Here is a 461,373-nt window from a genome sequence, read left to right as displayed (position 1 = left end):
CCTCGTTTTCCGCGTCGGCCGCGGCCGTCGCTTCATCGAGCACCAGCACGGACGGGTCGAGCAGCACGGCACGCGCGATGCTCACGCGCTGCAACTCGCCGCCGGACAATTGCGCATCTTCGCCGATGACGGAATCGTAGCCGCGCGGCAAGGCCAGGAGGCGTTCGTGGATGTTCGCCAGGCGCGCCGCCTGTTCGATCTCGTGCATGCTGGCCGATGGCCGTCCCAGCGCGATGTTCTCGCGCACGCTGGCGTGGATCAGGCGCACTTCCTGCAGCACGAAACCGATGCGCCGGTACAGCTCGGGCGTGGCGATGTGCCGCAGGTCGACGCCGCCCAGGGTGATGCGCCCCTCGGTCGGGTCGAAAAAGCGCAGCAGCAGCCGCGCCAGGGTCGACTTGCCGGAACCGGAAGCGCCGACGATGGCCGTCACCGTGCCGGGCTGCAAGGTCAGCGTGATATCCGACAACACCTTGTTGTGCCCATCGTAGGCATAACAGACGCCTTCCAGGCGGATCTCCGTGCCGTCGGGCAACTGCTGCTCATCCGGCGCCGGCTGCGCCAGCACGGGCGTGTCGAGCAAGGCTTGCACGCGCTGGGCCGCTCCCGTGGCGTTGTTGAGGTCATGCGTCAGGTAATGCAACAGCAGCATGGGCGCGGAAATGCCGGGCGCCACCAGGGCGAACGGCAGGATATCGACGGGCGCCATCCAGTCCAGCGCCACGAAGGCCGTGCCGGCGAGCACCACCACGCCCAGCACGGCGACGGGCGCGATCAGCGCGTTGGCATTCGCCATCGAGCCGACCAGCGGGCGGGTAAACGCGGCAAACGCCTCGGCAAACGCATCGACGGCCGTGCGGTAGCTGCCGTGCGCGCGTCCCGTGGCGCCAAACGCCTTGACCACGGGAATGCCGTTGACGAATTCCACCACGGCATTGTTGATGCGCCCCATGCCGGCGACGAATTGTTCCATGTTGCCGCTGCTGGCTTTCATGGCGCGGCCGAAGAACAGGAAGAAGCCGGGAAACGGCAGGATGGCGATGAGGGCCAGGCGCCAGTCCATGGCGAATAGATACACGACGGAAATGGCGATGGCGCCCACGGCGCGCCCCGTTGTCGTATAGAAGTGCGCCGTGAGGCTGTGCAGGGTATTGATGTCGTCCTGCATCGCCTGCTTGACCTCGCCCGAGGCCCGGCTGGTGAACCAGCCCAGCGGCACCTGTCCCAGGCGCTGCATGGCTTGCAGGCGCAATCGATGCGTGAGGCGGTTGTCGGCCAGGTGCGCGGCCAGTTCTCCCAGCGACATCAGGGCCATGCCGAGGAACAGGCAGGCGACGCTGGCGACGATGATCTGCCACACAGCGTCCGGCGCCAGCGCGGGGGCCATGGCGATTTGCGCGATCTGCGCGATGCCCGCCAAGGGCACCAGGGTGAGCATGGACCCCGTGCCGGCCAGCACGGCGGCGGCGATCAGGCGTCCGCGGATGGGCTGCAGTATCCGGCTGATCGGGCCGGCCTGGCGGGTTTGGCTACGCATGGGAAAAGCGGGAAAAAACGTGCATGGGATCGATGGATATGGGTGGCTCTCACCCTATATCCCGAACGAGAATGCAAAACCCTCAATCGGGCCCGAAAAATTGTCAGGCAGCGGCCTGGGGTATGGCTTGCACCGTCACCCAGTAGCGCGTGCGCGCGAGGATTTGCACGGGCAAGGCCAGCGCCAGGTTATGCAGCGCGCGGTCCGTGTCGCGCAGGGAAAACACGCCGTTGACGCTCAGGCTGGCGACGGTCGGGTCGCAGCGCAGCAGGCCGGGGCGATAGCGGGCCAGTTCCGCCAGCAAGTCATCGAGGCGCATGTTGTCGGCCACCAGCACGCCCTTCGTCCAGGCCGCCGCGCTGGCCGGCACGGGTGCTGCCGATTGCACGATGTCGGCCGAGAAGATGGCGCTGTAGCCCGTGTCGATGCGCACGGCTTGGCCGGGCGCATGCGCGAGGCGTATTTCGACGGCGCCCTCGAAGACGGCCACGCGCGACGTGTATTCGTCTTGTCGCAAGGTAAAACGCGTGCCCAGCGCCTGTACTGTGCCGTGGCGGCCCTGCACGCGGAAAGGCCGCTGCGCCGGGTCCGGGTCGTGCGCCGTGGTGACGATGATTTCGCCGCTGCGCAGGATCAGCAAGCGTTCGCTGGCGTCGAAGCGCACGTCGATGGCGGAAGCAGAAGCGAGCATCACGCGCGTGCCGTCAAGCAAGGTAATCTCGCGGATCTCGCCCGTGGCCGTGCCGTGCCCGGCCGTGGCCACTTGCCAGGCATCCGTGCCGCGCAGCATGTACGCCATGCCGCCCACGGGCAGCAGCACGGCCAGCAGCTTCAGGGCACGACGGCGGTTCAGGTAGGCGGCGGGCGCCGGTTCGCGCAGCGCGTGCCGGGCCGCATCGCGCGGCACGCTGTGCAGCTTGCCCTCGAACGCTTGCAAACGCTGCCAGGCGATGGCGTGATGCGGATGGGCCGCGCACCAGCGGGCACAGGCAGCCCGGTCTTCGTCGCTGGCGTCATCGGACCACAGGCGCGCCATCCACTGGGCAGCCTGCTGCACGACGGCGGGCGCGATCACCACCTCCATGGCTCAGACGTCCGACGCGTGCATGGCCTGGTAGCAGGCCAGCAAACCGGCGGCGATGTATTTTTCGACGGACGAGACGGACACCTGCAATTCGGCGGCGATGTCGCGATAGCTGAGGCCATCGAGTTTGCACAGCAACAATGCCTTGCGCGCCTTGGCGGGCAGTTGGTGCAGCACCGCATCGATTTCCGTCAACGCCTCGATCACCAGCGCGCGCTCTTCCTCGGACGGCGCCAGCGCCTCGGGCACCAGGGCCAGCACTTCCAGGTAGGCGGCCTCGATCTGGCGGCGGCGGTACAGGTCGATGACCATGCCGTTGGCGATCTGCGTCAGGTGACGGCGCGACTCCCCGGCCGGCGGCATGCGCCCCGTCTTCATCAGGTGCAGGTACACATCGTGCGCCAGGTCGGCCGCATCGAAGGCATTGCCGAGTTTACGGCGCAGCAAGCCGCGCAGCCAGTGATGGTGGTCGGTGTACAGACTGCTGACTTGCTGCTGAAGCGCTAACTCGGCGGTGCTCACGATACCCTTCCTGTCGCCAACGGCCGGCAAGAACAGGCGCATCGGATTATAAATGAGAATTATTCTCATTGTACGCGGAGTGACGAGGAAAACGCAATACGGCAACGAGCAGCAAATGCCCTCAGCCCTGCTGCCGGACGGGCCTGAACAGCCTGAAAGCGACCCACAGCGAAGGCCGGTAGACGTGCAGTGCGGCAGCAAGCAGCACGCTCCACGCCAGCGGAGCAAGCACCCCCAGGCGCTGGGCAAAAAACGCGTGGCCCGCCGCCAGCAGCGACAGCAGGACGGTGCTCAGGTACAGCGAACGGCGCGGCAGCGGACGCCAGACGCGCATGCCCAGCTCCGTCTTGACGACAAAATACACGAGGAAGCCCAGCAGTTGAGACACGGCGGCGCCCGTGGCGCCATGGCGCGGCACCAGCACGGCGCCCGCCAGCAAGGTGCCCAGCAAGCCGGCCGCAAAGGCGGCGATGGAAAATGCCGGACGGCGGGCCAGATTGATGCCGACGCCGGCCACTTCCGCCAGGGCATACAACAGCGGCTGGCCGACGGTGGCCACCGCCAAGTACGCGACGCCGTGATAGTTGGGAGGCAAGACCCAGCCGATCAGCCAGGCCAGGGCGCCCGCCAGGCAAAAGCCCACCACCACGATGGCTTGCGCATGGCGGCAAATGGCCGCAATATTCGACAGGCCGCCGCCGGCCGCCGCCCATTTGTGTACTTGCGGTACCCAGACAATCGTAAAAATCGATTGCACCAGCCAGGCGCCGGCGGCCACGCGCGTGGCCAGCGCATAAATGCCGAGTTCGTCAAAGCCGGCAAAGAAACGCAGCAAACCCATGCCAGCCGACAACATGAACATATAAAAAATCCCGCTCACCAGCAAGGGCGCAGCCTCGGAAAGCAGGCGCCGCAGCAGCACCCGGTCCACGGCGGTGTTCCAGGCTTGCGCCAGCGATACGCGCGCATGCCACAACAGCCATAGCGTGACCAGCCAGGTAGTGGCCACGACCATGCTTGCCAGGTGCACGAAATTGCGCTGCGGATCCCACCACAGGACAGGCAGCAGCAACAGCAGCGACATTTTCGGCAAGACCTGCGCCAGGCTGAATACCCAGGCGCGCTCCTGCATGCGGAACAGCTGCGCGATCAGGCGATTGGCCAGGGCGCTCAGCATGCCGGCAGCGAACAGGACAGCCAGTGCAGGTTGCGCCACATCAAATAACAGTTGTGCTACGGGCGCGGCAAACACGAGTATCACGGCCAGCGCCACGGGCGCGAGCAGCACGGCCGGCAGCAGGCACGCTTTCAGCAAGCCGCTACGCGCGGTGCTGTAATGGTATTCATGCAGGAAAGCCTTATCCAGCCCCAGTGACAGCAGCAAACCGGCCACCGTGCATGCGGTCATGAAGAAATCCAGCTTGCCGATGTCGGCAGGTGGAAACAGCCAGGCCACGGCAGGCACAGCGGCAAAGCTGCACAGCAGCGACAAGATGGGGCCGGCTGAAAAACCCGCGAGACGGTTCAGGCGCATCGTTCAGCCGGGCCGGCCATCTCAGCCATGCCTGTCGTTGGAGAAGCGATAGGGTACCGTGTCCGAATCGGCCGGCACGCGCCAGTGGTCCGGCGCATCATAGCGATACGCATGGTCCACCGCATTGACGAGGATGGCAGGAGTGCTGCAGTAATTTTGCACGCCATGCCAGACGCGCGGCGGCACGACGAGCAGGCCGGGACGCCTGGTGCCCAGCTTGAATTCGTTGAGCATGCCAAAGGTGGGCGAATCCTCGCGCGCGTCGTACAGCACCACGCGCATCTGGCCTGCCGCCACGAACAGGCGGTCCGTCGTGATGGCATGCGCATGCCAGGCGCTCAGTCCGCCCGGCTCCAGGGTCGAGGCGAATATCTGGCCAATCTGCGCTGTAGCATCGGGCACCCATTCGGTGCGGAAAATTTCAGTCAGGCTGCCGTACGCCGTCAAGACAGGCTTGATTTCCTGGAAAATCACGCCATCGATCAAGGAAGGCGTTGTCGGCTTCCATTCCTTGGTAATACTGACACCATCTTGCTTCGCGCCAACCAACAACCAGTTATCTTTCTCAACCACCAGATTTACCCCTAGAATTTTTATTAAAATGCTCTTATGTATTGCAACCGTATTATCTATCGTCGCGACATGTCCTTCAATCCCCGGCGGCGGCGTAATTCACGTAAAAATGTGCCTTTGCGCCAATATTTGAGCCAGAAGCCGGGATGCGGCGGCCACAGCCCCAACATATAACAAAGACTGCGTGACAATGCTTTCATGGCCGTTATCGCGGACTGTAGCGGTGCGATAAGACGCTCACGCCCCACCTTGCCATACAGCGTGGTGACTGCCTGCAGAATATTCAACGGATCTTGCATGTGCGTCCACCAGAACGCATGCTCGGCGTGTTGCCGGTCCAGGTAGGCATTGCTGCGGGTGCCAGACTGAATCAGGATGGCGCCGATGCGAGGATGGGCCAGCATCGGCCGCCCCGCGCGATATACGCGGTGCAGCCAGGCTTGCGACGGCCAGCAGCGCACTTCCCATGAGGGCTGCCATGGGCCGATCTGCAGGGCCAGCTCGCGCCGCATGACCCACAGGGTAGCGGGCACATCCATCCACGGACGGTACGGTTGCACGCCGTCTGCCAGCGCCCCCACCATGTGATACCCGACCGGCAAAACCACCAGTCCCAGGCCAAAGACCAGGTCGGCCGCGGTGCGCTCGAGGACTTCAATACTGCTTTGCAAATGATCGGGCAACCACAGGTCGTCGTGGTTCAGGAATGCCAGATAGGTGCCGCGTGCCAGGCTGACGCCGAGATTGTTGGGCCCCGTCTGCTCGCCGTAATTGGTTTCCAGATTCACAAAGCGGATACGCGCGTCGCCGAACGCGGCGACCACCTCGGCGGTATCGTCGGTGCAGCAATCGCCGACAATAATCAGTTCCCAATCCTGCACGGTGCTGGCGAGTGCCGACTGAATAGCGTACCCGAGGATATTGCTCCGGTTATACGTGGCCATGACAATGGAAACGAGCGGTTGTTTCTCCGGCTGCATGGCAGGCCTTTTCAAATAGACAAACAAAAAATGCCGCTCAAATACATTGAGCGGCATTTCGCGATGGACGAATGCAGTATGTTGCTGGCGCTCGCCAGCAAGCATCTGTCCTTAGACGTTGAACAGGAAGTTCAGCACGTCGCCATCCTTGACGACGTATTCCTTGCCTTCGGCGCGCATCTTGCCCGCTTCCTTGGCGCCCGCCTCGCCCTTGTAGGCGATGAAGTCGTCATAGGCGATGGTTTGCGCGCGGATGAAGCCGCGTTCGAAGTCGGTGTGGATCACGCCGGCCGCCTGCGGTGCCGTGGCGCCGACAGGGATGGTCCAGGCGCGCACTTCCTTCACGCCTGCCGTGAAGTAGGTTTGCAGGCCCAGCAGCTTGTAGCCGGCGCGGATCAGACGGTCCAGGCCAGGCTCTTCCATGCCCATGTCGGCCAGGAAAGCGCCCTTGTCGGCGTCGTCCAGGTCGGCGATTTCCGCTTCCAGCGCCGCGCAGATGGCGACGATAGGGGCGTTTTGCGATTGCGCATAGGCCGTCAGCTGATCCAGCAGCGGGTTATTCGTGAAGCCCGAGTCGGACACGTTGGCCACGAACATGGCCGGCTTGGCCGTGATCAGGCACAAAGGCTTGATCAGTTCCATTTCATCGGCGTCCAGGCCCATCGCGCGCACGGGTTTCGCGTCGTTCAGGTACGGCATCATGCGTTCCATGATGGCCAGCAGCTTGGCCGCATCCTTGTCGCCCGAGCGGGCTTTCTTGTTTTCGCGGTGGATGGCTTTTTCCACGGTGCCCATGTCGGCCAGCGCCAGTTCGGTCTGGATAACTTCGATATCGTCGAGCGGGTTGATCTTGCCTGCCACGTGGATGACGTTGTCATCTTCGAAGCAGCGCACGACGTTGACGATGGCATCCGTTTCACGGATGTGCGACAGGAACTGGTTGCCCAGGCCCTCGCCCTTCGATGCACCCGCCACCAGGCCGGCGATGTCGACGAATTCCACGATGGCGTTGACCATGCGTTCCGGCTTGACGATGGCGGCCAGCGCATCCATGCGTGGATCCGGCACTTCGACGACGCCGACGTTCGGCTCGATGGTGCAGAACGGATAGTTTTCAGCCGGAATGCCGGCTTTCGTCAGTGCATTGAACAGGGTGGACTTGCCGACGTTCGGCAAGCCGACGATACCGCATTGGAGACTCATGGGAAAACCTTTAATAATCAAAGCACATGGCGCCGTCTATCGGCGTGCTTGCCGTGCTGTTAGGGAAAACGGGGCGATTGTTCACCCTTTTCCGGGGATAGTGCGTGTGCTGCATTTCAAGGGGTCAATTGTACCCGTGTCCCGCGCGCTTCAACAGTCCGATGATGGGCAAATGACGCCAAAACAGTCGTATCGTGACGCCATCAGGCCCTGTTCTCAGACCGTATGCAGCTTCATGGTCGCCGCCTCGAACTTGCCTTCGACGATCTGCGGCATGACTTGCAAGGATTTTTCTATCGCTTGCTCGATCAGCTCCTGGTCTTCGCGGCGCGGGCGGTGCAGCACGAAGTCAGCCACCTGCTGCTGCAGGCTCAGGGTGCGCGGATGGCCGATACCCAGGCGCAAGCGCCAGTAATCCTGCGTGCCCAGCGCGGCCGTGATGTCCTTCAAGCCATTATGGCCGCCGGCCGAGCCGCCCTTCTTCAGGCGCGCGATGCCGGGCATCAGATCGAGTTCGTCGTGTACGACCAGCACTTCATCGGCGGCGATCTTGAAGAAACGCGCCAGCGCGCCCACGGACTGGCCCGAGCGGTTCATGAAGGTCAGCGGTTCGAGCAGCCAGACTTCGTTGCCGCCGATGGAAGTCTTGGCCAGCATGGCGTTGTAGCGCGAATCGCGCTGCAAGCGCGTGCCGGGCAAGCTGTTGGCGAGGTTGTCCACCAGCCAGAAACCGGCATTGTGACGGGTTTGTTCGTATTCGGGTCCCGGGTTGCCGAGGCCGACGATCAGGCGTATGGGCATGGCTGTGTCTGCAGTGTAAAAACGTATTATCGGTGAAAACGGACAGAAAAAAACCCGTCCGGAGCGAACCGGACGGGTTTTTCCTTGCGACTACCGCATTGCTGCGGCGGCAAAATTACTTCTTGTCAGCAACAACTTCAGCAGCAGCGGCTTCAGCAGCAACGTGGCCAGCCGGTACCGAAGCGGTAGCGATGGTCAGGTTGGCGCCGTGGGTGACCGCGGTCACGCCAGCTGGCAGGACCAGGTCGCCAACGTGCAGCGAGTGACCGACGTCGATGTTCGACAGGTCAACGTTGATGAATTCTGGCAGTTGGCCTGGCAGGCACGAAACTTCGATTTCGTTGGCTACGTGGCTGATGGTCGCGCCGTGCAGTTTGACTGCTGGGGAAACGTCAGCGTTCGTGAAGTGCAGAGCAACTTTCACGTGGATAGCTTGCTTAGCGTCAACGCGTTGGAAGTCAGCGTGCAGAACCAGTTGTTTGTATGCGTGGACTTGGAAGTCGCGCAACAGAACTTGCTGGGAAACGCCGTCGATTTCCAGGTCCAGGATCGACGAGTGGAACACTTCTTTTTTCAGCGCGTGGTACAGGGCGTTGTGATCCAGCGAGATCAGCACTGGGGCTTCAGCGCCACCGTAGACGATACCAGGGGTTTGGCCGGAAATGCGCAGGCGGCGGCTCGCTCCGGAACCTTGCAATTCGCGTTTAAATGCGATAACTTTCATGTGAAACTCCAAGAAGAACAAGGCTTGCGCCTTGTGTTATGAAGATTCCCGCGACCAGGAATCTTCGAAAATGGGCGCATACGCGCCCCGAAAACTAAAATACTACGGCGCAACAGGCAAAAAGCCGGTCGCGCCGCAGGTGACGTCTGTTGCTGCTCTTGTCGAATTAATCGATAAAGAGGGAAATAACCGAATCGCCCTTGATGATGCGCTTGAACGTCTCGGCCAGCAGCGGCGCGCACGTCAATTGACGGATCTTGCCGCAGGCCAGGGCCGCTTCGGACAGGGGGATCGTGTCGGTCACGACCAGCTCATCGAGTGGCGAGGCCGAAATACGGTCGATCGCCGGGCCCGACAGGACCGCGTGCGTGCAATACGCCACGACTTTTTTCGCGCCGCGCTCTTTGAGCACTTCGGCAGCCTTCGTCAGGGTGCCTGCCGTGTCGACCATGTCATCCATGATCACGCAGTTGCGGCCTTCGACTTCACCGATGATGTTCATTACTTCCGACACGTTCGCTTTTGGACGACGCTTGTCGATGATGGCCAGGTCGCAGCCCAGGCGTTTTGCCAGAGCGCGCGCACGTACCACACCGCCGACGTCCGGCGACACCACCAGCAGATCCTGGTAGTTTTTCTTTTGCAGGTCGCCCAGCAAAATTGGCGAAGCGTAGATATTGTCGACTGGGATATCGAAGAAACCTTGAATCTGGTCAGCGTGCAAGTCCATGATCAGGACGCGCTCGACACCGGCTTCTTCCAGCATGTTCGCCACCACCTTGGCCGAAATTGCCACACGCGCGGAGCGTGGACGACGGTCTTGGCGGGCGTAGCCGAAGTAAGGAATCGCGGCGGTGATGCGGCCAGCGGAAGCACGTTTCAAGGCATCAACCATCAGCATGATTTCCATCAGGCTGTCGTTGGTTGGAGCACAGGTGGATTGCAAAACAAAAACATCCTTGCCGCGTACGTTTTCGTTAATCTCGACCATTACTTCGCCGTCGGAGAATTTCGAAACGTTTGCTTTACCGAGAGGGATGCCGAGGTTTTTTGCGACCCCCTCTGCCAACGCTGGATTCGCGTTGCCGGTAAAAACCATCAGGTTTTCGTAAGCCATGGGAGTCCCAAGAGGTGATATAGAAGTCTTGAAAAGCACTAACCGGGCATAGGCCCGGTCAGTCATTGTTTAGAATATGCCGCGTGGCGACATATCTGCTTTTTCCCGTACTGGACGCTAACTTCGCATCGACAGACTACGGTGAAATTTTGGCAGGGGAAGAAGGATTCGAACCTTCGCATGCTGGAATCAAAATCCAGTGCCTTAACCAGCTTGGCGATTCCCCTACGTTACTGACTGCTTGCCGTCATGTTGGCCAGTATTATACCGACTATTTGACGCTAAGCAAAATCTTTTTTTGCTCTTTACAACACCGTGAGCATCGGGTGGCGATTCAGCGCTTTTGCCTTCCAGGCGATCCAGATTGGTGGCACATTGCTGAGCACCGCATCCGCTTCTTCCTGACTGCCAAACGCACTAAACACACAAGCACCGGAACCAGTCATCCTGGCCTCACCGTAAGCACCCAGCCATTCTACCGCATCTGCTACCGGCTTGAAAAGACTGCATGCCACTTGCTGTAAATCATTCCTACCAAACCCGCCCGCATCGTTTCCTTCTGCGAGGTACCTGGAAAAGTCCGCTATTGTGACGGGTTCGGTATTTCTCGTCAAGCCTTCCGCGCAAAAAATTGCGGCGGTAGGCACTTGCACGCCCGGCTCGATCACCACATACCAGCATTCGGGCGTGGCGACGGGCTGCAGGGCCTCGCCCACGCCTTCGGCAAAGGCGTTCTCGCCAAAGATGAAAAACGGGATATCTGCCCCCAGCGGCAAGCCCAGCGCCATCAATTCCTCGCGGCTCAAGCCCGCTTGCCACAGGCGGTTCAAGGCCATCAGGGCCGTGGCCGCGTCGGACGAACCGCCCCCCAGGCCGCCGCCCATGGGCAGCACCTTGTCGATGGCGATATCGACGCCGCGCGGCAAGGCGCCCGTGCGGCGCAGCACTTCCGCCTGCAGCAGTTTCGCGGCACGGACGATCAGGTCCTGCTCTTCCGGCACGCCGGCCAGCGCCGTCACGCGGCGGATCAGCGTATCGTCGCGCAGCGCGAAGTGCAAGGTGTCGCCATGGTCGAGCAACTGGAATACCGTCTGCAGCAGATGGTAGCCATCGGCGCGGCGACCGTTAACGTGCAGAAATAAGTTCAGCTTGGCGGGAGCCGGGCAATGATTCAGGGTCGTCAATGTCATGGTGCAGGTGTGGATGGGGCGGCATCGAGCACGATACGCAGCGAGACGGCATCGGCCTGCGCGCTGGTGGTGCGTTCGGCATCGATACGCCGCGGTTGGGGCAAGGCGCCCGGTGTATTCTCAGCAGCATCTTGCCACGACACATAGCGCAAGCGCCAGCCGTCTTTGGTTGTCACGCTGTCATTGGCCGGTGACGCGACGAAGCGCTTGCCATCGGCCCCCACGGCATAGCCTTGCAGCCAGTCGCGCAAGCCCGACACGGGCAGGGACCAGCCCAGCATCTGCGCGCTCAGGGTATCGACATCGGGCGCGCTGCGCGGCGCCTTGCCGCTTTGCGTCAACACGGCCTGCTGCGGCGTGACGGCGATCGTCGCCAAGGTGCTGCCGACGGGCGTATACAGGGTCACATCCGTGCGCGCGGCCGTCTGCAGCCAGTTGAAATTGACGGTGGCCGATTCAGGCTTGTCATCCTTCTGGTACACGACGTTCAAACGGCCCGTCAGCTCCACCTGTTCCCGGTAGGGCGCGACGGCTTCGCCCGATGGCGCGGCGCCGGATGAAAAGGGAGAAGTCAGGGTCGAGCAGGCCGAGAGGGCCAGGCACAGGACCGTCAGGGGCAGGAAATGTTTGGACATGGGTTTGGACATGGGCACAAGGAAAAACCAGCGCCATGGCGCTGGTTTCTCATAGTTGAGTTAATCGGTTCAATCACAAACTGACATTCAAGCGCGCCAGGGTGCTTTTCAGCGCATCGTTTTTCGGATCCTTGCCTTGCGCCTCGCGCCACAGCTTTTGCGCTTCGGCCTTGTCGCCCTTCTGCCACAGCACTTCGCCCAGGTGGACGGCGATTTCCGGGTCGCTGCGCACGGCATAGGCGCGGCGCAGCGCGTTTTCCGCGGCAGCCAGGTTACCCATGCGGAACTGTACCCAGCCCATGCTATCCATGATGAACGGGTCGCCCGGCGCCATCTGCAAGGCTTTTTCGATCAGTGCATGGGCTTCCGGCAGGCGGATGCCCCGTTCGGCCAGCGAGTAACCGAGGGCGTTATACGCGTGCTGATTGTCGGGCGCCAGCGCCATCACGCGGCGCAGGCTCGCTTCCATCAGTTCGAGTTTATCCAGGCGCTCGGCCAGCAAGGCGTAGTCGTACAGCAATTCCGGATTATCGGGGAAGCGCAGCAAGGCATTTTCCAGCACCGTATAGGCGCTTTGCACGTAGCCGGCATCGCGCAGGAATTGCGCGTCGACCAGCAGCACCTGCGCCTGGCTTGCCGGATCGTCCGTTTCGATTTCCGTCAGCGCCTTGCGCGCCGCATCGAGATTGCCGCCACGGGCGATCAGCTGGGCGCGGCGCAAACGCGCCTCGACATAACCGGCGGACGCGCTGTTGTCGATCTTGTCCAGCCAGGCGATGGCGCCGGCCGTGTCGCCGCGCGTTTCGGCGATCTGCGACAGTATCATCAGGGCCTTGAACGGATCGCGCGCGTCGCCAGGGGATTTGTCGAGCACGGCCAGGAAGCGCTTGAAGTACTGCTCCGCGCCCTTGGTATCTTCCAGCTGCAACGCCACGATGCCGAGCGCATACAGGCCGCCCAGGTTGTCGGGCTGACTTTTCAGCAGCAGCAGGAATTGGTCGCGCGCCGGCTCCAGCTGTTTTTGCTCGACCAGCAGGCGCGCATACGCGCCGCGCACCTCGACAGCGTCCGGATTCTTTTGCAGGAAGGCGGCCAGCACCTTGCCTGCCGCCTCGGGTTCGCCCGTCACCTGCGCCAGGGTCAGCGCGGCCAGCTCGGAGTTCGGCTTGATCGCCAACGCCTTGTTCGCTTCGCCGATGGCGCGTTCACGCTCACCGATCGACAAGGCGCCCTGCGCCAGCACCAGGTGGGCTTCGAACATGTCCAGGTAGGGCTGCACCAGGCGCGTCACCATCGAATAGGCATACAGCTTGTCATTCGAACGCGACAGGATTTGCTGCATCTGGAACAGGGCCACGCCCCGTGCACCCGGCGGCGCATTGGCCAGGCGCTCGGCAAAAATCGGTTCCGCTTCTTCGATCTTGTCCGTCAAGACGACGAAGCCGAGGAAGAACTGGGTCGCCTCATCCGATTCGGGCGCCAGCTCGCGCCACAGGCGGATGGCCGCCAGCGCTTCGCCGCCCTGCTTGGCGGCCAGCGCCATTTCGGAGGCGCGGCGCGCCAGGCGCGGGTCGCGCGTCTGCTGCGCCGCCACCATCATCGTCACGTACGGCCCTTGCCACTGGCCGCTCTTGAATTCCATTTCAGCCTTGGTCAGCTTGTACAGCAAATCGCTGCTCAACTCGACCTTGGGCAGCTTCTCGCCCTTGGCGTCGTCGCCGGACTCGATACCGGGCGCTGGCGGCGCAGCGGCCGCAGCGGGACTGGCCGCCCCATCGGCGGGGGCAACAGGCGTCTGTGCCATGGCATGCGTGGCCATCAGGGCGGACAAGGTTACAATGGCGAAAGCGTTTTTCAAAGGCTGATCCTGGCTAAACGGCAAAGTTTGATTCTACGCCCAACGCGGCTATCGCGTACTTCACGTATGTAACGAAATATATACGTCGTGGCGGCGTAGCGTGCCCGGGCCAGCCATCGGCCGGCGACCCGCCTGTTTTTTATCCGGTTTTCCACCATTCGAGCCCTATGCCAGAATTGCCAGAAGTCGAAGTCACACGGCGCGGTGTCGCGCCCCACATCGAAGGGCGCGCCGTGCGTGCCGTCGTGCTGCGCCGCGACGGCCTGCGCTGGCCCTTCCCCCCTGCCCTGGGCGAACAATTGTCGGGGCAAACCATCGGCCTGACGGGGCGGCGCGGCAAATACCTGCTGATCCACTTCCGCCACGGCACCCTGATCATCCATCTGGGCATGTCCGGCCATTTGCGCGTGCTGCCCACGGGGACCGAGGCGCAAAAGCACGACCATTTCGACCTCGTCGTGGAAGACGCGGACGGCGGCAGCCAGGTGCTGCGCATGACGGATCCGCGCCGCTTCGGCGCCGTGCTGTGGCATGACGAGGCCGACGGCCCGCTGGATGGTCACGCGCTGCTGCGCGGCCTGGGCACGGAACCGCTGGAAGGCGGCTTCACGGGCCAGTTGCTGTTCGAGAAAACGCGCAACAAGGGCACCAACATCAAGCAGGTGCTGATGGCGGGCGACATCGTCGTCGGCGTGGGCAATATCTATTGTTCCGAAAGCCTGTTCCGCGCGGGGATCAACCCGAAGACGCCAGCCCGGCGCATCGGCCTGGCCCGCTATGAGAAACTGGCGCAATCGATCCGCGACGTGCTGGCCGAAGCCATCGTGCAGGGCGGCAGCACCCTGCGCGACTTCATCGGCGTCAACGGCCAGTCCGGCTACTTCCAGCAGACGTATTTCACGTACAACCGCGCGGGCAAGCCATGCCGCGTGTGCGGCGCGCCGATCCGGCAAATCGTGCAGGGACAGCGTTCCACGTTTTACTGCGTGAATTGCCAAAAGTAGCCACACTCACAGAGGGAGCCAGATGGTCAGAGACTTGGAACAATACAGCGCATGGCGGCAGGACGTGCAGGCCGCCTTGCAGGCATACCGGCAAGCCGCCAGCGCGGCGGGCCTGGTCGACGGCGCCTCCGCGCTGCGCCTGGCGCGCTGTGGCTCCCGCCTGACTGACGACCGCCTGTCCGTCGCCTTCGTGGCGGAATTCTCGCGCGGAAAATCCGAGCTGATCAACGCCATCTTCTTTGCCGGCTATGGCCAGCGCATCCTGCCCTCGGGTGCGGGCCGCACCACCATGTGCCCCACCGAGCTGCTGTACGACGCAGCCTGGCCCCCATCGATCCGGCTGCTGCCCATCGAGACACGCGCGCAGAACCTGTCGACCAGCGACTACCGCGACCTCCCCGCCGCCTGGACCGTCCTGCCCCTGAATATCGAGGCGGGCGGCGACATGCAGGAAGCCATCCGCCAGGTCAGCCTGACAAAGAAAGTCAGCCAGGAAGAAGCGGCGCGCTACGGCCTGTACGACGCCGACGACGCGGACGCCCCCGCCATGCTCGACGAGGACGGCCAGGTGGAAATTTCCATGTGGCGCCACGCCATCATCAACTTCCCCCATCCGCTGCTGAAACAGGGCCTGGTGATTCTCGACACGCCCGGCCTGAACGCCATCGGCACGGAACCGGAACTGACCCTGAACCTGATCCCGAATGCGCACGCGGTGCTGTTCATCCTGGCGGCCGACACGGGCGTCACGCGCAGCGATATCGAAGTGTGGCGCAACCATATAGGCGCCGGCGCGGGGCGCCTGGTAGTGCTCAACAAGATCGACAGCATGTGGGACGAATTGCGCGGCGATGCCGAGGTGGCGCAAGCCATCGAACGCCAGCAGGCCAGCGTGGCACATCTGCTGACACTGGACACCGGCCAGGTGTTTCCCGTCTCGGCGCAAAAGGCCCTGGTGGGCAAGATCAACCACGATGCGGCGCTGCTGGAAAAGAGCCGTTTGCTGCCGCTGGAGACGGCCCTGTTCGAGGAGCTGATCCCCGCGCGCAAGGACATCATCCGGCGCCAGCTGGCGTTCGACCTGGACGCCATCGAGGCGGCGCAGCAGGTGCAGGCGGCGGCGCGCGCGCGCGGCATCGCCGAGCAGCTGCACGAGCTTCACAGCCTGCGCGGCAAGAACCAGAGCGTGATCGCGCACATGATGCGCCGCGTCGATATCGAGAAGAAGGAATTCGACAGCAGCCTGTTCAAGCTGCAGGCCACGCGCGCCGTGTTTACGCGCCTGTCGACGGAACTCTATACGAGCCTGGGCATGGACATCGTGCGCGACGATATCGATGGCGTGCGCGCCGCCATGCAGCGCAGCCGCTTTTTCACGGGCTTGCGCGAAGCCGTGCGCCAGTATTTCGAGCGCATCACCCGGAACCTGGACCGTTCGGAAGGCAAGACGGCCGAGATCACGGAAATGATGAACGTGATGTACCGCAAATTCGCCACCGAACATGGCCTGGCGCTGGCCTTGCCGATGCCGTTTTCGCTGGCCCGCTACCGCCAGGAGATCGCCGATATCGAAGCCGTGTATCACAAGCAGTTCGGCACGGCCACCCTGCTCACCACCAGCCGGGTCGTGCTGATGGAGAAATTCTTTGACACCATCGCCTCACGCGTGCGCCGCAGTTTCACCAACGCCAACGACGACGCCAGCGCCTGGCTGAAAGTCATCATGGCGCCCCTCGAAGCGCAGATCGTCGAATACAAGGAACAGCTGAAACTGCGCTTTGCCTCGATCCAGCGCATCCACGACGCCACGGGCAGCCTGGAACAGAAAATCGCCGGCTTCGAAGCCAGCCTGGCGGCGCTCGAACGCGACAAGGCGCAGCTGGCGCAATTGCTCGCTGCCTTGCGCACGGCCAGCGCCACATAAAACACGCAACAACACGCCACAAGATACTGGAACCCTGCATGAAACGTCTGCTGCATCCGCTCTCGCCCGCCACGGGCGTGGCCCCCATTGAAGATTATATCGACCCGACTTTTTCCGCCACCGTCATCGCCTGGCAAAAGCAGCATGGCCGCCATGCGCTGCCATGGCAAAACACGCGCGACGCCTACCTGATCTGGCTGTCCGAAATCATGCTGCAGCAAACGCAGGTCACCGCGGTACTCGGCTACTATGCGCGCTTCCTCGAACGCTTCCCTACCCTGCGCGATTTGGCCAGCGCCCCGGTGGAAGACGTGATGGCGCAGTGGAGCGGCCTCGGTTACTACACGCGGGCGCGCAACCTGCACAAGTGCGCACAGCGCGTGGTGGCCGAATACGACGGCGTCTTCCCCAGCGACCCGGCCTTGCTGGCCGACCTGCCCGGCATCGGCCGCTCGACGGCGGCCGCCATCTCCGCGTTCTCCAGCGGCACGCGCGCGGCCATCATGGATGGCAACGTCAAACGCGTCTTCGCGCGCACCTTCGGCATCGCTGCCTATCCCGGCGAAAAACGGGTCGAGGAAGCCATGTGGCGCCGTGCCGAAGCGCTGCTGCCGGAGACAGGTATCGAAGCCTACACGCAGGGCCTGATGGACTTCGGCGCCACCCTGTGCACGCGCAGCAGCCCCGATTGCGGCCGCTGCCCGCTGCAGCCTCGCTGCGTGGCCTACGCCACCGGCCGCACCAAGGATCTGCCGGTGCGCAAACCAAAGAAAACCAGCCCCGAAAAACACGCCGTCATGCTGGTCATCATCGACGATGGCCAAGTGCTGCTGGAACAGCGTCCCGGTTCCGGCATCTGGGGCGGCTTGCTGTCGCTGCCGGAACTCGATGGCCACGTGCTGGCCGGCGAGGACTGTGTGCGCGACATCGATCAGGAGCTGCTGGCGCACGCCGTGGCGCCGTTCGGCGCAATCGAGACGCAGGAACGACTGCTGCCCATCGTGCACGTGTTTACCCACTACAAACTGCACATCGTTCCCTGCCGCATCACCCTGGCGCGCCGCCTGGCGCTGGCCGGGGAAGCGACGCACGTCTGGTATGACGGCGCGAAAATCGCGGACGCGCCGCTGCCCGCCCCCATCAAGAAACTGCTGCTGGACCTGTTCGGCGATGCGCGCGCGGCGCAACGCAGCATGTTCTAGTGCGGCATTTTGTACTGCTCGCGCTGGCGGCGCTGTGTCTGCACGGCGCCCATGCGGCGAACGACCTGCCCGAGGTAAGAATTGGCGTGCTGGCCTACAAGGGCGGCGACGCCGTGCAGCAGGACTGGTCGTATGTGACGCGCCACCTGCAGGCGAGCATTCCCGGCATCCGTTTCATCCTGGCCGACTACGACCAGGCGGGCCTGACGCGCGCCGTGCAGTCGCAAGCGATCGCCTTCGCCATCACCAGCAGCGGCCATTACGTGGCGCTCGAGCACAGCGATGGCGCCAGCCGCATCGCCACCCTGGAATCGCCATGGACGGAGTCACCGCGCCAAGCCATCGGATCGGCCATCGTCGTGCGCAGCGCGTCGCCACTACATGACCTGGCCGACCTGGCGGGCAAGAACGTGATGGCCGTGGCGCCCGACGCCTTTGGCGGCTACCAGATCGCCGCGCGCGAACTACGCGAAGCGGGCATCGATCCCGCGCATGATTTTGCCAGCCTGCGCTATAGCGGTTTCCCGTCGCAGCAGATCATCGACGCCGTGCGTGCGGGGCACATGGATGCGGGCATCGTGCGCACCTGCCTGCTCGAACAGATGGTGGCGCGCGGCGAAGTACGGGCCGAGGAACTGCGCGTGATCACCACGCGCCCGATTCCCGGTTTTCGCTGCGCCAGCTCGTCGCGGCTGTATCCGGACTGGCCCTTCGTGGCCCTGCGCCAGACGCCGCCCGCGCTGGCGAAAAAAGTGGCGCAGGCCCTGCTGGCCATGCCCCGCACGGACGAAGGCTACAGCTGGACGGTACCTAGCGATTACCAGATCGTCGATGAACTGTTCCGCGACCTGCGCATCGGTCCCTACGCCTACCTGGACAAGCTGACGTTCGAGACGGCGTTGCGCCGCTACTGGGGCTGGATGCTGCTGGTACTGGCCCTGCTCGTGGCCTGGGCCGTGCACACGGTGCGCGTGGAATACCTGGTCAGCCGGCGCACGGAGCAATTGCGCGCCGCCCAGCATCAGCAGCGCGCGCTGGAAGAGCAGGCGCGCCAGCGCCAGGCCACGCTCGACCACACGGCGCGCCTGGCGATTCTGGGCGAAATGGCCAGCGCCATCGCGCATGAATTGAACCAGCCGCTGGCCGCCATCGGCAATTTCGCGCGCGGCATGGCGCGCCGCATCACGGCAGGCCGGCTCGATGCGGCGCCCCTGCTCGACGGCGCGCAAGAAATCGCCACGCAAAGCGAACGCGCGGGCGCCATCATCCGTCACATTCGCGCGATGGCGCAAAAGCGTCCCGCGCACAGCACGGCCTTCGCCCTGGCCGACGCCGTGGAGCAAGCCGTGGCCCTGTTCCGCGCAGCCCATCCGCAAGCGAGGATAGCCTGGCGCCACGACAGCACCAGTCCTGAGGCGCGCGTGCTGGCCGACCCGCAGCAAGTGCAGCAGGTGCTGCTCAATCTGCTCAAGAATGCGCTCGATGCACAGGTAGAAAACGACAATCCGCAACATGCCATCGGCGTGCTGCTGCACCGGGAAAACGGCGCCTGCACGGTGGCCGTGCGCGACGCCGGCTGCGGCCTGGAAGCGGCGCAGATGGCGCGCCTGTTCGAACCCTTCTTTACCACCAAGGCCGAAGGCCTGGGCCTGGGCATGTCGCTCAGCAAAAGCATCATCGAATCGTTCGGCGGCAGCCTGTCGGCGCACGCCAACGCCGATGCACCAGGCTTGACGGTCTGGTTCCGCCTGCCCGAAGATACCGGCCTGGGAGCCAACAAGGAAACACCATGAATGAAAGCGATGCGATCATCTTTGTCGTCGACGACGACGCCGCCATGCGCCGCTCGCTGGCCTATCTGTTCGATTCGGCGGGCTGGAAGGTCGAGACGTTCGAGTCGGCGCGCGACTTCCTGCAGCGCTACGCTGGCCATGTGCCCGGCTGCCTGCTGCTCGACGTGCGCATGCCTTTGATGAGCGGACTGGAACTGCAACAGGAGTTGAACAACAGGACCGGGCACGCCATCTCCCTGCCCGTGATTTTTTTAAGCGGCCACGGCGACCTGGCCATGGCCGTGCACACGATGAAGGCGGGCGCCTGCGATTTCCTGGAGAAGCCGTGCAAGGACCAGGTGCTGCTGGACGCCGTCAGCCGGGCCGTGGCCCGCAGCGTGGAAGAAAGCCGCAGCGCCGCCAGCGCGAATACGGCGCAATCGGCGCTGGCCAGGCTCACCGCGCGCGAGCGCGAGGTGGCATTGCTGATGGCCGAAGGCAAAGCCTCGAAAGTCATCGCCCGCGAACTGGGCATCAGCGACAAGACGGTGCAGGTGCACCGCCATAACACGATGGAAAAACTGGGGTTGCATTCAGCAGCCGAGGTAGCCCGGCTGCTGATGGCCAGCGGCGAGATTTAAGCCCGCACGATACGCGCCGGCAGCCCCTGCCGCACCGACGTGCCCGAGACGGGATCGACAAACACGTTCTTGTCGCCGCGGCTCGGGTCCGTCAATCCCAGGTCATTCAGGTTGATGCCCGCGCCGATGGCCGGCTCATCTGGCTGGCGCAGCTTGCCGATGCGGTGGGCGCGCGCACCGTGCTCCTTGTGGCCGAAACCGTGTTCGACGGCGATCACGCCCCGCTGCACGCCATGGCGCAGCATCACCGTGGCCCTGGCCCTGCCGCCAGGCGTTTCCAGGTAAATGGCATCGCCATTTTCCAGCTTCAAGCGGGCTGCATCGTCGGGATGCACGGCGACCGGGTTGTCCGGATGGATGCCGCGCAAGCGCCGCGCACCGATGCTGTAGGAATTCTGCAGCGCCGATTTAAAGCTGATCAACTCGAACGGCCACTCGCTGGCCGGATAGGTTTTGCGCACGGGCGTACCGTCGGCAAACGCCGCCACTCGCCACGCGGGCGTGCCGGGGAAACGCTTGCCGCTCAAGCTGTTCTTGCTCACGCCCAGGCCCTCGTTGTACAGCATCATCGGTTTCAGATAGCGGTGCGTGGACCAGTCCTGCGGATACGGCGTCTCGTCGATCACGGGTGCAGGAGCCACGGGTGCCTTGGGGTTCGCCGGTGGCGGCAGGCGCAGGCCGAACATTTCGCCATAGCTCTGGTAGCGCCCTCCCCGCGCCAGCATGAAGGCCACCTTGCGCCACTCTTCCGGCTTCAAGGTGCGCTCCAGTTCGGGGCGGATGCGCGCCACGCCGGACAGTTCGATATCGTCGTCGCTAGCTTCCGGCACGGACGTTTTCCCTTGCCAGGCGATGTTGGCGCCGCCCCGCAGATACCAGTCTTCCGCGCGCTGCAAGGGGAAGCGCTCGCCATCCATGTCCTGCAAGGCTTCTGGACCGAAACCGGGCAAGTCCATCGTTTTCGCCAGCGCGATGAAGAACGATTCCATGCAGATGGTCTGGCCGTCCGGCGTCTTTTGCACGCGCGGTTCGACCACGGGCCAGCGCGCAGTGCTCATTTTGACTGGCATGCCGCCCCAGGCGCCAGCCCAGCCCCAGCTTTCATACAGCAAGGTATCGGGCAGCAGGTAGTCGGCAAACGCCGAGCTTTCATTGATGAAGGGGTCGATGGCGACGATCAGGGGAATCTTCTTCGGATCGGCCAGCTCTTTGCCGATCTGCGCGCGCAAACCCGTGATGCCGTAGACGGGATTGCAGCTCCACAGGATCAGCGCCTTCAAGGTGTACGGGTAGCCATTCATGGCGCTGGTCAGCCACTCGGTGGCCAGCGCGGGCGCATTCGGATACCACGGCGCCTTCGCCGGATACGCCTTGCCCGCTTCTTTCTTCAGCTTGAATTCCGAGGTTTTTTCATACGGCACATTGCGCCCGATCGGCATGCCGGCCGCCTTGATCTCGCCGTCGAAACTCTCGAGGTTATAGCGCGGACCGGGTCCCGCATCCTTGAAGCTGCCGCCGTTGACCAGGGTGCCGCCCTTGCGATTCAGGTTACCGATCAGGGTATTGAGCATGACCAGCGCATACGCGTTATAGAATCCCGCACCCGACATCATGCCGCCGTGCGCATTGACGGCGGCGCGCTTGCCATGGCTGGTGAGTTCCTGCGCCAGCCCTTCGATGATGTCGCGTGAAATGCCGCAGGCCGCCGCGTATTCATCCATGCTGTGGCGCTGCGCTTCCTCGTTGAGCATCGTCATAGCCGTCTTCAGGTGCAGTGGTGCACCCGCCACATCCAGCGGGCCGTCGAAGAACAGGCGCGCCTCACCCTCGGCGGCATTGTGCGGCACGATCGCTTGCGTGGCGGAGTCGATCACGCAAAAGGCGTCGCCATCCTTGTAGCGCTCTTCTTCCGACAACTCCACCGCGCCCATATCCGACGCGCGCAGGTAGCGGCCATCGCGCGGATGGCCCTTCTCGTTGATGATCAAATGCGTGGCATTGCACCAGGCGGCCTCGCCCGCCGCTTCCGCCACCTTCAGGTTCGGCTGCACGAGGAAGTTGCGGTCATAGCGTTCGTGCTCGATGATCCAGCGGATCATGCCCATGGCCAGCGCACCATCCGTACCCGGCTTGATCGGTACCCAGCGGCTGCGGTCGCCCGCGGCCAGGCTGTCCGCGTTCGTCAGCACGGGGTCGACGACGACGTAGCTGAATTCGCGCTTGCCCGACCTTGCTTTCGCGATCAGGGTGCCCTGGCGCTTGAACGGGTTGCCCGCATTGCCCGGCGCCGTGCCGACGAAAATGCAGAATTCCGTATTTTCCAGGTCCACTTTCGCGTGCGGCATCTTCTTCATGTCGCCGAACATGGCACCCGAGCCGCTGCGGTAGGCGCCGCCACAATACGAACCGTGGTTGACCAGGTTCAAACTGCCGTACGACTGCTTGAAAAAGCGCGTGCCGAACGCCAGGCGGCCATCGTCGGTACTGCACATCAGGCCCACCTGGTTCACTTGCGGGCCCAGTTCCGGCTGCGCCGGATCGATCGGCTTTTCCAGCTCGCGCAAGGCGCGCAGTCCCTCCACGTGGCCTTCGCCAAACAGGTCGCCGCCTTCCGTCACTTCCTTCACCAACTGGTCGAAGGCGATCGGTTCCCACTGGCCGCCGCCGCGCGGCCCTACACGCTTCATAGGCGCCAGCACGCGGAACGGCGACTCCATCTGTTCCAGCACGCCGTTGCCGCGGCCGCAAGCCGTCGAACGGCCCTTCAGCCCCTTTTCCTGGAAGCGCGACAGCGACACAAAGCTGTCGCGGATCGAGGTTTGATACGGCAGCGCCGGGTCGGCCGACAGGGGGCTGTAGGGATTGCCCGCCACGCGCAGCACCTTGCCGCTTTTTTTATCGAGGCGCACGCGCACGCCGCAAAACGTGGTGCAGCCCATGCACATGGTGTAGCTCACTTGCTGGTCGGGATTGACCGTCAGCTTGCCCGTGGCCGTATCGACGGAAAACTCGGGCGGCAGGGAATTGCCATGCAGTTTCTGCACGGGTTTATCCTTGCCCAGCGCATGGTCGACCATGCGGCCGGCCGTGGTGGAAAAGCTGGCGGCAAACGCGGCCAGGCCGCCGCCGATGGCGCCGTAGCGCAACAGCTTGCGGCGTTTTTCGTTTTCGTCGTCAGGGACGTCGTTGTGTGCGTTGTTGTGTATTTGATCGTTCATTTTTGACTCCTCAGTGCGTGGCCATGACGGGACGGCTGCGACCAGCGACGACGCGTCCCGCCCATGGCAAAAATTCCAGCATCAGCAACAGCAGCGCGATCCACAGGCCGGCCGTGCCGATAATGCCCAGCAAGCCATCGTTCCCCATCGGCAGGTGGTAGTCGTACAGGCCTGCGCCCGTCTTCGGAATCGTCTGGCCGCCGATAAAAATCGTCCAACGCATCATCCAGGCGCTATGCAGCGCGATCAGGCCATTGGCCAGGCCACTCGTGGCCGGACGCCAGATGGCCAGCGCCATCGGCACGATGGCCGACAGCACGGCCCAGACGGCCGTGAACTGCCATTGCGGCATGCCCGCCACCTGCGTAAAGGCCATGCTGTGGCTGGCGCTCACGCCGGAGAGACTGACGAACAGCCAGCCGCCGCCCAGTGCCAGCACCAGCGCCAGCGACAGGGCCAGCGCGCGGTTCAAGGACACTTCCAGGGCCTGGTCGCGGCCCGGCAGGAAGCGGTTGAACAGCAGCGCCAGGCCCACGGCCCCGACAAAGGCAGTGGCGGCAAACTGCGCCGGCAGGAAAGGCGTGAACCACAGGGGACGGGCACGCACCACCATCACTTCCATGCCCGTGTACAGGCCCACGACGAAGGCGGCCAACAAGGTGAAGGCAGCGGCGACGCGAATGGCCCGCAAGGATGCGGCGCCGCCGCGCCCCAGCAAACGGTAGGCGAAGGCCAGGCGGTCCTGGCCCTGTCCCCGCGTGGCGAAATCCACGCGCAGCGCCAGCCACGCGTACAGCATCAAACAGCCCAGGTACAGGGGAATGAAGAACGAACCCCACGACATCCACGACTGCGGCTGGAAATAAATGTAGAAGTGATAGAAGCGGCCCGGCCCGTGCAAATCGGCCAGCAGCGCCACGGGCGCCGTCATGCCGCACACGAGGGATGCCAGCAGCGCGATGCGTCCCAGGCGTTCATACGCCTTGCGGCCAAAGACGAAATACGGCAGGGTCAGCATGAAACTGCCATAACTGAGGCCGATGAGGAAAAAATACTGCACCGCCCACGGCAGCCATGCCGCTTCGCGCGTGACGTTGAGAATTTCGGTGATGTGGCTGTCCATGGTTTATTTCCCGTGTTTGCTCGGTTGCCAAAGAGTCGCTTCGCCCTCGACGTGGCCCGCGAAGCGCGTGTCCAGTCCCAGGTAAAACACGTGGGGCTGGGTGCCCTGCTCGGGTTTCAGCACCTTCACCTTGTTCTCGGTCAGCAGCTGGTGCACCACGCTGTCCGGATCATTCAGGTCGCCGAAGATGCGCGCACCGCCCACGCAGGTTTCCACACAGGCGGGCAGCAAGCCTTCGTCGACCCTGTGCGCGCAGAACGTGCATTTGTCGGCCTTGCCCGTTTCGTGGTTGATGAAGCGCGCGTCGTACGGGCAGGCTTGCACGCAGTAGGCGCAGCCCACGCAGCGGTCGCCATCGACGACGACGACGCCGTCCTTGCGCTGGAATGTAGCGCCCACGGGACAGACGGGAATGCAGGGGGGATTGGCGCAGTGGTTGCACAGGCGCGGCAGCATGTAGGTGCCGCAGCGGTTCTCTTCCTTGACTTCATAGGTCGAGACGATGGTGCGGAAGCTGTTTTCCGGCACGGCGTTTTCCATGATGCAGGAGACCGTGCAAGCCTGGCAGCCGATGCATTTCTGCACATCGACCACCATCGCCCAGCGCTGGCCGCCTTCGCCCTTGGTGGCCGCCTTGCCTGGCAGCGGCGCGATGGCCGCCCCGATGGTTACGGCTGGCAAGGCGCGCAAGAAACTGCGGCGCGATTCAATCATGACACTCTCCTTGACTATGGGCGGCAAGCCCTTGTTGACTTGCTGCCATGATAGAAAAGAAGGCGCTACGGGGGTATTGGGGTGATCGGGTGGGAACCTAGATGATCATGCCAATTGACAGGGGAGAGGAATGGGGGTAATGCCCTTACAACTCGTCGAGCGAATACAGCCGGCGATGCTCGCGAATCGCGTAGCGGTCCGTCATGCCGGCGATGTAGTCGGCGATCTTGCGCGCCTGCTGCGTGACCGTGCCATCCCTGTCATGGCCAATAAGCTGATAGTCGGGCGGCAGCAGGGCCGGTTCGTCCATGAAGCTGTCATACAGTTCGCGCACGATGCGGCTGGCCTTCACGCGCATGCGGTTGACCTGGTAGTGGCGGTACAGGTTTGCGCGCAAAAAGCGCTTGAGCTCCGTCGCATCCTTGCGCATGGCGTCCGAAAAGCGGATCAGCGGGGGACTGGCGCGCACTTCGCTGACGTCGCGGGGAGCGGCGTCCGCAATCAGGGAAGTCGACGTGACGATCAGATCGTCGGCCAGGGCCGTGATCAGGCGACGCAGGGTTTCGTAGATGGCGCGCCGGCCGGACAGGCCGGGGAATGCCTGCTGCACCTCGCGCCACAGGCGGCCGAAGAATTCCACCTCTTCCAGCTGGGCGATGGTGATCAGGCCGGAACGCAGGCCATCGTCGATATCGTGGCTGTTGTAGGCGATTTCATCGGCCAGGTTGGTCAGCTGCGCTTCCAGGGTCGGTTGCGTGCGGTCGATGAAGCGCTGGGCCACGGGGCCCAGTTCGCGCGCATGCGCCAAGGAGCAGTGTTTCAGGATGCCTTCGCGCGTCTCGAACATCAGGTTCAAACCGTCGAAGGCGCCGTAGTGCTCTTCCAGGGTATCGACCACGCGCAGGCTTTGCAGGTTGTGCTCGAAGCCGCCGTGCGCCTGCATGCACTCATTGAGCACGTCCTGGCCCACGTGGCCGAACGGCGTGTGGCCCAGGTCATGCGCGAGCGCGATGGCTTCGACCAGGTCTTCGTTCAGGCGCAGGTTGCGCGCGATCGAGCGACCCACTTGCGCCACTTCCAGGCTGTGCGTCAGGCGCGTGCGGAACAGGTCTCCCTCGTGATTGAGGAACACCTGGGTCTTGTACTCGAGGCGACGGAAGGCCGAGGAATGGATGATGCGGTCGCGGTCGCGCTGGAACTGGCTGCGCGAGGCGTGCGGCGCCTCGGCAAAGCGACGTCCCTGCCCCTGTGCCGAGTGGGCCGCATACGGGGCGAGGAAGTCTTCTGGCAACATGTTATTGCACTCCGGCGGCCAGGGTAGCCAGCACCAGTTCGTGCGGCGCGGACGTGATGTTCGGGCTGCCCAGGGGTTGCAACAGGATGAACTTGATGGCGCCGCCCTCGTTCTTCTTGTCCACTTCCATCAGTTCCAGCCAGCGCTCGACGCCGAGGTCCGGCGCCTTGACCGGCAGGCCGGCAGCGGCGACCAGCGCGCGCACGCGCTCCACGGCCGCCTGGTCGATATAGCCCATGCGGCACGACAGGTCGGCCGCCATCACCATGCCGCAGCCGACGGCTTCGCCGTGCAGCCAGTGTCCGTAACCGAGGCCCGCCTCGATGGCGTGGCCGAAGGTGTGGCCGAAGTTCAGGATGGCGCGCAAGCCGCCTTCGCGCTCGTCCTGGCGCACCACGTCGGCCTTGATTTCGCACGAGCGGGCGATCGCGTAAGCCAGCGCACCCTTGTCGCGCGCCATCAGCTTGGCCATGTTCGCCTCGATCCAGTCGAAGAAGGCCGCATCGATGATGGCGCCATGCTTGATCACTTCGGCCAGGCCGGCCGACAGCTCGCGCGCCGGCAGGGTTTCCAGGGTCGAGGTGTCGGCGATCACGGCGCGCGGCTGGTAGAAGGCGCCGATCATGTTCTTGCCCAGCGGGTGGTTGATGCCCGTCTTGCCGCCGACGGAGGAATCGACCTGCGCCAGCAAGGTGGTGGGCACTTGCACGAAACCGATACCGCGCATATAGCTGGCCGCCGCATAGCCGGTCAGGTCGCCGATCACGCCGCCGCCCAGGGCCACCAGGGTGGTCTTGCGGTCGCATTTATTGGCCAGCAGCGCGTCGAAGATCTGCATCAGGCTGGCCCAGTTTTTATATTCTTCGCCGTCCGGCAGGACGATGCTGATCACTTCGCGGCCATCGCTGGCCAGCGCCGCTTGCAGGCGGCCCAGATACAGGGGTGCGACAGTGGTATTGGTGACGATGGCCACCTTGTGGCCGCTGATATGGCGCAGCAGCGCATCGGCGTCGGCCAGCAGGCCGGGACCGATGGCGATCGGATAACTGCGCTCGTCGAGGTCTACGCTCAACAACATTTTGGATTGCTCGTTCATCGAAGGCTCTGCATGAATGACGCAATTGGGCGAGGCCTCGCATTCGAGGCTGGCCAACTGCATCAGGATGGTCTGAACCATCGATTGTACGTTAGGACGGCCCGTGTCGATGACAATGTCAGCCACTTCCATGTAATGGGGTTCGCGCTGGGACGTCAATTCTTCCAGCTTGCGGCGCGGGTCGGCCGTCTGCAGCAGGGGGCGGTTCTTGTCGTGGCTGGTACGCGCGAGGATGTTGCTGACGCTGGCGCGCAGGTACACGACCGTACCCCGTTCCTTCAGGTAGGCGCGGCTGTCGGCGTTGAGGATGGCCCCACCGCCGGTGGCCATGACGATGCCTTCCTGGGCGCTCAGGTCGCGGATGACCTCGGCCTCGCGCCGGCGAAAGCTGGCCTCGCCCTCGATTTCAAAGATCCACGGGATGGTCGCTCCCGTGCGTGCCTCGATTTCGTGGTCGGAATCGACAAAGCGCAAGCCCAGCTTGCGGGCCAGGATGCGCCCGATCGTGGTTTTGCCTGCGCCCATGAGGCCTACTAAAAACAGATTTTGCATGTGCTGCGACAGTTAATTTGGATTACGACAATCAGTGGCTTGCCCATACGGACTCAGGACGCCTGGAGGTGAAACATCCACGCGGTTAAAGTCCGTAGCCAGCCCCGGAAGCAAAGTGTAACCGACATAAGTTGCCTCCGTCCCGGAACTATTGCCACGAATCGTCAATTCGACGTCCAGCCAGTTGGCCCTGTCGCGCGGATAAGTCAGGGTAACGATCGCCGTTCCCGAGCTGTCGGTCTTGCCACCGGTCGACAGATTGAGCGGAATGCCCGGGTCGAGACGGCCATTGAGGTTGAAGTCGTTATTCGGATTGAAGGTGCCGCTGCGGTCCCGGTCTTCATTGTCACAGGCGTTCGCTGTCCTCACGACTATCCACGACTCGGCAATCTGGGAATATTGCAGATAGCCTTTGTAATAATAGCGGGGCCAGGCAGCGGCCGTGATGATCACGTCCGGCACGGGGTTACCGGCGGCGTCCGTCACAAACACGCTATACGTCTTGCGATAGGTGCTGCTGTCGGAGGCGTCAAGCGCATTGCCGCTGCCGGCGCTGATGAACAGCGATTTCTTCGTCACCGTCAGCTTGACCGCGGCGGCATTGCTCGATACGCCCTGCAGTTGCGCCTTGACAACGACGCCATCGACACCGGTAGTCCCCTGCCCCGCGATGTAGCTGACCGTGGCCACGCCATCGCTGTCAGTGGTGACCAGCGAAGGCGAACTCAGGGAACCATTGCTGGCGTCGGCCTGGATCGAGAAGCTCACCTGTGCATTCTTGACCAGGTTGTTTTCCACCGAGCCATCGCGTACGACGGCGCGCAAGGCGCTGCGCTGCGCCGTGCTGCCGGCCGTATTGGCGCCGATGACTGCCGGGTCGGCTTGCAAGCTGATCGTGGCCTGGGCCGTCAATGGCGCAACGAATTCCACTTCCGACTGCACCAAGGCGCCGCTGCCTTCGTACTTCGCCGTCAGGGCGGTCAGGCCGGCGCCGCTGGCCTGTACGTAGGCGATGGCATTGCCTCCCACCAGCGCCAGCGGCGCCTGCAATGGCGTGCCGCAGGCGGCATCCTGATAGATGGCGCCGCGCGATGTACTGAAACGCACATTGCCCGTTTGTGGCACGCCCGCCACATCGCTATGCACCGTCACCGCATAGCAGGTGTTCGTGTTCAAGGTGCTCAACGCAACATTGCTACCCGACACGGCATTGATCGTGAAATTTGATGCATTAATTGCAATTGGCAACACGACGCTATCCCCCTGCGCCTTGACGCTGATGCTGTCGCTGCTGCCCACCTGGGCATTGTAGCTCAACACCAACTGGCCGTTGTTGTCGGTCAGTGCGGGACTGGCGCCGCCGCCCTTGACCGTGAGGGCATTGCTGCGGGCGCTAAAGGTCACCGGCTTGCCGACGAGGGGATTGCCGCTCGAATCGACCAGCTTGACCACCATGTCGGTGCTCGTCTTCAGGTTCACCGTCGAAAAGGCATTGATGACCAGCCGGGTGCCGCTGACGCCGATGTCCGTGCTGGCCGTTTGCGCGCCTGCGCTGGCCGTGACCTTGATCGTGCGCAAGCTGGCATCGCCTCCCGTATTCAGGCTGACCTGCGCCTGTCCCAGCGCATTGGTGCTGACCTTGGTCGCGCCCAGCGCGCCCGAGTCGGCACTGAACGTCACGCTGGCATTGGGCACGATGGCATTGTTGGCATCCTTGACAAAGGCGATCATGTTGACGGCGGTACCGCCCGATGAAGCGAGGGTGCCACCGGAAGAGGTCAGCAGCAAGCTGGCAATGCCGGAGGTGACGGGCACCACTTTCACCACCACGGGGGCCGATTCAACACCGCCGCTGCTGGCCTTGATGGTAATGTCGCGCAAGCTCGCATCGCCTTTCACGCTGAGTTTTTCCGTCACCGTGCCATTGGCATCCGTCACGCGGTTGGTATTGCTGATGGTGCCGGAACTGGCAGTGAAGGTCACCGTCTGGCCTGTCATGGCATTATTGCCGGGATTTTTTACCACGGCAGTCAGTACGACTTCCGTGCCGTCCGCGCCCGAGGCAACAATCGTTGTTGCGCCAGCAACCAATACCACACTGCCAACGCCGGCATTCGCGCCATCCTTGACGCCCAGGGTCGGATCGCCGCCACCGCCGCCACAGGCGGCCAGCAAGGCGCCCAGCGCCAGCAAGACCAGCCAATTCGATACCCGACTCCAATAAGTGTTGCTCCCAGATACATTCCGCATAGTCGCCATCAGTCCGCTTTCGTGTGCATTGTTACTTAAACGTAAAGATGTGACATTAACGTGTTGCTGGCCGATCTGCCACTATTTTCGGCGTAATAAACACCATCAGTTCGGTTTTTTCTTGACTGCGGCCCGTGCTGCGGAAAAAAACACCGAGCACGGGGATGTCGCCCAGCAGTGGCACCTTGCTGTCCGTGCCCCGTTCGGACTGCTGATAAATGCCGCCCAGCACCACCGTGCCGCCATCTTCCACCATCACTTGCGTGCGCACGTGCTTGGTGTCGATGGCGAAGCCGGAGCGGGTTTCCTGGCCCACGCTATCCTTGTTGACATCCACTTCCAGCACCACGTTGCCGTCCGGCGTGATCTGCGGCGTCACTTCCAGGCGCAGATTCGCCTTGCGGAAGGTGATCGAGGTGGCGCCGCTGCTGGTGGCCACCTGGTATGGCAGCTCAATGCCCTGCTCGATCAGCGCCAGCACCTTGTCGGCCGTCACCACGCGGGGGCTGGAAATGATCTTGCCCCGGCCATCCGCTTCCAGTGCGGACAATTCCAGGTTCAAAAAACGGTTGGCGGCCGCCGAAAACAGGCTCAGGGCGAAACTTGCCGGCTGCAAGCCATTGATACTGGCGGCCGGCAAGTTGACAAATTGCGTGTTCGGCACGAAGGCGCCGGCGCCGGCCACCGTTTGCCCCGTCGCCTCGCCCACGCCCTGGTAACTGCCGCCGATGGCCGCGCGGCGCCCGCTGCCGCCCAGGGAAAAACCGGGCACCTGGCCTGCCGCCAGGCGCTGGTCCGTAAAACCGAGGCGCGCGCCCAGATTGCGGCTGAAGCTGTCATTCGCCTCGACGATGCGCGCCTCGATCATCACCTGCCGCGTGGCAATATCTGTCTTGGCGATCAGCTGACGGATCTGCTCCAGGCGCGCCGGCACGTCGGTGACGAACAGCTGATTCGTGCGCGGCTCGATCAGCACGCTGCCGCGGCGCGACAGCAGGCGGCTGCGCCCTTCTCCCGCGTCCAGGGCGAACACCGTGCGGAACGCTTCGGCCTTCTGGTAATTGAGCTGGAAGATGGCTGACTGCAAGGGTTCCAGTTCGGCGATCTGCGCCCGCGTTTCGAGCTCCAGCTTTTCGCGCGCCAGCATTTCCTCGCGCGGCGCGATCCACAGCACGTTGCCATTGCGCCGCATGTCCAGCCCTTTCGCCTGCAGCAGCACGTCGAGCGCCTGGTCCCACGGTAAGTCGCGCAGGCGCAGGGTCACGTTGCCCGCCACGCTATCGCTGGCGACGATATTTTGCCCCGACGCATCAGCCAGGATGTGCAGGGCCGCGCGCACGCCCACGTTCTGGAAGTCGACGGAGATTTTCTCGCCAGCATATAAACGCGGCGCCGACACGTGCACCACGGCTTCCTGGGCAAGACTGCTGGCATGCAGACACAGCATGGCGGCCAGCAGCACGCGGCGCGGCCTCATGGCGCCGCCTCGGGCAGGCTGGCCTTCGCACCCACCCCCGCCGCCTGCAAGGCCAGGCTGCCGCGCCGCTCGCGCCAGGGACCACCCGCCTCGCGCAGCAGTTCACGGTACTGCAGCGCCTGTTCACTGATATCCGTCACCACGCCGTGGTCTTGCCCCAGATACTGGCCCACCGCTACCCGGTACACGCGCTGGCCCGCCAGCAGCAGCGCGCTCAGGCGCCCGTCCTGTTGCACGCTGCCGACCATGCTGATGGCCGGCAAGGCCACGCTTTCCAGCGGTTCGCGCACGCGCCGCGGATCGGGCCCCGCCACGGCGCCCCGCTGCCCCGGCGCGCCGGCCGACGGCAAGGCGCCAAAAGGATCGGCCAGGGCGGCGGCCGCGTACGGCTGCGGCGCGACAGCGGCAAGCGGACGCCATGCCGCAGCGGCTGCGCCCGCCTTGGGCGCCAAGGCCTCTTGCGGGGCCCGCTCCCCCGCTGCAGGCAAGCGATACGCGTGCAGCACGGCATCGAGGGTCAGCAGACGATCCTTGCCGAGGGTCAAGGCCAGCCCATGCACCGTGACGATGCGCGGCAGGCGCGCCAGATCCGCCAGCAGCGCGCCCATGGCGTGGTAGCCGCCGCGCAACTGTATGGCGATCGGCAAGGCGACATACGGCGCTTGCGGCTGGGCCGCACCGGGCTTGAACAGGGAAAATTGCAGCCCGCGCGACTGGCCTGCGGCATTGATCTGCGTCAACAGCAGCGCCATCGCCTGCTGGTCGGGCAACTGCTGTTCCAGCAAGGCCAGCTCGGCGCCGGCCTGGCGCTGCTGTGCGCGCCAATGCGGCAACTGCTGCGCCCTGGCTTGCGCCGACTGATACGCGGCGCGCAAGCGGACCTCCTCGCCTTGCCCCGCCTGCATGGCCGCAAACAGTCCATCCAGCCACGCAAGGTGCAGCAGGGCCGCCGCCAGCGTGGCGGCCAGGGCGGCGCAAGCGAGGCGCGCGGGTAGCGGCCACAGCGACGCGATCTTCAAGCTCAGCATGATCAACCTCCAGGACTAGGGTGCCAAAGCCAGCCGTACCGTCCATTCCACGGCGCCATCGGCCGCGCCGCGCACTTCCATCAATTCCGGCCGGGACCAGGGCGCCGCCTGTTCTAGCCCCAGCAGCAATGCCGCGACCTTGTCCTGCGACGCAGCCTGCCCCTGCAAGCGCACCATCGCCGTTTCCTGGCGCACACTGTGCAAGGCTACGCCAGCCGGCATCGCCCGCGCCAGCGCGTCCAGCATGCGCACCCAGGCATTGCGTTGCTGTTGCAAACTGCCCATGGCTTGCTGGCGCAGCAGCAGCGCGGCCGTCTCGCCCTGCACCCGCTGGCCAACGACAAGCACGGCATCGACTTGCTGCATGGCACTACGCCAACCCTCCTGGCGGCGCAGTTGCGCGTCGAGCTGGTACCGTAGCCAGGCGCCCGTCGCCAGGGCCAGCAGCAATCCCAGCAGCACCCCGCCCGCCAGTTGCCACAGCAGCAACTGAATACGCCTGCGCCGTGCCGCGGGGCGATACGGCAACAGGTTGATGCGCTGCACTTGCGCCCGGACCGTCATCGGGCGTACCGGTGCAGGGCCAGGCCCCAGGCCAACTGGTAGGCCACGCCACCGTCTGGCAGGGCTTGCCAGCCACCCTGCGCGAGCGCCGCCTGCATGGCCATTGCCTCGCTATCCATGACGACGGCCTGCAAGCCCGCCGCCGTGGCCGCATCGAGACGGCGCTGTACGCTGGCGCGCCGCGCCGCCACCAGTAGCACGTCGACCTCCTTGCCTGTTGCGCCAGCCAGCGGCGGCGCGGGGCCGAGTATGAAAAAATCCAGGCTGGCGTCTTCCAGCGCAAACGGCATGTATTGGGCCGCTTCCAGTTCCACGAGGATTTCCAGCTGTTCCTCCGGCAATCCGGCGGGCAGGCGGATCGCATGCGTGATCAGGGCCGTGGCCGGCATGGCCAGCGCCACCCGCGTGCAGGCGCTGCCACTGTCGCGGAGGGCCTGGCGCAAGGCATCGGCCAGGCCCTCCGTGTCCTCGACATTGCCTTCCAGTATCACGCCGGGCGTCAGCGCGGCGGCGCCGCAATGCCGGCACGACAATCTTCCCCGCCGGCGCCTCAACTCGACCACGCGCACGGCATCGTCCGCGATGTCGACGCCCAGCAAGCCGATGCCAAGAAAATTGCTGATGGACATGTTTTTCATAGAGAAACGTCAGCGTGGGAGAGGTTCCTGCCATCCGACAGCCTAGTCCCGGCGGCGCCGGCTTGTAAATGGATTTCAGGCCGGAGTCTGCGGCGCGCGACACCTATCTGGCCGGGCCGTGATCTGGCGCAGAATAATTGTTACCAAATCCTGGTTGCCAGCGGGCCAATACACGCTTATATAGAGTATCGGCAAGTTTCGACACTCCCCCCGGCTAGCGCCACGGCGCGCTGCCACCCCGGCAAGCTCGCTTATAATTGGCCGGCATAATTAACCGAAAGACATACGACGCATGACATCTTCAAAATCCGCTGGCCCCGCTGGCTCGAAGCCGCCCACCAAGGGCAGCAAACCCAAACGTTTCCTGCTGATGGCCCTGGTATCGCTGCTGGGCCTGGGCATCGTCGGCGTCTTGCTGGTGGTCTTTGGCCTGGCCATGGCGTATCCGAACCTGCCGGCGCTCGATACCTTGACCGATTACAAGCCAAAGATGCCGCTGCGCGTGTTCACGTCCGACAGTGTGCTGATCGGCGAGTTCGGCGAAGAGCGGCGCAACATGGTGCACATCAAGGATATTCCCGATGTCATGAAGAAAGCCGTGCTGGCCATCGAGGATGACCGCTTCTATGAGCATGGCGGCGTCGATTACCTGGGCATCACGCGTGCGGCCCTGCACAACCTGACGGGCGGCGCCAAGCAAGGCGCGTCGACCATCACGCAGCAGGTGGCGCGCAATTTCTTCCTGTCCAGCGAACAGACCCTGAAACGCAAGGCGTATGAAGTCTTGCTGGCCTGGAAGATCGAGAAAAACCTCAGCAAGGACCAGATCCTCGAGGTATATATGAACCAGATTTATCTGGGACAGCGCGCCTACGGCTTCGCCTCGGCCGCACAAATCTATTTCGGCAAGAACATCCAGGATCTCACCGTGGCGGAAGCGGCCATGCTGGCCGGCTTGCCGAAGGCGCCGTCGGCCTACAACCCCGTCGTCAATCCGAAACGCGCGCGCATGCGCCAGCAATACATCCTGCAACGCATGGCCCAGCTGGGCTACATCACGCCGGCGCAGTACGAAGAAGCGAAAAATGAAGAGCTGAAAGTGAAAACCGACAGCAGCGCCTTCGGCGTGCATGCGGAATACGTGTCGGAAATGGCGCGCCAGCTGGTCTACGAGCAATTCAAGGAAGATACCTATACGCGCGGCCTGAACGTCTACACCACCATCACCAAGGCCGACCAGGACGCCGCCTACATCGCCTTGCGCAAGGGCGTGATGGATTACGAGAAACGCCACGGCTACCGCGGCCCGGAAGCGTATATCGAGATTCCAAAAACCAAGGCCGAAGCCGATGACGCGATCGAGACGGAACTGGCCGACCATCCGGACAGCGACGACATCATCGCCGCCATGGTGCTGCAAGCGTCGCCCAAATCGTTGCAGGCAGTCACCTCGGCCGGCGAGGAAATCACGATTACCGGCCCCGGCCTGACCTTCGGCGCGGCCTGGCTGTCGGAAAAAGCGGCGCCGAACCGCCGCATCAAGCGCGGCGCCGTGATCCGCGTCATGCAGGAAGGCAATACCTGGGTCTTGACGCAGATGCCGGAAGTGCAATCGGCGTTCGTCTCGGCCAGCACCACGGACGGCGCCATCCGCGCCATGGTGGGCGGCTTCGATTACAACCGCAACAAGTTCAACCACGTCACGCAGGCATGGCGCCAGCCCGGTTCGGCCTTCAAGCCCTTCATCTATTCCGCATCGCTGGAACGGGGCCTGTCGCCGGCCACCATCATCAACGATGCGCCGATTTCGTTCGACGCGGGCCAGACGGGCGGCCAGGCGTGGGAACCGAAGAACTACGACAGCAAATACGATGGCCCGATGACCATGCGCAAGGGCTTGATGAAATCGAAGAACATGATTTCCATCCGTATCCTGCACAAGATCGGCGCCAAGTATGGCCAGGAATACGCGACGCGCTTCGGCTTTGACGCGGACAAGAACCCGCCCTACCTGACCCTGGCCCTGGGCGCAGGCAACGTGACGCCGCTGCAGATGGCGGGCGCGTATGCCGTGTTCGCCAATGGCGGCTACAAGATCAACCCGTATCTGATCGCCAAGGTGACCGATAGCGACGGCAATGTCTTGTCGCAAGCCAAGCCGGACCTGGCGGGCGAGGAAGCCAACCGCGTCATCGACGAGCGCAATGCCTTCATGATGAACAGCATGCTCAACGACGTCGTGCGCTTCGGCACCGCGAACAAGGCCATGGCCTTGAAGCGCCCCGACCTGGCCGGCAAGACGGGCACGACCAACGATTCCATCGACGCCTGGTTCGCCGGCTACCAGGCCAAGCTGGTGGGCATCGCCTGGATCGGCTACGACCAGCCGCGCAACCTGGGCAACCGGGAAACGGGCGGCGGCCTGGCCTTGCCGATCTGGATCAGCTACATGGCGAAAGCCCTGAAAAGCATACCCGTCGAGGAACGCGCCGTGCCGGAAGGCCTGATCCACGTGGGCGACGAGTATTACTATGCGGAAAATCCGCCGGGCACGGGCGTAGGCAGCCTGGAAGGCGCGGCGCGCGGCACGCCGGAGGAAGAAAAAGCGAAAGAAGCCGTCAAGAACGAACTGTTTTAAGATCGTTTGATGCAAAAAGGGCAGACTGAAGAGTCTGCCCTTTTTTATGGCGCGCCGCTAAGACAATTACGTCAATACGACTGCCGTGCCTGCCTGCTCGCTGGCCATGGCCGACAGGGCCGCAAACAGTTCCGAGCCGTCGCGCGTGTTGCGCCACTCGTCGCCAACTCTCTTGTAGTGAAAGCCGCCGGAACGGGCCGCTACCCACATCTCGCGCATGGGGGCCTGGCTGTTGACGATGATTTTCGTGCCGTTATCGATGAATTCGATTTCCAGCACATTGCCGCTGCGGCTGCATTCGACGTCGAGCACGTCTTCATCGTTCAGCCGGTCCAGCGCCGCCTCGATCTGGGTCAGGGTGGCTTCGGCCAGGGCCAGGAATTCCGATTCGCTCATGCTACACTCCAAAGATCTTAATCAAACCGTGATTCTAATCGTGAAGTCATCCTCAGCGTTTTATATCGGCACCGCCATTGTGGTTTCTAGCGTCCTGGCCGGCTGCGGCCAGCCCGGCCCCCTGTACCTGCCCAAGCCGCCAGCGGCCAAGGGCGCGCCGGCAAAAGGCCCGGTCGAACCGGCGCCCGTGCCGCCGCCACCGGTCATCGTGCCAGCCACCTAAACGGCACGCACCGGGGTGGCTGCGTTGGCCGCCCTGGCGCTTTTGACTCGCTTGCTCCAGGCGAAATACACGCGAATTAGCAGCAGTAGCGCGACGATGGAGCCGAACAGTATCGGTTGCGCGAAATTGTGCTTGCCCGCCTTCATCCACCAGAAGTGCAGGATGCCCAGCGGCGCGATGATGTAGATCAAGCGGTGCAGCCACTGCCAGCGCTTGCCCCCCAGGCGTTTCACCATGCCGTTCGTGCTCGTGACGGCCAGCGGGATCAGCAGTACAAAAGCGATGAAACCCACGGTGATGAACGGCCGCTTGAGCACATCCTTCCACATTTCCTGCACATCAAAAAAGTGATCGAACCATAAAAAGGTGGTGAAGTGCAGTGTCGCGTAGAAAAACGCGAACAGGCCCAGCATGCGCCGCAGCTTGATCAGCCAATTCCATTGCGTGAAGCGCCGCAAGGGCGTGACCGCCAGGCTGATGCACAGGAAATACAGGGTCCAGTCGCCCGTGCCGCGCGTGATGAATTCCAGCGGCTCCACCAGTTGCCCCGTGTACGTCAGCCAGACCATGCGGGCAAACGGCAGCAGCGCCAGCAAGAAGATCAGGCTTTTGAATAGCGACAATTGTCTCGGCGTGGGGTTGAAGGCCATGGTCTTTCCTTAAAAGAACTTCTTCAGATCCATGCCCGCGTACAAGGAAGCGACATCGTTGTAGCCATTGAACATCAGGGTCTTGCGCTTGCGCGTGAGAAAACCGTCTTCGCCGATGCGCCGCTCGGAAGCCTGCGACCAGCGCGGATGATCGACGTTCGGGTTCACATTCGAGTAAAAACCGTATTCGGACGGCGCCGACAGGTTCCAGGACGTGCGCGGCTGTTCCTTGACGAAACGGATCTTGACGATGGATTTGGCGGACTTGAAACCATATTTCCACGGCAAGACCATGCGCACGGGCGCGCCATTCTGGTTCGGCAATGTTTCGCCATACATGCCCAGGGTCAGCAGCGCCAGCGGATGGTTCGCTTCATCGATGCGCAAGCCTTCCGTATACGGCCATTGCAGCACGCGGCTGCCCACGCCCGGCATCTGTTTCTTGTCGGCCAGGGTGATGAATTCCACGTACTTGGCATTGCCCGTCGGTTCGACCTTCTTGATGATTTCCGAGAAGGAATAACCGACCCACGGGATGACCATCGACCAGCCTTCCACGCAGCGCAGCCGGTAGACGCGCTCTTCCAGCGGCGCCAGCTTCAGCAGCGCGTCCAGGTCCAGGGTCATGGGTTTCTTGACTTCGCCTTCGATGCTGACCGTCCACGGACGCGTGCGCAGGGTGCCCGCGTTTTGCGCCGGATCGCTCTTGTCCGTACCGAATTCGTAGAAATTGTTGTAGCTGGTGGCGTCTTTATAGGCCGTCTGCTTTTCCAGCGCCGAATAGGCGGGATTCAGTTTGGCAGCCAGCTTGGGATTGGTGCCTTGCGCGAAGGCTTCGCGGCTGGCCATTTCCAGCAAGGCCGCACTGGACATCGTGCCCAGCGCCACTTGCTTGATGAAACTGCGGCGCGATTCAAACACGGCGCGCGGCGTGATTTCGGAAGAATACGGCAACTCAATGCCGTTGGGACTGCGCTTGATCAACATGGCGGCTCCGGGAAAAGGTGATTATTTGTACCTTACACCAGTTTTCCCGGGCCGTTCATGACGCTTCTGTCATGAAAAAATCGTTACTAAAGTGTCCGAAAAAAGTTCAGGGCAAGGCGCCTTGCCGCAGGCAGTACGCATAGTACGACCAGGCAAGGCAACGCCGCCATGGGCTTTTTCTCGGGCACTTTTACAATTTCCCGTAAGAATGGAGGCCGGAAAGGAACATGTTCACGCCCAAGAAGGCAAACGTCGTGACCAGCAAGCCCACCAGCGCCCACCACGAGGCGACGCGGCCGCGCAAGCCTGTCATCAGGCGCATGTGCAGCCAGGCTGCATAGTTGAGCCAGACGATCAGCGCCCACGTTTCTTTCGGGTCCCACGACCAGTAGCCGCCCCACGCTTCGGCCGCCCACAGGGCGCCCAGGATGGTCGCTACCGTGAAGAAAGCGAAGCCGACGGAAATGGCCTTGTACATGACGTCGTCGAGCACTTCCAGCGACGGCAGGCGGTCGACCAGGTAGCCGCTCGATTTGAGCAGGTAAGCCGCCGCCACCATGGCCGACAGGGCGAAGGTACCGTAGCCGATGAAGTTGGCCGGCACGTGGATCTTCATCCACCAGCTTTGCAGGGCCGGCACCAGCGGCTGGATTTCGGCCGCGTCGCGCGTGACCGTGTACCACATCAGGAACACGACGGCCGCCGAAATGACCAGCATGACGAAGGCGCCCAGCTGGCGCGTCGCGTAATGCTGCTCGTAATACAGGTAGAACATGGCCGTGATCAAGGAAAACAGGATGAACACTTCATACAGGTTCGACACGGGAATATGGCCCACGTCGGCGCCGATCAGGTAAGACTCGTACCAGCGCACCAGCATGCCCGTCAGGCCCAGCACCACGCCGGCCCAGCACAGCAGGGAGCCGACGGACGAGCCGAATTCCGAGCGCGCCACCAGGCCGATCCAGTAGAACAGGGTCGACAGCACGAACAGGGTGCCCATCCACAGGATGGCGGACTGGCTCGACAAGATGTATTTCAGGAAGAATTTCTGATTCGCCATCTCCAGGTGGCCCGCGTACAGCTCGATGGCGAACAGCGACAGCACGGCTGCCACGGGGATCAGCCAGCGCACGGGCTTCCAGTACCAGCCCAGCCACGCGAACGTGGGCGCCGCGGCCAGCAAGATGGCTTTTTCATAGATATCCATGAAGGCGCCAAAGCGCATCAGACCGAACAGGGAGGCTGCCAGCAAGCCGGCGCCGTACAGCCAATCGATCAGGCTCAGGCGCTTGAAGAATCCCGGTTCCTGCGTATATATTTGCTTGTTTGCCAATTCCATCATTTTCTCCATTCCCGGCGACGCGCAAGCGTCCCAGACACAGCGCAGCTTACGCCGATTGCGGCAGCTTTGCCTTCAAGTTCTCAAATTCTTTTTCAAAATCCAGGGTCTTGCGTTGCGTGCTCATGGCCATCAAGGCCTCGCTGCCGCCCTCGCCATCCTTGATCCACACCCACAGGCGACGCTCGCGGATATAAAACATGGAAAACACGCCGATCACGAGGAACAGGCAACCGAGGTAGACGACGCTCTTGCCCGGCGAACGCGTCACTTGCAGCACGGACGCCTTGATTTCCGTAAAGTCGTCGAGTTGCAGATACACGGGCGCGCCATAGAAGAAGCTGTCGGACAGCGCATTCGTGGCCAGCTGCAGGAAGCGGCCGTGCTTGTCATCGGCCTCGATGGCCTTCAAGCCATCCTGGGCGCGCGCCGCCTGCCACAAGTCCCACAGGCTGCCATTCAAGATCTTCATGAAGATATCGGCCGCTTTTTCTTGCTCGGCGGCAGGAATTTTCTCCAGGAAACGCGAAATGGCGAGGAAACCGCCCTCTTGCCCATTACCGGCAAAGATGCCCAGGCTCTTCGCCGCCGATTCCTGCAACTGGCTGCGCAAGGCTTCCGCGCCCGCCTGCGGCATGGCGCGCGCCGCATAGCGCGTGGCGGCTTGCTGGCGCAGCGCAGGATCTTGCAGCGCGGCACGCAAGCGCATCCATTCGTTCACGCTGTAATTGTCATCGGCGGGAATGCGCAGGTAGCTGAACGGATCGCTGGGGTTGACGCGCATGCCGGCCAGGAAGACCGTCGTGCCATCCACGGCGACCGGCTGCATGTAGTTCTGGTATTCGCGTGCCTGGCCCGTCTTGTCGCGCAATTTGTATTGCACCGAGGGGCCCACGTTCTTGAGATCCTTGTTGTTCGCGTTCTTCGCGGCCGAACCGAGGCGCTTGTCCAGGCCGACGGCGAATTTATCGTTAAAACTTTCCGCCTTGTTGACGGCGCGCACATCCTGGCCCGCGCTGAGGTTTTCCACGTTGAAGGGACGGAAACCCGACCATTCCACCGTGTAGGAATTGCCATCGCTGCGCTCGAGCGGCGTGCTGCCGCCCACTTCGCCGCCGATATCGAAGCGTTTCGTCGTCTTGCCCGTCATCGGATAACCCGTCAACTTGAGCTTGCTGCCACCATCCTCAAAGCTGGACTGGTACAGGGCCAGGCCCTTGTACAGCAGCGGCTGGTTGACTTTGATGGTTGCTGGGAAACTTTCCCCCGTCGCATGGTCGGTGACGACCACGTCGCTGGCAAACAGCTTCGGCATGCCCGTGCTGTAAAAATCGATGTGGAATTTCTTCAACAAGATCGTGATGGGCAAATCCTGGATCAGCACGCCATCGGCCTGGGGAATGATGGCCGTGTTGCTCGACGAGCCTTCCGGGATCATGGTATTGCCGCGGAAAGTGGGGTTCGACAGGCTCAGGCGGTGCTGGGCGGGAATGTCGGCGATCACGCCGCTGCCGGAAAACGGCGTCTTGCCAAAGAACCATTGCTGTACGCGGATCGGCATTTCCGAGTCGAGCAAGCCGCCCACACAGATGATGACGATGGCGCCGTGGGCAAAGATATAGCCCCATTTATTGGCGGCGCCCCGCTTGGCGGCCACCAGGGTGGCGTTGTCCTTCTCGACCACCTTGGCCCCGTAACCGGCGTCTTTCAGGCGCATCACCATCTGCTGCGCCAGCACGGCGCGCGGCAGCGGCGCCTGCCATTCCAGCTTGTGGTGGAAATTGCGCAGCGATTGCTCGCGCACATTGTCGCGCCAGCTGCGCATGTCCTTGAGCATCTTCGGCGCATTGCGCACGATGCACAGCGAGGTCGAGGCGACGAGGAAACCCATGATCACGAGGAACCACCAGGCCGAATACACGGAATACAGGCTCAGCTTGTCGAAAACGGTGAACCAGAACGGCCCGAACTGGTTGACATAATTGGGCATGGGCTCGTTTTGCTTGAGCACGGTGCCGATGATGGACGCGACGGCGATCAGGGTCAGCAGGCTGATGGCAAAGCGCATTGACGAGACCAGCTCGACGAATTCAGCCAGGCTGCGGCGTTGGGTCTTTAACTCGATTCCGGTCGTGCCTGTGCTCATACGTGGATACTCATACGGGATATGCAATCTTCAAGAAAATGTGGCATGGAGCTGATAGTTTCTCCGCGCAAGGCGGCAGCATACTCCTGTTTGGCCCTTGCCATAAAAAAGGGCAGCCTGTTGAGACGGCCGCCCTGGTTCATGCGCGCTGGAGCGCCTGGCAATCTCTTGCCACTATGAAAACTTACTTCAGGCCGGCGATGTAATCGGCAACGGCGGCGATCTCGTCATCCGACATGCGGGCGGCGATGGTGTGCATTTGCGCGCTGTTCTTGCGGGCATCGGCCTTGGTGCTGCGGAACATGGTCAGCTGGGCCACCGTGTAATCCTGGTGCTGGCCGGCGATGCGCGGGTACTGGACGGGAATGCCATTGCCCGTCGCGCCATGACAGCTGGCGCAGGCGGCAACTTGCTTGGAAGCAATACCACCACGGTAGATTTTCTTGCCCAGGTCGATCGTATCCTTGTTTTTCGCGGCACCCGGCTTGGACAGCTGCGCGCCCAGGTAGGCGGCGATATTCTTCTTGTCGGCGTCGCTGAGCATCTTGGCATAGGTCGTCATGACGGGCTGGTTGCGCTCCGGCGTCGTGAAATCGACCAATTGCTTGTAGATATAGCTTTCGTGCTGGCCAGCCAGCTTCGGATTGACCGTGATGGTCGAATTGCCGGCCGCGCCATGGCAGGAGACGCAGGCAGGCAAGCCGCGTGCCGCATCGCCATCGGCGTACAGGGTGGCGCCCTTGGCGGCGTCGGCCTTGACGGCCGGTTTCGCTGCTTCGACCGCGGAGGCAGTTGCCGATACAGCCAGCAATGCGAGCAGCATGGATTTGATAAACGGTGAAAACGCACGATTCATTCAGGCACCCTGAGACAGTGAGAAATTAGTGGTGGACATTGCCGCGCCCTGTGGATTTTTGCTTTATTTTCAGGGCCGCAAGCCGCATCGCTGCTACGCCGGCAACAATAAACAACCCCTTATTGTACAATAGCTTCTTGGCGTTATCGCTCCCTTATCGCTCCCTTTTGTTGCTTTACTACTCCCATGTCAAAACTCTGGCAAGCCCGCTTCTTTACGACCGTCAACCAATTGCGTGACCTGCCCGATACCACGGTGCCGGAAATCGCCTTTGCCGGCCGCTCCAATGCCGGTAAATCGACCGCCATCAACATCTTGTGTAATCAGAAAGGCTTGGCGTTCGCCTCCAAGACACCTGGCCGTACCCAGCACATCAACTACTTCTCCATCGGCGGCGCCCACGTGGCGCAGCACCGCAAGGATGCCACCATCGTCGAAGAGATCGAATGCCTGCTGGTCGACTTGCCGGGCTACGGCTACGCGGAAGTATCGGGCTCGGCCAAATTGCACTGGCAGCGCCTGCTGGGCGACTATGTGCAGCGCCGCGAGCAATTGGCGGGTTTGATCCTGATCATGGATTCGCGCCGCCCGTTCACCGACCTGGACATTCAAATGCTGGAATGGTTCGCCCCGACCGGCAAGCCGATCCACTGCATCCTGACCAAGGTCGATAAGCTGAACCGCAATGAGTCGGTCAACGCGCTGCGCCAGGCGAAAGCCAAGCTCGACAGCTATGTGGATGAAGACGGCGTCGGCTTCCCGTTCACCGTGCAACTGTTCTCCGCCCTGAAACGCGTCGGCATCGACGAAGCCAACGACAAGATCATGGAACTGGCCGGCATCAGCGAAGACGGCGCGGCCCAGATGGTTGAATTGATCGACATGGAAGACGACGTCGAGCCGGAATCGGATAAACCGGCTTGATCGAGATCAACGCTGCGTAAAAAAAGGCTGCCCGTTCACACGGTGCAGCCTTTTTTATTGCCGTCAGTTTGACGAGCACCTAGCGCCGTCCCGGCCCTGGCCGTTTCTCGGAAAAGAATTCCTGGCGCAGGAAAGCCATCAGCTCGGCCGTGTCTTCCACGCGGGCGCTGAGGTTGACGTTACGCCCCAGGCGGCGCGATTCCCACACGAAGTCGCCCGGTTTTTCGGCACGGATCAGCTGGATCATCTTCTTCAGGATGGCCGTTTCGATATCGGGCTCATTGCCCAGCTCCACTTTTTCCTGCTTCAGCCAGTTGCGCTTGAAGTTGCCGTTCCAGCCCTTGAACTTGACTTCCGCGCTGAACGAGGTCTGGTTGACGATGGAAAACACGCCGCCCGAATCCTCGCGGTCGCTGCCGGAATTGCGTCCCTGGGCGCCGGCGATATTCGCCTTGGCCACGCGCATGGCGCGGTCGTTTTCGCTTTCCTCGGCCGGCGGCGCGGGATTTTGCGCCTGACGCTGCTTACGGCGCTGCTCGATCATCGAACTCATGTCTTCAGCGGGCGGCGGCGGCAACGGCACTTTCGACACCAGCGGGGGCGTGAAGGTTTCCAGTTTCGGCTTGTCGCGCGGCACGTCTTTCGTGACCACGCGCTTGCTCGGCGCCGGTGGCGGTTTGACCTTGGCCACTTTCGTGTCCTTCGGTTTCGGCGTGGGTTTCGGTTGCGGCTTCGGTTGCGGCTTGTCTTTCAGCGGCGCAATGTAGACCATCGCGCTTTCCTTCTTCGGCGGCGGGATCTTTTCGATCTTGTCGCTACGAAATAGGACATACGCCGCCAGCAGCACGTGCAGCAAAACGGACACGCCGAGCGCCACCTTGCGCATGGTGCTGGTCTTGGACCCGTAGGCCGGTGGTGGCTGGATGACTTGCCCGCAGGTGGGGCAAACATCGGAATCGGCAGCCATCAAATGGGTCGTGTCATGCAAAATGAATCGTGCTTTCTGTGTAGCGACAAAAGTAATCTTACAGGGCAGCCATAGTGCCAGAGTCCCTTGCTTTTGGGAACACTTCCTCGGCATTTCCAACCCGAAGCGTACAGGATAGCGACATTCCTTGCAGCGGTATCAGCGTACCCTAGCCGTCCCTTGACGGTTGTTACCGTATGTATCACGGCCCATACAAAACCGGCGCCGCATTCACTCAGGAACGGGGCGCCGGTGCTGGCAGTGCGGCGGATCAGGCCTTGTTATCGAGCGCCACCAATTGCTCGTCCGTCAACGGTCCCGTGCCGCTGTACTTGTCCAGGAACAGATAAATCACGGGGGTGATGAACAGGGTAATGACTTGCGAAAAGAGCAAGCCGCCGACCACGGCCAGTCCCAGCGGCTGGCGCAGCTCGGCGCCGGCGCCCAGGCCCAGGGCGATCGGCAAGGCGCCCATCAAGGCCGCCGCCGACGTCATCATGATGGGGCGGAAACGCAGGATGCAAGCCTGGCGGATGGCCTCTGCCGGCGCCAGCCCGTCGTTGCGCTGCGCATGCAGGGCGAAGTCGATCATCATGATGGCATTTTTCTTGACGATGCCGATCAGCATCAAAATGCCGATGATGGCGATCATGGTCAGGTCCATGCCGAACAGGCGCAGGGTCAGCAGCGCCCCCACGGCTGCCGATGGCAAGCCGGCCAGGATGGTCAGCGGGTGGATATAGCTTTCATACAACACGCCGAGCAGCACGTAGATCACGGCCAGCGCGGCAATGATGAGGATGATCTGGCTGGACTGCGAGCTCTGAAACACGGCCGCGTCGCCGCCGTAGCGCGTGATGATGGAGGCCGGCAAGCTCATGTCCTTGGCCATCGCGTCGATCTTGCCCGTGGCGATGCCCAGCGGCACATCCGGCGCCAGGTTGAAGGCGATGGTAACAGCCTGCAACTGCCCCTGGTGATTCACGGACGTGGGCCCGATCGTGCGTTCCACGTAGGCAATACTCGACAGTTTCACCAGTTCGCCCGTCTTGCTGCGCACGGACACGCGCGTGAGCGCATCGTCGTACTGACGGTCTGCCGTGGCCGCTTCCAGGATCACGTAATAGCTGGCTGCCGACGAATAGATGGTCGACACTTGCCGCTCGCCAAAGGCGCTGTACAGGGCCGTGCGGATGTCGGACATTTGCACGCCCAGCAAATTGGCCTTGTCGCGGTCGATCCTGAGCGACGCCTGCAAGCCCTTGATCTGGGAATCGCTGGTAACGTCGCGGAAGGCGGGATCCGTGCGCATGCCAGCAATAAACTTTTCCGCCCAATCATTCAAGGCGTCGGGACTGACGCTTTGCAAGGTGTACTGGTAGCGGCTCTTGCTCTGGCGTCCGCCCAGCTGCAAGTTTTGCACGGGGCGGAAATACACGGCCATGCCGGGCACGGTGCTCGTCGCACGACGCAGGTTTTCCAGCACCACCGGCATTTTCGGCCGCTCGTTGCGCGGTTTCAAGACCATGAACATGCGTCCTGTGTTGCCGCCGCCGACGAACGAGGTCACATCCTGCACGCTGGGGTCCGCCTTGAGCACGGCCGCCACGCGGGCTTGCAAATCCTGCAGTGCCGCCGAGGAAATGTCTTCCGACGCTTCCGTATTGACCTGGATCTGGCCCAGATCTTCTTCCGGGAAGAAACCCTTCGGTATCGTGGCGTACAACAGCACCGTCAGCGCAAAGGTACACACGGCAATGAACAGCACCACGTTGCGGTGCGCCAAGGCCTTGTCGAGCAGATGCACGTAACCGTTGCGCAACTTCGTGAAACCCGCTTCGAAATGGCGGCCGATGAAGGTTTTTTCGCCATGGCTGGGGTCGCTGTCATTGTGCTCGCGCGAATCGGCCGGCAGGAAGCGGCTGGCCAGCATCGGCACCAGGGTCAGCGAGACGATGGCGGACACCAGCACGGCCAGCGATACGACAACGGCGAACTCATGGAACAGCAAGCCGATCACGCCCGGCATGAAGAAGATGGGGATGAACACGGCCACCAGCGAGACGGAAATCGAGATAATGGTAAAGCCCATCTCTTTTGCCCCTTCCAGGGCCGCGCGTATCGGTTTCTTGCCCATTTCGATATGGCGCACGATGTTTTCCAGCACCACGATGGCATCGTCGACGACCAAGCCGACGGCCAGGGTAATGCCCAGCAGCGAGACGTTGTCGAGGCTGTAGCCGAGCCAGTACAGCAGGGCCAGGGCGCCCAGCAGGGAAATCGGCATGGTGACGGCTGGAATGAAGGTGGCGGCCGCGCGGTGCAGGAACAGGAAGATCACCAGCACCACCAGCACCACCGTCAGGGCCAAGGTCAAATTGACGTCGTGGATGGCTTCGCGTATCGACAGCGAACGGTCGTTAACCAGACTGATCTGTATCGATTGCGGCAATTGTTCCTTGAACCCAGGCAACAAACGGCGCACGCCATCGACCACTTGCACGGTGTTGGCATCCGGTTGGCGCTGCACCATCAGGCTGATCGAGCGCTCGCCATTGAAACTGCCGACGGCCTTGATCGATTGAAAGCTGTCTTCCACCTCGGCCACGTCTTTCAGGCGCACGGGCTGGCCATTGCGGCTGGCGACGATCAATTCGGCAAAATCAGCCGCTTTCATCATTTGCGGATTGCCCTGGATGGTCAGGGTCTGGCTCGGGCCGTCAAGGATGCCCAGCGGGGAATTCGTGTTCGACGTGCGCAAGGCGGTGGCCAGCTCGTCCATCGTCAGGTTGCGCGCATTCATCAGGTCGGCACGGGCGCGCACGCGCACGGCAAAGCGCTTCTGGCCATTCACGATCACCTGGGCCACGCCAGGCAGGGTCGACAGGCTTGGGGCGATCAGGTTTTCCGCATAATCGTTGAGATCCGACAAGTTCAGCGATGGCGACGTCATCTGGATGAACAGCACCGGCGCATCGGCGGGATTGACCTTGCGGTAGGATGGCAAGTCCGTCATTTCCGTCGGCAACTGGCGCTGCGCGCGCAGCAGCGCGGCTTGCACGTCGACGGCCGCCTCGTTGACATTGATGCTGGCGTCAAATTCCAGGGTCAGCGAGGTATTGCCCAGCGTGCTCGTGGACGTGATCAGGCTGAGGCCGGAAATGGTGGAAAATTGTTTTTCCAGTGGCAAGGCTACCGACGAGGCCATGGTTTCCGGGCTGGCGCCGGCCAGGTCGGCACTGACGTTGATGACGGGCGTGTTGTAGCTCGGCAAGGCCGCTACGGGAATTTGCAGATAGGCCAGCACGCCGGCCAGGATGATGGAGAGGGACAGCAGCACCACCATGACGGGGCGGCGGATGCTCAGTTCGGACAGGTTCATGCTGGCTTGCCCTGCGGTGCGGCGGCGCCATCGGCGGCCTTGTGTTTTTCCGCCAGGCGCACCTTGCTGCCTGGACGCAAGTTCTGCTTGCCATCGACGATGACTTTTTCATCGCCTGCCAGGCCGGTGACGACGGCGCTCGGCCCGAACGCGTACACGCGGGTAATCTTGCGCATCTTGGCCGTGCTGTCCGCCTCCATCGAGTACACAAAGGTGCCGGAAGTACTCGTGATGATGGCGTTTTGCGGGATCACCAGCGCATCCTTGAGGGTGCGCACGGTCAGCTGCGTATTCACGTACTGGCCTGGCCACAAATCGGTGCCGCCATTATTGAAACGCGCCTTGATCCGGATCACACCGGTGGCGGAATCGACGGCATTATCGATAAAGTTCAGTTTGCCGTCGAGCTGCTTGCCGCCCGCATCGGACAACAGCGCCGTGACGGGCACCTCGCCCGCCTTTTGCGCCGCCAGCAAGCCGGACAGGCTGCTTTCCGGCAAGGTGAACGACACGTCGATCGGGTCGAGCTGGGTGATGCTGGTGAGCGACGTAGTCGGCTGCACCAGGCTGCCCGCATAGACATTGATGGCCCCTACCCTGCCCGCCTGCGGCGCGCGCAGGACGGTGTAGCTGGAATCGACCTGGGCGGCGCGCAAGGCGGCCTGGTCGGCAGCCAGCAAGGCGCGTGCCGCGTCGAGCTGGCTTTGCAGGGTATCAACGGCGCCTTGGGCAATAAAGTTCTTGCTCAGTAAATCCTGGCTGCGCTTGAGCTGGCGCTCGAGGTCCTGCACCGAGGCGCGGTCGCGCAAGACCTGCGCCTGCGCCTTGTCGACATTCGCGTGTTCGCTGCGCGCATCGAGAGTGAACATCAGCTCGCCCTGCTTGACGAACTGGCCTTCGCGGATATGCACCTTGGTAATCGTGCTGGTCGTCTGCGGGTGCAAGTCAACGCTGCTGATCGGCATCACGCTGCCATTGGCCTGGAGTACCATCGGCACATCCTGGCGCACCGGAACGACCACGCTCACCGTCGTCGGCGCCTGTCCGCCCTTGCCCCCTTTGCCATCCTGCCCACCGCTCGCCGCGCCGGGCTGATGATTGAAATACCAGATGCCGCCGCCGATACACAGGGCCGCACCCACGAGGATTGCCAGACTAGTCTTTTTCATTGTTCTGTCACGCTGTCGCAGCGCAGGGCTGCAGGTTGAAGGTAGTTGCCAGGGGGGCATAAAGCACAATATTGTCGCACGGAAATGCTCACTTTCCTGCGTAATACTCGGGCACGATGAGGGTGACTTCCAGTCCACCGTCGACATGATTGAGCAGTGAAACCGTGGCGCCATGCTGTTCGGCGATATTGCGCGCGATGGTCAGGCCCAGGCCCGTGCCGCCCGATTCGCGCGAACGCGAAGTCTCGATGCGGTAAAACGGTTCGAACACTTTAGCCAATTGATCTGGCGCAATGCCTGGCCCCCCGTCGCGGATGCGGATGCGCGCGGCACCCGGGATGCGCTCGACGGCAACCTGCGCGTACAGGCCATATTTGACGGCATTGTCGATCAAGTTCACCAGGCAGCGCCGCATGGCGATCGGACGCGCCATCAAGGCCATGCCGGCCTGCCCATTCAGGGTGACTTTCTGGCCGGCATCAGCCGCGTCGGAACAGACGCTATCCAACAGGGAATCGAGGTCCAGCGCCTGCATCGCTTCCGTGCTATCCATCGAACGGGCCAGGTCCAACCCTTCCTTGACCATGCTTTGCATGGCTGACAGGTCGCCTACCAGGCGGTCATACAATTCCGTATCGGCCACTTTTTCCAGGCGCAAACGCAAGCGCGTCAGCGGCGTCTGCAAGTCGTGCGTGATGGCCGCCAGCATCTGTGTCCGCTGGGAAATATGCTGGCGGATGCGCGCCTGCATGGCATTGAAGGCGGCGCTGGCCTGGCGGATCTCGCTGGCGCCCGACAGGGTCAGCGGCGGATGGTTGATGTCGTTGCCCAGGTCTTTCGCCGCCTGCGCCAGCTGCTTGAGCGGGCGCATGGTCATGCGCGTGACCAGGTAGGCGAGGATGGCGATGCTGATCAGGAAAGGCAGCAGTGTCATCCAATCGTTGTGTTCGTTGAACGGCGGCTGCTGGCGCGGCGGCAAGACCATCAGGCGCAGCACGTGGCCATCCTGCATGCGCACGTCGAGGTTTTCGCACGTGCCGCCCCATGGCTTGGCGGCAAACATGCCCGGCGTCTGGCGCGGTTTGACGCAGGCGGCCGGGCGTTCGGCCAGCGCACTGACCTTGAAACCTTCGCCCAGCTTGGCTTGCAGGGCGGTGGAAAACTCCGTCGGCGCGCCGGGCGTATGTTCCGTTTCGGGACGCAATTCCAGACGCACGCTGCCCTTGTTGGCCACTTTCAGGTAGGCGGCGCGCGAGGCCAGCGGCACCACGTCGGCCGCCATCACCAGCTGCTCGGCCCGCTCGACGGCGTGGTAGTCGCGGTATTGCTCGATGGCGCGCTGGCGTTCGCCCACGGCCAGCCACTGCGTCAGCGCGGCCGATGCGACGATGCCGATCAGCAGGAACATGAAGACGCGGCCCGTCATCGACCCCAGGAAGGCCTTCACGCGTGCGGCTCCACATTGACCTGGCCGGCCAGCACGTAGCCGCCGTTGCGCACGGTCTTGATGATTTGCGGCAAGCGGGCATCTTCACCGAGCTTTTGCCGCAGGCGGCTGATCTGGATATCGATCGAGCGGTCGAACGGGTCGGCGTCGCGCCCCTGCGTCAGGTTCAGCAACTGGTCGCGGTTGAGCACGCGGTTCGGGTGTTCCAAGAAGACGCGCAGCAAGCGGAACTCCGCGCCCGACAGCATGATCACCAGGCCGCTGGGATTGAGCAGGTGGCGCGCCGTCAAGTCCAGGGTCCAGCCGGAAAAGCGGATTTGCTGCGCCTTGTCCGATGGCACGTTCGACGGCATGGCATGGCTGCGGCGCAGCACGCTGCGTATGCGCGCCAGCAATTCGCGCGGTTCGAACGGTTTCGGCAAGTAATCGTCGGCGCCCATTTCCAGGCCCAGGATACGGTCCAGCGGTTCATTGCGCGCCGTCAACATGATCACCGGCACCGTCGATTGGGCGCGCAGCTTGCGGCACAGGGTCAGGCCATCGTCGCCGGGCAAATTCAAGTCCAGCACGATCAAGTCGGGCCGCGTTTCGTCGAGGATTTTCCACATGGCCGTGCCATCTGCCGCGCCCAGGGTGCGGTAGGCGTTCGTTTCCAGGTAGTCCGCCAGCAAGCTGCGGATATCGCGGTCATCGTCGACGATGAGAATTGTAGAAGTGGGTTCCATGGTACGAATTATCCCCACTTCCCCCGGCCTTGCACAGCGCATTTGTATCGTCTTGTATATAGGAGACCCGAAGAAACATATAGATACAAACTGTCTGGCAGCGGACACTTCGGGGAAACATGGCGCGTCCAACATGGACTCATGTGCAGCAACATGTACATCCCTCACTTTTACAAAGGAATCCAGATGAACGCCTCAATGACAACCTTGCGCAAGAATTTGATCATCGCCATGAGCGTACTCGGCATGGGTGCGGCATCGCTGACCGTCCACGCCCAGGAAGCGGCCGCCAGCGCGCCTGCCGCCAGTACCAAGATGCAACACGATGGCCAGCACCGCGGCGGCAACCCGGCCGAGCGCATGGCCAAGTACCAGGCCCGCCTGCACGACAAACTGAAGCTGACGGCCGCGCAGGAACCGGCCTGGGCCACTTTCACGGCCGCCAATGCGCCGAAAAAACCGATGGGCGATTGGAAAGCCAAGCGCGAAGCGATGGCCAAGCTGTCGGCGCCGGAACGCATGGAGCAATGGATCGCCATGTCGAAGGAGCGCATCGCGAACCAAGAAAGCCGCCTGGCCTCGCTGAAAACCTTTTATGCCGTGCTGACCCCGGAGCAAAAGAAAGTGTTTGACGACAGCGTGCCTGGCGGCAAGCACGGCGGCCACCGCGGTGGGCACCATGGCGGTCACGACGGCATGCAGCAGCATCCCAAAGCCGGCTAAGTTGTAGCGGGTGCAAACACAGAAAAAGCCTGCAATGCAGGCTTTTTCTTATTGGCGAGACAAGTGACCGCTTACTGCCCGTCGAGCTTGCGCAACGAGGTCAGGAAGGTGGCGGCGTTCTGGAAGCCGATCACGCGCGACTGGGCGATTTCCTGCCCTTGCGGGTTGAACATGATGATGCCCGGCGGGCCGAACAGCTGAAAACGTTTCAGCATGGCCTTGTCGTCAGCATCATTGGCCGTCACGTCCACTTGCAGCAGCACGGCTTGCCCCATCTTCTCGCGCACGGCGGGATCGACGAAGGTCAGTTTTTCCATTTCGATGCAGGACACGCACCAGTCCGCATAAAAGTCCAGCAGGGCCGGCTTGCCGTTCAACTGCGCCAGCGCCGCATCGAGCTGCGCCACGGTCTTTACGCGCATAAACGGCTGCGCGTGCACTTGCCCACCGCCGAGGTGGGCCAGCGGCGCAAGCGGATCGCGGCCACCGCTGGCCACGCCCACCAGTTGCATCGCGCCCAGCACGGCAAACACGAGGCCGAATGCCTTGGCAATCCAGGCGTTCTTCGCGCCGCTCTTGCCCACCAGCAAATACATGCCGTAGCCGACGAACAGCACCGTCCAGCCCAGCATCTGCACGGCGCCCGGCAGCACGGGCGAGACCAGCCACCAGGCCACGCCCAGTTGCAGTACGCCAAAGAAGCGCTTGACGGCATCCATCCAGGCGCCGGCGCGGGGCAGCAAGGTGCCGGCCGACACGCCGACCAACAGCAGAGGTACGCTCATGCCCACCGCCATGGCAAACAAGGCGCTGCCGCCGATGACGACGTCGCGCGTCTGGCTGATGTATAGCAAGGCGCCGGCCAGCGGCGCGGCCACGCAGGGCCCCACGATCAGGGCGGAAATGGCGCCCATGACGAACACGCCCGCCAGGCGGCCCGACGATTGCTGGTTCGACACGGACGTCAGCTTGCCTTGCAGGAAAGCCGGCACTTGCAGCTCATACAAGCCGAACATCGACAGCGCCAGGCCCGCCATCAGCAGGGCAAAGAAGCCCAGCACCCACGGGTTTTGCAGCTGGGCCGCCAAGCCTTCGCCTGCCAGGCCGGCCGCCACGCCCAGCGCCGTGTAGACGATGGCCATGCCCAGCGCGTACGTCAGCGACAGCAGCAAGCCGCGCGAACGGCTGACCTTGGCGCCATCGCCGATGATGATCGACGACAAAATCGGCACCATCGGCAGCACGCACGGCGTAAATGCCAGGCCCAGGCCCAGCAGCATGAACAGGGGCACGATGACGAGCAGCTTGCCGCCCTTCAGGGCCGCTTCGATCTTGCCCGTCTCGCTTTGCGCGGGCGCAGGGCTGGCCGCCACAGGCGCTGCTGCTACCGGCTCGGGCGTGCTGGTGATATCGGCCTGGGGAATGCTCATCACGGACACGCCAGGCGACGCCTGCGCCTGCGGGCCGTTGACGGCGGCCGTGTCGACTGCCGGCGCGGCCGGCAAGGCGAATTTCGACGGCAAGCCGCCCGGCGCCATGCTCTGGCCGCCGCCACCGCCCACCAGCTGGGCCGTGGCATCCTGCGGCGCATAGCACAGGCCCTTGTCCGAACAGCCCTGGCCCGTCGCCTTCAGGGTGAACGCGCCACCCGCTTCCACGGAAATGGTGATGGTGAGGGTCTTGCGGAAGGTTTCCACGTTCTTCTGGAAAGTGTCGTCGAACTTGACCTTGCCCTTCGGATACACGGGCGTACCCAGCTTGGCGCCCACGGCTTCGAACTTGAAGCGCTCGTGGTACATATAGTAGCCATCTGCAATCACATACGTGACGGCGATGGTGGACGGATCCTGCATGCGGGCGGAAAATTTAAACGCCAGCTCGGGGTCGAGGAATTCATCGTCGGCGCGGGCATGATTGCTGCCAAAGACGGCCATGGCCAGCAGCATACAGGTGGCAAGCCAGATCAGCAGTTGATGTAGGGGAGCGGCGCGCGCGGTGGCGCTGGAAGGGAAACGGGACATGAACAACCTTTTTCTGCGGCATCAGCTGTGCCATTCGACAAGAGTCGCACGGAGCAGGCAGCGCTTGTGCCGGGCCGGCGCGAAAGAAGAATAGTACACCGCAGCAAGGATAGCTGCAGCAGAAAACAAAAAAGCCAGGCTAGGCCTGGCTTTCTTAGATGCAATTACTGGGATTACTCGCCAGCAACTTCAACTGCTTCGGTCGTATCTGGACGATCCATCAGTTCAACGAACGCCATAGGAGCGTTATCGCCGACGCGGAAACCCATTTTCAGGATACGTACATAACCACCGTTACGGTTGGCGAAACGTGGGCCCAGTTCAGCGAACAGTTTGACGACCATTTCACGGTCGCGCAGGCGGTTGAAGGCCAGACGCTTGTTTGCCAGGGAGTCGGTTTTGCCCAGGGTCAGAATTGGCTCGACAACGCGGCGCAGTTCTTTTGCTTTTGGCAGGGTGGTTTTGATCGCTTCGTGACGCAGCAGCGATACTGTCATGTTGCGCAGCATTGCCAGACGGTGGGACGAGGTACGATTCAGTTTACGGAGGCCGTGACCGTGACGCATGATAAATCCTTTCGGTGAGTGTTTAAATTCCAGCTCTTCGATCAATGAGGCAGAAGCTTCATCGCGGGCCGGTTTGGTGCTACAAAATAAAAGCCTGGGACACCTGTCCCAGGCAGTTTGCTACAACTACGAATTACTTTTCCAGGCCGGCAGGCGGCCAGTTTTCCAGCTTCATGCCCAAGGTCAAGCCGCGCGATGCCAGCACTTCCTTGATTTCGTTCAGGGACTTGCGGCCCAGGTTTGGCGTTTTCAGCAGTTCGTTTTCCGAACGTTGGATCAGGTCGCCGATGTAGTAGATGTTTTCCGCTTTCAGGCAGTTCGCCGAACGCACGGTCAACTCCAGGTCGTCGACTGGACGCAACAGGATAGGATCGACCAGCGGAGCGCGCGATGGCGCTTCGGCGGCGGCTTCCGTGCCTTCCAGGGCAGCGAACACATTCAACTGGTCCACCAGGACGCGGGCCGACTGGCGGATCGCTTCTTCCGGCGAGATCACGCCGTTGGTTTCGATGTTGATGATCAGCTTGTCCAGGTCGGTACGCTGTTCAACGCGGGCCGATTCAACGAAGTACGATACACGGCGCACTGGCGAGAACGACGCATCCAGAATGATGCGGCCGATGGTCTTGTTCGTGTCTTCCGACAGACGACGCACGTTACCAGGAACGTAGCCGCGGCCTTTTTCAACCTTGATCTGCATGTCCAGCTTGCCACCAGCGGTCAGGTGGGCGATCACGTGGTCAGGGTTGATCAGTTCGACGTCATGCGGCAGGTCGATATCGGAGGCCAGGATCGCGCCTTCACCTTCTTTTTTCAGGGTCAGGGTTACCGAATCGCGGTTGTGGACTTTGAAAACCACACCCTTCAAGTTCAGTAACAGATCGACGACGTCTTCTTGCACGCCATCGAGGGAGGAATATTCGTGGACGACGCCGGCGATCGTCACTTCGGTCGGCGCGTAGCCTACCATCGACGACAGCAGAACGCGGCGCAACGCGTTACCCAATGTGTGGCCATAGCCGCGCTCGAACGGTTCCATCACGACCTTGGCGTGACCTGCACCGAGAGCTTCAACATCGATAATACGTGGCTTCAACAAACTGTTTTGCATGAAATGTCCTTTTCAATACCCTCGGCTCATTACACCGATAAGGCTGATGGCATTAGTAAAACGCCCACTCAAGAAAGTGAGTGGGCGGGAGTCTTGCTAACTACTATTAACGCGAGTACAGCTCGACGATCAGCGATTCGTTGACGTCGTTAGCGATTTCGTTACGCTCTGGCAGGGACTTGAAGGTGCCTTCCATTTTCTTGGCATCAACCGAAACCCAGCTAGGCATACCAACTTGTTCAGCCAGCGACAGTGCTTCAACGATACGCACTTGCTTTTTCGATTTTTCACGAACAGCAACGATGTCGCCAACTTTGACTGCGTACGAAGCGATGTTCACAACGATACCGTTCACGGTGAACGCTTTGTGGCTGACCAATTGACGCGCTTCAGCGCGGGTCGAGCCAAAGCCCATGCGGTAGCAAACGTTGTCCAGACGCGTTTCCAGCAACTTCAACAGCGTTTCGCCGGTGTTGCCTTTACGACGGTCTGCTTCAGCGAAGTAGCGGCGGAATTGACGTTCCAGCACGCCGTACATGCGCTTGACTTTTTGCTTTTCGCGCAGTTGGTTACCGTAGTCCGAGGTGCGGGCGCCGGATTTGACACCGTGCTGGCCTGGCTTGACGTCCAGTTTGCACTTGCTGTCCAGCGAGCGACGTGCGCTCTTCAGGAACAGGTCTGTACCTTCACGGCGGGAAAGTTTTGCTTTAGGTCCGATATAACGTGCCACGATACTTCCTTTTTTTAAATGATAACGCCCCAGCCACATGCATGATCAAACACACTGATGCGGTTAGGCGCTAGTCTGATTTGGTTTCAATCAGACGGTGGCTGAAAACGAAAAACCCGTCAAACAGAATTTGACAGGCAAGAACAGCCGGGCAGTATAACCGTTTCCGGCTCCCTGCTCCAGCGTTTTCACACAACTGTACTGAGTTACAACAGACAGCAAAGCAGCTGGCGCCGAAGCGCCCTCTGCAACACTATCTTAGATACGACGACGTTTCGGTGGACGGCAACCGTTGTGCGGTACCGGCGTCACGTCCTGGATCTCGGTGATCTTGATGCCCAGGTTGTTCAGCGCGCGAACGGCGGATTCACGACCAGGACCTGGGCCCTTGATACGTACTTCCAGGTTCTTCACGCCACACTCAACAGCCACTTTACCAGCGGCTTCCGCGGCGACCTGCGCTGCGAATGGGGTCGATTTACGCGAACCCTTGAAGCCTGCACCGCCGGAGGTAGCCCACGACAAGGCATTGCCTTGACGATCGGTGATGGTAATGATGGTGTTATTGAACGAAGCGTGGACATGTGCGATGCCTTCAGCGACGTTCTTTTTAACTTTTTTACGCACGCGTGCTGATGCGGCGTTATTTTGCGACTTAGCCATAATTATTCCCTAGCGGATTATTTTTTCAGCGATTGAGCGGCTTTACGCGGTCCCTTGCGGGTACGTGCGTTCGTACGCGTACGCTGGCCACGGCAAGGCAGACCCTTACGATGACGCATGCCGCGGTAGCAACCCAGATCCATCAAACGCTTGATGTTCATGGACAGTTCACGACGCAGATCGCCTTCGACGATGAATTTACCTACTTCATCGCGCAGCTTTTCCAGTTCGCTGTCATCCAGATCTTTGATCTTTTTGTTGGTTGCTACACCGGTCGATGCACAGATTTTCTCTGCGCGTGGACGGCCCACACCGTAGATGGCCGTCAGGCCGATAACGGTATGCTGATGATTTGGGATATTAACCCCTGCAATACGTGCCATTTGTTATTCCTCGATTAACCTTGACGCTGCTTGTGACGTGGTTCCACGCAGATAACGCGGACTACGCCTTTGCGCTTGATGATCTTGCAGTTGCGGCAGATCCGCTTGACTGATGCGAGAACTTTCATTTTTGGGCTCTTTCTTTCGCTTCTTTGGTTTGATTCAGTGTGTTACTTGGTACGGAACACAATGCGGGCTCGGCTCAGGTCGTACGGCGTTAACTCCACCGTCACCTTGTCTCCAGGGAGAATGCGAATATAGTTCATCCGCATTTTACCTGAAATATGCCCGAGCACCACGTGTCCGTTCTCCAGCTTCACTCGAAATGTTGCATTTGGGAGATTCTCAAGAATCTCGCCCTGCATCTGTATGACGTCGTCTTTTGCCATTCGGTATGTTTACCGCGCTTAACGCGTCGGAATTCCGCCCTTGAAATTTGCTTTGCGCAGCAGTGAATCATATTGCTGCGACATCACGTAGTTCTGTACTTGCGCCATGAAATCCATGGTGACAACTACAATAATCAATAAAGAAGTACCGCCGAAATAGAATGGTACTTTCCACTGGGCTTGCATAAATTCCGGCAATAAACACACCAGGGTGATGTAGACTGCGCCGGCAAGTGTCAAGCGTGTCAGGATCTTGTCAATGTAACGGGCTGTCTGTTCGCCTGGACGGATCCCGGGAATGAACGCACCGCTTTTCTTCAAGTTATCCGCTGTTTCCTTGCTGTTAAAGACCAGCGCTGTATAGAAGAAACAGAAAAACACGATCGCCACTGCGTACAACAGCGCATGGATAGGCTCACCAGGCCCCATCGATGCTGCCAAATCTTTCAAGAACCGCACCGCAGGGTTAGCGTTGTCGGCGCCCTTTGAAAACCAGTCCACGATAGTGGCCGGGAACAAGATGATCGAAGAAGCAAAGATCGGCGGGATCACGCCGGCCATGTTCAGCTTCAACGGCAAATGGCTGGTTTGACCGCCATAAATCTTGTTGCCTACCTGGCGCTTCGCGTAATTGACCAATATTTTGCGCTGACCACGTTCGACGAATACAACGAAGTACGTTACCAGTGCTACCAGGATCACGATGAAAATCGCGCTGAAGCTGCCGATCGAACCATTCGACACCTGAGTGAACAAGCCACCCAACGCCGACGGCAGACCTGCTGCAATCCCGGCAAAAATGATGATCGAGATGCCATTCCCCAAGCCACGCTCGGTAATTTGCTCACCCAACCACATCAAAAACATTGTTCCGGTCAACAAAGTGACGACCGTCACGAAGCGGAATGCAAGACCAGGTTCCAACACCAGACCAGCTTGCGACTCCAGTGCGACTGCAATGCCTAACGCTTGGAACAGTGCCAGGGCAACCGTGAAATACCGGGTGTACTGGGTGATCTTGCGACGACCTGCTTCGCCTTCTTTTTTCAACGCTTCCATCTGCGGTGACACGATCGACAGCAATTGCATGATGATCGAGGCCGAGATATAAGGCATGATACCCAGCGCAAACACTGTAAAACGAGACAAGGCACCGCCCGAGAACATGTTGAACATGCCCAGGACGCCGCCTTCGTGCTCCTTGAACAGCGAGGCTAATTGTGTCGGGTCAATCCCGGGAACCGGGACGTGAGCACCGATACGATAAACCACCAATGCGCCAAGCAAAAACCAGAGCCGTCCCCAAGGGAAACCGGCCGCTGCACTTTTAGCAAGTTGTGGATTAGTCGCCAATTTTCGCTCCGATCAAGCTGTTAGCGGTCAACTCAGGCTACCGAGCCGCCGGCTGCTTCGATGGCTGCTTTCGCGCCAGCGGACACTTTCAAGCCCTTCAAATTCACCGCTTTGGTGATTTCGCCGGACAAGATCACGCGCACGTCACGGGCCAACACGCCCAGAACGCCAGCTTGCTTCAAGACCAGAATGTCGACATCGCCAACAGCCAGGTTGTTCAGATCGGACAGGCGCACTTCAGCTTTGAAGGTTGCGTGCATCGATTTGAAACCGCGCTTAGGCAGACGGCGTTGCAGAGGCATCTGACCGCCTTCGAAACCGACTTTATGAAAGCCGCCCGAACGCGATTTCTGACCTTTGTGACCACGACCCGAGGTTTTACCCAGGCCGGAGCCGATACCGCGACCGACGCGACGCTTGTAGTGCTTAGCGCCTTCGGCTGGTGCAATAGTATTCAATTCCATGATTTGCTCCGTTCGTGTAAGCCCGAAGGCTTACCCGACAACTTTAACGAGATACGATACTTTATTGATCATGCCGCGTACGGATGGGGTGTCTTGCAATTCGGAAACCGAATTTACACGACGCAGACCCAGACCGCGCACGGTAGCGCGATGCGATTCGCGCGTACCGATCAAGCCCTTGACCAATTGCACTTTGACTGTGTTTGTCATTTTGTCCACCTTAAGCCAGAATGTCTTCGACCGACTTGCCGCGTTTGGCAGCGATATCGGAAGCAGTGCTCATTTTCGACAGGCCGTCCAGCGTAGCGCGTACCAGGTTGTATGGGTTGTTCGAACCGGTGGATTTCGCCACCACGTCCGTCACGCCCATCACTTCGAAGATAGCGCGCATTGCGCCACCAGCGATAACGCCAGTACCAGGCTTAGCTGGGTTCATCAGGACCTTGGAGGCGCCGTGACGACCAACAACCGTGTGATGCAAGGTACCGTTTTTGAGCGGTACTTTGATCAGGTTGCGACGGGCTTCTTCCATTGCCTTCTGCACGCCAACTGGCACTTCTTTCGATTTGCCCTTGCCCATGCCGACGCGGCCATCGCCATCACCAACTACGGTCAGCGCGGCGAAACCCATGATACGACCACCCTTGACCACTTTGGTCACGCGGTTGATCGCGATCATTTTTTCGCGCATGCCATCATCCGGCTTGTCGCTTTGCATTTTTGCTTGCATTTTTGCCATGATTGATCCTTAGAACTTCAGACCGGCTTCGCGTGCGGCTTCTGCCAACGCTTTCACACGGCCGTGGTAACGGAAACCGGAGCGGTCAAACGCAACTTCGGTAATCCCTGCTTTCAACGCTTTTTCAGCGACGCGCTTGCCGATCAAGGCTGCAGCAGCGGCATTGCCGCCTTTGCCGGATTGGCCTGCCAGTTCAGCGCGAACTTCCGCTTCAGCCGTCGAGGCCGAAACCAGGACTTTAGCGTCCGGGCTGATCAGGTTGGCGTAAATGTGCAGGTTGGTGCGATGCACCGACAAGCGATTTACTTTCAATTCCGCAATCTTGATGCGGGTTTGGCGTCCGCGGCGAAGCCGTGATTCTTTCTTATCCATCGTCAGCCCCTAATTACTTCTTCTTGGTTTCTTTAAGCTTAACCACTTCGTCCGCATAGCGAACGCCCTTGCCTTTATAAGGCTCAGGAGCGCGGTAAGCACGAACTTCAGCGGCTACCTGGCCAACCTGTTGACGGTCGATACCTTTAATCAGGATCTCGGTCGGGGTTGGTGTTGCGCAGGTAACGCCAGCTGGCATGTCATGCACTACAGGGTGCGAGAAACCCAGGGACAGATTCAGCTTGTCGCCTTGAGCTTGCGCCTTGTAACCCACGCCTACCAGGTTCAGCTTTTTCTCGAAACCCTTGGTGACGCCAACAACCATGTTGTTGACCAGTGCGCGCAGCGTGCCGGACATGGCATTGGCTTCGCGGCTGTCGTTCGCCACGTCGAAACTCAGGGTTCCTGCATTGTTTTCCACTTTGACCTGGCCGGTGAGGGCCTGGGAAAGTACGCCCAGCGGGCCTTTTACGGTGATCGCTTGTGCGGAGATGGCGACTTCGGCGCCAGCTGGCACTACGATAGGCATTTTAGCTACTCGAGACATGTGTAACTCCTTAAGCCACGTAGCAAATAACTTCGCCGCCGACACCGGTAGCGCGTGCTTTGCGGTCAGTCATGACGCCTTGCGGAGTCGACACGATCGCCACACCCAAGCCATTCATCACAACAGGGATCTCGTCTTTACCCTTGTAGACGCGCAGACCCGGACGGGACACGCGCTCCAAGCGCTCAATGACGGGACGGCCAACATAATACTTCAAACCGATTTTCAGTTCCGCTTTGCCACCAGCTTCGGCAACAGCGAAATCTTCAATGTAACCCTCGTCCTTCAGGACGCTGGCAATCGCAATTTTGACTTTCGACGATGGCATGGCCACGGTCGTCTTTTGCACGCCTTGTGCATTGCGAATGCGGGTCAGCATATCGGCGATAGGATCGCTCATACTCATTGCATATTCTCCTATTACCAGCTTGCTTTTGTCATACCCGGAATTTCACCACGCATGGCGAATTCACGGAGCTTGATACGACCCAGACCGAATTTACGGAATGTGCCGCGCGGACGACCAGTGATGGCGCAACGGTTACGTTGACGCGTCGGATTCGAGTTACGTGGCAGCGCCTGCAATTTCAGGCGAGCTTCGTAGCGCTCTTCTTCCGATTTCGATTGGTCATCGACGATGGCCTTGAGAGCTTCGCGCTTAGGGGCGAATTTCGCCACCAGGTCAGCACGCTTGATCTCACGATTAATCAGTGACAGTTTGGCCATGATCAGTTCCTGAAAGGGAATTTAAAGGCGGCGAGCAAAGCTTTGGCTTCGTCATCGGTCTTAGCGGTTGTCGTGATGCTGATATTCATACCGCGCAACGCGTCAATCTTGTCGTATTCGATTTCAGGGAAAATGATCTGTTCCTTGACACCGATGTTGTAGTTGCCACGACCATCAAATGCACGGCCGTTCACACCACGGAAATCGCGTACGCGCGGCAGAGCCACGGTAATGAAGCGATCCAGGAACTCGTACATGCGAGCGCCGCGCAGGGTGACCATCGTACCGATCGGGTAACCTTCACGGATTTTGAAGCCTGCGATCGCTTTGCGGGACTTGGTGGTCACTGGCTTCTGGCCGGCGATCTTGGTCAAGTCAGCAACTGCGTGCTCGAGAACTTTTTTATCCGCGATAGCCTCACCAACACCCATGTTCAGGGTGATCTTGGTCAGGCGTGGAACTTCCATTACCGACTTGTAACCAAACTTGCTGGTCAGGTCGGCAACGACTTTTTCTTTATAGAATTCTTGGAGACGTGCCATGATTTCTTAAGCCTTCACTACTTCGCCGGAGGATTTAAAGATGCGAACTTTCTTGCCGTCCACTTCTTTGAAACCCACGCGATCTGCCTTGCCAGTCGCTGCATTAAACAATGCAACGTTGGACACGTGAATTGGCATGGTCTTATCGACGATACCACCAGTTACGCCAGTCATCGGGTTTGGCTTAGTCGCTTTTTTAGCGATGTTAATGCCGTCAACCACGATATGTTCAGCATCGATACGCTGCTGTACCACACCACGTTTGCCCTTGTCTTTCCCGGTCAGAACGATGACTTCGTCGTTTTTACGAATCTTATCCATTACGACTCCTTACAGGACTTCCGGTGCCAGGGACACGATTTTCATGAACTTCTCAGTGCGCAGTTCGCGCGTGACAGGTCCAAAAATACGGGTACCGATCGGTTCCAGCTTGGCGTTCAACAGAACGGCGGCATTGCCGTCGAACTTCACCAGGGAACCGTCTTGGCGGCGAACACCTTTAGCGGTGCGCACAACCACGGCGTTATAAATTTCACCTTTTTTGACACGGCCACGTGGCGCAGCAACCTTAACGGTTACCTTGATCACATCGCCAATGCCAGCATAACGGCGCTTGGAGCCGCCCAATACCTTGATGCACATTACTTCTTTGGCACCGGTATTGTCAGCCACTTCGAGCCGGCTTTCAGTTTGAATCATAGTATTCTCTTTCCCAACTTAAGCCGAAGAATCCACACAATGTAGACCCACGGTCAGTCTTGGTCCCGCCAGAGCCGCCCTGCTGGGCTTCACTGTTTGGGTGCATGACCTTCATACATCAACTGACCGCGAATGCTACTGTCTGTGGCCAGACACTTTGCGGCGTTACATGAACGAAGCCCGCAAGTATTACATACAATTTGCGGGCCTGCAAGTACTAATTAAAAGCCACCGCCGAAACGGTGGTTTTTATTTAAACGGTTGGTGCGGCTTGAACCACACGTGTCACCGTCCATGCCTTCGTTTTGGAGATCGGGCGACCTTCCTGGATCTCGACCGTGTCACCGGCCTTGACTTGGTTGGTCTCGTCATGCGCGTGATACTTGTTCGAACGCATGATGATCTTGCCATACAAAGGATGTTTTACGTGGCGCTCGATCAGAACGGTAACGGTCTTGTCCATCTTGTCCGAAACCACTTTACCGATCAGCGTGCGCTTGAGCGACTGTTTCACTGGTTCGTTCATTTGGCTTCCTTCAGATTCATTACCGTCTTCACACGCGCGATATCGCGGCGTACCTTCTTGAGCTGCGAAGTGTTGCTCAGCTGCTGCGTAGCGATTTGCATGCGCAGGCCGAACTGTGCCTTCAACAGGTCATTCAGCTCTTTTTGCAGAGCTGGCTGGTCCTTGCCGCGGAGTTCAGATGCTTTCATATACAACTCCAATTATTGGCCGACTTGGCGGATGACAAACGTCGTCGCCAGTGGCAGTTTAGCGGCGGCAAGACGGAATGCTTCCCGTGCCAGCGCTTCATCAACGCCATCCATTTCGTACAGTACTTTACCTGGCTGAATTTCAGCGACGTAGTACTCAGGATTACCTTTACCGTTACCCATACGGACTTCAGCCGGTTTGTTCGAAATCGGTTTGTCCGGGAAAATACGGATCCAGATACGGCCACCGCGCTTGATGTGACGCGTCATTGCACGACGCGCCGCTTCAATTTGACGCGCAGTGATACGACCGCGCGCAACTGCCTTCAGACCGAATTCGCCAAACGACACGGCGGTGCCGCGGCTGTGCGAAATACCGGTATTACGGCCTTTCTGCTCTTTACGATACTTTCTGCGTGCTGGTTGCAGCATGATTATTCTCCTGCTTTCTCAGCTGGTGCTGCTGCGGCGGCCGGTTTAGCGGCGGTACGCACACGTGCACCTGGTGCTGTGGATGGTTTCGCACCGGCACCGGCTGGACGTGGACGGCCAGCTGGCTTGCCATCGTCACGGCGTGGGCCGCGGCTTTTCTTCTCGTCAGCTGGGGTATCGATGACTGGTGCATCGCCGTTAGGCGCGCGGTCACCTTTGTATACCCACACCTTGACACCGATGATGCCGTAGGTGGTCGACGCTTCGCTGGTACCGTAGTCGATATCGGCGCGCAGGGTATGCAGAGGCACGCGGCCTTCGCGGTACCACTCTTTACGTGCGATTTCGATACCGTTCAGACGGCCGGACGACATGATCTTGATACCGAGAGCACCCAGGCGCATTGCATTTTGCATTGCACGCTTCATGGCGCGGCGGAACATGATCCGTTTTTCCAGCTGCTGAGCGATCGAGTCGGCGATCAGTTGCGAGTCGATTTCTGGCTTGCGAATTTCTTCGATGTTCACGTGAACAGGTACGCCCATGATCTTGGTCAGCGCGGACTTCAGTACTTCGATGTCTTCGCCTTTTTTACCAATGACCACGCCTGGACGCGAGCTGTAGATCGTGAAGCGCGCGTTCTTGGCTGGGCGCTCGATAACGATGCGGCCAACGGAAGCGTTCTTCAGTTTCTTTTTCAGGTAAGCACGTGCTTTCAAGTCTTCGTTCAGCATGGCAGCGAAATTACCGTTGCCTGCATACCAGCGCGAAGCCCAGTTACGGGTGACCGCCAGACGGAAACCGGTTGGATGAATTTTCTGACCCATCGTGGCTCCTTAGTTACCGACAGTCACGTAAACGTGACAGGATTGTTTCGAAATACGGTCGCCACGGCCTTTTGCACGCGCGGTGAAGCGCTTCAGGACGGGGCCCTTTTCGACGTAGATCGTTTTCACGAACAATTCGTCGATGTCCGCGCCATCATTGTGCTCGGCATTCGCAATAGCGGATTCCAGAACGCGTTTGATGATCGCAGCACCTTTTTTCGGGCTGAATTGCAAGATGTTGAGTGCAGCGTCAACTTTCTTACCACGGATCAGGTCAGCAACCAGGCGGCCCTTTTGGTCCGACAGGCGCACACCTTTGAGGATAGCTTTAGTTTCCATTATTTCTTAGCCTTTTTGTCAGCTGCATGGCCCTTGAACGTACGGGTCAGTGCGAATTCGCCGAGCTTGTGACCAACCATGTTTTCGGAAACATAAACCGGCACGTGCAGCTTGCCGTTATGCACCGCGATCGTCAGGCCGATGAAGTCAGGCATGATTGTCGAACGACGCGACCAGGTTTTGATTGGCTTTTTGTCTTTGGCTGCTTGCGCGGCTTCAACTTTTTTCACCAGGTGGGCGTCACAGAACGGCCCTTTTTTCAATGAACGTGTCATGTGCTACCCCTTATTTCTTGCCGCGGCGCGAGACGATCATGGAAGTAGTACGCTTGTTGCTGCGTGTCTTCTTACCCTTAGTCTGTTGGCCCCAAGGCGAAACTGGATGACGACCAGCTGCTGTTTTACCTTCACCACCACCGTGCGGGTGATCGACCGGGTTCATGACCACACCGCGAACGGTAGGACGAACACCGCGCCAGCGCATCGCACCAGCTTTACCGATTTTACGCAGGCTGTGCTCGGCATTGCCGACTTCACCAACCGTTGCACGGCACTCGATGTGCACGCGACGTACTTCGCCCGAGCGCAGACGCACTTGAGCGTAGGTACCTTCACGCGCCATCAGCACAACGCCAGCGCCGGCGGTACGTGCCATTTGGGCACCTTTACCTGGCAGCATTTCGACGCAATGCATCACGGTACCGACTGGGATGTTACGGATTGGCAAGCAGTTACCCGATTTGATCGGTGCTTCCGAACCGTTCATCACGCTGTCGCCAACGGCCATGCCTTTGGTTGCGATGATGTAGTGACGTTCGCCGTCGGCGTAGCACAACAGAGCGATATTCGCGGTGCGGTTTGGATCGTATTCAATACGTTCCACTTTCGCTGGAATACCATCTTTGGTGCGCTTGAAGTCGATCAAGCGATAGTGTTGCTTATGACCACCACCGATATGACGGGTGGTGATGTGACCGTTGTTGTTACGACCAGCGGTCTTGGATTTCTTTTCAACCAGGGCAGCGAACGGACGACCTTTGTACAGGTCGGCATTCACCACCTTTACCATGCCGCGACGGCCTGGCGAGGTTGGTTTCATCTTAACGAGTGCCATTATGCAGCCTCCTCGGAGAAGTTGATTTCCTGGCCAGGCTTCAGGCACACGAAAGCACGCTTGGTATGGTTACGACGACCGTTGAACTTGCCGGTGCGCTTTTGCTTACCTTCGCGGTTTGCAGTTTGCACGGACAGAACTTCAACCTTGAACAGCAGTTCGACCGCTGCCTTGATTTCAGGCTTGGTTGCATCCGGCAGTACGCGGAATACAATTTGCTCGTTCTTTTCCGCGACCATGGTGGCCTTTTCGGAAATCACGGGCGCCAACAGCACCTTCATCAAGCGTTCTTCGCTATGTTTCAAAATCGCGCTCATGCCAGCATCTCCTCAATCTTGGCCAATGCAGCTTTGGTGACCAGGATCTTCTTGTAGAACACCAGGGACATCGGGTCTGCGTGACGTGGCTCAACGACGAGTACGTTAGGCAGGTTGCGCGATGCCAGTTCCAGGTTTTCGTTCAGAACGTCGGTGATGATCAGAACCGAATCAAAGCCCAGGCCGTTCAATTTTTGCGACAGCAGCTTGGTTTTTGGCGCGTCGATCGTCAGATCGTCGATGACGATCAGGCGCTCTTCGCGAGCCAGCTGCGACAGGATCGAGCAAATACCTGCGCGATACATTTTTTTGTTCACTTTGTGGGTGAAGTTTTCGTCAGGCGAGTTCGGGAAAATCCGACCACCGCCGCGCCACAGTGGCGACGACGACATACCAGCACGAGCGCGGCCGGTACCTTTTTGGCGCCATGGCTTTTTCGTCGTGTGGTGAACTTCTTCACGGTCTTTTTGCTTGCGGTTACCACTACGTGCATTCGCTTGATAAGCGATGACGACTTGGTGGATCAGCGCTTCATTGTAGTCACGGCCGAAAATCGTATCGGCTGCAGCAACGTTCGAGGCGGCTTGACCTTGCGCATTCAGAAGCTTGAGTTCCATCGTTTAAGCTCCCTTCTTGGCTTTGGTTTTGATGGCTGGCGAGACAACTACCTGGCCATTTTTCGCACCTGGAATCGCGCCTTTGACCAGCAACAGCTGACGGTCGGCATCGATACGGGCGATCACGAGGTTCTGGATCGTACGGTTAACGTCACCCAGATGACCGGTCATGCGCTTACCAGGGAAAACGCGACCTGGATCTTGTGCCATACCGATGGAACCTGGAACGTTATGCGAACGCGAGTTACCGTGCGTTGCACGGCCAGAAGCGAAGTGGTAACGTTTGATAACGCCTGCATAGCCTTTACCGATGGTAACGCCTTGCACGTCGATCTTTTGACCGACTTCGAACAGGGAAGCAGCGACAACATCGCCAGCTTTCAGTTCAGCGGCTTTAGCAGCGTCAACGCGGAACTCTTTCAACAGAGTACCGGCTTCAACACCAGCTTTAGCGTGATGACCAGCAACAGCTTTGGTCACGCGGGAAGCGCGACGTTGACCGAATGCGACCTGAACAGCGGAGTAACCATCTGTTTCAGGGGTTTTGATTTGCGCAACACGGTTGTTCGATACGTCCAACACGGTGACAGGAATCGAATCCCCTTCATCCGTGAAAATGCGCATCATACCAACCTTGCGACCGAGAAGGCCTAGGCTCATTTTTTCTCCATTCCCACCTGCGATTGGGCGGGGCTTGTTTAACTACAAAGTAACGTAGGACTCAAAAAAGACGAATCCATACCGAAGCCGGCTAGTATATAGCACAAAAACCCTTGACGCAACAAGTTAACACGAGGTATGTCAAAGTGTTGCGCGACGCCCCTACAGGAGTTGTCGAACACCTCCCGCAATTGTCGCAGCGCCTCGTCAAAATGAGCATCCATGCGCCCTGACGCCACAAAAAGAAGGGCGCGGACCAGGCTTGTGCCCCGTCCGCGCCCATGCGTCATGCGAGTCGCTGGTCTAGCCGTTGCAGCGCTCCAGGCAATGTTGGAGCAGGTCACGGCAAATCGGGCTGCCGCCCAATGAACCGGTGCAGCCGACATAGCTGCTGTCGCAGCGCGAACGGCATTGCCAGACATCCTCACTCGCCGCGGCATACGCGTAACCGGCACTCAGGCCACAGGCAAAGAGGAAAAAAGCCAGTTTCTTGATCATGGTGCTGTCTCCAGGTTGTTATGTTGGAATGAAAGGAACTGCCCGGTGGCGGCAAGCCATCCTTCCTGCCGCCGCTATTACTCCCGCAAACCGCAACACACAATACCGTGCTGCCCGGAAAGCAATACCAAAGACTACCGTAAACAATACCAACTTAAAACCAATTATTTTCCAAATCAGCAATCTTTTTCATGCCTCACTGGAGCAGGCTCTGGCGATTACTGCCCTCCCCTGCCTACCTGATACCAGTCCACCTTGCGCGTCGCCACCATGATGGCGGCCAGCACGGCGAACAGCAGGATACTACCCATCACCAGCGCATTGTTTTCCGAGCTCAGCAAGCCATACAGGGCGCCATACAGCACGGTCAGCGCCATGCCGAAGCCGATGCCGCGCCAGGCGTTGTGCAGTACGTGCACCAGGTAAAAGCCGGTCAGCGCGATGCAGGCGGCGCTGGCGATCAGATAGGCGGCCAGGAAGGCGATATGCTCGGCCAGGCCCACCAGCAGCAGGAAGAAGATCACCAGCGACAGGCCCACCAGCAAATATTGCACCGGGTGGATCGGCAGGCTTTTCAGGATTTCAAAGATGAAGAAGGCGGCAAAGGTCAGCGCCACGAACAGCAAGCCATATTTCGTGGCCCGGTCCGACTGCGAATACACGTTCACCGGCTCGATGAAGCCCACGCTGAAGCGGTCGATCTGGCCCAGCGGGGCGCTGTCGGGCACCTTGAATTCCCCTTCGATCGTGCTCAGTTGCGTTTGCGCATTGGTGGCCAGCGACGAGATATTCCACGCCACATTGAAACCCTGGGCATCGATCTGGCGATTCTTCGGCGACGGCAGGAAGCGCCCGCCAAACTGCGGATGGGGCCAGTTCGACTTGATCTGGATCTGGCTGTTCTTGGCCACCGGCACGAAATGCTGGCGTTCGATGCCATCGAGGCCCAGGTCAAAGCTGAAGCGCACCTGCTGCGGCGCCGCCAGAGGCATGGCACCCAGCGGCGCATGCAGGCCGCTGCGGAAGGCAAACAGGTCGGTACCCTGCTCGAACTCGATCTTTTGTCCGCCCCAGTCGATTTTCGGGATATTGCGGATGCCGCGCACGTCCTCGATGGAGAGGGCGACGAAAGGCTGACCCAGGGTCACGCGCGAGTCCGGCGACTTGCGCGGCAGCTGGCTGCTGGCCGGCACCGTGAAATCGCCCTTGAAGGCATGCTGGCCGCTGTAGACCAGCACCTGGTGGATGCCGCGGTAACGGCGGTCCGTCTCGATGTTGCCGTTGATCTGCAGATCGTTCGGGTACACGATAAGGCGGCGCTGCACCAAGCGGCGCAGCAACTCCGTGCGCACAGGCGCTTTCGCTTCCTTGTCATCGCCCTTGGCCACTTCCACGCGCTCTTCGTACTGCTCCGTATAGGGAATCACGAGGATGGGGCCGATGATGGTTTGTTCGCGCACCGAATCGGCGGCGATGCTGTTGACGGCTTCCTGGCGGAATTCCATCCGCTCCTTGATCGTTTCCTGAATCATCAGCAAAGGCAGGCCGATCAGCAACATCAGGCCGAACACGATCAACGCTTTGACTAAGAGAGTTTTTTGCATGGCGCATCCTTGAAGTAAGGCAGCCAGTGTAGGAAAGCTGTATGCGCTGACGATGCAGTCTGTGTGAAGCCTGTAAATAAAGTGCGCTAAGCCAGCGGCAGGCACAGCCGCGCGCAGGCACCGCCTTCCGCATGATTGAGCACCTCGACCGTGCCGCCATGCAGGGAAGCGACCTCGCGCACGAAGGGCAGGCCCAATCCCGTGCTTTTGCCGGCGCTCGGGCGCGGCAAGGAATAGAAGCGCTCGAAGACGCGTTCGAGCGCATATGCGGGGATGCCCGCGCCGCGGTCACGCACGGCAATTTCCACCTGGCTGCCCTGGCGCCGCGCCGTCAAGTCGATGCAGCTGCCGGGCGGGGCAAAGCCGGCCGCGTTATCGAGCAGGTTGCCCAGCGCCTGGCGTAGCAACAGGGGGTCGCCCGCCACGCTCGCCTCGTCGTGCTGCAATTGCAGACGCACGCCGCGCGCCGCCAAGGTGGCAGCCGCATCCTGCGCCACTTGCGCCAGCAGGGGCGCCAGCGCGATGCGCTCGGGATGATCCAGGCGCTGCTGCTTTTCCACGCGCACCAGGGCCAGCAGCTTGTCGATCAGTTGCCGCTGGCGCGCATTCTGCTCCAGGATGCTGGCGAGAAACTGGCGACGTTCGGCCGGCAGCATGTCTTCCTGCAGCAACTCGGCCGAGGCCTGGATGGCGGCGATCGGGCTCTTCAATTCATGCGCCAGCGTGTGCATCAGCTGCTCCACATACTCCTTGCCCTCCAGGCGCGTGCGCATCGCCTCCAGCGCCCGCCCCAGGGTGCCGATCTCGTTCTGGCCCAGCGCCGGCAGCGCCACCTTGCGCCCTGCTTCCACATCGCCGATGTAATGCATCAGCTTGCCCAGCGCATGGTGCAGCCACCAGGCGAATGCCAGGCCGATCAGCAGCGACAGCAGCAACAGCACGGCACCGCGCTGCAGTATCTTGCGCTGGCTGCGCTCGACAAACGCTTGCACGCTGGCATTCGGCTTGGCCACCGTCAGCACGCCGATCACCTCATTGCCGTCGCGAATCGGCGCGGCCACGTGCATGACCGTCGACATCTCGTCGTCTGGCCGGCTGCGCGTGCTGCGCGCGCCATACTTGCCCTGCAAGGTGAGGTACACGTCATTCCAGCGCGAATAGTCGCGGCCCACGTCGCGCCCGCTGGAATCGAACAGCACGATGCCATGCCGGTCCGTGATGGTGATGCGGTAATCGAGCGTGCGCTTGCGCACGCCGTTGATATTGACGTCCACGCCATGGCGCGCGTAATCCTGCATGCGTTCTGCCACGGGCGACTGCGCCAGGCTGCCCGCCTTCACGTCGGGCGCCACCAGGCTGGCCAGCAGCTGCGAGGTATCGACCAGGGTATCTTCCAGGGTCGAGCGCACACCGGGCTTGACCTGCTCCATGAAGACGTTCAGCAGGAACCATGCGGCCAGCCCGACGATCAGGAAGTAGCCGAGCAGGATGCGCAGGCCGATCTTCATGCGCCGGCCAGGCTGTAGCCGAGGCCACGGTGGGTGTGGATGGGGTCGACTTGCGCATCGATGGCGCGCAGCTTGGCGCGCAGCGATTTGACGTGCGCGTCGACGGTACGCTCGAGCGTGTCCGGCGCCCCGCTCCACACGCGCTCCATCAGCTGCGCGCGCGACAGCACGTGACCGGGATGCGCAAGCAGGGTTTTCAGCAACAGGTATTCATAGCGGGTCAGGTCCAGCGGCTGGCCGTGAAAGAGCACCTTCGCCTCCAGCGCGCGCAATTCGAAGCGCGCCGGCGCGGCGACAGGCACGACTATCGTCATGCCAGTCTCGCGGGGAGCTTGCGCGACACCTGCGCGGCGCAGGATGACGCGGATGCGCGCCACCAGTTCGCGTGGCGAAAACGGTTTCGTGACGTAATCGTCGGCGCCGATTTCCAGGCCGACGATACGGTCGATCTCATCGCTGCGGGCCGTCAGGAAGATCACCGGCACCTCGGAAAACTGGCGCAGCCGGCGGCACACTTCCAGCCCGCTCATGTCGGGCAAGCCCACGTCGAGCACCACCAGAACGGGCATCTGCGCGGCTTCGCCGGGCGTTGGACGCAGCGCGGCCAGGGCTTGCTCGCCCAACATCACATGGCGCGGCGCAAAGCCGTCCGTGCGCAAGGCATAGGCGATGCTGTCGGCAATCGCCTGTTCATCTTCCACGATCAGGACAGTCTTGGACATGGCGGCGGCACGCAGTAGTGGACAGACCCGGAGTATCCCTGAAGCACGCAAGCGGCGTCAATCGCACACCTTGCCGCGCGCCGGCAAAAAGCCACCCACCCTAAAAAACTTATAGTATATTTATCGCAGCATGACTCCACTGATACACCGTGTTTGACACCCGTCCGAGGAGACTATGAAGAACCATACCATCAGCCTGCTATGCGCTGTCAGCCTGCTGGCCGCCTGCGCGGCGCCAGCGACGATCACCACCTCCAACGCACAACAAGACGCCTGCAACGCGGCCGAGCTCAAGGGCCAGTTTGGCGAAGCGGAACTGGCTTGCGTACAGGCGCTGCGCAGCGCCGAGCAGGCCGGAGCCAGCGCGGACATCCTCTCGCAGCGCCAATACAACCTGGGCCGCATCAAGCGCTTGCAGGGCAAGAATGCCGAAGCGGAGCAACTGTACCGGCAAGCGCTGGCCACGGAAGAAGCGGCGCAGCCACGCAGCGATGCGCGCGTCGGCCGCCGCATGGTGGAACTGGCGTCGGCCCTGGCCGCGCAAGGCAAGTGGCAGGAAGGCACGGGTTATCTGGAACGCGTGCTGCCGTTGCTGCCGAAGCTGTCGTCCGCGTCGCGCACGTATTCCGCGGAAGTGCTGCGCCAGTACGCCAGGCAGTTGCAAGGCGGCCCGCAGGCGGCGCTGGGCGCGCGCTTCGACGCGGTGGCGGCCAGCCTGCAATAAGAGATGCCCGGAGCCCGGCCTAGGGCTGGGCGACGTGGATGCTGGCCTTGATGTGCTTGAGGTGGGCCACGATGGTGAACGTCATCACCACCAGCAGCGACCAGGAGCTCCATTTGCTGACATGCACCACCGACCAGGCGCCAAGCTGGTTCGGATAGCGCCACACGCCCCAGAAGGTGCTGATGTTTTCAGCCAGCCAGATAAAGAAGCCAACCAGCACGAAACCGAGCAGCAAGGGCATGCTGCGGTCGCGGTCGAGCGGACGGAACACCACGGTGGTGCGCGCATACAAGCCCAGCGCGCAGGCGGCCAGGTACCAGCGATAGTCGCCGATGTAATGGTGAGTAAAGAAGTTGGCGTAGATCAGCACAGCGATCAGCACCGCCATCCAGTATGGCGGATGGTGGCGAATCCGCATGTCGAGCAGGCGCCAGGTCTGGATGATGTAGCTGCCGACCGCCGCATACATGAAGCCGGAAAACAGGGGAACGCCGAACACTTTGGTATAGGCAAAGTCGGGATAGCTCCAAGACTGGATCGTCCCCGATACCTTGAATACTTCCAGCGCAAAGCCCACCGCATGGAACAGGCAAATGGCTTTCAGCTCATCCCACGTTTCCAGTCCGCTCCAGACCATTGCGGCCTGGATTGCCAGCGCCACCAGCAGCAGCACGTCATAGCGCGGCAGGCCGAACAGGCCGGCGCGCGGCACCAGGAACACGGCAGCAAAAAACAGCCCCACGAACAGGCACGACCTCGCCTCCTTAATGCCGAAATACAGGAATTCGGTCAGGAAGCGCGGCCAGCCGCGCAAGCGCTGGCGTGGAGTCGCATTTAACAGGTGGGTATCGAGGGCATTGAGCATGCAGCAACTTTATCGACGGGCTGCAGCACTGTAAAGCGATTTTGCACGCAGGCAGGTGGCGCCAGTACTGGGCAGGCACCAATAGCAATGGGGCCGGGCGCACTCACGATCGTGAGCAGGCCCGGCCCCATCATCAGGCAGCGGGACACCCCGCCGGCCTGGAACAGCTGTCAATACCTGATGCTACGGTGTTGTCAGCTGCCCCTGAAAACTCTTATTGCAGTTTGATTTCGACATCAACACCAGCTGGCAGGTCCAGCTTCATCAGCGCGTCAACGGTTTTGTCCGTTGGATCAACGATGTCCATCAGGCGTTGGTGCGTACGGATCTCGAACTGATCGCGCGAAGTTTTGTTGACGTGCGGGGAACGCAGCACATCGAAACGCTGAATACGGGTAGGCAGTGGTACTGGGCCTTTGACGACAGCGCCGGTGCGCTTCGCGGTTTCAACGATTTCCAGAGCGGACTGGTCGATCAGTTTGTAATCGAAAGCCTTCAGGCGGATACGGATTTTTTGGTTTGGTGCCGACATGATATTTCCTTAAAAGAACGAACCGCGCAGTCTGCACGGCAATGAGGTCATACGGGAATTTCTGACGCTACAACCGTCAGGGTCGACATGATAGCACCAAAATGCTTGCCAACCCCGGCAGTTGAATAAAAAGAAGGGCGCCGGGCGACGACGCGTCTTCTTTTCTATCGCTTAATAATTAAGCGATGATTTTTGCAACAACACCCGCGCCGACGGTACGGCCGCCTTCGCGGATAGCGAAGCGCAGACCTTCTTCCATCGCGATCGGGTTGATCAGCTTGACGGTGATCGACACGTTATCGCCTGGCATGACCATTTCTTTGTCTGCTGGCAACTCGATCGAACCGGTTACGTCCGTCGTGCGGAAGTAGAACTGTGGACGATAGTTGTTGAAGAATGGCGTATGACGGCCGCCTTCGTCTTTCGACAGAACATAGATCTCGCCGGTGAAGTGAGCATGCGGCTTGATCGAGCCTGGTTTTGCCAGAACTTGACCACGTTGCACGTCTTCACGCTTGGTGCCGCGCAGCAGCAGACCAACGTTGTCGCCTGCTTGACCTTGGTCCAGCAGTTTGCGGAACATTTCCACGCCGGTGCAAGTCGTTTTGACGGTATCGGTGATACCAACGATTTCGATCTCTTCGCCGACTTTAACAATGCCGCGCTCGATACGACCGGTCACAACGGTACCGCGACCCGAGATCGAGAACACGTCTTCTACTGGCATCAGGAACGCACCGTCAACAGCGCGCTCTGGCGTTGGGATGTAAGCATCCAGCGCATCGGCCAGACGCAGCACTGCGTCAACGCCCATTTCGCCTTCTTTGCCTTCCAGCGCCATACGTGCCGAACCTTTGATGATTGGCAGGTCGTCGCCTGGGAATTCGTACTTCGACAACAGCTCGCGCACTTCCATTTCAACCAGTTCCAGCAGCTCTGCGTCGTCGACCAGGTCGCACTTGTTCAGGAACACGATGATGTATGGAACGCCAACTTGGCGAGCCAGCAGGATGTGTTCGCGGGTCTGTGGCATTGGGCCGTCAGCTGCGGAGCACACCAGGATCGCGCCGTCCATCTGGGCAGCACCGGTAATCATGTTTTTGATGTAATCGGCGTGGCCTGGGCAGTCAACGTGCGCGTAGTGACGCGTTTCCGTTTCGTACTCGACGTGGGCGGTGTTAATCGTGATACCGCGCGCTTTTTCTTCTGGAGCTGCATCGATCTGGTCGTATGCTTTAGCTTCGCCGCCGAATTTCTTCGACAGAACCGTTGCGATTGCAGCGGTCAGCGTGGTTTTACCGTGGTCGACGTGGCCGATGGTGCCGACGTTGACGTGCGGCTTGGTCCGTTCGAATTTACCTTTTGCCATTTTATTCTTCCTTAGAACAATGATTTAAATGTAGGGACCGGCATTCTCGTGAAAGCCGGCCCGGAACTTCTATTACTTAGCTTTCGAGCTTACGATTGCTTCAGTCACATGCTTAGGTGCTTCAGCATAGTGCTTGAATTCCATCGTGTAAGTCGCACGACCTTGGGTCGACGAACGCAACGACGTAGCGTAGCCGAACATTTCCGACAGAGGCACTTCGGCCTTGATGATCTTGCCGCCACCGCCAGCAATTTCATCCATACCTTGCACCATGCCGCGACGCGACGACAGATCGCCCATCACGGTACCGGCGTAGTCTTCCGGCGTTTCCACTTCCACGGCCATCATCGGCTCCAGGATGACTGGCGATGCTTTGCGGCAGCCATCTTTGAATGCCATCGAAGCGGCCATGCGGAATGCATTTTCGTTCGAGTCAACATCATGGTACGAACCGAAGAACAGCGTGACTTTCACGTCAACGACTGGGTAGCCAGCCATCACGCCCGAAGTCAGCGTGTCGCGCACACCTTTTTCAACTGCAGGGATGTATTCGCGAGGAACGGTACCGCCCTTGATCGCGTCAACGAATTCAAAGCCCTTGCCCGGTTCTTGCGGTTCGATCTTCAGAACCACGTGACCGTATTGACCACGACCACCCGATTGCTTGACGAATTTGCCTTCCGACTCTTCGCACACTTTACGGATCGTTTCGCGGTAAGCCACTTGTGGCTTGCCGACGGTGGCTTCAACGTTGAATTCGCGCTTCATGCGGTCAACGATGATGTCCAGATGCAACTCGCCCATACCGGCGATGATGGTCTGGCCCGATTCTTCATCGGTACGCACGCGGAACGATGGATCTTCTGCTGCCAGACGATTCAGCGCCAAGCCCATTTTTTCCTGGTCGGCCTTGGTTTTTGGCTCAACCGCTTGCGAAATCACTGGCTCAGGGAAGACCATGCGCTCCAGAACCACGCTTGCCTTGTCGTCGCAAAGCGTATCGCCAGTGGTGGTGTCTTTCAGACCCACAACGGCGGCGATGTCGCCAGCGCGCATTTCCTTGATTTCTTCGCGTTCGTTCGCTTGCATCTGCACGATACGGCCGATACGCTCTTTCTTCTGCTTCACGGAGTTCAACACCGAGTCGCCCGAATTCAGGGTACCCGAGTAGCAACGGATGAAGCACAGCTGACCCACGAACGGATCGGTTGCGATCTTGAACGCCAGCGCCGAGAATTTCTCGTCGTCGTCAGCTTTACGCTCGACAGGCTGTTCATCTTCATCCAGACCAGGTACTGGCGGAATGTCGATTGGCGATGGCAGGTACTCGATGACCGCATCCAACATGGCTTGTACGCCCTTGTTTTTAAAGGCGGTACCGCACAGCATTGGAACGATTTCGCTGGCGATGGTACGTTGACGCAGAGCAGCCTTGATCTCGGCTTCCGACAGGTCGCCTTCTTCCAGGTACTTGTTCATCAGGTCTTCCGACGCTTCAGCAGCGGCTTCAACCATGTTCTCGCGCCACTTGGCAGCATCAGCGGCCAGGTGTGCAGGAATGTCTTCGTATTCAAACTTCATGCCTTGCGAAGCGTCGTCCCAGATAACCGCTTTCATCTTGACCAGATCGATAACACCGGTGAAGACGTCTTCAGCGCCGATAGGCATCTGAATAGGTACTGGGTTGGCTTTCAGACGCGAACGCATCTGATCGTAGACCTTGAAGAAGTTGGCGCCGGTACGGTCCATCTTGTTCACGAAGGCCAGACGTGGCACTTTGTACTTGTTAGCCTGACGCCATACCGTTTCCGATTGTGGCTGCACGCCGCCGACTGCACAGTAAACCATGCAGGCGCCATCCAACACGCGCATCGAACGTTCCACTTCAATGGTGAAGTCAACGTGGCCTGGGGTGTCGATGATGTTGATGTGGTGAGCTGGGAAGTTGTTAGCCATGCCTTTCCAGAAGCACGTAACAGCAGCCGAGGTAATCGTGATACCGCGCTCTTGCTCCTGTGCCATCCAGTCGGTGGTGGCAGCGCCATCATGGACTTCGCCCAGCTTGTGGTTCACGCCTGTGTAGAACAGGACGCGCTCGGTCGTGGTCGTCTTACCTGCATCGATGTGAGCGGAGATACCGATATTACGATAGCGCTCAATGGGGGTCTTGCGGGCCATAATTAATCCTAAATGAATGGACAAAACCGAGCAGCATTTTTTTGCAAAAATGAGCCCGGCCTCGAACAACAGATGCTTGACAGCCGCCTTGCGGTAGCTGGCTTTATATTAGAAGCGGAAATGCGAGAACGCTTTGTTCGCTTCAGCCATACGATGGACTTCGTCGCGTTTTTTCATCGCGCCGCCGCGGCTTTCAGCCGCTTCCATCAGCTCACCGCCGAGGCGTTGTGGCATCGATTTTTCGCTGCGCTTGTTAGCAGCTTCACGCAACCAACGCATGGACAGAGCCATACGACGGACTGGGCGAACTTCGACCGGCACCTGGTAGTTTGCACCACCGACGCGACGGGATTTCACCTCAACCAACGGCTTGGCGTTGTTGATTGCGGTAGCAAAAACTTCGAGTGGATCTTTACCCGATTTTGCTGCGATGTGCTCGAAAGCACCGTAGATGATGTTTTCTGCAACCGATTTCTTACCGGACAGCATCAGCACGTTTACAAATTTAGCGACATCAGTGTTGCCGAATTTTGGATCTGGCAAAATTTCGCGCTTGGGTACTTCACGACGACGTGGCATATCAATTCCTTTCAATCTTCAGTTGAGCGCGCGTTCTTCGCACACTCGCGGACGACCATCATAGTCCTCCACTTACTCGACCAGATGCGGTCGACTACATTCACTTAGCTAGTTGCCACTGAGCGAAACTTGGGTTTGCTGCGTACAACTTATTACTTCTTGCCTGCTTTAGCGCGCTTGGTACCGTACTTCGAACGCGATTGCTTACGGTCTTTAACGCCTTGGGTATCCAGGGCACCGCGAACCATGTGGTAACGCACACCCGGCAAATCCTTAACGCGACCGCCGCGCAACAGCACAACACTATGCTCTTGCAGGTTATGGCCTTCACCGCCAATGTACGAAATGACTTCGAAACCATTGGTCAGACGAACTTTAGCGACTTTACGCAGAGCCGAGTTAGGCTTCTTTGGAGTCGTGGTGTAAACACGTGTGCAGACGCCACGTTTTTGCGGGCTGTTTTCCAGCGCCGGCGATTTGCTCTTCACGGTCAAAGCGACGCGTGGATTGCGAATCAATTGATTGATGGTTGGCATCGTTATAAATCCAACAAAAAACTACGATTAATAACCCGGGCAAGATGCCCGGCGACTAAAACCTCGTCCCGCTTTCATCTACTGCGCACCGGAGGCGCCCGCAGCCACTCGATAAGGAGCGGCCATGAAATGCCAAGCAATACGTAAACGATGAGCAGAATAAAATCGAGAACTCGCTAGTTTAGACCTTGTGTTACAGGGGGTCAATCAGTTTACCGCTTTTTGCTATAAAAAAAGGCAAAAACCCGGCACTTTTGTGGTATTTTGACTAATCTTTGGGGGCGACGCGCGGGTGCCGGCACCTCGCGGCGCTTGATGATTTGGCATTCTTTCTCTGCAACCAAGCATCGGGCGCGCACATTCTTGTATGACCGCAAGACAACAAAAGGATTGATAATAGCGGACATTTTTCGCTGCCCTCCTTTATGCGCTCCTTGCTTCGCCCCGCCAATCTGTTCCTGCTGCTGACCTACGCCTTGCTGACGGCCGTGCCCTTCATCCCCGCGCTGCTGGGACGTCCGCTCGAGCATCCCTGGCAGATGCTCACGTTCGAACTGCTGGCCTGGCTTGCCGTCTGGAGCGTGTTCAAGCGCCCCGCATATTTCCACTGGCTGCTGGTGCCCGCCTTCCTGGCCCTGCCAACAGAAATCTACCTGTTCATCTTCTATGGCCAGGGCATTTCCACGCACCACCTGGGTATCATCTTCGAAACCAGCCCCAAGGAAGCGATGGAATTCCTCGGGCAAAAAGTATGGCTGATGGGCGCCGTCATGCTGGGCGTGATCGCCTGGTGCGCTGCCAGCTGGTTTGCGGCCGCGCGCACGCGCGACCTCGACTGGCGCGGCAAGACGCGCCCGGTCGCCTTCGTGCTGTTGCTCCTACTGGGCGGCTTCTGGTGGTATGGCTACGAATTCGGTTTCGACGCCAAGGTCCTGCACAGCGCCCCAGCATCGGCCAAGGCCGGCAACTCGGCGGCCAGCGGCAAGGCGGGCGCCTCCGGCTTCGGCGACGCCAGCTCGGCCGATGACGAAACGGCCGAGGAAGACGAGGAAAGCAGCAAGCCGGAGAACGCCAGCATCGCCGGCGCCGACGAGACGGGCCTGGGTTGGCCCAGCCTGCCTCACTGGGCGCGCCTGCCCTACGCCTTCGACACCGTCAGCAATTCCTGGCCCTTCGGCCTGGCCGCGCGCGGCTTCGATTTCTACAAGGAACGCAAATACCTGGCCGAACTGGGACAGAAAAGCAGCAGCTTCCGTTTCGGCGCGCACCAGCAACAGCCCGATCCCCATCCGGAAGTGGTGGTCATGGTGATCGGCGAATCGTCGCGCTACGACCGCTGGAGCCTGAACGGCTATGAGCGCGACACGAATCCCCTGCTGAAACAGGAAAGCAACCTGGTGCCGCTGGCCGACGTCATCACGGCCGTCTCCGCCACGCGGCTGTCCGTGCCCGTCATCATCTCGCGCAAGCCGGCCACGCAAAGCCTCAAGGATGGCTTCTCGGAAAAATCCTTCCTCACCGCCTACAAGGAAGCCGGCTTCAAGACCTACTGGCTGTCGAACCAGATCTCGTTCGGCCAGTTCGATACGCCCGTGTCCGTGTTTGCCAAGGAAGCGGACGTGGTGCAATTCCTGAACCTGGGCGGCTTTACCAACAATTCGAACTTCGACCAGATCCTGTTCGATCCGTTCAAGAACGCGCTGGCCGACCCGGCGCCGAAAAAACTCATCGTGCTGCACACGCTGGGCAGCCACTGGAACTACAGCCAGCGCTATCCCAAACAATTCGACAAGTGGCAGCCGTCGCTGTTCGGCGTCGACAAGCCCGTCTACACGGACACGGCCATCAAGCCGCAGCTGAACAACAGCTACGACAACTCCATCCTGTACACGGACTGGTTCCTGTCGAACGTGATCGGCATGCTGAAGGACGATGGCCAGCGCACCGCCCTGCGCAGCTCGCTCGTCTACGTGGCCGATCACGGCCAGACCCTGTACGACGGCACCTGCCGCCTGGCCTTCCATGGCCACAACACGCAGTTCGAATTCCACGTACCCGCCTTCGTCTGGTATTCTCCGCAATTCCAGCAGCATTATCCGGACAAGGTGACGCAGCTGCGGCGCCATCAAAAGGCGCGCCTGTCGACGGAAAACATGTTCCACACCCTGCTCGACCTGGGCGACATCCGTTTTGCCGGCGAGCAACCCGAATGGAGCATCGCCAGCCCCCGCTTCAAACAGCACAAGCGCTACGTCGACAGCTATGGCTGGACCAACTACGACAACGCCATCATCCGCGGCGATTGCCGCGAAGTGATCGACAAGAGCACGCCAGAGAAACAGGAAAAGTAAGCGCGGCCATCAGGCCCGTTCGAGGACGCCGCCGCAATCGGCCGGCTGCGCCATATGCGTGCTGAGCCAGTCGAAGACGCGGCCCGCCTTGTCCGCGATGCGGGCGTCAAAGCCGCGCTGCGCCAGCAGGGCAATGCCATTCGTGGCTTGCAGCACGCCGGGCGCCAGCTGCAACACGCCCTTGTCATCGCGGCGCACGCACCACGGCGCCAGGCAGTCCTCCAGCAGCGGCCCCAACACCAAGTTGTGCGACGAGACGATCACCAAGTGCCGCGCCGCCAGGCTGTGCAGCACGGCGGCGGCCGCCGCCACCGATTCGAGGTGGTTCGTGCCGCGGAAAATCTCGTCGATCAGGAACAGCGCCGGCGCGCCTTCCTCGGCCAGCGCCAGCAGTTCGCGCGCGCGCCGCAATTCGGCGATATAGAGACTTTCGCCGCCGTCGAGCGAGTCCTCGTTCTGCATGCTCGAATACAGGGGCAGCAGCGGCACCCGGGCCGCCTGCGCATAGCAAAAGCCAAAGGCGCGCGCGCTGACCAGATTGAGCCCCACACCGCGCAGCAAGGTACTTTTTCCCACCGCATTCTGGCCTGAGATGAAAGCGCCGCGGCCATCGAGGTGCAACGACAGCGGCTTGGTGCCATCGAGCAGCGGATGCACCATGGCGTCGAGCGACAATTGCCGCCCGCCGGCTTCCTGCGCCCAGCAGAACTGCGTGCTTCCGCGCAGGTGGCGCGCCAGGGCCAGGTCCGCTTCCAGGTCGGCCAGCAGCAAGAAACTCTGGCGCAGGAAGGCGCGTTCGCGCCGCACCACGCGCAGGCTGTGAAAGTAGCGCCGGATATTGCCCAGCATGAGCCAGTCGTCGTATTCGCTCAACAGGGGAATCATCTTGATCCAGCGCACTGGCGTGATCTGCCGGTTGATCAAGCCGGCAGCCCGCCCGCCTTCCCGCAGGTGCACCGTGAACGCCGTGTCGAGCGCCCCCAGTCGACCATGCACCAGCAGTATCTGCTGTAACGTAAAGACGCTGCGCTCCCACGGTTTGCAACGGTCGTGAAAACGCATCTGCAACGCCATCAGCAAGAACCAGACGGGTACCGCGACGGCCCATGCCAGCGGCGCAAACAGCCACGCGGCCAGCAGCGACGCCAGCAGCGCCAGTGTCGGCAGCAGCAACCAGCGGCTCCACCACGGCGGTGCCGGCAGTGGGGCGCCGCACAGCAAGGCGGCCACTTCCATGTCCGCCGTACGCAGCGGCAGCATGGCTTGCTCGAGCGCCGCCTGCTGGGCCGGTGCGGCTAGCAGGGCCGCGATGCGCGCGCGCGAGGCGGCATCGGCCGTACCGCTCGCCAGGCGCTGATGCAATCGCTGCTGGCCGAGAATGCTGGCCTGCGTGGCAAGCTGCGCATGGTAGCCGTCCAGCAGCATTTCATCCCACGTCTGGCTATCGAGCTGGGGCAAACCACCCTCGATCCCTTGCAACATGGCGATGTCGCTGGCGACAAATGGATAGTCGAGTTCCGCCGGTTCGGGCAGGCTGGCAAACTGACGCAGCCAGGGGCGCAGGTGGGCAAGAAGGGAGGGCGAAGGCGACATCATGCTCCAAAGAAGGGGGCCAGCATGGCGCCGCGCGCCATCACTGCCTGGGCAGCAGTTCAGGTCGATTGCCAGAATATCAAGATCCATGCGCAAACGCCGCGACGGCGCGCCGCACGCGGACACCGCCTGGACGGCGCGGACACGGCGGACAGCCGGACGCCGGAATTTTTTTCCATCCAAATCAACGACTTAACAACTGGCACGGATCGTGCATTGGAAAAGGCATCCTTCACGAGACCCGACCATGATCCGCGATACCTCTTCCCAAGACGCCGTCCTGTCCGCCCCGCCGGGCCAGCGCCACAAGCAACGCGCCCTACTGCTGGCCGGCGCCGCCGTCGTCATCGGCGCCGCCATCGCTGCCGTTGCGGGCTGGCGCAACAGCGAACATTCCGTCAATGCCGACCGCCTGCGCATCGCCGACGTCACGCGCGGTACCCTGATCCGCGACGCCGCCGTGAACGGACGCGTGGTCGCCGCCATCAGCCCGACCCTGTACTCGACCACGGTGGCCACCGTCACGCTGAAAGCGAAGGCCGGCGACACCGTCAAGAAGGGCGACATCCTGGCCGTGCTGGAGTCGCCCGACCTGTCGGACGCGCTGAAACGCGAGCAGTCGAGCGTGCAGCAGCTGGAAGCGGAAGTGGCGCGCCAGCAGATCCTGGCCAAGAAGCAGAAACTGCTGGCGCGCCGTGAAGCCGATACGGCCGAAATCGAGCGCCTGTCCGCCCAGCGCACGCTCGAACGCTATGAAAGCGTGGCGCAGGTAGGCATCATCGCCAAGATCGATTACCAGAAGGCCAAGGATGCCTTGAATTCGGCCGATATCCGCAGCAAGCACGCTTCGCAGGCGGCGGGCCTGGAAGGCGAGGACGTGACCCTGGCACTGAAGACCCGGGTCAACGAACTGGAACGCCAGCGTCTGAGCCGCGACAACGCCCAGCGCAGGGTCGACGAGCTGACCGTGCGCGCGCCCGTCAATGGCTTCATCGGCACGCTGTCGGTGGCCAACCGCAGCGTGGTGCAGGCCAACACGGCCCTGATGACCCTGGTCGACCTGTCGCAGCTGGAAGTGGAGCTGGAAGTACCGGAAACGTATGTGGCCGACATCGGCCTGGGCATGAGCGCCGAGATCGAAACGGGCACCATCCGCGCCTCCGGCAAGCTGTCGGCGCTGTCGCCCGAGGTGGTCAAAAACCAGGTGCTGGCGCGCGTGCGCTTCAACGGCGCACAACCGGCCGGCCTGCGCCAGAACCAGCGCGTCTCGGCACGCCTGCTGATCGACGAGCGGCCCAATGTGCTGATGCTGGCGCGCGGGTCCTTCGTCGAAGCCGAAGGCGGACGCTTTGCCTACGTGGTGCGCGATGGCGTGGCCATCCGCACGCCCATCAAGCTGGGCGCCACCAGCATCTCGGCCGTCGAGATTCTGGGGGGCCTGAAGCTGGGCGACAAGGTGGTGGTCGCCGGTACGGAAAATTTCGCGAACGCTGCCCGCGTCGCACTCAATTAATTTCAGTCAACAAGGAGGCTTCCCATGCTGCGCATGCAAAACCTGAGCAAGATCTACCGCACCCACATGATCGAAACGCACGCGCTGCGCGGCTTCGAGATCCACGTTCGCCAGGGCGAATTCGTCACCGTCACCGGGCCGTCCGGTTCGGGCAAGACGAGCTTCCTGAACATCGCCGGCCTGCTCGAGGAATTCACCGACGGTGAATACATCCTTGACGGCGTCAACGTCAGAGGCATGGACGACAATGCCCGCTCGCGCCTGCGCAATGAAAAACTCGGCTTCATCTTCCAGGGTTTTAATCTGATTCCCGACCTGTCGCTGTTCGACAACGTCGACGTGCCGCTGCGCTACCGGGGCTTCAACAGCGCCGAGCGCCGCGAACGCATCGAGGATGCGCTGGCGAAGGTGGGACTGGCCTCGCGCATAAAGCATTATCCAGCCGAACTGTCGGGCGGGCAGCAACAACGCGTGGCGATCGCACGCGCGCTGGCCGGCTCGCCGAAACTGCTGCTGGCCGATGAACCGACGGGCAACCTGGACACGCAGATGGCGCGCGGCGTGATGGAACTGCTGGAGGACATCAACGCGCAAGGCACGACCATCCTGATGGTGACGCACGATCCTGAACTGGCGCTGCGTTCGCAACGCAACGTGCACATCATCGACGGCCAGGTGTCGGATCTGGTGCAGCATGGCGCCACGCTGTCGGCCAGGCCACAGCACGCGACCGCCTAGGAGCCGCCATGTTCCACTATTATTTCAAGCTGGGCCTGCGCAACCTGCGCCGCAATCCCGCACTGACGGCATTGATGGTGCTGACCCTGGCTGTCGGCGTGGCCGCCAGCGTGGCCACCGTGACCATCCTGCACGCCATGTCGGGCGACCCCTTGCCGCACAAGAGCGACCGCCTGTTCGTGCCGATGATCGATGTGGTTCCCTTGAAAGGCTATACGCCGGGCACCAAGCCCAGCTTCGGCCAGGCGCAACTCGCCTATACCGACGCGAAGAACTTCATGGCCAGCAAGATAGGCATCCGCCGCAGCGTCATGTACGGCGTGGCCGGCCCCGTGGAACCGGCGCGCAGGGACCTCGGTGCCTTCCGGGCCCAGGGCCTGGCTCCCACGCGCGATTTCTTTGCCATGTTTGAAGTGCCCTTCCTGTATGGCCAGCCATGGAGCGAAGCCGACGACGACAGCGGCGCCGACGTCATCGTCTTGAGTCGCGCCCTGGCGGAAAAGCTGCTGGGCACAGTCAATCCCGTGGGCCAGCGCGTGACGGTGCTGGGACGTCCCTATCTGGTCAGCGGCGTGCTCGCTCAGTGGGACCCAGTACCGCGCGTGCACCGCATCATCGGCAGCAAGGGCGCCTTCGGCACGGAGGATGAATTCTTCATTCCGTTTGCCAGCGCCATCCGCCACGAAACGGGGCATGACGGCGGCATGGCCTGCAGCGGTGTCGAGCGCAGTCCCGGTTACCAGGGCATCCTGGCATCGGACTGCACCTGGCTGCAATTCTGGTTCGAAATGGCCAGCGCCGGCGAACGCAGCGACCTGCAGGCATATCTCGACAGCTATGCGGCAGAACAGCGCAAGCTGGGCCGCATGCCGCGCCATGCGCCCAACATGCTGTACGACGTCAGGCAGTGGCTAGATTTCCTGAACGTTGTCGACAACGACAACAAGCTGGCCACCTGGCTGGCCTTCGGCTTCCTGCTGCTCTGCCTGGTCAACACCATCGGCCTGCTGCTGGCCAAGTTCTCCGTGCGGGCGGCGGAAGTCGGCATCCGCCGCGCACTGGGCGCCACGCAGCGCGACATCTTCCGCCAGTTCCTGATCGAAACCGGCGTCATCGGCCTGGCCGGCGGCGTGCTGGGCCTGTTGCTGGCCTATGCCGCCCTGGCCGTGGTGAGTTCGCAGTCGAAAGAGCTGGGCACCGTGGCGCACCTAGATGTCCCGATGCTGCTGCTGACGTTTGCCGTTTCCGTACTGGCGGCCTTGCTCGCTGGGCTGTTGCCTACCTGGCGCGCCTGCCAGGTCACGCCGGCCATGCAGCTCAAATCCCAATGACATCCACCTTTTCACAATGAGGCCCCACATGGAAATCCGCCCCATCCTGTCGGCGCTGATGCGCAACAAGACCGGCGCCGTGCTCGTCGCAGTGCAAGTCGCCATCAGCCTGGCCATCCTGGCCAACGCCTTGTACATCGTCAACCTGCGCCAGGCCATCGCCGCCCGTCCCACCGGCGTGGCGGCCGAAAACGACATCTTCTATGTCAAAGTCCAGAGCATGGACAAAGGCAGCCCGCAGCGCCAGATAGCCGAGCAGAAGCGCCAGGCAGCGATACTGCGCGCCGTGCCGGGCGTGGTCTCCGTAGCGCAAACCACGCAGGCGGTGCTGTCGCGTTCCGGCAGCAGCACCAACGTCGCGGCAAAACGCGGACAGGCTGCGGCCAGCGCCGGCACCTCGATGTACTTCACGCCCGATTCGCTGGTCAGGACGTATGGCCTGAAGCTGGTGGAAGGCCGCGATTTCCATCCCGACGAGGTCCCGGAAATCAATGAAGACGTGGATGAAATCTTCCCCAAGGTGGTGATCGTGACGCGCGCCGCAGCGCAAAAGATCTGGCCTGGCGAAACCAGCTTTGTCGGCAAGCCCCTGTTCAATGGCACCGGCGACAACGATGACGAGATGCGCGTGATCGGCGTGGTGGAACGGCTGCAGACGCAAACCGGCCAGGTCAGCGCCCAGGGCGAGTATTCGATCATCCTGCCGGCGCGCCTGACGGGTGGACGCGATTCGCTGCTGTTTGCCGTGCGGGCGGAGCCAGGCCAGCGCGACCGCCTGATGAAGGAGGCGGAACAGGCGGTCCGCACGTCCAGCAGCGAGCGCCTGCTGGTGCGCACGGATACCCTGGAACAGCACCGCAAAGCACGGTATCTGGCCGACCGGGGCTTGTCCTGGATGCTCATTGCCGTCAGCACCCTGCTGCTGCTGGTGACGGCCAGCGGCATCGTCGGCATCGCCAGCCTGTGGGTGACGCAGCGCAGGAAGCAGATCGGCGTGCGGCGCGCGCTCGGTGCCCGCCGCATCGACATCCTGCGCTATTTTCTGACCGAGAATTTCATGATCACCGGCGTCGGCGTGGCATGTGGCGTGCTGCTGGCATTGGGCTTGAACCAGCTGCTGGTAAGCCAGCTGGAGATGGCACGCCTGCCGCCCGGCTATCTGCTGGCAGGCGCGCTGGTGTTCTGGCTGCTGGGCGTGGGCGCCGTGTACGGCCCGGCATGGCGCGCGGCCAGTATTTCACCGGCCACTGCCACCCGCAGTACCTGAGCCGGCACCTGAGTGATATGCTGCGCGCATGCCTACCGTACTGATTATTGACGACAATGCCGCCGTGGCCATCGCGCTCGACGTGCTGTTCTCCCTGCACGAGATCGACGCCGTGCGCGCCGCCTCGCCCGAGGAAGGCCTGCAGCTGCTCGAACGCCACGCCATCGACCTGGTGGTGCAGGACATGAACTTCACGGCCGACACCACCTCGGGCGAGGAAGGCAGCGCGCTGTTCCACGCCATCCGCGCGCGCTACCCGGACCTGCCCGTGGTCCTGCTAACAGCCTGGACGCAGCTCGACGCGGCCGTCGACCTGATCAAGTCCGGCGCGGCCGACTACCTGGCCAAGCCATGGGACGACCGGCGCCTGATCGCCAGCGTGCAGAACCTGCTGGAGCTGGGACAAGCCAACCGCGCGCTGCGCCAGCGCGTGGTGGCCGAGCAGCGCCAGCGCCACGCGCTGGAACACGACTTCGACTTGCGCGGCATGGTGTGGCAAGACCCGGCCACCGAACGCGTGGTGCACCTGGCGTGCCAGGTGGCGCGCGCCGACGTGCCCGTGCTCATTTCGGGGCCGAACGGCAGCGGCAAGGAACGCATCGCCGCCATCGTGCAAGCCAATTCCCAGGTCGCCAGCGGTCCTTTCGTGGTGCTCAATTGCGGCGCCGTGCCGGTGGACCTGATCGAGGCGGAACTGTTCGGCGCCGAGGCCGGCGCGTACACGGGCATCACCCGCGCGCGCGATGGCAAGTTCGACGCAGCCGACGGCGGCACGCTGTTCCTCGACGAGATAGGCAACCTGCCGCTGGCCGGGCAAATGAAGCTGCTGCGCGTGCTGGAAACGGGACGCTTCGAGCGCCTCGGCTCGAACCGCGAGCGGCAGGTGAAAGTGCGCGTCATCAGCGCCAGCAACGCCGACCTGCCGGCGATGATCAAGGCCGGCACGTTCCGCGAAGACCTGTTCTACCGCCTGAACGTGATCGAACTGCGCCTGCCGCCGCTGGCCCAGCGCCCGCTTGACATCCTGGTGCTGGCGCAGCATTTCCTGGGCAGTGAAAAAACCCTAGACGCCCAGGCGCAGGCCACCCTGCTGGCGCACGGCTGGCCAGGCAATGTGCGCGAACTGAAAAACGTCATGCAGCGCGCCAGCCTGCTGACGGCCGGTCCGCTGATCCGCGCGCAGGAAACGGGCTTGCCCCTGGCGGGACTGCCATCGCTGCGCGCGCCGCAAGATGCCGCCGCGACGGAACCGGATCGCGACAGCGTCACCGCGGCGCTCGCACGTGCACACGGCGTGGTGGCGCAGGCGGCGCAGGAACTGGGACTGTCGCGCCAGGCGCTGTACCGGCGCATGGAACGCCTGGGCATCGCGCGCGGCTGATGGCCTACCGTCCCATGCGCCTCTCCCTGCTCACGCGCTGGACGGCGCTGATCGTCACCTTGCTGGTGCTGGGCATCGTCATCGCCCTGCTGCTCGCGCATTTTTTACCCGACCAGCCGCTGCTGGTGCTGGCGGGTACCCTGCTGTGTGTGTTGCCGGTCGCCGTCATCACCATCCGCGCCCAGCTGCAGGCGATGCTGTCGCTGTTTCGCGCCCTGAGCGGCACGGTCGCCAGCTACCAGGACGGCGACTTCGGCTTCAGCTTGCGCTGGCCGCAGAACGATGAACTGGCCGACCTGGTGGCGGCCCACAATGCGCTCGGCGACGTGCTGCGCAAGCAGCGCCTGGACCTGGTGCAGCGCGAACTGCTGCTCGACACCATGGTGCAAAACACGCCGGTGGCCATGCTGCTGGTGGCCGAGGGCAGCGCCATCGTCTACGCCAACCTGGCCGCGCGCCAGCTGCTGCACCATGGCCGCCGGCTCGAAGGGCATCACCTGGCCGACATCGTGCAGCAGGCGGCACCGGCCTTGGCCGAGGCGCTCGCGCGCCGCAACGACGGCCTGTTTACCAGCGGCGAGGGGGAACAGGAAGAGGTGTACCACTTGGCGCGGCGCAGCTTCAGCCTGAACGGGCGCAAGCACGAACTGCTGCTGTTGCGCCAGCTGACACTGGAACTGCGCCGCCAGGAAGTGCAGACCTGGAAAAAAGTCATCCGCGTCATCAGCCATGAACTCAACAACTCGCTGGCGCCGCTGGCCTCGCTGGCCCATTCCGGTGCCGAACTGGTACGCCGCGGCCAGACGGAACGCCTGCCGCAAATCCTCGCCACCATCGAAGAGCGCACGCGCCACCTGGAAACCTTCATCCTCGGCTATGCGCGCTTTGCCAAGCTGCCCGCACCGCGCCTGGCGCCGTGCGAGTGGCAGCCTTTCCTCGATGGCCTGGCCTCGCAAGCGCCCTTCAGGCTCGACTGCCCGCCGCCCGCGCAGGCGGCCGTGTTCGATGCGGCGCAAATGCAGCAGGCACTGCTGAACCTGCTCAAGAATGCGCTGGAATCGGGCTCGCGGGAAGAGCACATCGGCCTGCACGTCAGCCAGGCGCAAGGGCAGTTGCGCATCGAAGTGCGCGACCGCGGCCCGGGCATGAGCGGCGCCGTGCTGGAAAACGCGCTGGTGCCGTTTTATTCCACCAAGCGCAGCGGCACGGGACTTGGCCTGGCGCTGGCGCGCGAAATCGCCGAAGCCCATGGCGGGCGCATCACGCTGGCCAACCGCGAGGACGGCGGCCTGGCGGTAACTCTAATTCTTCCCTTGCTGGACAGAAATTAGTTACTGGCGCAACGATTTTTCCATCACATGCTGCGCAATTATTTTTCAGTATTATATTGATAATTAGAGTTTTTAATATTGCAACATAACGAGCGCCATGCCCGTGTATTAGAAATAAGCTATTTAAGTTTGCATAATGATATAAAAATAGCTCATTGACAATGAAATGTCCTGGCGATAATTTATCTGAGCGGTACGGTTTTTTTGAAACATTAATCGTTTTTTCGCGGGGATAAAAATGAAACTGAAATCACTCATCGCAGTAGCACTCTTGAGCGCGGCTTCCATCGGCGTAGCGCAGGCGACAGCGTACAACGTGGACCTGATCAACACCACCGGCAACCTGTGGACGGGCGGCTTCAACGCCACGCCCGATCCGCTCGGCGCCTTTACCGACACCTTCACCTTCACGCCCGACGCCACGTTCGGTTCGACCGCGCAAGCCTTCCTGGCCAACCTGTCGGTCACGGGCAGCGATGCTTCGTCCATCAACTTCAGCAGTGCCAACCTGAACGGCATCGCCCTGACGGGCTTTGGCGGACCCACCGTCTTCGGCTATGCCCAGGGCGAGGTGCTAGCGCCAACCAACCTGCTGTTCAACGGCCCGATGGTCCTCACCGTGATGGGCAACAGCAATGGCGGCAGCTATGGCGGCACCTTCAACCTGAACCTGGCCCCCGTTCCTGAACCAGAAACCTATGGCATGCTGCTGGCCGGCCTGGGCGTACTGGGCTTCCTGGCACGACGCCGCAAGCAATCTTGAGCTCCCCACCAAAAAGACGCTGCGGCGTCTTTTTTTCAGCCGGCTGCTAAACTGGCGCCATGACGACCGACTTCACCTCCACCAGCCATACCGCTTTCAGCCACCCGGGCCACCCGCCTGCCACCACCACCGAACACCGCGGCATCCGCTACCTGCACCTGGGGACCAAGTGGGTGCAGGGCGCCATGCGCCTGGACAAACCCGACGCCATCGAGCTCGAATACGTGCAGATGATGATGATGTGGATGCTGTTCAAGACGCAGCCCAAACGCATCGTGCAGCTGGGCCTGGGCAGCGCCGCGCTGACCAAATTCAGCTACCGCCGCTTCCCCGACGCCACGGTCACGGCCATCGAACTCAATCCGAACGTGATCGCCATCTGCGGCGCCCAGTTCGCGCTGCCGCCGAACGACGCGCGCCTCGACGTGCGCGAAATGAATGCGCTCGACTTCGTGCTCGATCCGGCCAATCACGGCACCGTCGACGCGCTGCAAGTGGACCTGTACGACGAAGACGCGCGCGGCCCCGTGCTCGACACGCCCGAGTTCTACCAGGCTTGCTTCGACTGCCTGACGGACGACGGCATCATGTGCACGAATGTCTTCGGCGACTTCCCCAACTACGACAAGAATCTGCAGGCGATGGAGCTGGTTTTCGACGCCGTCGTCTGGGTGCCGGAAATGGAAGATGAAAACATCGTCGTGCTGGCCTTCAAAAAATCCCCATCGCTCGACTTCAGCGATTTATACGAACGCGCCGCCACCATCAAGAAGCAGTTCAACCTGCCCGCCAAGAACTGGGTCAACGGCCTGAAGCAGTGGATGCAGGACCAGCAATAAATTAGCTGCATCACGCCGGCAGCAGCCCACCCAGGCGGCGCACCAGGCCATCCATGTGCTCGGCCGGCACCTGGGCATAACCGAGCAGGAAACCGTTCCAGCCCCCCGCATCTCCCGTGCCATGCGCGGACAGGGCCAGAGCCACGATGCCGTCCTGCGCGGCGCTGCGGCTCAGCGCCAGGTCATCCCATGCGCGATCATGGAAACGCAGCGCCAGGTGCATGCCGGCCGTGCCGCCATGGATGGATGCGCCCGCGCACGCATGGCGCTGCAGCGCCTCGCTCAAGGCATCGCGGCGCTGGCGATACAGCCGGCGCATGCGCCGCACGTGGCGCGCAAACAGGCCGCTGCGCAGGAACTCGGCCAGCGCCAGCTGTTCCGCCACCCTCCCCCGTGCGGCACCCTGCGCCTGCATCTGCGCGAAGGCCCCGGCCAGCGCGGCCGGCACGACGATAAAGGCGATGCGCAAGGCGGGAAACATGGTCTTGCTGAAGGTCCCCAGGTACACGACGGGCGCGTCGGCCACCAGTCCCTGCATCGCGGCCAGGGGTGGGCCGCCATGGCGAAACTCGCTGTCGTAATCGTCTTCGATAATCAGGGCGCCGGCCACGCGGGCGCGTTCGAGCAGCGCCATGCGGCGCGCGGGACTGAGCACGCTGCCCGTCGGATACTGGTGCGACGGCGTGGTGTAGATGAGGCGCGGCGGCGTGTCGCGCCAGTCGTCATCCGTCGGTGCGATGCCGTCCATGTCGACCGCGATACCGGTCACCTGCAAGCCCGCGCCACGGCCCGCCGCCAGCGCGCCGCCATAGCCTGGATGCTCGATCCACAAGGTGTCACCCTGGTCGGCAAAGGCGCGCAGGCAGACATCGAGGCTGCTTTGCGTGCCGTCCGTGATGAACACCTGACCCGCATCGCAGACGACGCCGCGCGCGGCGCGCAAATGCTCGGCAATGGCCATGCGCAACGACGGCTCGCCGGCCGGGTCGCCGTAATTGAGCTGGCGCGGCGTCAGCGCGCGCCACGCGCGGTCCAGCATGCGCCGCCACTGCGCCAGCGGGAACTCATCGAGCGCCGGCACGCCAGGCGCAAACGCGCCCATGGCGTCGGCGGGAAACACTACCGAGGCATTCACATCCTGTCCCGCCACGCCGCGCAAATGCTGCGCGCGGCGCGACAAGCCATCGTTGCCCCCTGCCGCAGGCGCAGCCGCAGGCACACCGGCGCTGCCGGCGACGACGGTGCCGCGCCGGTCCGGCAAGACAAATCCTTCGCTGGCCAGCTGCTCGTAGGCGTACAGCACGGTATTGCGCGCCAGTCCCAGTTCGGCCGCCAGCACGCGCGTCGCGGCCAGCCGCGTGCCGGGCGCCAGCTGGCCGCCGCGGATCGCCGCGCGCAGGCATTCATGCAACAGGCGCTGGCGCGACCAGCCCCGCCCGCGGTGCGTGCGCTCGAACGCGTTCAGCAGCAAAGCGAAGTCCATGCTTCTCCTTCATTGTGGCTCTAAATTATTTGTCAGTTCTGGATCTTTTTTCAGAGCCAGATGCCGATTATAGTGCGGCCTGCTTCTTCAACCAACGGGACTTCGACCATGACCGCTACCGCCCTGCCCCCCAGCCCCCGTACCCGCGTGCGCCGCGTCGCCGAACTGGCCTGCTATGAACAGACCTCCCTCTACGCCATCCTCGATGCCGCCTATCTGTGCCATATCGCTTTTCGCGACGATAAGGGCAGCCATTGCATCCCGACCGCCTGCTGGCGCATCGGCGGCCACCTGTACATCCATGGCTCGAACGGTAGCCGCATGCTCAAGCAGCTCTTGCTCGACGGCGACGCGTGCGTGACGGTCAGCCATCTCGACGGCCTGGTGCTGGCGCGCTCCGCCTTCAATCACACCATGAACTACCGCTCGGCGATGGTGTATGGGCAGTTTGAGAAAGTAAGCGACATCGGCCAGCAACATGTGGCCATGGATGCGCTGATGGAGAAGCTGGCACCGGGACGTCTGGCGCACGTGCGCGGCGGCAGCGCCAAGGAATACGCGGCCACCACCGTGCTGCGCATCGCGCTCGACGAATGCGCCGTCAAGCAGCGCACGGGCGGTCCGCTCGACGATGCGGGCGATATGGCGCATGCCGTCTGGACGGGCGAACTACCTTTTTCGCACGGCCGTGGCGCGGCCATCGCCGATGCGCTCAACACCTGCGACATACCCGCGTATGCCGCAACCTGGGGTACGGAATCCGCTTGACCGGCCAGCGTGCTTGCCCGATGATCGGCGTTGATGGCGATCGCCACCAATTGACCAACCGATCCAATCACGCATGGAGCATATGATGATGAAGCGAGTATCCCTGGCCGCGGCCCTGACGGTCATGCTGGCCTGCGGCGGCAGCGACGCGGCGCTGGCCGCCGATGCGGGCGACGCGGCCCTGAAGGCGGCCATCACCGGCAGTGCGCGCACGCCGGCCAACGCGCTGCGCGACAGCGCCCGCCACCCGTATGAAACGCTGACGTTTTTCGGCATCAAGCCGACCATGACGGTGGTGGAGCTGGCGCCCGGCGGCGGCTGGTACACGGAAATCCTGGCGCCCTACCTGCGCGACCACGGCAAGCTGATCGCCGCCGGCAACGACCCGCAGTCAAGCAGCGAAGGTGCACGCCGTGGCGCGGTGCGCTTCCGGCAAAAACTCGACGCCAACCCGAGCGCTTTCGGCAAGGTGGAACTCGGCGCCTTCGCGCCCCCCACCACCTACCGCATCGCGCCCAAGGGCACGGCCGACATGGTGCTCACCTTCCGCAATATCCACAACTGGATACCCATCGGCGACGAGGGCATGAAAACCCTGTTCAAGGAAGTGTATGACAGCCTGAAACCGGGCGGCGTGTTCGGCGTCGTCGAACACCGCCTGCCGGCGAACAAGGCGCAGGATGCCACGGCCAGCAGCGGCTACATGCACGAAGCGTATGTGATCAAGCTGGCCGAAGGCGCAGGCTTCAAACTGGCGGCCAAGTCGGAAATCAACGCCAATCCCAAGGATACGGCGGACCATGAGGGCGGCGTCTGGGCACTGCCGCCCACCTACGCCAACAAGGATGTGGATCGGGCCAAGTACACGGCCATCGGCGAGAGCGACCGCATGACCCTGAAGTTCGTCAAGCCGTAAAAAAACGGCGGCGGGCCGATCCGGCGCGCCGCCTGCCAGCCGGGTTGACTGCCGCCTTACAGGTAGATGCCGTACACGCCGCACAGGCGCTTGACCAGCGTGCAGGCGCCGGCATCGCCGTCCGTCACGCACGAGGTATAGGCTTCCTCGCAGGTTTCGCGCGTTGGCAGCGCATATGCGGAAGAACTGATGGCGCCGGCAAAACCGACGGCGGCGCAAAAGACAAAGACGGCTTTTTTCACATTGATCATTTTTATCCCATTCCCAAGAGTTGAGTCGTTATAAAAACCACTGAAGACACAGGCTTCAGCCGCCGGAAACCGCCTGTCGACAGACGAATTCTATGGCGCCCAGAAATAGTAGCACCTTAAAGAGTTATTAAATACGCAAATAAGAAAACAAGATAACGTTTCTTTTTCATTCCATTTCAGGGAATAAAAACCGGCTCGCCGCTTTCCTGCCGCGCATTTGCATGGGAACAGGCGAAAAAAAAACCGCAGCACAGGCTGCGGTTTTTGTATCGACACCTTATTTCTTCGCTTCCTTCGGTTTCACCGGCACCAGGCTCAAGTCCTGGAAGTCATAGCTGAAATCCGTCTCGTCCGACACGGGCGCCATCTTCACGCGGTCGATGCTGCCATCGGGATTGAGCGAGAACGTCACGTAGGCATCGGCGTTGAAGTTGCGCTCTTTCCAGCGCACGATGAAAGTGTCGTGCTGCCAGTGTTCCAGCTCGCCCGTCAGGTCCGGCGTGCGCGTGAAGCTGAGGATGTGTTTTTTTCCTTCCGGCTTGATCACGACCTTGCCATACCAGGCGTCCTCGTACTCGCCGTCGTATGCCGCCAGCGGCAGCGATGGCTGCGATTTCGCCGCGCGCGCGCTCGACGCCTTGCCCTGCTTCTTGACTTCCTCGGCATGCTGGTCCTGCTCCACCTTGGCCACCAGCGCCAGCCAATCCGACGGCGCCGCCTGCAGATAATGGTCGAGGATGCGCCATTGCAGCGCCGTCATGGAACCGCCATTTTCCGCATTGGTCAGAATGGCCACGCCCAGCTTTGCTTCCGGCACCATCACCACGCGCGAATAAAATCCCTGCAGCGCACCGCCGTGCATGGCCACTTTCATGCCCTTATAGTCGCGCAGCTGGAAGCCCAGGCCATATGCGCTGAAGTTCGGCTTGGTCGCGGCCAGCGCCGGCTTCGGCTCGGAAATCTTGATCGGCGTTTGCGCCGTCCACATTTCGCGGCCCTGCTTTTCGCTGAACAAACGCGCCTCCTTGCCGTCCTTGTCCTTCACGCCGGCGATCTTGCCGCCGTCGAGCAGCACCATCATCCACTTGGCGATATCTTCCGCATTCGTGTTGATGCCGACGGCGCCCACGGCGTTCGGCACAGGCATCGACTTGACGGCAGCGATCTTGCCGTCGATCTTGCTGTGCGCACTGGCGACGTCAGACTTGCCCGCGTTTTCAAGCAGGCTGGTGGTGGTGCCCGTCATGCCCAGCGGCGCCAGGATGCGCTCATGCATGGCCTCGCCCCAGCTCATGCCCGCCTTGTCGGCGATGATCTTGCCGGCCACGATATACAGCAGGTTATCGTAGGCATAGCTGTTGCGAAAACTCGTGGCCGGGCGGATGTAGCGCAGCTTCTCGATGATCTCGTCGGTGCTGAAGGTGGTGGTCGGCCACCACAGCAAGTCGCCCGCGCCCAGACCCAGGCCGCTGCGGTGCGTCAGCAGGTCGCGCACGGTCATGGCGCCCGTCACGTAGGAATCGTGCATCTGGAAGCCGGGCAGGTGCTTGGTGACGGGATCGTCCCAGGCCAGCTTGCCATCGTCGACCAGCATGGCCAGCGCGGCGGCCGTGAAACCCTTCGAGTTCGATGCTACCTCGAACAGGGTCTGCGCATCGACAGCGGCCGGCTCGCCGAGTTTACGCACGCCAAAGCCCCTGGCGGTGACGACCTTGCCGTCCTTGACGATGGCGATCGCCATGCCGGGCACGTCGAACACTTTCAAGGCGGTGGCGACGTCGCGGTCAAGGTCGAAGGCGGGCGCCGGCGCGGATGCGGCGGAAGCGACGGGTGCGGCGTCAAGAGCCAGCGCCGGCACGGTGATGCTGGAAAACGCCAGCACGATGGCGGCGGCGAGACGGTTCATGGTATGCATGGTCAGGATTTCCCAATAAGGTTCAATGCGCTTGCGCGGCCATCAATTTATCGACGCTTTCCTGCGTCACCGGGTGGTAGCGTTCGCGCGCCTGCGCATATACGTCCTTGGCCCAGACATGGCCTTGCGGCGTCTTCATCAAGGCGCTGTACAGGGGCACGACGAACTTCTGGCGGCCCACGCTCATCAGGAATGCCTGCAATGGCTGGCGCACATCGTAGCCGGCGTTCACGGAGGCCAGATAAAAGCGGTACGCCACTTCGTTGTTGCCGCTCTTGCCCACACCGTAGGCCTGGTCCAGCTCACGCAATTGCGCCGCGCTGGCCTTGTTGTTGATATCGTTCAGGAAGTGCATCGATTCGATGGCGATCCACTTGTCCATGCCCAGGTCCTTCGTCGCCAGCTCGCCCTTGAGCCAGGCGTCGCGGTGCTGGTCGAGCAGCGCCAGGCGCGGCGAGACGACGCGCTGCGCGCTGGCCGGCACGCCGGTGCCATACAGCCATTCATCGAGTTCCGCTTCCGGCATCACGTCCGGATGCTGCGCCAGCAGGTTCTTGCGCAGGTAGGCGATGAACTGCTCCGTCGTCACGCTCTGGAACGCATGCTGGTCGAACCAGCCGCGCAGGAAGGGGTCGAATACGGCGCGGCCGGCACGGCGCTCCATGGTGGCCAGGAACCAGGCGCCTTTCGGGTAGATGATGCCGTCGTCCGTGTACGTTTCCGCCGGATTGGCGTCCGCATCGCGCGTGATCAATGCCGTCTTCGCTGCCGGCAATTCCTTGATCGAGGCGGCCAGTTCTTCCTGGTCGACCTGCACTCCCATCTGCGCCACTTCGCTGCCATACAGCTGCTCGACGATGCGCGTCGTGACGTAGGTGGTAAAGCCTTCGTTGAGCCACATGTGCTTCCACGACGCGTTGGTGACCAGGTTGCCCGACCACGAGTGGGCCAGTTCATGCGCGATCAGGTCGACCAAACTGCGGTCGCCCGCGATCATGGTCGGCGTGAGAAAGGTCAGGCGCGGGTTTTCCATGCCGCCGTAGGGGAACGATGGCGGCAGCACGATCATGTCGTAGCGGCCCCATCCATACGGACCGTACAGTGCTTCGGCTGCCTGGATCATCTTTTCCGTGTCGGCCAGCTCGTACTCGGCGGCCTTGATGCGCGGCGGTTCGGCATATACGGCGGAGCGGGGACCGAGCTTGCGCACTTCCAGTTCGCCGATGGCGATGGCCAGCAGGTACGAAGGAATCGGCTGCGGCATCCTGAATTTCCAGCCGCCCTTGCCCGTCGCCTTTTCGTCATTCTCGGCGCTCATCACGACGCGCATGCCCGCTGGCGCATCGATGCGCGCGCTGTACGTAAAGCGCACGGCCGGCGTATCCTGCGACGGCACCCACGAGCGGGCGTTGATGCTTTGCGACTGGCTGAACATGAAAGGCAGCTTGCCCGACATGGTCTGCTGCGGCGTGAGCCACTGCAGCGCGATGGCATTGGGGGCCGTGTGATAGTAGACGCGCACTTTGCCCGGCTGGCCCGTGGTGGTGATGCGCAGCGCCTGGCCCTTTTCCGGGTCGGCCTTGTCCAGCTGGTACGGCGCCATCTGCCATGCGCCACGCTTGTCCTGTACCTGCACCTTCGCGATCGACAGGTCGCGCGTATCGAGCACCAGGGTGCGCGCCGCCGGGTCGATCCAGCTCAAGGACAACTCGGCATAGCCAGAGAGCGTCTTTTGCTTGAAATCCGCTTTCAGGTCCAGCTGCAGGTCGCGCGTGCGCACCTGGTCGTAGCGCGCATAGCTGAGGGGGTCGGCGTGCGCGGCCAGGGTCACCTGGCAAAGTAGCGCACAGCCCAGCGCGCGCAGGAAGGTCAAAGTTTGCATGGTCGTCTTTTGAATGATTTGCGAAAGCCCCGGTCCGTGTGCGCCGGGGCGTCGCGCAGAATAGCACTTCCGGCGCAGACCTGGCAGAAAAAGCGCCGGACTGGCCGGCGCTGTTTCCCTATTTTGCCTCCGGCCTGGCTTCGGCCTTGGCCTCGGGTGCCTTCAGCGGCACATTAAAATCCTTCATCAAGTTGTTCTTATCGCGGTCCTGCTTGAACAGCTCCAGGCGCGATGGCGTGATTTTTCTCGGCCAGGCGTTATTGCTGATGTCGATGTCGGCCGTCTCCCAGTACGGATCCTGCACCAGCCCCACCATCGGCTCGTCCGTGATGATGACCTTGCTAATCTTGTGCGGCGAGTAGCGCCACACTTCGGCCGGCACCCGCTCGATGATCTTCTTGCCGCTTTTCAGTTCGATTTCCAGGATCAGCGGCATCACCAGGCCGCCGAGATTCGAAAAATCGACCAGGTACAGATGCTTTCCCATGTTGTGCTGTTCCAGCAGCTTTCTCTCCCATGGCTCCAGCGCTTCCTGCTCCTCCGCATAGCTGTTGCGGTCCTTGTTGGTGACCGTGAATTCATCGTGCCGGTTATAGAAATCCTTCAGCGCAGGATCGAGGTCGACCTTCTTCGGCAGCGCCTTGTTGCGCTGGTCCGAGATCGATATGGGCTGCGCGGCCTTCTGCGCCTTCTTCCACGCTTTCTCGACTTCCGGATTCTTCGTGCTCACGCCATATTCGCTGATGCCGTCGATGCTGATGTCGACCGCGTCGGTGGTATAGAACCAGCCGCGCCAGAACCAGTCCAGATCCGTGCCGGACGCGTCTTCCATGGTGCGGAAAAAGTCGGCGGGTGTGGGGCGCTTGAACTTCCAGCGCAAGGCGTACTGCTTGAAGGCGAAGTCGAACAATTCGCGCCCTAAAATGGTTTCGCGCAGGATGTTGAGGGCGGTGGCCGGCTTGTCGTAGGCGTTCGCCGTGAACTGCAGCAAGGACTCGGAGTTGGTCATGATGGGTACCTGGTTCTGGCTGCGCATGTAGTCGACGATCTTGCGCGGCTCGCCATTCCAGGACGGAAAATGCTCTTCCCACGCCTGCTCGGCCAGGTACTGCAGGAAGGAATTCAAACCCTCGTCCATCCACGTCCACTGGCGCTCGTCCGAGTTGACGATCATGGGAAAATAATTATGGCCCACTTCGTGGATGATCACGCCGATCAAGTCATACTTGGTCGTCTTCGAATACGTGCGTTCCCCCGTCTTCTTGTCCTTCACGGGGCGCCCACCATTGAACGAAATCATCGGATACTCCATGCCGCCCACGGCGCCATTGACGGACATCGCGTTCGGATACGGATAGTCGAAACTGTACTTGTTGTACTGCTCGATCGCGTGCACGACGGCGCGCGTGCTGTACTGCTGCCACAGCGGATTGCCCTCGTTCGGATAGTAGGACATGGCCATCACGCGCTTGCCGCCGCTATTCAAACCCTGCGCATCCCAGATGAACTTGCGGCTCGAAGCCCACGCCACGTCGCGCACATTGGTCGCCTTGAAGTGCCAGGTTTTCATGCCCGTGGCTTTCCCCTTTTCCGCCGCCAGCGCTTCGGCGGGCGTGATCACCAGCAGCGGCGTATCGCTGTTCTTCGCCCGCGCCAGGCGCTCGCGCTGCACCGTGCTCAGGACGGCGGCAGGATTCTGCAATTCGCCCGTGGCGGCCACCACATGGTCGCCCGGCACCGTCAGGTACAGCTCGTAGTCGCCAAATTCCAGCGTGAATTCGCCCGAGCCGAGGAACTGCTTGTGCTGCCAGCCGACGGCGTCGTAATACGCGGCCATGCGCGGAAACCACTGCGCGACCTGGAAGATCGCGTTCTTGTCGTCTTCAAAATATTCATAGCCGGAGCGCTCGACCAGCACCTTCTGGTCATTGATCTGATACGACCAGTCGATGTTGAACGTGATGCTCTGGCCGGGCGCTAGCGCCACCGGCAAATCGATGCGCAGCATGGTCTGGTTGACCACATACGGCAGCGGCTTGCCGCTGGCCGCTTTCACGGCGGTGAGCTTGAAGCCGCCGTCAAATTCGCGGCCCGCATGGATGGCGCGCAAGTCCTCGAATTTCAGCGCCTCCTCTTCGCTGCTGCTGAGCCAGGCCTGGCGCGACGGCGCGCTCAGGACGCGGCGCTGGTCGGCATCCTTGCGCAAGCCATTCTGGTCCAGCTGCAGCCACAGATACGCAAGGCTGTCGGGCGAGCGGTTGTGATAGGTGATCTGCTCGCTGGCCGTGATTTCGCGGCGCGCTTCGTCCAGGGTAGCGCGGATTACGTAATCGGCGCGCTGCTGCCAGTAGGCGTGGCCCGGCGCGCCGGACGCCGTGCGGTAGCTATTCGGCGTGGGCAGCAATTCTTCGAGCTGGCGGAACTTGTCGTCGAAAGGCGCGGCGGCGCACAGGCCGGACAAGGGAGCAAACAAGGTCAAACACAAGGCAAGCAAGCGGACAAGGACCGGCATGGCGCATTCCATCTGGGAGTCGTGGACAGACTGCATTCTAAGTCGAGTCTGTTTGCAAATCGATCATTGTTGTCGAAGTCCCACACACCAGGCCGCAACATCCCCCGGCGGCACTGGCGCCGGCGCAGGCATTGGCGTATGATGCGCCTCGAACATTGGGGAGTAGTCGTCCTGCGGTCCTGCCGCGGGAACCTGTATCAACATAATTGGCCCGCAGGCCATGGTGCAGGTGGTTGCAAAACTTGACGAGACCATTGATCCAGGGCGGCCGCATGGGCCGGAGTCGCCCGTGGATCATTGGTTAATTCGTCCGGCCCGCGTACCTCTTGCAATCTCATGGAAGCATTCCTCATCTCCACCGGCATCGTCGGTCTCGCTGAAATCGGCGACAAAACCCAACTCCTGGCCTTTTTGCTGGCCGCCAAATTCCGCAAGCCCTTGCCCATCGTGCTGGCGATTTTCGTCGCCACCATCGCCAACCACGCGTTCGCCGCCGCCGTCGGCGCCTGGATCACCAGCATGCTGGGGCCCGACGTGCTGCGCTGGGTACTGGGCGTCTCCTTCCTGGCGATGGCTGCCTGGACCCTGATCCCCGACAAGCTCGATGAAGACGAAACCAAATTGGCCAAGTACGGCGTATTCCTGACCACCCTGATCGCCTTCTTCATGGCGGAAATGGGAGACAAGACGCAGGTCGCCACGGTGGCGCTGGCAGCGCGCTATCACGACATTGTTTCCGTCGTGCTGGGCACCACCTTCGGCATGATGCTGGCCAACGTGCCGGCCGTGTACCTCGGCGACAGGATCGCCAACCGCGTCCCGCTGCGCCTCGTGCATGGCATCGCGGCGCTGGTCTTTGCCGTGCTGGGCGTGGCCACCCTGCTGGGCGCGGGCGCGGCCCTGGGGTTTTGACTCAATCTTAAATAATTTCTCATTTACAATGTTCATGTCTATAATTACAATTTCGCCGACATGAATACTGGCGCGGTGCCACCTGGTGGTCACCGCGCTTTCTTGAGGAATCTATGCATTTGAATGGAAAGATGGCAGCGCTGTGCCTGGCCGCCTGCGCAAGCCAGTTGCCCGCTGCCACGGCGGCACCTACGCCCCCTCAGCTCGCAACGCAATCCGAGCCCGCCGTACGCATGCGCGACCTGCTGTTGCTGGGCGCCGGCCTGATCCTGCTGCTTGGCAGGCGCCGGCCCGAATACGATACGTGGCATGTACGGCGGCAAGACTAAACCAGCAGTAGCACTGCGTACTCGCGGCCCTCGTCGCGCAGGGCGATGCTGTTGCCACCCTGTGCCACGCCATCGAGCGACAAGCCCGCAGGCCGTCCCTGCGCCCGCTCCACCGTGATGGCATAGCTGCTGGCACCGAAGCGATAATGCAGCTTGAAGCTGTCCCACTCGGCCGGCATGGCCGGCACCACGCGCAGCACATCCGCTTCGCGCGTCAAACCGAGCAGAGATTCGACGATCAGCCGGTACAGCCAGCCCGACGACCCCGTGTACCAGCTCCAGCCCCCGCGTCCCACGTGGGGCGCCACAGCATACACGTCGGCCGTCACCACGTAGGGCTCAACCTTGTAGCGTTGCACCGCCTGCGCGTCAACGCCGTGGCGCACGGGATTGATCATGCGCAGCAGTTCCCACGCTTTTTCGCCATCGCCCAGACGGGCAAACGCCATCGCCGTCCAGATGGCCGCATGCGTGTATTGGCCGCCGTTCTCGCGCACGCCCGGCACGTAGCCGCGGATATAGCCGGGATTCAGGCTGGACTTATCGAACGGCGGATCGAGCAGCTGGATCACACCCGAATCGCGGCGCACCAACCGCGCATCGACCTGGCGCATGGCGCCCGCGACTCTTTCCCTGTTGGCCGCGCCCGACAGCACGCCCCAGCTTTGCGAAATCGAGTCGATCTGGCATTCCTCGTTCGTGTGTGATCCCAATGGCGTGCCATCGTCGAAATACGCGCGCCGGTACCATTCGCCATCCCACGCATGTTCCTCGACGTTGGCCGCCAGCTTCACGGCTTCATCGCGGCAGAACTGGGCAAACGGCGCATCGCCGCGCAGCACGGCCACTTCGGCGAAACGCTGCAGCACTTCGTACAGGAAGAAAGCCAGCCACACGCTCTCGCCCTTGCCATGTTCGCCCACCTTGTCCATGCCGTCATTCCAGTCGCAGGAACCGATCAGCGGCAAGCCGTGCACGCCCAGACGCAAGCCGTGGCGGATGGCGCGCACGCAGTGTTCGTACAGGTCCGCCGACTCGCCCGAGCGCACGGGCAGGTCGTAATACGAATCCTCTTCCGGCTTGACGGCGCGCCCCTCGATGAAGGGCGCCACTTCCGACAGCACGTTGACGTCGCCCGTGGCGATCACGTAGCGGCAAGTAGCCAGCGGCAGCCACAGATAGTCGTCGGAACAGTGCGTGCGCACGCCCCGGTCCGACGGCGGATGCCACCAGTGCTGCACGTCGCCCTCGACAAACTGGTGCGCCGCGCACAGCAGCAAGTGCTTGCGCAGCAACTGCGGCGCCGTATGGATCATGGCCATCGCATCCTGCAGCTGGTCGCGGAAACCGTAGGCGCCGCCCGACTGGTAATAGCCGCTGCGCGCCCACAGGCGGCAGGCGATGGTCTGGTACATCAGCCAGCCATTGGCGATCACATCGAGCGATGGATCGGGCGTCTCGATGCGCACGGCCCCCAGGGTGCTTTCCCAGTGCGCACGCACCGCGTCGAGCGCCATGCGGGCCGCTTCCTTGCCCGCATGGCGCTGCACCATGGTGCTGGCGTCCGCATTGCGGCGCCCGCCCACGCCGAGCAGGAAAACGATTTCGCGCTCCTGCCCCGGCTGCAGTTCAAACGGTACCTGGATCGCTGCGCACGGGTCCAATCCCGTGCCCGCCTTGCCGGACAGGCGCACGCGGCGCAAGGCGGCTGGCTGCGCCAGACTGCCATTGCGGCCGATGAATTCATTGCGGTCGCAAGTGATGGAACGGATGCTGGCATCCGTATTGAAAAAGCCGACCCGGCCCGAAAACTCCGTGTTGTAGTTATTGCGCGCAAACAGGGCGCCGCTGATCGTGTCGACTTCGGTGGCCACGTGCATGCCGGACTTGGCGCGCAGGTCGGCCATCACCCATTCCACATAGCCCGTGACGGACAGGCGGCGCGGCACGCCGCTGTCGTTACGCACCTTGATGACAGAGTATTTGACGGCCGCATCGAGCGCCACATAGGTGCACAATTCGGTGGCGATGCCCCCTTCGCTGTGCTCGAACACGCTATAGCCGAAGCCGTGGCGCGTGACGTAGTCGCCGCTGCCGCGCGCGGGCAGGTGCGAGGGCGACCAGAACTGGCCGCTCTGCTCATCGCGCACATAGAACGCTTCGCCGGACAGGTCGGAGACTGGGTCGTTCTGCCATGGCGTGAGGCGGAATTCATGCGCATTTTCGCTCCACGTATACGCCTGGCCGGCTTCGGACACCACGGTGCCGAATTGTGCATTGGCCAGCACGTTCGACCAGGGCGCCGGCGTCTGTTTATTTTCTCCCGTGGTGATCACATATTCGCGCCCGTCGGGCGTGAAACCGCCCAGGCCATTTTCCAGGATCAGCTCGCGCTTTGGCGCCCGGTGCGGCACGCCGCCATGGTCGCGGGCCGGGTCCTGCAGCAGCGGCGGCATGCGCAGCACGGGGCTGGGCGGACGCTTGACCTGCTCAGCCAGGGTGCCGCGCAAGTCGCTGATGATGGCGCGCGCCACCGACTGCAGCAGGATGCGGTCTTCGTTGGCGATCTGCTCGGCCAAGCGCACGAAGATGCCGCCTGGACGGTCGATCGCCTGGGCATCGATGCCCGAGGCGATCAGGCCCATGATCTGGTCGTGCAGCAGCTGCCGGTAGCCCGACTGCTCCTCGTACCAGATCACCAGGTCCACCACCAGCCCTTTCAGGCGCCAGTAGGCATGCGCCTGCACCATCTGGCGCGCCAGTTCGATATTGGCCGAATCGCGTATCTGCAGCAGCACGATAGGCAGGTCGCCCGAGATGGCATACGCCCACAGGCCGGACTGGCCGCGCTGGTTCTTGATCAGGATGCTGGCCTCGGCACGCAGGGCCGCATTCGGATAGATCACGGCATTGGCCAGACGCGCATACAGCTGCGCATCGGCTTCGCTGGCATTCAGCTGGCGCAGCACCACCTGGCTGTGCGTCCAGGCCAGTTCGAACACGCGGTCGGCCAGATGGCGGTCCTGGTATTTATCGATCAGGTGCAGCGCCGCGTCGCGCTGCTCGACCATGCCGGTCACGCTGTCGACCGTCACGGCCTGGTCAGGGGCCAAGGTGATGACGTAGCGGATGGCCACGATGGGGTCGAGTACGGAACCCTGGCCGCCACTGAGCGGCCCGCTTTCCTGCAGCGCCAGCGGCAATTGCGCCGTGTTGCCGCGGCCGATGAAGCGCGCGCGGTCCGTCTCGAACGAGACTTCGTAGCGCTCGATATCGTGCACGGTCATCACATGCAGCAGCCACGGCATCTGCTCATCCTTCGAGCGGGGCCGGCGCGTACATAAAATCGCCTTCTCATGCGCGAGGATTTCCGTCTGTACGAACAGCTTGCTGAATGCCGGATGGGCCGCATCGGCCGCCGCCGGCGCCATCACCACTTCGGCGAAACTGGTGATCTCGATGCGCCGCTGGCGGTTCGAATTATTGCTGATGCGCGTGCGCCGGATTTCAATGTCGTCCTCGGGCGAGACGACGATTTCCGTGTACAGGTCCAGGCCGTGATCGGCGCGGCGGAACTCAGCCCGCCCCTCCGAAAAAATCACTTCATATTTCTTCGGTTCGGCCAGGGTCGGCTGGTACATGGTGGACCAGACGGCGCCGTCGTCAAGGTCGCGCAGATAGCAGAAATTGCCCCAGTTATCGCGCGTACTGTCTTCGCGCCAGCGCGTCACGGACAAGTCTTTCCAGCGGCTGTAGCTGCCGCCCGCATTGCTCACCATGACGTGGTAGCGGCCATTCGACAGCAGCTGCGTTTCGGGCACGGCGCTGTTGGCTTGCGTGAGGATGCGCATCGGCATGGCCTGCTCCGGCGCGCCGCTGCGCAGCACCGCCAGTTCGGCCGTGTTCGAGTAAAACGCGCCGGCCTGCGGCGTGCGTTCCTGCAGCACCAGCAAGGCCGATTGCAGCAGCGGATCGGACTCGAAACGGCGCTGCATCGGGCGGTCGTGCAGCAGGTAACTGAGGGCCAAAAAGCCCATGCCCTGGTGGTGCACCATGAAGGAGCGGATGATGGCGCTGCCCTGCCCGCGCGGCAGGCGCGCCGTGGTAAAATCGATGGCCTCGAAGAAGCCGTAGCGGCCCATGTAGCCGGCCGCCTGCATGCGCTGCAGGTTCTGGCACGACGCTTCCGGCTGCACCATCAAGCCCATCATACTGGCGTACGGCGCCACCACCAAGTCGTCGGCCAGGCCACGCTTCAAGCCCAGCCCCGGTACGCCAAACGCGCGGTACTGGTAATTCAGGCTGGCGTCGACCGTGTTGTAGCCGGACTCGGAAATCCCCCACGGCACATCGCGCTGACGTCCGTAATCGATCTGCGCCTCGATGACGGAGTGATACGTCTGATCGAGCAGGGTGTTCGGATAATTCGGCATCACCAGCAGCGGCATCAGGTACTCGAACATCGAGCCGCTCCACGACAGCAACACGGGCTGGCCCGCCACCATGCACAGCTGGCGGCCCAGGGCGAACCAGTGCTCCTGCGGCAGCTGCCCCTGGGCGATGGCGATGAAGCTGGCCAGGCGCACTTCGGAGGCCAATAAATCGTAGTAGCTGGGGTCCAGGCGCCGTTCGCTGACGTTGTAGCCGATGGCCAGCAGTTTTGTCGACGGGTTGTACAGGAACGCGTATTCGATCTGCGCAAAGTCGCGCGCCTGGCCCGCCGCGTGGGCGATGTCGCGCATGTGGCGTCCCGCCTGGTCGCGGCCTTGCGCCAGCAAGGCCGCCAGCTCGGCAGGCAGGCCTTCCGGTGTTTCCAGGTTGGCCAGTTCGCGCAGGGTCGGCACGCGCATCAGCGCCGCATCGACATCCGCCTGCCCCGCCCACGGCGCCAGTTGCAGCAATTCGGCCAGCGCCGCGCGGCACTGGCGCGCCAGCGCACCCGCCCACATGGACAGTTCGCCATCCTCGCTTTGCAGGGTCAGCGACAGCAGCGCGTCGGCCGCGCCATTCACCGTGCCCAGGTAGGCATGCCATTCGACCAGGGTGGCGGGATTTGCCGCTGCCTGCAGCAGGCTCATGCTGTCGCGCATGGCCTTGCCCTCGCCTTCGGCGGCGATGAATTCCTGCAGCACCTGCGCCGTCGTGCGGATGCCCTGCACCACCTGCACACCGATGATGGGCGCGTCGTACAGTTCCACCAGTCCCGGCTGCAAGGTCAGCAGATGGCCGGCCAGGTTGCCGCTGTCGACCGTCGAAATGTACATCGGTTGCAGCGCCTTGAGCGTTTGCGTGTCGTACCAGTTATAGAAGTGGCCCTGGAAGCGTTCCAGTTCGCCCATGCTGTGCAGGGTGGCGCGGCTGCGCTCGATCAACTGCCCCAGGGTGAGGTAACCGAAATCGTAGGCCGTCAAATTCGCCAGCAGCGCCAGGCCGATATTCGTCGGCGAGGTGCGGTGCGCCACCACCAGGTTCGGATGCTCCTGCATGTTATCGGGCGGCAGCCAGTGGTCATCGGGACCGACGAAGGTATCGAAATACGCCCAGGTCTTGCGCGCCACGCCATGCAGGAAACGTCCCTGCTCGGCCGACAGGCGCGTCACGGCCCGCTCGATGGGGCGGCTGATCCACCAGGCGATGGCGGGTGCGACAAGCCACAACAGCAGTACCACGGCGGCGGCCGGCAAGGCTTGCGGGCGCCAGGCCAGCAAGCCGCCAAAGGTAGCCAGTGCCAGTGCGGGCGAGCACCACATGGCGCGCCAGCTGTCGGCCTGCGAACCTGACGATGTGTGCAGGTTCGAGGCGCGCCAGTCGAGCAAGTGCTTGTGCGAGACGCCCAGGCGCCACAGGGTGCGCGCGATGGCGTCCAGGCTGATCCACGCTTCGTACGGCAGGAAGACGAGGGTCAGCATGGCGTGCGAAAACTGCACGCCGCAGCGACGCTCGAACGCGGCCAGGTGCTGGCGCCACAGGGTGTCGCGGGGTTTGCGCAGCAAATCGTACAGGGCGGAAAACACGGGCGGCAGGAAGATGATGGCCAGCACCGCTGCGCTCCAGAAGGCCACGTGCGGCAAAAAGCCCCACACCAGCAGCAGCGACAAGGTGGTGGCCGGCGCCACGACGCTGCGGCGCAGGTTGTCGAACAGCTTCCAGCGCGACAGCATCGACAGGGGATTGCGTTCGCGCTTGCCGGCGCGGCCCGGCACCCGGCCCAGCAGCCAGCCGAGCAGCTGCCAGTCGCCGCGGATCCAGCGTTGGCGGCGGCTCACGTCGGCGTCGTAGCGGGCCGGGTATTCCTCGTACAGCTGCGAGTCGCTGAGCAGCCCGGCGCGCAGGTAACAGCCCTCCAATAAATCGTGGCTGAGGATTTTATTGTCGGGCAGGCGCTGGCCCAGCACGCGCTCGAACATGTCGAGGTCATAGATGCCCTTGCCGATGAAGGAGCCTTCATAAAACACATCCTGGTACAGGTCCGACACGGTGCGCGTGTAGGGGTCGATGCCCGGCTCACCGCCGCACAGCAGCTCGTAGCGCGAAGCGTTCGCGCTGGGCAGCGCCACGGCCACGCGCGGCTGCAGGATGCCGTAACCGGCCACCACGCGCGTGCCGGCCGCGTCCAGCACGGGGCGGTTCAGCGGGTGCATCATGGTGGCGATGAATTCGCGCGCCGCATCGCGCGGCAACTGCGTATCCGTGTCGAGCGTGATCACGTATTTGATCGTGCGCAGGCCGCGCAATTCGCCTTCCACCAGCGAGAATTTGTCGCGCGCGCCGCCGCGCAAAAACGCGTGCAGGTCGGATAATTTACCGCGCTTGCGCTCCTGTCCCATCCACGCATTCTGCTGCGAATTCCACAGGCGCGGACGGTGCAGCAGCAGGAACGGCCCCACGTGGCCCAGCTCTTCGTGGTCGGCCGGATCGCCGTTTTCCTTGAACGCGACGCCCTCCACGCGGTATTTCTCGTTCAAGCCGCGGATGATGTCTTGCGCCTGGCGCAGCAGTGCGTCGTCGCCCGGCATCGTTTGCGCCTGCGCGTCGACAAAGTCCGTCAGCAGGCAAAAGCGCAGGTTCGGGTCGCGGTTGGCAAGATAGCGCACTTCCAGCGCCTCGCACAGTGCCGCCACGTTGTCCTCGCTGTAGATCAGGGTCGGCACGACGACGATGCCGCGCGCATCCGACGGAATGCCGGCCTGATAATCCATGCGCGGCAGCGGATGCGGCGACGTCATCAGGGTCGCCAGCCAGTTCACCACGGCCACGGACAGCTGGCTGCTGCCCAGCAGCGCCAGCGCGCCCATCGCCGCCAGGGGCCAGCCCTGCACGCCATGGCGCACGGCGCGCTCGAGCAGCAAGGCGCTCGTCGCCAGGGTCAGGAACGAGATCGCGCCCAGGTAGACGGCCAGCGGCGCCGCGCGCGCCGTATGCTGCAGCGCCTCGACAAAGGGCAGCTTCGCGCCGGCCTGCTTTTCCAGCACCAGCACGCCGCGCCCCACCAGGTAAAAGCCGATGTGGCCGCGGCGTGCGTCATTGCCGTTGCCGTGCGTGTGCGCCAGCTGCACCACCATCTCGGCCACTTCCACTTCGCTGCGCGCGCTGCGCCTGGCGATGCGTTCGATGGCGTGGCGGTAGCTGTCGCGCGTGGCGAAATCCATCAAGCCATAGGTGCCGGCCGGATCGAGGCGCAAGGTCTGCTCGACCACGCTCATGGTCTCGACGAATTCCTGCCAATCCATGGTGCCGAGAAACCGCAGGCTGCCGATGCTGTTGGCGATCGACACCTGGTCGGCCGCCTGTTGCCCGATTTCGGACTGGATCTGCTGCTCGATCGTGAGGCCCGACTCGGCCAGCTTATGCGTCAGCCACGACAGCGCCAGGGTCAGCGACGAACTTTGCCCCTGCAGGCGGCGCGACAATTCGGCCACGAAGGCGCTGGTCATGGGCGGGTTCGAACGGGCCATGTCGGCCACCAGCAGGATCAAGCCGCTGGGATTGCGCTCGGCGATCTCTGTCATCTGGTCGGCCCAGGTATTGGCCAGGTCGCGCTGCATGCGGTCGTCAGCCACGCGCGCGGCGACGCGGCGCAGGTTTTCGATCAGGGCCAGGCGCAGCATGATGGGCACGGCCCACAGTTCACCCAGGGTCAAGGTGGCAACGTCCTGGTAAGCCTCGACGAAGTGGCACAGGTTTTCCAGGTCGACGCGGCCATCGCCGTGCGAGATGATTTCCAGCGCGATCTTGTACACGCGCGGGCAGCCAGCGTCCGCGCCGGAAGTCAGGCGTGGCAACTCCTTGCTGTAGTTCTTCGGCAGGTGGCGCCGCGTGGTGCGGATCTGCTCTTCGATCAGGTAAAAATTATCGAGCAGCCATTCCGAGGCGGGTGTGACCTGGCGTCCGCTCTTGACGGTCGCCGTCAGCTCGTTGACGGTGGCCGTGATCAGGGCCGCATTGTCGGCCAGGCGCGCCAGCAGGCGGTCGCGCCCATGATGCCGTCCCACCGCATGGCCGGCGGCCACATGCTTGCCGTGGGCAGCCATCTGCATGGCGCTGAATAATTCGGAACGCAAGGGCAAGGCATCGTCGCGCGCGGCGTCGAAGGTTTCCGGTGCAAGGGAATGGTCGCGGAAGATTTCTTTAACTTTGGAAATCTGTTCCTTGATCTGCTGCGTGACAACTGCTGTGTACTCTTTCAACTTGGCCTCGCTAGGTGCGCGCAGGCAGCCAGCGGCCGCCGTCACGCTGGCCCAGTCTGGAAGAACACGATCGGACACTGGCGAAGACGGAAAGCGAAGCGCCGGAGCGTTGCGACGAATCTCAGGGTGTAGGGAGATTTTCTCAGCTTCATCGTAGGGGCGCCCTGCGCGCAAGACCGTGCGCTAGCGTACATACCCGGCGCTTTAGGGGCGTGCCGGCAAAGAAATCAGCGAGTGAAACGGGAGAAAGATTCCTGGAGGAAATGAATAGAGGGAAGGGAGTAGCGGCACCGTGCCAATGATGGCACGGTGCAATATTTCACGGAAGAAAGTTCAAGCCGCTCAGGCTGCGATGGCCAGCGGGTGACGCGTCGCCTCCGCCATCGCCATGCCGCCGTTGAGCTGCCATGCCGCGCCGTGACCGAGGCGGCGCAGGCAGGCGGCGGCGCGCGCGCTGCGGTTACCGCTGCGGCAGAAAAAGACCAGCGGGCGCTGCGGCTGCTGCAACCATTCAGCCACCTGTCCCGCCAGGCGGCTCAGCGGTACGCTGTGCACGGCGCAACCCTCGAATACCGTGCCGGCGCACGCCGCGTGTTCATACGCTTCGCGCACGTCGACGAGGATGGCGTCGGGATGCTGGCGCAGGAAGGTCGGCAAAGCGGCCGCATCGAGCTGCAGTTCGGCGCTCGGCACGATACCGTCCCGTACGGTGCGCACGGTACCGCAAATGCCGTCATCGTCGCTTGACGCGCACAGCACGGTGTCTTGCGTCACCAGCGCCGCATCCAGCAAGGGCGTCAACGCCTCAGGCGCCAGGGCACCGATGAAGGCAAAGCGCTGCTCCAGCAGATACACATGGTTTTCGCCACACTCGACGCGTCGCAGGCGCTGCTGGCCCAGTGCCAGCTCACCGTCGATATCGATGCGGCCCACCTGTTCGATGACGAGTTCCTGCAGCAAGGCCAGGCGCGCCACGCCATGGTCGGCCGGGGCGGCCGTGTGCACGATGGCGCGCAAGGCCAGATGCTGGCAGCGGATGAAGGCGGCCAGGCGCGGCACCAGGGCGGCGACGGGATCGATGACGACGCAACTGGCGCTGGCAGCGTCGCTGAGCAGCCAGGTGCACTGGCCATCGACGCTCAACTGGATTATGCCGTCCTGCGGCGATGGCGCCAGCGCCGATGGCAGCAAACAGCTGCTGCGCAGCGCTTCGCCGCAACGCTCAATGCGCGCGCAGGCGGCCGTCACCGTCGCCGCGTCGATCAGGGGGCCGAACGACAAACGGATGGCCGAGCTGGCGCGCCATTGCGGCACGCGCATCGCTTCCAGCACATAGCTGGGGAGCGCCTTGGCGGCGGAACAGGCGCTGCCCGAGCTGACGCGCACGCGCGCCGCGTCGAACAGGTCCAGCAGCTCTTTCGAGGACAAGCCGGGCACGGAAAAATTGAGCGTCGTCGGCAGCGACAAGTCGAACGGCATATTGAACACGATGCCGGGGAAAGCGCGTTCCAGGCTGGCCACCAGCTGCTCGCGGAAGGCAGCCAGGTCGGCGTGGCTGCGGAAGGTCTTGCCATCGTCGAGCGCGGCCAGCACGGCGCCCAGCGCGGCGATGCCCGCCATGTTTTCCGTGCCCGAGCGCAGGCCCGCTTCCTGGCCGCCGCCCATCATCAGAGGGGTGAACGGCGCGCCGGCGCGCACATACAACATGCCGATGCCCTTGGGCGCATATAGCTTGTGGCCGGAAAACGGCGCGTAATCGATGCGCGTGGCGGCCAGGTTCAGCTTCAGCTTGCCCAGCGCCTGCACGCAATCGACCATCCAGTAGGCATCGGCGCCCCGTTCCTGCAGCAGTTGGGCGATAGCGGACAAGTCGCTGACGACGCCCGTTTCATTATTCGCCGCCATCGTGCACAGCATGGCCGCGTCGCCGATCAGCGCATCGAGCGCCTGCAGATCGTGGCGCCCCTGCGCATCGACAGGCAGCTTGCGCACTTCCAGGTTCAGGCCCAGGAGCCGGTTCCAGTGCGCCAGGCTTTCCGGCACGGCCTTGTGCTCGGTCGCGCCATACAGCAGCAGGCTGCCGATGCGCTTGCCTGCGTCGCGCCGTTCGCGCAGCGCGCACAGGGCCGACAGCACGGCCGTCTGGATGCCTTCGGTGGCGCCGCTGTTGAACATCAACCGGCCGTCGCCCACGCCCAGCAGGCCGCTGGCGCGCTGGCGCACGCCATCCATCATGGCCTTGGCCTGCAATCCCGTCGCGTGGGTGCTGCTGGGATTGCCATAGCCCTGCTCCATCGCTTGCCGGGCGGCGGCAACGGCGGCGGGCAGCACGCAGGTGGTGGCATTGCTGTCGAGGTAGATTTCTTTCATGATGGCAGTCTGGGGATTCTATAAATAAAGGGGCAGCGCTGGCGGCTGGAACGTATGAACAGTCTACCGGCACCCGCCCGTGAAGATATACCAAAAGACACTGCAAACACGGTACTATGCAGCATGTTCATGCTATAAAAACAGGAATAATAAAATGAATTCACTAAACAGCCCGCTCGACAAATTCGACTGCGCCATCCTGGCCGCCCTGCAGCAGGATGGCACCTTGTCGATCGCCGCCCTCAGCGAGAAGATCGGCTTGTCGAGCACGCCGTGCTGGAAGCGGGTCAAGCGCCTGGAGGAAGAGGGCTATATCGAGAGCCGCGTGGCCATCGTCAACCGGCAAAAAGTGGGTTTGCCCGTGACCGTCTTCGTCAGCGTGCGCACTGGCCAGCACGATGAAAAATGGCTGCGCCGTTTCGCCGCCGCCGTCATCGTCTTGCCCGAGGTGCAGGAATTTCACCGCATGAGCGGCGATATCGACTACCTGCTGAAAGTCGTTACCACCGACATCAAGGGCTACGACACCTTCTATAAAAAGCTCATCAAGGCGGTGCAGCTGACGGGCGTGTCGTCTGCCTTCTCCATGGAACAAATCAAGTGCAGCACGGAATTGCCGCTGGAATTGATCGCCCACGGCTTGCCTGCCTGACCCATTTTCCCCGCATGGCGAACAAGCATGAAAAATCGGCATGATTGCCTGCTTTTTGCGTTGCTGCATTGCAACATAAATAGCCTGAAAGCAGCAATGGTGCCGTGAAACGCACGGCCCGGCCGGTATACTGCAGGCTTGCCTGCCCGCTTTTCTGCCGATTGTGCAGGCCATCATTCAAGGTCTTCCATGTCACTGCTCCGCCGTCTCTCCATCCAGAAAAAACTCCTGTTCAGCATGGGCTTGTGCCTGCTGCTCTTCATGGCGATCTCGTCCTTCCTCAGCGTGCGCATGAGCAGCGATTACGTGCGCGAACGCGTCGTCGGCCAGGAATTGCCGGCGCAGGTGGGCGAGATCCGCAACGATGTGCTGCGCCAGATCAGCCAGCCCCTGTCCGTGGTGCAGACCATGGCCAACGATGTCTACCTGCAAGACTGGGAAGACGCCGGCTTGCCCGACAGCGGTATCGCCACCTTCCAGCGCTACGCCGCCGTGGTCAAGGAAAAGAACAAGGCCGCCTCGATCAACTGGGCGTCGGCCAGCACGGGCAAGTATTTCACCACGGAAGGCTTGCTGCGCACCTTGGACAAGAACCAGGCCGCCGACCAGTGGTTTTATGGCTTGCTGGCCGGCGACAAGGCCTATACGCTCGACATCGACAAGGCGGAAAACTCCAGCGACCTGATGCTGTACCTGAATGCGCGCGGCCAGACGGCGGGCGGCAAGCAGATCGCGGCCGGCCTGGGCCTGTCCATCAATGCACTGGCCGACACCATCCGCAGCTACAAGATCGGCCAGACGGGCCATGTCTACCTGGCGCGCGCCAACGGCGTGCTGCTGGTGCACCGCGACACGGCCCTGGCCGACGGCAAGCATCTGCTCAAGGATTTGCCCGGCTTTAGCGATACCCTGAGCAAGAGCCTGCTGACGGGCAACAAGTACGCGTACGCCATCTACGACGCGCCGGCGGGACGCCAGTTCGTCGCCGCCTCCTTCGTGCCGGAATTGAATCTGTATGTGATGGCCGAGGTGCCGGAAGCGGAAGTGCTGGGCAATGTCACGCGTTCGGCCCTGATCGCTGCCCTGATCGCCGGCCTGGTGGGCGGCGGCATCGCCCTGCTCATCATTTATGTCATCAGCCGCGCCATCGCCGCCCCCGTCGCGCGCGCGGCCGACATGCTCAGCGAGATCGCCAGCGGGAACGGCGACTTGAGCCGCCGCATGCCCGTCGAATCCGAAGACGAGGTCGGCGCCCTGGCCGCCGCCTTCAACCGCTTCGTCGCGTCGCTGAACGTGACGATACGCGAAGTTCGCGACAGTACCGGGGCGATTGCCAGCGCATCGAGCCAGATCGCGTCGGGCAACCTGGACCTGTCGGCGCGTACGGAAGCCCAGGCGTCAAGCCTGGAAGAGACGGCGGCGGCCATGGAAGAACTGACATCGACCGTGAAACAGAACGCGGATAACGCGCGTCAGGCGAACCAGTTGGTGGTGTCGGCTTCAAGCCACGCCGTCAAGGGCGGCGAAGTAGTCGGACAAGTCGTGCAGACGATGGGTGCGATTACGGAGAGTTCACGCAAGATAGCAGATATTATCAGCGTGATCGACGGCATTGCCTTCCAAACCAATATCCTCGCGCTGAACGCGGCGGTCGAGGCGGCGCGGGCGGGCGAACAGGGACGCGGCTTTGCCGTGGTGGCAACCGAGGTGCGCAACCTGGCGCAGAGGTCAAGCCAGGCAGCGAAGGAAATCAAGGACTTGATCGTCGACTCGGGCAGCAAGGTGGACGCGGGCAGCAAGCTGGTCGACTCGGCCGGCGCCACCATGCAAGACATCGTCGTCTCCGTGCAAAGAGTCGCCGACCTGATGGGAGAAATCGCTTCGGCCAGCCAGGAGCAAAGCCAGGGCATCGCGCAAGTCAATGCCACGGTCACGCAGATGGATGACGCCACCCAGCAAAATGCGGCCCTGGTGGAAGAAGCGGCGGCGGCAGCCCAGTCCCTGCAAGACCAGGCGGGACGGCTGGCGCAGGTCGTCAGCGTCTTCAAGCTGGAAGAAACCGCGCAGCAGCCGGCCGGCAAGCCGGCGCTGCCCAAGCCGGTCCGCCCGGCACGGGCCAAAGCAGCGGCACCCGCAGCGCGCCCGACGGCGTCGGCCAGCGATGCGTGGGAAGAGTTTTAAGGGTGCTGGGAAACGCTTAAATCGCCGGCGCTTTCACGCTTGCCGCTTGCTTGAAGAAATCATAAATGCCGCTCTCGCTCATGCGGCGCGCATTCGCCAGTTCGCCGCCCTTGGTGGCGTACAGCACTTGGTTGTTGTCGCTGGAGACGAGCACGGCAGCGGGAATGCCTTTCTTGAGCGGATTGCCATAGGCTTGCGCCACGTCAAGGTTATGGTCGAAGTTACCCACGTCGACCTTGACGACCTTGAACTGCTGTTGCATCAGCTCGGCATTCTTGCCTTCCTTCAAGGCCTTGTCGAGCGCGCGGCAATCCTCGCACCAGTTGGCGCCAAAGATCAGCAGGACCGGCACGTGCGCCGCCTTGGCCTCGGCCAGCGCGCGGGCCACGTCGGCCTTGGCGTCGGCCGCCGCGTTGTACGGCAAATGCGGCGTGGCGACAGGGTTGGCCGGTGTGGGGGCGGCGGCAACGGCGGTGCCGGCAAGCAGCAGGCTGGCAAAGAAAAGGGAAACGAAACGGGAAACGCGCATGCGGGACTCCTGAGAGAGATCGTGAAGCCAGCTGAACAGCTGCCAGCGGGCGTGATTGTCTAGAATATGCGTACCTGTAGGAAATATCCACCATTTAATTGCACTGTGCTTATGCGAAAAACGTATAAGCACGCCAAGGATAAGCCGCTTGAACATGCCAGACAGCCTACCCCCAACGCTATCCGGCGCCGCGCGCATGCTGTGCAGCGCCTATCCCAGCGGCATGCCAGACACGGCATATTTCGCCGTGCTGGCCCTGCTGCATGAACACTTTTCCGACCGCAACCTGGCCGAGCTGATGGCCGCCGTCACGGCCAAGGATGCTGCGAAGGTCCTCAAGGACATCCATGCCTGCGCCAGCAGCAAGCGGGAACCGGCCGCCATCGCGGCGACCAGAAACTTGCTGGCGCGGCACGGCCTGCACGCCGTCTGCGCCGGGGATTAATCCCCGCAGGCAGCGAAATGGAACGCATGGGATAATATCGGGCTCACACAGAGCAACGCGGCCCGAACGCGCCCTCACCATGACGACTTCTTTCCTGGCACGCTGGCTGCCGCAACCAAACAACGGCAGCCGCCGCGAACAATTGCGTGCCTGCGCGGGCGCCATCTGCGGTCTGTTGCTCACTGGACTCATCTGCCATTTCCTGCTGGCCCCCGACAGCGCCAGTGTCTACCTGATCGCACCCATGGGCGCCTCCGCCGTGCTGCTGTTCTGCCTGCCGGCCAGCCCGCTGGCGCAACCGTGGTCCGTGGTGGGCGGCAATGTCGTCTCCGGCCTGGTGGGCATGGCTTGCGTGAAGTGGCTGGGATCGAGCGTGGGCGTGGCGGCGCTGGCCGCCTGCCTGGCCATCGGCGCCATGTTTGCCCTGCGCTGTTTGCATCCGCCGGGCGGCGCCGTGGCGCTCACCACCGTGGTCGGCGGCGCCAGCGTGCATGCGGCCGGCTTTGAGTTCGTCCTCATCACCGTGCTGTTCAATTCCGCCGTGCTGGTCGCTTGCGCCGTGCTGTACAACAACCTGACGGGGCGCCGCTATCCGCATATCCAGCAACTAGTGGCACCGCATCCGCACGACACCCGAGATGACGTACCCAGCAACCGCCTGGGCTTTTCGCCGGACGACCTCGATGCCGTCTTGCGCCAGCACAGCGAAGTGCTCGACATCAGCCGCGACGATTTGCAAGCCATCTTCCTGCAAACGGAAATGCGCGCCTACCAGCGCCGTTTCGGCGTCGTCACCTGCGCCGACATCATGTCGAAGGATGTGCTCAACGTGGAATTCGGCACGCCGCTCGATGTTGCCTGGCGTACCATGCGCGAGCACGAGGTGGGCGCCCTGCCCGTGCTGAACCGGGCACGCCGCGTCATCGGCATCATCACGCAGACGGATTTCCTGCGCCATGGCGGCCTCGACGATTATCAAGGCATGCGCCAGCGGCTGCGCGGCTTGCTGCAGCGCAGCGGCCTGTCCCACGGCGACAAGCCGGAAGTGGTGGGCCAGCTGATGACGCCGTCACCGCACACGGCCCGCCTGGGCACGCCCATCATCGACCTCGTGCCCCTGATGGCCGACGCCGGCTACCACCATATTCCCATCCTCGACGAGGATGAACGCCTGGCCGGCATCATCAGCCAGTCCGACCTGATGGCGGCCCTGTACGAAAGTCGCTTTGCCGAGGCCGCCGCATGACGCCATTCCAGGCACTGCTGACCGGTCCCGATGGCGGCCCGGCTGGCACGCCCGTCAGCGCACATTTCTTTGGCACCCAGCTGGCCATCGACGCGCCAGGGCTCAGCATGGATATCGCGCAAGTGGTCGTCAGCGTGGGCGGCGTCGACGGACCGGAACTGTTCCTGAACTGGCTCGACGAACAAGGACGGCAAGCGTCGCTGAAGCCGCTCGGCGCGCAGGACATCGCCATCGTCTTGCGCGAAGCGCCGGCGGCGCTGCAGCCGCAACTGCAGCGTTTGTGGGGCGAGCGCCAGCGCAACCAGCGGCAGGTATCGGGCTGGCTGCTCGGTTTGACGGGCGCCACCGTCGTCGCCACGGCCCTGCTGTGGTGGCAAGGCGGCCATGCCGTCGGCGCGCTGGCGGGGCTGATTCCCCTGTCGACGGAAAAGCAGCTGGGCGAATTGGCCCTGGCGCAAGTACGCGCGCAAGGCGGCATCAGCGAGAGCGGCGTGGCACAGCAAACAGTGCAGGAAATCGGCCGCCAGCTGACGACCGGTTCGCGCTACCAGTACCGCTGGCTCGTCAAGCAGGACGACACGGTCAACGCGTTTGCCATGCCGGGCGGCATCATCGTTGTGCATACGGGCTTGCTGCGCCAGGCGGGGGATCCGGGCGAGCTGGCCGGCGTGCTGGCGCATGAAGTGCAGCACGTGGAGCAGCGCCATTCGCTGCGGCAAATGATCAGCAGCCTGGGCTGGGGCGCCCTGGTGGCCGTAACCATCGGCGACATCAGCGCCGTGGCCGCCATGCTGGCGCACCAGGCCGGCACCCTGTATTTCAGCCGCGACATGGAGGAAGAGGCGGACCGCCTGGGTTTGCTGGCCTTGCAGCGCGCGCGAATCCGCCCGGACGGTATGCTGCGCTTTTTCCAGAAGCTCGACGACAAGGACAAGGCCAGCGTACCGGGATGGATTTCCTCACACCCGCAAACGGCGGCGCGCGCACAGCAGATCCGCAGCCTGATCGCCGCCACGCCCTGCCCTGCCTGCGCCCCCTTGACCAGCCAGCGCTGGCAGGCGATGAAAGCCCTGGTCGCGCCAGCGGACAAATAGCAACATTTCTCCCGCACAATTTATCCAAACGCACTGGGCAATGGCGTATGCTTACGCCCCGGCTGTTCCATCTTGAACGGCCACCCCGACCCCGCCAAGAACGCCTATCAAAACCTACTGCGCGTCGTAATTTGCGGTCTGCGATGCTCACTGTACCTTCGTACAGTTGCGCTTCTCGACCACAACTTCCTTCCGCTCGCTACGGTTTTATTAGGCGTTGTAAGCCTCCGTTCATTCCCTCCTTACAAAGGATCTCGCGCATGAAGCATCGTTTTGCCGCCGGCACCCTCGGCACCCTGGCCATCTCCCTGTTGCTCGCCCATGCGCCCATGGCGCAAGCGGCCCAGCCCGCAGCCAAAACCGTGGCCGTCAGCGCGCCCAAAGCGAAGCAGCAGCTGCAAGTGCTGGCCGACCAATACTACGATGCGCTGGCCCGTTTCGAGCCGATCAATGCCACCGAGAGCGGCGACAACCGTTTTGACGACCAGATCGGTTCAGCCATCGTGCCCGCCGCGCGCGCAAAACAATTCGCCCTGTACCGCCAGTACCAGAAGACCCTGCGCAGCATTGCCCGCGCGCAGCTGTCGCACCAGGACCAGATCAATTACGATATCCTCGACTATGAACTGGCCACGGCGCTGAGCTTCGAGCGCTTCCCCGAATACCTGTTGCCCCTGAACCAGATGGACAGCATGCCCGTCACTCTGGCCAATTATGCGGGCGGAGAGGCATCGCAGCCTTTGACCACGGTCAAGGAGTATGACGCTTACCTGAGCCGTATTGGCCAATTGCCGGGCTGGATAGACCAGGCCATCGCCAATATGAAAGTCGGCATGCAAAAAGGCATCGTGCTGCCGAAGGCGCTGACGGAATCGGCCTTGCCGCAATTCAAGAAACTCGTCAGCGCCACGCCGCAGGACAGCGTCTATTACACGCCCATCAAGAACTTGCCGGCCAGCTTTTCCGACGCGGACAAGGCGCGCCTGACGCAAACCTACACCGTCATCATCGAGGCCAAGCTGATGCCTGCGCTGCAGCGTCTGTCCACCTTCATGGAACGCGATTACCTGCCGGCCGGCCGCACGAGCAGCGGCTGGAGCGCCCTGCCCGATGGCGCCAGCTGGTACCAGGCACGCGTGGCCAGCAGCACCACCACGGATTTGAAACCGGAGCAAATCCACGCCATCGGCTTGAAGGAAGTGGCGCGCATCCAGGAACAGTACGCGATCGTGGGCCCGAAGATGGGCTACAACGGCCCGGCGGCCGGCTTGCCCGTGTGGGTGTCGGAACAGGCGAAATACCGCCCGTTCAAGACGGAGCAGGAAGTGCTCGACGTCTACCGCAAGCTGAACGTGCTGCTGGACAGTAAATTGCCAGCCCTGTTCACCCTGGTGCCGAAGGCGCCGCTGGACTTGCGCCTGGAACCTGAACTGAGCCGCGACACGGCCGCCGACCACTACACGGCGCCGGCCGCCGACGGTTCGCGCCCGGGCGTGTTCTGGTCCGTCGTCACGGATCCGAAACTGTATGGCGACACAGGCATGACCACGCTGTTCCTGCACGAAGGCAAGCCCGGCCACCATTTCCACCTGGCGCTGGTGCAAGAGATGGACTTGCCGAACTTCCGCCGTTTCGGCGGCAACAATGCCTTCACGGAAGGCTGGGCTCTGTATGCGGAAACCCTGGGCAAGGAAATGGGCCTGTTCGACGATCCGGCCCAGTATTTCGGCCACTTGAACGACGAAATGCTGCGCGCCGTGCGCCTGGTGGTCGACACGGGCTTGCACACCAAGGGCTGGACGCGCGAGCAGACGATCAAGTACATGCGCGACACCCTCGGCTATGACGCCGTGGCGAAAAGCGAAACGGAACGCTACATGGCGTGGCCGGGCCAGGCGCTGGGCTACAAGATCGGTTCGCTGAAAATCGTCGAACTGCGCCAGCGCGCGCAGCAGGCGCTGGGCGACAAGTTCAGCCTGCCGAAGTTCCACGAAGTGGTACTCGGCGACGGCACCCTGCCCCTGAAGCTGCTGGAAGCCAAGGTCGACCGTTGGATCGCGCAGCAGAAGTAAGCGGCGGCGCCTGAAAACAAAACGGCAGCACCTCGATGGCGCTGCCGTTTTTTTTTGCCGCGGGCGTTTCCAGCTACACCAGCAGCGCGGCGCTCATCGAGTGCACTTCCTCGGCCGATTCGGCCAGGATGCTTTGCAGGGTCTCGTTGTCGATAATGAAATCGATGACGGAATCGGACGGCGTGAGCATTTCCACGTACGTCAGCTGCAAGGGCGACGGCACGGGCGACAGTTGCTTGGCCAACAACAAAGTATCGAGCAGGGAGTCGGGCGGGATGGACAGCAAGCCATCGCGCAAGCCTTCGATGGCTTCGCTCACGGCCAGCGGGATCAGCAGCTTCTTCATGACTTCGCGGGAAATGATCTCTTCGGCGGACTCCATCCAGTGATCCGTATCATCGTCGAGCAAGCCGGGGAACTCATCGGCACGCGACAGCAAATAGAAGCCGCCCACCTCATGCACGATACCGGCGAACAGCGCCGTGTCGGCATCGACGTGCGTCACGCGGCGGGCCAGCACGTGCGCCAGCGCCGCCACGTGGGCCGTGTGCTCCCACAGCTGGGTCGCCTTCTGGCGCAGGACGGGGTCGATGATCTTGCTGCCGAACTGGCGCACCACCATGGCCGCCACCAGCGCGTACAGATTGCGGTACCCCATGCGCATCACGGCGGCGCGCACGCTGGTCACGGGCGCCGCATCGCCACGGCTGTACACAGCCGAGTTGGCCAGCGCGACCGTGCGCGCCGCCAGCAAGGGTTCGCCCAGAACCAGCTTGATCGCATGGTCGATATGGCAGTCCGGTTCAGCCAGGGCCAATTGCAATTGCAATGCGGAATTCACACTCGTGGGAAACGTTAATTCTCCCCGTACTGCCTGGGAAACAATTAAACCAAAAGCCTGTAGTTTATTCATCATACGATCAATCCGCCTCAGATATTTTTCCAGCCCAAAATTTCATATGTCAGAAATTGAATACCAGGCCCGGCCTTTAGAATACAGATGGCGTGTCATTCGCCTGCATGGAAGAATCTGGCAATGCCAGCGCATGCAATTGCGATTCATCGCCGATGACAAACAACTTCGGCTGCAGTAATACCTGCAGCAGAAATGGCTGGCCTTCACGCAGACGCCGGCGATAATCGGCCAGCGTATATAAGTTGGGATTGATTTTACGCATCAAGGTTCGCTCGGCCGGCGCCAATCCCGTCAACAGATCGCCATAATTGGCTTCTTCGCCCACCAGCAGCAAATCGATGGCGCTGCCAGGCATGTCCTGTCCCTTCGCCGTGGCACCCGACACGAATGCCAGGTGCAACTGGGCACGCAAGGGCGCCAGAGTCATGCTGAGGACGCCAACGACGCCGAAAGTTTTCTGCACCAGTCCGCTCAATTCCGGATACACGAGGCTTTCCTTGTTGGGCCAGAAGCGCCGCACATTGCCGATCCGCTCCGACGTGATCAGGCCGGACTCATGCAAGCGGCGCAGCTCCCGTTGCGCCGACGCGCTGCCAAGGCCGGTCAAACGCATGATCTCGTTCAAGTGAAAGCCTTCATTCACGCGGACAAACAGCAATCCCAGCAATTTCTGCTGGGCGGGAGTAAACAGGGCTTGGGCAATCATGCGCCAAATCTTAGCATGAATAAACTGATAATTGGCGTAGCCCGCCATGCCCGGACATTTGCGCAACACGTGTGCCGGCCGCGACCAATGGCGGCCGTGCTGGCAGTACTCGGTATCGCCGGACACGCCACGGTACAGCCCACAACGGCGCCGAGCAGGAAAATCAATGTGAGCGCTCACTACAAAGCGAACAAGGCAACAGTAAAAATACGGAGAAAAAAGGAGGTGATTGAATATGCCCGGCCATCAAAATATATGGATGCCGGACAGATTAATTATATATACCTTGATTCGTTTTAATTTTTTCCCGCAAGCCGATCATAATCAAATCGAGCCCCGCATTAAAACGATCGTCGATTTGCGCATTAAAGATGGCATCCATGGATGCGAGCACGTGCGGATAATGATCGGCCGCCATGGCGGTGAAATCGGCACGCCGGTTCGATAATGCATGCATCGCGGCGCTTCCCGGTCCCGTGCCTTGCGCTTCCATGACAAAACCGAGTACATAATAGAGCAGCGTAAATGCGCTCCAGCTGGCCAGTTTCTCCGATGCCCCGGCTGCACGCATCGGACCGATTAACGCTTCGGCGACGCGAAACACGTTTTCCGATATCACATAGGTACCGCCAAAGACGCGCACGCCATCGCGGCGGGCCGATAACGCCGCGCGCATTTGCGCCGCCACCTGGCGCAACTGCGCTTCCCAGCCCGCATCCGCATCGATGCTCCTTGCCACGTCTTCGATCAGCACGTCGGCCATGCCATCAAGCAAAGCCTGCTTGTTCGCGAAATGCCAGTACAGCGAAGCGGCCTTGATGCCCATCGCGTCGGCCAGGCGGCGCATGGTCAAGCCTTCGATACCCACTTCGTCCAGCAGCTCGAGCGCCCTGGCCACCACGGCTTCGCGTTGAATTTTCATTTTCCTGTCATTTCCCTTGAAACTCTAACGTCGTTAGTTTACCATTTTGCACAGACTAACAACGTTAGATTGAGAGCGACATGCACAATAGCGATATCGAAGTCATCATCGTCGGAGCCGGCCCCGTCGGCCTGACCCTGGCCTGCGAATTGCGCCTGGCCGGCATCCGCGTGGCCATCCTGGAACGGCGGCCGCAACGCGGCGCGCATTCGCGTGCGCTGACCATCCATGGCCGCACCCTGGAAATGCTGGGCTTGCGGGGCCTGGACCAGCGCTTTGTTGCGCTGGGCACCTCCTTGTCCAGCGGTCACTATGCGGGCCTCGATACCCGGCTCGACTTTTCCGGCTTCGACACGCCCCATCCCTACACCTTGTTCCTGCCGCAAAACACGACGGAACGCCTGCTGGAAGAGCAATTGCTGGAAGACGGCGTGGCAATTGTCCGCGGCGCGCTCGTGGAACAGACACAGCAGGATGACGATGGCGTCACGGTGGCCGGCACGCACGACGGCGCCCCATTCTGCCTGCGTGCCCGTTACCTGATCGGCACCGATGGCGCTCGCAGCCTCGTGCGCCAGCAGGCGGGCATCGCCTTCGACGGCGTGGCGGCCACTTGCAGCATGCTCATGGGAGATGTGCGGCTGCGCCATCCGCCCGCGTCACCCATGCTGTCCCTGACGAACGCAGCGGGTAGCCTGATGATCGTGCCGCTGGGGCAAGGCCGCTACCGCGTCATCACCCTGAATGCGCGCCGCCCCCAGGTTGCGGCGGCGGAAGCGGCCACCCTGGAGGAGTTGTCGCAGGCCAGCACGGCCATCGCGGACTACGATTTCGGCCTGCATGACGCCAGCTGGCTGTCGCGCTTCAACGACGAAACACGGTTGGCCCGAGGCTATCGCCAGGGACGCGTCTTCCTGGCCGGCGATGCCGCCCACATCCACATGCCGGCAGGCGGCCAGGGCATGAACGTGGGGATGCAGGACGCCATGAACCTGGGCTGGAAGCTGGCCGGCGTGCTCAAGGGCTATGCGCCGGACAGCCTGCTCGACAGCTACCATGCGGAGCGCCATCCCGTTGGCGTGTCGTTGCAGCACAATACTCTCGCGCAAACGGCCATGCTGACGCGTTTTGACGCGCGCACCCTGGCCCTGCGCGCCACCATCAGCGACATGCTGGCGCAACCGGACGTCAACCGCGCGCTGGCCAGCGAGTTGTCCGGCTTTGGCGTGCGCTATCCCATCTCGCTGAGCTCTGACGCGAGCGCCGGCAGCGCAGACTGGATCGGCCGGCGCGTGCCCGACTGGCTGCTGCGCCTGGACGACGGCACGGCCGTGGGCATCCATGAACTGTTGCACGCGGGAAAATGGCTGCGGCTGGTCGTTGGCAATGCCGCGCACGCAGTACAACCGTACCGTTTCGATGCGGCCTGGCTCACTTCGCTGACCATCAAACCCGGCTGCCAGCCACTGGCTGGCATCAAAAGCCTGCTGATCCGGCCCGACGGCTATGCGGACCACGCGGTCTGATTGACTTATCTCAAGACGAAAAAAAACGGCACCCGAAGGTGCCGTTCTTGTCAGCTAGCAGCGCAGATTACGCTTCGTCGCCGTGGTGTTGCTGGGTTTCGATATCCTGCAGCGCTTCGGCAGCTTCGCCAGCCATCGAGGCTTTCTCGGCCAGCAGCAGCGCTTGACGCTCTTCCACTTCCCACGCTTCTTTCTCTTTGCGTGCGCGGTGGAAGGCCAGGCCCGTACCGCCAGGAATCAGACGGCCGACGATGACGTTCTCTTTCAGGCCGCGCAGACCATCGCGCTTGCCCATGATCGCCGCTTCGGTCAGCACGCGGGTGGTTTCCTGGAACGATGCGGCCGAGATGAACGAATCGGTCGACAGCGATGCCTTGGTAATACCCAACAAAACGTTTTCGTAGGTCGCTGGAATCTTGTTCTCAACAGCCATGCGATCGTTCTCGTCCAGCAGTTCCGAACGCTCTACCTGCTCGCCAACGATGTAGTTGGTGTCGCCGGCATTGACGATCTGAACACGGCGCAGCATCTGACGCACGATCACTTCGATGTGCTTGTCATTGATCTTCACGCCTTGCAGACGGTACACGTCTTGCACTTCGTCAACGATGTAACGTGCCAGCGCTTCGATACCCAGCAGGCGCAGGATGTCTTGCGGATCGGCCGGGCCGTCCACGATCATCTCGCCCTTGTTCACGACTTGGCCGTCATGCACCAGCACTTGTTTGTCCTTGGTGATCAAGAACTCATGCTTGTTGCCGTCCATGTCCGTGATTTCCAGACGCTGCTTGCCCTTGGTTTCTTTACCGAACGCAACCGTACCCGTGACTTCCGCCAGCATACCGGCATCTTTCGGCGAGCGCGCTTCGAACAGTTCCGCAACGCGTGGCAGACCACCGGTAATATCGCGCGTTTTTTGCGATTCGGTAGGAATACGTGCCAGCACTTCACCAACCGATACCTGTTGACCGTCCTTGACCATGATCAGCGCGCCGACCTGGAAGCCGATCGCCACCGAGTGTTCGGTGCCGGCGATCTTGACTTCTTCGTTCGCGTCGTTGATCAGCTTGACTTGCGGACGCAGCGTTTTCGTCAGAGAACCGCGACGTTTCGCATCGATCGCCACCAGGGTGGACAGACCGGTCACTTCGTCAACCTGACGGGCTACGGTGACGCCTTCTTCGACGTTCTCGAAACGCACTTGACCGGCGTATTCGGTAATGATCGGACGGGTCAGCGGATCCCACGTTGCCAGGGCCGTACCGGCCTTGATGACCATGCCGTCCTTGACGATCAGGGTCGCACCGTACGGTACTTTATGACGCTCACGCTCACGGCCATGGTCGTCGGTGATCAGCACTTCGCCGGAACGGGAAATGACGATTTGCGCGCCCTTGCCGTTCGTCACGTAACGCATGGTTGCCGTGAAGCGGATGGTACCGTTCGACTTGGCTTCCACCGACGATGCCACTGCTGCACGCGATGCCGCACCACCAATGTGGAACGTACGCATGGTCAGCTGGGTACCAGGCTCACCAATCGACTGCGCTGCCACCACACCGACGGCTTCGCCGGCGTTGACCAGCATGCCGCGGCCCAAGTCGCGGCCATAGCACTTGGCGCACAGGCCGAAGCGCGTGTCGCAAGTCAGTGGCGTGCGAACCTTGACTTCATCGATGGACAGACGCTCGATCTCCTCGACCATGTCTTCGTCCATCAAGGTGCCGGCTTCGTACAGCGTTTCCTGAGTTTCAGGATTGACGACGTCATGCACCACCACGCGGCCGAGGATACGGTCACGCAACGGTTCGATGACTTCACCACCTTCGACCAGTGCCTTCATGACAGCGCCGTTCATGGTGCCGCAATCGTCCTCGATCACCACCAAGTCTTGCGTCACGTCAACCAGACGACGCGTCAGGTAACCGGAGTTAGCCGTTTTCAGCGCCGTATCGGCCAGACCTTTACGCGCACCGTGGGTCGAAATGAAGTACTGCAAAACGTTCAGACCTTCGCGGAAGTTCGCGGTAATCGGAGTTTCGATAATCGAGCCATCCGGTTTGGCCATCAGACCACGCATACCGGCCAACTGGCGAATCTGGGCTGCGGAACCGCGCGCGCCGGAGTCGGCCATCATGTAAATGGCGTTGAACGATTCTTGCGTCGACTTGGTGCCGTCGCGGCGGATCACGTCTTCGACTTTGAGCTGGTCCATCATGGCCTTGCCGACTTCATCCGAGGTCTTGCCCCAGATATCGACTACCTTGTTGTAACGCTCGCCGGCGGTCACGAGACCCGAGGCGTACTGTTGTTCGATCTGCTTGACTTCCGATTCGGCCGTCGCGATCAGGGTAACTTTTTGAGGCGGTACCAGCATGTCGTCGACGCAGATCGAGATACCGGCGCGTGTCGCCAGGCGGAAACCCGATTGCATCAGTTTGTCTGCGAACACCACGGTGGCGCGCAGGCCGCACTTGCGGAACGACGTGTTGATCAGCTTGGAAATTTCTTTCTTTTTCAGCGCGCGGTTCAGGACGGAGAACGGCAGGCCTTTAGGCAGAATTTCCGACAGGATCGCACGGCCGATCGTCGTTTCGTAGCGGGTAACCGTTTTCTCGAATTCGCCCGTTTCGGCGTTTTTCGGGTATTCGGTAATACGCACGGTAACGCGGGTCGTCAGTTCGACTTCCTTGTTGTCGTAGGCGCGGATCACTTCCGATACGTCAGGGAACATCATCCCTTCGTTCTTCGCATTGATCGCTTCGCGGGTCGCGTAGTACAGACCCAACACGATATCCTGGGAAGGAACGATCGATGGTTCGCCGTTCGATGGGAACAGGATGTTGTTCGATGCCAGCATCAAAGTGCGTGCTTCCATCTGCGCTTCGATCGACAGAGGAACGTGGACCGCCATTTGGTCACCGTCAAAGTCGGCGTTGAATGCGGCGCAGACGAGCGGATGCAGCTGGATGGCCTTGCCTTCAATCAGGACTGGCTCGAACGCCTGGATACCCAGACGGTGCAGCGTAGGTGCGCGGTTCAACATGATCGGATGTTCACGGATCACGTCTTCCAGGATGTCCCACACGACCGGCTCTTGAATCTCGACCAGCTTTTTCGCTGCCTTGATCGTGGTCGCCAGACCCATCAGTTCCAGTTTATTGAAAATGAATGGCTTGAACAGTTCCAGCGCCATCAGTTTCGGCAAGCCGCACTGATGCAGTTTCAATTGCGGGCCCACGACGATGACCGAACGACCGGAGTAATCGACGCGTTTGCCCAGCAAGTTTTGACGGAAACGGCCGCCCTTGCCCTTGATCATCTCTGCCAGCGATTTCAGCGGACGCTTGTTGGCGCCGGTCATCGCTTTGCCGCGACGGCCGTTGTCCAGCAGCGAATCGACCGCTTCTTGCAGCATGCGCTTTTCGTTGCGCGTGATGATCTCTGGAGCGCGCAGCTCCATCAGGCGTTTCAGACGGTTGTTACGGTTGATGACGCGGCGATACAGATCGTTCAGATCCGAGGTCGCGAAACGGCCGCCATCCAGCGGTACCAGCGGACGCAGTTCCGGCGGCAGCACTGGCAGCACTTCCATGATCATCCAGTCAGGCTTGATGCCCGAACGTTGGAACGCTTCCAGCACTTTCAGGCGCTTCGCGTATTTCTTGATCTTGGCTTCGGATTTCGATTCCTTCAGTTCCACGCGCAGGGTTTCGGCATCGCGGTGGATGTCGATCGAGCGCAGCAGTTCACGGATACCTTCGGCGCCCATGAAGGCGGTGAAGTCGTCGCCGTACTCTTCGTACTTGGCGGCGTAGTCGTCTTCCGACATGATCTGGCACTTCTTCAGCGGGGTCATGCCTGGATCGGTCACGACGTATGCTTCAAAGTACAGCACGCGTTCGATGTCCCGCAGGGTCATGTCCAGGACCATGCCCAGACGCGACGGCAGCGACTTCAGGAACCAGATGTGCGCGGTAGGCGAGGCCAGCTCGATGTGGCCCATGCGCTCGCGGCGCACCTTGGCCAGGGTGACTTCGACGCCGCACTTTTCGCAGATCACGCCGCGGTGTTTCAGGCGCTTGTACTTGCCGCACAGGCATTCGTAATCCTTGATCGGGCCAAAGATCTTGGCGCAGAACAGGCCGTCGCGCTCAGGCTTGAAGGTACGGTAGTTGATGGTTTCCGGCTTCTTGACTTCGCCGTAGGACCACGAACGGATTTTCTCAGGCGAAGCGAGACCGATCTTGATTGCATCGAAGGTCTCGTTGGTCTGTACTTGCTTGAATAGATCGAGCAGTGCTTTCATGTATCACTCCAGAGGTGATTAAATTTCTATATTCCTGAGACTACATTGCCCGGCGTGGTTTCCCAGCCGGGCTTTGTGTTTCCCAAACCAAATGACAGGTGGCTGTCTTTTAGTTGCGTTCGAGGTCGATATCGATACCCAGCGAACGGATTTCCTTGACCAGCACGTTGAACGATTCCGGCATGCCGGCGTCGATCACGTGGTCGCCCTTGACGAGGTTCTCGTACACTTTGGTACGGCCATTCACGTCATCGGACTTGACGGTCAACATCTCTTGCAAGACATACGACGCGCCATACGCTTCCAGTGCCCAGACTTCCATCTCACCGAAACGCTGACCACCGAACTGGGCTTTACCGCCCAGTGGCTGTTGCGTTACCAGCGAGTAAGGACCGGTCGAACGCGCATGCATCTTGTCATCAACCAAGTGATGCAGTTTCAGCATGTGCATGACGCCGACAGTAACCTTGCGCTCAAACGCTTCACCGGTGCGACCGTCATACATGGTCACCTGGTTTTTCGAAGCGGTCATGCCCAGGTTCTTGGCGATGTCGTCCGGATACGCCAGGTCCAGCATGCGGCGGATCTCTTCTTCATTGGCGCCGTCGAACACTGGCGTGGCGAATGGAACACCTTTTTTCAGGTTTTCCGCCAGCTTCATGATCTCTTCGTCGTCGAAGTCGTTCAGCTCTTCGGCACGGCCGTTGTCGTTGTAGATCGTCGTCAGGTACTTGCGCACTTGCTCGACCTTGGTTTGCGCCTTCAGCATTTCGCCGATGCGGATACCCAGACCCTTGGCAGCCCAACCCAAGTGAGTCTCGAGAATCTGACCAACGTTCATCCGTGAAGGAACGCCCAGCGGGTTCAGCACAACGTCGGCTGGCGTGCCGTCGGCCATGTATGGCATATCTTCCACAGGAACAATACGGGAAACCACACCCTTGTTACCGTGGCGACCTGCCATCTTGTCGCCCGACTGCAGACGGCGTTTCACGGCCAGGTACACCTTGACCATTTTTTGCACGCCTGGTTGCAGCTCATCGCCTTGCGTCAGTTTCTTGCGCTTCTCTTCGAAGGCCAGATCGAACTGGTGACGCTTCTCGTTGATCGATTCCTTGATCGCTTCCAGCGCTACCGCTGCATCGTCGTCCGCAGGGCGGATGTCGAACCAGTGGTATTTGTCCAGATCGGCCAGGTATTCCTTGGTGATCTTGGCGCCTTTGGCCAGCTTTTTAGGGCCGCCGTTGACAACTTTGCCGATCAGCATTTTTTCCAGACGCTGGAAGGCATCGCCTTCAACGATACGCATCTGGTCGTTCAAGTCCAGACGGAAACGTTTCAGTTCGTCATCGATAATTTGCTGGGCACGCTTGTCGCGCACGATGCCTTCACGGGTGAAGACTTGCACGTCGATCACGGTACCGATCATGCCCGAAGGCACGCGCAGCGAGGTATCTTTCACGTCCGACGCTTTTTCGCCGAAAATCGCGCGCAGCAGCTTCTCTTCCGGGGTCAGCTGGGTTTCGCCTTTAGGCGTTACCTTACCGACCAGGGTGTCGCCGGCTTGTACTTCCGCGCCGATGTAGACGATACCGGACTCATCCAGACGAGCCAGCTGGTTTTCAGCCAGGTTCGAGATGTCGCGCGTAATTTCTTCCGCGCCCAGTTTCGTGTCACGGGCAACAACCGACAACTCTTCGATGTGAATCGAGGTGTAGCGGTCGTCCTTGACGACGTTTTCCGAGATCAGGATCGAATCTTCGAAGTTCAGACCATTCCATGGCATGAAAGCCACGGTCATGTTCTGGCCCAGCGCCAATTCACCCAGGTCGGTCGATGCGCCGTCGGCGATCACGTCGCGCTTGGCAACACGGTCGCCCACTTGCACGATAGGACGCTGGTTGATGTTGGTGTTCTGGTTCGAACGGGTGTACTTGATCAGGTTGTAGATGTCGACGCCCACTTCACCAGCGGTTGCTTCGTCATCGTTAACGCGAATCACGACACGGCCCGCATCGATGTAATCGACGATACCGCCACGCAGCGCTTGCACGGTGGTGCCCGAGTCGACCGCAACGGTGCGTTCGATACCGGTACCGACCAGCGCTTTTTCCGGACGCAAGCAAGGCACAGCCTGGCGTTGCATGTTGGCGCCCATCAATGCACGGTTCGCATCATCGTGTTCGAGGAACGGGATCAGCGAGGCAGCGACGGAAACGATCTGGCCTGGCGCCACGTCCATGTACTGGATGCGCTCTGGAGAGACCAGAATGGTTTCGCCGGCTTCACGGGCCGAGACCAGTTCATCGGACAGCATGCCTTCGTCGTTGATGGTCGCATTCGCCTGAGCGATGATGTAGCGGCCTTCTTCGATGGCGGACAGGTAGTCGATCTGATCGGTAATCTTGGAACCTTCGACCTTGCGGTACGGGGTTTCCAGGAAGCCGTATTCATTCAGGCGGGCATACAGAGCCAGCGAGTTGATCAGACCAATGTTCGGACCTTCCGGTGTCTCGATCGGGCAGACGCGGCCGTAGTGGGTCGGATGCACGTCGCGCACTTCAAAGCCGGCGCGTTCGCGTGTCAGACCGCCGGGTCCCAGAGCCGATACGCGGCGCTTGTGGGTAATTTCCGACAGAGGATTGGTTTGGTCCATGAACTGCGACAGCTGGGACGAACCGAAGAACTCGCGAATCGCGGCCGAAATCGGCTTCGAGTTGATCAGGTCGTGCGGCATCAGGTTGTCCGCTTCGGCTTGGCCGAGGCGTTCCTTGACGGCGCGTTCAACACGCACCAGGCCGGCGCGGAATTGATTCTCGGCCAGTTCGCCCACGCAACGTACGCGACGGTTACCCAGGTGATCGATATCATCGACTTCGCCGCGGCCATTGCGCAGTTCCACCAGGATCTTGATCACGGCCAGCACGTCTTCGTTCGACAGGGTCATGGCGCCCGTCAGTTCATCGCGGCCAATGCGGCGGTTGAACTTCATGCGGCCAACGGCCGACAGGTCGTAGCGGTCCGAGTTGTAGAACAGGCCATTGAACAGCGCTTCAACGGAATCTTCCGTTGGCGGTTCGCCTGGACGCATCATGCGGTAGATCGCCACTTTCGCAGCCATCTGATCGGCGGTGTCGTCGATACGCAGGGTTTGCGAGATGTAGGCGCCCTGATCCAGGTCGTTGGTGTACAAGGTCTGGATTTCGGAAATGTTGGCATCGCGCAAGCGACCCAGCAAGTCTTCGGTCAGCTCATCGTTCGCGGACGCGACGACTTCGCCGGTGTCGCCATCGACGATATTCTTCGCCAATACGCGGCCCAGCAGGTAGTCTTCCGGTACGGAAATATGCTTGATGCCGGCAGCTTCGATATCACGCACGTGTTTCGCGTTGATACGCTTGTCTTTCAGCACCAGGGTCTTGCCCGACTTGTCGACGATGTCAAAGCGCGCCACTTCGCCGCGCAGACGTTCGGAGACGAATTCCATTTCCGCGCCTTCGGAGCGCAGGTTGAAATTGTCGAAGACGAAGAAATTCGCCAGGATTTGCTCATGCGACATGCCGATGGCTTTGAGCAGGATCGTCACTGGCATCTTGCGGCGGCGGTCGACGCGGAAGAACAGGATGTCTTTCGGGTCGAACTCGAAGTCCAGCCACGAACCGCGGTAAGGAATGATACGCGCGGAGAAAAGCAGCTTGCCCGACGAGTGGGTCTTGCCGCGGTCGTGCTCGAAGAACACGCCAGGCGAACGGTGCAGCTGGGAAACGATAACCCGCTCCGTGCCGTTGATGACGAACGAACCGGTGGTCGTCATGAGCGGCAATTCGCCCATGTAGACTTCCTGTTCTTTCATTTCCTTGACGACAGGCTTGGTTGGCGATTCCTTGTCCAGGATCACCAGGCGCACTTTCGCGCGCAGCGGCGACGCGAACGTCAGGCCACGTTGTTGACATTCTTTGACGTCAAAGGCAGGATCGCCCAGAACGTACGACAAGAATTCGAGACGCGCAAAACCATTGTGCGAAACGATAGGGAAAATCGAAGTGAAAGCCGACTGCAGGCCATCATTCTTGCGGCCGGACGGTGCTATGTCCTCTTGCAAGAAACTATGATAAGACTCGAGCTGGGTCGCCAGCAGGAACGGAACGTGGTGAACGTTGGCGCGCTTCGCGAATGATTTGCGAATGCGTTTCTTCTCAGTAAATGAGTAGTGCATGGACACTCCGTGAGTGACAGAAAGGATAGAAAATTCAGGTTTTGCAAGTGTTCGTTTGCACCGCTGCGTGTGACACAGACGAAACCTCAAGGCTCTGCTTTCCGGCTTGAATCGAACAAAACTGCTGCTACAAATACGATACAGACGACAAAGGAGCCAAAGTCGGATTTCCCCCCTTGCGAGGGGAAACCTCAGACTTTGACTCGGGCGCTAACTGACGCCGGTACAGATATTACTTCATCGAAGCGGTTGCGCCGGCTTCTACCAGTTTCTTAACTGCTGCTTCAGCATCAGCTTTCGACACTGCTTCTTTCACAGTTTTTGGTGCGCCATCGACCAGGTCTTTAGCTTCTTTCAAGCCCAGGCCGGTGATTTCGCGAACTGCTTTAATGACGCCAACTTTGTTTGCGCCGAAGGTGTCCAGAACAACGTTGAACTCGGTTTGTTCTTCAGCAGCAGCTGCTGGGCCTGCTGCAGGACCGGCCGAAGCCATCGCTGCTGCGGACACGCCGAATTTTTCTTCGAATGCTTTAACCAGGTCGTTCAGGTCCATTACGGACATGGCGCTAACTGCTTCCAGGATATCGTCTTTGCTAATTGCCATTTTGAAACTCCTAAATTTATTACGTTAGTTACATCAGATTGGTACTGAGAGAAAAAAGCGCGCGCAATTAAGCGGCTGCTGGGGCTTCTTCTGCTGCTGCTTCTGCAGGAGCTTCGGCGCCTTCGCCTTTTTTCGCTGCCAGGGCAGCCAGACCACGTGCAAAGCCCGAAACCGGAGCCAGCATAACGCCCAACAACTGCGAAATGAGGACTTCACGGCTAGGAATGCTCGCCAACGCGGTGACAGCAGCTGTATCCAGCGGCTTGCCTGCGTAGTTACCTGCTTTGATGACCAGTTTGTCGTTGGTTTTAGCGAAGTCAGCGATGACTTTAGCTGCTGCAACGGCATCGGCCGAGATCGAGTAGATCAACGGGCCGGTCATGGCATCTGCCAGGCTGGCGAATGCGGTACCTTCAACGGAGCGACGAGCCAGAGTGTTTTTCAACACACGCAGGTACACGCCTTGGGCACGCGCTTTAGCACGCAGTTGCGTCAAGTGACCAACCTGGATGCCACGATATTCGGCCACGACGATCGTTTGCGCATTTGCTACTTGTGCGGAAACTTCGGCGACGACGGCCTTTTTGTCATTCAGATTGAGACTCACGGTCAACCTCCTTAAATGATGTTCGGCAATCACAACCGAGTGGTTGAGCGCCTTGCATCGGTTCGAACACGGCGTCCGAAGTCAAGAAGTACTAAACTGAGCGGATGGATTCACGCAGCATGAGGACTACAAAACTTGTTCGGGTACACCATCTGCGTTGGGCACTTGCCGTTGCCGGCAAGCCTATTAACCTTCTGCATGTGCGATCGCAGTCGGCCCAACGGTCTTTGATTGTCTGCCTGCCTGGTGCGAACACCGGGCAGACAGCCCAAAGATGCGCCCGCAGCGCCCGAAGGCGCTACAGGACTTGATTCTGTTACTTAAGCTGCCAGGCTAGCCTGGTCAACACGGACGCCAGCGCCCATGGTCGACGACAGCGAAACTTTGCGCAGGTACACGCCTTTGCTCGATGCTGGCTTGGCTTTGTTCAGTGCGTCGATCAGTGCGACCAGATTCGACTTCAGATCTGCGTCAGCGAACGATTTACGGCCGATGGTAGCGTGGATGATACCGGATTTGTCGGTACGGTACTGAACTTGACCGGCTTTCGCGTTTTTCACGGCGGTAGCGACGTCAGGAGTAACAGTGCCAACTTTCGGGTTAGGCATCATGCCGCGTGGGCCCAGGATCTGACCCAGGGTACCAACGATACGCATGGTATCTGGCGAAGCGATAACGATATCGAAAGGCATGTCGCCGGCTTTGATCTGCTCAGCCAGGTCTTCCATACCAACGATGTCGGCGCCAGCTGCTTTAGCAGCTTCAGCTTTTTCGCCCGACGCGAATACTGCCACGCGTACGGTTTTGCCGGTGCCAGCTGGCAGCACGACGGAGCCGCGCACCACTTGGTCGGATTTCTTAGGATCAACACCCAGTTGTACCGATACGTCGATCGATTCATTGAACTTGGCCGTTGCGCACTCTTTGATCAGAGCGACAGCGTTGTCGAAAGCGTACACTTTGGTACGGTCGACTTTGGCTTTCAAAGCCTTGATACGTTTGGATAACTTAGCCATTATACAACACCTTCCACCGTGATACCAATCGAACGAGCGGAACCAGCGATGGTGCGTACAGCAGCATCCATGTCGGCAGCGGTCAGATCAGGGGTTTTCAATTTAGCGATTTCTTCAGCTTGTGCGCGGGTCAGCGTACCGACTTTGTCGGTATGTGGCTTCGGCGAACCTTTGGTGATCGCAGCAGCTTTTTTGATCAGGTAGGTTGCTGGAGGCGTCTTCATCACGAACGTGAAGGACTTGTCCGCAAATGCGGTGATCACGACTGGAATCGGCATGCCTGGCTCCAGACCTTGGGTCTGTGCATTGAAGGCCTTGCAGAATTCCATGATGTTCAGACCACGTTGACCCAGAGCTGGACCGATTGGTGGGGATGGGTTTGCTTTACCAGCTGGCACTTGCAGCTTGATAAAACCAATGATTTTCTTTGCCATGATGGCTCCTATCTTGGATTGAGTAGTAGCGCCCCGCCGATCCTATCCTGGCGGGGCTCCTCTGACCGGATTTCGCTGAGACTGCCGCGACGCTCCTGGTGGCGCTTGATAATACTTAGACTTTTTCGACCTGGCCGAATTCGAGTTCTACCGGAGTAGCGCGACCGAAAATGGTGACCGAGACGCGCACTTTGGATTTCTCGTAGTTGACCTCTTCGACATTGCCGTTGAAGTCGGTAAACGGACCATCCTTGATGCGGACTTGCTCGCCCACTTCGTACAAGGTTTTCGGACGGGGCTTTTCAACACCCTCTTGCATCTGCTTCATGATGCCGTCGATTTCGCGCGCGGAGATCGGCGTCGGCTTGTTCGACTTGCCACCAATGAAACCGGTAACCTTGCTGGTGTTCTTGACCAAGTGCCAACTTTCGTCCGTCATTTCCATTTCAACCAGCACATAGCCAGGATAGAAACGACGTTCGGTGACGGACTTGACACCATTCTTGACTTCGACCACTTCTTCGATCGGCACCAGGATCTGGCCGAACTGGTCTTGCATGCCCGCGCGCTCGATGCGCTCGGTCAGTGCGCGCATGACGCTTTTTTCCATGCCGGAATAAGCATGCACGACATACCAGCGCTTGCTGCTCACTGGCACGCTCAGCGCTGCACCAGTGTCCGCTACCGGAGCGTCGCCCGGAACGGACTCGTTCGCCGCTTCATCATGCACATTTTCGCTCATTATTTTTTCCAACCCAGAATTACGTCATACAACAAAAACTCGAGCAATTTATCCGTGCCCCACAGGAAAATCGCCATGACCAGCACAAAGGCAAACACGATCGCAGTAATCTGCGTGGCTTCTTTGCGGGTAGGCCAAACGACTTTCTTGGTTTCGCGCACAGCTTCTTTGGCGAAATTGAGAAATTCACGGCCGGTCGTCGAGACATACAAGAGCGCAACAGCAATAACCAAACCAGCCACAAGCGCGCTTGCACGCACCAGAGCTGGTTGGCCTGCCAGGTAATAAAACCCGACTACTCCTGCAATCGCAGCCACTATTGCCAGCGCGACTTTTATCTTGTCACTCGACGTGCTAACGGTTTGCACGGATTGATTTGACATTTTTCTACTTTCGGTGCCCTGCACCTTGACGGTGGCAGGGACGGAGGGCATCGAACCCCCAACCTTCGGTTTTGGAGACCGACGCTCTGCCAATTGAGCTACGTCCCTACGTAAAACTTTCGAGGAGTGCTATTCTACCACCCAGGACGCCCCGGGTGGAAGCATAACATTTCCTTATGCGATGATTTTTGCAACCACGCCGGCGCCGACGGTACGGCCGCCTTCGCGGATAGCGAAGCGCAGACCTTCTTCCATCGCGATCGGGTTGATCAGCTTGACGGTGATCGACACGTTATCGCCTGGCATGACCATTTCTTTGTCTGCTGGCAACTCGATCGAACCGGTTACGTCCGTCGTGCGGAAGTAGAACTGTGGACGATAGTTGTTGAAGAATGGCGTATGACGGCCGCCTTCGTCTTTCGACAGAACATAGATCTCGCCGGTGAAGTGAGCATGCGGCTTGATCGAGCCTGGTTTTGCCAGAACTTGACCACGTTGCACGTCTTCACGCTTGGTGCCGCGCAGCAGCAGACCAACGTTGTCGCCTGCTTGACCTTGGTCCAGCAGCTTGCGGAACATTTCCACGCCGGTGCAAGTCGTTTTGACGGTATCGGTGATACCAACGATTTCGATCTCTTCGCCGACTTTAACAATACCGCGCTCGATACGACCGGTCACAACGGTACCGCGACCCGAGATCGAGAACACGTCTTCTACTGGCATCAGGAAGGCACCGTCAACAGCGCGCTCTGGCGTTGGGATGTAAGCATCCAGCGCATCGGCCAGACGCAGCACTGCGTCAACGCCCATTTCGCCTTCTTTGCCTTCCAGCGCCATACGTGCCGAACCCTTGATGATTGGCAGGTCGTCGCCTGGGAATTCGTACTTCGACAACAGCTCGCGCACTTCCATTTCAACCAGTTCCAGCAGCTCTGCGTCGTCGACCAGGTCGCACTTGTTCAGGAACACGATGATGTATGGAACGCCAACTTGGCGGGCCAGCAGGATGTGTTCGCGGGTCTGTGGCATTGGGCCGTCAGCTGCGGAGCACACCAGGATCGCGCCGTCCATCTGGGCAGCACCGGTAATCATGTTTTTGATGTAATCGGCGTGGCCTGGGCAGTCAACGTGCGCGTAGTGACGCGTTTCCGTTTCATACTCGACGTGGGCGGTGTTAATCGTGATACCGCGCGCTTTTTCTTCTGGAGCTGCATCGATCTGGTCGTATGCTTTAGCTTCGCCGCCGAATTTCTTCGACAGAACCGTTGCGATTGCAGCGGTCAGCGTGGTTTTACCGTGGTCGACGTGGCCGATGGTGCCGACGTTGACGTGCGGCTTGGTCCGTTCGAATTTACCTTTTGCCATTTTGAACTCCTAATGATTTGATTAGATTGCTCAGGCACACGCCCGACGGTCTGGTTTGAATTGCTTCTGTGCTGCCTGCTGCGAATTCTGGTGCCCTTGACGTGGATCGAACACGTGGCCTCTCCCTTACCAAGGGAGTGCTCTACCACTGAGCTACAAGGGCTGTAATTTGTTGCATGCGATGCATCAAGCATCTGAACGGAAACTGGAGCGGGTGAAGGGAATCGAACCCTCGTCGTAAGCTTGGAAGGCTTCTGCTCTACCATTGAGCTACACCCGCGAGGTATCGTTCACTTTATCTTCACTTACTTTTACTACTACCCAGTTTTCCTTGCAAAAACTTGGTGGAGGGGGCTGGATTCGAACCAGCGTACTCATAGAGAACAGATTTACAGTCTGTCGCCTTTAACCACTCGGCCACCCCTCCGCGGGAACCGCAGAGTATGAAGCATCTACTCACAACTGTCAACCTTATTTGCTGATGCCTGACTGCTGCATTTGCTTATAAAGAAGAAGTTGGCTGCTTCGGGGCGTGATTATAAGCTCCCGATTTGAGAATGTGCAAGGGTTGGCGCGAAAAAGTCTGCTTTTTTTGGATTTTTTTTATCCCCCCTGCCGGGAAGCCGCATTTTCCCGTCATTTCTCTCTTTTACCGGGCGTCAGGCGGATGCATCCAGGAGTTGCCGAGGGGCTTATATTTACGCAACAACTGCTGATGCAGGCCCGACAGCACGGGCAATTTGGGATTGCGCGGGTCCAGGCGGCGCACGCCGGCGATAAACGTCAGCGCCTGCTGTCCCATGCGCTCATCCCAGCCTTCGTGTTCCAGGCACTTCAGCACGGCCACGGCCGCATTGAACACCACTTGCGGATTATCGGGCAGGCGCGTGACGGCTTCGCCCATCAGATCGACGGCGCCACGGAAATCGCCCTCGCCCGCCCTGGCGGCGCCGGCCGCCACCATGTCGGCCACTTCCTGGCGGCTTTGCCGTGCCAGCGCCTTGGCCAGCTCTTCGCGCCCGGCATGCTCGAACACGGCCATGGCGCGCGTCATGGCCGCGCTGTCGGGCGCGTTGCGCATCACTTCGCGCATCACCTCAGCGGCGCCATCTTCGCGCCCATGCGCCAGGCAGTGGCGCGCCAGTTCGGTTTTCAGCATGTTCGAACCGCCCACGCTGTGGCGGTTGGCGGCCAGCGCCGCGTCGAGCGATTGCTGCAGGCGCTCCTCGTTGCCCGTATGCGCATGCAGCATGGCGCTGCACAGCGCACTGCACAGTTCTGCATTCTTTTGCCCGCCCATCGACTTGTCGAGGTCGCGGATCACGGCGCCCACCTGCAGCGGGTCGCCCTTGCGCACCAGGGTCTGCACCAGGCGCACGTGGTCTTCCGGGTCGCGGAATTCCGAATACTTGGCCTTGCTGACGACCAGCTTCAGGGATTTTTCCGCCATCTCGATATCGTCGGCCGCCAGGGCCGCCTCGCCCAGGCGGCGCAAGCGGCGCACGGCGTGCGGCGACAGGGCCACTGCTTCGCTCAGGGCGGCCTGCGCCAGCTCCGGCTTGCCTTGCGCCAGATGCGTGCGCGCCAGCCAGTCATACGCGTCGAGAAAACGCTTGTTGTTTTCCAGCAATCCCTCCAGGGTGCCTTGCGCCGCTTCATACTCGCCCAGCAGGAACTGCGTCTTGGCCTGCCCCAGGCGCGCCCAGCCGATGGACTTGGCTGCGTACAGGCCCGCGTAGATCGGCTCGGCGTCGGCCGCTTCGCCCAGCAACAGGTGCAATTCCGCGCGCAAGCGCAGAAAATCAGTGGCGTAACGGGGATACAGGCTGGCGCCCTCCGCGCAGGCGGCAATCGCCGCGCGCTCATTGCCCACGTCGATCAGCTCGTACACGGGCACGAAGGCATTGCGCTTGTCCAGCGCGCGGCCGATGCGCTCGAGCATGTTGTCAGCGGTAAAGGGTTTCAGGATGTAATCGGTGGGCAACAGCTCGACGGCGCTGACCACCTTGGCGAAGCTGCCTTCGCCCGTGACCATAAAAAACATGGTCGACGCGTGCATCAATTTGTGGTGGCGCAAGTCTTCCAGCATCTGCTGGCCATCCTGCCCGCCATCGAGATCGTACTCGCACAGGATCAAATCATACGATTTGCTGCCCAGCATGCGAATCGCCTGGCCCGAGCTGGCCGCGTCATCGATCTTCGCCAGGCCGCACAGGTTGAGCATATTGTGCAGGCTGGCGCGCATGCCCGGATGCGGCTCGATGATCAGTGCGCTAAGGCCCTTGAGTTCTTTCATGTCGTGATGTCCGAAAACTCCGCGGCGCGCCACACTGGTGCGTGGCGCCAGCCAGCATGAGGCTGCCGAGTATATGACGGCGCCGCGCGCAAGGGAATGGCGACGTGCCGAAAAATGCCGACGACGTTGCTGCTCAAGCGACGGCGCGCTCCGGATGCCACAGTTGCGGCTCATGGTCGATCAGTTCCAGCAGCGCCGTCACCACTTCCGGATCGAACTGGCTGCCGCTGCGCTGTTCGATGTATTCGCGCACCTGCGGATACGGCCACGGCTCCTTGTAGGGCCGCTCGTGCAGCAAGGCGTCGAAAACGTCGACCACGGCAACGATGCGCGCGGCCACGGGAATGTTGCGCCCTTTCAAGCCATTCGGATAACCGGCGCCATCGAAGTGTTCGTGGTGGCCGCCGGCGATCTGCGCGCCATACGTGAGGTAGCTGACGCCGTCGACCATGTTGGCGGCCCGCTCGAGGATGGTGCGTCCGACGCTGGCGTGCAGCTGCATCTGCGCCCGCTCCTCGTCCGTATGCTTGCCGGGCTTGAGCAGCACGGCATCCGGCGTGGCCACCTTGCCCACGTCGTGCAGGATGCTGGCCAGGCCGATCATGTCGAGCAGCTGCGGGGTCAGCTCGTCGGCATACACGCCGCGTTGCTGCATGCGCCGGGCGATGGCGTCGGACAACAGCTGCACCCGCCGCACGTGGCCGCCCGTGTCGCTGTCGCGGAACTCGGCCAGGTCGGCCAGCGCCACCACGGTCGCCTCCTGCGCCTTGCGCAGCTGGCCGAACATGTACAGGTTGTCGAAGGCGGCGGCGATACGCTGGCAAAACACTTCCAGCAGATCGCGCTGGATCTGCGCCAGCGGCCACGGCGGCGTGACGGAGATGGCCAGCTCGCGGTTGCCTTCCGTGTGGATGAACAGCACATTGGCCGGATGCTCGAACTGGCTGCGCTTTTCCGCGAACGCCTTGTCGATGGTGGACGTGAGGGCATGGTCGGCCGGCATCGCTTCGGACTCGGCCAGCACGGCATACGTGCCCGTGGCGGCCACCACCTCGGGCCGTCCGGCGCCGCCCTGCATCAGGCACAGCACGCCGTCGGCGCCCACGTCGAGGATGGCGCTGACCTGGTTCAGCACGCCGGAAGCGAATTCGCGCAGGGAATGGATCTGATACAGATTGGTGGCGCCGGCGAGGATCTTGCCCAGGCCGATGCGGCTGCGTTCGAGCATCATCAGGCTCTCGTAGGCGCGCAGGGCCGAGATGACGGTGGTAAACAACTTTTGCGTCGTCAGTTCCGTCTTGGCCTTGTAATCGTTGATGTCGTATTCGATGATGACGCGCTGCTCGGGCGCCTGGCCCGGCTGGCCCGTGCGCAGCACGACGCGCACGATGGAATTGTTCAGGTCGGCGCGGATGCGCTTGGCGAGGATCAGGCCGGCGTCATCCGTTTCCATCACCACGTCGAGCAGCACCAGCGCGATATCGGGCGTGTCGCGCAGGATGTCGTACGCCTCGCGGCCGCTGTAGGCGGAAAACAGTTCCAGTTCGCGGCCCTTGAAACTGACATTGCGTAGCGCCAGCCGCGTGACCGCATGCACGTCGACGTCATCATCGACGATCAGGACACGCCACAGGCGCTGGTCGGGCGCGGCCAGCCCGGCAGGACTGGCCACCGGCTCATCTTCGTCGAGCAGCCAGTTATCATCTGCATCGGCCTTGAGGTCGGTCATGAATACTCCTAATGGATAAGTTCGATGTGGACGCTGCGTTGACGCATATCAAGCATAATCAGATTAGATGCTGCTTACAACAGGATTCTGCGTACCGCCTTCGCTGGCGGACGGCGACGACGCCGGCGCCGAGGCACCGCTGCGCGTGGCGCCGCCACAACTATCCTGGCCCGGCCCGACGGCCTGGTAGCGCACTTCATACTTGCCCGCGCTGAGCTGCTCCACCAGCAGCTTGTCGTACGCGAGGATGTACAGGTAGCGCACGTTCGAGCGCCGCTCCGTGTCAAACAGCTTGACGAACACGGGCGCGGCATTACTGCTGTTGTCGATGCTCACGGCAAGCTCATCGCCCTTGTTACCGATCGGGAATCCATCGACATAGCCGGAATGGGCCGGCCAGGGTTCGCCATTCGGCGCCACCAGCGATGGGGACTCGGCCTTGCCTGCCCCATCGCAGGCGGGCTGGATGCCTTTCAAACTCAGCTGGGACACGGCCAGCACGCGGATCTCCGGCGTCTTCGCTTGCGGCGGCTCGGGCGCATACGGCTTGCCCACGGCCCAGCTGTCGACTGCCACCGCCTCGCCTTTCGACGACGACACGGCACCGGCCGCCGGCGTGGCCGCTTCCGCATGGGGCTTGGCGCCGTCGCGGGCCAGGCCGCTCCAGGCCGACGCCAGCGCGGCAGGCACGGGCTGCGACGTGTCGAGCATCAGCAAGGCACCCAGCCAGCCCAGCAACAGGCAGATAAACAAACTCAGCCACCAGCGCCAGTTGCGCCAGACAGGTTGCAGGCCGCGCCGCGGCTTGCCCTTCGGCGGCGGCACATCCTGCGCCCAGGCGTGTTCATGCGGCTGGGCATGGCCTTTCGCGCGGCCATCGCGGCTCTTGCCTTCTTCCTGGTGGGTGCTTTCCAGCCATTCGATTTCCCACTCCTCGGCGGCGATCCACTCGTCGTGTTCCTTGCGGCGTTGTGGATCAGACAAGGTGCCATAGGCGCTGTTGAGGATCGCCATGATGCGGGCGGCCTTTTCGTCGCCGGGATTCTTGTCCGGGTGGTATTTCTGGCTGAGGGCTTTGTACGCGGCACGTATGACTTCCTGCGGCGCCAGGCGCGCCACCTTCAGGTTGTCATAGTGTGTATGTATCTTTCCCATCGTTCTATCTTGAAATCGGTGCGCGGCGACGGGTTCTTGCAGGATGGAACCGTGCTGTGTCGGTCATCATATACGATATGACAAGATAATAACCACCGGCGGACAGGAAATTGCAGGGCGATACTGCCCTGCCTTGATATTGCAGGCGCTTACAAGCGGTGACTGCGGTCGCTGGACAACAGCGCTTCCGGCAACTCCACGCGGTGCCCCACTACCAGCACCTTGAACAATTCCCCCATCTCGGCGGGCGACACCAGCTTTTGCACGGCGCTCGCTTGCGGCAAATAGGTCTTGACCTGCTCCGGATCGGTGCGCAGCAGCAAGTCGCCGAGACCCGCGCCCAGCAGGAAGGATGCCTGGTTCATGTAAGCGAGCACATCGAGGCCCGCCTCCTGCGCCGCCACCGCCATCGCCGTAAAATCCACGTGGGCCGTGATGTCCTGCAAGCCGGGCAGATAAAATGGTTCCGCGTGGGCGTGATGGCGGTAATGGCACATCAGGGTGCCCGTGGCGCGCAAGTCCAGGTAATACTCATGCGCAGGGAAACCATAGTCGAACAGCACGGCCGCGCCGCCCTTGCCATTGGTCAGCATGCGCGCCAGCGAGCGCATGAAACCGCAGGCGACGCCATGAATTTCCGTGACATAGCCGACCGGCAAGGCATCCGCCTCGGGCACCTGGGCGGCGATCTGCGCAGCCACGTCGGCGCCAGCGGGCCGTTCGACAAACACGAACTGGCCGTCGGCGATGCTGACGTCGAGTTCGCACCAGCCGGCGGGCGTCTTGCTGATCAGGTTGACGGGCATGGCGTCCAGCACTTCATTGCCGAACACGGCACCCTCGAAACTGTCGGGAAAGCCGTCGAGCCACACCACTTGCGGGAAGGCTGCCAGCGCCAGCTCCTGGCGCGCGCGCAATTCGCCGGACAATTCGACGATCGCATACTGTTCGACATGGATGCCGGCATTCGCCGCTTCCGTCAGGATATCGCAGGCCAGCTTGCCCGTGCCGGCGCCGAATTCGAGGATGCGCGGGGCCGTTTGCGCCATAATAGCGGCTGCCACATGGGCCAACGTGGCGCCGAACAGGGGCGAAATCTCCGGCGAGGTTGTAAAATCGCCATCTTTGCCCAGCTTGGCGGCGCCGCCGCTGTAATAGCCGAGGTCAGGCGCATACAGCGCCAGCTCCATGAAGCGGACAAAGGGAATGGCGCCGTCATTGCGCGCGATTTCGGCGGCAATCTGGTGCTGCAAGGCATGGGACGCGGCCAGCGCGTCGCTATCGGGTGCGGGAAGAGACATTCCCGCATTGTAGCGAATCGGCGGCGCATGCCGCCAGTGTGGCGTCCACCGAATATCTCAACCATAGCAAAGACATGACAGAAGCAACGACAACGCCATTCGACAGCACACCCCGCGTCGCCCTCGTCACGGGCGCGGCGCGGCGCATCGGCCGCGCCATCGCGCTGGGCCTGGCGCGCGACGGCTGGGATATCGCCGTGCATTACCGCGATTCGCGCGACGAGGCGCTCAGCCTGGTGGAGGAAATCACCGCGCTGGGCCGCCGCGCGCAAGCGTTCCCCTGCGACCTGGCGCAGGAAGAGGCCGTACGCCAGCTGTTGCCGCAGGCACAGGCGGCGCTGGGGCCGGTTACTTGCGTGGTCAACAACGCATCGTTGTTTGCATACGACAATGCGGGCGATTTTTCCGTCGCCGCGCTCGACGCCCACATGCACGCCAACCTGGCCGCTCCCATTCTGCTGGCGCAAGCCCTGTACCAGGCCACCCCGGCAGGCGGGCAAGCCGTGGTCATCAACTTGCTGGACCAAAAACTGTACAATCTCAATCCTGATTTTTTGTCGTACACCCTGTCCAAGGCGGCGCTGCTGTCGGCGACCACCATGCTGGCCCAGGCGCTGGCGCCGAAAGTGCGCGTGGTGGGCATTGCCCCCGGCATCACCATGGTCTCCGGCGAGCAGACGGAAGCGAACTTTGCCAAGGCGCATGAAAACACGCCGCTGGGACGCTCCAGCACGCCCGAGGATGTGGCCGACAGCGTCTGCTACGTGGCCGGCGCGCGCGCGCTGACGGGCACGACCCTGCTGGTCGATGGCGGCCAGCATTTGATCGGCTTGCCGCGCGACGTCATGTTTTTGACCAAATAATCAGCAGCCCTACCAAACAACCAGCACTCCAGCATTCCCTAAAAGGTAAAACTATGTCGTCCGCCCTGTCCCACCCTCGCCTGGCCGATTGCCGCCGCCTGTTCCTGCGCAATTACGAAGTCCTCATCAACATCGGCGTCTACGACTTCGAGAAAAAGGGCGAGCAGCGCGTCCTCATCAACGTCGACCTGTACATCCCCCTGGCCCTGTCGACGCCGAAGGATGACCAACTGGAAGAAGTGGTCGACTACGACTTCATGCGCGAAACCATCGCCAAACGCATGGCGCAAGGCCACGTGCAGCTGCAGGAAAGCCTGGTTGACGACGTGCTGGCCGCCATGCTGGCCCACCCGCGCGTGCGCGCCGCGCGCGTATCGAGCATGAAACCGGATGTGTATCCCGACTGCGAAGGCGTGGGCGTGGAAGTATTCAAGATCAAGGATGAAGCATGAACAACATGAATGACAGCGCCGTACTGGAAACGATGACGGCCGCCGTGGAAGTGCCGGCCAATGTCGAAGCGCAGAAACTGGCGCGCAAGAAGGCGGAAAAGATCGCCCTGGAAAACAACAAGCTGCACAAGCGCTTGTGCCGCCTGGTGGGACAAGCCATCGGCGACTTCAACATGATCGAAGACGGCGACAAGGTGATGGTCTGCCTGTCCGGCGGCAAGGATAGCTATGCGCTGCTGGACATCTTGATGACCTTGCGCGAACGCGCGCCGATTCACTTCGATATCGTCGCCGTCAACCTGGACCAGAAGCAGCCGAATTTCCCGCCGGAAATCCTGCCCGCCTACCTGACGGAACTGGGCGTCGCCTTTCACATCGAAAACCAGGACACCTACAGCATCGTCAAGCGCCTGATCCCGGAAGGCAAGACGACCTGCTCGCTGTGCTCGCGCCTGCGCCGCGGCATCCTGTACCGCGTGGCCGACGAGCTGGGCGCCAACAAGATCGCCCTGGGCCACCACCGAGATGATATTTTGGAAACATTCTTCCTGAATATGTTCTTCGGCGGAAAACTGAAAGGCATGCCGGCCAAGCTGCAGTCGGACGACGGCAAGCACATCGTCATCCGCCCGATGGCTTACGTGAAGGAAGAAGACACGCAGCGCTATGCAGAAGTCAAGGGCTTCCCCATCATTCCATGCGACCTGTGCGGTTCGCAGGAAAACCTGCAGCGCAAGCAGATCAAGGGCTTGATGCGCGAATGGGACAAGAAATTCCCCGGCCGCGTGGAAAGCATCTTCTCGGCCCTGTCGAACGTGGCGCCGTCCCACCTGATGGACCCGAAACTGTTCGGCTTCAAGGATTTGAAGGCGGACGGCGTGGCCAACCCCATGGGCGACATCGCCTTCGATGAAGAGCCATGCTCGACGCCGACCACGTTCGGCACCATCGCGCTGCAACCTCTGTAAAAACCTCCTGTTGTTCCGCCGCCACCGTCCAGGTGGCGCGCGGTATCTTCCCTCCGCCTCTTTCCCCCCGCGTCCATTTGAGGTACCGTAGTCAGCTCTGCCGGTACGCGGTGCGTCACGCGCGCATCCCTGCACGGCGGTCAGCACGCATTCTTCCGACAACCTCACTGGAATGAACCATGATGCCATCCGCGCTCAAGCGCCCCCTGCTGTTTTCCCTGCTCGCTCTCGGCCTCTCCTCTGCCTTCGCCGCGCCTGCCGCTGCGCCCACCGACCGCCAGGCCGACCGCTGGGACCTGACGGCGCTGTATCAAAACGACGCCGCGTTCGACGCCGACGCGAAAAAGCTGTCGGCCCAGCTGCAGCAACTGGGCGCCTGCAAGGGGCAGTTGAAAGCGTCGCCGGCCCGCCTGAAAAGCTGCCTGGACCTGTACGCCGAGGCGCGCAAGCGCGTCAACACGCTCACCACCTATGCGGCGCAGTATTACGACCAGGATACGGGCGACAGCAAGGGCAACCAGCTGAACCAGCGCGCCGCCCTGCTGGGCAACGACTTCTCCCAGGCGACGACCTTCCTGCAGCCGGAAATCCTCGCCCTGGGCGGCAAGCGCATCGATGCCATGCTGGCGAAGGACAAGGGTTTGCAACTATACCGTTTTCAATTGAGCAACATGCTGCGCAGCGCGCCGCACACGCTCGACGCGGCTGGCGAACAACTGGTGGCCCAGTTCGGCCTGGCAACAAGCTCGGCCGCCAGCGTCTACCGCACCCTGGCCAATGCGGAAATCCCGTGGCCGACCGTGAAACTGTCGGACGGCAAGGAAGTACGTCTCGACCAGGCGGCGTACACGAAATACCGGGGCGATGACCAGCGCGCCGACCGCAAGCTGGTGTTCGACGCCTTCTTCGGCAAGTGGAAGGAATATGAACGCACGTTCGGCGAAACCCTGTACGGCCAGCTGAAGACGGACGCCGCGTATGCGAAAGTGCGCCGCTATGCCGACTCGCAAAGCGCCGCGCTCGACGCCGACCATCTGCCGCCCGCCGTCTACCAGACCCTGATCGCGCAAACCAACGCCAATCTGCCCACCTTGCACCGCTACTTCAAGCTGCGCGCGCGCATGCTGGGCGTCAAGGACCTCGCGTATTACGACATCTATGCGCCGCTGCTGAAAAGCGACCGCACCTTCCCGCTGGCCGACGGCAAGCAGATGATGCTCGATTCCGTCGCGCCGCTGGGCCCGGACTACGTCAAGGCCCTCACCGCTGCCGTGGACGCGCGCTGGATGGACGTGTACCCGCGCCCGCGCAAGGTGGCGGGCGCCTACATGAATGGCGACGCGTACGACGTGCACCCGTTCGTGCTGCTCAACTACACGGACAACTACGAAGCCGTCAGCACCCTGACGCACGAATGGGGCCACGCCATGCACTCGGTGCTGGCCAACAAGGCGCAGCCATCGATCTATGCGCCGTACAGCATCTTTGTCGCGGAAATCGCCTCGACGACGAACGAGGCGCTGCTGCTCGACGCGCGCCTGAAGCAGGCCAAGGACGATGACGAGCGCCTGCTGTACCTGGGCGCGGCGCTGGAAAACCTGCGCGGCACCTACTTCCGCCAGGCCATGTTCGCCGAATTCGAAGCGGCCATCCACGGCAAGGTGGATAAAGGAGAGTCGCTGACGGGCGAAGAGATCACGGCTATCTATGCCGGCATCCTCAAGCGCTACCATGGCGAGACGCAAGGTGTCATGACCATCGATCCCGCCTACGCGCTGGAATGGGCCTACGTGCCGCATTTTTATCACGGCTTCTATGTGTTCCAGTACGCCACCTCAATCGCCGCGGCGCAGGATTTCGCGCAGCGCATCCTCGACAAGGAGCCGGGCGCGCTGGCCGCCTACCTGAAGATGCTCAGCTCCGGGGGTTCCGCGTATCCGTATGAGCTGGTGAAAGCGGCCGGCGTCGACCTGGCCTCGCCAAAACCTTACCAGGCGCTGGCGGCGCGCATGAACGGCATCATGGACCAGATCGAGGCGATTGAAGCGAAGCGGGGGAAATAATGCTGGGGTCAGACCCCCTCGATTGTTAGCACAAGCCTTCGCGTTAACGGTGTTGAGGGTCTGACCCCGGTTCTCCCGCTTGCTCCGAGGCAAACGCCGCCGCATCGCTCTCGAACATGTCTTCCAGTTCCTCGCGCGCCTGGCGCGTGAGGGACATGACTTTTTGCTGGTCCTGGAAGTGCGGCGCCACTTCCAGCAGGGTTTTCAGGTTATGCCGGCCAAAGATGCCGGCCGCGCGCTGCGCCCGATCCGGGCTGAAGCCCACCTGCTGCAAGGTCTGCTCGCCCAGCAGCAGCGCCGCGGCGAACGTTTCGCGTTCGATCAGCGTCACGCCCCGCTTCATCAATTCATAGTAATGCGTGACGTTGCGCGCACGCGCCAGAATCGTCAGTTCCGGCAGGCGCAGGCGCACGGCGTCGACCAGGGCCAGGCTGTCGTCCACATTGTCGATGGCGATCACCAGCGCCCTGGCCTTCTCGATGCCGGCCGCCACCAGCAGGTCCACGCGCGTGGCGTCGCCATAAAACACCTTGAAGCCGAACTTGCGCAGCAGGTCGATCTGGTCCGGATCGTGATCGAGCACCGTCACGCCGATCTTGTTGGCTGCCAGCAGGCGGCCGATGATCTGGCCGAAGCGGCCGAAACCGGCGATGACGATGGGATTGTCCTGCGCCTCGATATGGTCGTCGGGGCGGCGCTTCTTCTCGCCTTGCAGGCGCGGCGCGACAAATTTGTCGTGCAACAGCAGCAGCAAGGGCGTGGCCACCATCGACAGGGTCACCACCACGACCAGCAACGCGGCCGTTTCCGGCGCAAACACGTGCGCGGCCTCGGCGGCGGCAAACACGACGAAGGCAAATTCGCCCCCTTGCGACAGCAGCAGCGCAAAAAACAGCTGCTGGCCGCGGGGAATGTCGACAAACTTCGACAGCACGTACAGCAAGGCGACCTTGACCGCCAGCAGGCCCGCCACCAGGGCCAGGATCAGCAAGGGCTGGGCGCGCAGCACGCCGAAATCAACGGACATGCCCACGGCGATGAAAAACAGGCCCAGGAGCAGTCCCTTGAACGGCTCCAGGTCGGAAATGAGTTCATGGCGGTATTCGGAGTCGGCCAGCAGCACGCCCGCCATGAAGGTGCCCAGCGCCATCGACAGGCCCACCGATTCCATCAGCACGCAGATGGCGATCACCAGCAGCAGGGCGAAGGCCGTGAAGATTTCACGCAAGTCCGTCCTGGCGATGAAGCGCAGGATGGGATTCACCAGGAAGCGACCGCCGATCACCAAGGCCGCCAGCACGGCGGCCAGCTTTGCCACGCGCAGCCAGCCCGGTTCGCCACTATGCGTGACCAGCCCGCCCAACAGCGGCACCAGAGCGATCATGGGAATGGCGGCGATATCCTGGAACAGCAAAATGGAAAAGCCGGCGGAACCGGCCGGCGTGCTCATCAGCTTGCGTTCGCCCAGGGTGGCCAGCACGATGGCCGTCGACGACAGCGACAGCCCCAGCGCGCCGACCAGCGCCGTGCGCCAGTCCACGCCAAAGGCCATGGCCACGGCGCACAAGCCCGCGCTGACGACGCCCACCTGCGCCCCGCCCCAGCCAAAGATGGGACGGCGCAGCAGCCACAAGCGCTTCGGCTCCAGCTCCAGGCCAATTAAAAACAGCAGCAGCACCACGCCGAATTCGGAAAAGCTGAGGATCACCTCAACATTCTTGATCAGGCCCAGGCCCCAGGGACCGATGACGACGCCGGCCACCAGGTAACCCAGCACGGCGCCCATGCCCAGGCGCTTGGCCAGCGGCACCATGATGATGGCGGCGACCAGGTAAAACAGTATGTTGATGAGAAAGCTGTGGTGTTCCATGCGGATTCCGGAAAAACGTGACTGGAATCGCAATCATGCCTGAAGTGGCGCGCCAGCGGGGTATCAGGGTTGCGGCGCCTCGATACGTGCGCGCAGTTCGTCGACATTCACGCGCTGGAGGTAGCTTTCGATATTCTTCCACACGGCATGGTAGCCGTAGCCGCCGTTTTTCAGTTCGTCGATCGCCTTTTCGCGCGGCCAGCCCTGGTACAGCATGCGGTACATGGCAGCCATCATGCCCGTTCGGTCGGCGCCGTGCAGGCAATGCAGCAGCACGGGACCCTGCTGTCCGGCGGCACGGATGGCACGCATGGTGTCGATCACATGGCGGTCGCGGATGGCCCAGGTATTGATGGGGATGCGGACGGCGCGGATGCCGCTGCCTTCCAGCACCTGCGTATCGGAGTGGAAGGAGCGCAGGCTGATCACCGTCTTCACGCCCAGCGCCTGCAGCTGGGCCACGTCGGCGCTATCCAGCCTGGCGCTGCGGTACAGGACGGGCGTGACCTGGTGCAGGTTCGACACCTGCGGCAGCGGCGTGGCCCAGTCCGGATGGCGTGGAGGCGATGGTTGCGCCCCGGCCGGCGCGGCGGCAAGCCCCAGGGCGAGGGTCAACAGTACGACATGCAGCATCATGGTTTCCTGGTTATTGAAGAACGGCGCCGGCGCGCAGCACCTGCGCCAGCACGTCCTGGGCGGCGCGCGGGCGGCCCAGGGCCAGCGCCTTTGCGCGCATCGATTGCAACTGCTCGGGATGCTCGAGCAACAGGCGCACCCGGTATTCCAGGGTGACGGCATCGAATGCCTTCAGGGCCACGCCCTGCTCCAGCAGATAGTCGGCATTGCGCTCTTCCTGCCCCGGAATCGGCGAGTTGACGATCATGGGCAAGCCCAGCGCCAGGCATTCCGAGGTGGTCAACCCGCCCGGCTTGGTGATCACCAGGTCGGCGCACGCCATCAGGCGCTCGACTTCGCTGGTAAAGCCTTGCGCCAGCAAGCGACCCGGATACTGGCCGGCCAATACCTGCAGTGCCGCCAGCGCGGTGGCGTTTTTCCCCGCCAGCACGATCAGCTGGAAGTCGCCCGGCAGCGCCAGCAGGCGCGCGGCGACCGTTTCAAGGCTGCCCAGCCCCGCCCCGCCGCCCATCAGCAGGATCGTCGTGCGCCGCGGGTCGAGGCCAAACGCCTGCGCGCACGACACGCGGTCGGGCGCCTGCGCGAACGCGGGCATGATGGGAATGCCCGTCACGTGGATGCGCCCGGCGGGAATGCCTTCGTGGCGCATGCGGAACGCCACTTCGTCGGTGGCGGCGAAATAGCCCTGCATCTGCTCGTGCACCCACATGCGGTGCAAGTCGAAATCCGTGACCTGCACCCACACGGGGCAAGCCAGCTGCTGCTGGCGCAATGCGCGCGACAGCAATTCGGCCGGCAGGAAATGCGTGCAAATGATGGCGTCGGGCTGGAAAGCGGCGATCCGCGCCATCAGCGCGCGCGTGTTGAGGCGCTCGACGGCGCGGCGCAGACGCTGCATCGAGCCGTCGCGCGGCGCATCGTGGGTGGCGTGATACAGATAGCCCCACAGCGCGGGCGCCTTGTTGACCAGCTTGATATACAAATCCGTGTACAGCTTGCGGAAGGCGAGCGTGACGAAATCCATCACGTCGAGATGCAGGGCCAGCGCCGCTGGGCCGCCGCCATCGCGCGCCGCATACGCCTCGATAGCTTGCGCCGCGCGCATGTGGCCGGCGCCGGCCGAGACGCTCAGGAGAAGAATTTTTTGTGTCATGAAAAACCGATGCGTGAACAGGTTGCGCGCGGACGCGGAAGATGCATTGGCAGGATAACATCGCTGCAAGCTGGCCGGTTTGATCTGGCCACGTGCGCGCTAGCTGATGACGGGGACGGGCAAGGCCGACACTTTCCAGCTGCCTTTGAGCTTGCGTTCGATCAAGGCCGGCAAGGCGCTGGCGTCAGGCGCGCCTTTTTTCGTGAACTTCACCGGCACCAGCAGATGGATGGTGACCTTGTCATCGTCGGCAATGTCCTCCTCCGGCTCCGGATTCCAGCGCTTGTCGATGGCCAGCAACGCATCGACGCCGTCCGGCCAAGCCAGGTCCGCCAGGTGCGGAGCGTCGCGCCGCAGCAGCTCGCCCGCCGCCAGGCTGGCCCGGTCGAGCGTGCGCCGTCCCAGGCGTGCCAGCAGCGCCACCGGAAAGCGCCAGGGGCTGTGCTCCGCAAAGCCGTGGACCGTCAGCGGCCAGCGGCCAGGCAGGCAGATGGCCAGTTCGGTCATCGGGGATTGCTGGAACAGACCGACCGTAAACAACAGCTTGAAATCGCTCTTGCCGCCGATGCAGCTGATCCCCAGCGAAAAGCGCGCGTCGCCACTGTCCGGGCTGAACACGGCCGGCAATACCCAGCCGGCGCTGTTGTGCATGAAGGTGCGGATCGATTCCTGCGGCGAGGCGGCCGCTTGCTGCGGCACGTCGAGTATGCTGACGCCGCCGGCGGCAGCGAGCAATTGGACGATCGCGGGAAAACCCCAGCCGCTGGCGATATCGACCGGCGCCTGGTTCCAGCGCGTATGCAGGCGGTTCGGATTGGCGCCCGACTGCAACAGCAATGCCACCACATCCTCGTGGCCGCCCACGCAGGCGCTGTCCAGCGGCGACAGTATATTGTCCGGCAAGCCGTCGACGGCAGCACCCTGCTCGAGCAGCCAGCGGCAGGTATCCAGATGGCCATGGCTTGCCGCCGCGTCCAGCGGCGTATGGTTGCGGTAGCCGGGCAAGGGCAGGTCGATGTCCAGGCCCAGCGACACGAGCAGGACGCAGACGTCGCGGCTGCCGCCGGCCGCGGCCAGATGCAGCAGCGATTCGCCGTCATCCATGTTGTAGCGGCGCAAGGTCAACAGCAGCGGTGTGGCCTCGAGCAGGCTGCGCACCTGTTCCACCTGATTTTCGCCGACGGCGTCGCAGAGGTGAAAAAACGTCTCCCGGTGCTGGTTATACAGTGTCTTGTTGCCCATTCATGGTCTCTGCTCGTGGTGGCGGCGCCATCATCGAGCGGAGAATAGCATTTTCTTTCGATTAATCTGCGCGATTTGACAACTTCGGTGTGCGCGTCGACGGCAATGCCAAGCCGGCAGGCGCGACATCCGTGCGCAATACCGGATACAGGTTCAGGCGTTCATCCCAGGATGCGTGGCGGCGGGCGAAGAATTCCAGGCGCGCGGCCGGACTCTTGGCAAATGCGGGATCGCTGGCCAGCTTCTGCTGGAACTGCGCTGCCAGCGCCGGGTCGGCCGCCAGCTGCGCGCGCGCCACGTCTTCGGCCACGTATTCTTCCATGTACTCCTTGCGCTCGAAGGCCGTATTGAAACTGCCCCAGGCCAGCAGGGAATCGGGCGCGCGCGGTTCGAGCAGGGCCACGACCAGGCGCGCCTTGGCCTGGTTGACGGGCACGTACAGCGCGCCCGCACCGACCACGCGCGCCTCTTTCTGCCACTCGCCCTGCACGGCCACCGTCTGGCGTCCCTCGAACGACTGCGCGCCGAATTTCACCTGCGTGGCGCGGAAGGTCTCGACCGGCAGCTTGCCCGGCGCGCCAGCCAGCACCTGGTACGACACGCCATGCTGGCGCAGCTTGGCCGCCACCATCTGCGCCTGCGCGGCGGGCACCAGGTAGCCGGCCTGCGGCGCGGCCTGCTGCAGGTCGGGCACGATTTCGTCGCGCAATGGCACGTTCCAGATCTGCGGCGTGGTTTCATCGTAGCGCGTCATCAGCGCGCCCGATACTTCGGACGGCGTACGCGTGTAGGCGTAACCGCGAAACGCGATCATGCGGCTCTTCTCCGTCGTCTTGTAGGTGAGCGGCAGGGTGCTGCCTGCCAGCTGCGCGGCGCGCGCGTCCGCCTCGAGGGCCGTTTGCCGCCACTGCGCGCCATGCTGCGCCACTTGCGACAGCAGCGAGACGATGGTGTTGCGGGTAATGCGCACGCGGGTCGGATAATCCTTCCACGAATGGGTTTCCACCAGCATGCCGAAGCGGTTGCGCAGCTGGAAATAGCCATGCGAAAAGCGGGGATTCGGCGCCGAATCGACAAAACCCGATTGCGGATTGTCGTTCTCGGCAAACGAAATATAAAACGGTTTCGGGTCCGAACCCTGGCTGGCCAGGTCGGCCAGCACGCCGTCGCGCAGCGCCGTTCCCGCCACGCGCAGGGCCGCATCGCCCGCATGCACGGGTTCGACCTGGATCGAGATATCGGGTTCGAACTGGGCGCCGTCGGTGACGTGCAGGTCGACGTAGGCCAGCGGGTCCCAGGCGTTCACCAGCGCCAGCATGTGCTGCATCTCGGGCGTATCGGCCTTCATGTATTCGCGGTTCAGATTGTAGTTTTGCGCCGTGCTGCGCCAGCCCATTTCCACGGGACCGCGCTGGTTCGGACGGTTCCACTGACCGAAGCGCTCATGGCCATCGACATTGAAGACGGGGACGAACAGCAGCACCTGCTTGTCCAGCGCGCCGGGCGCCGCCTTGCCCTCCAGGACTTCGCGCAAGGCCAGGAAGCCCGCATCCTTGCCATCGATTTCGCCCGCATGGATGCCGCCCTGCACCAGCAGCACAGGCAGCTTGCGGCGTGCCGCTTCGGCCGGCGTCAGCGCGCCCGTATTCGTCACGGCCAGCGCCAGCATGGGGCGGTTTTCCGGCGTGCGGCCAAATTCGATACAACGCACCTGCTTCGGATAGCGCGCCTGGAACTGGCGGCACAGGGTTTCCACTTCCGCGTAGCGGCCCGTATTCAAAAAGCCCGAGCGCTCGGCCACCGTCGTCAGGGCGGGAGCGGGAGCGGCGTGTGCGCTGGCGGCAAACACGGTCAACAGGGCGGTGGACAGCAGGGCGTGGCGTAGCATGGGTCAAACTCCATCGAGAGAGGACAAGCGGGCAATTATAGAGTGGCGGTCGGATAAAAACGCGCCGGAAAATAAAAAAGCCGGAACAGTGTCAGCTGCTCCGGCCTTGCTTCGGCAAGCGTGAATTACGAGCCAAAATGGTAGTTGAACTCGACCCACCCCTGGCGGCCTTGCGGGCTGTAGTTGCCGATCGGGTAGTACGGCCAGCCGTTGCTGGCGTCGCGCTTGATCTTGTCGAACACGTTGTTGACGATCAGCGAAACGGTGGCGCGGTCATTGATGCGGTAGACGGTGCTGATGTTGGCCAGCGCCGTCGGCGTCAGGTAAGCCTTGCCGGCGGCATTCGGCAGCTTGCCGTAGCGGCTGACCAGCAAGGTGTTCGACCAGTCGCCCGCAGCCCAGTTGACGCTCAGGTTCAGCTTGTCGGGCCAATCCATGTTGGTCATCGATTTGGTTTCATCGGTCTCTGCATCGCCGGCGAATTGCTGCGATTTCTTGCTCAGCACCCGGGCGTAGTTGGCCTTGAAGGCGAAGCGGCCATAGTCCGTCGTGCGCAGCAAGTATTTCAGGCTGACGTCGATGCCGCTGCTGCTTTTCTTGGCCGCGTTGATCGGGTTGACGGTGATGGTCTTGATCTCGCCCGCCTTGTTCAAGGCATTGGCCGCGTAGCGCTCGATGCGGCCCAGGGTATCGATACAGGTCGGCGAGCCGATGTCAGCCTTGCCGAGACGGCAATCGGATTCGTCGCGCAGCAGCTTGTCGGCGTCCAGATTCGTCACCAGGTCGTCGATCTTGATGTTCCAGTAATCGACCGAGACGTCGAAATTGGAACTCGGCGACCAGACGGCGCCCACGCCGAAGGACTTGCCCTTTTCCGACTGCAGGTCGCGGCTGCCGTTCTGCACGTAATCGGCACCCGGCGATTTATTGGCATACTCGCAGCCGTCGATGGCCTTGCCCGCAGCATCGCAACGGTAATAGTCGGTGGTGCTCGAATAATAGCCTTTGCCGCGTGCCTGGTAGATGTAGTTCATGTCCGGCGCGCGGAAGCTGGTGGCGTAGTTGGCGCGGAACAGCAGGTCCGGCGCCGGACGCAACTCCAGCCCGCCGTTGTAAGTGAACTTGCCTTCCTTGCGGCCGGCAAAGCTGTAGCGGTCATAGCGGCCGGCGACGGTAGCGGTCAGCTTTTCATGCAGCGGCACATTCAACTCCGCGCCCAGCGCATAGCGCGAACGGGTGCCGGCCGTGACGCCCGAACCGGTGGCGACATTGAAATAGCCCTGGTCGATGCGCGCGTCGGGTTCGTTGCTGAAGCCCTGCTTGCTCGCTTCGGCAATCGTGGCGATTTTCACCGTGCCGGCGGGCAGCTGGAACAGGTCGCCATTCGTGGCCAGGCTCAGGGTATTCGTCCAGGCCTTGTCCTTGCTGTCGCTGTAGCCGCTGATACTGTCGAATTCGGCCGGCGTCAGGCGCTGCGACAGGCGCGCGGGATCGGGGGCGTAGATGGCCACGCCATTCGCGTCCGTGCCCAGCTTCGGTCCCAGGAAGAAGCTGTCGATGTTCGAGCGCAACTGCGGCCGGTGGGCTTCGCTCGTGTAGACCGAGGCGTTGTAGTTCGCCTCATATTGCCAGGCGCTGCCCGGAATGCGGCCCTTGGCACCGAGCGAGATGGCCGTGGCAAGGTCGTCCCAGCTGCGGTTATAGCGCTGCACGCCGCCGATTTCCTCGGGCGAGATAAAGCGCGTCCACTCTTCGTAGGCGCCGCTGTTCTGGTTCAGGAAGGAATTGCCGTTCAGCGAAGCCGAGGTCCACGACGGGCCGCGCGTATTGTTGACGGTCTTGTTCTTGCCGATCAGGATATCGGCAAACAGGGTGGTGTCGGCATCGAGCTCGTAATTGGCGCTGCCGAACACGTTCTGGCTCTGGTTCTTCGTCTGCGTGGTCCAGAAGGTCGGGCGGGCTTTCGGGCTGGCGCAATAGCTGCCGTTTGCCGCCGTGTACTTGCTGACGCTGCCGCCGAACATGTCGCCGAACTGGCCGCAGGTGTCGCCCAGGTCGACATAGTTGCCGGCCTTGCCTTTCACCAGGGTGCGGCGCGCGGCGATCGTCGTCGGCACGCCGGAGCGGCTGGTCATGAAGTCGCGGTCCATGCTCCACAGCGGGTCGCGCTGGCTCAGTTCCACGCTGAACAGGGTATGCAGCTTGTCGAAATTGCCGCCGCCCGTCAGCTGCACGCGCTGGTTGCCGGCGCCGCCGCGCGAGGTGCCGCCCAGCTTGACGTTGATATCGAAGCCGTCCGTCTGTTTTTTCAGGATCACGTTGACCACGCCGGCGATCGCGTCCGAGCCATAGATGGCCGAGGCGCCGCCGTTGAGGATTTCGATGCGGTCGACAATGCTCGACGGGATGTTCGCCAGGTTGGTGAAGTTGACGGCGCCGTCATAGGCGATGGGGAAGTCGGCCAGGCGGCGGCCGTTCAGCAGGATCAAGGTATGGTTCGGACCCAGGCCGCGCAGGCTGATGGTATTGGCCGACGGCGTGAAGGTATTGCCGTAATCCTCGCCCTGCGTAAAGCCGCTGTTCTGCACCTGGCTGGTCAACGCGTCGAAGACGTTCTTGTAGCCCTGCTTGGTGATTTCGTCGCCGGTCAGGATGGTGACGGAAGACGGGCCTTCCAGGCTGGCGCGGGGAATGCGCGAACCGGTGACCACGACGGCTGGCGGGGTGGCCGCCGCCTGCTGATCCGCTGCGGGCGCTTGCGTTTGCGCGTGCGCCTGCCATGCGGTGCCGCCCAGGATGGCCAATACGCCAAGGCTGAGCGGTGTTAACTTGAACTGTTTCGACATCGTTGCGCTTCTCAAGGTGGGAGAAAAGCGGCAAGATAGCAAAATGTCAGTCATTCCAGAACGAATGGATTCATCTTTCTATATATCAAAATTGTTATATAGAAAGATTCATGAGCAGAAAAACGCCAGGCGTCCTCGTTAGCCTATGGCAGGAACATGCGCGTTAATGGCGCCTGATGGCAATTTCCTTGTAGGACGGCCGCAACAGGTGCGCGGCCGCGTCGGCCGGACTCTCCATCGAACTCAACAGCCTGGTGGCCCCCATGGGCGGCGTGCAGCTGCCGCTGCTGCGGTAGCGCAGCGCCGCCGCCAGCATGCCTTCCGCCGCGTCGCCCAGCGCATGCTGGTAATCGTCCGCCACGTCGCAGGTCGGCGCCATGCCATCGGCAAAGTCGCCAAAGCCCTTGGCGTTGACGCCCTGGAATTGCACGGCGAAATACGTGGTGCCGCAATTTGGCGCGGGATAGAAACCGTAGGGCTTGCCGCACGTCGTGCCGCCGATCAGGTTGACTTGCATGTCCACGCCGCGCAAGCCGTTGATGATCGCTTCGCTGGCCGAGCAGGTGTTGCCTGTTGTCAACAATGTCACCCGCTTGAGCCCCAGCGAAGGCAGCGGCGTGCCCTTGGGCAGGGGATTCTGCGCGGGAAAGCCCTGACTTTCCGCATGGAATGGCACGGGCGCTTCCGGCCGCGTCTTGTCATTGAAGAGCACCTGCTCGAAGGTCTTGCCGGTAGTGACTTGCGGACCGGCGATCATGTAAGCGAGTTCGCTGGCGACATCGAGGTAACCGCCGCCGTTGTAGCGCACATCGAGCACCAGGTCGCTGATGCCGGCCGCCTGGAAGCGGCCCATGGTCTCGACCAGCTGGCGTTCGGCCACGTTGTTGTGCGTATTGAAGGTCAGGTAGCCCACCTTGCCCGTGGGCGTGTCGATGATGCGCTCGTTCTGCACGGCGCTGGTGCTCACGTCCACCGCCGTCAGGCTCACCGACAGGGGCGCGCCGTTACGGCTGAATCCCAGCGTGTGCGCGCCTTGCGCCTTGGGGAACAGGCCGGCGTTGAGGATAGCCACGCTGGCCGTGTCGGGGACATTGACGAAATCGACGCCATCGACGGTTTGCAGCACGTCACCACGCCGCAAGCCCGCCAGTGCCGCCGGCGAGCCTGGCTCGACGATCGAGATCACCGCCTTGCGCGGCGGCGTGGTACGCGTCAGCGCCAGCAGCATGCCGTAACCCAGTTCCACGCCATTGAGCGAAGCTTCCCATTCGGCCGTCGTGTACGTGAAATGGAACTGGTCCTTCGGCTTGCCGGATGCCGTCGTGGCCGTTGTTTTCAGCACATCGAAGTACGCGACGGGCGTGGCAAAGCTCTGCGCCTGGTAGGTGGTCGGCACTTCGCGGTACCACAGATACGTTTCATCGATCCAGCTGCGCACCCACGTCAGTTCATCGAGCAAGGTGCCCGGCTTGTCGATGCTGCTGCCGCCGCGCGGCGCCGCACAGCGGTTCTCGACCGTGGACGAAGCGACCAGCGCCGCCGGACCCGCCGGCGTCACGGGCGGCACGACGGGCGCGCTGTCGCTGCCTCCGCCTCCGCCGCAGGCACTCAACAACAATACGAGAGGAACCGCCAGGGCGGAAAAGCGCAGGGAAGACATGACGAACTTTCCGAAAAGAAATTATCGAAAAATTATAAGACGTTTTACAAACAGGCGTTGTTTTCTTTGATACAAAAAAATGGCGCCCGCAGGCGCCATTGCTACAGCGTGGAGTTCACCCCATCACGCCACGGTGGCCGCCACGGGTGCCGCCACGACGGGCGGCAGCGGCGTCGGCGCATTGAAGGCGATCAGCAAACTGGCTTCCTTCTCTTTCGCCGCCTTCAAATGACGCTCCTTCACGTGGCCATAGCCGCGGATGTCTTCCGGGATGCTGGCAATCGCCACGGCTTGCGCCAGCTTGGCCATCGTCAGTTTCGGCAGCAAGCCACCCACCGTCGCGCGGTATTCGAGTATCAGCGCGCGTTCCATCTTGCGCTCGGCCGTATGGCCGAACACGTCGAAAGCCGTGCCGCGCAAGCCCTTGAACTTGGCCAGCACGCCGAAGGCCTTCAGCATCCACGGGCCATATTCCTTCTTGATCAAATGGCCATGGGTATCCGTTTTCGCCATGATCGGCGGCGCCAGGTGGAACTTGAGCTTGATGTCGCCTTCGAACATGGACGCGATCTTCGCCTGGAAGGCGCCGTCCGTGTACAGGCGCGCCACTTCGTACTCGTCCTTGTAGGCCATCAGCTTGTAGAAGTAGCGGGCCACGGCTTCCGTCAGGCGCAGGTGCGGGCCATTCAGGGCGCTTTCGGCGGCGCGCACCTGGCCGACGAAGTCCAGGTATTGCTGCGCATACGCGCGGTCCTGGTAAGCCGTCAGCAGGGCCACGCGCTTTTCGATCAGGTCGTCGAGCGTTTCGATGCGCTTGAATTCCACCACCTTGGCTGGCGTCGTCATGCGCACCAGGCTGGCCGCATCGTGGGCGCCGGCGCGGCCCCAGTTGAAGGCGGCCTTGTTGAACGCCACCGAGACGTTGTTCAAGTCGATGGCCTTCATGATGGCAGCTTCCGACAGCGGCACTTTGCCCTTTTGCCAGGCGTAGCCGAGCATGAACATGTTCGTCGCGATGGAGTCGCCCATCAGCGCCGTGGCGATCTGGCCCGCGTCGATGAAGTCCACGTGGTCGCTGCCGCACGCCTTTTCGATTTCCATGCGCGCCGAGGCGCCGGGGAATTGCCAGTCCGGGTTTTTCACGAACGCGGCCGTCGACGAGCTGGTCGAGTTGATCATGGCCCAGCTGCGGCCCTCTCCCATGCGCGACAGGGCGTCGCGGCTGGCCGTGACGATCAGGTCGCAGCCGATGACGAGGTCGGCCGCACCGGTACCCACGCGCGTCGAGTGGATATCTTCCTGGCGGTCCGCCAGGCGCACGTGCGACATCACGGGGCCGCCCTTCTGCGCCAGGCCGCTCATGTCCAGCACGGAACAGCCCTTGCCTTCCACGTGGGCCGCCATGGCCAGGATCTGGCCCACGGTGACGACGCCCGTGCCGCCGATGCCGGTGACCAGGATGCCGAACGGCTCGGCCGTCAATGGAATGACTGGCGTCGGCAAGGCCGGCGCCGCTGGCGCGTCCTTGTCGGCAGCCGCCGCTTTCTTCGGCTTTTTCAAGCCACCGCCTTCCACCGTCACGAAGCTGGGGCAGAAACCCGTCGTGCACGAGAAATCCTTGTTGCAGGACGACTGGTTGATCTGGCGCTTGCGCCCCAGTTCCGTTTCCAGCGGTTCCACCGACAGGCAGTTCGATTGCACGGAACAGTCGCCGCAGCCTTCGCAGACGGCTTCGTTGATGACGGCGCGCTTGGCCGGGTCCGGGTATTCGTTGCGTTTCCGGCGGCGGCGTTTTTCCGAGGCGCAGGTCTGGTCGTAGATCATGGCCGATACGCCGGGCATGTCGCGCAGTTCGCGCTGCACGTCCATCAGTTCCGAACGGTGGCGCACGGTGACGCCTTCCGCCCAGGCGTAATCGTCCGGGTACTTTTCCGGTTCATCCGTGACGACGATGATGGGACCGACGCCTTCGGCGGCGATCTGGCGCGAAATGATGGCCGGCGACAGGGGGCCGTCGAATTCCTGGCCGCCCGTCATGGCCACCGCATCGTTGAACAGGATTTTATAAGTGATGTTCACCTTGGCCGAGACGGCCGCGCGGATCGCCAGGATGCCCGAGTGGAAATACGTGCCGTCGCCGAGGTTGGTAAACACGTGCTTTTCATTCGTGAACGGCGCCTGGCCCACCCAGGTGACGCCTTCGGCGCCCATGTGGGTGAACGTCGACGTTTCGCGGTCCATCCACAGCACCATGTAGTGGCAGCCGATGCCGGCCAGCGCGCGCGAGCCTTCCGGCACCTTGGTCGAACTGTTGTGCGGGCAGCCGGAGCAGAAGAACGGCGTGCGGTCCTTTTGCGGATCGGGTTTCACGCTGATGGCCTTGAGGACGTTTTCCTTCGCTTCCAGGTAGGCGATGCGTTCCTTGACGCGCTGCTCCACCGGATGACCGGCGTAGTAGCGCGAAATGCGGCTGGCAATGGCGCGGGCGATCATGGCCGGATTCAGTTCATAGGTGGCCGGCAGCAGCCAGTCGCCGTGACCGGTGCCCTTCTGGTTGCTCCATTCGCCCGTGTCGTCGAACTTGCCGACCACGCGCGGACGCTCGCCGTCCTTGAGGTTGTAGAGTTCTTCCTTCAGCGCGTATTCGAGGATTTGCCGCTTTTCTTCCACCACGAGGATTTCATCGAGGCCCTTGGCAAATTCATGCACGCCATCCGCTTCCAGCGGCCACGTCATGCCGATCTTGTACAGGCGGATGCCGATGTCGGACGCCGTCTGTTCGTCGATGCCCAGGTCGGCCAGCGCCTGGCGCGTGTCCAGGTAGGATTTGCCGGCCGTGATGATGCCGATGCGCGCCTTCGGGCTGTCCCAGATGATTTTATTGAGCTTGTTGGCACGCGCATACGCCAGCGCCGCATACCATTTGTAGCTGTTCATGCGTACTTCTTGTTCCAGCACCGTGTCGGGCCAGCGGATGTTCAAGCCACCGGCAGGCATTTCGAAATCGGTCGGCAGGGTGATCTGCACGCGGTCCGGGTCGAAATCGACGGCGGCGCCCGACTCGATGATGTCGGTCACGCATTTCATCGACACCCATAGGCCCGTGTAGCGGCTCATGGCCCACGCGTGCAAGCCGTAGTCGATGTATTCCTGCACCGACGACGGGTACAGCACGGGGATGCCGCAGGCGTTCAGGATATGGTCGGACTGGTGCGCCGTGGACGAGGATTTCGCCGCATGGTCGTCACCGGCCAGCACCAGCACGCCGCCATGCTTGGCGGAGCCGGCGTTATTCGCGTGTTTAAAGACGTCGCCGCAGCGGTCGACGCCAGGGCCCTTGCCATACCACATGCCGAACACGCCGTCGTATTTCGCGTCTTCGAACAGATTCGTTTGCTGCGTGCCCCAGACGGCCGTGGCGGCCAGGTCTTCGTTCAGGCCCGGATGGAATTTGACGTGGTGTTCATCGAGGTATTTCTTGGCCTTGATCGCCGTCATGTCGACGGACGTCACAGGCGAACCGCGGTAACCGGTGATGTAGCCAGCCGTATTCAGGCCAGCCTTCAAATCGCGCTCGCGCTGCAGCATGGGCAGGCGGATCAGCGCTTGCGTGCCCGTCATGAAGGCGCGGCCACGCTCCAGCGTGTATTTGTCGTTCAGGGAAATTTCGGACGCGTGCGCGCCCGGCTCAAGACTCGAGCCCTTGATTGGTGCATTCATTACTTGTCTCCATTATTCTCTGTGCTACGCGTGCAAAGTCGGTTGAACTCACACGTACCGGCTGTGCCTTGTGGACAATGCCGGTGCGGAAAAATGACTTGTTTGTCGTAGACTACCACAGGAATGCGCGCAGTTCTTTGCTGCGCTGCACTCCGGTGCTGCTGCCTTTTTTACTACTATTTGTTACAAAGCAACATTACGCCGCGTTCGTATCTTTCAGCACGCCGCGCTTGATCTGATCCAGCTCGATCGATTCGAACAGGGCGCGGAAATTGCCTTCGCCGAAGCCCTGGTCGCCCTTGCGCTGGATGATCTCGAAGAAGATCGGGCCGATCACCGTCTGCGTGAAGATTTGCAGCAACAGTTCGCGTTCGTTTTCCGTGCTGTGGCCATCGATCAGGATGCGCAGGCGGCGCAGTTCTTCCAGCTGCTCGCCATGGTTCGGCAGGCGGCGGTTGACCAGCTCATAGTAAGTTTCAATCGTATCCTGGAAATCGATACCCGTATCGCGCATGCCTTGCACGGACGCGTAGATATTGTCCGTACCCAGGGCGATGTGCTGGATGCCTTCGCCATGGTACTGGTCCAGGTATTCGGCGATCTGCGACTTGTCGTCCGACGATTCATTGATCGGAATGCGGATCTTGCCGCACGGCGAAGTCATGGCCTTCGACTTGAGGCCCGTCAACTTGCCTTCGATGTCGAAATAGCGCACTTCGCGGAAGTTGAACAGGCTTTCATAGAACGTCGCCCATTCCTTCATGCGGCCACGGTGCACATTGTGCGTCAGGTGGTCGATATACGTGAGGCCATGGCCGACGGGGTTGGCGACGGCGCCGGGAATGGCGACAAAATCGACGTCATAGATGCTGATATCGCCGATGCCGCCCGGTGCGGCCGCGTCCGGCTTGTCGGCGCCCTTGCCGCGCCAGCGGTCGACGAAGTACAACAGGGAATCGCCCACGCCCTTGATGGCGGGGATATTCAGCTCCATCGGCCCCGTTTTATTGTCGAAGCCCCAGGCGCCCAGTTCCAGCGCGCGGCGGTACACGAAGGCCGCGTCGTCGACGCGGATGGCGATGGCGCACACGGACGGGCCGTGATGGCGGGCAAAACGCTGCGCGAACGAATCTTGTTCGGCATTGATGATGAAATTGATGTCGCCCTGGCGGTACAGGGTCACATCCTTGTGGCGGTGGCGCGCGATGGCCGTGAAGCCCATGTTCTCGAACAGCTTGCCCAATGCTTTTGGGTCTGGTGCTGCATACTCGACGAACTCGAAACCATCGGTACCCATCGGGTTATCCCAAGGCTGAAATTGCATGATGTCTCCTCCAAGAAGTAGCGCACAGTATAGGCGCGGTCTGTGGGCATTAAATGCCAAAGATCTCCCGAACAATCATGATTTGCGCAATAATATTGCGTGAAACAAGAACCACCGGAGGAAGCATGAGCAAAATTACGCTGGATAAAACGGATCGCAAGATCCTCGCCGTCCTGCAGGCCGATGGCCGCCTGTCGAATCAGGACGTGGCCGAGCAGGTCAGCCTGTCGCCGTCGCCATGCTTGCGCCGCGTCAAACGGCTGGAAGAAGCGGGCGTGATCCGCCAGTACGTGGCCCTGCTGGACCCGGAAAAGATCGGCCTGGGCTTGCTCGCCTACGTCAACGTGCGGCTGGAAAAGCACAGCGACGCCACGGCGCACAGCACGGCGCGCGTGCTGGCACCGAATCTGGTGACGAATACCTCGCCGCGCGCCGACTTTGCCGTGGCCGTGGCGCAATGGCCGGAAGTGGTGGCCTGCTATGCGATGACTGGGGAAATGGATTATTTACTGCGCGTGCATGTGGAAGACATGGAGCACTTTTCGCGCTTCATGATGGCGACCCTGCTGCGCCACCCGGCCGTGCTGGACGTGAAATCGAGCTTTGCCTTGCAGCGCATCAAGGATACGACGGCCCTGCCCTTACTGTGACGGCGGTGACGGCGGCCCGGGCTTCTTCTTGCGCCCCGGCAAGCGATCCCACAGCTTGAACGCGGCGCGCGCGTTGGCCTTGAACGTGTAGTCGAACATGGCGAACTGTTCCTGCACGGCTTCCTGCAGCATGCTGGTCGGGTTCGGCGGCAACAGTTTCAGATATGCATCGGCTTCGCCATAGTCGCGCTGGATTTCCATGCCCGCCTTCTTGGCGATATGCATCATCGTCTTGTTCGACGACAAACAATGCATATACAGGGTATCGACATCGTTGTTACGGCAGTGAATCGCCGCCCGTTCGAACAATTTCGACCCGACCCCCATGCCGCGCATGGATTTCGACACGGATACGCCAAACTCCGCCACCTGCTCCTTGTCCGTCACCACGCTTTTCGCCGGCGACTGGTCCTTAGGCGCAAACGCCAGGTGCCCCACGCCCACCAGCTTGAACAGGCTGTTGTAGACGCCGTAGATCATGTCGCGCGAAAAATCCATCTTTTGCACGTACTGGGCCACGAGTTCATCGGGCAAGGCGCTGCCGAAGCGCAGCAGGCGGTCGCTTTTCTCGAGCGACAGGAAATGCTTCATCATGCGGCGCCGGTCGCGCTCATGCAATTGCTTGACGAGCACGGTCGGACGCCCGCCACCGCTACGGCTGAGCCAGCGGCGAAACGGGTTTTGAAACAGCTTGGGTAAGGTCACGTCGACTCCTGGGGGCGGTGCTGCGGCACGTCAGGCTGGTATTGTGCGGTGCAACATTATGGCGCCATTGTAGCCTATTCCCGCCATTCAAGCCTGGGCCAGGAACGCTTGCACGGCCGCCACCCGCGCCGCGTGGATGACTTCGGGGATGCGTTTCGGCTCAGTACAGCCTTGCGCCAGCGCACCCGCATTCACGGCGCGCGCCGCGTCCAATCCACCCTGCAGCCGCGCCGCCTGAGGGAAATCGCCAGTGACCAGCCCGTCGCAAGCCACGGCTTGCAACAGTTGCGCAAAGCGCTGCGGCTTGCGCAAGCCGTCGCAGCGTTCGCACAAGCTCACCACGGCTTCAGCGCTCAGCGCCAGCGCGCCATTGATATGGTCCCGTTCGAGCGCCGCCATGACGGCCAGCTCGCGGCACTCATTGGGCACGCGCAAGCGCTCGCTCAGTTGCTCGATGGCATCTTTGCTCATATGCAGCATCAGGGCGGCGAAACGCACGGGCAAGTCATGACCTTGCGCGGCGGCATGGTCGACGACCTGCAGCAAGCGCTCGCTCAGCGTGATTTCGCCCATGATGCGCGCCAGGGCGCCGCATTCGTGCAGCACCGTCAGCATGCGCGAAGGATGGCTTTCCATCAGCCCCTTGGCCACTTCCTGCCACACGCGCTCGGCCACGAGGGCGTCGACTTCGCCGTCGGCCACCATGCGGCGCATCAGGGCCAGGGTGGCGGGCGCAACAGTGAACGCATGAAAACGGGCGGCAAAGCGGGCCAGGCGCAAGATGCGCACGGGGTCTTCGCCGAACGCGTCGGAGACGTGGCGGAAGATTTTATTGCGAATGTCCGCTATGCCGCCGAACGGATCGGTCAACGTCCCGTCCTCGGCCCGGGCGATGGCGTTGATGGTCAGGTCGCGGCGCACCAGGTCGTCTTCCAGCGTGACGTCGGGCGCCGTGTGGAAGACAAAGCCCCGGTAGCCGGGTGCCGTCTTGCGTTCCGTGCGGGCCAGGGCGTATTCTTCCTGCGTCTTCGGGTGCAAAAACACGGGAAAATCCTTGCCGACGGGCCGGAAGCCCTGGCGCAGCATGTCTTCCGGCGTAGCGCCCACGACGACGTGGTCGTGGTCTTTCACGGGCAAGCCCAGCAGTTGGTCGCGCACCGCGCCACCGACCGTGTAAATCTTCATAACACTCTTTTCTTATTCAGGTAATTCCGCGTCGTGCTTGGCAGCGACTTCCGTTTCCGCCAGCGCTTCCGTGATCCAGCGGGCCACGGCCGGGTGCGCCTGCACGCGCTCGCAATACGCGTTCAGGGCCGGCGCCAGGCTCACGCCATACGTGCGGAAACGCATGACGACGGGGGCGAAATACGCGTCGGCGATGGAAAAATCGCCAAACAGGAACTGGTGGTGGCCAAAGCGCGACAAGCACTCTTCCCAGATTTCGCTGATGCGGCCAATGTCGGCCTGCGCGGCGGCCGTGCGGCCACGTCCCGGCAATTTTGCCTTGATATTCATCGACATGTCCGTGCGCAAGCCGGAGAAGCCGGAATGCATTTCCGCGCAGATACAACGCGCCATGGCGCGCGCGGCGACGTCTTGCGGCCACATGTGTTTATCGGGAAACTGCTCGGCCAGGTATTCGCAGATGGCCAGGCTGTCCCAGATCGTGATCTCGCCCGCCAGCAGCACGGGAACCCGGCCGCAGGCCGAGTATTCGGCGATCTTGGTGGCCGTGTCGCTCTGGTCGAGCAGCACGCGCACTTCCTGGAACGGGATGCCGAAGGCCGTCATGGCCACCCACGGGCGCATCGACCACGATGAGTAATTCTTGTTGCCGATGATGAGGGTCAGGCCCGGCTCGCGCGCGGCGGCCAGGGTTTGCGTCAGGCTGGGATCAAGGATGGTCGTTTGCATGGTCGGCGGACTTTAGTTGGATGATGGCAAATCGGCGGAAACGGCGCTGTTTTTCGGTCCCACGGTGCCCAGGCGCGCCTTCAGCGACTGCGGGCTCTTCTCGAACAGGGCAGCGTAATAGGTGGCGTTGGCCATCACGTTTTTCACGTAGCCGCGCGTTTCCGTGTACGGAATGATCTCGGCAAAGACGGCGCCTTCCAGCGGACGCGTCATGGTGGCGCGCCAGATACGCAGGCGCCCCGGTCCCGCGTTGTAGGCGGCGCTGGCCAGCACTTGCGAACCGTCAAGACCGCCAAGCACCATGTTCAGGTAATTCGTGCCCAGCAAGACATTCGTGCGCACATCGCTCAAGGTTTCCGTGACGAAATCGGTGAGGCCGATCTTCTTGGCAACATAGCGGGCCGTCGACGGCATGACCTGCATCAAACCGGACGCGCCCACGTGCGACTGCGCATCCATGATGAAGCGTGATTCCTGGCGGATCAAGCCATACACCCAGGCCTTGTCCAGGCCCAGGGTTTGCGTGGCCGGATGCATGACGTCGTCATGCGGCGTCGGGTAGCGCTGCGTATAGTCCACTTCCAGGCGCGTGCGGTCCGAGGTGTTGACCATGCGGTCGAGCACATTGTTTTGGCGCGCAAATTCCGCGGCCGCCAGATGCTGGCGGTCCGTCATCGAACGCAATTCCCAATTCCACTCGCGCGTGCCTTCGAAGCGCAGGCGCATGTTGAAAAATTTCAAGGCGCGCTGCAAGCCCGGATTGGCGGCCATGGCGGCAATTTCCGTCGGACTGACGGGCTGGCCCGGCGGCGGCAAGACCAGATGGTTGCCCAGCTCTTCATTGGCCAGCAAGCCATAAAAATTCGACTGGTCGGCAATCGTGCGGTACAGGGCGTCCGCCTGCGCATTCGGGCGGCCCGGCGTTTCCGCCTGCTGCGCGCGCGCCAGCCAGTACACCCAGGTGGGATCCGTGCGCAGCGAGGCCGGCATGGCCTGGATGGCGGCCTTCACCAGTGGCCAGTTGCCTTCACGCAAGGCGATACGCGCCTTCCATTGCATCTGCTCCTGGGTCAGAGGTGCGCCATTGGTTTTTTGCCAATATTCGAACGCTTCCGGCGCCAGCGCATACGACGCTTGCAGAGCCAGACTGGCCCAGCCGATGGCCTGTTCCTGCGGCGTCAATTGCGCGCTCGCCTTTTGCAGGGCCACGACGCCCAGTTTCAAGGTGCTTTTCGCCATGCGGCCGACGGCCACCAGGTACATTTCGTGGTCGGCACGGCTGGCGCCCGCGCCCTTGGCCAGCACCAGCGCCGGCAAGTCGATGGCTTGCGCCATCTTCGCGTCGGACGCGCCCAGCAACAGCGCGATGCGACGGGCCGGGCCGGTAGCGTTGGTCTGGCCCGCCAGGCGGATCTGCGCCCACAGGTCGTTCGTGTCGAACTGGCCATTTTGCGCCAGTGCCGCGATCAGGCTGCCGCACGCTTCGCCATAGCCGGGCGGCGAGACGAGCAGGTTGCGCGCCTCGGACGCCACGTTCTGCCCCTTGGCGGCGCGCGACATCAGCGCGTAGCACTTGAGCTGGGTATCGTCGTCGAGGGCGAATTGCGGGTATTGTTCATCAAACACGACCCAGTCGCGCTTGCGGCCCAGTTCCAGCAGCCAGTCGTTGCGGAAACGGTCGGCGATGGCGCTGCCCTTGTAGCGGTTCAGGTAATCGCGAAATTGTGCCTCGGTCAACTGTTTGATGCGCGGTTTCAGCCGATAATAGTCGACATACGAGGGAATCTGGTAATTCGTCAGGCGCCCCGCATAAAAGTCGGCTTTTTCGACGTCATCCTTGCGCGCGGCGTCGCGCAGCAGCAAGAAGGCATCGTCCTCGCTGCGCGTGTCGGGAGCGGCAGGCGTTACGGTGGCGGACACCTGGGCCAGGGCGGCCAGGGGAGACAAGGCCGATGCAACACACAGCATCGTGCCGGCAATCCATTTCAGTGGGGAAATCAATGTACGACTCTCAATCTTAACTTGATGGTGATATGAATAGCGACCCTAGAATAACATGCGATCCGGCTGCACGGCCACCCATTGCGCCACAGGAAAAAGCCGGCTTGCGCAAAGCCTTGCTGGCGGCCCGGCGCGCCCTGCCCGACGCCACGCGCGCGCAGTGGGATGCGGCCATCGCGCAGCGCCTGCTGGACTGGTGCGCGCAGGAAAACGTCAAGGAACTGGGCGTGTACTGGCCCCTGCATGGCGAGCCGGACCTGCACGGCGCGTATGCGCAACTGGCCGCGCGCGGCGTGCAATTAAGCTTGCCGGTGGTGCTGGAAAAGCATGCGCCGCTGGCATTCAGTGACTGGCGGCCCGGAGAAGCGATGGTCAAGGATGGCATGGGCGTGGCCGTGCCCGCCGAATTGCGCCTGCGCCCGGCGCCCGCCACCCTGCTGGTGCCCTGCCTGGGGTTTAATGGGGAACGGTACCGGCTCGGCTATGGCGGCGGGTATTACGACCGCACCCTGGCGCAACTGCCCCGTCCGCGCACCGTGGGCATCGCCTATACCTGCCTGGCGGCAAGCTTTCCCAACGGCGAATACGACATCGCCCTCGATCACATCGTGACCGAGGGCGATCTGCTCTGAAAGCACCTAACATAACCTACTGCGCGTCGCGACGGTTTTGTTAGGCGCTATAACTGCAAAGAATTACTTGACCAGGCGCTGCCACAGTGCGGTCGTGGGCGCCGCCTGGTTCATGCTATAGAAATGCAAGCCTGGCGCGCCGCCTTCCAGCAGGCGTTCGCACAAGCCCGTCACCACGTCCAGGCCAAAAGCCTTGATGGACGCGCTGTCGTCGCCGAAGCTGGCCAGTTTCAGACGCACCCAGCGTGGAATTTCCGCGCCGCACATGTCCGAAAAGCGCATCAATTGCGTGTAGTTCGTGATCGGCATGATACCGGCCACGATAGGCACGTTGATGCCCATCTTCTGCGTCTGCTCGACAAACTGGAAATACGCGTCGGCATTGTAGAAGTACTGGGTGATGGCCGCATCGGCGCCGGCCTGCACCTTGCGCGCGAACGCGTTCAAGTCGTCCTGCGGCGAACGGGCTTGCGGGTGCACTTCCGGATAGGCAGCCACTTCGATATGGAAATGGTCGCCCGTCTCGGCGCGGATGAATTCCACCAGCTCGTTGGCGTAGCGGAACTCGCCCGAGGCGCCATAGCCGCTCGGCAAGTCGCCGCGCAAGGCCACGATGCGGTTCACGCCGGCCGCCTTGAAGTCGGCTAGCACGGCGCGGATCGATTCGCGCGAACCGCCCACGCAAGACAGATGGGGCGCGGCCTGTTCGCCGGCCGCCAGGATCTCGCGCACGGTGTCCAGCGTACCCTGCTGCGTGGTGCCGCCGGCGCCAAACGTCACCGAGAAATACTTCGGATGCAATTCAGACAACTTGACACGCGTGGCGCGCAGCTTTTCCGCCCCTTCCGGGGTTTTCGGCGGGAAAAACTCAATACTGAAGTTATGCTTTTCCATCGTCGTTGCTCAAAAGTAAGGTCGACAAGGCCCAGGAAATGATGCTGTACAGAATGGCACCGCCCACGGCCGACCAGAAACTGGCGACATGGAAACCAGCGATCATCTGCGCCACCAGCCAGAACATGAAGCCGTTGATGATCAAAATGAACAGGCCCAGCGACAAGAACGTCACGGGCAGGGTCAGCAGGATCAGCAAGGGACGGATCAGCGCATTGACCAGCCCCAGCACGGCAGCGGCCAGCAGCGCGGTCCAGCCGCTGCTCATCGTCACCGAGTGCATCAAATAAGGGACGGCAAACAGGGCCGCCGCATTGATAAACCAAATCAGTAGCAAGCGCATTTCTCTAGCCTGTCAAAAGTGAGGTCAGGCCGGCGCCAGGCGTCGGCCCTCGGAGGGTGAGTGACAGCCCCGGACTACCGATCAGTAACGGTAGTGTTCAGGTTTATAAGGGCCTTCCGTGCGCACGCCGATGTAGTCGGCTTGCTCTTGCGTCAGTTCCGTCAGCTGCGCATTCAACTTTTTGAGTTGCAAACGAGCGACTTTTTCATCGAGGTGTTTTGGCAAGGTGTACACGCCGACCGGGTAGTTGGCCGTGTTCGCGTACAGCTCGATCTGCGCGATCGTCTGGTTGGCGAACGACGAGCTCATCACGTACGACGGGTGGCCCGTGCCGCAACCGAGGTTGACCAGGCGGCCTTCGGCCAGCAGGATGATGCGGCGGCCCGACGGGAAGATGATGTGGTCGACTTGCGGCTTGATGTTTTCCCACTCGTATTGTTTCAACGAAGCAACGTCGATTTCATTGTCAAAGTGACCAATGTTGCAGACGATGGCCTGGTCTTTCATGCGCGTCAGGTGATCGTGCGTGAGGATATGGTAGTTGCCGGTACAGGTGACGAAAATGTCGCCGTGTTCGCACGCGTAATCCATGGTCACGACGCGGTAGCCTTCCATCGCCGCCTGCAGTGCGCAGATCGGATCGACTTCCGTCACCCATACTTGCGCCGACAGGGCGCGCATAGCTTGCGCCGAACCTTTACCCACATCACCGTAACCGGCGATGACGGCGACCTTACCGGCGATCATCACGTCGGTGGCGCGCTTGATGCCGTCGACCAGCGATTCGCGACAGCCATACAGATTGTCGAATTTCGATTTCGTGACGGAATCGTTCACGTTAATCGCAGGGAAAGCCAGCTTGCCTTCCTTGTGCATCTGGTACAGGCGGTGCACGCCAGTGGTGGTTTCTTCCGTCACGCCGAGGATTTCCGGCAGGCGCTTCGAGTACCAGGTCGGATCGGCCAGCAAGTGCTTCTTGATCGAGTTGAACAGGCAGATTTCTTCTTCCGAGCCTGGATTGGCCAGTACCGACAGGTCGGTTTCCGCGCGCACGCCCAGGTGCAGCAGCAGGGTCGCGTCGCCGCCATCGTCGAGGATCATGTTCGAGTAGACGGCCTTGCCGTCCACGTTCGGCCATTCGAAGATGCGGTGCGTGTATTCCCAGTAATCGTCCAGCGACTCGCCCTTGACGGCGAACACAGGCGTGCCGGCGGCAGCGATGGCGGCGGCGGCATGATCTTGCGTGGAGTAAATGTTGCACGATGCCCAACGCACTTGCGCGCCCAGTGCTTCCAGGGTCTGGATCAGCACGGCGGTCTGGATGGTCATGTGGATGGAACCGGTGATGCGCGCGCCTTTCAGAGGCTGCGCTGCCGCGAATTCTTCGCGGATGGCCATCAGGCCAGGCATTTCCGTTTCAGCAATCTTGATTTCTTTGTCGCCCCATGCGGCCAAGGTGATATCGGCGATGGTGTAGTCGTGTTGCGATTTGAGTACGGCGTTCATCACGCCCTCCTTTCAGTTGTTGAAAAAGGTACGTGAGCGCAGTTGCAGGATATTCCGAGCCTGGCGAATTTCTTCGTCGCAACGCTCCTCGGACACGGGATTTTATCATTGTCAAGGCCGCCGCGCCAGCCTGTTTGCACGGCATTGCCACGTAACAACACATAAAAAAAGCGCCCGCGGCCAGCAGGCCGGGGCGCTTTTCTTGCAAATCCGACTAGATTACTTCAGGCCGGCAGCGTCGCGCAGCAGGGCGACCTTGTCCGTGCGTTCCCACGTGAATTCCGGCTCTTCGCGGCCGAAATGGCCGTAGGCGGCGCTCTTCTGGTAGATCGGGCGCAACAGGTCGAGCATTTGCACAATGCCTTTTGGACGCAGATCAAAGTGCGCCAGCACCAGCTTGGCGATTTCCGCGTCGGGAATCACGCCCGTGCCTTCCGTGTAGACGGTGATGTTGATCGGCTTGGCCACGCCGATGGCGTAGCTGACCTGCACCTGGCATTGGCGCGCCAGGCCGGCCGCGACGATGTTTTTCGCCACGTAGCGGGCCGCGTAGGCTGCCGAACGGTCGACTTTCGACGGATCCTTGCCCGAGAATGCGCCGCCGCCGTGCGGGGCTGCGCCGCCGTAGGTGTCGACGATGATCTTGCGGCCGGTCAAACCGCAATCGCCTTGCGGACCGCCGATGACGAAACGACCCGTCGGGTTGACGAGGAATTTGGTCTCCGTCAGCCATTCGCGCGGCAGGATCGGCTTGATGATTTCTTCGATGACGGCTTCTTCGATCTGCTTGTGCGAGATTTCCGGCGCATGCTGGGTCGACAGCACGACCGTGTGCACGCCGACCGGGCGGCCATCGACGTAGCGCAGCGTGACTTGCGATTTCGCGTCCGGACGCAGCCATGGCAAACGGCCATCCTTGCGCAGCTGCGACTGGCGCTCGACCAGGCGGTGCGCGTAGTGGATGGCGGCAGGCATCAGCTCGGCCGTTTCATCGCAGGCGTAACCGAACATCAAGCCCTGATCGCCAGCGCCTTGATCCAGGTCAATGCCAGCACCTTCATCGACGCCTTGCGCGATGTCCGGTGATTGCTTGTCGTAGGCCACCAGCACGGCGCAACCCTTGTAGTCGATGCCGTATTCCGTGTTGTCGTAGCCGATGCGTTTGATGGTTTCGCGCGCAACTTGAATATAATCCACATTGGCGTGCGTGGTAATCTCGCCAGCCAGCACCACCAGACCGGTGTTGCACAGGGTTTCGGCAGCCACGCGGGCGGCTGGATCCTGGGTCAGGATGGCGTCAAGGATGGCGTCGGAAATTTGATCGGCAACCTTGTCGGGATGGCCTTCCGAAACGGATTCGGAAGTGAAGAGATAATCGTTTGACATTGCAAGCTCCTGTTTACTATGTGAATGTTCTGTCGCAGTAAAGAGGATTTTGCCTGCGACGCTTTAGCGAGATTTATATTCCGCATCGCAAGTTGTCTATTAACTCAGCGGTTACTGCATACGTGGTATTTTACGCTTCTTAAAAAATTTTGGCACGGCAACACGCCATTCCTGGAAACCGCTTATACATGTTAGTCCCAATTTTCCGCTTCTTATCGATCTTTCCCCTGCCCGTCCTGCATGGCCTGGGCGCTGCGCTCGGCTGGGTAATTTACGCCATTTCCCCGTCCTACCGCCGCCGCATGCGCGAGAACATGCAAGGTGCGGGGTTTTCGCAACACTTGCACACGGCCGTGGCCGAAGCGGGCAAGAGCGTGCTGGAACTGCCCTTCATCTGGTGCGCGCCAGCCGAACGCGTGGCGCGCCATGCGACGGTGGAAAACTGGGAACTGGTGGAAAAAGCGCTGCAGCATGGCCGCGGCATCGTCTTCCTGACGCCGCACCTGGGCTGCTTTGAAATCGTCGCCCAGCAAATCGCGCTGCGCACGCCGCTCACCGTGATGTACCGCCCGCCCAAGCGCGCCGCATTGAAGCCGCTGATCGAAGGCGCGCGCGCGCGCGAAAACCTGATGCTGGCGCCGGCCAATATGTCGGGCGTGCGCATCTTCGCCAAATGCCTGAAAAAAGGCCAGCCCATCGGCCTGCTGCCCGACCAGGTGCCGCAGGAAGGCGAAGGCGTGTGGGCCGATTTCTTCGGCCGCCCCGCCTACACCATGACCCTGCCCGCCAAGCTGGCGCAGATGGGCGGTGCCGAAGTCATCATCACCTACGCAGAACGCCTGCCGGGCGGGCGCGGCTATGTCGTGCATTTCGTGCCTTTCACCGAGTCCCTCGACAGCACCTCGGCGGAACAGGCGCGCACCATCAATGCGGCCATGGAACAATTGATCGCGCGCAGCCCGGCGCAATACCTGTGGAGCTACAATCGCTATAAAGTGCCGCGCGGCGCGCCGCCGCCCACGCCCGCCGCGCCGGATGCCGCCGGGGAGCAGGCATGAGACTGCTGATCGCCTTCATGTGGCTGCTGCACTGGCTGCCCTTGCCCATCCTGGGCCGCTTCGGCGTGGCCGTCGGCAGTCTGCTGTTCATCGCCATGCCCACGCGGCGCAAGATTGCCCTGACGAATCTGCGCCTGTGCATGCCGGAATTGACGGAAGCCCAGCGCGTGGCGCTGGCGCGCCAGCATTTCCAGGCATATTCGCGCAGCGTGTGGGAACGCAGCATCCTGTGGTGGTCGTCGGAAGCGCGCCTGAACCGCCTGATCAAAAAGGTGCCCGCCTTCCCCGGCCAGCAGATCGCGGCCAAGCCGACCATCTTGCTGTGCCCGCACTTTGTCTGCCTCGACGTGGCCGGCGCCGCCACGGCCATGGAAATTTCCGCCTCGTCGATGTATGTGCAGCAAAAGAACGCCGCCTTCGACCAGGCCTTGCGCAACGGCCGTTCGCGCTTCAAGCCGCCCAAGCTGTTTACACGCCAGGACGGCATCAAGACGATCCTGCGCGCGCTGCGCGACGGCTTGCCGTATTTCATGCTGCCGGACATGGATTTCGGCGAAAAGGATGCGGAATTCGTGCCCTTCTTCGGCGTGCCCGCCGCCACCCTGACGGCCACGGCGCGCCTGGCGCTGGCCGCCAAGGCGCAAGTCATTCCCGTCATCGCCACCTTCCTGCCCAACTACCAGGGCTGGCAAGTGACGTATTACCCGGCGTGGGACGATTATCCGGGCGACGACATCACGGCGGCCACGCGCCGCATGAACGAATTCATCGAAGAGCGCGTGCGCGAAGCGCCGGCCGAATATTTCTGGACGCATAAACGCTTCAAGACGCGTCCGGAAGGCGAAGCATCGTTCTACAACCAGCACAAGTGATACGGCAGACCATGAAACTCCAATTTACCAAAATGCATGGCGCCGGCAATGACTTCATCGTCATCGACGCCATCCATCAAGAGATCGACTTCACGCCGGCCCAGTGGCAGCGCCTGGCCGACCGCCGTTTCGGCATCGGCGCCGACCAGATCCTCGTGGTGGAAAAACCGCGCCTGCCCGGCTGCGACTTCCGCTACCGCATCTATAACAACGATGGCGGCGAAGTCGAGCAATGCGGCAATGGTGCACGCGCCTTCGTCAAGTTCGTCAGCGAAAAAGGCTTGTCCGACAAGACCAGCATCCGCGTGGAAACCATGGCCGGCATCATCGCGCCGCGCCTGGAGATCGACGGCAGCATCACGGTCGACATGGGCGCGCCCGTGCTGGAGCCAAAGCTGGTGCCGTTCGATGCCAGCGGCCTGGACGGCATAGCGCAAGGCAAGGACACCGTGTGGCCGCTGGACCTGGCGCTGCCGGGCCAAACGTCGCCCGTGCTGCTGTCCGTCGTCTCGATGGGCAATCCGCACGCCGTGCAAGTGGTTGACGATGTCGATGCGCAAGACTTGGACGTGACGGGCCCGCGCATCGAGCACCACCCGCGCTTTCCCCGCCGGGTCAACGCCGGCTACATGCAGATCGTCGACCGCCAGCACGTGAAATTGCGCGTGTTTGAACGGGGCGCGGGCGAAACCCTGGCGTGCGGCACGGGCGCCTGCGCCGCCGCCGTGGCCGGCATCTTGCGCGGCTTGCTCGATTCCCCCGTGCGCATCAGCGCGCGCGGCGGCGAACTGTCGATCGCGTGGCAAGGCCCCGGCCATCCCGTCCTGATGACAGGCCCGGCCGTGACCGTGTTCGAAGGCACGATCGAACTGTAAGCGAATGAAAAGTCAGGCCGCCAGGAACTGCTGTTCCTGCGCGACATCAAGTTCCGCCAGGTAGCACTTCAGGCGGTACAGGCGCTGTCGGTAATTGCCTTCCGGCCCCGCCACGCCGCAATCGACGCGCTCGAACAGGCGCACCGCCTGGTCGAGCAACTGGCGCTCCTGCGCCGTGCGGATCAATGCCAGGCGCCGCTTGCCGCGTCCATGCGTGGCGCTGATATCGATCAACAGACAATGCCCCTGGTCGGCCGCGTGTATATCGAGCAGCAATGCCTCGGCACGCGACAGATGAAAGCAGCGCGCCAGGGCCAGCCGCATCGCCAGCAAGGGGTGGCTCTGGCCCAATTGCCGTAAATGCCCATCGGCGTGCATGGCGGCGCACTGGCCCCAGTCGCCGGGTTCGCCTTGCGGCGCGATCTTCGCCAGCGCCGCCTCCGCCTCGCGGCTGCCTTGCGCCTGCGCCTGCAGCAGCCAGTACGCGGCCCGCACATCGTTGTTGACGCCGTCGCGGCGATTACGCCAGGCATGCATGCCGCACTCAAGCTGGGCCGGGCCATGCCCCAGGTCGGCGGCACGCTCCAGGCAGGAATGGGCTTCGACCACATTGCGCTGGGAAAATTCCGGTTTCGTATAGATGCGCGACAGCACGAACCAGGCTTCGGCCAATCCCTGCTCGCCAGCCTGCGTCAGCCAGCGCACGGCCCGCTTGAAATTGGCCGCGCCGTTGCGCGTGGCCAGCCGCTGGCCATGCGCATCCATGCGCGCATAGCCGAGCCCAAGCTCCAGCTGCGCCGTGCGGTCGCCGCCATGCGCGGCCAGCTCGCAACACTGCCAGCCCTCGGCATCGCCGCCAGGCGCCAATGCCTGGGCGCAACGCGACAGCAGCAACACCTGCTGCGCATCGAGGGCGATCGTGCGCGCCCCGGCCGCCGCCTGGCGCTGCAGCAGCTCGCGCGCCAGCGGCAAGCCTTGCGACAGGAAGCCCGCATGGTTGCCCTGGCTCCACGCCTGCTCCAGCCACGAGTACAGCGGCGCGTCGCCATCGAGGACTTGCTCGCCAGCAAGGCTGGTGTCCGCCCCGGCAGCGGCAAGCGATCCTTCTTGCATGGACAGCAACCATTGCGCATCGGGCAAGCCGGCCCGCACGGCCGCGTCCAGCGCCACGCGCGCCTTGGCGCGCAAGGCTTCGCAGTGGCTGGCGGCATTGCCCAGCACCAGTTGCGCCAGCACCAGGCCCGCCTGCACCAGGCCCGCATCGAACGCCTGCGCGTAATACGGAATCAGCGCCTTGGCTGCCGGCTGCGCCACTTCGAACGGCACATGCGTGCCAATCAGCAAGCACGCTTCCTCGCTATCTTCCTGGGCCGCCCGCGCCAGCCAGTGCAAGGCCGTGGGCAAGCTTTGCGGCACACCCTGTCCAAACAGATACACCCGTCCCAACGCCAGCTGGCAAGCGACATCGCCCGCACGTGCGCCCTTGATCAATCCTAATGTTTCGCGATTTGCCATCGATTCTCGATATTGAGTCAATGATTCTAATAATAGTGAGCCGTCTCCAGGCCCATCAACGCAGGCCTTCCCTTAGTGTAACGTCCTTGTGTCACAAATCCGCCAAAGCGGCCTCAAGAACTTGATTCAACGCAACAATGTCCTGGCGCGGACATGCCAATATAGCAAGGCGCCGCTAGCGTGGCGGTGGGAGAACGCTGGCCCTCGGCGCGGGCTCGGCAGAAACCGCGCGTTACAAAAATACAACAGGGGCATGCAGATATGCCGCTTTTCACCAATCTTTTCACGCACATTTGACCAATCCTGCACGTCTTGCGCGCCGACGAATTAAGGTTCATTCATCGAAACGCGACAGTTAGCGCATTTCAATCTGCTCGGATCTCGGACGGAACTCACTTTTAATAGGGAATAAGACATGAAAAAATCACTCGTTGCCCTCGCACTCTTCGGCGCCTTTGCCGCAACCGCACAAGCGCAGTCGTCCGTCCAAATCTACGGCACGATCGATGCAGGCCTGGGCAAAGCGACGGGTTCGACCACCGCCGTTACCAAGCGCGACAACAACAAACTGGGCTTCAAGGGCACGGAAGATCTGGGCAATGGCTTGAAAGCTATTTTCCAACTGGAAATTCGCTATGAATCCGACACGGGCACGCTGGAAAGCAACTCCCGTCCGCTGTTCCAGGGTCAAAGCCGCGTCGGCCTGCAAGGCGACTTCGGTACCGTACGCCTGGGCCGTGGCCTGACCGCCTTCCAGGAATCGAGCACCGCGTTCGAACCATGGTCGGGCATGCCGACGCAAGCCGGTTTCCAGACCGACCTGACCGTGGCCGCCTACACCAGCGATCCACTGAGCGCGGATGGCAACTCGCGTAACCGCTTCTCGAACGCCGTATTCTACAACTCGCCAGTCATCAGCGGCTTCCAGTTCAACGCCACCGTGGCCGCCAAGGAAGCGAATAACAATACCGCCGTCCCAGCGCGTCCGCCGGTCAACCCAATAACGTTTGCCTCGGGTAACTATGCATTGCTGGGCAACGCGGTACCAGCATCGAATCCATACTCGATCTCGGCGACCTATACCAACGAGCAATTCGCCGCCATGGCCGCTTACGAACGCAATGGCGTGCAAGCCAAACTGTGGTCGGTTGCAGCATCGTTCAATCCGATCAAGGAATTGAAACTGATGGCGTCGTACCAGCATCAGGATGATGGCAACTTCAAGATCATCAACACCGATACCAAATCGTGGGTGCTGGGCGCCAACTATGACGTCGGCCCAGGCAAGATCCGCGCCGGTTACGGTCAAAAAACGCCAGATGGCGTCGTCAAAACCAAGCAAGCATCGCTGGGCTATGACTACAATCTGTCGAAACGCACCTACCTGTACGCAGATATTTCGAACAAGAAAGCAGCAGCTCCTAATAGCCTCAACTACACCGTTGCGAAAACCGTCAACTACATCGGCATCGGCGTACACCACAACTTCTAATGCCCGGCCGGTCACCCTTCACGGGTGATTGCTGAGCTAAGAATGCAAGGCGGCATGGGCAACCATGCCGCTTTTTTCATGCGTGCGCGGAAAATGCATAGACGCCGTCCCCTTTGCGCCTATGCCGCCGCACTCTCGGTTAGAATGAAGTGTTCAACTTTCACTGACAGATATTCTCAATGACCGCCACACTCGATTCCAGCACCGTCGCCCAGTACCTGAGCGAGCACCCGAATTTCTTCGAAGAGCATACCGCCCTGCTCGGTGAGGTCAAGCTGAGCAGCCCGCTGACGGGACGCACCATCTCGCTGCAGGAGCGCCAGATGGAAGTGATGCGCGACAAGTACAAGGCGCTGGAACTGCGCATGTCCAAGCTGAGCCGCCTGGCCGAGGAAAATGGCGACATCGCCAGCAAATTCCACGGCTGGAACCAGGCCATGCTGCAAGTGCGCAACGATGCGGACATGCCGCGCGTGCTGGTCGACGCCTTGCAAAGCAATTTCGACGTGCCCTGCGTCAGCCTGCGCCTGTGGCAAGTGTTGCCGGAACACGCCAACGGCTGGTTCACGGAAGATGTGACGGCCGACGTGCGCATGTTCGCCAACAGCCTGCAAGCGCCGTACTGCGGCAGCAACCGCGATTTCGAAGCCGTGCACTGGTTGCAGGCCGATAAGATCGAATCGACCGTCATGATCGCCCTGCGCGCCCCGAACACCACGGGCACCTTCGGCTTGCTGGTGCTCGGTTCACCCGACAGCGAACGCTTTACCTCGAGCATGGGCACGGACTTCCTCGTGCATATCGGCGCCACGGCCAGCGCCGCCCTGGCCGCACTGCGCGCCGGCTCGCCTGCCTGAGCACGCCATGAATGAGGCGCGCGGCAAGGCTGACTGGCTCGACGCCTATCTGGCGCAGCTGGCCACGCAGCGCAAGCTGTCGCCGCATACGCTGGACGCCTACGGGCGCGACTTGCGCACCTTGCTGGAACTGAGCGGCAATACGCCCTGGACGGCGCTGGCGCACAATGAAGTGCGCCGCTACACGGCCAAGCTGCACGCCGGCGGCCTCGACCCGCGTTCGATCGCCCGCAAGCTGTCGTCGTGGCGGGGATTTTTCAACTGGCTCAGCGGGGAAACCCCGCTCGACGCCAATCCCGTCGACGGCATCCGCGCCCCCAAGCGGGCCAAGACGTTGCCGAAAGCCCTGTCGGTGGACGATGCCGTGCGCCTCGTGGCGCCCGCGCAACACCAGCAAGGCGCCGCCGAACCGGAACAGCTGTGCAACCGCGCCATGTTCGAACTGCTGTACTCGAGCGGCTTGCGCGTGTCCGAACTGACCAGCCTGGACACCCATTATTGCAAGGCCGACGGCGGCCAGCCCGCCTCGCTGGGCTGGCTCGACATGGCCAGCTTCGAAGTCATCGTCACGGGCAAGGGCAACAAGATGCGCAAGGTGCCCGTCGGCAAGGCGGCCCTCGTGGCCCTGACCGCCTGGCTGGGCGTGCGCCCGCCGGCAAGCGACGGCAGCGCTGCCTTGTTTTTAAGCACGCACGGCACGCGCATCTCACCCCGCGTGCTGCAGCTGCGCCTGAAGGCGCACGCGCTGGCGACGGACATTCCCGCCAACGTGCACCCCCACGTGCTGCGCCACTCGTTCGCTTCGCACGTGCTGCAATCGTCGGGCGACTTGCGCGCCGTACAGGAAATGCTGGGCCATTCCAGCATCACCTCGACCCAGGTCTACACGGCCCTCGACTTCCAGCACCTGGCGCACGTGTACGACCAGGCGCACCCGCGCGCCAAGCTCAAGTAGGCAGCGGTGCCGGTGGGGCAGCCTGATCCATATCAAGCGGATGGGCGCGCATTTGCAAGCTTTTGCAAAATTCCGGCATAATCGTCCGCATTCTTCCGCTTGCGCGGCGGCACCACCGATTACAAGGCATCTCTCATGGCACTGATTCCAACCACCATCCTCACCGGTTTCCTGGGCGCAGGCAAAACCACCTTGCTCAACCGCATATTGCAGGAAGAGCACGGCATGCGCATCGCCGTGATCGAAAACGAGTTTGGCCAGGAAAACATCGATAACGAGATCCTGGTGCAGGACAGCAACGAACACATCATCGAGATGAACAACGGCTGCATCTGCTGCACCGTGCGGGGCGACCTGATCGTGGGCCTCACGGAACTGGCGCGCAAGCGCGACGCCGGTTTGCTGGCGTTCGACCGCGTCGTCATCGAAACGACGGGCCTGGCCAATCCCGGTCCCGTGGCGCAAACCTTCTTTGTCGACGAAGAAGTGGGCAGCCACTACATGCTCGACGCTATTATCACGGTAGTCGATGCCCGTCATGCCATGAAGCAACTGGACGAATACGAGGAAGCCCAGCGGCAAGTGGGCTTTGCCGACAAGCTGCTGCTGTCGAAGACCGACCTCGTCAGCGAAGACGACGTGGCCGTCCTGACGCGCCGCCTGAAACGCATCAACCCGCGCGCGCCCATCGCCAAGGTCGATTTCGGCCGCGCGCCGCTGGCCGAGGTGCTCGACATCCGCGGCTTCAACCTGAATGAAAAGCTGGAACTGGACCCGGATTTCCTGGCGACCGAAACGGCGCACGTCCACGACCACGATCACGCGCATGAGCACGCAGATGAGCACGGCCACGGGCACAAGCATGAGCACAGCGACGCCTGCGCCACCGATTGCGGCCATGCCGACCATCACCATGCGCAGCACAGCGACGATATCGCCGCCTTTGTTTTCAAGAGCACGCAACCGTTCGACAGCGCCAAGCTCGACGAGTTCCTCGGCGGCCTGGTGCAAGTGTATGGCCCGCGCATGCTGCGCTACAAGGGCGTGCTGCTGATGCAGGGCGCGGAGCGCAAGGTGGTCTTCCAGGGCGTGCACCAGCTGATGGGCAGCGACCTGGGCGCCAAATGGGGCGAAAATGAAGTGCGCGGCAGCAAAATGGTGTTTATTGGCAAGAATCTACCAAAAGACATTTTTATTCGCGGACTCGAACAATGTTTGGTATAAACTAGCCGGGTTTTGCAAAGTATCCGTTGCAAAGCAGAAACAAAAGGGAAAGTTAAGCACGCTTTCCCGCTGTCTGACACCCGTCTTGCTGGCATAAACCAACAAGTAGCCGTTTCTGATCGGCTAGTCAACAAATCGGGATGGCAATATAAAGCAAAGCGTGCCAAAATCAGCGACGAAAACGGCCCATGTCGTTCGCCTGTCATGAAATGCTGGCAAACTGCCGCTGGCCGCATGCCAGGCATGCAACCGATCCACCCAACACGCCTGTTGACGCGCGCATAGCGCGACTGGCATAGAGCGGTAAAAAGTTATCAACATGGCACCTTAGCCGGCCGGTAGTCCTGGCTTTCGCCGGCAAGCCAAGGTCGCACGCAGTACAGCGGGACAGCAATGCCAAGCGGAACCTGTACAGTTGCTCGGTATCGCCGCATCAACTGATCAATTTGAAAACTCTGTCGTATCGAAGGTAAGCGAAGTTATGACCAAAACTAATAAATCGACCCCGGCCGCCAACCAAGACATCCCTCTCATCAGCGAAGACCAAATTCGCGCCATGAGCGAAGATGACTACATGAATCCGGCACAACTGGCATTCTTCAAGGCGCGCCTGCAGCAGCTCGAAAAAGACTTGCTGAAAAACGCCGGCGAAACCACGGAACACTTGCGTGAAACCGTGCTCGTACCGGACCCTGCCGACCGCGCCACCATCGAGGAAGAGCATGCGCTGGAACTGCGCACGCGCGACCGCGAACGCAAATTGCTGAAGAAAGTGCAGCAATCGATCGCCAGCATCGACGCCGGCGACTATGGCTGGTGCGAAGAAACGGGCGAGCCTATCGGCATCCCGCGCCTGATCGCCCGTCCGACCGCCACCCTGTCGCTGGAAGCCCAGCAACGGCGCGAACTGAAGCAAAAGCTGTACGGCGACTGATCGCCCTCCCCTTGCGCGGCCGCCCCGGCGGCCCGCGATGGCGAATAAAAAAGCACACGACCTCCGGTTGCGTGCTTTTTTTTCGTCCCGCGCCGACTACACTGAAGCAAACACTGCCGCTTGCAATTGCCTTTTCCATCCCCACTTTTGAGCCATGGGCGCGCAATCGCATGGCCTTGCACGCATCGGCACGAATCTTTTGAGGTCACTATGGAACAATTTCACGGCACCACCATCCTCTGCGTCCGGCGCGGCAAGCAAGTCGCCCTGGGCGGCGACGGCCAGGTAACGCTGGGCAACATCGTCATGAAGGGCACGGCCCGCAAAGTGCGGAAGTTGTATCAGGGCAAGGTCCTGGTCGGCTTTGCCGGCGGCACCGCCGACGCGTTCACCTTGCTCGACCGCTTCGAAGGCAAGCTGGAAAAACACCAGGGCAACCTGCTGCGCGCCTCCGTCGAACTGGCCAAGGACTGGCGCACCGACCGCGTGCTGCGCCGCCTGGAAGCGATGCTGCTGGTGGCCGACAGCGAGTCGACCCTGGTCATCACGGGCAATGGCGACGTGCTGGAACCGGAAGACGGCATCGGCGCCATCGGCTCGGGCGGCACCTACGCCCAGTCCGCCGCCAAGGCGCTGCAGGAAAACACGGACCTCTCGCCGGCCGAGGTGGTCAAGAAATCGCTGACCATCGCCGCCGAGCTGTGCATCTACACGAATATGTCCCACATCATCGAGACCTTGGACTAAGAGTCCCCGAGAAAACGCCCATGGCTGCGTTGCATGGCCTGGGCGTACAAAAAGGTACTGCCTGCGGCCAAGCGCCTTGCCCTGAACGTTTTTCGGGCACTCTACGCAAAAGAAAGATAGAAAGCCAACTATGATCATGAACATGACCCCGTCGGAAATCGTCACCGAACTCGACAAGCACGTGGTGGGCCAGGCCAAGGCCAAGCGCGCCGTCGCCATCGCCCTGCGCAACCGCTGGCGCCGCCAGCAGGTGGCCGAGCCCCTGCGCCATGAAATCACGCCCAAGAACATCCTCATGATCGGCCCCACGGGCGTCGGCAAGACGGAAATCGCGCGCCGCCTGGCCAAGCTGGCCGAGGCGCCGTTCATCAAGATCGAAGCGACCAAGTTCACGGAAGTGGGCTATGTGGGGCGCGACGTCGACACCATCATCCGCGACCTGATCGACATCGGCATCAAGCAGACGCGCGCGCTGGAAATGAAGAAGGTGCGCGCGCGCGCCGAAGATGCGGCCGAAGACCGCGTGATCGACATCCTCGTGCCGCCGGCGCGCGACTTCGGCTTCACGCCGAATACAGCGGCGGCCGTGGACACGGGCAGCGGCGACAGCACGCGCCAGACCTTCCGCAAGCGCTTGCGCCAGGGCGAGCTCGATGACAAGGAAATCGAGATCGAGCTGGCCGAGGCGGGCCCGCAGATGGAAATCATGGCGCCGCCGGGCATGGAAGAAATGACGGAGCAGATCAAATCCATGTTCTCGGGCGTGGGTGGACAGCGCAAGAAGGCGCGCAAGGTCAAGATCCGCGAAGCGTTGAAACTGCTGGTCGAGGAAGAAGCGGCGAAGCTGCTCAACGAAGATGAACTGAAACAGAAGGCCATCCAGAACGTCGAGCAGAACGGCATCGTCTTCCTCGATGAAATCGACAAGATCGCCTCGCGCTCGGAGTCCGGCGGCGCCGACGTCTCGCGCGCGGGCGTGCAGCGCGACCTGCTGCCGCTGGTCGAGGGCACCACCGTCAACACCAAGTACGGCATGATCCGCACGGACCACATCCTGTTCATCGCCTCGGGCGCGTTCCACCTGTCGAAACCGTCGGACCTGATCCCGGAACTGCAGGGGCGCTTCCCCATCCGCGTGGAACTCGAATCGCTGTCGATCTCGGACTTCGAACGCATCCTGACGAGTACGGACGCCTGCCTGACGATGCAGTACGAAGCCTTGCTGGCGACGGAAAACCTGAAGCTGCAATTTGCGCCGGAAGGCATCACGCGCCTGGCGGAAATCGCCTACTCGGTGAACGAGCGCACGGAAAACATCGGCGCGCGCCGCTTGCACACGGTGATGGAAAAACTGCTGGAAGAAGTGTCGTTTACGGCCAGCGAAGGCAGCAGCAGCACGGAAAACCTGCTGGTGATCGATGCCGCGTATGTCAACGAACGCCTCGAAGCGCTGTCGGTCAACGAAGACCTGTCGCGCTACGTGCTGTAATCAGGGAGGGGACCGATGGCAAACAAGGCATTGGCGACGCGGCAGAAAATGCAGTTCCGCGTCGAACCCTCGCAAAAACCGCGCAACCCCGTCGCCACTGCAGCCCTGCAGCGCGCCGCCGGGGCGCACGTCAAGACCGTGTCAGGCCAGCGCCAGCAGGAAAAACGGCTGCTGGCGAAATTGCTGTTGAAAGTCGAAATAGACAAATAGGCCGCCCGCGGACACCCCTTGCATGGGGCGTCCGCCATCAGGCCACTCTCTGCCGCAGCAGCGTCCCCTTAGAAACGGTAGGACGCGCCCAGCGAAAACATGTCGACCTTGGTCGTCTGCTTGCTGCTGTACTTGACCGGCACGCGGTCCCAGTCCAGGTGCAGCGCCCAGTTCTTGTTCAGCGCATACGCCGCGCCGATGCCGTAGGTCAGGCCGATCTTGTCCTTCTTGTCCGAACCGCCGCCCAGATAATCGACCTTGCCCTGCGTGTAAGCCGCGCCCAGGCGGCCGCTCAGGGTGAACGCGTCAAACTGGTAGCCGAGCACGCCCTGCATGCCGAGGCCCGTGAACTTGCCGCGGCCCGCGCGCCGGCCGGCGCCCGTGTCGAAGCCGGACTTCACTTCGCCGCCCATATACCCCACCAGCTCAATCGAAGGCAGGGCCACGCCGCCCTGAAACGGCAGCGCGTCGAAACTGTAACCCACGTAGGCCTTGCCGTTGCGCTTGCTGCTTTTGTCGCAATCGTTTTGACCCGGCACGCAGTCGAGGCCGGTACTGGCGCGAAAGCCATAACTGGCGCCCATGTAGATGGGGCCCGGCGCAGGATCGGCTGCCGATGCATGCAAGGGAGCGATGGCGGCCAGCGCCAGCAGCGCTGCGGGGAAACGTAATTTGAAGGACATGAATAACCTCTACAAGTGGATGAGTTGCCTGGTTGTAGCGCGCCGTGCGAGCCACAAGCGGGAGTGTCATCTCTTTTGCCGTAAAGTACTATCACCTTGTGCAAAGTGCCATTAAGGGCTACATTCGGTACCGTTACCCGCTACCAAACTTATCAAAAAGGATATCCGTGAGTTCACCCGAACTGGTTTTGCGCGTGCTGCGCACGCAACTGCGCGCCGCCGGCATCACCTATAAAGTGCTGGCCGAACGCATCGGCATGAGCGAATCGAGCGTCAAGCGCATGTTTGGCCAGCACGACATGTCGCTGTCGCGCCTGGCCCTGATCTGCAAGGCCTCGGGCATCGCCATGGAAGACGTGCTGCGCGGCGCGGCCGACATCACGCCGCATGCCGACACGCTCACCCTGGTGCAGGAAAAGTCGCTGGTGGCGCATCCGCGCCTGCTGCTGGTGGCGATCTGCTGCCTCGGTCACTGGAGCCTGGAACAGGTGGTGGAAACGTATGCGCTGACGCAAGCCGAATGCATCGGCTGCCTGGCTGAGCTGGACCGGCTGGGCTTGATCGAGCTCAAGCCGCTAAACCGCTACAGCCTGCGCGTCTCGAACGCCTTCCACTGGCTGGCCGACGGCCCGGTGCAGCAGTACTTCCGCGAACACGTGGTGGCCGATTATTTCAGCGGGCATTTTGACGGCGCCGGCGAAACCCTGATGTGCATCCCGGCGCGCCTGTCGCTGTCGAGCGCGCAGGAGCTGGTGCAAAAGATCCGCCAGCTGGCCGAGGAACTGGCGCGCCTGCACCAGAACGACCGCCGCCTGGCCCCCGCCGAGCGCGACGGCTTTACCCTGCTGCTGGGCTTTCGCTCATGGGAATTTGCCGCCTTCACGGCCCTGCGCCGCAGTACGGCGTCCGCCGCGCCCTACCAGACCGGCCCCAGGAACAGGTAGAGCGTGCTCTCGCCGCCCTTCGATGCGCCCGACGCCACGTACACGGGACCGAAGCGCGTATCGACGGAGATGAAGGCGCTGCTGGCCTGCGTGAATTTGGTGGATTTCCAGTGCTCGCTCTGATCGAAGCCGCCGCCCATTTCCAGCGAAAAGCCGGCCCGCACGGCGCCGCCCAGGGTGCTGGGCAGGGAGCCGATGCGGCGCGCCATCACGAAGCGCGCCAGGGCCACGCTGCGCCCCGTCACCGATTCGAACTGCGTGCCGGACAGGCGCAGGAAGCCGCCCAGGCTGAGTGGCGCCTCGCCGCGCTGCGCGCGCGCCCATTCGCCATACACATGGCCGGCCCAATTGCCGCGGCCAAAGGCCTTCAAGCCCGTGATGGCGGAACGCCCCAGGCCCGTCTCGCCCGAACCGGTGGTCGAGGCGCGCGTCCAGGTGGCGTCAAACAGCACGCCGCGCGTGGGGAAACCGGGCGAATCGAGCGTATCGACGCGGAACTGGACGAACTGGTTGGTGCCCAGCGCCCGCTCCTGCGGGTAGGCCGGGTCGGCCGGGATGCTGACACCGGCCTTGACTTCGCTGCGCGAGACGCCGAACTGCAGGTCGCCCCAGAAGCCGAACTGGCGTCCCAGCACCAGGCTGGCGCCCTGGCCGCTGTAAGCGACGCGCGCGCTGCGCCGTCCCTTGTCGAACAGGTCGACCGCCTGCGAGCTGTACTGGATCGACGGCGCGATATACCACGGGTTGCCGGCGCCCAGCGGTTGCCAGTACTGCACCCCGAAATTGCGCGTGGTGCCGATCTGCGCCATGCTGCGCAATTCGCCGCCCCAGCTGTTCAGATTCGAGCGCACATGCAGCAGCTTCAGGGCAAAGGTATTGCTGTCCCTGAAATCGCTGCCCACTTCCAGGCCCACGCGCAGGCGGCTGCTGGCCCACGGCGCTTCGACGGCCTTGATGGTGACGGCGCGCTGGTCGCCGGAATCGACCACTTCCGTCTCCACGCGCGCCACGTCGCCGCGGCCATACAGCTTGGCCGCCGCCTTGAGCACATCTTCCTGGCTGATCGACTGCCCTTCCACCAGGCCCGATTGCGCCTGCAGGATGCGCGGATTGATATCGCCTTCGCTCTCCACGGCCAGGCGCGTGAGCGGCAGGGCCACGTCCAGCAGGGCCGGCGCGGCCAGGCGCAGCTGCTCGCGCGCCGCATACTGTTCCGGCGGCAGGGCCAGCGGCGCCAGGCGGGCGGCCAGGGCCTGCGCTGCCTGCTCGCCGGCGCGCATGGCGCGCGCATAGTTTTCAAAGTCGAGGAAACTGACGCCCGTCAAATCCGGCGCCACCAGGATATCCTGCGGCTGCAGCTCCTTGAGCGAGCGCTGCACATTCTGTTCCGTGAGGATTTGCAGCATCTGCTGCGCCACGCCGATGGCGCTGCCCAGCTCTTTTTCCGGCGCCAGCGGCGTGCCCACGTTGACGGCGATGATGATGTCGGCGCCCATGGCGCGCGCCATGTCGACGGGCAGGTTGCGCACCAGGCCCCCATCGACCACCAGCCGGTTATTCACGCGCACGGGGGCAAACACGCCCGGCACGGCCAGCGAGGCGCGCATCGACAGGAACAGGGGTGTATCGACCAGTTCCACCAGTTCGCCATTGACCAGGTCCGACGCCACCGAGCGGAAAGGCAGCGGCAGCTGGCTGGCGGGGCGGTCGCGCATGCCGGCCGGCAGCAGCCGGTTCAAGGCCATTTCCAGCGCCGCATTGCTGGCCGCCGACGGCGGCGTGGAAATGCCGTTGCGGCTGGTGCCAAACTCGATGCGCGACGGCAGCAACAAATCTTCCTCGCGGCGGCGGAACGCCAGTTCGTCGCGCGGCGGCCGGTCGGCCACCACGCGCGCCCAGTTGGTCTCGCGCGCCATCTTTTCCAGGTCCGCCACGGAGGCGCCGGCCGCATACGCGCCGCCCACCACGCCGCCCATGCTGGTACCGACCACCATGTCGATCGGCACATGCAGCTCCTGCAGCACTTTCAAGACGCCGATATGCGCCAGGCCGCGCGCGCCGCCGCCCGACAGCACCAGGGCGATGCGCGGACGCGCCGCGACGGGTGCGGAAACGGCCGGCGTGGCGGTGGAGGCGGGGGTAGTGGCGGCGGGAACATCGGCGGCGGCAGCCGGCGGCAAGGCGCACAGCGCCGCCACGCAGCCCGCCAGGACGGCACGAATCGAGAACATGAAGACTCCTGTGGCGATGGCGGCATGGCGCCATCGGCAAAATACGATAAAAACAGCGTTAATTCGGCGGCGGCACGCTGCTCACTTGCGGCGCCGGCATCATGGTCGCCGGCCGCTGCTGCTCCATCGGCAGCGGCGGCGGCACCAGGTTCGTGACCGGCGCAGGGGCCGCGGCCGGCGTCGGGGTGGCGGACACCTGCCCCGGCAAGGCCAGCGCCTTGTCGTCGGCCACCAGGTCGATGCGCTTGCTCACGCCGCCGTCGCGCAGCAGCACGTGGCGCGCATGCACTTCCAGCACCGTCACGCCGGGCACCACTTCGGCTCCTTCCGGCAAGGCCACGGAGGGCTTGCCATCGGTCGAGATGATGGCCACGCTGCCGCGGCCATTGCCGGCGGCCACCACGCCCTTGAGCTGGTAGTTGCTGGCCGTGGCCACGCTGACCTGGCCGCCGAACAGCGAAGCGCCCGCCTCCACGCTGGCATCCTGCACCACCGGATTGGGGGGCGGATTGATGGGACGCTGCGGCGCCTTGAACAGCTGCATGGCCCAATAGGCCAGCGACACGGACAGCGCCACGACGGCGAGCAAACTTGTAACTTGAGGCAAACGCTTCATGGCTTCCTTGGATACTTATCTTACAAGCTGATTGATTTCGATAATCGGCATCAGCACGGCCAGCACGATCAGCAGCACCACCACGCCCATCGCCAGGATCAGGGCCGGTTCCAGCAGGCCGGCAATGGTCAGGGTGCGGCGTTCCAGGTCCTGCTCCTGCGCGCTGGCGGCGCGTTCCAGCATGGCCGGCAGCTCGCCCGTGATTTCGCCCGCGCGTATCATGTGGATCAGCATGGGCGGAAAATGCTTTTGCGCCGACAGCGCGCGCGCCAGGCTGACGCCCTCGCGCACGGCGCCGCTGGCGTCAGCCACCAGTTCCTGCATCGCCACGTTGGTGAGCGTGTCGCGGCTGGTGTCGAGCGCGCGCAGGATCGGCACGCCGGACCCCGTGGTGATGGCCAGGGTGCTGGCGAAACGCGCCGTGTTCAGGCTGCGCTCGAACTTGCCGTACAGGGGCGCCGTCAGCAGCCAGGTATGCCAGCGCCGCTTCAGAGCAGGCTGCTGCAGCGCGCGGCGCCAGGCGAACCAGGCGCCGACGAGGACAATCGCCACGACGATGCCGTAGTTGCGCACGAAGTCCGACAGCGCCAGCATGATCACCGTCAGCATGGGCAGCTTCTGCTTGGTATTGGCGAATACGGAGACGATCTGCGGCACCACATAGGTGAGCAGGAAAATCACGATGGAAAACGCCACCACCGTGACGATGGCCGGATACGTGAATGCCAGCTTGACCTTCTGCACCAGCGCATTGCGCCGCTCGATATAGTCGGCCAGGCGCGAGAGCACGCGCGACAAATGGCCGATCTGCTCGCCCGACGCCACCAGCGCCCGGTAAATTTCCGCGAAATCGCGCGGATGGCGCGCCAGCACGTCGGAAAACGCGGCGCCGCCGATCACTTCTGAACGGATCGAAGCGATCAGGTCGCGCAAGTAAGGCCGCTCGGCCTGTTCCAGCAGCGCGGAAAACGCCTGCTCCAGCGGCAGGCCCGCTTCCAGCAAACTGGCCAGCTGGCGCGTAAACAGGGCCAGCTCGGTGCTGGACAGGCGCTCGCCGAAGCCGCGCCGTTTGGTCACGCCGGCGGCGTCGACCTGCGCGGCGATCGGCTCGACGGCCAGCGGCACCAGGCCTTGCACGCGCAACTCGGCGCGCGCGGAACGGGGACTATCGGCATTGAGCACGCCCTTGCGGGTGGCGCCTTGCGCGTCGACGGCTTCATAGCGGAATGCGGGCATGGTGGCGGGCCTAGTCTTTGGTCACGCGCAGCAACTCGGCCTGCGTGGTGGTGCCGTCGCGCAGCCAGCGTTCGCCGTCGTCGCGCATGCTCGTCATGCCGTCCTGCAGGGCCACGGCGCGCACTTCCGCTTCCGAGGCACGGTTGTGGATCTGCGCGCGGATCTGCTCCGTCGTGCGCAGCAGCTCGTACACGCCCACGCGGCCCTGGTAGCCCGTCTGGCCGCAATGCTCGCAGCCGACCGCCTGCCAGTACTGGCCGTCGAAGGTCTTGCAGGAACCGCACAGCTTGCGCACCAGGCGCTGCGCCAGCACGCCCAGCAGCGACGAGGACAGCAGGAACGGCTCGATGCCCATGTCGAGCAAGCGCGTGACGGCCGCCGAGGCGTCGTTCGTGTGCAGCGTCGCCAGCACCAGGTGGCCCGTCAAGGATGCCTGCACGGCGATCTGCGCCGTTTCCAGGTCGCGGATCTCGCCGATCATGATCACATCTGGATCTTGCCGCAAAATCGCCCGCAGCGCTTTGGCAAATGTCATGTCGATGCGCGGATTGACCTGCGTCTGGCCGACGCCGGCCAGGTCGTACTCGATCGGGTCTTCCACCGTCAGGATGTTCGTGGTGGTGGCGTTGAGCATCGACAGCGCCGCGTACAGGGTCGTCGTCTTGCCCGAGCCGGTAGGGCCCGTGACGAGCACGATGCCGTGCGGCTGCGTGATCAGGCCGTCGAACTGCCCCAGCATGGGCGCGCTCATGCCCAAGTGCTGCAGGTCGAGGCGCCCCGCTTCCTTGTCCAGCAAACGCAGCACGGCCCGTTCGCCATGCCCGGTGGGCAGGGTCGAGACGCGCACGTCGACGGGCTTGCCGCCCACGCGCAGGGTGATGCGGCCGTCCTGCGGCAAGCGCTTTTCGGCAATGTCGAGCTGCGCCATGATCTTGATGCGCGAAATCAGCGAACCGTGGATGGCTTTCCTGGGACGCACGACGTCGCGCAGGCTGCCGTCGATGCGGAAGCGCACGACGGACGTCTGTTCGAACGGCTCGATGTGGATATCGGACGCGCCTTCGCGCAGCGCTTGCGTGAGCAAGGCGTTGATCATGCGGATGACGGGCGCGTCGTCGGACGATTCGAGCAAATCCTCGATGGCCGGCACGTCCTGCAGCAGTTTTGTCAAATCCAGGTCGGCGTCGAATTCATCGGCCATCTGCGACGCGTCGCCGCCGCCGCCCGCGTAGGCGCCGGCAATGGCCGCATCGAGGTCGCCGCGCGGCAGCACCGTCAGCTGGATCTGGCCGAAACGGCGCGACACTTCGGCAATCGCCGCCGGCGCCGTCGATGCGGCCACCAGCACCTCGACGGGGGCGCCGTCGACGGCGCCGGGCCGGGCCAGCAAGCCGAAATCGCGCGCGTAGGCGTAGGGAAGCAGATTACTCATGACTGTCCCATCACTTCTGCGGCTGCTGCGGCTGTTGCTGCGGTTGTTGCTGATACTGCTGCAACAGCGACTGCGGCGGCGTGGCCGCGTTGGCCGGCGCGCCTGGCGGCGGCGTCGGCGCCGGCGGCACGGGGCGCGTCACCATGCTGCCGCCCACCGGCTGGCCATCCTGCAGGGCCGGCAGCACGGGCGTGCCCAGGTCTTTCAGCATCAGATTGCCCGATGCCGGCACGGCGGCCGTCTCGGCCGAGCGCATGTAGTCGTAGCGGTCGGCCGCCAGGCTGCCGCTCTGCTCCTTGTTGCGCACGATGACGGGGCGCAGGAAGATCATCAGATTGGTTTTCTTGCGCTCGCGCGTCTGGTACTTGAACAGGTTGCCGATCAGGGGAATGTCGCCCAGGCCGCGCACTTTTTCCGCGTTGTCGCCCGTGCTGTCCTCGATCAGGCCGCCCAGGACGATGATCTGGCCATCGTCGGCCAGCACATTGTTTTCGATCACGCGGTTGTTGATGGTGATGCCGCTGACGGCCGTCGACGTGGACTTGTCCACGCTCGACGTCTCGTGATAGATGCCCAGCTTGATCGTGCCGCCTTCGGAAATCTGCGGACGCACCTTCAGGGTCAGGCCCACTTCCTTGCGGTCGATGGTCTGGAACGGGTTCGTGTTGGTGCCGGCCGTGCTGGTGTACTGGCCCGTCAGGATAGGCACGTTCTGGCCCACCTTGATGGTCGCCAGCTCGTTGTCCAGGGTGATCAGGTTCGGCGTCGACAGGATGTTCGCGTTGCCGTCCGATTCCAGCGCATGCGCCACGGCGCCCAGGCCCAGCGCGCCGTTGATCTGCTTGAAGATGCCCAGCGTCAGGCCGCCCGTCGGCAGCACCTTGCCGCCGCCCAGCGCCAGCTTGGCGATATTGTTGTCGGTACCGCCGGCGAACGACTGCAGCGCGCCCACGCGGTAGCTGCTGCTGCTGTCGCCGGAAAGCCCCAGCCACTGCACGCCGAACTCGGAGGCCTTGGCCGACGTCACTTCGACGATCAGCGCCTCGATGTAGACCTGGGCGCGGCGCACGTCGAGCTGGTCGATCACGGCGCGCAGGTTGCGGTAGACGGCCTCGTTGCACGTCAGGATCAGGGTATTGGTGGAAGCGTCGGCCTGGATGAAGCCTGCCGCGCCGCCCGAGGACAGCTGCTGCGGCCCGTTGCTCAGCGAAGCGCCGCCCGTGGTGCCGCTTTGCGTATTGCCGCCCAGGCCAGTGGTGTTCATGCCGCCGCCCTGGTTGTTCTGGTTATTCGTATTCAGGCTGTTGTTGCCCGGCTGCTGCGCCGAAGCGGCCGTGCCATCCGACGTCACCACCGAGCGCAGGGTCTGCGCCAGCTTGGTGGCGTCCGCATTTTTGAGGTACACCACGTGCACGTTGCCCAGCTGCGTGGTCGGCTGGTCCAGCTTGGAAATGAGCGACTTGGCCAGGTTGGCGCGCGCCGCCGACGGCGCGCGCAGCACCAGCGAATTGGTGCGCGGGTCGGCCAGCACGGATACCTTGCCCGCGTCGGCCCCGGCGGCGCCGCCCGCATTACCGCCTTCCATCAGTTTATTCACCATCGAGGCCAGGTCGGAAGCGATGGCATAGCGCACGGGGATCACGTCCAGGTCCGTCGAGGCGGGCACGTCGAGCGCGGCGATGATCTTCGCCAGGCGCTTGAGGTTATCCGCGTAATCGGTGATCACCAGCGAGTTGTTACCCGGGTTGGCATTGATCGTGTTGTTCGGCGAAATCAGGGGGCGCAGCACGGCCAGCAGGTTGGCCGACGATTCGTAGTTCAGGTAAAACACCTGGGTGGCGATCTGGTCGCCCTTCACCTGGCTGCTGCCGTTGCCCACCTGGGTCGGCACGGATTGCAGCTTGGCGTCCGCTTCCGGCACCACTTTCGCGTAGCCGTCGCCGGAAACCACCGCATAGCCTTGCAGGCGCAGGGCCGAGGCCAGCAGCGCGAAGGCTTGCGTCTTGCTGATCGATTTTTCCGACACCAGCGTGATCGTGCCCTTGACGCGCGGGTCGATGACGAAATTGATGTTGGTGTAATGGCCCACGGCCTTGATCACGGATTCGATGTCGGCGCCGACGAAATTGAGCGCCGCTTCATCGCCGGGCGCGGCCCAGACGGGCGCCGGCATGCCGGCCACGGAACAGCACAGCAAGGCGGCGGCCGACAGGCGGCGCAGCGAAAAGGAGAAGGTATGGGGGCTCACGGATGGTTTTTTCATTGTCTGAACTCTAAGGCGATGATGTTTTTTTCGCTATTGCTACGGCGCTGTCCCAGCAAATTCAACAAACTCGCCAAGGTCTCTTCATATCCTGCTGCGGCCTGGGCCTGGCCGGAAAACTGCATGCGCCCCTGTTGCAGGCTGCCGCTGCCGTCGAGCAGCAGCGGTCCTTTGATGGAGCGCAAGGTCAACGTCGCCTGCTGCCCCTGCCAATCGAAATCGAGCTCGTAACTGCCCAGCGGACGCAAGGACGACAGGCGCGAAGCCATGTCCGTCATCTGCAGGGTCGTGCGGCCGACGGCGGAAAACTGCTGTTTTTCCAGCGCCAGCTGCAAGGTGCTCCACGACAGGCGCATACTGCCCGTCGGCGCCACGGTATTCAAGGGCGCGCCCAGGCCGCCCAGGCCGTCGGCCGGCAGCAGCAAGGCCGCCGGGCTGACTTGCCAGTGCGACCACGAGCCGCGCAAATTGACGGCCTGCGACAGCGCCTGCGCATTCTGCAATTCCACGTCCACCGATCCCCACAGCACGGACGGCGAAATGCGCCAGCTGAAGCGCCCCGGCAGCAGCGGCGTCACGGCGCCATTCGCGCTGGCCGCCCCGCCGATAAAGGCCGAGCCGCGCCACAGGGTACCTTGCGCGTCGCCCAAGGTCAAACGTCCGCCCGTCTGCTTTTCCACGAGACCGGCGACCCAGCCGGCCGGGAAAAACACCAGCAGGGTGACGCAGACGCTGACGATGATGGCCAGCAGCCAGCCTAGCAGGCGCATCATCGCGCCGCGCCCGGGCTCTGGTGCAGGGTCAGGCTGGCATCGACCAGTCCCGCCTTGCCCTGCGCCGTGATCTTCGCTTCCTGCACCGCCACGCGGCCTTCGCGGCGCAAGCCGTCCAGCCACAGCATGACGCTAGCGAACGGCACGCCGTTCAATTGCACGCGCGCGTACTCTCCCGTCAGCGACAGCGATTGCGGCGCCAGGCCCCGCGCCTTCAGCGACGCGTCGAGGCTGTCACGGCTCATAGGAGCGACCTGCACGGGCGCCTGGCGCGCCAGCTCGCCCGCTTCGCGCGCCAGCGCCTGCAGCTGGGCCGCGTTCTGGCGCAGCTCGGGCAAGCTCTTTTGCAAGGCGATGCGGCCCGTCCAGGCCGGCTCGAAGAATACGGCGTAGACGAGGGCCAGCCCCGCCACCACGCCGCCGATGCTCAAGAGCTTGCGCTCCTGCGGCGTGCGCTCGGCCCAGAAGGCCTGCACGGCCTGCTGCTGCCCCGCCCACGTGGCGCGCGCCTTGTTGACTGCTGCACTCATGTTTTTGCTCCCGTGGCTGGCGTGATCTTCCACACGCCCGGCGCCGTTTCATTCAAGGCCAGCTTGCGCGCGGCCAGGCCGTCGCGCACCTGCGCCTGGGCGCTGGCGTCGACCATGTCCGGTTTCAGTTTGACGATCAGGCTGCGCTCGCGGTATTCCAGCGAGGCCACCACGCCACGCCCGGCCAGGCCGCCCAGCGCCTCGCCCAGCGCCGCGCTCATGCTGGTGAAGTCATCCATGCTCGCTTGCCCGCCCTGCAGGCGGGCGGCGGCGATATTGCGCCGCATCTGCTCCGCTTCCAGGCCATACACGGGCGTTTCGTTCGGATACGCGGCCTTGAAGGTTTGCTGCATCGAGGTGCGCACGGTGGCGGCCTCGCGCTTCAAGCGCATCCATTCGATATTCATGCCGGCCAGGTTGACGATCACGGCCAGCAGCGCCAGGCGCAGCGGCCAGCGCCAGCGGCGCCATTCGGTGGCCGAGCCCGTCGCCGTACCCAGGGAAGCGGCCAGGTCCAGTCCCGCGCCCCTGGCGCCGGCGATCCAGTGCGCCCAGTGGTCCGGTTCCACCGTCACGCCGTCCATGCCGGCGGCCAGTTGTTGATATTGCGCAAGCTCGGCCTGCGCCACGTAGACCGTCAGGGGCACATCGCCGGCAAACGCGCGCGTCGTCAGCAAGGCCTGCTGCGGCTGGGCCGGCAACACCAGCCCCAGGCCCTCTTGCGGCGCCTGGCGCAAGGCCAGTTCCAGGCCATCGCCGCTGGCTTGCAGGGCAGCCGTCACGCTGCCCGGCTGCAAGGGCAGGCACAGCTGCGATGGCAGCAGCGCCACCTTGCGCGCACCCTGCGCCAGCAAGGCTTTCACGAGTACCTCGGCCCAGGCGCGCTGCGCCACGGCCACCGTGCGCATGCCGGCAGCGTCGGGCGCGCCGGCGGCCAGCAGGCAATCCTGGGTGTCGCCGAGAATGTGTTCTTCCACCAGGCCCGGCAAGGCCGCGCGCAAGCGGGCGCCGGCCAGCGGCGGCGTTTTCAGGCGCAGCAGGGTCACGTCGGCCGCCGCCAGCAGCAGCACCACCTGCTTCGCGCCAGCGATCAGCTGGCCCAGGCTGCCCAGCGGCGCGCTGCCCTGCTGCAACAGGGCGCCGCCGTCGCCGGCCAGCACGAAGGAGCAGGCCGGCGCGCTGTCGGTGGAGGCCTTGGCCGGGTGACGGATATACAATATTGTCAAAGTGACTCGCTTTCAGCTGTTAATTTTCCCGCAACCAGACCAGGCTGGTGGTGCGCTGCGGATCCGTTTTTCGATTGATGAGCGCCACGGCATCAAGGGCGGCACGATCCAGCCGCACGCGGATGACGGTAAGGAAATAGCGGCTCTTCACGTCAAGCTCGATACCTTCAATCACTTGCTTCGCATCAATATTATTCTTGAAGTTTGCCAAATCAACAAATTTTTTGCGCGGATTGCTCAAAGTCAGGGCGCTGGCCTCGGACAGCGACAGCATCGTCACGGCCGCCAGCACCTCGGCCGGGGCCGTGTTCACGTTGACCCCGGTGATTTCGGGCAAGATGATGACGACATCGCGTAGTTGCTCGATCATTTGCGGCGTATAGCCGGGCACGGCCAGCAAATCCTCGACTTGCGTGAATGCCACCGGCTCGCTGCTGCCACCCGTGGCGGGCGTGGCAGCGGGCGTCTTGCCGTCGGTGCCGCTGGCGGTACGCGGCTTCGGCCGCGCGCGCAGCACGGCATCGGCCGTCGCTTGCGCCAGGCCGCTGTCGAGCTTCATGTTGGACAATAAACGCTGGTAGGCCAGCACCTGCTTCGGATTGATGGCGCCCGTGACGTCGACCAGGTTGGTGATATTGAAGCGCGCCTGCGCATCGAGCGCGCGGCCCGAAACGGTGGCGTCGAATTTTTCCGTGTCGACCTTTTCGCGGTCCACGTAATCGTCGAGCCGTGCTTCCTCGATGGGCGTGGCCCATACGCCATCAAGCGCCGTCAGCATGGGATTGTCCTGGCGCAACCAGAAGCGGGCGAAGTCGACCATGCCGCGCATGGCCCACTGCGTCTGCAGGCGCAGGCGCTGGTTTTCCATCGAGCGCACCTGCACCTGCTGCTGCCAGAACAGGCTGGCGACGACGGTGATGGCCAGCGCCGTCAGCAACAAGGCCGTGATGACGGCCACGCCGCGCTGGCGCGAGGGGAACTTGAAGCGCGTCATCCCGGTCCCAATAAAAAGACTTTGGACAGGCCCGCGTCCTGGCCCGGCATTTGCAAGGTCACTTCCAGGCCCGGCACCTGCGTGGAGATGGTGGCGCCCGCCGTCAGCACGTTCCAGGCGCCATTGCTCCAGCCGCGCATGACCATGCTGTCGACGCCCTGCATCAGGGCCACGTCGGCGCTGGAGGTATCGGTATCGTCGCGCGCCGCCTGCCACAGGGTGTCGAGCACGGCCAGGTCGCGCGTGCCGTTCGACTCGCGCCGCGTCAGCACGCCGCCGCGCAGCCGGTAAGTGACCACTTGCAACTGTTGCGGCTCCTGTTCCGAGGCGGCCAGGCGCACCAGGGTCAGGCGGTCGTTTTCCGCCGACAGGTTGATGCGGCCGTTCAGCAGGCTGTTGTTCAGCCCGGCGCCGGCCAGGTGGTCGCAATCGCTCTGCATCTGGGCAAACGCCAGCTGCATGCCGCGCGCCTGCTCCAGCTGGCTGGTCAGCACTTCGCGCGAGCGCATGATGCTGTCCAGGCCGCGCCAGCCCAGCACGGCGACCATGGCCAGGATGCCGATCGCCACGAGCAGCTCGATCAGGGTAAAACCCGCGGCAGGGAGAGGACGGCGCGCCATCAGTCGTTAAAGGAAAGCAAGACCAGGCGCACGATGCGCCGGGCCGGGTACTGTGCGTCATACACGTTGACGCGCACTTGGCGGATGCGGGGATTCGGCGTGGCCACCACTTCCTCCTCGCAAATGAGTTTTAAATCGCCCTGCGGGCAGTCGACCGTGCGCTTGCCCGTCTGCGGAAAGGTTTTTGCCAGGCGCAGCCGCACCAGGTGGTTTTCCGCCGACCAGGTGGCCATCATGGCGCTGCGCAAGCCGTCGCTGTTTTGCGTCAGGCTGCCGACGGCGCGCAAGGACGCGCCCAGGGCCGTGCCGACGATGACGAGGGCGACGAGGACTTCCAGCAAAGTGAAGCCGCGCTGACGGCCATGACGTGGGAGCCGCATCATTGCTCGACCGTGAAGTGGCCAATGCCGTCGGCGCGGATGGCCACGCTGCGCTCGCCGCTGGCCAGGGTCAGCACGAAAGGCTTGTCGACCGGTTCGCGGCCGAAGATGATGCGCAGCGGCTGGGCCACGCTGTTCGAGGGCTGCACGCTGAGCAGCATGGGCGTGTTGGCAAACGCGCGCTCGCGCAGCAAATCGTCCTGCGTCACGGGTTGCCACAGCTTTTCATTGAGGACCAGGAAACGGTATTGATTTTCGTCAGCCTCGAACGCCACCTGCCGGCTGCGCACGATGGCTTCATCGCGCGCCAGCTGCAGCAGCAGGGCGATGCGTTCGGCTTCCTTTTGCAAGGCTTGCTGGCCATTCGGCATGGCGTTCAGCGACACCAGGCCCAGGGTCACGCCGATGATGACCATCACCACCAGCAATTCGATCAGCGTGAAGCCGCTGGCGCGTGGCCGGGGCGGTGCGCGACCGGTGGTCATGGCTGGCATGCAATGGAAAACTTACAGTTCCCAGGAACCGATATCGGCATCGTCGCCGCTACCGCCAGGCTGGCCGTCGGCGCCCAGCGAAATGATGTCGACTTCGCCTTTCACGCCCGGCGACAGGAACTGGTACGGGTTGCCCCATGGATCCTTCGGCATCTTTTCCAGGTAACCGCCCGCTTTCCAGCCATTCGCGGCCGGTCCCGTGGTCGGTTTCTCGATCAGCGCCTGCAAGCCCTGTTCCGTCGTCGGGTAGCGCTGGTTATCCAGGCGATACAGTTTCAAGGCTTGCATCACGGTAGCGATATCGACTTTCGCCGCCGCCACTTTCGACTCGCCCGTGCGGGCGATCAGCTTGGGCACCACCAGCGACGCGAGGATACCCATGATCACCACCACGACCATGATTTCGATCAAAGTGAAGCCGCGCGCGCGGCGCTGGCGTATCGGATGGTTTGCTGCGTTTTGCATAAGAAAGAGAGAAGAAGGTGAGTAATGAGTGCAGAGTATAAAGCGGAAATATGACAAAGCCTGTCATATAGGGAAAAATTTGTGCGGGGGCTGTCAAGCCGGCAAGACCACTTCGCCGCAAACGGCGCAGCCGGGGTCGCGCGCGACGCGCATGCTGCTCCATTCCATGTGCAAGCCGTCGAGCAGCAGCAGCCGTCCGGCCAAGGACTCTCCCACGCGCATGATCAGCTTCAAGGCCTCGGCCGCCTGCATGGCGCCCACCACGCCCACCAGCGGCGCGAACACGCCCATGGTCGAGCACGCCTCGTCCGTGAACTGCTGTTCCTGCGGAAACAGGCAGGAATAGCACGGTTGCGTGCCCGTGCGCGGATCGAACACGCTCACTTGCCCGTCGAAACGGATCACGGCGCCCGACACCAGCGGCACCCTGGCCGCCACGCAGGCGCGGTTGACGGCGTGGCGCGTGGCGAAGTTGTCGGTGCAGTCGAGCACCACCGTGGCGGAGCAGACCAGTTCGGCCAGACGCGCGCCGTCGAGGCGCTCCTGCAAGGCGACGATATCGATCTCGGGATTGATCCCGGTCAAGGTTTCGCGCGCCGACAGCACTTTCGGCTGGCCCACGCGCTGCGTAGTGTGGGCGATCTGGCGCTGCAGATTGGTCAGGTCGACCGTGTCGTCATCGACCAGGGTCAGCTTGCCGACGCCGCTGGCGGCCAAATACATGGCTGCGGGCGAGCCGAGTCCGCCCGCGCCGATCACCAGCACATGCGCGTCCAGCAAGGCTTGCTGGCCTTCGATGCCGATCTGGTCCAGCAGAATGTGGCGCGAATAGCGCAGCAGCTGATTGTCGTTCATGGCGGCGACTACGGTTTTTGCACAGGAATCTTCTTGTCGTCCACCTTGATGTCGGAAGCGATTTCCGGCTTGGCGCCGATCTTCTCCACCTTCGCATCGGCCTTGGCCAGCTGCACCGGCAAGCCCTGGAAGTGGTTCAAGGCTTGTTGCAGCTGGAAATCGTCCTTGGCGCCGTATTCGAGCGGCTTGCGCTTTTTCGCCGTGGCGATCAGGCGCTGCTCTTCTTCCAGCTGATCCTGCATGCCTTCCATGGTCGGCTTGGCCGCTTCCGGCTTGCCATCGTTGCTGCTCAAGTGTTTTTCCAGGTCCGCCTCGCGGATGCGCAGGCTGTTCCAGCCATCGCCTTCGGCCGTTTCATCGACCAGCAAGTCGGGCACGATGCCGCGCGCCTGGATGGCCCGGCCTTTCGGCGTGTAGTAGCGGGCCGTCGTCAGCTTGACGGCCGTGTCGGCCGTGATCTGGCGCAAGGTTTGCACGGAACCCTTGCCGAACGTCTGCGTGCCGATGACGGTGGCGCGCTGGTAATCCTGCAGGGCGCCGGCGACGATTTCCGAGGCGGACGCGGAACCGGCATTGACCAGCACCACCAGCGGCACGGTTTTCAGGGCGGCCGGCAGCTTGGCCAGCGGGTCGGCCCTGGCGCCCGGTGCGGCATAGAATTCGCGGCGGCCGTAAAACACCTGTTTCGACTCGGGCAACTGACCCTTGGTGGAAACGATCACGGAATTGCCCGGAAGAAACGCTGTCGCCACGCCGATGGCGCCCGGCACGACGCCACCGGGATCGTTGCGCAAGTCCAGCACCAGGCCCTTGAGCTTGGGGTCTTGCGCATACAGCGCGTTGATCTTTTTGACCATGTCATCGACGGTCGGTTCCTGGAACTGGGCGATGCGCAGCCAGGCATAGCCGGGCGCGACCATCTTGGCCTTCACGCTTTGCACGCGGATTTCCTCGCGCACGATGGGAAAGACCAGCGGCTTGCTTTCGCCCTTGCGCGACATCGTCAGCACCAGCTTGGTGCCCGGCTGGCCGCGCATCTTCTTGATGACCTCTTCCAGCTGCAAGCCTTTCAGCGGGATATTGTCGAGGCGGGTGATCAGGTCGCCCGCCAGGATGCCGGCCTTGGCGGCAGGGCTGTCCTCGATGGGCGAGACGACTTTCACGTAGCCGTCTTCCATGCTCACCTCGATGCCGATGCCGACAAACTTGCCCTGCACGCTTTCGCGCATTTCCTTGAAGGCATTTTTATCGAGATAGACAGAATGCGGGTCCAGCGACGAGACCATGCCGGAAATGGCTTCCGTCAGCAGTTTCTTGTCTTCCACCTTCTCGACGTAATCGGACTTGATCAAGCCGAAGACGTCGGACAACTGGCGCAGCTCGTCGAGCGGCAGCGGGGCATTCGTGATTTTTTGCGCCACGGCCGGGAACTGCAGCGACATGCCGATGCCGGCCAGGACGCCCAGACCGATCAGGCCGATACTTTTGACTTTGATACCCATGTATTCTTCGCAATCTACAAATTCGCTGCCGCAGCAATGGTGGGAACTGAATTAAAACTTCACCCAGGTGGCGGGGTCGAAGGCGCGGCCCTGATGACGCAATTCAAAGTATAGCCCCGATTCCTCGTTGCCGCCGCTGTTGCCCGCGCTGGCAATGGCGTCGCCGCCCTTGACGGCATCGCCCACGCGTTTCAGCAGCGACTGGTTATTGCCATAAATACTCATGTACTGGCCGCCGTGGTCGACGATGATCAGATTGCCGAAACCGCGCAGCCAGTCGGAAAACACGACCCTGCCGCCGGCGATGGCGTGGATCTCGCTGCCTTCGCCCGTGCGGATGAACACGCCCTTCCAGCTGGGGCCGTCACCGCGCTTGCTGCCGAAGCGGGCGGCGATCTTGCCCGCCACGGGGGCGCGCAGCTGCCCTTTCATGCTGGCAAAGGCGCCAGCTGGCGCGGCCGGGCCCAGGCTCGGGCGGTCCGGCTCCGGTTCCGGCTTGGGTTCCGGTTTCGGCGTCACCTTGGCCACTTGCGGCGGCTCGTCGTCGTCGATCGGTTCCAGTTTCACGGGCGGCGGTGGCGGAGTCTGCGGCTTGATCTTGCCAGATTTGTTTTGTTGTTCTTTCGCAAGTCGTTCGCGCTCGGCCTGCGCCTGGGCGGCCTTGGCGCGCGCGGCCAGCAGGCGTTCGCGTTTTTCCGCCGCGATCTTGGCGTCGGCGGCCGCTTTGGCGGCGGCGCGCTGTTCGGCCAGCAATTGCTGACGTTTCTTTTCAGCCGCGGCGGCGGCGGCCTGCTCTTCGATCAGTTTTGCCAGCTTGTCGACCAGGTTGCCCATGCGCTGTTCGTCGCGCTCGACATTGCCCACTTCCTTGCGCTGCGCCACCAGGCGCTGCGACAAGCTCGTCAGCAAGGCGGCGCGGCGTGCCTTCTCCTGCACCAGCAGGGCCTTCTGGTCGCGCTCTTCCTGTGCGATTTCTTCCAGCTCATCCTTGGCGTTCTGCACCTCCGCCTGGTTTTTCTCCACGGCCAGCAAGTTGGCGCGCAAGGCTTCCAGCAGGCGCGCCTGCGCCTGCGACACATACGCCATCAATTGCAAGTCGCGGTTGATGCGGTTCGGGTTATCGCCCGACAAGAGCAGCTTGATGCGGTCTTCGTTGCCGGCGACATATTGTTCACGCAGCAACTTCGACAGCTGCGTCTTCTGTTTTTCGACGGTGGCCGTCAATTGCTGGTGCTCTTGCCCCAGCGCATTGAGTTTCACGCCCGTCTCACTTTGCTCCTGCGCCAAGTCGCGCAGGGCGCGGTTGGCGTTGGAAATGGCCTCTTCCGACTCGGCCAGGGTATCGGCCGCGTCATCCTTGGCGCTTTCCGTGCGGCTGATGTCGCGCTTGAGCGCCGTCAGCTTTTGTTGCAATCCAGCACGTTGTGCTTCCGCGGCCGCCTTCTGCTTGCTGCGTTCGGTGGGCTTGGCGCCCTGCGCGGCACCGCTGGAAAGCAGCAGCGCCAGGCACAGCATGGCACCGGCGCGCCACGCCGGCAGGGGTCGTTCAGCAGAGGGGGCGATGGCTGTGCCGCGGAAGAAAGACGACAAGTTACTTGGCCTTCCCTTGGTTCGCCACGGCAGCTTGCGCAGCCGCAATCGCTGCCGGGTCGCCCAGGTAGTAATGACGGATCGGTTTCAGGTCGGCGTCCAGTTCATACACGAGCGGCTGGCCGTTCGGGATGTTCAGGCCGACGATATCGCTGTCGCTGATGCCGTCGAGCATCTTGATCAGCGCGCGCAAGCTGTTGCCGTGGGCCGAAATGATGATTTTCTTGCCGGCGCGGATGGCCGGGGCGATTTCCTCGTCCCAGGCCGGCATCACGCGCGCCACGGTGTCTTTCAGGCATTCGGTCAGGGGAATCGATGCTTGCGGCAAGCCGGCGTAGCGCGGATCGTTGAACGAGGCGCGGTCATCGTTCGCTTCCAGCGGAGGCGGCGGGGTATCGTAGCTACGGCGCCATACCAATACTTGCTCGTCGCCATACTTAGCGGCTGTCTCGCCCTTGTCCAGGCCTTGCAGGGCGCCGTAGTGGCGCTCGTTCAAGCGCCAGTCGTTCTTGATCGGCAAATACATCATGTCCATCTCGTCGAGCGCCAGCCACAGGGTGCGGATGGCGCGCTTCAGGACGGAAGTGTAGGCCACGTCGAACGTAAAACCTTCCTGCTTGAGGATCTGGCCGGCGGCCTTGGCTTCGTTGACGCCCTTTTCCGTCAGATCGACGTCGGTCCAGCCGGTGAAGCGGTTATCGAGGTTCCAGGTGGACTCGCCGTGACGCATGAAAACGATTTTGTACATAGTTCTATCTTCTCAAGGGGTTCAAATCAAAAAAGCAAAACGTAAAAAGACCTCGTCCAGCTTCTATTTTATAATGCGCGGATTGACTTAAACCATTGGACCCTACGTGAAATTCATTATCGACCACATTTTTCTGTTTGCCATCGTCATTATTTCCGGCGGCGCCCTCCTCTGGCCACTGCTGTCGATGCGCGGCAAGCGCGCGACCGTGCTGGAAGTCACGCAACTGATCAACCGTGGCAAGACTGTCATCGTCGACGTGCGCAACGCGGAAGAATTCGCCACGGGCCACTTGCCTGACGCAAAAAATATTCCGCTGCCGGAACTGGCAAAACGCGTGGGCGAGCTGGAAAAATTCAAAACGCGCCCCATTGTAGTGGTTTGCCAGAAAGGTTCGCGTTCGGCAACCGCCGTCGGCCTGCTGGGCAAAGCCGGTTTCGCTGAGGCAACAAGCCTGGAAGGCGGCCTCGACGAATGGAAAAAGCAAGGTTTGCCATTGAAAACCTTGTCGCTGGCGAAATAAGCCGGCCTTAACTGAAGGAATCATCATGACCGTACCAGTAATTGTCTATAGCACCGCCGTGTGCCCGTATTGCGTGCGCGCCGAGCGCCTGTTGGAAGCCAAGGGCGTCGCCGTGCAAAAGATCCGCGTCGACCTCGACCCGGAAGAGCGCATCAAGATGATGGAACGCACGGGCCGCCGCACGGTGCCGCAGATCTATGTGGGCGATACCCACGTGGGCGGATTCGACGATTTGTATGCGCTCGATCAAGCTGGCAAGCTGGACCCCTTGTTAAATGGCACGGCAGCCTGATATAAAGCGGGTTCGAGAAATTGCTTGGTTTTTTGTCGTATTGTTTTGATACAATTGCCCTCGCACCTGATCTGGCCGCGCCTATCCGGCGCGGTTTGAATACCGCAAGCACCATATTTGAACGGTGTGCCGTTCTTGTCCTTTACAACGAAAGCGTTCCATGTCTGACGAAAATCTGCAACCAGTCTTCCAAATCCAACGCGTCTACCTGAAAGACATGTCGCTGGAACAACCAAATTCCCCAGCTATTTTCCTGGAACAAGAAGCACCAGCCATCGAAGTGGCACTGGACGTGGGCGCTGCGCCTCTGGCCGACGGCATCTTCGAAGCCACCGTGACCATCACCGTCACCGCCAAAGTCGGCGAAAAAGTCGCTTTCCTGGTTGAAGGCAAGCAAGCCGGTATCTTCGAAGCACGCAACATTCCTGCTGATCAACTCGATCCACTGCTGGGAATCGGCTGCCCGAACATCATCTACCCTTACCTGCGCGCCAACATCGCCGACGTGATCACCCGTGCCGGCTTCCCGCCAGTGCACTTGGCCGAGATCAACTTCGAAGTGTTCTACCAACAACGTCTGCAAGCTATTGCTGACGCCGCAGCAGCTGCCCCGGCAGCCGACGCGACGACGCACTAAGCTTCAGGCAAGACCCCGCCAGCCGTCAAGGCTGGCCTGACACGGCGGCCTGGCCGCCGTGTTTCGTTAAGGTTCAAAAATATCATGTTGAAAAGTGCGCTCTTGAGCAAGTTCCGCTGGATGGCCGGCGCCGTGCTGCTGCTGGCGACCGCCGCCAGTCACGCCGTCGATTTCAAAACGGTGGGCGCGGCTCCCGTGATCCTGTACGACGCGCCATCCGCCAAGGGCGGCAAGCTGTACGTGGCGCCACGCGGCATGCCGCTGGAAATCGTGCTCAGCTACGGCGAATGGGTCAAGGTACGCGACGCCAGCGGCGAAATGGCCTGGACGGAAGCCAAGGGCCTGTCCGCCAAGCGCAACGTCGTGGCGCGCGCCGCGAACCTCAAGGTTCGCGCCAGCCCAGACGACACCGCCTCCCCCATCATCCTCGTCGACAAGGGCGTGCTGCTGGAAATGAGCGAGCAGCCGAGCTCCAACTGGGTCAAGGTCCGCCACAAGGATGGCCAGAGCGGCTACGTCAAGACCAGCGAAGTGTGGGGCCTGTAAGCACCGCCAGATTCATCCGGGCAGCGGCCAGCCGCGCCGCGCCCCTCCCCCTGCCAGACTGAGGTCGCATGCAAGTTTCTCCCGATACATCTCCCGCCGCCACGGCGCTCCCCCGCAAGATCACCATCCTCGGCGCCGGCGCCTGGGGCACGGCCGTGGCCATGGCCCTGGCCGGCCGCCACGACGTGCTGCTGTGGGGCCGCAACGGCGACGCCATGGCCGCCATGGCCGCCAGCGGCGAAAACAGTTATTTGCCCGGTTTCCCCTTGCCGCCGCAACTGCGCATCAGCGCCGATTTCGACGCCGCCGTCGCGCATGCCGGTGGCGAACACGGCATTTTGATCGCCGCCTGCCCCGTGGCGGGCTTGCGGCCCATGCTGCAGCAATTGAAAGACAAGGCCATCGGCAACCTGGTGTGGCTATGCAAAGGCTTTGAAGGCGGCACAGGCTTGCTGCCGCACCAGATCGTGCAGGAAGTGCTGGGCGACAATATCCCCGGCGGCGCCCTGTCCGGCCCCTCGTTCGCGCAGGAAGTGGCGCGCGGCTTGCCGTGCGCGCTGACCATCGCCTCGCACAGCGCGGCCTTGCGCGGCGCCGTCGTCTCGGCCTTGCATGGCGGCACCATCCGCGTGTATGCGAGCGACGACCTGGTGGGCGTGGAAGTGGGCGGCGCCGTCAAGAACGTGCTGGCGATCGCCACGGGCGTGGCCGACGGCCTGGGCCTGGGCTTGAATGCGCGCGCCGCGCTGATCACGCGTGGCCTGGCGGAAATCACGCGCCTGGGCACGGCCCTCGGTGGCCAGACGGAAACGTTCATGGGCTTGACGGGCATGGGCGACCTGATTCTGACGTGCACGGGCGACCTGTCGCGCAACCGCCGCGTCGGCCTTGGCCTGGCGCAAGGCAAGGCGCTGGAGACCATCGTGGCCGAGCTGGGTCATGTGGCCGAAGGCGTGCCGTGCGCCAAGGCCGTGCGCGAACTGGCGCTCCGCATGGGCGTCGAGATGCCGATCACCAACGCGGTGGCCGGCGTGCTGTTCGATGGCGATTTGCCGCACGTAATGGTGCAGCAGCTGCTGTCGCGCGATCCGCGCGCCGAGGCGGCTTGAGCGCCAGAAAAAACCTAACGTCCCGCCTTGTGCATGAGTATGGTCAGTAATAACAGGCTGTCTTCGCGCGCTTCCAGGGCGTGCGCCTGGCCGCCGAGCAGGTACAGCATCTGCCCCGGCCCCAGCAGGTGCACGCCGCCATGCGCCGTCACCGCCACCTGCCCTTGCAGGCACAGCAAGGTGATTTCGCCGAGCACATGATGCTCGGGCATGGTCTTGCCCTTGGGCATGCACATGCGGATCAATTCCAGCTCATCCGTCTTGGCCAGCGCGATGGCGGAAAACTGCGACAGGTCGTCGCCGTCCCTGCGCAGCACCTCGATCACCTGTCCTGAACTTGCGTGTTCCAGTGCCATCATGTGCTCCTTCCGCAATTACTCGGTGACTTCCTCCGGCTCTTTCGCGCCGCGCATCCACTCGACCAGCGGCCACGCATCCTTCAAGCCTTCCGCCAGGGTCGGCAGCAGTTTCTCGGGGTCGTTCACGGGCAGCGGTATTTCGGTCCAGACAAAAAAGCTCTTCAGCTTGATGAATTCGATATGTTCGGCATCCGCCTCGAAGCCCTTGGGCGGGCGCTGCAACTTGCCCTCGTTCTGGATGGTGCCGAAACGGGCCTTCAAGCGCTTATTCTTCAGCACTTTGGAAAACCCTGGCGCGTCGTTGAGCATATGCTCGCGCAGCGCCTTCAGGCGGCCGGGCGGCGGCATGTATTCGCCGGCACCGAACAGCAAGTTGCCCTGGCCATCGATCTGCAGGTAATACGTGGGGCCGCCCGCCTTGCTGGGACGGCGCATGTCGTTCGGCGCAATGGCGGCCGAAAAGCGCGTTTTATACGGGCTTTTATCGTGCGCGAAACGCACGTCGCGGTTGATGCGGAACAAGGCCTTCTTCGGATTGCAGTACTTCACGGCCGGATCGAACTTGCCGAGTTCAGCAATAAGTGACGTCACCAGTGCGAGGAATTCCTCGCGCAGGATGTCGTAACGGGGCTTGTTCATGACAAACCAGGGACGGTTGTTGTTGTCGCTCAGTTCACGTAAAAATTGGGTCAAATCACGCACATGCATGTGTCAAATTCCGATCAGCAACTATTTGGAAAGCTCTTTCGGGAGGGGGCGCTTGCCCACCATCACGTCGAGCGCCGCTTCGCGATTCTTGCGCAGCACCGTCATTTTAGCTTTTCCGCCGGGCGGCAGTTGGGCGATCAGGTTCAGCATTTCCGTCGTGTCGCCCACGGGCTTGCCTTCCACCGTCAGCAGGATGTCGCCGGGCACGATGCCCGCCTTGTCGGCCGGGCCGTTGCGCACCACGCCGGCGATGATGGCGCCGCTGCTGCGCTGCAAGTTGAAGCTTTGCGCCAGCTCGGGCGTGATGTCCTGCGTTTCCACGCCGATCCAGCCGCGCACCACGTGGCCATCCTTGATGATGGCTTCCATCACGGTTTTCGCCGTCGAGACGGGGATGGCGAAGCCGATGCCGACGGAGCCGCCGCTTTGCGAGTAGATCGCCGTATTGATGCCGATCAAGTTGCCGCGCGTATCGACCAGGGCGCCGCCCGAATTGCCGAAGTTAATCGCCGCATCCGTCTGAATGAAATTCTCAAAGCTGTTGATGTGCAGATTGTTGCGGCCCAGGGCGGAGATGATGCCCATGGTCACCGTCTGGCCCACGCCGAAGGGGTTGCCGATGGCCAGCACCACGTCGCCCACGCGCGCCAGTTCCGACTGGCCCAGCACGATGACGGGCAGCTTGTCGAGGTTGATCTTGATCACAGCCAGGTCCGTTTCCGGATCCAGGCCCACCACCTTGGCGGGCGCCTTGCGGCCATCCGTGAGCACGACTTCGATTTCGTCGGCGCCTTCGACCACGTGGTTGTTGGTCAGCACATAGCCTTCATGGCTGACGATGACGCCCGAACCGAGGCTGTTTTTCAAGTCGTCGTCATCCTCGCCGTCCGGGTCGCGGTCGCCGAAGAAACGTTTGAAGAAGGGATCGCGCGCCAGCGGATGGGCGCCGCGCTTGGGTACTTGCAGGGTGAGGATGTTGACGACGGCGGGCATGGCGCGCGCCGCCGCGTCGCGGTAGGAACCGGGCGCCAGGCTGCTGGACGCCGTTTCCACCACGGGCACCGGTTTAGTCGGAGAGCCCAGTTGCTGTACCCGGCTGGCCGGGCGCAGCGCGCCGTACACAAAGTACAGCGCCAACGCGATCGTCACGGTTTGCGCAAACAATAACCAGAATCGTCGCATAACACTCCACCCAGGTCAGCCGGCCGGTGCCGGAACGACTTATTTTGCCAGATTGTTGCTGTTGCGTGCGTTCTGCTGCAGGGAGTCGCGGATTTCACGCAGCAGCACGATGTCTTCCGGCGTGGCCGGTGCCGGCGCCGGCGCGACCGGTTCGCTGCGGCGGGCCTTGTTCATCAGGCGCACCATCTGGAAGATGATGAAAGCCAGAATGACGAAATTGAGCAAAATGGTCAGAAAATTGCCGTAGGCCAGCACGGCGCCCGCCTTTTTCGCTTCCACCAGGGTCAGGGTCGTCGCCTGGCCATTCAGGGGCAGGTAGTAATTGGCGAAATCGAGGCCGCCGAAAATGCGGCCGATGGGCGGCATGATCACGTCTTGCACCAGGGAATCGACAATCTTGCCGAAGGCACCACCGATAATGACACCGACCGCCAGATCGACGACGTTACCCTTCATTGCAAATTCTTTAAATTCTTGCATCATTGCCATGAAATTTCTCCTTCGGATATGTATAAAAAACATGCCGATCATACTATTGATTCCCGGGCACACCAACTTGTGGTTGCCGGCGAGACCAATTCCGGCACAGCCGCGCGCATCTAGTTCGAAAGAACTAGCCACCTCCTGCAAAAGTATATAAATTATGGTACAAGCAACGTTTTTGTTTTATTCGTTGTTTGCTTCACTTATAATTTGCGGTTGCCAGAAGCGGCTTTTTCGCTTCCGGATAATCAACAAGAAACTGGCATGGGCTGCGCCATAGTCCGAAGTTCCGCAGGGATGTTGCCACTTTACCGTACAAAGATGCGGGTTGCGGCAATCAGTGGGAAAGAGCTTCGGCGACGGGTTTTTCGCGGCTGCCACTCATAATAAAGATTCGCATTTTGACTGATTGGGGTTTGCATGAGTAACGAAAAGCAGGTCGATTCAGGCCGTCGCGGCTTGCTCGTCGCCACGTGCGCGGCGGGCAGTGTAGTTGGATTGGCAACCGCGGGAGCCTTGGTAAGCACCTTCCAGCCGTCGGAGCGCGCGAAAGCGGCTGGCGCGCCGGTCGAAGTAGACATCACCACCTTGCAACCCGGCGAAATGCGCACCGTCGAATGGCGCGGCAAGCCGGTCTGGATCCTGAAGCGCACGCCGGAAATGATCGCGTCGCTCAAGCAAACCGATGGCAAGGTCGCCGATGCCAATTCCCAACGCAATCCCGCCGAATTCACGCCCGAATACTGCATGAACGAGGCGCGTTCCATCAAGCCTGAAATTCTCGTCGCCGTCGGCATCTGCACCCACCTGGGTTGCTCCCCTTCCTCGAAATTTACCCCCGGCCCGCAACCGTCGCTGCCCGATGACTGGGAAGGCGGCTTCCTGTGCCCTTGCCACGGCTCCACCTTCGACATGGCTGGCCGCGTGTTCAAGAACAAGCCGGCGCCGGACAACCTGCAAGTGCCGCGCCATATGTACCTGAGCGACACCAAATTGCTGATAGGTAAAGACGAGAAAGGCGAGGCTTGATCATGGCTGCTTTCAAAGAAACGAAATTCCCGGCAGACGCTCCCGTCGCCGAAAAAGCGCTGGGCTGGGTCGATGACCGCTTTCCCCTGACCAAGCTGTGGAACGATCAATGGGGCAAATACTACGCCCCGAAAAACTTCAACTTCTGGTACATCTTCGGTTCGCTGGCCATGCTGGTGCTGGTACTGCAGATCGTCACCGGCATCTTCCTGACCATGCACTACAAACCGGATGCGGCCCTGGCCTTCAATTCCGTCGAGTACATCATGCGCGAAGTGCCGTGGGGCTGGCTGGTGCGCTACATGCACTCGACGGGCGCCTCGGCCTTCTTCATCATCGTCTACCTGCACATGACGCGCGGCCTGCTGTACGGCTCGTACCGCAAGCCACGTGAACTGATCTGGCTGTTCGGTTTCGCCATCTTCCTGTGCCTGATGGCCGAAGCGTTCTTCGGCTACCTGTTGCCATGGGGCCAGATGTCGTACTGGGGCGCACAAGTGATCGTCAACCTGTTTGGCGCCATCCCGCTGATCGGCCCTGACCTGTCGCTGTGGATCCGCGGCGACTACGTCGTCTCCGACGCAACCCTGAACCGCTTCTTCGCCTTCCACGTGATCGCCATCCCGCTGGTACTGCTGGGCCTGGTTGCAGCGCACTTGATCGCCCTGCATGAAGTCGGTTCGAGCAATCCGGACGGCATCGAAGTGAAGGAAAACCTGGGCGCCGACGGCCACCCGGTCGATTCGATTCCTTCGCACCCGTACTACACCGTGCACGATTTGTTCGGCGTCTCGATCTTCCTCGTCATTTTCAGCGCCGTCGTCTTCTTCGCGCCGGAAATGGGCGGTTATTTCCTGGAATACAACAATTTCCTGCCAGGCGATTCGCTGAAGACCCCGCTGCACATCGCGCCAACCTGGTACTTCACGCCGTTCTACTCGGTGCTGCGCGCCACCACGGCCGACTTCATGTACGTGCTGATGGGTGTCGTGGCTGCCTACGTGGTGTTCATCTGGCTCAAGTCGCGCCTGTCGACGACGGTCAAGTCTGCCATCGCCGGCATCGCCATCGTCGCCATCATCGGCATGCTGCCGCAGGTGCTGGACGCGAAATTCTGGGGCGTGGTGTTCTTCGGCGGTTCCGTCGTGATCCTGGCCTTCCTGCCATGGCTCGACCATTCCCCGGTGAAATCGATCCGCTACCGTCCGAACTGGCACAAATATGTGTACGCCATCTTCGGCCTGTCGTTCCTGATCCTCGGCTACCTCGGGACCCAGGCGCCAACGGATACGAAGACCATCGTGTCGCAAGTGTGCACCCTGATTTACTTCAGCTTCTTCCTGTTGATGCCATGGTGGAGTGCAATGGGCAAGTTCAAGACCGTGCCGTCGCGTGTGACGTTTCACCCGCACTAAGCCGCTCTCACGCCACGCTCAAAGGACATACATCATATGAAGATTGCAAAAAAACTGCTCGCCATCCTGGCCTTCGTGCCCGCCATGGCTCTCGCCAGCGAAGGCGGCTTTCCGCTGGACAAGGCTCCTGACCGCCAGACCAACATGGCAGCGCTGCAACATGGCGCCAAATTGTTCGTCAATTATTGCCTGAATTGCCACGCCGCCGTGTCGATGCGCTACAACCGCCTGCGCGACCTGGGCTTGACGGAAGACCAGATCAAGCAGAATCTGTTGTTCTCCGGCGATAAAGTCGGCGACTTGATGACGACGAGCCTGGCACCGCAGGACGCCAAGGCCTTCTTTGGCGTCGTACCGCCGGATTTGTCGGTAATTTCGCGCGCGAAATCATCTTCCGCTGGCACAGGCGGCGACTACCTGTATACTTACCTGCGTACGTTCTATAAAGACGACACTCGTCCGACCGGCTGGAACAACATGGTCGTGCCGAATGTTGCCATGCCGCATGTATTATGGGAATTGCAAGGTGTCCAGTCTGCCAAGTTCGTGGAAGAGAATGATCCGCACGAAGCTGGCAAGAAGATCCACAAATTTGCCGGCTTCGAGCAGGTCAAGCCAGGTACGTTGAACAAGATCGAGTATGACAATGCGGTAGCCGACCTGGTCGGCTACATGGAGTGGATGGCCGAACCGGCACAGCAAACACGCAAGCGCCTGGGCGTGTGGGTGCTGCTGTTCCTGTCGGTCTTTGCTCTGCTGGCATGGCGCCTTAACGCGTCGTTCTGGAAGGAAGTCAAATAAGTGAGGCGCCGGCCATAGGCCGGTTTATGCCTGTTTCTGCGTTGTCCGCATGAGTGGACAAGCGACCTGGGGTGAGCCGTTCGCGGCTTCACCCCCTTTGTTTCTAAGGAACTATAAAAAATGATGGTTCTCTATTCGGGTACAACCTGCCCATTTTCGCAACGCTGCCGCCTGGTCCTGTTTGAAAAAGGCATGGACTTCGAAGTGCGCGACGTCGACCTGTTCAACAAACCGGAAGACATTTCGACCATGAATCCGTATGGCCAGGTGCCTATCCTGGTCGAACGCGAACTGATCCTGTATGAATCGAACATCATCAACGAGTACATCGATGAGCGCTTCCCGCATCCGCAACTGATGCCGGCCGATCCGCTGATGCGCGCCCGCGCGCGCCTGATGCTGTTCAATTTCGAAAAAGAACTGTTCGTGCACGTGCACGTGCTGGAAAGCGAACGCGCCAAGAGCAACGACAAGGCCCACGACAAGGCACGCGCGGAAATCCGCGACCGCCTGACGACCCTGGCGCCGCTGTTCCTGAAAAACAAGTACATGCTGGGCGACGAATTCTCGATGCTCGACGTGGCTGTCGCGCCGCTGCTGTGGCGCCTGGACCACTACGGCATCGAACTGTCGAAGACGGCCGCACCGCTGATGAAATACGCCGAACGCATCTTCTCGCGTCCTGCGTACATCGAAGCGCTGACCCCTTCCGAAAAGGTCATGCGCCGCTAAAGATAATCCCGGCAGGCCGCGCCTGCCGGGATATCTTGGGGCATATGTTAAAGTTGCTTTTTGCGCTGTCCCAGTCTTTTGAACTACCGGTGCGCTCGCCTCATGCTGACGGGGGCGCTCCCGCCTCACCGTGCCTACCATGTCTGAAATCTCAACCAAACCTTATATGCTGCGCGCCATCTACGAATGGTGCACCGACAGCGGCTACACGCCTTATCTCGCGGTCAAAGTCGATTCGCGCACCACGGTACCGATGGAATACGTGAAAAAGGGCGAAATCGTGCTCAACATCAGCTTCGGCGCCACCAGCGGCCTGAAGATGGACAACGACGCCATCCGCTTCCACGCCCGCTTTGGTGGCGTCTCGCGCGAAATCTACGTGCCGGTCGACAACGTGATGGCCATCTACGCCAACGAAAACGGCCAGGGCATGGCCTTCGAGCCCGTGCTGGGCAACGATGACCCGGACGCGCAACCGACGGACAGCCCGGCCTCCGCCGACGTCCCGCCGCCCGTGCTCGCCCCCGCCGCCAGCGGTCCCACCCTGTCGTCCGTGCCGACCAGCTCCCCCGAACAACGCGACAACGCCACGCCTGGCGACGACGAGCCACCAAAAAAAGGCGGCCGTCCGACCCTGACACGCATTAAATAGCGTATAATTCGCAACGCGCAGTTTTTGCCGACTTAGCTCATTTGGTAGAGCAGTTGATTTGTAATCATCAGGTGGCCAGTTCGAAACCGGCAGTCGGCACCAGAATTCAGCAGTAAATCAAAGGGTTACCCGCTTCGGCTGGTAGCCCTTTTTTCTTTTCCCACGCCCGCGGAAGCCATCCGGAACACTGGCACGCATCGTCATCCAGGCTGACGCATTGCTGCACCGCGCCATGACGTCCCGCACATTTAGGCGCAAGATGAGCACGTGCTTGCGCAAAGCAGGCTCCCGATGTCTGGCTTGCCTACCTGGGGAAATATCATGTCCGCACACACTTACAAGCTGATCGAACTGGTCGGCACGTCGACCGAGAGCAGCGATCAGGCGATACGCGATGCCATTGCCAAGGCGGCGCTGACGGTCAAGCACATGGACTGGTATGAAGTGACCGATTCGCGCGGCCATATCGTCGATGGCAAGGTGGCGCACTTCCAGGTCACGCTCAAGGTCGGCTTCCGGCTCGAATAAAGGGATCGAGTAAAGGGATCGAGTAAGGCAGGCGGCGCGCTCAGCGCCGCCCGGCCGTTCCCCGGCTCTCCAGCCACTCCCGGCCGCCGGCCTCCAGCGCGGTTTCGATGACCTTGTCCGGCAAGCTGTAGACGGTCGCCCAGCTGGCGCGGCCATCCTGCGTGTTGGCGGGAAAACTGTGCGTCTCGATCGGCCAGTGATATTTGCGTTTCAATGCCTTGACGATGGCGGCCAGCGAGACGCGGCCTTGCAGCGGTTCGGCGCCGGACTGGTCGCGATTCGACAGCAGCACGGCCAGGACCTGGCCGCGGCCCGTGCGCGCGCCGGGGAAGGTGGGGGTTTTGTTTGCCATGGCCTATTTTACCGGGCAATGATCGGACGAGAGGCGATGTGCCGCACCTTTGATACGGCGCAAGCGCCGCAGCGGCTTTGCGTCCACGATGGGCATTTCGCCAGGCGTGCCGGCGCCCCTCCGGCAGCCTGGGCCTATCATCATGGGGCACAGGAGCCTATCATGCACAGCCTGAACATCCACGCCATGCAATGGCAACCCGTCGCCGATATTTCCGCCGTCAATCCGCTGCTGCCCGACGATCTGGCCTGCTTTCGCGAGCTGCGCGACGTGCTGCAACGCTACGGCGCGCTCGACCGCTTCGGCATTTCCCTGATCCACCGCCATTTCGACATCGCCGACGACGAAGAGCTGATGGAGTACACGGATGCGGAAGCACGCATCTTGACGGTCAAACCTGTCAAGAAAAGCGACATCGACTGGAATCACACGACGATTACCAACTGGAAATTGACGGAAGGCGAGGAAGTGGCGCGCATCGGTTGCGGCTGCGCACGCAATTCGGGCGGCCACCTGGGCTATCACCGGGGCACCTGAGGCTGGCCGACGGCGCCCGCCAAGCGGCGTCGGCCTTTCTTACACTTCACTTCATCCAGCTCAGTCCGCTTTGCGCAAGCACTTGATTTCTTGTGATATTTTTGTGTGGCACGCAAGCTGCTTATCCCTGTCTACGAGATGAATCCAGGCAAGTCATTCTGGATTCTTTGTCCCCCGGATTTTCCGAGACTGACCACGACAAGAGGCTGCGATGAACGTTGATCACACACGAAGCAAGACCCTGGGCTGGCTGGGCGCACTGGCGGCGGCGAGCCTGCTGGCCAGCGGCCAGGCACAGGCCGGCGCGTACGGCCTGGCCGTCAATGAGTTGAACAATTTCCGCATCACCACCAGCGCCGGTGCGCTGTCGCTGGCCGGCGCCAACCGCAATGCCAGCGACAGCGCTTTTTTCGAAGGCGGCGTGGCCGTCAATCCGCGCGCCGTCAATACGGGCCCGGCCGCCAACGCCGACGTGCTGCAAGTGTGCTCGGGCGGCGGCTGCAGCGGCTTGCCGCAAAACCACTACGCGCCCAGCCCCAGTTCCACCCTGGAATTTGCCCGCGGCGATGCGCATGCCTTCGGCAACATGCTCAATGGCGGCGCCAGCGTGAGCGCCGTGGCGGAAGCACAGCGCAACACGATCGGCGCCGCCACGGCCACGGCCGGCGACACGCTGACCGGCTCCGTCAACCTGACCCTGTCGAGCGCCGGCTTCATCACCTTCAGCTTCATGGGACGGCGCGACCTGCGCACCAGCGTGACGACCATGGGCGACAAGTCGAACGTGTCGATCATGGATATCTTCAATATCTCGTGCAACAGTTCCAGCCCCGCCGGCTGCCTGTCGCACGCGAACGCCGATGGCGTGATCTTCCAGTTCGCGCCCGATGGCGATGCCAACAATGGCAGCGACATCAATGGCAACCATGGCGCCGGCAGCCTCGACCCGTTCAGCCTGAACATGACGGCCGGCACCAACGACCCCGCCACGGGGCGCGCCTTCACGAATGGCTTCGCGATGTTTTCCCTGACCTCGAATTTCGCCCTGCCGGCCGGCAGTTACACCCTGAATTTTTCCAAGTCCACGCGCACCGATATCGTCGTCATCGATCCGCCGCTTGCGGTACCGGAGCCGGGCACGCTGTTCCTGCTGGGCATGGGATTGGCGGCCCTGGCTTTTACGCGGCGCCGCCAGCCGTAATCATCCGCAGCATGAAAAACACGCGGCGCCCGCCAAGGCGCCGCGTTTTTCTATGCCGCTCAAGACGTTTTAACCGAGCCGTGCCAGCGCCTGGCGCGCCAGCTGCAATTGCTGCACATAGTAACGGTGCAGCATGGCCGGATCGCTCAAATCGCGCCCCAGTACCAGGCGCAGCTCGCTGGCGGGGCAGTCGCCGGCCTGGGTTTCTACTTGGGTTTGCACCTGCGTTCCCAACTGGCGCGCCAGCTGGCGCGCCGCCTGCTCCTGCGCGGGCCGGTACTCGACGCGCGTGCGCGCCACCTGGAAGCCGGTTTCATTGGCCAGGCGCACCACTTGCACGGGAGCGCCGGCCAAGCTGCGCGCCAGGGCGGCGGCCAGGCCAGGCACGCCGTTGCCATTCACAATTTCCAGGCGCGGGCGGGGCGAGACAGGAGCCGGCATGGACCGCCCGGCCGTGACAGCGGGCACGCTGCGCACGGCGGCCGGCACGCGCTGCAAGCGGGCCATGCCGTCGCCTTGCGTGATCTCGATGCGCGCCATGGCGGGCGCATCCGGCAGCGGCGCGGCCGCGGCCGCGGGCGCGCCCGGCGGCGGCGCCGCGTTGCGCAAGACGGCCATGTCGCTCCGTAAATCATGTTCCTGCAGGCTCTGCGCCTGGCGCCGCATGACGGCCGCGCGCGCGTGCTGTCCCAGCCGTTCGAGCACTTGCGCCAGGTGCTGCCAGGCCAGCGCATTGAGCGGATCGAGCAGACACGCCTGTTCCAGCGCAGTCAACGCTTGTGCATCGCGCCCGCGCAAATAGTAGGCGCGACCGAGATTGCTGAACAGATACGCCTGCCACGGCTGCGGCGCACCGGCCTCCTGCGTCAGGGCCAGCCATTGGGCGATCGCCGCATCGTGCTCGCCCCGCTGCGCGTACAGCACGGCCAGGCCGTTGCGCGCATTCACATGGCGCGGCGCGGCGCGCAAGGCTTGCGCATAGGCCGCTTGCGCGGCCGGCAAGTCGCCCCGCTCGAAATGCTGGCGCCCCGCCGCATAGGCGGCATCGGCGTCCGGCCACTGCGGCAGCGGCGCGTGGGCCGGCGGCGTGGTACAGGCGGCCAGGCCCAGGCAGGCACAGGCGGTGGCCAGGCGGGAAATCGTCAAGCGCATGGTAGCTCCTTTCAGCGGTTGGCCATGGCCGGCACGAGCACGCGATAGACTTCGATCACGGCCGGCCCCATGAGTACCAGCATGAGGGTGGGAAAGACGCAAAAGATCAGCGGGAACAGCAGTTTCAAGGCGATCTTCGCGGCCGCCTCCTCGGCCAGCAGGCTGCGCTTGCCGCGCAGATTTTCCGAGTGCACGCGCAGCGAGTCGCCCATGCTGGTGCCGAAGCGTTCCGACTGGATCAGCATGGCGACGAGGGTGTCGACATCTTCCACGCCGCTGCGCAAGGCCAGGTTGCGCAGCGCCTTTTCCTTGGAAAAGCCGGCGCGCATTTCCATCAGCACCAGCTGCAATTCCTGCGCCAGCACCACGCTTTTGATGTGGATTTCGCCCGACACCTTCACCAGCGCGCGCTCCAGGCTCAGGCCCGCTTCCACGCACACGGTCAGCAAGTCGAGCGCGTCGGGGATGTTTTCAAAGATGTCGCGCTGGCGCCGCTTGGCCGTGCTGGCCAGCACCAGGTTCGGCAGGTAATAGCCGACGGTGGCGCTGACGCACAGCAGCAACAGCAGCACGCTGCGCAGCTGCGCCGCCATGGCGCTGGCCGCATACAGCCCCAGTACGGTGGGAAACAGCAGGGCCAGCACGGTCTTGGCCGCAAAGTACAGGGCCGGCGCGCTGGCCTGGCGCCAGCCCGCGTTCATGAAGCGCGTGCGCAGTGGCGAGCGCTCCCAGCCCTCTTCCGGCAGCGACAGCTTGCTGAACGGCTGCGCCACGCGCGCCACGCGCTCCACCCAGCCCGTGTCGGCCACCGCCTCGCTGGCGGCCGGCGCCATGGAACCGAACAGGCGCTGGCGCAAGGCGCCGGGAAAGAAGATCAGCCACGCCAGCAAGGCCAGCGCCACCACCACGGCGAAAACGATCAACAGAAACAGCAGTTGCGGGCCAGTCATGGCATTTCCTCCGATTGATCGACTGACAAAACGTTCAGGGCTAGGCGTGTCGCCGAAGGCAGTACGACAGTACGACAAGGCGACGCAACAACGCCATGGACTTTTTTTCAGGCGATCTCTTAGATGCGGATGCGGATGACATTGCGCATCCAGACGACACCCAGCGCCACCATGCCGGCCGCGTACCACAGCAGCTTGATGCCGCTGGGATCCGTCCACAGCAGGCTGATGTATTGCGGGTTGACCAGCGCCATCACGCCGATCATCACCACCGGCATCAGCCCCAGCACCCAGGCCGACATGCGCCCCTCGGCCGACAGCACGCGCACCTGCCCCAGCAGCTTCAGACGGGCGCGGATGATGCGCGCGATGCTGACCAGCACTTCGGCCAGATTGCCGCCCGATTCGCGCTGCACCAGCACGGCGATGACGAGGTAGCGCAAGTCCGTCAGCGGGATGCGCGCGGCCAGGTTCTGCAGCGCCTCGTTCTTCGGCACGCCGTAATTGATCTCTTCGTGCGCCATCTTGAATTCGCCGCTGATCGGCTCATTGAGTTCATCGCCCACCATCTGCAGCACGTTCGAAAACGAGTGCCCGGCGCGCAGCGCGCGGGCCAGGAAATCGGCCGCTTCCGGCAATTGCGCCTCGATCTTTTTCAGCCGCGCCGCGCGCGCGCGCAGCACGACCATGCACGGCCCGCCGCCCGCCACGCCCAGCAGCAGCAAGGCGCCCGGCAGCGGCATGGGCCAGATGGCCAGCCACAGCAGTGCCAGCAGCAGCAAGCCGCCCGCGCCGCCCAGGAACTGCGCCACCGACCAGGACAAGCCCGATTGCAGCAGCAGGTGGTCGAGCTTTGCCGCCTGCGGCAGGCGCCGCAGCCAGCGTTCCAGACCCGGCGAGCGCGCATAGCGGCGCTGCTTGAGGATGGAAACCCGCTCGCCGCCGGCCTCGCCGCGCGCCGCCATCAGCCGCAAGCGCCGGTTGATGCGCCGCGCCGCGCTGCCGTGCGTGCCCGCCCACCACAGCCAGGCGCCTTCCACCATCAGGATGCAGGCGGCGAACAGCAGCACGGCAAAGCCGTAGAACACCAGGTCCATGATGCTTCCTTTATTCGTAGATGCGGTCCGGGTCGAATACCGTATCGGGCACCGGCGCGCCGAACATGCGCAGGCGTTCCGTGAAACGGGGCCGCACGCCGGTGGCGCAAAAGTGGCCCAGCACCTTGCCTGCGGCATCGACGCCCGTCTGCTCGAAGCGGAAGATTTCATGCATGGCGATGATGTCGCCCTCCATGCCCGTCACTTCCTGCAGGCTGACGAGCTTGCGCGCGCCATCCGTCAGGCGCGACACTTGCATCACCACCGTCACGGCCGAACAGATCTGCTGGCGCGTGGCGCGCGGCGTCAGGTTCACGCTGGCCATGCCGACCATGTTTTCCAGCCGCGCCAGCGCGTCGCGCGCCGTGTTCGAGTGGATGGTCGCCAGCGACCCTTCATGGCCCGTGTTCATCGCCTGCAGCATGTCGAGCGCCTCGGCGCCGCGCACCTCGCCCAGGATGATGCGGTCGGGCCGCATGCGCAGCGCATTGCGCACGAGCGCGCGCTGGCTCACTTCTCCCTTGCCCTCGATATTCGGCGGGCGCGTTTCCAGGCGCACCACGTGCGGCTGGCGCAGCGCCAGTTCGGCCGCATCCTCGATGGTGACGATGCGCTCGCTGCCGGGAATGAAGCCGGACAGCACGTTGAGCAGGGTCGTCTTGCCGCTGCCCGTGCCGCCCGAGATCAGGATGTTGACCTTGGCCTGCCCCAGCGCCTGCAGCACCTGCACCATGGGCGGCGTCAGGCTTTTATAGTCGAGCAGGTTAGCGATCGTCAACGGCTGCACGGCAAAGCGCCGGATCGACAGGATCGGGCCATCGACGGCCAGCGGCGGAATGATGGCGTTCACACGCGAGCCGTCCGGCAGGCGCGCGTCGACCATCGGGCTCGATTCGTCGACCCGCCGTCCCACGCGCGAGACGATTTTTTCGATGATCTTCATCAGGTGCGCATTGTCGTGGAAGGTCACGTCCGTCAACTGCAGCCGCCCGCCCCGCTCCACATACACCTTGTCGCAGGTGTTGACGAGGATATCGGACACGCTGGCATCGGCCAGCAACGGTTCCAGCGGGCCGAAGCCCAGCATCTCGTGCTGGATGTCGAGCACCAGGCTATGCCGCTCGTGCTGGTTCAGGACGATGCGCTCTTCCTCGATCACGCGCTGCACCAGCAGCGCCAGCTCGTGCTTGAACTGCTCGGCCGTCAGGCGTTTCAGGCGCTCCAGGTCGATACGGTCGAGTATCGTCTGGTGCATGGTCTTTTTCAGTTCCTGGTAGGCGTGCAGCGCCAGCGCCCCTTGTCCATTCGTGGCGGGGCGCACCGTTTCATTCGCCGCCAGGCGTTCGCGTAAAGTCATCTCGGCTCCCATGATGGCTCCCGGCGGGAGCCTTGACATCCATCCCCGTCCTAAGCCTCGCTGCGGCTGAACAGGCGGTCGAACAGGCCGCGGCTTTCCGTCACGCGGCGCGCCGTCACCAGTTCCACCAGTTCGGCCAGGCTGCGCGCCACGGCGCTGGTGCGCGACAGCTGCAGCAGCGGAATGCCCTGGTTGACGGAATCGGTGGCGGCGATGTAATCGTTGGGCACCGTGTGCACCACTTCCGCGCCCAGCGCCTGCTCCAGGTCCGCCAGGCGCAGGCGCCCGCCCTTTTCATAGCGGTTGACGATCAGGCGCAAGCGCTCGCCCGGATAGCCGAGCGAGCGGAAGATGTCGAGCAGGCGGCGCCCGTCGCGGATGTCGGGCAAGGCCAGCTGCAGCACCGGATAGATGGCGTCTGCGTTGTCGAGCGCGCGCAGCGACAGCGCATCGATCTGGCGTCCCACGTCGAGCACGATGTAATCGTAGTGCTGGCGCGCCACGGCCAGGATGCGGTCCATGTGCTCGGGCTGCATGTCGACCTTGTGCGCCGGGTCGTCGGCCGCCGCCAGCACGCCGAAGTTCGGCGTGATGTGCACCAGGCACGAGGCGAGAAAGGCGCCGTCCATGCGCGCGATCTGCGCGCAGATGTCGGACAGGGTCATGGCCGGCTTCTGGTCCGAGACATACAGGGTGGCGTCGCCGAACTGGCCGTGCAGGTCGATCAGCAGCACCTTGCAGCCGGCCAGGCTGGCCAGCGCATACGAAAAATTCGTCGACAGGAAGGTGGCGCCGCTGCCGCCCTTGCACGAGATGAAGGCGAGCACTTTGCCGTCGCGCATCTGTGTCACGCCGGCCTGGATATCGACCCGGTCCATCGCTTCGTGGAAGGCCTTGTGCACCAGCGGCAGCTGCAGCACTTCGCGCATGCCGGCGCGCATGGCGCGGATCAGCACATCCTGCTGCTGGCCGCGCGTGAGCAGCATCAGGACCGCCAGCGGATACTGGCGCGCCAGGCGCTCGAGCAGGTCGGCTTCGTCGGCATCGATGCCGCTGGCGTCGACGATCACCAGCTCGGGCGCTTCGGGCAGCATGCGCTCGACGGCGTCGCGCAAGCCGCTGCGCCGGTCCAGCAGCCGCAGCACGGGCATGCGGGCCGCGCCTTGCGCCGCGATTTCATCGTGCAGGCTGGCGTCGCGGGTAATCATCAAGGCTTTCATCCCCCCTCCTTCATTCATTCAAGGCACTACATTCGGCTGCGCCGACGCACTGGCGCTCATGGACAAAAGCCGGGATTGTCCGCATAGCCCAGCGACTCGGCCACCGCCATGGTGGTCCCGCTGGGCAAACGTATGGCGCCTGCGCCGGAGGGAAACATCATCCCCAGCAGCGGCAGGATGGGCCGGTACGGCACGCGCTCGCAGCGCGCGCCGACGCCGGGCTGGCACAGGCGCGCGCGCACGAAGCGGATGCAGCTGGCGCCGTGCGGATCGTCCAGGCAATTGATGCGGTTGCGCTGCGGGCAACCCGGCAGCACCGTCACCGGCAGTGCCGCCAGCGCGGCGCCGCCACCGCTCTCCGACAAGTAATCGATGCGCACATGCGCGTCGCCGAGGCCGCCGCCCAGCGGCAGCGTGCCCGGCGTGGCGCGCAGCACGGCGTGCGTGCGCACGGCTTGCAGGGCGCCGGCATTGCTGAAATCGGTGACGGCGGCCGCGCGCGCCGCGCGCCGGGTAATTTCATGCACCATGTTCCACATGTACACGGCGCGCGCCATTTCCAGCATGGCGAACAGGAACAGGAAGAACAGCAGCGCCAGCATGGCGAATTCGACGGCGAAGACGCCACGCTGGCGCTGCCGGCGGAGGCGCGGGTTAATGGACATAGCGCAACGTCGCGTTGGCCCGCAGCGGGATCGGCGCCAGTTGCGGCAGCCACTTACGGGTCAGCCCCGGCAGGAAATCGACCGGCATGTCGGCGGTGACCTTGATGCGCACCTGCAGCGGCGCCGTCGCGTAGCTGCCGCAGGCGTAGGAATCGTCGGCATACACGCATTCCACGTTGACCCATGCGGGATTGATGCCCGGCCAGCTTTCCGCCATCGCCTCGGCCACCATCTCCCGGGCCAGCGCGGCGCCCTGGCTCGCCGCGTCGAACTTGCCCATCTGCGGCAGCGGCATGGTCGCCATGTAGCGCGCCGCATCGTGCGCGCTTTTTTGCAGGGCCGTGTACACCAGCAGCGCACGGCCGAACAGCAGCACGAAGGGCAGCAGCGCCATGAAAAACAGCAGGATCAGCGCCAGCTCGATGGCGGCGACGCCGCCCTGGCGGCGCGCAGCGCGGCGGAGCGGCCTCATTGCAGCAGCTCCGCGGGGCCGGCCAGCGCGCCCTCGTCCACCAGTCCGGCAAATTCGGCGCTCAATACGCCATTGCTGGCCGGCGCCGTCATGAAGAAGCGGCCGATGCCGCGCACCCGCGCCAGCACGTCGCTGCCGGCCGGCACGGGGCAAGCCAGCAGGGGAATATGCAGCAGGCGGCGCTGCGCCACGCCCGTGTTGCTGGCCGGCGCCGTCTGGAAGCCCAGCGTCTGGTAGGGCGGCGTGGCTGGGTAGCCGGACTTCGCGGCCGGCGCGGCCGGGCTGGCCGGATACAGCCTGGGCCAGTCGCTGGTGGCAAACGGCAGATAGCCGCCGGCCGGCTTCGGGTTGCTGTACCTGGCCGCCCGGGAAAACGACCACAGCGGTCCATAGCTGCCGACGGCGGGCGGCGTCGCGTTCGATTCCGGATCGGCCACGGACAGCAGCGGATTGCCCGTGCTCAGGGCGCTCGGCGCGTCGGGCGTGTTCATCATCCACCAGCTCGCGGCCGTATTCGGATAGGCGCGGATATTCGTGTCGGGCGGCGCCGTGACGGCATGGCAGCCGCTGCCCGCATGCTGGTTGAAGCGCGCGTTGAAGGCCGTCCACAGCGCGGCGGGAAAAGGCCGGTGCACATGCACCTGGGCGCCGCCGATGCGCGGATACAGCACCGTGCCGCTGCAGACAAACGGCAGCACGCTCGCTTCGCCGACCTGCTGCGACGACCCCAGCACGCCCGGCTGGCCCAGCGGATTGAGCACGAAGTGTTCGGCCGCGGGGCCATGCGGATTGAGTTTTAACAGGTTATACGCCACGCCGCGGCGAAAGCCATATTCCAGCAACTCGACGGCCGGCAGCAGCGCCGCATTCGTGCGCGGGCTGGCCGCGCTGGCCGACAGCGCGCAGATGGCCAGCGGCGTCAGATACAAGCTGGTGCGCCCCGCCACGGCGCGCGCGCCCGTCTCCAGGGTGCGCAGCGCCGGCGACCAGGCGCCGAGGAACGCCGTCGCCACCCGTCCCAGCGAGGGAGTGCTGGCTTGCGTATCGACGCGCACGAACAGCGCCGTGGCGGCGTCGGGCACGGCGCCAGCCGCATGCCAGCCGCTGGCAGGCGCGTCGGGCGCGCTGGCGAAGCGGATGCTGGCGTCAGACAGGATGGCGCCCTGCATGCGGCGGCGCCATGCGCTGCGGTCGGCCGCACTGCCCTTGGCTTTTTCCACGGCGACGAGCAAGCCCTCGGGCGTGCCCACCAGTTCCGCGGCCGCCGCCATCGCCGCATTGTCGGCCAGGTTCTGCAGTTCCGTCTTGCGGCCGATGACTTGCCCCACATCGAGCGCCAAGCCGACAAAGCCCAGCACCACGATGAGCAGGATGGAAAAGGCGATCAGCATCGCCCCGCGCTGGTGCTGGCGTCTATTTGCCACTGCCGCCTCCCAGCATGAATTGCACCGGCTGCGGCGCCTGGGCATTCGGTTCGGCAAACGAGGCGCGGTAGCGCTGCATGACGGCGTGCGCACTGGGTCCGTCGAGACCATCGGCCGGCGTGCGATTGACGGCAGCGGCCGGATCGCGCACCTGCTGCGCCATGGACAGGCGCACGGCGTCGCCGAAGCGCCGGTCCAGCTGCGGCGTGCTGCCGTGCGCGCAGGCGGCCAGCTGCACGGCCAGGGCCAGGGCGGCGCAGCGCCGCAGCGACGTCAAGAGCGAGTTCGGCATGGCGTATCTCCCCGTCTCATTTCAACTCGAAACCGTTGGCCGCGCGCGGCGGCGGCACGGATGGCGGCGTGCCCTCCATCTTGCCGCCCAACATCAAGTCCATGCGCGAAGGCGGCGCCAGCTGCGCCGTCGGCAGCACGGCATCGGCCGGCAAGGGCTTGACCAGGTGCGCGGTAATGACGAACAGCAATTCCGTGCGGTCGTGCTGGAAATCCGTGCTGCGAAACAGCGCACCGAGGATAGGCACTTCGCTGAGCCAGGGCACGCCCGTGATATTGCTCACCTGGTTATTCTTGATCAAGCCGCCGATGGCGTAGCTCTGGCCGTCGTACAGCTGCACCGTGGTCGAGGCGCGCCGCGTGGTGATGACGGGCAAGATCGAACGCCCGCTGACGCCGGCCGCGGAAATGCCCACGCCCTCGCGCGACAGTTCCGACACTTCCGGCGCCACCTTCAAATTGATGCGCCCGCCCGACAGCACGGTGGGCGTAAAGCGCAGGCCGACGCCGTATTCGCGCTCTTCCAGCGTGATCTTGTTGTTGTCCTGGCCGACGGGAATGAAGATCTTGCCGCCGGCCAGAAAACTGCCCTCTTGCCCGCTGATCGCCATCACCGTCGGTTCGGCCAGGATGCGCACCAGGCCATCCTGTTTCTGCGCCTCGATGGTCAGCTGCTGGCGGCCATTCGACTTGCGCACGTCGAGCAAGCCATTCGCCGTGCCGCTGAGGAAGTTCGACAGCAAGGTGGTGGCCCAGCTGCCGGACGCGAGGCGCAGGGTGGCGCCCACTTCCAGCCGCTCCAGCAGGGACTTCGACACTTCGGCAATCTGCACGGCCAGCATCACCTGCTGCGGCGCGCTGACGTCGAGCATGTTGATGATGCGGCTGTGCGCGCCACCCGCGCCGCCAGCAGGCGCCGGGGCGGCGAGCGGCATGGCGGCGCCATCGGCCGGCTTGGGCAGCGCCAGCGGTACGGTTGCGCGGCGCACGTAGGCGTGCGCCAGCTCGACGGCGCGCAGCACGGCGCCCGCATCCTGCACCGTGCCCGACAGTACAAGAGTGTCGGCCACGGCCGTGACGCGGATGGCTTTTTCTTCCGGCATCAGCGCCGCCAGGGTCGTTTGCAGGCCAGCCGGGTCCATGCTGACGCTGACGTTCACCACGCTGCACACGCCGCTGCGTCCCTGGATGATCATATTCGTGCTGCCCACGTCGACGCCGACCACGTACAAGGTGTCGGGCGCGACCAGCATGGCTTGCACCACGGCCGGATTGCCGACGCTTCGCTGCTGCACCGCCTCGGGCAGGCGCAGCATGCTCGACTTGCCCACCTGCAGCTGCAAGTGGCCGGGCGAGGCCGCTTCACCGCCGCAGCGCGGGCCAGGATCGGCCGCCGCGCCGGCAAGCGGCGACAGCAGGCAGAACAGTATCAGCAGGGCGCGGTTCATGAGCGTGTCCATGGTTGAGCAAGGCAAGGGCCAAAAGACTAAAAACATTCGCGCGACTGGCGCGTCCCGTCGATGACGCCGCTGCACAGGCGCTGCGGCGCCGGCGGCGCCTTCGCCACGCGCACGGGACGCGGCGCGGCGGCCAGCACGGGCGCGGCGGCAGGAGGAGCCGGCTCGGCGTCATGCGGTCCGCCCAGCAGGGTCAGCTTGGTGGCGCCCGCCGTCACGCCCGGCTGCGGGTCGACCTGGTTGCGCAGCACCAGCGACAGGCTGCCCACGCTGCGCGCCAGATCCAGGTTTTCCGCCTGTTCCGGCGTCACTTCCAGGGTCACCGCATTGACCACGCGCGGCTTGGTCTCGTCGCGCCCCACTTCCTGCGCCACGGCCAGCACGAGGATGCGTTCGAGGACGATCTTGGAAATGTTGCGGCTTTGCGGAAACGCGCGGTCGCCGGCATCCTGCTGGGTGCTCACGATGATGTCGACATAGTTGCCCGGCAAGGCGAAGCCGGCCACGCCGATCACATCGTTGACGCGCACGGTGATGGCGCGCCGCCCTTCCGTGATCAGGGCCGACAGGCCGCCCAGGGTGCCGGCCGGCGCCAGCTTGGCCTCGCTCAGGGGCTCGCCGCGCAGCACGCTGGTTTTCAGCACCCGTCCCGCCAGTGTGGCCGGGTCTTGCAGCGCGCCCTGCGGCAAGCTTTCCGCCGGCCATTCGGCCAGGCGCAGCATCTCGGGCGCCAGGCGCTGGCCCAGGTTGACATCGCTGGCGGCCACGACGATCTTGCCCTTGCCGGCCGGCGTCTGGCGCAGCAGCCAGTGCGAGGCCAGCAGCACGGCCAGCAAGCCCAGCACGACCGCCAGGCCCATCATCAGGAGGGCGCGCCGGTTCTTCATGCGATGCGCTCGCACAGGCTGGCGGCCGGCATGTCGCAGCTGGCGAACAGGCTGCCCCAGGCCTGTTCCAGGGCGGCCACCGTCAGGCGCGCCTCGCTGCCGGCAAAGCCAGCGAAGTCGCCTATGCGCGCCAGCAATTCCTGCGGATAGCTGGCCAGCAAGGGCCGCCCCTGCGCGCCATGCAGCTGCAGCAGATGGTTCAGGACCTGCTCGTCGATGGCAATGCCGGCCAGCCGGCATTGCTGGCGGAACAGGGCGCGATAGGCGCTCTCGGTCAGCGGCCCCACCTGCACCTTGTAACCGATGCGGCGCAGCAAGGCGGCGTCAAACAGCTCGTCCGGCGGCACGTTCGTGGCCAGCACGAGGGCATTGTCGAACGGCACGCTGATCTGCACGCCGCCGGGCAGACCCAGCTGATCGCTGCCGCGCGCCAGCGGCTGCATCAGCCGCGTCAACAGTTCTTGCGCCCCCAGGCGCTGGCGACCCAGGTCGTCGATGATCAGCATGCCATTGTTGGCGCGCACATGGGGCGGCGCCTGGTAGCAGCCGCCGCTGGCATCATGGCGCAGCTCCAGCATGCCGGCGTCGAGCTCGGCGCCCACGTGGATCACGGGACGCTGGCACAGCACCCAGCGGATGTCCGTGCTGCGCCGCTCCAGCGCCTGGCGCGCATGGCTGACGTGCTGCGGCGCGGGCGGCAGGTGCTGGGCCGGATCGTACAACTGGATGATGTCCTGGCCGACGACGATGGCGTAGGGCACGGCGACCAGCCCGTGCAGCAATTGTCCCAGCTGCAGCGCCAGGGTCGACTTGCCGCTGCCGGGCGGACCGTACAGCAGCAGCGAGCGTCCCGAATGCAGGGCCGCTCCGACCACGTCGAGCATGCCCGGCCCCGCATGGGCGCCCCCCAGCACGGCGGCCAGGTCGTCGCTGCCGACGCGCTGTTCCTGCGCCAGCCACGACTGGCGCGCCACCATGGCGCGGTACGCTTCCAGGGTGACGGGAGCGGCGCCGATATACGCGCAGCGCTCGAGGAAGGCGCTGGCGCGCTGCTTGCCGGCGCCCGTCAGCTGGTACTGCACGTCGATATCGGATTCGCCGCGCCAGGCCACTTCGGCCATCTGCTCCGTCACCATGAAGTCGAGCACTTCGCGCAAGACATTGATCGACAGGCGCAAGCGCGTCGTCAGCGCGGACAGGTGCGTCTTGCCGCCCACAAACATCAGCTTGGCGATCAGCTCGACCACCAGCGGCCGCTCGAGTCCCGTTTCACGCAAGCTCTTCGGTTGCGGCGGCAGGGGCGGCATCAGGTTCGCGTCGGCAGGGCGCGGCGCACTCTCGGTGCTCAGGGAATAGTCGACCTCGGTCATGCTGCGTCTCCAAGCCGGTTAAGAGGGCATACAACAGAATTCATTCTAGCGAGCGGAGACTGGCGCCCATTGATCAAGAGCAATGAATACCAATCAGAAATAATGACGCCCCTGCACCGCCAGGCAACCCAGGGCAATGGCCAGGCCGTACGGCATGTTGCCCACGCTGGCCTGGCTGCCGAGTGCAGTTGGTGCCAGGGGAATGCCGGCCATGCGCGCGATCATCGGCCACAGCAGCTGGCGCAGATTGCCCAGGCAGGCGCGCCACTTGCCCTGCCAGGTGATCATCAGCACGGCCATCACGCCGCCCAGGACGAACGTGGCGAAACAGATCTGCAGCACGGGCCAGGGGCCGGCAAAGGCACCCGCCATGGCGATCAGCTTGACGTCGCCGGCGGCCATGCCGCGCAGCACATATAAGGGTAAAAAGAGGAAAAAGCCCGTCGCCATGCCGCCCAGCCACACGGGCAGCACGCTGTGCGGCCACAGCCACAGATGCAGGGCCAGGGCGGCGAGGATGCCGGACAACACCACACCATTCGGTATCTTGCGGCGGATCAAATCACTGACGGCGGCCCCCGTCACGAAGCACAACAACAGCAAATCGCACAAGGCGGTTGCAGGCATGGCACACCTCCCGAAAAAAAACCCGCCGCTGGCCGGCCAGCGGCGGGCACCCGCTTAGGGCGTCAACACCAGGTTCGACGAAATGTCGGTGAGGACGGCCAGCAAGTTGGTCTTGATCAGCAAGAAACCGGCCGTGATGGCGGTAGCCATCAAGGCCGCAATCAAGCCGTATTCGATTGCCGTAATGCCATCCTCATCCTTGACAAACTGCTGTACTGCCGACAGGAAGGTATGCATGACAAGCTCCCAAAAGTGAATCACAAGTCCCTGGCGCAATCGGGTGTGAAACATTGCCCATTCCTGCTAATATGTTTCCTGCCGTAAATTTCTGCGCCATTGCATTGACTATAAAGCGTCCACGTTTTGGCAAATTGACGCGCCACAAGTTTCCATATGGAAATTATCAAACCCTGTCGACATGTCGGCTGACGCAAACAAATGTTGCGATCTGGATTGAAAGCCTTCGTCAGGGCAAGTTTTTTGCAATGCAGTGCATGAATCTCATGTATTTACATGAAATATTGCATACGTTAATTGCCTATTAGGCAAAAAGACATTATCCTGCTTAGCTCTTCTTTGGAAAGGCCTCTCGCCCGGCGGTACAGAGCGTCATGCCACCAAATAAATCTTGGCTTCTTGTAGACGGACGCGAACATGCTCTTGCTTGATGCAATGCTGGTATGACGACACTTGTGTGACTACTTTCCAGAGATCGACAATGGATTCCCTACTGAAACACATGGTGGACATGACCGGGCACCGCGACCACACGATGCTCGACATCTCCGTGATCTCGGCGGTCCAGGAACTCGCTGCCGCATCGCAGACCCGTGTGCTGGCCCTGACCACCGTGCGGGGCCAGGTGTTCGTGCGGTCGCGGGCCATCATCGTGGCGGGCAGCGTGGCCCGCATGGAAGAGCATACCGATCCTACCCTGCCGGGCGAACCGCTGTCGGACTACCCGGCCTTGGCCGCCTGCATCAAGCGCCATGAAGCGAGCGCCGACACCCTGTGCGCCGACGGCCGCCACCTGCTGTGGCTGCCCATCTGGATCGGCGACCAGGTCACCACCTGCCTGGAAATCACCAATCCCACGCCCTACACGGGCGCCACCATCCAGGTGATCGGCGGCATCGTCAGCGTGTACCGCAATTTCCAGAACCTGCTCGACTACAGCGAACGCGATTCGCTCACCGGCTTGTTGAATCGCAAGACCTTCGACGACCAGCTGGCAAAAATCCTGCAAAGCCGCGGCGAACCGGAAGCGGAAAAGCCGCGTCCCGTGGATGAAGAACGGCGCCACCATACGGACACGGAACGGCAATGGCTGGCCGTGATCGACGTCGATCATTTCAAACTGGTCAACGATAAATTTGGCCACCTGTATGGCGATGAAGTACTGATCCTGATCGCCAACCAGCTGCAATCGTCGTTCCGCTCGCAAGACCGCATCTTCCGCTTCGGCGGCGAGGAATTCGTCGTGCTGCTGCGCTCGATCACGCTGGAAAATGCGCAGAAAATCATCGACCGCTTCCGCACCAATGTCGAAGCGCACGACTTCCCGCAAGTGGGCAGGGTGACCGTCAGCGTGGGTTTCGTCAGCATCAACGCCTACGAGGCGCCCGTGATCATCCTCGGCCGCGCCGACCAGGCCTTGTATTACGCGAAGAGCCATGGCCGCAACCTGGCGTGCCACTATGACGAACTGGTCGCCAAGGGCCTGTTAACTACCATTACCTCGAACGATACGGCGGAATTTTTCTAGGCATCCGCCAGCGATAAAAAGCGCATAGGATCGACCTGCCATTTGGCGGCCGACTCATGGCCGACGATCTTGTCGGCGCCGCCGAAGCCGAAGCCGCGCGACAGGTCGACCGTTTCCGGCTTGATGTAGGTCTTGCTCTTCGTACTGAAAAACACATTCACCTTCGGCGCCAGCAGATTGCTTTCGTGCGCCTCGATGACGACGGCCAGGCGGCCCGATTCCAGCATCACCATGGTGCCTACCGGATAGATACCCACGCAACGCATGAAATCCTGCGCGAACACGGGATTGAAGTGGAATTTGCTCCACTCGTAGATCTTGCGCAAGGCTTCGGCCGCGGGAATGCCCTTGTGATAGCTGCGGTCCGACGTCAGCGCGTCATACACGTCGACGATGGCGGCCATCTGCGCCAGTTCGCTGATGGCGTCGCCGGCCAGCTGGTCCGGATAGCCGCTGCCGTCGCGCCGTTCGTGGTGGTGCAGGGCGATATCGAGCGGTATCGCGCCCACCTCGGGAGACTGGCGCAGGATGTCGTAGCCGTCGCGCGGATGGCGCTTGATCAGGGCAAATTCTTCCGGCGTCAACGGACCGGGCTTGTTCAGCACGCTGTCGGGCACCAGGGCCTTGCCCGTGTCGTGCAGCAAGCCTCCAAGGCCCGCCTGGTGCGTGGTCGTGGCATCGATGCCGCGCGAGCGGCAAAACGCCACCAGCAGCGCGCACACGCTGACGGAATGCAAAAAGGTGTAATCATCCTTGGTCTTGATGCGCAACAAGCCGACGAGGGCGCCGGGATTGCGCAGGATCGATTCGGTGATGTCTTGCACCGTGTGCTGCACGCGGTCGAGCTCGACGGCCTTGCCCAGGCGCACATCGGCCATCACCGTGCGCACCAGGCTGGTCGCCTGCCGCCGCACCTGCGTGGCGCGCGCCAGTTCCATGCCCAGCGACACGCGCGTGACCACTTGCAGCGGCGCGGCGATCTGCACCAGTTCGCGCTCCGTCTCGGCGCGCGCCTGCGCCACGGTGGGCGCGTCCTGCACGTCGAGGCCCTTGCCGCTGTCGATCACCACATCGTGGATGCCGGCCTGCATGATCTTGCGGATTTCATCGTCGCTGCGCAACAGGAAACGGTTGCGCACGAATGGATGCGTCATCCAGTCGCAACTGAGGTCATGGATGTACATGCCCACTTTTAATTGAGACGAATCAACTTTCTTGAGCATGCTGTCATCCCACAAATACACGGCTGGAGCACCGAAGGCGCTAGAATGAGTATAACAAAATTGTTATTCTGCTGGCCGCGTTCGGCGCCGTGGCGCAACACCCGGTTTTTTCCGCTCAACGCACCGCTTCTGGGACCCATGGAACTGCGCCAATTACGCTACTTTGTTGCCATCGTCGACCACGGCTCGCTGTCGCGCGCAGCCCTGATCCTGCACGTGGCGCAGCCGGCCCTGACGCAGCAGCTGCGCCAGCTGGAAGAGGAACTGGGCGTGCAGCTGCTGCACCGCTCGGCGCAGGGCGTGCTCAGCACGGATGCGGGCAAGGTGTTTTACGAACATGCGCAAGCGATCCTGAAACAGGTGGCCGATGCCCGCTCGGCCGTCACGCAAAGCGCCACGCGGCCGTCCGGCAATGTCACCCTGGGCTTGCCGCACAGCATCTCCGGCGCCCTGGCCCTGCCCCTGCTGCTGGCCGCGCGCGAACGCTATCCCGAAATCACCCTGCAACTGACGGAAGAAATCACGGGCAACCTCAATGAACAGCTCAAATCGGGCCGCATCAACCTGGCCGTGCTGTTCGACGACGGCCAGCTGACGCCCTTTGCCTGCAGCCCGCTGGTGGAAGAGGAGATGCGTTTTATTTGCCGCAACGATTCGCCATTCGCGCCCGCCGGCCATGCCGTGTCGTTCCAGCAAGCCTTGAGCGCCACCCTGATCCTGCCGGGCCTGCAGCATGGCGTGCGCCCGCGCATCGACAGCCGCGCGCGCGAGCTGGGCCTGGAAACGGCGAACGTGATCGAGATCAACTCGATCGCCATCCTGAAATCGGCCATCCTGGCCGGCATGGGCGCCACCATCCTGCCGGCCGCCCCCCTGCTGGCCGAGCTCGACAGCGGCGCCATGCGCAGCTACGCCATCCACAGCCCCGTCCTGTCGCGCACGGTGGCCCTGTGCGCCTCGAAAAACATTCCCCTCACCAATGCGGGCAACGCCGTGAAAAACCTCGTGCTGCAAGTGGCCGCCGAACTGTGCGGCAGCGGGCGCTGGGTGGGGGCGCATGTGCTCGCGCCCATGGCATAAGTATTTCTTATACCCCCATCGGCAAAGCGTATTTGCCCCCTTTCCTGACTCGTTCTACACTGACCACATTAACTATTTTAAATTTAAAATAGTTATGTGCCGCCCACACGCGGCCATCCCGTCTGCACAGTGCGCGCCTTACCGGGCGCGTCCCTTGTACAGCCGATATCTGAAACACCCTTTTGGAGACAGCCATGTCCGTGACCACGGAAAACGGCTCCGCAGCGTTCGCTAGAAACGCCGGTGCCGCGCCATCTACGCCCCCCGACACTTCCCGTTTGACCACCGTCAGCCTCGACGACAAATACACGGCCACTTCCGGCGCCATCTTCCTGTCCGGCATCCAGGCCCTCGTGCGCCTGCCCATGATGCAGCGCTTGCGCGACCAGGCCGCTGGCCTCAACACGGCCGGCTTCATCTCCGGCTACCGGGGCTCGCCCCTGGGCGGCCTCGATGAAAACCTGTGGAAAGCCAAGAAACAGCTGGAAGCGCACCACGTGCAGTTCGTGCCCGGCGTCAACGAAGACTTGGCCGCCACGGCCGTCTGGGGGTCGCAGCAAGTCGACCTGATCGGCCCGGCCAAGTACGACGGCGTATTCGCCATGTGGTACGGCAAGGGTCCGGGCGTGGACCGCTGCGGCGATGTCTTCAAGCACATGAACCATGCGGGAACGTCAAAACTGGGCGGCGTACTGCTGGTGGCCGGCGACGACCATGGCGCGTATTCCTCGACCCTGCCGCACCAGTCCGACCACCTGTTCTCCGCCTCGATGATCCCCGTCCTGTATCCGTGCAACGTACAGGAATACCTGGACCTGGGCATCCACGGCTGGGCCATGTCGCGTTTTTCCGGCTGCACGGTGGCCTTCAAGGCGCTGGCCGACACGGTCGAATCGTCGGCCTCCATCGACGCCGACCCGTTCCGCGTGGAAGTCAAGATTCCGCAGGACTTCGTCATGCCAGAGGGCGGCCTGAATGCGCGCCTGTCGAGCATCCCGCTGGGCCAGCAGGCGCGCAACCAGGAAGCGCTGATGCAGGACTACAAGATCTATGCGGCCCTCGCCTACGCGCGCGAAAACAAGCTCAACCACACTACCATCGACAGCCCGAACGCCAAGCTGGGCATCATTGCCTCCGGCAAGTCCTACCTGGACGTGCTCGAAGCGCTGGAAGAGCTGGGCATCGATGAGCAAATGGCGGCCGACGTCGGCATGCGATTGTTCAAGGTGGCCATGCCGTGGCCGCTGGAGCCGGACAGCGTGCGTGAGTTTGCGCAAGGTCTCGATGAAATTCTCGTGGTAGAAGAGAAGCGACAAATCGTCGAATACCAGTTGAAAGAGCAACTCTACAACTGGCGCGACGACGTGCGCCCACGCGTCATCGGCAAGTTCGACGAAAAGGGCGAATGGGTGGCGCCGCGCGGCGAATGGCTGCTGACGTCCAAGGCCGACTTTTCCGTCTCGCAAGTGGCAAGAGTCATCGCCAGCCGCATCGCGCGCCTGATTTCCGACCCCGTCACCTGCGACCTGATCAAGGCTCGACTGAGTTTCCTCGACGCCAAGGACGCGGTCTTGAAAAAGGCCGTGAACACGCCGTTCCGTCCCGCCTTCTACTGCTCCGGCTGCCCGCATAACACGTCGACCAAGGTGCCGGACGGCAGCCTGGCGCTGGCCGGCATCGGCTGCCACGTGATGGCCACGTCGATCTACCCGGAAATGAACAAGCTGACCACGCACATGGGCGGCGAAGGCGCGCCGTGGATCGGGCAAGCGGCGTTTTCCGAATTGCCGCACGTGTTCCAGAACCTGGGCGACGGCACGTATTTCCACTCCGGCTACCTGGCCATCCGCGCCGCGCAGGCGGCCAAGGTGAACATCACCTACAAGATTCTCTACAACGACGCCGTCGCCATGACGGGCGGCCAGCCCGTGGACGGCTTGATTACCGTACCGATGATGGCGCAGCAAGTGGCCGCCGAAGGCATCGCCCGCATCGCCCTGGTGACGGAAGACTTGAGCCGCTACAGCGACCGCAGCAACCTGCCCGCCCACCTGACCTTGCACGACCGCAAGGACATTGATGCCGTGCAGCGCGAGTTGCGCGAGGTGCAAGGCGTGTCCGTGCTGATCTACGACCAGACTTGCGCGGCCGAGAAACGCCGGCGCCGCAAGAAAGGCGAATATCCGGATTTGCCTAAGCGCATGGTCATCAACGACGCCGTCTGCGAAGGCTGCGGCGACTGCGGCGTGCAATCGAACTGCGTGTCGATCTTGCCGAAAGAGACGGAATTTGGCCGCAAGCGCACCATCGACCAATCCTCGTGCAACAAGGATTACTCGTGCGCCAAGGGTTTCTGCCCCAGCTTCGTCACCGTCGAAGGCGGCAACCTGAAAAAAACCAAGACGGGCGCGAGTAAAGCGGGCGAGACGGACCACTTCGGCCCCCTGCCGGAACCGGTCCTGCCCGGCTGCGACGCGCCGTACAATATCCTCATCAACGGCATCGGCGGCACGGGCGTCATCACCGTGGGCGCGCTGATGGGCATGGCGGCCCACCTGGAAGGCAAGGGCGCCTCCGTGCTGGACATGACGGGCATGTCGCAAAAGAACGGTTCCGTCACCTCGCACGTGAAAATCGCCCGCTCCCCCGCGCACATCCGCGCCCAGCGCATCGCCACGGGCGAAGCGGACCTGATCCTGGGCTGCGACATGCTGACGGCCGGCGCACAGGATGCCGTGTCGAAAATGCGTCCTGGCCGCAGCCTGGCCGTCGTCAACCTGCACGAGCAGCCGCCGGGCACGTTTGCGCAGAATGCCGACTGGCAATATCCGACGGCGGAAGTGCGCCAGCTGATCGAGGAATCCGTGGGCGGCGCGGACGCGGCCGACTTCATCGACGCGACGAAACTGGCCACGGCGCTGATGGGCGATTCGATCGCCGCCAACCTGTTCATGCTCGGCTACGCGTGGCAAAAAGGCCGCATCCCGCTGACGGAAGCGGCCTTGCTGCGCGCCATCGAACTCAATGGCGTGGGCATCGAGTCGAACAAGAAAAGCTTCCTGTGGGGCCGCCGCGCCGCCGTCGACGTACGCCGTGTCACGCAGATCGCCACGCCGTCACAAGCGATCATCGTGCAAATGCCGCAAAGCCTCGATAGCGTCATCAAAAAACGCGTGGAGTTCCTCACGGCTTACCAGAATGCCCCGTATGCGGACGGTTATTTGACCCTGGTCAAACAGGTGCGTGACCGCGAAAACACCCTGGGACTGGGCCAGAAGCTGTCGACGGCTGTCGCCAAGAGCTATTTCAAGTTGCTGGCCTACAAGGATGAATATGAAGTGGCGCGTTTGTACACGGATGGCCGTTTCGTGGAGCAATTGCAACAGCAATTCGAAGGCAATTTCTCCGTGAAATTCAACCTGGCGCCGCCGCTGTTTGCGAAAAAGGATGCGAAAGGCCACCTCGTGAAAGCGGAGTTCGGTTCATGGATGTGGCGCGCCTTCAAGCTGCTGGCGAAAGCCAAGGGGCTCAGAGGCGGCACCTTCGACGTCTTCGGTTATACGGCCGAGCGCAAGATGGAACGCGCGCTGATCGTCGAATACCGCGAATTGCTGGCCGGCATGCTGGCCAACTTGACGGCGGACAACCTGGCCACTTGCGTGGAACTGGCGACCCTGCCCGAAAAAATCCGCGGCTTCGGCCACGTCAAGGAAGCGGCCGTCGCCACGTATCGCCAGGACAAGGCGAGATTGCTGGCCAAGCTGGCGGACGGCAGCAAGCACGCGGCGTAAGCCGGCCAGCGGGGCTTGAAATGAAAACGCAGAGCCGAGGCTCTGCGTTTTTTTTCATTCAGGGCAGCGCCCCACCGTCGCCCCCGGCAACAGCACCGGTTGCCAGATTTCCTGCAGCCGTTCCGGCGGCGTGCCGGCCAGCAGGGATTGCAGCATTTCCACCATCTTCGCGCCGGCGCGGCGCAGATCGGGCTGGTCGATGGTGGTGACGTTGATGCCGATCAAGGTGTCTTCCACATTGCCCCAGACGATGACGGAGATTTCCTTGCCGATCTCGATGCCCGCATCCATCAGCGCGCGCACCACGCCCACGCCGGACAAGTGATTGTCGACGATGACGGCCGTGGGACGGGGCGAGCAAGCCAGCAATTGCTGCATGGCCTGGTAACCGCTGCGGCGGTCGAAAGTATTGTCGAGCAAATAGTGGGGATCGACCGGCAAGCCCGCTTGCGCCATGCAGCGGATAAAGCTTTCCTTGCGCTCATAAGCAAAATGCAGCTCCAGCGGCGCGCTCAGCAGGGCGATGCGCTGGTGGCCGTGCGCGGCCAGGAACGACACGGCCAGGTCGATGCCCGTGTCGTTGTCGTAATCGAAATACGCATACGGTGCGTCGATGCGCGTGCGGCCATTCGCGACAAAGGGAAAGCCCACTTTCGTCAAATATGCGATGCGCTCGTCGACCACCTTGGTGCGGCCCACCACGAGGCCATCGACCTGGCGCCCGCGCACCATGGTTTCATACGAGGGCTGTTCATTCTGCGGCGACACGGGGGCGATGATCAAGCTCATCTTCGACGCTTCGACGGCATCCGACATGCCATTCACCACGGAAAGAAAGACGCTGTCGCCCAGGTCGCTGGGCAGCAGCGGATAGATCATGCCCAGCACATTGGTGCGGCCGACGGCCAGGCTGCGCGCCAGCGGGTTGGGCCGGTAGCCGACTTTCTTGGCGGCGGCCAGGACGATTTCACGGGTGCGGGAATTGACTTCCGGATAGCCGTTCAACGCCCTGCTGACTGTCGTTTTCGACATGCCGAGGGCAATTGCGAGGCTCTTGAGATTCATGTTAACTACCTGTCTGTATGGCAAAAGAAACCAACTCTGACCGTCAATTATAGCCCAGAGCGCCAAACAGACCGCGCATTCGCGTGCGCAGACACGGTAGAAAAACAACAACACATTGACTATTTAAAAAGCAACGTTTTAAATGCGACCATTTTTTCTTCTTCCCGGCACGGCATCCGTGATGGCAGACAAACAAGGGCCACAGGCGACAGCGGGTACTCACTTTGACAAGTGTCTCGCCAGCGCCGGCATGCCGCTGCGGCAACACACAGCGCGCACGATAGCATTATCAAGAAAACATAATTCACTGGAACTGTGCGAGAATTTGTCCTACTCTTGATTCAGGTAAAGATTACCGCCTGGCATGTTCGGACAATGATGCCTGGCACAGCACATCGGTCCGGGCTTGCCCCATCCCTGCACGCCTGGACATACTCTCAAAGGTGAACAATGTGGTCACGCTAAGCTCCGTCAACAACTTGCAAGCCTCGCTGGCCACGGCGCAACGCCGGGTCGAGCAAGGCCAGAACCAGGTACAGCGCGACAGCGAACAGCTGGCGCAAAGCCGCCAGCTGCTGGCGCGGGAACAGGAATCGCTGAGCCAGACCCAGCGCAGCAGCCAGCAAGCCCAGGCCGATGCCCCGGCCGCCGTCAAGGCGCCGCAGCTGGACCAGGCGATCAAGGTGGCCGTGCCGCAACAAGCCATCCCCGCCGCGCCGAAAAGCACGCCCCAGCTGAACGGCTATGGCCAGACGGTGGGACGCCTGATCGACGTGACGGCGTAGGGCGAGCCTACTTCGCCATTTCCTCTTCCAGCATCGCCAGCCACCACTTCTCCCCCTTCTTCGGCTGCGCCAGGTCGACCGCCTCGCCCATCTGCGGCGTGGCCAGGTTCACGCCCTGCTTGGCCGCCAGCCCCGCGATGCGGTCGAACGGTTCATGCCAGGCGTGCAGCCCCAGGTCGAAGGTGCCGTTATGCACGGGCATCAGCCATTTGCCGCGCAAGTCCAGGTGGGCTTGCAAGGTCTGTTCCGGCTGCATGTGCACGTCCGGCCACAGCTTGTCGTAGGCGCCCGTCTCGATCATGGTCACGTCGAACGGGCCGTACTTGTCGCCGATCTGCTTGAAACCGTCGAAATAGCCGGAGTCGCCGCTGAAAAACACGCGCACCTCGGGCGCGTCGATGACCCACGAGGCCCACAGGGTTTGATTGCCGTCAAACAAGCCGCGTCCCGAGAAATGCTGCGACGGCGTGGCGACGAGTTTCACACCGGCAATCGTCGTGCCTTGCCACCAGTCGAATTGCCGCACCTTGTCCTTCGGCACGCCCCATGCAACCAGGGTATCGCCCACGCCCAGCGGCGTCACAAAGTGTTCCGTCTTGGCGGCCAGTTGCAGCACGGCAGCGTGGTCGAGGTGGTCGTAATGGTCGTGCGACAGGATGACGGCCTTGATCGGCGGCAAGTCGGCGATGCTGATGGGCGGCTGATGGAAACGCTTCGGCCCAGCCCACTGCACCGGCGAAGCGCGCTCGGAAAACACGGGGTCGGTGAGGAAGAATTCATTGTTCAGTTTCAGCAGCAGGGTCGAGTGGCCGAGGCGAAACAGGCTGTTGTCGGGCGCGGCCAGCAGTTGCGCCCGGCTCAAGGCTTGCACGGGTACGGCTGCGGCCGGCACGGTGCTGTCGGGCTTATCGAAGAAAAACGTCCACATCAGCTTGAGCGTTGCGGCCGTGCCCAGCTTGTGCATTTGCACGGGGTTGCGGAACTTGCCGTCGAGGCGTTGTGGCGATTCTATGGGCGCGGCAGGCGCGGCGCGCAAGGTGCAAGAACTCATGATGATCAGGACTCCCAAGGATAAGAGACGACGTGCGACTCGGTGCAAGTGCATATGCGGCCCGGCAAAGAATTAACAAGGGTTAAATTACACTACACAGTGTAGTTCCTATTTCTGGCAAAGTAAACCAAGAGGTGTAAAATATTGTTTTCAAAGGAGATTTCCCGCCATGGCCGCACCGCAACGCCTCACCGACCGCAAGCGCGTCGCCATCGTCGATGCCGCCATCGCCGAGTTCCGCGAGCACGGTTTTGATGCGACCAGCATGGACAAGATCGCCGCCACGGCCGCCGTATCCAAGCGCACCGTGTACAACCATTTCCCCAGCAAGGACGAGCTGTTTGCGGAAATCCTGCAGCGCATGTGGGAAAGCAGCATGGCCCAGCCTGCCGTGCCCTATGTTGCCGACCAGCCCCTGCGGCCTCAGGTGCTGGCCCTGGTCGAGCAAAAGATGGACTTGCTGTGCGATCCGGCCTTCATCGACCTGGCGCGCGTGATCTTTGGCGAAACCATCCACTCGCCCGCGCGCGCGCAAGCGATGGTGACGCGCCTGAATGAAAAGGAAACGGGCTTGAATATCTGGATCCGCGCGGCGCAGCAGGACGGGCGCATCAAGGCGGGCGAGACGCTGGAAGTGGCGCACCTGCTGATGTCGCCCTTGAAAACCTTTGCCTTCTGGCCGCAGATCACCCTGGGCGAGCCTTTGCTGGGCCCGGCACGCCGGCGCGAAGTGACGGAACTGGCCGTCGATATCTTCCTGTGCTATTACGGCGTGGCAAAACAGACGGCATAAACGGGCGGCAAGTGGGCGGAAATGGTCTGCCAGTGTTCGCCCTCGTCGCCTGAAAACCAGGCGCCGCCCGTCGTCGACGCCATCAACAGACTGCGCCCATCGTCGGCCAGCGCCAGCCCGTGGCGGTAGATGAGGTCGTAGCAATGCTGCTGCGGCAAGCCCGCGCGCAAGACTTCGAAGGTTTTCCCGCCATCGCGCGTGCGCGTCACGGCCAGCGCGCCGTCGATGGGAATGCGCAGCACGTCCGCCTGCGCCGGCACGAACCAGGCCGTGTCGCCATCGCGCGGATGCACAGCCACGGCAAAGCCGAAATGCGACAGCGGCGCCGTCGTCACCTCTTGCCAGTGCCAGCCGGCATCGTCCGAGCGCCAGATGCCGTTATGGTGCTGGCACCACAGCGCCTCCGGCGTGCCGGCGCTGCGCACGATGCGGTGCGGGTCTTGCACGGCTTCGTTTTCATCGAGTTCGGGCGGCATGTAATCGGCGCGCATGCCCGTCGCGCTCAAGGCCCAGCTGGCGCCGCCATCGACCGTTTGCCACACGCCGCCGCAGGACACGCCCACCAGCACCTTGGCGCTGTCGCGCGGGTCGACGCAAATGCTGTGGATGCCGGGCACGTCGTAACCGCCGCCAAACCACTGCGCCCGCTGCGGCACGTGCCACAGGGATTCCACCAGTTGCCAGCTGTCGCCGCGGTCGCTGGAGCGGAACAGGCCGCCAGGCAGGGTGCCCGCCCACAGCACGCCTGGCTGGTCCGCGCCGCCGGCCGCCAGCGACCAGATCTGCCGCAAGGTCCAGTCCACCGTATCGCTGCTGCCTTCCGGCTTGGCGGGATAGGCGGGCACGGCGACTTCTTTCCATTCGCCACTGCCCGCGTCGCGCCGGTGCAGCTTGGCGCCGAAGTGGCCCAGGTTCAGGGCCGCATACAAGGCGCCGTCGCGGCCGTCGTGCAGCAGCATGGAGACGGGATCGCCGGCAAACTGCACCAGCGCCAGCTGCCAGGCGCCGGCCGCATCGACATCGAACTGGAACAGGCCCTTGCGGGTGCCGAGATACGCGCGCTGCGGGACTGCTGTCATGGCGTCAACCTCCGGAAAGTGCCTGCAAGATATACACCTGGCTGTCAGGCCGCAAGGCGTCGTCGAGCATGCGCCGCTCGCGGCAACGGGCGCCGTCGATGAAGATCACCACATTGGGGCGCAGCGCGCCCTGCTCGTCGAGCACGTAGCCGCGCAGGCGCGGCTGCCGGGCAAATGCGGCATCGAGGGCGGCGCGCAGGCGTGGCGCATCCACCTCCACGGCAGGAACGTCGAGGAAACGCGCCAGTTGTTGCGTAAAGTGCAATTTCGCCATGCTGCCTTCGACGTCATCGGCCTGGTCCTCATTCTAGTCCCCTTTGCGGCCAATACAATTAAAATAGAGGCAAGCACACAAGGAGGCCAGGCATGACGATTACCCCGGAAGAACTAGCGGTGCTGATGCAGGAAGTGGAAGTGGCCGATCCCATCGATTTTGCCGACTTGCCCTTCGACGAGCAGGAATTGCGCGGGCTGATCGCCAATCACCTGTGCGAGATGGCCGACGCGATGGAAAGTTTCAGCCCGGAAGACCGCAACCTGGCCTTGCTGGCCGTGGCGGCCAAGCTGGTGCTGGAAAACCTCGTCTTGCACGTGCAGTTGCTGCGCCGCCACGGCTTGCCCGTCAGCGACAGCGTGGACGCGCTGCTGCAGCGCCTCAAGGGCGGCAAGCCGTCGTGAATTAATTGCCCGTACGCACGGCGCGCGCCTGGATGGTGACATCGCTGTCCGCCACGGCCACGCAGGGCAAGATGTAGCCGTCGAGCCGTTCATCGGGGCTGATGCCGGGCCAGTCCACCGTGTAGCGTATCTTTCCTTCGGGCATGTGGCAGATGCACGTGCGGCAGGTGCCGTTGCGGCAGGAGCTGAGCAGGCGGATGCCGGCCAGCTCGGCGGCGGCCAGGATGGTACTGCCTGCATCGGCCGGGAATTGCCAGCCTTGCGGGACGATCGTGATGGTAAAGGGAGGCACGCTCATGCCTCCAGTGTAACAGTCAGCTTGCCAGGGTCGTCCAGCGGCCGCCATCCGCATGGCTGCGCAGCACGGCTTCCGCAAAGGCCAGGCCGGCCACGCCATCGGTGACGGTGGGCAGCCAGCCCGCTTCCTCGGGCACGGGCAAGCCCGATTGCAGGGCGCGGATGCGCAAGGCCGCATCCAGGTACAGCTGGGCGAACGCTTCCAGATACCCCTCCGGATGGCCGGCCGGCACGCGCGTGGCGTGGCGCGCGGCGGCGCTGTCGACCCGGCCCGGGCGCAGCAGCTGGCGGTTGCCGCCCTGCGGCGTGAACCACAGTGCATTCGGTTGTTCCTGATCAAAGTCCAGCTGCGCCTTGCTGCCGAACAGGCGCAGGCGCACCGTGTTTTCGCAACCGGTCGCCACCTGGCTGGCCCACAGGGTGCCTTTCGCCCCATTCGCGTAGCGCAACATCACCTGCACGTGGTCGTCCAGCGTGCGGTTCGGAACAAAGGTCGACAATTCCGCCAGCACCTGCTGCGGCGTCAAGCCGCTGACGAATTGCGCCAGGTGATACGCGTGCAAGCCCACGTCGAGCAGCACACCACCCGGCCCCGCCTTCTGCGGGTCGTTATGCCAGTTGCCCTCGTTCATGCCGCCCGCCGCGATGGCATCGGCCAACCAATCCTGCGAATATTCCACCTGCACGAGGCGCAGTTCGCCGATGTCGCCCGCCTCGACCATGGCCCTGGCGTGGCGCAGCAGCGGGTAGCCGCTGTAGGTATGCGTGAGCGCAAACAGCAGATTCTTCTGCTGCGCCAGCGCCGCCAGCGCCCGGCCTTCCGCCAGAGATATTCCCAGCGGCTTGTCGCAGATCACGTGAATGCCCGCTTCCAGGAACGCCGTGGCGACGGGCGCATGTAAATGATTCGGCGTGACGATGGCGACGGCCTCGATGCCATCCGCGCGCGCGGCTTCCGCCTGCGCCATGGCGCGGTAATCGCTGTAGCAACGCTCCGGCACCAGGTGCAGCGCAGCGCCGCTGTCGCGCGCGCGCTGCGGATCGGACGACAGGGCGCCCGCCACCAGCTCGTACTGGTCGTCGATGCGCGCCGCGATGCGGTGCACGGCGCCGATGAACGCGCCCTGCCCGCCCCCTACCATGCCCAAGCGTATCCGTCGCTGCATGTCATCTCCCTATTTCAAGCCAAGCAAGTGATGGATTTGATCCTGGTCAACCGCGCTGCCCGCGAAATCGTCGAACGCGTGCTCGGCCACGTGGATGATGTGCTCGCGGATGAAACGCGCCCCTTCGGCCGCACCATCCTCCGGGTGTTTCAGGCAGCATTCCCATTCCAGCACGGCCCAGCCCGGAAAGTCATACTGCGCCATCTTGGAAAAGATGGCCTTGAAATCGATCTGCCCGTCGCCCAGCGAACGGAAGCGCCCGGCCCGGTCTTGCCAGTCGCCATAGCCGCCATACACGCCCTGGCGCCCGTTGGGCCGGAATTCCGCATCCTTGACGTGGAAGGCCTTGATGCGCGCATGATAAATGTCAATGAAGGCCAGGTAGTCGAGCTGCTGCAGCACGAAGTGGCTGGGGTCGTACAAGATGGAGGCGCGCGGGTGGTCATCGACGGCGGCCAGGAAACGCTCGAACGTCACGCCATCGTGCAAGTCCTCGCCCGGATGCAATTCGTAGCACAGGTCCACGCCGGCCGCGTCGAACGCGTCGAGGATGGGCAGCCAGCGCCGGGCCAATTCCGCGAACGCCGTCTCCACCAGGCCGGCGGGGCGCTGCGGCCACGGGTACAGATACGGCCAGGCCAGCGCGCCGGAAAACGTCACGTGCGCCGCGAGGCCCAGGCGCTGCGAGGCGCTGGCCGCCCACAGCAGCTGCTGCGTGGCCCAGGCCGTACGGGCGGCGGGATCGCCCCGCACCTGTTCCGGCGCAAAGCCGTCGAACAGGGCATCGTAGGCGGGATGCACGGCGATCAGCTGGCCCTGCAAATGCGTCGACAATTCCGTCACCTGCAAGCCGTGGCGCGCCAGCAGGGCGACCACGTCGTCGCAATACTGCTGGCTGGCAGCCGCTTGTTCCAGATCAAACAATCGCGGCGCCGTCGGCAGCTGCAAGCCCTTGTAGCCCAGGCCGGCCGCCCATTGCGCCAGGTGCTCGAGCGAGTCGAACGGCGGCTCGTCGCCGAGAAACTGGGCCAGGAAGATGGCCGGGCCCTGGATGGTTTTCATGGGTATCCTTTGGCCCCCGGGAATCTGGCCCCGGGGGAGGTTCAGTTTAAAAAGGCGAGTTCGGAAAGTAGAACTGCTTGGCATTCTCGCGCGTGATCAGCACCGACGGGATGATGGTGTTGGCCGGCAATTTATCACCTTTCAGGCGCGCTTCCGTCGTCAGCTTGATGGCGTCGTACATGAACTTGGGCGAGTACGACACGTCGGCCACGATCAGCGGGTCGGAACCGTCCATGATCTTCTTCACGGCGCCCTTCGCGCCCGCGCCGCCGAACACTTGCTTGATGTCCGTGCGCTTCGCTTGCGCGATGGCCTTTTGCACGCCGATGGCCATGTCGTCATCGGCGGCCCAGACGGCGTCGATATGCTTGAAGCGGGTCAGGTAATCCTGCATGACCTTGAAGGCATCGTCGCGGTTCCAGTTGCCATACTTGGCGTCGAGCACCTTGATGTCGGGATGGCCCTTCATCACGGCGGAAAATGCGTCATAGCGCTCGTTGTCGAGCGTCGTCGGCATGCCGCGCAGCGCGACGATATTGCCCTTGCCATTCAGACTCTTCGCCAGGTATTCGGCAGGCAGCTTGCCGAAGGCCGTATTGTCGCCCGCGATGTACGCATCCTGCGACTGCGTGTTCGTCAAGCCGCGGTCCACCACCGTCACGTACACGCCCTTGTTCTTCACTTGCGCCACGGGCTGCGTCAGCGAGGCCGACTCGATGGGGAAGATGACGAGCGTGTTGATCTTGTTCACCGTCAACATATCCTGCAGCTGGTTCGCCTGCTCGGGCGCCGTGGCGGCCGTCTTGACGATGATTTTCAGCCCCGGATGGGCTTTTTCCAGCTCCGCCTTGGCCTGGTTGGCCCACCAGACGATGCCCGAGGTAAAGCTGTGCGTGGCCGTGGGAATGGCCACGCCCACCACCAGCTTATTTCCCCCATTCCCGGCCGCTTGCGCACTCGGCAACGCCCACGCCTGCATCACCAGCACTGCCATCCCTGCTACCCGTATAAAGCTCTTCATGCTGCTCTCCTCCAAGGTTGTGGGCGCCCGGTGGCCGCCCTTTCAGAACGCCGCTCTTGTTTTATTTGCGGCCCCGCTGCAGGAAGGCGACGGCGATGATCACCACGCCTTGCACTGCGGCATTCAGGTAGACACTGATGATGCTGGTCAAATTCAGGATGTTGCTGATCACGGATAATAAAATCGCGCCGATGACGGTGCCGACGATGCGCCCTTCGCCCCCCTTCAGGGCCGTGCCGCCGACGACGACGGCGGCGATGGCTTCCAGTTCCCACAGCAAGCCCGTCGTGGGCGTGGCCGAGCCCAGGCGCGGCACGTACAGCACGGTGGCGATGCCCACGCACACGCCCAGCAGCATGTAGGTGGCGATTTTCACCTTGTCGACGTTGATGGCCGCGTAGCGCGCCACTTGCTCGTTGGAACCAATCGCCTGCACGTGGCGGCCGAACGTGGTGCGGTTCAAAATGATGGCGCCGGCCGCCGCGACGAAGAGGAAAATCCAGATGGGGATAGGCGCGCCCAGCACGCTCGTGTAGTAGACGGGGCTGTACAGCTCGGACAGGGTGGCGTCCAGGGTCAGCGCGCCGCCATCGGCCAGGTACGTCAAGACGGCGCGGAAGATGCCGAGCGTACCCAGGGTAACGATGAACGGCTCGATATTGCCCTTGCTGATCAACAAGCCATGCATCAGGCCGAAACCGGCGCCCAGGATCAATGCCATGGCGATGCCCAGCACCAGCATGGTGATGGGCGCCAGGTCGCCGCCCGCCCCTTGCGCCAGCGCATTCATGAAATAAATCATGCAGCCGGCGATCAGGGCCGCCATGGAGCCGACGGACAGATCGATGCCGCCGGAAATGATGACGAAGGTCATGCCGACGGCGATGATGCCAATAAAAGCCGTGCGCGTGAGCACGTTCATCAGGTTGTCCAGGGTGGCGAAGTCGCCATTGAGCAAGGTGCCCGCGATGCACAGGGCCAACAGGCCCAGCACGGGGCCGAAACCCTTGATGCGCGCGCCCAGTCTGGCGATGCTGGCGCCGGGGGCGCCGGTGAAGACAGTGGTGTCAGTGCGTGCCGGTTGCATGGGCAATCAACTCCTCTTCGGTCAGGTGGTCAGCAGACAGGGTGGCTTGCAAGGTGCCGGCGCGCATCACGGCGACCCGGTGGCACAGGCCGATCAATTCGATCAGTTCGGATGAAATCACGATCACGGCGCGCCCTTCGGCGGCCAGGCGGTGGATCAAAAAGTAAATGTCGCGCTTGGCGCCCACGTCCACGCCGCGGCTCGGCTCGTCCAATACCACGACCCTGGGGTCCGAATGCAGGTATTTCGCCAGCGCCAGCTTTTGCTGATTGCCGCCCGACAGCATGCGCGCGCGGCTGTCCAGGTCACCCGTGCGGATATTGAAGTCCAGCACGGCCTTGGCCAGCGCCTCCTTTTCCGCTTTCACGTCCAGCCACGGCCGCGCATAGCGCTCCATCGTCATCAGGGTGAGGTTTTCGCGCAAGCCCAGGTTCACATGTAGACCTTTTCCCTTGCGGTCTTCGCTCAAATACGTCATGCCATGCTGCATGGCCTGCTTGGGCGTGCGGATGTCCACGGGCTGGCCATTGAGATGGATCAACCCCGCGCTGCGCGGACGCAAGCCCAGCAGCGCCTCGAACGATTCCGTGCGCCCCGCGCCCACCAGGCCCGCAAAGCCCAGCACTTCGCCGGCCCGCACCTCGAACGACAGGTTTTTCGACCAGCCGGGTACGCTGAGTCCCTCGACCTTCAACAGCACGGGCGCGTCCGGCGCCAGCGCCACTTTCGCCGGAAACATGTCCGACAATTCGCGCCCCACCATCAGGTTCGCCATCTGCTGGCGCGTGAGGCTGGCCGTCGGTTCGCGCGTGACGAAACGCCCGTCGCGCATGACGATCACTTCGTCCGTGTTGCGCTCCACTTCATCGAGCTTGTGGGAAATGTACAAAATCGTCACGCCGTCCGCTTTCAGCTGCGCCATCACGGCGAACAGGCGCTGGGTTTCCGACGACGTCAGGGTGGCCGTCGGTTCATCCATGATCAGGAAGCGGGCGCGGCGCGACAGGGCCTTGGCGATTTCCACAAGTTGCTTTTCAGCCACGATCAAGTCGCGGATTTTCGTCTCGGGCGACACGTCCAGGCCCACCTGTTTCAGATAGCGCGACGCTTCTTCGCGCATGGCGCGCTCGTCGAGCAGCCAGCCGCGCGTCTGCTCGTGGCCGAGGAACATGTTTTGCGCCACCGTCAGGTGCTCGGCCAGGTTGAATTCCTGGTGGATCAGCACGATGCCGGCCGATTCCGCCGCGCGCGAACTGGCAAAGCGCCGGGGCTGGCCATCGATCAGCAGCTGCCCTTCGCTCACCGCCTCGTAGCCGGCGAGGATTTTCATCAGGGTCGACTTGCCGGCGCCATTTTCGCCCAGCAAGCCATACACGCGCCCCGGCGCCAGGTTGAAACTGACGCCATGCAAGACGCGCACGGGGCCGAAATCCTTGCACACCCCCTCGAAACCGACGGCAACGCTCACTATGCACTCCCTCGCAAGACCAAGTTATGGTTAAGCAACACGCCCGGCACCTGTGCCGCCGGGTCCGCCAAGCGCTGCAGCAACAGTCTCGCCGCCGTCTCGCCCAGCTCGCGCATGGGCTGCGCGATGGTGGTCAAGCCCGGATCGATCTGCGCGGCGATGGCGATATCGTCGAAGCCGATCACGGCCACGTCTTCCGGCACGCGCTTCTTCAACTGGCGCAGCGCGCTCAGCACGCCGATGGCCAGGGTGTCGGAGACGGCAAAGATGGCCGTGGGCGCGTCGGGCTGCGCCATCATCCGCAAGGTGGCGGCCGTGCCCGCTTCATAGTCGAGGCTTTGCACCGTGTGCACCCACTGCGGCTGCACGGGCAGACCGGCCGCCGCCAGGGTGTCCAGATAGCCTTGCTGGCGTTGCCGCGCGTACAGATAGCGTTCATCCGAGTTGATCAGGCCGATGCGCGTATGGCCGCGCGCCAGCAGATGCGCGACAGCGTCGGAGGCGGCCCGATGGTTGTCGATGCCGACATAGGGCACGGCCACGGCGGGGTCGAATTCGCAGCACGCCACCCACGGCAGGCTGACGGATTCATGCGACAAGGCATGCTGCACCGTGTCCGGATCGAGGCAGATGGCGCCGTCGGCGCGGTGCATGCGCAGCAAGTCGAAATACGAGCGCTCGCGGCCCGCGTCGGCGCCCGTGTCGCACAGCAACACGAAATAGCCGTGTTCGCGCGCCACCGTATCGATGCCGCGCACGATCTGCGCATAAAACGGGTTGCCCACGTCGGGCACCATGGTCAGCAGCATGCGGCTCTCAGCCGTGCGCAGGCTGCGCGCCAGATGGTTCATGCGGTAGCCCAGGGCCGCCACGGAAGCGAGCACCTTGTCGCGCGTGGGCGCCCGCACCCCCGCCTGCTCGTTCATCACGCGCGACACGGTGGCCACCGACACGCCCGCATGCGCGGCGACGGCGCTGATGGAGACGGTTTCTGTCGGCAAAGGTGATGGAACGGCTGGCGGCATGAAGGTGCTCAATAAAATGTAATCGATTACATTTATAGGCCAGTCGCGCGCGCGATGCAAACATTATCGATGCTGCGATGCGCAAAAAAGAGGCAGGAATGCGGCAGGAAAAAGGCAAAAACGGGGCAAAAACGGCCCTGCGCGGGCCGTCGGATACAGCTATTTCTGGGCTTGCAAGGCGCTTTGCTGCACGGCAAAACCGGCGCGCACGGCGGACAGGGCCGCCACCCACAGGATCAGGCCGGCACCGAGACAGCCGATGGGGTGCATGGGGCCATGGCGCACGGTCAGCGGATAGCCGATGGCCCACACGCACAGGGCCATGCCGATGGCCAGGTGGCGGCGCGCCTTGAACAGCCAGGCCAGCGGGAAGAAATGCAGGCCCACGATGAGAATGACCGCGGGAATGAACCACGCCTGCAAGCCCATGTTTTTCAGGACGTTGCCGACGATGAAGATGGCGATCCATTGCCCGGCGTTCACGATATTGAACAGCCGCCCCACGCGTTTCGCTTCCGGCGATTGCTCCGCCGCCGCATGCGCGGCGCGGTGGCGCCGGAACTGGCGCCACGCCAGCATGAACAGCAGGACGGTGACGCCGGCAACCGGCAGCAGCCTGAGCGGATGCGCGCCATACGTCTGCACGCACCAGGCGGCCACCCACAGGCCGCCAAACAGGGAAAAGAACATGGCGCCGATGGCGCTACGGGCCAGCGCGGCGGCGGGGTCGGGTTGCGGCAGGGTCATGGCATGGTCTCTCGGCAAGTAAAAATGCTTACTTCATCATCGCACAAAACGTCTCGGGATTGCCGTCAAGAATGACGCCGCTGGGCCAGCGGTGGCTGCGCTGCTGGGCGCGCAGCAGGGACGCGGCCAGGGCCGAGTCGCCATCGACGGCGTACACGAAGACGGGCATGTTCAGGCTGGCGGCATCAGCCAGCAGATTCGGATTGGCGTCCAGGCTGCGCGCATCCACATGCACGCCGGTGGGCATGCCGATCTGTTGCTGCACGCGCTGCAGCCATGGCTTGTCCAGCTTGGGCGGGCGGGCATTTTTCGCGATATAGCGGCTGACCCGGTTGGCGCCGGCCGCCTGCGCATTGCGCGCGTCAAACACGAGCAGGCCCAGGTAACCCTGCGGATCGGCGCGGCGCGCGCACGCCAGGTTGTTCGGCACGCCCGACGTCAAAAACCAGTTGCCGTGCTTGATGTTCGCGCGCAACTGTCCCACCAGGGTGGCGATCGGCGCGCACGACGACACCACATCCTTGATTTCCGCATTCAGGGTCTTGGCCGGGAAAGCCGTCGCCAGGTCGGCGACATCGGTGACGAAGGGCGGCGTTTCCGGCGTAGCCACGCCGCGGTTCTTCATGCTGGCGGCGCGCCAGTCGTCGGCCGTCAATTGTTTCACGGTGCGGGGCGAGCCCGTGTCGACGACCCTTCCCGTCAGCAAGTCGTGGTGCACCACCCAGCTGCCGTCGCCCAGCAGCTGCAAATCCGTCTCGACGCCGTCCCAGGTGCCGAAATACGTGTTGCGCAGCGCGCTCAGCGAGTTTTCCGGCGCATTGCCTGCGCCGCGGTGCGCATGCATCTTCATGCCCAGGCAATCGGCTTGCGCGGCCGTGCTGGCCATGGAGAGCAGCAAGGCCAGCGCGGCCGCCTTATTTTTGTTGCGGGTGATAGCCATAGTGAATTCCCTGCAAAACATGGATGCGGATCGCTTCGTTGACGGGGTAGCTGTAGCCCTGCCCCACCGCCACGACGTGCGTGATATTGGCCAGGATGGCCTTGCCGGCGAGATTCCAGCGCGTGCTGTCGGGCTCGCCCTGGCGCGTCCAGTCCAGCATTTGCCGGAACAGCTCGCTACGCGTGACGTTGTTGTCCAGCACCGACAGCATGCCCCAGGTGCCCGCAAAGGCCGTCGCCAGCACGCCCGTGGCGATCCAGGCGGAGCGCCGGCTCAGCTGTCCATCGGCGCCCGCCTGCTCGCCACGGCGCATGGCCAGCAGCAATAATACGACGGTCGCGATCAGATACAGCAATTTGGAAAAGTGGCCGATGGCGCCCAGCAGCGAGAAGAACAGGGCCACGGGCGGCACGATGGCGGCGCGCGCCGCTTCCTTGCCTTCGTGGAAGAACCTGCCGCCCGCTTCAAAATCCGTGCGGCTGGCACGGTATTCCACCAGTTTTTCCGCCGTCTGGCGATCCAGGAACTGGTCGAACAGGCGCCCGAACTCGGCCGGACTCGCATACGCGGCCTGCACCGTGGCGCTGGCCGGCAACTTCAACGCTTCGCGCAATTCCGCCTGCACGCCGGGGCGCGCGACAAAGGCGGCAAACGGCAAGCCCGGCGGGATGCGCTCGCCGCGCACGGAGACGCCCTTGCTGGCCGCCTCGGCCGCGTAACGGCGCTTGACGGCGGCGCGGAAGCCCTGCTCGTCGTCGGTACGCCAGTTGGCGGGCACGGGTACTTTCTTGCGCACATTGTTGACGACGGCAGCCTGGCGCCGCATCGGCACCGAATGCGGCTGCCAGCCGCGCCGCGACAGGCTGCTCACGTATTCCTGCCACGACGATTGCTGCTTGGCGCGCAAGCCGGCATCGCTGTCGGGGATGATGCCCGCATACAATTCCCACTTGCCGGCCAGCTCGCGCATGGCCTCTTGATATTTGTCATAGTAGCCGGACGGGCCGCCTGCCACCTGGCGCACATTGGCGCGCACCAGCTGCTCCTTGGCCGGTCCCATGCGCTCGTCGAGATGCCGCACCGAGACGGCCAGGAAGGGGAACAGGGCCAGGAAGGATTTCCCCTCCGGCTTGGCGAACAGGGTGGGATCGTCAACCAGGCCCTGCAGCTGCAAGCTGCCGCCTACCAGCGAACGCTGCAGCAAGGTGGTGTTGAAGGCCATGCGGCGAAATTCCGCGTCGCGCGTATTGACCAGCACATTCACCGTGGTTTTCAGCACGCCGAAGACGACGCCGGCCGTCACCACGCAGCAGACGAGGATCTTGGTCCAGCCCGGCCCGCTGCCATTGTTCTTCAGCCGGCGGCGCCACATCAGCTGCAGCACCACCAGCGCGGCGGCGATGCCCGACAGGCTGCGGCCATAGAATTCCACCCCTTCCACGTCTTCCGGCTTGACGTTGCCCCCCACCACGTCGAGCAGGCGGGCATTGAATCCCAGCTCGAAGCACAGATACATAATGGTGAGGACGATCAGGATCAAGGTCTGCCGGATTTGCAGACTGCGCAAGCTGGCGGCCATCCTATTTCCTCAAATCGATGACGACGGGCTTGATTTCTTCCGTCTGGAAACTCATGGCGGCCGGCACGCGCGAAGCGCTGTCGCCGGCACGCGCGGCCGGAGCTGCCGCTGCCGGGGCGCTTGGCACGGTGCGGGCTGGCGCGGGCGCTTCCTGCGCCACCTGGCGGCGGTTCCGGCTGGTGGCGCGCGTGGCGGGCTTGGTGGCGGCGGCCGGTGCGGCGGCCGGAGCGGCGGGAATCACGCGCCCGCTGTCGCTGCCCGGCACGGTGGCGATGACGGGGCCGGCGGCGCGCAAGGCGTCGTCGGCAAACGGCTGCGCGCGCGTATCGACGCCGGGCGGCACGGGCACGCTGGCGTTGAGCAGCCGGCTGTCCGTGTAAATCATGCGCGCCAGGCGGTTGTAACTGGGAAAGTCGATATTGAGCGAACGGCCATCGGCCGCCAGTTCCACGCGGGGGCGGTCGTTGCAATTGCCGACCGTCCACTGCAGCACGTCCGTGCCCTGGAACGCCAGCACTTCATAGCGGTAGGCGCAGCCGCGCTCCTGGGTTTCGACGATCACCACGGTGCGCTCGCCCACGTTTTCCACGCGCGCCACGCGGGCCGTGATGGCCTTATCCAGCGGCACGACGCGGAACGCCTGCGACAGCTTGATCGAATACTTGCCCTTCGGATCCTTGCGCAAGGTGCCTTCCGTGCCGTCACGCAAGCGGAAGGTGGACATCGGCGTGCCGAACAGCTCGGCCGTATCGAGGCCCATCAACACGCCGCCACGGCCATTCGGCGTCATGGCGCAGCCCGTCAACAGGACGCCGGCGGCCAGGCCCATGGCCAGTTTGCGCCAGTGCGCAGATGCAAAATTCTTATACGTTGCCATACTTGATAACTTTCTCTTATTTCGGGGTCAGGGATTGATCACGGCCAGCGGATTGCCCGGACCTGGCGGCGGCAAGACTTTCTGGCGGTTGCGCGACAGCACGGTGAAGGCGCCCAGGGTGTCCGGTCCGGCGACGATTTCCAGCTGCTCGCGCTGCAGCCAGGTGCGGATTTCCGCCTCCGTGGCCTCGGCGCGGAACAGCACGCGCGTGCGCACGCCCGTCTCGACGCCGCTGCCCTGTGGAGCACCATTGCGGAATTCCGCATTGCCGACGACGGCGCCCTCTTTCGGCAGGAACAGCCACGCCGACTGCACCACCATCACGCTGGCGGCCACGGCCGTGACAAGTTTGAGCCAGCGGCTGGAATTTGCCGCCTGCATTGGCACCTTCACCGGTGGCGAAGTAGCATCGACCGGAGCGATCTGCAACTGCTGCAGCCCCTGGCGCAACAATTGCCGGTACGCCACGCGGCCATCCGTGCCCAGCTCGCTCGACAAGGGCGTGCCCGTCAAGGCGTAATCGTCGCCCGGCAAGGCCACGCGGGCGATCACGCCCGGTGCGGCTGCCGTCCCGTTGGCGCGGCCATGCAGCTCCAGCCAGCGCGCCGCCTGCAGGCGCTCCTGGCTGAACACGCCCAGGCAGGCGCCCAGGTCCGCCACGGCCAGGGTCACCGGCATGTCGCACAGCACCAGACCCGCGCGGGGATCGGCGGGTGCGTCGCGTTCTTCGACGACGAGGCCGCAGGCATCCGCATACGCTGTGTCGGGCGTGACGAGCCAGCCGCGCCAGCGCTGCCGCGTGCTGTCCCAGGCGTCGAGCAGCACGGCGCCGAAGCCGGGGCGGCGCGCCAGCAGGTGAATCTGTCCGCCCGCGATGGGCCGCCCGGCCAGCGGCGCGGCATCGCTGCGGCGCGCGAAGCGTTGCATCAGGTGTTCCGGCACGGCGATGCCGCGCCAGTCGGGGGTGGCGCCCGCCACCTCGTCGTCCAGCACGTCGATGGAAGACGGGGGCGACGGCAGGCGCGCGGCAACGATGGCCAGGGTGGGCGTCAATGCATTCATGCCGGTGGCCTTTCATCCGGGTTCGAGGGAGGGGACGCGGGGTCCAGGTGCAGGGATAACGCGGCCACGCACAAAATATCCAAAACTATTTGCGCCGCCTGCATGTCGCGCGCAGCCAGGGTATCGCCCACGCGCAGCTTGAGCAGGCTCAAGACCCAGCTGCCCAGCAAGGTGGCGCGGTGGGCCGGCTCGACCACCTGGCGCCCCGCGCTGGCAGGCTCGCCCTTCTGCCTGTGGACCAGGCCCAGCTTGCCGCCGTGATAGTGCGCGGAGGCAATCTGCTCGGCCAATTCCTTGACGGGCATGCCGCCGCAGCCGCAATGGCGCAGCAGCAAGATCAAATCGCGCGGCAAGGTCGTAATGAAACTGTCGGCCGCCTCGCGCACTTGCTGCGGCGTAAGCTGGTAGTCGCGCAGCGGTTCCGCATAGGCGTCGGGCGCGCGCAACTCGCAGCCCTCTTGCGCATCCGCATCCTCCTCGATGCGCTGCTTGCGCAGCTGGTCGATGATGAAGCGCTTGAAGTACAGAAACAGGGCGCCGACGTGGTGGGGCGCGGCGTCGCTGTCGCTGTGCAAGACTTTTTCGATGAAGAACTGGTGGCGCAGATCGGCCAGGGAATCGCCCAGCGACGCCGCCTCGCGCGGGCGGCACGGGGTCAGCGCGGCGATGACGCGCTGGTAAAACTCGCCCAGTTCGCCTTGTGTCAGCTGCGGGCGGCGGGTCCAGAAAGCATGAATCCGTTCAAATTGTTCCGATTGCACAGCCGGTCCGATCGTGTGTTGGGCGCCACGCGCCACTGGCCGGCGGCGACGCGCACCGGCAAACAAGCAATACGCTGGCCAGACAAGAGAAACTTGTCAGTAAGGTAAAATGCATTTAAGCAATTTTCTCATATCACCGTCAAAATCGCTAACTTTTGTTACTTTCACGACAATTCCCGAGACGCCGATGCATCGCCTGATTTCCCTGTTTTTCAGCCTCATCTTTTTACTCTGCGGTAACGGCGTGCAAGCGGCCACGGGGAATGCCGCCAGCGGTCCCGGCAAGCGCATCGCGCTGGTGATCGGCAACGCGGCCTATCCGCAGCCCCTGTTAAATCCCGTGAATGACGCGCGCGCCATGGCCGAACGCCTGCGCCGCCTGGGCTTTGAAGTGCTGCTGCGCACGGACATCAATGCGGCGCAGCTGCAAAAGGCGTCGGCCGAGTTTTCCACGCAGGCGCGCGGCGCCGATATCGCCCTCGTGTTTTACGCGGGCCACGGCGCGCAGGCGGGCGAAGCCAATTATGTGTTGCCGCTGGGCGCCAACATGAATGCGCTGAGCGCGTCCGCCATCGCCGCGCAGGGCGTGTCCGTTTCCAGCCTAGCGGGCGACTTGCAGCGCACGGGCGCGCGCGGCGCCGTGCTGATCCTCGACGCTTGCCGTCAGGAATATACGCGCGGCGGCGCGGTGGTGGTTCCCGGCGGCAACGCGGCCAGCCACGGCTTTGCCGATACGGCCGCGCCACGGGGCGTGGTGATCGCCTATTCGGCCGGGCCCGGCGCCCTGGCCCGCGATTTCTGGTCGCCCGATTCGCGCAACAGCCCCTACACGAGCGCCCTGCTCGACGCGCTGGACGCTCCGGGCTTGCCGATGGGCGACGTGTTTTCACAAGTGGCGGCACGCGTCGCGGCCATGACGCACGACGTGCAAAAGCCCCGCGTCTCGTTCAGCGAAACGTCGGCGCGCCTGGTGCTGAACATGGGCAGCGGCAAGGGTGTCAGCCAGGCAACACCGGGCGTGCTGGCCTCGGGCAACAGCGGCATGCGCGCGCCAGCGCCAGCCATGGAGAAGCCGGCCGCACCGGGCGTCAAGGTGTGGCCAGGCAACGTACTGCAAGACATCAACTATGAAATCCGCATGCAGATCGCGGCCCGCCCGTTTCCCCGCCAGCAACTGGAAAAACGCGCGCGGGGCGGCGACCTGGTGGCGCTGACGGCCCTCGGCTATGGCATCGGCGGCGGCGACGCGGGCGTCAAACAGCCGAAGGTGGGCATGCAGTGGCTGGAAAAAGCCGCCGCGAAAGACTTTCCGATTGCCCAGACCTATCTGGCCGAATTGCTGATGGTCAAGGGCGACCCCGCCTCGCTGAAACGGGCGGGTGCGCTGCTGGACGCCGCCTCGCAGGCGGGCTACACGGCCGCCCATGCGTATAAATTCGACCTGGCGCGGCGCACGGGCGCGCCGCCGCAGGACGCAGCCCGGCATTTGCAGGACGCGTTCATGGGCTTGATGAAGGATTACCAGGGCGCCGCCAAAGACCTGATGCAGCCGCCCAAAAAATAATTTCAAATAATTTTGGATTTCCCTGAACTGCCCCCGTTATCCGTGGGTACATGCAATACAGCATGACAGTGACCAGGGAAATCCCATGCAAGCATCCAGCCCAGCAGCAATCACCACCGGCCAACGGGGCCGCATCCTCGCCTACCAAGCCAGCGGACAAGGTTCCGTCAGCGTGGCCGGCATTCAACATGCCTTCGACGTCGCTACCCACTGGCGCTCCGACGTGGCGCCCGCCATCAACGCCGTCGTCGACGTGCGTTTCAACGAGTCAGGCGGCCTCGATACGGTCAGCGCCGTGGCGACGCAGCAACTGGCGCAGGAAGAGATGGCCGGCGCGGCGAAACTGGCGCGCGACAAGGGCCAGCAGCTGTGGGGCCAGGCCGTCTCGGCATTGGGCATCAAGGTGCTGGCCAGCCTGGGCGTGCTGATCGCCGGCGCCTTTGTCTTCAACACCATCGGCATCCGTTTGTTCGCCTCCGTGTCGCGCACTTACTGGCAGTTGCTGGGCCTGTCCGCCGACAGCCTGGAAAGCTTTGCCCGCGATGGCGGCGGCGGTTTTACTTCGGCACAATTTTTCTTCCTGCTGGCCATTGCCGCCTGCTGCGCCACCATGGCCAGCAATCACCCGAAAGCGGCGCTGGGCAAGTGTGCGCCGCTGCTGTTCGTCGTCATCCACAGCAGTTTGCTGTTCATCAAGATCAAGGGCGCCGTCAGCGACGCGGGCAACGCCATGGGCGGCATCATGGGCTCCAGCGCAGCCCGCATGGCCGAGCAGATGGCCAGCGAAATGCTGGGCCAGGTCTGGCAAGGGCTGTCGTTCGGCATCGGCTTTTATCTCGTGCTGGCCGCCAGCATTGTCCTGGCCGCGTACGGCTATGGCGAATACAAGCGCAAAACCGTCGGCTAAGTCACCTATTACACACCCATACTGAAGGAAATACCATGAACCGCACTTTCCCCGCCCTGCTCGCCATCGCCGTGATCCTGTCCGCCTGCGGCAAGACAGATAACGCCACACCAGCCACTTCCGCCCCTGTCGCCGCGAATGTCGCGGACCTGGCCACCAAGGCGCAAGTGAAGGCCGCCGCCGCCAGCCTGCCGCAAGCGGACGCTGCCACGCCGACGTCCAGCTATGTCGACATCACCAGCGGCAACCAGTTGATGTACAGCTACATCGCCCTGTCCGGCGTGCCGCCTGACTACGCGGCCGTGGCGCAGCGCATCTCGCGCGAATATGCGGGCAGCAACGATGCCTTCCGCAAGCAGGAAGTGCTCGACGCCCTGAAACCGCAGATCGACGCCAAGGTCAGCGAAGCGAAAACCCGGCGCTACCTGCGCTACCAGATCAATGGCCAGGGCGCGCTGTCGCCGTACGCCATGGACAAAGCCGCCTTCCCGGCCAAGTTCGCCGAAGCGGGCACGTATTACTACATGTACGACAATGGCGACTACAAGCTGGCGTTCACGAATGGCGATGGCTATTCGCTGCTGAAGGTGGACCAGGATGCGGCGCGCAAGATCGAGGCGGCGCGCAGCGGCTACAAGGACTTCGCCATCGTCGTGTACGCCTACGCCCAGGAAGCGGACATGGCCAGCAACCAGGTCAAGGCGCAGATCGTCAAGGTGGCGATCAAGCTGAACGGGGAAGAAATTCCCGTCAACCAGGCGCAGTAGAACGGGCTCGGTTACACTGTTCGCCACATTGCATCGGGATAGCGACATGGGCGAACAGACACTGGCGGAACAACATCTGGCACAGGGCCAGCAACTGCAGCGACAAGGCAAGCTGATCGAGGCGATCAATGCCTACCAGGCCGCGTACAAGCAAGACCCGGCCCTGGCCGAAGCGCAGCATTTCCAGGGCCTGGCCATGCTGGAGCTGGGCCAGGGCGCCATCGGCCTGGGCTTGCTGAAACTGTCGCTCAAGCAACAGCCCGACAATGCCCTGTTCCACTACAACCTGGGCAACGTGCTGCGCGGCACGGACAGCGAGGCGGCGCTGGCCAGCTACGCCACGGCGGCGCGGCTGGCGCCGCACGAGCACGATTTCGCCATCAGCCATGCGGAATTGCTGATGGGAAAACAGCGTCTGCTGGAGACCATCGCCGAACTGGAACGGGCCCACGCCCTGCGTCCGCAGCGTTGGCAAACCCTGCAGGGACTGGCCGAGCTGTATTACCGCACGGGACAGCAGGAACTGGCGCTGGCCCGCTACGCGCAAGGCCTGGCGCTGCATCCGGCGCTGGCGCAAACGTGCTGCATCGGCTTTGCCAACCCGCAAGCGGAACAGGCAGAAACATTGACGCCGCTCAATGTCGCGGACACCCTGCACGATTTTATCCGCGAAACGGACTTGCACATCCTCGACGATTTCCTGCCCGACCCGGCCGCCTGGCGCGCGCAGGCGCTGGCGTTGCCGTTCGAGCAGCAGCGCTATGCGGGACAAAACTATCCGGGCAGCCAGACGGCGGGCCAGCCCAGTCAAGCCATCATGGAGCGCATCGCCACGGCGCTGGATCGCCCCATCCGTTTCATTTCGCCCGACAATGGCTCGTACCGCCTCAGCTATGCGGACGCCATGGCGCGCACGGATATCCACGTGGACAATGAGACGGGCAACAATTTCAATTTCTATGCGGGCGTGCTGTATTTGAACCCGCCCGAGCAGTGCCAGGGCGGCACCACCTTTTGGCGCCACCAGCCCAGCGGCTGGTACCGGAGACTGCCCGAGGCGGACGTCAAGGCGGGCGGCTACGCCAGCTTCAAGGACTTCCAGAAACGCTGGCTGCCGAACAGTAAAGTACAGAAATTCAACGACTTACAGGAACAACGCGACAGTTGGCAAGCCCTGCTGGAAGTGCCCATGCGCCACAACCGCCTGATCGTCTACAAGGGCCATTACTTTCACTCGATCAGCAATGTGTTTGGCGACACGCCGGAGAATGGGCGGCTGGTGCAGCTGTTTTTCTTTGAAGTGCCCGACTAGTACATATCCTGTGCCGTGGCGCGCACCGCTTTCAACAACATGTCCGCGCCCGGCGACAACAGATGATCCTGCTGGCGGATGATGCCGAAGGCATCCATCTTGCACGGCAACTCGATGGGCAAAATGCTCAGCACGTTCAACGATTCGTAGTAATGGGCCACTTCCGTCGGCATCACGTGCAGCGAATCCGTTTGCTGCAGCAAGGACGTAATCAGCAGCAAGGCCGTCGTGTCGACCACGTCCACGGGCGGTTCCAGGCTGGCGCGGCGGAACATCATGTCGAAGCGGTGGCGCAGGATACTGCCTTGCGGCGGCAAGATCCACGGCTGGGCCGCCAAGTCCTTCAATTGCAGATTCTTGCGCGACAGCAGCGGATGGCCATTGCGCGCCACGGCGCTGGCCGGCTCTTCCGTCAATTCCTCGTAGATCAGGCCGGCGCTGCTTTCCTTTTCCAGGATGCGCCCGATCATGAAGTCCAGGGTGCCGTGCTGCAGCATGTCCATGAGGGTATTGCTGTGCTCCAGGTGCACGCCGATGCGCATCAACGGCGCCTGCTGCTTGATGCGGGCAATCGCCCGCGGCAGCAAGGCCATGGCCGGCGTCATGATGACGCCCACTTCCACCTGGCCCGTCAAGCCCGACTTCAGGGCGACGATGTCGTCATGCGCCAGCGACAGGCTCGTCAAGGCCATGCGCGCGTGGCGTATCATCGTTTCGCCGTAGATGGTCGGCTCCATGCCGCGCGGCAGCCTGTCGAACAGGCGCACGTCCAGCATCTCTTCCAGGTCCTTGATTTGCTTGGACGCGGCCGGCTGCGTCATGTGCAATTCTTCCGCCGCGCGGTGGATGTTGCGCTGCTCGTCAAGGGCGATCAACAGCAGCAATTGCCGCGTCTTCAGGCGGGCTCGCAAGAACCAGTTGGGGTTGAGGGTATCCATGAATAAATCATATCATGATCGATATCGCTTCTAACTCAATATCGATGTTATAGATATCGGTGTGTCTCCTTTTTGTGTATCGTCAAGCAGCGTTCAGGATGCCTTGCAAGCGGCGCTGGGGTTGGCCGCCGGACCGGCCGTTTGATGGATGAATTCGATGGTGCCGTCCGGCTTGTATTTCAGCTCTTCCACGGCCACGGAGCGCCGGTATTCTCCGCCGCCGGGCAATTTATCGTTGTGATAGAAGATATACGACTTGCCGTTGAACTCGATGATGGCCTGGTGAATGGTTTTTACGATGGCATTCTTGTCCATGATGGTGCCGCGGAAATGCCAGGGACCTGTCGGCGTCGGCCCCGTCGAATACGCCGTTTCCTCGGGGAAGTTGCGCGAGTACGACAAGTAATACGTGCCCGCATGCTTGTGCATATACGCCGCTTCCGTGAACGCATCCATGCCGAAGGTCAAAATCGGGCCGTCCAGCTCCGTCATATTCGCTTTCAGCTTGGCGTACTTCAAGACCGTGTTGCCCCAGTACATGTAAGCTTGGCCATCCGTGTCGATGAAGACGGCCGGATCGATGTCGTCCCACGGGATCGCCGTCTGCTTCGTCATGTCGTTCGTGATCAGGGCGCTGCCGCGCGCGTCGACGAACGGTCCCGTCGGGTTGTCGGACACGGCCACGCCGATGGCCTTGCCGGGGATGGTCTTGTGGTCGACGGTCGAGTAAAAATAGTACTTGCCGTCGCGCTTGACGATGTCGCCCGCCCACGCATCCTTGCCGGCCCAGGCAAAAGTGGAAAAGCGCACGGGCGAGCCGTGATCCGTCCAGTTCGCCATGTCGCACGAGGAATACACGCGCCATTCATGCATGCGGTAATCCGTATCCGTGGCGCTCGCTTCATCGTGGCCGACGTACAGGTACACCCTGCCATTGTCGACCAGCGCGGCCGGGTCGCCCGTATAAATATCTTTGACGATGGGATTGGCCGCCTGCGCGCCGAATGGGGCGCAGGCGAGCGCCGCCGCCATGCCGATGGCTGCGGCAAGTTTTTTCTGTTTCAACATTGATTAACTCCCGTTGGTATTTTTCTGGCCCATGGCCATCAGTCTTTGCACGACGCAAAAGACGAACAGCAAGCCGCCGATGACGATCTTGGTCCACCACGAGCTGAGCGTGCCGTCGAAGGCGATCAAGGTCTGGATGGTGCCCAGCACCAGCACGCCCGACAGCGCGCCCGCCACGTAGCCGTAGCCGCCGCTGAGCAGGGTGCCGCCGATGACGACGGCGGCAATCGCGTCCAGTTCCGTGCCTTGCGCATGCAAGCCATAGCCGGACAACATGTAGAACGAAAACAGCACGCCGCCCAGCGAGGCGCAAAAGCCGCTGAACGCATAGATCAAGACCTTGGTGCGGCCCACGGGCAGCCCCATCATCAACGCCGACTGTTCATTGCCGCCGATCGCATACACGGCGCGGCCGAATGGCGTCGCGTGCGCCAGCCAGATGGCCAGCAGCAAGGTCGCCACGGCGATCACGACGCCGGGCGAGACGAAGCCGCCCAGGAATCCCAGCTGGGTCTGCGACATGGCCACGAACAGCGGGTCGGCTATGGTGATGGAATTGATGCTGATCAAATAGCACAGGCCCCGCGCAAGAAACATGCCGGCCAGGGTAACGATGAACGGCTGCAATTTGAAATAATGGATCAGCGCGCCCATGCTGGCGCCAAATACCGTGCCCAGCGCCAGCACGGTGACGATCACCAGAGTTGGCGGCCAGTGCGCCACGTTGAGCAGCCAGGCGGCGATCATGGTCGACAGGGCCAGCACGGAACCGACGGACAGATCGATGCCGCCGGACACGATGACGAAGGTCATGCCGACGGCGATCACCAGCAAAAAGGCGTTATCGATCAACAGGTTAAAGATCACTTGCGTCGACAGCAGGCCCGGATAGGCGGCGCCGCCCAGGCCCAGCATCACCACCAGCAGCAGGACCGTGACGAGCGAGGTGAAATACGGGGTGTGCAGCAAGCCCTTCATGCTTTTCTCCGATGCAGCAATTGCTTGAATTCCGACGACTGCGACAGGCAGACGAGGAAGACGACGACCGACTTGACGACCATGTTCACTTCCGGCGGCACGCCCAGCGAATAGATGGTGTACGTCAAAGTCTGGATGATGAGGGCGCCGATCATGCTGCCGACCAGGCTGAACTTGCCGCCGGCCAAGGAGGTGCCGCCCAGGGTGACGGCCAGGATAGCGTCCAGTTCCAGCATCAGGCCCGCATTGTTCGCGTCGGCGCTCTTGATGTTCGAGCTGATCATCAGCCCCGACAAGCCCGCGCAGGCGGCGCAAAAGACGTACACGAAGAAGATCAGGGTCGCCGTCTTGATGCCGGCCAGGCGCGCGGCGACGGGGTTGATGCCGACGGCCTGGATGAACAGGCCCAGGGCGGTCTTGCGCATCAGCACGGCCGTGATGAGGAACACCAACGCCACCAGGAACAGCGAGAACGGCAAGCCGAACAGATAACCGCTGCCGATGAAGAAGAACGGCTGATAGTAGACGGTGACGATCTGTCCATCCGTCAACAATTGCGCCAGGCCGCGCCCCGCCACCATCAGGATCAGGGTGGCGACGATGGGCTGCAAGCCCAGGCCCGCCACCAGCACGCCATTCCAGGCTCCACACAGCAGGGCCGCGCCCAGGGCGGCCGCCAGGGCCCAGCCCATGGGAATGTTGCTCACGTAAGTGGGCACGCCATTGTCCATCACCATGGTGCCGCCGATCAACATGGCGGCCACGGTGCCGGACAGGGCCACAACGGCGCCCACGGAAATATCGATGCCGCGCGTGGCGATGACGAGGGTCATGCCCAAGGCCGCCAGCATCAGGGGAGCGGCGCGGTTGACGATGTCGATCACGCTGCCGTACAAATGGCCGTCACGGATTTCCAAGTGGAAAAAGCCGGGGATGGCGAAGAAATCGACCAGCAGCAGCAAGCACAGCGCGGCCAGGGGCCGGCTCAGGGGGTGATGTAAAACGGTATGCAAGGCGGACGTACCCATAGTGGAAGCCGGACGCGCCAGCGGCGCGCTCGATGGCGTGGATAAACTCATGTGACGTCTCCGGCGATCACTTGCAGCACGGAACTGTCGTCCAGCTCGCCACGCGCATAGTCGCCGCAGGCCTTGCGGTCGCGCATGACGAGAATGCGGTCGCTGCAGCGCAGCACTTCCGGCAATTCGGACGAAATGAACAGAATCGCCATGCCCTTGCGGCACAGCTTGCTTACATAGCTCATGATTTCCTGCTTGGCGCGCACGTCGATGCCGCGCGTCGGCTCGTCTAAAATCAGCATGGCCGGCGACGTCACCAGCCAGCGCGCCAGCAAGGCCTTCTGTTGATTGCCGCCCGACAGGCTGCCGATGGGCGTCTCGATGCTGGCCGTCTTGATGCCCAGCGCTTTCACATATTCGTCGGCCAGCGCCTGCTGGCGTTTGAACGGAATGGCGCGCAGCAAGCCCGTGCGGGCCTGCAAGGCCAGGATGATGTTTTCGCGCACGGACAGCGACAGGATCGCGCCCTCGTGCTTGCGGTCTTCCGAGCAAAAACCGATGTCCCGGGCAATCGCGTCGCGCGGCACGTGAAACTGGCGCGGCTTGCCTTGCATGGTGATGCTGCCGGAATCGGCCTTGTCGGCGCCGAACAGCAGGCGCGCCAGTTCCGTGCGGCCCGAGCCGAGCAAGCCGGCCAGGCCCAGCAATTCACCCTGGCGAATGTGGAAATCCATGGGCAGCAAGGCGCCCTTGCGGCCCAGTCCCGTCGCTTCCAGCACGGCGGGACCGAAACTGGCGGCGCCCGCTTCTTGCGCCAGATCAAGCTCCTGCGCCTGCGTGTCTGCCGCCACGCCGATCATCTTGTTCACCAGCGCCAGGCGCGACAGCTCGCTGCACGCATATTCCCCTTCGCGCTCGCCGTTGCGCATGACGGTGATGCGGTCGGAAATGGCGTAGGTCTGGTCGAGAAAGTGGGTCACGAAAAGTATCGCCATGCCCTGCTCGCGCAGGCGGCGCAGCACGGAAAACAGCAGATTGACTTCCGCCTCGTCCAGGCTGGACGTGGGTTCGTCAAGGATCAGCACGCGGGCCGAAATGTTCAGCGCGCGCGAAATGGCCACCATTTGCTGGATGGCCAGCGGAAAGCTGAACAGTTGCGCCGTGACATCGATATCGATCTGCAATTGCTGCAGCAAGGCCCGCGCCTGTTGCTGCATGGAACGCCAGTCGATAGGGCCAAAGCGGCCGCCGAAGCGGCGCGGATAGCGGCCGATAAAGATGTTTTCCGCCACCGACAGGTTCGGGCACAGATTGACTTCCTGGTACACCGTGCTGATGCCCAGCAACTGCGCATCCGATGTGGAGGCGGGGGCGATGGGCTGGCCATCGAGCAAAATCTGGCCGCTGTCGGGCGTATAGACGCCCGTCAGCACCTTGATCAGGGTCGACTTCCCCGCGCCATTCTGTCCCATCAGGGTGTGCACTTCGCCCGGATACAGGCGCAGGGCAACATCGCTGAGGGCTTTGACGCCGGGAAAGGACTTGCTGATGCCGCGCAACTCCAGCAAGGGAGCTGGCGCGGCAGTGTGATGCGCTTGCGTCTTCATCATGCGGCAAGCTTAGTATTTACGGTTCGGGAATTCCTTGGCGGCCACCTCGGCAGGGAACACGCCTTCCACCGTCGTGATGCGCGCTGGCACCGGCTTGCCGGCCACCACGTCGCGGGCGATGGACATCAATTGCGGGCCCAGCAGCGGGCTGCATTCGACGGTCACGTTCAGCTTGCCGGCGATCATGGCCTCGAACGCGCCTTTGACGCCATCGATGGAGATGATGATGATGTCCTTGCCCGGTTTCATGCCCGCTTCTTCGATGGCCTGGATGGCGCCGATGGCCATGTCGTCATTGTGCGCATACAGCACGTTGATCTTCTTGCCTTCGGCCTTGAGGAACGCTTCCATCACTTCCTTGCCCTTGGCGCGCGTAAAGTCGCCCGTTTGCGAACGGATGATCTTCATCTTCGGATTCTTGCCCACCACTTCCAGGAAGCCCGCCTTGCGGTCGATGGCCGGCGCGGAGCCGACCGTGCCCTGCAGTTCGACGATGTTCAGCGTCGCATCCGGCGTTTTCTTGGCGTGTTCGAGCAGCCATTGCCCCGCGCGGCGGCCCTCTTCCACGAAGTCGGAACCGATGAAGGTGACGTACAGCGATTTGTCGGCCACGTTGACGGCGCGGTCCGTCAAGATGACGGGGATCTTGGCGGCCTTGGCTTCGCGCAAGACGGTATCCCAACCCGATTCGACGACGGGCGAGAAGGCGATCACGTCGACTTTTTGCGCGATGAACGAACGCAGCGCCTTGACCTGGTTTTCCTGCTTTTGCTGGGCATCGGCAAATTTCAGGGTGACGCCATCTTTCTTGGCGGCATCCTTGATGGAGACGGTATTGGCGGTGCGCCATTCGCTTTCGGCGCCCACCTGCGAAAAGCCCATGACGAGGGGCTTGGCGGCGAAGGCGGAAGAAGTAGCCAAGGTGGTGGCAGAAGCGGCCAGCAGCATGGCGCTGGCGAGGAGTGTGCGGCGTGTCAATGTCATTCTTGTCTCCAGTTTTTTTTGGAATACCATCACAGCCGGATGCCGGATGGGCGGTTTTTTATGAACCCATGGTAGGAGAAAGCAACATAGCCATCCAATCAATTCTTTTTCGCTTGCGATACCGATTTGCGTATCGGTAGAACGAGCCGGGTCCTTCTTCCCTCAGCGCAACAGGCGCAGCCCGTACAGGCCGCCCGCCACGGAATCCTTGCCGGCGACAAATTTCACGGTCAGTTTGCCGTTGCCAGCCGCCACCAGGGCCTGGGGAATGGCGATATCGAGCGTGTGCAGCTCTTGCGGCGCATCGGCCGCCACGGCGACCGTTTGCAGTTTCGTGCCGTTGAGCAAGACGTCAAATACGCGGCCCGCATCGAGTGTGGACAGGGTCAGTCGCAGGGTTTTCGCTTCGGCTTGCGGGTCGCTCAGTACATAGCTGAACCAGCCCGTCGCATGGCGCCAGTGCCGGCCCTTGTTGGCGCCGTTTTCTCCCCCTTCCGCCTGAAAGTTGTGGTCGGACTCCGGCTGCTGCTGTCCCGGCGCCACCTGGTCGATGGTGAGCGCGTCGAGCGCCAGACGCTCGGATTCCGCCTGGCGCGTGCTTTCCTGCAACTGCGCCAGCCTGGCCGGCGTGGATACGGGCCAGTACAGCATGTAGCGAGAGTCATGCAGGCGGAAGAAGGGAATCAGCCGCAAGGTGGCCGCATCCTTGCCCTGGATCAAGCCGGGCGCCGTAAACGTCAGCGGCTGGCCCTTCACGGGTTTGATCTTGCGCATGAAATCCTGCTCGTCGCTGACGAACAGCGGTGACGATTCCAGCGGACACACTTGCCCCTGGGCGATATGCCCCATGCGCGTGTCGTCGGCAAAATAGTTCAGTTGTTCATGGGCGAACGGCTGCGTCTTGGCGGCCAGCACGATGGGACCATGCAGCACGGCGTAATAATTCGACTGGTCCGGCATCTGTTCCAGGCGCGTCGTCATCGGCAGCACGACATCGACGCTGTCGCCCGACTTCCAGGCGCGCGCGATGGTCACGTACTCGCCCGGCACGCTATTCACGCGCAGCGCCTTGCCGTTGAGTTTGACGCGCAGCTTGCCCTTGGCTACCCACTGCGGGTAGCGGATCTTCAGGCTGAACGTTTTACTTCCTTGCACCGTGATGCGCGTCGTGTCCCGGTCAGGAAACTGCGTGCTCTGAATAATCTTGACGCCCTGCTCTTTCCAGTCCAGGGTGGACGCCATGAACAGGTTCACGTACAGCGCGTCGCCCTCATGGGCGTAGATGAACTCGCCATACTTGGCCTGGCTTTCGATGCCGGAACCCACGCAGCACCACATGCCCTTGTCCACTTGAGAATACACGCGGTAGTGGTTCGGGCGCATGGGCGTAAAGTAGACAAAGCCGCCCGTGCCGGGGCGCTGCGACGACAAAATGTGGTTGTACAGGGCGCGCTCGTAGTAATCCGCGTAGCGCACCTGTTCGTCGCGCTGGAACAGCTGTTCCGTCAGCTTGAGCATATTGTAGGTATTGCACGTTTCCGGCCCTTCGACCTCTTCCACCATAGCGGAAAAGTCGTGCTCGTCGTGGAAATGTTCCTTGACGCTGTTGCCGCCGATGGCCACCGTGCGCTTGTCGTGCACGGTTTGCCAAAAGAATTGCGCCGCCTGCTGCCAGTCGCGCCGGCCCGTCAATGCACCGATGCGCTCGAAGCCGATCACCTTCGGGATTTGCGTATTCGCATGCAAGCCCGTCAATTTGTCCTGTTGCGCCACCAACGGTTGCAATATGGCCTGGTGCGAAAAGCGCACGGCCAGGTCCAGGTAGCGCTGCTCGCCCGTCATGGCGTAGACGTCGGCCAGCACTTCATTCATGCCGCCGTGCTCGGCGCGCAGCATCGCTTGCATCTGCGCATCCGTGAGCGAGGCCGAGAGTTTCACGGCCCAGTCCGACAAGGCGATCAGCATGGTTTTTGCTTGCTCGCTGCCCGCCTGCTGATACGCGTCGCGCAAGCCGGCAAACACCTTGTGCAGGTTGTACCACGGCACCCAGCGCCCATTGACGGAAAAGGTGTCGGCCTGCATGTCTCCCTTGGCGATGGCTTGCCAGGCGGCGCTGCCGTCGGGAATGCCGCCCAGATAGCCGTTGCCATTGGCGTCCTGGCATTGCTTCAGCTCCGCCAGCATGTAGTCGAGGCGTTCGCGCGCCTGCGCATCGCCCGTGGACGCCACCATCAGCGCCAGCGCGGACAGATAATGCCCGCCCAGGTGGCCATCCAGGCCCGTCGATTCCCAGTTGCCATAGCTGGGCTGCACCTGCGGCAAGCCCGCCTCGCGGCGGAACGGCGCCAGCAATTTATCGGGCTCGAAGGCCAGCAGGTAGTGCAAGTCCGTCGTCTGCGCATCGAGAAACGGTCCCGTCCCCAGGCGCACGGACGCGAGGGGAAACAATTCCGCTGCCTGCAGGACAGGCGTGGCCAGGCCGCCGGCGGCCAGCGCCAGCGTCAACAAGGTCTTTTGCATGGCGCGCCCTTAGGGTTTGGCGGCCGGCAATTCGCGGCTGCGATAGCGGTTCAAGTCGCGGGGATCGACTTGCGGCCAGCCGTCCTTGTCCCACGTCATGGGCAGGATCTTGAGCTTCTGCAAGTAATTGTCCGCCGTTTCATACGCGTGCAGCACCAGGTAATCCTTGCCGTCAAACGTGTAGGCGCTGTTGTGGCCCAGGCCCTGCCAGTCCTTGTCACCCTGCAGCAGCACCGTGCCGCCGCCCTGCGCCATGTCGCGGCCATCCCTGTCCAGGTAAGGGCCCGTCACGCTGGTCGAGCGGCCCACGGCCAGGTGATACGTGCTTTTTTCCTTCTGGCAGCACAAGCCCCACGAGACGAACAAGAAGTAATCGTTGCCGCGCTGGAAGATGAACGGCGCTTCAATTTCCTCGGGTGCGGGCTTGAATTCGCCGGCCCTTGGCGGCAGCGGTGCGCGGCGCGCCAACGAGTGCCACTCTTGCGGTTCCGCAATACGGGTCCAGTCGGGCGTCAATTTCACCAGCTTGATGCCGTTCCAGAACGAGCCGAAGGACATCCACGGCGTGCCGTGCTTGTCCGTGATGATGTTCGAATCGATGGCGTTCCACTCGTCGCGCTCGGGCACGGATTGCAGCAGCATGCCCTGGTCCACCCAGCGGTAATCGGGCGAACGGGGATTCAAGGTGGTGTTGACGGTCACGCCGATGCCCGACGTATTCTTGCCGAAGCCGGACACCGAGTAGTACAGGTAATATTTTCCGTCATGAAATTGCACGTCGGGCGCCCAGATATGGTCGTCAAACGATGGCGCGGCCGTCCTGGCCCAGGTCGGCTGGCCCGCGAAGACGCGCCCTTCCGGTTGCCAGTCGACCATGTTTGTCGAGCTGTAAAAGGTGATGCCGGGACCCGTGCTGTACAGATAATAGGTGTCGCCTTCCTTGGCCATCACGGGGTCGTGCACGCTGACCTGGGCCGCGTGCGCGGCAGCCATGATCGCCAGGGTGCTCAGGATGGCGGCCATGCCGCGCGTCAACATGTGCATCGTCTTCTCCAAAATGGTCAGCCGGCCCATCATGCGGGCCGGCTTGATGAATGACAAGGGGTGGCAGGCTAGTCGACCGCCACCACGACGACGGCCTTGGCGGGCACCGACACGGTCAGCTTGCCGCCTTGCGCCTTGGCATTAAACGCCACGGGCTGCACGGCTTGCGGTTGCGCAAAGCTGTTGACGGCGTCCATCTTGCCGGCGGTCAGCACGCGGCCAGTCACGGCCGTCACTTTTTGCCCCGCCAGCACCACGCTCACGTCGACAGCCTTGTACGGGTTCGTGTTGACCAAGGACAAGTACACCTTGCCATCCTTGGCGCGCGCGGCCGAGGCGCTCACTTCCGGAATGCTGACCTTGCCCAGGCTGTACTTGCCATTGCCGCTGATGGCGACCGGTAACGATGTGGCATCCTGGAACGGCACGTACATTTCAAACGCGTGATACGTGGGCGTGAGGAAATATTTATCCTTGTCCGTGATGATCATCGCCTGCAGCACATTGACCATTTGCGCGATATTCGTCATGCGCACGCGATCCGCATGGGCGTGGAAGATGTTGAAATTCAAGGCGGCGACGAGGGCGTCGCGCAAGCTGTTTTGCTGGAACAGGAAACCCGTGTTGGTGCCCGGCTCCACGTCGTACCAGGTGCCCCATTCATCGACGTACAAGCCCGTCTTTTTCGAGGGATCGTTCTTGTCGATGGCGGCGAGATTGTTCTTGATCAAGCTATCGATGCGCAGGGTGCGGCTCAAGGTGGAAATCCATTCGTTTTCGCCAAAGCCCGTGGCCGCGCCCTTCTTTTCCCACACGCCCGTCGGCACCGTGTAGTAGTGGAAACTGATGGCGTCCATCATGTTCGGCTTGATTTCGCGGCTCAGGGTGCTGGACCAGCTGATGTCGTCGTCATTGCCGCCGCTGGCGATGAATTTCGGGCGCGCGCTTTCCGGCGTCTTCATGAAGGTGTGATAGTGCTTGTACAGGTCGGCGTAGTACTGCGGGCGCATATTGCCGCCGCAACCCCAGGCTTCATTGCCGATGCCAAAGTAATCGACTTTATACGGCTGGGCGCGGCCATTCTTGCGGCGCAGCTCGGCCAGGGTGGACTTGCTGTCCGACGTCATGTATTCCAGCCATTCGGACATTTCCTGCGGCGTGCCGGAACCGAGGTTGCCGTTGATATAGGTCTGTGCGCCCAGCAACTCGGCCAGGTCGAAGAATTCGTGCGTGCCGACGGCGTTCGATTCTTCCACGCCGCCCCAGTTGGTATTGACCTTGGTCGGCCGCTTCTCGCGCGCGCCGATGCCATCCTTCCAGTGGTATTCATCGGCAAAGCAGCCGCCCGGCCAGCGCACCAGGGGCACGTGCAACTGTTTCAGCGCGCCCAGCACGTCGTTGCGCCAGCCTTTGGTATTCGGAATCGGCGAATCCGGCCCCACCCACATGCCTTCATAGATGCCCGTGCCCAGGTGTTCGGCGAACTGGGCGTAGATGTTTTTATTGATCACGGAACCAGGCTTGGCCGCGTCGATGGTGACGCTGACGGGGGCGGCAAAGGCGCTGCCGACGGCCATGGCCAGGCTGAGGGCCACGATGCTGGTGTTGATACATTTCATGCTGTCTCCTGTTTTTAAGTGAAAAGCAAGGGCCGGGATCGACCCGGCAATGGATGTGGCGATGCCTCTCCTGCCGCAGGGTTGGGGCGGCAAGAGCGGTATTTCAAAGGAGGGGGATGGCTGCGGGCAAACCCGCGGCCGACAAAACGCCCAGGGCTAGGCGCCTTGCCGAAGACAGTACGAAAGTACGGCTAGGCAAGGCAACAACGCCCTGGACGTTTTGTCAGACCCAGCCGGCGTCGACGATGAATTCTTGGGAGGAGCACATCGCGCCATCGTCCGATGCGAGGAACAGCACCATGGCGGCAATGTCCTGTGGCATCAGCTTGCTTGGCAAGCATTGGCTTTTCTTGATTTCCACTTCCGCTGCCTCGTCGACCCACAGGTCGATCTGGCGCTGCGTCATGACCCAGCCGGGCGTCACCGTGTTGACGCGGATATTGTGCGCGCCGTAATCGCGCGCCAGGCCCCGCGTGAGGCCCACGACGGCCGCCTTGGTGGTGGCATACACGGGGTAGCCGCCCGACTTCATGTGCCACGAAATCGAGCTGACGTTGATGATGGAACCGCCGCCCTTGCGCTTCATGCCCTCGAAGACGGCCTGGCACGTGAAGAACATGGGACGTTGATTAATCGCAATACGCTCGTTCCAGTATTCCAGGGTGACATCCTGCGCCTGGTGGCGCTGGTCGTTGGCCGCATTGTTGACGAGGATATCGAAGTCGCCCAGTTGATTGGCCAGTTCGGCCATGACGGCTTGCAGGGATGCAATATCCGTGATGTCGCAATGGCGGAACACGGGCGCCGTCCAGCCCGCTTCGGCCAGGCGGCGGCACAGGGCCTCGCTCGCTTCCACGGCGATATCGACAAACGCCACCACGGCGCCCTGGGCGGCAAACTCCGCCACCAGGGATTCGCCGATGCCGCTGCCGCCACCCGTGATGAACACGCGCTTGCCCTGCAAGCTGCCATATTTCGCCAATTGCTTCATCTTGTCTCCACCTGTTTATTTTTTATGTACAACGTGCAACGCAAGCTGGCGCGGCAAGGCCATCGGCCCCGCCGCGCAGCAGCTTTTTACTCCTTGCCGAGAACGCCATCCTTGCGGCGCCAGATCCCCAGCGGATTATCGTCGCGCAGCGACTCCGGCAGCAAGTCCTGCAGCAGGTTCTGGTACGACACGGGGCGCAGGAAGCGGTTGATGGCCGCCGTGCCGACCGAGGTGCTGCGGCCGTCCGACGTGGCCGGGAACGGGCCGCCGTGCACCATGGCCGTCGACACTTCCACGCCGGTCGGGAAACCGTTGGCCAGGATGCGGCCCACGCGGCGTTCCAGCACGGGCAGCAAACGGCGCGCGTCTGCCAGGTCGCCCGCATCCATCTGCAGGGTGGCCGTCAGCTGGCCTTCCAGGCTTTCCGTGATGGCAATCAATTGCTCGATGTCGCGGCAAGCGACCAGCAGCGAGGCCGGACCGAAGACTTCGTCGCGCAAGTCGTGTTTGGCCAGGAAAGCCTCGCCCGACGTGACGAACAGGGCGGCGGCGCCCTTGCCCTCTTCTCCCGTATTCTGCACCAGCGGCGTCACGTCCGCGTGCTGCGCCAGGGCGGCGACGCCCTTGGCATAGCTGCTGGCGATGCCGGCCGTCAACATGGTGGCGGCCGGCGCGGGCGCCAGCGCTTCGGCGGCAGCGGCGGCAAAGGCCGTAAAGTCGGCGCCTTCCAGGCCCAGCACAAGGCCGGGATTGGTGCAGAACTGGCCCACGCCCATCGTCAGCGAGGCGGCAAAACCGCCGGCGATCGCCGCGCCACGGGCGGCCAAGGCTTGCGGCAGCACAAACACGGGGTTGATGCTGCTCATCTCCGCGTAGACAGGAATCGGTTGCGGACGTTCCGCCGCCACCTTCATCAGGGCGATGCCGCCCGAACGCGAACCCGTGAAACCGACGGCCTGGATGGCCGGATGGGCGACCAACGCCTGGCCGATGCCATTGCCCGTGCCCGTCAGCAAGGCGAAGACGCCGGCCGGCAGCTTGCAGATGGCAATTGCTTTCACGATGGCGCGCGCTACCAGTTCCGACGTGCCCGGATGGGCCGAATGGGCTTTCAGGACGACGGGACAGCCGGCCGCCAGGGCCGAGGCCGTGTCGCCGCCGGCCACGGAAAAGGCCAGCGGGAAGTTACTGGCCGCAAACACGGCGACGGGGCCCAGGCCGATCATGCGCAAGCGCAAGTCAGGACGGGGCGGCACGCGGTCCGGCAGCGGGCTGTCGATGCGCGCATCCGTCCAGGAACCTTCGCGCAGCAAGCCGGCGAACAGTTTCAACTGGCCCACCGTGCGGCCGCGTTCGCCTTCCAGGCGCGCGCGCGGCAAGCCGCTTTCCGTCATGGCGCGCAAGATCAGGTCGTCGCCCAATTCGCCGATTTGCGCGGCGATGGTGTCTAAGAAGTCGGCGCGCTCCGCATCCGTGGTGGCGCGGAACGGATCGAACGCGGCTTGCGCCAGACGGCATGCTTCGTCGATTTGCGCTACGTCAACCATGTGGAAGGCGGGCGCGATGTGCGCGCGCGCGGCCGGGTCCCACGCTTCGAAGGAGCCGCCATTGCCCTTGACGGCCACGCCGCCGATCCATGCATCACCGGTGATATTCAAACTCATAATGTGCTCACTTTCGCAAATTCGGTTGGGAAGACGTCGAGGCGGTTGCGCAAGGCAGGGCCAAAGGCCGGCGCTTCGATTTCAAAGGTTTCGCCCGGCGCCACGCTCACGCCATCGGCAAAGCTCAGGGTAGCCGTGCCAAAGAAATGCACGTGCACATCGCCTGGGCGCTTGAACAGCGGATACTTGAAGTGGTGGTGTTCCAGGTTGGCAATCGTGTGCGACATATTCTCTTCGCCGCTGACGAAGGCCTTTTCCCAGCGCACATTACCCGCCGCGTCCAGCACGCGCGAAGTACCGGCGATGTGCGCGGGCAATTCGCCCACCAGCAGGGCGGGGCCCACGCTGCAGGCGCGCAGCTTCGAGTGGGCCAGGTACAGATAGTTCTGGCGCTCCGTCACGTGGTCCGAGAATTCATTGCCGATGGCGTAGCCGACCCGGTAGGGCTGGCCATCGTCGCCGATCACGTACAGGCCGGCGATTTCCGGCTCTTCGCCGCCATCGAGGGCAAAGTCCGGCATGCGCAGCGGCTGGCCGCCCGCGCGCACGATGGAGCCGTCGCCCTTGTAGAACCATTCCGGCTGCGCGCCGGCCGTGCCGTCAGCCGGCTTGCCGCCTTCCACGCCCAGGCGGAACATTTTCATGGAGTCGCTCAGCGATTCCGCGTCGCCGCCGATCTTCTTGTGCATGGCGTCGCGCGCGCCGGCGCTGCCCAGGTGGGTCAGGCCCGTGCCCGTCACGTAGCAGTGCGCCTCGTCCGCGTGGTCGAGCGGCGGCAGCACGCGTCCGGCAGCGGCCACGTCCGCATAGGAATGCGTGGCGTTGCCGACGGTGGCATTGACCAGTTCCGCCAGGCTGACCTTCTTGCGGATGGCGTCTTGCGCCAGCGCATATGTCGTGTTGTAGCCTTCGATGACGCGGATCAAGTCGTCTTGCAGCAGGCCGACGAGGCGGCCGCCGTGTTCATTCGTAAATTGCAGCAACAGCATGGAATTCTCCGCTTAGTGTGAGTGGCGCGGCACGGCGGAACCGCGATTGCCGACCAGGAAGTCGAAATCGCAGCCTTCGTCGGCCTGCAACACGTGTTCGATGTACAGCTGCTGGTAGCCGCTCTTCGGCCCGGGCGCGCTGCCCAGTTCGCGGGCCGCCAGGCGTTCGGCGATTTCCGTGTCGCTGATGTCGATGTTCAGGCTGCCGTTGTGGCAATCGAGGGCGATCATGTCGCCATCGCGCACGATGCCCAGCGGGCCGCCCGCCATCGCTTCCGGCGCCACGTGCAGCACGACGGTGCCGTAGGCCGTGCCGCTCATGCGCGCATCCGAGATGCGCACCATGTCGGTGATGCCCTGCGCCAACAGTTTCGGCGGCAAGCCCATGTTGCCCACTTCCGCCATGCCCGGATAGCCTTTCGGGCCGCAATTCTTCATGACCAGCACGGAATCGGCATCGACGTCCAGATCAGGGTCAAGAATGCGCGATTTATAGTGCTCGAAATCCTCGAACACGACGGCCTTGCCACGGTGCTGCATCAAATGCGGCGAAGCAGCAGACGGTTTCAATACGGCGCCGCGCGGCGCCAGGTTGCCGCGCAGCATGCAGATACCGCCATCGGCCAGCAGCGGGTTGTCCAGCGTGCGCACCACTTCATCGTTGTAGATGGGCGCTTCGACGCAGTTGTCCCACAGCGACTTGCCGTTGACGGTCAGCGCATTCTTGTGCGGCAACAAATCGCCCTCGCCCAGGCGGCGTATGACGGCCGGCAAGCCGCCCGCATAGTAAAACTCTTCCATCAGGAAACGGCCCGACGGCAGCAGGTCGACGATGGTCGGCGTGCCGCGGCCCACACGGGTCCAGTCTTCCAGTTCCAGCGGCACGCCGATGCGGCCGGCAATCGCCTTCAGGTGGATCACGGCGTTGGTCGAACCGCCGATGGCGGCGTTGACCTTGATGGCGTTTTCAAACGCTTCGCGCGTCAGCACTTTCGACAGGCGCAAGTCTTCGTGCACCATTTCGACGATGCGGATGCCCGACATGTGCGCCAGCACGTAGCGGCGCGAATCGACGGCGGGGATGGCGGCATTGTGCGGCAGCGACGTGCCCAGCGCTTCAGCCATGCTGGCCATCGTCGAGGCCGTACCCATGGTGTTGCAGGTACCGGCCGAGCGCGACATGCCCGATTCGGCCGACATGAACTGGTGCAAGGTGATGGAACCGGCCTTCATCTGCTCGTGCAACTGCCATACGGCCGTGCCGGAACCGATATCCTTGCCATTCAACTTGCCGTTCAGCATGGGGCCGCCGCTGACGACGATGGTGGGGATGTCGACGCTGGCCGCACCCATCAGCAGCGCCGGCGTCGTCTTGTCGCAGCCGACCAGCAGCACGACGGCGTCCATCGGGTTGCCGCGGATCGATTCTTCCACGTCCATCGAGGCCAGGTTGCGCGTCAGCATGGCCGTCGGGCGCAGATTCGATTCGCCGTTCGAGAAGACGGGGAATTCCACGGGGAAACCGCCCGCTTCCAGGATGCCGCGCTTGACGTGTTCGGCCAACTGGCGGAAATGGGCGTTGCAGGGAGTCAGTTCGGACCAGGTATTGCAGATGCCGATGATGGGCTTGCCGTGAAACTCGTGGTCAGGTATGCCCTGGTTTTTCATCCAGCTGCGGTACATGAAGCCGTTCTTGTCCTGCGAGCCGAACCACTCGGCAGAGCGCAGGGCAACCTTCTTTTTTGTCTCAGACATGCCATTCTCCTGGTTGTGCCATGCCGGATCTAATGTCGTCGGCCCGGGCAGCGATGTTGGAATACTAAAGAATCCTGCCATGCCTTTCCAATCAATTTTTAATGCGTTCCGATATCGAAAACGGTATCAGCATGCCGTAATGAAAACGCCCTGCGGGCGCGTGGCGGCAGGGCGTGGGCTGTTTTCGCAGGGGTACTTACCCGGCGGAAAAGCGGTACACGGTGTGCGTCCGATATTCCTCGCCCGGACGCAAGATGCTGTTCGGGAAGTGGGACTGATTCGGCGAATCCGGGAAATGCTGGGTTTCCAGGCATAGCGCGCTGCGGTAGCCGTTGGCGCGCAGCTTGCCGGGCTGGCTGCCGTCGAGGAAATTGCCGGAATAGAACTGGACACCGGGCTCCTGCGTGTACACCTGCATCACCCGCCCCGACACGGGATCGCGCACGGTGGCGGCCAGGCTGAGCAGCTGACCGGGCTGTTGATTCAGCACAAAGTTGTGATCGTAGCCACGGCCGATGCGGAGCTGTTCGTGCGGTAAATCGATGCTGTGGCCGATGACGGTGCTCTGGCGCAAGTCGAACGGCGTGCCGGACACGTCCGCCAGTTCGCCCGTGGGAATCGAACCCGCGTCCACGGGCAGGTAGCGGTCCGCGTTGATCGTCACCTCGTGGCCGAGGATATCGCCCTGCCCCGCCAGATTGAAATAGCTGTGGTTGGTCAAGTTGACGGGCGTGGCCTGGTTCGTCACGGCGTGGTAGCGCAGGCTCAGGGCATTGTCGTTGTCCAGTTCGTACACGACGGTCACGTCCAGCTTGCCCGGATAGCCATCTTCGCCGTGCGGGCTGCTGCGCGTGAACGTGATGCCGGCGGCATCGTCCCGGGTGAACGGCTCGGCCTGCCACATGACCTGGTGAAAGCCCTGGTTGCCGCCATGCAAGTGATTCGGTGCATTGTTGACGGCCAGCTGGTAATCCTTGCCGTCGAGGCTGAAACGTCCCTCGGCAATGCGGTTGCCGAAACGCCCGATGACGGCGCCCAGGAAAGCGCCATTGGCCAGGTAGGGTTCGAGGCGCTCGAAACCGAGCACCACGTCGGCCAACGTGCCGTCGCGGTCCGGCACGTGGATTGCGCTGATGATGGCGCCAAAGTCGAGCACTTTGACTTGCATGCCCTGGCGGTTCGTCAGGGTAAACACGGTGACGTGCTGGCCACCGGGCAGGGTGCCGAACGGCGCTTGCGTCACTGAAACAGAATCAACTGGGGTCATGGCGTCGGGTCCAGGTTTTACAGGGTCGATGAGCGGCCAAACACGGGCATGCCTTGCGCATCCCAGCGCAGCGGTTTGACGAACGTGTGGCGATCCGGGTTCCACAGCGGGTCGCCGACGATTTCCGTGTAGGTGCGGGCATGGTACACCAGCAATACGCCGTCGCCGTCGTCGGCCGTCGTGAAGCTGTTGTGGCCGGGGCCGTAGATGCCGTGCTCGTAGCAGGTGGCAAACACGGGCTCGGGCGACTTGCTCCACGAGAACGGGTCGAGCAAATCGGCCGACGCATCGGCCCACAGCAAGCCCATCGCATAATTTTCATCGGTGGCGCTGGCCGAATAGCTGATGAAGATCTTGCCATTGCGTTTCAACACGGACGGCCCCTCGTTGACCCAGAAGCCGCGGATTTCCCAGTCGAATTCCGGCTTGCTCAACATCACGGGCGGACCGGCCAGCTGCCATGGCGTGGTCATCGGCGCGATATACAGGTTCGAATTGCCTTCGATGGCCACATCTTTCTGCGCCCACAGGTAATACAGCACGCCGTCGTGCGTAAAGGTGGTGGCGTCCAGGCAAAAGGTGTCGATGCCCGTGTCGATCTGGCCCATGAATTCCCACTCGCCTTCCAGCGGGTTGGCATTCGTATTGCGGATCGCATACATGCGGTGCTGGAACAATTTATGCTTGATTTCGCGGCTCGGCGCGGCGGCGAAATACACATACCAGGCGCCCTGGTTGAAGTGCAATTCCGGCGCCCACACCAGTTCGCTGTACGGCCCCGTGTCCGGCTTGTGCCACACGTCGACCATGGGCGCGTCGGCCAGACCGGCGATGCTGTCGGCGCGGCGCAGTTCGATGCGGTCATACTGGGGCACGGAGGCCGTAAAGTAATAATAGCCGTCGCTGTGACGGTAGATATGCGGGTCGGCCCGTTGTTCGATCAGCGGTTTCAAGACGTCTGCCATGTTGCTTACTCCATTCAGTTATTCTTACGCGGCGACAAAACCGCGTTTGTGCATTTCCGACTTGACGCCGCTGTAGTACGCATCGCTGATGCGGTACTTGAACATCAGCAAGCCCATCAGCAAGTGGAAAAAGCCGGGGATGATCGACAGCATCAGGGCGATGCCGTTCAGGGCGAATTGCGTTTGCTCATGGTTGGGCTGGTAGTCGAAATACGCGAGCAGCACGCCCACCAGGCCGCCCGCCACCGCCATGCCCGCCTTCTGGCAGACGGAAATGCCGCCAAAGGCGAAGCCGGAGACGCGCTTGCCCGTCTTGACTTGACCGTAATCAATGGTTTCCGCGATGGCCGACCAGAACACGGGCGCATGCAAGTCCACCACGAAGGACAGCAGGAAATACAGGGCGAAAGCCAGCACGGTGTCGCTCGGTTTTACAAAGAAATAGATCGCTAGGCTGATCAGCGCGACGCCGATCTGCGTGTAGCGGAACAGTTTAACTTTGCAATAGAACTTGGTGATCCAGGTCGAGGCGATCATGGCCAGGATGGCGGCCACCACGCCCGTGGTCAAAAAGGCAGCCACCGTTTCCGTGCTGCCGCCCAGATAGTATTTCGCGTAATAAATGGCGACGGAACCGCGCACCACGTAGCCGATGGTGCCCGTGACGCACACGCCGCACAGCACCAGCCACTGGTCGTTCTGCAGCAGCACTTTCAATTGCGCCAGCAACGGTTGCTTTTCCACTACGTGCACGACCCGCTCGGTGGTGGAGAAATAGCAGAACAGGAACAGGGCCACGCCCATGACGGCCATCACGGCCATGGCCGCCTGGTAGCCGACGGCCGGGTTGCCGCCGCCCCAGCGCTGCGACAGGACCGGCACGACGATGGTCACCATGAAGGCGCCGATCTTGGCGAAGAACAGGCGGTAGCCGTTGGCCGACAGGCGGTCCTGCGGGTCGCTGGTCAAGCCGCTGATCAGGGAAATATACGGGATGCCCACGCCGGCCGTCATGATCGTCATCAGGATATACGTGGAATATGCCCAGATCAGCTTGGCGTCGTACTGCCACTCGGGCGTGCTGAAGACAAAGAAGACGCTGACGCCATACGGCACGGCCAGCCACAGCAGATACGGACGGTAGCGGCCCGAGGCAAAGCTGTAGCGGTCGGTGATCTGGCCCATGACGAGGTCGGCGATGGCGCCGATGACTTTCACGGCCACGAACAGCAGGGCCAGGTCCGTGGTTTTCAAGCCATAGATATCGGTATAGAAAAAGGTGATGATCAACATCATCGACGAAATGACGACATTGAGCGCCATGTCGCCGGCGCCGAAGCCGACCTTTTCAACGGTGGATAATTTTTGCGTCTCCATGCTTTCCGTCCATTCTTTTTATGATGAATCGTGCGTGACTGTCCAACTGACAGGGGCGTTGCCGGCCGAAACCATGGCAACGCCCTTGATCTGACTACTGCGTGATGCTCGGCTTACATTTTCCAGCGTAAAGAGAGACCAACTGTCCGGTCATAGCGGCGCGTATCGCGCGCATACACGCCCGGTTCGTTCCAGTAATCCTTGAACTTGGTATCGAGCAAGTTATTCCCATCGAGGGTCACGGTGAACTGCTCGTTGATCTTGTACGACAACGAACCGTCGAGCTGGGCCGTCGGCGCCACTTTCAAGTCCAGGCCGGGGCCGCCCTGGTTGTAGCTGTCGATGAATTTCGAGCGCCAGTTGTAGGCCAGGCGGCCCGACCAGGCGTCTTTTTCGTACAGCAGCACCAGGTTGTAGGCATAGCGCGACACGCCCGTGATCGCATGGCTGCCCGTCTCGTCGTCGGTGGTGCCGCTCATGTAAGTGCCGTTCGCTTGCAAGCCCAGGCCGCTCAAGATGCCGGGCAAGCCGTCATAGAATTGCTGGTAGCCGATTTCCAGGCCTTGCAGCTTGCCGGCCGCCGTGTTGTACGGGCGGTCCACGTCATATGTCTTGCCGGCAATGGTTTCGCTGGAAATGCGTTGCTGGATATACCCGTCGAACTTGTGGTGGAACACGGTGGCGGTGACGGAACCGGCCGGCGCGAAATACCATTCCAGTGCCGCGTCGACGTTGTCGCCCACGACCGGTTTCAAATTCGGATTGCCGCCCGCGCCCGTCGCCTTCACCGTTTCCGTCGAGTTGACGAGGGCCACGCCCGGGTTCAGCTGGGCAAAGCCGGGGCGGCTGATGGTGCGGCCCGCCGCAAAGCGGCCAACCAGGTCGGCGCGCAGCTTGATTTTCAGGGCCACGCTCGGCAGCACATCGGTGCTGGACGTGTCGCTGATGACGGGCGTGTAGACGCCATCCTGCGAGCTGTTGCCTTGCAAGCTTTGCTCCGTGCGCACGACGCGCACGCCCAGGGTGCCGTCGACGGGATAGTCAGCCAGCTTGAAGGCGACCTTTGCCTTGGTGTAGATGGAATACGTCTTTTCCGTATCCTTGAAGAACGAACCCGGATCCATGGCGCGCGCCGCGCTGCTGCCCGTGACGGCTTGGCGCACGGTGCCTGTGTTATTGAGCAAGAAGCTGGCGCATGGCGTGTACCACTGCTTCAAGCCATAGTCGGGACCGCCGCTGGACATCGGTTCCGACAAGCAATTGAGGCCTGGAATCGACGTCACGCTCTGGCGGCCGAATGGAAATGCGGCGCCGGACACGTCCGGTGCTTCCGCATTGCCCTCGAAACTCTTGATCGATTCGGCTTCGCGCTTGACGCCGCGCAAGCCGACGCTGATTTCCTTGAAGATGCCGCCGGCACCCGGCGTGTACGCCAGGTCGGCGCGCACATCGTTCGAGCTGCCCTGGTCCCGGCCGTAGCGGTCGAAAAAGCCCTTCAAATAGTAATTCGACGGGTCTTGCAAGTCGATGCCTGTGTAATCGACGTGCAGGGTGCCATTCTGGTTGGTATTGATGGTGGCGTTCGGCACTTGCGTGATGGCGTCGAGGATGGGGTTGCGCCATTTGAAGGTACTTTTGGTGCTGGCCACTTCCGACGTGAAACGCCATTCCGGGTTGATATCCCACAAACCACCGACGGCAAACTGGTGCGTTTTCGTCTCGTTCTTGTTCGCCTGCGTCGACATGATGGTGTTCACGTTGGTCGAGGTGAGGGTTTGCAGTTGGTCGGTGCCGGGAATTTTGGTGGCCGACACGGGCGTGCCCCACCATGGCAAGCCGACGAAGTAATCGGACTCGGCATCGAGCAGGAAGCGCGTGACCATGCCTTCCGCATACAGCTCGACATCGGCGTTCGGACGCCATTGCAGCACGGCATTGGCGGTCGTGCGGCGGCGGTCGCCCTTGATCGGCAGCAAACCCACCTGGTCCGGCCCCGTCAAACCGGGCAACAGGAAACTTTTATCCACGGGCGCCGTATTGAATGCGCGTTCTTCATGGTAACGGTGCTGCTGCTGCGACAAGCCCAGCAGCGCGCCCACTTCGCCGATGCCCGTCTTCCAGCGGTTCGCCACCATGCCGCTGATGTTCGGGTCGGTGGCTTTCGATTTGTCGCTGTAGACGGCGCGCGTATTCACGCTGGCCGTAAATTCCTTGAAGTCGAACGGGCGGTTGGTGCGCACGTCGATGATGCCGGCCACGCCGCCTTCGACCTGGTCCGCGCCCTGCGATTTGTACACGTCCACGCGCTGCAGCATGGTGGCGGGAATGTCGGCCAGGTTGACGTAGCGGCCCGTGGTGGTGAACAGTTCGCGGCCATTGAGCAGGGTCGTGACGTCGCGCAAGCCGCGGATCATGACGGCGCTGGCCTCGCCCGAATCGCGGCGGATCTGGATGCCGGAAATGCGCGCCAGGGTTTCGGCAACATTGTTATCAGGGAATTTGCCGATGTCGTCGGCCACGATGGAATCGATGACCTGGTCCGAGCGCATCTTGATCTGCTGCGAATTTTGCGCCGAGCGGCGCACGCCGCTGACGGTCACGACCGACACTTCTGCAGCAGGCTCGGCACCGGCATCGGCCGTCACCGCCTCCTGCGCCCATACCGAAGCCGTGCTCAGCAAGCCAATACCGGCCAATGCCGCAACGGCAGCCTTCAAGGTGAATGGACGAGGGGAAGTGGCCGCGAGCGGACCGGTGGCGTTGCGCATCATGAATCTCCAGATATTGTATTGATATTTTTGCACTGCTTGCATGTCGTTCGCATGCTCGGCGTTTATCTTAGGGGCTGGGCGATAATCTCTCCAATCAATTTTTCCACTGTTTCGATATCAATTTTGATATCGGCAACTGGAACACTTTGGAGGTTGCAAACGGACAACGGCAGGGGCGTCGCGGGCGTTTTCATCAAAGGCGCGCACAAAAAACAGGCAGTACTGGCGTGCAGCATGAAAGTGCGAACAGGACTAAGCTGATGGCGTAACACTTCCCCACCGCTTGCACAGGAGTTCGCATGAACGTTTTAATGGTATTGACCTCGCACGACCAGCTGGGCGACACGGGCCACAAGACCGGCTTCTGGCTGGAAGAATTCGCCGCCCCGTACTACGTGCTGAAAGACGCGGGCGCGCGCCTGACCCTGGCTTCGCCCAAGGGTGGCCAGCCGCCGCTGGACCCGAAGAGCGACGCCCCCGAATCGCAGACGGCCGCCACGGCCCGCTTCAAGGCCGATCCGGCCGCCCAGGCCGCGCTCGCTTCCACCGTCCTGCTGTCCAGCGTGAGAGCGGCCGACCATGACGCCGTGTTCTATCCGGGCGGCCACGGCCCCCTGTGGGACCTGGCCGAAGACCGGGACTCGATCGCCCTCATCGCAGCGCTGCAGGCAGCCGGCAAGCCCGTCGCCGCCGTCTGCCACGCCCCCGGCGTCTTGCGCCACGTCAAAGGCGACGATGGCCAGCCGCTGGTGAAAGGCAAGCAGGTGACGGGTTTCACGAATACGGAAGAAGACGCCGTGGGCTTGACGAAAGTCGTGCCCTTCCTGGTGGAAGACATGCTCAAGGATAACGGCGGCATCTACTCGAAGGGCGCGGACTGGGCGCCATATGTGCTGACGGACGGCATCTTGATCACCGGTCAGAATCCGGCCTCATCGGAGGCGGCGGCGCAGGCGTTGCTGAAATTGCTGAAGTAAGGCTAGTGGCTGAGACGGGTGGCTGCGCAGCGGCAGGCGCAGCCATAACTATCACGCACGGCAATGCGCACAATGCTAGCGAAAGAAACGGCAAGTCTTGATTTGTCTGGTGCGGCTGGCGGGGATCGAACCCACGACCCTTGGCTTCGGAGGCCAATACTCTATCCACTGAGCTACAGCCGCGTAGGGGGAATTTCTGAAGTGATGCGAAGGATACCGTTTTTCTTTACCTACGTCTACGGAAACTGTCGTATCGCTGGCAATTGCATGTCACTGCTCAATTTTTGTGCCTATAATTGTGGGTTTCATAAAGGTTTACATCCAAGCATGTAAAAATGCTACCTTACACGGCCATCAGTTTCAAATCTGGACTAAGGACATCATGAGCGACGCACATAACGAACAACAATCAGCGATCAAAACGCCTAAACAATTGCTTGCCGCCGTAGCTGGCTTCTTCCTCATCACCGTCATCGGCATCATCCTGCTGGTGCAGTTCGTCACGGCGCAAAAACTGACGGGCGCCGGTACGGACAGCCAGTCGCCGGAAGCCATCGCCGAGCGCCTGAGCCCAGTGGCCAACGCCGGCTTTACCTTCAAGGATGCCAGCGGTCCGAAAGTGCTGCAAAGCGGCGAAGCCGTGTACACGGCCACCTGCGTGGCTTGCCATGGCGCCGGCGTGGCCGGTGCACCGAAGTTTGGCGATGCGGGCAGCTGGTCGGCCCGCCTGGCCCAGGGCTACGATACGGTCCTGAAACACGCGATCGAAGGCTTGCGCGCGATGCCGGCCAAGGGCGGCAATCCCGACCTCGACGATGTGGAAGTGGCGCGCGCCGTCGTCTACATCGCCAACGCGTCGGGCGGCAAGTTCAAGGAACCGGAAGTGCCGGCACCGGCCGCTGCCGCTGACGGCGCCGCCGCACCAGCCGCGGAACCGGCCAAGTAAGCAGCGTCACACCCGTTTCCAGGAACCGCCCGCCAGGGCGGTTTTTTTTTACCCATCGTTTGCGCCAGATCACACGGCGTAAAAAAGCCGCCCGGCTTGCGCGGGGCGGCTGGCAACTTATGCCTGGGACTAGCGTCTTACCACATGATGACGCGGTCTTTCGGCGGCAGATACATCTTGTCGCCCGGTTTCACGTCAAACGCCTGGTAGAAGCCGGGCTGGTTGCGCATGGTGCCGTTGGCGCGGAACTGGCCTGGCGAGTGCGGGTCCGTTTTCAGCAAGACCAGTTGCTGCGCTTCGCGCATCTTCATGCGCCAGACCTGGGCAAAGCCCGCATAGAAGCGCTGCTCGCCCGTGAAACCGTCGATGACGGGGGCTTTCTTGCCGTTCAGCGACAATTTGTACGCTTTATACGCGATCGCCACGCCGGAATTGTCGGCGATGTTCTCGCCCAGGGTCAGTTCGCCGTTGACGAAGTGGCCCTTGACGGGGCTGAAGCTGTTGTACTGCGCCACCAGCTGCTTGGTTTTCTTGGCGAAGTTTTTATGGTCGGCCTTGGTCCACCAGTCGCGCAAGTTGCCGTCGCCGTCGTACTGGGCGCCCTGGTCGTCGAAGCCGTGGCTGATTTCATGGCCGATCACGCCGCCGATGGCGCCATAGTTGACGGCGTCGTCCGCGTTGGCGTCGAAGAACGGCGCTTGCAGGATGGCGGCCGGGAAGACGATTTCGTTCAGTTCCGGGTTGTAATAGGCGTTCACGGTCTGCGGCGTCATGCCCCACTCGTCGCGGTCGATAGGCTGGCCCAGCTTGTTCAATTCGCGGTTGTAGTTCAGCAAGTGCGAACGCTGGATGTTGCCGATCAAGTCGTCCGACGCCACCGTCAGGCCTGAGTAATCGCGCCATTTGTTCGGATAGCCGATCTTGGTGGTGAACTTGGCCAGCTTGATTTGCGCCTGTTTCTTGGTGACGGGGCTCATCCAGTCGAGCTTGTCGATGCTTTGCTGGTAGGCCGTCATCAGGTTTTTCACCAGCGCTTCCATGCGCACCTTGCGCTCGGCCGGGAAATATTGCTCCACGTACAGTTGGCCCACGGCTTCGCCCAGCGCGCCTTCGACGGCGCCCACGCCGCGTTTCCAGCGCGGACGCATTTCCGTCACGCCCGTCAGGATGGTGCCATAGAAAGCAAAGTTTTCATCGACATACGCTTTCGGCAGGTAGCCGGCGTTGGCGTGCAGCAAGTGCCACTGGAAGTAGGCTTTCCACGTTTCCAGCGGCGTCTTGTTGGCGATCTCGGCAAAGCCCTTCAGATAGCTGGGCTGGCTGACGATCACGTAATTGACCTTGCCGGCGATGCCCGTGTCCTTCAGGTAGCGGGCCCAGTCGTAGCCTGGCGCCACGGCGGCCAGTTTCGCCAGTTCCACCTTGTTGTAGGTCTTGACGGGGTCGCGGTTCTGCACATTGCTCCATTGCGCCTTGGCCAGTTCCGTTTCCAGCGCGAGGATGGCTTTCGCATTCGCGCTAGCGTTCGCGTCGCCGGCCAGGCTGAGCATTTTCTCCACGTGGGCCAGGTATTTGGCGCGCGTATCGGCCTTGCCTGCTTCCAGGTAGTAATCGCGGTCAGGCAAGCCCAGGCCGCTTTGCACGATGTCGGCCACGTATTTGGTGGAATCCTTGGCGTCCTGGTGGATGCCGAAGTCGTAAGGCGAGGTCACGCCCAGCTTGCTGAAGTGGGCGATTACAGCCGGCAATTCCGCCTTGTCCTGCAGCGCGGCGATCTTCGCCAGCTCCGCGTTCAACGGTGTCAGACCCAGGCTTTCCAGCTTGGCTTCATCCATGAAGCTGTTATAAAAATCGCCGATTTTCTGGGCATTCGAACCGGCCGCGCGGGCCTTGTCGGCGGCCGCGCCTTCGACGATGCCGCGCAGCTGCGTTTGCGTATCGTCAGCCAGCTTGGCAAAGCTGCCCCAGCTCGACTTGTCGGCAGGAATGACCGTTTCCGCCAGCCATTTGCCATTCAGGTGCTGGAACAGGTCGTCCTGCGCGCGCACGGCAGGGTCGACGTATTCGACGGCGATGCCGGACGTCAGCGCGGCGGCCGCGACGGCCGTCGCGGGCGCGGCGGCAGCTTTCTTGGCCGTATCAGCGGCGCCAGCCATGCCGGACACGCCGGCCAGCAAACTCAGGGTCAATGCACTTAACAAATAACGATTCACGGTTGTCCTCTATATTGTATTGTGTGAAATATAAGGGTCAGAAGGCCCAAGGCTTCTGGCCCGGTTTTTGACTGTAGCATACCGGCCGAAACGACAGAAACAACTTTGGCCAGAATACAAAAAAGACCACGCGAGGTGGCCTTTTCTGTTGTTACAGTAGTACGTTTTTCACGACGACGCGCATGCGCTTACCAGATGATGACGCGGTTTTCCGGCGCAACATACATCTTGTCGCCCGGTTTCACGCCAAACGCTTCGTAGAAGCCAGGCTGGTTGACCATGGTGCCATTGGCGCGGTACTGGCCCGGCGAATGGGGGTCGGTCTTGATCTGCACGATCTGCTGCGCTTCACGCATCTTGCTGCGCCATACCTGACCAAAGCCCATGTAGAAGCGCTGGTCGCCCGTCAAGCCGTCGAGCACGGGCGCCGGCTTGCCGCCCAGCGAGATTTTATAGGCCTTGTAGGCGATCGCCACGCCCGAGTTGTCGGCGATGTTCTCGCCCAGGGTCAGGGCGCCGTTGACGTGGTAGCCAGGCAATGGGCTGTAACCGTCATATTGCTTGGTCAGCGCGTCGGCCTTTGCGGCGAAATTCTTGCGGTCGGCCGGGGTCCACCAGTCGCGCAGGTTGCCGTCGCCATCGGACTGGCTGCCCTTGTCGTCGAAGCCGTGGCTGATTTCATGACCGATGACGGCGCCGATGGCGCCATAGTTGACGGCGTCGTCCGCGTTGGCGTCGAAGAACGGCGGCTGCAGGATGGAGGCCGGGAAGACGATTTCATTCATCGTCGAGCTGTAATAGGCGTTCACCGTCTGCGGCGTCATGCCCCACTCTTCGCGGTCGATCGGCTTGCCCAGCTTGGCCACCTGGCGCGCGGAGCCGAAGTTGGCGGCGCGCATCATGTTGCCCACCAGGTCGCCCTGGACGATCTGCAGCTTCGTGTAATCGCGCCATTTGTTCGGATACGCGATCTTCGGCGTAAACTTGGCCAGCTTGGCTTGCGCTTCCTTCTTGGTTTCCGGGCTCATCCAGTCCAAGGTGTCGATGCTGTCCTTGTAGGCGGCCAGCACGTTTTTCACCAGTTCCTGCATGTGCGCCTTGCGCTCCGCAGGGAAATATTGCGCAACATACAGTTTGCCGACGGCTTCGCCCAGCACGCCTTCGACGGCGCCCACGCCTCGCTTCCAGCGCGGCTGGTTTTCCGTCACGCCGCTGAGTACCGTGCCGTAGAAGGCAAAGCTTTCATCGACGAAGTTCTTCGACAGGTAGCTGGCATAGCTGCGCAGCAACTGCCATTCGAAATACGCTTTCAGGGTGTCCAGGTCGCTTGACGCCAGCACCTTGTTGTAGCCGGCCAGGTAGCTTGGCTGGTTGACGATGACGTAATCGACCTTGTTGGCGATGCCCAGGGCGGCCAGGCCAGACTTCAGGTCGTAGCCAGGAGTCAGGTCGTTCAGCGTGTTGATGTCGGTCTTGTTGTAGCGTTTGACGGGGTCGCGGTTCTCGACCTTGGTCCATTGCACTTCGGCCAGGGCCGTTTCCAGCGCCACGACAGCCTTGGCGCGGGCGGCGGCATTCTTGTCGCCGGCCATGGCCAGCATTTTTTCCACGTGCGCCTGGTATTTTTCTTTGACGCCAGCCTGCTTGGCTTCCAGGTAGTAGTCGCGGTCCGGCATGCCCAGGCCGCTCTGGCTCACGTAGGCCGCATATTTCGTCGAAGCACGGGCATCCTGGCCCACGTAGACGGCGTACGGCGTGGCCACGCCCGTCTGGCTCAGATGAGCGATCAGGGCAGGCACGCCCTTCTTGTCGCGCAGCGAGCGGATGCGGTTCAGTTCGCCAGCCAGCGGCTTCGTGCCCAGCGCCTCGAGCTTGGCTTCATCCATGTAGCTGGCGTACAGGTCGCTGATTTTCTGCGCTTCGGAACCGGCTTTTCTGTTCTTGTCCTTTTGCGTGGCTTCGATGATGCCGCGCAACTGTGGCGTGGTGTCATCGCGCAGCTTGGCGAACGAACCCCAGCTCGACTTGTCGGCAGGAATCTCGGCCGTGGCCAGCCACTTGCCATTCAAATGGGTAAAGAAGTCGTCCTGCACGCGCACGGCGGGGTCGATGTACTGCACATCGATGCCGGAAACGACGCCGGCGGCGGCAGGTGCGGCGCTTGGCGCCACGGTCGGGGCGGCAACGGCGGATGCGGGTTCGGCGGCATGGGCAAACGCAGCCAACAGGGTCAGGGTCAGACTGCTCAAGAGATAGCGATTCACGGATTGTCCTTATGGGGCATGTCAAAAAGACCGGGCGGATAGCTTCGGGCGGATAGCCTGCCGCGCCAGGCGCTGCAGGAATGTAGCACGCAAGCATGCCTTTTGGCCATCCTTGCCCCTTGGTTGCCCTCCGCGCTTGCCCCCTGCTTACCCTCAGTTGCCGGGCAAGGTGATACCGGCGCCCCCGCTGCCCATGCTCACGCCCGCGCCGCCCATGCCCCCCTTGCCACCGCCTTTGCGTCCGCCGTGCTCGCCACCGGGCGCGCCGCGCGACTCGCTGCGGGGCGCGGCGGCGTCCATCACGCGCGCCATCTGGCCGGCGATGAACTGGGCCACCATCTGGCGCTGGTTCTCGTCCAGGGCATCGTTGACGCTCAGCCACCATTCGCGCAGCTGCTTTTCCTCGGCCAGGCTCTGCGTGCTTTCCGTGTCCAGGCCGGCGAGCAAGTCACGCAGCTCCAGCCGGGGCGTTTGCAAACCCTGCGCCACGCCCGCTTGCAGGCGTTCGCGGCGCGCCTTGCGTTCGCGCAACAATTGACGCGATTTCCCTTCCACCTGCTGCCACAAGGTGGTCTGATTCGCATTGAGCTTCAATTCCGTCTTGAAATCGGGCGCCATCGGCAGCAAGTCTTCCAGGCGCATGTCGGCAATCGGCACGGCCGAGGCGGTCAAGGCGGTGGCGCCCAGCAGCAAGGCCAGGCTGAAACGGCGCACGGCGGGGAGAAAGGTCAACGAGGTCATGGGGGCTCCGGATAAAAAAAAGCCTGCGTCCGCAGACGCAGGCAAAACCACTTCGGGTCGAGAATGCGAGTCCACTATAGGGCCGCGGCACACGCTTTTTTTCGACTCTTACAAATGCTTACTCCCCTCAAGAGTAACTATACATCGCATACAAAACCGCAACATATGGCAAGCTGGCGAGCCCGTTTTCGCGCGTAGACTGGGCCCAGACACGCTTTTTCCACGGCCGGCCCACGCCGGCAGAGATTCAGGTCTATACTTTCAGGAAAGCGCCGCTCCACGGGGACTGGCGCTTGTGCAAGACACGCTAGCTGCAAAGGTGCAATGATGGGCAAACTCAAAAATACCGGCTTGATCGGCCTGGGCGTGGTGGCCGGTGTCGCCGTGTCGCTGCAATTTTCCGCCATGGCGCAAAAAAACGTCGAGCCGCCCCTGCCGCTGGAAGAGCTGCGCCAGCTGGCCGATGTGTTTGGCCTGATCAAGTCCGATTACGTGGAACCCGTCGAAGACAAGAAACTGCTGGAAGACGCCATTTCCGGCATGGTCGCCTCGCTCGACCCCCATTCCGCCTATCTGGACAAGAAAGCCTACGCCGAACTGCGCGAAGGCTCCGAAGGCAAGTTCGTCGGCCTGGGCATTGAAATTGGCCTGAGCGAAGACGGCTACATCAAGATCGTCTCACCAATCGAGGATTCGCCCGCCTACCGCGCCGGCATCAAGGCAGGTGATCTGATTACCCGCCTCGACGGCCAGCCCGTGAAAGGCGTCAGCCTCGACGACAACGTCAAGCGCATGCGCGGCGAGCCGGGCACCAAGGTGTCGCTGACCATTGCCCGCAAGGATGAACCGCAGCCGCTGGCCTTCACCATCACGCGCGAGGAAATCCACCAGAAGAGCGTGAAGGCGAAGATGGTCGAGCCGGGCTACGCCTGGCTGCGCGTGTCGCAATTCCAGGAACCGACCGTCGACGACATGGCCGCGCAGATCACGGCGCTGTACAAGCAAGACCCGAACCTGAAGGGCATGGTGCTCGACCTGCGCAACGATCCGGGCGGCGTGCTGCAAGGCGCCATCGGCGTCTCGGCCGCCTTCCTGCCGAAGGATGCGGCCATCGTCTCGACGAATGGCCAGTTGCCGGACTCGAAACAGGTGTTCTACGGCCGCGCCGAATACTATACGTTCCGCTCGGAAGGCGATGCCTTGGCGAAATTGCCGGCCGCCATCAAGAAAGTGCCGCTGGTGGTGCTCGTCAACACGGGTTCGGCCTCGGCCTCGGAAATCGTCGCCGGCGCCCTGCAGGATTACAAGCGCGCCACCATCATCGGCACGCAAACCTTCGGCAAGGGTTCCGTGCAAACCATCCGCCAATTGACTGCCGACACGGCCGTCAAGCTGACGACGGCCCGCTACTACACGCCGAACGGGCGCTCGATCCAGGCCAAGGGCATCGTGCCCGACCTGCTGGTCGATGAAAATGCGGACGGCGACGGCTTGAACGGCTTGCGCATCCGCGAAGCGGACCTCTCCAAGCACCTGAGCAACGACCGCGACAAGGAAAGCGCCAAGGCCGCGCCCGTCAACGACGAAATGGAAGAGCAATTGCGCATCATCGCCCTGGAAAAGACCCGCAAACCGCTGGAATTCGGCAGCCAGGACGATTTCCAGCTGCACCAGGCGCTGAACCACCTGAAAGGTTTGCCGGTGCAGCTGGCCAAGGCCGAACCGGTGGTGGTGCAAGCCGACGTCAAGCAAGAACAGAAGAAGTAAACAGCAGCGCCAGCAGCACGGCGGGGGGCGCCATGCCCCCCAGTTACCCCGTCCACGCGACAAAAATCAATCTTCCGCCACACTTCCCCCCGCCCCGCAACACGAAACTCTCTACAGTCGAGCCCGTTTGTGTAAAATTTGCTTCACTTATCGGCACCGCGCCGATTGCCAAATTTGAAAGTTTAACCATGAAACAAGTCGTCATCAGCGGTACCGGACTGTACACGCCGCCATTTTCGATCTCCAACGAAGAGCTGGTCACCTGCTTCAATGCCTACGCGGAAAAATTCAATGCCGACAATGCCGACGCGATCGCCGCGGGCACGGTGACGGCGCTGGAGCTGTCGAGCGTGGCCTTCATCGAAAAGGCGTCCGGCATCAAGTCGCGTTTCGTGATGGAAAAGGAAGGCATCCTCGATCCGGCCCGCATGGTGTCGCGCATTGCGGAGCGTGGCGATGACGAACTGTCGCTGCAGGCGGAAATGGCCGTCGCCGCTGCGCGCGACGCCTTGGCGCGCGCCGGCCGCACGCCAGCCGATATCGACATGGTACTGGTGGCTTGCAGCAATATGCAGCGCGCCTACCCGGCCATGGCCGTGGAAGTGCAGGATGCGCTGGGCATCGACGGGTATGGTTTTGATATGAACGTGGCGTGCTCGTCCGCCACCTTCGGCATCCAGCAAGCCGTCGCCGCCGTGCAAAGCGGCCAGGCGCGCGCCGTGCTGGTGTTGAACCCGGAAATCACCAGCGGCCACCTGAACTGGCGCGACCGCGACAGCCATTTCATTTTCGGCGACGCCTGCACCGCCATCATCGTCGAAGCGAAAGACACGGCCGTCTCGCAGCACCAGTTCGAGATCATCGGCACGGAACTGAAAACGCGCTTTTCTAACGCCATCCGCAACAATTTCGGCTTCCTCAACCGTTTTGACGAATCCGGCATGGGCAAGGCGGATAAATTGTTCCGCCAGCAAGGCCGTAAGGTGTTCAAGGAAGTGTGCCCGATGGCCGCCGAGATGATCAAGACGACCCTGGCCAAGGCCGGCGTGGAAGTGGCGCAAGTCTCCCGCTACTGGCTGCACCAGGCGAATCTGAACATGAATCTGCTGATCGCGCGCCTGATCCTGGGCCGCGACGCGGAAGCCAACGAAGCGCCCGTGATCCTCGACACCTACGCCAACACCTCGTCGGCCGGCTCCATCATCGCCTTCCATAAGTATCAGGATGACATGGCGGCGGGCGCCACGGGCGTCATCTGCTCGTTCGGCGCCGGTTATTCCATCGGCTGCGTGATCGTGCGCAAGGTGTAGAGACACGGGGTGGCATAGGGTGGAGTCCTTGAATTAGGCGAAGATCCGGGTGGATAACATGCGTTCGTGGCCACCTGGACGAAGATATAGCACAGGTTTTTTGCAATAAAGCCGCAGGAAATTTTCCGGCAGGGGCTTTGATGCGTTTATACTTGGTCGCTGAGCAACATCTTTTTCCATCCGCACGTCCCCATAAGGAACCCCACACGCATGCCCCATGACATCAGCCTGATCACCACCATCGCCGCCGCCCTCGGGTTCGGCCTCATCTTCGGCTTCATCGCCGCGCGCCTGAAACTGCCGGCCCTGGTCGGCTATCTGGCCGCCGGCATCATCATCGGACCGGCCACGCCCGGTTTTGTGGCGGATGCGGAAATAGCGGGACAATTGGCGGAAATCGGGGTGATGCTGATGATGTTCGGTGTCGGCCTGCACTTTTCCATCGAAGACTTGTGGGACGTGCGCAAGATCGCGCTGCCCGGCGCCATCCTGCAGATCGGCGTCGCCACGGCGATGGGCATGGGCCTGGCCCACTGGTGGGGCTGGACCCTCGGTGGCGGACTGATCTTTGGACTGGCCCTATCGGTCGCCAGTACTGTGGTGCTGCTGCGCGCGCTGGAAGAACGGGGCATCCTCGATTCCCTGAATGGCCGCATCGCCGTCGGCTGGCTGGTGGTGGAAGACCTCGTCACCGTGCTGGTGCTGGTGCTGCTGCCGGCGTTTGCCGGCGTGCTGGGCGGCAAGGTCGCACCGGATGCCGAGGCCGTCAGCCTGTGGCAAACCCTCGCTATTACCCTGGGGCAAGTAGCCGGCTTCATCGTCTTCATGCTGGTGGTCGGCCGCAAGCTGTTCCCGTGGATTTTGTGGCAAGTGGCGCGCACCGGCTCGCGCGAACTGTTCACCCTGTGCGTGATCGCCGCCGCCGTCGGCATCGCCTATGCGTCGACCAAGCTGTTCGGCGTGTCCTTCGCGCTGGGCGCCTTCTTCGCCGGCATGGTGCTGCGCGAATCGGAACTCAGCCACCGCGCCGCGGAAGAGTCCTTGCCCCTGCGCGACGCGTTCGCCGTGCTGTTCTTCGTGTCCGTCGGCATGCTGTTCGAGCCGAACATCCTCATCGAGAAGCCCCTGCAAGTGCTGGCCGTGTGCGCCATCATTATCTTCGGCAAGTCGATTGCCGCCTTCCTGCTGGTGATGGCCCTGCGCTATCCGCCGAAAACGGCCATCATCGTCTCGGCCAGCCTGGCGCAGATCGGCGAATTCTCGTTCATCCTGGCCGCCCTGGGCCTGTCGCTGGGCCTGATGCCGCAGGAAGGCCAAAGCCTGATCCTGGCCGGCGCCATCCTGTCCATCGCCTTGAATCCGCTCGTGTTCAGCATGGCCAAGCCGCTGCTGCGCGTGATGAGCAACAGCGATTTCGCGCGCAAGTTCGAACGCACGACCGACCCGCTGGCCGAGCTGCCGATGACGGTGCCGCAGGAAAAACTGTCGGGCCAGATCGTCCTGGTCGGCTATGGCCGCGTGGGCCGGCGCATCGCCGCCGCCCTGATGGAACGGGGCATCCACTTTGTCGTGGCCGAGGAAAACCGCGAAATCGTCGACCAGCTGCGCAAGCAGGGCATTCCGGCCGTGGCCGGCAATGCGGGCGAACCGGCCGTGCTGATCCAGGCGCACATCACGCACGCCACCATGCTCGTCATCGCCACGCCGGACACCTTCCACGTGCGCGCCATGATCGAGACGGCGCGCGCGCTGAACCCGAACATCATGACGGTGGTGCGCACGCACAGCGAGGAAGAGGCGGAATTGCTGCGCGCGGAAAACGCGGGCAAGGTGTTTATCGGCGAGCACGAGCTGGCCAATGGCATGGCCGAGCACGTGCTGCAGAGTTTTGATGCGGCGAAGATGGGGCATGGCGGGCATTAAGCCGGCGCCCTTTCCGTCCAGCAAGCCTGCCCGCTCCCCAGCCGGCAGGCTTTCTTTTTACAGGCTGGCGGCCAGTTCCGCGCCTTCCCGTATCGCCCGCTTGGCGTCGAGTTCGGCCGCCAGCGCGGCGCCGCCGATTTTATGGAAGCGGGGGCCGCCTGCCGCCAGCGGCTTGCCATCCTTGCCCATGTCCGGCATGAGCTCCGTCAAGCTGTCCTGGCCCGCGCAGATGACCACGTTGTCCACCGCCAGCAGGCGCTGCTCGCCGCCCACGGTGATGTGCAAGCCCTGCTCGTCGATCTTGTCGTAGCTCACGCCGGCCAGCATGGCCACGCCGTTTCTCGCCAGCGCCGCGCGGTGCACCCAGCCCGACGTCTTGCCCAGTCCCGCGCCCACTTTCGAGGTCTTGCGCTGCAACAGGAAGATTTGCCGCACGGGCGCAGGCGCCACGGGCGGCACCAGGCCGCCGCCGGTGGCCGCATCCAGGTCCACGCCCCACTCGCCCGCCCAGGTGGCCACGGGCAGCGGCAGCGGGTACGCCGGGTCGTGCAGCAAATACTCGCCCACGTCGAAGCCGATGCCGCCCGCGCCGATGATGGCCACGCGCGCGCCGACAGGCTTCTTGCTTTGCAGCACATCCAGATACGACAGCACTTTCGGGTGGTCGATGCCGGGAATGGCCGGCAGGCGCACCTTGATGCCGGTGGCGACGATGACGTCGTCGTAGCCGCCGGCCAGCAATTGCTCGCGCGTCACGCGCTGGCCCAGGCGCAGCTTGACTTCCAGCAGCGCCAGCCGGCGGGCAAAATAGCGGATGGTTTCCGTAAATTCTTCCTTGCCGGGAATTTGCATGGCCACCTTGAACTGGCCGCCCACGCTGTCGCTGCTGTCGAACAGGGTCACCTCGTGCCCGCATTCGGCCGCCACGCAGGCGGCGGACAGGCCGGCCGGGCCGGCGCCGACGACGGCCACCCGGCGCGGCACGGCCTTTTTCGCGTACACGAGTTCCGTTTCATGGCAGGCGCGCGGGTTGACCAGGCAGCTGGCGCGCTTGTTGGCGAACGTGTGGTCCAGGCACGCTTGGTTGCAGCCGATGCAGGTGTTGATCTCGTCCGTGCGCCCGGAGGCGGCCTTGGCGACAAAATGGGGGTCGGCCAGGAAAGGGCGCGCCATCGACACCAGGTCGCAGTCGCCCCGCTCCAGGATGGCATTCGCTTCGTGCGGCATGTTGATGCGGTTCGACGCCACCACGGGAATGCCGACTTCGCGGCGCAGCCGGCCCGCCACGGAGGCGAAGGCGGCACGCGGCACCGAGGTGACGATGGTGGGCACCCTCGCCTCATGCCAGCCGAAGCCCGTATTGAGAATCGTCACGCCGGCGTGTTCCAGGGCCTTGGCCACCGCCACCACGTCATCCCAGGTATTGCCGCCCTCGACCAGGTCGAGCAGGGAATGGCGGTACATGATGATGAAGTTGGGGCCGACGGCGGCGCGGATGCGGCGCACGATGTCCACGGGCAGGCGCATGCGGTTTTCGATGCTGCCGCCCCAGCGGTCCTGGCGCAGGTTCGTGCGCGCGCACAGGAACTGGTTCAACAGGTATCCTTCGCTGCCCATCACTTCGATGCCGTCATAGCCGGCCTTTTGCGCCAGGCGCGCGCAGCGCACGTAGTCGCAGATGGTGCGCTCGATGCCCCGTTCGCTCAGGGGACGGGGGCGGAATGGCGAGATCGGCGATTTCTTCGCCGACGCCGAGACGACGAACGGCTGATAGCCATAGCGGCCCGCATGCAGGATCTGCATGACGATCTTGCCGCCCTCCTCGTGCACGGCGCGCGTCACCTTGCGGTGGTTCGGCACGTCGCCGAGGAAATTGAGCGTGCCGCCGAACGGCAGCAGCCAGCCCTGGCGGTTCGGCGAGATGCCGCCCGTGACGATCAGCCCCACGCCGCCGCGCGCCCGTTCGCGGTAAAACGCGGCGAGCTTGCCATAATGATAAAAACGGTCTTCCAGGCCCGTATGCATGGACCCCATGATGACTCTGTTGCGCAAAGAGGTAAAACCCAGGTCGAGCGGGGCCAGCAGGTGGGGATAGGCAGTCATGGTGATCGGTCCGGTAGAGGTGGTATGCAGGCCGTACGGTAGCAAGCATTGCCGCTCGCCGCAGCGTATTTCTCTAGACCGGGAGTTCTAAATCGCCCGGCGCACGGGCCGGCGATGCGTACAGCTTGTGCCGGGCGCAAGTTTCCCGTAGGCTAGGTGCATGACGCGACTCTTCCTTTGCCTGCTGATGCTGTGCGCCGTCCCCGCTACCGCGCTGGCGCAGGCGATACGCCTGGACAAGCTCAAGGTCGACGTCAAGCGCATCGAGGTCGACGGGCAGCGCATGTATGAAGTCGATGCCAGCGGCAGCGTGCAGGCGCCGCCGGCGTCCGTCTGGAAGACCCTGACCACCTACGAGCGCATGCATGAATTCGTGCCGGACTTGAGTTCCTGCCGCGTGCTGTCGCGCAACGGCAATGAAGTCATCATCGAACAGCAGGGCATGGCGCGCTTCCTGTTCATGAACCACCCCATCCACCTGGTGGTGCGGGCCACGGAAACGCCGTTCACGGCCATCGACATCGCCCTGATCTCCGGCGACATGCGGCATTACGAATCGCGCTGGAATCTGTACCCCATCCCCGAGACGGGCGGCACGCGCATCGTCTTTTCCAGCCGGCTGATGCCAGGCTTCTACGTGCCCGGCATGCTGGGCACGACCATGATACGCGGCGATATCGAGCGCATGATGGCGGCCGTGCTGGCCCGCATCGACAGCCAGTACGCCGATAAATCCGGATAAAACTACGCCAAATAGGTATCGCGGTCGCGGATTTCCGCGAAGTTTTCCAGGCTGCCCAGCTTTACCGTGACGGGATTCAGGCTCGCCTGCGGCTGCATCGAGCGCCAGGCGAACAGCCATTCCTGCTCGGGCGCCTCGGCGCGCGTCTTGGTGAAGGCGGCGCCCAGGGCGGCGCGCTGGCCATACTCGACCAGGCCATCGATGCCGGCCCAGCTGGGCAAGGTGCGCTGCACGGCGCGATGCAGGCGTTCGCCGAATTCTTCCGTATTGTGGATGATCAAACAGGCGTCGGCCGGGGCGAACAGGTCGAACAGTTGCTTGTCCCACACTTGCGAAAAGCTCAGGGTCAAACAATTGCCCGCAGGCATCAGGCGGAACTGGCCCAGGCTCAGCGCCAGCTCAAGTTCGCTGCGCTGGCCGTAGCGGTGCAGGGTGGGGGGACGTTTGTAATCGTGCATGCTGGACTCGTTCTTCAATAGTAGGGTAAACCGGCGCGCCGCTTAACGTGGCGGGCGGATATGGCGCCGGATGCGCTGGGCCGTCGCGGCCAGATAAATTTCGCGCAGTAAATAAATAAAACAGCCGATCAGGCAAATCACGGCCAGCACAAAGAAGGCCGCGATGTATTTGTCCAGGGTCAGGTTCAGAATATCGCCCAAAAACAGCATGGCGATGATGACGCAGACGAAGAAACCGCACGCCGTGCTGAGCGAAATCGAGTAATTGATCAGATGGGTACGCCGATACAAGGTATCTAGCTCATCCATATAGAAATCGTTATAGCCGATGTCGAGCCGGTCTTCCAGCACGCGCGTGCGGTCGATGATGCGGCCCAGGCGGTTGGTCAGCACCACCAGCATGGTGCCGATACCGGTCAACAGGAAAACCGGCGCAATCGCCAGCTGGATGATATGGCCGATGTCGCCGATCTGTATGTTCATGGATAAAAAGTCGTAGGTTCACACCGGCGCCCGACCGTGGCGCCAGCACAGGCCATAGTGTAGCAGGTGGCGCCCGCCGGCTGGCCGCTTTGCCAACCGGCGGGCTCTGGCGTCATGCGAAACCGCGCCCCGGCACGAAGCGCTCGGTGGCGCGCACCAGCGCCGAAGCGATGCCGTGCTCGAGCGCGCCATGGCCCGCATCCGGGATCATTTCCAGCTGTGCGCCCGGCCAGGCTTGCTGCAGGCGGTAGGCCGACAGCGGCGGGCAGATGGCGTCGTAGCGGCCTTGCACGATGACGGCCGGCAAATGCGCGATGCGCGCCATGTTGCGGATCAGCTGGTCTTCCTCGAAGAAACCCAGATTGGCCATGTAGTGCGATTCGAGCCGGCCCACGCCCAGGTCGAGCGCATCGTTCGGCGCATCTTCCGGCTGCGGCATCAGGTAGACGCGGCGGCCTTCGAAGCGGCTCCAGGCGCGCGCGGCGGGCCAATATACGGCGGGATCGCTGCTGAGGATGCGTTTCACGTAGGCCGCCAGCAAGTCGCCCCGTTCCTCTGCGGGAATAGGCGCGGCGAATTCCGCGTACAGTTCCGGATAAAACCAGCGCACGCCCTCGATGAACCAGTCGATTTCCGCCTGCGTACACAGGAAAATGCCGCGCAGCACGAAACCGAGGCAAGCCTCGGGGTGGGCCTGGCCATACGCGAGCGCCAGGGTCGAACCCCACGAGCCGCCAAACACCAGCCATCGGTCGATGCCGAACTGGACGCGCAAGCGTTCGATATCGGCGATCAGCAGCTGCGTCGTATTGTTGCGCCATTCGCCCAGCGGCGTGGACTTGCCCGCACCGCGCTGGTCGAACAGGATCACGCGGTAGCGCTGCGGATCGAAGAAGCGGCGGTGCTGCGGCGACAGGCCCGCTCCCGGGCCGCCGTGCAGGAACAGCACGGGAATGCCGTCGGGATTACCGCACTCTTCCCAATAAATGGTGTGGATGTCATCGACCGCCAGCATGCCGTGCCGGTTCGGCGACAGGACGGGAAACAGGGGGGACAAAGAATCGGGCATGGCGGTCCTCAGAATGGCAGTCGGGGCGCCAGGCACGAGTCCTGGCAACTGTTCCAATTATAGTGCGCCGCCGGCGCCTCAGGCCAGCAGCAAGGGCAGGCGGTTCGACGACTTGATTTCGCGCATCGACAGGCTGGACTGGATTTCCGCCACGCCAGGCAGGCGGCGCAGCACGGTCGAGACGAATTCGCCATACGCTTCCAGGTCGCGCGCCACCACTTGCAGGAAATAATCGGCTTCACCCGCCACATTGTGGCACGACAATATCTCGGGAATCGTCGCGATCGCCTGCTCGAACTGCGACGGCTGTTCGCCGCCATGGTTGGCAAACACGACCCGTACGAACGCCACCAGGCCGATGCCCAGCTTCTTGCGGTTAAGCAAAGCCTGGTAGCCGGTAATGAAACCCTCCTCTTCCAGACGGCGCAAGCGGCGCCAGACGGGGGTTTCGCTCAGCTTCAAGCGCTCGGCCAGGCGCGCATTCGACAGCCGTCCTTCATCCTGCAACAGCCTGAGTATCTGCAAATCGGTGGCGTCGAGGCTAACTTCTGAAATTTTCATCTATTTTTTGTTTTTATACGAGTGGAATCTACCCGAATACTAGGGCATGCAGGGCAGGAAAAGCAAGCACATTTCATCGCTGCAAGAACATAATGGGACCCGGCGAGCAGGCCGCACCGTGTGCATGCTCCCGCTTTTCTTTTCGACCGAGCCATGTCCGATTCTACCTTCCTGATGTACCTGCTGGCACTGGCCGGCGCCTTTTTATTACCGGGCCCCGACATGGCGCTGGTGCTGGCGACGGGCGCCGCGCGCGGCGTGGCCACGGCGCTGGTGACGGCCGTGGGCATCGCCGGCGCGCGCGCCGTCCATGTGGCGCTGTCGGGCGCGGGCCTGGCGGCGCTGATGGTGACGCATCCGCAAGCCTTGCAGTGGGTCAAATGGGCGGGCGCCGCCTACCTGCTGTACCTGGCGCTGCGCCTGCTGCAGTCGGCCCTGTCGAGCAAAACGGCACAGGACGCGGCCACCCCCGCCACGGCGCATGGCGCCCGCGCCAGCCTGGTGCGCGGCTTCCTGACGAATCTGCTCAATCCGAAGGCACTGCTGTTTTGCAGCATGTTCCTGCCGCAATTCGTCGTCGGCAGCGAGCAGGTCGGCATGCAATACCTGCGCCTGGGCGCCGTCCTGGTGCTGGTGGGCCTGCTGTTCGACGCCCTGTACGCCGTGCTGGCCGCGCGCCTGGCGCGCCGCCTGCGCGGCAAGCCTTCGCCTTACGGCAAGTTCGTGCTGCCTGCCGTGTTCGTGCTGCTGGCCGGGCGGCTGGTGCTGGGCTGAACCGGCGCTCCGCTCTCGAAAAAGACGGGATAGCCCGTCAGTAACTCCTGTTCCCGGCGGTTCACGCTGGCAAACAGGCGATGCGTGGGTACCAGCGTCCGGCCCGCCTCCCAGCTGCGCCAGGCATTGGCAGTATCGAACTGCGCATACAGCGCATCGCCCAGCTCCTTGTAGCCGCCGGCCAGCTGCGGCCGCGCTTGCAGCGCTTCCAGATGCAGCACGATCGCCTCCGGCCATTGCCCTGCCTTGCCCCGCATGCTGGCCTCGAACAAGGTCAGCATGGGCTGATCCTTGCCGACCTGCGCGCGCAATGCCTGTATTGCGGCGAGGCCGGCCTTGATGGCATCCTCGTCCCTGGCCGACAGCGCGCGTATCAATTGCTGTGCCTGTTCATTGGTTTCCAGGGCCAGCCTTTGCTGCGGCGATAATTTCCCCACCGGCGCGCCTGTGGAGTAATTGTCTTCCATCATGATCAGCAAGGCAGCAAAAGGCCGTTGCCCGGCAAACGCCTGCTCCGCCTGCGCGCGCATTGCCGGATGCGCCTCGGCGGCCAATGGCTGCAGCCGTGTTGCCTGGTCCAGCACGCGCTCCAGCAAGGGGGCCCCGGCGCCGGCCCTGCCCGGCCGGTAGCCTTGCAGCGTAAAGGTCGCGGGCGCATCCGCCTGCACGCCGCTGACACGAAAGCGGCGTGTGAGCTTGCCTCCCACCTCCCGGTAGTACAGCAGGAATTGCATGGGGATCTGCCTGCTGTCTGCAAACATTTTCAGCACCAGCGGGTGGCCGCCCCAGGTATAACGCAGAAACTGGGCAAATGCCTTGCTATCCTGCCCATCGCCTGCGATGTGGGCCGGCCCCAGGCGCAGCAAGGGGTGTTCATCGAGCGACCACAGGACCTCGCCATCGAGAATGTTGGGGACCAGCCTGCCTCGCACCTTGCCGGCCCGGACCGACAGCGCCTGCTCCTCGTAAGCCTGGGGCGTGACATGATCGGCCCGCTTGGCAAGCGTCAGCACGTCGGCAATGCCCAGCCGGTGGCGCATCTCGCTCTGGCGCTGCCCGACAACATCGAACAGCGAATATTGCTCGTAAGTGCCAGCCGCCTTGTCGATAACATAGCGCCGGCGCGTGGAAAAATCGAGCACGGACAGCGTCTTGCCATCGCTGACGCTGATGTACTGCTGGCCCAGCACCACATCGTTTTCCTCCACTTCTTGCGCAGGCAAGCGGCTTTTCACGCCGGGGAATTTCTCTCGCTCGGTGGTGACGCTCACGTGAAACGAGACAGCAGCCTGGGCCGCACTGGCGCCCAGGAAAAGGATGGCGGCCACGCTGGCGCGGCGCAAGGCGGGAACTAGGGTCATGGAGATGATGCAGTGGAGAAATACTGATTTTAAGGCAAATCCGGCGATTCCCTTGTTTTGCTTGCAAGCATAAAAAAAGACAGCCGCAGCTGTCTTTTTGTTTTACCTCAACAACGATTACGACATGTGCTGGCCGCCGTTGATCGAGATGTTGGCGCCCGTGACGAAGGCTGCTTCATCGGAAGCCAGGTAAGCCACCAGGCCGGCCACTTCTTCCGGCTTGCCCAGGCGCGCCATCGGAATTTGCGGGATGATTTTGCTGTCGAGCACTTCCTGCGGAATCGCCATGACCATCTTGGTGCCGATGTAGCCTGGCGAGATGGTGTTGACGGTGACGTTCTTGCGCGCCACTTCCAGCGCCAGCGACTTGGTGAAACCATGCATGCCGGCTTTCGCGGCCGAATAGTTGGTCTGGCCGAAGGCGCCCTTCTGGCCATTCACGGACGAGATATTGATGATGCGGCCCCAGCCGCGTTCCACCATGCCGTCGCAGACGGGCTTGGTCATGTTGAAGACGGAATCGAGGTTGGTGCCCATCACGGCGTCCCAGTTCGGCTTGTCCATCTTCTTGAACGTCATGTCGCGCGTGATGCCGGCGTTATTCACCAGCACGTCGACAGGACCGATTTCCGCTTCCACGGCCGCCACGCAGGCCGCTGCCGAATCGTAGTCGGCCACGTCGCACGGATACGCCTTGAAGTCGTAGCCCATGTCCTTGGTCGTCGCCAGCCATTCCGCGACCTTCGGATTGCCTGGGGAATATGTGGTCACCACGCGATAGCCGAGCGCCGCCAGCTTGAAACACACTGCTTCGCCCAGACCACCCATGCCACCAGTTACCAATGCAACTCTTGCCATTTTCATCCCCTCAGTGTCGTTCTGTTGCTAAAAAGTTAATAATTTAATGAAAGCAATCCAGCTCCGCCGCGTGACGGCGGCGTACCGCACCCAGTCGTCACGCACAGCGCGCGACAGCCTGGGTGCGGCGCCAGCGATTAATCCCGCTCGATGGCTAAAGCTACGCCCATGCCGCCGCCGATGCACAATGCGGCCAGGCCTTTCTTGGCGTCGCGGCGTATCATTTCGTGGATCAGGGTGACCAGGATGCGCGCGCCCGAGGCGCCGATCGGGTGGCCGATGGCAATCGCGCCGCCGTTCACGTTGATCTTGCTGGTATCCCAGCCCATTTCCTTGTTGACGGCAATCGCTTGCGCGGCAAACGCTTCGTTGATTTCCATCAAGTCCAGCTCTTCATGCGTCCAGCCGGCTTTTTTCAGGCACAGGCGCGATGCGGAGACGGGGCCCATGCCCATGACGGCCGGGTCCAGGCCCGACGAGGCGTAGGCCTTGATGCGCGCCAGCGGCTTCAAGCCCAGTTCCTTCGCTTGCGAGGCGGACATCATGATGACGGCGGCGGCGCCGTCGTTCAGGCCGGAAGCGTTGCCGGCCGTGACGGTGCCATCCTTGGCGAACGCGGGGCGCAGGCCGGCCAGCGATTCCAGGGTCGAGCCGGGCTTGATGTATTCGTCGCTGTCGAAGACAACGGTACCTTTTTTGTTGGCGATTTCCAGCGGCAGGATTTCATCCTTGAACTTGCCCGCCTTTTGCGCCGCTTCCGCCTTCAGTTGCGACTGCAGCGCGAATTCATCCTGCTCGGCGCGCGTCACTTCGTATTTCTTGGCGACGTTTTCCGCCGTGATGCCCATGTGGTACTGGTTGTACACGTCCCACAGGCCGTCGACGATCATGGTGTCGATCATCTTGAAGTCGCCCATGCGGAAACCGTCGCGCGAGCCGTTCATCGCGTGCGGCGAGGCGCTCATGTTTTCCTGGCCGCCGGCGATGATGATGTTGGCGTCGCCGCACTTGATCGCTTGCGCCGCCAGGTGCGTGGCCTTCAAGCCGCTGCCGCATACCTTGTTGATGGTGAATGCCGGGATGCTGCTCGGCAGGCCAGCCTTGATGACGGCCTGGCGCGCGGCGTTCTGGCCGACGGCAGCCGTCAGCACCTGGCCCAGGATCGCTTCGCCGATCAGGTTCGGGTCGATGCCGGTTTGTGCCAGCAAGCCCTTGATTACATGCGCGCCCAGTTCGGACGCAGGAATCTTGGCCAGACTGCCACCGAATTTGCCGACTGCGGTACGGCCGGCGGCCACGATTACGACATCATCCATTTATTTCTCCGATATGCTGGCCACGAGGGCCAAGGTCAAGGTGCTAATAGAATCCCATTGGAATCCTGTGAATCCGGGAAGACACAGCAAGCTGTGTTTCATTCTAGCGCGGCATGCGCCGCAGTTCCAGCGCCGCACCGCAGGCGGCGGCGATCACAGCCTGCCTGCGGTGGCGGCGGGCGGCCTGGCGCGGCGGATAGCCGCTGCCGGGCCGCAACGCGCTTACGCCTGGCGAGCAGGACGCGTGTTTTTATTTTTATCATACCCTTCATCGGCGCCGCCGAAAGTGGTTTTTAGAAAATTATTGAAAGGAATAATCAGGGGTACGGGCGTTTGCTTTACCACCTGCAACAGCTCGCCAAATTTTTGACGCGATGCAGCAAACTCACCCTTTGTCACAGTGTCGAATTTCTCCTGGGTTTCTTGAGCAACATCCTTTGCCTGGCGGCTATATGCACCGATGCGTTCGATGGCCAGTTGCGACTGCGTGCGCGACAGTTCCAGCAGCGCTTGCGGGTCCTTCGCGGACAGCAGCTGATTGCCCGCCACAGTAGCGGCCGCCAGCGCCGTGCGGGCCGCATCGAGCTGCAATTCCAGCACGCTGGCGCCGCTGTCGACAGCGGCCTGGGCATACGCTTGCGCGCTGATCAATTGTGCTTCCACCACGGCCTTGCCGGCCCGTGCCCATTGTTCGGAAAATGAAAACATCGTGTTCCTCCCCAAAGAGTAGGCAGCGCATGTTGCGCCGCACAGTGCTCAACTGTAAGCGGTGGTTCATTGCTGAACCTTGATATTTATCAAACTTTGCTGTTGGTTTGTTTCCAACCCAACGCTGGTCAGGACAACAACTTGATACCGTCCAGCGAGGCCGCGCATTGCTCGCGTATCACGCTGACGAAATCGCGCACATACGCCTTGTCCTGCAGATGCTCCGGCACGGACACGTACAAATCGCTCCACAAGCCGTGTTCGCCCACCGGGCGCGCCACGACGTAATCGTAATCGACGTAATTCTTGATCGCCCAGTTCGGCAAGGCGGCAATGCCGCGCCGGCTCGCCACCAGTTGCAGCACGGCCACCGTCAATTCGGCCGTGCGGCGTTCAAACGCGATGCCGGCCGGCCGCAGCACTTCGCGGATCAGGTCGATACGCTCTTCCGGCACGGGATAGGTAATTAATGTCTCGCCCGTGAAGTCGGCCGCCGCCAGCCGGCGCTGCGCCTGCAGCCGGTGCTTTTGCGCCATCACCACCAGCATTTCAAAACGGAACAGGGGAAACACGGTGAAATCGGGGCCGTACGGCGAGCCGATCACGAGGTCCGCCTCGCCCGAACGCAGCAAGTCCGCCGGTTCGCTGTGAAAGCCGGAAACAAGGTCGATCTCCACTTCCGGCCAGCGCTGGCGGAAGGCATCCATCACGGGCATGAGCCAGTCGAAGCACGTATGGCATTCGAGCGCCACGCGCAGCTGCCCCTTGTCGCCCTGCGACAGGCGCGCCACGTCGCGCTCGGCCAGCTCGATCTCGGGCAGCAGCTTGTCGGCCAGGGCCAGCAGCCGGCTGCCCGTGGCCGTAAACGCGATCGGCATCGACTTGCGCTCGAACAATGGCGCCTTGTAGCGCTCTTCCAGCAAACGGATCTGGTGCGACAGGGCCGACTGGGTCAGGTTGAGCAGCTGCGCGGCGCGCACCAGGCTGCCGGACGAACGCAGGGCACTCAAGGTGCGCAGGTGACGGATTTCTAGCATCGGAGAAATGGATTCTGTGCGTGAATTATTTTCATGTGATTCGGCAAAATGTTTCGTTTTGATTATAGATCAAGTTGCCGCACACTCTAGCGCATTCACATTAAATCTCGATGACATCATGACCATTCGTACCCACGTCCTTGGCTTTCCCCGTATCGGCGCCGCGCGCGAACTGAAACTGGCGCTGGAAAGCCACTGGCGTGGCGAGCTGTCCGAGGCGGAACTGGAAGCGACGGGCCGGCAACTGCGCGCGCGCCACTGGGCCCAGCAGCGCGACGCCGGCCTCGATTACGTCACCGTGGGCGACTTCGCCTTTTACGACCAGGTGGCCAACCATATCCAGCTGCTGGGCTGCGAACCGGCCCGTTTCCACTTTGCGCCAGAGCAATCGCCGCTGGCGCGCTATTTCACCATGGCGCGCGGCGCAGACACCCACGCCGTCCATGCCGGCTGCGGCCACGCACACCATGCACACGCCGCAGGCACTGCCGCGCTGGAAATGACCAAGTGGTTTGACACCAATTACCATTACCTGGTGCCCGAACTGTCGCCGCAGACCCGCTTTTCGCTCGCTTGCGAGCGCCTGCTGGCGGAAGTCGCCGAGGCGCAGGCCCTGGGCCACCCGGTCAAGGCGGCCCTGATCGGCCCCCTCACCTTCTTGTGGCTGGGCAAGGAAAAGACGCCAGGCTTCGATCGCCTGGCCCTGCTGGAACAACTGCTGCCCGTCTACGGCGCCCTGCTCGACCGCCTGAAACAGCAAGGCGTGACGTGGGTGCAGCTCGACGAGCCGATCCTGGGCCTGGACTTGCCCAATGCGTGGCGCAGCGCCTTCGAAAGCACGTATTGGCAGTTGAACCAGGTGGGCATGAATATCCTGCTGGCCACGTATTTCTCGCCGCTGGAAGAAAACCTCAGCCTGACGTGCCGCCTGCCCGTGGCCGGCCTGCATGTGGACGGCATCCGCGCGCCGCATGAATTGATCAGCGTGACGGACTGGCTGCCCGCGCATAAAGTCTTGTCGATTGGTATCGTCGACGGGCGCAATATCTGGCGCACCGACCTCGACGCGGCCCTGGCCGTGCTGCGGCCGCTGGCAGCCAGGCGCGACGGCCATTTGTGGCTGGCGCCGTCGTGCTCGCTGCTGCACGTGCCGTTCAGCCTGGAAGCGGAAACGGAGCTCGACGGCGATATCCGGAGCTGGCTGGCGTTCGCCACGGAAAAACTGGCGGAGATCGCCATCCTCAAGGGCGCGCTCGCCGGCCACCCCGATGACGCCGCACTGGCACAGTCCCGTCTGGCTGTCGCCGGGCGGCGCGCCAGTCCCCGCGTGCACCGCCCGCATGTGGCGCAGCGCCTGCAAGCGCTGTCTCCCACCGTGGACCGCCGCGATTCCGGCTTCCGGCAGCGCCAGGCCATGCAGCGCGCGCGCTTGCAACTGCCCGATTTCCCCACGACGACCATCGGTTCCTTCCCGCAGACGCCCGCCATCCGCGCCGCCCGCGCCAGCCACAAGCGGGGCGAACTGGCGAGCGCCGAGTATGAACGGCAGATGCGCGCCGAAATCGCCCACGCCGTGGGGCGCCAGGAAGAACTGGGCCTGGACGTGCTCGTGCATGGCGAAGCGGAACGCAACGACATGGTCGAATACTTCGGCGAACAATTGGACGGTTTTGTCTTCACGCGCCACGGCTGGGTGCAATCGTACGGCTCGCGCTGCGTCAAGCCGCCCGTCATCTACGGCGACGTGCAGCGCCCGGCCGCCATGACGGTGGCCTGGACGGTGCACGCGCAAAGCCTGACCAATAAACCGATGAAGGGCATGCTGACGGGTCCGGTGACGATCCTGCAATGGTCGTTCGTGCGCGACGACCAGCCGCGCGCCGCCACGGCGCTGCAGATCGCCCTGGCCATCCGCGACGAGGTAGCCGACCTGGAAACTGCCGGCATCGGCATCATCCAGATCGACGAGCCGGCCCTGCGCGAAGGCTTGCCGCTGCGCCGCGGCCAGTGGGACGCCTACCTGAACTGGGCCACGCGCGCCTTCCGCATCGCCGCCTGCGTCGTCAGCGACACGACGCAGATCCACACCCACATGTGCTATGCGCAGTTCAACGACATCCTGCCGCAGATCGCCGCCATGGATGCCGACGTCATCACGATAGAGACGAGCCGCTCCGACATGGCGCTGCTGGCGGGCTTTGGCCAGTTCCAGTATCCGAACGAAATCGGCCCCGGCGTATACGACATCCACTCGCCGCGCATCCCCTCGACCCTCGACATGGTGACATTGCTGCAAAAGGCCAGCGCCGTCATTCCCCCGGCGCATTTATGGGTCAACCCGGATTGCGGCTTGAAGACGCGGGGCTGGGCGGAAACGGAGGCGGCCTTGCAAAACATGGTCGCGGCGGCACGGCAGATGCGCGCGGCGTGATGAAAATATGACAAGGTCATGCAAGGCCTGACAAAACCGTAGCGAGCGGAAGAAAGTTGTGCTTGAGAAGCGCAACTGTATGAAGGTACAGTGAGCATCGCAGACCGCAAATTACGACGCGCAGCAGGTTTTGATAGGCGTACTCAAGCCGCATTCTCGGCTGCTTTCGGGGCGGCGCACCGGTTTTCCGGGGCGCCGTCCGTTTTTTTTGACATGAAGTAGGTGTTGCCCTGCGGAATAGCACGCGCCAGGCCCCTGATGCCGATTTTTTTGCAGTAGAATGCAAGAAATTTACTGCTCCCATTGTTGCCGTACGGAACATCTGGCCTGCCGCAGTTTCACTTTGATAAATGTTTATGTCCAAAAGCCCGTCGCAGAAGCCTATCGAAATCAAGATTTCCACCGTCGTTGCCGTCTCCGCCATTCTGCATAGCGCCGATACGCAGGCACTCGATGCCGCCTTACGCGACATGACGGGAGGCGTGGCGGACTTTTTCGAGGACGACCTGGCCGTGCTGGACGTGGCAGCCTTGCCGCCCGGCAGCGTGCCCATCGACTGGGCCGCCCTCGTGGCCCTGCTGAAAAAATACCGTTTGAATGCCGTGGCCGTGCGCAATGCGCCGGCCGACATGCATGACGCCATCCTGGCGCAAGGCTTGAGCCTCGACAGCGGCAAGACGCGCGACGATGCGCCGCCCAAGGATGGTCCCAAGGATACCCCCACTGCCGCCGCCCAGTCGGGCGCCGACGCACAGGTGATGGTGATCGACACGCCCGTGCGGGCCGGCCAGCGCATCTATGCGCGCGGCTGCGACCTGATCATCACCGCCGTCGTCAACAATGGCGCCGAAATCATCGCCGACGGCAGCATCCACGTATATTCCTCGCTGTACGGCCGCGCGCTGGCTGGCGCCTCGGGCAATGCCCAGGCGCGCATCTTCGCGCTGGCCATGGAACCGGAACTGGTCTCGATCGCCGGCGTGTACCGCACGTTCGAGGATGGTTTCCCCGCAGAAATGGCGCGCGGACCCGCGCAAATTCGTTTGGCTGGAGACAGAATCGATATACACTCTGTCAATCCGGTCACTCCCGTGAACCGCTCTTAAGCTGCACAATTCAAGAGATATCTGAAAAGGATTATTTGTGGCAAGAATTATTGTTGTGACGTCCGGCAAGGGCGGTGTCGGCAAGACGACCTCTAGCGCCAGTTTTTCCACTGGCCTGGCCATGCGCGGCCACAAGACAGCCGTGCTCGACTTCGACGTGGGCCTGCGTAACCTCGACCTGATCATGGGTTGCGAGCGCCGCGTCGTCTACGACCTGATCAATGTGATCAACAAGGAAGCAACCCTGAACCAGGCCTTGATCAAGGACAAGCACTGCGACAACCTGTTCATCCTGCCCGCCTCGCAAACGCGCGACAAGGATGCCTTGTCGGAAGAAGGCGTGGAACGCGTGTTGAACGACCTGATCAACATGGGCTTCGAATTCATCATCTGCGATTCGCCGGCCGGCATCGAGCATGGCGCGCTGATGGCGCTGACGTTTGCCGATGAAGCCATCATCGTCACCAACCCGGAAGTGTCGTCGGTGCGCGATTCGGACCGCATCCTGGGCATCCTGCAAGCCAAGTCGCGCCGCGCGCAGACGGGCGGCGAGCCCGTCAAGGAACACTTGCTGATTACCCGTTACTCGCCGAAACGCGTGGAATCGGATGAAATGCTGTCCTACCAGGACGTGCAGGAAATCCTGCGCATCCCGCTGGTGGGCATCATTCCGGAATCGGAGCAAGTGCTGGCCGCCTCGAACCAGGGCAACCCGGCCATCCATTTCACGGGTACGGACGTGGCGCAAGCCTATGAAGACGTGGTGTCGCGTTTCCTCGGCGAAGATGTCGAGTTGCGCTTTACCAACTATGAAAAGCCTGGATTACTCCAGCGCATTTTTGGGGCGAAGTGATATGGCCTTGCTTTCTTTCCTGTTCCCCCCCAAGCCGAAGACGGCCACCGCGGCCAAGGAACGCCTGCAGATCATCATCGCCCGCGAACGCAGCGGACGCGATGGTCCGGACTTCCTGCCCGCCCTGCACAAGGAATTGATCGCCGTCATTTCCAAGTACACCAAGGTCAATGCCGACGACATCAAGATTTCGCTGGACCGCCAGGGCAACCTGGAAGTACTCGACGTCAACGTGGTGCTGCCGGACGCGTAAGGCTGGCCAAGCAACCAAAGCGGGCAAAAACAGTACTATAATCAAAGGGTTGACATTCAGTCAGCCCTTTTCGCGTTGTCCCCGACGATATACACTTATGCTGCACTGGAGCCAACATTGAAAATCGAACGGATCACTCTGCAGAATTTCCGTTGTTTTGAACATGTGCAGCTCACCTTCGATCCCCAGTTGACCGTCATCGTCGCACTCAACGGCCAAGGAAAATCGTCCCTGCTCGACGCGATCAAGATTGCCTTATGGCCGTATCTTGCCGGTTTTGACCTGGGCAGCATGTCGCTCGATACCACCGGTATCAATATTGACGATGTATTGCGCGAAAAACTGGCGGCACATCAGATGGAATGGCGCCTGCCTTGTGTGATTGAGTCATTTGGCACTATTGAGCCGATGGTCCATGACGCAGATCGTACTGATCTGGAATGGCATGGGAGACGCTTGCGCGACAGCGTCAAAAGATCCAGCAAAACAAAAAACAATGCTTTCTCCGATGCAATAGCGCTATATAGCCATGCGCAGGTGCTGGAAAGGCGCGTCTTTGCCAATGGTCAGGTTGAAGCAGACGAATTGCCCATGCTCGGTTATTACGGCACAGGCCGATTGTGGAGCCAGAAAAAACTGGCCGGCAAATCGGATAAAGTAGACCAGGCATCCTTTTCACGCACCTGGGCCTATCGCGATTGCCTCGCTCCTTCATCGAGCTATAAAGACTTTTCCCAGTGGTACACGCGCGTATTCAAGGCACTCAGGGATGCACAGATCCGCAATCTCGAAAAGAGACTCGGGCCCGATGCGGAGGTCGCAGACGATCTGCTTGCGCCAGTACGCGCCGTCCAGCAGGCCATCGACGTGATTCTGGAACCGCATACAGGCTGGCATTGGCTGGAATACAGCGCCGAGCACGACGATCTGGTACTGGAACATCCTGATCAAGGCAAGCTCAAGGTAAGCCAGCTCAGTGACGGCATACGCAACATGCTGGCGCTCGTCGGTGACATTGCCTACCGCTGCTATAAACTCAATACCCACCATGGCGACAAGGCAGCCCTGCTCACGCATGGCATCGTCATGATTGATGAAGTGGACATGCACTTGCATCCGGAATGGCAGCAAACCGTCCTGCCAGACCTACAAAAGGCCTTTCCGAATATCCAGTTCATCGTGACCACCCACAGCCCTCAGGTGCTCAGCAGCATCGACTCGCACTGCATACGCCGACTGGATTGGGAACTGGACGAAGAAAGCGGACGCAAGCGCATGGTGGTCAATAAGATCTATCAACAAACCATGGGCGTGGCCAGCTCGGACGTATTGGCCAATGTCATGGGTATCGATCCGGTGCCAGATGTCGAGCCGGCACGCCAACTCAGTCACTACATGGCATTAATTCAGCAGAATTTGCATGACGAGCCGAGTGGCGCGGCGTTACGAGCAGAACTGAACACGCATTTTGGTGCCAGCCATCCAAAGATGCTTGAATGTGACCGCCTGATACGCCTGCAAGCCTTCAAACGCAAATTGCCGTTGCGCGAGACTGGTGATGCATAAGCTGCAACGCCGTGCAGCACCGACATGCTTATCAAGATATCAGCATGGCCGGGACAATTGGAAAACCGTCACTGTCGAAGACAAGCAAGCGATTTGGGAAAAACTTGATGAGATGCAACAACATCGCTGCGCCTATTGCGAAGATACCTTGCGCGACAACAAGAAACATATCGATCACTTTCGTCAAAAGGGACGCGATCCGAAAGTAACCTTTCTATGGTCTAATTTATTCGGATCATGCAACCGCGTCGACAACTGCGGCAAATTCAAGGATGAATTGCCGCATTACGATCCTGCAGACCTCATCAAACCAGACGAGGAAGACCCAGAATACTTTTTCCTGTTCGTCAGCGACGGCAGCGTGGCCGTGCGCGAAGGATTGAATCCCGAGGATAAAAAACGTGCCATGGAAACCATACGCATTTTCAATCTTAATGGCGCTTTACGTGAAATGCGGCGCAGCGCCATCGCCGGTTATACCGACTTGGGAATGGAATTCATGAAGATAGTGGAGTCTGGTGATTTGACCCGCGAACAATGCATCGAATTATATAAAGACGAACTGGCAGCGACAGCATATCTGCCATTTTCGACCGCCATCAAGCACACTTTGATTTCTGCTTAAAGAAATCAGCTTTCATCCGGCCTGACCGTGAGCAATTCCTGCGCCACCGCGGCGCAGGCGTTCACGTGCTGGTTGCCGATCTGGCGGAACACGGCGTAGCCGATGGCTGCCGCCACCGCCTGGCCGGCAAACGGCACGAAGCGCGCCACCTGCTTGGTGGCAATCTTGACGCCACTGCGCTTGAGCAGCTGGAGGATCAGTTCGCGCGACACCAACTTTCCCACCAGCATGCCGCCCATGCCCACCGCCGCGCGGTAGGCCATCATCTTGAACTGCGGGTTCAGGCGCTCGATCTGCTCGGGCGTGAGGCCGAATTCGTGGTTGATATCGTTGATCAGCATGGAAAACAGGCCTACGTCGGACATCAGGTCGATGCCGGGAATGGGGATGGCCGAGGCGCCCGCCGACATCATGGCACGCCGCTGCACCAGGCGCCGGCAACGCTCGCGCACTTGCTCGATGTCGGCATGGCTGGCCGGTATCAGGGTCCAATCGGTGGTGCTCTTGTCTGCCATGGCCGTTTCTCCGCGAGTGATGGGTAGATGAACAAGTGTAACGTAAAGGCCTCAGCTGCCGATTTCACTGGACACAGTTGCAATCTCTGTTATATTTCACTTGAGCATTCCTTAACATTACGATAAGCAGAGCGGACCGTCTGTTTGTTGCTACACACTCCAGCCAATTATGCGAATTGCCGTACTCGATAGCGACCATAGCCAGGCAGAACTGATCTGCCAGGTGCTCACCGCCGCCGGCCACGCTTGCCACGAGTTTCAGAGTGCCAAGGACATGCTGGGGCAACTGCGCAAGGACAGTTGCGACATGCTGATCCTCGACTGGCATGTGAGCGATCTGGACGGCGCGGAAGTATTGCGCCGTGCCCGGGAAAAACTGGCGCCCAAGGCGCCCGTGTTGTTTATGACCAACAGTTCCGGCGAAGACGACGTGGTAGCGGGCATGACGGCCGGCGCCGACGACTACATGATCAAGCCCTTGCGGCGCAGCGAACTGACCTTGCGCACCCAGGCCCTGCTGCGCGTGGCGTACCCGGCCCAGAATGGCGCCGAAACCTTGCAATTCGGTCATTACACGTTTGAAACCCGCCCCGGCCGCCTGCTGCGCGATGGCGAAGTGCTCGACGTGACGCACAAGGAATTCGCCCTGGCGCTGCTGTTTTTCCGCAACCTGGGCCGTCCATTGTCGCGCGCCTACATCCACGAAGCCGTGTGGCAGCGCGACACGGCCCTGCCTTCGCGCACCATGGATACCCATGTCTCGCGCGTGCGCAACAAGCTGCAGCTGAAACCGGAACACGGCTACAGGCTGGTACCCGTCTACAGTTACGGTTATCGCCTGGAAAAACTGGGCGGCTGAACGGCGGCAAACGGCTGACCTGCTCAAAGCACGGGCACAAAGCGTTATAATGTCGGCATAAGCCATCCCAACAGCCCTGAAATGCAACTGCTCGCCGTAGGCCTCAACCATACCACCGCCCCAGTGTCGCTCCGCGAACAGCTGGCGTTTGCGCCTGAGCACTTGGGCCAGGCGGTGATGGCGGCGCGCACCTGGTTCCAGCGCATCGACTTGCGCGACAACGACGAAGCGGCCATCCTGTCGACCTGCAACCGCACCGAGCTGTATGCGGCCAGCCACGTGCCCAATCCGCTCGACGCGGGCGCGCATTTCCTGGCCGATTATCACAAGCTCAACTACAGCGAGCTGCGCCCCCACTTATATATGTTGCCGCAGCACGATGCCGTGCGCCACACCTTCCGCGTCGCCTCCGGGCTCGATTCGATGGTGCTGGGCGAAACGCAGATCCTGGGCCAAATCAAGGACGCCATCCGCACGGCCGACGAGGCGGGCGGCCTGGGCACGTATCTGCACCAGTTGTTCCAGCGCAGCTTTTCCGTCGCCAAGGAAGTGCGCAGCAGCACGGAAATCGGCGCCCACAGCGTGTCGATGGCGGCCGCCGCCGTGCGCCTGTCGCAGCGCATCTTCGACAAGATTGCCGAGCAGAACGTGCTGTTCATCGGCGCCGGCGAAATGATCGAATTGTGCGCCACGCACTTCGCGGCGCAAAACCCGAAAAGCATCACCATTGCCAACCGCACCATGGAGCGGGGCGAGGAACTGGCGCACCGCTTCAACGGCAAGGCCATCCGCCTGGCCGACTTGCCGAAGCAATTGCACCAGTTCGACATCGTCATCTCGTGCACGGCGTCATCGTTGCCGCTGCTGGGCCTGGGCCTGGTCGAGCGCGCCATCAAGGCGCGCCGCCACAAGCCCATGTTCATGGTCGACCTGGCCGTGCCGCGCGACATCGAGGCCGAAGTGGGCCGTTTGAACGACGTCTTCCTGTACACGGTCGACGACCTGGGCAAGGTCGTGCAGACGGGCCTGGAAAGCCGGCAAGCGGCCGTGGCGCAAGCCGAGGCCATCATCGAGACGCGCGTGCAATCGTTCATGAGCTGGGTCGACGACCGCGCCATGGTGCCCGTCATCCAGCATTTGCATGAAAACAGCGAATCCTTGCGCCTGATGGAAGTGGAACGGGCGCGCAAGATGCTGGCCAAGGGCGCCGACATCGACGCCGTCCTGGAAGCGCTGTCGAAAGGCTTGACGGCCAAGTTCCTGCACGGCCCGCAGCAAGCGCTGCACCACGCGCAAGGCGACGAGCGCAAGCAGCTGGTCACCCTGCTGCCGAAACTGTTCCGCCCCCGCCGTTAGCGCAGCCCCGCTGGCCGCCCGCGCGGCTGCCCCTGCCCGCCTGCCGGGCCCGTATCATCCCTACACCTTTTACCGCGAATCGCTATGAAACCATCCATGCTGGCCAAACTCGATCAACTGGCGAACCGCCTGGTCGAACTCGACGAACTGCTGATGCATCCGGACGCCACGTCGAACATGGACAGCTACCGCAAGATGACGCGCGAGCACGCCGAACTGGGCCCGCTGGTGGCCCTGTACCATTCCTACCAGGAAGCGGGCAACGATATTGCGACAGCGCAAGAGATGCTGGGCGATCCCGACATGAAGGAATTCGCCCAGGAAGAAATCGAGGCGGCCAAGACCACCATGGCGCGGCTGGAACGCGAATTGCAAACCATGCTGCTGCCGAAGGATGTCAACGACGAGCGCAATATCTTCCTGGAAATTCGCGCCGGCACGGGCGGCGATGAATCGGCCCTGTTCGCCGGCGATTTATTGCGCATGTACACGCGCTTTGCCGAGCGCAACCGCTGGCAGGTGGAACTCGTGTCCTCGTCCGACTCCGACCTGGGCGGCTACCGCGAAGTGATCGTGCGTATCGTCGGCAATGGCGCGTATTCGAAACTGAAATTCGAGTCGGGCGGCCACCGCGTGCAGCGCGTGCCGGCCACGGAAACGCAGGGCCGCATCCACACGTCGGCCTGCACGGTGGCCGTGATGCCGGAAGCGGACGAAGTGGAAGACGTCAACATCAACCCGGCCGACCTGCGCATCGACACCTACCGCGCCTCGGGCGCGGGCGGACAGCACATCAATAAAACGGATTCCGCCGTGCGCATCACCCACTTGCCGACCGGCATCGTGGTGGAATGCCAGGATGACCGCAGCCAGCACAAGAACAAGGCGCAGGCGATGAAAGTGCTGGCCGCGCGCATCAAGGACGTGCAGCTGCGCGAACAGCAGTCGAAGGAAGCGGCCACCCGCAAGAGCCTGATCGGCTCGGGCGACCGCAGCGAGCGTATCCGCACGTATAATTTCCCGCAAGGCCGCCTGACGGACCACCGCATCAATTTGACCTTGTACAAGCTGGACTTCATCATGGATGGGGATTTGACGGACTTGACGAATGCCTTGGCGGCGGAACACCAGGCGGAACTTTTAGCAGCGCTGGGAGATTAAAAAGTATCCAGCCAGATCAAGGGTTTAAGTAGTGGCTAAGCAATAAAAATCCGGCCTTGTGCGAAAATGACCAGCTCGATTCCATCCACCTCACCGTGTCGCCCATGAAAAATTCACGCACCGTCCTCCTGTTGACCGCCGCCCTGTGTTTCCTGATGCTGGGCGTGGCCATGTATTTGCAGCATGCCATGAACATGGCGCCGTGCCCGCTGTGCGTGATCCAGCGCTACCTGTTCCTCGCCATCGGCATCGCCTGCCTGGCCGGCGCGGCGGCCAACCGGCCGAAGATCGGCGCGGGCGTCGGCGTGCTGGCGGCCCTGGGCGGCCTGGGTGTGGGCGCCAAGCACCTGTACGTGCTGGCCAACCCCGGCTTTTCGTGCGGCATCGACCCGGTGGAAACGGCGCTGAACAAGGTCTTCACGGCCGAACTCATGCCCTTCATGTTTGAATCGTATGGCGCCTGCGAAAACGCGGGCGAGCCATTCTTCGGCCTGTCGATCCCGCAATGGGCGTTCATCTGGTTCGCCATCTTCGCCCTCACCTTGCTGTGGACCTTGCTGCGCCGTCAGAAATAATTGAAAGCACTATGCCAGAAACACTGATCCCCGCCGGCAGCACTGTCGGCGCCCTGCAAATCCGTCCCCTGCTCGATCCGCTCGACAACCGCATCCTGCTGGGCCACGCGCTGGGTCTGTCGCGCGTGAGCCTGATCACGCAATCAGAGCGAGTCCTCACTTCCGACGAAGCGGCCCGTTTGTCAGCCTTGCTGGCACGCCGCCTGCAAGGCGAGCCGATCGCCTACATCGTCGGCCAGCGCGAGTTTTTCGGCCTGCCGTTCGAAGTGAACGACGCCGTGCTGATCCCCCGCCCCGACACGGAAGTGCTGGTGGAACTGGCGCTCGAACGCCTGCCGCCCGGCGGACGGGTGCTCGACATGGGCACGGGCAGCGGCGCCATCGCCGTCGCTCTGGCACACACGCGGCCCGACGCCGTCGTCACGGCCCTGGACGTGAGCAGCACGGCGCTGGCCGTGGCGCGCCGCAACGCCAGCGCCAACGGCGTCAACATCACCTTCATGGCCAGCGACTGGTTTGAGGCGCTGGGCACGGAAAAGTTCGACCTGATCGTCTCGAATCCCCCCTACATCGCCAGCGGCGACCGCCACCTGGCCGAAGGCGATCTGCGCTTCGAGCCGGCCGGCGCGCTGACCGACCACGCGGATGGCCTGTCGGCCCTGCGCACCATCGTCTCCGGCGCCGCGCGCCACCTGGCGTCAGGCGCCTGGCTGCTGATGGAACACGGCTACGACCAGGCGGCATCCGTGCGCGGCTTGCTGGCAGACGCCGGCTACAACAAAGTGCAAAGCTGGCGCGACCTGGCCGGCATCGAACGGGTCAGCGGTGCCCGCCACGGCTGAGCACGACAAGCTGCGCAAAGCTTGACCCGGCGGCGCGCCATATCCCCCGCAGTTTGTTAAAATATCAAGCGAATTCCTGACCGAAGCGCCGTCCCTGTTCCCCGGGGCGGACGCTGGCGACGCGGCGTTTTTTGGGCCGGCGCCGACGCATTTGCCAAAATTCGGTTAATCTCAGCACAAATTATTTATATGCTGCACAAGAAAGGAAGCTCAAATTGCCCAACCTGTTGACTCGCCGCCTGGCATTGCTGACCGAAGATGCCAACCGCGCGCTGCTGGGCGGCTTGCGCGGCATCGAGCGTGAAACCCTGCGCGTCGACCATGCCGGCCATCTGGCTTCCACGCCCCACCCCGCCGCCCTGGGCTCGGCGCTGACGCACCCTGAAATCACCACCGATTACGCCGAAGCGCTGCTCGAATTCATCACGCCGGCGGAACAGGACATCGCCACGACATTAAGCAAACTGGACACCGTGCACCGCCACGCCTACAGCCGCCTCGGCGACGAGCTGCTGTGGAGCCAGTCGATGCCGTGCCAACTGCCGCCCGAAGCGGACATCGAAATCGCCAACTACGGCAGCTCGAACATGGGCATGCTCAAGCACGTCTACCGGCGCGGTCTGGCCTTGCGCTATGGCAAAGCCATGCAATGCATCGCCGGCATCCACTACAACTACTCGCTCGACGAGCAGCTGTGGCAAGCGCTGGCCGGCAATCCGGACACCAGCGCCAGCCCCACCCACGTGGCGGCCACGCCGAAAGACGTGCAGTCGGAAAGCTACCTGGCGACGATCCGCAATTTCCGCCGCTACAGCTGGCTCCTGATGTACCTGTTCGGCGCTTCGCCTGCCCTATCCAGCGGTTTCCTGCGCGGCCGCGCGCACAAGCTCGACACCCTGTCCGACGATACCCTGTTCCTGCCGTACGCCACCAGCCTGCGCATGAGCGACCTCGGCTACCAGAACGATGCCCAGTCGGGCCTGCGCCCGCACGAAAACAGCCTGGACGACTACGTCAACGCCCTCACGCACGCCGTCAACGACCCGTATCCGCCGTATGCGGCACTGGGCACAAAGAAGGATGGCGAGTGGATTCAATTGTCCACCAACGTGCTGCAGATCGAAAATGAATACTATTCAACCATCCGTCCGAAACGCGTGATCCGCACGGGCGAGCGCCCGATCCAGGCCCTGTGCCTGCGCGGCGTGCAATACATCGAAGTGCGCTGCATGGATGTCGACCCGTTCGAGCCGGTCGGCATCAGCCTGGAAACGGGCCGCTTCCTCGACGCCTTCCTGCTGTTCTGCGCGCTCGACGACAGCGGTCCCATCTCGGCCGAGCAAAGCGCCTGCTACACGAACAATTTCGCCCGCACCGTCAAGGAAGGCCGCAAGCCGGGCCTGACCCTGCGCCGCGACGGCGAAGAGATCACCCTGCAGGCCTGGGGCGAAGAATTGCTGGCGCGCATCGCGCCCGTGGCGGCCTTGCTCGACGCGCGCCTTGGCGGCACGCAGCACGCGGACAGCCTGGCCGCGCAAGCCCGCAAACTGGCCGACCCGGATGCGACGCCATCGGCGAAGGTATTGGCCGAACTGCGCGCCAACGGCGGCTCGTTTGCCGCCTTCGGCCTGCGCCAGAGCGAACGCCACGCCGCCTATTTCCGCGCGCAGCCGGCAACGCAGGAACAAAGCGCGTATTTCGACGAGATGGCCGCCAGCTCGCTGGCCGAGCAACGCGCCATGGAAGCAGCGCCAGCCGGCAGCTTCGACGATTTCGTCGCCGCCTACCGCGCCAGCACCCTGTGCTCGCACACCTGAGTCTGACCTTGCGCAAAGCGCCCCCATGCTGACCTTCTACAATGAATTGCACAGCCAGCACCGGGGCCGCTTCGAAATGTTTCGCGGCACCCTCGTGCCCTGCTTCGAGACGCCCGAGCGGGCCGACATGGTGGTGGCCGAACTGGGAAGGCGCAACCTGGGCCGCATCGTCACGCCGCACGGCGTGCCGCTGACGTCGCTGGAGCGCATCCACACGCCCCGTTACCTGCATTTTTTGCGCCACGCCTGGCACGACTGGCTGGCGCTCGATCCCGACAACGCGGGCAAGGACGCCTTGCCATCCGTGTGGCCCGTGCGCACCTTGCGCAGCGATATCGAACCGGATGACTTCACGGCCAAGCTGGGGCTGTACTCGATGGACAATGGCACGCCGCTGACGGCCGGCACGTGGACGGCGGCCAAGACGGGCGCCGACTGCGCCGTCAATGCGGCCCATGCGCTGCGCCTGGGCGAGCGGGCCACGTTCGCCCTGACGCGCCCGCCAGGCCACCATGCGGGCAGCGATTTCTTCGGCGGCTACTGTTTTCTGAACAACGCGGCGCTGGCCGCGCAGCATCTGCTCGACGACGGCGCGCGCAAGGTCGCCATCCTCGATATCGATTACCACCACGGCAACGGCACGCAAAGCATCTTTTACCAGCGCGACGACGTGCTGTTCGCCTCCCTGCACGCCGACCCGCGCAGCGAATATCCGTTTTATCTGGGCCACGCCGATGAAACGGGCAGCGGCGCGGGGCTGGGCTACAACGTCAACTTGCCGCTGCCCCCCGGCACGTCCACGGCCAGCTGGTTCGCCGCGCTGGAAACGGCCTGCCTGCGCATCAATATGTATGCGCCCGACGCGCTGGTGGTGTCGCTCGGCGTGGACACCTTTGCCGGCGACCCGCTGTCGCACTTCGCCCTGCAAAGCGGCGACTACCTGCGCGTGGGCGAGCGCCTCGCGCATCTGAACCTGCCCACCGCCTTCATCCTCGAAGGAGGCTACGCCGTGAAGGAAATCGGCATCAATGTCGTCAACGTGCTCGAAGGCTTTGAAACGGCCGATTAAGCCAGCCTACATATTGCGGAACAGCGCCATGAACGGCTGGCTCACGGCCAGGGTTTCCGGCCGCGTTTTCAGGCGCAAGGCGCCACGCCCCACCTCGTCGCGCGTGACGGACGCCACCATCTTCATGTTGACGATGGTGGAGCGGTGGATCTGCTTGAAGATGGCCGGGTCGAGCACGTCGAGCAGTTCGCGGATCGGCTTGCGCAGCAGCGCCTCGCCTTCCGCCGTCATGACGGCCGTGTACTTGGTGTCGGACTGAAAATAGGCGATGTCTTCCACCATGATCAGCCGCGTATCCTTGCCGCTGCTGGCCGTCAGCCACACCAGCGGCGGCGACTTGGCCGCCGCCGGCAAGGCGCTGCTCAATTGCTGCAGCAGGCCGGCCAGCGCGCCGTCGCCCGCCTGGTTCTTGCCGGCCCGTGCCTGCACGCGCTGCACGGTCGCCTGCAGGCGCTCGCGGGCTATCGGTTTCAATAGATAATCGACGGCGCCGTTATCGAAGGCGTCGATCGCGTACTGGTCGTAGGCGGTGACGAACACCACCTGCGTGGCGGGACTCGCTTCCAGCGCGCCGGCCGCCACTTCCAGCCCCGTCAAGCCCGGCATGCGGATGTCGAGGAAGGCGATGTCGGGGCGCAGGGTGGCGATGGCCTCGAGCGCCGCGCCGCCGTCGTCGCAGGCGGCGACGATGCGCAAGCCGGGCCACTCTTCGGCCAGCAGGCCCACCAGCGCATCGCGCAGCAGGGCTTCGTCTTCGGCGATAACGCAAGTCATCTCAGGCTGATGCATAGGAAACTCCTTGCGCCGTGCTGTCTGGCACCGTGATGGTGGCCGTCACGCCATCGGGGAAATTGGCGACAATGGCGAACGCGGCGGCATTGCCGTAGGTCAGGCGCAGGCGCTCGCGCACATTGCGCAGGCCGATGCCCGTGCCGGCGCCGTCGTCGCTGAGCCCCTTGCCATCGTCGGCCACCGTGACGATCACCGCGCCGTTGCCGCTGCGCGCCATGATCCAGATGGTGCCGCCGCCGCTTTTCGGCTCCAGGCCATGCTTGATGGCGTTTTCCACCAGGGTTTGCAGCATCATCGGCGGCAGTTCCGCCTGGCGCAGGTATTGCGGCACCTCGATTTGCAGGTTCAGACGTGCGCCCATGCGGATTTTCAGGATATCGAGGTAGGCGCGCGCCCGTTCCAGCTCCGTGCCCAGGGTCGACATGGCTTGCTCCGTGCGCGGCAGCGAGTGGCGCAGGTACAGGATCAGGTTGCCGAGCATTTCGTCGGCACGCACGGGGTCGCTGCGCGTGAGCAACTGCGCGCTGGCCAGGGTGTTGTACAGGAAGTGCGGCTCGACCTGCGCATGCAGCAGGCTCAGCTTGGCCACCGTGAGTTCCTTTTCCGTCACCGTCTGGCGCGCCTCGGCCTGCTCGCCGCGGCGGCGCTGCGCCACCCGGCGCGTCATCGCCCGCGTCACCGCTTCCGCGTTTTCCAGGTTGCTGCCATGGTCGACGAGGAACCAGTCGGTCCAGGCGTTGCGCGCCGGTTCGCAGATCAGGGTGACGCTGCCCGCTTCACCATTCGGCGTGACGGTGGCGAGAATCTGGTTCGGCCGCGGCTCCAGGAAGCCCAGCAGGCGCATGCGGGGCAAGCCCGTGTGCGTGTAGGGCGCGGCGCGGCGCACGCGGGCCTGCACCTGCAGGCTGTCGCGTGCGCTTTCGACCACTTCGCTGCCCGGCAGTTCGCGGATGGCCGCGTCGATCATGTCGAACGCCTCGCCCGCCTCGAACGGAATCTCGATCTGGCGCCGCTGGCGGCTCGACAGGGTGCCGGCATTGACGGCGCCGGCGATCAGGCGCACGCGCCGCACGTGCGAAAACGCATTCGTGACGACGGCGCTGGCCAGCAGCGCGCCGACGATGACAAAAAAGCCTTCCGTCTGCCCGAAGACATGGCGCAGGAAATTCTCGACCAGAATCGCCGTGGCGATGATGTAGGCGACCATCGTGGCCACGGCGATGCGCAGGATAAAGAAGAGGCTGGTCATGATTTTTCCTTGGGGAGTGAAGTGGGGCCAAGCATAACTATCGGCGCCAGCGGCGGTGGCCATTATGCGATGGAAGGGCAATACTGGCGACAAAGGCAAGAAAATAAAGCTTCAATCCGCGCCACGCGCAAATAAAATCGCTTGCAATTAAATAGCGCACGATATATATTGTGTACATGGACGCCGCACACCGCTTCTTCAGACGGGCATCCTGGGGCACCAGCCCACGAAACAAGTAGCACACTATTTAGTAGTCAACTATTTAATCAACTCAAGGAAAACCATCATGTCGATCAAACAAGTCCTGTACCGCGCTCAAGCTACCGCCACCGGAGGCCGCGAAGGCCGTGCCGTGTCGTCCGACAATGTGCTGGACGTCAAGCTGACCACGCCGAAAGAACTGGGCGGCAATGGCGCCGTCGGCACCAATCCGGAGCAACTGTTCGCCGCCGGCTACTCGGCCTGCTTCATCGGCGCCATGAAATTCGTCGGCGGCCGCGACAAGATCGCCTTGCCGGCGGAACTGTCGATCGAAGGCAACGTCGGCATCGGCGCCATCGAGACGGGCTTCGGCATCGAAGTGGAACTGAAGATCTCGCTGCCAGGCATGGATCGCGCCGCCGCCGAAGCGCTGGTCGCCGCCGCCCACATCGTGTGCCCGTACTCGAACGCCACGCGCGGCAACATCGACGTCACCCTGACGATCGTGTAATCCCCACCGCCTTGGGGCGCATCCCCGGCCGCGCCCCCAGGCGCCGCCGGGGATTTTTTTCAGCGCAGCGCCTGCAGCAGCTGGTCCGCCAGGGCCGGCGCCGAGGCGGGATTCTGCCCCGTGATCAGTTCGCGGTCGACCACCACGTTGCTGCTCCACGGCGCCTGGTTCTGCACATACTGCGCGCCGGCCGCCTGCAAGCCCGACTGCGGATAGAACTTCATCGTGCCGCCGCCGAGCGCGCCCTGCGCCGCCGCCTCTTCCTGGTTGCTGATCACCGTCATGCGGTAGCCGCCGTAGATCCAGCCGGCGGGCGCGGGCGGCGTCTGGCCCGCTTCCAGCGCGGCCGTAAATTGGGCCGCCTGCGGCAGGGCCGACAGCAGGGCGATGGGGCCGTGGCACAGCAGCGCCGTCGGCTTGCCGTCCGCGTGGAACTGGCGCAGCAAGGCGCCCAGGCTGGCATCCTTCAACAAGTCCTGCATGGGCGCGTGGCCGCCCGGCACCAGCACGGCCGCATAGTGGCCATAGCCGATCTGCGCCACCCGTTTCAGGCTGATCACGGGCGAGCGGCCCGGCACCGTCAGCGCCAGCTGGTCCAGCAGCGCCTTGTGCGCCGCGTGCGCGGCCGCGTCGCCGCCAAAGTAGGCGGCCGTATCCGAGCTGGCGTCCAGCGTGGGCGCCTGGCCCTGCGGCGTGGCGAACGTCACCGTGTGGCCCGCGTCGAGCAGCTTTTTGACGGGTTGCATCAATTCATTCAGATAAAAGCCCGTCGCGAAGACCTTGCCATCGCGCAGTTCGAGGTGGTTCGCGTCGGACAGCACGACGAGAACGTCGGCCGCCTGGCTGATGGAAAAGGCGGCGAACAGCACACTGCTTAAGAGTAATTTTTTCATCATGAGGATTCCAGTAGAGAAGCCGCCAGCATATTCCGAATCAAAATGGAGAAAAATGATGAATAATGCAGCTGACTAATGCCGAATACGACTGAATGGGAATGAAATGGATAAATTGCAGGCGATGCAGCTGTTCCGCCGCGTGGCCGAGCTGGGCAGCTTTCGCCGCGCGGCCGATGAACTGGACCTGTCGGCCTCGTATGTGAGCCGGCGCATCGGCCAGCTGGAGCAGGAACTGGGCGGTCGCCTGATGACGCGCACCACGCGCCAGCTGGCCCTGACGGAAACGGGCGCCGCCTACCTCGAGCACTGCCGCAAGCTGCTCGACGAACTGGCGCAGGCCGAGGACATGGTGGCCCACTCGACGGCCCACGTGACGGGCCGCCTGCGCATCAACGCGCCACTATCGCTGGGCGTGGGCGAGCTGGCCGAGGGCCTGGCCGATTTCATGGCCGAGTGGCCGGCCTTGCGCCTGGACGTCGACCTGAAGGATGAATACGTGGACCTGGCGGCGGCCAACTACGACCTGGGTTTCCGCGTCACCACGGCGCTCACCGATTCGAGCTATGTGGCGCGCCACATCCACGACTACCGCCTGCACATCTGCTGCGCGCCCGCCTACCTGGAACGCCACGGTCCCCTGCTGGACCCCACGGACCTGACGCGCCAGCGCTGCTTCATCTACAGCCACGCCCTGTTCGGCAGCCGCTGGCCGCTGCGCCATGCGGGGCCGCACAGCGACATCGAAGTGCCGAACTGGGTGCGCACGAATAACACCCTGTTCATGCGCAGCCTGATCCTGCGGGGCCTGGGCATCGGCATCCTGCCCACCTTTGTCTGCCGCGAAGAACTGGCCAGCGGCGCGCTGGTCGAACTGTTTCCCGACGTGGAGCGCCCCAGCCTGGCGCTGTTTGCCATCTACCCGTCGCGCCAGCTGGTGGCGCCCCGCGTGACGCGCTGCATCGAGCACCTGAAGCAGTGGTATGCGCAGCGCTATCCCGCGCCGGCGGCGTGAAGCCGGTAAAATCATGGCCACTCTCAATCAAGGATGACCCATGATCAGCTGGCAATGGAACACGTTCGACGAACTCGGCCCCCACGATTTGTACCAGGTGCTGGCCTTGCGCCAGCGCGTGTTCGTCATCGAACAGCAGTGCATTTACCCGGACCTCGATGGCCATGACCAGCAAGCCATGCATTTGCTGGGCTGGCAAACGGTCGACGGCCAGCGCCGGCTGGCCGCCTATCTGCGCGTGCTGGCGCCGGGCGCCAAGTATGTGGAAATGTCGCTGGGCCGCGTGCTGACGGCGCCCGAGGCGCGCACCACGGGCACCGGCAAGCAGCTATTGCTTGAGGGCATCGCGCGCGCCGAACGCCAGCACCCGGGCCACGCCATCCGCATCGGCGCGCAGCATTACCTGGAGCGCTTCTACCAGTCCTTCGGCTTTGTCACCGTCAGCGCACCCTACGATGAAGACGGTATCCAGCACGTCGACATGCTGCGCGCCGTGCAGCCGGGCGCGGCGGCATGACGACGGCCCTGATTTCCTGGAGCGGCGGCAAGGATTCCTGCCTGGCCCTGTGGCGCGCGCGCAACGCCGGCACGAGCGTGCCGCTGCTGATCACGGCCATGGATGAAGATGGCCGAAAATCGCGCTCGCACGGCGTGCCGCCGGAGCTGCTCGAGACGCAGGCAGCCAGCCTGGGCGCGCGCCTGCAGCGCTATCACGCCAGCTGGGCCAGCTACGAGGAGCAATTCGTCGCCATGCTGCGCGCGGCGAAAGACGCAGGCATAGAACACGCCATCTTCGGCGACATCGACTTGCAGCCGCACCGCGACTGGGAAGAAAAAGTCTGCGCCGCGGCCGGCCTGACGGCCCATTTGCCCCTGTGGGGCGGGGATCGCCGCGCGCTGGTCGATGAGTTCCTTGCCGCCGGCTTCAAGGCCATCGTCGTCTGCATCAATGGCCAGCACCTGCCGCGCGAATTTTGCGGACGCGAGTTCGACGCCGCCTTCCTGGCCGACCTGCCGCCCGGTGTCGACGCCTGCGGCGAAAACGGCGAATTCCACACCTTCGTCTACGACGGCCCCGCCTTCAGCACGCCGGTGGCGCTGCGCCGCACGCAAGTGCTGCAATATGACGCGCCGGCCAATCTGGGCGGCGCCACGTATTACTTCCAGGAACTGGCGCCAGTTTGAATTGGCCGCAAAAGCAAAAAGGGCGACTCCATGGAGTCGCCCTTTGTCCGTGCACCTTGCGCGTGCTTACTTTTTTTCCACTTTTTGCAGCGTGATATCGAACACCAGGCCGGCGTAAGGCGGGATCACCACCGCACCCGACTTGTCGCGGGTGCCGCTCACGCCATAGCCCAGGTCATACGGAATGACCAGGCGGCGCGTGCCGCCTTCCTGCATGCCGACCAGGCCGCGGTCCCAGCCCAGAATCACTCTGCCGATGCCGAGGATAAACGTAAAAGGCTGGAGAGGGAGCGACGTTTCGAATTGCACGCCTTTGCCGTCCGGCTTGCTCGCGTCATACAGCCAGCCCGTATAGGCCACCGTCAAGGTATCGCCCGCCGCAGCGGCCGTGCCGGTGCCTTTCACCAGGTCGGGAAAGAGGAGTTCCTTCACTTGCGTATTCGGGTCAAGCACGACCGGCTTCTGGGTGTTGGCAGCAGCGCCGCAAGCGGTCAGGGCCACGGCGCAAGCGAGGGTGGCGATCATTTGAAATACCGATTTCATGGTTTCCCTTTAAATATTGGTGTGTGGCTAAGCCCGTACGGTGCGGACCGGTACGGGCTGGAGTTTAACAGGACTCGCGTAGCCCATTTGTAAGCAGACGTAAGCAAGGCAATAAATGTGCCTAAATGCAACGTTGACACAATATCTATATTTCTACCTGCGTGCCCAGTTCGATCACCCGGTTGCTCGGAATCTGATAGTAGTCGGCCGCCGTGCGCGCATTACGCGACATGGTGACGAACAGGTGCTCGCGCCACGGCATCATGCCGGCACCCGGCGTCGAGATGATGGTCTGGCGCGCGATGAAGAACGACGTTTCCATCATCTCGAAGTCCAGTCCCTGCTGGGCGCACTGCGCCAGCGCGGCCGGAATGTCCGGTTCATCCTTGAAGCCGTAATGCACGTTGACCTGGTAGCATTGGTGGCCCAGGTCCACCACGCGCACGCGCTCGGAAGGCGCCACCCACGGCTCTTCATGCATGAAGACGGTCAGGAAGATCACCCGTTCATGCAACACCTTGTTGTGCAGCAAGTTATGCAGCAGCGCATGCGGCACGCCATCCGTTTCGCCGCGCAGGAAGATGGCCGTGCCGGGCACGCGCAGCGGCGGCGCGATGAACAGCGACGAGAGGAAATCGTCGAGCGGAATCGCATGCTTTTCCAGGTTCTGGAACACCAGCTGGCGGCCCCGCTTCCAGGTCAGCATGACGATGAACAAAATCGAGCCCAGCAGCAGCGGGAACCAGCCGCCGTGGAACAGTTTCAGGGCCGTGGCCGACACCAGGTTGACGTCGATGATCAGGAAAAAGCCCGTGGCGGCCCAGCACAGGGCCAGGTTCATCTTCCAGCGGTAGCGGATGACGAAGAAGGTCAGGATCGTCGTCGACAGCATGGTGGCCGTCACGGCGATGCCGTAGGCGGCGGCCAGGTTTTCCGAGGAACCGAAGCCGATGACGGCCAGCAGCACCACGGCCAGTTGCAGCCAGTTCACGGCGGGGATGTAGATCTGCCCGATTTCGCTTTCCGACGTGTGGCGCACGCGCATGCGCGGCAGGAAGCCCAGCGCGATGGCTTGCTTGGTCATCGAGAAGGTGCCGGAAATGGTCGCCTGCGAGGCGATCACGGTGGCCATGGTCGACAGGATCACCAGCGGATACACGCTCCACGCGCCCAGTTGCTGGTAAAACGGATTCGAGACGGCTTCCGGATGCGCCAGCAGCAAGCCGCCCTGGCCCAGGTAGTTCAGCGCCAGCGCGGGAAAGGCGATCAGGAACCAGGCCAGGCGGATCGGCTTCTTGCCGAAGTGGCCCATGTCGGCGTACAGCGCCTCGGCGCCCGTCAGCGCCAGCACCACGGCGCCCAGGGCAACAAAGGCGACGAAGCCGTTATTCATCAGGAAAGTGGCCGCGTGCAGGGGATTGAGCGCGGCCAGGATGGCCGGCGACTTGATGATGTTGACCACGCCCATGCCGGCCAGCGCGGCAAACCACAGCACCATGACGGGAGCAAAATAGCGGCCGATACCGGCCGTGCCGTGCGACTGCACCGAATACAGGCCCACCAGCACGGCGATCGTCAGCGGCACCACGTAGGGACTGAAGGCGGGCGTGGCCACTTCCAGGCCTTCGATCGCCGACAGCACGGAAATGGCCGGCGTGATCACGCTGTCGCCATAGAACAGGGTGGCGCCGAAGACGCCGATCACCATCAGCGGGAAATGCCAGCGCGACAGGCGGCTGACGGACGACAGCACCAGCGCCATCAGGGCCATGATGCCGCCCTCGCCGCGGTTGTCGGCGCGCAACACCAGGGTCACGTACTTGAGCGAAACGATCAGGGTCAGGCCCCAGAAAATCAGCGAGACGATGCCCAGCAGATTCTCGTGCGAGAGCAGCAGGCCGTGGGCCGGGTCGAAGACGGTCTTCAGGGTGTACAGCGGACTGGTGCCGATATCGCCGTAAACGATGCCGACGGCCGCCAGCGTCAAGCCGGCAAGGCCGCTTTTTTTATGTTCCGACGTCAAGGTTGCACCCGTTTTTGTTTTGTTGCATCGCACAATATGATAGGTATTAGCAAATAGCAAGAGTATTTTTGCATGGTTCCGCAGCTGCCCCAAGGTCGTGGTTTTGTGCCGCTCCGCCTTGCTGCGCGGACATGCGGCCATTGATTTGTTGCCATTCTACGCCTCGCCAGCGGCGCCGGGCAGCCCCCGATGTTTTCAGCCATAATGACAGACTGTCTACTCTCCAGCGAAGCCCATCATGAATCCAGGCATGCTCTACGCCTCCCTCGCCTTCCTGTGCTGGGGCCTGTTCCCCCTGTACTTCCACGCCATCGGCGAGATCGCGCCGCAGGAAATCCTGGCGCACCGCATGGTCTGGTCGCTGTTGTTCCTGGGCGTCGTACTGACCGTGCGCCGGCAATGGAGCTGGTTGGGCAGCCTGAAGGCGCAGCCCAGGGTCGTGGCCAGCTTCGTCGCCAGCGCATTTTTGCTCTCCGCCAACTGGTTCATCTATATCTGGGCCGTCAACAACGGCCACGTGGTCGACGCCAGCCTCGGCTACTTCATCACGCCCCTGATCAATGTCATGCTGGGCTTTTTGCTGCTGCACGAGCGCCTGCGCCGCCTGCAGTGGCTGGCCATCGGCCTGGCCGCCTGCGGCGTGGCCTGGCTCACTTGGCAAGCGGGACAGGTGCCGTGGATCGCCCTGCTGCTGGCGGCCACCTTCGGCGGCTATGGCTTGCTGCGCAAGACGGCCGCGCTGGGCGCGCTGGAAGGCCTGTCGTTCGAAACACTGATTTTATTTCCCCTGGCGCTGGCCTACATGCTGTGGCTGGCGTGGCATGGCCAGAGCGGCTTCGTCAACACGGATTCCACCGCCACGCGCGCGCTGCTGCTGGCGTCCGGCCCCATCACGGCCATTCCCCTGCTGCTGTTTGCGGCCGGTGCGCGCCGCCTGCCGCTGGCCGTGCTGGGGCTATTGCAATACATCGCCCCCACAGGCCAGCTCTTGATCGGCGTGTGGGTCTTCCACGAATCGTTCACGCCCGAGCGTATGCTGGGCTTCCTCGTCATCTGGACGGCGCTGGCCCTGTACGCGGCCGAAGGGCTGTGGACGGCCCGCAAGGCGCGCGCCGCCTAGTCCTGCCCCTGGCGTCCGTTTCCGCAGCGCGCAGCGCTGGCCGGAAGCGGGCGTTTACCGTATCCTGTCCGTCTTTGTATATCACCCGAGATTTCTAATGGCAAATTACGTCTACACCATGAATCGCGTGGGCAAAATCGTCCCGCCCAAGCGCCAGATTCTGAAAGATATTTCCCTGTCCTTCTTCCCAGGCGCGAAGATCGGCGTGCTGGGCCTGAACGGCTCCGGCAAATCGACCCTGCTGAAAATCATGGCAGGCATCGACACCGACATCCAGGGCGAAGCTGTGCCGATGCCGGGCCTGAACATCGGCTACCTGCCGCAGGAACCGCAGCTGGACCCGGCAAAAACCGTGCGCCAGGAAGTCGAGTCGGGCCTGGGCGAAGTGTTTGAAGCGCAAGCCAAGCTGGAAGCCGTGTACGCCGCATATGCCGAGGAAGACGCCGATTTCGACGCCCTGGCCACGGAACAGGCACGCCTGGAAGCGATCATTTCGACCTCCGACGGCGGCAATCTGAATTTGCAGCTGGAAATGGCCGCCGACGCGCTGCGCCTGCCGCCATGGGACGCCACCATTGGCGTGCTGTCCGGCGGTGAAAAGCGCCGCGTGGCGCTGTGCAAGCTGCTGCTGTCGAAACCCGACATGCTGCTGCTCGACGAGCCGACCAACCATCTGGATGCGGAATCGGTCGACTGGCTGGAACAATTCCTGCTGCGCTTCCCCGGCACCGTGGTGGCCATCACCCATGACCGCTACTTCCTCGACAACGCGGCAGAGTGGATCCTGGAACTGGACCGCGGCCACGGCATTCCATGGAAGGGTAACTACTCGACCTGGCTGGATCAGAAGCAAGCCCGCCTGAAGCAGGAAGAGGCGACGGAATCGGCGCGCCAAAAGGCGCTGCAGAAGGAATTGGAATGGTCGCGCCAGAACCCGAAAGCGCGCCAGGCCAAGTCGAAAGCCCGCCTGGCCCGCTTCAACGAGCTGTCCGAGCACGAATACCAGAAGCGCAACGAAACGCAGGAAATCTTCATTCCCGTGGCAGAACGCCTGGGCAATGAAGTCATCGAGTTCAAGAACGTGTCGAAAGCGTTCGGCGACCGCCTGCTGATCGATAACCTGAGCTTCACCGTGCCGCCAGGCGCCATCGTCGGCATCATCGGCCCCAACGGCGCCGGTAAATCGACCCTGTTCAAGATGATCACCGGCAAGGAAACACCGGACAGCGGCGAAGTGGCCATCGGCCAGACGGCGCGCGTGTCCATCGTCGACCAGAACCGCGATAGTCTCGCTGACAACAAGTCCGTGTTCGAAGACGTCTCCGGCGGCGCCGACATGCTGACGGTGGGCCGCTTCGAAATGCCGTCGCGCGCCTACCTGGGCCGCTTCAACTTCAAGGGTTCGGACCAGCAGAAGCAAGTGGGCAACCTGTCCGGCGGTGAACGCGGACGTCTGCACCTGGCGAAAACCCTGCTGATGGGCGGCAACGTCCTGCTGCTCGATGAACCGTCGAACGATCTGGACGTGGAAACCTTGCGCGCGCTGGAAGACGCCCTGCTGGAATTTGCCGGCAGCGTCATGGTCATTTCCCATGACCGCTGGTTCCTCGACCGTATCGCCACGCACATCCTCGCTTTCGAAGGCAACTCGCAGGTCACCTTCTTTGACGGCAACTATCAAGAATACGAAGCCGACAAGAAGAAACGCCTGGGCGAAGAAGGCGCGAAACCGAAACGTATCCGCTACAAGCCCTTGACCACGTAATTTCGGTCCGGCAATGCAAAAAGGCAGTTACCTCGCGGTAACTGCCTTTTTTTTCAGCACACTTCCAGTTTTTAAAACCGTAGCGAACGGCAACGAATTGTGGCTGAGAAGCGGAGCTATGCTGTAGCACAGTGAGCATCGGAGGCCGCAAAGCGTGCCGCGCAGTAGGTTTTAGAAGTTGTAGCGTGCGCCCAGTGCCAGGCCGGTAGCCTTGCGGCCCTGGTCGGCGCTCTTGCCGAAGTGTTCCACTTCCGCCGTCAGCGAGACTTTCTCGTTGATTGCGTATTGGGCGCCGACGGAAGCGTACACGCCCGTCTTGTCGTTGCCGCTGATGCCGGTCGACAAGCCCGTGCCGCTCAAGCTGTTCTTGACCTTGGCCACGCCCAGCTTGCCGAACACGCCGACTTTGTCGGTCACGGGCATGGTGGCCTTGCCGGCCAGGTAGTAGCCGTGCGAATCGCTTTTCACGGAACCGTTGCCGGCGCCGGTGACATAGCTGTAATCCTTGCTGCCGAAATCGGCATAGCCGCCTTCGATTGCCCAGGTTTTATCGAAATCGTAACCGGCGAAGATCTTGGCGCCAGCCTTGTAGCCGCTGTGATTATCGGCGCTGGTGGCGCCAGGAATATCGAAGTTATAACGGTTGCCCGTGACGCCGGCACCCACATACGCGCCTTCGGCGTGGGCGGCGCTCATGCCGGTCAGTGCGGTAACGGATGCGATCATTGCAAACAGGATTTTCTTCTTCATCATGTTCTCTCTCTCAATTAGTGAATGGTGCCTGGATTCGCAGTTCAGCGAAGTGCGATGACTACACAATAACAGCCGAAAAAAGCTACGTCTTTCTCCATTCCGTAAGAACTGTGACAAGATGTAAGCTGACATTGCAAACTGACAATAACCGTAAAATACGCACCGTTGAGCGAACTTAAGATAGACTTAAGAGCATTAGCGATTTTCAGTCCAGAGGAGAAGTGCATGTACAAACGCCAGTTTCTCGCCGCCGGCATGGCCGCCGCGGCCTTGCCCGCCATCGCCCGGGCGGCGCCCGCCGGCCTGCGCGGTCCCGCCCTGCTGACCATCACGGGCAGCATCGACAAGCCGAACCGGGGTCCGTTCGACGCCGTGCGCGACCAGATGATGCACAAGCAAAAGATCAGTTTTGAGCGGGCGCGGGCCTTCGACTTTGCGGCGCTGGCGAACTTGCCGGCGCGCACCATCCACCCCACCCTGGAATACGATGGCAAGGCGCATGCCCTGCGCGGGCCGCTGCTGGTCGACGTATTGAAGGCGGCCGGCGCGCCCGAGGACGATGCCGTGCGGCTGCTGCTGCGGGCCGTGGATGGCTATGCGGCGGCGCTGACCGTGGCGCAGGCGCGCGCACAGCGTTTTATCGTCGCCACCCACCTGGACGGGCAGGCGATGGCGCTGGGCGGCCTGGGGCCGCTATGGGCGATCCACGATGCGGACCGCATCGCCGCCGTGGCGGCCCTGCCCCTGGCCGAACGGTTCGCCAGCTGCCCGTGGGCGCTGTATCACATCGGCGTGGAGGCGGGTTGACGCTACTTAAAACAACGCCAAACAAAACCGTAGCGAGCGGAAGGGAGAGGTGGCTGAGAAGCGGAGCTGTGCGAATGCACAGTGAGCATCGCAGGCCGCCTATACCGACGCGCAGTAGGTTTTGATAGGCGTTTAGGCGTAGGCTTCCGCCATCGACATGACGCGCGGCGAGATGGTGATGCCGTGTTCCTCGAACAGCGCCGTGATGGCCGCCAGGTTGTGCGTGCATTCCTCGGTTTTCCAGCCCTTGAAGATGTCCGTGCCATCCTTCTGGAAATGCAGGTCCAGCACCTTGCCCGCATCCTTGTGCAGGTAGGGCGAACTATAGGTGTTCTCGAAGCCGAGCGCCTTCAATTGTCCCAGCAAGGCATGCGGTGGATGGTCGGGATCGGTGGCGAGAAAAATGCCGAAGGTCTTGCCCGGTGGTTTCGCGGCGATGTCGACCTCGTAGATGCCGGGGGCCTTGCTGACGGACGTACTCTTTAAAAATAACATACAACACTCCCTGCGCGTAATGTCCCGCGCCTGAAACGGGCGGCAAGACAGGGGCGGTGCGCAATGATTCCCCTCGTCAAATCTTATTGCTAATTTGCATCTTTGTCGACAAATCGGCACTTTTATTTGGTAAGTCGTGGTTATCTTGTTGCGTTCGCCAAGGTAAATTGTCAATAAAGCCAGTTATCATTGCGCCAATACCCAGCCTGCTGCATACTTTTGGCTTGCATCACGATTGCCTTCCCGCCGGCCACCCCTCGTCTCCATGCGTCTTCTGTCGATCAAGTACCGCCTGCTCATACTCCTGACCCTGATCCTGGGGGCGGGCTTCATGGCCACCAGCCTGGCCAGCTACCTGGCTTCGCGCCAGGCCATCGAGCACGGCATCGCCGACCAGACCTTGCCATTGACGGGCGACAATATCTATTCCGAAATCCAGAAGGACATGCTGCGCCCCGTCTTCATTTCCTCGCTGATGGCGCACGACACCTTCGTGCGCGACTGGATACTCGCCGGCGAAAACAAGCCGGAACAGATCGTGCGCTACCTGGCCGAGGTCAAGAAGAAATACGGCGCCATCACCAGCTTTCTCGTCTCGGACAAGAGCAGCAAATATTACTATGCGGAAGGCACCCTGAAATCCGTCAGCCCGCAAGCCACGCGCGACATCTGGTACTACCGCGTGCGCGCCATGGACACCACCGACTATGAAACGAATGTCGACGTGGACATGGCCAACCGCGACAGCATGACCATCTTCATCAACCACCGCGTCTACGACTACGACGGCCAGTTCATCGGCGCCACCGGCATCGGCCTGACCCTGGCCACCATGAGCCACATCATCGACCGTTACCAGGCGCGCTTCCACCGCAACATCTATTTTGTCGACGGCGCCGGCGCTCTGGTGCTGGCGGGCAAGACCATGCGCAACGGGCACGGCAATATCCGCAGCCTGCCCGGCGTGAACGCCATTGCCGAGCAAATCATCAACCACCAGAGCGAACCGACGCACCTGTCGTACCAGCTGGGGCGCGCGCAAATCCTCGTCAACTCGCGCTTCATTCCCGAACTGGGCTGGTACCTGGTGGTCGAGCAGAATGTCAGCGACGAAGTCCAGTCGCTGCAGCGCGTCTTCATCTTCAACCTGGCCATCAGCTTTGGCGTCACCCTGCTGGTGCTGGTATTGACCCTGCTGACGGTGAACCGCTACCAGCGCCGCATCGAACGCATCGCCTCGACGGATGCGCTGACGGGGCTATTGAACCGCCAATCGCTGGAATTGCTGTTCCAGCGCGCCATGCTCTTGTCCAAACGCAACGAACAACCGATGTCCGCCATCCTGTTCGACATCGACTTCTTCAAGCGCGTCAACGATACCCACGGCCACCTGTGGGGCGACAAGGTGATCCGTGGCGTGGCCGACGTGGCGCGCGCCACCGTGCGAGAAAGCGACGTCATCACGCGCTGGGGCGGCGAGGAATACCTGGTACTGCTAAACAATTGCAGCCTGGCGCAAGCGGCGGAAGTGGCGGAAAACCTGCGCGCCGCCGTCGAACGCCACGATTTCGGCCTGCCCGCGCCGCAACTGCCCGTGACGATCAGCCTGGGCGTGGCCGAGTACCGACCAGAGGAAAGCGAGTCGGCCTTCTTCTCGCGCGCCGACAGCGCCTTGTATCAGGCCAAGCATCACGGCCGCAACGGCGTGCACGCCGCCTGAGTCATCCCCCGCGCTTGCGCCTGGCCAGATCCTGCGTGGGCGCCACCAGCGCCCGGTACAACTCGCCCGTGGCGGCATCCCAGCTTTGCACGGCCAGCTGCTGGCGTTGCACGGTGGCAGAGTCGCCGCGCGCGATGGGGCCGGACAGCGCGGGCGCGGCGCCCAGGCGGAACACGTTCGCCACCGCTTCCGTCACCAGGGGCTGGGCCAGTTCGCGCGCCACGGGCTCGGGAATGCCGGCCGCCTGGTAGGCGCGCAAGGCGGCATCGAGCACCGTCACCAGGTAATTGCTGGCGAAGACGGCGGCGGCGTGATACAGGGTCTTGGCGGCCGGGTCGATGGGCACGGGACGCGCGCCGATGGCGTTCAAGGCGGGCGTGAGGAAGGCCAGCGCCAGCGGATCGCCTTCGACGCCGCAAAACGTGCCGTCAAAGGTGGCGGCCACCTGCTGCGGGTCGGCAAAGCTGCGGATCGGGTGCGCGCTGGCGACAAAGGCGCCGGCCTGCGTGGCGGCCAGCAGCACGTTCGAGGCCAGCGCGCCGCTGCAGTGGAACACGATGGCGCCCGCCTGGCGTCCCTCGGCCACCAGCGCCGCGCAGGCCGGGCCGATCTGGTCGTCGGAGACGGCCAGCATGGTGACATCGGCGCGCCGCAAGGCCGCATAGCTGGCGACGGGAGTGCCGGCACCGATGAAATCGACAGCCGCCTGCGCCGACGCCATCGAGCGCGTCAGCACGTCCTGCACCAGGATTGCTCCGCCCTGCGTGCCATCCACGCGGGCGAACAAACGGCCCAGCACACGGCCCACATGGCCGGCGCCGATGATATTGAGGGTAACGTTCATGGCGATTTTCTAGAAGCTCGATCCCGGCTGGCGCAAAAATTCCAGCTCTTGCGGCGTGGAGGCGCGGCCGAGGATGGCGTTGCGGTGCGGGAAGCGGCCAAAGCGGGCGATCACTTCCTGGTGGCGCTCGGCGTAATCGAGCATGCCGTCAAAGCCGGGCTGCGCCTGCGACAGCAGCTGGAACAGCTCGACGGCGCGCGCCTGCATGGCCAGGTCTTCCGCGTGCTCGAACGGCAGGTAGACAAAAGCGCGCAGCATCGGCGGCAGCTGGCGGTCCTGCCCCGCGTCCGTCAAGGCGACGGCCAGCGCCAGCGCCTGGCCATCGCCGGCAAACGCGCGCGGCGTGCCGCGATGCACATTGCGCGTGAATTGATCGAGTACGATCAGGCGCGCCAGCGCGCCGTGCGGCGCCGTGTCCCACGCGCGCAAGCCGCCGTCGATGGCGGCATCGATCAGCGCGCCGAAACGTTCGCGTATCTGCGCATCGAAGCCGTCATCCTTGCGGAACCATTCCACGCGCGACTGGCCGTAGTCGGGGTTATCCGGCGGCAGGAACCAGAAATCGAGTACCTCTTGAGCCTGTGCATCCATGTCCATCCTCTCGGCATCCGTATCAGTTGCGGGCATGCGACAGCTGGAAGCCGGCGATGCCTTCGAAGGCGGCCAGTTCGGCCGACATGGCCGACAGGCTGGCGCCCGTGTTCTTGCCATGCGCGATGGCAACAAAACGCCATTCCTGCATGCCGTCCGTGCTGCCGATGGTCAGCGAGCCGCCGGCGATGTCGTAGCCGCGCTTGGCCGCCATGCGCCGCAGCGCATCTTCGCGCGGAATGAAATCGCGCTTGAAGCGCATGGTGATGGCCACCGCGTGGCGCGACGGCAGCCAGTTCTCCAGTTTTGACAGGAAAATCATCGCCATCGCACACAGGAAGGCCAGACCCATGGCCGACAGATAAAAACCGATGCCGACCATGATGCCGATCACGGACGAGGCCCAGATCGAGGCAGCCGTCGTCAGGCCGCTGATATTGAAGCCCTCGCGCATGATCACGCCGGCGCCGAGGAAACCCACGCCCGTGACGATGCCCTGGATGACGCGCGTGGGGTCGCTGCCGACGATGGCGCCATGGCCGCCGTACCAGAACTCCGGATAGCCGCCCAGCACCGTCAGCGCGGCCGAGGCCATGCAGACGAGGCTGTAGGTGCGCATGCCGGCCGCGCGCCCGTGATACGAGCGCTCATATCCCACCAGCAAGCCCAGCAGCAGTGCGCCAAGCAAGTTCAGCAGGATCACGCCATTCGTCGCCAGCTCGGCCGGCGACCAGTAGGCGCGCAGGAAGTCGATGGTCGGCATTTAGTCCTGGGGCTTTTTCGTCAACTGCTTTTCAAACGCCACATCGAGCTTGCTGACGCGGCGCGCCTTTTGCGGTCCCAGGCCATTCACGAAGGCGACAAAGGCGTCCAGTTCCAGCGGCGGGCACAGGGGCGGCAAGCCCGGGCCTTCCGTGAGGAAGAACAGTTCATCGCCCGTGCGCGCCATCGTGTAGAGGCGGTGGCCGGTGCGTTCCTTGAGCCGCTCAATGGCGGACGTGGCGCGGGTCGAGCGCATCAGATGGCTCCCGTGCGCTGTTCCAGCCACGCCAGCGCAGGCGCATCGGCCGGCGCGGCCAGGTGCGGCGCCAGGCGCGCACGCACGGTGGCGTGATAGTCGTTCAGCCAGGCCGCTTCGTCATCGCGCAGCAGCGAACGTTCCACGCAGCGCGTGTCGATCGGGCACAGGGTCAAGGTTTCGAAGCACAGGAATTCGCCGAAGGGCGTCGTCCCCGCGGGAACGTTCAGCACCAGGTTCTCGATGCGGATGCCCCACTGGCCGGGACGGTAGATGCCCGGCTCGACGGAGGTGATCATGCCCGGTTCCATGGCCGTCTGCGGCTCCGGCATGGCGGACTGCGAAATCGATTGCGGCCCTTCATGCACGTTGAGGAAGAAGCCCACGCCGTGGCCCGTGCCGTGGCCGAAGTCGATGCCTTCGGCCCACAGGGGCGCGCGGGCGATGGAATCGAGCATGGGCGACTTCACGCCGCGCGGGAATTGCGCGCGCGACAGCGCGATCATGCTGCGCAAGACCAGGGTGAAATCGCGCCTGTGCTCGGCCGTGATCGCGCCGACGGGGACCACGCGGGTGATATCCGTGGTGCCGCCCCAATACTGGCCACCCGAGTCGATCAGCAGCAAGCCGTCGCCTTCGATAGTGGCGGCCGAATCCGCATGGGCGTGGTAATGCATGATGGCGCCATGCGCATTGAAGCCGGCGATGGTGCCGAAACTGGGGCTGACAAACCCGGCGCGGCGGGCGCGGGCAGCCGTCAGGTGCTCGTCGACGCCGATTTCCGTCAACGGCGCACGTTGCGGGTCGGCCAGGGTGCGATCTAACCAGCTGAAAAACTCGCACAGGGCGGCGCCATCCTGCTCCATGGCGGCGCGCACGTGCGCCGCTTCGCCATCCGTCTTGCGCGACTTGGCCAGGGTGGTCGGGTTGATGGATTCGACCACCTGCACGCCATCGGCCACGGCCTGGCGCGTGCCGAACGTGATGCGGCGCGGGTCGAGCAGCAAGGTGGCGCCGGCCGGCAAGGCGGCCAGCGCGGCAGCCGTGCGGTCATAGGCGGCCACGTCCACGCCCTGCTCTTCCAGAATGGCGCGCAGGGCCGCCGGCACCTTGCCGTCGGCGACGAACAGGGTGGCGCGCTCGGGTCCCACCAGCGCATGCGCGAGGAAGACGGGGTTGTAGTTGACGTCCGCGCCGCGCAGGTTGAACAGGTAAGCGATATCGTCGAGGGTGGAAATCACATGGTGGCTGGCGCCCTGGGCCGCCATGCTGGCGCGCAGGGCCGCCAGTTTTTGCGTGCGCGACAGCGAGGGATACGCGGCCGCATGTTCAACCACGGGGGCGGCGGGCATGGCCGGGCGATCCGGCCACACGGCTTGCAGCACATCGGTGTCCGTGCGCAGGGTAACCTGCTCCCCCAGCGCCTGCTGCAGCAGGCGCGCATTGGCCAGGCCCAGCACGGCGCCGTCGACGGCTACCGTCTGTCCCGGCCGCATGGTTTCGCCCAGCCAGTCGATATACAGCACGCTGGCGCCGGATGGGATTTTCTTCAGGACGATGCCGCTGCCGGCCAGTTCGTCTTCCGCCTGTTCCCAGTAGCGGCCATCGGTCCATACGCCGGCAAACTCCTGCGTCACGACCAGGGTGCCGACCGACCCCGTAAAGCCCGACAGCCACTCGCGGCCCTGCCAGCGGGCCGGCAGGTACTCGGACAAATGCGGGTCGGCCGAGGGCACGATGCAGGCGTCGATATGCTGCGCGCGCATGGCGCTGCGCAGTTGCGACAAACGGGAGGCGGGAGTGGCTTGGTCAGATGTCTGCATGGGTGCGAAAATGGAGCGGTGCTGGGAAGTGCCTATGATACCGCGATTAGCAGCCGGGCTGCACTCAGTGCAGCGCCAGCAGCACCCCGGCGGTAGCGGCGATTTTTTCCAGCAGCGCCTCGTCGTAAGGCAGCCACGGCACGGCGCCCAGCTTGTTCCCCTTCGCGACCACCTCGGTCGCCACCTCGGCGCCGTCCAGCGTGACCCTGCCGGTGGTGAGGTGGATCGCGTGCCTGCCCACCATCAGGTGACGGGGCTCGAGCGCCATGCGCCCTGTTTCGATCTGCTGCGCAAACACCTGACGCAGCACGATGCGCCGCATGCCCGCCATCGGCCCCGGGGGCAAGTTGGCCAGATAAGACAAGCGCTCTTTGCGCTGCATGCTTTGCTCTTCTTCCACCAGCGCCAACGCGCTGGCGCTGACCAGCAGATCCACCGCGCGGCACGCTTCCGAATAGGCCACAGGCGCCAGCGGCATCATCTGCGCGGGCGCCAGCCCGTTGGACCTGCAGGCGCCGCCCGCGCCTGGATAGACGCGTCCCTCGAGGCGCAGCAATACGCGCCAGGCGCCGAACCCGCGCGACAAGCCTTCATCGTCGTCCAGCCGCCAGCCTTCGCGGCGGGCCAGTCCCAGCAAGGTAGGCAGCGACAGCTGGTAACCGGAAAATGGGGCGCTGCCGTCGCCGGGCGGTGCATATATTTCACGATACACCTGGCGCAGCGGCTGGCGCACGCGCCGCTGTGTAACCAGCGCCTGCCAGGCGGCGCGCTGCTCTCCGCTGCCGTGCAGGGGATGCCACAGGCCGATTTCGCCTTCTCCCTGCAGCGGCACATCCGCCGGCTGCCCCCATGCATCGATGGCACCCTCGCCATCGAGCATGAAAGCCTGGCCGTCGCCCGTGCGCCAGACCAGCGCGCGCGCCACCGTATCGATATCGGCATCGTCGCGCAAGGCGCGCCATTGATCCAGCCCCAGACGCACGTCGCTGGCATAGCCCGCTTCCAGGCGACGCGCCAGCAGGGCCTGGCGCCGCTTGCCCATAGGACCGGGCATGCCGATCCTCCAGGCGATATCGGGCCGTTCGGCTAGCGCCCGTTCGGCCGGTTTCAGATTGCGTTCCAGCTTCTTGTGGATGCCCGCATGGCGCACCTGCGCCAGCGCCGTGCGCAGGGCCAGCAAACTTTCCGGCGTGGGGATGGTTTCCACCGCATGGCCCAGCGCCATCGCCAACGACTGCGACGGCGCGCTCTTGGCCGTGCCGGGCGCGACGCATACCAAGGGCAGCAAGACGGTGATCACGGGCCTGAACCATGCATCATCGCGATAGGCGGCGACCCGCGCGGCGCGCGCCAGCACCTGAGAGTCTGCCGTGGCAAAGGCGGCATCGGCCGCATACGGCACGCCGCCGTCATGGATGGCGGCGATATGGCGTGCCGCCTGTTCCAGTATCGTGCGCGCAAATTCGACATACGCCGCATCGTCGGCCAGCACGACGGCGGGATCGGCCTCGCCGATACTGTCGCGGCTCCAGTGGCCGCTGTAGCGCGAGCCGGCCAGCGCCAACAGGGACGCTGGCGCCAACTGCGGCAGCAATTCCAATTCATGCAAGGTCAATGGCATCGGATAAAGGGCGTGACGATCCTCCATTGCCTGCGCAAATTGCGCAGGGGCGTCGCCGCCAGCAAGGCGCGCCAGCAGGTAGGCCTGGTAGGGGCACTCGGCCCAGCCCGAGGTTTTGCCGAGAATGCGCCGCGCCTGCCCCGCCGTGCCTGCCGGTGCCTCGCCCTGCAGGCAAGCCAGACAGCCGATGACATACTCCCATTCCCGGTTGTAATCGCCGGCCGCGTCCAGCGCATCAAGGAACATGGCGCCTGCCAGCGCCGGCGCCATGTTCATGCTGGTCGCTTGTGCCAATAGCGCCGTCGCCAGCTCGCGCCGCGCCGTATCGTCATGGCCGAAGCGCGCCGCGCGATGCAACGCCCCCCAGATGGCGCCCAGTTCTTCCGGTGTCCAGTCGTTGAAATCGACGGGCGGCCCCGCGAATCGCGCATGCTCGACAAAGCCGCCATCGAGGCGTACGCGCAGGGCTGCGGCACGCGTGGTCTCAGATGGCATCATCGGCCTCGTAGCGGCGCAAGCCTTCCAGGTCCAGCACGCGGATGCCGCCGTAATCGAGGCGCAGCAAGCCTTTCTTTTCCAGCACCTGCAAGGCCTGGTTGGCGCGCTGGCGCGAAGAGCCCGACAGCAGGCCGATTTCCTCCTGCGACAGCTGCACCAGCGTCTCCACGCCAGGGTACAAGTGCGAGTTGAACATCGACGCCAAGCAGCGCGCCACGCGCGTGTTCAGGTCCAGCAGGCGTTCGTTTTCCACCATGCCGATGAACTGGCCCAGGCGCTCGTTGAGCTGCATCAGCAGGAAGCGCGTAAACGGCAAACTCGTTTCCAGCAGCCAGTGGAAGGTGGCGCCGGGCAGGCGCGCTACGCGCGTATCGCGCAGGGCCATGGTGTCATATTTGCGGATTTCATTCTTCAGCAATGAACCTTCGCCGAACCAGCTGCCGGGCGGCACGCCGATGAAGGTCATGGCCTTGCCGGAGGCGGAAAAATTATTCATCTTGACCATGCCGCTGATGACGCCGATCCAGTTGTCCACCGGCTCGCCCTTGCGGCAGACAAAGCCGCCTTTCGGCACGAAAGTCTCGAACACATCCGCTTCGACCCGGGCCATTTGCACGGGATCGAGCAGCTGCGCCCAGTTGGCCGCGCGCACGGCATCCTTGAGACTGATATCAGGGTAGGTCATTGTGCGATGCACCATCGAAAAGTGGGTAAATGTCCCCGAAAAGACAACTTGGCAAACTAACGCAAGCTACTATCATTGCACAAACGCCTTACACATAAAAAACACAGAGCGCCATCCAACGAGGTGGGGCCTGAGACAAGCAACAGGGAGACACTGGTGCAAACGAATACCACAGCAACAATGCCGACTTTTCCGCGGCGCTTATTGCAACACGGGACCGTACGATCCGACAAGCCCGCCTTTCGCGAAAAACACCTGGGCATCTGGCAAACCTGGACCTGGCGCGAGGTCAACGACGAGGTGCGCGCGCTGGCCTGCGGCCTGGCCGCCATCGGCTTCCAGCGCGGCATGAACCTGGCCATCATCGGCGACAACCGTCCCCGCCTGTACTGGGCCATGCTGGCTGCGCAAAGCCTCGGCGGCGTGCCCGTGCCACTGTACCAGGACGCGCCGGCCGCCGACATGGCCTATGTGCTGCAGGATGCGGAAATCCGCTACGCCATCGTCGAAGACCAGGAGCAGGTCGACAAGCTGCTCGAACTTAAGGCCCTGTATCCGCACGTCGCCCACATCGCCTATGACGATGAACGGGGCATGCGCCATTACCGCCAGCCGGAACTGATGTCGTTTGCGGCACTGCAGACGCTGGGCCGCGCGTACGACCGCGAACATCCGGGCTTTTTCGACGCCGCCGTGGCAGCGGGCCAGGGCAGCGACTCCGCCGTGATCCTGTACACCTCGGGCACCACGGGCAAGCCGAAGGGCGTGTGCCAGAGCCACACGGCGCTGCTGGCCGCAGGCGTTGGCGGCGTCGCCTTCGATCAGCTCACCGACGAGGAAGACATCCTGTCCTACCTGCCCATGGCGTGGGTGGGCGACTGCCTGTTCTCGCTGGCGCAAGCCATGGTGGCCGGCTTCACCGTCAACTGCCCCGAATCGGGCGACACGGTGATGATCGACATGCGCGAAATCGGCCCCACCTGCTACTTTGCGCCGCCGCGCGTGTTCGAGAACATGCTCACCAGCGTGATGATACGCATGGAAGACGCCAGCAGCATCAAGCGCCACATGTTCAGCCATTTCATGGACGTGGCCAAGCGCTGCGGCGCGCAGATCTTGGATGGTAAGCCAGTCTCGCTGGCGGACCGCCTCAGCTACAAGCTGGGCGAGCTGCTCGTCTACGGCCCGCTGAAAAACGTGCTGGGACTGTCGCGCGTGCGCGTCGCCTACACGGCCGGCGCCGCCATCGGCCCCGACCTGTTCCGCTTCTACCGCTCCATCGGCGTCAACCTCAAGCAATTGTACGGTTCCACCGAAACCTGCGCCTATGTATGTTTGCAACCGGACGGCAATATCAAGTTCGACAGCGTCGGCTTGCCGGCGCCAGGCGTGGAAGTCAAGCTGGCGGCCAATGGCGAAGTGCTGGTGAAGTCGCCCGCCACCATGAGCGGCTACTTCAAGCGGCCCGACGCCACCGCCGAAGTGATCGACGACGACGGCTATTTCCATACGGGCGATGCGGGCGTGTTCGACGGCGAAGGCCACCTGAAAATCATCGACCGCGCGGCCGACGTCGGCAAGATGAATTGCGGTGCCATCTTCGCGCCCAACTACATCGAAAACAAGCTCAAGTTCTTCCCCTTCATCAAGGAAGTGGTGGCCTTCGGCCATGCGCGCGACCAGGTGTGCGCCTTCATCAACATCGACATCGAAGCGGTGGGCAACTGGTCCGAACGGCGCGGCATCGCCTACTCCGGCTACACCGACCTGGCGGCGCGCGCCGAGACCTATGGCCTGATCCGCGACTGCATCGAGCAAGTCAACGCGGAACTGGCAGCCGACCCGCTGATGGACCGCACGCAGGTGCACCGCTTCCTGGTGCTGCACAAGGAACTCGACCCGGACGACGACGAGCTGACGCGCACGCGCAAGGTGCGCCGCAAATTCATCGCCGAAAAGTACGCGGTGCTCATTTCCGCCCTGTATGAAGGCAAGGCAACGCAATACATCGAGACCCAGGTGAAATTCGAGGATGGCCGCCTTGGCTCGACCAGCGCCAACCTGCAGATCTGGGACAGCAAAACGTACCGGCCCCAGGGCCTGGCCGCATGATGGAGCACAGCACGATGCAAATGAACGAACCCGACGCCCATTTCGGCACGGCCCGCAAGACGGGCCCCGTGATCCTCGACCTGAAGAACATCTCACTGTCGTTCGGCGGCGTGAAAGCCCTGACCGACATCTCGTTTGACGTCAAACAGCATGAAATCCGCGCCATCATCGGCCCGAACGGCGCGGGCAAAAGCTCGATGCTCAACGTGATCAATGGCGTGTACCGTCCGCAGCAGGGAGAAATCATCTACCGGGGCGAACACCGGCGCGGCATGGACTGCTACCAGGCTGCCAAGTCCGGCATCGCGCGCACCTTCCAGAACATCGCCCTGTTCAAGGGCATGACGGTGCTCGACAACATCATGACGGGGCGCAACCTGAAGATGAAGTCGAATTTTCTCTTGCAAGCCCTGTACTGGGGCCCGGCGCGGCGTGAGGAAATCGAGCACCGCAAGAAGGCCGAGGAAATCATCGACTTCCTGGAAATCCAGGCCATCCGCAAGACGCCCGTGGGGCGCCTGCCCTACGGCCTGCAAAAACGGGTGGAGCTGGGCCGCGCCCTCGTGGCGGAACCGGAAATTCTGCTGCTGGACGAACCGATGGCCGGCATGAACGTGGAAGAAAAACAGGACATGTGCCGCTTCATCCTCGACGTCAACGACCAGCTGGGCACGACCATCGTGCTGATCGAACATGACATGGGCGTGGTGATGGATATCTCCGACAGGGTGGTGGTGCTCGATTACGGCAAGAAGATCGGCGACGGCACGCCCGACGAGGTGCGCAGCAACCAGGATGTCATCAACGCCTATCTCGGCGTGGCGCACTAGACGAGGAATAGCCATGAATATCAATTTTTTCTTTGAAGTGCTGATCGGCGGCCTGCTGTCGGGCGTCATGTACGCGCTGGTGGCGATCGGCTTCGTGCTGATCTACAAGGCTTCGGGCGTATTCAATTTTGCGCAGGGCGCGATGGTGTTTTTCGCCGCCCTCACCTGCGTCGGCATCATGGACAAGTTCGGCCTGTCGCTGTGGCTGGCCATCCCGCTGACGATGCTCACCATGATCGTACTGGGCATGGCCATCGAGCGCGTGGTCTTGCGCCCGCTCGTCAACCAGCCCGAAATCACGCTGTTCATGGCCACCATCGGCCTGACCTTTTTCATCGAAGGCCTGGCGCAGCTGATGTGGGGCTCGCAAGTGCACAAGCTGGACCTGCCCATCGAAGACGTGCCGATGCAATTCCTGATGGACCGCTTCGACATCAACATCTCGCAGTTCGACCTGATGGCGGCCGGCATCTGCGCGCTGCTGGTGATTTGCCTGGCCTTGCTGTTCTCGAAAACCAAGGTGGGCCGCGCCCTGCGCGCCGTCGCCGACGACCATCAGGCGGCACTGGCGGTCGGCATCCCGCTGCAGCGCATCTGGGCTGTGGTGTGGGGCGTGGCGGGCCTGGTGGCCATGGTGGCCGGCTTGCTGTGGGGTGCGCGCAACGGCGTGCAATTCGCCCTCACCTTCATCGCCCTGAAAGCGCTGCCCGTGCTGATCCTCGGCGGCTTTACCTCGGTGCCGGGCGCCATCGTCGGTGGCCTGATCATCGGCGCGTCGGAAAAGCTGGCCGAAGTCTATCTGGGCCCCATGGTGGGCGGCGGCATCGAAGGCTGGTTCCCGTATGTGCTGGCCCTGCTGTTCCTGCTGGTGCGTCCGGAAGGCCTGTTCGGCGAGAAGATCATCCGGCGCATCTGACGCCGCACCGCCGCCGCATGATGCATACGACGCACCCATCACAAAGGACACGCCATGATTTACCGTGAAGCAGGACAATTCAAGACCAGCTACCAGGCTGACAACCAGATTTTCCCGATCCGACAAGACCGCCTGGCGCTGACGGCCACGCTCCTCGTCGCCGTCTTCCTCCTGCCGTATTTCGCCTCGCCCTACATGCTGTCGGCGATCCTGATCCCCTTCCTGATCTTCGCCCTGGCGGCGCTGGGCCTGAACATCCTGACCGGTTACGCGGGCCAGCTGTCGCTGGGCACGGCCGCCTTCATGGCCGTGGGCGCGTTCGCCTCGTATAACTTCATGGCCCGCCTGCCGGGATTGCCGCTGCTCGTGTCGTTCATCCTCGGCGGCCTGTGCGCGGCCATGGTGGGCATCGCCTTCGGTCTGCCCTCCCTGCGCATCCGCGGCTTTTACCTGGCCGCCTCCACCCTGGCGACGCAGTTTTTTGTCGTCTGGTGCCTGACCAAGATCCCGTATCTCACCAACTACAGCTCCTCGGGCGTCATCACGGTGCAGAAGATGACCATCCTCGGCTACCAGTTCGATACGCCGCAAAGCAAATACCTACTGGTGCTGGCCATCGTGGCCGGCATGGCGCTGCTGGCCAAGAACATGATCCGCTCGAACGTGGGCCGCTCCTGGATGGCCGTGCGCGACATGGACATGGCGGCCGAGGTGATCGGTTTCCGCCTGATGCGCACCAAGCTCCTGGCATTTGCCGTCAGCTCGTTCTACTGCGGCGTGGCCGGCGCGCTGTATGCATACGCCTACCTGGGTACGGTGGAACCGGAAGCGTACAACCTGGACCTGTCCTTCCGCATCCTGTTCATGATCATCATCGGCGGCGTCGGTTCGATCCTCGGTTCCTTCCTCGGCGCGGCCTTCATCGTGCTGCTGCCCGTCTTCCTGAACACCATCGCGCATGGGCTGGCATTGCCGACCAGCGTGGCCTCGAACCTGGAACTGATGGTATTCGGCGCGCTGATCATCTTCTTCCTGATCGTCGAGCCGCACGGCCTGGCCAGGCTGTGGCAGATCGCGAAGGAAAAGTTGAGACTCTGGCCCTTCCCCCATTAACGGTTTTACTTCGCAGTTGGATGTCGGTTCACTTGAATACCAAATAAAACAAGAGGAGACACAATGAAACACATCAAATCGCTCATGCTGGCCGCCGCCATCGCCAGTACCGCACTCACCATGGCCGGCAGCGCGCAGGCGCAGGACAAGGAGCAGTACATCGCCCTGCCATCCTACCGCGTGGGTCCCTACGCGGCCGGCGGCTCCGGTTTCTACGGCGGCATCATCGACTACTTCAACCTGGTCAACCAGGCCGGCGGCGTCAATGGCGTGAAGATCAGCTGGGAAGAATGCGAAACCGAATACAACCCCTCGCGCGGCGTCGAGTGCTATGAACGCCTGAAAACCAAGCAGGGCGGCGCCACCCTGGTGGAAACCCTGTCCACGGGCGTCGCCTACGGCATCCTGGACCGCGTAGCGCAAGACAAGATCCCCATGACGATGATCGGCTACGGCCGCTCGGACGCCGCCAACGGCAAAGTCTTCCCCTACGTGTATCCGCTGATCTCCAGCTACTGGAGCCAGGCCGCCGCCATGATCAAGTACCTGGGCGACAAGGATGGCGGCATGGACAAGCTGAAAGGCAAGAAAATCGTCCACCTGTACCACGATTCGGCCTTCGGCAAGGAGCCGCTGCCCGTGCTCGAAGCGCTGTCGAAACAGTACGGCTTCGAACTGGTGAAAATTCCCGTCGCGCCGCCTGGCAGCGAACAGCAATCGCAATGGCTGCAAATCCGCCAGGCCAAGCCGGACCACGTGATCCTGTGGGGCTGGGGCGTGATGAATTCCGTCGCCATCAAAACGGCGCAGCGCAACGGCTTCCCGCGCGACAAAATGCTGGGCGTCTGGTGGGCCGGCTCCGAGGAAGACACGATTCCATCGGGCGACGCGGCCAAGGGCTACACGGCGATGACGTTCAATACGCCGGGCAACTACCCCGTACTCGATGACATCCGCAAGAAACTCTACGCGTCCGGCAAGGGCAACCTGTCCGACCAGTCGCGCATCGGCTCCGTCTACCACATGCGCGGCGTGACGGCCGGCATCCTGTGGGTGGAAGCGATCCGCACGGCGCAGGAAAAATTCGGCAAGGGCAAACCGATCACGGGCGAACAGATGCGCTGGGGCCTGGAAAACCTGAACGTCGACGATGCACGCCAGAAGGCCGTCGGTGCGCTGGGCATGTTCCCTACCGTGAAGACCAGCTGCGACGACCATGAAGGCTCGGGCGCCGTGAAGGTGCAGCAGTGGGATGGCAAGAAGTGGACCGCCATCACGCCGAAGTGGATCGTCGGCGACAAGGCCCTGGTGCGCAAGCTGGTCGAGGAATCCTCGAACAAGTACGCGGAAGAGAAAAAGATCACGCCGGCGTGCATGAAGTAATGCCGTAGGCGAGAGGAACCGGACCGGCCAACGCCGGTCCCGTGTTGAACATTTTAAAGAAGCAGCCATGACCCACACTGCCACGCAAGCCCCGACCAAGCCGGACGCGCCGCCGCCCTACCTGTCGGTGAACAATATCGAAGTCATCTACGACCACGTGATCCTGGTCCTGAAGGGCGTGTCGCTGCAAGTGCCGCAAGGCAAGATCGTGGCGCTGCTGGGCGCCAACGGCGCCGGCAAGTCGACCACCCTGAAAACCATCTCGACCCTGCTGCGCGGCGAACGGGGCGACGTCACCAAGGGCGAAGTCCAGTTCAAGGGCGAGCGCGTGGATCAATTGACGCCGAATGAACTGGTGAAGCGGGGCCTGTCGCAAGTGATGGAAGGCCGCCATTGTTTCGGCCACCTGACCATCGAGGAAAACCTCCTGACGGGCGCCTACACGCGCAGCCTGTCGCGCGGCGAGCTGAAAGACGCGCTGGAGAAGGTGTATCACTACTTCCCGCGCCTGAAAACCCGGCGCAGCAGCCAGGCCGGCTACACCTCGGGCGGCGAGCAGCAGATGTGCGCCATCGGCCGCGCGCTGATGGCCAAGCCGTCGATGATTTTACTGGACGAACCGTCGATGGGCATCGCGCCGCAGATCGTCGAAGAGATCTTCGGCATCGTCAAGGACTTGAACCACAAGGAAAACGTCTCCTTTTTGCTGGCCGAACAGAACACCAACGTGGCGCTGCGCTATGCCGACTTTGGCTACATCCTGGAAAACGGCCGCGTCGTGATGGAAGGGCAGGCGCAGGAACTGGCCAGCAACGAGGACGTCAAGGAGTTTTATCTGGGCGTGTCCAGCGCCGGGCGCAAGAGCTTCCGCGACATGAAGTTCTACCGCCGCCGCAAGCGCTGGCTGGCCTGAAGCGGGAAGCAAAGCATGGACCTGGAACGGGCGAAGCAAGTGTGCCGCGGCTTTCCCGGCGCGACGCAAGACATCAAATGGACGAACGTGCTGGCGTTTTGCGTCGGCGGCCGGATGTTCGCGCTGTGCGGCGCGGAAGCGCACAGCACGCGCGGCATGAGCTTCAAGGTCGATGCGGAACGCTTCCTGGAATTGACGGACCGCCCCGGCATCCGCCCGGCGCCGTACCTGGCACGGGCCAAGTGGGTGCATATCGCCAGTCCCGACGCCCTCGACGACGATGAAATGGCCGCCCTGCTGCAGCGCTCATACAGCCTGATTGTTGCGGGGCTGACGAAAAAAATGCAACGTGACATTGGAGAATCCGCAACATGACCGATACGCTCGACAGTCTGGAAGCACGCGCCCCCGAAGCGCGCGAACGCGAATTGATGGCCGGCCTGCCGCAGCTGATCGCGCGCGCGCAACAGGCGCCGGGCTGGGCCCGCATCCTCGATGGCGTCAACGCAGCCGACATCACCAGCCGCGCCGCGCTGGCGCAGCTGCCCGTGACGCGCAAGTCCGACCTCAAGCAGTTGCAGCACGCGCAACTGCCGTTCGGCGGCTTGAACACGACGCCGAAAAACGCCCTGTCGCGCGTGTTCGTCTCGCCCGGCCCCATCTTCGATCCCGAAGGCCGCGGCCCCGACTGGTGGCGCTTCGCGCGGCCCATGTATGCAGCCGGCGTGCGCGCCGGCGGCTTGCTGCAAAACTGCTTTTCGTACCACTTCACGCCGGCCGCCTTCATGGTCGAAGGCGGCGCCGCGCGCATCGGCTGCACCGTCATCCCGGCCGGCATCGGCCAGACGGAAATGCAGGTGCAGGCGATGGTCGACCTGAAGCCCGACACGTATATCGGCACGCCGTCATTCCTGAAACTGATCATCGAGAAGGCGCGCGAAATGGGCGCCGACATCAGCAGCGTCACCAAGGCCGTGATGGGCGCGGAAGCCTTGCCTGAATCCTTGCGCAGCTGGTTTGCCGAAAATGGCGTGCCGCACGTGTTTCAGACCTATGCCTCGGCCGACATCGGCAGCATCGCCTATGAAACGGCCAGCAATGGCAAGCTCAATCCCGGCATGGTCGTTGACGAAAACGTGCTGCTGGAAATCGTCCATCCGGGCAGCGGCATTCCCGTCGCGCCGGGCGAAGTAGGCGAAGTGGTCGTCACCGTCTTCAATGCCGACTACCCGCTGATCCGCTTCGCCACGGGAGACTTGTCCGCCGTGCTGACGAACGCGCCGGAGTCGCCGTGCGGCCGCACGAATACGCGCATCAAGGGCTGGATGGGGCGCGCGGATCAAACCACCAAGGTGCGCGCCATGTTCGTGCATCCGTCGCAGGTGCATGAAATTGCACGCCGCCACCCGCACATCAAAAAAGCACGGCTGGTGGTATCGGGGCGCATGGCCAACGACGAGATGACTTTGCATTGCGAAGTCGACGATCCGCTCGACACCAGCGGCACCGAAGCCATCATCGGCTCGATCCGCGAACTGACCAAGCTGCGCGGCGACGTGGTGCTCGTGGCCGTGGGCAGCCTGGCGCAGGATGGGAAAATCATCGACGACATGCGCGATTACAAATAAGGCCGATTTGCGGGATAATACCGGCATTGACCATCAGCCCCATTCATCGCCATGCAAGAGTCCATGCAAGAATTTCATCACAACCGTGCCCGTGACCTGATCAAGAACGCGGAACTGCTGTTCGACCAAGACGCCGTGCAGGCGTCGATCACGCGCATGGCCGATGTGCTCAACACGCGTTTCAACGCCGAGGATTCGAAAGAGTTCCCGCTGGTGCTGGGCGTGATGGGCGGCGCCGTCGTATTTACGGGCAACCTGCTGCCGCAACTGAGCTTTCCGCTCGAATTCGACTACATCCACGTGAGCCGCTACGGCGACGATGACAAGGGTGGCGAAGTGGTGTGGAAAGTCATCCCCCGCTCGAATGTAGCGGGCCGCACCGTCATCGTGCTCGACGATATTCTCGACGAAGGCGAAACCCTGGCACACGTCAAGCAGCGCCTGCTGGACATGGGCGCCTCGGAAGTCATCCTGGCCGTATTTGCCGACAAGGCCATCGGCAAGAAAAAACCGGTTCAAGCCGACATCGTCGGCCTGGTGATCCCGAACCGCTTCGTCGTCGGCTTCGGCATGGATGCCTATGGCTACTGGCGCAACCTGCCGGGCCTGTGGGCCATCAAGCCCGAGGATTTGAAGCAGGAATAAGGATGGCTTGGATGACGCGGCATGCCGCGTCATCCGGCAGCAGCAGAGTTACAGCTTCAACCGCGCGCGCGCCGCATCGTATTCGGCTTTCAGGCGCGCCACCATCTCTTCCACGCTCGGCACGTCATCCATCAAGCCCACGCCCTGCCCCGCGCCCCAGATGTCGCGCCAGGCCTTGGCGCTGCCCGAGCCGAAATTCATCGCGCTCTTGTCCGCTTCGGGCAAGGCTTCCGGATCGAGTCCGGCCGCTTCGATCGATTTTTTCAGGTAGTTACCGTGTACGCCCGTAAACAGGTTCGTGTAGACGATGTCCGCCGCGCTGGAATCGACGATGGCGTCGCGGTAGCCGTCGCTGACGTTCGATTCCTTGGTCGCCAGCCAGCGCGAGCCGATGTAGGCAAAGTCGGCGCCCATCGCTTGCGCGGCCAGCACGGCGTCGCCCGTGGCGATGGAACCGGACAACGCCAGCGGGCCGTCGAAGAATTTGCGCACCTCGCCCACCAGCGCGAACGGCGACAGGGTGCCCGCGTGGCCACCGGCGCCGCTGGCGACCAGGATCAAGCCATCGACACCCGCTTCCAGCGCCTTTTTCGCGTGCCGGATCGAAATCACGTCATGCAGCACGATGCCGCCATAGCTGTGGATAGCATCGAGCATTTCCTTGGGCGGCGCGCGCAACGAGGAAATGATGATGGGGATCTGGTGTTTCACGCACACTGCCACGTCGTGCGCGAGGCGGTCGTTCGACTGGTGCACGATCTGGTTGACAGCGATCGGCCCGACTTTCTTGTCCGGGTTGGCGGCCTGGAAAGCGGCCAGCTCGGCCTGCAAGTCCGTCAGCCACGTGTCGAGCAATTCAGCGGGACGAGCATTCAGGGCCGGGAAGGAACCGACGATACCGGCCTTGCACTGCGCCGCGACGAGGGCCGGGCCGCTGGCGATGAACATCGGCGAGGCGATAACGGGTAAGGAGAGGTTTTGCAACGCAACAGGCAATGCCATGGCGGACTCGCTGGAAAGTTGATCGGACGTAAAAAACACTGAACGTTGATTATAGTGCAGAAAAAGTACGATCGTGCTGAATTTATCGCACCGCCGCTTCAACCCTCGTTGAGCAAGTACTCACCCTCGACGCGCGCCGCTACGGCCCTCACCAGCTGGGACACGGCCCATTCGGCCAGCGCGGCCGCCTCCTGGCGCAGAAAGCGCCGGTTGGCTTCTTCGAAGATTGGCATGCCGCGCAGCAGGGCCGGTATCTCGGCGAGGGCGATGCGCTGGCGTTCCAGCAGCAGGAATTTCAGCAGCACCTTCACGGCGTTCTGCGCATTGCGCACGGGATCGGACGCCAGGTAATCGAGGCGCGAATACGCGCGCTGCAGGGCGCCGGCGGCATCCGTGAATGGCCGCCCGTGGCCGGGGATCACCACGCGCACGTCCAGGCTGGCGATCAGGTCCAGGGTGGCACGCGCTTCCAGAAAGCCGGAGCCGCCATCGAGTTCAGGAAAGATCACGCCGAAGCCGTTTTCCCACAGCGCGTCGGCGGAGATCAAGATGCCCTCCTGGCCGCAGTAAAAAATCAGCGAGTGCGGGTCGTGGCCCGGTGCGCCCAGCGCCTGCCAGGCCAAGTCGGCCAGGGTCAACGTGTCGCCGGGCGAGACGGTGGCGTCAAAGCCGAAGCGCGGGCACTGCTGGCCCGTGGCCTGGAAGCTGAGGGCATCGACATCCCAGGCGCGCACCTTGTCCGCTTCCGATACGGGAATGGCCGTATGGCAGCCGTATTCGGCTTGCAGCAGCGCGTTGCCGCCGCAATGGTCGGAGTGCAGGTGCGTATTGAACAAGCGGTCCAGCGGCCGGCCTGCCAGGCTGTGGCGCAGCAGGGCCAGGGTTTGCGGTGCATGCGTGACATAGCCGCTGTCGATCAGGGCCGTGTCGTCCCTGCCCTGGACCAGGATGTTATTCGACGACAGCCAGCCGCGTTCGAACACCTGAATGGAATCGGGGAACAGCGCTGGCGATCGCGGCATGGGCTTCCTCAGTAATCGGGCTCGAAGTCGAGCAAGGATTCGCGTCCAGGCAATTCGGCCAACACGGCGCGCTTGAAGTCGTCGTCGGCCTTGCTCCAGGCGATGATCTCGTCGAGCGTGCGCAGGCAGCCTTCGCACAAGCCGCTGCCGCGGTTCATCTTGCACAGGCTGACGCAGGGCGACGGTACCGGCGACGGCAAGGGGAGCGGAACGGCTGGCGGAGTATCGACCATCATGGAGCGGCATCGGTAAACGTGAAGGCTTTCATTATGCCGCGAAACCACGCCGGCGAGTCGGCGGCATCGCCCTGCAATGACACTGTCAACATATTTTCCGATGAAAAAATAATCAAAAATATATCTTTTAGAAATTTATTTTATGCCCCGTCTCACTCTGCGGGAGCCCGTCCTACAGCGTGATCAGGCCAGATCCTGCTTGACTTGAGATATTTCAGAACTATACTACCATCCATACAGATGGCAATTGGATGCCACGTGGAGTTTTTGGAGAGATATGGCCAAGCAAGACAGCAAGCCCAAAATTGGGGAATCCGAGAAAATCACGATCAACCTCGGCTTGATCGACCTGGGGCAGATCGATCTGCTGGTCCAGGAGGGATTTTATTCCAACCGCACGGATCTGATCCGTACGGCCATACGCAATCAACTCAATACGCACGCCGACGTGGTGAAACAAACCGTCGCCCGTAAAAGCCTGGTATTGGGCATGCAGCATTATTCGCGCGCCGACCTGGAAGCGATCCAGGCAGCCGGCCAGCGCCTGCAGATACAGGTGCTGGGACTGGCCAGCATCGCCAGCGACGTCTCCGTGGAGCTGGCACTGGCCACCATCGAGTCGATCTTCGTATTAGGTGCCCTGCACGCCAGCACCGTCGTCAAGACGGCGCTCGCAGGGCGAATTCACTAGCGTATTGGTTCGCGGCGATGACCCGGCCGATGCGCGGCACCGTTAAGGATGGTCATGAAACTACCTCTCAACATGTTGGCGCAGATGCGCGCCGCAACCCGCAATCTGTTGGGCAGCGGTCCCGCCGCCGCCACCGAAGCGATCCAGCAGGCGCTGTCCGCCGCCGGCCTGGCGCCGCAGGCGGCGTCCACACAGCAGCCGCCGATGCGCGATATCAATCAGCCACCTGCGCCACCATCTGCGGCAGCGCAACCGCAAGCTGACGCCGCGCCCCCCACACCAGCGCAGGCGGCGCAGGACTTCGCGCAGGATTTCATGGCGCGCCTGGGCGTGCCGGCAGGCCTGGGCCAGCACAGCTTCGACATGCCCAGCTTCGAGCTGCCAAACTTCCACCCGTCCGGCTTCAACGCGCCGGCCGCCACGCCAGCGGAGATACCCGCCGGCGCGCAATTCATCGACGGCGTGTACCGCAACCATGCGGGCACGCGTTCGTACAAGCTGTATATCCCCAGCAGCTATCATGGCCAGGCCATGCCGCTGATCGTGATGCTGCACGGCTGCACGCAAAATCCCGACGATTTTGCCGCCGGCACGCAAATGAATGCGCTGGCAGAAGAAAAGGAGTGTTTTGTCGTCTACCCGGCGCAGACGCAGGGCGCCAACAGTTCGCGTTGCTGGAACTGGTTCAACGCCATCGACCAGCAGCGCGACCAGGGCGAACCGTCGCTGATCGCCGGCATCGCCCGGCAAGTCATCGACGACTACCCGGTCAACGAGCGCGAAGTGTTTGTCGCCGGCCTGTCGGCGGGCGGCGCCATGGCCGTCATCGTCGGCACCCTGTACCCCGACCTGTTTGCCGCTGTCGGCGTGCATTCGGGTCTGCCCTTCGCTTCGGCGCAGGACTTGCCGTCGGCGCTGGCCGCCATGAAGGGCGGTGCCATGCCCAATGCCCAGCGCAAGGCGCCGGCGGGCGGCGTGCCCATCATCGTTTTCCACGGCGACCGCGACACCACCGTCAACCCGCGCAATGGCGATGAACTGATCGCCCAGGGCGTGCGCAGCCAGGCGGGCGGCAAGGCGGCCAAAGCCGCTTCCGTCGATGGCAGCGTGCCGAATGGCCACCGCTACACGCGCACCACGCACAGCCAGGCCGATGGCTCGCCGCTGGGCGAACACTGGGTCATCCACGGCGCCGGCCATGCCTGGTCCGGCGGCAGCGATAACGGCAGTTATACGGACGGCAAAGGGCCGGACGCCAGCCGCGAGATGCTGCGCTTCTTCAAGACAGTCAGCTGATGTTCTCGGCGAAGGGTGCGATCTGCCGCTGCTTGTCGGCGATCTCGCACACGCCATCGGCATAGCGGTGGGAGATGGCGATGAACTGGTCCTGGATCTGCAGGAAGGCGTCGACGATCTCGGCGTCGAAATGCGAACCGCGCCCCTCGACGATAATCTGCACGGCCTGCGCATGGTCCATGCCCTGCTTGTAGATGCGCCGGCTGATCAGGGCGTCATACACGTCGGCCAGCGCCATCAGGCGCGCCGAAATCGGGATGGCTTCGCCAGCCAGGCCTTGCGGGTAGCCGCTGCCATCCCATTTTTCATGATGGCTGTAGGCGATCTCCTTGGCGTACTTGAGGAAATCGACCTCGATGCCCAGCTCGTGCTCGGCCGCCAGGATGGCATCGCGCCCAAGCGTGGTGTGCGTCTTCATGATGGCCATTTCGTGCGGCTCGAAACGGCCCGGCTTGAGCAGGATATGGTCGGGAATGCCCACCTTGCCGATATCGTGCAGCGGCGCCGTCTTGAACAGCAGTTCGATATTCTTGTCCGTCAAAAAATCGCGGAAGCGCGGCAGGCCGCGCACTTTCTCGGCCAGCGCTTTCAGGTAGTGCGAGGTGCGGCGGATATGGTTGCCCGTCTCGCTGTCGCGCGTCTCGGCCAGCGAAGCCATGGCGTGGATCGTGACGTCCTGCAGCGCCGCCACTTCCTGCACGCGGCGCTCCACTTCCGTTTCCAAATACTGGTTCTGGTCGCGCAAGAAATCCTGCATCTGCTTCATCGCCAGTTGCGTCTTGATGCGCGCCAGCACGATGGGCGCCGAAATCGGCTTGGTGATGTAGTCGACGGCGCCCAAGGCCAGGCCCAGCTGCTCGTCGGCCACTTCGCTCATGGCGGTGACAAAAATCACGGGAATGGCAGCCGTGGCAGGATCGGCCTTCAGCGCGCGGCACACGTCGTAGCCGCTCATGCCCGGCATCATGATGTCGAGCAGGATCAGGTCGGGCTGGTCACTGCCGGCGGCGATCTTCAGGGCGCGTTCGCCATTAACGGCGATCTTGGTGCGGTAATCGTCTTCCAGCACCGCGCGCAGCAGGTCGATATTGTCTGGCGTGTCGTCGACCACCAGAATGGTTGGCTTGCTTGCCGGCGCTCTCATGCCCGTCCTTCGCTCTGCATAGTTATCCTTGTCACAGTGTCAGCTCCAGCGCATCGGCTACCTCGCCCAGCTGCGCCAGCGCACCTTCGAAATCGTATTGTCCCAGCATGCGCTTCAACTGGCGCGCGTGTTCCGCCTGCCCGGCCGCGACCAGCACCGGGCCGATACCGTCCAAGTGCTTGACGGCCTGCGCATCGTCCTGCAGCAGCAGCTGCGACAATTCGCGCAAGCCCGCTTCCAGGTGCGCCCGGTCCACCGCCGCCACTGGCGCCACCGCCGCGCCGCCCGCCTCGGCCACATTACCGCGCGACTGCATGGCCAGCACGATCTTCGGCACCAGCTCGTCGAGCGCCAGGGTGCAGGCGGCCAGCGCCTGCGGCAAGCCGTCGTGCGAACCCAGGCTGAGCAAGTGCTCGACCCGCGCGGCGCTGTCGGCCAGGCCGCCGGCGCCGATATTGCCGGCCAGGCCCTTCAGGGTATGCGCTTCGCGGATCGCCGTCTCGAGCTGGTTGTTCTCGATGGCGGCAACGATGCGCTGCATGGCGTCGAACTGGGTTTCCACAAAACGGTCCAGCAATTTTCGCATCAAAACGGCATTGCCGCCCACGCGACGCATGGCTTCCGCCATTTTCAGGCCGGCGATCACGGGCAATTCCGCTTCCGGCTGCGCCACCACCGCCGTCATTGCCTGCGGCGTGGCCGGCGCGATCCAGCGCGCCAGGGTGCCGAACAACTGCGCCACGTCGATCGGCTTGGCGATGAAATCGTTCATGCCGGCATCCAGGCATTTTTCCTTGTCGCCCACCATGGCATTGGCCGTCATGGCGATCACGGGCAAATTCGAATAACGGGGATCCTGGCGCAGCTTGCGCGTCGCCTGGTAGCCATCCATCACAGGCATCTGGCAATCCATCAGCACGCCGTCATAGGCGTTTTCCTCGATCTTCGCCAGCGCGATGGCGCCATTGCCCGCGATGTCGACGCGGATGCCGGCGTCGTTGAGAATATGCTGCGCCACTTCCTGGTTGACCTCATTGTCTTCCACCAGCAGCAGCCAGGCGCCGCGCAAGGCGCGTTCGTCGTCGCGGTAGCTGCTCTGGCGCTGCGTCTTGCGGCTCTGCCCCGTCACGCCGCCAAACACGAACGATATCTGGTCGAGCAGGGTCGAGGCGCTGACCGGCTTGTTCAATACGCCGTCGAACGGCAAGTCCCGCTGGCGCGCCGCCTCCAGCAGCGCTTCGCGATGGAAGGCCGTGACCATGATGCAGGCCGGCGTCGCATCGATGCCGGCGGCATCGGCGCGGATGCCGGCCAGGGTATCGAGGCCGTTCATGCCCGGCATTTTCCAGTCCATCAGCACCAGTCCGTACCCTCGCCCCTCGGCGCGCGCCTGCGCCACGGCGCCGATGGCCAGCACGCCGCCAGACACGGCACGCGCTTCGAAGCCCAGCGCCGTCAGCATGCTGACGAAGATTTCACGCGCGCTGGGGTTGTCATCGACCACCAGCACGCGCAGGCCCTGGAATTGCTGCTGATGCTGCAGTTGCGACAGGCTGTCGCGCGGCACGGCGGCCAGGCCGAAGCGGGCCGTGAAGAAGAAGGTGCTGCCCACGCCCGCTTCGCTGACCAGGTCGATCTCGCCTTCCATCATTTCCACCAGGCGCTTGCTGATGGTCAGTCCCAGGCCCGTGCCGCCATGGTGGCGCGTGGTCGAGGTGTCGGCCTGGGTAAAGGCCTGGAACAATTTGCTGCGCTGGGGCGGCGTGAGGCCGATACCCGTGTCGCGCACATCCACGCGCAAGACAGCCGCATGTTCTTCCAGCTGCTGCAGGCGGATGCTGACGACGATCTCGCCCTTGTCCGTAAACTTGATCGCGTTGTTGGTCAGGTTGATCAGCACCTGGCCCAGGCGCAGCGGGTCCCCCTGCAAGGCGTTCGGCACATCGGGGGCGATGTCGAACAGCAGTTCGAGCCCCTTGTCCTGGGCGCGCATCACGGAAAGGTCGGCGATCTGCGCCAGCACGTCCTCGAGGAAGAAATCGACTTTTTCAAAGGCCATCTTGCCCGCCTCGATCTTCGAGAAATCGAGGATGTCGTCGATGATGGCCAGCAGGTTCTTCGAAGCCGATTCCACCTTCTCCAGGTAATTGCGCTGGGTCGACGTGAGGTCCGTCTGCAGCGCCAGATGGGTCATGCCGATGATGCCGTTCATCGGCGTGCGGATCTCGTGCGACATATTGGCCAGGAAGTCCGACTTCATCTTGGTCGCATCCTCGGCCACTTCGACGGCGTGGCGCAGGTCCTGCTCGACGGCCAGGCTGGTGCTCATGTCCTTGAGCGCCTGCAGCAATTCGCCCGTCTCGTCGCGCGACGTTACTTCGATGACGGAACTGAGGTCGCCGTTGGCCACGCGCGTGGCGATCGCCACCGCCTCGCCCAGCGGACGCGTGATCGAGCGCGCCGACCAGGCAAAGGCGAGACCGGTCAGCAGGGCTGCCAGGCCGATGCCGCCCATCAGCAGCAGCGAGGTATCGATGTCGTTGCGTATCCGGGCCGCGCTGTCGCGGATCAGCTGCTGCTGCAAGTCATCGAGCTGGCTCACGTACAGCAGCACTTTTTCCAGCACCGGCAAGGTCTGCGTCTGCATGGCCTGCTCGGCGCGGGCATCCTCGCCGCGCTCGACCAGTTCGAACATCGTCTTGAGCGACACGTAGTAGTCGGCGCGCGCCAGGTGCATCTGTTCCAGCAGGCGCCGTTCCTCGGGCCGCGCATCGAGACCGTCGAGGATGCGCACCTGCTCATCGATGCCCTGCTTGATCGCCTCCAGGCGCGCCTGGTTCGCCTGGCGCAGCGCCGGCTCGTGCTGGCTCGGCAGGTTGCCGATGCGCGTGGCCGCCTCGCGCGCCAGTCCATGGATCTTGCTGGTAGCCTTGGCGGCGACCCAGTCGCGCTGCAGGATATCGTCGGTCTCGGCGCGGATGGCATAGATGCGGCTCCCCGCCAGGACGATGACGACCAGCATCAGCACGATCAAAATGGCATAACCGGCATTGATGCGCACGCCGATGCGGATATCCCTGAAGCGCATAACTTTCCTGTAAGAAATTCTTGAAAATCGAAGTCTGAACGTATTCCCCTACAAAATGCAAGGTCTTTTGCAAAGGAAAAAGCGCGCCGATGCGCTTATCTGGCTGGCGTTGCTGCCGGAGGGGTCAAGGCGGCGATGCGCTCTTGCAGGCAGGCGGGGCACCAGCAGCCCACGGCAGCGCTACCGGGCACGGGAACGGCCGGCGGCAGGGCCACGCACCAGCAGGGTTCCTTGGCGTCCGGATCAAGCTGGCCGCATTGGAAGGTGGCGCCGCACAGGCTGCATACGCTCATGGCTGTGTTTGAATTGGCAAGTGTGTGTCCTGCCGCGCCGGGATGCGACGCAGATGTAACTGGCAGTAAAAGGGCTGGCTGGGGGGCATATCGGGCCAGACTATAGGATCATCAGGGAAAATACAACAAGATCGCCCTATAATGCCTCCAAGATTTTCTTCTTCCCTGTAAAATCCCACAAATCTATTTTCCGGACTCGCCATGAATCAACTAGCTAACTTGAACCTGGACATGAATGACGACTTGACGGCGGTGTCGCCACAAATCAAGGCGCAGATTCTGGCCGAGGCCCTGCCCTACATCCGCAATTTCCATGGCAAGACCATCGTCATCAAGTACGGTGGCAATGCCATGACGGACGAACGCCTGAAGCACGGCTTCGCGCGCGACGTCATCCTGCTCAAGCTGGTCGGCATGAACCCGGTCGTGGTGCACGGCGGCGGACCGCAGATCGACAACGCGCTGAAAAAAATCGGCAAGCAAGGCACCTTCGTGCAAGGCATGCGCATCACCGATGAAGAAACCATGGAAGTGGTGGAGTGGGTGCTGGGCGGCGAAGTGCAGCAGGATATCGTCATGCTGATCAACCATTACGGCGGCCAGGCCGTGGGCCTGACGGGCAAGGATGGCGGCTTGATCCGCGCGCGCAAGATGCAGATGCCGGACCGCGAACATCCGGGCGAATTCCTCGACATCGGCTTCGTCGGCGAGATCGACGCGATCAACCCGGCCGTCGTCAAGGCGCTGCAGGACGACGCCTTCATTCCCATCATCTCGCCGATCGGTTTCGGCCAGGATGGCCAGGCCTACAACATCAACGCCGACGTGGTAGCCGGCAAGATCGCGGAAATCCTGAAAGCGGAAAAGCTGATCATGATGACCAACATCGCCGGCGTCCAGGACAAGCAGGGCAACCTGGTGACCGACCTGTCGGCGCGCGAAATCGACGAGATGTTCGCCGACGGCACGATCTCGGGCGGCATGCTGCCGAAGATCTCGTCCGCACTCGACGCCGCCAAGTCCGGCGTGAACACGGTGCACATCATCGACGGCCGCATCGAACACTCATTATTGCTGGAAGTGTTGACCGAGCAAGCTTTTGGTACTATGATCCGTTCGCACTAAAAAAATCGCAATGCATCACAGCGAGTAGTTTGGCGGCGCAGATCACCTGGCGCCGCTTTTAATTTGCCCTTGTAGCTCAGTGGTAGAGCACTCCCTTGGTAAGGGAGAGGCCACGTGTTCGATCCACGTCAAGGGCACCAGTATCCTTTCCCCGCAGCTGAAAAAATGTCCATGGCTGCGTTGCCTCGCCTCGCCGTACATGCGTACTGTCTTCGGCTAGGCGCCTTGCCCTGAACACTTTTCCATCTGCTCTGCCGCCGTTGGTTGCGCGGCTAAGCCACCAGTTCAATACACCCGCTCGACCTTCAAGCCCTTCTGACGCAATAAATCCGGAACGCTTTTCGTGCCCACCAGATGCAGCACGCCGATGGCAGCCAGGCTGGACTTTTCGCGCGCCAGCAACCTGGCGATGCCGTCGGCCAGGGCGGGGTTGCGGCCATCCAGCAACACCTTTTGCACGAACTGGGCGGCGAACGACGGGTCTGTCGCTGCCTTGGCGGCCAACCTGTCGAAGGCCGCCGCGTCGGCCGTGCGCCAGGCGTTGGCGATCTCGCGCGCTTCCTGGCTTTGTTCCTGGTCCTCGATCGACGCCACGCCGTCTTCCAGGAAACGGCACTGGTCGGCCGGCGACATGGCGCCGAACAGCGCCATCTGGCCTTCCATCGACTCAAGTTCCACCACGGGGATCTTGCGCGCCTTGGCCTGCTGCGACAGATAATTGTCGACGGCCAGGTCGGAGCGGTAGCCGAGCGTGGAAAACTCGCCGATGGCCAGCATGCTGGCCAGCATCCACGGCTTCATCGGCGCCACCGACTCGGCTGGAATGCCGTATTTTTGCAACAGCGGGGCCAGGCGCGGGGCCAGGATCTGGCGGCAATCAAGCGGCACTTGGCTGCCCGGCGCTTCCATGCCGTACTTCAGCACGGCGCTCAGGGCGGCGCGCGGGTCGGCGCCGGGATCGATCTCCAGCGCCAGCGCGCCAGCCTGGTGCAGCGCCTGCGTCACGGTCGGCTCGAGCGGATAAAAATCGGGCGCGCCGACGTGGATGGTGCCGAACAGATACAGGGTGTGGCTGGCGTCCTGCACCTTGAACAGGGCGCCCCGGTTTTGCGCTGCGGGTGGCGCTTCGGCAAAGGCCGCCGGCAACGGCAGCAAGAATAATCCGCAAAACATCACTATAATCTGGCGTCGCATGGTTTTCCTGATTGTTGAATTTTTCATCTTGCTTATCATCTTGCCTAAAGACTCCTGTGCCTGTGTCCCATCTTAACCGCTCGTCGCCGGTCTGGCTGTTTGACCTCGACAACACGCTGCACAATGCCTCGCACGCCATCTTCCCCACCATCACGGCCAATATGAACACGTATATTGCCCGCGTGCTGGGCGACGGCGTGACGCCGGCCGACGACGCCATCGTCAATGCGGCGCGCGCGGCCTACTGGCGCCGCTATGGCGCCACCTTGCTGGGCATGGTCAAGCACCATCAGGTACAGGCAGCGCATTTTTTGCACGAGACGCATGCATTCGACGATTTGCGCACCATGATACGCGCCGAGCGGGGACTGGGGGCTTTACTCAAACGCCTGCCTGGCCGTAAAATTTTACTCACCAACGCGCCGCTGCGCTATTCGAGCGACGTGATGCGCCACCTGGGCTTGCGCCAGCATTTTTCGCAGCATATCGCCATCGAGGCGATGCATGTGCACCGCCAGCTGCGGCCCAAGCCATCGACCCTGATGCTGCACAAACTGATGCGCAAGCACCAGATCCGCCCTGGCCGCTGCATCCTGGTGGAAGACACCCTGGCCAACCTGAAGGGCGCGAAAAAACTGGGCCTGCGCACGGCATGGGTCACGCAATACCTGAAAATGGCGGATCCGATCGGCGTGGCGAAGTTGCCCAAGGCGTTAAATCGCCCCGCTTACGTCGATGTCAAAGTAAAATCTGTCCGGCATTTGGCACGCCGCCTTCACCGTCTGCGTTGAAGGGGACTCCTGGGCTTCCGGTTGACGCCGGAAGCCGCACCGCTAGCGGCGGTGACGGACCTCCCCATCAAGGCAGCATTTTTTTTAACGACAAGAGAAAATATGGCAAGCACACCGCCGGGCCAACGCAGGCTACAAATTCTTCAGGCCCTCGCCGCAATGCTGGAGCAGCCGAAAGGCGAAAAGATCACCACTGCCGCACTGGCGGCCAGACTGGCCGTGTCGGAAGCGGCCCTGTACCGTCATTTCGCCAGCAAGGCGCAAATGTTCGAAGGGCTGATCGAATTCATCGAGTCGAGCGTTTTCGGCCTGATCAACCAGATCGCGGAAAAGCACAGCGACGGCATGACGCAAACGCGCGACATCGTCGGCATGCTGCTCAATTTCGCCATCAGCAATCCGGGCATGACACGCGTATTGATCGGCGATGCACTGGTCAATGAGGACGAGCGCCTGCAAGTGCGCATGAACCAGTTCTACGACCGCGTGGAACTGGCGCTCAAGCAGGCCTTGCGCGTGGCTGCCGCCGAAGGCCATGGCAAGGAAAGCGAAGTGGCGGCGCGCGCCACCCTGATCGTCGGCTTCGTCATCGGACGCTGGCACCGCTACGCCAAGAGCGGTTTCAAGATCAATCCCTCCCAGGAAGCGGCGCTGCAAATCGCCATGCTGCTGGGGTAAGTCACCGCCGCGGCTGTCCCCATGCATACCGACTGTTTCGCCCTGCTCGACGACGCCAGTACCCCGGGCGCCGGTTCGCGCCTGTACACGGGCCTGGCGGCGGTCTTGCAGTGCACCGAGGGGCAAGCGTGGCCCGAGTTGCTGGAAGGCCTGCAAGACGCCTTACATCGCGGCCAGTACGCCGTCAGCGTGTGCAGCTACGAGCTGGGGGCGCATTTGCTGGCCATGCCGCCGCGCGCGGCAGGCATCAACGCGCCGCCGCTGGCGCAAGTGCTCGTCTTCGACCATTGCACGCAGCTTTCACAGGACGAGGTGGCGCAGTGGCTGGACGCGCGTGTCCACGCCGACGCCGCGCCGGCGGGCGTGGCCGATATCCGCGCGAATGTTGATCAAGCCGAATTCACGCGCGCGCTTGACCGCATCCACGACTACATCGTGGCCGGCGACACCTATCAAGTCAACTACACGTATCGCTTGCGCTTCGACGCCTTCGGCTCGCCCCTGGCCCTCTATGCGCGGCTGCGCGCGCGTCAGCCCGTGCCCTACGGCGCGCTGGTGATGCTGCCCGATGGCGGCGCCCTGCTATCGCTGTCGCCGGAACTGTTCGTGCGCCATGCGCAAGGCGAGCTGATGGCGCGCCCCATGAAAGGCACGGCGCCTGCCGCCCCGCCTGAGCAAACGGCAGAAAACGCGCGCCGCGCCAGCGCCCTGGCCAATGACCCGAAGAACCGCGCGGAAAACCTGATGATCGTCGACCTGTTGCGCAACGACATCGGCCGCATCGCCGTCACCGGCTCCGTCAAGGTGCCGGCCCTGTTCGAGGTGACGCGCTACAGCAGCGTGCTGCAAATGACCTCCACCGTGCAGGCGCGCCTGCGTGACGACGCCAGCCTGGCCGACGTCTTCCTGGCCTTGTACCCGTGCGGCTCGATCACGGGCGCGCCGAAACGCCGCACCATGGAAATCATCGCCGAGCTGGAGCCGGCGCCGCGCGGCATCTATACGGGCGCCATCGGCTGGTTCGACCCTCCCGCCGCCGGCGCTACCCACGCGGTGGGCGACTTCTGCATGTCCGTGCCGATCCGCACCCTGGCCTTGCAGCCGGCTGGCCCTGACGGCATCCGGCGCGGCGAGATGGGCGTGGGTGCCGGCATCGTGCTCGACAGCGACCCGCACGAGGAATTTGCGGAGTGCCAGCTCAAGGCCCGCTTCCTCACGGGCCTCACGAACGACTTCGAACTGTTCGAGACCCTGCACGCCAGCCGCACCGGCGGCTGCCGCCAGCAGGAGCGCCATCTGGCGCGCCTGGCCGCCTCCTGCGCCTACTTCGGTTTTGCCTGGAGTGACAGTGCCGCGCGTGCCTCGCTGCAGGCGGCCTGCGCGGCGCGTCCCGACGACGCGCCCTTCCGCCTGCGCCTGGCGCTGCGCCAGGATGGCCAGTTCACGACGCAAAGCGGTGCGCTCACTGCCCTGCCGGACACGGTAACCATCCTGCTGGCACCCGACGCCACGACTGCCGACGACCTGTTCCTGCGTCACAAGAGCAGCGTGCGCGCACGCTACGACGCGGCCTGGCGCGCAGCCGAGGCGCGAGGCAGCTTCGACATGCTGTTCTTTAACGAACGGGGCGAACTGACGGAAGGCGGGCGCAGCAATGTCTTCATCCGCCTCGATGGCCGCTGGCATACGCCGCCCCGGTCCTGCGGCCTGCTGCCCGGCGTGCAACGCGCCGCCATGCTGGCCGATCCCGCCTGGGACGCGCAGGAAACCATTATCACGCGGGCCATGCTGGCACGGGCCGAAGCGATTGTCGTGTGCAATGCGTTGCGCGGGGCGTTGCCGGCACATATCATCGCTAGCGCCTGAAACCGTTCAGGGCAAGGCGCATTGCCGAAGGCAGTGCAACTACACGACGAGGCATTGCAACGCCGCCATGGACTGTTTCAGCCGCTAGAGATCCACCTGCATTTCATAACCGCCGTAGATCATCCGCTTGCCATCGAACGGCAGCTTGGCCGGATCCATCATCTCGGCCAGGCGCGGGTCTTTCATGACCTTGTCGTTGATTTCATCGCGCTTGGCGCGCGACGCATACACGATCCAGGAAAACACCACCACTTCGCCATCCTGCAAGTCCACCGCTTGCGGGAACGACGTCAGCTTGCCTGGCTTGACGTCGTCGCCCACGCATTCGCGAAATTCCAGCGCGCCGTACTCGCGCCAGATGGCGCCGCAACTGCGCGACATGGCCAGGTAGGCTTCGAGCTTGGCTTTCGGTACGGGCACCACAAATCCATCGACATACGCCATGATGTTCTCCTTGGTTGTGACAAACGCGAACAACCAGCTTAGGACAATGATGGCAAGACGACAAGCGCGGCATTAAAAAAAAGCAGGCGATCAAGCCTGCTTGCGTGTCGGCAACTTACAGCGCCAGCGCTTTTTCCACCGCGCCCACCAGTTTCTTGTCGTCCGGCGTCACCTTGCTGGGGAAGCTTTCCACCACTTTACCGTGGCGGTCGATCAGGTATTTGTGGAAATTCCAGGCTGGGGTCTTGCCCGTCTGCTTGATCAAGTCCACATACAGCGGATTCGGCGCGGGGCCGGAGACCACCGATTTGGCGAACATGGGAAACTTCACGCCATAGGTGTTGTAGCAGAAATCGGCGATTTCCTTGCTGTTGCCCGGCTCCTGCTTGCCGAAATCGTTCGACGGGAAGCCCAGCACCACCAGGCCCTTGCTGCCGTACTTGGCGTACAGCGCCTCGAGCCCTTCATATTGATTAGTAAAACCACAATAACTGGCCGTATTGACCACCAGCACCACCTTGCCCGCGTACTGGCACAGGTTTTGCGGCGCTTCATCCTGCAGGCGGTTGAAGGTCTGCTTGAGAATCGCGGGGCAGGCGGCTGGCGCGACGGCAGCTGTAGCGGTTTCGGCGGCATGGGCCGGCATGGCCAGGCTGGCGCCGGCGGCAAGGGTGGTGAGCGCAAACAGCTGGGCAAGAGTCTTGGACATGAAGGGCACCATGGTTGAACGGAAAAAACCATTCTATGTCAAACGCCGCGCGCGCGCATGAGGGCCACAAGAACAGCAATTGCTTGAGCGACATCAACGATAGTGCAGTACTTGCCCATCGCACAGTTTTTTTACCTATGCTCGGCCTTCCTATCCCATTTCTTGCCTTGTGGAGTCGCCATGCCCTTCCCGCACCTGACCGCATTACCCACCGCCCTGCTGGCCGCCAGCCTGCTCACCCTGGCGCCAGGCGGCGCGCTCGCCGCCACGGCCGCCAAAGCTGCCAAGCCCGCCGCGACCAGGGATGCTCCCGCCCTGCCCGGCTACCAGGCTGACCTGAGCCAGACCACCGTGTCCGGCCTGTCCTCGGGCGGCTTCATGGCGGCGCAGTTTGCCGTCGCCTACTCTGCCACGGTGGCCGGCGCCGGCATCATCGCGGGCGGCCCGTATTTCTGCTCGGGCCAGCCAGGCCGCTTCCCCTACATCCCCTACCTGACGAATGCCCTGACCACCTGCATGAATCCGGGCAGCGCGCAGGTGGCGCCGCCTGTCGCCAGCGAATTGCTGCGCGCGGCGAACGACTTCGCGCGCGCCCGCCTCATCGACGACACGGCCAACCTGAAACGCCAGCGCGTGTATCTGTTCAGCGGAACGAAAGACCAGACCGTGACGCGGCCGGTGGTGGAACAGGTGGGGAAATTCTATGCGCTGGCGGGCACGCCGGCCGAGCAGATCCGCTTCGTCGACAATGTCGGCGCAGGCCATGCCATCATCACGGACAACAACCAGGACAAGGCTTGCGATGTAACGGCGTCGCCCTTCATCAATGACTGCGACTTCGTGCAGGCGCGCGACATCCTGCAGCACCTGTACCCGGACCTGCAGCCCGCGTCGACCACGCTGACGGGCAAGCTGATCGCCTTCAACCAGCGCAGCTTCATCCAGAACGCGTACTCGAGCATGAACAATACGGGCTACGCCTACATCCCGAAAGCCTGCGACAGCGAGAGCTGCCGCGTGCACGTGGTGTTCCACGGCTGTTTGCAAACGACGCAAGCCATCGGCGACCGTTTCTATACCAGCACCGGCTACAACCAGGTGGCGGACGCCAACAAGATCATCGTGCTGTATCCGCAGGCCGAACCGAGCCCCGTCTACCCGTACAACCCGAAAGGCTGCTGGGATTTCTGGGGCTACACCAGCATCAATCCGATCGACCCGGATTTCTACCGCAAGAGCGGCACGCAGATGGAAGCGGTCAAGGGCATGCTGGACAGGTTAGGATCGGTTCGTAACAGCCGTCGATAACGGACGTCACGGATGCTTGAGAAAATCGTAGCGAGCGGCAACGAGGCTCGACGCCCCATCTGGCTAAGAAGCCCAGCTGTACTGAGTACGGGGCCGCCGAGGCAGCGCGCATCGCAGGCCGGAAAGCGCGCCGCGCAGTAGATTTAATCAAGCATCCTAGATACCGCCCATGCAGATGTACTTGATGACCAGATAGTCTTCGATACCGTAGGTCGACCCTTCACGGCCCAGGCCCGATTGCTTGACGCCGCCGAAGGGGGCGATCTCGTTCGAGATCAGGCCCGTGTTGACGCCGACCATGCCCGTTTCCAGGCCTTCGGCCACGCGCCAGATGCGGCCGATGTCGCGCGAATAGAAGTAGGCAGCCAGGCCGAATTCCGTGTTGTTGGCCAGGGCGATGACTTCATCGTCCTTCTTGAAGCGGAACAGGGGCGCCAGCGGGCCGAAGGTTTCCTCGGTGGCCACGCGCATGTCGTTCGTCACGTCGGCGATGATGGTCGGCTCGAAGAAGCCGTTGCCCAGCGCATGGCGCTTGCCGCCAGCGAGCAGGCGGCCGCCCTTGCCCAGCGCGTCGGCCACGTGTTCTTCCACCTTGGCGACGGCCTTGGCGTCGATCAGCGGACCTTGCGTGACGCCCGCCTCGATGCCATTGCCCACCTTCAGCTTGGCCACGGCGGCCACCAGTTTGTCGGCAAACGCGTCATACACGCTGTCCTGCACGTACAGGCGGTTGGCGCACACGCAGGTCTGGCCCGCATTGCGGTATTTCGAGGCAATGGCGCCTTCCACGGCCGCATCCAGGTCCGCGTCGTCGAAGACGATGAACGGCGCATTGCCGCCCAGTTCCAGCGACAGTTTCTTGATCGTTGGCGCGCACTGTTCCGCCAGCAGGCGGCCCACCTGGGTCGAACCCGTAAACGTCAGCTTGCGCACGATCGGGTTCGACGTCATTTCGCCGCCGATGTCTTTCGGCGCACCCGTGACGATGCTGAACACGCCCGCAGGCACGCCTGCGCGCTCGGCCAGCACGGCCAGCGCCAGCGCGGAAAACGGCGTTGCTTCAGCCGGTTTCAGGACCATCGGGCAGCCGGCGGCCAGGGCCGGGCCGACTTTGCGGGTGATCATGGCGGCGGGGAAGTTCCACGGCGTGATGGCGGCGCACACGCCGATCGGCTCCTTGGTGATGACCAGGCGGCGGTCCGGCCAAGGCGATTGCAGGGTATCGCCCGCAACGCGCTTGCCTTCTTCGGCAAACCACTCGATGAACGAGGCGCCGAACTGCACTTCGCCCTTCGCTTCCGGCAGGGGTTTGCCCTGCTCGGTGGTCATGATCAGCGCCAGGTCGTCGGCGTTTTCCAGGATCAGGTCATGCCAGCGGCGCAGCACGGCCGCGCGCTCCTTGGCCGTCTTCTTGCGCCAGGCAGGCCAGGCGGCATTGGCCGCCTCGATGGCGCGGCGCGTCTCGGCGGCGCCCATCAGGGGCACCGTGCCGATATGCTCGCCCGTGGCGGGATTGCTCACATTAATCGTCTGGCCACCATCGGCATCGACCCAGGCTCCATTCACGTAAGCCTGGTGACGCAACAAGGTAGGATCTTTCAACTGCAGCATATGCATCTCCGGTCTGGTTTGAATTATCGACGAGGGATACTATGCCACAGCGCGGCAGATTTCGCAGGCGCGGCGCTGAACTGCCCCGAGCTCTACTCGACCTTGAAAGACGACAGTTTCGGGTCCGGCGCCGGGTATTCCAGCTTCATGCCCTGCAGGGTTTCCAGCAGCAGGGACGCGACCACCAGGTTGCGCTGCGTCTTGGAGTTCGATGGCACCACGTACCACGGCGCGTGGTCGGCATCCGTCTCGCGGATCGCCGTTTCATAGGCGCGCTGGTAGCCATCCCACTTCTTGCGCTGGGCGATATCGTTGGGATCGAACTTCCACTGGCGGTCGGGATCATCGAGCCGCTCCTGCAGCCGTCCGCGTTGCTCGTCCTTCGAGATATGCAGGAAGACTTTCAGGATGACGGTGCCCGTTTCGCTCAGCATGCGCTCGAAATCGCGGATCTGCGCATAGCGGCGCTGGCATTCGGCCTTGTCGATCATGTCCTGCACGCGCGTGATCAGCACATCCTCGTAATGGCTGCGGTTGAAGATGGCGATCTCGCCTTTCACGGGCACGTGCTGGTGCACGCGCCACAGGTAATCGTGCGCCAGTTCGATATCGGTGGGTCCCTTGAACGCCACGGCGCGAATGCCCATCGGGTTGATATTGCTGAAGATCGCCTTGACCGTGCCATCCTTGCCCGACGTATCCATGCCCTGCAAGACCAGCAGCACCTTCTTTTTGTGCTGCGCGTACAGCATGCTCTGGCACTCGGCGATCTGCGCCGTCAGGGCCACGGTTTCCTCGCGGTCCAGGGCCTTGCACTGGGCAGCCGTCAGCTTCTTGTTCGCCGCCTTGGTGGCGGCGCCCAGCAGGCGCTTGCCGGCGAAATCCTCGTTCAGGTCGAAGTCCTTCCCGGCACGGAACTGCGTGCGCGCCTTCATGCCGCCACCGCCAGCTTGCGGTGCTCGATTTTTGTGCAATGGTCCATTACCACCTCCAGGCCCGCCGCCCGCGCCAGCTGCGCCGCCTGCTCGTTGACGACGTCGAGCTGCAGCCACAGGCAGCCAGCCTTGACGGCGATGGCTTCCTCGGCGATGGGCAGAATATCTTCTGACTTGCGGAAGCAGTCGATGATGTCGATGCGCGCCGGCGCGACAGCCGCCGCGGCCTGCGTCAGGGTGGCGTAAGCGCGCTGCCCCAGCACATCGCGCCCGGTGAGGGCCGGATTGACGGGCAACACGCGATAGCCATGCCGCAGCAGGTAATCTGCCACTTCATGGCTGGCGCGTTCGGGCTTGTCGGACATGCCGACGATGGCGATGATGCGGCTGTCTTGCAGGATGCGGGCGATGTTGGACATATTCTGGTCTATGAGGCGTGCGACATTGCTCCTTTAGCGTAGCAGATTCCCGTCCCGGTGGGAGCTAGCCAGAAGACTTAGCCGTCCGCACGGCCGCCATCTTCGCCACGAAGGCCTGCGCGCGCGCCGTCACGGCCGCGTAGTCTCCCGTGGCGCCCGGACCACTCAGACTGCTGCCGATGCCCACGGCCACGGCGCCGCTGGCAAACCATTCATGCAAGTTCTCCACCGTCACGCCGCCCGTCGGCATCAACGGCGCTTGCGGCAAGGGCGCGCGCAGGGCCTTGATGTAGGCGGGACCGAACATCTCGGCAGGGAAGACCTTGACGATGTCGGCGCCGGCCTGCAGGGCCGTGACTATCTCCGTCGGCGTCATCGCCCCCGGCATAGACAGCACCTGGTAGCGCTGACACAGCGTGATGGTCTCCACGTTCACGCCAGGCGAGATGATGAACTGGGCGCCGGCCAGGATGGCGGCGCGTGCCGTCTCCGTATCGAGCACCGTGCCCGCACCCAACAGCACGTCATGACCATGGCGTTCGCGCAGGGTGCGCAGCACACCCAGGGTATCGGGCGTGGTGAACGCCACTTCCAGCGCCGTGATGCCGCCGGCAATGCACGCCTCGGCAATCTGCACGGCCGCCTGCGCCGAAGAGGCGCGCACGATGCCGACCATACCCCGTTCGATAATGCCCTCGAAAACCGTGTGCTTCTGCATTTGCTCTCTCCTGTCAGGCCGGCAGGGCGCCAAAGCGCACTTCCGGCAAACCGCGCACGCCCACCTGGCGCGCATGAAACAATCCCCCGGCCAGCGGTTCGCTCGCCAGCTGGGCCGGGCTCAAGCTCTCCTGCGCCGTCGTGACAAACAATTCGTCGTAGTGTGGCCCGCCCAGGCTCACGCAGCTGGGCTGCGACACGGGCAAGGCTATCGCGCGCTCGACGCTGCCGTCCGGCGCGAAGCGCAAGACCCTGCCGGCGCCCCATTGCGCGCTCCACAAGTAGTCATCCGCATCGACGGTGGCGCCATCGGCGGCGCCGGGGCCCGGATCGAGCACGGCAAACACGCGCACCCGGCTGGCGTCGCCCCCCAGATAATCGTCCCAGCGGTAGATCGCCTTCTTCATCGAGTCGCAGAAGTACATGGCCGTGCCATCGACGCTGAAGCAGATGCTGTTCGAGATGGCGATCTGCGGCAGCGGCAGGCGCTCCAGGGTCAAGTCCAGGTTGAGGCGATAGAAGCTGCCGACGGCATCGCGGCACGGGCGCTCATCGAGCGTGCCGAAGACAAAGCGTCCCTGGCGGTCGCAGCGGCCATCGTTCAGGCGCGTCATGGGCAAGTCCCCCTCCACCGTGTGCAAGGGCGTGACGGCCCCGCTGCGCGCGTCAAACCAGGCCAGGCGCGAAGCCAGTCCCAGCAGCAGCACGTCGTCGCTGTCCGTCAGCGCGAAGCACGCCAGGCGCTCCGGCATGGCCCACGTCTGGCGCTCGCCCGTGGCCAGCACCAGCGCATGCAGCTGGCAGCCTTCGATATTCGTCCAGAAAACGCGGCCGCTGCGTTCGCACCAGCGCACGCCCTCGCCGAGAAAATTCTGCGCATCGACCAGTAATTGGGCCCGTGTTCCCATGTCTGTTCCTTCTTTCAATGTGATTCGCGCGGAACCGCGGAGCCCCGGCAACCGACGAGGAAGTCGAGGTCCGCGCCTTCATCGGCCTGCGTCACGTGCTTGATGTACATCGACTGGTAGCCGCCCTTCATGGCCGGCGGCGGCGCGCTCCATTCCGCCCGCCGGCGCGCCAGCTCGGCCTCGTCGATGTCCAGGTGCAGGCGCCGTCCCGCCACGTCCAGTTCAATCATGTCGCCATCGCGCACCAGCGCCAGCGGCCCGCCCACGGCCGCTTCCGGCGCCACGTGCAGCACCACCGTGCCGTAGGCCGTGCCGCTCATGCGCGCGTCCGAGATGCGCACCATGTCGCGCACGCCCTGCTCCAGCAGTTTTTTCGGCAGTCCCATATTGCCCACTTCCGCCATGCCCGGATAGCCCTGCGGGCCGCAATTTTGCAGCACCATCACGCAGCTGGCGTCGATATCGAGCGCGGGATCGTCGACGCGCTTTTTATAATGCTCGATGCTGTTGAAGACGACGGCGCGGCCACGGTGCTGCATCAGTTCGGGCGAGGCGGCGGACGGCTTGATGACGGCACCGCGCGGGGCCAGGTTGCCATGCAGGACGGCGATGCCGCCCTCGTCCTTGAAGGGCTGCGCCAGCGGCGTGATCACCTCGGGATTGAAATTTTCCGCTTCGGCCACGTTGACGGCCATGCTGGCGCCCGTGACGGTGAGCGCCTCGCCATGCAATTTGCCCAGCAGATCGCGGATGATCACGGGCAGGCCGCCCGCATAGTAAAAATCTTCCATCAGGTACTGGCCCGACGGCATCAGGTTCAGCAGGCAGGGAATGTCGCGCCCCAGGCGGTCCCAGTCGCCCAGGCGCATGTCCACGCCGATGCGCCCTGCGATGGCCAGCAGGTGGATCACGGCATTGGTCGAGCCGCCGATGGCGCCGTTGACCATGATGGCGTTTTCAAACGCTTCGCGCGTGAGGATCTGCGACAGTTTCAGGTCTTCATGCACCATGTCGACGATGCGCCGGCCCGTCAGCTGCGCCTGCAGCTTGCGGCGCGCATCGACGGCGGGAATGGCCGCGTTGCCGGGCAGGGTCACGCCCAGAGCCTCGACCATGCTGGCCATGGTGGAAGCCGTGCCCATGGTCATGCAGTGGCCGGCGGAGCGCGACATGCACGATTCGGCCTGCTTGAATTCGTTTGAGGTCATGCGCCCGGCGCGCACGTCTTCGGAAAACTTCCACACGTCCGTGCCGGAGCCGATAGGTTTGCCGCGGTAGTTACCGTTCAGCATGGGGCCGCCCGACAGCACGATGGTCGGCAAGTCCACGCTGGCCGCGCCCATCAGCAGGGCCGGAGTGGTCTTGTCGCAGCCCGTCAGCAGCACCACGCCGTCGATCGGGTTGGCGCGAATCGATTCCTCGACATCCATGCTGGCCAGGTTACGGAACAACATGGCCGTCGGGCGCAGGTTCGTCTCGCCCAGCGACATCACGGGGAATTCGACGGGAAAACCGCCCGCTTCAAGCACGCCGCGCTTGACCATCTCGGCCAGGTCGCGGAAATGGCCATTGCAGGGGGTCAGTTCGGACCAGGTATTGCAGATGCCGATGACGGGACGGCCATCGAAGGCGTCGCTGGGATAGCCCTGGTTCTTCATCCAGCTGCGGTGAATGAAACTGTCCTTGTCGTCGCCGCCAAACCACGCTTGCGAACGCAAGGGACGCTTGTTCTTGTTGTCACTCATACTGTCTCCTGCGGGGAAATCAAGCCGCGCGCGGCGGCGATCAGCAGCGCACCGTGACCAGCCAGATTGGCTTGCTGCTGGTCGTCGACGATGATGCGCTTGCCATAAAAAAATCCGTGTTCTTCGATCAGCAGCCCGAGCGCCTGGCGCAGCATGGGCTTGCCCGTAATGACGAGCGGGGTATCGGGCCGCATCTGGATGGCGGTGCTGTTGCGCAGCGCCAGCAAGTCGCCGCTGAGGACGGCGCCCATCAGGAAATTGGCCCGCTCGTTGCATTCGACGGCGCTGAACTGGCCCAGGGTGCGCACGCTGAAGCAGGCGCGCGCCAGCCCCGTTTTTTGCGCCGCCGCCGCGCCGGCCAGCAGCATTTTCGGCACCAGGGTCTGCGCAAAACCGCCATCGACCGATTGCTTGATCAGGGTATGCTGCGTGATCGCCTGCAGCAGTTCGCCCGCGATGGTGGTGCTGCAGCCGAGGATGCGGCGCTGCTCGTCCACACTGATCAATTTGGTATGCGAGCCGGGCATGATCAAGGTTGCCGCGCCCCGCAATTGCAGGCGTTCCAGCAACGCGACGACTTCCGTCTCTTCGCCGCGCATCATGTCCATCGCCTCGACGTTATGCAGGCCGACGGCGCCATGCTGGTTGCGCACGCCGGGAATCAGCCACAGGGGCTGCGCCAGCACGTCGGGCAAGTCCACCGCCTGCATGCCTTGCGCCAGCTGGGCCAGGCCGGCGGGCGCCGGCAAATGCGGCACTTCGCGCACTCCCATGGGCGAGGTGATCATGCCCGAGGCCAGCGCCAGGTCCACCTCGGACGGCGCAATGTCCGCGCTGGCCAGCACGCAGGCGACGGTGTCGCGCAGCGCCTGTTTCAGCGCGCCGTTATGGCCATCGATGGCGGTATTGCGCACGCCCGTTTCCAGCTGCGCCTGGGCGACGACGGCGCCTGCGCGCCACAGCAAGGTACGCGTATTGGTGGTGCCGGCATCGATGGTGAGTATGTTCATGGGCAGGCTCGCAACGTCGGTCAGGACAAAAATAAATGAGGGAAAAACTACCCCATGGTAGAACTGCCCCGCATATCTGACCAATCACTTATTTGACATCATTGATACCGGTTCGGATATGTCAAACGCGTCGAGATCCTGCACGCCCAAACGGTAGGCGAGCTTGAAGCGCATCGCCTGTCCCGGCTGCATTTCCACACCCTGCGCCAGCAGGGAAAAACAGCGCGCATCGGAATACAGATGGCAACTGTCCTGGGTGCTGGAAAAACGCAGGACCCGGCCCGACGCGGGGTCGGTAACCCGCGCCGCCTCGCGCAGCTGGCCGCTGCCCGTCCAGTAAAAATCATGCCGGAATCCCGGCAAGTGGGCCAGCGCGGGCCAGGCCAGACGCGAAGCGAGCGGCGCCGGCTGGCGGAAGTCAAACGCGCTGCCCGCCACATCGAGCGCGGCGTCACCCGCGCTGCCGCCTGGCCAAGGCCAGTAACGGTCGGCGGCCAGGCGCAGCACGTGGTCGCCCACGCCGGCACGGCGGCCCTGCAGGTTGAAGCGGGGTGCGGCAAGCGCAAAACGGGAAACGGTATCGGCCGTGGCGACGCAGTCGAGGTGCAGGCTGCCGTCGTCGTCAAACCGGTAGCTCAGGCGCACCGACAGGCCGTCTTGCGCCAGCTGCAACTGCAAGTGGCCGTCGCCGGGCGATGCGCACTGCCAGCCCGCGGAGGACCGCGCCCCTGGGGGCGCCGCGCCCAGCACATCGGCCAGCCGGCCATAGCGGTCGGGCGCCCACCAGGCCCGCACGCTGGCATCGTGCGTATCGATGGCCACGCGCATGCCGCGCGCGTTGCGCAACAGATGCATCATGGCGCCTGCCCGGGGGCTGGCGGCGGCCGGCTGCGCTGCTGGAATTCGCGCGGCGTGCAACCGAGTTCGCGCTTGAAGACGGCATGCATGTACTGCACCGTGGTAAAGCCGCAACGCACGGCCACCTCGGCCACCTGCCCCGGCCCGCGCGTCAGCAGGGTCTTGGCCGCGTCGAGCTTGAAATGCAGGATCTCATCGTGCACGCTGCGCCCCAGCTCCTGGCGGAAGTGCGCTTCGAGCGAAGAGCGCGACACGCCCACGTAATCGGCCACCTGCTCCGTCTTGATGCCCTGGCAGGCGTACTGGCGGATGAAGTGGCGCGCCTGCATCACCTGCGGATGCTGGAAGGGCTGATGGCGCGTGGAAGCGAGCACGTTCAGGCCCGCCGGCGGCACGAGGATGCGCGTGCCGGACAGCCGCGCGCCGTTGAGCATCTGGTGCAGCAAATGCGCCGCCGTGCGGCCCATTTCCTCCGTGCCCTGGATCACGGAACTCAAGGGAATGCGCGTGAGCATACGCGCCAGCGGGTCATTGTCGATGCCGATCAGGGCGACCTGCTCCGGCACGGCGATGCCGGCGTGCATGCACGCTTGCAGCAGCTGGCGCGCGCGTGCGTCGCTGACGGCGATGATGCCGACGGGTTTTTCCAGGCTGTTGAGCCAGGCGATCTGCTGCTCCACCGCTTCATCCCATGACGGCGCGCTGGTGGCGACGCCCCGGTACACGTCGGCATGCATGTGGTCGCGCTCCATCAAGGTGCAAAACGCCGTTTCGCGCTCCTGCGCCCAGCGGTTGATATCGGCCTCGGGCAGACTGAAACAGGCAAAGCGGCTCAATCCCGCTTCCACCAGGTGTTCATAGGCCAGCTTGACGATCTTGAAATTATCGGTCGCCACGTACGGGATGCCGGCCGGGTAATCCTCCGCGCGCGCATACGAGCCGCCCACGGCCACCACGGGCAGGCGACTGTGCGCCAGCGCCGCGCAGACGGCGGGATCGTCGAAATCGGCGATGATGCCGTCGCCCTGCCAGCGTTCGATGCCCGGCAGGCGGCAGCGAAAATCCTCTTCCAGGAACAGGTCCCACGACACGCGCGTGGTGTTAAGGTAGGCGGCGATGCCCGCGATGATGTCGCGGTCATAGATTTTATTCCCGTTAAACAGCAGCGCGATCCGGTGCGCGGTCGGCATCTTCATGGTGTCTCCTCCCGTGCCAGATCGTTTCACGGCTAGCGGCGTCCGGCACGCGTGCTGACATCGACCCACACGGCGAGGGTGAGGATACTGCCTTTTACGATCATCTGCCAGTAGGTGTCCACGTCCAGCATGGACATGCCGTTATCCAGGCTGGCCATCACCAGCGCGCCAATAAGGGCGCCATACACGGTGCCCGAGCCGCCGCGCATCGAAGTGCCGCCGATGAAGCAGGCGGCGATGGCATCGAGTTCGCTGAAGGTGCCGGCCGACGGCGAACCGGCCGCCAGGCGACCCGTGTTGATCAGACCCGCCAGCGCGCACATCAGGCCCATGATGCCGAAGATCCACAGCTTGACGGCTTTCACATTGATGCCGGACAGGCGCGTCGCTTCCATATTGCTGCCAACAGCGTAGATGCGGCGGCCAAACACGGTCTGGCTGGTGATATAGCTGAACAGCCCCAGCAAGGCCAGCAGCAACAGCACGGGCAGCGGGATGCCTTCATAGCCATTCAGGGTTTGCACGAAGGCGTACAGCACGGCGCCGATGACGGCCAGGCGCAAGCTGTCGGCCCAGGGCGCCGTCTGCGGCAAGCCATGCTGCGCGCGGCTGGCACGCGCGCGCCACGTCAGGAAAGCGGCCAGCAGGAACAGGCCGATGCCCAGCACGATGCCGGGCACCGCGGGCAGGTAGCCCTGCCCCAGGTAGACCATCGGCTCGGATACAGGCGCGATGGTGATGCCGCCCGTGATGCCCAGCAAAATGCCGCGATACGCCAGCATGCCACCCAGGCCGACGATGAAGGACGGGATGCCCCAGTACGCCGTCAGGTAGCCGTTGAGCAGGCCGATCACCAGGCCGCAGCCGAGTACCGCCGCCAGGTTCAAGGCCAGCGGCCAGTGCTGCGTCACGTCCAGCACGGCGGCGATGCCGCCGAGTAGCCCCAGCAGGGAGCCGATCGACAGGTCGATCTCGCCGGCGATAATCACCAGCACCATGCCGCAGGCGAGGATGCCGGTGACGGACATCTGGCGCAGCAGGTTCGACAGGTTGCGCGGCGTGAGGAAACTACCCTGCGTCTTCCACGAAAAGAAGGCCCAGATCAGCGCCACGGCGATCAGCAGGGCCAGCATCTTGTATTGGGTGAACAGCTGTTTGATACTGTGCGGTTTCATGCTGCGGTTTCCTTGTTTGCGGTATGGGCGGCGGGAGCCGGGCGCTGGTCCAGCGCCGCCGCCAGCACGGTTTCCTGGCTCAGGCCATCGTTGATAAAGTCGCCGCGCAGGCGGCCTTCGCCCATCACCAGCACGCGGTCGGACACGCCCAGCACTTCTGCCAGCTCCGACGAGACCATGATGATGGCCACGCCCCGGTCGGCCAGCGCCAGCATCAATTTGTAGATTTCATATTTGGCGCCCACGTCCACGCCGCGCGTGGGCTCGTCGAGAATCAGCACGCGCGGGCGCGTCAGCAGCATCTTGGCCAGCACGGCCTTTTGCTGGTTGCCGCCCGACAGGCTCGTAATGGGCAGCGACGGGCTGGCCGCCTTCAGTTCCAGCTGGGCGATCTCGCCGCGCACGGCCGTCAATTCCGCCTCGCCATCGATGCGCGTGGCGCGCGCGAACTGCTCCAGCACGGCCAGGGTGATGTTCTGTCCCACGTCGAGGTCCGGCACGATGCCGTGGTGCTTGCGGTCTTCCGGCACCATGGCCAAGCCCATGGCAATCGCCTTTTGCGGCGAGCGGGTATCGATTCTCCGGCCATCGAGCCACACTTCGGCCTGGCACGGCCCCTGGTAGGCGCCGAACAGGGCCGAAACGAGTTCCGTGCGCCCCGCCCCCACCAGGCCGGCGATGCCGAGGATTTCGCCCTTGCGCAGGGTAAATGACACATCGTCGACGCGCTTGCGCTGCGGGTTGTCGGCGTCGATGCAAGTCACGTGGCGTGCCTCCAACAGCACTTCGCCAATGGCCGGCGGCTGCGCGCGCTGCGGATACAGCTGGCTCATTTCGCGGCCCACCATCTGCGCGATGATGCGTTCGACGTTCATCTGCGCCATCGGCGTGGTGGCGATATGCCTGCCGTCGCGGATGACGACGATGGTGTCGCAGATGGCCGCCACTTCATCGAGCTTGTGCGAAATGTAGATACAGGTGACGCCCTTGGCTTTCAACGCGCGCAGGATATCGAGCAGTACGGCGATTTCCGACGCCGTCAGCGACGACGACGGCTCGTCGAGAATCAGCAAGCGCGCATTCTTGTTGAGCGCCTTGGCGATTTCCACCAGTTGCTGGTGGCCGCCGCCGTAATTCATCACGGGCTGCGCCACGTTCAATTCGGGAATTTTCAGTTCGCGCAGCAGCTCGTCGGCGCGCTTGTACATGGCCGCATAATGCATGCGCCCACCCGGCAGGGTCAACTCGCGGCCCATGAAGATATTCTCGGCCACGGACAGCTGCGGCACCAGCATCAGCTCCTGGTGGATGATGATGATGCCCGCGTCTTCCGTGTCGCGGATCGATTGCGCGCGCAGGGGCTGGCCATCCCACAGGATGTCGCCATCCCAGGTGCCGTGCGGGTACACACCGGACAGCACTTTCATCAGGGTCGACTTGCCGGCGCCATTCTCGCCGCACAGGCCGATACACTCGCCGGCCCGCACCTGCAGGTCGATGCCGTCAAGCGCGCGGACACCGCCAAACTGTTTGACGATGCCTTTCATTTCAAGCAGATAGTCGGACATGCTCACTCTCGTTGCGGATTAACAGAAATCAGGGGTCAGTCCCAGCGGGTCTGACCCCAGCTTTTAGTTGCCCAACTGAGCTTTGGTATAGAAGCCGTCGTCGACGAGAACGTTCACATTCGCCTTGGTCAGCGGCGTTGGTTTCAACAGCACCGTGCTGACTTTTTTCAAGCCGTTGTCATAGCTGGAGTTGTAGGCCGGCTTTTCATTGCGCGCCAGTTGCACGGCCAGCTTGGCCGCTTCGGCAGCGATGGTTTTGAGCGGTTTGTAGACTGTCATCGACTGCGTGCCGGCGATCACGCGTTTCACCGCCGCCAGATCGGCGTCCTGGCCCGAGACAGGTACCTTGCCTGCCAGTTTTTGCGCAGCCAGAGCCTGGATGGCGCCGCCGGCCGTGCCGTCGTTCGAGGCGACGATGGCGTCGATCTTGTTGCCGTTGGCCGTCAGCGCGTTTTCCACGATGGACAGCGCTTCGGTGGCGCTCCAGTCCTTCACCCACTGCTGGCCGACGATCTTGATATCGCCCTTGTCGATGAACGGCTTGAGCACTTTCATCTGGCCTTCGCGCAGCATCTTGGCGTTGTTGTCGGTCGGCGAGCCGCCCAGCAGGTAGTAATTGCCCTTCGGTTGCAGCTTGGTCACGCCTTCGGCCTGCATTTCGCCTACTTTCTCGTTGTCGAACGAGATATACGCGTCGATATCGGCGTTCAGGATCAATCGGTCATATGACAGCACCTTGATGCCGGCCTTTTTCGCTTCCTTGACGGTGTTGTTCAATACCGTCGCGTTGAACGGCACGATCACCAGCACGTCCACGCCGCGCGAGATCAGGTTCTCGATTTGAGAAATCTGACGCTGCTCGCTGGCGTCGGCCGACTGCACGAAGACCTTGGCGCCCTGCTTTTCGGCGGCGGCGATGAAGAAATCGCGGTCGCGCGTCCAGCGTTCCACGCGCAAATCGTCGATGGAAAAGCCGATCTTCGGGTTTTTTGCATCGGCCAGGGCGGCGCTGCTGGTCAATGCCAGCATGGCGGTCATGATGGCTGCACTGATGATCTTGTTCATTGTGTGTCTCCTTGTGGATTTTATTAACAACGTTTTTTCACTGCGGGTGTTGCGGCTTCAAAAATCAATGGTTGTGGCGCGGCAGGGTCTGCCCCACGGCGCGGTACTTCAGCGCCAGCTCCATGCAGGCGCCCGTTTCCAGCTGGCCCACGCTGGCGCGGTACAGCTCCTGCCATGGCGTGGCGCTGTCGTTGACGGGCGGCGGCAGCTCGTTGGCGCGGCGCGCCAGTTCCTGTGCCTCGACCAGCATGTCGCAACGGCCCGCGTTCAAGTCCACGCGGATCATGTCGCCCGTGCGCAGCAGCGCCAGGCCGCCACCGACCGCGCTTTCCGGCGACGCGTTCAGGATCGAGGGACTGTCCGAGGTGCCCGACTGGCGCCCGTCGCCCAGGGTCGGCAGGTTCAAAATGCCGGCCTTGAGCAAGGCGTCGGGCGGCTGCATGTTGACCACTTCGGCCGAGCCGGGCCAGCCGACAGGGCCGGCGCCACGCATGACCAGCATGCAGCTGTCGTCGATGGCCAGGGCCGGGTCGTTGATGCGCGCGTGGTAGTCGTTTGACCCGTCAAAGACAATGGCGCGCGCCTCGAATACGCCTTCGCTGCCCGGGCGCGACAGGTAGCGCTCGCGGAAAGCGGGCGAGATCACGCTGGTCTTCATGATGGCGAAGTCGAACAGGTTGCCCTGCAAGGCCATGAAACCGGCCTTTTCCTTCAGCGGCGCGGCAAACGGACGGATCATCTCGCGGTCCGCGCTTTCGCGCCCGGCCAGGTTCGCCGCCATCGTCTTGCCCGTGACGGTGGGCCGCTCGGCATGCAGCAAACCCGCCTGGAGCAACTCCCACATCACGGCCGGCACGCCGCCGGCGCGGTGGAAACGCTCGCCCAGGAATTTGCCGGCCGGCTGCATGTTCAGCAGCAGCGGCACGTCGTAGCCGTGTTCCATCCAGTCGCTCGAATGCAGCTCCACGCCCGCATGGCGGGCCATGGCCATCAAATGGGGCTGGGCGTTGGTCGAGCCGCCGATGGCCGCGTTGACGATGATGGCGTCCAAAAACGCTGCGCGCGTGAGGATGCTTGAAGGACGGACGTCCTCGAACGCCATGTCGACGATGCGGCACCCCGTGGCATAGGCGATCTGGCCACGCTCGCGGTACGGCGCGGGGATGGCCGAACAGCCCGTCAGGGACATGCCCAGCGCCTCGGCCAGCGCATTCATCGTCGATGCCGTGCCCATGGTGTTGCAGTGGCCGGCCGATGGCGCCGAGGCGGCGGCGATCTGCAGGAATTTGTCGTTGTCGATCAAGCCTGCGGACAACTGGCGGCGGCCCTTCCAGATGGCTGCGCCGGAACCCACCAGTTCGCCGTCCATCCAGCCGTCGAGCATGGGCCCGCCCGACAGCACGATGGCGGGAATGTCCACCGTGGCGGCGGCCATTAATTGCGCCGGCGTCGTCTTGTCGCAGCCGGTGGTCAGCACCACGGCGTCGATCGGGTAGCCATGCAGGATTTCCACCAGGCCCAGATACGCCAGGTTGCGGTCCAGCGCTGCCGTGGGACGGCGGCAGTTCTCGAAGATCGGGTGCAGCGGGAATTCCATCGGGATGCCGCCCGCGTCGCGGATGCCGTCGCGCACGCGCTGCGCCAGTTCCAGGTGGATGCGGTTGCAGGGACTGATGTCGCTGCCGCTTTGCGCAATGCCGATGATGGGACGGCCCGAACGCAGCTCCTCGGCCGTGATGCCGTAGTTCATGAAGCGCTCCAGGTACAGCGCCGTCATGTCGATGTGCTCGGGATTGTCGAACCAGTCCTGCGAGCGGAAGCGCCGCGACGGGCGTTGGGCAGGAATGTTCATGCGCCGTACCAGCCTGCGTCGACGTAGTATTCGCGGCCGGCGCACTTGGCCGCGTTGTCGGACGCGAGGAACAGCGCCAGCGCCGCCACGTCTTCCGGCTCCACGCGCGTCTGCAGGCATTGTCCCTGCAGGATCACGGCTTCCGCTTCCGGCGTATGCCACAGCCGCTCCTGGCGCGGCGTGCGCACGGCGCCGGGGATGATGCAGTTGACGCGGATGCCGTCGACGCCCAAATCGCGCGCCAGACCGCGCGTCAGGCCCTCGATGCCAGCTTTCGCCGTCATGTAAATCGACAGGCGCGCTTGCGCCAGGTGCCAGGAAATCGACCCCAGGTTGAGAATCACGCCGCCGCCCTTGGCGCGCATGGCCGGCGCCACTGCCTGGGCGCAGAAATACTGGTGGCGCAGGTTGACGGCGATGCGCTCGTCCCAGTAGGCGGGCGTGACGTCCTGCAGCTGGTGGCGGTCGTCATTGGCAGCGTTGTTGACGAGGATATCCGTGGCGCCCGCGCTGTGCTCGATCTCGGCGAAGGTGGCGGCCAGGGCTGCCAGGTCCGTCAGGTCGCAATAGCGGAACACGGGCGGCTGCGGCAGGTGCGCCAGCTTTTCCTGCAACGCCAGCGACGCCTCGCGGGCGATGTCGAGGAAAGTGACGTGGGCGCCCTGGCGCGCGAACGCCTCGACGAAGGCCACGCCGATGCCGGTGCCTCCGCCCGTGATGACGACGCGCTGACCTGCCAGGCTGGGATAGATTGCATGTTGCATGGTGTCTCACTTTTAGGAACGCATAACCAAACCTACTGCGCGTCGAGATTTGCGGCCTCCGATGCTCACTGACTCGGCGTCCCCGTGCATGCGCACAGCTCCGCTACTCAGCCACAACTCTCATCCGCTCGCTACGGTTTTGTTAAGCGTTCTTAGTTAATAAATAATCAAAGCAAACCGCGTTGGGCCAGGTTCTGGTACAGCGCGCGCACGCCGAACGTCCAGGGAGGAATCGCATCGCAGCGCTGCACTTCGTTGACCAGCGCGCCCAGCGCGGCGCTGGCAATCGTCACCCGGTCGCCCAGGTGGTGCGTAAAGCCGCCGCCCTGCGCGCCGCGGTCCTTCACGGGCGAGAACATGGTCCCCAGGAACAGCATGAAGCCGTCCGGATACTGGTGGTACTGGCCTGCCGTCTGGCGCACCAGGTCCAGCGGGTCGCGGCTGATCTCGCGCATGAAGCTGGCGCCTTCGAGCACAAAGTCATCGTCCGCGCCTTCGATCAGCAGCGACACTTCCGCCTGGCGCACGGTGTCGAGCGTGAAGTGTTCGTCGAACAGGCGGATGAAGGGGCCGATGGCGCAGGAACCGTTGTTATCCTTGGCCTTGCCCAGCAAGAGGGCGCTGCGCCCTTCGATATCGCGCAGGTTGACGTCATTGCCCAAGGTCGCTCCCAGCACCTCGCCGCGGCTGTTGACGGCCAGGACGATCTCGGGCTCCGGGTTGTTCCAGGCGGACGATGGCAGCAAGCCCACCTGCGCGCCGCAGCCCACCGACGACATCGGCTGCGCCTTGGTAAACACTTCCGCATCGGGGCCGATGCCCACTTCCATGTACTGCGACCAGGCGCCGCGCTGCTGCAGCTGCTGTTTCAGCCGCTGCGCCGCGTCCGAGCCGGGCTTCAATGCGGACAAGTCGCCGCCCAGGGTCATTTGCAGGGCGGTGCGCAAGCTCGCCGCGCGTGCCGCGTCGCCGCCCGCCTGTTCCTCGATCACCCGTTCGAGCAGGCTGACGGCGAAAGTCACGCCGCATGCCTTGACAGCCTGCAGGTCGCACGGCGCCAACAGCAGCGGCTCGCCTGCCGGCGCGGCCAGCGCCTGCTCCAGCAGCGCCGGCACGGAGCCGAGCGCGATTCCGGGCGCATGGCGGGCGATATCGAGCGCATCGCTGCGCTCGAACAGCTCAGCCACCGTCGCCACCGTCTGCGTGATGTCGACCACCTCGCCGCCGCGCACGGCGACGACGCAAGGGCCGTCACGCCAGATGCGGCCGATGAGGAGGGCCTGCGCCAGGTCGGCGGGCAACAGGGAGACGGGGGAAATCGGCTGCATGGCAAGCTTTCAAAGGGACGTGATGGGAAGGCAATCGGTCAAGTTCGGAGCGATTCTGCGCGCCGCCCTGTGTCGCCGCAATTACGAAAATCACCAAATTGAATGATGATTATTGGTATTGCAGTGCACCAAAAAAAGCCGCCGCGCGGTCCCCGTTTCTGCCCTGTCAGCAGGCGGGAAGCAGGGTTATGGCGCATTGCATCAATTGATCGATCGATATCGTTTTGGATATCGCCAATGCGAAAAAAGTGATTGGTGAGGGATGGATGGACAAACTAGTATCAGCCGTGGCCTGCAATCGGCCATCCGCACGGAGCCCGCCCACTGGGACGACGGCCCTGGCACATTCAACTATCGAAGACGGTGGAGACCTGAAATGAAAACAACAATGAAAATGCTGACCGCGAGCCTGGCGCTGGCCATCTCCGGCATGGCGGTAATACCCGTGGCAAGCGCCGCCGACAAGGGCGCGATCGGCATCTCGATGCCAACCAAGTCGTCCATGCGCTGGATCGCCGACGGCGACAACATGGTCAAGGTATTCAAGGAGCGCGGCTACAAGACGGACTTGCAGTTTGCCGACGACGATATCCCGAACCAGCTGGCGCAGGTGGAAAACATGATCACCAAGGGCGCCAAGGTGCTGGTGATCGCCGCCATCGACGGCACCACCTTGTCGAACGTGCTGCAAAAGGCGGCCGACAAGGGCATCAAGGTCATTTCGTATGACCGCCTGATCCGCGGCACGAAAAACATCGATTACTACGCCACCTTCGACAACTTCCAGGTCGGCGTGCTGCAAGCGGGCTATATCGAATCGGCGCTGAAACTCAAGGAAGGCAAGGGTCCGTTCAACATCGAGCTGTTCGGCGGCTCGGCCGATGACAACAATGCGCACTTCTTCTACAACGGCGCGCTGTCGGTGCTGAAACCCTACATCGACAGCGGCAAGCTGGTGGTGCGCTCGAAGCAGATGGGCATGGAAAAGGTCGCCACCCTGCGCTGGGACGGCGCCGTAGCGCAGGCGCGCATGGACAACCTGCTCAGCGCCTACTACGGGAATGCGCGCGTCGACGCGGTGCTGTCGCCGTATGACGGCTTGAGCATCGGCATCCTGTCGTCGCTCAAGGGCGTCGGCTACGGCACGCCGAAACAACCGTTCCCCGTCGTGACGGGCCAGGATGCGGAAATCCCGTCGGTGAAATCCATCATCCGCGGCGAACAGGCATCGACCGTGTTCAAGGACACGCGCGAACTGGCCAAGGTGACGGCCAACATGGTCGACGCGATGATGTCGGGCAAAGTCCCGACCGTCAACGATACCAAGACCTATAACAACGGCGTGAAAGTCGTGCCGTCCTACCTGTTAAAACCGGTCACCGTCGACAAGGCGAACTGGAAGCAGGTACTCGTCACCGGCAGCGGCTACTACACGGAATCGCAAGTGAAATAAGCATCGACGGTACTGAAGGCCCGGCGCTGCCGGGCCTTTCGCTTCATGCACGATCAAGAACAAGACTGCCGCACGACCGGCGCCGACCAGCGCGGCCGTGCCAGAGAGGTTATATGACGAACACTATCCTGGAAATGCGCGGGATACGCAAAACATTCCCGGGCGTCGTTGCGCTCGACAATGTCAACCTGCGGGTACGCAGCGGCGAGATCCACGCCATCGTCGGCGAAAACGGCGCCGGCAAATCGACCCTGATGAAAGTGCTGAGCGGCGTCTACGGCCATGGCAGCTATACGGGCGACATCGATTACCTGGGCCAGACGCGGCACTTCCGCGACATCAAGGACAGCGAAGAAATCGGCATCATCATCATCCACCAGGAACTGGCGCTGGTGCCCCAGCTGTCGATCGCCGAGAATATCTTCCTCGGCAACGAGCCGGCCCGCATGGGTGTCATCGACTGGGAATACGCGCAAGCGAAGACGCGCGAACTGCTGCACAAAGTCGGCCTGAAAGAGTCCCCGGACACCCTGATCACCAACCTGGGCGTGGGCAAGCAGCAGCTGATCGAAATCGCCAAGGCGCTGTGCAAGGACGTCAAGCTGCTGATCCTCGACGAGCCGACGGCCAGCCTGAACGAGAGCGACAGCGCAGCCCTGCTCGACCTGCTGCTGGGCCTGAAAGCCCAGGGCATCGCCTCTATCCTGATCTCGCACAAGCTCAATGAAATTTCCAGAGTCGCCGATGCCATCACGGTGCTGCGCGACGGGAACACGGTCGACAGTTTCGACTGCCGCATGGAGCCCGTCAGCGAAGACCGCATCATCGAAAAAATGGTCGGGCGCGAGATGGCCGACCGCTATCCACCGCGCACGCCCACCATCGGCGAGACCATTTTCGAAGTGCGCGATTGGCGCGTGTTCCATCCCGAGCATGCCGACCGCCCCGTCATCAAGGGCATCAACATGCATGCCAAGAAGGGCGAGATCATCGGCATCGCCGGCTTGATGGGCTCCGGGCGCACGGAACTGGCGATGAGCATTTTCGGGCGCGCCTACGGACAGCGCATCAGCGGCACGGTGCTGAAGAACGGCCAGGAGATCGACGTCAGCACCATCGGCAAGGCGATCGCGCATGGCCTTGCGTATGTCACGGAAGACCGCAAGGGCCTGGGCCTGATCCTGGAAGAGGACATCCAGAAGAATACCAGCCTGGCCAACCTGGACGCAATTTCGAAGCGCATGGTGATCGACGAGCAGCGTGAATTCAGCGTGGCCGAGGAGTTCCGCCGCAAGCTCAAGACCCGTTGCTCGAGCGTGGCGCAGAAAGTGGTCAACCTGTCCGGCGGCAATCAGCAGAAAGTGGTGCTGGCAAAGTGGCTGTTTTCGCGCCCCGACATCCTGATCCTCGATGAACCGAGCCGCGGTATCGACGTGGGCGCCAAATACGAGATCTACAGCATCATCAGCGAGCTGGCCGCCGAAGGCAAATGCATCATCATGATTTCGTCGGAAATGCCGGAATTACTGGGCATGTGCGACCGGATCTATGTCATGAACGAAGGCCGCTTCGCGGCAGAACTGAGCGCAGCAGAAGCATCGCAGGAGCGAATCATGCGCGCGATCGTTACACACGGAGAAAACAATGGACAATAAACTGACAGCGGGAACAGCGGCAGGCGCGCCATCGGCCGCGCCGCAAGCGAAAAGCTATGCCGGCTTCTTGAAGAACAATATGCGCGACTACGGCATGCTGCTCTCCCTGATCGTCATCATGGGCTTTTTCCAGTACATGACCGACGGCACCCTGATGCAACCGCTGAACCTGACCAACCTGGTGCTGCAAAACAGCTACATCGTCATCATGGCGCTGGGCATGCTGATGGTCATCGTGGCCGGCCATATCGATTTGTCCGTCGGCTCGGTGGTCGGCTTCGTCGGCGCGCTGGCGGCCGTCCTGATCGTCAACTACAACATGAACTTTGTCGCCGCCAGCATCATCTGCCTGCTGGCCGGCGCCGTCATCGGCGGCGCGCAAGGCTATTTTGTCGCCTTCTTCAAAATCCCCTCCTTCATCGTCACCCTGGCCGGCATGCTGGTGTTCAAGGGCCTGACCCTGGCGCTGCTGGCAGGCCAGTCGGTCGGCCCCTTCCCGGAAGGCTTCCAGATGCTCAGTTCGGGCTTTTTGCCCGACCCGTTCGGCGGCGAAAACCTGCGCGGCCTGTCGCTGCTGCTGGGCGTGATCGCCGCCGCCGCGCTGATCATCACCTCGCTGCGCAGCCGTGCCAAGCAACTGAAACACGGCATGGAAAACGAGCCGCGCGCCTTCTTCCTGCTGAAAAACGCCATCTTCGCCGCCGTGATGGTGTATTTCAGCTATTTGCTGGCATCGTACCGCGGCTTTCCCAACGTGCTGGCCGTGATGTCGCTGCTCATCGTCGCCTACACCTTCATTACCAACCGCACCGTGCTGGGCCGCCGCGTGTATGCGGTGGGCGGCAACGAGAAAGCGGCGCGCCTGTCCGGCATCAAGACGGAACGGGTCAGCTTCTACACCTTCGTCAACATGGGCATGCTGGCCGCGCTGGCCGGTTTGATCTTCGCGGCGCGCCTGAACACGGCCACGCCGAAAGCGGGAACAGGTTTCGAGCTGGACGTGATCGCCGCCTGCTTCATCGGCGGCGCCTCGGCTTCGGGCGGCGTGGGCAAGGTGATGGGCGCCGTCATCGGCGCCTTCATCATGGGCGTGATGAACAACGGCATGTCCATCATGGGCATCGGCATCGACTACCAACAGGTGATCAAGGGCCTGGTGCTGCTGGCGGCCGTGTTCATCGACGTCATTAATAAAAATAAATGAGAAGAACAAGGAAGCACAGGTTCGAGCCTTAGGGGGCTCTGGCCGGCGTTCGCGCCGGCCTTTTTATTTAGCCGCCAGGCGCGCCGCGCGGTCCCCCCACCACGCCGCTTCCTCGAACACGGAAAAGCCCGACAAATCGGCATGCGCAAACAAAATCGCACCATCGTGCTCGCGCAGCGCCTTCAAGCCCGCATTGCTGCGAAATCCTGGCAACGGTGCCGCCATGGCGTGCCCACGCACGGTGATGTCGACCCGCTCGACGCAGCTGGCAAAGTCGCGTCCATACGCCGTCTTTAAATCGACGCTGGCCAGCGCCAGCAATTGCTCGGGCGTGGCCATATCTAACCACTTGCGCGCTTCCTGCGGCGTACGGTCGGACAGGGCCACATAGGCGCTGAAGACGGTTTTCTCGGGCGGGCGTACGCGAATGTCCTGATGGGTTGATACGACATAGCCGAGGCCCGGTTCCTGGTACACCACGTTGTCCCAGCACAGCGGCGCACGCGGCAATTCGTCGGGAAAGCGTTTAAGTAAAAAATTCGCCACCAACCACGGCGCATACGCGGGCGTATCGCGCTTCGCGTCAAAACCATACCCGGCGATGTTGTCGACCACGCGCGCGGCGACATACAGCGGCATGGCGCAGATGGCCTTGCGCGCCTTGACCAGGTAGGTGCGCGGCTGACCGTCGATCAATTCCAGGCACAGCGCCTCCACGCCCTGCTCCGTCGTCTGCACGGAAACCACCGTGCCTGCATGACGTTGGACACCTGAGGCCTGCTCCATGGCCGTGGCGACCGGTTGCATGCCGCCCGGCCAGGTCAGCCAGGCGCCGTTGCCCGCATTGGCTGCCTGTCCCCAGCGGCTGCAGTAGTAATGCAGGCCGGCCCAGGCCGAGACCTGGTCGTAGCGCGTGCCGTAATCGTCGCGGCAGCAGTAATTCAAATACCAGTGCAGGGTGGGCGAGGTATAGCCTTCGCGCTCCATCCACTGCTTCAAGGTGATGGTGTCCAGCGCCTGCCAGGCCGGGTCTTGCGACGATGCCACTGTCGGGAACACGAAGACGCGTTTGCCGTCGTTGCCATGCGCCTGGCGCAGGCGCCGCACCTCGGCAAAGAAACGCTCGTGTTGCGCCAGTTCTTCGGCAGAAACGCCTTCGGTGGGAATGAAGCCATCCTGCCAGTGGCCGTTGAACAGCAGGCGCTCCTCGGGCGCGTGCAGGATGTAACGCTCGTCGTAAGTCGGCTTTTCCGCCATGGGGTCGCGCTGGATGATACCCAGGTCGAACAGGATCTCGCGCACATGGGTCGATTCGGGCGAAGGCAGCGGCAGATAGTGACCGCCTGTCGGATAGGCCAGGTCGCCGAACTGCCCGCCGGCCGCGTTGCCGTACGGCTGGGGCCCATCGATCATGAGGAAGTCCTTGTGCCCCAATTTATTCAAACGCCAGGCGGCCGTCAGGCCGGCGATGCCGGAGCCAAGAATCGCCACGTCGGTGGTGACGGTTGCCGAGGGCGCCGGCAGCGCCGTGCGGTCGCGCAGCAGCTTGCGCAAATAATGCCCCTCGCTGCGGCCCGGATACAGCACCTTCGGCGTGATCTCCTGCCAGCGCAGATACGCGGCGATGCTGCCGATGCCAGCGGCGGCCGCCGCCGTGCCGCCGGCGGCCCACAGCATGAAGGAACGGCGCTGCATCAGCGGATCACCCGGTTCCAGTCCTGCTCGAATTCATGCACGAGCGACTGGGTATTCAAGCGATTCGGCGCCATCGGCAGCGGCTGCATGTCGGGCGGGAAGATGAACATCTCGCGCGTGGTGTCCGCGTTCAGGTAGCGCATGGGCAGGCGGTAGGTCGTCGGCGGTGTGTAGTCAAGCTGGGGCGAGGCCAGGATAAACCCCCATTCGCCGAACGAGGGCACGTAGGCGTGATACGGCCAGGTGCGCATGCCCACTTCGCGCAGGGTCGAATTGATGGTCCAGTAGGCGTGCGGGGCAAAGAAGGGTGACGTCGATTGCACCACCATCAGGCCCTTGGCCGCCAGGTGTTTTTTCACCAGGTCGTAGAACGGCACCGAGTACAGTTTGCCGAGCGCGAAGCTGGACGGATCGGGGAAATCGACGATGGCCGCGTCAAACATGTCGCCGTTGTTGCGCAGCCAGACGGCGGCATCGGCATTGACGACGGTAACCCGCTTGTCCGAGAACGAATTATTGTTCAGCTTTGCCAGTTCCGGGCGCGTGGTAAACGCGGCCGTCATGGCGGGATCGAGGTCGACCACGGTGACGTGCTCGACGTGGGGATAACGCAGGATTTCGCGCAGCGCCAGGCCATCGCCGCCGCCCAGCACCAGCACGCGGCGCGCCCACGGCAGCGCTTCCAGCACGGGGTGCACCAGCGCCTCGTGGTAGCGGTACTCGTCGCGCGAGGAAAACTGCAGGTTGCCATTGATGTACAGCCGCGTATCGTCCTTCCAGCGCGTGATCACCAGGCGCTGGTAGGGCGTAGTGGTGGAATACACGATCTGGTCGCCGAACAGGCCGTGCTCGCCCCAGGCCACCATGCGGTCCGACATGGCAAAGCCGGCCACCAGTACCAGCATCACGGCGCAAGCGCGCAGGAAGCGGCTCGTGAGGTTCTTCAGTTCCGCGCGGAACACCCAGATCGTCCACAGGCCCACGCCCACATTGAGCATGCCGAACAGGAAGCCCGTGCGCACCAGTCCCAGGTACGGCGACAGCACCAACGGAAACAGCAGGGAAACGGCCAGCGCGCCCAGGTAATCGAAGGTCAGTACGCGGCTGACCAGCTCGGAAAATTCCGTCTGGCGCGAGTTCAAGGCGCGCATCACCAGCGGCACTTCCATGCCAACCAGTGCGCCGATCAGGAACACCATCACATACAATAAGGTGCGAAATGGCGCGGCCATCCACGAAAAGGTCATGAACAGGATGGCGGCCGACAAGCCACCGATCAAGCCCACGGCCAGTTCGATGTCGACGAAGCGCGAGAGCACGTCGTCGTCCCGCACATATTTTGAAAAGTGAGCACCCACACCCATGGCAAACAAGTAGCAGCCAATGATGGTGGAAAACTGCAGGATGGAGTCGCCGAGCAGGTAGCTGGACATGGCGCCGGCGATCAGCTCATACGCGAGGCCGCAGGAGGCGACCACGAAGACGGACAAAATCAGAATCTTTTTGTTCATGGGGCTTTTTTTTGTTCTAATATGCGTTGACGTTATCAAATACTCATTTGTGAGGAATGCCGTGCCCGCCATCCTAAACTATCTGATCCATCTTTTACTGGCCGCCGGGCTACTGATTGTATTTTTTATCATCTACACGCGCGTCACGCCGTATAACGAAGTGCTGCTGATCCGCCAGGGCAACCAGGCCGCGGCCCTGTCGCTGGGCGGCGCCATGCTGGGCTTTTCCGCCACCATCGCCTCGTCCCTGATGCACACGGCCGACTACCAGCAGTTCTTCGCCTGGGCCTTTGGCGCCATGGTGGTGCAATTGCTGGCGTACGTGGTCACCACGCGCCTGCTGCGCATGTCGAAAGACCAGATCGAATCGAACAACAGCGCTTTCGGCGGCCTGCTGGCCGCCATTTCCCTGTCGATCGGCGCCATCAACGCCGCCTGCATTTCCTGACGTTTTACCTCATTCAAGGACACCATCATGAGCCTCGGCAGCTTTATCAAGAAGCAGTTTATCGACGTACTGCAGTGGAACGAAGAAACGGAAGGCGTGCTGGCCTGGCGTTTTCCCATGCAGGATTTCGAGATTCAGAACGGCGCCATCCTGAATGTGCGCGAATCGCAAGTGGCCGTCTTCGTCAATGAAGGCAAGATCGCCGACGTCTTCGGTCCCGGCACGCACAAGCTGACGACGCAAACCCTACCGCTGCTGACCAACCTGAAAAACTGGGACAAGCTGTTCGATTCGCCGTTCAAGTCGGACGTGTATTACTTCAGCACGCGCGTGCAAACTGGCCGCAAATGGGGCACGCCACAGCCGATCACCATCCGCGACAAGGATTTCGACATGATCCGCGTGCGCGCCTTCGGCATGTACTCGTACCGCATCGCCGACGCCCGCACCTTCTTCACCGAAATCAGCGGCACGCGCGAAGTGTATACGCGCGACGAAGTGGAAGATCAATTGCGCGGCATTTTGATGTCGAGCATGGCCAGCTCGCTGGGCGGCGCGAATGTCCCCTTCCTCGACATGGCGGCCAACCAGGCGCTGATGGCGCAGGAGGTCAAGGATGGCCTGGCGCAGGCGTTTTCCCGCTACGGCGTGGGCCTCGATGAATTCAACGTGGCCAGCATCAGCCTGCCAGAAGAATTGCAGGCGGCGCTGGACGAGCGCATCTCGGCCGGCATGAAGGGCGGCCTGGGCGCCGACAAGATGAGCGGCTACACGAAATTCCAGGTGGCCAATGCGATCCCGCTGGCGGCGCAGAACGAAGGCGGCATGGCCGGCATCGGCGCCGGTCTCGGTGCCGGACTGTCGATCGGCCAGGTGATGGCGCAAAGTATGGGCAATGCGCTGCAGCAGCCCGCCCCAGCGCCAGCTCCGGCGGCGCCACCGGCCCCCGCGGAAGAACCGATCGAGGCGCGCCTGGAAAAGCTCAAGGGTCTGCTCGACAAGGGCCTCATTTCGCCGGCCGACTACGACGGCGCCAAGGCTGAACTGCTGAAAAAACTGATCGGCTAAGCGCGACTGCATGCAAACTGTTTCCTGTCCCAGCTGCGGCGCGGAAGTCCGCTTCCGCTCGCACGCTTCCGTACTCGCCGTGTGCGAGTACTGCCACAGCACCATCCTCAAGGACGCCGATTCCGTCAGGGACGTGGGCAAGATGTCGGCCGTCCTGGAAGACTATTCGCCGATCCAGATCGGCACGGCCGGCGTGCACGATGGCGTGCACTTCACCGTCGTCGGCCGCATCCAGCAGCGCTACAGCGCCGGTACGTGGAACGAGTGGTATCTGCTGTTCGACGACGCCAGCACGGCGTGGCTGGGCGACTCGTCCGGCCTGTACACCCTGACGCGCGTACGCAGCACGCAAGACGCGCTGCCTGCCTTTGCCGAGCTGGCGCCGGGCAGGCGCTACACGATCTGCGGCGAACCGTACACGGCGGCCGAGATCCGCAGCGCCGAATGCATCGCCGGCCAGGGAGAATTGCCCTTCAAGGTGGGCGCTGGCTGGCGCATCCAGGTGGCGGACTTCCGCAACTACGCCAGCTTTGTCACGCTCGACTATACGGATGGCCCGCAACCCATCGTCTACCAGGGCGTGGCCGTCACCCTGGACAGTTTGAAGTGCCAGCTGCTGCGCGACGACGATACCATCGCCAGGAGCGCTGGCAAGTACCGCGGCAAGCTCGATGCGCTCGACTGCCCGTCCTGCGGCAGCGGCATCCAATATGTGCCCGGCGCTGCAGCGCAGCTGGTGTGTCCCGCCTGCCATGCGCAACTCGACGCCAGCGGTCCGGAAGCGCAGGTGCTGGCCATCGGCAAGCAGGTGCACGACAACGCCGACCTCACCCTGGAGCTGGGCGCCAGCGCGAAGATCAACAATGTGGATTTCACGGTGATCGGCATGATGCGCCGCGCCGACGACGAAGGCAGCGAGTGGAACGAATACCTGCTGTATGGCGCGCGCGCCGGCTTCTTCTGGCTGGTGGAAACCGACGATGGCTGGTCGCGCTCGAACGTGCTGCCGAACTGGCCCAACTGGGCCTCATTGGACGCCGATACCTGCACGCTCGATGGCGCCACCTACCGCAAACTGTATGACTACGGCTCGCAGGTCGTGTATGCGGCGGGTGCCTTCAACTGGAAGGTGGCCGTCGGCGACAGCACGCGCGTGTTTGAATTCGAGCAGGGACAGACCAAACTGGCGGCGGAGCTCACCGGCGAGGAAATGACCTGGTCGCGCTCCGCGCCCGTCGCCCATGATCAGATGGCCGCCTGGTTCGGCGCCGCCTTCCATGGCGGCGCCAACGTGCAGAATATCCAGCTCAGTCATCGCGGCATCGCCAAGGTCTTCATCGTCATCGTGCTGGTCTTGAATGCGATCCCCATGTTTGTCTCATTCTCCAGCACCCTGATGTGGAGTTTGCTGGGCTGCCTGGCGCTGTTCCTGCCGGCCGCTTTTCTCGACAAGAATGCAAAGAATCCCCCATGAGTAAATACGTGATCTACGCCCTGATGGTGACCTTCAGTGTTACCGCCGCCAACTGGGTGCGCATGTTCAAGGTGGCCGGCAGTAGCAGCGGCAGCAGCTGGAGTTCGCGCACGGGCAGCGGCGGCGGCAGCTATGGCGGCGGCTCCAGCGGCGGCAGCCACAAGTAAGCATGACAGCCACACCGCATCTGCCCTCGGGCACCCATTTGCTGGCCGATCTGTCGGGCATCGCGCCGGAGCGCCTGCGCGATGGCGCCGCGCTCGAGCGCCTGCTGCGCGACGCGGCCGTCACGGCCGGTGCCCAGGTGCTGCACAGCCATTTCCACAGCTTTGGCGCCGGCCAGGGCGTCACGGGCGTGGTGCTGCTGGCCGAATCGCACATCTCCATCCACACCTGGCCGGAATGCGGCTTTGCCGCCGTCGATATCTTCATGTGCGGCGCGGCCCGGCCACAGCTGGCGCTCGACGCCATCAAGGATGCGCTGCAGGCGGAGCACTGCCAGCTGCAATCGGTGCGGCGCGCGCCACCCGGGCATTCCTAGCGCCGCTGGTGGATCGCGGGGGGATCGCTTACACTGTCGGCTCATATCCCAACCGTGACTCCCATGCGCCGTTCCACCCTCCTTGCCCTGCCCCTGCTGCTGCTGGTTTCAGCCTGCAACGACTACACGGCGCCCAGCCTGTACCAGGCCACCACGCCCGAGTGCAAGACGTGGACGGAGGGTTCACGCTTCGAGCTGCCGCGCGGTATCAGCGTGTATGCCACACCGCCTGTCACCCTGAAGGATGGCGGCACCGAGCTGGCGCTGATTTTTACTCTTCCCATCGGCACGCAAGCCAGCTTCACGCGCCTGTCCTTCCTGCTGGAAGAACCAAAACAGCAGCCCTTCGCCGAAGCCAAGGTGCTGACCATCTACCAGCGCGGCATGAACCGCAAGGCGGAAATCGTCGACGTCATCGAGCAGCTGCCCATCATGTTTTCCGCCGTCGGTTCGAGCGCCGAAACCCAGTGGCGCCTGCGCCTGCAACTGCCGCGCCAGCTGCCGCAGCGCTTTGATTTATCCATGCCCGACATGCTCGTCGCCGGCAAGCGCTACCCGGTGCGCACGTTTACGTACCGCTATTTCCCCGAGCGCAGCGCTTACGGCATGTGCAGCTAATGTTGACGGCGGCGCGCGCCGCTGGCACACTGGCGTTTTCCCTCACACAACAGGAGTAGACAACATGCGCCATTCGGATACTGCCGTGCTGTCGGCTGCCTGATCACGGTCTTTCCCCGCTAAGACCCTTAGCCCGCAATTGCCCATACGCGTGATCGCGTAGCCGACTTCCCTTTCTTTCGTGCCAGTCATAACGACTGGCGGTGCCTGCACGCGCAGGCTTCACGTCCGCACGCGGACGACAGAATTTGGAATCACGCTACCATGATCGCATTTGATTTTGCGCAACTACGCCTTATCGGGCTGCAGCAGGCCATCGCCGGCGCAGCCACCCAACTCGACTTATCGTCCCCTGCCGCACAACTGCTGCGCGTGAGCGCCGTCCACCGCGACAGCCTTCTCGTGCACGACGGCACCCGGGAACACCCGGCACAGGTCCTGCCGCGCCTGTTGCACGAGCTGCTCGCGCAAGACACCGTCCTCACGGTCGGCGACTGGGTCGCCGCCGAACACGATGCTCACGGCGCGCTGTGGATAACGACGCACTTATCCCCAGTCACGCAAATCGCCCGGCGCGGCAATGACGGCCGGCGGCAAGTGCTCGCCAACAATGTCGATACGGCCCTGCTGGTAATGGGACTGGACGGGGATTTCAACCCACGCCGGCTGGAACGCTATCTGGCCATCGTGCTGGCGGCCCAGGTCAGCCCCGTGGTGGTGCTGAGCAAGGCCGACATGGCCGACGACGTGCAGGGCAAGCTGGCGCAGCTCAAACAGCGCCTGCCGTCCCACGTGCCCCTGTTTGCCATCGATACGCGCCATGCGTATGACGTGGCCATCCTGGAACCGTGGCTGGGTGCCGGCCAGACCCTGGTGCTGCTCGGTTCATCGGGCGCCGGCAAGTCCAGCCTGACCAATACCCTGTCTGCGGCGCAGCAGGCCACCAACGGCGTGCGCCATGGCGATGGGCGCGGACGGCATACGACGACGGCGCGCTCGCTGCACCTGTGCGCCAGCGGCGCCTGCATCATCGATACGCCGGGCTTGCGCAGCTGGCAGGCCGACGCCGATGCGCAGACCCTGGCGGCCACGTTTGACGACATCGCGGCGCTCGCCTCGACGTGCCAGTTCCGCGACTGCCAGCACGCCAGCGAACCAGGCTGCCAGGTGCGCGGCGCCGTCGATGCGGATCGGCTGCGCAATTATCACAAGCTGCTGCGCGACGCCCGGCGCGGCGAGGAGACGCCGCTCGAGCGCATCGCCGCGCGCGCCAGGTGGAAGACGATATTGAAGGCGGGGCAGGAAAGGAGCAGGCAGAAGCGCCAGGAATAGCCGTCAAAGCATAAAAAAAGGCAGCCCGAAGGCTGCCTTTCTTGTTGCTGGCTCGCTGATTACAGCTTGCGCAGCTTCTGGATCGCTGCCAGCTGCGCAATCGCGCTGGCCAGCTCGGCTTGCGCTTGCGCGTAGTCGATGCCCGAATCCTTGTTGTGGATATTTTCTTCCGCCAACTTCTTCGCTTCCAGCGCTTTCGCTTCGTCGAGGTCGTGACCGCGGATCGCGGTATCGGCCAGGACGGTCACGGTATCCGGTTGCACTTCCAGCAGGCCGCCGGCAACGAAGACGAACTCTTCTTCAGCCTGGCCGACTACCTTGATGCGGACCGCGCCCGGACGGATGCGGGTAATCAAAGGCGTGTGGCGTGGGTAGATACCCAGCTCGCCCTGTTCACCCGGCAACGCGACGAATTCTGCTTCGCCTGAAAAAATCAGTTCTTCAGCGGAAACCACGTCAACGTGAATTGTGTGTGCCATGTGTGTGTCCTATCGGGTTGAAGAACCCCGCCTTCTAAGGGGCGGGGTTAGGCCCAGACTTAACTTAGTTAAGTTTCTTGGCTTTTTCGATTGCTTCTTCGATCGTGCCGACCATGTAGAACGCTTGTTCCGGCAGGTGATCGAGTTCGCCCGAAGCGATCATTTTGAAGCCCTTGATCGTGTCTTTGAGCGAAACGTATTTACCAGGCGCGCCGGTAAAGACTTCAGCGACGTGGAAAGGCTGCGACAGGAAACGCTGCATCTTACGTGCGCGGGCGACCAGCAGTTTGTCTTCCGGTGCCAGCTCGTCCATACCCAGAATCGCGATAATGTCGCGCAATTCCTTGTAGCGTTGCAGGGTCGTTTGCACGGCACGCGCGGTGTCATAGTGCTCTTGACCAACGATCAACGGATCCAGCTGACGCGAGGTCGAATCCAGTGGGTCCACGGCTGGGTAGATACCCAGGGAAGCGATGTCACGCGACAGCGCAACGGTCGAATCCAAGTGAGCAAACGTGGTAGCAGGCGACGGATCGGTGTAATCATCGGCTGGAACGTAGACGGCCTGGATCGAGGTGATCGAACCGGTCTTGGTCGACGTGATACGCTCTTGCAGACGGCCCATTTCTTCGGCCAGGGTCGGTTGGTAACCCACAGCCGACGGCATACGGCCCAGCAGTGCCGACACTTCGGTACCGGCCAGCGTGAAGCGGTAGATGTTGTCGACGAAGAACAGAACGTCCTTGCCTTCATCACGGAACGATTCAGCGATCGTCAGGCCGGTCAGCGCAACGCGCAGACGGTTACCTGGCGGTTCATTCATCTGACCGTAGACCATCGCGACTTTGGAGTTCTCCGGATTTTCCAGATCGACCACTTTCGCGTCAGCCATCTCGTGGTAGAAGTCGTTACCTTCACGGGTACGCTCACCCACGCCGGCAAACACGGACACGCCGCTGTGCGCCTTGGCGATGTTGTTAATCAGTTCCATCATGTTCACGGTCTTGCCTACGCCAGCGCCGCCGAACAGACCAACTTTACCGCCTTTTGCAAACGGGCAAACCAGATCGATCACCTTGATGCCGGTTTCCAGCAGTTCTTGCGATGGCGACAGTTCGTCGTATGCAGGAGCGGTGCGGTGGATCGACGCGATCTGCTCGTGCGACACAGGGCCGCATTCGTCGATCGGGTTGCCCAGCACGTCCATGATGCGACCCAGGGTTGCTTTACCGACTGGCACCATGATAGGTTTGCCGGTGTTCTGGATCATCATGCCGCGACGCAGGCCATCGGACGAGCCGAGTGCAATGGTACGGACAATGCCGTCGCCCAACTGCTGTTGTACTTCCAGGGTCAGTTCCGAGCCTGCCATCTTCAAGGCATCAAATACCTTAGGCATCGCGTTGCGGGGAAACTCAACGTCCACCACAGCGCCGATACACTGAACGATTTTGCCATCAGCCATGTTCGTTCCTTCAATATAGTTAAATTCGTTTAAACCGCAGCCGCACCGGCGACGATTTCGGAGAGTTCTTTGGTAATCGCAGCTTGACGGGTCTTGTTGTAGATCAGCTTCAATTCGCCGATCACACTACCCGCGTTGTCGCTTGCAGCTTTCATCGCGACCATCCGTGCCGATTGCTCGGACGCCAGATTCTCCGCGACTGCCTGGTACACCAGCGCTTCTACATAGCGCTCCAGCAATTCGTCGATCACGCTTTGCGCGTCCGGCTCGTAGATGTAATCCCACGAGTGGGCGCCCTTGTCGGCGACCATCTTGTCGGCCGTCAGGGGCAGCAATTGCTCCACGACTGGTTCCTGTTTCATCGTGTTGATGAATTTGGTGTAGCACAGGTACACTGCATCGATCTTGCCTGCCTGGAACTCTTCGAGCATGACCTTGACGGGTCCGATCAGTTTGTCCAGGTGGGGCGTATCACCGGTTTGAATGGCGTGCGCAATGATCTTGACGCCGATGCGATTCAAAAAACCCAAACCCTTGTTACCGATGGCAACTGCTTCAACCCGGTTGCCAGCTGCTTCCAGCTCGCGCGACTTCGACGTCACCTGGCGCAGGATGTTGGTGTTCATGCCGCCGCACAGACCCTTGTCGGTCGTGACAACGATGAAACCCACTGCCTTCGCTTGCGTACCCTGGGCAGCTGCCAGGAACGGGTGCGTGTATTCCGGATTGGCGGTCGCCAGATTGGCGGCGATATTCCGAATCTTGTCACTGTAGGGACGGGCGGCCCGCATCCGGTCTTGCGCCTTGCGCATTTTGGACGCGGCGACCATTTCCATCGCCTTGGTGATCTTCTTCGTATTCTCTACGCTCTTGATCTTGCCTCGTATCTCTTTGCTTGATGCCATGAGTCCTTACTCCTTCTGCGCGTAGGGCGGCGCCTCACTCAAAGGTGGGCACCGCCTGGCCGCTTAATATGCGCCGGATTTCTTGAAATCAGCAATGGCCGCCGACAGAGTTGCTTCGCTGTCTTTGTCGAGTTGCTTGGTTTCTTCGATCTTGGCCAGCAGAGCAGCTTGCTTGGTCTTCATGTAAGCGTGGACACCAGCTTCGAACGACAGCACTTGCTTGACTGGCACGTCGTCCATGAAGCCTTTGTTCACCGAGAACAGCGATACGGCCATCAGCGAGATCGACAGTGGCGAGTATTGGGCTTGCTTGAGCAATTCCGTTACGCGCGCGCCGCGGTCCAGCTGCTTGCGGGTCGATTCATCCAGGTCCGAAGCGAACTGCGCAAACGCGGCCAGTTCACGGTACTGCGCCAAGTCGGTACGGATACCGCCGGACAGGTTTTTGATGACCTTGGTCTGGGCGGCGCCACCGACGCGCGATACGGAAATACCGGCGTTAATTGCAGGACGGATACCGGCGTTGAACAGCGAGGTTTCCAGGAAGATCTGACCGTCGGTAATCGAAATCACGTTGGTTGGAACGAATGCGGACACGTCGCCAGCTTGCGTTTCAATGATCGGCAGTGCCGTCAGGGAACCGGTCTTGCCTTTGACGGCGCCGTCGGTGAACTTCTCGACATAGTCGGCGTTCACGCGTGCTGCGCGTTCCAGCAGGCGGCTGTGCAGGTAGAACACGTCGCCTGGGTACGCTTCGCGACCTGGTGGACGGCGCAGCAGCAGCGAGATTTGACGGTATGCAACAGCTTGTTTGGACAGATCATCGTAGACGATCAGTGCATCTTCACCGCGGTCACGGAAGTATTCGCCCATGGCGCAACCGGAGTACGGCGAGATGTATTGCATGGCGGCCGATTCCGAAGCGGAAGCGGCGACAACGATGGTGTATTCCATCGCGCCGTGCTGTTCCAGCGAGCGCACGATGTTCTTGATCGACGAGGCTTTTTGGCCAATCGCGACGTAGATACATTTCATGCCCTGGCCTTTTTGATTGATGATCGCATCAATCGCCACAGCCGACTTGCCGGTTTGACGGTCGCCGATGATCAGTTCGCGCTGGCCGCGGCCAACTGGAACCATCGCATCGATCGACTTCAGGCCGGTTTGCATTGGTTGCGAAACGGATTCACGGGCGATCACGCCCGGGGCGATTTTTTCAATCGCGGCCGTCAGTTTGGTCTCGATGGCGCCTTTGCCGTCGATCGGCTGACCCAGCGCGTTGACAACGCGGCCGAGCAGCTCAGGACCGACTGGCACTTCCAGAATGCGGCCGGTGCATTTCACCGTGTCGCCTTCGGAGATGTGCTCGTAGGCACCCAGAATCACGGAACCGACGGAGTCGCGTTCCAGATTCATGGCCAGGCCAAACGTGTTGCCTGGGAATTCCAGCATCTCGCCTTGCATCACGTCCGACAAACCGTGGATGCGGCAGATACCGTCGGCGACGGAAATAACCGTGCCTTGATTACGCACTTCAGCGCCGCCGTCAAGACCTTGGATCCGGCTCTTGATCAACTCGCTGATTTCAGATGGGTTGAGTTGCATACTAACTCCTAAAAGTGTTTCTCTCAGCTTGCGCGAGGGGTAAGGGTCTGTCTAAGCTGGCCTGCCGAAGCGCGTGTCTTACGACACCAGTGCAGCGTGCAGTTGCTGCAGCTTGGCGCGCACCGAGGTGTCGAGCACTTGGTCGCCAACAACCACGCGCACGCCGCCGAGCAGCGATGGATCCACTGTGACGGCAGGGTTGAGCTTACGACTGAATTTCTTTTCCAGCGTTGCGACCAGCTCGGCCGTTTGGCCTTCGCTCAGATCGAAAGCGCTCGTGATCTCGGCGTCAGCCGCACCTTCCAGACCGTTTTTCAAGGCATGGAATTGCGCGCCGATTTCCGGCAGCAGGCTGATGCGGCCATTTTCGATCAACATCGTGACGAAGTTTTTCACTTCCTCATTGAGCGGCGATTTCAACAACGACAGGATGGTGGCGGCGACGTCGCTTTCCGAAACTTTCGGATTGCGCGCGTACGCCTGTACCTCGGGGTGGCTACCGATCTGTGCCAGTTCGGACACCAGTTCGGACCACGCCGCGAGGTTGCTTGACTCCTTACCAGCTTGGGCTACGCGGAACAAAGCTTCCGCGTAGGGACGGGCGACGGTTGCGAGTTCTGCCATGATTACAGCTCGACAGCAAGACGCTGCAACATTTCGGCGTGAGCCGTAGCGTTTACTTCACGCTTCAAGATCTGCTCGGCACCCTTGACAGCCAGGTCAGCCACCTGAGCGCGCAATTGTTCGCGTGCTTTCGACAGTTGCTGTTCGGCGTCCGACTGGGCTTGCGCAATGATACGCGCAGCTTCAGCTTGTGCATTTTGCTTGATCTCTTCAGCAACCAGCTGCGCGCGCTTTTCAGCGTCCGCAACGCGTTGCGACGCTTCTTCACGTGCACTGTTCAATGCCTCTTGCGCACGCTTTTCAGCGACTGCCATCGAAGCCTGACCTTGATCGGCCGCAGCCAATCCATCCGCGATTCGTTTGGCACGCTCATCCAGCGCGTTGTTCAGCGCTGGAAATACGAACTTCATCGAGAACCAGACCAACACCGCGAAGGTGATCATCTGGCCGATGAGCGACATATTGATGTCCATACCTTTGCTCCTAACTAAAAGTTTCTCCTAGGGTTGGAGCGAATTACTGAGCAACAGCCGTCAGAGCGGACAGGAACGGGTTAGCGAACGTGTACAGCAGAGCAACACCAACGCCGATCATCGAGATAGCATCCAGCAGACCAGCGATAACGAACAGTTTGGTTTGCAGTTGTGGCATCAGTTCTGGTTGACGTGCCGAAGCTTCCAGGAATTTGCCACCCAAGATAGCGAAGCCCAGAGCGGTGCCGATTGCGGCCAGGCCGATGATGATTGCTGCTGCCAGAACGGTCATGCTTTGTACTTGTGCGATCAGAGCTTGCATAAAATTCTCCTAAATTTAAAAACGAAAGATACTAAAAAAACAAAATATAAAGTTAATGATTAATGTTTCTCAACCGCAAGGCTCAGATACACAACCGTCAACGCCATAAACACAAAAGCTTGCAAAGTTACAATCAAGATATGGAAAATTGCCCATGGACCACCCAACGCCCACTGTGCCCACCAAGGCAACAACGCGATCAAGATGAAAATCAGTTCGCCGGCATACATATTGCCGAACAGTCGCAGCGACAGGGAGATCAGTTTTGCAACCAGCTCAACCATTTGCAGCAGGAAATTGACAGGTGCCAGGGCGATCGTGCCGATCAGGCCGCTCGCATGGAACGGTGCCGTGAACAGTTCCTTGATCCAGCCGCCCAGGCCCTTGGCCTTGATCGAGAAGGCGATCACGCACAGCACGACCGACAGCGACATGGCGAAGGTGTGGTTGACGTCGGCGGTCGGCACGGCGCGCAGTTTATGCACGCCAAACCAGCTCAGGATCTTCGGCAACAGGTCAACCGGCAGGAAGTCCATCGCGTTAAGCAACCAGACCCACACAAAAATAGTGATGGCCAGCGGCGCGATGACCTTGCTTTTCGCGTGGAAGGCCCCATTAATAGTGTCATTGACGATTTCCATGACCATTTCGACGAAGTTTTGCAACTTGCCAGGGACACCAGCCGTCGCGCGGCGCGACGCCATATAGAAAACAGCCAGGAAAACAAAGCCCAGAATGGCCGAAATCCAGAACGTATCCAGATTGATCATGCCGTCGGCACTTCTCAGGTGGGCCAGATGGTGACTGATGTATTCTGTGGCGTTGGCCGGGGCAGCATGGCCCGCTTCAATAGCGTGTTCTGTGGTCATAATGAATTTAGATTTGTCGTTTCAGAGCTCAACAGGCCCCAAAACCAATGATTAAACAGCGAGCAATGAAAACCAGTATGCTAAGGTTGCCACCGCGAAACCCAAGATCAGCCATAACCAGGCGGCCGACTGAAACAACACCAGTGCCAATATAAACAGCACCGCTGTGATAAATATTTTCACCACTTCTGCGCGCAAATGCGCCCGGAATGCCTTATTGGCGTCGCTAGAACCGCGAACCACCAACAGGGCATACACCAGGCTACCGATGACTGCGATAGCGCCGCCGTATGCGGCGGACCAGCCTCTGACATTGCCACCAAAAAACAGGGTGACCGTGGCAAAGCTGATAGCGATTGCTAGCTGCAATGCAACTACTTTGTAGACTGGCTTGGCAATACTTTGTTGTGAATCACTCAATTGCCAAGTTCCCAGAAAAATCTACACACGCAAAGACACGGGATTATAGTTGGCTTTGATCTATAGAGTCAAACGTTGCTGCACCGCAGCAGGGCAATTGCTGCGTGAAACTGACGCTTTACCGACTATTCGCCGCCTTTTGCACCACTATATGGCAAAGTCGCTTGTCTGGCCGCTTCCAGCCGTGTTATCAAGGAATCACGTGGTGCATCTGGAAAGCATGGCTGGATCGTCCACACCCGCATGGCCCCTGTCTTTGCAGCTTGCTATTTAACCACGCAAGCGGGTCAACAAACCATCGAGCACGTCAAGATCGGCAAAATCAATCACCAATTGGCCGCGGCCCTTGTTGCCCATCTTGAACACCACGGGCGTGGCCAGCGCATCGGACAACTCTTCTTCCAGGCGCGCGATGTCGCCGGACTTTTCCTTCTGCCGCGGTTCGACCGGGTTGGCCGCTTCCTCGACCGTGCGGGTGACGAGCTTTTCCGTTTCGCGCACCGACAGGCGCTTGGCCACGACCTGGTTCGCCAGGGTGATCTGGCTGGCCGCATCGACGGCCAGCAGCGCGCGCGCATGGCCCATGTCGATATCGCCGGCCATCAGCATGGTCTGCACTGGATTGGCCAGGTTCATCAAACGCAACAGGTTCGACACGGCGCTGCGCGAGCGTCCCAGCGCAGTGGCCGCTTGCTCATGCGTAAAACTGAAGTCGGCGATCAGGCGGTGGATGCCCTGCGCCTCTTCCAGCGGATTCAAGTCTTCGCGCTGGATGTTCTCGATCAGCGCCATGGCGGCGGCGGCCAGATCGTCCACGTCGCGCACCAATACCGGCACTTCCGTCAGGCCGGCCAGCTGCGAGGCGCGGAAACGGCGTTCGCCAGCGATGATTTCATATTTGATAACGCCGCTCAGGGTGTCTTGCCCGATCGGCCGCACCAGGATCGGCTGCATCAGCCCCTGCGCCTTGATCGAGGCGGCCAGTTCATTCAAGGCCCCCTCGTCCATGCGCGTGCGCGGCTGGTATTTGCCCGCTTGCATTTGCGACACGGGCAAGTTCGACGGTTGATTCGTGTCCGGACTGGCAAAGTCGCCGCCGCCGCCCAACAGGGCGTCGAGTCCGCGACCCAGTCCTTTTAATTTTTTCGTAGCCATGCTGTCCTAATCGTGTTTTCAGAGTAAGCGCTTACATCACAATGTGCAGGCGCTCGCCCCTTGTTTACATATGTTTGATGCGTTCGACCATCTCGGCGCCGAAGGCGATGTACGCCTGGGCACCTTTCGAGCTGGGGTCGAAGGTCACGCCGGGCAAGCCGTACGATGGCGCTTCGGCCAGGCGGACGTTGCGCGGGATGATGGTATTGAATACCTTGTCGCCGAAGTGCTGCTCCAGCTGCGCCGACACTTGTTGCGATAATGTCATGCGCGGATCGAACATCACGCGCAGCAAGCCGATGATCTTCAGATCCGGGTTCAGGTTGGCGTGCACCTTCTTGATGGTGTTGACCAGGTCGGACAAACCTTCCAGCGCGTAGTACTCGCATTGCATCGGGATGATCACGCCATGCGCGGCGCACAGGCCGTTCAGGGTCAGCATCGATAATGCCGGTGGGCAATCTACTAATATGAAGTCATATTCGCCGTCCACTTCGGCCAGCGCATCCTTCAGGCGGCGTTCGCGGTTGTCCAGTTCGACCATCTCCACTTCCGCGCCGGCCAGCTCGCGGTTCGACGGCAAGACATCGAAGCGCCCCGCTTCCGAACGCTGGCGTGCCGTCTTGACATCGGACTCGCCCAGCATCACTTCATAGGTCGACGCCTTCAAGCCGGCCTTGTTGATGCCGGCGCCCATGGTCGCGTTGCCCTGCGGGTCGAGGTCGACCAGCAGCACGCGCTGGTTCAACTTGGCCAGACCGGCGGAGAGGTTGACACTTGTTGTGGTTTTACCAACACCACCCTTTTGATTTGCTACACAAAAAATTTTGGCCATGTATCTTCTAGTTGTAAAGAGATGCAAACTTCATCGTGCGCCCCGGCATCTGGCCGAAACGATTTATATTATTTATTTCGTTTATACGATATAAATCATTTATATCGTTTATACCGTATAAACTGTTTATATGATTTATACCGTTTAATTTTCGGTTTTTAAATTCTTGCTATAAAGACCAGATGACGCTCTGCATTTAGCCCTGGCACCTGGATAGGCCGCAATTCCGTCACTTGCCAGTCTGCCGGCAGTCTCTCACGCTCATCTGGCGGAGCCACCCCTTTCAAGGCGATGAATTGCCCGCCCTCGGCCAGCACGTGGTTCGACCAGTTGACGAAGTCGGACAGGTCGGCAAAGGCGCGCGAGGTGATCACGTCGAATTTCTGCTGCACTTCCAGCTGTTCCACGCGTTTCGTGTACACGGTCACGTTGGCGAGGCCCAGTTCGGCCTTCACTTGCGTCAGGAATGCCGTCTTTTTATGCACCGTGTCGATCATCGACACCTTCACATCGGGCCGCGCGATGGCCAGCACCATGCCCGGCAAGCCGCCGCCGGCGCCCACGTCGAGCACGTTTTTCGCCTGCGCGAACGCCGGCACGGCGGCCAGCGAATCGAGCACGTGCAGGGTCAGCATCTGCAGCGGATCGCGCACCGACGTCAGGTTGTACACGCTGTTCCATTTGGCCAGCAAGGCCAGGTAATCGAGCAGTTTTTCCGTCTGATCCGCGCTCAGGTCCAGCCCCAGCGCGGCGATGCCTTCATTCAAAATCTGGGCCAATGCGGCCCGGTCAAACTGCTTCATTCAACAACCTCGTCCTTTAAAGTGGTGGTCTGCGCGGCACCGAAGCCGCGCTTTTTCAGGTGGACCAGCAGCAGCGAAATCGCCGCCGGCGTCACGCCGGAAATGCGCGAAGCCTGGCCCAGGGTTTCCGGGCGCTGCTTGTCGAGTTTTTGCCGCACCTCGACGGACAGCGCGCCGATGTCCAGGTAGTTGAAACCCTCTGGCAAAGCCAGGTTTTCATAGTGTTCGTGACGCTCGATTTCCTTGCTCTGGCGCTCGATGTAGCCCGCGTATTTGAGCTGGATTTCCACCTGCTCGCGCACGGCCGCGTCTTCCACGCCGGGGCCGGCCAGGGCTTGGCCTTCGATGCCCGTCATGCTCATCAGGGTGTCGTAGGCGACGTTCGGACGGCGCAGCAAGTCCGCCAGCGAATACTCGCGCTCGATGGCCTGGCCGACGATGCGTTCCGATTCGGCGGCCGCCAGGATGCGCGGGTTGACCCACGTGGAACGCAGGCGCTCGAGTTCGCGCGCCACCGCTTCGCGCTTCGTTTCAAACGCTTGCCATTGGGCGTCGCCCACGCAGCCCAGGGCGCGGCCGATTTCCGTCAGGCGCATGTCGGCATTGTCTTCGCGCAGGCTCAAACGGTACTCGGCGCGGCTGGTGAACATGCGGTACGGTTCCTGCACGCCCTGCGTGATCAGATCGTCGACCAGCACGCCCAGATAGGCCTCGGAGCGGCCCGGTACCCAGGCTTCCTTGTCCTGCGTCAACAAGGCCGCATTCAGGCCCGCCAGCATGCCTTGCGCGGCCGCTTCCTCGTAGCCCGTGGTGCCGTTGATCTGGCCCGCAAAGAACAGGCCGGCGACGGCCTTCGTTTCCAGCGATGCCTTCAAGCCGCGCGGGTCGAAATAATCGTATTCGATGGCATAGCCGGGACGCAGGATGTGCGCGTTTTCCATGCCCTTCATCGATTGCACCAGGGCGATCTGCACGTCGAACGGCAAGCTCGTGGAGATACCGTTCGGATAGAACTCATGCGTCGTCAAGCCTTCCGGCTCGAGGAAGATCTGGTGCGATTCCTTGCCCGAGAAACGGTGGATCTTGTCTTCGATCGAGGGGCAATAGCGGGGCCCCACGCCTTCGATCACGCCCGTATACATGGGGCTGCGGTCCAGGCCGGCGCGGATGATGTCGTGCGTCTGGCTATTCGTGTGCGTGACCCAGCATGGCACCTGGCGCGGGTGCATGGCCGTATTGCCCATGACGGAAAAGACGGGCACGGGATCGAGGTCGCCCGGCTGCTCTTGCATCACGGAAAAGTCGATCGTGCGGCCATCGATGCGCGGCGGCGTGCCCGTTTTCAGGCGGCCCTGCGGCAGTTTCAGCTCTTTCAGGCGGGCCGACAGCGAGATGGCGGGCGGGTCGCCGGCGCGGCCGGCCGAGTAGTTATTCAAGCCCACGTGGATCTTGCCGTCGAGGAAGGTTCCAGCCGTCAACACGACGGCGCGCGCGAGAAACTTCAAGCCGATCTGCGTCACGGCGCCGACGACGCGGTCGCCTTCGACGATCAGGTCATCGACGGCTTGCTGGAACAGCCACAGGTTAGTCTGGTTTTCCAGGCGCGTACGGATGGCGGCCTTGTAGAGAATACGGTCGGCCTGGGCGCGCGTGGCGCGGACTGCCGGGCCTTTCGAGGAATTCAGGATGCGGAACTGGATGCCGGACTCGTCGGTGGCGATCGCCATCGCGCCGCCCATGGCATCGACTTCCTTGACCAGGTGGCCCTTGCCGATGCCACCGATGGAAGGGTTGCACGACATCTGGCCCAGTGTCTCAATATTATGCGTGAGCAATAGCGTCTTCTGCCCCATGCGGGCGGAAGCGAGGGCCGCCTCGGTACCGGCGTGACCACCACCGACAACGATGACGTCGAATTCTGTAGGAAATAACATGATAAATAGGTAACAGTGCAAGTAAAAATGCGGGATGAGAGCTCCGATTATAGAGTCTTTTTGCAAGCGCAACCTTGCGCAGCGCATTTTTTGCTTAATTTTTACTCAGTAGGGGCAAGCCAACGACGATTTCTGTTTCACGTGGAACACGCAGCGTGGTCAGGCAGAGGGCTGCGGTAGCGTGAAATATTTGCTACAATTGCCGCATCGTCCGCCAACGTGACCACGCCAGTGGCCAGCGGGACGATCATCCAGGAGGACGGCCTCCCCCATCATGGGAACACACCGGGACGGCCCGCTCTGTATAAGGAGCCGCCATGGCCTGGATACTGTTACTCATTGCCGGCATGTTTGAAGTCGTGTGGGCATACTCGATGAAACTCTCCGAGGGTTTCACCAAACTCACTCCCTCCGTCATTACCATCGTCATGATGATCGCCAGCTTCGGCTTGCTGTCGCTGGCCATGCGCACCCTGCCCCTGGGCACGGCCTACACGATCTGGACGGGCATCGGCGCCGTCGGCGCCTTCATCGTCGGCATCGTCTTTCTGGGCGAACAAGTCAACACCATGCGCGTGTGCGCCGCCGTCCTCATCGTGTGCGGCATCGTGCTGATGAAACTGTCGTCCAGCCACTGAGAGGAATTCCCATGCTCCTCGAAAACTATTTTCCCGTCCTCCTGTTCATTCTGATCGGCATCCTCGTCGGCATCGTGCCCATGCTGCTGGGCCGCGCGCTGGGGCCGCACAAGCCGGACCCGCAAAAACTGTCGCCGTACGAATGCGGCTTCGAAGCGTTCGGCGACGCGCGCATGAAATTCGACATCCGCTTCTACCTGGTGGCCATCCTGTTCATCCTGTTCGATATCGAGGTGATCTTCCTGATGCCATGGGCGGCCAACGTCAATGAACTGGGCTTGCATGGTTTCTGGGCCGTCATGGGTTTCCTGGGCGTACTGACCATCGGCCTGGCCTATGAATGGAAACGCGGCGCGCTGGAGTGGGAATGAGCAAGCTGCTGTTGCTCAACCTGCTGATGGGCGCAGGCCTGGCCTATGCGGCCGTGCGCGAGTATCGGCAAGATGCGCGCACATTCCGCGTGCTGGCGGCCGTTTCCAGCCTGTCGCTGCTCGTGAGCCTGGGGCTGGCCAGCCAGCTGCAAGACTAAACGGTTCCACGTGAAACATACGCGGAGCGCGAAAGCGGAGTAAGCTTGGCTTCTGTCCTTGCCGCCAGGAGTCTGCATGCCCGCCTTCCAGTTCCGCACCGTGCCGCATCTGATCGTTGAACCGGGCGCCGCCGCCCAACTGGGCGCACATATCGCCCACCACTTCCCCACCGTCCGCCGCGCCCTGCTCGTCACCGATGCAGGGTTTCTGCGGACGGGACTGGCCGATGCCCCTCTGCACAGCTTGCGCACGGCGGGCATCGACACCCATGTTTTTTCCGACGTGCAAGCCGATCCGCCCGAAGCCATCGTGCTGGCAGGCGTGGCCCAGGCCCGGATGTTTCACGTGGAACTGATTATCGGCCTCGGTGGCGGCAGCTCGCTGGACGTGGCCAAGCTGATCGCCGTGCTGGTCCCCGGCCACCAGGAACTGGCCCAACTGTATGGCATCGGCAATGTCCACGGCCAGCGCCTGCCCCTGGTGCAATTGCCGACCACGGCGGGCACGGGCTCGGAAGTGACGCACATCGCCATCGTCACCACGGGCGCCACCAGCAAGATGGGCGTGGTGGCGCCGCAACTGTATGCGGACCTGGCCATCCTCGACGCCCGCCTGACCCTGGGCTTGCCGCCCGCCGTGACGGCCGCCACCGGCATCGACGCCATGGTGCATGCGATCGAAGCGTACACCAGCCGCCTGCTGAAAAATCCCTTGTCCGACATGCTGGCCAGCCAGGCGCTGTCGCTGCTGTCTGCCAATCTGCTCACGGCCTGCCGCGATGGCAGCCACTTGCCGGCGCGCCAAGCCATGCTGCTGGGCGCCATGCTGGCCGGCCAGGCGTTTTCCAACGCCCCCGTGGCCGCCGTGCATGCGCTCGCCTATCCCATCGGCGGACTGTTCCACGTGCCACATGGCCTGTCGAATGCGCTGGTGCTGCCGCACGTGCTGCGCTTTAATCTGTCCCACGCGGCGCCCCTGTACGCGCAACTGGCAGCCATCGTGCAGCCCAGCATTACGGGCAGCGACGAGGCGCGGGCGAACGCCCTGATCGACGCCATGCAGGAGATTGCCTCGGCCACGGGCATCGCCCGCACCCTGCGCGAGGTGGGCATCGCGGCCAGCGACCTGGACCGGCTGGCCGATGAAGCCATGCTGCAGACGCGCTTGCTGGGCAACAATCCCCGTCCCGTCACGCGCGGCGATGCGCGCGCCATCTATGCGGCCGCGCTGTAAAAACATACAAGACATAAAAAAAGCCACGCATGGCGCGTGGCTAGCCTTGCGACCACGAGCAGCCGCTAGTTGGGAATATCCACCACCGTGCCCGTCACGCTGATGACATTGCCGGCCGCCGGCGTTGCCGCAATGGCCGGCACGTTGACATTCGTGATCAGGGTCGACGCATCGGCGCGCGTCACCGTGCGCACCACCTGCGATGGCGGCAAGGCTTGCTTGGCGTTCAAGTGCGCATACATGGCGTCCAGCGCCCGGTTCAGGTACACGTGCAGGGGCACGATCAGGGTCGGCAAGGCGCTGCTGAAGGAATCGAAGTGGTTGGCGTTGGTCACCTCGATATAACGCAGGCGGCTATTCGTCCCTTCCACCGCTGCGTTCAGCCCCAGATAGGCGCGCGAGGCGTGATTGACGGGAATCAAGGTGTCGCTGCGGCCATGCACGATGAGGGCCGGCTTGCCATTGAGTTTGCCCGTCGCCTGCACCTCGGTCATGCCTGCCCGCACGCGCACGCTTTGCGCGGCCAGCGTACCCTGCAAGTTGGCGTTGCTGACGGCATCGCGTCCCGTCGCCAGGCTGCGCAGGCACAGGAAGCCGTCGAGCGACTGGTCCGCCAGGCTGCTCGATGGCGACACGCCGGCCGTGTACACCCTGGCGCCGCCCACGCTGTTCTCGTACACGACATTGCCCACGATGCCGCTCTGCGTGGCAAAGCTGACAGCCTTTTGCGCCGTGGTAAACGCGATCGGATTGCCGCTGAGATCCGTCTGCGCAAACGTGAAACCGCACACTTTATCGGTCACGGAGAATTTGCCGTAGGCATACGCATACGTGACGGCCACGAGGATATTCGTGCCCGCGTGCGCCGCCTGCAGCGGATCGGAATCCGCTAACCAGCCATACGCGCGCAAGCGCTGCTTCGCGTCCGCCTGCTGCGCCGCCAGGTCGGCGCCGTTCAGCAAGCCCTTGGTCACCAGCGCCGTGCAGCGTCCCGCATTGCCCGCCACGGAAGCGATGCACGGCTGGTACAGGGCGGCGTAGGTGGCGTAGTCGAACAGCGCGCGGCCGGGATTGGCCACCACCGCCCCACCCTGGCGCACGCTGTAGGCAGTCGATGGCGCTGGCTGAACTTGCGGCTCGCTGGCCGCCACGCCGCCGATCAAGCCCTTGCTATCCTGTTCCGCCGCCAGCAAGGCCGAGCCGGCGCCGTTGGAAATGCTGGACGCAATCGTGATGGTGTTCTTCGGCGTCAGCCGCACGACGCGCGAACTGCCGTCGCGGGCCAGCACGCCATAGCGTTCGTTCAACACGTAATACGCCATCTCGATGGCCTGCAGGGTGACCTTGCCCCAATCCTTCTCGGGATTCTGTTGCGAGTGCGCGTGCTTGAAGGCGATGCGGTTCGGGTTGGCAGCGGCCCAGGCCAGCCGGTCGGCATCGCTCAAGTCCGGCGCGAAGAGCGCATTCTTGCCGGCAGCCACCCTGCCTGCGCGCACGCCGTTCTGCAGGTTCACGCTGTCATCTTCAAACACATACAGGCCCGTGCCGGAACCCTTGTCGGCATACGCCACGGCGCAACCCTTTTTCAGCCCCCATTCGCCCGAGCTGCCGATGGCGCCGTAAATGCCGCGCGAGCCGCTGGACGTGCCCGTGACGATGCAGGCATGGTCGGGGTCGAAGCTGGCCGGCACCTGCACCATCAGGGTGACATTCTTCTTGCCCGTGCCATCGTCGGCATACGCGATGTATTCGCTGCCGGCGATCAGGCCCTCGCCCGTGCCCACGTTCCCGGACGCATCCACGTTCGGTCCGTACAAGGTGCCGTAGCCGCTGTTGGCGGCAATGTCGAGCACGGCGCGGTAATTGGCGTAGATCGCATTGCGGCGCAATTCGACCGGCGTCGGCTGCTCCGCGTTCGCATACGCGGGAGTCGCTCCCGCCAGCCCCGTCTTGCCCAGGCCGGCCGTCAGCAGATCGTTCGTCTTGCCGTCGTAGTCGGTCCGCGTGATGGTGCCCAGGTAGCCCGGTATCTGGTTACGTTCTTCCGGTGCATGATTGCTGCCGCAGGCTGCCAACGCCAGCAGGGTGCACAGGCTGCTCCCCGCGCGCGTGATCGTCGTTTGCATGGTGGTTCTCTCCGTTAAGGTAACAGTGGACGCACAATGAAAAACGCCGGACGATCCGTCCGGCGTTGCTTGAAAATCAGACAGCGGCTTTGGCTGGCCTGCCGCCGAAGCGCGCGATGGCTTCGCCGACGATGCCGCGCCGGAACATCAGCACGCAGATGACGAAGATCACGCCGGTCACCATGCCCACCGATTCGCCCAGGGTGCCGAACCACTCGATGCCCGTGTGCGTGGCCAGGTAGGTGCCGACATCGCCCAGCTTGTTTTCCAGCGCGATGATCAGCACGGCGCCGAGGATGGGGCCGGACAAGGTGCCCATGCCGCCTACCAGTGTCATCAGCACAACGAGGCCCGACATGCCCCAGTACACGTCGGTGAGGGTTTCAAAGCCCAGCACCAGCGTCTTGGTGGCGCCGGCCAGCGCGGCCAGCGAAGCGGACAGCACGATGGCCATCAGCTTGTACTTGTTGACGTCATAGCCCAGCGAGATGGCGCGCGGTTCGTTTTCCTTGATCGCCTTGAGCACTTGTCCGAACGGCGAGTGGATGGTGCGCACGATCAGGGCGAAGCCGGCGACAAAAATCGCCAGCACGACGTAATACAGGACGGTGTCATTGCCCAGGTCTATCGTGCCCAGCAAGGTTCCACGTGGAACACCCTGCAAGCCATCCTCGCCCCCCGTGAACGGCAGGCGCAAGGCCAGGAAGTACACCATCTGCGCCAGCGCCAGGGTGATCATCGTAAAGTAGATGCCCTGGCGGCGGATCGCCAGGCCGCCGATCACCAGGCCCAGCAAGGCGCCCGTGGCGACGCCGGCCAGCAATCCCAGTTCCGTTGGCCAGCCCCAGGTGCGCAGCGCATAGCCGGTGACATAGCCGGCGCCGCCGAAGAAGGCCGCGTGGCCGAACGACAGCAAGCCCGTGTAGCCGATCAGCAAGTTGAAAGCGCAGGCAAACAGGGCAAAGCACAGCAACTTCATCAGGAAGACGGGATAGCCGTAAAACGGGGCCGCCAACGCCAGCAGCAAGGCAATGGCGTAGCCTACATTCTTATTCATCGTGGTAGCTCCAATACATGACTGATGAGGATTACTTTTCTTTGCCGAACAGGCCGGCGGGACGCAGCAGCAGCACGATAACCATCACCACGAACACCACGGTGGCCGAGCCTTCCGGGTAGAACACGCGGGTCAGGCCCTCGATCACGCCCAGGCCCAGGCCCGTCAGGATGGAACCCATGATGGAACCCATGCCGCCAATCACCACCACGGCAAACACGACGATGATCAGGTTCGAGCCCATCAGCGGCGAGACCTGGATAATGGGCGCCGCCAGCACGCCGGCGAAACCGGCCAGGGCCACGCCGAAGCCGAACGTCAACGTCACCATCAGCGGCACGTTGATGCCGAACGCTTCCACCAGTTTCGGGTTTTCCGTGCCGGCCCGCAGGTAGGCGCCCAGCTTGGTTTTTTCGATGACGAACCAGGTCGCCAGGCAGACGGAGAGCGAGGCGATGACCACCCAGGCGCGGTAGTTCGGCAGGATCATGAAACCGAGGTCCGTCGCGCCGGCCAGCGCTTCGGGCACGGCATACGGCTGGCCCGAGACGCCGTAGAAGGAGCGGAACACGCCTTCCATGATCAGGGTGATGCCGAAGGTCAGCAGCAAGCCATACAGGTGGTCGAGTTTATACAGCCAGCGCAGCATGGTCTTTTCGATCAGGATGCCGACAAGGCCGACGAGGATGGGGGCGATGACCAGCATGGCCCAGTAATTGATGTCGAAATAGCTGAGGCCCATCCAGGCCAGGAAGGCGCCCATCATGTACATGGCGCCGTGCGAGAAATTAATCACATTAAGCAAGCCGAAGATGACAGCCAGACCGAGGGACAACATGGCATAGAACGAGCCGTTGACGAGACCCAGCAGCAGCTGGCTCATCATCGCTTGTATTGGAACGCCGAAAATTTCCATGGCATCACAGTATAAAAAGCACCGCCGGGTAGCGGTGTGGTATCAAGGGAAACGCGCCACCGCAAACGGGAGCGGCGGCGCAAGGCGAACCCTGCGAACGAAGCGTGCAGGACAGAGCACCCGCGCAGCGGCGGGCACTCTGTAGAGGTTGCTACAGCATTACTTCCACAGCGAACACTTCGACTCGGCCTTGGTCACATACGCCTGCGCACCGGGCACGGTGGCGACCACCTTGTAGTAATCCCATGGGTACTTCGACTCGGACGGTTTCTTGACTTCCATTAAATACATATCGTGCACCATGCGGCCATCGGGGCGCACTTCGCCATTCTGGGTAAACATGTCGTTGATCTTGGTCTTTTTCAGATAGGCCATGACTTTTTCCGTGTCATCCGTGCCCAGCGCCTTGACGGCTTTCAGGTAGTTCGCCGCGGCCGAATAGTCGGCCGCCTGCAGCATCGACGGTTCCTTCTTCATCTTGGCGAAATAGCGTTTCGACCAGGCGCGCGTCTCTGCATTCAAGTCCCAGTACCAGCCGTCCGTCAGGTACATGCCTTGCGTCAAGTTCAAGCCCAGCGAATGGATGTCATTGATGAAGATCAGCAAGCCGGCCAGCTTCATCGATTTCGTCAGGCCGAACTCGTTGGCCGCCTTGATGCTGTTGATGGCGTCGCCACCGGCATTGGCCAGGCCGAGGATTTGCGGTTTTGCCGCTTGCGCCTGCAGCAGAAAGGAAGAGAAATCGGAAGCGCCCAGCGGATGCTTGACGCTGCCCAGCACCTTGCCGCCGGCCGCCTTGACGACCTCGGCTGTGTCTTTTTCCAGCGAGTGGCCAAACGCGTAGTCGGCCGTCATGAAATACCAGTTCTTGCCGCCCTGCTTGACGATGGTGCCGCCCGTGCCGCGCGCCAGCGCCACCGTGTCATACGCGTAATGCACGGTGTACGGCGTGCATTCCTCATTCGTCAGACGCGACGAACCGGCGCCGATGGCGATAAAGATTTTCTTCTTTTCCGCCGCGACCTTGGCCATGGCCAGGCTGGCGCCGGAATTGGTGCCGCCGATCAGCATGTCGACGCCCTGCTGGTCGAACCATTCGCGCGCCTTCGAGGCGGCGATGTCAGCCTTGTTTTGATGGTCGGCGGAAATGAATTCCACCTTTTTGCCGGCCAGCACCACGCCGGCATCGGCGATCGCCATCTTGATGGCTTCCGCGCCGCCGAGGCCGTCGACGTCGGAATACACGCCCGACATGTCGGAAATAAAACCGATCTTGATGGTGTCGCCCGATACCTGGGCGTGCGCGGCGCTGGACAAGCCCAGGGCGCAAAGAGTGGCGGTGGCAATGGCGATAGCGTTACGTTTCATAGTGTCTCCGTTGGGATTATTGTTTGCTATTCAGTCGATTGCTGGACGATGACGAGTACAACAGACTACATGGGGACTACACGCCAAGCAGCTCGGTCAATACCGGCATCTTGGCCTCCAGTTCGGATGCAGCAAAAGTCTCGACGATCTGACCGTGCTCCATCACATAAAACCGGTCCGCCAGCGGCGCGGCAAACCGGAAATTCTGTTCCACCATGACGATGGTGTAACCCTTCGCCTTCAGGGTGGTGATCATGCGCGCCAAGCCTTGCACGATGACGGGCGCCAGGCCTTCGGAAATTTCATCGAGCAGCAGCAAACGCGCGCCCGTGCGCAGGATGCGCGCCACGGCCAGCATCTGCTGTTCCCCGCCCGACAGGCGCGTGCCCTGGCTGTGGCGGCGCTCCTGCAGGTTCGGGAACATGGCGTAGATTTCCTCCACCGACATGCCCTTCTCGCCGCTGGCCAGGGTAGGCGGCAGCAACAGGTTTTCCTCCGTCGACAGCGAGGAAAAAATGCCGCGCTCTTCAGGACAATACCCGATGCCCAGGTGGGCGATTTTGTGCGTGGCCAAACCTATCGCTTCGACGCCGTTGACCTTGATGGAGCCCGTGCGTGCGCCCGTCAGCCCCATGATGGCGCGCAAGGTGGTGGTGCGGCCGGCGCCGTTACGGCCCAGCAAAGTCACCACCTCGCCCTGCTCCACTTTCAGGTTTACGTCGTGCAGGATGTGCGATTCGCCATACCAGGTGTGCAGTTGTGCAATTTCCAGCGCGGGTGCGCTGCCATTCGCTCGTGTCGCCATCAATGCGCCCCTTCCAGTTCCGCGTGGGTGGTGCCCATGTACGCTTCCATCACTTGCGGATTGCGCGACACTTCCGCGTAACTGCCTTCGGCCAGCATAGCGCCACGCTGCAGGACGGAAATCTTGTCGCAGATGCCGGAAACCACGCTCATATTGTGTTCCACCATCAAAATCGTGCGGCCAGCCGACACTTTTTTAATCAATTCCGTCACGCGGTGCACGTCTTCATGGCCCATGCCTTGCGTCGGTTCGTCGAGCAGCATCATTTCCGGCTCCATCGCCAGGGTGGTGGCAATTTCCAGCGCCCGCTTGCGGCCGTAAGGCATGTCGACCGTGATGGTGTCGGCAAACTCCGTCAGGTCGACTTCGGCCAGCAAGGCCATGGCGCGGTCGTTGAGCTGGTTCAATGCCCGTTCGCTTTGCCAGAAGTGAAACGAGGTGCCGAGCTGGCGCTGCAAGCCGATGCGCACATTTTGCAGCACGGATAAATGGGGGAAGACGGCGGAAATCTGGAAGGAACGGATCACGCCCATGCGCGCGATCTGGGCCGGTTTGGCGGCCGTGATATCTTTCCCATTGAACAGGATCTGTCCGGAAGTGGGGACCAGGAATTTGGTGAGCAAGTTGAAACACGTGGTCTTGCCGGCGCCGTTCGGACCGATCAAGGCGTGGATATGGCCCCGCTCTACCTTCAGGTTCACGTCGCTCACAGCGGTGAATCCCTTGAATTCCTTGGTCAAATTTCTTGTTTCCAAGATTACGTTTGACATCGTGTCTCCTAGTTGTACTTTTTGTACTACTTAGTCATTTTTATAATACACAACTTAAATTTAACGCACAATACAGTATAACTACGGGGATTTTTCGCCGGCCCGAATGGCGCAAACTCGCACGCTTGCCCGGCTATTTCCAGGCCGCGTGTATCATTTGCGCCGCTTTTTCCGCGATCATCACGGTGGGCGAGTTCGTATTACCAGAAGTAATGTACGGCATGATCGAGGCATCGACGACGCGCAAGCCGGCTACGCCGAGCACGCGCAGCTGGCTGTCGACCACGCTCAAGGGATCGCTGGCCAGGCCCATGCGGCAAGTACCGACGGGATGAAAGATGGTGGTGCCGATCTGGCTGGCCGCCTGCGCCAGTTCTTCCTGGCTCTGGAATTGCACGCCGGGTTTGTATTCCTGCGGCGCAAACTTACTTAACGCCGGCGCGGCGGCGATGGCCCGCGTCAGGCGCAAGGCGTCGGCCGCCACGGCGCGGTCCTGCTCGGTACTCAGGTAATTGGGCACGATCTTCGGCGCCGCATAGCTGTCCCCCGACGCGATATGCACGTGGCCGCGCGAGGTGGGGCGCAGATTGCACACGCTGGCCGTAAACGCGGGAAACGCGTGCAGCGGTTCGCCGAATTTATCCAGCGACAGCGGCTGCACGTGATATTGCAGGTTCGGCGTGGCTTGCTGCGGGTCGGACTTGGCAAACGCTCCCAGCTGCGACGGCGCCATCGACATGGGCCCGCTCTGGAACAGCGCATATTGCAAGCCGATCTGCATTTTTCCCACGATATTGCTGGCCATCACATTCAAGGTTTTCACGCCCTGCACCTTGTAAACCATACGCAGCTGCAAATGATCCTGCAAATTGCCGCCCACGCCGGCCGCATCGAGCACTGGCACAATCCCATGCTGCTGCAGCAAGGCGGCCGGGCCGATGCCGGACAATTGCAGCAATTGCGGCGAACCGATGGCGCCCGCCGTCAGCAGGGTTTCCCGCCGGGCCGTCGCCTGCCACTGCGTGCCGCCGCCCGTAAACACGATGCCCGCGCAGCGCGGTCCTGCGTCCGTCGTTTCCAGCAACAGACGTTCCACGTGGCAACCCGTCATGATGGTCAGGTTCGGGCGGCGCGATGCCGGTTTCAAGAACGCTTTTGAGGTATTCCAGCGGATGCCGCGGCGCTGGTTGACGTCGAAATATGCGCTACCGCTATTGTCGCCGCCATTGAAATCGCTGGTTTTCGGGATGCCGACCTGCTGCGCCGCATCGCGGAATGCGTTCAGGATATCCCAGGACAGGCGCTGTTTTTCCACGCGCCATTCGCCGCCCACGCCGTGGTTTTCCGAGGCGCCGCCGTAATAATCCTCGCTTTGTTTGAAAAGCGGCAAGACTTTGTCCCAGCGCCAGGAAGCGTCGTCCGTCAGGTCGGCCCAGTGGTCGTAATCGCCCGCCTGGCCGCGCATGTAGATCATACCGTTGATGGAAGAGCTGCCGCCCAGCACTTTTCCGCGTGGATAGATCAGGCTGCGCCCGCCCAGGCCCGCGTCCGCCTGCGTGGAATACAGCCAGTCCGTGCGGGGATTGCCGATGCAATGCAGATAGCCGACGGGGATGTGGATCCACACGTAATCGTCCTTGCCGCCCGCTTCCACGAGCAAAACGTTGGCGTCCTTGTCGCGCGTGAGCCGGTTGGCCAGCACGCAACCTGCCGTACCGCCGCCCACGATGATGTAGTCGTATTCGCCTGCCGATTCCAATGAAGCTCCTTTCGGTATGCCATCAAGCTGTCGCGCGGCGTGTCTCCCCACCGCGTCCCTGTACCAGAGTCTGTCTTTCTTCATGCATGCATGGCTGCTGAGCCGCCTTGAGATTACCACCAGTGCCGGGCCAGAGCGACATTAATCGTGGCCCGCGATACGGCCGAACGTCACGGCAAGCTCAAAAACAGGGTCGCCAAGTTGTGGATAACCGTATGGATATCCACAGGTACGATATGTGCGTAAACGAAAATTTTTTTGGACGCCTTTTTTTTATCCCAAAACCATCCCCGGCAGATACAACCCTTACTCAGCGTTTATCCGTACGCCAAGCGATTGTTTACAAGGATAAATCCGGACTTATCCACAGAAGATGCCGCCGTTAACTACTATTACTATTCTTGTATACGAACTTGTTAAGGTAAACCCGACAACGCGCGCTTTGCCTGCCCTTCGCCCTCGAGAAACTACGCCAAGCCTGTCTACAAAAAAAAACCGGCGAACTGCTTTGACTGACAAAAAAAATGGCGCCAACAACTGCGCGACGAAAACCGGCACGGCCAGCATCACGCGCACAGCACTGCCAAACCGTTTTGCAAAATGGAAACGTCAACAGGCTTGAACAGGCACAGTGCCGACAAGCGGTTCGATGTAAAAAAGAGGGGGAATTTGAGACGATTGTGGATAAGTCACTTGATATCCACAGGATGACTTGTGCGTAAACACGAACTTTTGCGCAGGCCCGCATTTTATACAATTTTGCTCCTCGCGTGATACAGCGATTATGCACGCTTTATTTTGCGCGTAAACGATTGATCCTGTTGAAAAAAAGCGACTTATCCACAGAAAAAAACGCGTTTACTATTACTACTATTTTTATATATAGATCTATTGTAAACCGACAAAAAAAGCGGAAGTCCGGGGATATTTCCAAAAAGCATGCAAAAACCGCCAAAAAAAAAGCCAACGGCGACATCGCGAGCCACTGCCAAACCGTCTTCCAGGAATCACCTGGATGCCAAGGTTCATGAAAGAACAACGCGCGTGGTTGCTCAACCAGGATTGCCAGGCAAGGATCAAGGCAAACGAAACACGTCAAACATGCCACTACAGCAAGAAAATCCGTGATTTTTGCTTGCCGCTGTGGATAAGTGCCTGCATATCCACAGGATGAGATGTGGGAAAAGTCGATCTTTGTCCACAGCCCAATTTTTATCCCAAACAAGTCCTCCGTAGATACAATGCTTGTGCGCCTACTTTTTTGTGCGCCAAGTCGATGATTTTTATACGGTATACCGACTTATCCACAAAAAAATGGCCGTTTACTATCACTACTATTTTTATGTATACATCTTTATTTAAAACACAGAGACAAACGCGAACGGTGGAAAAGTCACCGAAATAGCTGTTTTCACCCTGTAAACCGTTTGGCAATCCAAAAAACCTGTAAAAACAGCATGAATTCACACAAAAAAATGCGTTTAGGCATCATCAGCGCCTTGCACGAAGAACAGCAGGGGCTGGTAGAAGCCATGCAAGGCCCCCAGAGGCGTTCGCACGGCATGCGCGACTACACCCTGGGAACCCTGTGGAATATCGACGCTGTGTGCGTCCTGTCGCGTCTGGGCAAGGTTGCCGCCGCCATGACAGCTTCTATCCTTGTGGAAAAGTACGGAGTTACCCACATCGTCTTCACCGGCGTGGCCGGCAGTGGGGATAAACACGTGAAAGTCGGCGATATCGTCGTGGCCGAAGCGCTGTTGCAGCACGATATGGACGCCCGTCCCCTGTTTCCCCGCTTCGAAGTGCCGCTGACGGGACTGCAGCGCTTTGCCACGGACCTGCAACTGAGCACGCAACTGGCTGCCGCCGCGGAAGATTTCCTGCGTGACGATGTGTCCAGCGTGCTCAAGGCGGCGGATATTGCGCAATTCAGCCTGCAGCACGCGCAAGTGCACCGCGGCCTGATCGCCAGCGGCGACCAGTTCATCAGCAGCGCCGCGCATATCAACCAGCTCAAAGTTGATATCCCCGACCTGCTGGCCGTCGAAATGGAAGGCGCCGCCGTGGCGCAAGTGTGTTTTGAACTGGGCGTGCCGTTTACCGTCATGCGCACCATTTCCGACAATGCCAACGAAGAGGCGGCAGTCGACTTCATGCGCTTCGTGCAAACCGTCGCTTCGCCGTACGCGTTGACGGTGATCCAGCAGCTGTGCCAGCGCCTGGCTGGCTGATTTTTCAGCTAGCGTGCATAAAAAAAGGGCAGAACCACTGGTTCCGCCCTTCTTATTTCAATAAAGGAGCCTGAAAAATGTTCAGGGCTAGGCGCCTTGCCGCAGGCAGTACGAATGTACGGCCAGGCAAGGCAACAACGCCATGGACTTTTTCTCGGGTTCCTTTAGACGCTGAGCATCATCAGACTGGCGTTACCGCCGGCCGCCGTCGTATTCACGCACAGCGCCCGCTCAGCGACCAGGCGCCACAGGGGGATGACACCCTCTTGCGTGGTGGCGATGGTGCCCACCAGGGCCCCTTCCCGTGCCGCCAGCAGTGGTTTGAGCTGGCCATCGAGGCAAGGCTCGATCATGGCGATCTGGAAATCATGCTTGACGGACTCCAGGCTGCTGACGACCTGGATGCGGTCCTTCAGCGCGGCCGGCAAGTCGCCGGGGATCAGATCCGGCGCTTGCGCCAGCACGAGGGCCTGGTTACCGGTGGCCAGCACGGCTGCCAGCTGGTTCATCAGCGTGCCGGACGTTGCTGCCGCGCACAGAATCGTGCCGCGCGCGGCAAAGCTCAGGGTATTGCGCTCGCCCGTCGGGCCTGGCAATACGGTGGTGCTGCCCAGCAAGGTGGTGCGTGCATAGTCCTGCGCCAGTTGCTGCACCTGGTCGTGGCCATGCATCTTCGCCCACACGGTGAGCGCATCGAGGGCCGGCGGCGCCTGGCGCTGGTGCTGCGCGCCGGCCGGCGCATTGCGCTGCAAGCGTTTCAGGTACAAAGGGCCGCCCGCCTTGGGGCCAGTGCCGGACTTGCCCTCGCCGCCGAACGGTTGCACGCCGACGACGGCGCCCACGATGTTGCGGTTCACATAAGTATTGCCCACGTGCGCGCGCTTCGTGATGAAGTCGATGGTTTCATCGATGCGCGTATGGATGCCCAGGGTCAAGCCGTAACCGCTGTCATTGATCGATTGCACCAGTTGCGGCAGTTCGGACCGCTTGTAGCGGATCACGTGCAGCACGGGGCCGAAGACTTCCTGCGTCAATTGCGCCAGCGACTTGATTTCCAGCACGGTCGGGGCGACAAACGTGCCTTTGACGGTCGGCAAATCGAGCGAATAATGGTCGATGGCCATGGTTTTCATCTTGTTGATGTGCGCCAGCAAGTTACCTTGCGCTTCCGCATCGATGACGGGACCGATATCCGTGGCCAGGCGGTCAGGGTTGCCAACGCGCAATTCCTGCATCGCGCCCTTGAGCATGTGGATGGTCTTGTCGGCGATTTCCGTTTGCAGGAACAGCACGCGCAAGGCCGAGCAGCGCTGGCCGGCGCTGTCGAAAGCGGACGACATCACATCCTGCACCACTTGCTCCGGCAAGGCGGACGAATCGACGATCAGGGCATTCTGGCCACCCGTTTCGGCGATCAGGGGAATATCGATGCCTTCGGCCACGGCACGCGCGGTCAGGTTGCGGTTGATCAATTGCGCCACTTCCGTCGAGCCCGTGAAAATCACGCCTTTGACGCGCGTGTCATTGCACAGGCCGGCGCCGACGATCTCGCCGCTGCCGGGCAAGAATTGCAGCGCGCCGCGCGGCACGCCCGCCGCATGCAGCAATTGCACGGCGCGGTGGGCGATCAGCGGCGTTTGCTCGGCCGGCTTGGCCAGCACCACGTTCCCCGCCGCCAGGGCGGCGGCCAGCTGGCCCGTAAAGATGGCCAATGGGAAATTCCACGGGCTGATGCAGGTAACGGGTCCCAGCGCCAGGGTATTCGGCGCGTGTTCCACCTGCGCCGCGTAGTAACGCAGGAAGTCGACGGCTTCGCGGATTTCCGCGATCGCGTTCGGCAGGGACTTGCCCGCTTCGCGCACGGCCAGTGCCATCAGCTCGATATGGTGTTCCTCGAACAGGTCGGCCGCGCGCAACAACGCTTGCGCGCGGAGCGACGGTTCCGTCGTTTGCCAATCCATGGCGTACGCGCTGGCGCTGGCCAGCGCCGTTTCCACGTCGGCCGGACCGGCTTCCATGACCTTGCCCACGACGTCGTCGTGCTGGGCCGGGTTGTGCAGCATGTGCGTGGGGCCGTTCAGGCTGACGGCGCCATCGATCAGCGGCGCCGCCTGCCACGTCTGTTGCTGCGCCAGGCCCGTGGCCAGGGTGCGCAAAGTGTCTTCATTCGACAGGTCCAGGCCGGCCGAGTTCCTGCGTTCGCTGCCAAACATGTCCAGCGGCAATGGAATCGACGGGTGCGGCAAGCCGCCCTGCAGGCGCGCCTGTTCCAGCGGATCGCGGATCAGGCTATCGATGGCCACGCTTTCGTCGACGATCTGGTTGACGAAGGACGAGTTGGCGCCGTTTTCCAGCAGGCGGCGCACCAGGTAGGCCAGCAGGGTTTCATGCGAGCCGACAGGGGCGTAGATGCGGCACGGCTTGTCGAGGTTGTCGGGGCCGACGACCTGGTCGTACAGGGTTTCGCCCATGCCGTGCAGGCACTGGAATTCGTAGTCGGTAATGCCGTCGCGTTTCGCCCAGGTGTAGATGGTCGACAGGGTTTGCGCGTTATGCGTGGCAAACTGTGGATAGATCAGGCTGCTGGCCGCCAGCAGTTTTTGCGCGCACACGAGGTAAGAGACGTCCGTGTAGACCTTGCGCGTGTAGACGGGATAGCCTTCCTGGCCGTCGACTTGCGCGCGCTTGACTTCCGCATCCCAATACGCGCCCTTCACCAGGCGCACCATGAACTTGCGGCCGCTGCGGCGCGCCAGGTCGATCAGGAAATCGATGGCGAACGGGCAACGCTTCTGGTACGCCTGCACCACGTAGCCGATGCCGTCGAAGCCGGCCAAATCTGTATCAAAGGCAAGTGCTTCCATCAGGTCGAGCGACAGTTCCAGGCGGTCCGTCTCTTCCGCATCGATGTTGAAGCCGATGTTGTACTGTTTGGCCAGCAACAGCAGCGCTTTGACTTTTGGCAACAATTCTTCCAGGACGCGGGCGCGCTGGGCGCGGCTGTAGCGCGCGTGCAGGGCCGACAGTTTCACGGAAATGCCGGGGCCGTTGCGGATGCCGCGGCCGTTCGAGGCTTTGCCGATGGCATGGATCGCCGTTTCGTACGAGGCGTAGTAGTTGGCCGCGTCCTGCTGCGTCAGGGCCGCCTCGCCCAGCATGTCGTACGAGTAGCGGTAGCCGCGCGTTTCGTTGTCGCGGCTGTTCTTCAACGCTTCCTCGATGGTCTGGCCCGTCACGAACTGGTTGCCCAGCATGCGCATGGCCAGGTCGACGCCCTTGCGGATCAGCGGTTCGCCGCCTTTGGCGATGAGCTTGGTCATGGCCGAACCGAGGCCCGATTCGCTGCTGGTACTGACCAGTTTGCCCGTGATCAGCAAGCCCCAGGTGGCCGCGTTGACGAACAGCGACGGCGATTCGCCCAGATGTTTCTTCCAGTCGCCCTTGCTGATTTTGTCGGCGATCAGGCGGTCGGCCGTTTGACTGTCGGGTATACGCAACAGCGCTTCAGCCAGACACATCAATGCAACACCCTCTTCCGACGATAGCGAGAACTCGTGCATCAGTGCATCGACGCCGGAGGCGCGTGTGCGTTTTTGGCGCACGTTCGAGACCAGGCGGTGCGCCAGGGCTTGCCCTTCGGCTATCGTTTCGGTGCTGCTGGGGCGGACTTGTTGCAACAGCCACTGCACGGCGGAAACCTCATCGCGCCTATAGGCGGCGGTGACGGCGGCGCGATGTGGTGTCGCTTCGGGCAGGATTTCTGCCTGGAACGCAGCAAAAGGAATCGGGGTAAAAGCCGAGGGGCCTGCAGGGTGCATAAGTGCTCTTTACAAGGAAAAGGGGACGAAAACTGACGTAATTCTTGCTCTTTTTTGGTGCAAAAAAATACAGAAAGTCGGACGTTAAGATGATTCGATTGTAAAGGGGATTCTTATGGATTAATTCTGGTAATACAGGGGACTAGCAATAGATAGTTTTTGATGCGACAATTTAACCAAATAATATTAATTTGGGGGTGATGGTAATGCTGGACAAGATCAGTAAGAAAATCTTGATGGAATTGCAGAGCGATGGACGCATCAGCAATGTGGAGCTGGCCGCGCGCGTGAACCTGTCGCCGGCCGCCTGCCTGGAGCGCGTGCGCAAGTTGCACGAATCCGGTTACATCATGGGCTATACGGCCCAGTTGAACCCGCAGCTGCTCGACGTCTCGCTGCTGGTGTTCATCGAAGTGGTGCTCGATCGCACGACACCGGAAGTGTTCGACGCCTTCAAGCATAGCGTACAAATCATTCCAGAGGTACTGGAATGTCACATGGTGGCCGGCGGTTTCGATTACCTGGTCAAGGCGCGCGTCAAGGACATGGCCGCCTACCGCGAATTCCTGGGCAAGACGCTGTTGCAGAAAGGTGTGCGGGAAACCCACACTTATGCCGTCATGGAAGAGGTCAAAAACACGACCAAATTGCCAATTAAGTGACCCTGGTGTAGCCGCCCCACTTTTCTGATTGAGCTATCGGAACAAATGTTGTAGGGTAGAACTACAATTCTGCTATCCGGTAGCCGCCTGAAACGCCGCGCAGACGGTCACTTCAGGGTGCAAAGTGGGCAATCGTGCCCACCCGCATACGGTTACGGCACGTCCCTTTCGCGGGACGTGACGGGTTCGCGCAGCGGGGGACAAATGAAGCAGTTGCAGCATCAGCTGGTGCGTTTCTTTGTATTCACGATCCTGGCCATGGCCGTCGCCTGTTGCCTGGCCTATCTGTTGTTGCTCTCGGGCGGCGACCATCCCTATCTGATTGCCTGCGTGGCCGCCGCCATCGGCGCCGCGCTGCTGGCGTTTGCCGGCCGTCCGCGCGGCGAGCCGGGCTTGCACCAGTTCGCCGACACGGTGGGCAACGCCATCGATGCCATCATGATCGGCGCGGCGGAAACCTCGTATTTTGTCGATTCCGTCAAACAGAAGGTGGAACTCGATGTCCGCACGGCCAGCGACATTGCCGACAGTTCCGTACAAAATGCCGCGATGACGGAAAAGATCGCCGCCAATGCGGAACGGGCCGCCAAGGTGGCCGCCGGCGTGCGCGTGGAAAGCGTGGCGGCGCGCGCCGAAGTGGACCAGGGCTTGCAGCGCATCAATAACGCACGCGAGGAAGCGCAAGGCGCTTCCAGCAACATGCTGAGCTTGCAGGAAAAATCCAAACGCATCACGGGCTTTACGGAAGCCATTTCCGATATTTCCGCGCGCACCAACTTGCTGGCGCTGAACGCCGCCATCGAGGCGGCGCGCGCCGGCGAACATGGGCGCGGTTTTGCCGTGGTGGCCGGGGAAGTGCGGCAATTGGCGCAGCGCACCAAGGAAGCCTCCGATGAAATCAGCGTGATGGTGCGCGAAATCAATGAACAGTCGGAAAAAGCCGCACGCGGCATGAGTTCGCTGGCGGCCGGCGTGACGGAAGCGGCGCGCAATGTGCAAAGCGTGCACGCCTCGCTCAGCCATATCGAGCAGTCATCGGGCGAGTCCGAGGACGAGATCGGGCAAATCGCCCGCGCCTCGCGCGAACACGTCGAGACGACGCAAGTGATCGCCGACGCCATCCTGCAAATCCGCGACAGCATGCTGTCGACGAATGCCGAATTGCCGCGCGCCACGCAATCGGCCATGGCCCTGGCCGAGCGGGCCGAAGTGATCGCCGGCGCCCTGGGCGAATCGAGCGTGGCCACGCCGCACGACGAGATCCGCGAGGCGGCCCAGCGCGCCGCGCGCGACGTGGGCAAACTCTTCGAGCAAGCGATCGCCTCGGGGCGCATCACGCGCGACGCCCTGTTCGACCGCCATTACCGCCCCATCCCGAATACCGATCCGCCCAAGCACAACACGAAATTCGACGCGTTCACGGACAAGGTGCTGCCCGACTTGCAGGAAGGCGTGTTGGCGGCATTGCCCCACCTGGCGTATGCGGGCGCCGTCGACAACAATGGATATTTTCCAACGCACAACAAGAAGTTTTCCCAGCCGCTGACGGGCGATTACGCCACCGATATCGTGAATAACCGCACCAAGCGCGTCTTCAGCGACCGCACGGGCAAGCGCTGCGGCAGCAACACCAAGGCGTTCCTGTTGCAGACCTATAAACGCGACACGGGCGAAGTCATGCACGATTTGTCCGTGCCCATCCACGTCGAGGGCAAGCACTGGGGCGGTTTCCGGATCGGTTACAGGTCCAGCAGCCACGCATAAAAAAAACGCCTGATGAGATATCAGGCGTTTTTTTTGTCCTGTCGCAAGCCTTACTCGACGTGCGGCTTGGGCGCCACGCCGCCGCCGGCCGCCGTGGCCGTGCGCAGGGTGGGCGTGTTCATGCTTTCCAGGTGGTTGCGCAGCCATTTGTGGGCGGGGCTGCGGGCGTCGCGCTCGTGCCACAGCATGTCCAGGTGGACGGCTGGCAAGGTCAACGGCAAATCCTTGTACAGCAGCGATTCCGTCATGCCCGTCGAGGCGATCAAATGGCGCGGCAAGACCGTGATCAGGTCGGAATTGGCGACGACTCTTCCGGCCGTGAAGAATTGGTTGACCGTCAACAAGATGCGCCGTTCGCGGTGGATCTGCGACAGCGCCTCGTCGATCAAGCCATGCGCGCGGCCGGAAAAGCTCACCAATAAATGGTTGGCCGCGCAGTAGTTATCCAGGGTCAATTCCTTGTCGGCCAGCGGATGGCCGCGCCGCATCACGCACACATACTTGCCGGAATACAGGCGCTCGTGGCGGATGGGCGAACCCGTTTCACTCGACAATTGCGCCGCCACGCCGGGAAAAAAGCCCACGGCCAGGTCGATGTCGCCGCGCAGCAGCATGGGACGCGGTTCGCGCGTGGTCAGCGGCATCATGCGCACGTTGACGCCGGGCGCTTCCCGTTCGATCGAGCGCATCAGCGAAGGCAGCCAGAACGCGGCCGTCGCATCGGCCATGGCCATGCGGAAAGTGGCATGTGTTTTCGACACATCGAAGGTTTCCGGCGTAACAGCCGCTTCCAGGCTGGCCAGGGCCGAGCGCACGGACGGCCACAGCGCTTCGGCGCGGGGCGTGGGTTTCACGCCATAGGCCGTGCGGATCAGCAATTCGTCACCGAGGCTCTCGCGCAGGCGTTTGATGGCGTTCGATACCGCCGGCTGCGTCATCGCCAGGTGGCCGGCTGCGCGCGTCAGGTTTTGTTCCGTCATGACGGCGTCGAAAACACGCAGCAAGTTCAGATCCAGCGTCAGAAAACTCATGGAAAGCCCAAGATAAAAGTTGAATTGATTACTTAAGAGTGTAAACCGCGCCGGGCACGAATATTTTCACTCGTAAAAAAATATTACAGTTTTCCATTCACGATTCATATAATTGGTATCAAGAAATGGAATTAGATTTATATGTTGCACTGCACTATAGTACTGTCAAATTCTATAATGCACTGGAACACTATGTCTACCTTCGCCTCCGCCCTGTACGCAGTATCCGCACCCGTGCTGGAGATTTCCCTGCTGAACGCCCTGCAACTCGTGCTGGTGATCGTCGCCGTGGGCGCCTTCGCCCTGCTGTTCAAGCCTTTGCTGGTGGGCATCGCCCGCGCCATGATGCTGGTGGTGCGTCCCAAGCTGAGCCGCGAAGAGCGCCTGGCGCGCCAGCAGATGCGCGAAGCGCAAGCCTTGAAACGCACGCTCGGCAAGATGGATGGCGTATCGCCAAGCAATGCCGCCGAATTGCGCGCCCTGTCGACGCGTGCGTGAGCGAGCAACTGTTGCAGAATGACAAGCCGGCCTGCGCCGGCTTTTTTTACGCCTGCCGCCAGCCGATTACGCCATGTCGCCCAGCAAATGCGCGCGCAACATGGTGTCGGCCGGATGGGCACCTATCCAGATTTTCAGCAGCGCATTATAGAAAGCCAGGTCCGGTACCGTGTCGCCCACCTGCTTGCCGTTCAGTTTGCACAACGTTCCCTCTTCCGGCAGCCAGTCCACGGTGAGAATGTCGCCCTTTTTCAGGCCGGGCACCATTTCGAACATGGCGCCGAACTGCATCGTCTGGCTCAGCAGGCGCGTGCGGTCGGCCTGGTCGGAGCTGCGCTTCAAGCCCTGCATGAAGGCTTGCCCCAGCTCGTCGGAAGTGATGTCGCGCAGCATGACGATTTCCAGGCGGCGCGGCCCGGGCAGCGCCAGGATGTCGGCCAGCTGGGTTTTCTTTTCCGGCAGGTACAGCGCGATCGTGTACACCTTGAAGATGACCTTGTAGCGCACACCGGCGCCGTTGAGTTTTAATTCGCGGCTGGCCAGCTGCACCGTGTCGTCCAGCTTGACGCCGCCCACCTCGACGGCGAGCGCTGGTCGTGCCACGGCGGCGCACAGGCTGGCGCACAGGCAGGCGGTGGCCAGGGAGCGGCCCAAACGGGATGTGCTTATTTGCATCTTCTACCTCCGTGGAAACCATGGGCTGTGGATAAGTCAGCACACAGTGTAGAACAGTTGGCAGAAGCTGGCGCCACGCAGACGTGGCCCGGAAGTGGCGCGGAAGAAAAGCTCAGGCTTTGGCGGCGGGCAGTTCCGCCTGCAGGCGTTCGTACTTGGCCATCAATTGCTCCGGGCTTTCGCGCCAGGCGGGATTGAAGGGGATGCAGCTGACGGGGCACACTTGCTGACATTGCGGCTCGTCAAAGTGGCCCACGCATTCGGTGCACTTGTTGGGATCGATTTCGTAGATTTCCGCGCCCATGTAGATTGCGTCATTCGGGCACTCGGGCTCGCAAATGTCGCAATTGATGCATTCGTCGGTGATCAGTAATGCCATGATTTCACTCTTACTTATTGCGATGAGGCAGCGTTGGCGGCAATCTTGTTTTGCAGCCAGCGGTTCACCGAGGGGAAGACAAACTTGGAGACGTCGCCGCCCAGCGCCGCGATTTCGCGCACGATGGTGCCCGAAATAAACTGGTACTGGTCGGATGGCGTCAGGAACATGGTTTCGACATCGGGCAGCAGGTAGCGGTTCATGCCCGCCATCTGGAATTCGTATTCGAAGTCGGAGACGGCGCGCAAGCCGCGCACGATGACCCGCGCTTCATGCTTGCGCACGAAATCCTTGAGCAGGCCGGAAAAGCTTTCCACTTGCACATTCGGATAGTGGCCGAGCACTTCATTGGCGATTTCCAGGCGTTCGTCGAGCGAGAAGAACGGTTGCTTGTTCTTGCTGTCGGCCACACCGACGATCAGCTTGTCAAACAGACCCGATGCGCGGCGCACCAAATCTTCATGACCGCGCGTGAGCGGATCGAATGTTCCTGGATAAACGGCTACAACCATTGCGGCTCCCTGACGATGCACCAATATAGACGCGCATTATGCCTGAAATTGGTGACCACCTTGGTGTTGCGCCTCGGGCCAGGGAGCCTTTTTGCCTCATTTATAGGCAGATTCAGGCAGTTGCCGGCACTTTGTTGTAAGTTAGCAAATGATAATAAACGGTGCCCGCCTTGTCGGCGCGGATGACTTCCCACGGCGCCATCCACTCCGGTTTTTCCAGGGCGCTGGTTGCATCGAAGACGAGCGGCAAGCCCGATTCCGCATACACCATGCCGCCTTCCTTGAGCAGGTTGGCGCACAGTGGCAACACTTTCGCGAGGAAATCCTGCTGGTAGGGCGGATCGAGGAAGATCAGGTCGAAACGCTGGCCGCGCGATGCCAGGCCTTGCGCCGTCAGCAAGGCATCGCCGCGCAGCAGCTGGACATTGTCGGCGCGCAATTTCGTCTTGTTTTCTTCCAGCTGGCGGATCACGGGCGTATGGGTGTCGACCATGGTGACGGCGGCGGCGCCGCGGCTGGCCGCCTCGAAGCCGAGCGCGCCGCTGCCGGCGAACAGGTCCAGCACCTGGGCATCGGTCCAGTCGCCGTCGCGCAAGTGGTTGATCCAGTTAAACACGGTTTCGCGCACGCGGTCCGGTGTCGGGCGCAAGCCCAGTGCCTGCAAAACAGGCAGCACGGAGCGCTTCCACTGGCCGCCGATGATGCGCACCTGGTTCGGTGGCGGCGCGTGGTGGACGGGGACTTTGGCGGGTTTCTTTATTTTCTTTTGCATGGGTATTTCTTCAATTCGATGGCGGCCACTATAGCATATGGCCCCCTCCCCCCTGCTGGCGCTGCCTGGCTATTTGGCTTGCGTGGCGAGGGAATTGAAATCGTCGATCCAGCCCTGCATGCGCTTGACGGCATGGGTTTTTTGCGTGGGCGTGGCGATCTTGATCACCGTCATGACCATCTGCGCCGTGCTGCTTTCGTAGGCATCGAAGAAGGCCTTGCGCTCGGAATGCTCGAGGCGCTCGAAACTGTCCTTGATCAGGGTGTTGATCAAGGTCACGGTGGCTTCCTTGCCGAGTTTTTCCTGGTGAACTTTCTTGACCAGGCTCAACACGTTCTGCTGGCGCCGCATGCGTTCGTCGAGCCAGATCTCGTTGTTCAGCGGACGCGCATCGGACGCCTTGCGGATGAGGGCTTCCTGCTCGCTGCTGAAGCTGCCGAACCACAGTTCGAATTGCTCCATGGCTTTCTTGTAGCGCAGTTTCTGGCGCTTCTCCTGGTCGCCGCTCAGGTATTTCTTGCGGTAATCCTCATTGTTCGACTTGAACTTCTTTTCCATCTGCGCGATCTGCTCGGGCTTGAGCGAGCGCGCCAGGTCGGCCAGCTCGGGCGCCGCCTTCAGCAACAGCGCCTGGGTGCGCTGCTTGATCTCGCTGTAATCCGCCAGCAGGTCCGCCTGCGTGGCATTGCCTTGCAACTGCTTCTGGCCCGTGCGCAGGATTTCCACGTAATCCTTCAATTGCGTCTTGCGGTGCCAGTCGAACAGCTTGTCGATATCGTCGCGCACCCAGCCCTTCTGGTCGCGGTCCAGGTCGACATACGCGTTCAGCCACCAGTACAGCACGGTATCGCCATTGTTGTAGGCCAGGCGCAAGCCGCTGCAACCGGCCATGACGACGAGCAGGATGGCCAGTAAGGCATACGTCAAGCGGCTGGAAGACGTGGAAGACGGGGCCTGCGTGTTAAACTTTTTCATATTCTTAACTTATAAAAGACGGTCTATGAACGTTGTCATTCTCGCTGCCGGTATGGGCAAACGCATGCAGTCGGCACTGCCCAAGGTATTGCACCCGTTGGCGGGCAAGCCGCTGTTGTCGCACGTCATCGACACGGCGCGCGGCCTGGCGCCGTCCCGATTATGCGTGATTTACGGGCATGGGGGCGCAGCAGTGCTGAAGTTGCTCGACGGCTACAAGGTGAACAATGGCGTGCAGATCGACGCCGCCGAGCAGGCGCAGCAGCTGGGCACCGGCCATGCCGTCCAGCAAGCGCTGCCTTTGCTGGATGACAGCGTGCCGACCCTGATCCTGTACGGCGACGTGCCGCTGACCAGCGCCGCTTCCCTGCAGCAACTGGTGCAGGCGGCCGGCAAGGACAAGCTGGCCATCCTGACCGTGGAACAGGACGACCCGTTTGGTCTCGGCCGCATCGTGCGCGAGCACGGCGCCATCGTGCGCATCGTCGAGGAAAAGGATGCGACACCCGCCGAGCGCGCCATCCGCGAGATCAACAGCGGCATCATGGTCGCGCCCACCGTGCAGCTCAAGCAATGGCTGTCGGCCTTGTCGAATGACAATGCCCAAGGGGAATACTATCTGACCGATATCGTCGCCCAGGCCGTCGCCGATGGCGTGGCCGTCACTTCGGCCCACCCGGCCGCCGTGTGGGAAGTGGCGGGCGTCAACAGCAAGGTGCAGCTGGCGCAATTGGAACGCATCCACCAGAACAATATCGCGCAAGCGCTGCTGGAACGGGGCGTAACCCTGCTCGATCCGGCCCGCATCGACGTGCGCGGCGAACTCATTTGCGGCCGCGATGTCACCATCGACGTCGGCTGCGTGTTCGAAGGCCGGGTGGAACTGGGCGACGGCGTGCGCGTGGGCGCCAACAACGTCTTCATCAACGCCACGGTGGCCGCTGGCGCGCACATCAAGCCCTTCTGCCATATCGAGGACGCCATCGTCGGCGCCGCTTCCATCATCGGCCCCTACGCGCGCCTGCGCCCGGGTACGGTCCTGGCGGAAGACGTGCACATCGGCAACTTCGTTGAAGTGAAAAACAGCCAGATCGCCGCGCACAGCAAGGCCAATCACCTGGCCTACATCGGCGACGCCACCATCGGCTCGAAGGTCAACATCGGCGCCGGCACGATCACCTGCAACTACGATGGCGTGAACAAGTTCCGCACGGTCATTGAAGACGACGCCTTCATCGGCAGCGACAGCCAACTGATCGCGCCTGTCACCGTCGGCAAGGGCGCCACCCTGGGCGCGGGCACGACCTTGTCGAAAGATGCGCCGGCCGGCAAGCTGACCGTGTCGCGCGCGCGCCAGGTGACCATCGATGGCTGGACGCGCCCCGTGAAAATCAAGAAGTAAGCGGCGCAGTCAGCCCTTGCACACAGGCAGGCCGCATGGCCTGCCTTTTTTGTATGTGGATAACTCTGTGGGCAAGCCACTGCACAAGTGGCGCATAAGCCTGTGTGCAAGCCTGCGCATAAGCTGTTGGCAAGTTTTCCAATCTGGCCCGCCATGCGCTTGTCGCTGCCTTTTCCGCTGATTCCAGTGGCTTGCCAGCGATGTAATCGCCTTTTCCTGTTGATTGTGGATAACTCTGTGTGTAAGCCTGCGGATAAGCGCTGGATAGCGTAGGTACAAGTGGGGATAACTGCAGTTTTGCCACCTGCTTCCCGGATATTGCTGTGGGTAAGCCTGTGGAAAAACCGTGCACAGACGGTGGATAGCTGGTGGGTAAGTCTTGCGTTGGATCAAGCAACAGCCGAAAGTCGGACTTCCGGCTGTTGCCGCCGCATCAGAAGCGGCGATTGAGTTCGACCCACAGGCGGGCCGAACTGCGCGCCGCCAGCAGGACGGGCGTGCCGCCGATGGGCTTGGCGACGTACGCGCGGGCATTCCACTGCTGCCCGTCCGCCCAGTTCACGCCCAGTCCGGCGCCGTGCAGGCGCGCGCTGTTCGGGCCCGGCGTCCAGCGCTGCTGGTTCACCGTCACGCGCGCGCTGTCGACGAAGGCCACGGCTTGCCATTGTCCCGCGTCGCCGGCGCTCAGTTCATGCCGCCATTCGGCGCTGCCGAAATAGCCGAGGTCGCCAGCTGCCGCGCCCACGTCATACGCGCGCACCGTGTACGGGCCTCCCACGCTCATCTTTTCGGAGGAATCGAGATTGCTGTCCGCCCACTGTCCCGCGAAGGCCAGGTACACGGCGTTGCGCTGGTCCAGGTTTTGCAGGCGCGACAGGTTGACGTTCCATTTCGCAAAATTGCCATGGCTGCGTGCGCTGAAGGCATCGTTCAGGCGTGTCAGCGGGTCGCTGATGTCGAGCTTGCCAGCCGTCGCGGCCACGCTCCAGCTGGTGATGGCGCCAGCGAAGGCCGCATCGCGCGCGTCGCCGCCCAGGGTGGCGCTCAGGTTATCCAGGCGGCGGTCGCTGCGCATGGCGCTGGCGTCGATGCGGTCGCGCAAGTGCACCTGGTCATATTGCAGCTGGATCGACATGTTCGCATCGCGGCTGCGCAGCAGCGGATGGCGCATCCAGGCACTGGCGACCTGAGCCGTGCCATGTGCGTGCAGCGGGCGCATGGTGCCTTCCAGGCGGTAGCGCAGGGCGGACATGGCCACCCCGGCGCGCGTGCCGGCGCCGTTCAGCAGCAGGTCATAGCCGAGCCGCGCATACGACATGCCCGTGCCCGAGCTGAGCACGCTGGCGCTGGCCACGTCGCCCTGGTGCAGCGGGTTGTACAGGTACACGGTGGCGCCAAGGCGGGCGCGGCCCGTGTAGCGGTTGCCATTGTTGTCGAGGAAGGCAGCGCCAGCCATGCGAGGACCGGACCAGGCATCGACCAGCAGGTCGGAGCCGCCCACTTCGGCGCCGGGCGTGAGCGTGGCCGTGATGGCGACATTCGGTATGTCGGACAGCAACAGCAAGCTGCGGTCGAGTTCCGCCTGGCTGATGGTCTGGCCCGTTTGCAGCGGCGCCAGCGTGGCGTGCAGCAAGGCGTCGCTGACGTCGCTGCGGTTGTCGATGCCCACCTTGCCGTAGCGCGCCTCGAGCACGTCGATGCGCACGATACCCTGGCGGATGGTTTGGGCGGGCACGATGGCGCGCGCCAGCGGATAGCCATGGGCGCGGTAGTAACTGGTGATGCGGGCCGCCAGTTCTCCCAGTTGCTCCAAGGACAAGGTCGTGCCATGGGCGTTGGCGACGAGCGCCTGCAAGGTGGCCGTATCGAACGCGCTGTTGCCGGCGATGTCGATCTGCGTGACGAGAAATGGCGCGCTGGCGGGCAGCGGCGCGCCCTCTTTCTGTTCGATGCGCAGCGCCGGCGCGCCGGGAGCAACATTGGCGGGCGTGGCTGGCTGCAACTGGCGCAGGATGGCGCCCGCATCGGGCACGACCGGGGTGGTTTGTGCTACGGCGCATGGCGCAAAGGCCAGCAGCAGCAGGGACAGCAACGGTTGTTGCATCAGGTGTCGCGGAGTCAAGGAATGAGTCATGGTGTTATTGATTTACGTTAAGCATGTTGGCGGGCAGCTTGACGCCGCCCAGGACGACTTGCAGGGCCGGGCCGCGGCTGCCGATCTGCATGCTGGTGTTTGGCAAGGCATTGCTGGCGGCGGCAGTGCCGGCCGGGGCATCCGTCTGCGTGACGGTGATGGTGGGCGCGGCGGCCAGCGTGCCGGGACGCGTGTCGGCAAAGCTGCCCAGCACTTGCGCCTGCAGTTGCACCACGGCTGCCTGGGCCGGTGGTGGCAGGCTGGCCGACTTCAAGGTCAGCGCGCCGGCATTGCCCTCGGCTTGCACGAAGGCATAGTCGTTTGAAGCCAGGCCGCTGCCCATGATGGCGTAGCTGCCGGCCGGACTGCTGGCCGTGGCCGGGCTGGTCCAGGCCAGGGCGCCGCTGGTGGCGTCCGCCAGGGTGTCGCTGCCCAGCAGGCCGCTGACCTTGCCGCTTAACTGTTCTGGCGTGCGGCCACCCGTCAGGCTGGTGGCCGTGGCCGTCAACAGCAAGCTGGCCTTGGCAATATCGGCGGTGATGTTGCCCGGTTGCACGAGTGCATAGTTGCCCGCATCCGCACCCTGCAAGGTGTAGCCATCGACGATGACGGTTTTCCCTGTTCCGGCGTGCTTGTCGGCAAAGCGAGCAGTGCCGCCGGCCACGCTCAATTGGTCGTCGCCCAGCGCCAGCACGGTGGCCTTGCCCGTCAGGGTGGCGGCCGTGGTGGCGTCATAGATTTTATTTGCCGCACCCACGCCGCTCACGGTGACGCTGGCCTTGCCGATGTCGGCCGTGACCTTGCCTGGTTGCACGAGCACATAGTTGCCCGCATCGGCGCCGTGCAAGGCAAAGCCGTCGAGGGTGACGGTCTTGGCGCTGCCGGCGTTCTTGTCGGCAAAGGATGCGCTGCCGCCGGCGACGCTCAATTGGTCGTCGCCCAGCGCCAGCACGCTGGCCGTGCCTGTCAAAGTGGCGGCCGTGGTGGCGTCATACACTTTATTTGCCGCACCCACGCCGCTCACGCTGGCAGTAGCTTTACTGATGTCGGCCGTGACCTTGCCCGGCTGCACGAGGTCATAGTTGGCCGCATCCGCGCCTTGCAGGGCAAAGCCGCTCAGGGTGACGGTCTTGCCCATGCCGGCGTTCTTGTCGGCAAAAGATGCGCTGCCGCCGGTCACGCTCAATTGGTCGCCGCCCAGCGCCAGCACCTTGGCCTTGCCCGTCAGGGTGGCGCCGGTCGTCGCGTCATACACCTTGCTTGCGGCGCCCACGCCGCTCACGCTGACAGTAGCTTTACTGATGTCGGCCGTGATGTTGTTCGGCTGCACCAGCACATAGTTGCCCGCATCCGCGCCTTGCAGGCTGTAGCCATCAACGATGACGGCCTTGCCCTGGCCTGCGTTCTTGTCGGCAAAGCGGGCCACGCCGCCGGCTAAGCTCAGCTGGTCGCCGCCCAGCGCTTGCACGGTGGCCTTGCCCGTCAAGGTGGCGCCGGTCGTCGCGTCATACACCTTGCTTGCGGCGCCCACGCCGGCGACGGTGACGCTGGCCTTGCCGATATCGGCCTTTACGTTACCCGGTTGCACGAGGACATAGTTGGCCGCATCCGCGCCCTGCAAGACAAAGCCGCCGAGGGTGACGGTTTTGGCGCTGCCCGCGTTTTTGTCGACAAAATGCGCATTGCCGCCCGTCAGGCTGAGCTGGTCGTTGCCCAGCGCCTGGACCTTGGCCGTGCCTGTCAGGGTGGCGCTGTTCGTGGCGTCATACACTTTATTGGCCACGCCCGCATCCTGCACTGCCAGTGTGGCCTGGGTGATGGTGGCACGGTGCTGGCCACCTTCCAGCGTGTAATTGTCCGCCAGGCCACCCTGGCCGTCCGCCAGCGTCAGGCTACCGTTGTTGATGTGCTTGTTTGCGCCGACGTTCTTGTTATCGAGGCTGCCATTCCCGGACAGGGACAGACTTTCGCCGTTGACCAGCCCGTGCATGGTCAACTGGCCGGCAGCCATGCTGGTGCTGGCGTCATAGGTGCGCATGCCATCGAGCGTGATAACGGCGCGCTGGATCGTCAGCGGCCCTGCCATCATATTGATGTCATAACCTTGCTGGCCGGAGTACGCGTAATTGTCCAGGGCGTTATAGCTGCCGGCATCGCGCATGGCGCCATACAAGCCATTGTTGCTGTAGAGTATTTTCCCGGATTCGGCGGCGCCGGCCAGCGAATAGCGGGCATTGACCAAGCCGCCGGAGTAGCTCTTGCCATCGTAGGTCTTGCTGATGGCGTCGGCGTTGATGGTCAGGGCCGTCAGGAAGCTGCGCAGCAGCGGCGTGCTCTGGCCTGCATAGATACGCCAGACGGCGTGGCTGCCACCGCTGGTCGCCATGTCCCAGCCATCGAAGCTCGATGGCGAGCGCAGCTCTGTGTCGCTCAGACCCCGCACATTGGTCAATGTGCCCTCGTTTTCGCTGACGCCCGGTGCCGTTGGCGAATTCTTCCAGAAGCTGTTGCTGATCACGCCCGCATTGCTGCCGACCAGCGCGCCCGTGCTGGCATTGCCTTGCACCTCGCCCGTGGCGTAGCTGTTGCTGACGCTATCGGTGGCGCGGGAACTAAAACCGAGCAAGCCGCCCACATCGCGGTCGCCGCTGACCTTGCCGCTGGCGTAGCTGTCGGCGATGGTGCCGCTCTTGTTGTAGCCGACCAGGCCGCCGGCATTGTCTTCGATTGCCGTGATATTGCCGCTGGCATAGCTGCCGCTGACCTGGGCGATGGCGCCGTCATAGCCGCGGTTGTCGCCCACCAGGCCGCCGACATTGCGCAAGCCGCTGGCGTCGCCCGTGGCATAGCTGCCCGTGACGCTACCGCTGTTGCTGCCAGCCAGGCCGCCTACGCGGTCCGCGACGCCGCTGACCTTGCCGCTGGCGTGGCTGGCGCTGATGGTGCCGCCGTAGTTTTCACCCACCAGGCCGCCGACATTGTTGTCGCCGCTGACCGTGGTGCTGGCATGGCTGTTGCTGACCAGGCCTGCGTTCGAGCCGACCAACGCGCCGACGGCGAAATTACCCTTCACGCTGCCGTCCAGCAGGCCGATATTGCTGATGAGCGAGCCTGGGTTCGTGTAGCCGATCAGACCCACGTAATCGTACGTCGGCCGGTCGATGGTCAGGCCGCTGACGGTGTAGCCGCGGCCGTCCAGGCTACCCGTGAAGGGGTGTGCCTCGCTGCCGACGGGCACGAAGCCGGCAGCTGTCCAGACATCCTTGCCGCCTGCCGTACCGGCCGCGTTGATGTTACTGCCCAGCACATACGCCGTGCCCGGCGCCATGGCCATCAATTGCAGCTGGTGGGCATTCTGGATGGTGGTCGCATACTCGGATGCCAGCATCGGATACGTGGCGCCTGCCGCGCCGCCAGCATTGTTCAAGCCGCCATCCACGCTGACCAGCACCCAGTTGTTGCCTGGCGCGCCAGGCGTGGTGGTGAAATTGAATCCCGTAAAACTGCTGGCCGTGCGCATTTGCGCATCCGTCAAGCCAGTGCCGCCATCCGAGCTGGCCTGGCCAGTGCCGCTGATGGACCAGAAACTGTTGCTGACCTTGTTGGAGTAGGCATTACTGCCTATCAGGCCGCCGACGCCGCTGCCGCCACTGGTGAGGACCAGGCGGCCCGTGGCGAAGCTGGTGTCGACACTGCCCCAGTTGATGCCAATCAGGCCGCCGATATAAGTCTGACCCGCCACGCTTCCCGTGGCATAGCTGTTGCTGATGCTGCCGTTATTGCTGGCGACCAGGCCACCTGTCTGGGCCTGGCTCCTGACGGTGCCGGTGGCGTAGCTATTATCGATGCTGCCATTGTTGCGCGCCACCAGACCGCCGCTGACGGAGTAGCTGTCGACGTCGAGCGCAGCATAGCTGTTGCGGATGGTGCCTGCGTTTGTGCCGACCAGGCCGCCGGCTACATACGTGGCCCAGATACTGCCGCCATTCAAGCCCACATTCTGGATCAGGGCATCCTTGGTGGTGATGGAAAACAGGCCGCTGCCCTGGTTGCGCGAGGCTCGCATGCTGAGTTGATTGATCGAGTGGCCGAGCCCATCGAACACGCCGCTAAAACCCGTGTCGCCGCCCAGTGGCGCGAAGCCAACGCTCCAGCCGGCCTGCCAGCTGGCTGCGGCGGAGGCGTCGATATTTGCACCCAGCACATAATTGCCATTCAGCTTGCCGTTAATGCCTTGCAAGTCAGTGCCAGTGACGCTGCCGGCTGCTCCCAGGGTGGTAATCACCGTGTAGCCGGTGCGCACGCCGTCCGCACCCAGTTTGGTGCTGAAGTTTTGCCCGGCGGGCAAACTCACCTGCGCGCCGTTGCCCAGCTGATACACGGCCGTGTTGCCGGCAGCGGCGGCGCCCTGGCCGTATTCCAGCGCCAGGCTGGCCGTGCCGGAACCGTTCAGGTTGGCGTTGATATTGATGTTGCGCTGCGCATTCAAGGTCAGTTCATTGGCCGACCAGCTGACCTGGTCGTTGACGTGCACGTCGCCGGCCGTGCCGTGGCTGCCTTGCGTGCTCTGGATCACGACATTGCCGTTGCGCAAATTGGCCGTCAGGGCGGCGCCGCTGATGTCGCCGCCGCTGGCGGCGATGGTGAAGTCGACGGGGTCGATCAGCCAGGTGCCGGCGCGGCCCTGGGCAGCGGCCGTGCTGATGCGAGTATCGTTGCCGATCTTCACGTGGGCGGCGCTCGTTTCGATGAAGCCGCCATTGCCGCCCGCGGGGGCGCTGGCGTCCAGGGTGCCGCTCACATGGGTGGTGCCGGCGGTCATGCCGCCGAGCAAGACGATGCTGCCATCGCGCTGTTCCACGCTGCGCGCCTCGATGACGCCGGTGTGGTTGACGACGCTGGCCAGCAGCGAATCGCGGGCGCCTGCGCTCATCAGCACCTGGCCGCCATCGGCGCGGATCAGGCCGCCGTTCTCGGCCAGGTTGTTCAGGGTGCTTTGTTCGATGCGCAGTTGCAGCAGGCGCGCGCCGTCAAAGCTCAGGGTGGCGGCGCTGCCGGCGCCCAGGGCGACCGTGCCCAGGCGGGCCGAGATGGCGCCCTGGTTGCTCACTTGCCGGCCCAGCAGGGCGACATAGCCGCCATCGGCCGCGTGCAGCATGCCTTCATTGACGACCTTGCCAGTACCTTGGCCGCCGAACGCGTGTTTCGAACCGCCCAGGCTGGCGCTGTCGACGTCGAGCGTCGAAGCCACCAGGCCGCCCACGTTGACTTGCGCGCCGCGGCCGAACAGCACGCCGTTCGGATTGATCAGGTACACCTGGCCATTCGCGTTGACTCTGCCGAGGATCTGCGTGCCGTTGCTGTCGAAGATGCGGTTGACGGCCAGTGCGCTGGTCGAAGGCTGGACGAAGTTGACGGTTTCCTTGGCGCCCACGTTAAAACTGTTCCAGTTCAGCGCGGCCTGCGCGCTGCCCTGATGGATGGTGGTGGTGCCGCCCTGCTGGCTGATGCTGGCCGTGCCGCTCACCACCTGCCCGCCCGTGGGCGCGGCCTGCGCCGGTCCTCCCAGCGCCAGCGCCGTCATGGCGGCCGCTGCCGCGGCCAGTTTGCGGCGGCTGCCCTTGCCGCGCCCGCGCGACGTTTCCGCGACGGCGACCCAGGCGTTCAAGACGTGGCTCCAGACGAGGCGGTAGATGTGGTTCAACGATCCGTGACGGTGCATGCGATGTCCTTGTTGATTTGAATAGGGAGACGCCCGCGCGCCTGCGGACCTGGCCGGGCTGGCGCGAGCGGGAAATGGGGAAAGAACGGGTCAGGAAAGCGGCGCGAACAAGGAGAGGCCGGTGAGGTGGCTGGCGAGTTGGTTGCGGTGCATGTTTTCCCTGTGCTGTGCGTGGACGGCGTCCGTTGCGGCTTTTGTTGCTTTTTTAAATATAAACGTTATAAAAAGCTACAAAGATTTCTGAACGGAAAGATATCAGAACGGGGAAATTTAAAATTGAGCAAACCTGAGCGATTCCCGACTGATTTAGTCGGGAATGCGCGCAGTCGTCAGACGGGTAGGCGCAGGGCGAAGCTGATGGTGCCGTTGTTGCCGGCGCTGGCCAGTATTACCTGACCGCCGTGCAATTCGGCGATGCGCTGCACCAGGTACAGGCCCAGCCCGGCGCCGGGCTTGTGCTGGGCGATGCGGCCACGGAAGTATTTCTGGAACAGGCGCGGGATTTCATCGGCGGGCAGCGGCTCGCCTTCGTTGCTGACGGCGATCTGCACGCGGCCGTCCTCGAGCGTGCCGGCCTGCACGCGGATCGCCAGGGCTTGCGGCGCGTGCCGGTCTGCATTGCTGAGCAAGTTGCGCAGCGCCACGCGCAGCAGGCTGGCGTCCACCACGGCGCTGGCGGGCAGCGCCTGCACGCTGGCCTCGATGCGGCCCGGTGGCCATTCGGCCAGCACGGCCGTCAGCAGCGCGGGCAAGTCGCATGGCAGGGGCCGGAAGGTTGCCGCGCTCGTTTCCATGCGGTCGGCGCTCAGGTATTCATCCACCAGCGCCGTCATGCGGCCGCTCGCTTCGCGCAGGTTCTGGCAGCGTTGCAGGGTTTTGTCCCGCGGCGCGTCCGTGTTGCGGGCAATTTGCTGGGCCGTGGTATTGATGATGGCCAAGGGCGTGTGGAATTCATGCGACACCATGGCAACGAAATCCTGCTGCTCTTCGCGGGTGCGGGTTTCCACTTCCAGCGCGGCGCGCAATTCGCCTTCCAGCACGGCGCGCCGGCCGATTTCCTGCCGCAGCGCCACGGTGCGCAGTGCCACCTGCTCTTCCAGCCGTTCATTCAGGGCGCGCACGGCACTGACGGCCTCCGCCTGTGCCCGGTCCTTGGCGCGGCGCAATTCGGCGTAGCGGCGGTTGAGGCGCAGGCTCATCAGCATCATGTGCACGAAGGCGCCCAGGGTGGCCGCATGGTTGGTCCAGAAGTTCGGCGGCACGATGGCCATATTGCGCAGGAAACTGATCACCACGCCCGCGTAAAAGATGCCGAAGATAAACAGGAAAGCGTGCGCCGGACGATGCCCGCGCAGCGCCAGCCAACTGGCCAGGGCGATGAACAGCACGATCAATGGCAAGGCCGTCATTTGCACGACGAGCACGCCGGCGGCATAGTCGCCGTGCAGCACCAGCAACGCCCCGCACAGCGCGGCAGCGGCCGTCAAACCCACCACGACGCGGCTGAAACGGGGATACAGGGCGGGCAGTTCCAGTTGCAATGTGGAAAAACGCGCGCCGACGGCGATGGACATCGCCATCGACACGCCCAGCATGGGATCGGACAGCCAGTTCGGCATGGTGAAGATTTGCTGGGGAATGGCGATCGTCAGCGCTTCCGTCGTGGCATTCGTCAGCACGTACAGCAGATACCAGCCGCTGTGGGCTTCGCGCGTCATGCGCCAGAAAAAGATATGGAACAGGATCAAGAGCAAATAACTGCCGAACTGCAAGCCGTAGTACAGGTATTCGCGGCGCGAAGCGTTGTCGAAGGCATCGCTGGGCAGCAAGGTCAGCTCCGTCGACATGGCCTTTTTGCTGTGCAGGCGCACCAGCCAGCGCTGCGGCGTATCGGCTTGCAGGCGCAGCGGAAACACCACCTGGCGCGCATCGATGGGCCAGTTGCCGCGCGCCACGTCGGCGCCCGCTTCCTGCAAGACCCAGTGGCCTGCCGCGTCCCAGCGGTACAGCCGCACGTCGTCGAGCACGGCGTTGCTGAAACGCACGACCCATTCATCGGGGGAGGCTGCCGCGCGCGTGACGTCCAGGCGCAGCCAGACGGCGTCCTGCGTGTAACCGGCGCTGACGGCGCCGGGCAAGGTGCGCCAGCCTGGCGCCGCCAGTGCCGCATCGGGCCCCAGCCGGCCCGTGGCATCGCGCAGCATCTGGAGGTGGCCGCTGGCGGACACGGGCTGCCCGCTGGCCGGCAGCAGCAGCGGCGCAGGCGCGGCAGCTGCAGGTGCAGCATGGGGGAACAGGGCGGTGAAGAACAGGCAAAGGGCGAGCAGGATTTTCATGGCGAGGCAGCTTACCACGGCCAGCATGGGAGTCAGAAAGACAACTTCCCGGCCCCACGGCGATCGGTTATCCTTGCGCCATGTTGAACCTCATCCTGCTTGAAGACGAAGCCGTGCTGCGCCACGAGTTGACCGAGTTTCTCGGTGATTGCGGCTACCGCGTCAGCGCCGTGGCCGACCTGGCCGCCTTCCACGCCTGCTACGCACCGGCCGTGCACCGCATTGCCATCATCGACCTGGGCTTGCCCGATGGCGAAGGCATGGTGCTGGTGCGCGCCTTGCGCGCGCAGGGGCAGCCCATCGGCATCGTCGTGTTTACGGCGCGCGGGGCCACGCAGGACAAGGTCAACGGACTGGGCGGTGGTGCCGACTATTACCTGCCGAAGAGCGCCGACCTCGATGAGCTGGCCGCCACCCTGGGCGCGCTGGCGCGGCGCCTGGGTGCGCCGCCTGCCGACGCGCCGCCGCCCGCCACGGCCTGGGTGCTGGAACTGGGACCGCGCCGCCTCTTGCCGCCCGGCTGCGGCGCTATTGCGCTGTCGCAACAGGACGTCACCGTGCTGCACGTGCTGATGGCCGAGCCGGAACGCATCGTCAGCCGCCAGCAGATCGTGCAATCGCTGGGCGAGGATTTTCTTACCTACGACCAGCGCCGCCTGGACACCCAGATCAGCCGCTTGCGCCGCAAGGCGGAACAGGCGGCGGGCCTGGCCTTGCCCATCAATACCGCCCGCAACGCCGGCTACCGCTTCTTTGCCGAAGCGGAAGTGCGCCCCTGAGTTTACCGTCTGCCGCCACGGACAGGCTGTGGATAAGCCTGTCGATAACTTGGCGAGTAACTTGTTGGCAAGCTGTGTGCAGCCGGTGCACAAGTCAAGCTGGCAGTAGCTTGTGTACTCTTTGCATGCCGGTGCGGCACCGTCGCGGGCCGCCTGACGCTGCTTCCCCGCGCATCCCTTGCTCTGTTGCCATGGCTTGATCGCGTCATGCTTGTGCATAAGCCTGTGGGCAAGTACGGCATAAGCGGTGGAAAAGCACCGTATAAGTGTGTGGGCAAGCGGTGTGCAAGCGGTGGATAAATGAAAGTCAAAGATCACACGGCGATGCGCGTCTCGAATTTGCTGCGGAACGTGGAAAAATAGCTTTTCACGTTGCGCACATTCGCGTGCGCGGCAAACAGGCGGTGCGCCAGCGCGTGATAGGCGGGCATGTCGGCCACCTGCACCATCAGCACGAAGTCGGGGCCGGGCGAGACGCGGTAGCATTGCAGCACGGCCGCTTCCTGCGCCACGAGCTGCTCGAATTCCGCCATGCGTTCCGCCGCCTGCACGTCGAGCGTGATTTCCACGATGGCCGTCAGACGCGCGCCCACCAGTTGCGGCGCGACGATGGCCACTTGCCGTTCGATGACGCCGCTTTCCCGCAAATGCTTGACCCGCCGCAAACAGGTGGGCGCCGAAACGTGCACCGAGCGCGCCAGCTCACTGTTGGTTTGCGATGCATCAATTTGCAAGGCGTTCAGGATGCGACGATCGATCTCGTCGAGGGTAATGTTGCTATCGCTCATGGTTTTGATGAATTGGAAAATAAATTGATTCTAAATGAAATAATATTTCATCACAAAATGAGTATGAAATATTCGGTCAAAAATGCACAGATTTAGAAAACATATTTCATTCACTCTGCATTAGCATGCTTGCATTGATTAAATTTTAGACAGAGGTTTCCATGTGCGGCATCGTCGGCGCGGTAGCGCAACGTAATATCACTCCCATCCTGCTCGAAGGCTTGAAGCGCCTGGAATACCGCGGCTACGATTCCTGCGGCATTGCCCTGCATGCGGATGGCCGCTTGCAGCGTTCGCGCTCCACCTCGCGCGTGGCGGAATTGGAAAAGCAGATCGCGGAAGAAGGCTTGAGCGGTTTCACGGGCATCGCCCACACGCGCTGGGCCACGCATGGCGCCCCTGTCTCCTTCAATGCCCACCCGCACTTCTCCCCGACGGAAGAGAACGCCCGCGTGGCGCTGGTGCACAACGGCATCATCGAAAACCACGACGAATTGCGCGCCGAACTGACGGCCTTGGGTTACGTCTTCCAGAGCCAGACGGACACGGAAGTGATCGCCCATCTGGTCGAGCACATGTACAACGGCGATTTATTTGAAACCGTGCAGCAGGCCGTGAAACGCCTGGACGGCGCGTATGCGATCGCCGTCTTTTGCCGCGACGAGCCGCACCGCGTGGTCGCCGCGCGCCAGGGCTCGCCCCTGATCGTCGGCCTGGGCAATGGTGAAAACTTTGTCGCGTCCGACGCCATGGCGCTGGCCGGCACGACGGACCAGATCATTTACCTGGAAGAAGGCGACGTGGTCGACCTGCAACTGTCACGTTGCTGGATCGTCGACGTGGATGGCAAGCCCGTCGAGCGCGAAGTGAAGACCGTGCACGCCCACACGGGCGCGGCCGAGCTGGGTCCGTACCGCCACTACATGCAAAAGGAAATTTTTGAACAGCCGCGCGCCATCGGCGACACGCTCGAAGGCGTGACGGGCATCATGCCGGAATTGTTCGGCGACAACGCCTATGCCATCTTCAAGCAGATCGACCGCGTGCTGATCCTCGCCTGCGGCACCAGCTCGTATGCGGGCATGACGGCCAAGTACTGGATCGAAGCCATCGCCAAGGTGCCCGTCAGCGTGGAAGTGGCCAGCGAATACCGCTACCGCGACAGCGTGCCGCACCCGAACACGCTGGTCGTCACCATTTCGCAAAGCGGCGAAACGGCCGACACCCTGGCCGCCCTGAAACATGCGCGCAGCCTGGGCATGCAGCACACCTTGACCATCTGCAACGTGGCCACCAGCGCCATGGTGCGCGAATGCGCCTTGGCCTACATCACGCGCGCCGGCGTGGAAGTGGGCGTGGCTTCCACCAAGGCGTTTACGACGCAGCTGGCCGGCCTGTTCCTGCTGACCCTGTGCCTGGCGCAAGTCAATGGCCGCTTGAGCGAAGAACAGGAAGCGGCGCACCTGAAAGCCATGCGTCACTTGCCCGTCGCCATCGCGTCCGTGCTGGCGCTGGAACCGCAAATCATCGCCTGGTCCGAAGAATTCGCCCGCAAGGAAAACGCCCTCTTCCTGGGCCGCGGCATGCACTACCCGATCGCCCTGGAAGGCGCCTTGAAGCTGAAGGAAATCTCGTACATCCACGCCGAAGCGTATCCGGCCGGCGAACTGAAGCACGGCCCGCTGGCCCTGGTGACGAATGAAATGCCGGTCGTCACCATCGCGCCGAACGACGCGCTGATCGAAAAGCTGAAGTCGAACATGCAGGAAGTGCGCGCCCGCGGCGGCCAGCTGTACGTCTTCGCCGACGTCGATTCCCGCATCAGCTCCGGCGAAGGCTTGCACGTGATCCGCCTGCCCGAGCACTACGGCGACCTGTCGCCGATCCTGCACGTGGTCGCGTTGCAATTGCTGGCGTATCACACGGCCCTGGCACGCGGCACGGATGTGGACAAGCCACGCAATCTGGCCAAGTCGGTGACGGTGGAGTAAGCAGGCTGGGTGTTGCCACGGGCTGATGTAGAAAAATAAAATAGTCTGACAAAAAGTAATATTGTCTGACAAGACACAGAGGTTAGCTCCCTCTGTGCATACGCATCTCTTAAGAGTATCTTCTGTTCACACACAGCTCCAAGACGACTGTTGACTTGAGAAAAGGGAATTTTTTAAAGTCCTCTTTGATCATGCAGTCGTCTGGCTGTTGTCGTCCGATCAAGGCCTCAGCAGCAAATTTTGCCGTGTATCCCGTGACAATCTGTGAATTTCTTCGTAGAACGGAGTGCTATTCTCGACTCTGTTGCAAATCGCCAATTCAACAGTATAATACTGTATAAATAAACAGGTGTTTGTGTGAGAACAATTGGAATTCGGGCCTCGCCAAGTGTGGTGACATTCGCTGTCTTTGACGATGCCAACGGTGAGATTATCAACGTTGAAGAAATCGTAATCCCCCTGGCGTTTTCGACCCCGGCGGCGCTGAAGTACGTTCGAAATAATCTCTTGGACGTGTTGCGGGAGTTTGAAGTCGAGAAGGCTGGCATTCGAGCCACAGAGTCGAACAGTCAAACATTGAACATTGCGCGAATCCAGCTCGAAGGTGTCATCCAAGAAGCGTTTGCAAGCAGCAATCTGGCGGCCTATTACATCGGGCAAATATCTTCGATTTCGGCTAGGATTGGTATCGAGCGAGCTGACTTCAAGCCGTACGTCGATGGAACAAAATTATGGGAAGTTGAAAACTGGACGCAGCTGAGTAAAGAACAACGCGAAGCCGTCTTGTGCGCAATTGGGGCCGTGAATGCTTAAGCCCTTCAGCAAAGCACAACTTGTATTTGATTTAATTACCGAAATCGGTCACGCCGGCGCTAATTCGAAAGCTTTCGTTGCGTACGATCACCAGCTCGGCGCAGAGATAGTGATTAAACAAATCGTAAAAGGCACCCTTGATCTAGGCATGTTTTATGAAGAGTCAAAAATCCTTTATCTGAGTGGCCATCCGAATGTGGTACAGATTTACTATGCATGTGAAGACGACGATAACGTATACCTAGCGATGCCCTATTACCGAGAAGGTTCGATAGGTAGTCTGATTGAATCAAGGTTTTTGACCGTTCGGGAAGTCGTGGCTCTTTCATGTCAGATTTGCAGTGGCCTTCACAACATCCATTCCAAAAAGCTCATTCATTTTGATGTAAAGCCATCGAATGTATTGATATCTGCGCGCGGTGAGGCTCTACTCTCGGATTTTGGGCAAGCAAAGAGACAGAACAATTCTGGCATCGCTGGGCAGGATCGACTTTATCAACGAATGAGGCCGCCAGAAGCCTTCAAGAGTGATGAGTTCGACGTAAGGTTTGACATTTACCAACTCGGTTTGACCATGTACAGAATGTGCAATGGGGACGAGCTTTTTGAAAAACAGTTTGCTAGGTATGGAACAAGGACGAGTTTCGACAGGGACGCGTTCAAGTTTGATGTGACCAATGGAAGATTTCC

Annotated in this window: 410 protein-coding genes, 8 tRNA genes, 1 pseudogene and 2 riboswitches (2 of these 421 running past the window's edge); of the genes and pseudogenes, 140 read left to right on the top strand and 279 right to left on the bottom strand. The window is 62.5% G+C overall.

The window, feature by feature from the left end; translation table 11 throughout:
- From O3298_RS23040 to O3298_RS22975, 14 genes are all read right to left on the bottom strand, one after another.
- A protein-coding gene (locus O3298_RS23040; RefSeq protein ID WP_305060610.1) for an ABC transporter ATP-binding protein crosses the window boundary here: on the bottom strand, positions 1 to 1,537 show its 5' portion. 230 nt of this gene lie to the left of the window's left edge; the window shows 1,537 of its 1,767 coding nt (coding positions 1-1,537); it begins with the start codon at positions 1,535 to 1,537; its stop codon lies off the left edge, out of view.
- Positions 1,538 to 1,640: 103 nt separating this feature from the next.
- Positions 1,641 to 2,621, bottom strand: coding sequence for a FecR domain-containing protein (locus tag O3298_RS23035; protein ID WP_305060609.1), 981 nt, complete (start codon positions 2,619 to 2,621; stop codon positions 1,641 to 1,643).
- A 3-nt stretch (positions 2,622 to 2,624) separates the two neighbouring features.
- Entirely contained in the window at positions 2,625 to 3,143 is a 519-nt protein-coding gene (locus O3298_RS23030; protein ID WP_305060608.1) for a sigma-70 family RNA polymerase sigma factor, read from the bottom strand.
- Between the two features lie 121 nt (positions 3,144 to 3,264).
- Positions 3,265 to 4,677, bottom strand: a complete 1,413-nt coding sequence (locus O3298_RS23025) for a lipopolysaccharide biosynthesis protein (RefSeq protein ID WP_305060607.1) — start codon at positions 4,675 to 4,677, stop codon at positions 3,265 to 3,267.
- Positions 4,678 to 4,698: 21 nt separating this feature from the next.
- Positions 4,699 to 5,250 carry a dTDP-4-dehydrorhamnose 3,5-epimerase family protein gene (locus tag O3298_RS23020; protein WP_305056630.1) on the bottom strand — a complete coding sequence of 184 codons (552 nt, stop codon included), beginning with the start codon at positions 5,248 to 5,250 and terminating at the stop codon, positions 4,699 to 4,701.
- 56 nt (positions 5,251 to 5,306) lie between these two features.
- Positions 5,307 to 6,335 (bottom strand): glycosyltransferase family A protein, encoded by a 1,029-nt coding sequence (locus tag O3298_RS23015; protein WP_305060606.1) that lies wholly within the window; start codon positions 6,333 to 6,335, stop codon positions 5,307 to 5,309.
- Between the two features lie 6 nt (positions 6,336 to 6,341).
- Positions 6,342 to 7,433 carry a redox-regulated ATPase YchF gene (ychF, locus tag O3298_RS23010; RefSeq protein WP_086145737.1) on the bottom strand — a complete coding sequence of 364 codons (1,092 nt, stop codon included), beginning with the start codon at positions 7,431 to 7,433 and terminating at the stop codon, positions 6,342 to 6,344.
- A gap of 216 nt (positions 7,434 to 7,649) precedes the next feature.
- Positions 7,650 to 8,234, bottom strand: a complete 585-nt coding sequence (pth, locus tag O3298_RS23005; RefSeq protein WP_289912372.1) for an aminoacyl-tRNA hydrolase — start codon at positions 8,232 to 8,234, stop codon at positions 7,650 to 7,652.
- Positions 8,235 to 8,349: 115 nt separating this feature from the next.
- A complete protein-coding gene (locus O3298_RS23000) occupies positions 8,350 to 8,958 on the bottom strand; it encodes a 50S ribosomal protein L25/general stress protein Ctc (protein WP_077408940.1) in 609 nt (202 codons plus the stop codon).
- A gap of 166 nt (positions 8,959 to 9,124) precedes the next feature.
- A complete protein-coding gene (locus O3298_RS22995; RefSeq protein ID WP_034753270.1) occupies positions 9,125 to 10,075 on the bottom strand; it encodes a ribose-phosphate pyrophosphokinase in 951 nt (316 codons plus the stop codon).
- A 150-nt stretch (positions 10,076 to 10,225) separates the two neighbouring features.
- Positions 10,226 to 10,302: transfer RNA gene (locus O3298_RS22990), tRNA-Gln, on the bottom strand.
- Positions 10,303 to 10,380: 78 nt separating this feature from the next.
- The gene (gene ispE, locus O3298_RS22985; protein WP_305060605.1) at positions 10,381 to 11,265 is read right to left on the bottom strand and encodes a 4-(cytidine 5'-diphospho)-2-C-methyl-D-erythritol kinase; all 885 of its coding nucleotides are present in this window, start codon (positions 11,263 to 11,265) and stop codon (positions 10,381 to 10,383) included.
- Positions 11,262 to 11,900: an outer membrane lipoprotein LolB gene (locus tag O3298_RS22980; RefSeq protein WP_289899511.1), complete on the bottom strand. Its 639-nt coding sequence runs from the start codon at positions 11,898 to 11,900 to the stop codon at positions 11,262 to 11,264. Before O3298_RS22980 ends, ispE begins: the two co-directional genes overlap by 4 nt.
- Before the next feature lie 73 nt (positions 11,901 to 11,973).
- On the bottom strand, positions 11,974 to 13,758 hold the full coding sequence (locus tag O3298_RS22975; protein WP_305060604.1) for a tetratricopeptide repeat protein: 1,785 nt from the start codon (positions 13,756 to 13,758) through the stop codon (positions 11,974 to 11,976).
- A 167-nt stretch (positions 13,759 to 13,925) separates the two neighbouring features.
- On the opposite strand from O3298_RS22975, the gene mutM reads away from it, so the two are divergent.
- From mutM to O3298_RS22950, 5 genes are read left to right on the top strand one after another with little or no spacing between them, the layout of a single operon-like run.
- On the top strand, positions 13,926 to 14,762 hold the full coding sequence (gene mutM, locus O3298_RS22970; protein ID WP_289905767.1) for a bifunctional DNA-formamidopyrimidine glycosylase/DNA-(apurinic or apyrimidinic site) lyase: 837 nt from the start codon (positions 13,926 to 13,928) through the stop codon (positions 14,760 to 14,762).
- A gap of 22 nt (positions 14,763 to 14,784) precedes the next feature.
- The gene (locus O3298_RS22965; protein WP_305056626.1) at positions 14,785 to 16,686 is read left to right on the top strand and encodes a dynamin family protein; all 1,902 of its coding nucleotides are present in this window, start codon (positions 14,785 to 14,787) and stop codon (positions 16,684 to 16,686) included.
- A 38-nt stretch (positions 16,687 to 16,724) separates the two neighbouring features.
- The gene (gene mutY / locus O3298_RS22960) at positions 16,725 to 17,888 is read left to right on the top strand and encodes an A/G-specific adenine glycosylase (protein ID WP_305056625.1); all 1,164 of its coding nucleotides are present in this window, start codon (positions 16,725 to 16,727) and stop codon (positions 17,886 to 17,888) included.
- Complete coding sequence (locus O3298_RS22955) at positions 17,888 to 19,681, top strand: sensor histidine kinase (protein ID WP_305060603.1); 1,794 nt, start codon at positions 17,888 to 17,890, stop codon at positions 19,679 to 19,681. The genes mutY and O3298_RS22955 overlap by 1 nt, the downstream gene beginning before the upstream one ends.
- A complete protein-coding gene (locus tag O3298_RS22950; RefSeq protein WP_305060602.1) occupies positions 19,678 to 20,301 on the top strand; it encodes a response regulator transcription factor in 624 nt (207 codons plus the stop codon). The genes O3298_RS22955 and O3298_RS22950 overlap by 4 nt, the downstream gene beginning before the upstream one ends.
- Here the strand turns inward: O3298_RS22950 and O3298_RS22945 are convergent.
- The 10 genes and pseudogenes from O3298_RS22945 to pilM form a co-directional block, all read right to left on the bottom strand.
- On the bottom strand, positions 20,298 to 23,519 hold the full coding sequence (locus O3298_RS22945) for a molybdopterin dinucleotide binding domain-containing protein (RefSeq protein WP_305060601.1): 3,222 nt from the start codon (positions 23,517 to 23,519) through the stop codon (positions 20,298 to 20,300). The genes O3298_RS22950 and O3298_RS22945 overlap by 4 nt on opposite strands.
- Before the next feature lie 10 nt (positions 23,520 to 23,529).
- Positions 23,530 to 24,642: an NrfD/PsrC family molybdoenzyme membrane anchor subunit gene (gene nrfD / locus O3298_RS22940; RefSeq protein WP_289899517.1), complete on the bottom strand. Its 1,113-nt coding sequence runs from the start codon at positions 24,640 to 24,642 to the stop codon at positions 23,530 to 23,532.
- 3 nt (positions 24,643 to 24,645) lie between these two features.
- Entirely contained in the window at positions 24,646 to 25,356 is a 711-nt protein-coding gene (dsrO, locus tag O3298_RS22935; RefSeq protein WP_289905775.1) for a sulfate reduction electron transfer complex DsrMKJOP subunit DsrO, read from the bottom strand.
- A gap of 145 nt (positions 25,357 to 25,501) precedes the next feature.
- Positions 25,502 to 26,650, bottom strand: coding sequence for a deoxyguanosinetriphosphate triphosphohydrolase (locus tag O3298_RS22930; protein WP_305060600.1), 1,149 nt, complete (start codon positions 26,648 to 26,650; stop codon positions 25,502 to 25,504).
- Between the two features lies 1 nt (position 26,651).
- Positions 26,652 to 28,271 (bottom strand): bifunctional shikimate kinase/3-dehydroquinate synthase AroKB, encoded by a 1,620-nt coding sequence (gene aroKB, locus O3298_RS22925; protein ID WP_369811624.1) that lies wholly within the window; start codon positions 28,269 to 28,271, stop codon positions 26,652 to 26,654.
- A 39-nt stretch (positions 28,272 to 28,310) separates the two neighbouring features.
- Positions 28,311 to 30,491, bottom strand: a complete 2,181-nt coding sequence (locus tag O3298_RS22920; protein ID WP_305060599.1) for an Ig-like domain-containing protein — start codon at positions 30,489 to 30,491, stop codon at positions 28,311 to 28,313.
- Positions 30,492 to 30,603: 112 nt separating this feature from the next.
- Positions 30,604 to 31,929 (bottom strand): annotated as a pseudogene (locus O3298_RS22915) (type IV pilus secretin PilQ); the annotation flags it as partial.
- A 92-nt stretch (positions 31,930 to 32,021) separates the two neighbouring features.
- Entirely contained in the window at positions 32,022 to 33,053 is a 1,032-nt protein-coding gene (locus O3298_RS22910; protein WP_305060598.1) for a pilus assembly protein PilP, read from the bottom strand.
- Between the two features lie 15 nt (positions 33,054 to 33,068).
- Positions 33,069 to 33,617: a PilN domain-containing protein gene (locus O3298_RS22905; RefSeq protein WP_305060597.1), complete on the bottom strand. Its 549-nt coding sequence runs from the start codon at positions 33,615 to 33,617 to the stop codon at positions 33,069 to 33,071.
- The gene (pilM, locus tag O3298_RS22900; protein ID WP_305060596.1) at positions 33,614 to 34,246 is read right to left on the bottom strand and encodes a pilus assembly protein PilM; all 633 of its coding nucleotides are present in this window, start codon (positions 34,244 to 34,246) and stop codon (positions 33,614 to 33,616) included. Before pilM ends, O3298_RS22905 begins: the two co-directional genes overlap by 4 nt.
- A 301-nt stretch (positions 34,247 to 34,547) precedes the next feature.
- Between pilM and O3298_RS22895 the strand changes: the two genes are divergently transcribed.
- A complete protein-coding gene (locus O3298_RS22895; protein ID WP_077398866.1) occupies positions 34,548 to 36,893 on the top strand; it encodes a penicillin-binding protein 1A in 2,346 nt (781 codons plus the stop codon).
- 66 nt (positions 36,894 to 36,959) lie between these two features.
- On the opposite strand, the gene cyaY is transcribed toward O3298_RS22895, so the two are convergent.
- Positions 36,960 to 37,289, bottom strand: coding sequence for an iron donor protein CyaY (gene cyaY, locus O3298_RS22890; protein ID WP_305056615.1), 330 nt, complete (start codon positions 37,287 to 37,289; stop codon positions 36,960 to 36,962).
- On the opposite strand from cyaY, the gene O3298_RS22885 reads away from it, so the two are divergent.
- On the top strand, positions 37,288 to 37,512 hold the full coding sequence (locus O3298_RS22885; RefSeq protein WP_099378447.1) for a lipoprotein: 225 nt from the start codon (positions 37,288 to 37,290) through the stop codon (positions 37,510 to 37,512). The genes cyaY and O3298_RS22885 overlap by 2 nt on opposite strands.
- Here O3298_RS22885 and O3298_RS22880 read toward each other — a convergent pair.
- From O3298_RS22880 to O3298_RS22860, 5 genes are all read right to left on the bottom strand, one after another.
- A complete protein-coding gene (locus O3298_RS22880) occupies positions 37,509 to 38,162 on the bottom strand; it encodes a sulfite oxidase heme-binding subunit YedZ (RefSeq protein WP_289919457.1) in 654 nt (217 codons plus the stop codon). The two genes, O3298_RS22885 and O3298_RS22880, sit on opposite strands and share 4 nt — an antisense overlap.
- Positions 38,163 to 38,171: 9 nt before the next feature.
- Positions 38,172 to 39,149: a protein-methionine-sulfoxide reductase catalytic subunit MsrP gene (msrP, locus tag O3298_RS22875; protein ID WP_289905788.1), complete on the bottom strand. Its 978-nt coding sequence runs from the start codon at positions 39,147 to 39,149 to the stop codon at positions 38,172 to 38,174.
- 190 nt (positions 39,150 to 39,339) lie between these two features.
- Entirely contained in the window at positions 39,340 to 40,491 is a 1,152-nt protein-coding gene (ccsB, locus tag O3298_RS22870; protein ID WP_034753239.1) for a c-type cytochrome biogenesis protein CcsB, read from the bottom strand.
- 49 nt (positions 40,492 to 40,540) lie between these two features.
- Positions 40,541 to 42,637: a cytochrome c biogenesis protein ResB gene (locus O3298_RS22865; RefSeq protein WP_289905789.1), complete on the bottom strand. Its 2,097-nt coding sequence runs from the start codon at positions 42,635 to 42,637 to the stop codon at positions 40,541 to 40,543.
- Positions 42,638 to 42,821: 184 nt separating this feature from the next.
- A complete protein-coding gene (locus O3298_RS22860; protein ID WP_289905790.1) occupies positions 42,822 to 43,493 on the bottom strand; it encodes a cytochrome c in 672 nt (223 codons plus the stop codon).
- Between the two features lie 186 nt (positions 43,494 to 43,679).
- Between O3298_RS22860 and yihA the strand changes: the two genes are divergently transcribed.
- Positions 43,680 to 44,417 (top strand): ribosome biogenesis GTP-binding protein YihA/YsxC, encoded by a 738-nt coding sequence (gene yihA, locus O3298_RS22855; RefSeq protein WP_077398853.1) that lies wholly within the window; start codon positions 43,680 to 43,682, stop codon positions 44,415 to 44,417.
- Between the two features lie 79 nt (positions 44,418 to 44,496).
- Here yihA and O3298_RS22850 read toward each other — a convergent pair whose 3' ends face one another.
- The 5 genes from O3298_RS22850 to O3298_RS22830 form a co-directional block, all read right to left on the bottom strand.
- The gene (locus tag O3298_RS22850) at positions 44,497 to 45,405 is read right to left on the bottom strand and encodes a hypothetical protein (RefSeq protein WP_305060595.1); all 909 of its coding nucleotides are present in this window, start codon (positions 45,403 to 45,405) and stop codon (positions 44,497 to 44,499) included.
- Positions 45,406 to 45,655: 250 nt separating this feature from the next.
- Complete coding sequence (locus tag O3298_RS22845; protein WP_251349391.1) at positions 45,656 to 48,766, bottom strand: efflux RND transporter permease subunit; 3,111 nt, start codon at positions 48,764 to 48,766, stop codon at positions 45,656 to 45,658.
- Positions 48,763 to 49,935 carry an efflux RND transporter periplasmic adaptor subunit gene (locus tag O3298_RS22840; RefSeq protein ID WP_251349392.1) on the bottom strand — a complete coding sequence of 391 codons (1,173 nt, stop codon included), beginning with the start codon at positions 49,933 to 49,935 and terminating at the stop codon, positions 48,763 to 48,765. The genes O3298_RS22845 and O3298_RS22840 overlap by 4 nt, the downstream gene beginning before the upstream one ends.
- 88 nt (positions 49,936 to 50,023) lie before the next feature.
- Positions 50,024 to 51,382 (bottom strand): ATP-binding protein, encoded by a 1,359-nt coding sequence (locus tag O3298_RS22835; protein WP_099665736.1) that lies wholly within the window; start codon positions 51,380 to 51,382, stop codon positions 50,024 to 50,026.
- Positions 51,379 to 52,107, bottom strand: coding sequence for a response regulator (locus O3298_RS22830; protein ID WP_034753223.1), 729 nt, complete (start codon positions 52,105 to 52,107; stop codon positions 51,379 to 51,381). The genes O3298_RS22835 and O3298_RS22830 overlap by 4 nt, the downstream gene beginning before the upstream one ends.
- 186 nt (positions 52,108 to 52,293) lie before the next feature.
- Between O3298_RS22830 and O3298_RS22825 the strand changes: the two genes are divergently transcribed.
- Positions 52,294 to 52,830 carry a Spy/CpxP family protein refolding chaperone gene (locus O3298_RS22825; protein ID WP_305060594.1) on the top strand — a complete coding sequence of 179 codons (537 nt, stop codon included), beginning with the start codon at positions 52,294 to 52,296 and terminating at the stop codon, positions 52,828 to 52,830.
- 71 nt (positions 52,831 to 52,901) lie between these two features.
- Here the strand turns inward: O3298_RS22825 and dsbD are convergent, their stop codons facing one another.
- From dsbD to creB, 33 genes are all read right to left on the bottom strand, one after another.
- Positions 52,902 to 54,851 carry a protein-disulfide reductase DsbD gene (gene dsbD / locus O3298_RS22820; RefSeq protein WP_369811623.1) on the bottom strand — a complete coding sequence of 650 codons (1,950 nt, stop codon included), beginning with the start codon at positions 54,849 to 54,851 and terminating at the stop codon, positions 52,902 to 52,904.
- Positions 54,852 to 55,024: 173 nt separating this feature from the next.
- Positions 55,025 to 55,417 carry a 50S ribosomal protein L17 gene (gene rplQ, locus O3298_RS22815; protein WP_034753219.1) on the bottom strand — a complete coding sequence of 131 codons (393 nt, stop codon included), beginning with the start codon at positions 55,415 to 55,417 and terminating at the stop codon, positions 55,025 to 55,027.
- Positions 55,418 to 55,550: 133 nt separating this feature from the next.
- Entirely contained in the window at positions 55,551 to 56,528 is a 978-nt protein-coding gene (rpoA, locus tag O3298_RS22810; protein WP_008444343.1) for a DNA-directed RNA polymerase subunit alpha, read from the bottom strand.
- 106 nt (positions 56,529 to 56,634) lie between these two features.
- Complete coding sequence (rpsD, locus tag O3298_RS22805; protein WP_010394478.1) at positions 56,635 to 57,258, bottom strand: 30S ribosomal protein S4; 624 nt, start codon at positions 57,256 to 57,258, stop codon at positions 56,635 to 56,637.
- A 258-nt stretch (positions 57,259 to 57,516) separates the two neighbouring features.
- Positions 57,517 to 57,921 (bottom strand): 30S ribosomal protein S11, encoded by a 405-nt coding sequence (gene rpsK, locus O3298_RS22800; RefSeq protein ID WP_010394475.1) that lies wholly within the window; start codon positions 57,919 to 57,921, stop codon positions 57,517 to 57,519.
- A 17-nt stretch (positions 57,922 to 57,938) separates the two neighbouring features.
- Positions 57,939 to 58,304, bottom strand: coding sequence for a 30S ribosomal protein S13 (gene rpsM, locus O3298_RS22795; RefSeq protein ID WP_046681666.1), 366 nt, complete (start codon positions 58,302 to 58,304; stop codon positions 57,939 to 57,941).
- 14 nt (positions 58,305 to 58,318) lie between these two features.
- On the bottom strand, positions 58,319 to 58,432 hold the full coding sequence (gene rpmJ, locus O3298_RS22790; protein WP_010394471.1) for a 50S ribosomal protein L36: 114 nt from the start codon (positions 58,430 to 58,432) through the stop codon (positions 58,319 to 58,321).
- A 42-nt stretch (positions 58,433 to 58,474) separates the two neighbouring features.
- Positions 58,475 to 58,693: a translation initiation factor IF-1 gene (gene infA, locus O3298_RS22785; RefSeq protein WP_005663428.1), complete on the bottom strand. Its 219-nt coding sequence runs from the start codon at positions 58,691 to 58,693 to the stop codon at positions 58,475 to 58,477.
- 18 nt (positions 58,694 to 58,711) lie between these two features.
- Positions 58,712 to 60,046: a preprotein translocase subunit SecY gene (gene secY / locus O3298_RS22780; protein ID WP_010394438.1), complete on the bottom strand. Its 1,335-nt coding sequence runs from the start codon at positions 60,044 to 60,046 to the stop codon at positions 58,712 to 58,714.
- Between the two features lie 32 nt (positions 60,047 to 60,078).
- Positions 60,079 to 60,510, bottom strand: a complete 432-nt coding sequence (gene rplO, locus O3298_RS22775) for a 50S ribosomal protein L15 (RefSeq protein WP_034753211.1) — start codon at positions 60,508 to 60,510, stop codon at positions 60,079 to 60,081.
- Positions 60,511 to 60,540: 30 nt separating this feature from the next.
- A complete protein-coding gene (gene rpmD, locus O3298_RS22770) occupies positions 60,541 to 60,720 on the bottom strand; it encodes a 50S ribosomal protein L30 (protein ID WP_010394435.1) in 180 nt (59 codons plus the stop codon).
- A 10-nt stretch (positions 60,721 to 60,730) separates the two neighbouring features.
- On the bottom strand, positions 60,731 to 61,249 hold the full coding sequence (gene rpsE, locus O3298_RS22765) for a 30S ribosomal protein S5 (RefSeq protein WP_010394433.1): 519 nt from the start codon (positions 61,247 to 61,249) through the stop codon (positions 60,731 to 60,733).
- Between the two features lie 9 nt (positions 61,250 to 61,258).
- Positions 61,259 to 61,621 (bottom strand): 50S ribosomal protein L18, encoded by a 363-nt coding sequence (gene rplR, locus O3298_RS22760; protein ID WP_010394431.1) that lies wholly within the window; start codon positions 61,619 to 61,621, stop codon positions 61,259 to 61,261.
- A 13-nt stretch (positions 61,622 to 61,634) separates the two neighbouring features.
- Positions 61,635 to 62,168, bottom strand: coding sequence for a 50S ribosomal protein L6 (gene rplF, locus O3298_RS22755; RefSeq protein WP_034778281.1), 534 nt, complete (start codon positions 62,166 to 62,168; stop codon positions 61,635 to 61,637).
- Between the two features lie 10 nt (positions 62,169 to 62,178).
- Positions 62,179 to 62,574, bottom strand: a complete 396-nt coding sequence (gene rpsH / locus O3298_RS22750) for a 30S ribosomal protein S8 (RefSeq protein WP_034753208.1) — start codon at positions 62,572 to 62,574, stop codon at positions 62,179 to 62,181.
- Between the two features lie 14 nt (positions 62,575 to 62,588).
- Positions 62,589 to 62,894 carry a 30S ribosomal protein S14 gene (rpsN, locus tag O3298_RS22745; protein ID WP_010394423.1) on the bottom strand — a complete coding sequence of 102 codons (306 nt, stop codon included), beginning with the start codon at positions 62,892 to 62,894 and terminating at the stop codon, positions 62,589 to 62,591.
- A 2-nt stretch (positions 62,895 to 62,896) separates the two neighbouring features.
- Entirely contained in the window at positions 62,897 to 63,436 is a 540-nt protein-coding gene (rplE, locus tag O3298_RS22740; protein WP_010394421.1) for a 50S ribosomal protein L5, read from the bottom strand.
- Between the two features lie 6 nt (positions 63,437 to 63,442).
- A complete protein-coding gene (gene rplX, locus O3298_RS22735) occupies positions 63,443 to 63,757 on the bottom strand; it encodes a 50S ribosomal protein L24 (protein WP_034753204.1) in 315 nt (104 codons plus the stop codon).
- Positions 63,758 to 63,766: 9 nt separating this feature from the next.
- A complete protein-coding gene (gene rplN / locus O3298_RS22730; protein WP_008444317.1) occupies positions 63,767 to 64,135 on the bottom strand; it encodes a 50S ribosomal protein L14 in 369 nt (122 codons plus the stop codon).
- Positions 64,136 to 64,388: 253 nt separating this feature from the next.
- Positions 64,389 to 64,661, bottom strand: a complete 273-nt coding sequence (gene rpsQ, locus O3298_RS22725; protein WP_010394415.1) for a 30S ribosomal protein S17 — start codon at positions 64,659 to 64,661, stop codon at positions 64,389 to 64,391.
- The gene (rpmC, locus tag O3298_RS22720) at positions 64,658 to 64,849 is read right to left on the bottom strand and encodes a 50S ribosomal protein L29 (RefSeq protein ID WP_010394412.1); all 192 of its coding nucleotides are present in this window, start codon (positions 64,847 to 64,849) and stop codon (positions 64,658 to 64,660) included. Before rpmC ends, rpsQ begins: the two co-directional genes overlap by 4 nt.
- 12 nt (positions 64,850 to 64,861) lie before the next feature.
- A complete protein-coding gene (rplP, locus tag O3298_RS22715; protein ID WP_034753201.1) occupies positions 64,862 to 65,281 on the bottom strand; it encodes a 50S ribosomal protein L16 in 420 nt (139 codons plus the stop codon).
- A gap of 2 nt (positions 65,282 to 65,283) precedes the next feature.
- Complete coding sequence (rpsC, locus tag O3298_RS22710; RefSeq protein ID WP_034753199.1) at positions 65,284 to 66,108, bottom strand: 30S ribosomal protein S3; 825 nt, start codon at positions 66,106 to 66,108, stop codon at positions 65,284 to 65,286.
- 9 nt (positions 66,109 to 66,117) lie between these two features.
- Positions 66,118 to 66,450 carry a 50S ribosomal protein L22 gene (gene rplV, locus O3298_RS22705; protein ID WP_170840583.1) on the bottom strand — a complete coding sequence of 111 codons (333 nt, stop codon included), beginning with the start codon at positions 66,448 to 66,450 and terminating at the stop codon, positions 66,118 to 66,120.
- Positions 66,447 to 66,722, bottom strand: a complete 276-nt coding sequence (gene rpsS / locus O3298_RS22700; RefSeq protein WP_008444295.1) for a 30S ribosomal protein S19 — start codon at positions 66,720 to 66,722, stop codon at positions 66,447 to 66,449. Before rpsS ends, rplV begins: the two co-directional genes overlap by 4 nt.
- Positions 66,723 to 66,732: 10 nt before the next feature.
- Positions 66,733 to 67,560: a 50S ribosomal protein L2 gene (gene rplB / locus O3298_RS22695; protein ID WP_034753198.1), complete on the bottom strand. Its 828-nt coding sequence runs from the start codon at positions 67,558 to 67,560 to the stop codon at positions 66,733 to 66,735.
- Positions 67,560 to 67,877, bottom strand: a complete 318-nt coding sequence (gene rplW / locus O3298_RS22690) for a 50S ribosomal protein L23 (RefSeq protein ID WP_010394398.1) — start codon at positions 67,875 to 67,877, stop codon at positions 67,560 to 67,562. Before rplW ends, rplB begins: the two co-directional genes overlap by 1 nt.
- Positions 67,874 to 68,494 (bottom strand): 50S ribosomal protein L4, encoded by a 621-nt coding sequence (gene rplD, locus O3298_RS22685; protein WP_034753197.1) that lies wholly within the window; start codon positions 68,492 to 68,494, stop codon positions 67,874 to 67,876. The genes rplW and rplD overlap by 4 nt, the downstream gene beginning before the upstream one ends.
- 3 nt (positions 68,495 to 68,497) lie before the next feature.
- A complete protein-coding gene (rplC, locus tag O3298_RS22680; protein ID WP_010394393.1) occupies positions 68,498 to 69,154 on the bottom strand; it encodes a 50S ribosomal protein L3 in 657 nt (218 codons plus the stop codon).
- A 303-nt stretch (positions 69,155 to 69,457) separates the two neighbouring features.
- The gene (locus O3298_RS22675; RefSeq protein WP_077398840.1) at positions 69,458 to 69,652 is read right to left on the bottom strand and encodes a hypothetical protein; all 195 of its coding nucleotides are present in this window, start codon (positions 69,650 to 69,652) and stop codon (positions 69,458 to 69,460) included.
- A 218-nt stretch (positions 69,653 to 69,870) separates the two neighbouring features.
- Complete coding sequence (gene creD / locus O3298_RS22670; RefSeq protein WP_305060593.1) at positions 69,871 to 71,256, bottom strand: cell envelope integrity protein CreD; 1,386 nt, start codon at positions 71,254 to 71,256, stop codon at positions 69,871 to 69,873.
- 86 nt (positions 71,257 to 71,342) lie between these two features.
- Entirely contained in the window at positions 71,343 to 72,764 is a 1,422-nt protein-coding gene (gene creC / locus O3298_RS22665; RefSeq protein ID WP_305060592.1) for a two-component system sensor histidine kinase CreC, read from the bottom strand.
- Complete coding sequence (creB, locus tag O3298_RS22660) at positions 72,761 to 73,486, bottom strand: two-component system response regulator CreB (protein ID WP_305060591.1); 726 nt, start codon at positions 73,484 to 73,486, stop codon at positions 72,761 to 72,763. The genes creC and creB overlap by 4 nt, the downstream gene beginning before the upstream one ends.
- Positions 73,487 to 73,661: 175 nt before the next feature.
- Here creB and O3298_RS22655 point away from each other — a divergent pair, with 175 nt between their 5' ends.
- Entirely contained in the window at positions 73,662 to 74,210 is a 549-nt protein-coding gene (locus O3298_RS22655; protein WP_099665741.1) for a tetratricopeptide repeat protein, read from the top strand.
- A gap of 19 nt (positions 74,211 to 74,229) precedes the next feature.
- Here the strand turns inward: O3298_RS22655 and O3298_RS22650 are convergent, their stop codons facing one another.
- The 6 genes from O3298_RS22650 to rpsL form a co-directional block, all read right to left on the bottom strand.
- Positions 74,230 to 75,075 carry a DUF817 domain-containing protein gene (locus O3298_RS22650; protein WP_077398829.1) on the bottom strand — a complete coding sequence of 282 codons (846 nt, stop codon included), beginning with the start codon at positions 75,073 to 75,075 and terminating at the stop codon, positions 74,230 to 74,232.
- A 214-nt stretch (positions 75,076 to 75,289) separates the two neighbouring features.
- Positions 75,290 to 75,607 carry a 30S ribosomal protein S10 gene (rpsJ, locus tag O3298_RS22645; protein ID WP_010394389.1) on the bottom strand — a complete coding sequence of 106 codons (318 nt, stop codon included), beginning with the start codon at positions 75,605 to 75,607 and terminating at the stop codon, positions 75,290 to 75,292.
- Positions 75,608 to 75,785: 178 nt separating this feature from the next.
- The gene (gene tuf, locus O3298_RS22640) at positions 75,786 to 76,976 is read right to left on the bottom strand and encodes an elongation factor Tu (protein ID WP_077398776.1); all 1,191 of its coding nucleotides are present in this window, start codon (positions 76,974 to 76,976) and stop codon (positions 75,786 to 75,788) included.
- A 72-nt stretch (positions 76,977 to 77,048) separates the two neighbouring features.
- A complete protein-coding gene (fusA, locus tag O3298_RS22635; protein WP_077398827.1) occupies positions 77,049 to 79,154 on the bottom strand; it encodes an elongation factor G in 2,106 nt (701 codons plus the stop codon).
- A 108-nt stretch (positions 79,155 to 79,262) separates the two neighbouring features.
- The gene (gene rpsG / locus O3298_RS22630) at positions 79,263 to 79,733 is read right to left on the bottom strand and encodes a 30S ribosomal protein S7 (RefSeq protein ID WP_010394377.1); all 471 of its coding nucleotides are present in this window, start codon (positions 79,731 to 79,733) and stop codon (positions 79,263 to 79,265) included.
- Between the two features lie 152 nt (positions 79,734 to 79,885).
- A complete protein-coding gene (gene rpsL / locus O3298_RS22625; protein WP_010394376.1) occupies positions 79,886 to 80,269 on the bottom strand; it encodes a 30S ribosomal protein S12 in 384 nt (127 codons plus the stop codon).
- Positions 80,270 to 80,694: 425 nt separating this feature from the next.
- On the opposite strand from rpsL, the gene O3298_RS22620 reads away from it, so the two are divergent.
- A complete protein-coding gene (locus O3298_RS22620; RefSeq protein ID WP_305060590.1) occupies positions 80,695 to 82,620 on the top strand; it encodes a phosphoethanolamine transferase in 1,926 nt (641 codons plus the stop codon).
- A 9-nt stretch (positions 82,621 to 82,629) separates the two neighbouring features.
- Here O3298_RS22620 and O3298_RS22615 read toward each other — a convergent pair whose 3' ends face one another.
- Positions 82,630 to 84,216, bottom strand: a complete 1,587-nt coding sequence (locus O3298_RS22615) for a DNA mismatch repair protein MutS (RefSeq protein WP_305060589.1) — start codon at positions 84,214 to 84,216, stop codon at positions 82,630 to 82,632.
- Positions 84,217 to 84,460: 244 nt separating this feature from the next.
- Between O3298_RS22615 and O3298_RS22610 the strand changes: the two genes are divergently transcribed.
- The 8 genes from O3298_RS22610 (at position 84,461) to O3298_RS22575 (ending at position 93,376) form a co-directional block, all read left to right on the top strand.
- Positions 84,461 to 85,726 carry an efflux RND transporter periplasmic adaptor subunit gene (locus tag O3298_RS22610; RefSeq protein ID WP_289919474.1) on the top strand — a complete coding sequence of 422 codons (1,266 nt, stop codon included), beginning with the start codon at positions 84,461 to 84,463 and terminating at the stop codon, positions 85,724 to 85,726.
- Between the two features lie 24 nt (positions 85,727 to 85,750).
- Positions 85,751 to 86,464, top strand: a complete 714-nt coding sequence (locus O3298_RS22605; protein WP_305060588.1) for an ABC transporter ATP-binding protein — start codon at positions 85,751 to 85,753, stop codon at positions 86,462 to 86,464.
- Positions 86,465 to 86,472: 8 nt separating this feature from the next.
- Positions 86,473 to 87,795 (top strand): ABC transporter permease, encoded by a 1,323-nt coding sequence (locus O3298_RS22600; RefSeq protein ID WP_289919475.1) that lies wholly within the window; start codon positions 86,473 to 86,475, stop codon positions 87,793 to 87,795.
- A gap of 28 nt (positions 87,796 to 87,823) precedes the next feature.
- Positions 87,824 to 89,062, top strand: coding sequence for an ABC transporter permease (locus O3298_RS22595; protein ID WP_305060587.1), 1,239 nt, complete (start codon positions 87,824 to 87,826; stop codon positions 89,060 to 89,062).
- Between the two features lie 28 nt (positions 89,063 to 89,090).
- The gene (locus tag O3298_RS22590; protein WP_289912409.1) at positions 89,091 to 90,443 is read left to right on the top strand and encodes a sigma-54 dependent transcriptional regulator; all 1,353 of its coding nucleotides are present in this window, start codon (positions 89,091 to 89,093) and stop codon (positions 90,441 to 90,443) included.
- Positions 90,443 to 91,774 (top strand): PAS domain-containing sensor histidine kinase, encoded by a 1,332-nt coding sequence (locus O3298_RS22585; protein ID WP_369811622.1) that lies wholly within the window; start codon positions 90,443 to 90,445, stop codon positions 91,772 to 91,774. The genes O3298_RS22590 and O3298_RS22585 overlap by 1 nt, the downstream gene beginning before the upstream one ends.
- 238 nt (positions 91,775 to 92,012) lie before the next feature.
- The gene (locus O3298_RS22580; protein ID WP_099665750.1) at positions 92,013 to 92,537 is read left to right on the top strand and encodes an FxDxF family PEP-CTERM protein; all 525 of its coding nucleotides are present in this window, start codon (positions 92,013 to 92,015) and stop codon (positions 92,535 to 92,537) included.
- Positions 92,538 to 92,596: 59 nt separating this feature from the next.
- A complete protein-coding gene (locus O3298_RS22575; protein ID WP_289899536.1) occupies positions 92,597 to 93,376 on the top strand; it encodes a spermidine synthase in 780 nt (259 codons plus the stop codon).
- A 10-nt stretch (positions 93,377 to 93,386) separates the two neighbouring features.
- On the opposite strand, the gene O3298_RS22570 is transcribed toward O3298_RS22575, so the two are convergent.
- Positions 93,387 to 94,859, bottom strand: coding sequence for a PLP-dependent aminotransferase family protein (locus tag O3298_RS22570; RefSeq protein WP_289912410.1), 1,473 nt, complete (start codon positions 94,857 to 94,859; stop codon positions 93,387 to 93,389).
- A 108-nt stretch (positions 94,860 to 94,967) separates the two neighbouring features.
- On the opposite strand from O3298_RS22570, the gene O3298_RS22565 reads away from it, so the two are divergent.
- A complete protein-coding gene (locus O3298_RS22565; protein WP_289912411.1) occupies positions 94,968 to 95,627 on the top strand; it encodes a pyridoxamine 5'-phosphate oxidase family protein in 660 nt (219 codons plus the stop codon).
- Between the two features lie 85 nt (positions 95,628 to 95,712).
- Positions 95,713 to 96,543, top strand: a complete 831-nt coding sequence (locus O3298_RS22560) for a class I SAM-dependent methyltransferase (RefSeq protein ID WP_369811621.1) — start codon at positions 95,713 to 95,715, stop codon at positions 96,541 to 96,543.
- Between the two features lie 56 nt (positions 96,544 to 96,599).
- On the opposite strand, the gene O3298_RS22555 is transcribed toward O3298_RS22560, so the two are convergent.
- The 4 genes from O3298_RS22555 to O3298_RS22540 all read right to left on the bottom strand — a co-directional run bounded on the left by O3298_RS22555 (position 96,600) and on the right by O3298_RS22540 (position 103,103).
- Positions 96,600 to 96,794 carry a hypothetical protein gene (locus O3298_RS22555; protein WP_289905813.1) on the bottom strand — a complete coding sequence of 65 codons (195 nt, stop codon included), beginning with the start codon at positions 96,792 to 96,794 and terminating at the stop codon, positions 96,600 to 96,602.
- Positions 96,795 to 97,071: 277 nt separating this feature from the next.
- Positions 97,072 to 98,709, bottom strand: coding sequence for a serine hydrolase (locus O3298_RS22550; RefSeq protein ID WP_289912412.1), 1,638 nt, complete (start codon positions 98,707 to 98,709; stop codon positions 97,072 to 97,074).
- A gap of 22 nt (positions 98,710 to 98,731) precedes the next feature.
- Positions 98,732 to 100,591: a M1 family metallopeptidase gene (locus O3298_RS22545; protein ID WP_305060585.1), complete on the bottom strand. Its 1,860-nt coding sequence runs from the start codon at positions 100,589 to 100,591 to the stop codon at positions 98,732 to 98,734.
- Between the two features lie 118 nt (positions 100,592 to 100,709).
- A complete protein-coding gene (locus O3298_RS22540) occupies positions 100,710 to 103,103 on the bottom strand; it encodes a M1 family aminopeptidase (protein ID WP_305060584.1) in 2,394 nt (797 codons plus the stop codon).
- 145 nt (positions 103,104 to 103,248) lie between these two features.
- Positions 103,249 to 103,430, top strand: a riboswitch (yybP-ykoY riboswitch).
- A 9-nt stretch (positions 103,431 to 103,439) separates the two neighbouring features.
- On the opposite strand from O3298_RS22540, the gene O3298_RS22535 reads away from it, so the two are divergent.
- Together O3298_RS22535 and O3298_RS22530 are read left to right on the top strand one after the other, a co-directional pair.
- Positions 103,440 to 104,015 carry a TMEM165/GDT1 family protein gene (locus tag O3298_RS22535; protein WP_034753160.1) on the top strand — a complete coding sequence of 192 codons (576 nt, stop codon included), beginning with the start codon at positions 103,440 to 103,442 and terminating at the stop codon, positions 104,013 to 104,015.
- Between the two features lie 113 nt (positions 104,016 to 104,128).
- The gene (locus O3298_RS22530; RefSeq protein ID WP_305060583.1) at positions 104,129 to 104,344 is read left to right on the top strand and encodes a hypothetical protein; all 216 of its coding nucleotides are present in this window, start codon (positions 104,129 to 104,131) and stop codon (positions 104,342 to 104,344) included.
- Here the strand turns inward: O3298_RS22530 and O3298_RS22525 are convergent.
- The gene (locus tag O3298_RS22525; RefSeq protein WP_369811628.1) at positions 104,341 to 112,968 is read right to left on the bottom strand and encodes a GH36-type glycosyl hydrolase domain-containing protein; all 8,628 of its coding nucleotides are present in this window, start codon (positions 112,966 to 112,968) and stop codon (positions 104,341 to 104,343) included. The genes O3298_RS22530 and O3298_RS22525 overlap by 4 nt on opposite strands.
- Before the next feature lie 405 nt (positions 112,969 to 113,373).
- Positions 113,374 to 115,401: an aminotransferase class V-fold PLP-dependent enzyme gene (locus O3298_RS22520; RefSeq protein ID WP_305060582.1), complete on the bottom strand. Its 2,028-nt coding sequence runs from the start codon at positions 115,399 to 115,401 to the stop codon at positions 113,374 to 113,376.
- Positions 115,402 to 115,555: 154 nt separating this feature from the next.
- Between O3298_RS22520 and O3298_RS22515 the strand changes: the two genes are divergently transcribed.
- Together O3298_RS22515 and O3298_RS22510 are read left to right on the top strand one after the other, a co-directional pair.
- Positions 115,556 to 116,053 (top strand): Lrp/AsnC family transcriptional regulator, encoded by a 498-nt coding sequence (locus O3298_RS22515; RefSeq protein WP_289912416.1) that lies wholly within the window; start codon positions 115,556 to 115,558, stop codon positions 116,051 to 116,053.
- 189 nt (positions 116,054 to 116,242) lie between these two features.
- Positions 116,243 to 118,234, top strand: coding sequence for a methyl-accepting chemotaxis protein (locus O3298_RS22510; protein ID WP_305060581.1), 1,992 nt, complete (start codon positions 116,243 to 116,245; stop codon positions 118,232 to 118,234).
- Positions 118,235 to 118,250: 16 nt separating this feature from the next.
- Here O3298_RS22510 and O3298_RS22505 read toward each other — a convergent pair whose 3' ends face one another.
- The gene (locus tag O3298_RS22505) at positions 118,251 to 118,763 is read right to left on the bottom strand and encodes a co-chaperone YbbN (protein WP_289905824.1); all 513 of its coding nucleotides are present in this window, start codon (positions 118,761 to 118,763) and stop codon (positions 118,251 to 118,253) included.
- 154 nt (positions 118,764 to 118,917) lie between these two features.
- Here O3298_RS22505 and O3298_RS22500 point away from each other — a divergent pair, with 154 nt between their 5' ends.
- The 4 genes from O3298_RS22500 to O3298_RS22485 all read left to right on the top strand — a co-directional run bounded on the left by O3298_RS22500 (position 118,918) and on the right by O3298_RS22485 (position 123,620).
- Entirely contained in the window at positions 118,918 to 119,208 is a 291-nt protein-coding gene (locus tag O3298_RS22500; protein WP_305060710.1) for a DUF3349 domain-containing protein, read from the top strand.
- 79 nt (positions 119,209 to 119,287) lie between these two features.
- A complete protein-coding gene (locus O3298_RS22495; RefSeq protein ID WP_305060580.1) occupies positions 119,288 to 120,454 on the top strand; it encodes an HPP family protein in 1,167 nt (388 codons plus the stop codon).
- Positions 120,451 to 121,548, top strand: a complete 1,098-nt coding sequence (locus O3298_RS22490; RefSeq protein WP_289912418.1) for a M48 family metallopeptidase — start codon at positions 120,451 to 120,453, stop codon at positions 121,546 to 121,548. Before O3298_RS22495 ends, O3298_RS22490 begins: the two co-directional genes overlap by 4 nt.
- 260 nt (positions 121,549 to 121,808) lie before the next feature.
- Complete coding sequence (locus O3298_RS22485) at positions 121,809 to 123,620, top strand: DUF885 family protein (protein ID WP_289912419.1); 1,812 nt, start codon at positions 121,809 to 121,811, stop codon at positions 123,618 to 123,620.
- Between the two features lie 73 nt (positions 123,621 to 123,693).
- Here the strand turns inward: O3298_RS22485 and O3298_RS22480 are convergent, their stop codons facing one another.
- From O3298_RS22480 to O3298_RS22470, 3 genes are all read right to left on the bottom strand, one after another.
- Positions 123,694 to 124,533 carry an HDOD domain-containing protein gene (locus O3298_RS22480; RefSeq protein ID WP_099668278.1) on the bottom strand — a complete coding sequence of 280 codons (840 nt, stop codon included), beginning with the start codon at positions 124,531 to 124,533 and terminating at the stop codon, positions 123,694 to 123,696.
- A gap of 76 nt (positions 124,534 to 124,609) precedes the next feature.
- Entirely contained in the window at positions 124,610 to 125,368 is a 759-nt protein-coding gene (locus O3298_RS22475) for an ArsR family transcriptional regulator (protein WP_305060579.1), read from the bottom strand.
- A gap of 145 nt (positions 125,369 to 125,513) precedes the next feature.
- Positions 125,514 to 126,164 carry a TetR/AcrR family transcriptional regulator C-terminal domain-containing protein gene (locus tag O3298_RS22470; protein ID WP_305060578.1) on the bottom strand — a complete coding sequence of 217 codons (651 nt, stop codon included), beginning with the start codon at positions 126,162 to 126,164 and terminating at the stop codon, positions 125,514 to 125,516.
- An 80-nt stretch (positions 126,165 to 126,244) separates the two neighbouring features.
- Between O3298_RS22470 and O3298_RS22465 the strand changes: the two genes are divergently transcribed.
- On the top strand, positions 126,245 to 127,690 hold the full coding sequence (locus tag O3298_RS22465) for an FAD-dependent oxidoreductase (RefSeq protein ID WP_305060577.1): 1,446 nt from the start codon (positions 126,245 to 126,247) through the stop codon (positions 127,688 to 127,690).
- 67 nt (positions 127,691 to 127,757) lie between these two features.
- Here the strand turns inward: O3298_RS22465 and rpoC are convergent, their stop codons facing one another.
- From rpoC to O3298_RS22380, 17 genes are all read right to left on the bottom strand, one after another.
- Positions 127,758 to 131,999: a DNA-directed RNA polymerase subunit beta' gene (gene rpoC / locus O3298_RS22460; protein ID WP_034753138.1), complete on the bottom strand. Its 4,242-nt coding sequence runs from the start codon at positions 131,997 to 131,999 to the stop codon at positions 127,758 to 127,760.
- 109 nt (positions 132,000 to 132,108) lie between these two features.
- The gene (gene rpoB / locus O3298_RS22455; protein ID WP_077398780.1) at positions 132,109 to 136,215 is read right to left on the bottom strand and encodes a DNA-directed RNA polymerase subunit beta; all 4,107 of its coding nucleotides are present in this window, start codon (positions 136,213 to 136,215) and stop codon (positions 132,109 to 132,111) included.
- A 232-nt stretch (positions 136,216 to 136,447) separates the two neighbouring features.
- Positions 136,448 to 136,819, bottom strand: coding sequence for a 50S ribosomal protein L7/L12 (gene rplL, locus O3298_RS22450; RefSeq protein WP_070223390.1), 372 nt, complete (start codon positions 136,817 to 136,819; stop codon positions 136,448 to 136,450).
- A 67-nt stretch (positions 136,820 to 136,886) separates the two neighbouring features.
- The gene (gene rplJ, locus O3298_RS22445; RefSeq protein ID WP_034753621.1) at positions 136,887 to 137,426 is read right to left on the bottom strand and encodes a 50S ribosomal protein L10; all 540 of its coding nucleotides are present in this window, start codon (positions 137,424 to 137,426) and stop codon (positions 136,887 to 136,889) included.
- A 320-nt stretch (positions 137,427 to 137,746) separates the two neighbouring features.
- Complete coding sequence (gene rplA / locus O3298_RS22440; protein WP_034753134.1) at positions 137,747 to 138,442, bottom strand: 50S ribosomal protein L1; 696 nt, start codon at positions 138,440 to 138,442, stop codon at positions 137,747 to 137,749.
- Positions 138,442 to 138,876 (bottom strand): 50S ribosomal protein L11, encoded by a 435-nt coding sequence (rplK, locus tag O3298_RS22435; RefSeq protein ID WP_034753131.1) that lies wholly within the window; start codon positions 138,874 to 138,876, stop codon positions 138,442 to 138,444. Before rplK ends, rplA begins: the two co-directional genes overlap by 1 nt.
- Before the next feature lie 115 nt (positions 138,877 to 138,991).
- A complete protein-coding gene (gene nusG / locus O3298_RS22430) occupies positions 138,992 to 139,618 on the bottom strand; it encodes a transcription termination/antitermination protein NusG (RefSeq protein ID WP_077398778.1) in 627 nt (208 codons plus the stop codon).
- Positions 139,618 to 140,001, bottom strand: coding sequence for a preprotein translocase subunit SecE (gene secE, locus O3298_RS22425; protein WP_010394308.1), 384 nt, complete (start codon positions 139,999 to 140,001; stop codon positions 139,618 to 139,620). The genes nusG and secE overlap by 1 nt, the downstream gene beginning before the upstream one ends.
- Before the next feature lie 32 nt (positions 140,002 to 140,033).
- Positions 140,034 to 140,109 (bottom strand) — tRNA-Trp (locus O3298_RS22420).
- A gap of 66 nt (positions 140,110 to 140,175) precedes the next feature.
- Positions 140,176 to 141,366: an elongation factor Tu gene (tuf, locus tag O3298_RS22415; protein ID WP_077398776.1), complete on the bottom strand. Its 1,191-nt coding sequence runs from the start codon at positions 141,364 to 141,366 to the stop codon at positions 140,176 to 140,178.
- A gap of 88 nt (positions 141,367 to 141,454) precedes the next feature.
- Positions 141,455 to 141,529, bottom strand: a tRNA-Thr gene (locus tag O3298_RS22410).
- 43 nt (positions 141,530 to 141,572) lie between these two features.
- Positions 141,573 to 141,646, bottom strand: a tRNA-Gly gene (locus O3298_RS22405).
- Between the two features lie 62 nt (positions 141,647 to 141,708).
- Positions 141,709 to 141,793 (bottom strand) — tRNA-Tyr (locus O3298_RS22400).
- 222 nt (positions 141,794 to 142,015) lie between these two features.
- Positions 142,016 to 143,662, bottom strand: coding sequence for a tetratricopeptide repeat-containing response regulator (locus tag O3298_RS22395; protein WP_077398774.1), 1,647 nt, complete (start codon positions 143,660 to 143,662; stop codon positions 142,016 to 142,018).
- Between the two features lie 133 nt (positions 143,663 to 143,795).
- Entirely contained in the window at positions 143,796 to 145,391 is a 1,596-nt protein-coding gene (locus O3298_RS22390; RefSeq protein WP_099665767.1) for a DUF3369 domain-containing protein, read from the bottom strand.
- Between the two features lie 63 nt (positions 145,392 to 145,454).
- Positions 145,455 to 146,546 (bottom strand): J domain-containing protein, encoded by a 1,092-nt coding sequence (locus tag O3298_RS22385; RefSeq protein WP_305060576.1) that lies wholly within the window; start codon positions 146,544 to 146,546, stop codon positions 145,455 to 145,457.
- A gap of 149 nt (positions 146,547 to 146,695) precedes the next feature.
- A complete protein-coding gene (locus O3298_RS22380; protein ID WP_305060575.1) occupies positions 146,696 to 147,847 on the bottom strand; it encodes a class I SAM-dependent methyltransferase in 1,152 nt (383 codons plus the stop codon).
- 74 nt (positions 147,848 to 147,921) lie between these two features.
- Here O3298_RS22380 and O3298_RS22375 point away from each other — a divergent pair, with 74 nt between their 5' ends.
- The 4 genes from O3298_RS22375 to pepF all read left to right on the top strand — a co-directional run bounded on the left by O3298_RS22375 (position 147,922) and on the right by pepF (position 152,193).
- Positions 147,922 to 148,710 (top strand): SDR family oxidoreductase, encoded by a 789-nt coding sequence (locus tag O3298_RS22375; protein WP_305060574.1) that lies wholly within the window; start codon positions 147,922 to 147,924, stop codon positions 148,708 to 148,710.
- Between the two features lie 53 nt (positions 148,711 to 148,763).
- Positions 148,764 to 149,162, top strand: a complete 399-nt coding sequence (locus O3298_RS22370) for a dihydroneopterin aldolase (protein WP_046682033.1) — start codon at positions 148,764 to 148,766, stop codon at positions 149,160 to 149,162.
- Positions 149,163 to 149,194: 32 nt separating this feature from the next.
- Complete coding sequence (gene ttcA, locus O3298_RS22365; RefSeq protein WP_251349712.1) at positions 149,195 to 150,130, top strand: tRNA 2-thiocytidine(32) synthetase TtcA; 936 nt, start codon at positions 149,195 to 149,197, stop codon at positions 150,128 to 150,130.
- 179 nt (positions 150,131 to 150,309) lie between these two features.
- The gene (pepF, locus tag O3298_RS22360) at positions 150,310 to 152,193 is read left to right on the top strand and encodes an oligoendopeptidase F (RefSeq protein ID WP_305060573.1); all 1,884 of its coding nucleotides are present in this window, start codon (positions 150,310 to 150,312) and stop codon (positions 152,191 to 152,193) included.
- A gap of 43 nt (positions 152,194 to 152,236) precedes the next feature.
- Here the strand turns inward: pepF and kefC are convergent, their stop codons facing one another.
- From kefC to hppD, 9 genes are all read right to left on the bottom strand, one after another.
- Positions 152,237 to 154,063: a glutathione-regulated potassium-efflux system protein KefC gene (gene kefC, locus O3298_RS22355; RefSeq protein WP_305060572.1), complete on the bottom strand. Its 1,827-nt coding sequence runs from the start codon at positions 154,061 to 154,063 to the stop codon at positions 152,237 to 152,239.
- A gap of 63 nt (positions 154,064 to 154,126) precedes the next feature.
- Positions 154,127 to 154,699 carry a dual specificity protein phosphatase family protein gene (locus O3298_RS22350; RefSeq protein WP_289918488.1) on the bottom strand — a complete coding sequence of 191 codons (573 nt, stop codon included), beginning with the start codon at positions 154,697 to 154,699 and terminating at the stop codon, positions 154,127 to 154,129.
- A gap of 10 nt (positions 154,700 to 154,709) precedes the next feature.
- Entirely contained in the window at positions 154,710 to 155,852 is a 1,143-nt protein-coding gene (locus tag O3298_RS22345) for a glycosyltransferase (protein WP_305060571.1), read from the bottom strand.
- Positions 155,853 to 155,951: 99 nt separating this feature from the next.
- Positions 155,952 to 157,094, bottom strand: coding sequence for an ankyrin repeat domain-containing protein (locus O3298_RS22340; protein WP_305060570.1), 1,143 nt, complete (start codon positions 157,092 to 157,094; stop codon positions 155,952 to 155,954).
- A 61-nt stretch (positions 157,095 to 157,155) separates the two neighbouring features.
- Entirely contained in the window at positions 157,156 to 158,982 is a 1,827-nt protein-coding gene (locus tag O3298_RS22335) for a M14 family metallopeptidase (protein ID WP_305060569.1), read from the bottom strand.
- 125 nt (positions 158,983 to 159,107) lie between these two features.
- Positions 159,108 to 161,828, bottom strand: a complete 2,721-nt coding sequence (locus O3298_RS22330) for a TonB-dependent siderophore receptor (RefSeq protein ID WP_305060568.1) — start codon at positions 161,826 to 161,828, stop codon at positions 159,108 to 159,110.
- Between the two features lie 163 nt (positions 161,829 to 161,991).
- A complete protein-coding gene (locus O3298_RS22325) occupies positions 161,992 to 163,488 on the bottom strand; it encodes a S41 family peptidase (RefSeq protein WP_305060567.1) in 1,497 nt (498 codons plus the stop codon).
- Between the two features lie 123 nt (positions 163,489 to 163,611).
- Positions 163,612 to 167,208 (bottom strand): indolepyruvate ferredoxin oxidoreductase family protein, encoded by a 3,597-nt coding sequence (locus tag O3298_RS22320; RefSeq protein ID WP_305060566.1) that lies wholly within the window; start codon positions 167,206 to 167,208, stop codon positions 163,612 to 163,614.
- Between the two features lie 196 nt (positions 167,209 to 167,404).
- Positions 167,405 to 168,532 carry a 4-hydroxyphenylpyruvate dioxygenase gene (gene hppD / locus O3298_RS22315; protein ID WP_099665780.1) on the bottom strand — a complete coding sequence of 376 codons (1,128 nt, stop codon included), beginning with the start codon at positions 168,530 to 168,532 and terminating at the stop codon, positions 167,405 to 167,407.
- A 125-nt stretch (positions 168,533 to 168,657) separates the two neighbouring features.
- Between hppD and O3298_RS22310 the strand changes: the two genes are divergently transcribed.
- Complete coding sequence (locus tag O3298_RS22310) at positions 168,658 to 169,182, top strand: Lrp/AsnC family transcriptional regulator (protein WP_034753092.1); 525 nt, start codon at positions 168,658 to 168,660, stop codon at positions 169,180 to 169,182.
- On the opposite strand, the gene O3298_RS22305 is transcribed toward O3298_RS22310, so the two are convergent.
- The 4 genes from O3298_RS22305 to O3298_RS22290 form a co-directional block, all read right to left on the bottom strand.
- Positions 169,174 to 169,887: a GNAT family N-acetyltransferase gene (locus tag O3298_RS22305; RefSeq protein ID WP_099665781.1), complete on the bottom strand. Its 714-nt coding sequence runs from the start codon at positions 169,885 to 169,887 to the stop codon at positions 169,174 to 169,176. The genes O3298_RS22310 and O3298_RS22305 overlap by 9 nt on opposite strands.
- Positions 169,888 to 169,974: 87 nt before the next feature.
- Entirely contained in the window at positions 169,975 to 171,072 is a 1,098-nt protein-coding gene (locus O3298_RS22300) for a multifunctional CCA addition/repair protein (protein ID WP_289918500.1), read from the bottom strand.
- A gap of 12 nt (positions 171,073 to 171,084) precedes the next feature.
- Positions 171,085 to 171,801, bottom strand: a complete 717-nt coding sequence (locus O3298_RS22295; protein ID WP_305060565.1) for a glutathione S-transferase family protein — start codon at positions 171,799 to 171,801, stop codon at positions 171,085 to 171,087.
- Positions 171,802 to 171,813: 12 nt separating this feature from the next.
- A complete protein-coding gene (locus O3298_RS22290; protein WP_305060564.1) occupies positions 171,814 to 173,802 on the bottom strand; it encodes a lytic transglycosylase domain-containing protein in 1,989 nt (662 codons plus the stop codon).
- Between the two features lie 104 nt (positions 173,803 to 173,906).
- On the opposite strand from O3298_RS22290, the gene O3298_RS22285 reads away from it, so the two are divergent.
- Positions 173,907 to 174,434, top strand: a complete 528-nt coding sequence (locus O3298_RS22285) for a 5-formyltetrahydrofolate cyclo-ligase (RefSeq protein ID WP_305060563.1) — start codon at positions 173,907 to 173,909, stop codon at positions 174,432 to 174,434.
- Between the two features lie 63 nt (positions 174,435 to 174,497).
- Here the strand turns inward: O3298_RS22285 and metF are convergent, their stop codons facing one another.
- The 4 genes from metF to metK all read right to left on the bottom strand — a co-directional run bounded on the left by metF (position 174,498) and on the right by metK (position 178,563).
- A complete protein-coding gene (gene metF / locus O3298_RS22280) occupies positions 174,498 to 175,328 on the bottom strand; it encodes a methylenetetrahydrofolate reductase [NAD(P)H] (RefSeq protein ID WP_034783533.1) in 831 nt (276 codons plus the stop codon).
- Positions 175,315 to 175,671, bottom strand: a complete 357-nt coding sequence (locus O3298_RS22275) for a phage holin family protein (protein ID WP_099665786.1) — start codon at positions 175,669 to 175,671, stop codon at positions 175,315 to 175,317. The genes metF and O3298_RS22275 overlap by 14 nt, the downstream gene beginning before the upstream one ends.
- A gap of 81 nt (positions 175,672 to 175,752) precedes the next feature.
- Positions 175,753 to 177,177 carry an adenosylhomocysteinase gene (gene ahcY / locus O3298_RS22270; RefSeq protein ID WP_070258574.1) on the bottom strand — a complete coding sequence of 475 codons (1,425 nt, stop codon included), beginning with the start codon at positions 177,175 to 177,177 and terminating at the stop codon, positions 175,753 to 175,755.
- Between the two features lie 27 nt (positions 177,178 to 177,204).
- Positions 177,205 to 177,273, bottom strand: a riboswitch (S-adenosyl-L-homocysteine riboswitch).
- 123 nt (positions 177,274 to 177,396) lie between these two features.
- Complete coding sequence (metK, locus tag O3298_RS22265) at positions 177,397 to 178,563, bottom strand: methionine adenosyltransferase (RefSeq protein WP_034783537.1); 1,167 nt, start codon at positions 178,561 to 178,563, stop codon at positions 177,397 to 177,399.
- A 188-nt stretch (positions 178,564 to 178,751) separates the two neighbouring features.
- Between metK and O3298_RS22260 the strand changes: the two genes are divergently transcribed.
- From O3298_RS22260 to dapF, 3 genes are read left to right on the top strand one after another with little or no spacing between them, the layout of a single operon-like run.
- Positions 178,752 to 179,621: a lysophospholipid acyltransferase family protein gene (locus tag O3298_RS22260; RefSeq protein WP_077398736.1), complete on the top strand. Its 870-nt coding sequence runs from the start codon at positions 178,752 to 178,754 to the stop codon at positions 179,619 to 179,621.
- Entirely contained in the window at positions 179,618 to 180,493 is an 876-nt protein-coding gene (locus O3298_RS22255; protein ID WP_077398734.1) for a lipid A biosynthesis acyltransferase, read from the top strand. Before O3298_RS22260 ends, O3298_RS22255 begins: the two co-directional genes overlap by 4 nt.
- Positions 180,494 to 180,504: 11 nt before the next feature.
- Positions 180,505 to 181,368 (top strand): diaminopimelate epimerase, encoded by an 864-nt coding sequence (gene dapF, locus O3298_RS22250; protein WP_305060562.1) that lies wholly within the window; start codon positions 180,505 to 180,507, stop codon positions 181,366 to 181,368.
- Between the two features lie 12 nt (positions 181,369 to 181,380).
- On the opposite strand, the gene O3298_RS22245 is transcribed toward dapF, so the two are convergent.
- Complete coding sequence (locus O3298_RS22245) at positions 181,381 to 182,883, bottom strand: hypothetical protein (protein ID WP_305060561.1); 1,503 nt, start codon at positions 182,881 to 182,883, stop codon at positions 181,381 to 181,383.
- 415 nt (positions 182,884 to 183,298) lie between these two features.
- On the opposite strand from O3298_RS22245, the gene O3298_RS22240 reads away from it, so the two are divergent.
- The 8 genes from O3298_RS22240 (at position 183,299) to O3298_RS22205 (ending at position 190,791) form a co-directional block, all read left to right on the top strand.
- Positions 183,299 to 184,375: a porin gene (locus O3298_RS22240; RefSeq protein ID WP_289918514.1), complete on the top strand. Its 1,077-nt coding sequence runs from the start codon at positions 183,299 to 183,301 to the stop codon at positions 184,373 to 184,375.
- A gap of 179 nt (positions 184,376 to 184,554) precedes the next feature.
- Positions 184,555 to 185,232: a DUF484 family protein gene (locus tag O3298_RS22235; protein ID WP_305060560.1), complete on the top strand. Its 678-nt coding sequence runs from the start codon at positions 184,555 to 184,557 to the stop codon at positions 185,230 to 185,232.
- 7 nt (positions 185,233 to 185,239) lie between these two features.
- Complete coding sequence (locus tag O3298_RS22230) at positions 185,240 to 186,187, top strand: tyrosine recombinase XerC (RefSeq protein WP_305060559.1); 948 nt, start codon at positions 185,240 to 185,242, stop codon at positions 186,185 to 186,187.
- Between the two features lie 135 nt (positions 186,188 to 186,322).
- Positions 186,323 to 187,411: a GTP-binding protein gene (locus O3298_RS22225; protein ID WP_251349446.1), complete on the top strand. Its 1,089-nt coding sequence runs from the start codon at positions 186,323 to 186,325 to the stop codon at positions 187,409 to 187,411.
- A 481-nt stretch (positions 187,412 to 187,892) separates the two neighbouring features.
- Positions 187,893 to 188,345, top strand: coding sequence for an RNA polymerase-binding protein DksA (dksA, locus tag O3298_RS22220; protein WP_034753066.1), 453 nt, complete (start codon positions 187,893 to 187,895; stop codon positions 188,343 to 188,345).
- Positions 188,346 to 188,555: 210 nt separating this feature from the next.
- The gene (hslV, locus tag O3298_RS22215) at positions 188,556 to 189,092 is read left to right on the top strand and encodes an ATP-dependent protease subunit HslV (RefSeq protein WP_010394217.1); all 537 of its coding nucleotides are present in this window, start codon (positions 188,556 to 188,558) and stop codon (positions 189,090 to 189,092) included.
- Positions 189,093 to 189,228: 136 nt separating this feature from the next.
- Positions 189,229 to 190,581, top strand: coding sequence for an ATP-dependent protease ATPase subunit HslU (gene hslU, locus O3298_RS22210; RefSeq protein ID WP_285817091.1), 1,353 nt, complete (start codon positions 189,229 to 189,231; stop codon positions 190,579 to 190,581).
- Between the two features lie 15 nt (positions 190,582 to 190,596).
- Positions 190,597 to 190,791: a hypothetical protein gene (locus O3298_RS22205; RefSeq protein WP_099665795.1), complete on the top strand. Its 195-nt coding sequence runs from the start codon at positions 190,597 to 190,599 to the stop codon at positions 190,789 to 190,791.
- A gap of 68 nt (positions 190,792 to 190,859) precedes the next feature.
- On the opposite strand, the gene O3298_RS22200 is transcribed toward O3298_RS22205, so the two are convergent.
- A complete protein-coding gene (locus O3298_RS22200; RefSeq protein ID WP_099665796.1) occupies positions 190,860 to 191,474 on the bottom strand; it encodes an outer membrane protein in 615 nt (204 codons plus the stop codon).
- Between the two features lie 167 nt (positions 191,475 to 191,641).
- Between O3298_RS22200 and O3298_RS22195 the strand changes: the two genes are divergently transcribed.
- Positions 191,642 to 192,418 carry a helix-turn-helix transcriptional regulator gene (locus tag O3298_RS22195; RefSeq protein WP_180278646.1) on the top strand — a complete coding sequence of 259 codons (777 nt, stop codon included), beginning with the start codon at positions 191,642 to 191,644 and terminating at the stop codon, positions 192,416 to 192,418.
- Here O3298_RS22195 and O3298_RS22190 read toward each other — a convergent pair.
- From O3298_RS22190 to gpmA, 17 genes are all read right to left on the bottom strand, one after another.
- Complete coding sequence (locus O3298_RS22190) at positions 192,391 to 194,649, bottom strand: patatin-like phospholipase family protein (RefSeq protein ID WP_289905854.1); 2,259 nt, start codon at positions 194,647 to 194,649, stop codon at positions 192,391 to 192,393. The genes O3298_RS22195 and O3298_RS22190 overlap by 28 nt on opposite strands.
- 58 nt (positions 194,650 to 194,707) lie before the next feature.
- Positions 194,708 to 195,265: a type II secretion system protein N gene (locus O3298_RS22185; RefSeq protein WP_289905855.1), complete on the bottom strand. Its 558-nt coding sequence runs from the start codon at positions 195,263 to 195,265 to the stop codon at positions 194,708 to 194,710.
- A gap of 15 nt (positions 195,266 to 195,280) precedes the next feature.
- Positions 195,281 to 196,501: a type II secretion system inner membrane protein GspF gene (gene gspF, locus O3298_RS22180; RefSeq protein ID WP_305053789.1), complete on the bottom strand. Its 1,221-nt coding sequence runs from the start codon at positions 196,499 to 196,501 to the stop codon at positions 195,281 to 195,283.
- A 10-nt stretch (positions 196,502 to 196,511) separates the two neighbouring features.
- Positions 196,512 to 197,933, bottom strand: coding sequence for a type II secretion system ATPase GspE (gene gspE, locus O3298_RS22175; protein ID WP_077398708.1), 1,422 nt, complete (start codon positions 197,931 to 197,933; stop codon positions 196,512 to 196,514).
- Between the two features lie 10 nt (positions 197,934 to 197,943).
- Entirely contained in the window at positions 197,944 to 200,196 is a 2,253-nt protein-coding gene (gspD, locus tag O3298_RS22170; RefSeq protein ID WP_305056563.1) for a type II secretion system secretin GspD, read from the bottom strand.
- Positions 200,193 to 200,969 (bottom strand): type II secretion system protein N, encoded by a 777-nt coding sequence (locus O3298_RS22165; protein ID WP_305060558.1) that lies wholly within the window; start codon positions 200,967 to 200,969, stop codon positions 200,193 to 200,195. Before O3298_RS22165 ends, gspD begins: the two co-directional genes overlap by 4 nt.
- The gene (locus tag O3298_RS22160; RefSeq protein ID WP_305060557.1) at positions 200,966 to 201,499 is read right to left on the bottom strand and encodes a type II secretion system protein M; all 534 of its coding nucleotides are present in this window, start codon (positions 201,497 to 201,499) and stop codon (positions 200,966 to 200,968) included. Before O3298_RS22160 ends, O3298_RS22165 begins: the two co-directional genes overlap by 4 nt.
- On the bottom strand, positions 201,496 to 202,725 hold the full coding sequence (gene gspL, locus O3298_RS22155; protein ID WP_305060556.1) for a type II secretion system protein GspL: 1,230 nt from the start codon (positions 202,723 to 202,725) through the stop codon (positions 201,496 to 201,498). The genes O3298_RS22160 and gspL overlap by 4 nt, the downstream gene beginning before the upstream one ends.
- Before the next feature lie 19 nt (positions 202,726 to 202,744).
- Positions 202,745 to 203,719, bottom strand: coding sequence for a type II secretion system minor pseudopilin GspK (gene gspK / locus O3298_RS22150; protein WP_305060555.1), 975 nt, complete (start codon positions 203,717 to 203,719; stop codon positions 202,745 to 202,747).
- Positions 203,716 to 204,339 carry a type II secretion system protein J gene (locus tag O3298_RS22145; protein ID WP_289912451.1) on the bottom strand — a complete coding sequence of 208 codons (624 nt, stop codon included), beginning with the start codon at positions 204,337 to 204,339 and terminating at the stop codon, positions 203,716 to 203,718. Before O3298_RS22145 ends, gspK begins: the two co-directional genes overlap by 4 nt.
- Positions 204,339 to 204,722 carry a type II secretion system minor pseudopilin GspI gene (gspI, locus tag O3298_RS22140; protein WP_034783570.1) on the bottom strand — a complete coding sequence of 128 codons (384 nt, stop codon included), beginning with the start codon at positions 204,720 to 204,722 and terminating at the stop codon, positions 204,339 to 204,341. The genes O3298_RS22145 and gspI overlap by 1 nt, the downstream gene beginning before the upstream one ends.
- Positions 204,719 to 205,213, bottom strand: a complete 495-nt coding sequence (locus O3298_RS22135) for a GspH/FimT family pseudopilin (RefSeq protein WP_051959291.1) — start codon at positions 205,211 to 205,213, stop codon at positions 204,719 to 204,721. Before O3298_RS22135 ends, gspI begins: the two co-directional genes overlap by 4 nt.
- A gap of 12 nt (positions 205,214 to 205,225) precedes the next feature.
- Positions 205,226 to 205,678: a type II secretion system major pseudopilin GspG gene (gene gspG, locus O3298_RS22130; RefSeq protein ID WP_035823835.1), complete on the bottom strand. Its 453-nt coding sequence runs from the start codon at positions 205,676 to 205,678 to the stop codon at positions 205,226 to 205,228.
- Positions 205,679 to 205,771: 93 nt separating this feature from the next.
- On the bottom strand, positions 205,772 to 206,533 hold the full coding sequence (locus O3298_RS22125; RefSeq protein ID WP_099665806.1) for a molybdopterin-synthase adenylyltransferase MoeB: 762 nt from the start codon (positions 206,531 to 206,533) through the stop codon (positions 205,772 to 205,774).
- Positions 206,534 to 206,541: 8 nt separating this feature from the next.
- Positions 206,542 to 208,035 (bottom strand): S41 family peptidase, encoded by a 1,494-nt coding sequence (locus O3298_RS22120; protein WP_289912452.1) that lies wholly within the window; start codon positions 208,033 to 208,035, stop codon positions 206,542 to 206,544.
- A 51-nt stretch (positions 208,036 to 208,086) separates the two neighbouring features.
- Entirely contained in the window at positions 208,087 to 209,550 is a 1,464-nt protein-coding gene (locus O3298_RS22115) for a murein hydrolase activator EnvC (RefSeq protein WP_099665807.1), read from the bottom strand.
- Positions 209,551 to 209,626: 76 nt separating this feature from the next.
- Entirely contained in the window at positions 209,627 to 210,373 is a 747-nt protein-coding gene (gpmA, locus tag O3298_RS22110) for a 2,3-diphosphoglycerate-dependent phosphoglycerate mutase (RefSeq protein WP_176381555.1), read from the bottom strand.
- Positions 210,374 to 210,479: 106 nt separating this feature from the next.
- On the opposite strand from gpmA, the gene O3298_RS22105 reads away from it, so the two are divergent.
- The 5 genes from O3298_RS22105 (at position 210,480) to O3298_RS22085 (ending at position 213,480) form a co-directional block, all read left to right on the top strand.
- On the top strand, positions 210,480 to 210,896 hold the full coding sequence (locus O3298_RS22105) for a rhodanese-like domain-containing protein (RefSeq protein WP_251349454.1): 417 nt from the start codon (positions 210,480 to 210,482) through the stop codon (positions 210,894 to 210,896).
- A 25-nt stretch (positions 210,897 to 210,921) separates the two neighbouring features.
- Positions 210,922 to 211,188, top strand: coding sequence for a glutaredoxin 3 (grxC, locus tag O3298_RS22100; protein ID WP_070220900.1), 267 nt, complete (start codon positions 210,922 to 210,924; stop codon positions 211,186 to 211,188).
- 160 nt (positions 211,189 to 211,348) lie between these two features.
- Positions 211,349 to 211,825 (top strand): protein-export chaperone SecB, encoded by a 477-nt coding sequence (secB, locus tag O3298_RS22095; RefSeq protein ID WP_077398684.1) that lies wholly within the window; start codon positions 211,349 to 211,351, stop codon positions 211,823 to 211,825.
- 84 nt (positions 211,826 to 211,909) lie between these two features.
- Positions 211,910 to 212,371 (top strand): SH3 domain-containing protein, encoded by a 462-nt coding sequence (locus O3298_RS22090; RefSeq protein ID WP_099665810.1) that lies wholly within the window; start codon positions 211,910 to 211,912, stop codon positions 212,369 to 212,371.
- A gap of 68 nt (positions 212,372 to 212,439) precedes the next feature.
- Positions 212,440 to 213,480: an NAD(P)H-dependent glycerol-3-phosphate dehydrogenase gene (locus O3298_RS22085; protein WP_289912453.1), complete on the top strand. Its 1,041-nt coding sequence runs from the start codon at positions 212,440 to 212,442 to the stop codon at positions 213,478 to 213,480.
- Positions 213,481 to 213,494: 14 nt separating this feature from the next.
- Here O3298_RS22085 and O3298_RS22080 read toward each other — a convergent pair whose 3' ends face one another.
- The 4 genes from O3298_RS22080 to mscL are packed head-to-tail and all read right to left on the bottom strand — an operon-like array spanning position 213,495 to position 216,218.
- Positions 213,495 to 213,839 (bottom strand): cupin domain-containing protein, encoded by a 345-nt coding sequence (locus O3298_RS22080; protein WP_289899575.1) that lies wholly within the window; start codon positions 213,837 to 213,839, stop codon positions 213,495 to 213,497.
- Positions 213,840 to 213,854: 15 nt separating this feature from the next.
- On the bottom strand, positions 213,855 to 214,547 hold the full coding sequence (locus tag O3298_RS22075; RefSeq protein ID WP_289912454.1) for a DUF2461 domain-containing protein: 693 nt from the start codon (positions 214,545 to 214,547) through the stop codon (positions 213,855 to 213,857).
- A gap of 21 nt (positions 214,548 to 214,568) precedes the next feature.
- On the bottom strand, positions 214,569 to 215,729 hold the full coding sequence (locus tag O3298_RS22070) for a Do family serine endopeptidase (RefSeq protein ID WP_180278647.1): 1,161 nt from the start codon (positions 215,727 to 215,729) through the stop codon (positions 214,569 to 214,571).
- A 39-nt stretch (positions 215,730 to 215,768) separates the two neighbouring features.
- Positions 215,769 to 216,218, bottom strand: a complete 450-nt coding sequence (mscL, locus tag O3298_RS22065) for a large conductance mechanosensitive channel protein MscL (RefSeq protein WP_077398674.1) — start codon at positions 216,216 to 216,218, stop codon at positions 215,769 to 215,771.
- A 414-nt stretch (positions 216,219 to 216,632) separates the two neighbouring features.
- Here mscL and petA point away from each other — a divergent pair, with 414 nt between their 5' ends.
- The 7 genes from petA (at position 216,633) to O3298_RS22030 (ending at position 221,369) form a co-directional block, all read left to right on the top strand.
- Positions 216,633 to 217,241 carry a ubiquinol-cytochrome c reductase iron-sulfur subunit gene (gene petA, locus O3298_RS22060; protein ID WP_034783594.1) on the top strand — a complete coding sequence of 203 codons (609 nt, stop codon included), beginning with the start codon at positions 216,633 to 216,635 and terminating at the stop codon, positions 217,239 to 217,241.
- Between the two features lie 2 nt (positions 217,242 to 217,243).
- A complete protein-coding gene (locus O3298_RS22055) occupies positions 217,244 to 218,656 on the top strand; it encodes a cytochrome bc complex cytochrome b subunit (protein WP_099668284.1) in 1,413 nt (470 codons plus the stop codon).
- Between the two features lie 36 nt (positions 218,657 to 218,692).
- Positions 218,693 to 219,457, top strand: coding sequence for a cytochrome c1 (locus O3298_RS22050; RefSeq protein ID WP_099665814.1), 765 nt, complete (start codon positions 218,693 to 218,695; stop codon positions 219,455 to 219,457).
- A 120-nt stretch (positions 219,458 to 219,577) separates the two neighbouring features.
- Positions 219,578 to 220,189 (top strand): glutathione S-transferase N-terminal domain-containing protein, encoded by a 612-nt coding sequence (locus O3298_RS22045; RefSeq protein ID WP_010394154.1) that lies wholly within the window; start codon positions 219,578 to 219,580, stop codon positions 220,187 to 220,189.
- A gap of 139 nt (positions 220,190 to 220,328) precedes the next feature.
- The gene (locus tag O3298_RS22040) at positions 220,329 to 220,841 is read left to right on the top strand and encodes a ClpXP protease specificity-enhancing factor (protein ID WP_034783599.1); all 513 of its coding nucleotides are present in this window, start codon (positions 220,329 to 220,331) and stop codon (positions 220,839 to 220,841) included.
- Between the two features lie 26 nt (positions 220,842 to 220,867).
- Positions 220,868 to 220,943: transfer RNA gene (locus tag O3298_RS22035), tRNA-Thr, on the top strand.
- 219 nt (positions 220,944 to 221,162) lie between these two features.
- Positions 221,163 to 221,369 (top strand): dodecin, encoded by a 207-nt coding sequence (locus O3298_RS22030; RefSeq protein ID WP_071325761.1) that lies wholly within the window; start codon positions 221,163 to 221,165, stop codon positions 221,367 to 221,369.
- 40 nt (positions 221,370 to 221,409) lie between these two features.
- On the opposite strand, the gene O3298_RS22025 is transcribed toward O3298_RS22030, so the two are convergent.
- Positions 221,410 to 221,721: a hypothetical protein gene (locus O3298_RS22025; protein WP_289912455.1), complete on the bottom strand. Its 312-nt coding sequence runs from the start codon at positions 221,719 to 221,721 to the stop codon at positions 221,410 to 221,412.
- Positions 221,722 to 221,883: 162 nt separating this feature from the next.
- Between O3298_RS22025 and O3298_RS22020 the strand changes: the two genes are divergently transcribed.
- Positions 221,884 to 222,258: a hypothetical protein gene (locus O3298_RS22020; RefSeq protein WP_099665817.1), complete on the top strand. Its 375-nt coding sequence runs from the start codon at positions 221,884 to 221,886 to the stop codon at positions 222,256 to 222,258.
- A gap of 211 nt (positions 222,259 to 222,469) precedes the next feature.
- Positions 222,470 to 223,459 carry a PEP-CTERM sorting domain-containing protein gene (locus tag O3298_RS22015; RefSeq protein ID WP_289912456.1) on the top strand — a complete coding sequence of 330 codons (990 nt, stop codon included), beginning with the start codon at positions 222,470 to 222,472 and terminating at the stop codon, positions 223,457 to 223,459.
- 69 nt (positions 223,460 to 223,528) lie between these two features.
- Here O3298_RS22015 and O3298_RS22010 read toward each other — a convergent pair whose 3' ends face one another.
- The 14 genes from O3298_RS22010 to O3298_RS21945 form a co-directional block, all read right to left on the bottom strand.
- On the bottom strand, positions 223,529 to 224,611 hold the full coding sequence (locus O3298_RS22010) for a tetratricopeptide repeat protein (protein ID WP_289912458.1): 1,083 nt from the start codon (positions 224,609 to 224,611) through the stop codon (positions 223,529 to 223,531).
- A gap of 11 nt (positions 224,612 to 224,622) precedes the next feature.
- Positions 224,623 to 225,561, bottom strand: a complete 939-nt coding sequence (locus O3298_RS22005) for a type II secretion system F family protein (protein WP_289899582.1) — start codon at positions 225,559 to 225,561, stop codon at positions 224,623 to 224,625.
- A gap of 119 nt (positions 225,562 to 225,680) precedes the next feature.
- The gene (locus O3298_RS22000) at positions 225,681 to 226,658 is read right to left on the bottom strand and encodes a type II secretion system F family protein (RefSeq protein ID WP_305060554.1); all 978 of its coding nucleotides are present in this window, start codon (positions 226,656 to 226,658) and stop codon (positions 225,681 to 225,683) included.
- Between the two features lie 10 nt (positions 226,659 to 226,668).
- Complete coding sequence (locus O3298_RS21995) at positions 226,669 to 228,015, bottom strand: CpaF family protein (protein ID WP_305060553.1); 1,347 nt, start codon at positions 228,013 to 228,015, stop codon at positions 226,669 to 226,671.
- 50 nt (positions 228,016 to 228,065) lie between these two features.
- Positions 228,066 to 229,235 (bottom strand): AAA family ATPase, encoded by a 1,170-nt coding sequence (locus O3298_RS21990; RefSeq protein WP_077398652.1) that lies wholly within the window; start codon positions 229,233 to 229,235, stop codon positions 228,066 to 228,068.
- Positions 229,236 to 229,291: 56 nt separating this feature from the next.
- Entirely contained in the window at positions 229,292 to 229,900 is a 609-nt protein-coding gene (locus tag O3298_RS21985) for a TadE/TadG family type IV pilus assembly protein (protein ID WP_289912459.1), read from the bottom strand.
- Positions 229,890 to 230,372 (bottom strand): TadE/TadG family type IV pilus assembly protein, encoded by a 483-nt coding sequence (locus tag O3298_RS21980; protein WP_289905871.1) that lies wholly within the window; start codon positions 230,370 to 230,372, stop codon positions 229,890 to 229,892. The genes O3298_RS21985 and O3298_RS21980 overlap by 11 nt, the downstream gene beginning before the upstream one ends.
- Positions 230,369 to 231,796, bottom strand: a complete 1,428-nt coding sequence (locus O3298_RS21975; protein WP_305060552.1) for a pilus assembly protein TadG-related protein — start codon at positions 231,794 to 231,796, stop codon at positions 230,369 to 230,371. Before O3298_RS21975 ends, O3298_RS21980 begins: the two co-directional genes overlap by 4 nt.
- Entirely contained in the window at positions 231,786 to 232,088 is a 303-nt protein-coding gene (locus tag O3298_RS21970; protein WP_305060551.1) for a hypothetical protein, read from the bottom strand. Before O3298_RS21970 ends, O3298_RS21975 begins: the two co-directional genes overlap by 11 nt.
- Positions 232,089 to 232,104: 16 nt before the next feature.
- Positions 232,105 to 233,535 (bottom strand): type II and III secretion system protein family protein, encoded by a 1,431-nt coding sequence (locus O3298_RS21965; protein WP_305060550.1) that lies wholly within the window; start codon positions 233,533 to 233,535, stop codon positions 232,105 to 232,107.
- Between the two features lie 38 nt (positions 233,536 to 233,573).
- Positions 233,574 to 234,431, bottom strand: coding sequence for a Flp pilus assembly protein CpaB (gene cpaB / locus O3298_RS21960; RefSeq protein ID WP_305060549.1), 858 nt, complete (start codon positions 234,429 to 234,431; stop codon positions 233,574 to 233,576).
- Complete coding sequence (locus O3298_RS21955; RefSeq protein ID WP_305060548.1) at positions 234,428 to 235,801, bottom strand: ATP-binding protein; 1,374 nt, start codon at positions 235,799 to 235,801, stop codon at positions 234,428 to 234,430. Before O3298_RS21955 ends, cpaB begins: the two co-directional genes overlap by 4 nt.
- A gap of 93 nt (positions 235,802 to 235,894) precedes the next feature.
- Positions 235,895 to 236,428 carry a prepilin peptidase gene (locus tag O3298_RS21950; RefSeq protein WP_289905877.1) on the bottom strand — a complete coding sequence of 178 codons (534 nt, stop codon included), beginning with the start codon at positions 236,426 to 236,428 and terminating at the stop codon, positions 235,895 to 235,897.
- 54 nt (positions 236,429 to 236,482) lie between these two features.
- Positions 236,483 to 236,665, bottom strand: a complete 183-nt coding sequence (locus O3298_RS21945) for a Flp family type IVb pilin (RefSeq protein ID WP_034752975.1) — start codon at positions 236,663 to 236,665, stop codon at positions 236,483 to 236,485.
- A 481-nt stretch (positions 236,666 to 237,146) separates the two neighbouring features.
- On the opposite strand from O3298_RS21945, the gene O3298_RS21940 reads away from it, so the two are divergent.
- Positions 237,147 to 238,193, top strand: coding sequence for a GGDEF domain-containing protein (locus O3298_RS21940; RefSeq protein ID WP_099665830.1), 1,047 nt, complete (start codon positions 237,147 to 237,149; stop codon positions 238,191 to 238,193).
- On the opposite strand, the gene O3298_RS21935 is transcribed toward O3298_RS21940, so the two are convergent.
- Positions 238,190 to 239,416: an HD-GYP domain-containing protein gene (locus O3298_RS21935; protein ID WP_289912466.1), complete on the bottom strand. Its 1,227-nt coding sequence runs from the start codon at positions 239,414 to 239,416 to the stop codon at positions 238,190 to 238,192. The two genes, O3298_RS21940 and O3298_RS21935, sit on opposite strands and share 4 nt — an antisense overlap.
- Positions 239,417 to 239,554: 138 nt before the next feature.
- Here O3298_RS21935 and O3298_RS21930 point away from each other — a divergent pair, with 138 nt between their 5' ends.
- Together O3298_RS21930 and O3298_RS21925 are read left to right on the top strand one after the other, a co-directional pair.
- The gene (locus O3298_RS21930) at positions 239,555 to 240,496 is read left to right on the top strand and encodes a LysR substrate-binding domain-containing protein (protein WP_289905880.1); all 942 of its coding nucleotides are present in this window, start codon (positions 239,555 to 239,557) and stop codon (positions 240,494 to 240,496) included.
- A gap of 194 nt (positions 240,497 to 240,690) precedes the next feature.
- Entirely contained in the window at positions 240,691 to 244,287 is a 3,597-nt protein-coding gene (locus tag O3298_RS21925; RefSeq protein WP_305060547.1) for an indolepyruvate ferredoxin oxidoreductase family protein, read from the top strand.
- Positions 244,288 to 244,341: 54 nt separating this feature from the next.
- Here O3298_RS21925 and O3298_RS21920 read toward each other — a convergent pair whose 3' ends face one another.
- Complete coding sequence (locus O3298_RS21920) at positions 244,342 to 245,352, bottom strand: substrate-binding domain-containing protein (RefSeq protein WP_077398629.1); 1,011 nt, start codon at positions 245,350 to 245,352, stop codon at positions 244,342 to 244,344.
- A 452-nt stretch (positions 245,353 to 245,804) separates the two neighbouring features.
- Here O3298_RS21920 and O3298_RS21915 point away from each other — a divergent pair, with 452 nt between their 5' ends.
- Positions 245,805 to 246,137: a hypothetical protein gene (locus O3298_RS21915; protein WP_143451403.1), complete on the top strand. Its 333-nt coding sequence runs from the start codon at positions 245,805 to 245,807 to the stop codon at positions 246,135 to 246,137.
- Between the two features lie 7 nt (positions 246,138 to 246,144).
- On the opposite strand, the gene O3298_RS21910 is transcribed toward O3298_RS21915, so the two are convergent.
- Positions 246,145 to 247,188 carry an MBL fold metallo-hydrolase gene (locus O3298_RS21910; protein ID WP_305056542.1) on the bottom strand — a complete coding sequence of 348 codons (1,044 nt, stop codon included), beginning with the start codon at positions 247,186 to 247,188 and terminating at the stop codon, positions 246,145 to 246,147.
- A 169-nt stretch (positions 247,189 to 247,357) separates the two neighbouring features.
- On the opposite strand from O3298_RS21910, the gene O3298_RS21905 reads away from it, so the two are divergent.
- Positions 247,358 to 247,981 (top strand): TetR/AcrR family transcriptional regulator, encoded by a 624-nt coding sequence (locus tag O3298_RS21905; RefSeq protein ID WP_099665834.1) that lies wholly within the window; start codon positions 247,358 to 247,360, stop codon positions 247,979 to 247,981.
- Here the strand turns inward: O3298_RS21905 and O3298_RS21900 are convergent.
- Both O3298_RS21900 and O3298_RS21895 read right to left on the bottom strand, forming a co-directional pair.
- Positions 247,954 to 249,060, bottom strand: a complete 1,107-nt coding sequence (locus tag O3298_RS21900; RefSeq protein WP_305060546.1) for an exo-alpha-sialidase — start codon at positions 249,058 to 249,060, stop codon at positions 247,954 to 247,956. The two genes, O3298_RS21905 and O3298_RS21900, sit on opposite strands and share 28 nt — an antisense overlap.
- Before the next feature lie 4 nt (positions 249,061 to 249,064).
- A complete protein-coding gene (locus O3298_RS21895) occupies positions 249,065 to 249,334 on the bottom strand; it encodes a MoaD/ThiS family protein (protein WP_289899593.1) in 270 nt (89 codons plus the stop codon).
- Positions 249,335 to 249,426: 92 nt separating this feature from the next.
- Between O3298_RS21895 and O3298_RS21890 the strand changes: the two genes are divergently transcribed.
- Complete coding sequence (locus O3298_RS21890) at positions 249,427 to 249,738, top strand: hypothetical protein (RefSeq protein WP_070258491.1); 312 nt, start codon at positions 249,427 to 249,429, stop codon at positions 249,736 to 249,738.
- 1 nt (position 249,739) lies between these two features.
- On the opposite strand, the gene O3298_RS21885 is transcribed toward O3298_RS21890, so the two are convergent.
- From O3298_RS21885 to O3298_RS21825, 13 genes are all read right to left on the bottom strand, one after another.
- Entirely contained in the window at positions 249,740 to 250,036 is a 297-nt protein-coding gene (locus O3298_RS21885) for a 2Fe-2S iron-sulfur cluster-binding protein (protein ID WP_305060545.1), read from the bottom strand.
- A gap of 16 nt (positions 250,037 to 250,052) precedes the next feature.
- A complete protein-coding gene (locus O3298_RS21880) occupies positions 250,053 to 251,201 on the bottom strand; it encodes a Gfo/Idh/MocA family protein (protein ID WP_305060544.1) in 1,149 nt (382 codons plus the stop codon).
- Between the two features lie 9 nt (positions 251,202 to 251,210).
- Positions 251,211 to 252,263 carry a sugar phosphate isomerase/epimerase gene (locus O3298_RS21875; RefSeq protein ID WP_305060543.1) on the bottom strand — a complete coding sequence of 351 codons (1,053 nt, stop codon included), beginning with the start codon at positions 252,261 to 252,263 and terminating at the stop codon, positions 251,211 to 251,213.
- Positions 252,264 to 252,309: 46 nt separating this feature from the next.
- The gene (locus O3298_RS21870) at positions 252,310 to 253,242 is read right to left on the bottom strand and encodes a substrate-binding domain-containing protein (protein ID WP_305060709.1); all 933 of its coding nucleotides are present in this window, start codon (positions 253,240 to 253,242) and stop codon (positions 252,310 to 252,312) included.
- 103 nt (positions 253,243 to 253,345) lie between these two features.
- Positions 253,346 to 254,371 (bottom strand): ABC transporter permease, encoded by a 1,026-nt coding sequence (locus O3298_RS21865; RefSeq protein WP_305060542.1) that lies wholly within the window; start codon positions 254,369 to 254,371, stop codon positions 253,346 to 253,348.
- Positions 254,352 to 255,839 carry a sugar ABC transporter ATP-binding protein gene (locus tag O3298_RS21860; protein WP_305060541.1) on the bottom strand — a complete coding sequence of 496 codons (1,488 nt, stop codon included), beginning with the start codon at positions 255,837 to 255,839 and terminating at the stop codon, positions 254,352 to 254,354. Before O3298_RS21860 ends, O3298_RS21865 begins: the two co-directional genes overlap by 20 nt.
- The gene (locus O3298_RS21855; protein ID WP_305060540.1) at positions 255,839 to 256,864 is read right to left on the bottom strand and encodes a LacI family DNA-binding transcriptional regulator; all 1,026 of its coding nucleotides are present in this window, start codon (positions 256,862 to 256,864) and stop codon (positions 255,839 to 255,841) included. The genes O3298_RS21860 and O3298_RS21855 overlap by 1 nt, the downstream gene beginning before the upstream one ends.
- A gap of 159 nt (positions 256,865 to 257,023) precedes the next feature.
- Positions 257,024 to 257,611 (bottom strand): hypothetical protein, encoded by a 588-nt coding sequence (locus O3298_RS21850; protein WP_099665844.1) that lies wholly within the window; start codon positions 257,609 to 257,611, stop codon positions 257,024 to 257,026.
- Positions 257,612 to 257,639: 28 nt separating this feature from the next.
- Positions 257,640 to 258,551: a glycerophosphodiester phosphodiesterase family protein gene (locus O3298_RS21845; RefSeq protein ID WP_305053765.1), complete on the bottom strand. Its 912-nt coding sequence runs from the start codon at positions 258,549 to 258,551 to the stop codon at positions 257,640 to 257,642.
- Positions 258,526 to 260,130, bottom strand: a complete 1,605-nt coding sequence (locus O3298_RS21840) for a hypothetical protein (RefSeq protein ID WP_289918578.1) — start codon at positions 260,128 to 260,130, stop codon at positions 258,526 to 258,528. Before O3298_RS21840 ends, O3298_RS21845 begins: the two co-directional genes overlap by 26 nt.
- A gap of 1 nt (position 260,131) precedes the next feature.
- A complete protein-coding gene (locus O3298_RS21835; protein WP_305060539.1) occupies positions 260,132 to 260,959 on the bottom strand; it encodes a hypothetical protein in 828 nt (275 codons plus the stop codon).
- Between the two features lie 75 nt (positions 260,960 to 261,034).
- Complete coding sequence (locus O3298_RS21830) at positions 261,035 to 262,069, bottom strand: hypothetical protein (protein ID WP_305060538.1); 1,035 nt, start codon at positions 262,067 to 262,069, stop codon at positions 261,035 to 261,037.
- Positions 262,066 to 262,830 carry a hypothetical protein gene (locus O3298_RS21825; protein ID WP_305060537.1) on the bottom strand — a complete coding sequence of 255 codons (765 nt, stop codon included), beginning with the start codon at positions 262,828 to 262,830 and terminating at the stop codon, positions 262,066 to 262,068. The genes O3298_RS21830 and O3298_RS21825 overlap by 4 nt, the downstream gene beginning before the upstream one ends.
- Before the next feature lie 187 nt (positions 262,831 to 263,017).
- Here O3298_RS21825 and O3298_RS21820 point away from each other — a divergent pair, with 187 nt between their 5' ends.
- The 4 genes from O3298_RS21820 to O3298_RS21805 all read left to right on the top strand — a co-directional run bounded on the left by O3298_RS21820 (position 263,018) and on the right by O3298_RS21805 (position 267,380).
- The gene (locus O3298_RS21820; protein ID WP_305060536.1) at positions 263,018 to 264,394 is read left to right on the top strand and encodes a caspase family protein; all 1,377 of its coding nucleotides are present in this window, start codon (positions 263,018 to 263,020) and stop codon (positions 264,392 to 264,394) included.
- Positions 264,395 to 264,479: 85 nt separating this feature from the next.
- Positions 264,480 to 265,301 (top strand): hypothetical protein, encoded by an 822-nt coding sequence (locus O3298_RS21815; RefSeq protein ID WP_305060535.1) that lies wholly within the window; start codon positions 264,480 to 264,482, stop codon positions 265,299 to 265,301.
- Between the two features lie 35 nt (positions 265,302 to 265,336).
- Entirely contained in the window at positions 265,337 to 266,068 is a 732-nt protein-coding gene (locus O3298_RS21810) for a hypothetical protein (protein WP_305060534.1), read from the top strand.
- A gap of 46 nt (positions 266,069 to 266,114) precedes the next feature.
- Positions 266,115 to 267,380 carry a DUF6445 family protein gene (locus tag O3298_RS21805; protein ID WP_305060533.1) on the top strand — a complete coding sequence of 422 codons (1,266 nt, stop codon included), beginning with the start codon at positions 266,115 to 266,117 and terminating at the stop codon, positions 267,378 to 267,380.
- On the opposite strand, the gene O3298_RS21800 is transcribed toward O3298_RS21805, so the two are convergent.
- The 17 genes from O3298_RS21800 to O3298_RS21720 form a co-directional block, all read right to left on the bottom strand.
- Positions 267,377 to 268,318 (bottom strand): LysR family transcriptional regulator, encoded by a 942-nt coding sequence (locus tag O3298_RS21800; RefSeq protein ID WP_305060532.1) that lies wholly within the window; start codon positions 268,316 to 268,318, stop codon positions 267,377 to 267,379. The two genes, O3298_RS21805 and O3298_RS21800, sit on opposite strands and share 4 nt — an antisense overlap.
- 93 nt (positions 268,319 to 268,411) lie before the next feature.
- Positions 268,412 to 269,386, bottom strand: coding sequence for a glycoside hydrolase family 43 protein (locus O3298_RS21795; RefSeq protein ID WP_305060531.1), 975 nt, complete (start codon positions 269,384 to 269,386; stop codon positions 268,412 to 268,414).
- Positions 269,387 to 269,389: 3 nt separating this feature from the next.
- Positions 269,390 to 270,364, bottom strand: coding sequence for a galactofuranose ABC transporter, permease protein YjfF (gene yjfF, locus O3298_RS21790; RefSeq protein WP_305060530.1), 975 nt, complete (start codon positions 270,362 to 270,364; stop codon positions 269,390 to 269,392).
- Positions 270,361 to 271,392: an ABC transporter permease gene (locus O3298_RS21785; protein ID WP_289906101.1), complete on the bottom strand. Its 1,032-nt coding sequence runs from the start codon at positions 271,390 to 271,392 to the stop codon at positions 270,361 to 270,363. The genes yjfF and O3298_RS21785 overlap by 4 nt, the downstream gene beginning before the upstream one ends.
- Positions 271,393 to 271,439: 47 nt before the next feature.
- A complete protein-coding gene (locus O3298_RS21780) occupies positions 271,440 to 272,993 on the bottom strand; it encodes a sugar ABC transporter ATP-binding protein (protein ID WP_289912491.1) in 1,554 nt (517 codons plus the stop codon).
- Between the two features lie 9 nt (positions 272,994 to 273,002).
- Positions 273,003 to 273,977 (bottom strand): ABC transporter substrate-binding protein, encoded by a 975-nt coding sequence (locus O3298_RS21775; protein ID WP_077398584.1) that lies wholly within the window; start codon positions 273,975 to 273,977, stop codon positions 273,003 to 273,005.
- 162 nt (positions 273,978 to 274,139) lie between these two features.
- Positions 274,140 to 276,497 (bottom strand): glycoside hydrolase family 127 protein, encoded by a 2,358-nt coding sequence (locus O3298_RS21770; RefSeq protein WP_305060529.1) that lies wholly within the window; start codon positions 276,495 to 276,497, stop codon positions 274,140 to 274,142.
- 9 nt (positions 276,498 to 276,506) lie between these two features.
- Positions 276,507 to 277,541 carry an arabinan endo-1,5-alpha-L-arabinosidase gene (locus tag O3298_RS21765; RefSeq protein ID WP_305060528.1) on the bottom strand — a complete coding sequence of 345 codons (1,035 nt, stop codon included), beginning with the start codon at positions 277,539 to 277,541 and terminating at the stop codon, positions 276,507 to 276,509.
- 68 nt (positions 277,542 to 277,609) lie between these two features.
- Positions 277,610 to 279,160, bottom strand: coding sequence for an alpha-N-arabinofuranosidase (locus tag O3298_RS21760; protein WP_305060527.1), 1,551 nt, complete (start codon positions 279,158 to 279,160; stop codon positions 277,610 to 277,612).
- A 223-nt stretch (positions 279,161 to 279,383) separates the two neighbouring features.
- Positions 279,384 to 280,151, bottom strand: coding sequence for an SDR family NAD(P)-dependent oxidoreductase (locus O3298_RS21755; RefSeq protein WP_305060526.1), 768 nt, complete (start codon positions 280,149 to 280,151; stop codon positions 279,384 to 279,386).
- Positions 280,152 to 280,237: 86 nt separating this feature from the next.
- Positions 280,238 to 281,815 carry an aldehyde dehydrogenase (NADP(+)) gene (locus O3298_RS21750; protein WP_369811620.1) on the bottom strand — a complete coding sequence of 526 codons (1,578 nt, stop codon included), beginning with the start codon at positions 281,813 to 281,815 and terminating at the stop codon, positions 280,238 to 280,240.
- Positions 281,812 to 282,804 (bottom strand): AraD1 family protein, encoded by a 993-nt coding sequence (araD1, locus tag O3298_RS21745; protein ID WP_305060525.1) that lies wholly within the window; start codon positions 282,802 to 282,804, stop codon positions 281,812 to 281,814. Before araD1 ends, O3298_RS21750 begins: the two co-directional genes overlap by 4 nt.
- A gap of 12 nt (positions 282,805 to 282,816) precedes the next feature.
- The gene (locus tag O3298_RS21740) at positions 282,817 to 284,559 is read right to left on the bottom strand and encodes an IlvD/Edd family dehydratase (RefSeq protein WP_305060524.1); all 1,743 of its coding nucleotides are present in this window, start codon (positions 284,557 to 284,559) and stop codon (positions 282,817 to 282,819) included.
- Positions 284,560 to 284,755: 196 nt separating this feature from the next.
- Positions 284,756 to 285,826, bottom strand: a complete 1,071-nt coding sequence (locus tag O3298_RS21735; RefSeq protein WP_305060523.1) for an aldose epimerase family protein — start codon at positions 285,824 to 285,826, stop codon at positions 284,756 to 284,758.
- A 17-nt stretch (positions 285,827 to 285,843) separates the two neighbouring features.
- Positions 285,844 to 286,791 carry a glycoside hydrolase family 43 protein gene (locus O3298_RS21730; RefSeq protein ID WP_305060522.1) on the bottom strand — a complete coding sequence of 316 codons (948 nt, stop codon included), beginning with the start codon at positions 286,789 to 286,791 and terminating at the stop codon, positions 285,844 to 285,846.
- Positions 286,792 to 286,815: 24 nt separating this feature from the next.
- Complete coding sequence (locus O3298_RS21725; RefSeq protein ID WP_289905915.1) at positions 286,816 to 288,168, bottom strand: MFS transporter; 1,353 nt, start codon at positions 288,166 to 288,168, stop codon at positions 286,816 to 286,818.
- Between the two features lie 113 nt (positions 288,169 to 288,281).
- Positions 288,282 to 290,939, bottom strand: a complete 2,658-nt coding sequence (locus O3298_RS21720) for a TonB-dependent receptor (protein WP_305060521.1) — start codon at positions 290,937 to 290,939, stop codon at positions 288,282 to 288,284.
- A 299-nt stretch (positions 290,940 to 291,238) separates the two neighbouring features.
- Here O3298_RS21720 and O3298_RS21715 point away from each other — a divergent pair, with 299 nt between their 5' ends.
- On the top strand, positions 291,239 to 291,916 hold the full coding sequence (locus O3298_RS21715; RefSeq protein ID WP_305060520.1) for a type 1 glutamine amidotransferase domain-containing protein: 678 nt from the start codon (positions 291,239 to 291,241) through the stop codon (positions 291,914 to 291,916).
- Between the two features lie 107 nt (positions 291,917 to 292,023).
- On the opposite strand, the gene O3298_RS21710 is transcribed toward O3298_RS21715, so the two are convergent.
- A tRNA-Arg gene (locus O3298_RS21710) sits at positions 292,024 to 292,099 on the bottom strand.
- 199 nt (positions 292,100 to 292,298) lie between these two features.
- On the opposite strand from O3298_RS21710, the gene O3298_RS21705 reads away from it, so the two are divergent.
- Entirely contained in the window at positions 292,299 to 292,862 is a 564-nt protein-coding gene (locus O3298_RS21705; RefSeq protein ID WP_099665866.1) for a cytochrome c5 family protein, read from the top strand.
- A 137-nt stretch (positions 292,863 to 292,999) separates the two neighbouring features.
- On the opposite strand, the gene O3298_RS21700 is transcribed toward O3298_RS21705, so the two are convergent.
- The 3 genes from O3298_RS21700 to O3298_RS21690 all read right to left on the bottom strand — a co-directional run bounded on the left by O3298_RS21700 (position 293,000) and on the right by O3298_RS21690 (position 298,080).
- Positions 293,000 to 295,075 carry a M13 family metallopeptidase gene (locus tag O3298_RS21700; protein ID WP_305060519.1) on the bottom strand — a complete coding sequence of 692 codons (2,076 nt, stop codon included), beginning with the start codon at positions 295,073 to 295,075 and terminating at the stop codon, positions 293,000 to 293,002.
- A 188-nt stretch (positions 295,076 to 295,263) separates the two neighbouring features.
- The gene (locus tag O3298_RS21695) at positions 295,264 to 297,339 is read right to left on the bottom strand and encodes a M13 family metallopeptidase (RefSeq protein WP_305060518.1); all 2,076 of its coding nucleotides are present in this window, start codon (positions 297,337 to 297,339) and stop codon (positions 295,264 to 295,266) included.
- A gap of 153 nt (positions 297,340 to 297,492) precedes the next feature.
- A complete protein-coding gene (locus O3298_RS21690; RefSeq protein WP_305060517.1) occupies positions 297,493 to 298,080 on the bottom strand; it encodes a hypothetical protein in 588 nt (195 codons plus the stop codon).
- Positions 298,081 to 298,404: 324 nt separating this feature from the next.
- Here O3298_RS21690 and O3298_RS21685 point away from each other — a divergent pair, with 324 nt between their 5' ends.
- The 3 genes from O3298_RS21685 (at position 298,405) to ybaL (ending at position 303,080) form a co-directional block, all read left to right on the top strand.
- On the top strand, positions 298,405 to 299,847 hold the full coding sequence (locus O3298_RS21685; protein WP_099665870.1) for a S41 family peptidase: 1,443 nt from the start codon (positions 298,405 to 298,407) through the stop codon (positions 299,845 to 299,847).
- 188 nt (positions 299,848 to 300,035) lie between these two features.
- A complete protein-coding gene (locus tag O3298_RS21680) occupies positions 300,036 to 301,157 on the top strand; it encodes a beta-ketoacyl-ACP synthase III (RefSeq protein ID WP_305060516.1) in 1,122 nt (373 codons plus the stop codon).
- Between the two features lie 210 nt (positions 301,158 to 301,367).
- Positions 301,368 to 303,080, top strand: a complete 1,713-nt coding sequence (gene ybaL, locus O3298_RS21675; RefSeq protein WP_305060515.1) for a YbaL family putative K(+) efflux transporter — start codon at positions 301,368 to 301,370, stop codon at positions 303,078 to 303,080.
- 57 nt (positions 303,081 to 303,137) lie between these two features.
- Here the strand turns inward: ybaL and O3298_RS21670 are convergent, their stop codons facing one another.
- Entirely contained in the window at positions 303,138 to 305,183 is a 2,046-nt protein-coding gene (locus O3298_RS21670) for an NADPH-dependent 2,4-dienoyl-CoA reductase (protein ID WP_305060514.1), read from the bottom strand.
- 160 nt (positions 305,184 to 305,343) lie between these two features.
- Between O3298_RS21670 and O3298_RS21665 the strand changes: the two genes are divergently transcribed.
- Positions 305,344 to 305,925: an SRPBCC family protein gene (locus O3298_RS21665; RefSeq protein WP_289899628.1), complete on the top strand. Its 582-nt coding sequence runs from the start codon at positions 305,344 to 305,346 to the stop codon at positions 305,923 to 305,925.
- Positions 305,926 to 305,927: 2 nt separating this feature from the next.
- On the opposite strand, the gene O3298_RS21660 is transcribed toward O3298_RS21665, so the two are convergent.
- The 4 genes from O3298_RS21660 to O3298_RS21645 all read right to left on the bottom strand — a co-directional run bounded on the left by O3298_RS21660 (position 305,928) and on the right by O3298_RS21645 (position 308,496).
- On the bottom strand, positions 305,928 to 306,383 hold the full coding sequence (locus O3298_RS21660; protein WP_099408108.1) for a hypothetical protein: 456 nt from the start codon (positions 306,381 to 306,383) through the stop codon (positions 305,928 to 305,930).
- A 42-nt stretch (positions 306,384 to 306,425) separates the two neighbouring features.
- A complete protein-coding gene (locus tag O3298_RS21655; RefSeq protein WP_034783716.1) occupies positions 306,426 to 306,866 on the bottom strand; it encodes a DUF2721 domain-containing protein in 441 nt (146 codons plus the stop codon).
- Between the two features lie 112 nt (positions 306,867 to 306,978).
- Complete coding sequence (pip, locus tag O3298_RS21650) at positions 306,979 to 307,935, bottom strand: prolyl aminopeptidase (protein ID WP_305060513.1); 957 nt, start codon at positions 307,933 to 307,935, stop codon at positions 306,979 to 306,981.
- 78 nt (positions 307,936 to 308,013) lie between these two features.
- On the bottom strand, positions 308,014 to 308,496 hold the full coding sequence (locus O3298_RS21645) for an Lrp/AsnC family transcriptional regulator (protein ID WP_034752896.1): 483 nt from the start codon (positions 308,494 to 308,496) through the stop codon (positions 308,014 to 308,016).
- Positions 308,497 to 308,649: 153 nt separating this feature from the next.
- Here O3298_RS21645 and O3298_RS21640 point away from each other — a divergent pair, with 153 nt between their 5' ends.
- Positions 308,650 to 309,270 (top strand): LysE family translocator, encoded by a 621-nt coding sequence (locus tag O3298_RS21640; RefSeq protein ID WP_305060512.1) that lies wholly within the window; start codon positions 308,650 to 308,652, stop codon positions 309,268 to 309,270.
- On the opposite strand, the gene O3298_RS21635 is transcribed toward O3298_RS21640, so the two are convergent.
- The 5 genes from O3298_RS21635 to O3298_RS21615 form a co-directional block, all read right to left on the bottom strand.
- Complete coding sequence (locus tag O3298_RS21635; RefSeq protein WP_305060511.1) at positions 309,207 to 310,631, bottom strand: hypothetical protein; 1,425 nt, start codon at positions 310,629 to 310,631, stop codon at positions 309,207 to 309,209. The two genes, O3298_RS21640 and O3298_RS21635, sit on opposite strands and share 64 nt — an antisense overlap.
- A 117-nt stretch (positions 310,632 to 310,748) precedes the next feature.
- Positions 310,749 to 311,489, bottom strand: coding sequence for an acetoacetyl-CoA reductase (phbB, locus tag O3298_RS21630; RefSeq protein WP_035823615.1), 741 nt, complete (start codon positions 311,487 to 311,489; stop codon positions 310,749 to 310,751).
- Between the two features lie 137 nt (positions 311,490 to 311,626).
- The gene (locus O3298_RS21625) at positions 311,627 to 312,805 is read right to left on the bottom strand and encodes an acetyl-CoA C-acetyltransferase (protein WP_034783723.1); all 1,179 of its coding nucleotides are present in this window, start codon (positions 312,803 to 312,805) and stop codon (positions 311,627 to 311,629) included.
- A gap of 222 nt (positions 312,806 to 313,027) precedes the next feature.
- The gene (locus tag O3298_RS21620) at positions 313,028 to 313,513 is read right to left on the bottom strand and encodes a phasin family protein (RefSeq protein ID WP_077398509.1); all 486 of its coding nucleotides are present in this window, start codon (positions 313,511 to 313,513) and stop codon (positions 313,028 to 313,030) included.
- Between the two features lie 128 nt (positions 313,514 to 313,641).
- Complete coding sequence (locus tag O3298_RS21615; protein WP_099665877.1) at positions 313,642 to 314,550, bottom strand: LysR family transcriptional regulator; 909 nt, start codon at positions 314,548 to 314,550, stop codon at positions 313,642 to 313,644.
- A 118-nt stretch (positions 314,551 to 314,668) separates the two neighbouring features.
- On the opposite strand from O3298_RS21615, the gene metE reads away from it, so the two are divergent.
- The 6 genes from metE (at position 314,669) to ptuB (ending at position 321,384) form a co-directional block, all read left to right on the top strand.
- Positions 314,669 to 316,981, top strand: a complete 2,313-nt coding sequence (gene metE / locus O3298_RS21610; protein ID WP_305060510.1) for a 5-methyltetrahydropteroyltriglutamate--homocysteine S-methyltransferase — start codon at positions 314,669 to 314,671, stop codon at positions 316,979 to 316,981.
- A 356-nt stretch (positions 316,982 to 317,337) separates the two neighbouring features.
- Positions 317,338 to 318,087 (top strand): septum site-determining protein MinC, encoded by a 750-nt coding sequence (gene minC, locus O3298_RS21605; RefSeq protein WP_035828495.1) that lies wholly within the window; start codon positions 317,338 to 317,340, stop codon positions 318,085 to 318,087.
- Positions 318,088 to 318,124: 37 nt separating this feature from the next.
- Positions 318,125 to 318,940 carry a septum site-determining protein MinD gene (gene minD / locus O3298_RS21600; protein ID WP_034783730.1) on the top strand — a complete coding sequence of 272 codons (816 nt, stop codon included), beginning with the start codon at positions 318,125 to 318,127 and terminating at the stop codon, positions 318,938 to 318,940.
- 1 nt (position 318,941) lies between these two features.
- The gene (gene minE / locus O3298_RS21595) at positions 318,942 to 319,193 is read left to right on the top strand and encodes a cell division topological specificity factor MinE (RefSeq protein WP_034752886.1); all 252 of its coding nucleotides are present in this window, start codon (positions 318,942 to 318,944) and stop codon (positions 319,191 to 319,193) included.
- Between the two features lie 117 nt (positions 319,194 to 319,310).
- Positions 319,311 to 320,759 (top strand): AAA family ATPase, encoded by a 1,449-nt coding sequence (locus tag O3298_RS21590; protein WP_289912511.1) that lies wholly within the window; start codon positions 319,311 to 319,313, stop codon positions 320,757 to 320,759.
- Positions 320,752 to 321,384: a retron Ec78 anti-phage system effector HNH endonuclease PtuB gene (ptuB, locus tag O3298_RS21585; protein ID WP_289912513.1), complete on the top strand. Its 633-nt coding sequence runs from the start codon at positions 320,752 to 320,754 to the stop codon at positions 321,382 to 321,384. The genes O3298_RS21590 and ptuB overlap by 8 nt, the downstream gene beginning before the upstream one ends.
- Before the next feature lie 5 nt (positions 321,385 to 321,389).
- On the opposite strand, the gene O3298_RS21580 is transcribed toward ptuB, so the two are convergent.
- A complete protein-coding gene (locus tag O3298_RS21580) occupies positions 321,390 to 321,899 on the bottom strand; it encodes a hypothetical protein (protein WP_305060509.1) in 510 nt (169 codons plus the stop codon).
- Between the two features lie 169 nt (positions 321,900 to 322,068).
- Here O3298_RS21580 and O3298_RS21575 point away from each other — a divergent pair, with 169 nt between their 5' ends.
- From O3298_RS21575 to O3298_RS21545, 7 genes are all read left to right on the top strand, one after another.
- Entirely contained in the window at positions 322,069 to 322,758 is a 690-nt protein-coding gene (locus O3298_RS21575) for a response regulator transcription factor (RefSeq protein WP_099665880.1), read from the top strand.
- A gap of 81 nt (positions 322,759 to 322,839) precedes the next feature.
- Complete coding sequence (gene hemA / locus O3298_RS21570) at positions 322,840 to 324,114, top strand: glutamyl-tRNA reductase (RefSeq protein ID WP_305060508.1); 1,275 nt, start codon at positions 322,840 to 322,842, stop codon at positions 324,112 to 324,114.
- An 84-nt stretch (positions 324,115 to 324,198) separates the two neighbouring features.
- Entirely contained in the window at positions 324,199 to 325,275 is a 1,077-nt protein-coding gene (prfA, locus tag O3298_RS21565) for a peptide chain release factor 1 (RefSeq protein WP_077398497.1), read from the top strand.
- A 104-nt stretch (positions 325,276 to 325,379) separates the two neighbouring features.
- A complete protein-coding gene (locus tag O3298_RS21560; protein ID WP_077408913.1) occupies positions 325,380 to 325,850 on the top strand; it encodes a disulfide bond formation protein B in 471 nt (156 codons plus the stop codon).
- A gap of 11 nt (positions 325,851 to 325,861) precedes the next feature.
- Positions 325,862 to 326,692 (top strand): peptide chain release factor N(5)-glutamine methyltransferase, encoded by an 831-nt coding sequence (prmC, locus tag O3298_RS21555; protein WP_099665882.1) that lies wholly within the window; start codon positions 325,862 to 325,864, stop codon positions 326,690 to 326,692.
- A gap of 215 nt (positions 326,693 to 326,907) precedes the next feature.
- On the top strand, positions 326,908 to 328,509 hold the full coding sequence (gshA, locus tag O3298_RS21550) for a glutamate--cysteine ligase (RefSeq protein ID WP_305060507.1): 1,602 nt from the start codon (positions 326,908 to 326,910) through the stop codon (positions 328,507 to 328,509).
- A gap of 25 nt (positions 328,510 to 328,534) precedes the next feature.
- Positions 328,535 to 329,578 carry a histone deacetylase family protein gene (locus O3298_RS21545; RefSeq protein ID WP_099665884.1) on the top strand — a complete coding sequence of 348 codons (1,044 nt, stop codon included), beginning with the start codon at positions 328,535 to 328,537 and terminating at the stop codon, positions 329,576 to 329,578.
- 6 nt (positions 329,579 to 329,584) lie between these two features.
- Here O3298_RS21545 and O3298_RS21540 read toward each other — a convergent pair whose 3' ends face one another.
- Positions 329,585 to 330,367: a LytTR family DNA-binding domain-containing protein gene (locus tag O3298_RS21540; RefSeq protein WP_289905932.1), complete on the bottom strand. Its 783-nt coding sequence runs from the start codon at positions 330,365 to 330,367 to the stop codon at positions 329,585 to 329,587.
- Complete coding sequence (locus O3298_RS21535) at positions 330,354 to 331,619, bottom strand: histidine kinase (protein ID WP_305060506.1); 1,266 nt, start codon at positions 331,617 to 331,619, stop codon at positions 330,354 to 330,356. Before O3298_RS21535 ends, O3298_RS21540 begins: the two co-directional genes overlap by 14 nt.
- Before the next feature lie 286 nt (positions 331,620 to 331,905).
- Here O3298_RS21535 and O3298_RS21530 point away from each other — a divergent pair, with 286 nt between their 5' ends.
- Complete coding sequence (locus O3298_RS21530) at positions 331,906 to 332,331, top strand: organic hydroperoxide resistance protein (protein ID WP_305060505.1); 426 nt, start codon at positions 331,906 to 331,908, stop codon at positions 332,329 to 332,331.
- Between the two features lie 59 nt (positions 332,332 to 332,390).
- Here O3298_RS21530 and O3298_RS21525 read toward each other — a convergent pair whose 3' ends face one another.
- Positions 332,391 to 333,227 (bottom strand): type 1 glutamine amidotransferase domain-containing protein, encoded by an 837-nt coding sequence (locus tag O3298_RS21525; RefSeq protein ID WP_289918637.1) that lies wholly within the window; start codon positions 333,225 to 333,227, stop codon positions 332,391 to 332,393.
- A gap of 103 nt (positions 333,228 to 333,330) precedes the next feature.
- Here O3298_RS21525 and O3298_RS21520 point away from each other — a divergent pair, with 103 nt between their 5' ends.
- From O3298_RS21520 to O3298_RS21510, 3 genes are read left to right on the top strand one after another with little or no spacing between them, the layout of a single operon-like run.
- A complete protein-coding gene (locus O3298_RS21520; protein ID WP_289918639.1) occupies positions 333,331 to 334,239 on the top strand; it encodes a LysR family transcriptional regulator in 909 nt (302 codons plus the stop codon).
- Positions 334,240 to 334,279: 40 nt separating this feature from the next.
- On the top strand, positions 334,280 to 334,756 hold the full coding sequence (locus O3298_RS21515; protein ID WP_289918640.1) for a GNAT family N-acetyltransferase: 477 nt from the start codon (positions 334,280 to 334,282) through the stop codon (positions 334,754 to 334,756).
- Positions 334,753 to 335,424, top strand: coding sequence for a diphthine--ammonia ligase (locus tag O3298_RS21510; RefSeq protein WP_305060504.1), 672 nt, complete (start codon positions 334,753 to 334,755; stop codon positions 335,422 to 335,424). The genes O3298_RS21515 and O3298_RS21510 overlap by 4 nt, the downstream gene beginning before the upstream one ends.
- Positions 335,425 to 335,490: 66 nt before the next feature.
- Here O3298_RS21510 and O3298_RS21505 read toward each other — a convergent pair whose 3' ends face one another.
- Both O3298_RS21505 and O3298_RS21500 read right to left on the bottom strand, forming a co-directional pair.
- Positions 335,491 to 335,967, bottom strand: coding sequence for an FKBP-type peptidyl-prolyl cis-trans isomerase (locus tag O3298_RS21505; RefSeq protein ID WP_289912522.1), 477 nt, complete (start codon positions 335,965 to 335,967; stop codon positions 335,491 to 335,493).
- A 145-nt stretch (positions 335,968 to 336,112) separates the two neighbouring features.
- The gene (locus O3298_RS21500) at positions 336,113 to 337,990 is read right to left on the bottom strand and encodes a potassium transporter Kup (protein WP_077398475.1); all 1,878 of its coding nucleotides are present in this window, start codon (positions 337,988 to 337,990) and stop codon (positions 336,113 to 336,115) included.
- A 238-nt stretch (positions 337,991 to 338,228) separates the two neighbouring features.
- Here O3298_RS21500 and rarD point away from each other — a divergent pair, with 238 nt between their 5' ends.
- A complete protein-coding gene (gene rarD / locus O3298_RS21495; protein ID WP_289918648.1) occupies positions 338,229 to 339,110 on the top strand; it encodes an EamA family transporter RarD in 882 nt (293 codons plus the stop codon).
- A 97-nt stretch (positions 339,111 to 339,207) separates the two neighbouring features.
- Positions 339,208 to 340,875, top strand: a complete 1,668-nt coding sequence (ettA, locus tag O3298_RS21490; RefSeq protein WP_034752850.1) for an energy-dependent translational throttle protein EttA — start codon at positions 339,208 to 339,210, stop codon at positions 340,873 to 340,875.
- Between the two features lie 171 nt (positions 340,876 to 341,046).
- On the opposite strand, the gene O3298_RS21485 is transcribed toward ettA, so the two are convergent.
- Positions 341,047 to 341,628, bottom strand: a complete 582-nt coding sequence (locus tag O3298_RS21485; protein ID WP_099665893.1) for a porin family protein — start codon at positions 341,626 to 341,628, stop codon at positions 341,047 to 341,049.
- Between the two features lie 225 nt (positions 341,629 to 341,853).
- Between O3298_RS21485 and O3298_RS21480 the strand changes: the two genes are divergently transcribed.
- The gene (locus O3298_RS21480; protein WP_305060503.1) at positions 341,854 to 342,435 is read left to right on the top strand and encodes a molybdopterin-dependent oxidoreductase; all 582 of its coding nucleotides are present in this window, start codon (positions 341,854 to 341,856) and stop codon (positions 342,433 to 342,435) included.
- Between the two features lie 132 nt (positions 342,436 to 342,567).
- Here the strand turns inward: O3298_RS21480 and O3298_RS21475 are convergent, their stop codons facing one another.
- Positions 342,568 to 342,930: a hypothetical protein gene (locus O3298_RS21475; RefSeq protein ID WP_251349529.1), complete on the bottom strand. Its 363-nt coding sequence runs from the start codon at positions 342,928 to 342,930 to the stop codon at positions 342,568 to 342,570.
- Positions 342,931 to 343,195: 265 nt separating this feature from the next.
- On the opposite strand from O3298_RS21475, the gene O3298_RS21470 reads away from it, so the two are divergent.
- Positions 343,196 to 344,650, top strand: coding sequence for a sensor domain-containing diguanylate cyclase (locus O3298_RS21470; protein WP_305060502.1), 1,455 nt, complete (start codon positions 343,196 to 343,198; stop codon positions 344,648 to 344,650).
- A gap of 1 nt (position 344,651) precedes the next feature.
- On the opposite strand, the gene O3298_RS21465 is transcribed toward O3298_RS21470, so the two are convergent.
- The 7 genes from O3298_RS21465 to O3298_RS21435 all read right to left on the bottom strand — a co-directional run bounded on the left by O3298_RS21465 (position 344,652) and on the right by O3298_RS21435 (position 351,730).
- Positions 344,652 to 345,494 carry a Rossmann-like and DUF2520 domain-containing protein gene (locus tag O3298_RS21465; RefSeq protein WP_305060501.1) on the bottom strand — a complete coding sequence of 281 codons (843 nt, stop codon included), beginning with the start codon at positions 345,492 to 345,494 and terminating at the stop codon, positions 344,652 to 344,654.
- Between the two features lie 9 nt (positions 345,495 to 345,503).
- Positions 345,504 to 346,091 (bottom strand): DUF924 family protein, encoded by a 588-nt coding sequence (locus O3298_RS21460; RefSeq protein WP_305060707.1) that lies wholly within the window; start codon positions 346,089 to 346,091, stop codon positions 345,504 to 345,506.
- A 16-nt stretch (positions 346,092 to 346,107) separates the two neighbouring features.
- Entirely contained in the window at positions 346,108 to 346,848 is a 741-nt protein-coding gene (locus O3298_RS21455) for an MgtC/SapB family protein (protein ID WP_099665898.1), read from the bottom strand.
- The gene (locus O3298_RS21450; protein WP_077398459.1) at positions 346,849 to 347,103 is read right to left on the bottom strand and encodes a hypothetical protein; all 255 of its coding nucleotides are present in this window, start codon (positions 347,101 to 347,103) and stop codon (positions 346,849 to 346,851) included.
- Positions 347,103 to 348,926, bottom strand: a complete 1,824-nt coding sequence (locus O3298_RS21445) for an aminopeptidase P family protein (RefSeq protein ID WP_305060500.1) — start codon at positions 348,924 to 348,926, stop codon at positions 347,103 to 347,105. The genes O3298_RS21450 and O3298_RS21445 overlap by 1 nt, the downstream gene beginning before the upstream one ends.
- A 64-nt stretch (positions 348,927 to 348,990) precedes the next feature.
- Positions 348,991 to 351,045 (bottom strand): DUF4132 domain-containing protein, encoded by a 2,055-nt coding sequence (locus O3298_RS21440; protein WP_305060499.1) that lies wholly within the window; start codon positions 351,043 to 351,045, stop codon positions 348,991 to 348,993.
- A complete protein-coding gene (locus O3298_RS21435; RefSeq protein WP_099665901.1) occupies positions 351,032 to 351,730 on the bottom strand; it encodes a Crp/Fnr family transcriptional regulator in 699 nt (232 codons plus the stop codon). Before O3298_RS21435 ends, O3298_RS21440 begins: the two co-directional genes overlap by 14 nt.
- Positions 351,731 to 351,910: 180 nt before the next feature.
- Here O3298_RS21435 and O3298_RS21430 point away from each other — a divergent pair, with 180 nt between their 5' ends.
- The 9 genes from O3298_RS21430 (at position 351,911) to O3298_RS21390 (ending at position 361,270) form a co-directional block, all read left to right on the top strand.
- Positions 351,911 to 353,842 (top strand): AMP-binding protein, encoded by a 1,932-nt coding sequence (locus tag O3298_RS21430; protein WP_289905945.1) that lies wholly within the window; start codon positions 351,911 to 351,913, stop codon positions 353,840 to 353,842.
- A 14-nt stretch (positions 353,843 to 353,856) separates the two neighbouring features.
- The gene (locus tag O3298_RS21425; protein ID WP_251349535.1) at positions 353,857 to 354,672 is read left to right on the top strand and encodes an ABC transporter ATP-binding protein; all 816 of its coding nucleotides are present in this window, start codon (positions 353,857 to 353,859) and stop codon (positions 354,670 to 354,672) included.
- A gap of 19 nt (positions 354,673 to 354,691) precedes the next feature.
- The gene (locus tag O3298_RS21420; RefSeq protein WP_198521486.1) at positions 354,692 to 355,588 is read left to right on the top strand and encodes a branched-chain amino acid ABC transporter permease; all 897 of its coding nucleotides are present in this window, start codon (positions 354,692 to 354,694) and stop codon (positions 355,586 to 355,588) included.
- Between the two features lie 54 nt (positions 355,589 to 355,642).
- Positions 355,643 to 356,701 (top strand): branched-chain amino acid ABC transporter permease, encoded by a 1,059-nt coding sequence (locus tag O3298_RS21415; RefSeq protein WP_034752817.1) that lies wholly within the window; start codon positions 355,643 to 355,645, stop codon positions 356,699 to 356,701.
- A gap of 63 nt (positions 356,702 to 356,764) precedes the next feature.
- Positions 356,765 to 358,084, top strand: a complete 1,320-nt coding sequence (locus O3298_RS21410) for an ABC transporter substrate-binding protein (protein ID WP_305060498.1) — start codon at positions 356,765 to 356,767, stop codon at positions 358,082 to 358,084.
- Between the two features lie 67 nt (positions 358,085 to 358,151).
- Entirely contained in the window at positions 358,152 to 358,997 is an 846-nt protein-coding gene (locus O3298_RS21405) for an ABC transporter ATP-binding protein (RefSeq protein WP_305060497.1), read from the top strand.
- Positions 358,998 to 359,012: 15 nt separating this feature from the next.
- The gene (locus O3298_RS21400) at positions 359,013 to 359,372 is read left to right on the top strand and encodes an MmcQ/YjbR family DNA-binding protein (protein ID WP_305060496.1); all 360 of its coding nucleotides are present in this window, start codon (positions 359,013 to 359,015) and stop codon (positions 359,370 to 359,372) included.
- Positions 359,369 to 360,625 (top strand): phenylacetate--CoA ligase family protein, encoded by a 1,257-nt coding sequence (locus O3298_RS21395; RefSeq protein ID WP_099665908.1) that lies wholly within the window; start codon positions 359,369 to 359,371, stop codon positions 360,623 to 360,625. Before O3298_RS21400 ends, O3298_RS21395 begins: the two co-directional genes overlap by 4 nt.
- A gap of 63 nt (positions 360,626 to 360,688) precedes the next feature.
- Positions 360,689 to 361,270: a hypoxanthine-guanine phosphoribosyltransferase gene (locus O3298_RS21390; RefSeq protein ID WP_099377742.1), complete on the top strand. Its 582-nt coding sequence runs from the start codon at positions 360,689 to 360,691 to the stop codon at positions 361,268 to 361,270.
- Between the two features lie 48 nt (positions 361,271 to 361,318).
- Here the strand turns inward: O3298_RS21390 and O3298_RS21385 are convergent, their stop codons facing one another.
- The 3 genes from O3298_RS21385 to O3298_RS21375 all read right to left on the bottom strand — a co-directional run bounded on the left by O3298_RS21385 (position 361,319) and on the right by O3298_RS21375 (position 363,530).
- The gene (locus tag O3298_RS21385) at positions 361,319 to 362,272 is read right to left on the bottom strand and encodes a nitronate monooxygenase family protein (protein WP_289912532.1); all 954 of its coding nucleotides are present in this window, start codon (positions 362,270 to 362,272) and stop codon (positions 361,319 to 361,321) included.
- Positions 362,273 to 362,370: 98 nt separating this feature from the next.
- Positions 362,371 to 363,294, bottom strand: a complete 924-nt coding sequence (locus O3298_RS21380) for an MBL fold metallo-hydrolase (RefSeq protein WP_289918665.1) — start codon at positions 363,292 to 363,294, stop codon at positions 362,371 to 362,373.
- Between the two features lie 8 nt (positions 363,295 to 363,302).
- Complete coding sequence (locus O3298_RS21375) at positions 363,303 to 363,530, bottom strand: DUF1289 domain-containing protein (protein ID WP_354670195.1); 228 nt, start codon at positions 363,528 to 363,530, stop codon at positions 363,303 to 363,305.
- A 277-nt stretch (positions 363,531 to 363,807) separates the two neighbouring features.
- On the opposite strand from O3298_RS21375, the gene O3298_RS21370 reads away from it, so the two are divergent.
- Together O3298_RS21370 and O3298_RS21365 are read left to right on the top strand one after the other, a co-directional pair.
- Positions 363,808 to 364,221, top strand: coding sequence for a CopG family transcriptional regulator (locus O3298_RS21370; protein ID WP_289899651.1), 414 nt, complete (start codon positions 363,808 to 363,810; stop codon positions 364,219 to 364,221).
- A 54-nt stretch (positions 364,222 to 364,275) separates the two neighbouring features.
- The gene (locus O3298_RS21365; RefSeq protein WP_305060495.1) at positions 364,276 to 365,517 is read left to right on the top strand and encodes a PHB depolymerase family esterase; all 1,242 of its coding nucleotides are present in this window, start codon (positions 364,276 to 364,278) and stop codon (positions 365,515 to 365,517) included.
- Here the strand turns inward: O3298_RS21365 and O3298_RS21360 are convergent.
- From O3298_RS21360 to O3298_RS21350, 3 genes are all read right to left on the bottom strand, one after another.
- Positions 365,510 to 366,661 (bottom strand): two-component system response regulator, encoded by a 1,152-nt coding sequence (locus O3298_RS21360; protein WP_305060494.1) that lies wholly within the window; start codon positions 366,659 to 366,661, stop codon positions 365,510 to 365,512. The genes O3298_RS21365 and O3298_RS21360 overlap by 8 nt on opposite strands.
- 31 nt (positions 366,662 to 366,692) lie before the next feature.
- A complete protein-coding gene (locus O3298_RS21355; protein ID WP_289918671.1) occupies positions 366,693 to 369,749 on the bottom strand; it encodes a response regulator in 3,057 nt (1,018 codons plus the stop codon).
- Between the two features lie 95 nt (positions 369,750 to 369,844).
- Positions 369,845 to 370,042, bottom strand: a complete 198-nt coding sequence (locus O3298_RS21350) for a cysteine-rich CWC family protein (RefSeq protein ID WP_305060493.1) — start codon at positions 370,040 to 370,042, stop codon at positions 369,845 to 369,847.
- A gap of 231 nt (positions 370,043 to 370,273) precedes the next feature.
- Here O3298_RS21350 and argB point away from each other — a divergent pair, with 231 nt between their 5' ends.
- Both argB and O3298_RS21340 read left to right on the top strand, forming a co-directional pair.
- Positions 370,274 to 371,167 carry an acetylglutamate kinase gene (argB, locus tag O3298_RS21345; protein WP_010393729.1) on the top strand — a complete coding sequence of 298 codons (894 nt, stop codon included), beginning with the start codon at positions 370,274 to 370,276 and terminating at the stop codon, positions 371,165 to 371,167.
- A 65-nt stretch (positions 371,168 to 371,232) separates the two neighbouring features.
- Positions 371,233 to 371,307, top strand: a tRNA-Thr gene (locus O3298_RS21340).
- Positions 371,308 to 371,452: 145 nt separating this feature from the next.
- On the opposite strand, the gene O3298_RS21335 is transcribed toward O3298_RS21340, so the two are convergent.
- On the bottom strand, positions 371,453 to 372,322 hold the full coding sequence (locus tag O3298_RS21335; RefSeq protein ID WP_305056489.1) for a TraB/GumN family protein: 870 nt from the start codon (positions 372,320 to 372,322) through the stop codon (positions 371,453 to 371,455).
- A gap of 95 nt (positions 372,323 to 372,417) precedes the next feature.
- On the opposite strand from O3298_RS21335, the gene O3298_RS21330 reads away from it, so the two are divergent.
- From O3298_RS21330 to pabB, 3 genes are all read left to right on the top strand, one after another.
- Complete coding sequence (locus O3298_RS21330) at positions 372,418 to 373,152, top strand: pyrimidine 5'-nucleotidase (RefSeq protein WP_305060492.1); 735 nt, start codon at positions 372,418 to 372,420, stop codon at positions 373,150 to 373,152.
- 102 nt (positions 373,153 to 373,254) lie between these two features.
- A complete protein-coding gene (gene slmA, locus O3298_RS21325) occupies positions 373,255 to 373,830 on the top strand; it encodes a nucleoid occlusion factor SlmA (protein WP_099665918.1) in 576 nt (191 codons plus the stop codon).
- 21 nt (positions 373,831 to 373,851) lie between these two features.
- A complete protein-coding gene (gene pabB, locus O3298_RS21320; RefSeq protein ID WP_305056487.1) occupies positions 373,852 to 375,696 on the top strand; it encodes an aminodeoxychorismate synthase component I in 1,845 nt (614 codons plus the stop codon).
- Positions 375,697 to 375,780: 84 nt separating this feature from the next.
- Here pabB and O3298_RS21315 read toward each other — a convergent pair whose 3' ends face one another.
- Entirely contained in the window at positions 375,781 to 376,140 is a 360-nt protein-coding gene (locus O3298_RS21315) for a DUF1428 domain-containing protein (RefSeq protein ID WP_099665920.1), read from the bottom strand.
- 115 nt (positions 376,141 to 376,255) lie between these two features.
- Positions 376,256 to 376,849, bottom strand: coding sequence for a glutathione peroxidase (locus O3298_RS21310; protein ID WP_289912542.1), 594 nt, complete (start codon positions 376,847 to 376,849; stop codon positions 376,256 to 376,258).
- A 180-nt stretch (positions 376,850 to 377,029) separates the two neighbouring features.
- On the opposite strand from O3298_RS21310, the gene O3298_RS21305 reads away from it, so the two are divergent.
- Complete coding sequence (locus O3298_RS21305) at positions 377,030 to 378,157, top strand: poly(3-hydroxybutyrate) depolymerase (protein ID WP_289918684.1); 1,128 nt, start codon at positions 377,030 to 377,032, stop codon at positions 378,155 to 378,157.
- A 156-nt stretch (positions 378,158 to 378,313) separates the two neighbouring features.
- On the opposite strand, the gene gabD is transcribed toward O3298_RS21305, so the two are convergent.
- The 15 genes from gabD to O3298_RS21230 form a co-directional block, all read right to left on the bottom strand.
- Positions 378,314 to 379,768, bottom strand: coding sequence for an NADP-dependent succinate-semialdehyde dehydrogenase (gene gabD / locus O3298_RS21300; RefSeq protein WP_289918685.1), 1,455 nt, complete (start codon positions 379,766 to 379,768; stop codon positions 378,314 to 378,316).
- A gap of 92 nt (positions 379,769 to 379,860) precedes the next feature.
- Positions 379,861 to 380,703, bottom strand: coding sequence for a PPK2 family polyphosphate kinase (locus O3298_RS21295; protein WP_152257844.1), 843 nt, complete (start codon positions 380,701 to 380,703; stop codon positions 379,861 to 379,863).
- Complete coding sequence (locus tag O3298_RS21290; protein WP_305060491.1) at positions 380,700 to 381,122, bottom strand: CoA-binding protein; 423 nt, start codon at positions 381,120 to 381,122, stop codon at positions 380,700 to 380,702. The genes O3298_RS21295 and O3298_RS21290 overlap by 4 nt, the downstream gene beginning before the upstream one ends.
- Positions 381,123 to 381,186: 64 nt before the next feature.
- Positions 381,187 to 381,840, bottom strand: coding sequence for a bifunctional 2-keto-4-hydroxyglutarate aldolase/2-keto-3-deoxy-6-phosphogluconate aldolase (locus O3298_RS21285; RefSeq protein ID WP_305060490.1), 654 nt, complete (start codon positions 381,838 to 381,840; stop codon positions 381,187 to 381,189).
- A gap of 13 nt (positions 381,841 to 381,853) precedes the next feature.
- A complete protein-coding gene (locus O3298_RS21280; RefSeq protein WP_305060489.1) occupies positions 381,854 to 382,747 on the bottom strand; it encodes an SMP-30/gluconolactonase/LRE family protein in 894 nt (297 codons plus the stop codon).
- Between the two features lie 14 nt (positions 382,748 to 382,761).
- Positions 382,762 to 384,492 carry an L-arabinonate dehydratase gene (gene araD / locus O3298_RS21275; protein WP_305060488.1) on the bottom strand — a complete coding sequence of 577 codons (1,731 nt, stop codon included), beginning with the start codon at positions 384,490 to 384,492 and terminating at the stop codon, positions 382,762 to 382,764.
- Complete coding sequence (locus tag O3298_RS21270; RefSeq protein WP_305060487.1) at positions 384,489 to 385,502, bottom strand: 2-dehydro-3-deoxygalactonokinase; 1,014 nt, start codon at positions 385,500 to 385,502, stop codon at positions 384,489 to 384,491. Before O3298_RS21270 ends, araD begins: the two co-directional genes overlap by 4 nt.
- A gap of 84 nt (positions 385,503 to 385,586) precedes the next feature.
- A complete protein-coding gene (locus tag O3298_RS21265; protein ID WP_305060486.1) occupies positions 385,587 to 386,360 on the bottom strand; it encodes a hypothetical protein in 774 nt (257 codons plus the stop codon).
- Complete coding sequence (locus O3298_RS21260; protein WP_305060485.1) at positions 386,357 to 387,556, bottom strand: DNA-binding transcriptional regulator; 1,200 nt, start codon at positions 387,554 to 387,556, stop codon at positions 386,357 to 386,359. Before O3298_RS21260 ends, O3298_RS21265 begins: the two co-directional genes overlap by 4 nt.
- 32 nt (positions 387,557 to 387,588) lie before the next feature.
- Positions 387,589 to 388,731 carry a sugar ABC transporter permease gene (locus tag O3298_RS21255; RefSeq protein WP_305060484.1) on the bottom strand — a complete coding sequence of 381 codons (1,143 nt, stop codon included), beginning with the start codon at positions 388,729 to 388,731 and terminating at the stop codon, positions 387,589 to 387,591.
- Positions 388,728 to 390,299, bottom strand: a complete 1,572-nt coding sequence (xylG, locus tag O3298_RS21250) for a D-xylose ABC transporter ATP-binding protein (protein ID WP_305060483.1) — start codon at positions 390,297 to 390,299, stop codon at positions 388,728 to 388,730. Before xylG ends, O3298_RS21255 begins: the two co-directional genes overlap by 4 nt.
- Before the next feature lie 63 nt (positions 390,300 to 390,362).
- Entirely contained in the window at positions 390,363 to 391,337 is a 975-nt protein-coding gene (xylF, locus tag O3298_RS21245; protein WP_369811627.1) for a D-xylose ABC transporter substrate-binding protein, read from the bottom strand.
- A 91-nt stretch (positions 391,338 to 391,428) separates the two neighbouring features.
- Complete coding sequence (locus O3298_RS21240; protein WP_305060482.1) at positions 391,429 to 393,216, bottom strand: IlvD/Edd family dehydratase; 1,788 nt, start codon at positions 393,214 to 393,216, stop codon at positions 391,429 to 391,431.
- Positions 393,213 to 393,980: an SDR family NAD(P)-dependent oxidoreductase gene (locus O3298_RS21235; protein WP_305060481.1), complete on the bottom strand. Its 768-nt coding sequence runs from the start codon at positions 393,978 to 393,980 to the stop codon at positions 393,213 to 393,215. The genes O3298_RS21240 and O3298_RS21235 overlap by 4 nt, the downstream gene beginning before the upstream one ends.
- 167 nt (positions 393,981 to 394,147) lie before the next feature.
- Positions 394,148 to 395,308, bottom strand: a complete 1,161-nt coding sequence (locus O3298_RS21230; RefSeq protein WP_305060480.1) for a fumarylacetoacetate hydrolase family protein — start codon at positions 395,306 to 395,308, stop codon at positions 394,148 to 394,150.
- 430 nt (positions 395,309 to 395,738) lie between these two features.
- On the opposite strand from O3298_RS21230, the gene chvE reads away from it, so the two are divergent.
- From chvE to mmsB, 3 genes are all read left to right on the top strand, one after another.
- Positions 395,739 to 396,761 (top strand): multiple monosaccharide ABC transporter substrate-binding protein, encoded by a 1,023-nt coding sequence (chvE, locus tag O3298_RS21225; protein WP_369811626.1) that lies wholly within the window; start codon positions 395,739 to 395,741, stop codon positions 396,759 to 396,761.
- Positions 396,762 to 396,874: 113 nt separating this feature from the next.
- A complete protein-coding gene (gene mmsA / locus O3298_RS21220; protein ID WP_305060479.1) occupies positions 396,875 to 398,416 on the top strand; it encodes a multiple monosaccharide ABC transporter ATP-binding protein in 1,542 nt (513 codons plus the stop codon).
- Positions 398,406 to 399,620, top strand: coding sequence for a multiple monosaccharide ABC transporter permease (gene mmsB, locus O3298_RS21215; protein ID WP_305060478.1), 1,215 nt, complete (start codon positions 398,406 to 398,408; stop codon positions 399,618 to 399,620). The genes mmsA and mmsB overlap by 11 nt, the downstream gene beginning before the upstream one ends.
- Before the next feature lie 63 nt (positions 399,621 to 399,683).
- Here mmsB and O3298_RS21210 read toward each other — a convergent pair whose 3' ends face one another.
- Both O3298_RS21210 and O3298_RS21205 read right to left on the bottom strand, forming a co-directional pair.
- Positions 399,684 to 401,315 (bottom strand): NAD(P)-binding protein, encoded by a 1,632-nt coding sequence (locus O3298_RS21210; RefSeq protein ID WP_305060477.1) that lies wholly within the window; start codon positions 401,313 to 401,315, stop codon positions 399,684 to 399,686.
- Entirely contained in the window at positions 401,315 to 402,826 is a 1,512-nt protein-coding gene (locus tag O3298_RS21205; protein WP_305060476.1) for a polyamine aminopropyltransferase, read from the bottom strand. The genes O3298_RS21210 and O3298_RS21205 overlap by 1 nt, the downstream gene beginning before the upstream one ends.
- Before the next feature lie 61 nt (positions 402,827 to 402,887).
- Between O3298_RS21205 and O3298_RS21200 the strand changes: the two genes are divergently transcribed.
- From O3298_RS21200 to rsgA, 7 genes are all read left to right on the top strand, one after another.
- Entirely contained in the window at positions 402,888 to 403,274 is a 387-nt protein-coding gene (locus O3298_RS21200; RefSeq protein WP_034783828.1) for a DUF350 domain-containing protein, read from the top strand.
- Between the two features lie 27 nt (positions 403,275 to 403,301).
- Positions 403,302 to 404,342, top strand: coding sequence for an SPFH domain-containing protein (locus O3298_RS21195; RefSeq protein ID WP_289912561.1), 1,041 nt, complete (start codon positions 403,302 to 403,304; stop codon positions 404,340 to 404,342).
- Positions 404,343 to 404,352: 10 nt separating this feature from the next.
- Entirely contained in the window at positions 404,353 to 405,816 is a 1,464-nt protein-coding gene (locus O3298_RS21190) for a DUF4178 domain-containing protein (protein WP_305060475.1), read from the top strand.
- A complete protein-coding gene (locus tag O3298_RS21185) occupies positions 405,813 to 405,983 on the top strand; it encodes a hypothetical protein (RefSeq protein WP_157814714.1) in 171 nt (56 codons plus the stop codon). The genes O3298_RS21190 and O3298_RS21185 overlap by 4 nt, the downstream gene beginning before the upstream one ends.
- A gap of 2 nt (positions 405,984 to 405,985) precedes the next feature.
- Positions 405,986 to 406,357: an adenosylmethionine decarboxylase gene (gene speD, locus O3298_RS21180; RefSeq protein ID WP_305060474.1), complete on the top strand. Its 372-nt coding sequence runs from the start codon at positions 405,986 to 405,988 to the stop codon at positions 406,355 to 406,357.
- Positions 406,358 to 406,420: 63 nt separating this feature from the next.
- A complete protein-coding gene (locus O3298_RS21175; protein WP_305060473.1) occupies positions 406,421 to 406,975 on the top strand; it encodes a hypothetical protein in 555 nt (184 codons plus the stop codon).
- A gap of 264 nt (positions 406,976 to 407,239) precedes the next feature.
- Entirely contained in the window at positions 407,240 to 408,307 is a 1,068-nt protein-coding gene (gene rsgA / locus O3298_RS21170) for a ribosome small subunit-dependent GTPase A (protein WP_305060472.1), read from the top strand.
- 59 nt (positions 408,308 to 408,366) lie between these two features.
- Here the strand turns inward: rsgA and O3298_RS21165 are convergent, their stop codons facing one another.
- The 13 genes from O3298_RS21165 to mnmG form a co-directional block, all read right to left on the bottom strand.
- The gene (locus O3298_RS21165; protein ID WP_077398374.1) at positions 408,367 to 408,786 is read right to left on the bottom strand and encodes a F0F1 ATP synthase subunit epsilon; all 420 of its coding nucleotides are present in this window, start codon (positions 408,784 to 408,786) and stop codon (positions 408,367 to 408,369) included.
- A gap of 64 nt (positions 408,787 to 408,850) precedes the next feature.
- Positions 408,851 to 410,251: a F0F1 ATP synthase subunit beta gene (gene atpD / locus O3298_RS21160; RefSeq protein WP_034752705.1), complete on the bottom strand. Its 1,401-nt coding sequence runs from the start codon at positions 410,249 to 410,251 to the stop codon at positions 408,851 to 408,853.
- Positions 410,252 to 410,280: 29 nt separating this feature from the next.
- Positions 410,281 to 411,156, bottom strand: coding sequence for a F0F1 ATP synthase subunit gamma (atpG, locus tag O3298_RS21155; RefSeq protein WP_034783836.1), 876 nt, complete (start codon positions 411,154 to 411,156; stop codon positions 410,281 to 410,283).
- A 63-nt stretch (positions 411,157 to 411,219) separates the two neighbouring features.
- Positions 411,220 to 412,761: a F0F1 ATP synthase subunit alpha gene (atpA, locus tag O3298_RS21150; RefSeq protein WP_034752701.1), complete on the bottom strand. Its 1,542-nt coding sequence runs from the start codon at positions 412,759 to 412,761 to the stop codon at positions 411,220 to 411,222.
- 78 nt (positions 412,762 to 412,839) lie between these two features.
- Entirely contained in the window at positions 412,840 to 413,385 is a 546-nt protein-coding gene (locus O3298_RS21145; RefSeq protein WP_034752699.1) for a F0F1 ATP synthase subunit delta, read from the bottom strand.
- Between the two features lie 2 nt (positions 413,386 to 413,387).
- The gene (locus O3298_RS21140) at positions 413,388 to 413,858 is read right to left on the bottom strand and encodes a F0F1 ATP synthase subunit B (RefSeq protein ID WP_034752697.1); all 471 of its coding nucleotides are present in this window, start codon (positions 413,856 to 413,858) and stop codon (positions 413,388 to 413,390) included.
- A gap of 43 nt (positions 413,859 to 413,901) precedes the next feature.
- Positions 413,902 to 414,180 (bottom strand): F0F1 ATP synthase subunit C, encoded by a 279-nt coding sequence (atpE, locus tag O3298_RS21135; RefSeq protein WP_034752695.1) that lies wholly within the window; start codon positions 414,178 to 414,180, stop codon positions 413,902 to 413,904.
- Between the two features lie 59 nt (positions 414,181 to 414,239).
- A complete protein-coding gene (gene atpB, locus O3298_RS21130) occupies positions 414,240 to 415,049 on the bottom strand; it encodes a F0F1 ATP synthase subunit A (RefSeq protein WP_046681851.1) in 810 nt (269 codons plus the stop codon).
- Between the two features lie 51 nt (positions 415,050 to 415,100).
- Positions 415,101 to 415,469, bottom strand: coding sequence for an ATP synthase subunit I (locus tag O3298_RS21125; protein ID WP_035823464.1), 369 nt, complete (start codon positions 415,467 to 415,469; stop codon positions 415,101 to 415,103).
- A gap of 270 nt (positions 415,470 to 415,739) precedes the next feature.
- Positions 415,740 to 416,624 carry a ParB/RepB/Spo0J family partition protein gene (locus O3298_RS21120; RefSeq protein ID WP_289905986.1) on the bottom strand — a complete coding sequence of 295 codons (885 nt, stop codon included), beginning with the start codon at positions 416,622 to 416,624 and terminating at the stop codon, positions 415,740 to 415,742.
- 64 nt (positions 416,625 to 416,688) lie between these two features.
- On the bottom strand, positions 416,689 to 417,459 hold the full coding sequence (locus O3298_RS21115) for a ParA family protein (protein WP_034752687.1): 771 nt from the start codon (positions 417,457 to 417,459) through the stop codon (positions 416,689 to 416,691).
- Between the two features lie 158 nt (positions 417,460 to 417,617).
- Entirely contained in the window at positions 417,618 to 418,262 is a 645-nt protein-coding gene (rsmG, locus tag O3298_RS21110; RefSeq protein ID WP_289899681.1) for a 16S rRNA (guanine(527)-N(7))-methyltransferase RsmG, read from the bottom strand.
- Positions 418,259 to 420,196: a tRNA uridine-5-carboxymethylaminomethyl(34) synthesis enzyme MnmG gene (mnmG, locus tag O3298_RS21105; RefSeq protein ID WP_251349586.1), complete on the bottom strand. Its 1,938-nt coding sequence runs from the start codon at positions 420,194 to 420,196 to the stop codon at positions 418,259 to 418,261. The genes rsmG and mnmG overlap by 4 nt, the downstream gene beginning before the upstream one ends.
- A 317-nt stretch (positions 420,197 to 420,513) precedes the next feature.
- On the opposite strand from mnmG, the gene sugE reads away from it, so the two are divergent.
- The 4 genes from sugE (at position 420,514) to O3298_RS21085 (ending at position 422,597) form a co-directional block, all read left to right on the top strand.
- On the top strand, positions 420,514 to 420,834 hold the full coding sequence (gene sugE, locus O3298_RS21100) for a quaternary ammonium compound efflux SMR transporter SugE (RefSeq protein WP_289899682.1): 321 nt from the start codon (positions 420,514 to 420,516) through the stop codon (positions 420,832 to 420,834).
- An 11-nt stretch (positions 420,835 to 420,845) separates the two neighbouring features.
- Entirely contained in the window at positions 420,846 to 421,205 is a 360-nt protein-coding gene (locus O3298_RS21095; protein ID WP_289905988.1) for an NADH-quinone oxidoreductase subunit A, read from the top strand.
- Positions 421,202 to 421,363, top strand: coding sequence for a hypothetical protein (locus O3298_RS21090; RefSeq protein WP_180278653.1), 162 nt, complete (start codon positions 421,202 to 421,204; stop codon positions 421,361 to 421,363). The genes O3298_RS21095 and O3298_RS21090 overlap by 4 nt, the downstream gene beginning before the upstream one ends.
- 76 nt (positions 421,364 to 421,439) lie before the next feature.
- Positions 421,440 to 422,597, top strand: coding sequence for an iron-containing alcohol dehydrogenase (locus O3298_RS21085; protein WP_305060471.1), 1,158 nt, complete (start codon positions 421,440 to 421,442; stop codon positions 422,595 to 422,597).
- 65 nt (positions 422,598 to 422,662) lie between these two features.
- Here O3298_RS21085 and O3298_RS21080 read toward each other — a convergent pair whose 3' ends face one another.
- From O3298_RS21080 to O3298_RS21050, 7 genes are all read right to left on the bottom strand, one after another.
- On the bottom strand, positions 422,663 to 424,723 hold the full coding sequence (locus O3298_RS21080; RefSeq protein ID WP_305060470.1) for a 3-hydroxybutyrate oligomer hydrolase family protein: 2,061 nt from the start codon (positions 424,721 to 424,723) through the stop codon (positions 422,663 to 422,665).
- Between the two features lie 76 nt (positions 424,724 to 424,799).
- Positions 424,800 to 425,780 carry a branched-chain amino acid ABC transporter permease gene (locus tag O3298_RS21075; protein ID WP_035823444.1) on the bottom strand — a complete coding sequence of 327 codons (981 nt, stop codon included), beginning with the start codon at positions 425,778 to 425,780 and terminating at the stop codon, positions 424,800 to 424,802.
- A gap of 31 nt (positions 425,781 to 425,811) precedes the next feature.
- Positions 425,812 to 426,696, bottom strand: coding sequence for a branched-chain amino acid ABC transporter permease (locus tag O3298_RS21070; RefSeq protein WP_034752662.1), 885 nt, complete (start codon positions 426,694 to 426,696; stop codon positions 425,812 to 425,814).
- A gap of 159 nt (positions 426,697 to 426,855) precedes the next feature.
- Complete coding sequence (locus tag O3298_RS21065) at positions 426,856 to 428,064, bottom strand: ABC transporter substrate-binding protein (RefSeq protein ID WP_099665952.1); 1,209 nt, start codon at positions 428,062 to 428,064, stop codon at positions 426,856 to 426,858.
- Positions 428,065 to 428,140: 76 nt separating this feature from the next.
- Entirely contained in the window at positions 428,141 to 428,869 is a 729-nt protein-coding gene (locus O3298_RS21060) for an ABC transporter ATP-binding protein (protein ID WP_077398364.1), read from the bottom strand.
- Positions 428,869 to 429,639: an ABC transporter ATP-binding protein gene (locus O3298_RS21055; RefSeq protein ID WP_034752653.1), complete on the bottom strand. Its 771-nt coding sequence runs from the start codon at positions 429,637 to 429,639 to the stop codon at positions 428,869 to 428,871. The genes O3298_RS21060 and O3298_RS21055 overlap by 1 nt, the downstream gene beginning before the upstream one ends.
- A gap of 133 nt (positions 429,640 to 429,772) precedes the next feature.
- On the bottom strand, positions 429,773 to 431,398 hold the full coding sequence (locus O3298_RS21050) for a GMC family oxidoreductase (RefSeq protein WP_305060469.1): 1,626 nt from the start codon (positions 431,396 to 431,398) through the stop codon (positions 429,773 to 429,775).
- 1,457 nt (positions 431,399 to 432,855) lie between these two features.
- On the opposite strand from O3298_RS21050, the gene O3298_RS21045 reads away from it, so the two are divergent.
- Positions 432,856 to 433,632 (top strand): 5'-methylthioadenosine/adenosylhomocysteine nucleosidase, encoded by a 777-nt coding sequence (locus O3298_RS21045; protein WP_305060468.1) that lies wholly within the window; start codon positions 432,856 to 432,858, stop codon positions 433,630 to 433,632.
- Positions 433,633 to 433,796: 164 nt separating this feature from the next.
- Here the strand turns inward: O3298_RS21045 and putA are convergent, their stop codons facing one another.
- Entirely contained in the window at positions 433,797 to 437,450 is a 3,654-nt protein-coding gene (gene putA / locus O3298_RS21040; protein ID WP_305060467.1) for a trifunctional transcriptional regulator/proline dehydrogenase/L-glutamate gamma-semialdehyde dehydrogenase, read from the bottom strand.
- Positions 437,451 to 437,656: 206 nt separating this feature from the next.
- On the opposite strand from putA, the gene O3298_RS21035 reads away from it, so the two are divergent.
- Together O3298_RS21035 and O3298_RS21030 are read left to right on the top strand one after the other, a co-directional pair.
- Positions 437,657 to 438,112 (top strand): Lrp/AsnC ligand binding domain-containing protein, encoded by a 456-nt coding sequence (locus O3298_RS21035; RefSeq protein ID WP_010393827.1) that lies wholly within the window; start codon positions 437,657 to 437,659, stop codon positions 438,110 to 438,112.
- A 204-nt stretch (positions 438,113 to 438,316) separates the two neighbouring features.
- Positions 438,317 to 439,876 (top strand): methyl-accepting chemotaxis protein, encoded by a 1,560-nt coding sequence (locus O3298_RS21030; RefSeq protein ID WP_305060466.1) that lies wholly within the window; start codon positions 438,317 to 438,319, stop codon positions 439,874 to 439,876.
- Positions 439,877 to 439,926: 50 nt separating this feature from the next.
- On the opposite strand, the gene O3298_RS21025 is transcribed toward O3298_RS21030, so the two are convergent.
- Positions 439,927 to 440,907, bottom strand: coding sequence for a LysR family transcriptional regulator (locus tag O3298_RS21025; protein WP_034783859.1), 981 nt, complete (start codon positions 440,905 to 440,907; stop codon positions 439,927 to 439,929).
- A gap of 192 nt (positions 440,908 to 441,099) precedes the next feature.
- On the opposite strand from O3298_RS21025, the gene O3298_RS21020 reads away from it, so the two are divergent.
- Entirely contained in the window at positions 441,100 to 441,405 is a 306-nt protein-coding gene (locus O3298_RS21020; protein ID WP_034752641.1) for a hypothetical protein, read from the top strand.
- Between the two features lie 66 nt (positions 441,406 to 441,471).
- On the opposite strand, the gene O3298_RS21015 is transcribed toward O3298_RS21020, so the two are convergent.
- From O3298_RS21015 to O3298_RS20995, 5 genes are all read right to left on the bottom strand, one after another.
- Positions 441,472 to 442,080 carry a chalcone isomerase family protein gene (locus tag O3298_RS21015; RefSeq protein ID WP_251349599.1) on the bottom strand — a complete coding sequence of 203 codons (609 nt, stop codon included), beginning with the start codon at positions 442,078 to 442,080 and terminating at the stop codon, positions 441,472 to 441,474.
- 112 nt (positions 442,081 to 442,192) lie between these two features.
- Entirely contained in the window at positions 442,193 to 442,459 is a 267-nt protein-coding gene (locus O3298_RS21010; RefSeq protein WP_077398358.1) for a YfhL family 4Fe-4S dicluster ferredoxin, read from the bottom strand.
- A gap of 14 nt (positions 442,460 to 442,473) precedes the next feature.
- Complete coding sequence (gene coaD, locus O3298_RS21005; protein WP_034752633.1) at positions 442,474 to 442,971, bottom strand: pantetheine-phosphate adenylyltransferase; 498 nt, start codon at positions 442,969 to 442,971, stop codon at positions 442,474 to 442,476.
- A gap of 112 nt (positions 442,972 to 443,083) precedes the next feature.
- Complete coding sequence (gene rsmD / locus O3298_RS21000) at positions 443,084 to 443,743, bottom strand: 16S rRNA (guanine(966)-N(2))-methyltransferase RsmD (RefSeq protein ID WP_289906005.1); 660 nt, start codon at positions 443,741 to 443,743, stop codon at positions 443,084 to 443,086.
- 69 nt (positions 443,744 to 443,812) lie between these two features.
- Complete coding sequence (locus O3298_RS20995; protein WP_305060465.1) at positions 443,813 to 444,718, bottom strand: DUF6279 family lipoprotein; 906 nt, start codon at positions 444,716 to 444,718, stop codon at positions 443,813 to 443,815.
- Between the two features lie 25 nt (positions 444,719 to 444,743).
- Between O3298_RS20995 and glmU the strand changes: the two genes are divergently transcribed.
- Positions 444,744 to 446,120: a bifunctional UDP-N-acetylglucosamine diphosphorylase/glucosamine-1-phosphate N-acetyltransferase GlmU gene (gene glmU / locus O3298_RS20990; protein WP_305060464.1), complete on the top strand. Its 1,377-nt coding sequence runs from the start codon at positions 444,744 to 444,746 to the stop codon at positions 446,118 to 446,120.
- Between the two features lie 433 nt (positions 446,121 to 446,553).
- Here glmU and O3298_RS20985 read toward each other — a convergent pair whose 3' ends face one another.
- The 3 genes from O3298_RS20985 to O3298_RS20975 all read right to left on the bottom strand — a co-directional run bounded on the left by O3298_RS20985 (position 446,554) and on the right by O3298_RS20975 (position 456,312).
- Positions 446,554 to 448,224: a ShlB/FhaC/HecB family hemolysin secretion/activation protein gene (locus tag O3298_RS20985; protein WP_305060463.1), complete on the bottom strand. Its 1,671-nt coding sequence runs from the start codon at positions 448,222 to 448,224 to the stop codon at positions 446,554 to 446,556.
- Between the two features lie 34 nt (positions 448,225 to 448,258).
- Positions 448,259 to 453,976: a YDG domain-containing protein gene (locus tag O3298_RS20980; RefSeq protein ID WP_305060462.1), complete on the bottom strand. Its 5,718-nt coding sequence runs from the start codon at positions 453,974 to 453,976 to the stop codon at positions 448,259 to 448,261.
- A 329-nt stretch (positions 453,977 to 454,305) separates the two neighbouring features.
- Positions 454,306 to 456,312 (bottom strand): sensor histidine kinase, encoded by a 2,007-nt coding sequence (locus O3298_RS20975; protein WP_305060461.1) that lies wholly within the window; start codon positions 456,310 to 456,312, stop codon positions 454,306 to 454,308.
- 80 nt (positions 456,313 to 456,392) lie between these two features.
- On the opposite strand from O3298_RS20975, the gene O3298_RS20970 reads away from it, so the two are divergent.
- Positions 456,393 to 457,091 (top strand): response regulator transcription factor, encoded by a 699-nt coding sequence (locus tag O3298_RS20970; protein ID WP_305056458.1) that lies wholly within the window; start codon positions 456,393 to 456,395, stop codon positions 457,089 to 457,091.
- 314 nt (positions 457,092 to 457,405) lie between these two features.
- On the opposite strand, the gene O3298_RS20965 is transcribed toward O3298_RS20970, so the two are convergent.
- A complete protein-coding gene (locus O3298_RS20965) occupies positions 457,406 to 457,879 on the bottom strand; it encodes an Lrp/AsnC family transcriptional regulator (RefSeq protein WP_305060460.1) in 474 nt (157 codons plus the stop codon).
- Between the two features lie 161 nt (positions 457,880 to 458,040).
- Here O3298_RS20965 and glmS point away from each other — a divergent pair, with 161 nt between their 5' ends.
- From glmS to O3298_RS20950, 3 genes are all read left to right on the top strand, one after another.
- Complete coding sequence (gene glmS, locus O3298_RS20960; RefSeq protein ID WP_099665965.1) at positions 458,041 to 459,870, top strand: glutamine--fructose-6-phosphate transaminase (isomerizing); 1,830 nt, start codon at positions 458,041 to 458,043, stop codon at positions 459,868 to 459,870.
- Positions 459,871 to 460,227: 357 nt separating this feature from the next.
- Positions 460,228 to 460,683: a hypothetical protein gene (locus O3298_RS20955; RefSeq protein ID WP_305060459.1), complete on the top strand. Its 456-nt coding sequence runs from the start codon at positions 460,228 to 460,230 to the stop codon at positions 460,681 to 460,683.
- A protein-coding gene (locus O3298_RS20950; protein ID WP_305060458.1) for a serine/threonine-protein kinase crosses the window boundary here: on the top strand, positions 460,676 to 461,373 show its 5' portion. The gene runs 346 nt beyond the window's last position; the window shows 698 of its 1,044 coding nt (coding positions 1-698); it begins with the start codon at positions 460,676 to 460,678; its stop codon lies off the right edge, out of view. The genes O3298_RS20955 and O3298_RS20950 overlap by 8 nt, the downstream gene beginning before the upstream one ends.

It is taken from the genome of Janthinobacterium sp. SUN137, assembly GCF_030587265.1.
GTDB classification, from domain to species: Bacteria; Pseudomonadota; Gammaproteobacteria; order Burkholderiales; family Burkholderiaceae_D; genus Janthinobacterium; species Janthinobacterium kumbetense.
This window is presented reverse-complemented; position numbering and strand designations above follow the sequence as displayed.

Bases quoted from the DNA above. Each gene is read 5' to 3' on its own strand.
- cpaB (WP_305060549.1), bottom strand. From the start codon at position 234,431: ATGAAGAACCGGCGCGCCCTCCTGATGATGGGCCTGGCGGTCGTGCTG.
- tuf (WP_077398776.1), bottom strand. From the start codon at position 76,976: ATGGCAAAAGGTAAATTCGAACGGACCAAGCCGCACGTCAACGTCGGC.
- O3298_RS21525 (WP_289918637.1), bottom strand. From the start codon at position 333,227: ATGATGAAAAAATTACTCTTAAGCAGTGTGCTGTTCGCCGCCTTTTCC.
- O3298_RS21410 (WP_305060498.1), top strand. From the start codon at position 356,765: ATGAAACACATCAAATCGCTCATGCTGGCCGCCGCCATCGCCAGTACC.
- araD (WP_305060488.1), bottom strand. From the start codon at position 384,492: ATGAGTGACAACAAGAACAAGCGTCCCTTGCGTTCGCAAGCGTGGTTT.
- O3298_RS21095 (WP_289905988.1), top strand. From the start codon at position 420,846: ATGCTCCTCGAAAACTATTTTCCCGTCCTCCTGTTCATTCTGATCGGC.
- O3298_RS21380 (WP_289918665.1), bottom strand. From the start codon at position 363,294: ATGCCGCGATCGCCAGCGCTGTTCCCCGATTCCATTCAGGTGTTCGAA.
- O3298_RS22320 (WP_305060566.1), bottom strand. From the start codon at position 167,208: ATGAATGCACCAATCAAGGGCTCGAGTCTTGAGCCGGGCGCGCACGCG.
- O3298_RS21885 (WP_305060545.1), bottom strand. From the start codon at position 250,036: ATGAGCGTGCCTCCCTTTACCATCACGATCGTCCCGCAAGGCTGGCAA.
- O3298_RS21045 (WP_305060468.1), top strand. From the start codon at position 432,856: ATGAATTCACACAAAAAAATGCGTTTAGGCATCATCAGCGCCTTGCAC.
- slmA (WP_099665918.1), top strand. From the start codon at position 373,255: ATGGCAAGCACACCGCCGGGCCAACGCAGGCTACAAATTCTTCAGGCC.
- O3298_RS21910 (WP_305056542.1), bottom strand. From the start codon at position 247,188: ATGAGTTCTTGCACCTTGCGCGCCGCGCCTGCCGCGCCCATAGAATCG.
- metE (WP_305060510.1), top strand. From the start codon at position 314,669: ATGACCATTCGTACCCACGTCCTTGGCTTTCCCCGTATCGGCGCCGCG.
- gspE (WP_077398708.1), bottom strand. From the start codon at position 197,933: ATGAGTAATCTGCTTCCCTACGCCTACGCGCGCGATTTCGGCTTGCTG.
- O3298_RS22615 (WP_305060589.1), bottom strand. From the start codon at position 84,216: ATGATGTCGCCTTCGCCCTCCCTTCTTGCCCACCTGCGCCCCTGGCTG.
- rsgA (WP_305060472.1), top strand. From the start codon at position 407,240: ATGATCGCATTTGATTTTGCGCAACTACGCCTTATCGGGCTGCAGCAG.
- O3298_RS21635 (WP_305060511.1), bottom strand. From the start codon at position 310,631: ATGACCCTAGTTCCCGCCTTGCGCCGCGCCAGCGTGGCCGCCATCCTT.
- rplF (WP_034778281.1), bottom strand. From the start codon at position 62,168: ATGTCTCGAGTAGCTAAAATGCCTATCGTAGTGCCAGCTGGCGCCGAA.
- O3298_RS21660 (WP_099408108.1), bottom strand. From the start codon at position 306,383: ATGCACGATTACAAACGTCCCCCCACCCTGCACCGCTACGGCCAGCGC.
- mscL (WP_077398674.1), bottom strand. From the start codon at position 216,218: ATGGCAATGATGCAAGAATTTAAAGAATTTGCAATGAAGGGTAACGTC.
- O3298_RS21780 (WP_289912491.1), bottom strand. From the start codon at position 272,993: ATGATGAAGACGCAAGCGCATCACACTGCCGCGCCAGCTCCCTTGCTG.
- O3298_RS22505 (WP_289905824.1), bottom strand. From the start codon at position 118,763: ATGCGCGTTTCCCGTTTCGTTTCCCTTTTCTTTGCCAGCCTGCTGCTT.
- fusA (WP_077398827.1), bottom strand. From the start codon at position 79,154: ATGGCCCGCAAGACCCCCATTGAGCGCTATCGTAATATCGGTATCTCC.
- rpmD (WP_010394435.1), bottom strand. From the start codon at position 60,720: ATGACAAACACAGTCAAAGTGCAATTGGTCAAGGGCTTGATCGGTACG.
- O3298_RS21945 (WP_034752975.1), bottom strand. From the start codon at position 236,665: ATGCATACCTTCCTGTCGGCAGTACAGCAGTTTGTCAAGGATGAGGAT.
- grxC (WP_070220900.1), top strand. From the start codon at position 210,922: ATGACCGTACCAGTAATTGTCTATAGCACCGCCGTGTGCCCGTATTGC.
- O3298_RS21120 (WP_289905986.1), bottom strand. From the start codon at position 416,624: ATGGCTACGAAAAAATTAAAAGGACTGGGTCGCGGACTCGACGCCCTG.
- O3298_RS21705 (WP_099665866.1), top strand. From the start codon at position 292,299: ATGAGCGACGCACATAACGAACAACAATCAGCGATCAAAACGCCTAAA.
- O3298_RS21455 (WP_099665898.1), bottom strand. From the start codon at position 346,848: ATGCCGACCATCGACTTCCTGCGCGCCTACTGGTCGCCGGCCGAGCTG.
- yjfF (WP_305060530.1), bottom strand. From the start codon at position 270,364: ATGAAGGGCTTGCTGCACACCCCGTATTTCACCTCGCTCGTCACGGTC.
- O3298_RS21145 (WP_034752699.1), bottom strand. From the start codon at position 413,385: ATGGCAGAACTCGCAACCGTCGCCCGTCCCTACGCGGAAGCTTTGTTC.
- rpmC (WP_010394412.1), bottom strand. From the start codon at position 64,849: ATGAAAGCATCTGAACTCCGCGGCAAGGACCAGCCAGCTCTGCAAAAA.
- O3298_RS23015 (WP_305060606.1), bottom strand. From the start codon at position 6,335: ATGCTTGCTGGCGAGCGCCAGCAACATACTGCATTCGTCCATCGCGAA.
- minE (WP_034752886.1), top strand. From the start codon at position 318,942: ATGGCCTTGCTTTCTTTCCTGTTCCCCCCCAAGCCGAAGACGGCCACC.
- O3298_RS21665 (WP_289899628.1), top strand. From the start codon at position 305,344: ATGACGCGACTCTTCCTTTGCCTGCTGATGCTGTGCGCCGTCCCCGCT.
- O3298_RS21240 (WP_305060482.1), bottom strand. From the start codon at position 393,216: ATGAACATTCCTGCCCAACGCCCGTCGCGGCGCTTCCGCTCGCAGGAC.
- O3298_RS21970 (WP_305060551.1), bottom strand. From the start codon at position 232,088: ATGCCGAACTCGCTCTTGACGTCGCTGCGGCGCTGCGCCGCCCTGGCC.
- O3298_RS21475 (WP_251349529.1), bottom strand. From the start codon at position 342,930: ATGTTATTTTTAAAGAGTACGTCCGTCAGCAAGGCCCCCGGCATCTAC.
- O3298_RS22200 (WP_099665796.1), bottom strand. From the start codon at position 191,474: ATGTCCTTCAAATTACGTTTCCCCGCAGCGCTGCTGGCGCTGGCCGCC.
- O3298_RS22020 (WP_099665817.1), top strand. From the start codon at position 221,884: ATGCACAGCCTGAACATCCACGCCATGCAATGGCAACCCGTCGCCGAT.
- coaD (WP_034752633.1), bottom strand. From the start codon at position 442,971: ATGGTTGTAGCCGTTTATCCAGGAACATTCGATCCGCTCACGCGCGGT.
- glmU (WP_305060464.1), top strand. From the start codon at position 444,744: ATGAACGTTGTCATTCTCGCTGCCGGTATGGGCAAACGCATGCAGTCG.
- O3298_RS22345 (WP_305060571.1), bottom strand. From the start codon at position 155,852: ATGACACAAAAAATTCTTCTCCTGAGCGTCTCGGCCGGCGCCGGCCAC.
- O3298_RS21140 (WP_034752697.1), bottom strand. From the start codon at position 413,858: ATGGACATCAATATGTCGCTCATCGGCCAGATGATCACCTTCGCGGTG.
- gspI (WP_034783570.1), bottom strand. From the start codon at position 204,722: ATGATGCGGCTCCCACGTCATGGCCGTCAGCGCGGCTTCACTTTGCTG.
- O3298_RS22370 (WP_046682033.1), top strand. From the start codon at position 148,764: ATGTCGTCCGCCCTGTCCCACCCTCGCCTGGCCGATTGCCGCCGCCTG.
- O3298_RS21450 (WP_077398459.1), bottom strand. From the start codon at position 347,103: ATGCGCTCGACCCGCGCCACGTCCGCCATTGAGCGGCTCAAGGAACGC.
- O3298_RS21270 (WP_305060487.1), bottom strand. From the start codon at position 385,502: ATGAACATACTCACCATCGATGCCGGCACCACCAATACGCGTACCTTG.
- O3298_RS22575 (WP_289899536.1), top strand. From the start codon at position 92,597: ATGACGACCGACTTCACCTCCACCAGCCATACCGCTTTCAGCCACCCG.
- mutY (WP_305056625.1), top strand. From the start codon at position 16,725: ATGAAACGTCTGCTGCATCCGCTCTCGCCCGCCACGGGCGTGGCCCCC.
- O3298_RS21485 (WP_099665893.1), bottom strand. From the start codon at position 341,628: ATGATGAAGAAGAAAATCCTGTTTGCAATGATCGCATCCGTTACCGCA.
- secE (WP_010394308.1), bottom strand. From the start codon at position 140,001: ATGTCAAATCAATCCGTGCAAACCGTTAGCACGTCGAGTGACAAGATA.
- O3298_RS22115 (WP_099665807.1), bottom strand. From the start codon at position 209,550: ATGCTGTGCCTGGCGCTGCTGCTTTCCAGCGGTGCCGCGCAGGGCGCC.
- prmC (WP_099665882.1), top strand. From the start codon at position 325,862: ATGCCAGAAACACTGATCCCCGCCGGCAGCACTGTCGGCGCCCTGCAA.
- O3298_RS22335 (WP_305060569.1), bottom strand. From the start codon at position 158,982: ATGCTACGCCACGCCCTGCTGTCCACCGCCCTGTTGACCGTGTTTGCC.
- mutM (WP_289905767.1), top strand. From the start codon at position 13,926: ATGCCAGAATTGCCAGAAGTCGAAGTCACACGGCGCGGTGTCGCGCCC.
- O3298_RS22120 (WP_289912452.1), bottom strand. From the start codon at position 208,035: ATGGGTATCAAAGTCAAAAGTATCGGCCTGATCGGTCTGGGCGTCCTG.
- gspK (WP_305060555.1), bottom strand. From the start codon at position 203,719: ATGACGCGCTTCAAGTTCCCCTCGCGCCAGCGCGGCGTGGCCGTCATC.
- O3298_RS22880 (WP_289919457.1), bottom strand. From the start codon at position 38,162: ATGGCCTTCAACCCCACGCCGAGACAATTGTCGCTATTCAAAAGCCTG.
- O3298_RS21920 (WP_077398629.1), bottom strand. From the start codon at position 245,352: ATGAATCTCAAGAGCCTCGCAATTGCCCTCGGCATGTCGAAAACGACA.
- O3298_RS21090 (WP_180278653.1), top strand. From the start codon at position 421,202: ATGAGCAAGCTGCTGTTGCTCAACCTGCTGATGGGCGCAGGCCTGGCC.
- prfA (WP_077398497.1), top strand. From the start codon at position 324,199: ATGAAACCATCCATGCTGGCCAAACTCGATCAACTGGCGAACCGCCTG.
- yihA (WP_077398853.1), top strand. From the start codon at position 43,680: ATGTCAAAACTCTGGCAAGCCCGCTTCTTTACGACCGTCAACCAATTG.
- O3298_RS22860 (WP_289905790.1), bottom strand. From the start codon at position 43,493: ATGAATCGTGCGTTTTCACCGTTTATCAAATCCATGCTGCTCGCATTG.
- O3298_RS22010 (WP_289912458.1), bottom strand. From the start codon at position 224,611: ATGCGCTTGACGATTTCCCGCCTGGCCACCGCCTGTGCCTGCCTGGGC.
- O3298_RS22225 (WP_251349446.1), top strand. From the start codon at position 186,323: ATGGCACTGATTCCAACCACCATCCTCACCGGTTTCCTGGGCGCAGGC.
- rpsC (WP_034753199.1), bottom strand. From the start codon at position 66,108: ATGGGTCAGAAAATTCATCCAACCGGTTTCCGTCTGGCGGTCACCCGT.
- nrfD (WP_289899517.1), bottom strand. From the start codon at position 24,642: ATGGACAGCCACATCACCGAAATTCTCAACGTCACGCGCGAAGCGGCA.
- O3298_RS22165 (WP_305060558.1), bottom strand. From the start codon at position 200,969: ATGATGCGCCTGCTAGGCTGGCTGCTGGCCATCATCGTCAGCGTCTGC.
- O3298_RS21435 (WP_099665901.1), bottom strand. From the start codon at position 351,730: ATGACCTACCCTGATATCAGTCTCAAGGATGCCGTGCGCGCGGCCAAC.
- O3298_RS21800 (WP_305060532.1), bottom strand. From the start codon at position 268,318: ATGGATACCCTCAACCCCAACTGGTTCTTGCGAGCCCGCCTGAAGACG.
- O3298_RS22000 (WP_305060554.1), bottom strand. From the start codon at position 226,658: ATGGACCTGGTGTTCTACGGCTTTGCCGTGCTGCTGTTCGCCGCCTGC.
- O3298_RS21365 (WP_305060495.1), top strand. From the start codon at position 364,276: ATGAAACTACCTCTCAACATGTTGGCGCAGATGCGCGCCGCAACCCGC.
- O3298_RS21930 (WP_289905880.1), top strand. From the start codon at position 239,555: ATGGAACTGCGCCAATTACGCTACTTTGTTGCCATCGTCGACCACGGC.
- metF (WP_034783533.1), bottom strand. From the start codon at position 175,328: ATGGAAAAGCATAACTTCAGTATTGAGTTTTTCCCGCCGAAAACCCCG.
- O3298_RS21760 (WP_305060527.1), bottom strand. From the start codon at position 279,160: ATGAAATGTATCAACACCAGCATCGTGGCCCTCAGCCTGGCCATGGCC.
- O3298_RS21470 (WP_305060502.1), top strand. From the start codon at position 343,196: ATGCGTCTTCTGTCGATCAAGTACCGCCTGCTCATACTCCTGACCCTG.
- rpsS (WP_008444295.1), bottom strand. From the start codon at position 66,722: ATGACACGTTCATTGAAAAAAGGGCCGTTCTGTGACGCCCACCTGGTG.
- O3298_RS22555 (WP_289905813.1), bottom strand. From the start codon at position 96,794: ATGATCAATGTGAAAAAAGCCGTCTTTGTCTTTTGCGCCGCCGTCGGT.
- rpoB (WP_077398780.1), bottom strand. From the start codon at position 136,215: ATGCACTACTCATTTACTGAGAAGAAACGCATTCGCAAATCATTCGCG.
- O3298_RS22995 (WP_034753270.1), bottom strand. From the start codon at position 10,075: ATGGCTTACGAAAACCTGATGGTTTTTACCGGCAACGCGAATCCAGCG.
- mnmG (WP_251349586.1), bottom strand. From the start codon at position 420,196: ATGTTATTTCCTACAGAATTCGACGTCATCGTTGTCGGTGGTGGTCAC.
- O3298_RS21530 (WP_305060505.1), top strand. From the start codon at position 331,906: ATGTCGATCAAACAAGTCCTGTACCGCGCTCAAGCTACCGCCACCGGA.
- O3298_RS21755 (WP_305060526.1), bottom strand. From the start codon at position 280,151: ATGAAGCAATTGGCGAAATATGGCAGCTTGCAGGGCAAGCGCGTGTTC.
- O3298_RS21085 (WP_305060471.1), top strand. From the start codon at position 421,440: ATGCCCGCCTTCCAGTTCCGCACCGTGCCGCATCTGATCGTTGAACCG.
- sugE (WP_289899682.1), top strand. From the start codon at position 420,514: ATGGCCTGGATACTGTTACTCATTGCCGGCATGTTTGAAGTCGTGTGG.
- O3298_RS23000 (WP_077408940.1), bottom strand. From the start codon at position 8,958: ATGAAAGTTATCGCATTTAAACGCGAATTGCAAGGTTCCGGAGCGAGC.
- O3298_RS22395 (WP_077398774.1), bottom strand. From the start codon at position 143,662: ATGAAAGAACTCAAGGGCCTTAGCGCACTGATCATCGAGCCGCATCCG.
- O3298_RS22950 (WP_305060602.1), top strand. From the start codon at position 19,678: ATGAATGAAAGCGATGCGATCATCTTTGTCGTCGACGACGACGCCGCC.
- O3298_RS22830 (WP_034753223.1), bottom strand. From the start codon at position 52,107: ATGGAACCCACTTCTACAATTCTCATCGTCGACGATGACCGCGATATC.
- phbB (WP_035823615.1), bottom strand. From the start codon at position 311,489: ATGGCAAGAGTTGCATTGGTAACTGGTGGCATGGGTGGTCTGGGCGAA.
- O3298_RS21775 (WP_077398584.1), bottom strand. From the start codon at position 273,977: ATGACATTGACACGCCGCACACTCCTCGCCAGCGCCATGCTGCTGGCC.
- O3298_RS21115 (WP_034752687.1), bottom strand. From the start codon at position 417,459: ATGGCCAAAATTTTTTGTGTAGCAAATCAAAAGGGTGGTGTTGGTAAA.
- kefC (WP_305060572.1), bottom strand. From the start codon at position 154,063: ATGGAACACCACAGCTTTCTCATCAACATACTGTTTTACCTGGTCGCC.
- dksA (WP_034753066.1), top strand. From the start codon at position 187,893: ATGACCAAAACTAATAAATCGACCCCGGCCGCCAACCAAGACATCCCT.
- O3298_RS22125 (WP_099665806.1), bottom strand. From the start codon at position 206,533: ATGAACGACAATCAGCTGCTGCGCTATTCGCGCCACATTCTGCTGGAC.
- O3298_RS22055 (WP_099668284.1), top strand. From the start codon at position 217,244: ATGGCTGCTTTCAAAGAAACGAAATTCCCGGCAGACGCTCCCGTCGCC.
- O3298_RS21405 (WP_305060497.1), top strand. From the start codon at position 358,152: ATGACCCACACTGCCACGCAAGCCCCGACCAAGCCGGACGCGCCGCCG.
- O3298_RS22045 (WP_010394154.1), top strand. From the start codon at position 219,578: ATGATGGTTCTCTATTCGGGTACAACCTGCCCATTTTCGCAACGCTGC.
- O3298_RS21680 (WP_305060516.1), top strand. From the start codon at position 300,036: ATGAAACAAGTCGTCATCAGCGGTACCGGACTGTACACGCCGCCATTT.
- ptuB (WP_289912513.1), top strand. From the start codon at position 320,752: ATGCATAAGCTGCAACGCCGTGCAGCACCGACATGCTTATCAAGATAT.
- O3298_RS22930 (WP_305060600.1), bottom strand. From the start codon at position 26,650: ATGTTGCCAGAAGACTTCCTCGCCCCGTATGCGGCCCACTCGGCACAG.
- O3298_RS21015 (WP_251349599.1), bottom strand. From the start codon at position 442,080: ATGCAAATAAGCACATCCCGTTTGGGCCGCTCCCTGGCCACCGCCTGC.
- O3298_RS21950 (WP_289905877.1), bottom strand. From the start codon at position 236,428: ATGCCTGCAACCGCCTTGTGCGATTTGCTGTTGTTGTGCTTCGTGACG.
- O3298_RS21060 (WP_077398364.1), bottom strand. From the start codon at position 428,869: ATGGCGACACGAGCGAATGGCAGCGCACCCGCGCTGGAAATTGCACAA.
- tuf (WP_077398776.1), bottom strand. From the start codon at position 141,366: ATGGCAAAAGGTAAATTCGAACGGACCAAGCCGCACGTCAACGTCGGC.
- O3298_RS22040 (WP_034783599.1), top strand. From the start codon at position 220,329: ATGTCTGAAATCTCAACCAAACCTTATATGCTGCGCGCCATCTACGAA.
- O3298_RS21840 (WP_289918578.1), bottom strand. From the start codon at position 260,130: ATGGCCGCCAGCTTGCGCAGTCTGCAAATCCGGCAGACCTTGATCCTG.
- O3298_RS21870 (WP_305060709.1), bottom strand. From the start codon at position 253,242: ATGCAGGCGTGGGCGTTGCCGAGTGCGCAAGCGGCCGGGAATGGGGGA.
- O3298_RS21900 (WP_305060546.1), bottom strand. From the start codon at position 249,060: ATGACAGCAGTCCCGCAGCGCGCGTATCTCGGCACCCGCAAGGGCCTG.
- O3298_RS21510 (WP_305060504.1), top strand. From the start codon at position 334,753: ATGACGACGGCCCTGATTTCCTGGAGCGGCGGCAAGGATTCCTGCCTG.
- secB (WP_077398684.1), top strand. From the start codon at position 211,349: ATGTCTGACGAAAATCTGCAACCAGTCTTCCAAATCCAACGCGTCTAC.
- rpoA (WP_008444343.1), bottom strand. From the start codon at position 56,528: ATGCAAAACAGTTTGTTGAAGCCACGTATTATCGATGTTGAAGCTCTC.
- O3298_RS21620 (WP_077398509.1), bottom strand. From the start codon at position 313,513: ATGTTTTCATTTTCCGAACAATGGGCACGGGCCGGCAAGGCCGTGGTG.
- O3298_RS21295 (WP_152257844.1), bottom strand. From the start codon at position 380,703: ATGAAGGCGCGCACGCAGTTCCGTGCCGGGAAGGACTTCGACCTGAAC.
- O3298_RS20965 (WP_305060460.1), bottom strand. From the start codon at position 457,879: ATGAGCGATAGCAACATTACCCTCGACGAGATCGATCGTCGCATCCTG.
- O3298_RS21890 (WP_070258491.1), top strand. From the start codon at position 249,427: ATGACGATTACCCCGGAAGAACTAGCGGTGCTGATGCAGGAAGTGGAA.
- O3298_RS22005 (WP_289899582.1), bottom strand. From the start codon at position 225,561: ATGACTGGCCCGCAACTGCTGTTTCTGTTGATCGTTTTCGCCGTGGTG.
- O3298_RS21195 (WP_289912561.1), top strand. From the start codon at position 403,302: ATGAGCCTCGGCAGCTTTATCAAGAAGCAGTTTATCGACGTACTGCAG.
- rpsM (WP_046681666.1), bottom strand. From the start codon at position 58,304: ATGGCACGTATTGCAGGGGTTAATATCCCAAATCATCAGCATACCGTT.
- O3298_RS21035 (WP_010393827.1), top strand. From the start codon at position 437,657: ATGCTGGACAAGATCAGTAAGAAAATCTTGATGGAATTGCAGAGCGAT.
- rpsQ (WP_010394415.1), bottom strand. From the start codon at position 64,661: ATGAACGAACCAGTGAAACAGTCGCTCAAGCGCACGCTGATCGGTAAA.
- O3298_RS22600 (WP_289919475.1), top strand. From the start codon at position 86,473: ATGTTCCACTATTATTTCAAGCTGGGCCTGCGCAACCTGCGCCGCAAT.
- O3298_RS21230 (WP_305060480.1), bottom strand. From the start codon at position 395,308: ATGCAGCCGATTTCCCCCGTCTCCCTGTTGCCCGCCGACCTGGCGCAG.
- O3298_RS22325 (WP_305060567.1), bottom strand. From the start codon at position 163,488: ATGTCTTCCCTGCGCTTTTCCGCCCTGGCGGTTCCTCTCGTATTGTTG.
- O3298_RS21625 (WP_034783723.1), bottom strand. From the start codon at position 312,805: ATGGATGATGTCGTAATCGTGGCCGCCGGCCGTACCGCAGTCGGCAAA.
- O3298_RS22090 (WP_099665810.1), top strand. From the start codon at position 211,910: ATGTTGAAAAGTGCGCTCTTGAGCAAGTTCCGCTGGATGGCCGGCGCC.
- O3298_RS21720 (WP_305060521.1), bottom strand. From the start codon at position 290,939: ATGATGCGCAACGCCACCGGTCCGCTCGCGGCCACTTCCCCTCGTCCA.
- O3298_RS21810 (WP_305060534.1), top strand. From the start codon at position 265,337: ATGAACCGCACTTTCCCCGCCCTGCTCGCCATCGCCGTGATCCTGTCC.
- O3298_RS21310 (WP_289912542.1), bottom strand. From the start codon at position 376,849: ATGTCCAAGACTCTTGCCCAGCTGTTTGCGCTCACCACCCTTGCCGCC.
- O3298_RS22945 (WP_305060601.1), bottom strand. From the start codon at position 23,519: ATGAACGATCAAATACACAACAACGCACACAACGACGTCCCTGACGAC.
- mmsB (WP_305060478.1), top strand. From the start codon at position 398,406: ATGGACAATAAACTGACAGCGGGAACAGCGGCAGGCGCGCCATCGGCC.
- argB (WP_010393729.1), top strand. From the start codon at position 370,274: ATGAATGACGACTTGACGGCGGTGTCGCCACAAATCAAGGCGCAGATT.
- O3298_RS21430 (WP_289905945.1), top strand. From the start codon at position 351,911: ATGCCGACTTTTCCGCGGCGCTTATTGCAACACGGGACCGTACGATCC.
- O3298_RS22085 (WP_289912453.1), top strand. From the start codon at position 212,440: ATGCAAGTTTCTCCCGATACATCTCCCGCCGCCACGGCGCTCCCCCGC.
- O3298_RS21175 (WP_305060473.1), top strand. From the start codon at position 406,421: ATGCGCCGTTCCACCCTCCTTGCCCTGCCCCTGCTGCTGCTGGTTTCA.
- O3298_RS22205 (WP_099665795.1), top strand. From the start codon at position 190,597: ATGGCAAACAAGGCATTGGCGACGCGGCAGAAAATGCAGTTCCGCGTC.
- O3298_RS22340 (WP_305060570.1), bottom strand. From the start codon at position 157,094: ATGGGCAACAAGACACTGTATAACCAGCACCGGGAGACGTTTTTTCAC.
- O3298_RS21260 (WP_305060485.1), bottom strand. From the start codon at position 387,556: ATGAAGATGCCGACCGCGCACCGGATCGCGCTGCTGTTTAACGGGAAT.
- O3298_RS22565 (WP_289912411.1), top strand. From the start codon at position 94,968: ATGACCGCTACCGCCCTGCCCCCCAGCCCCCGTACCCGCGTGCGCCGC.
- O3298_RS21850 (WP_099665844.1), bottom strand. From the start codon at position 257,611: ATGACCCTGCCGCAACCCGACCCCGCCGCCGCGCTGGCCCGTAGCGCC.
- O3298_RS22135 (WP_051959291.1), bottom strand. From the start codon at position 205,213: ATGCCAGCCATGACCACCGGTCGCGCACCGCCCCGGCCACGCGCCAGC.
- O3298_RS22295 (WP_305060565.1), bottom strand. From the start codon at position 171,801: ATGCAAACGACCATCCTTGATCCCAGCCTGACGCAAACCCTGGCCGCC.
- O3298_RS22275 (WP_099665786.1), bottom strand. From the start codon at position 175,671: ATGCGCTTGCTACTGATTTGGTTTATCAATGCGGCGGCCCTGTTTGCC.
- creD (WP_305060593.1), bottom strand. From the start codon at position 71,256: ATGCAAAAAACTCTCTTAGTCAAAGCGTTGATCGTGTTCGGCCTGATG.
- rsmD (WP_289906005.1), bottom strand. From the start codon at position 443,743: ATGCAAAAGAAAATAAAGAAACCCGCCAAAGTCCCCGTCCACCACGCG.
- O3298_RS21265 (WP_305060486.1), bottom strand. From the start codon at position 386,360: ATGATGCATCTGTTGCGCAACGCGCGCGGCATGCGCGTGGCCATCGAT.
- O3298_RS22160 (WP_305060557.1), bottom strand. From the start codon at position 201,499: ATGAGTGCAGCAGTCAACAAGGCGCGCGCCACGTGGGCGGGGCAGCAG.
- O3298_RS21360 (WP_305060494.1), bottom strand. From the start codon at position 366,661: ATGAGAGCGCCGGCAAGCAAGCCAACCATTCTGGTGGTCGACGACACG.
- creC (WP_305060592.1), bottom strand. From the start codon at position 72,764: ATGAAGATCGGCCTGCGCATCCTGCTCGGCTACTTCCTGATCGTCGGG.
- O3298_RS22520 (WP_305060582.1), bottom strand. From the start codon at position 115,401: ATGAAAGAAATCTACCTCGACAGCAATGCCACCACCTGCGTGCTGCCC.
- infA (WP_005663428.1), bottom strand. From the start codon at position 58,693: ATGGCAAAAGACGACGTCATACAGATGCAGGGCGAGATTCTTGAGAAT.
- O3298_RS21540 (WP_289905932.1), bottom strand. From the start codon at position 330,367: ATGCATCAGCCTGAGATGACTTGCGTTATCGCCGAAGACGAAGCCCTG.
- rpoC (WP_034753138.1), bottom strand. From the start codon at position 131,999: ATGAAAGCACTGCTCGATCTATTCAAGCAAGTACAGACCAACGAGACC.
- O3298_RS22235 (WP_305060560.1), top strand. From the start codon at position 184,555: ATGACCGCCACACTCGATTCCAGCACCGTCGCCCAGTACCTGAGCGAG.
- O3298_RS22025 (WP_289912455.1), bottom strand. From the start codon at position 221,721: ATGGCAAACAAAACCCCCACCTTCCCCGGCGCGCGCACGGGCCGCGGC.
- O3298_RS23035 (WP_305060609.1), bottom strand. From the start codon at position 2,621: ATGGAGGTGGTGATCGCGCCCGCCGTCGTGCAGCAGGCTGCCCAGTGG.
- rplA (WP_034753134.1), bottom strand. From the start codon at position 138,442: ATGGCTAAGTTATCCAAACGTATCAAGGCTTTGAAAGCCAAAGTCGAC.
- rpsL (WP_010394376.1), bottom strand. From the start codon at position 80,269: ATGCCAACCATCAATCAATTGATTCGCAATCCACGCGTCGCTTTGACC.
- dsbD (WP_369811623.1), bottom strand. From the start codon at position 54,851: ATGTCCCGTTTCCCTTCCAGCGCCACCGCGCGCGCCGCTCCCCTACAT.
- O3298_RS21640 (WP_305060512.1), top strand. From the start codon at position 308,650: ATGTCCGATTCTACCTTCCTGATGTACCTGCTGGCACTGGCCGGCGCC.
- rpsJ (WP_010394389.1), bottom strand. From the start codon at position 75,607: ATGTCGGCACCAAACCAAAAAATCCGTATCCGCCTGAAGGCTTTCGAT.
- O3298_RS21030 (WP_305060466.1), top strand. From the start codon at position 438,317: ATGAAGCAGTTGCAGCATCAGCTGGTGCGTTTCTTTGTATTCACGATC.
- O3298_RS22490 (WP_289912418.1), top strand. From the start codon at position 120,451: ATGACGCCATTCCAGGCACTGCTGACCGGTCCCGATGGCGGCCCGGCT.
- dapF (WP_305060562.1), top strand. From the start codon at position 180,505: ATGAAACTCCAATTTACCAAAATGCATGGCGCCGGCAATGACTTCATC.
- O3298_RS22465 (WP_305060577.1), top strand. From the start codon at position 126,245: ATGCACAATAGCGATATCGAAGTCATCATCGTCGGAGCCGGCCCCGTC.
- O3298_RS21965 (WP_305060550.1), bottom strand. From the start codon at position 233,535: ATGAACCGCGCCCTGCTGATACTGTTCTGCCTGCTGTCGCCGCTTGCC.
- nusG (WP_077398778.1), bottom strand. From the start codon at position 139,618: ATGAGCGAAAATGTGCATGATGAAGCGGCGAACGAGTCCGTTCCGGGC.
- rpsE (WP_010394433.1), bottom strand. From the start codon at position 61,249: ATGGCAAAAATGCAAGCAAAAATGCAAAGCGACAAGCCGGATGATGGC.
- O3298_RS21770 (WP_305060529.1), bottom strand. From the start codon at position 276,497: ATGCAAAAGACCTTGTTGACGCTGGCGCTGGCCGCCGGCGGCCTGGCC.
- aroKB (WP_369811624.1), bottom strand. From the start codon at position 28,271: ATGGGCGCAGGCAAAACCACGATCGGGCGCATCCTGGCCCGCAAGCTG.
- O3298_RS21545 (WP_099665884.1), top strand. From the start codon at position 328,535: ATGCTGACCTTCTACAATGAATTGCACAGCCAGCACCGGGGCCGCTTC.
- O3298_RS22585 (WP_369811622.1), top strand. From the start codon at position 90,443: ATGGCCTACCGTCCCATGCGCCTCTCCCTGCTCACGCGCTGGACGGCG.
- O3298_RS21855 (WP_305060540.1), bottom strand. From the start codon at position 256,864: ATGCCGCCAGCCGTTCCATCACCTTTGCCGACAGAAACCGTCTCCATC.
- petA (WP_034783594.1), top strand. From the start codon at position 216,633: ATGAGTAACGAAAAGCAGGTCGATTCAGGCCGTCGCGGCTTGCTCGTC.
- O3298_RS22300 (WP_289918500.1), bottom strand. From the start codon at position 171,072: ATGAAGATTTACACGGTCGGTGGCGCGGTGCGCGACCAACTGCTGGGC.
- ybaL (WP_305060515.1), top strand. From the start codon at position 301,368: ATGCCCCATGACATCAGCCTGATCACCACCATCGCCGCCGCCCTCGGG.
- O3298_RS21615 (WP_099665877.1), bottom strand. From the start codon at position 314,550: ATGCTAGAAATCCGTCACCTGCGCACCTTGAGTGCCCTGCGTTCGTCC.
- O3298_RS22145 (WP_289912451.1), bottom strand. From the start codon at position 204,339: ATGGCGCGCCGTCCTCTCCCTGCCGCGGGTTTTACCCTGATCGAGCTG.
- O3298_RS21735 (WP_305060523.1), bottom strand. From the start codon at position 285,826: ATGACCCCAGTTGATTCTGTTTCAGTGACGCAAGCGCCGTTCGGCACC.
- O3298_RS21875 (WP_305060543.1), bottom strand. From the start codon at position 252,263: ATGAAAACCATCCAGGGCCCGGCCATCTTCCTGGCCCAGTTTCTCGGC.
- dsrO (WP_289905775.1), bottom strand. From the start codon at position 25,356: ATGATTGAATCGCGCCGCAGTTTCTTGCGCGCCTTGCCAGCCGTAACC.
- O3298_RS22245 (WP_305060561.1), bottom strand. From the start codon at position 182,883: ATGGCAAATCGCGAAACATTAGGATTGATCAAGGGCGCACGTGCGGGC.
- O3298_RS22885 (WP_099378447.1), top strand. From the start codon at position 37,288: ATGCTACACTCCAAAGATCTTAATCAAACCGTGATTCTAATCGTGAAG.
- O3298_RS22050 (WP_099665814.1), top strand. From the start codon at position 218,693: ATGAAGATTGCAAAAAAACTGCTCGCCATCCTGGCCTTCGTGCCCGCC.
- O3298_RS22255 (WP_077398734.1), top strand. From the start codon at position 179,618: ATGAGACTGCTGATCGCCTTCATGTGGCTGCTGCACTGGCTGCCCTTG.
- O3298_RS21765 (WP_305060528.1), bottom strand. From the start codon at position 277,541: ATGCACATGTTGACGCGCGGCATGGCCGCCATCCTGAGCACCCTGGCG.
- minC (WP_035828495.1), top strand. From the start codon at position 317,338: ATGTCCAAAAGCCCGTCGCAGAAGCCTATCGAAATCAAGATTTCCACC.
- O3298_RS22545 (WP_305060585.1), bottom strand. From the start codon at position 100,591: ATGCAAACTTTGACCTTCCTGCGCGCGCTGGGCTGTGCGCTACTTTGC.
- O3298_RS21350 (WP_305060493.1), bottom strand. From the start codon at position 370,042: ATGAGCGTATGCAGCCTGTGCGGCGCCACCTTCCAATGCGGCCAGCTT.
- O3298_RS22375 (WP_305060574.1), top strand. From the start codon at position 147,922: ATGACAGAAGCAACGACAACGCCATTCGACAGCACACCCCGCGTCGCC.
- rpmJ (WP_010394471.1), bottom strand. From the start codon at position 58,432: ATGAAAGTTCTCGCATCAGTCAAGCGGATCTGCCGCAACTGCAAGATC.
- O3298_RS21985 (WP_289912459.1), bottom strand. From the start codon at position 229,900: ATGTCCATTAACCCGCGCCTCCGCCGGCAGCGCCAGCGTGGCGTCTTC.
- O3298_RS22080 (WP_289899575.1), bottom strand. From the start codon at position 213,839: ATGATGGCACTGGAACACGCAAGTTCAGGACAGGTGATCGAGGTGCTG.
- gspD (WP_305056563.1), bottom strand. From the start codon at position 200,196: ATGAAAAAACCATCCGTGAGCCCCCATACCTTCTCCTTTTCGCTGCGC.
- hslU (WP_285817091.1), top strand. From the start codon at position 189,229: ATGAACATGACCCCGTCGGAAATCGTCACCGAACTCGACAAGCACGTG.
- O3298_RS21880 (WP_305060544.1), bottom strand. From the start codon at position 251,201: ATGCAGCGACGGATACGCTTGGGCATGGTAGGGGGCGGGCAGGGCGCG.
- O3298_RS21370 (WP_289899651.1), top strand. From the start codon at position 363,808: ATGGCCAAGCAAGACAGCAAGCCCAAAATTGGGGAATCCGAGAAAATC.
- O3298_RS22590 (WP_289912409.1), top strand. From the start codon at position 89,091: ATGCCTACCGTACTGATTATTGACGACAATGCCGCCGTGGCCATCGCG.
- hemA (WP_305060508.1), top strand. From the start codon at position 322,840: ATGCAACTGCTCGCCGTAGGCCTCAACCATACCACCGCCCCAGTGTCG.
- O3298_RS21990 (WP_077398652.1), bottom strand. From the start codon at position 229,235: ATGAAAGCCTTGATGATTACCCGCGACGCCAGCCTGCACGATGAAATC.
- pabB (WP_305056487.1), top strand. From the start codon at position 373,852: ATGCATACCGACTGTTTCGCCCTGCTCGACGACGCCAGTACCCCGGGC.
- O3298_RS21395 (WP_099665908.1), top strand. From the start codon at position 359,369: ATGACCGATACGCTCGACAGTCTGGAAGCACGCGCCCCCGAAGCGCGC.
- atpG (WP_034783836.1), bottom strand. From the start codon at position 411,156: ATGGCATCAAGCAAAGAGATACGAGGCAAGATCAAGAGCGTAGAGAAT.
- O3298_RS20970 (WP_305056458.1), top strand. From the start codon at position 456,393: ATGTTGAACCTCATCCTGCTTGAAGACGAAGCCGTGCTGCGCCACGAG.
- O3298_RS21165 (WP_077398374.1), bottom strand. From the start codon at position 408,786: ATGGCACACACAATTCACGTTGACGTGGTTTCCGCTGAAGAACTGATT.
- O3298_RS22965 (WP_305056626.1), top strand. From the start codon at position 14,785: ATGGTCAGAGACTTGGAACAATACAGCGCATGGCGGCAGGACGTGCAG.
- O3298_RS22550 (WP_289912412.1), bottom strand. From the start codon at position 98,709: ATGCATACCATGAACCGTCTCGCCGCCGCCATCGTGCTGGCGTTTTCC.
- rplL (WP_070223390.1), bottom strand. From the start codon at position 136,819: ATGGCAATTAGCAAAGACGATATCCTGGAAGCAGTTAGCGCCATGTCC.
- pilM (WP_305060596.1), bottom strand. From the start codon at position 34,246: ATGTCCATCAGCAATTTTCTTGGCATCGGCTTGCTGGGCGTCGACATC.
- O3298_RS21235 (WP_305060481.1), bottom strand. From the start codon at position 393,980: ATGCAACATGCAATCTATCCCAGCCTGGCAGGTCAGCGCGTCGTCATC.
- O3298_RS22910 (WP_305060598.1), bottom strand. From the start codon at position 33,053: ATGCTGAGCTTGAAGATCGCGTCGCTGTGGCCGCTACCCGCGCGCCTC.
- O3298_RS21385 (WP_289912532.1), bottom strand. From the start codon at position 362,272: ATGGCATTGCCTGTTGCGTTGCAAAACCTCTCCTTACCCGTTATCGCC.
- O3298_RS22015 (WP_289912456.1), top strand. From the start codon at position 222,470: ATGAACGTTGATCACACACGAAGCAAGACCCTGGGCTGGCTGGGCGCA.
- rarD (WP_289918648.1), top strand. From the start codon at position 338,229: ATGAATCCAGGCATGCTCTACGCCTCCCTCGCCTTCCTGTGCTGGGGC.
- speD (WP_305060474.1), top strand. From the start codon at position 405,986: ATGACAGCCACACCGCATCTGCCCTCGGGCACCCATTTGCTGGCCGAT.
- O3298_RS21080 (WP_305060470.1), bottom strand. From the start codon at position 424,723: ATGCAAACGACGATCACGCGCGCGGGGAGCAGCCTGTGCACCCTGCTG.
- O3298_RS21520 (WP_289918639.1), top strand. From the start codon at position 333,331: ATGGATAAATTGCAGGCGATGCAGCTGTTCCGCCGCGTGGCCGAGCTG.
- O3298_RS21465 (WP_305060501.1), bottom strand. From the start codon at position 345,494: ATGAACGTTACCCTCAATATCATCGGCGCCGGCCATGTGGGCCGTGTG.
- O3298_RS21820 (WP_305060536.1), top strand. From the start codon at position 263,018: ATGCATCGCCTGATTTCCCTGTTTTTCAGCCTCATCTTTTTACTCTGC.
- O3298_RS21535 (WP_305060506.1), bottom strand. From the start codon at position 331,619: ATGACCAGCCTCTTCTTTATCCTGCGCATCGCCGTGGCCACGATGGTC.
- O3298_RS22260 (WP_077398736.1), top strand. From the start codon at position 178,752: ATGTTAGTCCCAATTTTCCGCTTCTTATCGATCTTTCCCCTGCCCGTC.
- O3298_RS21955 (WP_305060548.1), bottom strand. From the start codon at position 235,801: ATGACCGAGGTCGACTATTCCCTGAGCACCGAGAGTGCGCCGCGCCCT.
- O3298_RS21805 (WP_305060533.1), top strand. From the start codon at position 266,115: ATGGGCGAACAGACACTGGCGGAACAACATCTGGCACAGGGCCAGCAA.
- O3298_RS22895 (WP_077398866.1), top strand. From the start codon at position 34,548: ATGACATCTTCAAAATCCGCTGGCCCCGCTGGCTCGAAGCCGCCCACC.
- ahcY (WP_070258574.1), bottom strand. From the start codon at position 177,177: ATGAACGCCGTACTCAAATCGCAACACGACTACACCATCGCCGATATC.
- O3298_RS22495 (WP_305060580.1), top strand. From the start codon at position 119,288: ATGACGACTTCTTTCCTGGCACGCTGGCTGCCGCAACCAAACAACGGC.
- O3298_RS21895 (WP_289899593.1), bottom strand. From the start codon at position 249,334: ATGGCGAAATTGCACTTTACGCAACAACTGGCGCGTTTCCTCGACGTT.
- O3298_RS22515 (WP_289912416.1), top strand. From the start codon at position 115,556: ATGAATTCACTAAACAGCCCGCTCGACAAATTCGACTGCGCCATCCTG.
- ettA (WP_034752850.1), top strand. From the start codon at position 339,208: ATGGCAAATTACGTCTACACCATGAATCGCGTGGGCAAAATCGTCCCG.
- O3298_RS21190 (WP_305060475.1), top strand. From the start codon at position 404,353: ATGCAAACTGTTTCCTGTCCCAGCTGCGGCGCGGAAGTCCGCTTCCGC.
- rplR (WP_010394431.1), bottom strand. From the start codon at position 61,621: ATGGATAAGAAAGAATCACGGCTTCGCCGCGGACGCCAAACCCGCATC.
- O3298_RS21730 (WP_305060522.1), bottom strand. From the start codon at position 286,791: ATGGCAGACGTCTTGAAACCGCTGATCGAACAACGGGCCGACCCGCAT.
- rplD (WP_034753197.1), bottom strand. From the start codon at position 68,494: ATGGAACTCAAGCTTCTGAATGCGCAAGGTCAAGCCGCCTCGAACGTT.
- O3298_RS22500 (WP_305060710.1), top strand. From the start codon at position 118,918: ATGCCAGACAGCCTACCCCCAACGCTATCCGGCGCCGCGCGCATGCTG.
- O3298_RS22535 (WP_034753160.1), top strand. From the start codon at position 103,440: ATGGAAGCATTCCTCATCTCCACCGGCATCGTCGGTCTCGCTGAAATC.
- O3298_RS22485 (WP_289912419.1), top strand. From the start codon at position 121,809: ATGAAGCATCGTTTTGCCGCCGGCACCCTCGGCACCCTGGCCATCTCC.
- O3298_RS21400 (WP_305060496.1), top strand. From the start codon at position 359,013: ATGGACCTGGAACGGGCGAAGCAAGTGTGCCGCGGCTTTCCCGGCGCG.
- O3298_RS22530 (WP_305060583.1), top strand. From the start codon at position 104,129: ATGCATTTGAATGGAAAGATGGCAGCGCTGTGCCTGGCCGCCTGCGCA.
- O3298_RS21940 (WP_099665830.1), top strand. From the start codon at position 237,147: ATGGATTCCCTACTGAAACACATGGTGGACATGACCGGGCACCGCGAC.
- rplB (WP_034753198.1), bottom strand. From the start codon at position 67,560: ATGGCACTCGTTAAGATGAAACCAACCTCGCCAGGCCGTCGCGGCATG.
- O3298_RS21255 (WP_305060484.1), bottom strand. From the start codon at position 388,731: ATGAAACCGCACAGTATCAAACAGCTGTTCACCCAATACAAGATGCTG.
- ccsB (WP_034753239.1), bottom strand. From the start codon at position 40,491: ATGGAATTGGCAAACAAGCAAATATATACGCAGGAACCGGGATTCTTC.
- ychF (WP_086145737.1), bottom strand. From the start codon at position 7,433: ATGAGTCTCCAATGCGGTATCGTCGGCTTGCCGAACGTCGGCAAGTCC.
- O3298_RS21905 (WP_099665834.1), top strand. From the start codon at position 247,358: ATGGCCGCACCGCAACGCCTCACCGACCGCAAGCGCGTCGCCATCGTC.
- O3298_RS21685 (WP_099665870.1), top strand. From the start codon at position 298,405: ATGATGGGCAAACTCAAAAATACCGGCTTGATCGGCCTGGGCGTGGTG.
- O3298_RS20975 (WP_305060461.1), bottom strand. From the start codon at position 456,312: ATGAAAATCCTGCTCGCCCTTTGCCTGTTCTTCACCGCCCTGTTCCCC.
- O3298_RS21285 (WP_305060490.1), bottom strand. From the start codon at position 381,840: ATGCAGAAGCACACGGTTTTCGAGGGCATTATCGAACGGGGTATGGTC.
- O3298_RS22560 (WP_369811621.1), top strand. From the start codon at position 95,713: ATGATGAAGCGAGTATCCCTGGCCGCGGCCCTGACGGTCATGCTGGCC.
- hppD (WP_099665780.1), bottom strand. From the start codon at position 168,532: ATGCAATTTCAGCCTTGGGATAACCCGATGGGTACCGATGGTTTCGAG.
- O3298_RS22905 (WP_305060597.1), bottom strand. From the start codon at position 33,617: ATGACGGTCCGGGCGCAAGTGCAGCGCATCAACCTGTTGCCGTATCGC.
- O3298_RS21205 (WP_305060476.1), bottom strand. From the start codon at position 402,826: ATGAACAAAAAGATTCTGATTTTGTCCGTCTTCGTGGTCGCCTCCTGC.
- O3298_RS22230 (WP_305060559.1), top strand. From the start codon at position 185,240: ATGAATGAGGCGCGCGGCAAGGCTGACTGGCTCGACGCCTATCTGGCG.
- hslV (WP_010394217.1), top strand. From the start codon at position 188,556: ATGGAACAATTTCACGGCACCACCATCCTCTGCGTCCGGCGCGGCAAG.
- rplP (WP_034753201.1), bottom strand. From the start codon at position 65,281: ATGCTGCAACCAGCACGCAGAAAGTATCGTAAAGAGCAGAAAGGCCGT.
- pepF (WP_305060573.1), top strand. From the start codon at position 150,310: ATGATGCCATCCGCGCTCAAGCGCCCCCTGCTGTTTTCCCTGCTCGCT.
- rplC (WP_010394393.1), bottom strand. From the start codon at position 69,154: ATGAGCCTAGGCCTTCTCGGTCGCAAGGTTGGTATGATGCGCATTTTC.
- O3298_RS21715 (WP_305060520.1), top strand. From the start codon at position 291,239: ATGAACGTTTTAATGGTATTGACCTCGCACGACCAGCTGGGCGACACG.
- rplX (WP_034753204.1), bottom strand. From the start codon at position 63,757: ATGGATAAGATTCGTAAAAACGACGAAGTCATCGTTCTGACCGGGAAA.
- rplN (WP_008444317.1), bottom strand. From the start codon at position 64,135: ATGATTCAAACTGAAAGCCGGCTCGAAGTGGCTGACAATACCGGTGCC.
- O3298_RS21505 (WP_289912522.1), bottom strand. From the start codon at position 335,967: ATGAAATCGGTATTTCAAATGATCGCCACCCTCGCTTGCGCCGTGGCC.
- O3298_RS21655 (WP_034783716.1), bottom strand. From the start codon at position 306,866: ATGAACATACAGATCGGCGACATCGGCCATATCATCCAGCTGGCGATT.
- rsmG (WP_289899681.1), bottom strand. From the start codon at position 418,262: ATGAAGCAGTTTGACCGGGCCGCATTGGCCCAGATTTTGAATGAAGGC.
- rpsG (WP_010394377.1), bottom strand. From the start codon at position 79,733: ATGCCACGTCGTCGTGAAGTACCCAAGCGCGAAATTTTGCCAGATCCA.
- xylG (WP_305060483.1), bottom strand. From the start codon at position 390,299: ATGTCCGACTATCTGCTTGAAATGAAAGGCATCGTCAAACAGTTTGGC.
- O3298_RS22075 (WP_289912454.1), bottom strand. From the start codon at position 214,547: ATGCATGTGCGTGATTTGACCCAATTTTTACGTGAACTGAGCGACAAC.
- O3298_RS22655 (WP_099665741.1), top strand. From the start codon at position 73,662: ATGAAGAACCATACCATCAGCCTGCTATGCGCTGTCAGCCTGCTGGCC.
- atpB (WP_046681851.1), bottom strand. From the start codon at position 415,049: ATGACCACAGAACACGCTATTGAAGCGGGCCATGCTGCCCCGGCCAAC.
- O3298_RS21785 (WP_289906101.1), bottom strand. From the start codon at position 271,392: ATGGGTACGTCCGCCTTGCATACCGTTTTACATCACCCCCTGAGCCGG.
- O3298_RS21075 (WP_035823444.1), bottom strand. From the start codon at position 425,780: ATGAATAAGAATGTAGGCTACGCCATTGCCTTGCTGCTGGCGTTGGCG.
- O3298_RS22595 (WP_305060587.1), top strand. From the start codon at position 87,824: ATGGAAATCCGCCCCATCCTGTCGGCGCTGATGCGCAACAAGACCGGC.
- O3298_RS22510 (WP_305060581.1), top strand. From the start codon at position 116,243: ATGTCACTGCTCCGCCGTCTCTCCATCCAGAAAAAACTCCTGTTCAGC.
- O3298_RS21055 (WP_034752653.1), bottom strand. From the start codon at position 429,639: ATGTCAAACGTAATCTTGGAAACAAGAAATTTGACCAAGGAATTCAAG.
- O3298_RS22385 (WP_305060576.1), bottom strand. From the start codon at position 146,546: ATGGGAAAGATACATACACACTATGACAACCTGAAGGTGGCGCGCCTG.
- O3298_RS21865 (WP_305060542.1), bottom strand. From the start codon at position 254,371: ATGCAACCGGCACGCACTGACACCACTGTCTTCACCGGCGCCCCCGGC.
- O3298_RS21480 (WP_305060503.1), top strand. From the start codon at position 341,854: ATGTACAAACGCCAGTTTCTCGCCGCCGGCATGGCCGCCGCGGCCTTG.
- O3298_RS22330 (WP_305060568.1), bottom strand. From the start codon at position 161,828: ATGTCGAAACAGTTCAAGTTAACACCGCTCAGCCTTGGCGTATTGGCC.
- O3298_RS22350 (WP_289918488.1), bottom strand. From the start codon at position 154,699: ATGATGCTGCATGTCGTACTGTTGACCCTCGCCCTGGGGCTTGCCGCC.
- O3298_RS20995 (WP_305060465.1), bottom strand. From the start codon at position 444,718: ATGAAAAAGTTTAACACGCAGGCCCCGTCTTCCACGTCTTCCAGCCGC.
- O3298_RS22605 (WP_305060588.1), top strand. From the start codon at position 85,751: ATGCTGCGCATGCAAAACCTGAGCAAGATCTACCGCACCCACATGATC.
- O3298_RS21835 (WP_305060539.1), bottom strand. From the start codon at position 260,959: ATGGGCCTGGCCGCCGGCGTCCTGTTGACGGGCTGCGCCATGACGCCG.
- ttcA (WP_251349712.1), top strand. From the start codon at position 149,195: ATGACGGCCGCCGTGGAAGTGCCGGCCAATGTCGAAGCGCAGAAACTG.
- O3298_RS21845 (WP_305053765.1), bottom strand. From the start codon at position 258,551: ATGGCTATCACCCGCAACAAAAATAAGGCGGCCGCGCTGGCCTTGCTG.
- rpsH (WP_034753208.1), bottom strand. From the start codon at position 62,574: ATGAGTATGAGCGATCCTATCGCCGATATGCTGACCCGCATTCGCAAT.
- O3298_RS21670 (WP_305060514.1), bottom strand. From the start codon at position 305,183: ATGACTGCCTATCCCCACCTGCTGGCCCCGCTCGACCTGGGTTTTACC.
- O3298_RS22620 (WP_305060590.1), top strand. From the start codon at position 80,695: ATGCGCTCCTTGCTTCGCCCCGCCAATCTGTTCCTGCTGCTGACCTAC.
- putA (WP_305060467.1), bottom strand. From the start codon at position 437,450: ATGCACCCTGCAGGCCCCTCGGCTTTTACCCCGATTCCTTTTGCTGCG.
- O3298_RS22570 (WP_289912410.1), bottom strand. From the start codon at position 94,859: ATGGACTTCGCTTTGCTGCTGAACGCGTTCGAGCGCACGCACCGCGGG.
- O3298_RS21065 (WP_099665952.1), bottom strand. From the start codon at position 428,064: ATGAAACGTAACGCTATCGCCATTGCCACCGCCACTCTTTGCGCCCTG.
- gspF (WP_305053789.1), bottom strand. From the start codon at position 196,501: ATGCCCGCATTCCGCTATGAAGCCGTCGACGCGCAAGGCGCCACCCGC.
- O3298_RS22190 (WP_289905854.1), bottom strand. From the start codon at position 194,649: ATGTTCTCGATTCGTGCCGTCCTGGCGGGCTGCGTGGCGGCGCTGTGC.
- creB (WP_305060591.1), bottom strand. From the start codon at position 73,486: ATGTCCAAGACTGTCCTGATCGTGGAAGATGAACAGGCGATTGCCGAC.
- araD1 (WP_305060525.1), bottom strand. From the start codon at position 282,804: ATGCTGTTGCTGCAATTTACGAATGAACACGGCGGCCGCCTCGTCGGC.
- O3298_RS21070 (WP_034752662.1), bottom strand. From the start codon at position 426,696: ATGGAAATTTTCGGCGTTCCAATACAAGCGATGATGAGCCAGCTGCTG.
- ispE (WP_305060605.1), bottom strand. From the start codon at position 11,265: ATGACATTGACGACCCTGAATCATTGCCCGGCTCCCGCCAAGCTGAAC.
- O3298_RS20980 (WP_305060462.1), bottom strand. From the start codon at position 453,976: ATGCACCGTCACGGATCGTTGAACCACATCTACCGCCTCGTCTGGAGC.
- O3298_RS21580 (WP_305060509.1), bottom strand. From the start codon at position 321,899: ATGGCAGACAAGAGCACCACCGATTGGACCCTGATACCGGCCAGCCAT.
- cyaY (WP_305056615.1), bottom strand. From the start codon at position 37,289: ATGAGCGAATCGGAATTCCTGGCCCTGGCCGAAGCCACCCTGACCCAG.
- O3298_RS21925 (WP_305060547.1), top strand. From the start codon at position 240,691: ATGTCCGTGACCACGGAAAACGGCTCCGCAGCGTTCGCTAGAAACGCC.
- O3298_RS22980 (WP_289899511.1), bottom strand. From the start codon at position 11,900: ATGTCCAAACATTTCCTGCCCCTGACGGTCCTGTGCCTGGCCCTCTCG.
- rplE (WP_010394421.1), bottom strand. From the start codon at position 63,436: ATGGCACGTCTCCAAGAATTCTATAAAGAAAAAGTCGTTGCCGACCTG.
- O3298_RS21355 (WP_289918671.1), bottom strand. From the start codon at position 369,749: ATGCGCTTCAGGGATATCCGCATCGGCGTGCGCATCAATGCCGGTTAT.
- O3298_RS20985 (WP_305060463.1), bottom strand. From the start codon at position 448,224: ATGCAACAACCGTTGCTGTCCCTGCTGCTGCTGGCCTTTGCGCCATGC.
- O3298_RS22310 (WP_034753092.1), top strand. From the start codon at position 168,658: ATGAGCAAAATTACGCTGGATAAAACGGATCGCAAGATCCTCGCCGTC.
- O3298_RS21575 (WP_099665880.1), top strand. From the start codon at position 322,069: ATGCGAATTGCCGTACTCGATAGCGACCATAGCCAGGCAGAACTGATC.
- rpsN (WP_010394423.1), bottom strand. From the start codon at position 62,894: ATGGCCAAACTGTCACTGATTAATCGTGAGATCAAGCGTGCTGACCTG.
- O3298_RS21750 (WP_369811620.1), bottom strand. From the start codon at position 281,815: ATGAGTTTGAATATCACCGGTGATGCATGGATCGGCGGCGTGGCCGTC.
- msrP (WP_289905788.1), bottom strand. From the start codon at position 39,149: ATGTTGATCAAGCGCAGTCCCAACGGCATTGAGTTGCCGTATTCTTCC.
- atpA (WP_034752701.1), bottom strand. From the start codon at position 412,761: ATGCAACTCAACCCATCTGAAATCAGCGAGTTGATCAAGAGCCGGATC.
- O3298_RS21290 (WP_305060491.1), bottom strand. From the start codon at position 381,122: ATGTCCAACATCGCCCGCATCCTGCAAGACAGCCGCATCATCGCCATC.
- O3298_RS22540 (WP_305060584.1), bottom strand. From the start codon at position 103,103: ATGCCGGTCCTTGTCCGCTTGCTTGCCTTGTGTTTGACCTTGTTTGCT.
- O3298_RS21445 (WP_305060500.1), bottom strand. From the start codon at position 348,926: ATGCAGACATCTGACCAAGCCACTCCCGCCTCCCGTTTGTCGCAACTG.
- O3298_RS21795 (WP_305060531.1), bottom strand. From the start codon at position 269,386: ATGTTGAAACAGAAAAAACTTGCCGCAGCCATCGGCATGGCGGCGGCG.
- rplO (WP_034753211.1), bottom strand. From the start codon at position 60,510: ATGGAATTGAATACTATTGCACCAGCCGAAGGCGCTAAGCACTACAAG.
- O3298_RS22675 (WP_077398840.1), bottom strand. From the start codon at position 69,652: ATGATCAAGAAACTGGCTTTTTTCCTCTTTGCCTGTGGCCTGAGTGCC.
- O3298_RS22070 (WP_180278647.1), bottom strand. From the start codon at position 215,729: ATGCGACGATTCTGGTTATTGTTTGCGCAAACCGTGACGATCGCGTTG.
- O3298_RS21305 (WP_289918684.1), top strand. From the start codon at position 377,030: ATGCCCTTCCCGCACCTGACCGCATTACCCACCGCCCTGCTGGCCGCC.
- O3298_RS21315 (WP_099665920.1), bottom strand. From the start codon at position 376,140: ATGGCGTATGTCGATGGATTTGTGGTGCCCGTACCGAAAGCCAAGCTC.
- glmS (WP_099665965.1), top strand. From the start codon at position 458,041: ATGTGCGGCATCGTCGGCGCGGTAGCGCAACGTAATATCACTCCCATC.
- O3298_RS21815 (WP_305060535.1), top strand. From the start codon at position 264,480: ATGCAAGCATCCAGCCCAGCAGCAATCACCACCGGCCAACGGGGCCGC.
- mmsA (WP_305060479.1), top strand. From the start codon at position 396,875: ATGACGAACACTATCCTGGAAATGCGCGGGATACGCAAAACATTCCCG.
- O3298_RS21740 (WP_305060524.1), bottom strand. From the start codon at position 284,559: ATGTCTGAGACAAAAAAGAAGGTTGCCCTGCGCTCTGCCGAGTGGTTC.
- O3298_RS21280 (WP_305060489.1), bottom strand. From the start codon at position 382,747: ATGGGAACACGGGCCCAATTACTGGTCGATGCGCAGAATTTTCTCGGC.
- O3298_RS21690 (WP_305060517.1), bottom strand. From the start codon at position 298,080: ATGACCTCGTTGACCTTTCTCCCCGCCGTGCGCCGTTTCAGCCTGGCC.
- O3298_RS22185 (WP_289905855.1), bottom strand. From the start codon at position 195,265: ATGAAGCGTTTGCCTCAAGTTACAAGTTTGCTCGCCGTCGTGGCGCTG.
- O3298_RS21425 (WP_251349535.1), top strand. From the start codon at position 353,857: ATGCAAATGAACGAACCCGACGCCCATTTCGGCACGGCCCGCAAGACG.
- O3298_RS22650 (WP_077398829.1), bottom strand. From the start codon at position 75,075: ATGCTCAATGCCCTCGATACCCACCTGTTAAATGCGACTCCACGCCAG.
- rplW (WP_010394398.1), bottom strand. From the start codon at position 67,877: ATGAGCGCGATTTTGAAACATAGCGAAGAACGCTTGATGAAGGTGCTG.
- O3298_RS22480 (WP_099668278.1), bottom strand. From the start codon at position 124,533: ATGAATAAACTACAGGCTTTTGGTTTAATTGTTTCCCAGGCAGTACGG.
- atpE (WP_034752695.1), bottom strand. From the start codon at position 414,180: ATGCAAGCTCTGATCGCACAAGTACAAAGCATGACCGTTCTGGCAGCA.
- chvE (WP_369811626.1), top strand. From the start codon at position 395,739: ATGGCGGTAATACCCGTGGCAAGCGCCGCCGACAAGGGCGCGATCGGC.
- O3298_RS21515 (WP_289918640.1), top strand. From the start codon at position 334,280: ATGATCAGCTGGCAATGGAACACGTTCGACGAACTCGGCCCCCACGAT.
- O3298_RS21375 (WP_354670195.1), bottom strand. From the start codon at position 363,530: ATGATGGTCGATACTCCGCCAGCCGTTCCGCTCCCCTTGCCGTCGCCG.
- O3298_RS21185 (WP_157814714.1), top strand. From the start codon at position 405,813: ATGAGTAAATACGTGATCTACGCCCTGATGGTGACCTTCAGTGTTACC.
- O3298_RS21010 (WP_077398358.1), bottom strand. From the start codon at position 442,459: ATGGCATTACTGATCACCGACGAATGCATCAATTGCGACATTTGCGAG.
- O3298_RS22825 (WP_305060594.1), top strand. From the start codon at position 52,294: ATGAACGCCTCAATGACAACCTTGCGCAAGAATTTGATCATCGCCATG.
- xylF (WP_369811627.1), bottom strand. From the start codon at position 391,337: ATGACCGCCATGCTGGCATTGACCAGCAGCGCCGCCCTGGCCGATGCA.
- O3298_RS21935 (WP_289912466.1), bottom strand. From the start codon at position 239,416: ATGCTCAAGAAAGTTGATTCGTCTCAATTAAAAGTGGGCATGTACATC.
- O3298_RS22030 (WP_071325761.1), top strand. From the start codon at position 221,163: ATGTCCGCACACACTTACAAGCTGATCGAACTGGTCGGCACGTCGACC.
- O3298_RS21645 (WP_034752896.1), bottom strand. From the start codon at position 308,496: ATGAAAATTTCAGAAGTTAGCCTCGACGCCACCGATTTGCAGATACTC.
- O3298_RS21440 (WP_305060499.1), bottom strand. From the start codon at position 351,045: ATGATGCCATCTGAGACCACGCGTGCCGCAGCCCTGCGCGTACGCCTC.
- metK (WP_034783537.1), bottom strand. From the start codon at position 178,563: ATGTCAAACGATTATCTCTTCACTTCCGAATCCGTTTCGGAAGGCCAT.
- gabD (WP_289918685.1), bottom strand. From the start codon at position 379,768: ATGCTGCAGTTGAAAGATCCTACCTTGTTGCGTCACCAGGCTTACGTG.
- O3298_RS21210 (WP_305060477.1), bottom strand. From the start codon at position 401,315: ATGCAGCGCCGTTCCTTCATGCTGTGGGCCGCCGGCGGCACGGCGGCG.
- atpD (WP_034752705.1), bottom strand. From the start codon at position 410,251: ATGGCTGATGGCAAAATCGTTCAGTGTATCGGCGCTGTGGTGGACGTT.
- gspG (WP_035823835.1), bottom strand. From the start codon at position 205,678: ATGCAAAACGCAGCAAACCATCCGATACGCCAGCGCCGCGCGCGCGGC.
- O3298_RS22610 (WP_289919474.1), top strand. From the start codon at position 84,461: ATGATCCGCGATACCTCTTCCCAAGACGCCGTCCTGTCCGCCCCGCCG.
- gpmA (WP_176381555.1), bottom strand. From the start codon at position 210,373: ATGTACAAAATCGTTTTCATGCGTCACGGCGAGTCCACCTGGAACCTC.
- O3298_RS21415 (WP_034752817.1), top strand. From the start codon at position 355,643: ATGATTTACCGTGAAGCAGGACAATTCAAGACCAGCTACCAGGCTGAC.
- O3298_RS22390 (WP_099665767.1), bottom strand. From the start codon at position 145,391: ATGACCGACCTCAAGGCCGATGCAGATGATAACTGGCTGCTCGACGAA.
- rplQ (WP_034753219.1), bottom strand. From the start codon at position 55,417: ATGCGTCACGGTCACGGCCTCCGTAAACTGAATCGTACCTCGTCCCAC.
- O3298_RS21560 (WP_077408913.1), top strand. From the start codon at position 325,380: ATGAAAAATTCACGCACCGTCCTCCTGTTGACCGCCGCCCTGTGTTTC.
- rplK (WP_034753131.1), bottom strand. From the start codon at position 138,876: ATGGCAAAGAAAATCATTGGTTTTATCAAGCTGCAAGTGCCAGCTGGT.
- O3298_RS22865 (WP_289905789.1), bottom strand. From the start codon at position 42,637: ATGAGCACAGGCACGACCGGAATCGAGTTAAAGACCCAACGCCGCAGC.
- O3298_RS21390 (WP_099377742.1), top strand. From the start codon at position 360,689: ATGCAAGAATTTCATCACAACCGTGCCCGTGACCTGATCAAGAACGCG.
- O3298_RS21025 (WP_034783859.1), bottom strand. From the start codon at position 440,907: ATGAGTTTTCTGACGCTGGATCTGAACTTGCTGCGTGTTTTCGACGCC.
- O3298_RS21995 (WP_305060553.1), bottom strand. From the start codon at position 228,015: ATGACTTTACGCGAACGCCTGGCGGCGAATGAAACGGTGCGCCCCGCC.
- O3298_RS22470 (WP_305060578.1), bottom strand. From the start codon at position 126,164: ATGAAAATTCAACGCGAAGCCGTGGTGGCCAGGGCGCTCGAGCTGCTG.
- O3298_RS21725 (WP_289905915.1), bottom strand. From the start codon at position 288,168: ATGGAGACGCAAAAATTATCCACCGTTGAAAAGGTCGGCTTCGGCGCC.
- O3298_RS21020 (WP_034752641.1), top strand. From the start codon at position 441,100: ATGTCTACCTTCGCCTCCGCCCTGTACGCAGTATCCGCACCCGTGCTG.
- O3298_RS22840 (WP_251349392.1), bottom strand. From the start codon at position 49,935: ATGAAAAAGACTAGTCTGGCAATCCTCGTGGGTGCGGCCCTGTGTATC.
- O3298_RS22380 (WP_305060575.1), bottom strand. From the start codon at position 147,847: ATGTCTCTTCCCGCACCCGATAGCGACGCGCTGGCCGCGTCCCATGCC.
- O3298_RS23025 (WP_305060607.1), bottom strand. From the start codon at position 4,677: ATGCGCCTGAACCGTCTCGCGGGTTTTTCAGCCGGCCCCATCTTGTCG.
- O3298_RS22240 (WP_289918514.1), top strand. From the start codon at position 183,299: ATGAAAAAATCACTCGTTGCCCTCGCACTCTTCGGCGCCTTTGCCGCA.
- O3298_RS22845 (WP_251349391.1), bottom strand. From the start codon at position 48,766: ATGAACCTGTCCGAACTGAGCATCCGCCGCCCCGTCATGGTGGTGCTG.
- O3298_RS21980 (WP_289905871.1), bottom strand. From the start codon at position 230,372: ATGAGGCCGCTCCGCCGCGCTGCGCGCCGCCAGGGCGGCGTCGCCGCC.
- O3298_RS21830 (WP_305060538.1), bottom strand. From the start codon at position 262,069: ATGAATGCATTGACGCCCACCCTGGCCATCGTTGCCGCGCGCCTGCCG.
- pip (WP_305060513.1), bottom strand. From the start codon at position 307,935: ATGCCCGATTCTTTGTCCCCCCTGTTTCCCGTCCTGTCGCCGAACCGG.
- rpsK (WP_010394475.1), bottom strand. From the start codon at position 57,921: ATGGCTAAGTCGCAAAATAACGCCGCATCAGCACGCGTGCGTAAAAAA.
- pth (WP_289912372.1), bottom strand. From the start codon at position 8,234: ATGCCCATACGCCTGATCGTCGGCCTCGGCAACCCGGGACCCGAATAC.
- O3298_RS21460 (WP_305060707.1), bottom strand. From the start codon at position 346,091: ATGGACATGGATGCACAGGCTCAAGAGGTACTCGATTTCTGGTTCCTG.
- O3298_RS22580 (WP_099665750.1), top strand. From the start codon at position 92,013: ATGAAACTGAAATCACTCATCGCAGTAGCACTCTTGAGCGCGGCTTCC.